Origin of the sequence: Apibacter raozihei, from assembly GCF_004014855.1 — a bacterium.
Taxonomy (GTDB): Bacteria; Bacteroidota; Bacteroidia; order Flavobacteriales; family Weeksellaceae; genus Apibacter; species Apibacter raozihei.
The window spans coordinates 1903156-2364528 of sequence record NZ_CP034930.1 but is presented as its reverse complement, the minus strand read 5'-3'; the positions used below and the strand labels follow the sequence as shown (position 1 = coordinate 2364528).

Below are 461373 nucleotides of genomic sequence, written 5' to 3'. Positions count from 1 at the left end.
GCATAGGTAATTGTACCTCCGATAGGACATACCATTTGGCACTTTGAAGTTAAAGAATGTCCTCCGCCTACTACCTGAGGCGGAAACAATTTATCAATAGCACTGTCTAGTATTCCGGTCGTTTTAGAACCTATCACTAATCCAATAAAAGGTCCTCCACATAATACCCCTATTCCAAGAGCTAAATCGTGTTTAGGCTTGTTGGATAATGTAATTGTTTTACCTCCATAAGTGTTTAATTGGGAATATCCTACCCATTTACGCATAGGAGCCATCAATCCTCCACACATAGTACCACTTGCCACTACTGCAACAGCAGCCAAGGCTACCAGGGCTGCCCCTCCGGTTACTATTCCGGCAGCTGCTACCGCAGCTGCCAATACCACTGTCCAACGACAGAAAAAATCTCCTATGTTTTGAGTTGCGGTATCATGATGGATTAAATAAGAATATTTCTCTTTGGTGCAAGCATTATTTTGAGTAGGACATATTTTTGCCGGAGCTAAACCCGATGAGCAAGTGAAATAATAATCACTATGAAGAGCTATAAAACCTTCCTTTGGCGCTTCTGTTTGTTGCTGTTCATTATCACTCATAACGGCTTATTTTATAGATTATCTCAGCATTCAATTTAGGGTCTACATTTTCCCTATATAGAATTTCTCCATTTTCAATAAACCCATCTTTGAGATTCATGTTATAGTTTCCTTTATAGATATACTGTGGGTATAATTTCTCTGTCTTTATGAATGGAAAATTTCCGTAAGCTTTTTTCATATCATTCTCTGAATAACCGGCATGACTACCATAAAATTCTATCCGATTAATTTGCTCGTTATACTTATTATTCTCATAGTGTATATTAAAAGGAATATCCCAAGTCCTGAAAAAATTCGGTATTTTCTTATTTATGGAAAATGGCAATCTCTTCCCGTAGATGTGATTAAAACAAATGTCAAAAAACTCAATAGCACTAACCATTTTTTCAACGCCTCCTTCCTGCTCAAAATTTTGTTCCTGCAAAGCAAATAATTCTTGAATGCTAGTCATATTTCGGTTATATTCTATTATTTCAGCTTTTACTGCCTGCCATTTTTCTTTAATAGTATTTATATTTATCACTTTAATTACAACACCTTGCCGATTGGTATTAAAAATGATTTCATTAAGTGCTTTTTGCATTTGGGTTACCAGTTTATGTATTTCCCCGAACCCATCATTATTAGTCTGAACCATGGTATTGTCCAGCATTAGAAGTTCAAAAGTATAAGAATCATCAGTGATATTTTTCAAAGTAATTACCCAACGTATTTCCACAGTATTCTCACTAGATATTCCTCCTACATTCATTTTACTTTGAATATCAAGTTTATATTTTATTTGTTTTTTTTCTTTAAAAGCATATTCTTTTAGTAAGGGAGCATTTTTATACTCTTGCTGTAGTTTATCTACATATTCTTTAGACCTTTCTTGATCATTATCAGGAATCCAAAAATTCATTTTTGCCATAACTTATATTTATTAGTTGATAAATACATTTCCTCCATCCCATGAACCTTCGCCTTTAATCGTATTTTTTTTACTGGTAAGATTAAATGATTCCCCATTCATTGTTATCCCATTTTCCGTAATAACAATTGTATTTCCCCCAACTTTCAATGTAATATTTGTTTTTCCATCAATAGTAATATTTCCATTTTTGTCCATTTTTAAATTTGAGGCAGGGGGTTCAGGGCCTTGCTCACCTACGCCTCCTCCCACATTAATCACCTGAGTAGAAGCTGTATTTATAGTAGAATTCCCTTTACCATCAAAAACTACTGATGTAAATCCCTGATCTGTCAATTTAGTACTACCATCTTTATCATTAAATAAAATTTTGTTTCCCTTTACCGTACGCAAGCCTTTCATAAAATTACCCTCAGTTCCGTATTTAGAATTGTCAGAACCGTTAAATATAGTTCCTATAACGATAGGCTTCTCTGCATTTCCGTTTTCAAAATTTACAATTACCTCTTCCCCAATTTCCGGTAACATATGTAACCCCTTTCCTTTTCCTGCATAGGGAGTAATTACCCGTATCCACGGACTCTTTTCATTTGCTCCTCTCATCCACGGAAACTTAACTCTAATCTGATTCATTCCTTCTGCATTTTTATCCGTATTATAATTATCGGTTACTATGGCAGATTGTTCTTCGCACTCCGGTATGGCATTTTCATCCATGTAGGCCGGCACTTCATTGTCCATCGGTACGCCTATCAGCTGGTTGTAATATCCTTCGGTAATGTCCTGATGGTGGCTGATTTCTATGACTTTATACGATTCCAACGGAACTTCCCCGTTTTTAAATATCTCATGCCCCGGCATCCAGGCTTTCATCTTCACAATATCCCCCAGTCTCAGGTTCGGATTATTGGTCCTGGCTTCCAGAAAGAATACATTCTGGCGGCTCAGCTTCTGTCTTTTTACCGCCTCTTTGAGTTCCGGCTCTCCTTTTTCTAATAAGGACTGGTTATACAGGGACAAAGGCACCTTGGAATAGACCTCTTCAGAGGCTTTGATGGCATGCTGCTGGAAAGGATTCACCAGCTGGTGGGTAATGGGCACACTGTCCGAGTTTACCGTATGGTTCTTTGCCTGCTTGGCATCGTAACCTACATAGGTAAACTTCTGGGGTACCAGTCGCATACTCAGCTCATAGCTGTATACATCCTGTTCTTCCACCAGTTCTTCGGTCTTTCCTCCACTGCCTCCAAAAACGATTTTTTGTCCGTTGTAATACAGCCATTCTCCATAGCGTACCGCTAATCTTTTGACAAAGTTCCAGTCGCTCTCGCGGTATTGTACGGTATATTTTAACGGATCTTTCAGGTTAGGACGTAGGTCCCAGGCTACCAAATCCTGCGGGTACTCATTGGTAGCTTTGTTTATAATGGCATCCAGTGTTTTATCTTCAAAGCTCTCACAGTCCTGTCCGTTTTCCAGCAGGATGGTGGGGGCATGACCTTTAATAAAAAGCTTGTTATGACCGTCTACTTTTTTATTGGATATTTCGGTGATGATTCCGGTAAAGACATAGGCTGACTGTCCGAACTGCTTGAATTGAAGGGTACATTTTTTCCCCAGCAGGTTTCGCGAATTAGTCATCGGGTAGGCATTCTTATCTCCGAAGGCTTCGGCATAGCAGCTGATCATAAATTCATCATGGTCGGCCATGCGCTGGTGGATATCCAGGGTAAAATGGCTGTCTTTCAGTACATCCTGCCCGCCTATCTGGATCGTTGCATATACGATATGGGAGTTCTGCAGCTGGGAGGCTATGTCTCCTCCGTATTTGGCATAGTATTTACCAGCCTCTTCCCTGAGCTCTTTTTCCAGCACCTCGGGAGGGGTGACCGTAAAGTTATTTAAGGGTTTGAATAGTTCACTATCGGGTATATCGGAATATTTCTGGCTAAGGGTGGAAAGTCCCTGCTGTATTTCCGAAGCAGCGGATTGAGCTTGTTGGGCGGCTTCGGATAAAGGAGCGGTAGCTTCGGTAAGTTTCTGGTTTACCTTATCGGTGACTCCGCCGGCATCGGCTGCTTTTTTAGCCAATTCGGATGCCTGGGGAGCCTGGAAGGAGTTTTTGTCCATCTGACTCATAACTAGTAAATTTATTAAAGATTAATTAAAATTAAATCGTATTATGAGGTAAAGTTACTTTATTTTTTTTAAAAATTAATAGTAAATTACATTAATTTAAAATAAGTTTAATCATTAAAACCAAACAATTGATATAGTTAGTAAACAAAAAAACCTCCGCTTTCTGCGGAGGTATCGTACTAAAGAGCAATCTTTCGACTAGAGGTTTTTCCAGTCTATTTTTCGCGAAAAATACATTAACAGAGCGAGAATGATAAATAATCCGCAGCTGCCTGCCAGCAAAGCCAGTTCGTCCAGCTGAATAATAATAAAAATATAGGTATAAACCAGTAGTAATACAACAAATACTATCCCGGTAATTCGTAAACTTTTTACAATTCCTTTGATAAACCAGCAAATGAGCAGGGTAGTCGCAAGGGAGGATACGATATAGGAAAGGTTGAAACCTAGATATTCGGATAATGAGAGTAACAATAAATAAAATATGCTTAATGCCAATCCTACAAGCACATACTGAACCGGATGAATTTTCAGTTTGTTAATAATCTCTATAAAAAAGAAGGTTATAAAGGTAAGTCCTATAAAAAGAACAGAATATTTAGCTACCCGATTGGTTTTTCCGTAATCGTTATTGGGCTGTATTATAGTAATTCCAAACTTATTTTTTCCATAATCCGAAAACTGGGTAGTTAAGGTTTCCATTCGTAAGGAAGAAACTTTCCAGTGTAAGTTTCGTAAATTTCCTGTTTCATTTTCACTAGGTGAAGCTTCTCCTGTAAATTTTAAATCTTTGAATGCCGTGGAAATATCTATTTGCATGTTTTTGGAGACCGGAATAAAATTTAGCTCTCCTGCCCCATTAAATGTCATAGGCAGAGAAACAGTTACATTCTTTTCCGGATTCAAGTGAACCGGAATTTTAAGTTCTTCCATTTCCTGTGTTTGATAGTGTGGAGTTTCTTTGCTGGTGACTAATTCTTCTATTGAGAATCCTTCCCCGGCCTGAACTGGAATGGTAGTATTATTTACCCTGAAATTTAAATCTCCTTCCCATCCTTTAGTATCACTAACGCCGAACACCATTTCTGCCTCATTCCAAAGATAATTGTTAGAATCTTTTTGTAAGCTGGCATAATCTGTAGACTCAAAATTTGCTTCAAGAGTCAGCTGTGCTTTATACATGACAATATCATAAAGCCCTCTGTGTTTAGGTAAAGGATTGAGCTTTCCTTTAACCTTTACCTCTTTGGGCGATAGATACCGATAATAAAGGGTAATCCGTCCCAGGGAATCCTTTTTTTGATACGGCAACTTTAGATATGGGCCGCATAAAGTTTGATTGCCTCCAAATCTTCGGCTTTCATCTTTTACTATTTTTTCTTTACGCTCTTTTCGTTCCCCTATTAAATTGATAATAAAAGGGGTAGGCAGCAGCATGATAAAAATAAGCAGAACGACGACAACTCCTTTAAGCATTACCGATTCTGTAATTTTTTTACGTATACTGTTTGAGTTTTCCGAATCCTTTTTTTTAACCGTATCTAACGGTTTTTGATGTTCCTGCAATTGATTTTCCTGATTTTCCATATTTACTATTTATTAAAAGTACTTTGAATCACAAAGTAAAAAATTAAAAAAATTTATTTTAACTGGCGTATGATTTTTTCTAACGCTTCCAAATGTTTTTGAAATGCCTGAGATCCTTTTTTAGTAATACTGTAAGTAGTATTTGTTTTTCTTCCGATAAAGCCTTTTTTAACCAAAATATATTCATTTTCTTCTAAATTTTTCAAGTGTGAAGCCAGATTTCCGTCTGTGAGCTGCAAAAGATCTTTTAAATCATTAAAAGACAAAAAATCATTGACGGATAATGCACTCATAATACCTACTCGAATCCGATGATCAAAAATTTTGTTAAGATTATTAATATTGACTGACTCCATAAATGAAAAATGTAAGTTTATGATAAGCTCAATTATTTTCTATCGTATTTATTTCTCATAATAATTCCATATACTATATGCAAAACACCAAATCCAAAAATCCAGATAATCATATTATATCGTAAAAAGTAAAATGAAAGGATACCTAATAATATTTCAAAAATTGCTAGTTTTTTTACTTCATCTAACGTATCTCTGGCAATCATGAGCAAAGATATTCCATAAAAAACCAGCGTGGTAGGCGCAATAAATATAAGCATATTATACCGCATAAAAGCAAGACAAATGAAACCTCCGGTAACTAAAGGAATAGAAAAATTAATTGCCATTCGGCGAAAAACATGGTTAAGAAAGATTACTCCGTCTTTTCGTGCCTTTTTTACAGAAAAGAAAAAACCTCCGGCTAAAGCTACCACAAAGGTAATAATCTCCACCAATAATAATTTAAACCGTAATACTTCTTTTAATGAATAAAAACTTTCCGTTTGATATCCTACTCCATAATAGTGATAATTTAAAGGATTAATATCCGAATCATTAATCAGGTACATGGCAAACAATCCGGAAATAATTCCACAGCTTCCTACCCATATTCCACTCCAACCGCTTAAACTCAAAAAACGGGTAGATTTCTGCATGTAGGATTTAATTTCCTGAATACTTTCTAATGGGGATAATTCTTGATTCATAATATAAAGCACTTTGAAAAACAAAGCTACAATTAATATTTGAATACACAACTTTTTTTGAAAAAATTTCACAAAAAAACCCCTCTTCCAGAATAAAAGAGGGGTTTCGTATTTATACTATTTCCTATTTATGTTTCTGATACAGTTCAGCTACTTTATCCCAGTTAACTACATTGAAAAAAGCTCCTATATAGTCCGGTCTTTTGTTCTGATAATTTAAGTAGTAAGCATGCTCCCATACGTCTAACCCCAGAATAGGATATCCTGAAACTCCTACATTTGGCATTAAAGGGTTATCCTGATTGGCTGTAGAACCTACAGATAATTTGCCGTCCTTTACCACTAACCAAGCCCATCCTGAACCAAATCTACCTGCTGCAGCCTTTGAAAATTCTTCTTTGAAAGCATCAAATGAACCAAAAGCAGTGTCAATAGCCTGAGCCAATTCTCCTTCCGGTTTTCCTTTTCCGTTAGGTGTCAGCCATTCCCAAAACAAACAATGGTTTAAATATCCACCTCCGTTATTTCTAACCGGTACTTTGTCAAACCCTTTAACAATAACTTCTTCGATCGGTAGATTTTCTAATTCAGTACCTGCGATAGCATTGTTTAAATTCGTGGTGTAAGTAGCATGGTGCTTGGTTAAATGGATTTCCATTGTCTTTGCATCAATGTTAGGCTCTAATGCATTATATTCATAAGGTAGTTTTGGTAATTCAAATGACATATTATTATGTTTTTATAGGTTAAACTTCATTGTTATAAACAAATCTAATTAAATTATACGATACATATTAAAGGTATATATTAGATTATTTGATAAGGGTATTTAAAAATTATATAGCTTAAATCAACTATCGTACCTCAATTGAATTTTTAACCAAAACTTTACCATGCTATATGATTCTATCAGAAGAGATTGATTTGCTCTCCGTCTCCATCAAAATCATCTTCGGATATAGAATCATTTTCCTCAGGTTCTTCTTCTTCCGGAACTTCTTCTACGACTTTAATACTTTTGATTTTTTCTTTTGAGAGCTGGTTTCCCTGAGCTTTTATACCTTTAACCGCGATAAAATCTTCAAGGTTTATTGTTTCGGGTTCTTTATCTTTACCAAAATTGATGTCCGCAATAAGTTTACAGCCGGTACCCACCCATTCAATAAAAGATCTTGAATTTTCTGAGGTGTAAAATGTTTGAGGATTGAGCGTATCTTCCAGCAAAAATCTTTTGATGTAGTAAATTGACTTTTCGCCATCGTAATAGACACAACATATCGGTTTTTCAGGGTTCCATTTTTCTATCACCAGAAAATCGTCATCAAAATGATTCAGCAGGTCAAAGGTATTTAATTTGGCTATTCCCTGAGAATTAAGTGTTAAAACTTTATCAGTTCCTTTAAATGCTCCCAGATAGGTTCCTCTTCCCTCTACATTTAAACGATGAATAGATTCATCAAACCAGATTTTTCTTGGAGCTAAAGTAGAAACACCGGTTTCTTTAAGCTCTATTTTTTTTACATAATTTTTTGAAACGAGGTTGCCTCGTGAGGCTCTTCCTTTAATGGCGAGTTCAGAAAAATCTATATCGAACTTTAATTTTTTTAATCGCTGGCTAGGTTTTAAATAAATAGTTACTAACTCGGCTTCTCCATTAGGATTAGCAGAAAAATACTGTATTTCAGAACCTTTTTGATCCGAAGCCAGTGCATATTCTTTGTCCCGTGTTATGGAAGTTACCGGGAATCTTTTCATATACCAGGGCCCCAGTTTTCCTTCCCTGTATATCATATTGTAAATGGTTCTGTTGTCATTCTTCTTCCAAACCCCAACATGAATTATATTTTTTCCTACAAATGTTTTGGCATCAGCTTTCGTAACAACCATTGAACCGTCTTGTCTAAAGATAATGATATCATCTATGTCTGAACAATCAAACAGATATTCGTCCTTTTTTAATGAATATCCTATAAATCCTTCTTCTCTGTTGACATAAAATTTTATATTAGCAACAGCTACTTTGGCGGCATCAATCGTATCAAATGTCCTGATTTCCGTTTTACGCTCTTTGCCCTTACCGTACTTCTTTTTAATATTGGTAAAATAATCAATGGCGTATTGAATCAGATGGGCCAGATGATACCTGACCTCTTCTATGCGGCCTTCTAAAGCCTGAATGTTATCTTCTGCTTTTCCTAGGTCAAAACGGGTAATTCTTTTAATCCTTATTTCTGTCAACCGGGTGATATCTTCTTCGGTTACTTCTCTTATCAAGTGTCCGGTAAAAGGTTTTAATCCTTTATCAATGGTAGAAATGACTTCTTCCCAGGATGAAACTTCTTCTATTTTGTGGTAAATTCTGTTTTCAATAAATATCCTTTCTAAAGAAGCAAAGTGCCATTGTTCCTGTAATTCTCCCAATTCTATTTCCAATTCACTTTTTAAAAGAGCTACTGTATGGTTGGTATTTCTTCGTAAAATTTCGGAAACAGTTAAGAATTCAGGCCTGTCAACATCTATAACGCAGGCATTGGGAGAAATTGATACTTCACAGTCTGTAAAGGCATATAAGGCATCAATCATTTTATCAGGAGAAACATCATTGGTGATGTGAATGAGAATTTCTACTTCTGAAGCTGTATTGTCTTCAACTTTCTTTATTTTAATTTTACCTTTGTCATTGGCTTTTATAATACTATCTATTAACGAGCCTGTATTGGTTCCGTAGGGAATTTCGCTAATCTGTAAAACTCCTTTTTCCGGATTTGATATTTTCGCCCGGGCTCTGACTTTCCCTCCCCTTTCACCGTCATTATAATTGGAAATATCTATTAAACCTCCGGTTTGAAAATCGGGATATAAAGTAAAAGTTTTTCCTTTTAAATGAGCGATGGATGCATCCACCAATTCTAAAAAATTATGGGGTAATATTTTGGTAGATAATCCAACTGCAATACCTTCTACTCCTTGTGAAAGTAAAAGAGGAAATTTTACGGGTAAGTTTTCTGGTTCTTTATTACGCCCGTCATAAGAGGACTGCCAAACCGTGGTTTTAGGGTTATAAACCACTTCAAGTGCAAATGGAGTCAGGCGGGATTCTATATAACGCGCTGCTGCTGCACCATCGCCAGTATATATATTTCCCCAGTTTCCCTGAGTATCAATGAGTAATTCTTTCTGCCCAAGCTGTACTATAGCATCTGTAATAGACGCATCTCCGTGCGGGTGGTATTTCATTGTATTCCCCACGACATTAGCTACTTTGTTGTAACGACCGTCTTCAAGCTCTTTCATGGAGTGCAAAATTCTTCTCTGAACCGGTTTTAAACCATCATAGATAGAGGGAATTGCCCGCTCCAAGATAACATATGATGCGTAATCCAGAAACCAATTCTGATACATACCCGATATTTTCTTTAAGCTTTCTGTGCCTCCCTGTATGGTAGATTCCGCTTTTTCGTTATTTTGTTCTTCCATTTATATATTGAAACTACTCTTTAATTTTAAAGGTTATACGTTTAATGCATCTTGATATTGTGAATTTTCTTTCATTACTTTATCTAAAGATATTTTAAGATTTTTCACCTCTTTTGATGAAAGATAAGAAATGTCAAAAGAAATTTTAGTCATTCCTGATGATACTCTTTTACTAGTAATGTATATTTCAAGCTTTCGTTTGAATAAAAATTTATTAACCACTTTATAGTTGACTAATTTTCTTTTAGGAAAATCAGATTGCGTTTCTTTTACAAGAAAAGAAAAGGGTAAGGCTTTCTGATTTTGAAGAATTAATGTTTCTCCTCCACTATCGTATCTGAAGAAAGAGCACCCCAAATAAGATAAATAAATTAATAATATAAAGCTTACGAAGCAAATAATCTCATCGTTTTTTTCCATGACTTGAATATCCATGTATGAGAAAAAAAAGCTAGTAAAAAAAATAATTAATAAAATAATGTTTACAATAGTAATTTTACTTTTAGTTTGTTTTGTTTGTAATTTCATAGCATAAAGAAATTGATGTCGATCTTTTTTGCTTTATAGTGTATTTGTTCTTAGTAAATGTTGTTTTAAATAGCTTCAACTACCAGATTATTAATGATAAATTCTTGTCTGGTTTGTGTATTTTTACCCATATAAAAATCCAGTAATTCATCTATGGATGTATCTTTGGTAAGCATAACAGGTTCAAGTCTCATGTCTTTACCTATGAAGTTTTTAAATTCATCGGGAGATATTTCACCCAATCCTTTAAATCTGGTTATTTCAGGATTTTTCCCTAGTTCGTTTAATGCTCTCATTCGTTCTTCATCACTGTAACAATAACGGGTTTCTTTTTTATTTCTGACCCTGAATAACGGGGTCTGTAATATATATAAATGACCGTTTTTAATTAAATCCGGAAAGAACTGTAAAAAGAAAGTAATCATTAATAATCGAATGTGCATTCCGTCTACATCAGCATCTGTAGCAATAACAACATTGTTGTATCTTAGATCTTCCAGACTTATTTCTATATTTAATGCTGCCTGAAGCAAATTAAATTCTTCGTTTTCATATACAATTTTCTTGGTAAGTCCATAACAATTCAAGGGTTTACCTCTTAAACTGAAAACTGCCTGAGTTTCAACATCTCTACTTTTTGTAATAGAACCTGAAGCGGAGTCGCCCTCTGTGATGAAAATAGTTGATTCCTGCTTTCTGAGTGATTTTTGATCGTTATAATGCTGGCGACAATCCCTCAGCTTTTTATTATGTAAACTTACTTTTTTAGCTCGTTCACGGGCTAACTTCTGAATTCCTGAAAGTTCCTTTCTTTCTTTTTCTGAAATAATTATCTTTCTCTGTAGAGCATCTGCTACTTCCTGATTTTTATGTAAAAAATTGTCCAGATGTTTTTTAAGGAAATCATTCATAAAGGTTCGGATCGTAGTTAATCCGGGCCCCATTTCATTACTTCCCAATTTAGTTTTGGTCTGTGATTCAAAAACAGGTTCAATAACTTTAATGGAAATAGCTGCAATTATAGATTTTCTTATATCAGAAGCATCATAATTTTTATTAAAAAATTCACGTATAGTCTTTACGTATGCTTCTTTAAAGGCGGTAAGATGCGTTCCACCCTGAGTTGTATGCTGACCATTTACGAAGGAAAAATACACTTCGGATTGAGATCGTTCACTGTGCGATAATGCAATTTCAATATCTTCATCTTTGATATGAATTATAGGGTAGACAACATCTCCTTCTATATTTTCCTGAAGTAAATCCTGAAGACCGTTTTCTGAATAAAACTCTTCTCCGTTAAAATATATTTTTAGTCCGGGGTTTAGATATACATAGTTTTTCAACATTTTATCTATGTACTCCCTTCTGAACTTAAAATTGTTAAAAATAGAGGCATCCGGTTCAAAAGAAATTTCTGTACCTCTGCGTTCTTTAGTATCCGATTCCGGACTTTCTTCAGTTAATATACCCTTAGAAAATTCAGCCACTCTTGTTACTCCGTCTCTAACAGATTTTACTCTAAAAAACGAGGCTAAAGCATTTACTGCCTTGGTACCTACTCCATTTAATCCCACGGATTTTTTAAATGCTCTAGAATCATATTTCCCTCCGGTGTTCATTTTAGATACAGCATCCACCATCTTTCCTAGAGGAATTCCCCTACCATAATCTCTTACTTTCACCCGGGTGTCTTCCAGAGAAATATCTATTCTCTTACCTTCTCCCATAACGTATTCGTCAATGGAATTATCAATAATTTCTTTAAGCAAAATATAGATACCATCATCAGGAGAAGAACCATCCCCTAATTTTCCGATATACATCCCCGGGCGGATACGTATATGTTCCTGCCAATCAAGGGTTTTAATATTTTCTTCTGTATATTGTTGAGATGTTGAAGCCATGTATTATCCTGTGCTACAAAATTACAATATTTTATTGGTTTTTTCAAGTAGGGAATCAAACAAAAAATAAACAAAATGTTTATATAAAAAACCCCTATTTTTATTTTATTTATTCAATTTCACGAAGTTCTTTTAGATTATTTTTTAATTTTCTTAAAAATATTCCATATATGACAGCATAATAGATGAACATGATTATAAAAATTATGATGCAGATTATGATAAACCAAAACGTGTATTCGGGTGAGTTAACAGGCGAATGTATGGTTTGCGTTCCTATATTATCATTCTGAATTACTCCGAAAGTTCTTTTGAGACTATATACAAAATCATAAAATCCGGTAAGAAATAAAGTAAACATTCCTAGTATAATATTAATAACTATAAATCCGGTAACATATCTTCTGAATCTTAAAATACTGTTTATTAATTCTTTAACTGAATTTAAAATATTGATTTGTCTATATGTTTTAACAAAAAAGTAAATGAAAAGAAGAGATATGAGTATATCAAATAATAATAGTTGGCGACTGATCTGTAAATTTCTGGAATAAATTTCCTTAGCTTCCATATCAAGGCTGCCTATCAAATATGTATTATCAATACAGGTAAATATAAGAGATATCATCAGTAGTATAAACTCAATACTACTGATAATAATAATGGATTTCATATTATTACCTGACTTTTTATTAATCATTTGAAGCAATTGTTCCTTCGAGTAATGATTATCTGAAGCTGGTTGTTCTTTCCAGAATTTTTTTAAATTATCAATATCAATTTCTTTACTCATCTGCACTCATTATTTCTTTTAATTTGTTTTTTGCCCTGTTCATCTTTACTCTCGCGTTTACTTCAGAAATACCTAACGTTTCTGAGATATCTTTGTATGGCAAATCTTCAAGATAAAGAAGCACTAATGCTCTCTCTATATCCGAAAGATGTTTAATTGCTTCGTATAGCAAGCCTATTTGTTCTTGTTTATCCGAATATTCCGTGTCTTCAGATAATTTATAGAGAGAATTATCAATTTCCTGAGTATCTACACTGCGAGTTGATTTTCTAAAGAGAGTGATAGCCGTGTTTAGGGATACTCTGTACATCCAGGTAGTAAATTTGGAATTACCTTTAAAGCTTTTATAAGATTTCCATAATTGAAGTAAAATTTCCTGAAATAAATCCTGAGAATCTTCATTATTTGTGGTATATATTCTACATACCTTATGAATGATTCCCTGGTTTTTTTCAATAAGTTCAGAAAATTCAAGTTCAGTTTTATGCACTATTTTTATAAAATTAGATGACTAAAGTAAATATATTAAACTATAAAGAAGCAAATATAGGATGATCTTTGCTAATAATCAATTACTTTTCCGGGATTCATAATATTTTTCGGATCCAGGGCTTCTTTAATTTTTTTCTGAATATTCAAATTGGATTTTGAAAAAACAATGGGTAGAAATGATTGCTGTATTAATCCGATTCCATGCTCTCCGGATATGGTTCCTCCAAGAGAATATATATACTGAAAAAGTTTAGTAAGCATATCGTTAATCAATGGATTTTGATAAGAATTCTTAAATTCGGGATGATTAAAACGTATATGCAAATTTCCATCACCGGCATGTCCATAACAAACAACCTGAGTGTTATACTCTTTAGCCAATGCTCGAACAAATTTAATTAATTTAGGCATTTCAGAACGTGGAACTACGGTATCTTCTTCTATTGTAAATCCATTTAGTTTTACTATTTCTGCAGCTTTGCGCCTCATCTCCCATAATCTGTTTTTATCAGTTTCATTATCGGCAAAATAAATTTCTTCTGTAGAATACTGTTCAATAGCTGTGATTGTCTTCTCTATCAATGGCATTAGTTCTTCCTGAGTAGTCCCATCATAACAGATTAATAAATGTGCTTCTACGTTGTTTTGTAAAGGGATGGAGTTGTCTTTCAGAAATATTTTCACCTGCTCTAGTGCATTTCTTTCCATCAATTCTATAGAACAGGGTTGTAAACCTGCTTTAAAAACATCTGCAACTGCTTTAGCACAATCATCCAATGAATGAAAAGGTATTAACAAGGTAATATCAGTTTTAGGTTTAGATAATATTTTAACCACCGCTTTTGTTACTATACCTAAAGTCCCTTCACTACCTATGAATAGTTGAGTCAGATTGTAACCGGTAGAATTTTTTAAAGTATTTGCTCCCGTCCATATAATTTCGCCATTAGGCAAGACCACTTCAAGATTTAAAACTGATGCTGAAGTTACTCCGTACTTTACAGCTTTTAATCCCCCTGCATTGGTAGCAATATTTCCTCCGATAAAAGAACTTCCCCAACTGGAGGGATCCGGACCGTAAAATAATCCGTAAGGTTCCAATGCTTTTTGTAAATCCAGATTTATTACTCCTGCTTCTACTGTTGCCTGAAAATTTAATGTATCAATAGAAATAATATTGTTTAACCTTTCTAAGGATAGTATTACGGCTTTATTGATGGGTAATGCTCCTCCCATTTGACCGGTTCCTGCCGATCTGGGCACAATGGAAAGGTTATGATGATTACAATATTGAACAATTTTTGATATTTCTTGTGAACTAGCCGGTTTTAAGACTACTGAGGGTAAATATTTGAGATTTTCCGTATGATCATAGGAGTAATTTTCTAATGTATCGGTATCTTCATAACAAAACTGCTCTCCTATAATTTGTTTAAAATATTTAATATGTTTTGATATCATTGTCTGTAATTCAGTAGTTATTTGCTGTCTAATTTGTTAACTTACAATTTAGTTGTAAACTATTATTTGGGGCAAATGTAAATATTAATATCAAATGTATAGAATTATTATCTTTGTTGCTATGTTTTCTAAGAAGTTTATATTGCTATTAAGTGCATTAGGTCTTTTATGCCTTTTTCTTTTTTTTGCTAATCTGTTGAGCGGTTTTGAAAATATAAAATTTTCTGATTTATTTTATACTTCTGAAGAAACGAAAAAATTAATCGTAACTTATCGTTTATATAAAACTTTAGCGGTATTTTTTGCTGGAATTTCACTTCCTGTCAGCGGATTTTTATTACAAGAGTTTTTTAAAAATCCCCTAGCAGAACCCTCTATACTGGGTATATCTTCCGGCTCGGCTTTATCAGTAGCATTCATTATTTTTTCAGGAGTACCTGCCCTGTTATTTAATTTTGAGTGGCTCAGTGGCTGGATACTAATTTTAAGTTCTCTCGTAGGTTCGGTTTCTGTGTCTCTACTTTTACTATTTATTGCGAAAAATATGAGGGATACTTCTACTTTTATAATTGTTGGTTTTCTCATTTCTGCTTTTTGCGGATCTGTAATTGGAGCATTACAATTTTATTCCGAATCGGAAGCGTTAAAACAATATGTTGTATGGTCTTTCGGATCGTTTGAAGGATTAAGCAAAGTGCAAATTATCGTTTACGGTTTTTGTATCTGCTTGGGTCTGCTTCCTGCTTTTTTATCAATAAAAAATTTAACCGGTTTTCTATTAGGAAACAACTATGCTCGTATACTAGGTGTAAATATGACTATTTTAAAGTTATTAATTATTACTTCAATCTGCCTGTTAACCGGTAGTACTACAGCTATGCTGGGACCTATTGTATTTATAGGCATTATAATTCCTCATTTTTGCAGGTTGTTATGGAATCCGGCAGCTTTATGGGAACAAATGATACTAAACATTTTGTGCGGAACGGGATTTATGCTGCTAATCAGTTTAATTATCGTGCAAACACAATTACCCGTGAATATATTGTCCTCATTAATAGGAATTCCTACTATACTGTTTATGATTGTTAAAAATAAATTCAAAACTTATTCATTATAGTATGAACACTCCTGCAATACTGGAAATAAATAATTTATCCATAGGTTATAAAAAAGCTATACTCAAAGATATTAATGCTACAGCAAACCCTGGAGAAGTCATTCTGCTTACCGGAAAAAACGGGTCAGGTAAAACTACTTTATTAAAAACCATATATAAGGAACTTATTTGTATGGGAGGGAACATAAAAATTATGGGGCAGAACAGTTATCATATTTCTTCCGGAGATTTAAGTAAATTTATATCTGTGGTCCTTTCCCAAAATTCGATTGGTCCTTCGCTACGTTTGTTTGATTTGATAAGCCTTGGACGATTTCCTTATAAAAAATGGTATCAAAAACTCACCCGAAAGGAAACAGAAACTATTTACTCTATTATAGATTTGTTTGAACTGACTCCTTATACTACTAATTACGCTTGCGAACTTTCAGATGGAAACCTTCAGAAAGCTATGATAGCACGAGCAATAATTCAGGATTGTCCTTTATTAATTCTTGATGAACCTACTTCTCATCTGGATATTGCTAATAAATTGAAAGTTATAAAATTAATCAGAGAATATGCTAAAGATAAACGAAAAGCCGTTGTCTTTACTTCGCATGATTTATCACTGGGACTTTCCATATCCGATAAACTTTGGCTCATCAAAGATCAGCAATGGATTTCCGGTTACACGGAAGACGTTGCTTTTAATGAAAATGTTCTTGATTATTTTGTTTCGTCTGATATGAAATTTAATTATCAAAACCAGGAGTATGAAATAAATAAACCTGAAAATCATCTAACTGTTCGACTTGAGGGTAATCGTAATTCAATCTATTGGTTAAAAAAAGCCTTAGTTAGAAATGGATTTACTATTCATGAATCTTCGGAAATTATTATCTCAGAATTAAATTCTAACTATATCATTCATTTTAAAACAGAAAATTTAACTTTCCCCAGTATTGAAAAAGTTATTTTGTATCTCCGCAACCACTTAAAAAAATTATTCGATTCCTAAATCTTCTACAATCTTATAATGCAGTTCAATTTTGCTTACCGGAATTCCAGTACAATCACTAACTACCATACAAACGATTCTTTCTGCTTCGTAACGAGAATGCAGATGATTGGGATTCAGTAATTTTTTATAGTTTACAGATATTAAAAAATGTATGTATTGAGCTAAAGTATAGCTGCGTAATTGTTTATTTCTTTTAAAAATTTTAATTATTAACCCTTGATATGCACCTTCTTCTCTAGGAAGATTATATTTTAGTTTTATCGGAGGGGGAAGTAAATCTAATTGTTTTTTAATTAATTTTTCATAAAATTTTAAATCTCCTTGAGGAATAAGTTCAGTGAGTTCTGTATTAACACAAATAATTTTCTCATTTACTCCATTATTCACAAAAAGTTCTTTCAATTTAAAATATAATTCACGAAAAATATCTGTAGTATAAATCTGTATCTTTTTTTTCATGTATATTAAATCGGCAATATCTCCTACAGTATAAGTACGTACCGCCTCTTCATCTGTAATCACTACATCAAAACAATTTTCAATCTGTACAATTATTTCAATTGTATCCAAGCCCATTTAAACAGATTCTTTCAATTGTTGAAGAGCTTTTTCCAATACCGATTGAGGGCATCCTATGTTTAATCTCATAAAACCTTTTCCCTCCTTACCAAACATAGCTCCATCATTAAGTGCCAAATGTGCTTCATTTATAAATAATGATGTAAGTTGAGCCTGAGTTAAATTTAAATCGCGGCAATCCAACCAAAGCAAAAATGAGGCTTCAGGAATTATTACTTTTATCTGAGGAATATTCTTTTTTAAATATTCATCTACAAATTTTATATTTTTTTCCAGATATGCCTTTAGTTCTATCATCCAATCTTCACCTTTTTCGTAAGCTGCCTGTAAAGCTAAATATGCAAATATAGTCCCATCATTTAGTTCACTACTTATTAAATATTTATGATACTTTTCCCTAAGTTGTTTATTTTTAATGATAGAATAGGATGTCACTATTCCTGCTATATTAAATGTTTTTGAAGGAGCATTAAGTGTAATGCTGTTTTGGGCAGCTTCTTCGGATACGGATGCAAACGGTATATGCTTTTTACCATATAAAACCAAATCTGAATGTATTTCATCTGATATAACAAGGACTTTATGTTTGTAACAAATTTCAGCTAATCTAGTAAGTTCTTCTTTACTCCATACTCTGCCTCCCGGATTATGAGGGTTGGATAAAATTAAAATTTTTGTTTTATGTGTAATTAATTTTTCAAGTCCGTCGATGTCCATCTGATACTGTTCTCCATTAAAAATTAATGGATTATTAATGACTTCTCTGTCATGTAAAGATGATATAATTCTGAAAGGGTGATAAACCGGAGGCTGTATAATAATTTGATCATCTTTTTCTGAAAAAACTTCTAAAACAAAAGCAATTCCTTTAACTACACCGGGAATGTAACTGATTTCTTCTTTTTTAACCTCCCACTGATGCTGCTTTTTCTGCCAGTTAATTATAGACTGATAGTAGTCGGAAGAAGCATAAGAGTATCCAAAAACCCCCTCTTCTACTCTTTGGGCTAGTGCTTGCGTAATTTCCGGAGGAGATAAAAAATCCATATCAGCAACCCACAAAGGAAGCAAATCATCTCTTCCAAATCTATCTTTTAAAACGCCATATTTTAATGAATCTGAATTTTTTCTGTTTATGATTTGATCAAAATTATATTTCCCCATTTTTTTATCGTTTACACAAAAATATAAGTTTTTACCTAATTATAGTGAATTTTTATCTATTTTGAAAGTTAAATATTTTATTATACTTTTAAATTACTTTAAAAAATATAAAATAAATGTATCAAAAATTATTTACTGATATTTCAAAAATTAAACAACTTTCAGAGAGAGATTATAATATAGGTAAACAGTTATTTGAGCCCGTATTTTATAATAAAAAGACTGTAATTGAAGAAAGTAATTATATTCCCAAATATTTATATTATATCAACTCTGGTTACTTACGGTTGTTTTATTATGATAGTAATAGAAATGATATTACGCAACATATAAATTGCCCTACCGATTTTTTCTGTTCTTTTTCAGATTTTCTAAATCAACATCCATCATTTGCTTCAATTGAATGTCTCACAGACTGTAAACTTCTCCGTATTTCAAGAATAGACTATAAAAATTTAACCGAGCAAAGTATTTTGTGGAAAAATTATGCATTGTTAGTTTTACAGGAATCTATGTCATTTCATGAAAAAAGAATTATAGAAATGACTTCTATGAATGCGCAATCCAGATATTTACAATTATTAGAGAATCAGCCTGATATATTTGAACATGTTCCTTTGCAATGTATTGCATCATATTTAGGAATTAAACCCGGTAGTTTAAGTAGAATTCGTAAAAATTTGCTTAACAATTGTTAATTGCATTTTTTTTAATTGTTCAGAATTTTGTTTTTGTAAAATTAATATGAAAAAAAATGAAAAATGAATTTATTCTGGTTACGGGGGCTAATGGACATTTAGGGTATAATCTTGTAACACTTCTTGTAAATAAAGGATATCGAGTACGTGCTTCAATCCGTAAGCCTGAATTTAAAAAACTTCTTGAAAATACCGGTTGCGAAGTTGTTATTGCTGATATAACTGACCAAGAGGCGATGCGCAAAGCGATGAAGGGTATAACAATTGTTTTTGCAGTTGCTTCCGTCTTTAAGCTCTGGGCTAAAAATCCTAAAAGTGAAATTTATGATGTAAATATGAATGGATGTAAAGTAACATTGGAAACTGCTGCTGAAAATGGTGTGAAACGGATAATTTATGTAAGTTCTATTGCCAGTTTAAACTATTCTTCTTATCCTATCAATGAAAAATCGGGATATAACACAGATCGAAGAGATATGTATTACAATTCTAAAAACGATAGCGAACAGTTAGCTTTCAAATTAGCTGAAAAATATAATATTGAACTTATTGCTGTTTTGCCTAGTGCTATGATTGGAAGTGAAATTATTGACCGATTGAGTAATTCTAATGAAATATTAAAAAATATAATTAAAAATAAACTTCCAATTGAAACTCACATCAACATTAACTGGATAGATGTAAAAGATGTAGCAGAAGGTTGTTATCTTGCTGCAATTAATGGTAAAAATGGCGAGAGATATATAATTGCCAATGAAAAAGGAATGTCTATTACTGATACTATAAAAATTGCAAACTTGGTTCTACCTCAACTCAATATTAGTAAGCCTATAAAAATATCTAAATGGATCCTTTATTTGTTAGGTTATAGCCTGGGTATTATTTCAAAAATAACAAAAAAGGCCCCGGCTATCACAGAGAAGGAAATTTCTATGTTTTACGGATTGGTACAGGATTTTGATATATCTAAAGCAAGAACTGAATTAAAGTTTTCCCCCACATCTCCTGAACTTACCTTAAAAAATGCTTTTGAATATATGTGGAGGTATAAATCTAAACTTCTTAATTAATGTTAATTTGAAAGTATTTATATTTGCCTAAATACTTTTGGCTTATGAAATTCAGATATATATTTTTAATCTTACTATTAGTTATCACTAGTGCTTTATATTTTACTAATCCTGATGAAACCAGTTGTCGAGATTTTATTAAAAACAAAGTTATAACCATATTTGATGAAAAATTAAATCAGGAACTTGATAAGATAGAAGATCCTAATGTCAAATTGTTTGGAAAATTAAGTAAAAATTTCATTCCGGTTGTTCAGGATCGTCTCGTAGATGAAATAATTGATAAAAGATTTGAAAGAAAAAATTTCTTTTTATTTTCTACCTTAAGAGTTTTATATCAAAATCAATGGCAAACCGTTGGTTTTGGTATATTTAATAAAGTATACCTGTTTCCTCAAGTTGAAGATGAACTTCAAAAACTGAATTTTAAAGATGAAGCTTTAAAATATTTTAATAACTAAATTATCTTCTTTTAAATAAAGAAACAATACAAAGTAAACAAATAGCTCCAACGGTAGAAGTTGTAAGAACTCCTATTTTACTACCGTGGCTCACCGATATATTTAATAAACTGAATATCCAACCTCCCAAGACACTTCCTATAACTCCTACCAATAAATTTATAAGACAGCCAAACCCCCTACCACGTATCAACACACCTGCTAAAAAGCCAGCCAGTATTCCGATAATTATTGACCAAATCCAATTCATATTTTACATTTATATTACACTACAAATATAATTTTTTTTAATCAGCTGTCCTTTTTTCAATGAGTTTTTTCCACTCAACATAACCAAAAACAGCAATAATGAATAAAAACAAAGTTAATGCAGAATATAATATTAATCCTTTGTGTATCAATAAAGGAATTGCAATTAGGTTACTTACATTTAAAAATATCCAGTTTTCAATTTTACGTTTAGCCAATAGCCACATACCGGACCAGGCAAATGCACTTACTAAGGAATCAAAAAAAGGAACATCTGAATTAGTAAAAAAAAGTAATAAGATATAAAGTATTGCCCATGCGCTAATAACTATGGCAAAGGCTTTTTCCCATTCTAAAGAAGATGAATATTCAACGGTTAGTCTTTGTCCCTTTTTTTCAGACCAAAGAACCCAACCATAAATACTCATAAAAAAATAATAGGTCTGCAAAAACATTTCAGCATACAAACCTGCATGAAAAAATAAATACGCTGTAATAATAATACTGGTGATCCCGCACGGATAAAGCCAAACCTTATTTTTCTTAGCAAACAATACCTCAGCTACTCCGAAAGATACGCCTATACCTTCCCATATAGAAATTTGATGAATTTGTTCTTTTATACCAATTCCCCAATGGTTTATTAATTCTAACATATTTAATCTATATAGTTTACACTTTATCTAATAAAGGGAACGGAAACAAAATGCAGTAGTATATTTTCCCTACGCCGGCATTATCCGTACAGGTTCTATGGGTATAATCTCAGCCATTTTTCAAGAAAAAAAGATTATTTTTTTCTTGATGTTTAAGCACCCCCTTTATTATTTTATAAATTCAAATATAATAATAATTTTACTTAAAAAACATTTCTTATTTTTATACATAATTTAAAAATAAATGTTTTTACTATCAATATGTTTAATAATATACAGTAACATGGCAAAAAGTTTGATAGTAAGTATGACTGATACTATAATTTAACTATTATGAATATGAAAGAAGAAAGCCTGAATAAAAATTATTTGAATTCCGAAATAATTGATATGCATACGAAAGCCTCTATTTTTAGAGATAAAAATACCAAGGCTGCATCTTTAATAATTGATGCACCTTGTGAGTGGGTATTGTATGCTGGAAACACACCGGAAAGCATAGATATGGAAACCCCTATTGCACGAGGAAAAGATTTAGGGGTATATCCATTATATATAAATCCTTCCCAAAGAAGTTATTTTAAAATTGTGACTGAAATGGGTTCTGCTTTTCTTTCAGAAAATCTTTTACCAATGGAAGGAGGATTTAATTTTAGAGATTTAGGCGGATTAAAATCATGTGATGGTAAATATATTAAATGGGGATATTTCTTCAGATCTGATGATTTGTATAATCTTACGGAAGATGATTTAAACTATCTGTCTGGCATACCTATTACTACAGTTGTAGATTTCAGATGTGAAGAAGAATGTAACCTGTTACCGGACCGTATCCCTGAGTCTGTCAAAAATTATATCAATTTAATTATTGATCCGGGATCTTTACAGGCATTTGGACGAAGTAAACTTACTTCGGAACAAGATGTTATTGATGCCATGAAACATCTGTACCGCTTGTTTGTTACTGAACCGGAGTACATTGAAACTTACAGGAAATTTTTTGATTTAATACAACACGATGAAAATTTACCTTTACTTTTTCATTGTTCTGCAGGAAAAGACCGTACGGGTCTTGCCGCTGCTCTTCTTTTATCCGCACTGAATATTCCCCGGGAAACCATTTTAGAGGATTATATGGCTTCGAATGAGTATCTTGCAGGAAAATATCAATCTTTATTTGAAAAAAATCCAGCCAATAAATTTTTATATACTACCTTGCCGGAATATTTAGAATCGGCATTAGACGAAGTGGAAAAGAAATACGGGAGCGTTAAAACTTTTCTAATTGATGAAATGAAAGTAAATATCCATGAGTTACAACAAAAATATTTATTTTAAATTCCAGTATAAAGCATTCTTATTCAAGAATGCTTTATTTTTGTCACTTATTAATATTTCTTGACCATGAAATCAAAATTGATACAAATATTACCTTGCTTTTTAATACTCTGCTTTCAATTTTTAATTAGTTGTAAGACTGACGATTCTCCCTTCATTACCCGTGAAGAAGAATCCGTTGAGTTAAACAAAAAATATGATAAAATTATTTCGATGACTGAAGTGGAATGCACTGATTCCAGTAGCTGGGGATTTACTGCAATTGGTATAAATTCCTGTGGGGAAACAAAAAAATATATTCCGTATCCGTTAGGTATTGATACCACTTCTTTCAAATCTTTGATTTCTCTCTATAATGCTGCTGAAATAAGATTTATAAAAAAATGGAATATTGCAGATTGTGACACATTATCTTCGGTAAAACAACCTACCGGAGTTGTTTGTACTGAAGGTAGAGCTCAATTAGTATATGAATAAAGTCCTGCTGTAATTTAAGCAGGACTTACTATATTCTATATACATGAATCTACCTTATTTTCATTCTTTGTAAACGCACGGCATTAAGTATTGCTAATAATGCCACACCTACATCAGCAAACACAGCTTCAAGCAAGTAAATATTACCAAATACACCTAAAATCATCACTATTATTTTTATTCCAAAAGCTAAAATTATATTCTGCCATACAATGCTTTTGGTTGCTTTTCCTATTTTTATTGCTAAAGGTATTTTAGACATTTTATCATCTTGAATGATAATATCAGCAACTTCTATGGTTGCATCACTTCCTAAACCTCCCATAGCTATTCCCACGTCGCTTAAAGCAATGACCGGAGCATCATTGAATCCGTCTCCCACAAAGGCTATTTTACCATTAGTATCCAGTTTAATCTGCTTCATCCTGTTTACCTTATCTTCCGGCAATAAATCACCATATGCCTGATCAATGCCTATTTCATGGGATACATTTTGAACTACTGAATCTTTATCTCCACTTAACATGATTGTTTTAATACCCATTGCATGCAATTCCTGTATATCATTCGTAACATTAGGCTTTAATTGATCTGCAATTTCAATATATCCTGCATATTTTTGATTAACAGCTATCAATACAACTGTGTTAACTATCTGTTTTAAATCCTGATCATATTTTATATTATATAGGTCCATTAATCTGAAATTACCTGCAAGTATTTCATAGGAATCAATTTCAGCCTTGATTCCTTTGCCGGGTATATCCTCCATAGATTTTATACGTGATATATCTGGCGATTGATTTATGTATTCATGAATTGCATTTGCAATAGGATGTGTACTTTGAGATTCCGCGATATTAACCCAGGTCAGTATTTGTTCCTCATTATATTCAGTATTTACAGATACTTTATGAACTGAAAAATTACCTTGTGTAACCGTTCCTGTTTTATCCAGAACTACTTGTTTTACATCTACCAAAGCATCTAAAAAATTAGATCCTTTAACCAAAATACCGTTTCTCGATGCTAACCCTACTCCTCCGAAATATCCTAAGGGTATGGATATAACCAAAGCACATGGACATGATATGACTAGAAAAATTAGTGATCTATAGAGCCAATCTTCATATTGATAGTTTGAAACAAAAAAATAAGGAAGTAGAAAAACCAGTAATGCCACAAAAAAAACAGCCGGTGTATATATTTTGGCAAACTTTCTTATAAATAATTCTGTTTTAGCTTTTTGTCCGGTTGCATTTTGCACTAAATCAAGAATTTTAGACAACTTACTATCTTCATAAGGTGTGGTAACTTTGACTAACGATGATGAATTCAGATTTATCATACCAGCTAAAACACTATCGCCTGTTTCTTTTGTCTGCGGGGCACTCTCCCCTGTAAGTGCCGAAGTATTAAACGAAGCCGAATCAGAAATCAATTCACCATCCAGCGCTGCCCTCTCTCCTGGTTTTAATTGCATGATTGCTCTTACTGCAACCTCCCTGGCTTTAATTTTTATTACAGTGTTATTTTCTATAACGGAAGCTTCATCCGGCCTTTGATCCAACAAAGAGTTTATATTTTTTTTAGCTTTTGCAACCGCTAATCCCTGGAAATTTTCTCCAATAGAGTAAAAAAGCATAACTGCAACTGCTTCCGGATACTGTTTTATATAAAAAGCACCCACAGATGCTAAAAACATTAATGATAATTCATTGAAAAAATCGTAGTGCCTGAACTCCTGTAACATTTCTTTAAAGACAGGGTAACCTACTGGTAAATAAGCCAGAATATACCATAATAATCGAAGCCATGAGTGAAAAAAATCAACCTGTAAATAATCCATTAGTACCGCTGCCAATAAAAGAACAGCACTGATTATTGCAGGTAAAAATAATTTCATTGTACTAATATCTTTATCTATACCATGGTCATGGGAATGTCCTTCATGACTATGAGAAACTTGCTCTTTTATATCTGAACAGCATGAACAGCTATGTTTTTTAACAGCCATATCTATTAGTTTTTTTGTTTACTCTACAAAAATATTATGAGTATGTTGCAACTCAATTGCAAATTTAATTTTTAATAAAAATACGTGATAATCTTAAATACTGACTGATGAATAAATTCAAACTTGTAAACTTAAATATTTTTACATTTGTATTGAATTTACAAATACATAAAAATGAGTAACGAGGAAATAATTCAACATTTAAATAATTCTTCTAAAGATACTTTAATGGAGAACTTAGGGATTGTCTATACGGAATTTACAGGTGATACGCTGACTGCCGAACTTGAAGTTACTTCAAAAGTTCATCAGCCGATGGGCTTTTTACATGGAGGTGTATCCCTGGCAATAGCAGAAACTGTAGGCTCTGTTCTTTCATTAACGACTATTGATCCTCAAAAATATTATGTGTTTGGAACTCAGGTTAACGGATACCATTTGAAAGCGGTAAGAACCGGAAAAATCAAAGCAATAGCTAGTTTTATCAACAAAGGAAACTCTTCGCAGGTTATAGAAATCAATATTTACAATGAAAATGAAAGGGAAACTTTCAAAAATTGTTACGTAACTATGATCAATCGAATCGTTCCTATTAAAGATTTTGACTAATGATAATCAATGATGTAATTAAAGATCACATTTGTTCTGACACTCCTTTTGCTTTCATTAGATTCCCTCAGGAAAGTAAGTTTTATCTTATCATCCCGGATGAAAAAGGAGCAAATAAATATATTTTTCATTCTTTTGATTCATCAAAAAATTATGAATTCCGTTTCAGTTTTTTAACTCCGTTAAACTATTCAGAATTATCTGAACTTAACGAAATTCATTTATCCGAAAGTCTAATTGATAATTCAACAATATCAATAGATAATTATATTCAATTAATTGATAAAGCAATATCTATATTGAAATTGGGAAATATGGATAAAATAGTTTTATCCCGCGATATATGGATTTCAAACAGCTCTATTTGTCCTCTTAAATCTTTCAGATATCTGGCAGATCAATATCCTAATTCTTTTATTCATTTAAGCTACTGGAACAAAAATGAAGTTTGGCTTGGGGCTACTCCGGAAACTTTAGGATCTTGGGAAAATTCTGTTTTTACTACAATGGCTTTAGCCGGTACATTACCCGACAATGAGAGTTCCGAATGGCAAACTAAAGAAAAGGATGAACAGCAGTATGTAACGGATTATATTTTAAAGCAACTTAAAAAATTATCTGTTAAACCTCTTAATATTCGTGGACCGGAATCTCTTCATCTGGGAATTGTTAAACATTTAGTAACTTATTTTTCTTTTCCTTTAGAGGATAAACAAAAAATAAAAGATATAATTTCCGGCCTGCATCCTACTCCTGCCGTGTGCGGACTTCCTACTAAGGAAAGCAAAGAATTTATTTTAAATGAAGAATCTTATTCTCGTGATTTTTATTCCGGTTACATTGGCATTCAAACAGAAAGTTATGAAAAATATTATGTAAATTTAAGATGTTCTAAACTTTATAATAACGGAGCTTTACTTTTTGTGGGAGGCGGAATAACTGCTCAGAGTAATCCGGAAAAAGAATGGAAAGAAACCGAATTTAAAGCCAAATTTATCAGTGATAGTTTATAGTGAGCTTATATTCAGTAATCCAAACAAACTTAGTTTAAAACAAATTAATAAACATTTTTTTTGTTAAAACTTGACTTCTATTCATTGTTAGATCTTCCACTTTGAAAAATACCTTATATTTTGTAAACTTTGTTTTTCTCTAATATTTATTTTTAATTAGGCTGCTAAAGAGTATGATTAGTCAATGACACTTTACCATTAATTATATATTTTATTACTTTCAGAATAACTATCACATTTTTTTACTCCGGAATTTTTAAACGTAAATAATTAATATCTAAATTAGAATACCAGATAAGAAATATTTTTATTGAACTATGGATACTGCATTTTTTATCATACTTTTAACAATGATACAATGAAAAGGGTAAATAATATAAAAATATAACCGCCCCAAGAGATTATGAAAATTAACAAGAGTGGTAATTGTTAGTTTTTTTTTATCTCCCGTTTCAGATATGATTTTAGCAGAAAAATACATAACCAGATGCTTATCGTTCATACATAATAAAGTTTCATGTATAGATTTAGCGGGAATACTTATAAATCTATAATTTTCTCCTAAACGTATGCTTTTTGCCAGTTCAAGCTTATCATTTTCATTTCCGGGTTTAATACCCAAAGGTTTTACTAGTATATCTCTTAATTTGAACATTTTTTTTATCCATTGAGGAGAATTAGTCCAAAAAGCTACTTGAATATCGTCGGGAGTTATATTTTTTTCGCTGAAAAATACGCACTGTAAAACTTCTGTATAGTCAGATGGAAGATATTGTGCTATCAAATCTTTTTCAGCTACTTTGCCTGTTTTGATTTTCATAGCTTAATGTTATATTTTATCATAGAATTTTTGTAATTGCTGTAACTCTTCCTTTGTTATATCTGGAAATAACTGCTGAATACCTATAAGAGTTGCATATTCCAACATGGCTGCATGATCGGTATTTTCTTTTGATTCTCCTTTAATTTGTCTCAATTCTTTTAGAAATGATAATCTGAAACTGTCTACTTGCTGCAAATAAAATTTTACTATCGGATTTGAATAACTCCAACCTCGAATTACCTGCTCTTTTTTATGTGATGCATTTGCTACTAATTCTTTTAAATAATAATATTTATCTAAAAAATTATCTTTAGTATTTACTTTATTTATAAAAGGTAAAGTATTTTCTTCTTTCCAGTATATCATTAAAGATTCTACGTAATTTTCTATATTTTTAAAATGGTGATAAAATGAACCTTTAGTGAGATTTAATCGTACACAAAGTTCCTCAATGCTTAATTTGTTAAACCCTTTTTCCTCTAAAACTTTTAACCCTTCTAGTAACCAATCTGTTTTATTTTTTTTCTTCATACATTTACATACCATTTAGTATGGTATGTAAATGTACAAATTATATATCTTAATTGTTATTTTTCATTCATTTTATATAATTTATTCTTAATAAATTATGTCTAAACTATTTAAAAAATTATTACTATCCATCGTTTATTATTGAATAATTTTACGCAATCTGAAGTAAAAAATAGTTTACAAAAGCAAACTATGCTGACTGGCAGTCAGAATATCCCTTAGTATTCTGTTGATTTCTGTAATTGGATTAGAAGCTAAAATTCCGAGGTATGGATATAGTTGCAAAGCCGTTTCTCTTCCTTCTTTTACAATTTCTCTGCATATAATACTTATTTTACTAAGCAGCTCGTGCGATACATTTTCGGTTTTCTCTAATTCATTCCACGAGTCTTCAACATATTTATAAAATAACGCTCTTCTCTCCTGAAAGTTATGATTTGCATTTTTTAAAAATTGAGTTCTGAATTCTTTATGTAATGGTTCCTGAATAGAGTTGAAAATAGTTTCAACTAAATCAAAAAAATGTTTTTGCATTCCCAGATGATTAACAGCGAGAGTCAGCTCTGCAAAAGTTAAAAAGGGATATTTGTAAATTAAAAGATCGATGGAACGACATTCAGCTTTTATCAAAAAAGATCGTTCTTTTTTAACGAATAAATTTTCCACTGTATACGAATGACTGGCTGTAGCTATTAAACCTATAGTGTTCCAATCTTCAATAATTTTTACTTCTTCCGGAAAAAAAATAAAAGATTTGTAAATCGGTGTACCCTTATCGCAGGTAAGCATCTTTCCATTTTTTTTAATTTGACAATTGGCTGTAAAAACGTTTACGTGGGGTATTCCTGTTACATAACTCCATTTTCCGTTAATTAAATATCCGTCCTGACTCTCTTCAGCTACACCCCCTATTTTTCCACTGCCTCCGAAACAAACTTTAGGATCCTTAAATATATTTTCTGCCAGTTTACCGGATAAATATCCTACAAAAGCATTTGCACCGCTACACAAAGTCACTGTCCAGCCTAAACTTCCATCTAACTTTGCTATTACTTCCTGTAATTGCAGACCTTCTAACAAATTTAATTCTAAACCACCTAAATACTTAGGCACAAACAAATTAAACAAATTCTGAGAATAAATAATTTCTAATTGACTATCCGTCAATTTTCTTATTTTTTCAGCATTTACAGCTTCTTCTTTAAGTTTTCCCAGTACTTCTGCAGATAAAATTCCCATAATTTAGTATGTTTAAAATTCAACAATTAATAAAACAAAGGGAAACTATACAGTTAGATAAAATCCTTTATCAGCATTATCTGATAAGTGCACAAAAGAAATACTTTTGTTGGGTATAATCTCAGCCTGCAACTTTTAAGTTAAAGCACCCCATGGTTTCTATCAAAGTTAACATTTTTATTTAATACACAACTATAAAGGTATTCAAAGATTATTTAAAATAAACTCAGCTGATCCTTATCTATTTTTTTTGACTTTGGATTAAACCTTGTTTGGGTAATTATTTTTGAATTATCAGTATTCTTGACTGCATCACCTAAAACTGTTTTCCCTCCATATTTCCATGAATCTTTTCTTTCTTTATGTATCCAATCTTTTAACTGATAATCTGGAATAAAGTTGTTTTCCATTTGCTGAGAAACCTTTGAAAGGTTTTTTAAAGCCTCCGATTTATGTTTTTCTCCTAAACGAGATTTGTGCAACGCTATATCGAATATTTCAATAGTTTCATCATAAATATTCGTTGGAACGGGAAAAGGATGACCGTCTTTACCTCCATGAGCAAAAGAAAAACGAGCAGGATCGGAAAATCTGGAAGGAGTACCATGAATAACTTCACTTACCAAAGTTAAAGACTGAAGTGTTCTGGGTCCTACGCCTTTCAAAAGTAAAAGTGATTCAATTGAAGAGATATCTGTTTCATGAGCAAGTACTAAAGCAGCTCCCAAACGTTTTAGATTTACATCCTTTTGAAGCACTTCATGATGTTCAGGCATAAGTAAAGAAATTTCCTTCATCAATTTATCCGGATTTTCACGAGTTAAACTCAGTATTCCTTCTTTAGTCTGTTTAGCATTTTGATCAGTCAAATTTAAGATCTGCCCCTGATTTTTTCCATATATAAAAGAATGAGGTGTTTCTGTAAAAGATTTTATATTAGACGAAAGCCAGTGATATCTTCTAGCCATTTTTTCGTCAGGATTCATTCCTTGCTGTATAATAGACCAATCGCCTTCAGAAGTAACTACAAAAGAATGCAGATACAACTGGAATCCATCTTGCACGGCGGTATTATCTACTTTAGCTGCCAACTTACTATGGGTAACGAGCTCACTGCCATTTAACCCTGTTTTATAAGCAACATCCATCAACTCATCAGGAGTTTTTCTGGAAGATTTCCCTCTACCTCCACAGATATAAATACCTAATTCCGAAGAACGCTGATTGATAGATTTTTTTAAAGCATTCATTACGGAAGTAGTAATTCCTGATGAATGCCAGTCCATTCCTAAAACACATCCCAGAGATTGAAACCAAAAGGGATCACTTAATTTTTGAAGAAAGACTTTTTTTCCGTACTCCTGCACTATTGCTTCAGTAATTGCTCCGCCTAACAAGCACATTCTTTGAGCTAACCATGCCGGAACAGTACCGTAATGCAATGGTAAATCTGCATATCCTCTCTTCATAGTGTAAATTTACGTAAATGATTTAAAATTACTTAGTTATTTATCTGTAATAATTTTTCAGTAAACAATTTTCAATTAATCAATTAGTAATGAATTAATTAAAATAATTTTTAATAACATGATATAATTTATTTAATAAAAAGACCTATTTATCTTTTTATGTTTTATATTTGAAATCGGATTGATTATTACCATTCACATGTTCACAAAAACTAGCGAATACGCAATAAAGATTATGATATATCTCAGTAAAAATAGCTCAAGAGATCATTTGTGCCAGGTAGGAGAAATAAGCCAGGCATTAGATTCTCCGGAACCATTTACTGCAAAAATACTTCAGCAATTGACTAAAGTGGATTTACTAATGTCTATGAAAGGAAAAAACGGAGGTTTTACGTTAGGCCGAGCACCTGAAAAAATAAAAATATGCGATATTGTTGTTTCTATAGATGGAGAAAAGGCTGTTAAAAAATGTATTTTAGGCTTAAGAGATTGTTCCAGTGAAAACCCGTGCCCATTGCATCATAAATATTATAAAATTAAATCAGATATACGAGACAATATTCTCAATGTAGATTTATTGTATTTAAAAGATACCTTAAAAACAATAAATCTACAGTAAGCAATTTTTTATTGTTTAAAATCTAAAAATTGTATCCTATTCTGAACCCATAGTCCAGCATAGCTCCAATTTTAGTCTCCTTTTTTTTCTCAAATCTATCTAATGCAAAGTTATATTTATAATTAGATTCAGAATACATAGAAACTCCAGGTCCTGCATAGAGCTCATAAAAAAAGTTTTTAGCAAAAGATCTCTTAAGTCCGTAATTAAATGACAATGAACCTTGAGGATTAATTTTCCAATTGTTAGAAGAACTGGTTAGCCAATCAGGCAAAATCGTCAATTTCAGTGATAAATAATTACCTGAATTATTAGCTGTATTTTTTCCTTTTGAAGCTCTGGATTCAAAATTATAATAATAACGTCCTTCCAAGGATAATCTGGTAGTTAACATGTAGTCAAATCCTTCATCGTAACCGTTATAATTATAACCAAAACCACCTGAATAATCAATCGTTCCTAAAGCAGTTATCTTTTCAGTCAAGGCTTTTTCATATTGAATACCTACACCTATGACGCTAAGATTAAAGTTAACAAGATCAACTGCTTTTTCCTGCGCATAAGAATGAATCTGATTGACCAAAAGTAAGATCATAAAAAATGGCATTTTTTTCATATCAATAGTATCATATTTATATTAAGATTATAAATATAATAAATACTAATCAAATTTATTACATAAATTATAAAAAAAATATGTGATTATAGTAAGTTATCTATGAGTTTAACTTTTGCATATAAATCAGAAATTATATAAAAATCTTATCTTTTAAAAGAAATCTTTTTATTTCACTAATAATTTGTCAGCAACCAGACTACTAAACACCTCTGTTCTTTCAGAATTATCGATTTTTATGGTAACACTACCATCAAACGGTTCAACTGAAAGTACTGTAAGCAGCATACCCAGACTTAAATCTTTAGAATTAAGATATTTTAAAAAATCTTTAGACCCATTAACCACAGCTGAAAGTATTACTTTCTGTCCTTCTTTACATTCGCTTAATCTTTGGTAATTAAGCCATTCAATATTTCCTTCTTTATCTGGTATTGGGGAACCATGCGGATCATATTTAGGATAATCGAGCAACTCATCCATTTTATTAAAAAAAATTTCTGAATGAATATGTTCTATTTGTTCTGCAATTTCATGAACTTCTTCCCAGCTAAACCCCATTCTTTCGACCAGATACATTTCAGTCAGCCGGTGTTTTCTAAGTATTAATGCCGCTTGTTTTTTTCCCTTATCAGTAAGTCTCAAAGGTTTATAACTTTGATGATGAACTAATCCTTTCTCAGAAAATTTTTTCATCATACTATTTACGGTAGGCATTTTAATATTTAAATACTGACTTAAAGCAAGCGTAGATACTTCACCGTTGTCATCAGCAATACTGTACAAAGCCTTTAAATAATTTTCTTCTATATACGAGTACATACACAAATATAAAAATTAAATCCAAAAAGAAAAATTCATATTACAAAATAAATTTGTTAGAATCTTCTAATTTTATAATTTTGCAAAACTAAACAACATCTTATGAAAATAAAATTTATTTTATTATCCATGCTTGTGGTTAATATTTTACCCTCTCAAATTATTTCAGATTCAATATCTTCAGAAAATGAAAAAAATATTGACGACATTGTTGTGACTGGAACCATGAGAGAAGTGAGAAGATCGGACAGCCCTATTCCGGTTGAAATTATAACCTCAAAATTATTTAAAAAAAATCCTACTCCCAGCTTATTTGATGCTGTGGGTATGATAAACGGAGTACGACCTCAAATTAATTGTAATGTATGTAATACCGGGGATATTCATATTAATGGAATGGAAGGCCCTTATACCATGATTTTGATTGACGGCATGCCTATAGTCAGCGGTTTATCAACTGTATACGGATTAAGCGGAATTCCAAATAGTTTAATTGATCGCATTGAGGTCGTTAAAGGTCCAGCTTCCTCCTTATATGGTTCTGAAGCAATGGGGGGAATCATTAATGTAATTACAAAAAATCCGGCAAAAGCGCCATTAGTAAGCGCAGATGTCTTCGGAACCAGCTGGGGTGAATTAAGTGCAGATATTGGACTCAGATTAAAACCTTCTGAAAATTTGTCCGGATTATTGGGAATTAATTACTTTTTATATAATAATCCTATTGACAATAATCATGATGGATTTACAGACGTTACTTTGCAAAACCGGATTTCTGTTTTTAATAAGTGGAATCTGAAAAGGAAAGAAAATCGTAATGCCAGTATTGGTATACGATGGATCAACGAAGATCGATGGGGAGGACAGATGAACTGGAGTAAAAAATACAGGGGAAGTGATGAAGTATACGGTGAAAGTATTTATACTAAAAGAATTGAAATAATAGGAAATTATCAGCTCCCGTTTACCGAAAAAATATATACACAATTTTCTTACAACTGGCATGATCAAAATTCATGGTATGGGGATACTCCTTACATGGCTACTCAACAAGTTGCTTTTGGACAAATTTACTGGGACAAATCCTTAAAAAATCATAACCTTCTATTGGGTGGAGGATTTCGTTATACTTACTATGATGATAACACTCCGGCAACTTTATCAGCAGACGGATTACATAACGCTCCGGCCAAAACTCCATTGCCGGGAATATTCATTCAGGATGAATGGAACATTAATACAAAAAATACTTTGTTAGTAGGTTACAGATACGATCATGACAAAAACCACGGAAATATTCACTCACCTAGGGTTGCCTACAAAATTTCACCTAATAAAAACAATACCTTAAGAGCCAGCTTTGGAACTGGATTTCGTGTAGTTAACATATTTACTGAAGATCATGCAGCTCTTACCGGTGCAAGAGAAGTTGTTATTGAAAATTCTTTGAAACCGGAAAAATCGTATAATGGAAATTTAAATTATGTTCTTAAAATACCCAACGAAAATTTTAACGTTAATTTGGATGTCACAGGTTTTTATTCCTACTTTACAAATAAAATTGTAGGTGATTTTGATACGGATCCTACAAAAATCATTTACGATAACTTAGATGGTCACGCCGTTTCCAGAGGTATTTCGTTAAACACTGACTGGAGTTTTACCTTTCCTTTAAAAATTATGGCAGGTGTAACTTTTATGGATGTTTATATTAAAGAAAATGACGAAGATGGTAGTAAAACAAAAATACAGCAACTTCACGCTCCCAAATGGTCTGGCAATTTTATAATTTCCTATAATTTTCCTAAAAGCCTGACTTTAGATTTTACCGGAAACTGGAACGGTCCTATGAGACTTCCTATACAACCCGATGATTATAGAAGAGAATACTCTCCCTGGTTCTGTATCGCCAATATTCAGCTGACTAAAAAATTTCATAACGGCATTGAAGTTTACGGAGGATTAAAAAATATTTTTAATTTTATTCCTAAAGATCCTCTAATGAGACCCTTTGATCCTTTTAATAAGGATGCTGACAACCCCGTAACCAATCCGCACGGATATACCTTTGATACTGCTTATAATTATGCTTCTTTGCAAGGTATCCGTGGTTTTGCAGGTATAAGATATAATTTATTTTAATTAAGACACTTACTATGGGCAAATTTAACTTTCTGAAAAAAAGAATTACAATTATTGGTTGTATAATGATAATGCTTTTGAACTTTTCTTCTGTAATGTTTGCCCAGATAAATTTTAAAAGCTTAGATTCCTTAGTAACTAAGGAATCTAAGCCTATAATCATTTATATACATACAGATAATTGCGCCTATTGTTCAATACAGGAGAAACAACTGCTGAAAAACAATGAATTAAAAAAGATTCTGTCAGAAAACTACTATTTTTTAAACGTAAATGCTGACTCAAAAGAGCCAATAACATTCAATCATCGTTTATTTAAAAATAATAACCGAATTCATGAGCTTGCGGAATATTACACTCCGGCAAATGAGACTGTTTCATTTCCCTGTTGGTTATTTTTTGCACCTGATTATGAATTAATCTTTAAATATAATGGTTTATTAAAATCTGATGAGCTATTATTTCTTTTGCAATCAACATTTACACCTGTTCATTAAAAAAGAGGACTCTTCAACAATCAATATTTCAAATTGTATTAAATTTGTTGACTTATAACGAATTTATGACTGTATTACCTATTTTTTACTTTGCTCCGGTTTCGTATTTTGCATTGGCTTTACAATCTGATAAATTATTATTGGAAAAATGGGAAAATTTCCCTAAGCAAACCTATAGAAACCGTTGTATAATACAGGGTGCTAATGGTAAACTTCCGCTTATCATCCCTACCGAACATACAGGAGCCAGAATATTTAAGGATATAAAAATATCATATGCTTCCAATTGGATGAATCTACACTGGAAATCTATAAAATCCTCCTACCAAAGTTCACCGTATTTTGAATATTATCAGGACAGCCTTAAAGAAATATTTGATAAAAAAGAAACCTATCTAATAGATTTTAATTTAAAAACGTTTCAATGGATCAATGATAAAGTAAAGCTAAACTTAGATTATGACTTTACTTTGGAGTACAATGAATTTTTTGAAGGCAAAGACGCACGGGAAACCTTTAATGCAAAAAAAGAGAGTACATTTCAAAACCAACCCTATATTCAGGTTTTTTCCGATCGATTTGAATTTATGAATGATTTATCTATTTTAGATTTGGTTTGTAACGTTGGCCCGAAATGTGATACTTATATTTCAAACATTTAAAAATACTAAAACATATAATTAATGAAAAAAGTAGTATTTAGCATTGCATTAGCATTTGGCTTATTTGTAAACAGCCTGTCTGCTCAGGCAACAGATTCTTTAACTTTAAAAAATTGGTATCATCAAAATTACGAAAAGACCGGAGTTTACGGAGTGGGTACCAATGATGCTATTGAATTTTTAAAATCCAAAGGTATAAAGCCCTCCTCTATTGTGGTTGGTGTTATTGACAGCGGAGTACAAATAGATCATCCGGATTTGAAAAAAAATATATGGGTTAATCCCAAAGAGAAGCCTAATAATAAAAAGGATGATGATGGAAACGGGTATATAGATGACATTCATGGATGGGATTTTATTGGTGGTAAAGATGGTAAAGATGTAGATCACGATACTATGGAAGCTACCCGTGTAGTTGCTAAATATGAAAAAATGTTCGAAAGTGCAAATAAAAGTACCAACGAAGCTAACATAAAAAAATATCCAAAAGAATATCAGGAATACCTGAGAGCAAAATTGGTTTACGACGTAAAATTAAAAGAAGCTCAAAAAGGAATGGATAATATTTCTTCTAATCAGGAGCAGATATCTCAGGTTGTTAGCACACTTCGCGATGCTTTAGGTAATAATACGATTACAGTTGAAAATGCTCAAAAATTGGCTAACCCTAATCTAAAAAGCTATGTCATGATGCTGGCTTCCGATAGTAGCGTAAGTGGCAAAACTGTTGACGAGTTTGAGAAAATTGCTCTTGAGCAATTTAAAGAACAAGCAAAATATTATGGGGATCAATTAAAATATATGCTTAATAAAGACTATGATCCACGTGCAATTATCGGAGATAATTATTCTGATTTAAAACAGAAAAATTATGGAAATAATGAAGTTGAAGGTCCGGATGCTTTACATGGTACACACGTTTCAGGAATTATTGCTGCCGAAAGAAACAACAATATAGGAATGGATGGAATTGCTGGGGATGTTGCTAAAATATTAGTAGTTAGAGCTGTTCCTGATGGAGATGAAAGAGATAAAGATATTGCTAATGCAATTTACTATGCTGTAGATAATGGAGCAAAAGTTATTAACATGAGCTTCGGAAAAGGATTTTCCCCTGACAAAGAAAGAGTTTGGGAAGCAATGAAATATGCAGAAAAGAAAGATGTATTAATGGTACACGCTGCGGGTAACGATAATAAAAATGTAGATATAACTTTTAATTATCCTACCAATTTCAAAGATGGTGAAAATACTTCTTTTGTAAATAATTGGATAACTGTTGGTGCTAGTACCCGATACAACGATAATTTAAAAGCTTCTTTTTCTAATTACGGACAAAGGGTAGATATATTTGCCCCGGGACTTGAGATTTATTCTACAGTAACAAAAAGCGGCTATAAATTTTTACAGGGAACCAGTATGGCTTCTCCGGTAGTTGCAGGATGTGCTGCATTACTATGGGCTTATTTCCCTAGCCTAACAGCTGCAGAAGTAAAAGACATATTATTGAAAACAGCAAACAAATCAAATGTACCTCTTTTATTAAACGAAGATGTTGATACTACATTTGATAAACTTTCCGTAACAGGAGGTGTTGTAGATGTTTACAAAGCTGTAAAATATGCGTATGAAAATTATCCTTCCAAAGCTGGAAAATAATTAAAGTAAATTATTATCATATTTAATACAAAAAAAGAGGCTTATAAAAAGCCTCTTTTTTTATAAATCATAATCATTAAACTTTTAGTTTGGCTGTGGATTAATTAGTTCCGCCGCTTCTTCTTCATTAAGATTGTAATGATAAAATTCCTTAAAATACTCCTGTGTTATTTTATTTAGATTTTGGGTATATACTTCAGGATACAATGTTTGTGAAAGCCATATTATCCCAATGAGTCGGTTGATTCCCGGAGGTCTGTCTATCCAGCCAAAAGGTTTCCACGGAACCTGATATACTTTGTTTTCTTTTACAGATTTTAAATCTTTCCATAACTTATCATGCCGAATATGCATATAAGAATCTTTGGAATCATAGTTCCCGGACCATACTAAGACTATGTCTGGATTCCATAAGTATATTTGTTCAATTGAAACTCCTGTCATCCCCTTTCCCGGTAAAATATCTACCTGAGCAACATTAATACCTCCCACCAAATCAATTAGCAAACTGTGAAGTGAGCCGGATGGATCGGTTTTTAAACCTTTATTCCCCTCAGCATAGTAAACTTTTTTTCTTTTATTTTCCGGAATTTGTTTTGCTTTTATAGGAATGGAATCTACGTAAGTTCGGATAAAATTATTTAATTTCTCTGATTTTTCTTTCTTATTTAAAACATTTCCTAAAAAAGACAAGGTAGATTTATAATTATGAAAGTCGTTATCCAACAACACCACAGGTATATTTACTTTTTTCTGAAGTTGGTCTGCTTTTTTTTTATTTTCTTCTGTTAACGCTTTTGAAAACAAGATAATATCTGGCTGTAACCTAATAATTTCTTCTGCATTTTCATTAATAACCAAAGGTTTATTTACATAAAAACCTTGGGTTAAATATTTTTTTTCAGAATCATTATAGTTAAAGACTCGATTAACAGGCAACAGTGTGTCAAAAGAATAGACTAACATTACAGAATGCCTGTCAATAAAAGCAGATTGTACGTTGACAGGTATTTCTACTTTACGACCCGCCATATCGGTTATTGTTCTTGTTATTTTTTCAGAATAAACTTTATCTTTTTTACAACTTATAAGCGATAAAAGAAAAAAAATAACAACGTAAATACCAAATTTAGATTTCATACTTAAAAATTATAAAGCAATGATGTAAAAAATGTACGTCCTTCCCGTGGATAATTTTTAGATAAATAATAATTTTTATCTAACAAATTTTTAGATCCGATTTCACCACTGAAACCTTTCCAAATTTTAGAATGTACCTTAACATTGACCAAAGTAAAACCTGAAATCGTCTCTCCAACACTCGTTATATATCTGTTGCTGTTAATCTCCATATCGAGATGCAAATATGCATCCCAGTTTGTTAAATTATACTTTCCGAAAACAATAAGTTTATGCTTGGGAATGTTTGTATATTCTAAAGATTTATCCTTCTTATTTTTAAGTTCAATAAAGCTATAGTTAGCACCAACGTTTATATTTTTTATGGGACGGTAATTGAATGACAATTCTAATCCCTGGAAAACTGCTTTTCCCTGATTTCTATTTTGATATATTGGATTTCCATCTTCCTGTTTTCCTACAGTAATCTGATAAATAGCATTGCTTACATTGTTTCTATAAAAAGAAAGTTCATATTGTAAAGCTGAAGATACTTGTCCTTTATAATTAAAATCAAATATCCAACTGTATTCGGAACTCAAATCAGGATTAGGAATTTGCGAGCCAAAACGACTGGAATATCTTTCTTTTTGAGAGGCAAATCTGGATTTTCGAGATGCTGATAATGATATTTCATGATGTTCTGCGGGTTTATATATTGTTCCCAGCTGATAATTGAAAGCATTGTCTGAACCTTTAGGAAAATCAAATAAAATATTTTTTTCTCCGGTTTCATAATGTGTTCCATAATCCTGAGCTTTTATATTATTTCTATAGTTATAACTTGCACCAGCTATAATAGTAAAGTATTTATTTAAATTAAATACATCTTCAATTCCAACTGATAAAGTATTGTCCAAATATTTCTGAATTGGCTCCCCCACTATTTCTTTTTGTCCGGTAGCTAAATTTTGAGGTATTGTGGCATTATGTTCTTTATGTGAATCAAACTTTTCGTGAAAAGATAATTTTAAAATATTATTTTTAAAATATTCAGTAGATAAATTAATTGAGCCACCCAACGAATAATCATCATATATACTGCGAAATGCTTTTTTGGTATTTTGCAGAAAATATTCATTATTATCGTATTGATTCATTTTATTATAATAGTTATCATAAAAACCAGTTAAACTTAAAGAGGTTTGGGCTCCTAAATACGTGTTTGAACGATAATAAATACTGTATTTGTTATATTGAGGATAATCCCTGTACATACTTCCTTCAACTGGAGGAGCTATATCCTTTTGTGCCTCCTGTATTATAAAGTTTAATGAATATTCATCAGTTTTATTGGGCATATATCCAACTTTACCACTTAGTTTCCAGTCTCTATATTCAGAATGGTTTCTTTTACCTACACCTTCATTAGTACCGGGTTTAAATTTTTCTGATAACGAGTTGAAATTATTTTTTATGTGTGAAACATTTCCCAGAAAATAAAATTTATTTATTCTGGATCCTATATTTAGAGAAGTACTATAATTATTGAGGCCTTCTTTGCTGAATTTAATTCCGGAAATACCTGATATTTCTAATGGTTTTATGGGTTTTCTTGATATTATATTTATTGCCCCTCCCATAGTATTGGGCCCGTAAAGAACTGATGTAAATCCTTTAGAAACAGATATTTTTGCTATATCAAAAGTAGTGAATCTATTGATATCTACATTTCCATCATAAGGAACATAAATAGGTATTCCATCATAAAAGATAGGTGTCTGAAGCATTGAAAAACCACGAAGACTCAGGTTTCCTTCTCCTCTTGCACCAAACTCAGAAATGGTAACTCCGGGTAACAAATTGACAGCATCAGTCAAAGTGTTTCTATCAAACTCACGGAGTTGTTTTTCATCTACCTGATTGGTTAATATGCGCTTAGTTCCTTTTTCAATTACATTAATTTCTCCCAATTCAAAAACTTTTGATAAGGAATCTGAAGTATGATTTTGTGCCCATATAAACGTTGTTCCTGCACAAAATATTAAGGCTGATATTTTATTTTTCACATTTATAATTTTATGTTAGTTTTTATTTTGAATTATGTTTAGCTTATCATTCAATATTTTGACATGTTTTCCTATGAAAAAGACCATCGGCGATCGTAACTGGTTAGTTTCTAAAGTTCCCAAAAGTTCAGATAGATGGGTATAAATAGCTGTTTCTTCTGGCATACTGACTCTTGACACGACAACCACCGGAAGATTCTGATCTACATTTTCTTCTTTCATAATATTAAGTATACGAGTCAAATTTTGATTAGCCATATATAAAGCTATAGTAGTACCGTATTTGAAAAGCACGGTTAAATCTCTTATTTGTGCAAAATTTTCAGGAGTATCATGCGAAATGAAATGTACTAATGCATCGCTTTCATTCAATTCTGTTGTCGGAATTGAAAAAACTGATGAGGCTGCACCAGCTGCAGTAATCCCTGGTATGACATCAAAAGGTATTTTTCTTTCTTTCAAAATTTTCGATTCGATTCCACCGCTGTTAAACATCATTGAATCTCCGGAACGTAATCTGGCTACCTTTTTTCCTTCCAAATAATAATTTTCCATTATATCAATCATTTTTTGAAAAGTCATGTCTTTTTCAACAAATTCAATTTTTGCTTGAAATCTTTGGTCTTCTAAAATACATTGATTTGCTAAGCAATCATATAAAATAACATCAGTCTGTTCCAGAATTTGTGTTGCCTGGATGGTTAATAAATCCGGATGTCCGGGACCTATTCCTACTATGTTAACCTTGTGTAATGTTTCTTTTTCTTTTTTCATTGTTTATAATTTCATGATTTATATGCTGGAATACAGATTTTTCTTTCTTTATCATTGTGCTTGAGATCTATAACATCTATGTCTACTCCATAAATTTGTTTTAATGTTTCATTTGTAAGTATATCATTACAATACCCTTGTTTCCATAAGGTACCCTCATGAACAACCAGCACATCGGCATCACACATAAAAGCATGATCAGGATTGTGCGTAGCCATAAAAATTCCCATTTTTTCGTTTCTAAGATTATTGACTTCCTGAATAATTTTTATTTGATTTCCAAAATCCAGACTTGAGGTTGGCTCATCCATTATCAGAAATGAAGGTTGTTGTGCTAAGGCTCTGGCAATAATAACCATTTGCTGCTCCCCTCCACTTAAATGGGTAAATATTCTGTTTTTTAGACACATAATATTTAGTTGCTCTAAACATGCATCTGCAATAATTTTATCTTTTTTGGATGGAGATGAAAACTGTGATAGATAAGCAGTTCGCCCAAATAGTACAACCTCAAAAACAGAAAACGGAAATGGTAGTGTTTTAGCTTGTGGTATATAAGCGATATGTCTGGCTAGTTTATTTCTGTTCCAATGCGCTATATTTTTTCCGTTTATATTTATACTCCCAGAAAGCGTAGGCAAAATACCTAATATTGATTTAAACAATGTTGTTTTACCTGCCCCATTTTTACCTAACAAACACACGGTGCTATTTGTTAACAACTCTACATTAACATTCTTTAATACAACTGATTTTTTATATCCTAATTCAGCCTGTCTTAATTCTATTTTAATTGTTTCCATAATTATTTTACCAGGCATTTCTTGAAGAAAATTTTAAAAGCACAAAAAATAAAGGAGCTCCAATTAAGGAAGTTATTATAGTCAGAGGAATTTCTAAAGATGAAATAGATCTTGATAAATTATCTATCCATAATAAAAATGTTCCTCCCAGTAAAAATGAAGCAGGGAGAAGAATTCTGTGATTTGGACCTGTAATAAATCTTGTCATGTGGGGAATGATCAACCCTATCCAACCTATTAGACCTGCAACAGAAACAATAGATGCTGTAAGTAGAGAAGCACAATAGATGACTACTAGTCGTAAGCGGGAAGTATTAATACCTAGTGTCTGAGCCTCTTCTTCACCTAAAGACAAAATATTAAGCTTCCATGACACTAAAAATAATGGGATAAGAGAAATAGAAACTATAGGTAAAATGGTTTTTATTTCTTTCACAGTTATTTCGGAAAGACTTCCCATGAGCCAGAATGTTATATCAGGTAGCTTATATTCCGTATCAGCGATGTATTTTAATAATGAAATAAGTGAACCAAAAATTGAGCTTATAATCATACCTGAAAGAACCAATATCAAGATTCTATTATTAAACATGGAAATATAACGGCTCAAAAACACCGCCAGTAATACTGAAAATAATCCTGCAATGAAGGCCGAAAATTGTATAGCCCATGCACTCAAAGATAAAAGAATTGCTAAAGAGGCTCCAAAACCTGCTCCGGAACTAACACCAAGAATATCCGGACTTACCATCGGATTTCTAAATAATCCTTGATATGCTGCTCCTGATACAGATAAAGCTCCTCCTGCTATTACAGCTCCTATGACTCTGGGTAAACGTACCTCAAACAACAACAGTGGTAAATTTTCATCCTCAGCCTTACCTGTAAAAGTATAAGTTAGTATATCGGTAACTGATATTGGATATCTTCCTATAGTAAATGATAATATAAAACTCAATACAAAAAAAAGTAATAGAAATATCAACAGAATTACATTTTTATATTTAAAATTCATGGTAGTCATTAAATTATTCAAATCTTTTATCAGATTTTTTTTTACTTATATCAATTTTCCCCACTTTATCCAGCCAACCATTTTTTACGTTGAATTGATTGTCATAATTTCCAAAAAATGGTTTTATATCAAGTAAAGGAGTTCCATCTAGCATATCAGCCCCTTCAAAATAAACACGATTATTTTCAATTTTTATCATTTTGACTATAGACAGGCCTATTCTGTTGGGGCGCTTAGGTGAACGAGTAGCAAAAACTCCTCTCGCAACTGTATCCATAAACGGAATTATTTCTAATTCATATTCTTGTATTTGATGAAAAAGATATATTAATATAAAGTGTGAAAAACCTTCTAAGTCCTTTAAGCCTTTTAAAAATTTTTCGTCAACAATAATGGTTCCTTGTATTCCTACTGCACCTGCTGGCTGTATTGGCATACCTTCTATTTTTTTATGTGGAGTGTTTATAACACCTAAAGATTCTAATAAGATATTTTTCATAGTTTTTATCAATATGACATTTTTGTCATAACGGTAATTTAATAATTTAATTCAGCTCTAAAACATTTTTTTTATTTATTCACCAATAAATATTAATTAAATTTATACATGAAGATAAAGACTATTCCAGATCATAATCTTTATTTTAAATATTATACATTAATTTCTGAATTCATAACAAATTCAGGGTTCAAATATAGTAATTTATAAATATATCAGGATATTTGTATCTGATTATCTTTAATTTGAATCTATTTTTAATTATTAAACAATAATTAATTGGTTTAAAAGACATTAGCGTTTAATAAATATATAAAAAAAGTCTTTTTTAATAAATAAAAAAGACTTTTAAAATATACTAAGATAAAATATATATTAAATTTTAGAAATTCCTTCAGTCAAAGATTTGATAAAATTTTTGAGTGGCTTTTCCACCATAGCAGAAATAAACATATTAAATTTACCCTCAAATATAAATTGAATTTCTGAGGTATTTTCTGAAAGAGATTGAATAAACAAGGAAAGATTAAAGTTAAGCGATTCTTTAGCTGATGTGAAAACAACTTTGGAATTAGGAATTCTTTCTTCTACTTTTAATCCTATTTCCGGCATACCTTTTAATGCAAAAACAAAACCATCTTCAGTAGCTTCAAATTTATCGATATTTTCCGGCATAAATTTCTCATATTCTACGGGCTGTGATGTAATCGCATAAACTTCTTCTGCAGATTTATTAACTAATGTTTTTTCTCCGGTTATATTCATTTTTTTGTATTTTTGAAAAAATCAGTTAACAAATGTACAAAATTTTTGTCAATGACAAGCTTCTCACTATCGGTAAAAAGGAAGTTAATGAAGCTGTAAACCTGCACTACAAAACAAAAACCACTTTTGAATCGGCTTTTGATCTTCTTTTTAACACTGATAAAGAGCATATTCATATTTATCATTCCAAAAAAAATAAAGTTTGGGAAAAATTTCAAAATTTTGCGCAACCGGTTTATGCTGCCGGCGGTATTGTGAGGAATAAAGATAACAACTACTTATTTATTAAACGTAATGGTCTATGGGACTTACCCAAAGGACATGTTGAGAAGAAAGAATCGTTTGAAAATGCTGCTGTACGTGAAGTAGAGGAAGAATGTTCAATATCGGATCTTAAACTTGGTAAGTTTGCATCCGTTACCTATCATGTGTATTTTGATAAAAGATATTATTTAAAAGTTGTTTACTGGTTCCATATGAAATATAAAGGCACTGCAAAACCTAAACCGCAAAAAGAAGAAAACATTGAAATAGTAAACTGGTTTTCTAAAGATAAAATTCCTAAGCTTATGAAAAACACTTACGGCAATATTCGCGAACTAACTCAAAATCAAATATTAAATAATAAAAAATAATAAAAAAAGGGAAATTTAATTTCCCTTTTTTTTATCTAGAATGTAAACTGCATTCCTACTTTTACACCAAATTTACTTACTTCAGGCATATCCAAATAATTACCTCTCCAGTTAAAATCAACTCTAAATATACGTAAGTTACCAAATCCTATATTTTCGACTCCAAATCCATATTCATAATATATATCTTTGCTAGGTGCCCTGTAAGCAATACTGGAAGCATTTAACGATTTTGCTCCATCAGAGATATCTCCCCAGGCTCCTCGGAAAAATACTACTTCTCTAAGTTGTAATTTTTTTAACAAGGGTATATAAGAGAAAAATCTACCGTTGAAATGATGCTCTACATGCAATGCTGAGTAAATATCCGTAACAAAATCATAGTAATCTAATTGTGAAAATGTATTAGGAATAATTCCGTAAGACTGGTTTCCTGGTAAAACTCCTAATAAAGAAACCGGAAGCTTGTTAAATATCTTACCAAATTCAAAGGTTACATTAGTTTTACCAATAGGACCCCAAAGTATTGGCTGAGAATATAAGAGCTGAAGTTTATCGTAATTGAAATCACTATCCAAAACTCCATTGAAGCCTTTAACATACTTTAAAATAATAGTGGGTGCTAAAGAGGTATGCTCATATCTGTCTAAACCGTTACGCGAATACTTAGCCCCAGGCCTAGCCATAATACTTAAAGTAAGATGGGTATCATATAATTCATTTTTTTTGTTCCCATTTTTATTATAATAACCAATATCGAATTTTTCAGGATTTGCTGATTTTATGTATTGATAAGAACCATCCAACCTGATTTGAAAGTTTTTCCAAGGCTCTATTGATAAGAAAGCATTAGTTCTATTAACAGAACTTAGAAAATCATTATCTCCTCTGGATATGATTGATGAGGAAGCAAAAGAACGGGTCATAACACCTTCATCTTCCGTTAAGGAAACACCTAATTGAGTTATATCTCTTTTAGTTCCTAAACCGACGGTGAACCGATTAAATTTATTAAACATATATCGTGCTTCAGCACCATATTTGAATTGTTGATCTTTAAATCCGTAAGCAGTATAACCTTCCACCCTCCACATATCATTTGGAGTAAAATAAGTTCTAGCACCCGCTCTTAGCCTTAAACCTTCCACAGTATTGAACCCAAAAGACTGATATAAATTACCTATATCTACTGCTTTACCAATATTTATATATCCAGATGATATAACTTGTACTCCGTCGACAATATTTCGGAAAAATTTAGTTTTAGAGACTTTATCAACCAATTCATAAGCTTTTATCTCATCTTCACCTAAACGCTCAGGTCTGTTATCTGCCCAAAAATCATCTTTTTTATTATAAGCCCCTTGTGATATAGGATCCCATTGCCTGTTAATCAAAGATTCAACCTCCGTTTCCGGCTGATCAAATTTATAGTTTTCATACGATATGGTACGCTTGGCAAACATTCCTTTAGTACCTTCTTTTTTGGATAGCAGAGACATATCCAAAACCGTATAATTTCTTAGAGGTATAAAAATTGAATCGTTTACATTATCATAACTAAGCTCCATGTAAATATCTTTAACGAAATTTACATTTATTCCGGATGTGGATTGCATAGTCACTTCCCGGACTGCATAGGTATTTTCGGTTATGTATAAGTCTCCTTTAAAAGTTAATTCATTATCTCTTCGGGGTCTGTATTTGATATGATAACAACTGACTCCTTCCACATCTTTAACTCCTACCAACAAATAATCGTAAACAGAAAATCCTATAGTTGCAACAGGGCTTGTAAAACCTTTGTTAAAAAAGTTTAAGGTATTATCATATATATTTATGTCTTTATATAAATTTTTAACTGTATTAGCAATGATGTCGTTGTTAGGAATTCCGGAAGCTTTATTTCCTAATAAAAATTCTTTTTCTTTTTTAGACGGAACGTTCTGCCCTACAATATCTGTTATAGATTCATTTATAAAAACTGGCAAATAGGTTTTACCGTTAATGACATCTAAAGTATCAATATCCGAAGAAGTAATATTTAACTTTTTAAATATCTTCTTGCTCATAAAAGTACTATCAACATTGTTTAAGTCAAACTCTATTTTTTCGTACTCTTTGTATTGATAATTTTTAAAATTTGTAAGCCCGTTAGTTCTTCTTCTTTTCCAAAGCTCATTTAAAATTCTATATGCCGGATTTTCTTTTTTAGGTACTCTCTTTTTTGGAAAAGCAACCACTTCTATAACTCCTAACGTTTGTTCGGAAGATTGGTTACCAGAAGTGTTGTTCGGTGTCTCATTGTTATCATTAACTGAAAATTTAATTTCCATATTAAGATTATCACCTTTTTCAAGGGCTACATACTTCAAAGGAAAATCAGAAGTAGTGATTCCTAATGAATTCACCCATTCATCTGACTCTACGTAAAAATACCCTTCCTTATCCGAAGAAGCGAAATTTTGAGTATTTCCTAAAATAATTTCAGCATCCGGTATAGGTTGTTGCGTATCTGCATTAATCAATCTACCGGAAATTTTCATTTTTATGGAATCGGAATCTTTTAAAAAAGGATTCGTTTCATTTCTGCTTTGTAATGAATCTGCAAGTATTGGAGATATGGATTTAATTTCCGTTTGTGTATTTGCTGTAGTAGTATCGGAATTCTTTGCAGGTGCAGTAATCTGAGGAGCAGTAAGAATATTTTTTAACTCATCGGAAGAAAGTCCAATGATTAACCCGTTATATTCCGTTTTTGTAATAGCAATTGTTCTTAAGGGTATATCTCCCATTTTAACCATTAAAGAATCTACCGGTAAGGGAGATTCAATTTTAAAATTCCCATTTTTATCGGAAATGGTTTGAATGGATGTATTTTTCAAAGAGATTACAGCTCCGGATACCGGACGCTGAATATCCGAATTAATTACTACTCCTGTGATTTTTACCTGTGCCATTAATGAACATCCGTAACACAGCGTAGATAAAAACAGTATTTTTTTTATCATCGAGTATATTTTTAAAAAAACAAAAAACTTTCGTTTGATTATTATAAAAATAAACGAAAGTTTCTGTTTAATATTATGTTATATAAATAAAGCAAAACAACGTATTATCGTTTGTCTAAAACTTCATCTATTAATCCGTATTCTTTTGCTTCGGCTGAAGTCATCCAGTAATCTCTGTCTGAGTCTTTTTCAATTTTATCAAACGGCTGACCAGAATGATTTGATAAAATATCATAAAGTTCTTTTTTTAACTTTAAAATTTCTTTTAAAGTAATTTCCATGTCGGATGCCTGACCTTGAGCCCCTCCTAAAGGTTGATGAATCATCACTCTAGAATGTTTTAAAGCGGATCTTTTTCCAGCTGCACCTGCGGTAAGTAATACAGCACCCATAGAGGCTGCCATTCCCGTACATATGGTAGCAACATCCGGCTTTATGATCTGCATAGTATCATATATTCCCAAACCTGCATAAACTCCTCCTCCCGGAGAATTTACATAAATCTGTATATCTTTAGATGCATCTGTGCTTTCTAAAAATAATAACTGAGCAGTAACAATATTAGCTACGTGATCATCAATTCCTGTACCCAAAAAGATAATTCGATCCATCATTAATCTGGAAAAAACATCCATCTGTGCCACATTTAATTTACGCTCTTCAGTTATATAAGGTGTCATGGAAGAAACTACATATTGGTCTACTGTGAGACTATTAATTCCTTCATGTTTCACTGCATATTTTATAAATTCTTTACCTAAATCCATTTTTGTAATTTTAATTTTCTGGTTGAGTCAGCTGTTTAAATAATCTAAAACTATACCAAACAGCGATTTTATAAATAAGATTTGATTTTGTCTGCTATATCTGAAAATTCGTCCGGAGAAAGTTCAATTTTGTCAAAAAACTGCATGTCTTTGGGAGAATTCAAAGGCATTAAGTGAATGTGTGCATGAGGTACTTCGAGACCTTGTACAGCTAATCCTACTCTCAAACAAGGAACTGCTTTTTCTATCGCCTGTGATATTTTATAAGAAAATGTCATTAGTTCAGTATATTCATCTAAAGGCATATCAAACAATTTATCCATTTCTTTTTTAGGCACTACAAGAGTATGTCCTTTTACAACCGGAAAGGCATCTAAGAAGGCAAAATGTTTATCATCTTCAGCTATTTTATAACAAGGAATCTCTCCTGCTATAATTTTCGAAAAAATACTGGCCATAACTTAACTAATTTACTTATTAATCTAAGGATATATCTAATATCTCAAAGTTAATTATATTTCCGTTTGGAAGCGTTATTTCTGCTTTTTCACCCACTTCTTTACCTAAAAGACCTTTAGCAATAGGCGTATTTACAGAAATTTTACCTGTTTTAAGATCTGTTTCCGTGTCAGGAACCAGTGTATATTTCATCTCTTGACCGTTTGCTATATTTTTTATTTTTACTGTGCATAGGATAGATACTTTTGAGGTATCCAGTTGAGACTGATCTATAATTTTTGAATTAGCGATTATATCTTTAAGTTTAGCTATACGCATTTCAAGCATTCCTTGCGCTTCTTTAGCAGCATCATATTCAGCATTTTCAGACAAATCACCTTTATCCCTTGCTTCGGCTATTTGTTGCGTTACTTTAGGTCTTTCTACTTGTTCTAATTGTTCAAGTTCTTTACGCAATTTTTCAAGCCCTTCTTTCGTTACATAACTCATGATACTTATTTTTTGTAATTTTGTATTAGTACATTCTAAAATAAAAAAATAACCCGACTTATTGGGTCGGATTATCCGTATGCAAATTTAACATTTTTTATTATGATTAAAAAATTATTTCCTTATATATTGATTTTCACATTAATGACTTGCTTTTCCGGTTGCGAAAATGGGAATAAAACTATTAGTTGTTTCCCCAGCTCCTCAATCAACGTGACTGTAGATCTTAATTTACCGCAATTTCAAAATCTCGCCAGTATTGGCGGATGGGCTTATATTGGAGCTGGACCTTTATCTGGTACCCGCGGATTAGTTATAGTAAGAAAAAATCAAAATGAGTTTATAGTTTATGATCGTAATGCTCCGCATATATGCCCTACCAATAACAGCACATTAGAAGTGCGTAGCGATATTTATCTTTACTGTCCTGAAGATGGGGCAAAATGGCTATTATCATCAGGACAACCTATGGAAGTTTCTGAACGTCCTCCTAAAATTTACCCTTCTCAATTTATTGGTAATGTTGTATATATAGCCTATTAAAATAATTTTTAAATCTTATTTTATTTCATTAAATTTGCTATAAAGCCTTTTCTATGGGAGTATTTATTGAAAAATTTAATGTACGCTGGTCTGATGTAGACGCCAATCAACATGTGGGAAATTCCACCTATATGAATTTTTGCAGCCAGACAAGAATGTCATTTTTCAATTCTCAGGGTTTTGGAATTCAACAATTAAATAAAATAAATTTATCTCCAGTTTTGCTCAAAGAAAATTTCGTTTTTTTTAAAGAAATTTTGGTAGATCAAACCGTATATGTTTCCTTAGAGTTTACAGCAACATCCGAAGATGGAAATATATTCGAGTGTCTTCACAATATTTACGATTCGGAAGGAATTATACATGCTTCTTCTAAGGCACAAGGAGTCTGGATTGATTCTTACAGTCGAAAAAGGTGCGCTCCTACAGAAGAATTAAAATCTATTATATTAAAGCTGGCAGATTCTGAAACTATTAAAATAATAACCATTGATGATGTAAAAGATCGGGAAAAACCTGTAAATTTACCCCCAGATTACTTGCTAAACAATTATTACCAACATTAATGCTAGACGATAAAAATTTATATAAAACACCAATTTCGGAATACGGAGAATTTGGTTTAATTAAACATTTGACTGAAAATTTTGAAAACATTAATTTATCAACTTCTCAGTCTATTGGCGATGATGCCTCTATTTTAGACGCTAAAAATAAAAAAGTTGTAATATCAACGGACCTACTGATAGAGAATGTTCATTTTAATTTAACTTATACCCCTTTAAAACATTTAGGATATAAATCCGTGGTAGTGGGTATCAGTGATATTGTTGCAATGAATGCTATACCGGAACAAATAATGGTATCTATAGCAATCTCGAACCGTTTTCCAGTAGAGGCCTTAGAAGAAATTTATTCAGGGATTCAGGCTGCTTGCAAAAGATATCGTATCGACTTGGTTGGTGGGGACACAGCCTCTTCTAACTTAGGTTTAGTCATTAACATAACTTCCATAGGATACGCTGATGAATCAGAAATTGTTTACAGAAAAGGAGCCAAGGCTAATGATCTGCTTATTGCCAGTGGAGATTTAGGAGGTGCCTATTTTGGACTCCAGGTATTAGAAAGAGAAAATACAGCTTTTAAATCGAACCCTAACTTGCAGCCTGATTTGGCCGGTTATTCTTATTTACTTGAACGGCAGCTAAAACCGGAAGCACGTACTGATATTAAGACATTATTAAAAGAAATGAATATACTTCCTACATCTATGATAGACATTTCCGATGGTTTAGCATCAGAAATTTTACATTTATCAGATCAAAGCAATGTAGGATTTACTATTTACGAAGATAAAGTCCCTATGGATAATCAGGTCATTACTACAGCTGAAGAATTTGGGATTAATCCTGTAACAGGAATTCTAAACGGTGGAGAAGACTACGAACTTTTATTTACCATATCTATAAATGATTTAGATAAAATCAAAAATAATCCTAATTTCAGTATCATTGGCCATGCCACTACCGAAAAAAATAATGTTCTGATAACAAAAGGAAATACTGAATCTATTCCTCTTACTGCTCAGGGTTGGGATGCTTATTTAAAAAAGAAAAATAAAATATAGCTAATGCATTTATTTAAATTAGGTTGTAATAACCAAACAAATTAGTATATTTGCAAACTTAAAATATAACTGGGACGGGTTCCCACAAAATTAAAAATATGGCAGTAAAAATTAGATTACAAAGACACGGTAAAAAAGGAAAACCTGTATTTCACATTGTTGTAGCTGACTCTAGAGCTAAAAGAGACGGTAAAAACATTGAGAAATTAGGTATTTATGTACCTACTACTAACCCTGCAACTATTGAGTTAGATGTAGACCAGGCAGTTAGCTGGTTAGAAAAAGGTGCTCAGCCTACAGATACCGCTAAAGCAATTCTTTCTTACAAAGGAGCTCTATTGAAAAAACACCTTAATGGTGGAGTAAAAAAAGGAGCTTTTTCTGCAGAAGAAGCTGAAAAAAGATTTCAAGCTTGGTTAGAAGACAAAGAAAAATCTATTCAGACTAAAAAAGACCATTTATCTTCTTCTCAGCAACAGGCTAAGAAAGATAAACATGAAGCTGAGAAAAAAGTAAGCGAAGCTCGTGCAGCAGCTCAACAAAAAGTTGAAGAGGCTAATGACGCTGAAGAAGTAGTTGAAACTATCATCGCTCAAGATGAAGCTGCTACTGAAAATAATGAAGAAACTCAAGCTTAATACATGCAGTTAAAAGATTGTTACTACTTAGGCACAATCACCAGAACTCATGGATTAAAGGGGCATTTGGTAGTCAAATTAGATACCGATGAACCTGAAGCCTACAATAATTTGGAATCGGTATACGTTGATTTTAATGGAATGCCGGTTCCTTTTTTTATTAATGAGTGTCAGCCCCTAGGTAATTTATCTCTAAGGATTAAATTTGAAGATTCATCCTTGGATATTCAAACTATGATCGGCTGTGACTTATACTTACCCTTAAGCACTCTTCCAAAACTTGATGGCAAACAATTTTATTACCATGAAGTTATAAATTTCAATATATATGATGATGCTCACCATCTGATAGGTTCAATTATTGAAATTAACGCCCAAGGTCCACAAGCATTATTTCTTGTCAGGCTATCTGAAGATAAAGAAATACTTATCCCAATTATTAATGATTGGATTATTGAAGTGCACAGGGAAGAAAAATATATTTCCATGAAATTACCGGAAGGAATTTTAGATCTATAAAGTAACCCAATATTTTTTATTTCTTAAAATAAACACTCTTTTATTATAATTAACTTAATATAATAATATATTTTAGCTGTATAATATTTTTATCAAAATATTTTATATCTTTATAAGATAATTAAAATATTATATATATGAAAACTATTATTCGCTTATTATTTTCATTAAACATTTTATTTTTGTTTAGCCAAGAGGTTATAATTTCAAATAAAATCAAAGAATTGCATTCAGAAAATAAAGAGTTTATTAAATATTCTTTATTTTCTGAAAGTATTACTTCTCAAAAAAAAAGTAAGTTTAAAACTGTTTCTCCTGATGCTACTATCTTATCTCTACGCGAATTCCGGTTAGAACAATTGGTAAAAGAACAACCGGAACAGTTAGAAATAGAGTTTCCGTATAATGGAAATATGATTACTGTAGAACTGTATAAAACAGAGATATTAACTCCCGATTTCTCAGCCAATACTCATAATGGAGAAAAAATAAACTATACTCCCGGTACACATTACAGAGGAATTATAAAAGGGAATAAGACCTCTGTTGTATCTTTTAGTTTTTATAAAAATGAGGTTATAGGCGTATCTTCCAGCAATGAACTTGGAAATATTGAGTTAGGTAAAATTAAAAACAGTAACGATTATATTTCCTATTCGGATCATCATCTTAAAGGAGAAAATCCTTTTAGTTGTGCAGCCGATGAACTGGAGGAAAATAAAGAATATTTAGCTAAAAATAAAAGTAAATTCAATAATCTAAAAACGGATCTCACTAATAATTGCGTAAGAGTCTATTACGAAATAGCTTATAAACCCTATGAACTTAATGACAGTAATATAGAGGCTACACTTAACTGGATAACAAGCATCCATAATAATATAGCTACCTTGTATGCAAACGATGGAATTAACATCACATTAAGTGATATTTTAATCTGGACAGAACCAGATCCTTATACAGGAAATCATACTTATAATTTACAAAAGTTTAGAAGTATACGTCCTGCTTTTAAAGGTGATTTAGGCAATTTAATAAATTCACCACTATCAACCAGCACAGCTTATATGAACTCTCTTTGTTTCACTCATAATTATGCTTATTCTGGTGTTGATTTATTTTATGAAAATGTTCCTGCTTATTCTTGGACAATTTTAGCTATGGCTCATGAAATGGGACATTCTTTAGGTTCTCCACACACTCATGCATGTGCATGGAACGGAAATAATACGGCTATTGATGGATGTGGTCCCAAATATAGTGAAGAATATAAAGAAGGTGACTGTCCTAGAGGCCCCATTCCTACTAATAAAGGTACTATTATGAGTTATTGTCATTTATTAGCCAATATAGGAGTCGGTATTGACTTAAATAATGGGTTTGGGCCTCAACCGGCTGAACTTATAAGAAATACAGTTGAATCAAAATCATGTTTAGGCTCAGATTGTACAAATGAATTTTATTGTAAAAAAACTATCGATGATATTTTTATTAATAACATAAAAAAACATCAGCAATTGTTGATATAAAAGATAATTTTTCCTCACGCTGGAAATACCGTTTATATCCGTACCCTACAGCTCAAAATCTTGCCTTTATTAATTCCGACAAAAAAACCATACATTTAGATAATTTACAACCAAACAGTTATTATGTAATTGAAATTGGAAACAGTTGCGGAGATAAATTGATTTCAGAAACTAAAAAATTAATGTTTTTAACTGATGGTGATTATTGCAAGGGAGATAAATTTATTGCACCTAAAAAAGAACCAAACTTAGATTTTGTTAAAACTTTTTATCCTAACAATCCTGATGACAAATTATCTTTAACTTTTAATAATAGTTATTTTCTTAATACTAACCACTTATACATATATAATGGAGATACAACTTCCCATCCTTTATTCTATGATGGCATTTTAACTCAAAATTATTTTATAAAAAATAAACACTATAAATCTACAGCATCCTCAGGAGCTATTACTGTTAAATTTGAGAATAATGGTTCTATTTTTAAAGGACAGTATTTTTTTTCGTGGGATGCTACTGTTTCCTGCTCTAAGTTGAATGTTGAAGATATATCCATTGAAAATAATTCATTATCCATCACTCCTAATCCAGTAAAAGATATTTTAAATTTAAGATTAAATGAAGGAATTAATAGCGTACATTTGTACGATTTATCAGGAAAATTAATCTTAACTAAATACTATAATAACGCAACATCATTACATTTAAATCTTTCTCATCTTACTCCAGCTAATTATATATTAGTTGTAAAAAATAAGAATGACAAATCGATTTCAGCCAAAATTATTAAAAACTAAATCTATGATTTATAGGAGGTAACTAATAAAATTGTATTTCGTTAAATGAGAGAAATTTTAGTATTATCATAAAAGTTATTATATTTAGCAACAAATAAAATCTAAAATGGAATATTTAGACTTTGAAATGCCTATTAAGGAACTTGAAGAACAACTTGAGAAATGTGTTGTTCTTGGTAAAGAAAGCGGGATAAATATAAATTCTGCTTGTAAGGAAATAGAAGAAAAAATTCAGACAACCAAACACGAAATATACGATCAGCTTACTCCTTGGCAGAGGGTACAGCTTTCCCGTCACCCCAACCGACCTTATTCATTAGATTATTGTAAGGCCATCACTGATGGTACTTTTATTGAATTACACGGTGACAGAAACTATGCTGATGATAAAGCGATGATAGGTGGTTTAGGAAAAATAGATGGTAAAACATTTATGATTATAGGCCAGCAAAAGGGTAAAAATACAAAGGAAAGACAATATAGACGTTTTGGAATGCCGAACCCTGATGGTTACAGAAAAGCTTTACGTTTAATGAAAGTTGCTGAAAAGTTTAATATCCCGATTTTAACTTTAATTGATACTCCCGGAGCCTATCCAGGTCTTGAAGCTGAAGAAAGAGGTCAGGGAGAAGCTATAGCTAATAACATTTTACAGATGTGTACTATTAAAGTACCAATCATCTGTGTAGTTATTGGAGAAGGTGCCAGTGGAGGTGCTCTAGGTATCGGAGTTGGAAATAAAGTATTTATGATGGAAAATTCATGGTACTCTGTAATATCTCCGGAAAATTGTTCTGCAATTTTATGGAGAAGTTGGGAATATAAGGAAAAAGCTGCCGAAACTATGAAACTTACAGCAAAGAATACTTTGGAACTAGGGATTATTGATGGTATTATCAAAGAGCCACTAGGCGGGGCTCATTATAGTCCGGAAGGAGCGTTCAAATCTTTAAAAGAAGAAGTATTAAAAGCTCATTCTGAATTGATAAGCATGAGTACTGAAGAATTAATTGAACATAGACAAAATAAGTTCATTAATATCGGAGTATATAGTGAATAAAATATTGTAAATAAAATATAAGGCACTAATTTGTAAGGTTAGTGCCTTTTTAATTAAAGGTTATGGATGCAGATATCATATTGAACGAAGTTCAAGGTTACGTTAAAGATCAACTTTCGGGGGATAGTTCCGGACATGATTACTGGCATATTGAAAGAGTTGTAAATAATGCAAAAAAATTATTAAACAGTGAAAAGGCAGATGGTTTTAAAGTATTGATTGCTGCCTGGCTGCATGATGTTGGAGATTATAAATTACACAATGGAAAAGATAAAACTCAGGAAATTGTATTCCCCTTACTAATTTCTTTAGGTTGTACGACTAAATTTGCAGAAGAAATCATACAAATCATTGAAGAAGTATCATTTAAAGGTGGACATAATTCCCCAACTACCTCTATTGAAGCCAAAATTGTACAAGATGCAGACAGATTGGACGCTATAGGTGCAATCGGTATTGCAAGAGCATTTGCATACGGAGGTAGCAAAGGCAGAGTAATTTTTAATCCTGATGAAAAACCCGAAGAATATTTGTCTTCAGAAGCTTATCAAAAAAATAATTCAAGCACCTTAATGCATTTTTACGAAAAACTATTAAAACTTAAAGATTTAATGAATACAGATTCTGCTAAAGAAATTGCTCATGAAAGACACCGGTTTATGGTTATATTTCTTGATCAATTTCAAAATGAAGTTTCTCATTAATTTTCCAATATTAACATTATAAAAAAGCTATCGTTTTCACGATAGCTTTTTTCAATAACAAAAATTACAAATAATTTGACTTACAAAGCAGTTATATTTACTTTGCAGTTATCTTTATCAACCGGGTATTTTTCGGTAAAACAACCAAAACAATGATTTTTACTTCCCAGTATTTTATATAGATTTTCTAACGAGAGAAAATCTAAAGAATTCACTTTTAAATAATTTCTTAATTCTTCTTTAGTTTTATTGGCAGATACCAAATGTGTTTTATCGGGAGTGTCTATACCTAAAAAGCAAGGAGCTATAATAGGCGGAGAAGCACTTCTGAAATGTATTTCTTTTGCTCCGGCTTCTTTTAATATTTTTACCAAACGTTTGGAAGTTGTACCTCTAACTATACTATCATCTATAATTACTATGCTTTTCCCTTCAATCTCTGAGTGTATGGGATTGAGTTTCAGGTTAACAATTCTTTCTCTCATTTCCTGAGTAGGCACAATGAATGATCTACCGATATATCTGTTTTTAATTAACACAGGCATGAAAGGAATACCGGAAGCTTTAGAATAACCAATAGCAGCGGGTACACCGGAATCAGGAACTCCAATTACTATATCTGCCTGCACCGGATTCTGTTCATATAATTTCATTCCACTTTCTACTCTTACTCTATGAACCTCAATATTTTCAATTATTGAATCAGGACGAGCAAAATAAATATATTCAAATGAACATATTCTTTGTTTAGTGTTTCCAAATATCATTTCTGAACGTAAACCGTTCTCATCTACTATAATCATTTCACCCGGAAGAACATCCCGGAAATATTGAGCTCCAACTCCATCTAAAGCACAGGATTCTGAAGCAAAGACATACGTATGCTCATCTATAATACCAATACACAAAGGACGTATTCCATTCGGATCTCTGAAAGCAATCAGCTTATTATTAGTCAACGTAAGCACAGAAAATGCACCTTTAATATTTTTAACGGCATGTTTAATTGCACTTTCAATTCCTTTATTTAAGTGTTTCTGAATTAACCTTAGCATTACTTCAGTATCGGACGTTGCCAGAAAATTTATTCCTTCTTCTTCTAATTTTTTACGTAAAGGATCAATGCAAACCAGGTTTCCGTTATGAACCAGAGAGAGCACCGTACGGTCATATTCATTTTTAGCAAAAAGCGGTTGATAATTATATCTTTTTTTATCCCCTGCAGTTGTATAACGGTTGTGCCCTATCGCAGCATTTCCTAAATAATCTTCCGTATTTTCAACAGACTTAAAAGCATCTAACACTAAACCACTTTGTTTTACAGTTTGTATTACACCCTCTTTTAATACTGAAAATCCGCAAGCTTCCTGACCTCTGTGCTGCAAAGCAAAAAGACCAAACTGAACTAAAGAAAAGGTATCAATGTTCCGGGTAGAATATACTCCGAAAACTCCGCATTCTTCTTCAGGGGAATCGAAAGCTATCTTTTCCGCTTTTCTGAACCTGTTTCTCTGATAATAACTAGTTGATTTCATTTTGCTTTTAGTATCAGGATTTAATATATTTTTAAGATAAAACTTCTTTTAATCGATTTAATATTTCGTGATAAGCATCTTCTACTTTACCCAAATCTCTTCTAAACCTGTCTTTATCTAGTTTTTCAAGAGTATCTTTGTCCCAGAGTCTACAAGTATCCGGACTAATTTCGTCAGCCAGTAAAATTTCTCCTTTTGAATTTTTACCAAATTCTATTTTAAAATCAACCAAAATGATGTTCATTTTCAAGAATAAATCTTTCATCAAATCATTAATTTTATGAGTAATCTTATAAATCTGGTTTAACTCATCATAAGTTGTAACCCCTAATGCTACAGCATGATCATTATTAATCAAAGGATCACCCAATTCATCTTTTTTATAACATATTTCAGTAATTACAACCGGAGATTTAGTCCCTTCTTCAATTCCTAAACGCTGAGCCATACTACCAGCAATATAATTACGGATAATCACTTCTAAAGGAATAATAGAAACTTTCTGAACCAATTGATCCCTGTCATCCATTTTTTTAATAAAATGAGTAGGCACTCCGTTTTCTTCCAGATATTTAAAGACTAAGGCTGTAATTTCGTTATTAATTACCCCTTTATCTGCTATAGTTCCTTTTTTCTGAGCATTGAAAGCTGTTGCATCATCTTTATAATGCACTATTACCTTATCAATTTCGTTAGTTGTATAAATTTGTTTGGCTTTGCCTTCGTAAAGAAATTCTTTTTTTTCCATTGTCTTTTCTGGTTTTATTTTTGGTAAAGTGATTCTTCGTAGCTGTTAAAATTATTTTCACTGAGTTTCCTGAAATGATTGACTCCATTTTTAAATATATTGTGATAATTAGAGTCCGGAACATTTTTCATGAGTCCCTCAGTAAATCTTTCTGGATGCCCCATTCTTCCGTAAATTTGCCCACAACGGCTTATGATTCCTTCAATAGCATAAGTAGAACCATTAGGATTGAAAGGCGTATCTAATGACGGGTTACCTTCAAAATCAATATATTGTGTAGCTATTTGTCCATTTTCAAAAAGCTGACGAATGTTTGATTCATCCGCATAAAAACACCCCTCACCATGTGAAACCGGAATAGTGTATTTTTCTCCTTTCATCCCCTTAAGCCAAGGACTAGTATCAGATAATACTTTAACCGTAACCATCTGCGAAATATGTCTACCGATTTTATTATGGGTCAGAGTAGGTGATTCGGCTGTCAAATCCTGAATTTTTCCGTAAGGTAGTAATCCGGATTTTACTAATGCCTGAAATCCATTACAGATACCTAATATGAGCCCTCCCCTTTCCAATAATCGATGTACAGCATTTTTAATTTTTTCATCTTTAAGTATGGAAACCATAAATTTAGCAGATCCGTCGGGTTCATCTCCTGCGGAAAAACCGCCAGGTAACATCATAATCTGAGAAGATTCCAGTTCTTTTTCAAATTGCTGAATGGAATTGTTTAGTTTAGTTAAGTTTAGATTGTTGATTATAACTGATGTTACCTCTGCGCCTTCTTTTTCAAATACTTTTATACTTTCATACTCGCAATTAGTCCCTGGAAAAACCGGAATAACTACTTTTGGATTTTGTATTTTATCTTCTACTTTTTTTGACTCAGTGATTTTTGTTATTTCTGTGAATTTTGGTAAGCCAGCTGAATTTTCTGTTATTGAAGGGAAAACAGGTTCTAAGGTTGATATATATAGTTTTTTAAGATTTGATAATAGAAATTCCTGAGCGTTGATTCTTAATACTGGTTCTGCAATAACTCTTCCTATTTTTATTAATCCGGAATGATTAAATTCTTCCTGACTTTCAATTAATAAAGAACCAACCGGATAAATTTTATCATCAACACTTACTTCGACACCCAAATCGTTACCGAAAGCCATTTTAGCCAGCTCAATTGACGGATGAGCATTTTTTATTGTCTTTACAGAAACTATCTGTTTTGTAACTATTTTCTCGTGAATCCATGAGTAAGACTCCTTTAATGTTTCATAATCAGGAGTTTCATCATCTTGTATTTTATGTTCAAATATGTAAACCCAATTTCCTGACTTTTTAAATTCAGGAGAAATTATCGTATTTTTATTTCCTACAGCACAGGCAAATGAAATTAAGGTTGGGGGTACATTTATCTCTTTGTAAGTACCAGACATACTATCTTTACCTCCGATTGCGGCACATCCGAAAGCTAATTGAGCCTGTACTGTTCCTAAAAGAGCAGCCAAAGGTTTCCCCCATTTTTCAGGTTCGTTTCCTAAGCGTTCAAAATACTCCTGAAAACTAAAGCGTACATTTTTGTAGTCTGCTCCTAAAGCAACCATTTTTGCTACGGATTCAACCACAGCATAAGCTCCTCCGTGCAATGGACTTTTTTTAGATATTTCCGGAGAATACCCCCAAGTGGCCAGAGACACTGTTGAAGTTTCTCCTTTTATCAATGGAATTGTCTGTACACTTCCCTCAGCAGGCGTTAACTGATTTTTTCCTCCCAATGGCATCAAAACGGTTGTTCTACCTACTGTACTATCAAATTTTTCTACTAACCCTTTTTGAGAACAGTGTTGCAAAGAAGACAATTTTTGCCCTATATAGTCTTCTGTTAACAAAATCTGTTCATTTTTAAATACTGATTCTTCAATATTAACGGCAGCCTCATTTTTTTTAGAAGCACCATTGGAGTCTAAAAATTCTCTAGATAAATCAACAATTTTCTGTCCTTTCCAATACATCGTCAACGTATTGTCGGCAGTAACTTCTGCAACTTCAACTGCTAGTATATTTTCTTCTTCTGCTAATTGTATGAAAGTATTTACGTCTTCAGCATCTACCACGACAGCCATTCTTTCCTGAGATTCAGAAATAGCAAGCTCTGTACCGTTTAAACCTTGGTATTTAACTGGTAGAACATCTAAATTTATTTTTAATCCATCGGCTAATTCACCTATTGCAACGGAAACTCCGCCTGCTCCAAAATCGTTACATTTTTTTATGAGTTGACAAACATTTTCGTTTCTAAAAAAACGTTGAATTTTTCTCTCCTGAACAGCATCACCTTTTTGAACCTCTGCGCTCATTGTATGTATGGACTTCTCATCATGAGCTTTAGAGGAACCGGTAGCTCCTCCTACTCCATCTCTTCCTGTTTTACCTCCGAGAACAATTATTTTATCTCCTTGTTCCGGTTTTTCACGCCTTACCCATTCTTTAGGAACTGCTCCTACTACCATCCCTACTTCCATTCTTTTCGCCTTATAGCCTTCGTCATAAATTTCTGAGACATGAGTAGTTGCCAGACCAATTTGATTTCCATAAGAAGAATAGCCGTCAGCGGCTCCTTTGGTTATTTTTCTTTGAGGCAATTTATTTGCAAGTGTATCTGAATAACTTTCTAATGGATTAGCAGAACCTGTTACTCTCATAGCCTGATATACAAATGCCCGTCCACTTAAAGGATCTCTGATAGCCCCACCTATACAAGTAGAAGCTCCGCCAAAAGGTTCTATTTCGGTTGGATGGTTATGTGTTTCATTTTTGAATAATAAATACCACGGTTCTTTTTTACCGTCAACATCTACTTGTATTTCAATTGTACATGCGTTTATTTCATCTGAAACTACCAAATCTTCCAGTTTTCCAGTTTTGTGAAAATATCTAGCAACTATTGTTGCGAGATCCATCAGGCATACTGGTTTATGTTCTCTACCCAATTCTTTTCTTAATGAAAGGTATTGGGAAAATATCTTTTCTAGAGTATCTTTAAATTTCCCGGTAAATTCTACATGATTCAATTCCGTCATAAAAGTAGTATGACGACAGTGATCACTCCAATATGTGTCTAAAACTTTTAATTCAGTTTCAGATGGATTTCTTTTTAACTTCTTAAAATGGTTCTGAATAAATTGTAAGTCATCTAGACCGAAAGCAAAGCTATTTAAATTATAAAATTCTTGTAATTCTGAGAAATTTTTATCAGTAAATCCATTATGAATTTTTACTTCATCTGGTTTATCCGAAGCTGTATATTCAAGTATAGATAAATCTTTTTCACGACTATCTACAGCATTAATCAGATATTTTTTTATCTCAGATAAATCTTCTATCCCTTGAATATCAAATAGCTTACCAGTACGCACTATACAGTCAGTATTCTTAGCAAGAATAGAAATCAGCTGCTGTGCAGAGTCGGCTCTTTGATCATATTGACCAGGAAGATACTCAATAGCAAAGTTTACATGTTTTGCAGGACATTGATCGTGACAAATGTCTGTCACCTTATCTGAAAAAATAGTATGCACTACTTTTTGAAAATCTTCTTGTGAAATATTAAATATATCGTAAATCAGATATACTTTTAGTGAAGTTATAGAATAAATTTCTTTTAATTCGTGAAACAAATTTTGACTTTCAAAATCAAAATCAGATTTCTTTTCTATGAATATTCTTTTGTTCATATTCGGTTTTCACATCTCAAACAAAAGACAGGTACTACAAAATTCAACAGACAAAACAGGCCCATTTCATTTGTAGAGACAAATTTACGGTCTGTCGTAGAAACACCCATCCTTATTATGAGCTTATACAAATGATATTAATACACAAACTAACTTTTAGTTTATGCTACAAATATACGGGTAATTTTTAACCTATCATAAATTTTTAAAAAGATAATCTTAGGATAAAATAAGTAAGGATAATTTTATCCGATATAGAAATATTGTTTATTTAATTGCTCCAGAACTAGTCCCAAATAGGTATGATACTGAAAAAGCTAAATTTGAAACTGAATTTTGCCGGGGATAATTTTTGTACGCATCTGTTAAACCATAATTATACCTTGCACTTAATTCTAGTTTTCTACGAAAAATTATTCCTGCACCTAAACCAAAGGAAAAATCAAATTTTGATACACCACCGTAATACAAATCATCTGAATCTTTATTTTTTTGTTTGACTAGAAAACCTAACTGAGGTCCAGCCTCCAAGAAAAATTCATGATTAGCTGCTCCTTTACAATTGCATACTTTTTTCGAAGAAAATAGAAAATCAGCAAAATAGTACTTTAACATCAACGGTAAATTTACATAATCCTGAAAATATTCAATGTTGATAACATCTCCATTTTTTTCTCCCTGCCATGAATAAAGTATTTCCGGTTGAAAGAAGAAATTGTTGTTTGCATCGTTAAACGGTATTTGTGCAATTATTCCCAAAGCAGGCGCAAAATTTCTTGTTTCGGAAAATTCATGCACATCTGTAACGTTGGTAAACTGTAAATTACCTTTTACACCTATACGAATCTGCGAATAAATGTGTGAAGATAGTGAAGTAAGGCAAATCATAGCAATTAGTAGTCGCTTACTAATTTGCATGTTTTTTAGTTTTTTTAGTGTTAATGTAACATTAGTTAATGCACAAATTTAATTATTTTATTTAAAATGAATTATAATAAAATATTTTTTTTCAAACTTAGATACGATTTATTAACAATTCTATAATCTTAAATGTATTTTTAATTATTAATTTAAAATAGTAACTTTATAATATGAAAGTTAAAAAACTAAAATTGAGTATTTTGGATCAGGTTCCTATCAGAAAAGGAAGTAATCCTACAGAGGCTTTGAAAGAAACTACTCATCTTGCGTCATTTTCAGATCAACTTGGCTACACTCGCTTCTGGGTTGCTGAACATCATAATATATCATCTCTTGCCAGCTCTGCTCCTGAGATATTGATTGCACACCTTGCTAATCATACCAAACAAATAAGGCTGGGATCCGGCGGTATTATGCTTCCAAATCATAGTGCACTGAAAATGGCTGAAAATTTCAGATTACTTGAATCCTTAGCTCCCGGTAGAATTGATATGGGTATTGGACGGGCACCCGGAACCGATAGGCTTACAGCATCCTTATTAAATCCTTCAAATACATTTAAAGAACAAGATTTTATTGAACAACTATATCACCTTGAAGCTTTTTTTCGAAATGATCATATTGCGGGTACGTTATTTGAAAAAATTAAAGCTACTCCTTATACAGAATTAATTCCCCAACTTTGGTTATTGAGCTCCAGTGGAGAAAGTGCCTTATTTGCAGCTCATTTTGGAATGAAACTTTCTTTTGCTCATTTTATCAACGGAAATGGTGGATATGATGCTGTAAGAGAATATAAAAAACAATTTCGTCCCTCAGCCCAATTAAAAGAACCTGAAGCCAATATTGCTATTTTCGCCTTTTGCAGTAATGACATTGAAAAAATTGAGCGTAACCGGGCTTTAATGGATTACCGATTTATAGAGTTGGAAAGAAAGGGAAATTTATCCCCGGTAAATTATGATGATATTAAGGATGAACATTATAATAGTCATGAAAAACTGCGCATTGAGTTTAATCGTAAAAGGATGGTATTCGGAACTCAGGAACAAATTAAATCGGAATTAACCGAGCTTGCAGAAAATTATGATGTTGATGAGATAATGCTTATTACATATACTGAAAACTTAGAAGATCGATTAACTTCATATCAATTGATTAGTGAATGTTTTGATCTTTAAACTGATAATTGTAACTAATTAAATTAGCTATGCTTAATAAGAATAATCTTTCTTTAACTCTAGTAGAGTTTGCTCCTGAATGGGAAAATGCAGATCATAATTTAAATTTTTTATCCAGACTTCTTCTTGGCACCGGACCTACAGACATCATCGTACTTCCTGAAATGTTTAATACTGGTTTTAGTATGAATTCTGCTAAAATTGCTGAATGTATGAATGGCAAAACTGTAAACTGGATGAAAGAGTTTTCATTAAATAACTCAAAAGCTATTTGCGGGAGTATTGCTGTTTTCGAGAATTATAATTATTTCAACCGGTTTATTTTTGTAAATAACGGGGAAATTTGTGCCTGCTATGATAAGCATCATCTTTTTAGTTATGGAGGCGAAAACAGAAATTATTCGTCAGGTTCCACACAAATTTATTTTAATTTCAAGGGTTGGAAAATATTTCCTACCATCTGTTATGATTTGCGTTTTCCTATATGGAACCGAAATACGGAAAACTATGATTTATTGCTTAATGTAGCTTCCTGGCCAGATAATAGAATTGACGTATGGGACACTCTACTTAAAGCAAGGGCTATCGAAAATATGAGTTATGTATGTGGTGTTAACAGGATAGGTACGGATTTTATGAACCTAAATTATTCTGGACATTCTTCGGTTGTATCACCAACGGGGACACTTCTAAAACTAAATAAAATAAATAATTTCTTATTTCAACAATTAATCGAAAAATCAGAAATTCATCTTTGGCGGAATAAATACAAATTCCTAGATGACAGAGATTCTTTTAAATGGATATAAATTTAAGCGTATATTTCTTAAATCTTTATAGTCTATATTTGAGAAAAAAATGAAAATGTTATATTACCGTATTTTCTTGATTCGATGAAATTAGGATGTTCTGAAAAGTTTTTTCTAGTATTATGTTCAATTATAATTTGTCCATCTTCGGATAAAAAATTATTTAAAAACAGTGAATCTAATAATTTAATGTATTCTTTATCTTCAAATTCAAAAGGTGGATCTGCAAATATTACATCATACTTTTTAAAACTTGGTTTGCTGACAAAAGTAAAAACATTTTGTTTAATTACATTTACATTCTGCTTGATTTCCAGCTGTACTAATATATCCTGAATAAATTTAACATGCTTTCCGTTAATTTCCACTGAAGTTACATCTTTACATCCTCTTGATACAAATTCATAGTCCATGGAACCAATGCCTGCAAATAAATCAAGTACAGCGATTTCTGATATATGATATTGATGATTAATTATACTAAATAGAGCTTCTTTAGCAAAATCCGTAGTTGGTCTTACATCAAAATGCTTAGGGGCCGAAATTCTTTTTCCTTTTAACTTTCCTGCTATAATTCGTATCATATAATATCTAATGTAGTGAAATTTTCTCTTTCAAATTTATCATCTGTACCGGGTAAGACTTCTCTGAAATAAGTTGAAAACATTGTCTCCTTACCTAGTTTTTCTGAAATTGATCCGTAATAATATAAAATAGATCGGGCTAACTTTGTATCAGTTATTTTAGCTACTGTTTTTAAAAAATAAATTATATCTATTATTGAAGAATACGGATATATATTATATAATATAAGTCCATTATTTTCTACAACAGCTAACTCGAAATATTCCTGATAAAAATTTATAAAATATCCGTTTCGTCTGTTTTGATCTTTTATTTTTGATAAGAATTTAAATCCTGTATGTGAAACTCTGATTTTATCTGAGATTCCAGAAAATAAATTTTCAATTTTTTCCTGATAATAGAAAACTAATACTAAATCATACTGAGGAACAAGATTGAAACGCAAACTCATATTAGGAGCAAAAGGAACTGTTTGATTTAAAAAAGATTCTGCCAGATTTTCCTCAAAATATTCTAAAGGTATTAATGTAAATTTTTCACTGAGAATGGACAGGTCTATAAAACTATATTTATGTTGAAAAAAATTTATATCAGACAGCTTGTCCGATATTTTTTCAATATTTGTTATTAAATTAATACTTTCTGAAGGAAAAGTTTTTTTGTTAGTTTCGTGCTCAAGTGAAGACTCAATGTATGTAAACTTTTTGTATTCAAACAAAAATGAAACAGAGTTAAATTGAGTTATATTTATATTTTTTTTTGTTCCCAAAGTGTTTGTAATCTTAATTTGTCACTAAGCAAATATATAGTTAATCGCTTGGATACACAAAATTAAAAGTTTATATTTGAATTAACAACAGCTTATTAATGAGTTTTTAGTGTGACTAAATATGTGATTAAATATCGGAATTAAAAATTTCATATTTTGCAGATTTACAATGTCTTTACATTTTTGTAGCGAGTATCCAACATCCTATTAAAAATTTCCTTTTATTAAATACTTTTCGTAAATTTGCCGGCTCATAAACATGAAATAAATGAACGTTACACAGAACAAAATAGATGATTTAAATACTATCATTAGTATCACTATTAAACCGGAAGACTACAAACCTAATGTTGAAAAATCCTTAAATGATTATAGAAAGAAAGTAAATATGCCTGGTTTCAGGAAAGGAAAAACTCCAATGGGAATTGTAAAAAAACAGTACGAAGGAGCTGTTACATTTGAAGAAATTAATAAGGTTTTAAATACTGCTTTAAGTAACTTCATTTCAGAAAATAAATTAGCTGTTTTAGGACAACCGTTGCCTGTAACTAATAATCAACTGGATGCAAATGCCAATGAGATGACTTTTGAATTTGAAGTTGGATTGTCTCCTGATTTTACTGTAGATTTATCAAAAGCTACGGCTGATTATTATAAGATTGTGGCTACAGATAAAGAAATAGATGATACTGTTAATCGTATTCAGACTCAGTTCGGAGAAGTTATTGATGCTGATGCTATTGAAGAAGGAGGAAATTTTTCAGTTAAAATTTCTCAAAAGGATACTGAAGGAAATCTTGTTGAAGGTGGTATAGATACTACAGTAACTATTCTTGTAGACGATTTAAAGAACAAAGAAATTTTCTTAGGTAAAAAAAATGGAGAGAGCGTTGAAATTAAAGCTCAGGATTTATTCAAAGACGTTCATCAATTACAACATTTTTTTAATCTGTCTCATGAAGATGCTCATCATTTTAATGATAATCTAACTCTAGCCATTGAAAAAACTTCTACCCGTTCTAAAGCTGAATTAAATCAAGATTTATTTGATAAAGTTTATGGAAAAGATAAAATTTCTTCTGAAGAAGAACTAAGAAACAAAATTAAAGAAGAAATTGAAAATTATTACAAAAAAGAGTCTGATACAAAATTTATGAATGATTCTGTTGAATGGCTTTTCGAGAATATTAAATTTGAATTACCTTCTCAATTTTTAACAAAATATATTCAAAGTTCCGCTAAAGAGCCTATGAATGATGAAGAAGCTGCTGCTGAATATGAAAAATCTGAAAAAGCATTGCGTTATCAGCTTATTGAAGGAAAAATTTTATCTGACCATAATGTAAATATTCAATATGCGGATTTAGTAGAATTTACTAAGTCTCAAATGCAACAACAATTTGCTATGTATGGTTATGTTGACATTCCTGAAGATGAATTAAATAAATATGTTGCTAATGCAATGAAAAACGATGAGCATGTAAGACAGGCTTCAGGTAATTTAATACAACAGGAATTATTTAAAATATTTGATTCTCAAATCAAAAAAGATGAAAAAACAGTTTCTATCGAAGACTTTGACAAGGTTTTAAAGGCAGAACAAGATAAAGCAGAACCAGCAGCTAAATAAATATTTAGTTCAAATAAAAAAAAATGATTTCATTGAAATAATGAAATCATTTTTTTTATATCCAAATTTTGAGTTTTAGAGTAAAAAAAAAAGCCACCCACAAATCTCAATAAAGGATGACTTTTTCAAATAAATATTCAATTAGTTGTATTCTCTTTTATAAATCAACAATATTTAAAGTTTTTAGTGTTATTTCAAATTTGTTATTCTTTAATTCAAATCTTTTAGTGCTGTAATTTTTTCAGTGTTATGTAACCTCTTACTCAATTATTACATTACAAATGTATAGATATTTTTCTAATAATAAAAATATTTAGTGATTTTTTTCTATAAATATTTAAAAAAATATAGACAAAAAACATAACTATTTAATAATCAACAAATTAACCATATCATAATTAGAAAAAAAAACGACAAAATTACTGAAATGTATTTTGTCGTTACTTTTAAAAGGAAATAAAAGATTATTTTCTATATCTCATAATTTGGATATGGATCTGATTTATTTAAAATTTCTTTTTGTCTTAATTCTAAAAGCCTTTTTCCATTATGGTAAACTCTACCCGTTAAACTTCTAATCCAGCCTTTCTTTTTAAGTGATGTAAGCACTTGTCCTAAAGTTTCGATATCTCTGTGAAGTTTTACTATTTCTTCTTTTCTCATAGTTTCATCTTCGACTAAAAAAACCAGTTCTTCTTCTAATTCTTCCTTAAATTTTTCTAATTCCTGCCTGATTTTCAATATTTCTTCAGTTGTAAAATAACCATCAAGAGACTCGAACTTTTCGCAAATTTTATCTATATGCTCTTGTTCTTCTTCCATAAGACCTAAAGGTGAATTTAATGATATTTCTTTCCATATAATATCCAGCCACTGTTTTAGTTTTTCATAAACATCAGATTTTTTTGTTAATAGAAAATTTTCATGTAAAGAAAATTTTCCAGGAATAGCATCTCCAAAAATATTATATTTTTCATTATCTTTTTTTTCCCTGAAATGATTTTTATCCTGAAAAGAAATTTTAAATTTTGGCTCTATTAAATATATAATGAACAAAGTATCCTGATTGACTTCCAGCTTAAAATCAACATATTCAAATTTATCATGCTGCTTTATAATTCCAATTATATTATCTAAGAAATCATCTTTAATCATTTATCTAAAAATTATTTTTTAAAATCCAAATATAAAAATATTTTTTTTATCTTGATAATTTTCTATATAATACTTTTTTTTTATCTTTGTATAAACTTATAAGAATATTTAATTTTCTATATTAATTTATGTTATTATTTTAGTCAGAAATGAAAAGTCAACCAAAAACAACTATTGACCGATTGCTGGAATTTATGGAATTTAAAGGCCTCAATGACAATAAAATCACTAAACTGGCAGGTCTATCTGTAGGGTTAATCGGAAGAGCTCGTAGAAATAAATCAGGACTGCACACAGATACTATAGAAAAAATACTAAATACTTTTAAAGAGCTTAATCCTACGTGGCTACTAACCGGCATAGGAGATATGATTTTACCTTCGTTTGAAAAAACTGACAATACCTTACCTACAAATAATGAGGAATCATTAATTGATGAAATTTTTTCTACCCAAAGAGAAGTGATTGCATTGTTGAAAAAACAGTATTTTAAATCGGATATTTAATTTTCAATTTCAATTACCGTATATACTGGAAAATGATCACTATAGCCTCCTACATATCTGTTTCCTTGATAAGTTCTCCAAGGTTTGCCTATTTTTTTTCGTTCTGGTTCCTGTAGATATGAAGCATTATATATTTGGGATTTAATAATTTTTAAAGGACTTTCCTGAGCGTAAAATGAACTGGAAGTTAGGATTTGATCAAAAAGTAATCCTTTACCTTCGTAGTATAAACTAAAGCCTCCATTTCTGTATATTTCTTCAAAAGGATTATAAAATTCACTTGGATGCAATTCTTCTATTTTTTTTTTGACTTTTAACTCCTCATAAATATAAGGGGCAATGGGATTTTCATTAAAATCTCCCATAATTATAATGTTAGCTTTTGAATCTGTTTCAAATATTGTATTTATTTTTTTACGTAGTTCTTGTAATAAATATATCCTTTTATCTCTATTGATATTATTATTTCTTTTAGATGGTAAATGAAGCACAAAAAAATACATTATAGTATTGTGAATTTTCCCTTTAACGTAGGTTATATCACGAGTAAAATCTCTGGAACCATTGTGATTTAATACATAAAAACGAAGAAAATCTTTTTCTTCAACCGTAAAAAATTCTTTATTATAGAAAAAAGCAGTGTCAATTCCTCTTTCATCTAAAGAATCTGTATGAACATATCCATAATTTGCTTTAAATGGAAATTCTTTTAACAAATCTTCAATAACTTTTTTATTTTCAATTTCACACAAACCAAAAAATGTTGGTAATCTGTCTGTCTCGTCCTCTCCTATTTTGCTTATAGCTTTAGCAATTCGCATCAGTTTATTTTGATAACGATTTAATGTCCAGGACTTATTTCCGCTGAAGGTATATTCAGAGTCTAAAATAGAAGAATCACGATTTATATCGTATAAATTTTCAACATTATAAAAAGCTACTGTGTGAAGCATATATTTTTACAAATTATAAATAATTTGTAAAAATATTACTTCTCTTTTAACTTATACCTATATTATTTAAAATTTCGTGCAATAAAAGTTAACAAAAAAACTCCTGCTATGCTGAAACCTAAATCATAGAGAGCCAGCTTTTATATAATAAGTAAGGTTTAAATACATTATTCTCGGTTATTTTTATCATTTCTAACGGAATATATAAGCTAAAGTCTTTACGTTCCTCTTCTAATTGATTTAATAGTCGTGTAAATTGAATTCCAGATATCAATTTTTCTCCTAAAAAACCTGATATTAAAACCGATGTTTTATAAATTATATCTCTAGAGCTATTTTCTGATATGTTACTGGATTTAGCAATGATATTTATAAACAAATCTTTTTTATTATTTAAAAGGTAATTAAAAAAATTACTGTTTAAATTTTGTTCTGTAAAAGTAGTATTGTAAATTTTTGTGGCATTTAACAAAATATTAAATTCTCCCATATGCTTTATTATATATTCAAGTTTTTTATCTTTTCTTTTTTCTATAATAACATCTAATATGGATGCAACAGATGATTGAATAGCTGATAAGACATTTGAATTGTCTTCTTTTAATGTTAGGGATGTTGTATAAATTATTTCAGGTGAAATAAATTCGTGTATTGAATTAAATAAATATTTCATAAAATGTTTTTTAGTGTTGATACAAAAAGACGATAAAAATCGATAAATCAGTATTCATTATAATAGATTTTATTAATTGTGCTGTTACTAAAACCTATAAACAAAAAGCCTCTGATATTCAGAGGCTTACTTTAATTATTTTAAAAAATATTACATTAATTGTAATTTATTTTACAGTTTCACCATTGTTTGTTACATGTTCAGGAACTACAAAAGTAAATTTTCCATCTTCTTTTTGTGTTAAAAGTAACATTCCCTGACTGACAATTCCTCTAATTTTTCTGGGAGCAAGGTTTACTAAAACAGAAACCTGTTTGCCTACTAATTCTTCCGGAGAAAAACTTTCCGCTATACCCGAAACTATAGTTCTGACGTCTATACCTGTATCAACTTTAAATTCTAAAAGCTTATCTGCTTTTTCAACTTTTTTCGCTTCAAGTATAGTCCCCGTTCTAATATCTATTTTTTCGAAATCGTCAAATTCAATTATATCTTTTTGTGGCTCGGCATTTAGGTTTGTCATTAAATTTTTCTTTTTAGAATCTTCCAGTTTACTAATTTGATATTGTATAGCTTCATCTTCAATCTGCTCAAAAAGAAGAGGAATTTTATTAATTTCAGAACCAGCCTGAAGAAGTATTATTCCTTCTTCTAGATTATCCCATTCAGTATAGGATAATTGTAACCCATCCATCATTTTTTTAGATGAAAACGGAATAAAAGGTTCGGAAAGCTGCGCTAAATAAGCAGCTATTTGAGCGGCAACAAACATAGTATCTGCTGTTTCTGCAATGTCAGTCTGAATAGTTTTCCAAGGTTGTCTTTCCTGAAAAAATTTATTTCCTAAATGTGATAAATTCATTAATGCATTTAATCCGTTTCTAAATTCATATTTTTGAATATATCCTGAGATTTCTTTTGCAGTTTCGGAGAGTCTTTTTAATTCCTGAAATTTCTTTCCTTCAGTTAAAGCCGGTATTTTACCATCAAAATATTTATTAATAAATACGGAAACTCTATTCATAAAATTCCCTAAATTATCAGCCAGTTCTGAATTGTTTTTAATTTGGAAATCTTTCCAAGTAAAGTTATTATCTTTAGTCTCGGGAGCATTTGCCAGTAATACATATCTCAATGTATCCTGTTTACCGGGAAAATCCTGTAAATATTCATGAGCCCATACCGCCCAATTTCTTGAAGTGGATATTTTATCGTTTTCTAAATTTAAAAATTCATTAGCCGGCACATTGTCTGGCAGGATATATTCTCCGTGAGCTTCTAACATTGCCGGAAAAATAATACAGTGAAAAACAATATTGTCTTTAGCTATAAAGTGTACAAGCTTAGTTTCTGTATCCTGCCAGTAAGGTCTCCAGTCCTTACCCTCTCTTTCCGCCCATTCTTTAGTTGATGATATATATCCAATGGGAGCATCAAACCATACATATAAAACTTTCCCCTCCTCACCTTTCAAGGGTACAGGGATACCCCAATCCAGGTCGCGAGTCATTGCTCTGGGTTTTAATCCATCGTCTAGCCATGACTTTACCTGACCATATACATTAGGTCTCCAATCATTTTTATGCCCTTTTAAAATCCATTCTTCCATGAAAGATTGATAATCGTTAAGAGGTAAATACCAATGCTTTGTTTTTTTTACAATTGGCTTTTCACCACTTAGCATTGAATGCGGATTAATTAACTCATTTGGACTTAAAGTAGAACCACATTTTTCACATTGATCTCCATAAGCTCCCGAATTTCCACATTTAGGGCAAGTACCCACAATATAACGATCTGCTAAAAACTCACCGGCTTTTTCATCATAATATTGTTCAGATTCTTCTTCTGTAAATTTCCCGTTTTCATATAGTTTAAGGAAAAATTCCTGAGCTGTTTCTGTATGTACCGGTAATGTTGTTCTCGAATAATTATCATATGAAATACCTAATTCAGAAAAAGTATTTTTCATCATTTCATGATATCTGTCTACAATATCCTGAGGTGTAACCCCTTCTTTTTTTGCTCTTATGGTAATGGGAATACCATGTTCATCGGAACCTCCGATTAAAATAACATCATGTCCTTTTCTGCGGAGAAACCTTACATAAACATCCGCTGGAATATATACTCCTGCCAAATGACCAATATGTAAAGGTCCGTTTGCATAGGGAAGAGCTGTAGTAACAGTATATCTGCTCATAAAATAATAGTATGTTTAATTTGAATTTTTACTTGTTTTTTACCATGCAAAAATACAAAGTAAGAAGTTAGCAAAAAAAAATATCTTTATTTCTTAAAATTTTATATTAAACCCTAAAGATCATTAGCTGCATTGTATATGCAATCTTGATAATATAATTATAATATTTAAAATAGGTGATTTATTTTCAATATTTTAATTTTAAGAATCAAATAATACACTTTTACATATAAAAATTTTCTTTTTTCAACAATAAATATATATATTAGCAAAAAAAACGTATTTTATGGATTCAAATTTTAATGATTCTCAACAATCACAATTTAATCAAGAAACAGTACCTGATAACAATTTGGTATGGGCTATTTTATGTACTGTTTTGTGTTGTCTTCCCTTTGGAATATATGCTATTATTTGCTCTACAAAAGTCAATAAACTTTGGTTAGAGGGAGATTATGAAGGTGCTAAAAAAGCTTCTGCTGATGCAAAAAAATGGTCCATTTATGGAGCAGTTGTAGGAGTTATTTTGATGATAGTATACTTTATATTTATGATGGTGGTTGGTGTAAGCTCATTTTCAAGAGGTTATTAACTATTAAAAATATTTTAAAAAAATATAATCCAATTATAAAACTATTCCTGATACTTTGTCTAGGAATAGTTTTGCTTTCTTTATACTATATTATCAATCCTACGGATGGAGATTTCTTTCCTGAATGTCCTATTCATAAATTTACCGGTATATATTGCCCGGGATGCGGCTCACAAAGAACCCTTCATTTTTTATTGCATTTTGACCTATACAATGCATTAAAATATAACCCGTTAACTGTAATTCTTTCTCCTTTTCTTATGTATATATCATCAGTAATGATTTATAATTTTATATTTAATAAGCAGTGCAGGGTAAAAATATTATATAATAACACTTTTGTTATCTTCTTTTTTTCAATGATTCTAATTTATACAATTCTGAGAAATATTCCTTGTAAACCTTTTTGCTATTTAGCCCCCTCTTTCTGATAAAATTTTATTGTGAGCATATAAATACGTAAGATTTTTTTATTGAAAAAGATATATCTATCGGATAAAATTAAAAAAATTATTCTACATTTTTTCACTTAAAATACTAGGAAAAATTCAGATATTTGTAAAAATTAAAATCAATGATATCTTTAGAAACTTCAATTTCCGATAAATCGTTTACTAATTGTTTAATGAATGCTTCAGGGGCTAAGTGTATGACTCTGGAAGAGCTATCAAATTTAAAAAACGGCCCATGCGGAACCTGGATAACTAAAAGTTGTACTATAAATCCAAGGGAAGGAAACCCGTCTCCAAGATATGTTGATTTAGCATTAGGAAGTATAAACTCTATGGGATTGCCTAATCTTGGTTTTGATTTTTATTTAAATTATGTGTTGGAAGAGCATTTAGATGGAAATGATGACTTGTTTTTTTCGGTTGCCGGACTTACTTTAGAAGAAAATGTGGAAATGTTGCATAAAATACAAAATTCTGATTTTTCAGGATGCGTAGAATTAAACTTATCTTGCCCAAACATTCCTGGAAAACCTCAGACAGGTTATGATTTTGAAAGAACTCATGAAGTTCTGACACAAGTTTTTTCATTTTATAAAAAACCTCTGGGTGTTAAACTTCCACCATACTTTGATATGGTTCATTTCGAAATGATGGCTGAAATACTAAATCAGTTTCCAATTAAATTTGTAACTTGTATTAACAGCATTGGAAATGCGTTATTTATTGATGATGAAGCAGTGGTTATAAAACCTAAAGGAGGTTTTGGTGGTATTGGAGGTGCTTATGTCAAACCTACAGCTCTGGCTAATGTAAGAATGTTTTATAAACTTTTAAGAAAGGATATTGCTATAATAGGTTGTGGCGGAGTAGAAAATGGAAGAGATGTTTTTGAACATATCTTATGTGGTGCATCAATGGTACAGGTTGGAACGCAACTTATGAAAGATGATATTTCCGTTTTTTCAAGATTATTAAATGAACTTGAAGAAATTATGAAATTAAAAAATTACCATTCCATTAATGATTTTAAAGGTAAACTTATTGAGCTTTAATTTAATTTCATATTATTTTGGAAAATTATCAATTGATTTATAACTTTATAAACAAATTATATCACTAAATGCTAACCATAGGTATTGCCGGAGGAACAGGTTCTGGAAAAACAACTGTTGTAAGTAATTTACTTAAACAGCTGGATTTTGACAGGGTAAATGTATTGACTCAAGATAACTATTATCATTCTAATCCTGATTTATCCTTTGAAGAAAGAACAAAACTAAATTACGATCATCCCCGTTCCATAGATTTTGAACTTTTAATTGAACAAATAAAAAAACTAAAAGCAGGTATGCCAGTGTATGAACCTGTATATTCATTTATTACTCACTCTCGAACAGAAGATTTAACTATCATTCAACCCAAAGAAATATTAATTGTTGAAGGAATTCTTGTATTAGCAAATAAAGAATTAAGAAAAGAATTTGATGTAAAAGTATTTGTAAACGCAGATTCTGATGAGCGGTTAATAAGAAGAATCAGAAGGGATATTCAGGATCGAGGAAGAGATCTTGAAGAGGTTATACACCGTTATCAAATGACTCTCAAACCGATGCATGAAGAATTTATTCAACCTTCAATGGCTTACGCAGATATCATTATTCCCACAATGAAAAAAAATACAGTTGCTATAGATGTATTAACCTCTGTAATACAAAACACTCTAAAAACAGTACATTAATAATTAAATGGCTCGAGAAAATAAAAAAATAGTAAAAGAAAAGTCTATATTTGAAAAACATTGGTATACGAGTATATATGTTATTTTATCAGTAATTTTTATAGTTTGGATGATTTTTTTCGATACAAATTCTTATCTTACTCACAGAGAGTTAAATAAAGAAATTTCAAAATTAAGGCATGAAAAAGAGCATTATAAAAGCAAGCTGGATTCGGAATACATTCAATATAATAACTTAAAAAATAATAAAGAAGCACGGGAAAAATATGCTCGGGAAAATTATTTTTTTAAAAAAAACAATGAAGATATATTTATTATAGTTACCAAAGAAGATAGTGTTAAACCTAAATTAAAAAGTCAGAACTAAATTAATTGATGAAATCTTTAAATTAAGACTACAATTATGTAACTCATAACTATTCAAATTATGGGGATGTCGGAATTTAAAGAAAAAATATTGAATTTGTTAGATGGATTAAGCAACTATATTTAGGTTTGATTGATTTATATCTATACATTAAAAATCTTTGTGAAAATTTCTGTAAATATACCTTGAATTAATGCTAAATTTGATAATCTCTTTAACTGATGTAATTATTTTTTTGTAATCAATTCTTTTCACATCAGAAATAATTATATACCAAAAAAAAGAGTTTCAAACTAAAGAAAAATTAAAGAAATAATAAGACATCTGAATTTTTTAGATGATGTTCAATTTAATGTAAAATTGATGAATTATAAAGAAATTAGTAAGGGTATAATTAGTGCAGTAAGTATTATAGCATTCACTATTTTAATGTTTTTCCTGTTATGGAAAGTACGATTCGTTTTAGGATATATTTTTATTGCTTTTGCATTATCATTGATGGGTAGACCTATTATGTCATTTTTAAATGAAAGATTAAAAATTACTAAAACAATTTCTGCTTTTATAACTTTATTTTTCATGATTGGAGGTTTTACAGCTTTATTAAGCTTAGTAACACCTTTAGCTATAGAACAGGCAGGGAATTTATCTCTTTTAGATACTAATAAATTACAAGCTTCAGTAACTGAGCAGATTAAGTTTATTGATGAATCTTTAAAGAGTCGTCATATTTTTATATTTGATGATAACTATGCACAACTGTTAACTCCTAAATTTAATTTTAAGATTCATCAGGATACTTTACAAAGTGGATTTTCAATTTTAACAGAAATTGGAATATCTATTTTTTCAATCACTTTTATAACTTTTTTCTTTTTACGGGAAAAAGATTTATTCAACCGTATGATTATAGGCGCGGTACCTACTAATGATATAAAAAAAGTGATTCAGGTTCTTTCGAATATTAAAGATTTGCTTACCCGTTATTTTTTAGGATTATCTCTTCAGATTTTATCTATGTTCATTCTATATCTTATTATTTTAGGTTGTTTTGGAGTAGATAATATGCTGGTTATAGCTATGTTTTGTGCTTTTTTTAATCTTATTCCTTACTTAGGTCCAATGATAGGATTTTTAATAATTAATTTGCTTAGCATGAGTAGTATGTTTTATCTTGGAATGGATTTCAATGATCAGATATTGCCTAATATTCTTTGGATAAGTATTCTTTATTTAATTGCCCAGCTAATTGATAACGCTATATTTCAACCGTTAATTTATGCTAAAAGTGTAAAATCTCATCCGCTGGAAATATTTTTAGTGATGCTTATTGCCGGAATACTTTTCGGAGCTTTAGGTGTTATATTTGCTATTCCTGGATACACAGTTATACGAGTTGTACTTAAAAGCTTTTTCAACCGATTCAAAATTGTTCAGGCAATTACCAAAAATATGTAATTTCAGTTATATTTTTCTGTGGATAATTACTCTTCGTATATTTAAATTAAGATAGATAATAGAGCTTAATAAAATAATTACTGCTGCTATCTGTACAGGACTTAAAAAGTGCTTGTTGATAACTACATCAATAAAAACAACTGTTAGAGGATATGTTAATTCAAAAATCGAAGTTAACAAGGCTGGTGTATTTTTAAGACCTGAATAATACACAAAAATTTCTGTAACACCCCATAATGATGAAAATATTGCAAATACAAGTAAGTAGGGTGTATTAGCAAATTGTTGTACATTATTTACCAGATTACCCGAAAAAACCACTACAACACCCATAATTATAGATGTAAATAAAAAGCGATAGAATGTACCGGTAAAAAAATCGTATTTATGCAAAACTTTTTTACCAAAAACTAGCGAACTGCCATAAGAAAATGCGGCAAGAACAGAATATCCTATTGCCTGAAAATTATTTTTTTCAAGCATCATCGGGCTGGAAAAGCCAAAAGCAAGAAAATAACTGGAACAAAGTGCAACGATAGCTACAATGAAAAAAATATATCTGGGTTTTTCTTTTAAAATTATCATAGACATTATTATTGCAAATACAGGCTGTAATTTTTGCAATAAAATAACAATACTTACTTTACTAAATCCGCTGAGCTGTAAAGCTTTAACTATAGATATTGTACCTACTGTGCCTCCTAAAAATGCTATAAGTAAAAAATAGATGTAATCATTAAAATTAAAAACACTTAGCATTTTATATTTTTTATAAAAGAATAAAGATAAAAGCAGTGTAGGAATAAAATGAGCTGTAAATACAATAAACTTAACATCATAAAAATTAAATATTTTATAATATAAACCTATTAAAATACCTCCATCAATTCCCAGCATAACTGATGCCAGTATTATGTATAGAGAACCTAAATATTTATTACTATTCCCCATCTAATCAAAAAAATGAGTGCAAAATTACTTCAAATATTTGTATAAAGATATTTTATTCATGTTTTTATAACACAATTTCTTACAATCAATCATTTTTCACAAAAAATAATTGTAACATAATTAATTAAATTCATATAAAAAAATATACAATACTATTTTTCTTATCATAATTAGAAATATAACCATTACCAGCTGTTAATAATATTATTTTTATAATTTCCTCATAAATTATTTCTTTTTAATTTTTTTTTAACATTATTAATGGTTTAGACAGTAATATTTATATATTTGTTAACTTTATTTAGACTAAATAAAAATTAATGTGTTATTTAAAATATATTTTATTATTCCTGTTTATATCAAATATATCTTTTGCTCAAAAAAAATATTTTGATATAGTATTTATAATTTATAACTACAATCATGAAACAGTTGAAAATGCAGTTATAACACTTACCGATACAGCTTTTAGCAAACATCGTTTATTAACAGACAAACAAGGAAAGGCTAAAATAGAATTAATACCTGGAAATTATACACTTACTATATCACATCCACAGTATTTCACATACGAAGAACAAATAAGCTTTGTTCAGTCATTAATCAAAACAATACACTTAGAAACCAAGGAAAACGAACTTCAAAATATAATTGTTACAGCCAAAGAATCTAAAGGTGTAACTACCCAATCAATTATAGATAAAAAAGCAATTGAACTTTTACAACCTTCCAGTTTTACAGATATACTGGAACTTTTGCCTGGAGGCATATCCAAAGATCCCGATCTTACTACTGTAAACCCTATACGTTTGAGACAAGCAGGCAGTGTAAGCGGATATAATACCAATTCTTTAGGAACAAGTTTTATTATTGATGGTTCTCCAATTAATACCAATGCAAATTTACAATATTCACCCGATCCAAGTCAAAGACTCAACGGGCAGTCGGATAATAAAAAAAGAACAACAGCAATTGGTATAGATATGAGATCTATTTCAACAGATGATATTGAAAAAGTTGAAATTATAAGAGGTATTCCTTCTGTTGAATATGGAGATTTAACATCCGGAGTAATAAATATTATTAGAAAAAGCGGTGGAAATAAACTGGAAGGCAGATTTAAAGCTGACGGTTTTAGTAAACTTTATTATATAAGTAAAGGAATTGATTTTGATAAATATAATTGGAGTATTAATACCAGTTTGGATTTGTTAGACGCAAAATCCGAACCCAGAAATAACTTCGAAACTTACAAAAGATATACGGCTTCTATACGGAGTAGAAAATTATTTTTATTCAATAATTCGGATTTGTGGTGGAATGTTAATCTGGATTTTACAGGTACAACCGATGAGGAAAAAAAAGATCCGGATACAGGATATGATAAAGTTGATCATTATAAATCTTCTTACAATAAATTAGGAATATCAAATTCATTAGAACTCAAATTAAAAAATAAGTGGATAAAAAACATAAAATTCATTTCATCTTTAAGACAAGAGACTGATAAAATAAATCAAATTAAATATGTGCAACTTCCTACAGTTGCAGCACTACCTGTATCAGAAATTGATGGTGAATATGATGGAATCTATCTTAATAAAGACTACATTTCAACGGTTAAGGTAGAAGGCAAACCTCGGGATATATTTTTAAAGCTGACATCCAACTTCTCTGTATCCACCTCCAGAGTAAATCATGACATACTTTTAGGTACCGAGTGGACATACTCTAAAAATAATGGTAAAGGTCAGGTATATGATCGCTACCTGCCACCTAATTTATCGATGGGTTCATATCCCAGAGCCTATAAAGATATTCCTGCTTTGGCTAAATTATCTTTTTTTGCAGAAGATAAAGCAAAAATCAGCATCGGTAATCATAACCTTATTTTAGCTATGGGTATAAGAACTTTCAAGATGACTAATATGAACAAAAGTTATAAACTTGCACGTTCATTTTTTTGGGAACCTCGCATGAACCTGCAATGGTCTCTTCCTAAATTGTTTATAAACAACAGAAGTTTGGATGTAGACATCACGCTCGGATACGGGGAACACAAAAAAACTCCTACTCTTAATATACTATATCCGGATTTATATTATGTAAACTACAACCAGCTTAACTACTATCATAACAACCCTGATTACAGAAGAGTTAATTTCCAAACCTATACTTTTTCTCGTGAAAATAGAGATTTGACCGTAGCTAACAATATAAAAAAAGAAATCCGTCTGGATCTTGGATATAATCAAAACAACTTTTCATTAACCTTTTTTGAAGAAAGATTGACTTCTGGTTTTCGAAGCATGACTTTTTATAAACATGTTACATACAAACGATACAACACCGATGAACTTGATCATTCCACTATTACCTCTCCACCGGATTTAAATCATTTGAATTATGAATTGAAAAATGACTTTGCCACCTATAGTAAAACAGAAAATGGCAGTACAACGGATAAAAAAGGTATTGAATTTCAATTTTCATCTAAACGATTGGAAGCTATTAATACTCGATTGACTTTCAACGGTGCCTGGTTTCAAACTAAATACAAAAACAGTAAACCCATTTACAAAAGTCCAGATGCAATAGTTAATAATCAAAAACTTCCTTACGTAGGAATTTATAAAGATGATGAAGGGTATCTCATGGAATCTTTTACAACAAATTTTATGGCTGATACTTATCTACCTAAGTTAAAAATGAATTTTATGTTAGCAATTCAATGTTCATGGTATAATTTAACCCAATACATGAAGAAGGATCGATATCCTTTATACTATATGGGCTATGACCAAATCATTCATCCTTATACAGAACAAGATAAAACTGATACTTATTTACAATGGCTTTACCGAAACCACAACGATCTTGACTCTCGTCGTGAACCACTTTCACTTGGAATAAATCTAAAAGTTTCTAAAAAGATGTATAATGAAAAAATTACGCTTTCTATGTTTGTAAATAAGCTTTACAGCTATAATCAAAAATATGTCATTTATAAGGTGGTTCAGAGAAGGACTTCCTCCCCCCCTTACTTTGGAATGGAAATTAATTTTAAATTATAATCTGATGAATAAAATAACATTAAAAAAAGGAATTCCTGTATTTTTCCTTTCAATACTTTTAACAGTTTATAACTGTAGCGGAGACGATACTTCATATGAAGCAGAACAAACTCAAACTACTATGAATCTGACTTACCCGGACCAAGTGGTTAGCTCTGCGTCAGGGGAATTTAAACTGACACTAAAAGAAAAAAACTCAGGTGCTATCTATACTTTTGAAAAAGAAAAAACAAAAACTATTACTAAAAAAGTAATTACCGGTACGTATCAGATAAACGTAGAAGGATATATTGTTTCTGATAATGATACACTACAAATATATGGTCTCATTGAAAACACTTCTATCACACCAGCAAGTAGTCAAATTACCATCCCTCTACATTTGAAAGTAAATTCAAAAGAAGGAGATTTCTTAATCCAGGAGGTATTTTTTACAGGTACTATATATCCCGTAACTGGAAAAGTCTACAATTCCGGAAAATATTTTAAAATTTACAACAATAGTAATCGGATACTTTATGCTGATGGGCTTTTAATTGCACAATCTCAATTTAATACGACATTAAAGCATAACATTACCCCTAATATTTTTTCTACTGATTTTCCGGTGCAAGCTATTTTGCAGCTTCCAGGCAAAGGCAGTGATTATCCGGTGAAACCAGGACAATCTATAGTTGTTTGTGATAATGCTATAAACCATAAACAAACCAATTCAAATGCTTATGACATGACACCTTCAGCTCTTATTGGAAAAGATGGTACCCAATATGTTTTTGAATATCCTAATACAGTAAATCCTGCTTTAGGTCAAGTGGATAATCCAGAAGTTCCCAATGCCCAGGTTATCTTTTCCACATTAAATTACAATATGTTTTTTTTACACAACGGAGGTGCTGAAGCTTATGCAATAGCCCGTTTAGATAAAAATACCACTCTTGAACAGTATTTAAGCCAATATAAATACGACTATTCATATGTAAATGCTGCTGGTACAATTACTAACAGATCAACCTACAAAATTCCAAATTCATGGATTACTGATGCTGTTAATGTCAGTATAGAAGGAAAATATGAATGGTTGGTAACTTCTACTTCTCTAGACAGAAGCTGGACCTATTGTTCATTAATTGCAAGCGATAAAACAAGATATGACAAATGTATAAAACGAAAAATACAAGGAAAAAATGATAAAGGAATAGATATTTTACAAGATACAAACAACTCACAAGAAGATTTTATTCCAAGAGCCCCACTATTTATTCAATAATTTAAATCTGATCAAATGAAAAAACTAAATACATATTTAAACTATATACTTATACTTTTTTTTACAATATCCTGTTCTAACGATGATAGCTATGATGTTAATTCATCAAATTTAACCAGTGTAGAACTAAAACTTTTGATACCCGAAGATGAAAAAACCTATGAAATTGAAAATTTGGAGGTTTATTTTAAGGAAATCAATTCCGGGATTGAAACTAAAATAGAATCAAATTCTCTATTAATAAAAATAGATTTAAACAGCGGAAATTATAAAATTTCAGTGCAGGGATCAATTAAAAAAGAAAACAATCTGATAAAATTAACCGGAATTCAGGAATCCGTATTGATATCCGGAACCCATCAGATCATAACTTTGCAACTTTTAAAATCTATCATATCAAACAACGATTTATTAATTGAAGAAATTTATTATACCGGAAGTAAAAACTCTCTCACCGGAATTCCTTATTTTGGAGATAGATATTTTAAAATCTTTAACAACTCGGATCAAATTGTATATGCTGATGGTTTATTACTTGCAGAATCAGAGTTTACTACTAATGATAAAAAAGATTATTCTCCTGATATTATGAATCATGCGTTTGCTGTCGGAGGAGTAATCATTCTTCCCGGCAAAGGAAAAGAATATCCTATACAGCCTGGTACATCAATTATTATAGCTGAAAGTGCAAACAATCATAAAAGTATAAATTCCAACTACATAAATCTATCTTTTGCCAATTTTGAAATGTATAACCCTTATGATGATGAAACTGTTGATAACCCATTGGTTCCTAATACGGAATTTTTATTCAATTCTGTTTCCATTGATAAAAAAGGAGTAAGAAGTTATATAATAGCCCGGTTGCCGTCAACTGTTTCAAAGGAAAAATTTTTAACGGATTATAGATATCATTATACTTATAGTGAATGGGGATATCCAATGGAGGGTGATGCCATGTCTATACCTAATGACTGGATTATTGATGCTGTAAATTTAAGCAACGGTAAAGATCCTGACTGGATTTTAACCTCTTCTTCTCTTGATAATGGATGGACCACATGCAGCCTGCATGAAGGTGACGAATCCAGATATGGTAAAAGTGTAAAGAGAAAACCAATAGACTCTCAACCTATAACTAAACTTAAAGACACAAACAACTCTAAAGATGATTTTGAGGCTGTAACTCCCTCTTTAAAAAATGAGTAATATGAAGAATGCATATGTAAGCTTCCTGATTATACATCTTTTTATTTTTGGCCCGTGTTCAGGCCAGGAAATTGATAGTTTAAACGTTATTTTACTTGATAAATACGATTTCAATTCCACTATTTTCAGAGATGAAATTGCTCTGAATCCTGCAAATATGTTTTATTTCAGGCAATTTTCATCTTCAGAAATATCTATAGATTACAACTATGAAAAAAAGAATGGATTTTACGATTACACAAAAGGAAGCGGAATCGATGGAGTAAAATTTAATGCTGAATCATTTCAAATACTTACTCCTGACAAACATGTCGTATGGGGCAAAGCTTATTATTCAAAAGTAAATCAAAAAAATGTTACTTTTAATGAATCTTCAGATATAGAAAACATTTACCCATATATCTCTGCGGACAGTATTGGAGGTACTTTAAAAAGTGAAACCTATTTTTTTGAAGGAGGATATGCCTACCATTTCAATACAAACAAAATTGGTATATTGGGTAGGTACAGGGCTCAGCTGGATTTCAGAGATGTAGATCCCAGACCTAAAAACCTTATTTCTGATCTCGATATTAAAGCTGGATATAGCAAACAACTAACCAACCAATTTTTAATTTCGGCAAATATTGATTTTAAAAATTATAGCCAATCCAATGATGTGAAATTTGTTAGTGAAACTGGTCATCCTGTTTTATATCACATGCTGGGATTAGGAAATTACAGCTATCTTTTTACAGGTAACATTTATAACACCAATTATAACGGAAACGCTTATAAAGCCGGATTACAATTTTTTAATTACAAAAAAAGCAATTTTCTTTTCTCTCTTGCATTTGAAAAATTTAACAATGAAAAATCTGAAAAGGATAGTAATAACAAATTACCCATGTCGAAATTAAACAATAAAAAATATCAATTTAACCTGTATAAAAAATTTAATTTAACTCCATCTTCATCATTTAACATTCATATAAACGGATTCTCCCAAAAAAGAACCGGAATTGAGTATTATTATTCATCTAATGGGTCTGTAAAAGAACAAATTGATAAAAAGAAACAATATTTCCGAACACAAAAAGGAATTAAACTTATACTTAATTATGTATATAAAAAGTATAAGAGTAGCTATACAATCTCTTCTTTTACAGATTTTCAATCTGATAACGAGAAATATATTCGACCTTACTCTTCTCAAAAATTTACTTATCTGTTTTATGGGGTAAATCTGGGGTGGAATCAAGTTTTATCAAACCAAACACATTTGCTTTTTACGACAACGATAGGATGGAAAAAAACATTAAATCATGAAAATAAGTTATACACTTTGGGTCTAAAAAAAAGCTTAACAGAGCAGCTCAATCATGATTTTGATTTAAAAAAATCAGAATATTTCTACACTCAAGCTAATATTAAACTATATTTTAAAATTTCAAATGTAAACCTGTTTATTAATCAGACGTATCAATCTGAATTTTATACCGGTAAGCCAAATTATTTATACACTTCAGGTGTAGGAATACTGTTTTAATTTAAAAACTAACACATGAAAAACAATAAAACTTTCCTGTTAAAAATTGCTGCCATTATTTTTTCTCTAGGTATTTTTCTTAATCATACTGATCCGGAAGAAGATTTAAAAAATATAATAAATAGTTATAAAAAACCATTGGAAAACTGGCCTTCACCATTTGTCGACAAAGGTATTCCCTGGCAAGAATTTGAGCCTCTGGAAGTAGATTCTCTTTATTATGAAACTCAGGAAAAACCAGAGGTTATTTTAGGTAAGATGCTTTTTTTTGATCCCAAACTCTCATCATCTAATCAAATTTCCTGTAGCAACTGTCATGATCCGGAACTTGGATGGACTGATCACCGTACGGTTTCAATCGGACACGATCATCAGCAAGGAAAAAGAAATGCTCCATCGTTATATAATGCCGCATTCCGGGATAAATTATTTTGGGATGGTAGGGCTTCCAGCCTTGAAGAACAAATAGCTGGCCCTTTAGAAGCTCATAACGAAATGAATATCAGTAAAAAAGAAGTTGTAGAAAAACTATCTAAAATTAATGGCTATAAAAAATTATTTCAAGATGCTTACGGTTCAGAAAAAGTTACTTATGACAAAATAGCTAAAGCTATTGCTACATTTGAAAGAACTATTAAAAGCCAGCCCAGCAGATTTGATAAGTTCTTAAAAGGAAATTATTCATCACTTACAGATAAAGAAATATTCGGTATGCATATTTACAGAACTAAAGCCAGATGTATGAACTGCCATTATGGGAAATATTTAACCGATGAAAAATTCCATAATATCGGGCTAACATATTACAAAAGAGAATATGAAGATTTAGGCTTATATGATACTACTAAAAATCCTTTAGACGTTGGTAAATTTAAAACACCGTCTCTAAGAGATTTATTACTTACACGTCCGTGGATGCATAATGGACTTATGGATGACTTAACCGGAATAATTAATATATATAATATTACTTTACGTATAAACAATCCATCTAAAGAGCAAAAACTTAAAGACCCTTTACATCCGGTAGTAGATACACTTATTGTACCTCTATCTTTAAAAATCAATGAAATTGATGCATTAAAGTCTTTTCTTGAAGCTTTGTCAGGAAGCAGATATAAAATGAGTCGACCGGATTTTCCTAAAAATTAATATTTTAATATGTAAAACATCTTTTTCATAATCCAAATAAATTTTTAACATTTTGTAAAGCCTGATTTTTCAGGCTTTATGAGTTTATCATACTATATGTTAAATAGTATCATCAAATAATCACAAATATTTAAGTTTACATGACAACTTAATATTAAATTTCGAAGGCTTCTTTATAAGTATTCCAGAAACGGTCTAAAGCAATAAGTCTAACTTTAAAAAAATCTATCACATCTTTCCAATCACTTTCTCTGAAAATACTTTTATTTTCAAAATGTATTCCTATTGTACATACGATCTTACCCTGTTCATCGTAAACTTTTTTATTCCATATCCAATCCTCTCCTACTTCATCTGCTAATAAACCGGAAAACATTTCGAACTTCTCATATAATGATTCTTGAATTGTCAAATCTTTTTGAGCCAGCTCTATATTAATCCAGGCTGATTTATTATCAAACTGGGTTCTAAAATATAAATCTTTAACTCCGGTCTTATAGTTTAACCAATTTATCCTGTTTCCTTCAGACGAAACCTGTAAAGCCATATATTGACCCAATGAAACCCAAAACTTTTTTTTTATTTGAAATGCTTCTTCTTTTGAATACATAAATTCGATCTTTGTAGTATCCCGCAAAATTATTAAATTATAACTAATTTTAGCAACTCTAATTATAATTGATACAACGTGATTAACCAGGAATTGTTAAATAAAAATGTACAAAAATTTATTACTGATAACCTAAGAGCTGATCTGGTTTCAATGCGTATGAAAAAATCTCCATTTACAGGAATATCATCATTGGAATTAACACAACAAATACAAGGAAAGAAAATAGCTGAATCTAAATTTCCCTTTCTAACTAAAAACGATGAAATTATTTATCCCCCTCATTTAAATTTAGAACAGGCCTCTTCAGAAATTACTGCAAAATTTAAACAAACTTTCATATCAGGTAAAAAAGGGATTGATTTAACCGGAGGAACTGGTATTGATAGTTTATTTCTTTCTCAATCTTCTGAAATTTTTTATTACGTGGAACCTAGTAAGGAACTTCTTGAAATAACCTGTCATAATTTTCAAAAATTAAATAGAAATTTTATCCAGTCTTTTAATCAAACAGCAGAAAATTTTTTATCTGAAAATGATGAGTTTTTCGATTTTATATATATGGATCCTTCTCGTAGAGATTTTAATAAAAATAAGAAATTTTTATTAGAAGACCTGATTCCAAACATCATAGAACTTCAAAAAGATTTAATATCTAAATCTGATCAGGTCTATATCAAATTATCTCCGCTTATGGATATTCAACAAACCATTGAAAAAATTAATGTTTCTGAAATTTATCTCATTTCGGTTAAAAATGAAATGAAAGAGTTATTGGTAAAATTATCTAAATCTGATAGGAAAGAATTTAACCCTACAATTCATTGCGTTAATTTAGAAAGTAATCAGCCAGATTTTTCTTTTCAATGGAATGATGAAAAAAATTCTGTAACCCCTATTTATAGTAATCCTGAACAATATTTATTATTTCCTAACGCTTCAATAATGAAAGCTGGAGCTTTTAAACTTATCAGTCATCAATTTAAATTGAAAAAATTAGAATCTAATACTCATATCTACACCTCGAATATAAAATTTGAAAATTTTCCAGGCAGAATTTTTTCAATAATAGATTCTAATTTTAACGTTAAAAAGTCAAAAATTAAAACATTTAACATTATTTGTCGAAATTACCCGATAAAGATTGAAGAAATTAAGAATAAATATAAGCTAAAAGAAGGTGGAGATAAATATTTGATTTTTACACAATCTTTAAAGAAAAACCTTTGTATTTTAGCAGAATTAAATTAACATAAAATATAATATTATATTTTTTAAATTGTTTTTACAATTTTATTAATAAAAAATTAACACTTTATATTATAACTTGCACACCTTTTAAAAAATTAACCTTTAGCTAAACTTTTATTTATAATGTATTATCTATCAAAAATCTTAGTAATTATTTCTGCATGGGCTTGCTTATTAAATTATGGTTGCAAAAAAGAACCTAAACAAAACGATAATAAAAATAACAAAGTTAATAGAGAATTACCTGGTTTTTATGATATAAACTTTAAAACTATATTTTCATACCAAGACAATCATAATGAAAATGATGAACAGATAAAGAAAAAACTTAATGCATATTATAATCATCTGTGGAAGGACAAAAATTTAAGTGGAGGTATATTAGTAGCACGAGGTAATAATATATTGCTTGAAAAATATACCGGCTATTCAAATTTTGAAAAACTAACTCCCATTACTTCTACAACCCCTGTACATGTTGCATCAGTAAGTAAGATATTAACTTCTTTAATAATATTGAAACTGGTTGAAGCAGAAAAAATTCAGCTGGATCAAAAAGTCAATACCATTTTAACCTCATTTCCATATCCGGATATAACTATTGAGAATCTGCTTACTCACCGTAGCGGACTGCCGAATTACGCGTATCTGGCTGATGAAAGTAAATACTGGGATAAAAGCAAACGAATGACCAATTCTGATGTTGCCAATCTTTTTTCAAGTTTCGACCCTCCTCTCCTATCTAAACCGGGAACGCACTTTGCCTATTGCAATACAAATTTTGCTTTGCTGGCTTTAATTGCTGAGAAAATTTCAAAAAAATCTTTTCCTGAAACTGCCCGATTAATGGTTTTTGAACCTTTAAAAATGAATCATTCCTATATTTTTCAAGAAAAAGATATGGACAGAGCTACTCCTTCCTATTATCCTCAAGGAAAACCTTATGCCTACGATCATCTGGATTTAGTTTATGGAGATAAAAATTTATACACTACACCCAAAGATTTATTTAAACTGAGCCAAGCTATGTATGCTCCTAATTTTCTTCGAATAGATCTATTAAACAAAATGTTTACCCCATATAGCAATGAAAAACAAGGGGTTAAAAACTATGGACTGGGTATGCGAATGATGATTTTTGATAATGGCAAAAAATTAACTTACCATACGGGCTGGTGGCATGGAAGCAATACTATATTTGTTCATTTATTGGATGAAAAAGTTACAATTATTGCTTTAGGTAATAAGTTTTCTAAAGTAATGTATTCTGCTTTAAGCCTTTCTTCTTTATTTGGAAATTATCCTTTACATAACCAGATTGCAGATTTAAATGAACATGATACAACAACTTTAAATACAACCAATAAAATTCTAGATAATCAGTCAACAGAAAGTAAGTTAATTACAGATAGCCTGCAAAAGGTAAAAAAACAAAAAAATCAGAAACTGTAAAAAAATCTAAACTTTAGTTTTTTCATACTCTTACAACCCTGTTCAATACATTAGGCTATTTTTAGACAGTTTTACCCAAAAAATAATTATCTTTGCTTTCGTTTAAAAAATGAATTATAAATGAAAGTGTATAGTATTAAAGAACTGTTGTCTAAAGGTAAAGATGCATTACAGGAAGAAGTTATAATAAACGGATGGGTACGATCTTTTCGTTCCAATCAATTTATTGCATTAAATGACGGATCCGGACAAAATAACGTTCAAATAGTTATAGATTATAATAATTTTGATACAGATACTTTAAAACAAATCACTACGGCTTCATCCCTACGAGTAGAAGGAATAGTTGCTGAAAGTAAGGGTGCCGGTCAGGATATAGAAGTTATTGCTAAAACTATAAAAATATACGGATATGCACATCCGGACGATGTTCAGGAAACTATATTACAACCTAAAAAGCACAGTCTTGAAAAATTAAGGGAACAAGCGCATTTACGATTCAGAACCAACACTTTTGCAGCTGTGATGAGGGTTAGAAATGCTTTAAGCTTTGCAATTCATCAGTATTTCAATACTAATGGATTTTGTTATATTAATACCCCTATTATTACTGGCTCTGATGCAGAAGGTGCGGGAGAAATGTTTACTGTTACAAATTTTAATCTGGATAACCTGCCAAAAAATGAAAAAGGTCATACAGATTTTACTCAGGATTTTTTCGGCAAAAAAACTAATCTTACCGTTTCCGGTCAGTTAGAAGGAGAGACTGCAGCTATGGGCCTTGGCAAAATTTATACATTCGGTCCTACTTTTCGTGCTGAAAATTCCAACACTTCAAGACACTTAGCCGAATTCTGGATGGTAGAACCTGAAATGGCATTCTATGATTTAGAGCAGAATATTGATTTAGCCGAAGACTTTTTAAAATATTGCATTCAATATGCAGTAGATCACTGCAAGGATGATTTGGAGTTTCTTAATAAACGTTTTGAGGAAGAGCAGAAACAAAAGCCTAAAGAAGAAAAATCTGAACATAATCTACTTGAAAAATTGGACTTTGTTCTATCCAATAAATTTGTAAGACTAAGCTACACCGAAGCTATTGAGATATTAAAAAAATCCAAACCTAATCAAAAAGGAAAATTTAAATACCCGATAGAGGAATGGGGTGCTGATTTACAGTCAGAACATGAAAGGTATTTAGTTGAAAAACATTTTAAAACTCCAGTAGTATTATTTGATTATCCTTCAAAAATTAAAGCATTCTATATGCGTTTAAACGATGATAATAAAACTGTTAGAGCTATGGATGTTCTTTTTCCTGGTATTGGGGAGATTATTGGCGGCTCTCAGAGAGAGGAACGGATGGATGTGCTTAAAATGAAAATGGAAGAATTGAATATTGATGAAAAAGAACTATGGTGGTATCTGGATACTCGTAAATTTGGAACAGTACCGCATTCTGGATTTGGATTAGGGCTTGAAAGATTAGTTTTATTTGTAACAGGAATGGGAAATATTCGTGACGTAATTGCTTTTCCGAGAACTCCCAACAGCGCAGAATTTTAAAATATAATTTTTTTAATAAATTAATTAAAGAAGTGTTCAAAAAACACTTCTTTTTTATTTATTTTAAATCTTTTAGTATTGTATTTGTGAAAATTATGAAGAAATTTAAGCATTTATTATTTAACTTTCAAAATAATATATAATAAATAATTAATTTATTAGAAAAAAATACAATAAATAATTAAATAAATTAAAGTTAAATAAATTTTATTTTAGTAGATTAGGGATAAATTTGAAAAGGCACCAAAATTTTATTTTACAAAAATTGTGCCTAAATTTGTATCTTATAATTAATTAGTGTAAATTTGAATCATCTAAAACATCTATATAAAAGATAAAATTTATGCTAAAACAGGATTTAAGGCTCAAACAATTATTAAAACTTTCTCCCCAGCAGATTCAGCTAATGAAGTTAGTTCAGCTTCCTACGCTGGCTTTTGAGGAAGCAGTTAAACAGGAAATTGAAGAGAATCCTGCATTGGAAGACAACTCCCATGAAGATTATTATGATTCTGCTGATCCTTATGAAACTTCAAGTGACTACGATGATTCCAACGATAATGAAATCATAGATGCCTCTGATATTAATATTGATGAATATTTAAGTGATGACGAAATTCCTAACTATAGAACACAGTCTAATAATTATTCTGATGACGATGAAGAAAGAGAACTTCCTTTTGCGCAATATGAGTCGTTTCATGAACATTTAAGTAATCAGTTACATACTTTCCGACTTAATGAGGAAGAAAGCGAAATAGCCGATTTTATTATAGGAAATTTGGATGATGACGGATATCTTCGTCGAGAAATACCCTCTATAGTTGATGATTTAGCTTTTACTCAGGGAATTTATACAGACGTAAATACAGTGACTCACTTGCTCACTGGTTACATTCAAAAATTAGATCCCACCGGTGTAGGTGCAAGAGATTTGCAGGAATGCCTTTTACTCCAGCTAAAAACCAGAAATAAAACGGAAGCTTCTGAACTGGCTTATAAAATAATTGATGAAATGTTCGATGCTTTTACCAAAAAACATTATAACAAAATTCAACAAAAATTTTCCATATCCGAGGAAAAACTTAAAGAAGCTGTTTATGAAATTGAAAGATTAAATCCTAAGCCGGGTAAAGCATTTACTAATAATTCAAAAAATACGGAACAAATTATTCCGGATTTTACTATCAAAATTGTTAATGGTAAACTTGATCTTACTTTAAACGGAAGAAATGCTCCGGAGCTGAAAGTATCCAGAGAATATTCCGAAATGCTTGACACCTATAAAAATACGGAAAATAAATCTCGTGAACAGAAAGATGCTGTTATGTTTGTAAAACAAAAACTGGATTCTGCCAAGTGGTTTATAGATGCAGTTAAACAACGCCAGCAAACTCTTTACATCACAATGAAATCTATCATGGATTATCAAAAAGATTATTTTTTATCCGGCGATGAGGAACAAATTAAACCTATGATTCTAAAAGATATAGCTGAAATTACTGGCTTAGATATATCAACTATTTCCCGTGTAGCCAATAGTAAATATGTGAATACTCCTTACGGAACATTACTTATAAAAGATCTATTTTCAGAAAGCTTGACCAATTCAGATGGTGATGAAGTTTCAACCCGAGAAATTAAAACAATTCTTCAGGAAGTAATTGAAAATGAAGATCCAAAAAAACCTTTAACTGATGATAATTTAATGAAGATCTTAAATGATAAAGGTTACAATATTGCCCGCAGGACTATAGCCAAATACAGAGATCAATTAAACATACCTGTAGCCAGGCTACGTAAAAAAATTTAAGTCTTTTTTGCAAATTTATATTTTGCTTTATTTCCAAAAGATAGTAACCGGTAAATATTTCATTTACCGGTTTTATTTTATAATTAAAATAATCCAGTATTCAGATTATTTAAAAATACATATCTCTTATAAACAAATATATTCATCAAGAGAATTATATTTTCAAACAAAATACTATAACTTTGCATTGTCGAAGAAATAATCGTATGAAAGCTTATCAAAATTTATTAAATTATATCCTGCAAAATGGCACTGATAAAGAAGATCGCACCGGAACAGGTACTATTAGTACCTTTGGTTATCAAATGAGATTTGACCTACAGGATGGCTTCCCCTTAGTAACCACTAAAAAATTACATCTTCGCTCCATAATATACGAATTACTCTGGTTTTTAAAAGGGGATACAAATATTGCTTATTTAAACGAACATAAAGTTAAAATATGGGATGAATGGGCCGATTCAAATGGTGATTTGGGACCGGTATATGGTCACCAATGGAGAAGCTGGGGCACTCCAGGAGGAGCTCATATTGATCAAATATCAGAAATTATAAATCAGATCAATACCAATCCTGATTCCAGAAGAATTATTGTTTCTGCCTGGAACGTAGCAGATATACCCTCAATGGCATTGGCTCCGTGTCATGCTTTATTTCAGTTTTATGTAGCCGACGGTAAATTGTCTTTACAACTATATCAAAGAAGTGCCGATGTTTTTCTGGGTGTACCATTCAATATCGCTTCCTATGCTTTGCTTTTACATATGGTCGCACAGGTATGTAATCTGAAACCTGGAGAATTTATACACACTTTTGGAGATGTGCATATATATAAAAATCATATAGAACAGGTAAAATTACAGTTAACCCGAGAGCCTAAAACATTACCTGTTTTAAAAATTAATCCGGAAATTACAAATATATTCAAGTTTAGCTATGAAGATTTTTCAATTGAAGGGTATGATCCTCATCCGCACATTAAAGGAGAGGTTGCTGTATAACTTAAGTAACTTTGAGAACTTTGTAATGATTAATTAAAAAACCTTATAATTTCATACTATGCCCAATTTTTTTTATCTATTCTTTGTCTTTTTATTTGCATCGTTGTTAACTAAAGGGCAAGTAGTATCTTTGGACGATTGGGACGAAATTGCGAAAACGGATGTACGTTTACTTCCCAAATATGGTAATATTAAAAAGAATAACGACCAAAAAAATATTGATTGGGAATTTATCAAAGAGGTTATGGAAATTGATGCTTTTAAAGGGAACCGTAACTTAGCTTCTGATTATTATATACAACTCGGTTTTGAACAGTTATCTAAAGATGATTTAAAAACTGCCATGTACAGATTTAATCAAGGCTACCTATTAGATTCTCTCAATTCAAATATATATCTGGGTTATGGTGCAGTTTTTTTGAAGGTTAAAAATATTGAAAAAGCTAAAAATGAGTTTCTGGCAGGTTTACATATTAATTCTGAACATCCGGATTTATTGGCTAACTATGCAGACTGTTTAATTCATCAGTATTTTCTTATTTCCGATTTTCCACTTAGTCAGAAACAAAGGGAGAATTCATTTCTTTACGTAGATTCCGCTCTGGACTACCTCAATCGTTCTTACCAGATAAATCCTAACAATTCTTTTACCTTAAGCAAATTAACTATGGCGTATTATATAAAAGAAGATTGTACTCAATCTCTTAAATTTTACGATGAGTATAAAAAAAGCAAGCAAAAATTTTTAGATTCTGAGTTTATAAACATATTAGAGAAGACTTGTATTAGATAGTTAATAAACTATTAAAAAAAATAGAAAAAAGACGACTTCGTTACATACATCATAAACATTAACTTAATTTTACTTTAATTTAAAAACATTTAAAATCCTGTTTATATTATAAATATTGTAGTTATATATTTTTTTATACAATATATATTAGTTAATAAAAAATTGTATCTTTTCCAGTATACGTAATTATATAGACAAATAAAAATTAAATTTTAAAAGATTTCTATATTTTTTTTTTATTATATCATTAATTTGTGTAATTTAGCAGTGTTAATATTTTCTTAATTTATTAGATAAGCTTAATATTAATTAAGTTTAACCTTAGACTAGAAAATATTAATTATGAATTAAATTGCATTTTGGTAAGTTTAATTTAAAAAGACTTATTTAAATCGAATACGTTCAAATAATAAGTTAACATTAAAAAATAATAAAGAATATTAATTATTAAAACTAACTTATTATTTCTCATAAATAAAGTCAATAAATTTAATTATTTATTGACTTTTTAAATTTTACTTACAAGTTTAACACTTTATCTTTGTGATATTTTATTTTATAACTAACTCTTACTTTTTTAGTTTCATTGGGTTTCAGATTAAGTATCCATGTCAGTACCCCCAATTCTTTATTGTCATTAGCATGATCTGTTTTTAACAAATCAATAGTAATATCATTAGAACTACTTAGTGGATATTGATCTTTTAGTTGTACTGCTATTTCAGTATTTTTATTGTTACGAACTGAAATATCATAAGTAAATACACTCTCATTATACGAGGAAAATAGTTTGGTTGATGTTAATTCTTTAACCTTTTCTCTTTTAACATTGACTCTTTTATCTTTCCCAATGCTCAGATGCAATACATCTGAAATCTGATTGGGATCAATAATAGTTTTCCCAACATAATCTCCATTAATCGTAATATTAGCTTCTCCTTTTAAAAAGTAATAGTTGGAATGCTGACTGACTTCTGCCATTAAATATACTTCTGAATCTAATTTTGGAACTGCATAGTATTTGTATGTAGCAGGCATTGAGTTTTCCGCCAAACAAATGTTATATGGTTTCCCATTAGACGCTATAGTATATGGGATATCGGCATCAAAAGAGATATTTAATTGGTTTTCATTTATACTTGTATTTATATTGTATTCTTCGTTTTTTAAATTCGTCTCACCTATTATAGATTGAATTGTTTTTACTTCATAACCTGATCTTTAAAAGCCCTTTGTAAAGATTTTAAATATTCACTGTCTACATATTTTAGTATCCAGGCTTTAAGAACTGGTGCTTGATTGTATAAATCAGGATTCCCACTTGAAAAAGTAAGTTTAACATTATCCCATTCAATTCCGGTTTTTTGAGCAACTACTGCTTTATAAACCAAATTTATTGGCTTATTGGTTTCATTAATCTCCAAATCATACATTGGATACCAAGAAGTATTGCTTGTAAAATATTTAATACCAACCGACACATTTTAAGCTTTTGATGATAATAGTTAGATAATAAATTTTTTATTTATAGCTGAAAAAACTTATTTTTATTTTTTTTAATTATCTCTTAACTATTTATTATAAGATATTTTTATATCAGTAATAAAATATTTTTACTTTATATTATAATAAAAAATTAATATATTTAAGCATTCAATTAGTAAAATAAATTAACATGAAAAAAACTTTATTCGTAAGCACCTTTTTGGTGTTTACAACTATTCTGTACTGCCAGGTAGGAATTAACACAGACTCTATCACTCCTGGTGTTATGCTGGATATTAACGGAAGAATCCGTATAAGGGATTATTCATCCCCCACATCTGAAAATTCCAGATTTAAAAGCTCCGAACCTACGTATACCAAAATAATGGTTATGGGTGAAAATGGCCTCGTCAGTGCTCAATATAGCTATAAAGTATTGAGACAGAGTGACAGTACAATAATTAATATTGTAAAAAAAAGTGTTGATATAACTAATCATATAAATAATCTGATTGATGCTAAAATTAATTCGGAAAAGGGTCTGAGCTACGTAAGAGGAAGAGGAAATACAAAAACAGCCATTTTATCTGGATCATTAAACCTATTTCCAAACTGGAAAAAAATAGCTTTTGACTTTGTCGACCTGGATAATAATAACGACTATAACAGCACCAATTCTCCAGATTCCGAAAGTTATTGTTTTACTGCTCCTATGGATGGTATTTATGATATTTATGTACAATACGAATTAAATACACTATTAAGTGCGCAAAGCATAGGGGTAGGAATTTTTAAAATTGATAAAAATAACGTTCTTACTCTTTTAGCAGAAAATACATATCAAAGCATAAATATAAGTTTGTTAACTTTAAATGTGGATGTTTCTCCTCCTACCAGACAAACAAAAACATTAGTCAGGCTTGAACAGGGAGATAAAATTTTCTTTGCACTACAATCCACTGTAACCATTAACTTACTAAAAAATTCATCTACAAGTACCTTTTTTACTATTAGCCAGGTACGCTAAACAAAAAGCAGGATTACATTAAGTAATCCTGCTTTTATTTCATTTTAACAGATATTCTATATACCTTATATTTAGTAATATTTTATTTCAGTCACAGAATAACCATATCTATTATTTTCTACCTCTGAAAGCTTGAAAGAAATAACTTTTCTTTGTTTACCGCGTAAAGTTTCCAATACATTCCTTATTGTTTTACTTCTTAATAACTTTTCTCCGTTAACCTTTTTAAAACATTGAGTTTCAGTAATAATATCTTTTTGATCATTAAAGGAATATTCACATTCTATATCATTATTACGTAAAAAACCGATGTTGACATTATCTGAATCATAAAAATATTCAATCGGCATCTGCTCATTACCTTTTTCATCCTTAAAATATTCTTTTACTAAGTTCCCTTCTGAATCATAATCATAATATACCGTGCTATTGTAATCATTGTTTTGATAAACTTCTTTTTTAATCACATTATCTTCAGAATCATACGTATAAAGGCATTCTTCAGTTGTACCAACCTTATAATCAAGCTTTACCGTTTTATATGGCAGGCCGTTTTCCTGATAATAAAAAAAGGTATCATTTAACTGATCTATATTCTGCACAACCATTTCGTTTTTAAAATAATTGACATACTGATATTCATTAATCATACAGTTCTGTTTGGCTATTGCAATCCCTTTTTTATTGTATTCGGTAAAAGTACATTTACTTCCTACTACTGAATCTTGTTTCATATATTTAACACTTTTCAGTGAGCTTGCATCGTACAATGTCTGGCTGGAAGTCTCAATAGGAAAAATATGCCCATAAGAACTTTTATTCAGATTTTTATACTGAAAATTCCCCTCAAAAAGAGAAATCATACTCATGTTATCTTTTTCTAAATCATTAAGCTCTATAAGCTTATTATCCACTATAGGTTCATACCAGTTCTGACTAAAAAAATATTTAGCATCCGATTCTTCTGAAAAACGATATCCATACCTAGCTAAAATTTCCTTTCTCATTAAACTCAATTCTTTCGGTTTTTTATCTTTTAAGTCATCATACCCTAAACGAATAAAAGCTGTCTGTGGATATTTCCCGGCAAACTCCTCCGGAGTTATATCCACATCATCATCATTAATTCTACATGTGGTTACATTGTTTTTACCTGTAGAACACATCATTATTTTAATAGGAGGTTTAGATTTTCCATAATTAACCTCTTTTTCTTTTAGATATACAAAGGAAAGTTTTTTAAGCTGATCTGATGAAAATTTACCATTTTCAATTTTTATATTAGTCAGGTTCTCAACCTTTCGATGAAGATCCCCTCCTTTTTTACTGTTAAAATCCAGAATTACATATTCACTTATTCCTTGTGCATACGTTTTACCTTCTAAATTTAAAATTTTGATAAAAGTACTTTTCGTGTCATTTTTAAATTGGAAAATTTTATTAATACGAATGCTGTCTCCAACATTTTCATCAATTAAACTTACATCTATTTTCTGACCACCTCTTACATATACTTTCTTTTCCTGTGCAAAAAGATGAATTTGCATCAGACATATTAAAACAAAAATTATATTTTTCATAAAAAATAAGTTTCTTTATACAAAAATACATAAAAAGTTAAATGATTTACATTTTAATCAACTATGATAAATATTTTTAATAAACTTAAAAGGTTCAAAGCATTCAATACCATTACTTCAATTAAGACTGCATTACTTAATAAATTTTGAAATTAAAATTATAAAAACATATTCTTATTAAAAAATTTCATTGTAATTTACTATATTGATTTCCATTTATTTATGAATTAATTACCTATTATAAATCATAATAAATAAATAAATTTATTATTTTCCTTTAATTAAAATCAGTTTTATAAATATATATTTTAATTTAAAATATTATAGACAATTATTTAATTTACCCAAATTATATATCAATATCAAATTAATAATTGAAATTTATATCTTTACATTTAGAAAAAATAAAATTTTATCATATTATTCTTTTTATTTTAAATTAAATTATTATTTTTGCTTTATGGTAATCTTATTTAAATAAATTAGATTATTATGTTATTTCCAATAATAACTGTTTAAACCTTTAAAAACCTTAGGTCTTGTTTATTTTAAACAAGGCCTTTTTTATAAATAATTTGTAACAAAAAGTGTCTTTACTATTTATAGTTTAATTGAGCATTTACTTAAATTATTATTAAAATTTATAAATAATATGACTATATTTGAATACGAGAGTAAATTGTTGTTTAAGGTCAACTCTTAGGGTTGTCCTGAAAAGTTAAGTCTTATAATTAAAATATAAGACTTAATTTTTTTATAAAACTAATTCTGAAAATAAAACATCAAGAGTTTTTTCCAGATTCTCAGAAAATCCGGGATGTGGCCTAGAAGTTTGAATTGTTGTACTTCTTACAGAAGTTAGCCATCTGAATCTTTCAGGGACTGATAACTGAGCAATTTTTCCTCCTTTTCTATTTCCTTGACTAATTAGTTCGAATGCATGCAACATAGAATAAATTTTGCTTAAGTCTAAATTTTCTATAGTTGAAAAATTCTTTATTCTTTCTTCGTTTACCTGATATTTAATTCTGATATACCCTGTTTGCTTGGAAAATAAAATTACACCAATATTTATAAATTCTTCACGTTCTACTAAAGGTAAAAAACGTATGGTCGCATATTCATATAAGTGCATTTCTTGATTTTTTTGCTTCATTTATAAATACTTCTGAATTAGATAATCTACTTGTAAGAAATTGTAAATACGTATTTCTTATGTCTTCTTTTGTCTCAATTTCATCATCCCAATCCAGCCAGGAATCAGGTAAAAGGGAGAGTATTTCTGTAAAAACATTTTCACTAAGAGCTTTTTTGTACTTTTCGTTTACTGTTTCCAAACAACTTGCATAAGGAAGTAATACATGATCTTTAATTTGAGGAAATGAAGTTATTGCATGTTTTTCCCAGTTAATCCAGGAATGATGAAAGTATAGACCTGCTCCTTGATCAATTAGCCATAATTCTTTATGCCACATCAGCATATTCGTATTTTTGACCGTTCTATCTATATTAGTTAAAAAAGCATCCAACCAAACTATTTCAGAAGCAAGTTTCTCGTCAACTTTAAATGCTGCCGGATCATAAGTAAGAGCACCGGATAAGAAATGTAAACCCAGATTTAATCCACGACTTGCTTTTAGTAAATCTTGTATTTCCTCATCTGCCTCTGTTCTTCCAAAAGCTTCATCCAGATTGGCAAAAACAATTTCGGGAACACGTAAACCCAAATACCGGGCAATTTCTCCACCAATTAGCTCTGCAATTAAGGCTTTGCTGCCATGTCCTGCTCCTCTGAATTTTATAACATATTTAAAACCATCATCTGCTTCTGCCAAAGCAGGCAACGAGCCTCCCTCTCTTAAAGGTGTTACATACCTGCTAACGTTTACTGTTCGTACATCCATTTTACTATTCATTTAGAGATTGTAAAATTACATTTTTCTTTTTTATGTATAAATGTGTAGATTATAAGAGCGTACTAATGTATAAAACGATTTATATTTATATTTTTACTAATAAATTAAATTTACTTATGAGACCAGTATACTCTTTTTTTCTTACCTTATTGCTTTCCTGTATAACTTATGGTCAAAAGAAGACTTTTGATAAGTATGATGTTATAATCAATTATAATTCTAAAAAAGGAAAATACGGACTTATTACTCATAAAGATAAAATAATAATTTCTCCTACGTATGATTATATTAAATATTTTGCTGATGAACAGGTTGCTTTAGCAAAAAAGAAATTTAAATGGTGCTTTATCGTTCTCCCCGCTAAACAAAAAACATTTCTTTCATATGAAGAAATTAAACATTTTAATGGTCCTCTTTTTATTGTAGTTAAAAAAGGAAAATACGGTTTAATAGATAAATATGGAAAGGAGGTTTTATCTCCTTTTTTGGATAAAATTTACAATCCTTCTTATGGATTAGCTATTACCAAAAAAGACAATTTTTATGGATTGTTAAATCTCAATGGAGAAATTGTTGCTTCAGCGAAATATGATAATATTCAATTATTAGATGATACTTCTTACCTAATAGTTGTAAACAACAAATTTGGAGTAATAAAAGAAAATGGTTCTATTTCTATTAATCCTCAATTTGATAATATATATAGTTTTAATAAAAATCTATACCGTTTTATAAATGGAGGAAAGTACGGACTGATCAGTAAAGATGGGAAAGTGTTTGTTCCTGCAAAATACGATCTAATATTTTATAATGAAAATAATGATACTGCTTACGCCTCTTTAGATGATGAGACAGGAATCATTTCTTTGTTAGATGGTAAATTTACAAATATCAAAGATATCCCTAGTTCAATACCCATGGTTAATATTCATGATAAAAACAAAGTTTTTACGGGAGTTGCAAATTTAGAAGGCACCAAGGCTTTTCAAAATTTTATAAAAATGAATTTAAATTATCCTATAAAAGCTATTGAAAAAAAAACTAAGGGTACAGTCCTTGTCAAGTTTGTAGTTGAGAAGGACGGAACTATTTCTAATATTAAGATAATTAGGGATATTGGAGATGGGTGTGGAGAAGAAGTAATAAGAGTTTTAAAGCTAATAAAAAAATGGAAACCCGATACAGATAATGGCAAAGCTGTCCAAACTCATTATAAAATCCCTATCCGTTTTAATACTTATTAATTACTAATTTATTTTAACTTCAATACAAAAGCCCCCTGGAAAATATTTCAGAGGGCTTTATACACAAAAGATTTGAAAAAATAATTGAACTTTAAGATTCTAAATCTATTGAGCATTTATCAATACTACAATCAAATCCATAACGTTAGTAAGTGTGGAGCCAGTGACTACCTGTCCTCCAACTTCTTTGAAAAAATGATAGGAATCAAAATTCTCTTTATAATAGTTTATATTTACATTTTTTCTACCTGCATTTTCAACGGTTGAATAATCAACAATAGCTCCGGCTGCATCAGTAGGTCCATCATTTCCATCAGTACCTGCAGAAAGAATAGTTATTCCTTTTTTACCAGATAATAATAGGGTTGCACAAAGTGCCAGATGCTGATTTCTTCCACCCAGCCCTTTTCCTTTTACCTGAACAGTAGTTTCTCCTCCATAAAGTAAAACTTTTCTTTCCCCTTTTAGCAGTTGCTTTTGTATTTCCAATGATTGGTTAACTATTTGCTGAGCTGCTAATTCCGCATCTCCTTGTAATTCAGAGGTAATAATTTCTGCATCCAGACCAAGTTCTAAACATTTTTTATAAGCAGCCTTTAAAGCCAGTGTATTACTACCTATAATAAAATTGTGTACATTTCGAAATAAAGCATCTCCTTCTTTAGGAGTTTCCTCAACTATTTCTGCCAATCCCTTTTGAAGATAGTCTTTCAAGGAAACAGGTATTTCTTGTACCAAATTATATTTTTCAAGAATTTTCCATGCATCTGAAAAAGTAGAATGATCAGCACTAGTAGGGCCAGAGGCAATAATGTCTAAAGAATCACCTATTACATCTGATAAAATTAAACTTACTAAAGTTGCTGGAAATGCTGTTTTGGCTAACTGACCGCCTTTTACCTTAGAAAGATGCTTACGTACCACATTCATTTCATGTATATCTGCACCGCTGATCAATAAAAGCTGGTTAAGTTTTACTAAATCTTCGGGTAATGCTCCTTCGGGACAATCAGCCAACAAAGCAGAACCTCCTCCGGATAATAAACAGATTATTAAATCTTCTTTCTTAGCCTTATCTAACATTTTTACAATTTCCTGAGTAGCCTGAAATCCATTTGCATCCGGCACCGGATGACCTGCTTCTGTTATTTGACCATATTGAAGATTACACGAATGACCATATTTAACTATAATATGCTCTGCATATATTCTCGACCCTAATTTTTTTTCTATTTCTTTAGCCATTAAAGCACTTGCTTTACCTGCTCCAATTATATAAATGTGTTTGAAATCAGAGAGGTTAATCGTTAAATCCGATATGTGCATACGCTCATTTTTAATCCTTACGGAGTCCGTAAGCATATGATCGGGTAAAACACTTTTAACTCCTGAATCAAATATTTTTTTTACTATAGTTTTTGAATCCATAAAATCTTAGTTTTAAATTACACACAACGATACCAGCCAAATACAAATAAACACAGTGATTCCCATAACAAGAGTAGCTGATGTATATACTTTTAGTGAAACATCCGTATCAATTTCAGAAAATTTAGTTACTACCCAAAAATATGAATCATTAGCATGGGACACTACCATTGATCCAGTCCCCATGGCTAAAGTAGCAAATAATCTACCTAATTCCGAGCTTAATCCTAAGGATACCAGCATAGGTTCTACAAAAGATGCGGCTGTGATTATTGCAACGGTTGACGAGCCCTGGGCTGTTTTTAAAAAAGCGGCTATAATAAAAGGAATTAAAAGTCCCAAACCTTTATCTCCTAAAATTTTTCCAGCCTCGGTCCCTATTCCGGTTTCTTTTATCAGTAAGCCAAACATTCCTCCTGCTGCCGTAATAATTAAAATGGGGCCAGCTTTCTCAATTGCTGATTCAAACACTTCATTTAATTCATTTATTTTTTTATTTTTTAATAAGAACAGCGAGCAAATTACCCCTATGAGCAATGCCCATACAGGTTGCCCCAATGTATGAACTATCTTTAAAATCAAATTTTGATCTTTAAATTCAAATATTTTCAGTAAAGAAGAAACAGCTATTAAAATTAATGGCATTACTATCGGAAGTAAGGATAAAGTAACAGATGGTAGTTTACCTACTGAAACTTCTTCATTTTCATCAGCATGATACGGTTTATATCCTTTACCTTGTGTCATAAATTTTATCCAGAAATAAGCAACTAAAGCTCCGGGTATTGCAAATAAAATACCGGCAAGGATAAAATAACCCATATTTACTTTCATAGATTCGGAAGCTGCCAATGCTCCGGGATGAGTGGGTACCAGACAATGAACGGCAAATAGAGAACAACCCATAACTGCAGCTATAAAAGGCATTGATATTTTAGTTTTAGCACTGAATGATTTTGCCAATCCACTTAAAATAATGTATCCTGAATCACAAAATATAGGCAATCCTGCAATAAAACCTGTTAATCCCATGGCAGCAGGAGCTTTATCTTTTCCTGTTTTCGAATAAATGTAATTTGCAATACTTAATGCTCCTCCACTCTTATCCATAACTATGGCTACAATAGCTCCAAATATGATCAAAAAACCAATGGACGCCATTGTGGTTCCAAAGCCGTCTTTTAATGTTTTGAGAATATCAGTATTAGGTAATACCGTAACAGCAAGAAACAATGATACCAGAAAAAGTGAAACGAAAGCATTCAATTTAAGCTTTGAAGTAAGATAAATAATAGCAATTAAACTAAAGAGCACAACAAATGTAACAGCAATTAAACTCATAAATTTATTTTTGTAGTTAGAATTTTAATCATTACATAATGATTTCTTAAAAATACTATTTATTTTTGTTTTATGTTGTTTTAGAGGTATGATTTTTTCACATACGAAAGCTATCGAAATTTGATTTTTTGATTTATATAATTTTTTGAAAACTTACAACTTTACTCGTTGTTGGAAAATAAATTTATTTTTACATAAGATATAATTAAATTAATACAGCATATTGTCTATTAAAAGGCTTTAATAAAATTAAATATATTTATTTTATCTGTACTAATATAATTGACACAAATTTCTTTATTAAGAAAGCATATTTTTCAAAATTTTCATCATATCCAGCTCAACATCTGTTTTATTTTAGATTTGTCAATATCTCTATTTGACCATCCTTCTTGAGCTACCATTCTTTTTATAACCCAAGGTTTGTATACTTTTTTTAGTCTCCAATTTGTGATATGATTTGCAGGAATAATTATTGTAATATTTTTATTACATTTTCTATGTTTACCTAAAACTTTAATTTTTTTGTATCCATCTCCCCATTTTTCAGGAAAACAATATACTCTAGTTCCTGAAGAAAAGTGTTTAGAACCCTTTTCATTATCTCTAATATTTTCTTTTATATTTCCAACCAGACACCAGATAAACGGCTGTAGAAAATTTATTTTCGCATCGTTCAATTTGCCTGATTTTTTAAAAAATGATATAATTTTCAACACTATATATTGTGGATAAAAAAATTATTATTGATAAAAATAAACAATGTTTAGTACATCGGATTGAGACATAGCTCCCGGGTTTATACCCCATTCTCCTTCTGGAACTGGAATTCCCAAATTTTTAAAATGAGATATCCAAAAAGAATTAAATTCACCGGTTTCCGAAGACTTAAAAGTCATTTTATTTAATGGAAAAACAGCAATATGATTGTTTGCCCAATAAAGAACCTTATAAATTAATTCTGAACAATAATATTGATCATTTGAGAGATCAAAAGCGTCATCGTATTCTTTACCAACGAGTTGTAAAGCTTCTTGAATTGCCTGAGGAATAATTGGTTGATACGTTTCTTTTAAACGACCTACAACAGATTTAGGAGGACAATTTATTTTTTCTTCAGGTACTAAATAATCTTTTAATGCTGTAACACGAACTTTTGGATGCGTTGCTTCAATAACAAAAACTTCATGTGAATAAGGGTTTATCCATACCATTCCGACATGTGTAAAATTATACCCATCTATTCCTTGAGTTACTTGCTTAATTGCTTCTCCCATACCGTTATCACAGGATTCCTGAAAAATTAAATCTCCATTTTGAAGCTCAAAAAATGCATCAGGTTTAATTTGTGAAAAAGAATTGACATAAATAATAAACAATAAAATAAAAAAATATCTGTACATTTTAAATTTTATATTGTTGCTGAATGATTATTTTTTGAATAATGAAAATAATCCATTCATAAATCCTTGATTTACAATATCCAAACCTAAACCGAAATTACTATCTGCTATGGTTTCATGATCTTTACGATAGCTTTCAAATTCATCTGGCTTTAATTCTAAATTTGTAACAACATTAGATTCTATAGTTACTGTTCCGCCATTTTTACGAATATTTTTTTTGCAGGTATAGTCCAAGTATTTATTGTGTATTTCTACTTCCTGTATGGTGTATTTTTCTTTCGTATCAATCTTTACATCTGTTTCAATTGAAATTTCATATTTTTCAGAGTCTGCACCTATCCAGAATGGTATATCTTCATGAACATAATCTCTTACCTGATTTTTAACTATATTATAATCAAAATACATTAAAAACCGGTTATTTTTACTGTTTACATAGTACGGATCAGCTATATCTGACTGATAGCATATTTTAAATTCGTTTGCATCTTTGTCATCATTAATAATATCTATGGATGCTGTCGTGAATATTTTTCGGGGATCTGTTCCTTTACGATCGTTAACATAATTAAGCGTATAAAATAAAAAATTATTCCAGCTATCAATAACTTCTCTTTTATTGGTATTTTTAAAATATTTACGCATCATGTTTGCTCTATTACCCCAATATTTTGTATTTATAATTATATTTCCTTTATTTTGGGATACCTTAAATTCAACAGTTTCTTCAATGCAGTATTTTTTAAATTTATGAGAAGTCCTGGTTTTAAGATCCTGATCAGGATTTATTTCCAAATAATATTTGAAATATAAAAATCCACGGTTTTCAATAGTTCCGTATTCATCTCTCGTTGTTGCATCTATAAAATATTCTTCTCCTTTGTAATTTACTTTCACTATAACGTGATTGAATGTAAGTAATGAAGGCAAATAATTTCTAAAATAAAAATCTACATTGTAATTTATTAAGATAACTGACGATTCTATATCCAGATAATCCAAAATATTTTTTAACAAAACGCACTTAGCCTTGCAATCTCCTTGCTTAGTGAAGTATGTAATTTCCGGTTCCTGAGGTTTGTGACCGTTCATATCAACTGCATTAAAAATATAATTGATATTATTTTGAACATAGTCTATAGCAAACTGTAGCTGTTTATCCTTATTATCTAATAAATTTAATTTCTCAACCAGCTCCGGAGCATATTCTTCCAATTTCTTTTTTTCATAAACTTCTTTGTAAAAAGGATAGATATAATTGGATAGTTCTTGCCAGGTGCTTTGGGTTGAAAGATCAATAAATGGAAATATCTGCCGGCTTGAATCTACCGAATTAAGATAATCGGTATGATAAAATTCATATTTCTCCCCTTTATTAATGCTTACTATCTGATTAGATTCCAGAGTATTCTCTTTATTTCTGAAATAATTCTTCTTTACCTCTACCGTTTTTTCACATTCATTGATAAAAGTAAATTTATATTGTCCATATGCCCAGTACAAATCCGGACTTACCCATATATATCTGAAAAATTCTTTTTTAATAAAATCTTTATCTGTTAATATTTTCCGCTTTGTGTCTTCTAAAATTAAAACATCATACAAACGTAAATCTTTAATTGTAATATTAATTTTTTTAGCACTGCTTATTACTCCACCTCCACTATTATTTTCGTCGTCAAACTCTTTGATTTTAAGATCGGGTATTTTATCTATTAATTGTCCCTCTCTGATAACACTTATGCGATGTATTACATATTCCTCATTTTCATCAAGATTAACTTCATAAATCGAAGCTTTATCTAAATTTGCTGATTCGTTTAAGGTATATATAACACAACAATATTCGGAAACTTCTTCTTGACTGGCATAAACAACTTTATCCAGAAGATAGCAAAAATCTCTACCTTCATTTAACCATTTTCTTGAAAATTCACTATCAACTACAAAAGACTTGATTTCATCATCCGTAAATTGTCTGGCCCATAGTGATGGTTTTCCTATTTTGTAATTTTCATTTCCTATTGAAGGTTCCATAGTTTATTATTTATATTGCAAAATAAGTATAAATCTCTGAATTATTGAAGTTTTGTTTAGTTTTTAATAAAAAATGCCTGAAAATTCAGGCATTTTTTATTTTATTGTATTAGTCTATTGAATGTCAATACGTATACCTTTACTATGAGCAGACATTTCTGGAGCATACATAGATTGTAACTGAGTAATTCCATTAGAAAATTCTCCTTTATTATTGGCGCGTACATCATATTCAAAAACATAGGTTCCTTTTCTTAGATATTCAAAGAAAAAGTTAGTTGCTGCATCTCTGGTACTTTCATAATACCCGGCTCCATTCTGAAATTTATATCCGGAAAGTACGTTTACTGGCTCAAATCCTGAAGCTCTCATATCTTTAATGTGAATATACTGTATATCTCTGTCAACCTTGATAATCAATTTAACTGTGACTAAATCTCCAACTTTAATTGATTGTTTATCTGAAATTTCTTTTAGCTGCTGACCATTATCTGTATTTACTTTTAAAAATAATTGCTTCTGCATTTTTATATTGGAATCTGCCTGAGTTATTTTATCCAAATTTTCAAAATATTGCCAATATAATCCTCCCCAAGCTACTCCCGGAGAAGTTTTTTCTATTTTTACCAATCCCATTTCTGAATTTATCTGATCTGCATTCCATGATTTTTTGATGTATCCGGATGCTTGTTCGGCTGAAGTATCCTTAGATGGTACAAATTGGGTGTTTCCTACAAAAACGTTTACTCCTTCTTCTGCATTAGAGCAGTCTTTTCCAAAATTCATCAAGGCATATACTGCATTAGTCGTTGCTTTTGTTGAATTCCATGAGTGAGTCTGACGGTTTTTCAATAGCCATACTTTCATTTCTTCCACCGATTTAATGTCCTGAGGAGTTATTTCTGAAAAAGCTTCTATTACTTTTGTCTGCGATTCGACCGGTGTCTGATACCAATGCCATCCCGGAACATTATTTTTCCAGTACATTCCCATTTCATCGGCTTCTACAGAAGTTTCTTTAAGATTTTTAAGTACGATCTGGGCAGAGTTTTTATAACCGTATCTGTTTAGTACTATTGCAGTCATTGCTTTGTTTTGCAGATCATAGTTAGTAAAATAAACAGAAATATCTTTATGGATATCACTTAGATATTTTGATATTTCAACAGGTAATTTATATTGGTCTTTCCAAAAACTTCTTACATAATAATAGTGCATTAAGTCTTTACCATCAATCTTATTTTTATTTTTCTTCTGTTTTTTTATGTATTCTATGGTTTGACTATCTGTATACTGAATTGCTTTTTGTATTATATTCTGAAGATTACCATTCAGATATTCTGACGATTGGTTTCCTAACATATTTTTTAACTGTCCAAAACCTAAAATTATAGTTTCTGTGATATATGAACTGGAATTTCCTCCTTCAAACCAGGCAAAGCCTCCATCGGTATTCTGACGTCTTATCAGTTTATCCTGAGCTTGTGTATTTTCCTGTGACATTTTATTTAGATCAAATAATAAAGCAATTCTCTTTCTTTGTTCTGTTTCATCTTCAGCATTACGTACCCAAGGTGTTTCCTCCAAAAGAATATTTTTCAACTCCTGATTTTTTTCCAGATTTGATAGATTTACACCTTGTAAGTTCCAATTATCAAATACTTTTTTAATTTTTGGTGAAGAGTTTATAATATAGGTAGAGAGGATATTTCCATACAATCTGCTGAATAACTGCTCTGAACATTCGTATGGATATTCTCTCAGGTATGGAAGTGAGAAAACAGCCAGCCAAAGAGGGTTAGTTGTCATTTCCATACTTAAATTAAAGTTTTGTAATGTATTGGATTTATTATCCAATAATTTGTCAAACTTAAATTCTTTTTTCTGATTTTCTTTGATATATATAGGAAGTGTTTCGGTAACCAGCATTCGATTGGTCAACACAGGCAAAACACTTTCTTCTCCATCAGAATAGTTTCCTGATGTAGCTACAATTCGATAAATAACAGCCGGAATATCTGCGGGAACTTTAATCTTCCAACTTACTTCAGTATTGTCGGAAGACTTTAAACTAAATGGCTGCTGAGATTGCTGATTAAAAAATTCTGTATCAACTGGTTTGTTGGCTACGGCATCAAATAAAAACAATTGAGCATGCCCGTTTAAGATTTTATCCGCCAAGTTATTGATTTTTGTACTTATTATTAGTTCATCTCCTTCTCTTAAAAAACGAGGGACGTTTGGAACTACCATTAACTCTTTTTGGGTTTGTGTATAAAACTGGGCCGTTCCCGAATATAGATCCTGAGTGTGTGCTAAAATTAGTAGTTTCCATTGAGTAAGAGCTTCTGGTGAAGTAAAAGTAAACTTGACTTCACCATTTTTATCCGTATATAAATTAGGGAAAAAGAAAGCCGTTTCTCCTAAATTTGTTCTCGCTTTTATCGTTTCAAGTTCATTTTGTTTTAAATTTTTTCTCCCGGTATTTGAAACATCAAGATTAGCTTCTAAATATTCCTGATTTTCCGATTGTTCAGCCAGAGGTGCCATGCCAACATCGTCAGTTGTCATAATTTTAGATGAAACAGGACTTGCCGACATTCTTACAAGCTCTAAACCATTCATAGCGTTTCCAAAAACTATGGATATATCTTTTAAATCCGTTTTTTGAGGATATTTATAGCTACGATAGGCCACCTGCTGGGATAAACTTGAGTATACCGGATTATATCCGATTACTCTATTATTATGGTATAAAATTCCATACACATTATAGGACCAAGGGGAAAATGTAAATGAGTTAGATTTAAACTGATCTAATGATGCATCATAAAGAGTTGCAAGAACTTCAGCTGTAATCTTATCTTTATCTTTTCCACTTATTGTAAGCTCCCAGGTTTCTTTTTCTCCCGGTCTTATTTTATCTCTGAAAACTTTAGTTGAAATTTTCAGATCTTTGGGTTCTTCTGTTACATTTATCTGAAATGCAGAGGCTTTATAACCATTTTCACCAATCAAATAGGAATATGCAAATAATCCATTTGTTATTAACTCCTTTTCTGCTATAAGTGTATAGGTTGCTTTACCATTTTTAATAGGAATCACTTTGTGTAAAATCCATTGTCTTCCGCTCTCTAAATGAAGTACAGCTGTTGCTTCTTTCAGATTGGAAATAAAATTGATTTCAATTTTTTCTCCCACTTTAAAACCAGGCTTGGATGGTAATACTGAATAAAATATATTGTTTGCAGATTTTAAAGTATTATTTTCCCGGATTTCAATAACTTTTTGAGTCTTAATTGAGTCCTGTCCGAACATAGTATAAGCTTGCACTAAATAAAAACCATGAGCCAGCGAACCTGATAATTTGATTGAATCTGATTGATGGGTATCGAAATTATAGACTACTGATTTGTCTTTTTTCCAGAATTGAGGATTTTGTTCTTCTTTGGAATAAGGTAAATGAGGGAAATACTGATTAAACAAATTAGGATCATATAGCTGATAATCAGGAACAAAATCTACTTTATTCGGCAAAATAATTTTTGAGGGTGTCAGTAGTCTGGTTACAGTAACTTTTCCCTGAGCAGGAGATTTCCCCCCGTTTAGATTCATAGAGCTTATACCAATACTAGTAAAATCTTTTTGTAGTGATACTTCCGGAAGGGTAAGAACTAATTTTTTAGGTAAATCTCCTATTGTAACTCTTGATTCTCCCGTATGCGTTTCTCCGTTAACATCAGTTACATCCGCATAAAGAATATAGGTATAAGTTCTGTACTCCTTCGCTTTTTTTAATTCCTTGGATTTTGCTAAAAATGAAATTTTAAAATTTCCTTTGTCATCAGTTTCTGTTTCTCCTTGTTCTATAGTTTCCGGTTGAGAACGATTAGGGATATAATAGCCTCTGAAATATGGGAAAATTTCTTCTCGTTCAATTCTATATACTACTTTAGATCCTGAAATAGGAACTCCGGCAAATGAAAGAGCCTTACCCTCGATTCTTACCTTATTATCCAAAGTATATTCTCCTGCCAACGGCTCTATAGTTACTTGAAATTTAGGTCTTTTATACTCTTCAACTGATATATTTTGTGTATTAAAGCCATAATCGGATTCTAGAAAATAATTACCTGTAATACCACCTTCGGGTATGATAAACTCCCCAAAAACACTCCCGTACTCATTAGAGACCAACTGCAACGATGCTACTTTTTCAGAGTTTACATTATGTAAGGATATGGTAACTTGTCTATTGCTAGCTATAAGAGATTGTTCTTTTTTCTGGTTATATAAAATAGCTTTAAAGTATATTTTTTGCCCTGGCCGATAGATTGCTCTATCGGTAAAAATAGTACTTTTTTTAGTGATGGTTTTTTCATCTTCATCTGATTTACTTCTCCATCCGTAATAACCTGAATTAATTTCAATAAAAGAACCGGATTCCGGATTCAATAGATATCTGTTGTTATAATTTTGAGCTTTCAGTGTAAAAAATCCATCTGTATCGGTTTTTACATTTTCGGATTTTACAAGTTTTTGAGAATTTTCCAAGCTATAAATGGAAACAGATAAATTTGATAAAGGTTTTCCTGTTTTCCGATTCAGCAGCTGGAACAGAGATTCCGATATTTCATTTAATCTCACCATGGTCCAGTCGTTTACCATAAAGTATATTTTTTCCGGATCTACGTCATTTTTATCTTTTTTTGTAAAATCCGGATAGAACGAATATTCAAGCTCATAATTTCCTTGAGGCAATCCATCTAGCTTAACAACCGTTGAATGGGATTCATAATCATCAAATGTTTGTAACTCCCATACTCCTTCTCGAATTTGTTTATTGCCTGTATAAGAAAAAATCCCATTATTTTCAATTACCCAATCATCTTCTTTCTTATTTTCATACTCTTTCAAATCAGCTTTACGTATTCTATAGTAAATTTTACTAACGTTAGTAGCTCCGACCTTAAGCGGAATATATTCATCAGGTAACAATTCAGGATCTAAGGTCAGGTTTACTGCCTTTCTAGTAATGCTTTCCTGAAGACTTTTGCAATTAGTATTCCAACGGTTTTTATGGGATAGATTTATATTACTGCATATTTTCAATGCTTTCTTTTTATCTGAACCCTCAAATAATTGAGCTGCTGAATAATACAAATAAGATGAATATTCTTCAGCAGAATATAATTTAGCCAGTTCAATTAAATCATTGGCTTTTTGTTCTAAAGTTCTATCAGAGCCGGATAATTCTGTTATTTCTATTCTTTTAAAATTTAAATAGGCAGATTTATCTGTATCATTTTGATGAAATTTTAATAAATCAGAAATAAGTTCCTGCTGAGTTTTTTTTAAAGAGTTATTTTTAGAAACAGAGTTGTAATATATAGCATCCCGATTGTTTTCACCAAGTGCATTTATATAACGACTCATTAAAACATCATATAATGTAGGATACAGGTAAAGGTCCTGATCCGTAGTTAGCAATCTCTTCCAATTTTCTGTTTTCTGATTTTGCAATAGCTGTTTGTTTTGAATTGACTGTTTATATAAACTCAAACTTTCTAACTCTAATTGCTTTGGACTCCAAGTACTTATATCATCAGATTTTGTTTCTGCTTCAGTTATATTTTCTTTACTTCCTTGTGTATTAATCTTGTATTTATAATATGTTTTTGCCAATAATGATTTTAAGATGTCCTTAGCTAACTCCGATGAAGAGTTCATTTCTGTTTTTAATTTTTGTATAACTAAATAATAAGGATCTTCCCATTCGTTATCTTGTGTAACCGATAGTATTTCACATTGTTTGGAAAGTGAACTGATCATCTCTACCACATTATTATCTTTTTTAGCCTGAACATAAATTTCATCTAATTTTGGCTGCAAAGATTTAAATTGTCCTTTTTGGGATAATTTATTTATTTCTTTCCATTTCTGGTCGTAATCAAACTTTTGTGACATAGCAATATGTGTTACCAATAAAAGTGTTAATAAAAGAATACGTTTCATATTATTTCAGTTATATATCAAAGTTAAACATTTATCTCTTTTACTATAGATTAAAAATTTTTAATATTCCATAAATAAAATGTATGTTTATAAAAAAAGCCGGAATATATCCGGCTTTTTTAACTATTGATTTTTATTCCTTTTATACATAAGGTTAATCATTCCATCAGCAGCACCTATTTTGGGAATATGTACCCGGGTAGCATGTGCATATTTCATCACTGAATCATAAATGAGTAAAGCAGGCACAATAACATCTGCACGGTCGGGCTTCATATTAAATGTTTCAATTCTTTCCTCGTAACTAAGATTTTTTAATAATTCATATTGTTGATGAATATATGAGTGAGAAAGAAATTTCCCTTCTTTTTTGCCTGAATTTTTAAATACATAATTAATATTCCCTCCTGAGCCTATCAACTCTACATGTTTATCTGCAGTAATTTTTGTAACCCAGGGTTTTACGGTTTCGTGTAAAAAATTCTCACTAATTTTGCCGTCCAATAATCGCACAGTACCTATTGGAAATGACTGGCTGTTTAATACTTTTCCTTTATTTAGCAAAGAAATTTCTGTGCTACCTCCACCTACATCAACAAATAAATAAAAATGATCGGACTCTAGAAAATTTTTAAGTTCTGAACTAAAAATGATTTTTGCCTCTTCTTTACCTGATATCACTTCTATTTCAATACCACTTTTTTCTTTTACAGCTTCAATAACTTCTTTTGAATTTTTAGCTTCTCTCATTGCTGAAGTAGCAAACGCTCGATAGCAGTCTACATTATACACATTCATCAGTAATTTGTAAGCCGTCATAGCCTCCGATAGCCTGCCTATAGTCTTCTCGGAAATTTTTTCATTAGTAAAGACATCTTCTCCCAATCTAACAGGTACCCTTACTAAACTGGTTTTATTAAATGTTACCGTATCCTGTGTTTCGTAGATTGTATTTATTAACAATCGAACGGCATTGGAACCGATATCTATAGCGGCATAGGTATAAATATTCATTACTTGGCTGAATTTTAATTGTTACTATATTAAACAAAGATAACGAATAGTTATATATTCTTTTCATAAATTATAATATGGGTATGTTTTTTGTATTGACTTTAATAGATTAATGTTTTTATTTTATTTTGATAAGTTCCGCTTTCTAATAAACAAATATTTATTCATTTATCAAACAGTATTTAGCAACTGAAGAACTATTTATAATTATACACTTATCTATCATTCATGCTTTTAAATAAAAGAATTCCCTTTTCCTATATTGTCAGTAAGATAAAAATGGAAATTATTTATGTATTTATTGTGGGTTGTATTTCTCACTATTTAACTATTACATTTTTTCAATCATTACCTAAAATGCCTTTAACAATTCCTGCATTTCTGGGGACGGCTATTTCTATTCTGTTATCATTTAAAATGAGTCAGTCTTATGAAAGGTGGTGGGAAGCCCGGAAGGTTTGGGGCGCAATTGTCAATGACTCCCGTAGCTGGGTAATTCAACTTCAGACTTTTATAGAGAAAGATGAACCTGCGGTACATCAAATGGCTTACAGGCAAATCGCCTGGTGCTATTCTTTGGGACAAACATTACGTGGATTAGATCCTATGAGTAACCTTAAAAGATATATTTCGGAAGATGATATTTTACGTTTACATAAACACAATAATATACCATTGGCTATTATCCAACTAAATGCACAGGAAATTAAACGTTTACGTGAAAATCAAAAGACTGATATTTTTAGCCATAAACAATTGGATAACACCTTAGTACGTCTTTGTGACTCTATGGGTAAAGCTGAAAGAATAAACTCGACAGTTTTTCCTGTCACCTATCGTAAATTTTTACATTTTGCCATCTACGTTTTCGTAATAGTACTTTCTATCTCTTTAGGTGAAATTAATGCTATTTTTGAAATACCTTTGTTAATTATTATTTCATCAATTTTCTTTTTGTTGGAAAAAACGGCTTATCATCTTCAGGATCCGTTTAAAAACCGCCCCAGTGATACATCTGTAACCACCATTGCTCAAACTATTGAAATGAATATAAAAGATTTATTAAATGAGGGGAAAACTGAAAAACCAGAACCAAAAAACGATTTTTATATTCTCTGATTCTTATTTATTCAATTCTTTAATATATTCATAAATAGTTTCCTGAGATCTATTTTTCTTTTTTCTGTTTTTCTGATATGGCTCTTCCAGACCTTCTTTGATAAGTCTGCCTTTTACATTGTCTTCGAATCCCAGTTCAAAGGTGTGCATAATTTCCTGTTTGTTTTGAGCATTTAGTACTGGACAGGCGACTTCTACCCTATGATCTAAATTTCGTGCCATTATATCGGCAGATGAAATGTAAACCATATCGTCTCCTCCATTCTTAAACCAATACATACGCGGATGTTCTAAAAATCGATCTACGATACTTACAATTTTTATATTTTCACTTAGTCCGGGAATTTGAGGAACAATGGAACATATTCCCCTGATTACCATTCTCACCTCTACGCCGTTTCTACTCGCCTCATATAAGTGATCAATAATTTCTTTATCACAAATACTGTTAACTTTCAAGTTAATCTGTGCCGGTAATCCCAGCTGTTTATTCTTTATTTCTCTTTTAATTCCTAATATTAATTTCCTTCTGATTCCCCAGGGACTTACCGCTATATCTTTATAATGCTTGACCAGATAGTTTGCATTAAAAAAACTAAAAACTTCATCTACCTGATTAACTATACTTTCGTTGGCTGTAAAAAGAGTAAAATCTGTATAAACCCGAGCTGTTCCTTCATGAAAATTACCAGTAGAGATAAAAGCATATTTTTCTGCTGCTCCTCTTTGTGGATCTCTTTCGACTATTCCTATTTTAGAATGTACTTTGAGTCCGGGAACTCCGAATATTACTTTTACTCCTTCCTCCTGTAAAGCTTTTGACCATTTAATATTATGTGCTTCATCAAACCTTGCTCTTAGTTCCAAAACAGCTGTTACTTCTTTTCCATTTTTAGCAGCATTAATTAATGCGCTTAAAACCTGAGAATTATCCGCCACTCTGTAGATGGTAATTTTAATTTTCCTAACTTTCGGATCAATGGCTGCTCCTCTCAAAAATTTTAGAAAAACGGAATAATCATAATAAGGTGCATATAATAAGGTATCTTCTTTAGCAAATGCTTTAAAGTAATTATTTTCGTCTTTTAGAATTTTAGGTATTACCGGAACTATTTTTTTGTATTCCAAATCTTTCCTTCCCAAAGTAGGAAATTTCATGAAATCTTTTTTGTTGTGATACTTTCCGCCGGGAGCCAGGCTGTCATATTCATCCAAATCAAACATCCGTTTAATAAACTTCAACGTTTTTAAATCTATGGTTTTATCATAAACCAGACGTACCGGAAGACCTTTATGCCTTTCTTTTAAAGCCCCTGCAACACTTTCCATGAAACTTACCTGCACATCGTTATCTATAGATAAATCTGCATCTTTAGTCAATTTAATAGATTTTGCTTCAATGGTTTCAAATTTAAAAAACTGAAAAATATCTTTCAGGTGATAACGTATAACATCATCTAAAAATATAACATGATGCTTATCATTGATATCCGGTAAAACTAAAAATCGGGAGAAACGATCAGTAGGAACTTCGATAAGAGCATATTGCCGGTTATCATTTTTCTTAAACATGGTAACTATAAGATAAAAAACGTTATCTTTTAAATTAAGTGTTTTATCTCCTTCTTTCCAATAAAGGATGGTGAGTGCATGACTTAGTTTATTTTCAAAGAAGTCCTCAACAAAAGGTTTTAAGGTATCAGGCAATGTTTTATCATCGACAAGTAAAGTCTTTTCACGTGCCAGCTCTTTAATTATCTGTTCGTACAGCCTGTCATATTTTTGTTGCTGATGGGCTACCGTCTGGTTAATTTCTTCAAGCAATTCGGTATCTGTCTGCTCTTCTACAATATTGTTGTATTTACGGTTAAACTGAACCATTCTGGCAATATATGCATATCTGACTTTGTAAAACTCATCCAGATTATTTGAATAAATACCTAAAAAACGTAATCGCTCCAACAAAGGATTTTTTTTATCCATTGCTTCCTGAAGAACTCTTGCATTAAATTTTAACCAGCTTATTTCTCTATTTATATATCTGTTATTCTCCGCTCTTTTCATAGCCCTTAATCGTTTATAATAGGTATAAAATTACAATTTATTTTATTCAAAGGAGTTATTTTATACTTTTATTTAGGTCGTACAGGCAATTCTTAACAATTTTGGAAAATATATGGTGAAAAGAATTTTTAAACTATTTTTATTCAGCCATTCGTTTATATAGATAATAATCTCTTCCTGAAGGTTTTAATTTATATATTTTGTCTAAAATATAATTATCGGAATGCGAAACGGATGAGATATGAAATTCTTTAATTAATTTGTATTGTGATGATACAGCAGAATCTATTCTGCCTTTAAACATAGGCTTGTTATCTTCCAGAATATAATCCGGCTTTAGCTTCCTAAGAATAGTCTGATCCACATTAGGATCTCCTTTTTTAAATTCCTCAGATACTCTTTTGTCGACCAATCCTACATAATCTATTGCTTTAAGTTTAGAAAAATAAGGAATATAGCCGGCTGGCTCTAAATAAATTGTTTTTGTTTTGTCTGGTTCAATACTATCAATATAAAGTCCTACTTTTCTATTATAATTCCATTCTCCGTGACCGGTAGCAATGGAATGTACGGCTTGATATGAAGCCATGGGAATGAAAAATATTATTAAATACGACAGGGTTTTAAATGTCGTGGGTTGATAAACGAAAATTATGATAATCGGTATAAATATAAATATTTGAGGATTCCAGTAATACCAGTCGAACCAACTGTTAGCAAAGCCAAAAACCAACATACGAACCACTGCGTAAGTATATAATATGTATAAAACAAAAAGTTGCTGTTTAGTTATCTTTTTTGAAATTCTTACCAGACACAGCAAAGACAGAACCAATGTGATAATGAATACAAAATTAAATTGAGATATTGAAGACGGAATTTTAATTACTGAGAAAAAATTCGTGTTTTTAAGCATTTCATCGATTCTGATTCCTATACCATCTACCGGTTTTGCATAGGCTAATTTTTTTGCAACAATTGTATTATTTATTATTTCATGAAAATAAAAATAATTAAATCCTACTATGCTGATTATACTTAAAACTCCACCTAAAATAAAGTAATAATTTATTTTCTTATATTTAACTAGATCAAAAATAAAAGTGATCAACATAAACAGAGCCGCATCCAAACGAGTCCATAGTATCAATAATGGTAATAAAACAAAAGCCCAATTCTTTCTATTTACTAATGCATATTTTAAAAATAAAGTGTATAAAAAGAAAAGAAGTCCAAACTCCATGCCTATTGTAGATATTTTTAATGCCGGAGGTAAAAAATTAACAAAAAGTATAAAAAGTATTTTAGATTTATCTTCCTTTAATAAAAGATCCGATAGAATTTTGGTTCCGAATGTAAATACTATATTATTGAATATCAATAATGGATAGATGAAATTATCTGAAAAAATATATTTAAATATAACACTGACTAATACGTATAAATGAGTAGTAGATGCCGATATTCTTTCAGCTCCGTTATATCCGTATACTCCATAATCCAATATGTTTTGGGCCACTCTCCAGGTAATAAATGCATCTTCCTGAATGTGTCGGGTCAATAAAAACAGTAATTTGAAAATGATTATGGCTATAGTGCATAATAAAACACTATTCTTTATTTTGTTGTACATGCTCGCTTAGTAAAAGACAAAAGTATTATTATTTATTAAAAGTACAAAACTCACTCGTTTATAAGAACATATATTTTACATTAAAAAAAGAATAAACGGGAATATATATATCAAAAAACGCCTGTTTAAACTTATTTAAACAGGCGTTTGTATGGGTAAAATACTTATATCGTTATTTTGATTTTATCATGTCATTCAGGACATTAACAGATTCTTTCAGATTAAAATCTTTTTTCATGCCTTTATACCAGTCTTCTCTTTTTGCTTTTAAAACCGTATCGGATTTAAATTTGACCAACTCATACGTAGGTGCTTCCACTTTCAATTTAGCATCAAAAGTAGTTTCTTTTTCATATTTTTTCCCTTGCTCTCTTCTCTTATTCATTTCCGTCATGAATTTTTCATATTGCAAAGGTATTTTTTCAATTTTATCTAATTCCTGAGTCCATTTTCCAGCAGACTCAATCGAAGCTATATATGAATTACCTTTTAATCTTTCATTACTTCTGGCTTTTAAATACTCATAGTTTATTTTAGGAGTTCCCTGCCATTCTGTATATTTCGTAGCTGTAATCTGATCCCAAGGTAAGGCATAAGGTTGCGATTTTTCAAAAATATCCGAATAGGACATCAATCCGGGTATTACAATATCTGAATTAACACCTTTAAGCTGGGTAGAACTACCTGTAATTCTATAGAATTTTTGAATGGTAACTTTTAAAGCTCCGTATTTGTCATCGGCCAGGCTAAACCGGTCTAAAGGAAATATGGTTTGAACTGTCCCTTTACCGTAAGTTTGAACCGGCCCGACAATTATGGCTCTTTTATAATCCTGCATAGCACCCGCAAGGATTTCTGAAGCTGAAGCAGATATCTCGTTAGTCATCATAACTAAAGGTCCGTCCCAGACAACATCTTTTTCTTTGCTATCCAATACCTTTATCTTACCGTTTGAATCTTTTATTTGTACTACAGGACCATTTCCTACAAAAAGACCGGTAATATCTACAACTTCTGATAAAGATCCTCCACCATTACTTCTAACATCCATAATAAGACCTTTGATATTTTGTTTTTTTAATTCGTTGATTTCTCTTTTAATATCATCTGAACAGTCTCTTCCTTTAGAGTTGTTTTCTAAGTTGACATAAAATTCGGGTAAATATAAAATTCCGTATTTATTACCGCTTTCATCGGTAATAACAGCACTTCTAACAAAAGTTTCCTGTATTTCAATTTCTTCACGTACGAGGGAAATTATTTTGGTTGTACCGTCTTTTTTCTCAACGGTTAAAACTACAGTAGTTCCTTCTTCCCCTCTTATTAAACGAATTGCATCGTCCAGCAACATTCCAACTACGCTTACCGGATTCCCTTTTTTTCCTTGTTGGACTTTTATAATCTTGTCTCCGGATTCAATCTGTTTAGATTTCCAAGCAGGCCCTCCTATAACCAGGTCTTTGATTGTCGGATATCCTTTATTATCCTGTAAAGTGGCTCCAATTCCTATGATTTTACCACTCATAGTAGTGTTGAAGTTATCTTTATCTTTTGGAGAAAAGTAAGTCGTATGCAAATCAAATACTTCTGTATAGGAATTTACGAATATTGAAAATAAATCAGATTTTTTTCTCAGTTTAATCTGGCGAAAATATTCAGTAAGATTCTCCTTAATTTTTTTAGTAGCATCAGCTTTGATTTCATCCTGAGTTTTTACCTTTTTTATTGCACCGGTAAGAGAATCTTTTATCTCTTTATTCTGAGAGATGCTATCTTTATTTTTTTGAGAGTTAAACATTTCCTGAAGAATGCTGTACTTTATATAATTTTTCCAGTACGCTTTAGCCTGTGACTGGTCTGCGGGAAACTCTCTTTTCTTTTCGTCTGTTATATAATAATCATCTTCTGTAAATGTAATAGGAGCATTAAATATTTCATTTACATATCCTTCGGTTTCATTAATTCTTTTATAAAGACGATCGATAGTTAAATGAAAAAAAGAAACATCCGTATTAATGAACATATCGCTCATTTTATTCTGATATTTGTTAAACTCATTAATATCCGATTTTAAAAAATATCGTTTAAATGGATCCAAGTCTTCCATGTATTTTTTGAAAACATCTTTCGAGTATTCTTCGTTAAGGGATTTAGGCGCATAACTTGTATATAAAAGAGTTTCTTTGACTCTTTTAAAAATTTCCTTTTCCCTGTCGTCCTGAGATGAAGAATTGAAACAAAATACGAGAAGGCTCATGGAACATAGGGACAGAAATATCCAAGTTTTTCTTAAATTTAACATCTTGAAATCTTTTTAGGAATTAAAAAAAATAAGCTCAAAGGTAAGATTATTTTTAATATAAAAATCTTAGTTTTGCTTTAATTTGAAAAAAACAAAAAAATAAATGAAAAAGCCTTTAATCTTAGTTACGAACGATGATGGAATAACCGCTCCGGGGATACGAGAGTTAATTGATATCATGAACGGAATCGGCGAAGTTTATGTGGTAGCACCCGATAAACCACAAAGTGGTATGGGACATGCTGTAACTATACATTCTACATTAAGAGTTGAAAAAATAATTATAGATAAAGGACCACAAAAAGAATGGGCTTGTAGCGGAACTCCGGTCGACTGTGTAAAACTGGCGATGGATCAATTGCTTCCCAGAAAACCCGATTTATGTGTTTCCGGTATCAACCACGGTTCCAATTCTTCTATTAATGTTATTTATTCCGGAACCATGTCTGCTGCTATTGAAGGCGGAATTGAAGGAATACCTTCGGTAGGTTTCTCACTTTGTGATTTTTCATACAGTGCTGATTTCAAATCTTCCAGAAAGTATATCGAACTCATAGTTAAAAACGTACTTGACAATCCTATGCCTGAAGGAGTGGTATTAAATGTCAATATTCCAAAGGCTGAAGAAAAAGAACTTAAAGGAATAAAAATTTGTCGTCAGGCAAATGCTCTTTGGGAAGAGGAATTTGATAAGCGTATCGACCCTAAAGGTAAGACTTATTATTGGATGACCGGTAAATGGGTAAATCATGATAAAGGTGATGATACTGATGAATGGGCATTGGATAATAATTATATCAGTATTGTTCCCGTTAGATTTGATTTAACTGCATATCATGCTTTAGAAAAAATCAAACAATGGAATTTTATCATCTAAGCTAGCATATTTTTAATTTTTTATATCAATTAACTAAAAATTATATCTCATTTTTCACTTAGGTGTAAAATGTATTAAATTCTGTTAATAATTACGAATCAGAATTATTTTTTTTTATAATTTAGCCACCGTTTAAAAAATTACATACATATGCTATTTAAGAGAAAACCTATTGAACATATTATTGATGAAACAGGTTCTAAATCAAGTTTAAAAAGAACGCTGGGAGCCACAGCTTTAATTGCTTTAGGCGTTGGTGCTGTAGTAGGAGCCGGATTATTTTCCGTAACCGGAAAGGCTGCCGGCGATTATGCAGGACCCGGCATTATGATTTCCTTTATTCTGGCAGCCATCGGGTGTGCATTTGCCGGCCTTTGTTATGCAGAATTTGCATCTATGATTCCGGTAGCCGGAAGTGCTTATACGTATTCTTATGCTACCATGGGAGAGTTTATTGCCTGGATTATCGGCTGGGATCTGGTGCTTGAATATTCGGTAGCTTCTGCTGCGGTAGCTTCTAGCTGGACAGGATATTTTAACCAGTTTTTTCTAAGCTTTAATATTCATCTGCCTCCTGAATTGCTAAAAACCCCTTTTGAAAGTGTAACACTTGCCAATGGTGATGTTGTTCAGGGAATCATCAATCTCCCTGCAGCCGTCATAGTTTGTCTGATGTCTTTAATATTAATGCGTGGAACCAAAGGTTCTGCTTTATTCAATAATTTTATTGTTATATTAAAAGTTGCTATTGTACTTATATTTATAGCCTTAGGCTTTCAATATGTTAAACCTGAAAATTTAAGTCCTATTGTTCCTCCGAATACTACAGGTACATTTGGAGAATTCGGATGGTCGGGTGTTTTCAGAGCCGCAGGACTCATGTTTTTTGCCTATATTGGTTTTGATGCTGTTTCCACAGCTGCACAGGAAGCTAAAAATCCCAAAAAAAATATGCCTATCGGTATCTTGGGTTCTTTATTAATTTGTACTATATTATACGTAACGTTTGCTTATGTAATGACAGGTGTTGTTAATTACACGGAATTTGGAAAAAATGCAAATTCAGATTCTTTAGCTCCTGTGGTTACTGCTATCAGACATATGGGCACAATAGGCGCTGACGGAACAATTATTCCGGCATATCCCTGGTTAAATGTTTTTATAGTGGCTTCGGTACTTTTGGGTTATTCCTCCATTATCCTGGTAATGCTTTTAGGACAAAGCCGTGTTTTCTTTTCTATGAGTCAGGATGGATTAATACCTAAAATGTTTTCCGATGTACATCCTGAATATAAAACTCCAATGAAATCCAACACCATCTTTATGATTTTTATAAGTATATGTGCTGCTTTCATACCTGGAGATGTGATTAGTGAAATGACCAGTATCGGTACACTATTCGCTTTTGTTCTAGTTTGTATTGGAGTTGTCGTGTTGCGTAAAAAAAATCCGGATGCTCCCCGCGGATTTAAAACCCCTTGGGTTCCATTAGTACCTATTCTGGGTGTTCTATCTTGTCTGGGACTGATGGTTTCTTTACCGTTAGACACCTGGATCAGATTGGTTATATGGATGATTATCGGTCTTGATGTATATTTGTGGTACGGAATCGTTAAAAGTAAAATGGCGGTTAACGATACACTTTCTGACAGAGCTCAAAGCTATAGAATAACTTCAATTACAGGTCTGGTTCTTTGTTTTATATTAGGAGGCCTTACGTATGCTCACCACATTTGGGGTGATGGTAAAGATTTTATCCTTGTTTATTCATCAGCCATCCTTTGTATTTTGAATTTTTTCCTTTACATTTACTATATTCTTAAAGCCAAAGCTTTGGTTAAAAATTAATGAATAAGTATGGGAGTTGTTATTGGAATATGCATTTTTGCTATTTTGGGTCTGATTTTATTTTTTTTTCTTGATAGCAAAAAATAATTTAGAGATTTAGTTTATTTATTTTTAAATATACTTTAAGAAAGTAATTAAAATAGTAATTAAGTTAATTATAGTTAAACTATTTAGACTTTTTTATGATTTATTTTAATTACTTTCTTTATTTTTTGTTAATTCTGTTAAATATCAAAAAATAATAATTGTACTTACCAAAAATAAAACACTATCAATCAATCAATTATACAATTTTAACTTTCTTATTATCTATACCGACATCTAAATCTATGGTATAATTATTGTTTTTACATAGAAGTAATAAATTATTTTTAACCTTAATAGATCAAATGATGAGCACCATGGACATAAGTAAAATAGACAATGAGATCAGTGTTTTTAAAAAAGCAATTGTAGAGTTCGCAGAAACGATAAAAAACGAGATACAGCTTAATAAATTTATTGAAGAATCCAGAAGTTATATACAATTTTTAATCACATATTACCTTCGTTTAGGACGTTTGGAATCCGTCAATGAACAAATCAACAGTCTCGATTTAGCACTTTTGGATGAAGTAGAAAGAATTAATAAACGAATAAAATAATATAATAACATATTATAAAAACCATTTTCCTTAAAAGGAAAATGGTTTTTTTATCTAAATATCATCCGATTCAAATTAAAAGGCAGTAAGACAGCTATTCCAGTTTTTTAATATATTCAAATTGATACTCAGGGATTAATTGAGGATGTAAGATTTTAATAATATCAGCTAGTATTCTATCAGCATATAGAGTTCCTGATTCGTAATAATCATTTGCTTTTAACTTATTTTCTCTTTTGTTAAAAATATATATTCGATTATTTTTATAAGCATCAAACCATTCGTAATTTGAATTAGAGGCCAGCATTTCTTTTTTTGTAGAATAGTTACTGGCTCCTATCCAATAATCTGCATTTTTTGCTTTACTGAAAACTTCTTCAAAACTTAACGGAATACTGCCCGAGTCGGAATTATCTTTCCAAATATAATCAGCACCTGCATCTTTAAAAAGCTCGGCTATAAAACTTTTGCCTCCTGCCATATACCAGGTGTCTCCATACATCATTCCCGTTAAAACCGAAGGCTTTTTATCTTGTATTTCTACCTTATTTTTTAACGTTATATAATTATTCTTTATTTTATTATACAAACTATCAGCTTTAGCCGACTCTGAGTATAATCTTCCAAAAAGTTTAAGATATTCTGTCTTTCCCAAAGGATGCAATTCCAGATATTCTTCAATATAAATTACTTTAATTCCCTGCTTTTTAAGCTGGTTTAAAACCTTCTCATAGGAATGATTGTGAGTGGTAAAAATAATATCGGGACGTATAGCCATAATTTTTTCAAAGTTTAAACCGGCATCATTTCCTATATCCTGTATTTTACGATTTACAATGCCGGCATTTATTTCAGTATTATAAAAATAGTGGGGAGAGCATACTCCCGCAATAGTATGAAGTTTTCCTAATGCCTGAATATAGGCAGAGGCCGATGTATGGGTAATAACACATTTAGTAAGCTTAAAATTTACCGGCAGTAATACTTTTTCACCTGCTGAGTAAATTTCAATTTGATCATTTTTATCCTGAATTGAATAATTTTTAGCATATTCATTTTTTAGATTCTCAGAAATATGATTATTCGACTTTTTACAGGAAAAAAATGTAAAAGCTATTATAAGTGCCAGAAATTTATACTTTACGCTTATCGTATTCGTCATGTGATTTTATTTAAAATTCAAAAATACATCAATTTTAATTAGCTTATAAAAACTGATGTTTTGTTTTTTACTAGTTTTAAAAAAATATCAGTTCAGCTTATTTTTTATTTTTATTTTAATAAATATATTATTTCCTTTATTTTTACTACTATCCCTGTCTCTGTTTTTGTCCCTTTTAGCTTCTCTTCCCCTGTCTCTGTTCTTATCTCTCTTTAAATCTCTGCTTCTATCCCTGTTTTTATCACGGTTATTGTCTATATTTTTCCCTCGATTGGCATCCCGGTTATTGTCTACATTCGTCGTTTTACTTGTATCCAGGTTCAAAGTTCCATTTTCTGCAGTTGTTTCCTGCACCATTTTATTCTGCGGTTTATCAGATGTTATGGAAACAGGTTTCGTTATAGATATTGAATCTTTTTGCTGAAAAGGATAATTTGTATCCGATTTTTCTATACGGGTTTCCGGTTGTTGTTCTTTTATGGTGATGGATGTTGAATCAATTTGTATACTATTACCTTCTGAATAGCTTAACTGAATTTTGAAGTTTTTCAAACCCGATGAATTATTGTCGGAATCGGTTTTAATTTTTGTTGCTTGCGCATATAAAATACTATTAATGCTAAGGAAAATCATGCTTAAATACATGCATGCAAAGTTTTTCATGATAATTATTTTTATCACAAATATAAAGTGAGTATTCCCTAATTTTTTTTTCTAAAAATTTACTACTCAATAAAAATAAACAAAAACCTGATCTTCATGCATTTATAAACTAAAATGCTAAAGATTTTGCCCAAACATACCAGTCGATAGCCACCCACTGACCCGAATCTCCCCTGTACCAGATCGTATAGTTATTCTCTTCGTCTTTTTCCCAGGTTACTTCTTTAATCGGCACAGGCTTTTCCCTGTCTTTTCCTTTAAAAATATTATATAATCCTATTCTGAATTCATTAATTAATACGATATCGTTTAATAAGAAATCTTCTTCTTCTATAGGCTTATATTTATGTTTTATTTGTTCGAGTGACCAATCTTTTACTTCTTCAACATTAATATATTTATGCTGCAACTTATTTTTCCCCCTGATTTTATTCTCCTTTTCCTTCTTTTTATTGTTGTTGAAAACAGAAACCCGGTGTTCCCGACAGCCTAAAACTATAATTACGAATAAACAAACATATAAAGCTTTCATAAAAAATAAAATATGGTGTTTACTAAATCACTGTTTAATTGAATCAGCACATAATCAATATGTCGAAGACGCAATTGCTCTCCGATATTTATAATACTATAATAATCCGATTTAAATCCCGGATTCAAGCTATAATCTGTTTGATAAGATTCAGAACGAGGTAGTTTAAGATTACTTATATTGCCCAGTGTACGACCAAACATATGTGCTACAGGCAACTGCTGGTATTTAACGCCATTTCTTACCCTGGTTACAATTTTAGTATCTTCCGTATCCAGATTAATCACCCGTGTATTCCAGTCTATAGAACTTTTTTCAAAACCGCCGGGCGCTATTTTTTTTACATTAACAAACCAATGGGGATTATCAGACACCCATTTTATATCGAAATTAACAACAAAAATAGTATCCTTATGTCTCTTAGCGAAATCAGATTTACCTTTAACCTTTAATTTATAAAATCCCCCCCATTTTTTCCAAACAATATTGTCTATTAATTCATGAAATTTTCGTTTTTCTTTCATGGTCCATGGTGATAAATCACTTAGCCAATTATATTGCCATCTTTCCTGCACCAGAATACTTTTCTTACCTTCATCTACGAAGATATCCATCCTTTCTGTTTTCTTACTAATAGACATAATTAAAAATTAAATAATAAATAAAAACCACACAAATATACTAATTTTATCTTTTAAAAAACTAAAAAAAAGATTTATAAAAATTTAAATGAGATAAATTGTTTAATTATCATTACAATTTTTGGTATTTAATAAATATTTTTTAATAAAAAACCAATCTGACATACTCATTAAAAGAATAAAGTTCAACAATAAATTAAGACAATCAAAATAATATATTTTTTTTTTATTATAAAAAAAAAACAATAAAATTCAAACTTATATTATTGTTTATATAAATTCTCAATTTTTTATTGATATTCAAAAAATATTATTATTTTTGCTCATTATTATTTTTCATCAAATAGGATTAATTTGTTTATTATTTATATTTAAAAATTATTTTATTTCTTTTATTTATACATATGTTATTATAAACCAACATTATATGTACTAATATTATAATTAATTTTTAATAGATAGATATATATCATATAGCAATTACAATCATTTATATTTTTTGAAATAATATTCGATATTAATTTTATCAACATATATAATTTAATATTTATGAAAAAAAAGATCATTATTATTACAATGTCACTTTGCTTTAATTTATTTTTTGGACAAGTAGGGATTGGAACATCCAATCCAGATTCTTCAGCTCTTTTGGATATCAGTTCTACTAATAGAGGAATGCTGATTCCACGAATTACACTAACTTCTAATACTGACAAAAGTATTGTTGGAGGAAACCCTGCAACCGGATTAATGGTTTATAACACAGGAAGTAATACAGGTTTCCCTATTGAAGGATTTTTTTTCTGGAACGGTGATACCTGGAAAAAATTAGATGATAGTGAAATAATTACTCCTAGCATTACTGACCTGCAATGTATAAGCGCAAATTTAACTCCTATGGAATTAACCAGTGGCACACCTTACAGCGGAACTCTATCCGTCCCATATATTGGTGGTAATGGAGGATCCTACAATACAGGGACTAAGCAAGGTCCTGTAAATGGTTTATATTATACTCTTCAGGAAGGAAAATTAGCTATAGGAAATGGAGAAGTTAAATTTCTGGTTGAAGGAACTCCTACTATTACGTCTCCTAACACTATGGATTTAAATATTTCATTTTTAGGTAAAAATTGTACGGCTACTATTGGTAGCACCAATAAAATACAAACCATCAAATATGCACGTACCAATGTATCACCGATTGATTCTAATACACCTAACAATTCTATTACCAGTATCGGTAACTTAAGAGTTCGTTACAACGCTACAACTCCTTCAGCATCAAATATTGAATATTCACCTATTGTAGCATCTCATGTAAGTTTCATATATCATAAAGCCGGTGCTGGTGGTGTTTCTTTAGAAAATTACGGTCAGAGTTCTTCTGTACCCGGAACCTGGTACAACTTTACAAAACTAAATAGTAACTCAGGAAATGCTACTGTCGATCTAAACGCACAAAACAGAGACGTGGGATATGCTATTATTGTTCTGCATAATACCAAAGAGGTATACAGAGTTAGTATTAATGCTAATGGAGATATTGCTTCTAATGGAACTGTTCCTGCAGTTGCCTCCGGAGTTACTTTGTTTGTTGAACAATTGGAATAATAATACAATTATTTTACTATAATTTACGCTTAATTAATATCTAGCCTCTAATTGCTTTCTTGATTAGAGGCTTTTTTAGTAAACATATTTTGACTTGTTATAAGAATAAGATTGGTTTAAGAACTCACAATCATCAAATTCAATTTCTTTATTTTAATGCTATAGCATAATTTTCTAAAAAAATTTATAAATTTCGCTCGCAATAGCAGGTTCTTGTCTTTTTACTTTCTCTCCGTTCTACTTATAAAAGATGGTTTCTGATATTGCACTCTATTAATCTGGGGAACCTAATCCATCAAATTCTTCCGCATATTCAATTAAACTTTTCAAATGAGGTAAATTGTAATAGTTATTTAAAACGAATTCTTTTTTTAGTTTTTTCCAGTCTTCTTCTGAACTATTATAAAAATAAGAACCAAGCATATTCCACCTTCCTCGATTAGTGGTTCTTAAAAAACTATATTTTCTAAATAATTGATCGTAGGTATTGGCAGCATAAGCAAATATTTTATACTTTTCTTTTTCATTAAATATTGACGTTTCTTTATCATTATATGGATTAAATAAAAAATAAGTATATCTATATAAAGCTTCAATATAATCAGTTTTTTGTTCTGTTGTTGTTTCCTCAATATATTTTAATATATCCTCCCGTATTTCTAAATTACCCTTACAATCTTTAACAAAAACATTATTTTTAACAAAATCGCCGGCTTTGGAATAGTTTTTTTCCATGACCCATTTTAATAATTTTTGATCTTTTGTATATCCAAAAGTGGTCACTAATGATTCCATAAAATCTTCATCATTATTGATTAGCCAGGCAAACTGGCTTTGATCGTCATTAAATAAATATTTATTGCGGGAAATAAGTAATTGCTGGTTAAATTTTCTTTGTTTTGATAAACTATAATCATCATTTCTTGAATCTAAATCTTTCCATAACTCTATGGTATAATTATTTTCATTTAAAATATAATGTAACTGTACTTGATTTTCTATTTTAGATATATTAGGGTAGTTCTTTTGATAATCTATGAGTTCTGGAATGTAGTAAAATTTAGAAATTATTTTTCTAACTTTATCTATATAAATTCCATTATAATCTACTCCATTATTAGGGAAATAATTAAAATCTCTGTCACATTTATTAAAAAAATTAATATATAAATATTGTTTATCTGAATTGTTATCAATTATTCTATTTAATTTTAATTTAATATTTTTATTAAAATCAGATTGAATTGGTGTTTTATATCCATTTGAATTTAATAAACTATCTACTAAAAACATAGATACATTTAATTCCTCAAATTCAAAAGCTTTCTTTGGAATTTCAACTCCTGGATCATCAATATAATTATTAGCTCCTTGTTTAAGTTGTTTTTCCAATATAATTTCAATATTTTTTTGTTCGGATACTAAATTATTTTTTCTTTCTTGACAATGAAATAGAGATATTGAAAAAAATAAACTTGTTGTAACTATTATATGTTTCATTTTATATTTAATTTAATCATCTTTTTCGCCAGTTATAGTTCTAAGTGAGTCTAATCTAATTTTTTTATTTGCACTACCAGCCGTAGCATAATTATCTGAATGAATTAAAGTATCTTCAGATTTGACAATATATCCTTTAGGCTTGTAAAATCCTCTAAAAATTTTATATGCTGTCTTCTTTATATTCATTGGAAAAGCTTTACCATGAAATTGATAATTAGGAGATAAAGTAATCATATCCCCCTGGTTACCACCTAAACCTATGTACGTATTTTTATCCAATAATTTACCAAATACAAAGGTTACATGTCCTGATGACTTTATATTGGTTCCCGTAGAATCACAATCGGAAAATACAGCCATAGCTCCATAAAATACTTCACAACGCTCTACAGAATTATGGGTTAGAAAAGATCTGGAACCAGCTGAATGCGGTGAATCAAATTTCAGGGTAGAATTTTCTAATACCCAGCATACAAAAGATGCACACCAAGCGGTATCACTTGCATAGTTAGAGTTCCCTGCTCCGTCTTTATGATAAAATAATTTACTTTATATATTTAGCTCTTGATTCATAATCTGTGGGTTGGGGATCATCTTCCATTCCTTTGCCTCCATTAAAGTAGTCTTTTTCTTTTTTGGCGGCTTCATACCATTCTTTAAATTTGGGTAAGCCGTAATAGTTATTTTTTATAAACTCTTTTTCGTATAAATCTTTTTGATAATTATAATTGTAGAATCGGGTCATAAACATTTGATTATAATTATACTGTTTATCGTATTTATATTGCTCTCCCCAATATAAGATATATGCTGCTATCTTGGCTTGTTGTTCAATAGTTAATTCTTCTTCTTTAAATGGAAAAGATACCATATAATTAGATATATACTCTGCTATATATTTAATATAAAGATTATCATTCGGTGTGGATAATTCCTTTATTAAATCTAAAGTATTCTGATGAACTCGTATGTTTCCATTACAATCTTTTGTCCATAATAGTTTACTTAAATCCTTTAAATTTTCTGTTTTGGCATTCTTATCAAAATATGGTAATTCTGTATTTTCTATTACCCATTTGAGTAATTTTTTATCTTCTGTATAGCCAAAGGTGGTCACTAAGCTCCTCATAAAATATTCATCATTGTTAATTAACCAGGCAAACTGACTCTGATCGTCATTAAATAAATATTTATTGCGAGAGATTATTTCATAAGGAATTTTTATTTTATAGCTATCATCAGAATTAATCTGAATTAAATTTTTTAAATATGGTAAAATTGTCATAAAATGAAATTCTTTACTAAAAAAATAATTTCCTACATCATTAAAGGAACCAAATTTAAGATCCTCAGCATTTATTATTTTATTATCTAATCTATACGAAAACCCATATAATATATATTTATATCTATTATCATTTAAATAATACCAATTATGAGAACAATTAACATTATAATTTATCTCATAATTAAATATTTTTCTCATTTTATCTTTAAAGTCAGCATCTGATATATTATCATATCCACTATTCAATAAACCAATATGAATAATTTTTAAAGCTAATTCTAAATCCTTTTCAGTATATTCGTATGGATTATCAAATTCTTCTTCATCTGTTTCAATTCTTTTTTGTAACTCAATATGCTTTTTAATATCAGCTAAATCTAACATATTTTTTGAATTATTTAAATTCTTTGTATCTGTATTTTTATCTTCTAGTTCATTTTTAGGTTGTACATTCTTCTTATTTTCCTGACATGAAATTGTAAATATATTTCCTATAAAGAATATTGTATATATTATCCTTTTCATTTTTACATAATTTTTTAATTGGTTTGCCCTTTTGATTTTCCTGCTATAATTCCAAATTTTATATTTAAAGAATTTGAATTTTCATAAATATCATCATTTGTTAAATAATCACTTTCTTTTATTTCATAATCTTTTGGAAGATAAAAACCATATAACTTTTTAGTTTTACTTTTACTTGTATATTCTCCATAAGAATCAAACCTTATAGTATTATCTTGATTTCCTCCTAATAAAATATATTTTCCATCTTTTGTTTTTCCTACCAAAAAACCTGTGTGACCTTTTTTTCCATTAGAATGTTTGTATACGACCAAACAACCATAGACAGGCTCAGAGATTTTCTTATACATATTTGTCCATAATGGAGCTAAAGAAGCTGCTGATTTAGCATGGCTATAGGGTTGATTCTTTATAGGATTTATAGTTTGTCCTATTGTCCAGTTCATAAAGGCAGCACACCAAGGTCCATTTTCTCCATCAGTAGGTTCATAAGTATTTCCACAATATCGTAGATATTTTTTTGCATTCGAATACATGGGATTTCTTTCTTCTGTACATCCCTTCATTTCCTTAGCGATTTTTATCGCTATATCCATCCAAGGAGCTCTACCTTCATTACTAAATTCCAATTCTTTTTCTCCCTTACAAACTTCCTTATCGTATTTAAACCATTGCTTTACTTTTCGTAATCCTTCTTTTCGTTTTGTCCAACCGTGGGGATCTGGAGAATCTCTGTCTGATAATGTATATCCATTTAATATTTTTGATTGAAACCAAAAGTATTTATCTTCTTCTGTTTCTTCATATACTAAAGCTATTTCATTTAAAGATTTCCCCAATCCTTTCGGAAAAGTATCTCGTTTCCACTTAGCATCTGCATTTTTTGATGCAACGCCATAATCTCTCTCGTATGTTAGTGCCTTTTTATATACATTCCATTCCCAACCGGAACTATCTACTGCGTAGTGCAAATCTGTAGCTATTAATTCCGGATTCGTAATAAATATATTTTCTTGTCCGTTTTTCAGATAACCGTTTTTTACTAAATAAATTCCGTATTTTTCATAAGGCCCGGGAAGATCATAATTCTTGGTTGCATCATTAAAGTCTCCGGTCAACTGTATTAAACCACGTCCTTTATAAAAAGATTTACTCGATTTGTAAGCACTTTCTTTTTCTTTAGATAAGGTAAAAAATCCTATCTCTGCGTTTACCTGTGCTAAAAAGGTTATCTTTTGTATACACTTGTCTATATGATATCTGCGGAACATTAGATTTAATTCACGGGTAAGGCTTTTTATGCTTTTATCTGTTATCAATCCGTCTAACCAAATCTTATCATTTCCATTCATATGAATAAGTAGACTTTTCATTTCTTCTTCCGTAAAGTCTCGCTCGCAATAGCAAGTTCTTGTCTTTTTACTTTCTCCCCGTTCTACTTATACTAAATGGTTTACAATATTTCATTCTGCTTAATCAGGAAAACCTCCATCATCAAATATTATTGCATAATCTACTAATTCTTTTAAATGAGTTAAATCATAATAGCTATTTTTTTTAAAATTTTCCACTAAATCATTCCATGACTTTAAATCATTATCCAAAAATAGTGAATAGGACCCTAAAATATTACCTTTACCCCAATTGATTTTTTTTACTAAATGATATTTTTTGAATAAAAAATCACAAGTATTAGCAGAATAAGCTACAATTTTATAGAGTTCATAATCAGTCCTACCTATATCGTTCTTATTGTACCGATTAACTAATAATTTCAAAATATAATGAATGAGTTCTAAAGCATATGTTCCGTCATTTTCATTTGTAATATTTTCTATGGTTTTCAATATTCCTTCTATTATATATAATATATCTTGTCCTGTTTTATTTTTTTGTAAAAAGATTAAATTAGTCAAATCCTGACTAAATAGATTAGGGGTACCAAACTTTTTATTATCTAAGAACAAACTATCTATAACACTTTCATTGATTCTATCTTCTTTGTCATAATTAAAATTTAGCAATAATGAATGTGTAAATTTTTTTCTTTGGATAATAAATAAGTTAAACTAGCTTTATCATTACACAGTAAATATTTATTTAAGGATAAAACTTTTAGATTTTGTTTGATTGTATAATCTTTTTCATTACCAGAATTAATTATTATTAAATCTTCTAAAAATATCATCAGTAATATTATTTTTCGCTGTTTATCTATAAATAAGTTCCATCCTTCATCATACGAAAACTAGATTTAGATTTATTAAAGCTCATTGATTTACTAATTTTACTTTTTATTTCATCATCCGTATACTTTCTGTCTAAATTATACGTAGGAAATGAAAAATACAATGTCACAACATTCTTATTACTCTTATCAATATCTACTCAAAATTTTTCTTTTATTTGTACTTTAAAATCTGAATAATCTGGAAATTTATATCCACTGTTAAATAATGATTTTTCTAATAATGGAAGTTTTAAGTTTAAATCTTCCTGTGTAGCTATATATTCGTTGTCTAGAATATGGTCTGCTATAAATACATTTTCCTATAAAACTATATGTTTTTCTATTTTTTCAAAATCTAATGTTTCTAATTTTTGCTGTGCAGAAATTAAAAATATATTTAATTGAAATAAGCAAATATTAAGTTTAAAATTCATACAATTTTATTGATAGAATGTTTACTAATAATTTTCTGCTATTTTTAAAGCTAATTGTAAATTAGGTAAATTATAATAATTATTTTTTTTGAATTCACTCAGCATTTTTCTCCAGTCTTTTCCTGTGAATGGTATATCTCTTATTATTACACCATTTTTATCATACATTTCCATTTCATAATGTAATCCTCCTAAAATACTCCATTTAGCTGAGGATTGAAGCCCTACATTCGCATATTTCTCTGTTAATGGATCAAAAGTATTTGCCATATAGGCTATTATTTTAAAATATTGTTCTTCACTAAAATCTGGCCAATCTTCTCTATCACTTAAATACAGTAACTGCATAGCATAATTTCTTTCCTGATCATTGGTTGTTTCCTCAATATATTTTAATATATCCTCCCGTATTTCTAAATTACCCTTACAATCTTTAACAAAAACATTATTTTTAACAAAATCGCCGGCTTTGGAATAGTTTTTTTCCATGACCCATTTTAATAATTTTTGATCTTTTGTATATCCAAAAGTGGTCACTAATGATTCCATAAAATCTTCATCATTATTAATTAACCAGGAAAACTGACTTTCGTCATCATTAAATAAATATTTATTGCGGGAAATAAGCAATTGCTGGTTGAAACGTCTTTTTTCAGGAAGATTCTTATAATCTTTCCACCTAGAAATTTTTATCTCTGTTCCATCTGCATATGTATAAGTTAATGGACTTTCTTCATATTTTAGTATTTCTGGATATATTTTTTGATAATCTAATATACTTGGCAAAGAATAAAAAACCGTAATAAAATTATTATTTTTTACTACATAGATATAATCCAATCCTGTATAAAAGGGTTGATAATCCATATCCTTATCACATTTATCATTTTTATAAATTTTTAAATAAGAATTTTTAGATTGATTATCAATAATCCTCCCAAAAATAGTTTTAATTTTTTGATTAAAAATATCTATTTCTGGAGTTTTATATCCATTATTTTTTAAAATAGTATCTTCTATTGATACCAACGCATCTAAGTCTTTTTTAGTGTAAAGTTCGTCATCAACCCAATATTCCGGACCTGGACCTGATTTAATTTGTTTAATCAGTATATTCTTTATTTCAGATGTTTCCATTTTTTTCTCTGTTGTTTTTACGTTAATCAATCTGTCTACTTTTTTTTCCTGACAATTGGTTAATGAAAAAATAGTGATTGTGCTTATGAGTACTAATTTTGTTTTCATACTTTTATTTTATCTTGAACTTTCCCCTTTACTGGTATCTTGTGTTTTTTGTTTTAATTTAGCATTGGCATCTTTTAAAGTTGCATATTCATCATTAGCATTTAATTTATCTTCTTCTTTAATTAGATATCCTTTAGGCTTGTAAAATCCTCTAAAAATTTTATATGCTGTCTTCTTTCTATTCATTGGAAAAGCTTTACCATGAAATTGATAATTAGGAGATAGAGTAATCATATCCCCCTGGTTACCACCTAAACCTATGTACGTATTTTTATCCAATAATTTACCATATACAAGGGTTACATGTCCCGATAATTTTATATTGATTCCCGTAGAATCACAATCGGAAAATACAGCCATAGCTCCATAAAATACTTCACAACGCTCTACAGAATTATGGGTTAGAAAAGATCTGGAACCAGCTGAATGCGGTGAATCAAATTTCGGGGTTGAATTTTCTAATACCCATCATACAAAAGATGCACACCAAGCGGTATCACTTGCATAGTTAGAGTTCCCTGCTCCGTCTTTATGATATTGCCTGATTCTGGAATCTATGCTACTTTCATGCTTCCCTCCATATTTATGAATTTCCTGTATGGCTATATCCATCCACGGAGCTCTGCCTTCTGTACTAAATTCTAAAGAACTATCGGTTTTCCCACATTCTTCTACTTTAAATACATTTCTACTCCCTGTTTTGTATTCTCCAGAATATGTTTTTTTACCATCTTTTGATGGATAACTCCATTTTCCACCTATATAAGATGCTTTTCTTTTAGGATAAGAAGTTGTATCAATAGTTATTAAATAACTAAATTATTATTCACCATCATTTAAAGGAGCTACTTCTTCACTCCAATACTCCTCGGCTTTCTTATACCTTTCTTTAAATTGGGATAAATTATAGAAATTATTTTTTTCAAATTCTTTTTTATACAAATGCTTATAATCCATTAGATAAGTCCATCCCATAAATTTATATGGATCTTCTTTTCCTAAATTTTCACTGTATCTGAACTTTTCTCCGAAGTTGATTATATGGGCTATTATTTCACTTTTTTGTGATAAAGATATTTGATTAATTAAATCATTTGGATTATTATTTTCATAATCTAAAATATACTGAAGATATTTTAACAAATAAATTAGATATTTTTCTTTTCTATCTTGTGAAAACTCATTAATAATATCAAAGGAATTAGTATGTATATAAATAGTATTATTGCAATTTTTAGTCCAAAATATTTTACCAAAATCATCTTTATTTTTCTCATCATAAGAAGTGTTTTCAACTACCCATTTTAATAATTTTTTATCTTCTGTATAGCCAAAGATGGTTACTAAGCTCCTCATAAAGTATTTATCATTAGAGATTAACCAGGCAAACTGACTTTGATCATCATTAAATAAATATTTATTTCGAGCAATGAGTAATTGTTGGTTGAATTTTCTTTGTTTAGGTAAATCTTTATCGTCTTTCCAATGAGGAATTTCTAAACTATCTGTCCAATAAGAATCTGTCTTTATTATTATTTGATTTTCTAATTGAGCTATTTCGGGATATTCTTTCTGATAATCAATTAGTTCAGGGATAGCAAATAAGCTCGTAATGAAATTATTATTTTTGATTATATAAATTCCGTTATAAACAGGACTTCTGCTATAAATAATATCTCTACTGCATTTATCGAACAAATCTATGTATAAATAATTTTTATCTGAATTATTATCTATTATTCGGTTTAATTTTAGTTTAACTTTTTTGTTAAATTCTGACTGTGCAGGAATATTATATCCTTGTGTTACTAAAATATTTTCAATTATAGGAATCGTTACTTCTAAATCTTTTCCTGAATAATCATGAGATTCATATTCATCTCCTAATGGAATACTATTTCCATCTTTTAATTGAGATTTTAATACTTCTTTTATCATAATATCTTTGACTCCACTTTTTGAATTAATATTGATTTGGTTTTCTTTATTTTGTGAGCATCCTTGGATAGTTAAAACTACACTTAATAAACAGTTAAATAATATTTTCATAACTCTGACTTTCTAAATAATTATCTTGTTGAATTTAATGATTCTTTACTGACTGTTTTTGTTGCTGGAGAAAATAATGGTTTTCCCAGTTCAATCTTAGGAACTTGTTTGGGATGGAAATATTTGACTTTAGGGTCTCTTTTTCTTAGAACTACATTAACAGTAGTACCCTCTTTTTCACCAGGCTTTGCTTGATTACCACCCAATTGAGCAAATGCATCACCTACTTTACCTACTGCTATAGCAACATGTCCTTGGCTACCTGATTTATAAAAAGTACCATTTTTAGCCCATACCATAAAAGATCCATAATAAGGGGTTTCAACCTCTTCATAACCTGAATACGAAAAAGAAACCACATTAACTCCATCTTTTCTTGGAATTTCAGGATTTTCTTTTTTTAAACAATAATTAGCAAAAGCAGCACACCAAGCGGTATCACTTGCATAGCTAGAGGTCCCTGCACCGTTTTTATGATAAAATAATTTACTTTATATATTTAGCTCTTGATTCATAATCTGAGGGTTGGGGATCATCTTCCATTCCTTTGCCTCCATTAAAGTAGTCTTTTTCTTTTTTGGCGGCTTCATACCATTCTTTAAATTTGGGTAAGCCGTAATAGTTATTCTTTATAAACTCTTTTTCGTATAAATCTTTTTGATAATTATAATTGTAGAATCGGGTCATAAACATTTGATTATAATTATATTGTTTATCGTATTTATATTGCTCTCCCCAATATAAGATATATGCTGCTATCTTGGCTTGTTGTTCAATAGTTAATTCTTCTTCTTTAAATGGAAAAGATACCATATAATTAGATATATACTCTGCTATATATTTAATATAAAGATTATCATCCGGTGTGGATAATTCCTTTATTAAATCTAAAGTATTCTGATGAACTCGTATGTTTCCATTACAATCTTTTGTCCATAATAGTTTACTTAAATCCTTTAAATTTTCTGTTTTGGCATTCTTATCAAAGTATGGTAAATTTGTATTTTCAATCACCCATTTGAGTAATTTTTTATCTTCTGTATAGCCAAAGGTGGTCACTAAGCTCCTCATAAAATATTCATCATTAGAGATTAACCAGGCAAATTGACTTTGATCATCGTTAAATAAATATTTATTGCGGAAAATAAGCAATTGCTGGTTGAAACGTCTTTTTTCAGGAAGATCCTTATAATCTTTCCACCTAGAAATTTTTATCTCTGTTCCATCTGCATATGTATAAGTTAATGGACTTTCTTCATATTTTAGTATTTCTGGATATATTTTTTGATAATCTAATATACTTGGCAAAGAATAAAAAACCGTAATAAAATTATTATTTTTTACTACATAGATATAATCCAATCCTGTATAAAAGGGTTGATAATCCATTCCCTTATCACATTTATCATTTTTATAAATTTTTAAATAAGAATTTTTAGATTGATTATCAATAATCCTCCCAAAAATAGTTTTAATTTTTTGATTAAAAATATCTATTTCTGGAGTTTTATATCCATTATTTTTTAAAATAGTATCTTCTATTGATACCAACGCATCTAAATCTTCTTTGCCATAATCACTATAACAACCATAGGACTGATCGTTTCCAGTTTCTATTTGTTTACTCAGTATTTTTTCTATATTGACTTTCTCCTGTCCCTGACTAAAAACTAAAGACAAAGTGAGTAAATAAATTAATATAGATAGTTCTATTTTCATTTTGAATATGCTTTTAGAGTATCTGACTTTTAACTACATTCTGCTCTAACAACGCCAGTAATATAACCTTTAGTGATTAATTTCTACTAATCTGGGTCTGCAGGCTCCCATGGGCATGGAGTCATTGCTAATTCAACTTTTAAATTGGGTAATCCATAATATTTTTGACTAATGATATAATCTTTCAGTTTGTTATCTTCTGCGCATAAGTTTTCTAAAATACTACCTGGATCCCAATTAGCTTTTCCTTCATGTTTTACTATATATTTATGATATAACGGTGCATAGGTATTAAGAATATAAGCTACTATTTTTCTTTTCTCTTCTAAAGTAAATTGATTTTTATATTCATACTCTTCTTTATAGTCTTTAGAATAGATACGATATCCAAAATCGTTTATTGCATATAACCAGTCATTATTATTTTCTGAAGTATTATTCGCTATTGTCTTTAAAACTCCCTCACGTATTTTCATTTCCCCTTTCTTGTTTTTTACAAATACGACTTCTCCTAATTTATAATTTTCTCTAAGCGTTGAATACATATTATATAATTCCCCTAATACTAACTGGTTTATTTTTTCTTCTTTATCATATCCAAAGCAAACCAATAACTCTTTTGTAAAATCTGTATCTCTGGATAATAAATAAGTAAGGCTCGCTTTATCTTCATAAAAAAGATATTTATTTAAGGACAGGACTTTTAAATTCTGCTTAATTGCATAATCTTCTGTTTTACTATCACTTATTTTTATTAAATCAGATAATAAAACTGTTGGAGTAATAATTCTTCTTTTTTTATCTATAAATAAATTAGACATGCAGAAATTATATGTATTACCATAAACATAATCATTTAAAACATTATACCTGTCATTATAATATAAAATTATTATATCTTCTTTTGTTTTATCTATATCAACCCCAAATCCTTCCTGAATTTTTTGTTTAAATAGGGAATAGTCTGGAATTTTATATCCACTGTTAAACAAAGACTTTTCCAATAAAGGAAGCATTATATCAAGATCTTCTTTTGTTGGTGTATATTCTTGTGCTGGATCAAAAACATCCCCACATGTAACATTCATTTGTAATTTGATATGTTTTTCTATTTCTTTTAGATCAATATTAATCATATTTAACTTATTTTGCATAGTATCATTAATTCGACTATTTGTGTTTTTTACAGTTTTATTCTCTTGCCCTTGACAAGAAAATAAAATCATTAAAACCAAACATAGTAGGATATTTTTTTTCATGCTGAATGTTTTATTAATTTTTATTTTTTATTTCAAAATTAGCAGAATTACCTTTCCATATAATTTTCTTATCTGCTTTTGTATAATGTATTAAAGGAGTGTAAAATCGGCAAGGAGTTACACTATGCCCTTTTTTATTTGTTAGTGAGTGATTGAGTAAGTGATTTGATTTTCGAAGCCATTTTAATTTAATAACTCCATTCATGGAAATATTTTTATCTAAATCATATGGAGTTTCAGTAGAACTTATAGCTTCAATAGTTGTGACTACTTCATCAGTTCCTCCTTTTTTATTTTGAATTTCTTCATATTTAATAATAACTCCGGTATGTCCCATTCCACCGCTTTTATTTTTCCAAATAAAAATATCTCCTATTTGGGGTTTATAATCTAAGTTATCATGTTTCTGTAAATATTCAGGATATTTCTCAGCAAACTCATGTAATAATTTAGTGTTTCCTCCCATTACTTTTTCACTCCACTCAATTTTCTGTAAATAACGGCATACTAATTCTGAACAATCCATGGTATTTTCTCCTGATTCAGAGGTCCGATTTGAATCATTAGCATATTTCACTTTATAATTTTTGATTCCCACTTCTGACTGATCAATAGCTTTAGTCAATAGCCAATCTATACCCTGTTGTATCTTTAGGTCAGAATTATCAAATTTTAAACCATCTTTAACTTCCCCCCATAGACAATCATCTATACGAAAAGCAACAGAAGAATACTTATCAAACATCTTCTGTTTTTCTATATGGTTTTTAGAGTTTTTTCCCTCTTCGTCTTTTACTGCTAAATCATTTCCTACTTTCTTACAAGCAGCTTTAGTATCTTTTTTACCATTAGCATCATTATATATTGCTTTCATATGCCAATATGCCATTGAACTAAATACTGCCATTTCTACTTCTAATAATAAATCACTATTTAATACTATATCTCCTAATTCGTTATATTTTTTACAATATGCATTGATTTTAGTATAGTTTGACCTACCAGTCAACTGTATCAGTCCTTTACCTCTGAACTGCCAACCATCTCCAGTTTGAGTATTCCCCAACTCCTTCCCCTTGACAACACCAGGACCATATATATATTCAGCAATTTTCTTTTGATTTTCTTCAGATACAGCAACATATCCTGGGTCTGTTCTTTTCTTTACACTTCTTCCCCATTCTTTTGCTTTCTTTATTCCTTCAGCTGTAGTAAAAGGTGGAAATTTTCCATCAGTTAAATCTTCCCAATAATAATTAAAACTTTCTCCATGTCCTATCATAAAATTCTTTCCACTTTCTACTCTTGCCTGTGCAAAGAAATGAGCTTTATTCCAACAAGTATTCATTTTCATATCTTCCATATATTTTGTGTATACAGAAGCTACAGCGGTTAAAGTTTCATTAGAAGCTCCTGAGAAAATTTGTTTAAGTTCTTCTGCTGTTACAGGGGCGTTACACCTTGGGCACTTTCCAACCTTCTTACTTTCTCCCCGTTCTACCAATACCGGAGAAATAACCTGCTGGTCTTCTATCGTTCCGGTTTCAGACACATAGAGCGGGTTATAAAAATGGAAAAATTTAGAAACAATGGCTTTCAGCTGTTCCGCCGTAGGGGTTTGACCTTCTTCCAGAGTAGGCATTACAATACCTACCTGCGAGGCATCTTTATTAAGCTCTTGATCAAACGGAAGGCTGTCCAATGATTTTAGCTGAGAGCCTAGTTCCATCAAAACCGTTTCGTCTTTCTCATTTTTTTGTTCTTTAAACACTGCCACATAGAACAATTGAGGGTCTCCGTCGGCATCCTTTTTCTCAGGAGTAAAATCCAGTGTCAATAAGCCGTCGGCTCCTACTTCTTTTGCTTCATATTTTTTCACCTGTGCCGTAGCGGCAAAAGCTTTTTCTTTATGGTTGTAGGTCTCCTTCAAATCTTCTTTCAGCAATTGTTTATATACTATGACGACCAGCTTTTGTTTGGGCATACCTACGGTGTGTATCCAGATTTTATGCTTTTTCCCGTACTGGGTTACCCCTACCTGTATATCGTCTGCGGCTTCATTAGAAAAGTTAATGGCTTTTATGCGGGGAACTGCCGGCAGTTTCAGGTCTTCGTCAGGGTCCAGCACCAGGTGCTGGATTTTCCCTTGAGTTGCTACCGTGGGTACTTCCTGCTTGTTTTCCTGATGTATCAGCGGGATGTCAGATAAGTCCAAGAGTTCCCCTGCGGTAAACTCCAGTGTAAAAAATAGCGAAACCTGCTTATTTTCTTCCGGTATAACTTTCTGTATTTTTTCTTTGATTTCCTTATCGGCAATAAAAGGTACCTGGCAGCTTCCCTTATCATTCAGGGTAGCCTCCATTTCTTTGAGCAGGCAGGCATCCTTAGCGATACTTGCTTCTTTTCCGGCCTCGGGATGTGCTACCCATACCCTGAGCTTAACGGGAGTACGTGTAAGCCCTTCCAAAGATACATGAATAAAGCATGATTCCTCCCAGCCCGTTTCAGCTCTTCGCTTTCCGTTGCTGTAACACCAAAGGGCCTTTTTCAAAAAAACATAGGAAGCCTCCACTGTTTTCTGTATAGGCTGCGAGCTTACCTCTGCCCCCTCTAAAGAAGCAGACAAATGCGCCTTTCCCTGCTGGCTGAGTTGCAGCCGGGCTTCTTTCCGGTCTGCGGATAAGGAAAATTGTATAAACGGAGCCAGGGGCTGGGCCCACGCAACAGACTCGCCGGCTGCCAAAGACATTAACGCTTTAATTTTATAAGTTACCTGAGCTCCCACCGGTATTTTTTCAGGGCCTTCAATGCTTTCCATGCGGTTTTTACCTACCTCTACTACTGCCGTGTCTGAAGTGCTGCCAATGGATATCAGGTTTTTTTCTTCCCCGTCAATCTGAAATTTATAAAGTCCATACGGACTGCTAATCAGCACCTGCTGCTTTTTAAATTCTTCTATCAGTTGGGAAACGGTCATGTTCACATCTTTACGAAGTCCTAAGTTAATAATTTTTCCGCTATCTTTCTGTACATGCCAGTAGGCTTTTTGTCCCAATCCTTCAAATCCGTAATCAAATTTAATACCGGAGGCTTCCAGATGGATACGGCCGTTTTTCCGTATTTTTAAAGAGTCACCGCTTTTATTTAGGATGGCTCCGGCTGTACGGTTTTTTATCGTAACCGACTGTGTTTTTTTCACTGACACCTGCGTGACTGAACTAAAGGTAAAATCTTCCAGGGTAACCTGATAACTTCCGCTGTTGATAAACATGGCAACTAAGGTTTCTTCTGCGGTACTTATAGCAACAAGCCCCTGGGGGTAGCTGGACAATGGCCCCAAGGCGCTGGAATATAAAATCGTTCCTTTGTCATCCGCAATGGTCCATTTAGTCTTTCTTTTCCAGTTAATAGGGAAACCCTTTTTCGCAGGAAGAGGAAAGCTATATTGGGGGGTAAAGAGCACCGGAGTTTTTTTAGGTGCGGTTCCTGCAATTTCCATAGGAACTCCCGACAGGCTTACCCCAATCCCTTCCAGCTGATTGTGCTTGCGGTTGATAATTATTTTGGTAGAATCTCCGGAAGGCGTTTTTCCGTATCCGAAAATGGTGGTTTTGCCTTCGGGCAGCTCTTCCAGATTCAGATTTAACGTGCTTCCGTGTTCCAGATAGGTTTTTATCCTGTTTTTTTGATCGTCGCCCCGATATACTGCCCAGCTAACCAGGCTTTTATCATCTTTTTTACCCACGGTAGCAACCAGCGTAATTTTTTTAAGGGCTCCGCCTATTTCAAAAGCTACTTCCCGGTTGGCAGGAATAACCTTGGAAGGTAAAACCACCAGATCTATTTTACTTACGGAAGGTGGCTGTTTGCCTTGGGTAGCAGCCACTTGAGGGCTGAGCATAAAAATTTCATAGGAATTTTTATTGTTTTTTTTATATAGCTGGGAAGAAGGCTGGCTTTTCTGCCCATGCTGGGCTATGGTTACCGTCCCTTTATATTTACATGTCCCCCGGGATTGATCAATCAGTATTTTTTGTTTTCCGAATTCTGCATTTTCGTAATAATCCTTCCAGGAAATATCAGGAGTGCAGGCAGGCTGTGGATTACTTCTTTTGCAAGTTCCAAAATTCATGTGTTGTATGCTTTCCTCCCGCCAGGTGGCTATTTTCTTCTGGTTGATAAAATATTTATCATCTTCTTTATGATTTACCGTAAGGGGCACTTGAGATAAGTTACCCAGGGAACAGTTCATTTTCGCTCCTTCCACTACGATAACTCCGGTAATTTTTGATTTATTATCTGGCATATGAATGTACTGTTTTATATATCTTCTTCTTTTTCAGAAAGCTGAAAAGAAAAAGAGCGGGGATGCGTAATTTCCCTCATACTTATACTATGAAAGTTAATTTCTATTTTTTCTGAATAAGAATACTCCTGATCGATAGAATACACTTTTACATCTGCAGCTTTGGCAAGCAATTTTCCCGTATTTTTTTCCCAATGCGCCGTAACCGTACAATCGGCATTTAACTTTTCCGCAGTAAGAAATAAAGGCGTATTTTTTTTAATTTTCAAAAGTCTGTTAAGGTTCTCCGTAAAATTATCTTCCCAGAGCTCCGGAATTCCGGTATACCGGGAAAAAACTTCATTTTCTTTGATTTCCGTTTGAACGGCTCCCTGAAAATACAGGGTTCCGGCCTTCAGTATATTCCAACGGCAGGATTTCTCTTTTTGCTCTTCAGATATACCTAAAAAATACAATCGCCAGAACGCTTCTTCCTGAATTTTCTGCTTCAGTTTTTCTTCTGTTTCCATCATTTCCCGGTACTGGTTCCGCAAATTTTCAGCAAAGTCTCCCTCATATTTATTTTTTAAAAATTCCTCCGACTTTTTCCACCAGTCATTTTTCCATAAGCCAAAAGCGGGTATTCTTTCATAATTTTCATAGGGGCTGACTTCTATCACCAACGGATATAGGGCTTGCTCCAGATCACACACTAAACGAATATGATGATCGTTAGGCAACTGCGAATTTATCCGGTAATTTTCTTTGGTAAAAATTCTTTGAATGCTGCCTTCCTTCGAAAGGCAGCCAATACCCATATCAAAAGTAATTCGGCTCTGCTTGTTTTGTGAGCGTTCCTTTACCTCCAACGTATGGTTTACTTTATATATCCGTGTATTTTTCCAGTCCTTTACTTGCATCGCTTATTTACATATTAGGTCACTTCAACAAAACGTATTCAATCCCGTAGATCAAAAAAATGATCACAATCAGGATTCGACAGGGATATAAGCATCTATATATAAAATTTCATCAGGAATATAGTTTTTAGTTTCATCTCTGTCCAACAATAGAATTTGCAGTTTTCGTTGAGCACACAAAGTATCAATTTGATTAGTAATCTTTTTCCAGGCACTATTGGATGTATGCACTGCAAAAGCATTACTTTTCGGATCTAAGCTTGACGGATCTAAACTTTCAGATGCTTTTCTTGCCAATTCGGGAGTAAGTAAAATATTTTCTTTTTGTATAAAACCAAAACAACCATAGGATCCTCCCAAACGTTTCCCTAATATATCCACCGTATAATACCCTCCTATATGCACCATGACATCTGTTGCAAATCCAGGGTCTGCCCTGGTTCCGCTAATTTTTCTTCCGTCAAGGGTTTGCATTGTTTCTAATGGTTGGGCAGCAATCTTTCTGTTTCCGGAACAAGTCAGAATATAGGCTTTGGCATGAGCTCCAAAAATGGTAAATTTTGGATAATTGGCAACTTCAATAGTATCATATAAATTTTCAGTGTAACTGGAGGGGACAAAAGCTCTGTTTAAAAGTTTATATTTACCCTCTACGGGTATATTATACTCTTTAAATTCTGTAGCTCCTAAATAATACCAGGCATCCCGGGTTACATCAAATTCTCCGGCTGTTTCCTGAGATAAAATATTACCGTCTTTAGTTATTTTTACCTTTTTTATATTCGTTTTATAGGTAGGAACAATCACTGCTGTATCATAATAGGAAATACCAAAATCGCCATTGGTTTTCACTACGGCTTTTTCAAACCCTTTCAAATCCTGAAGGGTATATCCCGTAATTTCCTTGGTAATTTCTAACTGGATAACTTCAGTAATCTTATCTTCCTCCTTTTCCGGAACATAATCATTCCTATATTCTACTCCTCCTTGCTTTCCGTTAATTACTACCTGGGTGGGTGAATTAAAAGTGAGGTCACTCTGAGTAGCTGTTAATCTAAGGGAATAACTTGCCTTTTTTACACTTTCTCCCCCAATAGTTCGTATGATTTTGCCTTCAAACATGACTTTTTTAATGTAAACTGGTTTGTTGCGCGCTATTGGACTTCACCATGGAACCACTTTCCAAACGTACCAAATCTGTATCGGCTGAATAAGTTCCTTTTTCTGAGGTTTCAACTATTTCTTTGGCCTTACTTTCCCTGTAGGATCCGGCACTTTCAAAAATATTGGTAGCCGCCAGGTTATAATCTTCCCCTGCCATCACAGATATATTTTCTCCGGCACTCAGGCTAATATTCTGGGAAGCGGAAACCACTACATTCCTGGCATCCATAAATAGGGTTTCGGGTGCATGAACCTTTATATTCCCTTCCCCATCTAAAAACAGGGTATTTCCACTAGGATCTTCGATCAATATAGAGCCCTGTCCCTCAGCATCGTTAAAAATGATCTTGGTTCCGCTTCTCGTTTGTATCACTTTAACATCATTCCCCTGCGTGTAGTACGCTGCAATCTCTCCTCCGTTATAGGCGGTTCCTAATACAATAGGACATTCCGCATTACCCCCCTGAAACGCACATAACACCGTTTCCCCTATCTCCGGATTGAAGTAGGTTCCTTTGCCTGTTCCTGCATGGGGCTGTATTACCTGTATCCAGGGAGTTTGCTCGTTGTCGGTCTGCTGCCAGACAAACTGTACCCGTACCCTCCCCATCTTTAACGGATCCTGATTATCGGTTACAGTGGCATGTTGCAGATCTGCTTTAGGGAAAAGAGTATCTTCAAATAGTAGAGGAACCGTCAAATCCCTCGGAACTCCTATCAGGCTGTTACTGTACCCTTCTCCATCGGCAAAACGATGGGTGATTTCTATTATTTTATAGGATTCTATCGGAACTTTCCCGGATTTGAAGGTCTCATGCCCCGGCATCCAGGCCATCATTTTGACTATATCTCCTACCTGTAAACCCGGATGATTGGTCGTGGCTTCCATAAAAACCAGATTCTGCCTTTTCTTTCCTTCCCTTTCCATCGTTTTTTGCATATCCAGCTGATTTTGAGGCAGAAGATTCTGAGTAAAATGCCCCGTGGGCTCTACATTGAATATCTGTTCGGAGGCATTCTGGGCAAATTGCTGGAAAGGATTCTCCGAGGGTTGTATTCTCTGATTTTGGGAAGCGGTTGTATAAGAGGTTCCCTGTTGGGGGTCGTAGGCGGTATAGCTGAATTTCTGAGGCTGAACTTCCATCTTCAGTTCAAAATCATAGATGTCTTCCCCTTCTACCAATTCCACAATTTTACCTCCCCAGGCTGAAAAGATAAATTGCTCGCCGGAATAATAAAAATACTCCCCATACCTCGCAGCCAGAGATTGCAGAAACTGATAATCACTCTGGTTATACTGCGTAGTATACGCCAGCTTTTCTTTATAGTTAGGATTCACATCAAACTGTATCAGGTTCCGCGGATAATTCCGGCTTACCTGTTTTATAATTTCTTCCAGGGTCTTTTGTTCAAAACTGCGACAGTGCCGTCCGTTCTCCATGAGCATAGAGGGAGATTTCCCCCTAAGAATGACCTGCTTGATGCCGTCCTTTTTGCTTGTGGACAACTGGGTGATAATACCGGTAAATACTGAAGCCGTAGATCCGGACTGACGGAATTGCAGAGTAATGCGACTCCCCAAATGCTCACGGGAATGCTGTAATAAATAGGCGGAACCTTCTCCGAATTCATCCGGATCGGCGGTTAATTGAAATTGATGTTCTCCATAAATGCTCTGTGTAAGTTCCAGCTGAACATGAGTCTGCTCAAAATAGTCTTTTCCGTTAATCTGTACTTTCACTGACACCAGCTGAGAGTCTCCATACTGGCTGTCTTTACTGCCTCCGTAGCGGGCGTAATATTTTTTTTCTTCTTCTTCCGGTAAAAGGCGAAACGGAAGACCGGCAAAATCTTCGGGATCATAAGTTTCCATGAAATCAGTTTATTAAAATTTATAAAAAAATTAAATTATTTAAATAACAAAATTAAAACTTATTTTAAGATAATAATAAAAATAATATTAAATTTTTATTAGAAATTATAACAATGTTATACAAATTAAACAAAATAACAGGAAATTTATCCCTATAAAAATTATTTTCTTTTTCTTTAGTTATTAAGAATCAGGCATTTATTTTTTCAAAATTTATACTGAGTTATTATAAATTCGCATAGGGATATAAAAATAAAAAAAGGCTAGCGGGTACGTTTGACTCCGGCCTGGCAGACTCCATACAAAAAACCATCTGGATTGCAGATGGTTTTTTATATTTCAGATTGTAGCCCCAGCGAGGATCGAACTCACATCTAAAGTTTAGGAAACTTTTGTTCTATCCATTGAACTATGAGGCTTTTTTGAATTTGATTTTGCAAAAGTATAAAAATTATCGGAAATATGCATAGTATAAATTTCATCCATAATTGTATAAGGAATTTTCAAAACCTAACTTTTACCTTTGTTTTAATTAAAAACGGAATAACTTTTGACCGTTAGTAGTTAATTAACTCTAATACAACCCCATGAATAACACACATATACATACTAAGAATACCGTTTATATTCCTTTGGAAAATGTAGACAGCGAACATTGTGCCTTAGTGGTAGAAAAAGGATTGGAAAAACTTCCGGAAATTACGGAGCATCAGGTAGAACTGAATAACCGTCGGGCTAAAATAACGTCTGATAATCTGGCGGAGGCTATCCCCAAAGCTGTAAAAGAAATACGCGACCTGGGATACGAAGTGTCCACCGTGAAAAAAAATTTCCCGGTAATGAAGCTGAGCTGCGCATCCTGTGCCAACAGTTCGCAGAATATTCTTAAACAACTGCCCGGAATTATATCAGCTTCGGTAAACTACGCCAATGAAACCGCTTCTGTCGAATATATTCCCGGCCTTATAAGTCCCGAACAGTTAAAACAATCATTACAGGGAGCTGGCTATGATCTGCTCATTGATGAAAGTGAAGAAGCCCAGGATACCCTGGAAGATATACACAAAAATAATTTTAAAAAGTTAAAAGCCAAAACCCTGGGAGCCGTTGTGTTTTCCATTCCTTTAGTAGTATTGGGAATGACTCCCGGACTGATGCATGCCTGGTGGGCAAACTACGCCATGTGGCTGTTAGCAACTCCGGTCGTGTTTTTTTACGGAAGGCAGTTTTTTATAGGAGCCTACAAGCAGACCAAACACCGTTCTGCCAACATGGACACTCTGGTAGCCGTAAGTACAGGTATTGCGTATATATTCAGCGTTTTTAATACCTTATTTCCTTCATTCTGGACCAGCCGGGGATTAGAATCTCATGTGTATTTTGAAGCCTCAGCTGTCGTGATCACTTTTGTTCTATTAGGTAAAATTCTGGAAGAAAAAGCCAAAGGCAACACTTCTTCCGCCTTAAAAAAGCTGATGGGTTTACAACCAAAAACCGTTACGGTTGTTCATGAAGGCGGGCATCAGATGGAAATGCCGGTAGCTACGGTAAAACCGGGAATGATCTTATTGGTGAAACCCGGCGAAAAAATAGCCGTTGACGGAATCCTTACTTCCGGCTCTTCCTTTGTAGACGAAAGCATGATTAGCGGAGAACCAATAGCTGTAGAAAAGACCAGAGACTCACAGGTATTTGCAGGCACAATAAATCAAAAGGGAAGTTTTCAGTTTCGGGCTGAGAAAACAGGAGGTGATACTCTTTTATCTCAAATTATTAAAACCATACAGGAAGCACAGGGTAGTAAAGCTCCGGTTCAGAAATTAGTTGACAAAATAGCCGGTATATTCGTTCCGGTAGTTTTTTCAGTGGCTTTACTCTCCTTGCTTTTGTGGATCCTTTGGGGGGGCAGCCACGGTTTTATCTACGGACTACAGTGTTTCGTTACCGTATTGGTAATTGCCTGTCCTTGTGCGCTGGGATTGGCTACGCCTACAGCGGTTATGGTAGGTGTAGGTAAAGGAGCGGAAAAAGGAATACTTATTAAAGATGCCGAAAGTCTGGAAACCACTAAAAATGTAACTTCTATGATCCTGGATAAAACAGGTACCATTACCGAAGGCAAACCCACAGTGAATGACTGTTTCTGGCTGGCTGATGACGATACGCAAATGAAAAGCATCCTGTACAGCATTGAAAAATCTTCCGAACATCCGCTGGCTGATGCTGTGGTAAACTATTTATCTGCGGAAGCTGTTACTTTTATCAATGATTTGAAAATTGAAAATGTATCCGGTAAAGGGATATCTGGAAGTTATCAAAATAAAAACTATTGGGTAGGAAATCCCTCACTAATCAACGAGCAAAAAATTCCAATACCTGAATCAGTAGTTACCTGGATTGATGAAAAAGAAAAACAGGCAAATACCGTCATCATTTTTGCCAGCCAGGAGAAAGTTTTAGGATGCCTTGCCCTATCAGATCAGATCAAAAAAACTTCAACACAGGCTATCCGTTTATTGCAGCAACAAAATATTGAGGTTTATATGCTAACCGGAGATAATGCTTCAACTGCAAAAGCTATTGCAGCGCAGACAGGAATCAAAAATTACGAATCAGCTGTATCTCCGCAGGGGAAAATAGATTTTGTGAAAAAATTACAAACTCAGGGAAAAGTGGTAGCTATGGTAGGAGACGGAATAAATGATAGTGCAGCTTTAGCACAGGCAAATGTAAGCATTGCAATGGGAAAAGGTTCGGATATAGCTATGGATACCGCTAAAATGACCATTATTTCCGGTGACTTAATAAAAGTTTCCGAGGCAATAAAATTATCGAAACAAACTGTTACTACAATTAAACAAAATCTTTTCTGGGCTTTTATATACAATGTGATAGGGATACCTATTGCTGCCGGAATTCTATATCCTGTAAACGGGTTTCTTCTGAGCCCTATGATTGCTGGTGCTGCCATGGCCCTCAGCAGTGTAAGTGTTGTGACAAACAGCTTGCTTCTGAAGCTTAAAAAGTAGCCTTATACGCTACCCTTTTTCTATCCTTTATTTATGGATTTAAAGGCAAATTTGTACTTTTTCGATTAATAATAAACTCAAATTTCTTAATAAATATTAAGAAATTTGAGTTTTTTTATTTACATATTTATTATCGCCTATACTTACATCAGATTTATGAATAGCTAGTTATAACTATTTACAATTAAATTATATTTATACATATTGATTGGTAATTATAACAAATATCAATTATTTATATAATTATTCAATAAATATATATTGTATATTTGTTCAATAAAAATTAATACTCCAGTATTCTTTAAAACGAGTATTACTATTTAATTTTTTATTAACATGAAAAAACTTTTATTTACTTTAGGGGCTTGTTCCCTATGTACAGCTATGTACACTCAGGTGGGCATAGGAACAGATCAGCCTACAGCCATGCTGGATGTTGTAGGACAGATACGAATGCGCGATGCCGACCAAATTACTACATCTTCTACTAAAACTTCTAAAAGTGTAAAACAAATCATAACTATTGACGGAGACGGATACGTTAAACGGGGAGAGGTTACGGAATTTGTTAAAATGCCCCGCATATTTGTCAGAGGTTGCAGCAAATCAAAAAGTACTGTATTGGGATTAAATTTATTAAGCGGATGGAGAACCATTAATTTTGATAATGTAGCTTCTCCGGGATTTAATATTGGAAATGGTTTCGATATATCCACCTATCAATTTACGGCTCCTGAAGATGGCATTTATAATTTATATGCACAATTTACCATGGACAGCAGCTTTCTGGGACTTTCTGCTAATGCTAATACGGGCATAGGAATATTTATTACTCCTGTAGGAACAAAATCCCCCACTCTGATTGCAGAAGAAACTTTTACCAGCCTGAACATATCCGTGTTAGGAATTAGCCTGGGAAACATTTCTTCGCCGATACGCAAAGTATCGAGTGTTGTAAGTTTAAACGCCGGAGACAAAGTAGCTTTTGGCGCCAAAACCGTTTTAAGTGTAAGTGCTTTGAGTTCGGTTTCACCAACTTCGGATACTTTTTTCACAATTTCTCAAATAAAGTAATTTTTTCATTAAGTTTACTAGGAAAGGTAAGTTAGTTTTAACTTACCTTTTTTATAATAATTATCTATAAATTTAATCTTACTTCAGTCTGTTTCCTGACATTTCGGATCCATCCTGAGGCTTTAAAAATTTAAATGTAAAAGCAGACAGCAGGGTAATTATTCCAAGAGTCAAAAATGAGGCCTTAAAAGCTCCGGATACAGAATCGAACACGGGTATAGCTGTATAGGTTCTTAAGATCATGGCACTTAAAGAAATACCAAAACTAATGGATAATTGCTGCATGACAGACAGCATAGTATTTCCTCCGCTGGCACCTTCCGGAGTTAAATCGGCAAGAGCTATGCTATTCATGGAGGCCATTTGTACTGAATTAAAAGCTCCGTAAACTACTAAAATAGGAATAAGCCAAAGCAATGAGGTTTCCCGATTGGGAAGGGCAAAACAAGAGATAGCTAATCCTAAAAACACAGTATTATACATTAATAACTTTCTATAACCAAAATATTTAACCAGAGGAACCACCCAGGATTTTGCTATAATAGTAGTTATGGCTGAAAAAATCAACATCATCCCGGAAACCGTTGGACTTTTTCCAAAACCTACCTGCAGCATTAGCGGGAGCATAAATGGTACCCCTCCTATTCCCAGTCGGGTAACCAGATTCCCTATTAAACCTATTCTTAAGGTTCGTATTTTAAGCAGATTTAAATTGACCAGCGGATCTGAGGTTCTTTTTGAATAATATACATAAATTCTGAGAAGAATAATGCCTAATATAAACAATAAAAAGATGCTTATTCCACCTGCCAGTCCGTCACCGGCAAATTCAAGGCTCAGTGAAAGCAATACCAGACCTATACTGAAAAGAAAAAGGCCTTTAAAATCAAAGGGTCCTTTAAGTCTTTTGTAATTAGGAACAATTTTCCATGCCAGCACTATACCCAAAATTCCAATCGGTAAGTTGATTAAAAATATCCAATGCCAGGAAGCTACTTCTACCAGCCATCCTCCCAAAGTAGGGCCAATAACAGGTCCTACCAGTCCCGGCATAGTTACAAAATTTATTATTTTCAATAATTGGTTTTTGGGATACACATAAATAAGTACCAATCTTGATACGGGAACCATCATAGAGCCCCCTATCGCTTGAACAATTCTCATGGCTATAAGCATTGAGAGTGAAGTGGATAATGCACAGGCTAAAGAACCTATCGTAAATATAGCTACTGCCAGTATAAATATATTGCGTGAACCAAACTTATCGGAAAGCCAGCCACTTAGAGGTATCAATAAAGCCAGAGTTAAGGTATAGGCTATAATAATGGATTGCATCTCCAACGGAGACTTGTTTAAATTATGTGCAATGGATGGAAGTGCCGTATTAAGAATAGTACCATCCAGCGATTGCATAAAGATAGCCATAGCTCCAATCCAGGGAAGCCATTTTGAAATTTTTACCTCAGACATAATTAACTTTTTAAACTCTGTTGCAATTCAACACAGCCGTAATAATTTGTAATAATAAAAAAGAAAAGATTCATCAAAAAATATTCCGTTGTGTATTATTGGCAAAAATTTTAACTACCTGATAAACCTTTTAGAGATTTGCTCTGCCTTCTTTGTTTCAGTATAATCATAAAAACCTTCTCCGCTTTTACATCCCAGGTTTCCGGAAGTAACCATATTGATAAGCAAGGGACAAGGTGCGTACTTTGGATTTCTGAATCCTTCATACATGATGGTAAGTATGGACAAGCAAACATCAAGACCTATAAAATCAGCCAGTTGCAAGGGTCCCATAGGATGCGCCATTCCCAGTTTCATTACCGTATCAATTTCTTTAATACCGGCAACACCTTCATATAAAGAGTAAATGGCTTCATTGATCATGGGCATTAAAATACGGTTAGCAACAAATCCGGGGTAATCACTTACTTCTACCGGAATTTTTTCTAACTTACTGCATAGCTGTTTTACAGTTTCTATTGCTGATAAGCCGGTATTATAACCTTTAATGATTTCGACCAGCTTCATAAGAGGAACCGGATTCATAAAATGCATGCCCACTACATCGGACGGACGGCGGGTTACTGAGGCTATTTTTGATATGGATATTGAAGACGTATTGGAAGCTAATATAACTCCGGGTCCGGCTAGCTGATCAAGTTGTCTGAAAATATTAAGTTTTACCTCCATATTTTCCGTAGCAGCTTCAATAATAAATTCTGCATCTGGAACTACATATTCCATTGATTCATGAAAGGTTATATGATTAAGTGTTTTTAACTTATCTTCAGGAGTAAGATTTCCTTTGTAAATCATCCGATCCAGATTACTCTCTATTTTTTTTTGGGCTTCTTCAAGCATTTTATGAGAAATATCCACTAAAGAAACTTTGAATCCGTACTGGGCAAAAGTATGAGCAATACCATTCCCCATAGTTCCACCACCTAAAACAACTACCTTTTGTATCATTTATATGATTTTTGGAATAATTAATTTAAATATACGAATTCTTCTCTCGCAGATTTATCAAAAACAAACTTTTTTAAGTAGAAGGTTACTTTTTATATAATAACTGTTTTCGTAATGACTGAATATATTTTACTGATTGAAGAACATATGCGTTTTCTGGTTCCACTGCCCTCCAAAATGACAGATATCCTAGTATTTTTTCTAAATACCAGTCTTCTGCATCTTTGGAATTTATATGCAACAAATGTTTTGCTATACCGCGTGTTTTTATGTAATATATAACTTTTCTAATCTCTCTCTTTTTACTCTTGGGTATCGTTAATTTTCCGGAGCTAATGGAAATTCCGGTAATAATTTTACGTTTAGCACCGGTTATAAACCGGGTTTTCTTTTTGTTAAGAATGAATTTTTCTTCCTGAACTGTTTTTGAAATTTCAGCCAGCAATTCATTTTTTGATAAAATGTTTCCTGAAAATGAAAGATCGTCTGCATAACGGGTATATATAAGTTGCCTGTTTCCGGCTATTTCACTTAATTTAGAATCCAGTCGCAATAAAGCCAGATTGCTCAATGCGGGACTGGTCGGACTGCCTTGCGGCAATTTTCCGTTTAAACAGCATAGATAGGCTAACTGATAAGCTAAAGTGTATTCGTATCCTAAATTTCTGAAGATAGCTACTACTCGGCTCTGATGTATAGAGGGGAAAAAATTTCGTATATCAACTTTTAATAAATCTTTGGCATGTAGATGCTCTTTCGCATTGTGTACGATAGAAGTATTTATGCAAAAGCCTTTGGCTGCAGAATGCACACGCGCATGGATCAGTATTTTTTCATAAATTTTTTTTTGTATACGGTACAACGGAGTAAAAGGAGCGGAAATTAACCTGGACTTTCCATTTCTTTTCGGTATTCTGAAAGTTCGGTAATACTCTTCAGGATGTAATAGTATCGGAGCTAATTGAGTTTTGTTATCAATTTCCAATAGTTCACACAAATGTCCCAAATCTTTTGTTAGTAAATACTCTACCGAAGGTCTAAGACTTTTACTATTAATTTTATTATTTTGTACTTGGGTATCTGCATGCACGTCCGGAACATCCTCTTTATGAAAAGAGGTACTGAATAAAGACTTTAGTAGTTTCCATACCATACTCAAGAACTTTTTTAAGAAAAAGAGTGAGAATATTTACTTAAGTATATGTTTATCAATACTTAACTAAGTATAAAGATACTTTGTATCTTTTTTACTTGCTACTAAATATCCTCAGTAAACGAGGCGAATACACCTCTAATGCTAAATTTTGATTCTCACTCTTTTCTAGTTATAAATAAATTAAATCTTCAGAATTAAACATTGAATTTTTTTGCGTCTTCCAGGAACTGAGCCAGTCCTTTATCGGTTAACGGATGATTTAACAATGCGGTAATGGCATTTAATGGTGCTGTAATAACATCTGCACCTATTTTAGCACAGTTAATGATGTGTAATGGCCCTCTGATAGAAGCTGCAAGAATTTCAGTTGTATAACCGTAGTTATCAAATATAATACGAATATCTTCAATCAAAATAAGCCCGTCAGTAGACACATCATCCAGCCTCCCTAAAAAAGGAGATACATAAGTGGCTCCTGCTTTTGCTGCAAGTAAAGCCTGACCGGGAGAGAATACCAAGGTACAGTTTGTTTTAATTCCTTGTGATGAAAGCTTTTTTATAGCTTTAATTCCTTCGGCAATCATAGGAATTTTGATCACAATTTTCGGATCTATGTTACAAAGTTCTTCTGCTTCTTTAAGCATACCTTCGGTATCCGTTGAAATAACTTCTGCAGAAACATCACCATCTACAATATCACATATTGCTTTATAATGTGCCAGTATATTACTTTTCCCGGTAATTCCTTCTTTAGCCATTAAAGACGGATTAGTGGTTACACCATCCAGAACTCCCAGATTTTGTGCTTCTTTTATTTGAGCTAAATTAGCTGTATCTATAAAAAATTTCATCGTTTTTTGAGTACCAATTTACGCAATCCCGATTTAACTGCAAAAAATTTATCGTATTTTAATGCAAATCACTTTTATCCGTATCGTCTAAACCCTGGTAAAGATCTTTAATTAAACCAATTACTTTTTGGGTAGAGTAATAAAGTTGTCTTTGTTTTGTAGTGTCTGGCTTTATGATTTCCACACGCCAGACAAAACGACTGAAAGGATAAATTTTAATTTCAGTTTGAGTGTTTATAAGTAAACCTAGTATAATTGCCTCTTTTGAATCCAGCTTACTGAATATTTCCAGTACCTGTGATTGTTGTGCAGGCAGCGCATTTTCCCGGCTTACAGACAACAATTCGGGCTTATTTTCCAGATAAAGGCAAATCATAGATGTATCAAATCTTTGTTTTAGTTAGCTTTAGAAAACGCCATAACAGCATGGTTCCGGCAAATGCCAGGCCTATACATAATCCTATCCAGGTCCCTACTGCTCCCATTTCCTGATGGATACATAAATAATATCCGATGGGTATGGCAAAAACGACATAAGCGATAAAGCAGATAAAGGTAGGTATAACCACATCTCTCATTCCTCTCAAACAGGCAAGGCTGACAACCTGTATTCCGTCAAAAATCTGAAAAAAGGCAGTTACAATGACTAACTTGGAGGCAATGCTGATCACTTCAATTTGTGTATTTTTAAAATAAATTAAGGGAAGCTGATTCCTGAAAATAATGAAAAATATACCGCATAAAGTCATAAATGCTGTAACTAAATACATGCTGGCCAAGCCGGCTTTACGAAGATCGTCACGGTTTTTAACACCATAAAAACCTGCGACACGTACTGTTGCCGCTACTCCGAACCCTACACAAATTTGAAACGTTATGGAGGCCAGATTGGCTGTAACCGAATGGGCTGAGGTATCCAGATAACTGTGTCTTCCTGCTATAAAAGCAGCTATGGCAAATGAACTGATTTCAAATAAAGATTGTAATGAGGAGGGTAATCCTATAGATATAAGTTTTCTGTAATAAATAGTTTTAATTTCTTTCAATTTGATAAAACTTAGGTAAAAGGAGGCTCTTTTGTTCATGTGCAACACCACCACAATAATAATCATCATGACTATACGGGCAATAAGCGTTGCTGTAGCTGAACCTTTTACTCCCATTTCCGGTAATCCCCATTGACCGTATATTAATCCGTAATTTAAAATTACATTAACAACATTGGACGTTACTGTTGCTACTGTAACCAGTATGGTCATAGAAATACCTTCTGAAAACTGGCGATACGACTGAAATATCATTAAAGGAAGTAAACTATAGGCACTAATATTTAAAAAGCTTATAGCATCAGGAATAACCATAGGGTTTTGTCCTGTTTTATATAATAAGGGGGAACAAATTTCCAATAAAAGGATAATGAGGATTGCCAGGGTCACATTCATTGTCATTCCATGTGTGAAAATTTTAGCTACTCTTTCGTTGTTGTTATTTGCAACTGAAGAGGATATTAAAGGAGACATAGAATAAGAAAATCCTAGTAAAAAAACTAAAAAAATAATGAAAACACTGGTTGCGAGTGAGGCGGAAGCAATAGCTTTTTCACCCAGTCCTGCAATGATGATGATGTCTATAAAATTTACGGAAACCTGCCCCAGCTGAGTAATAACTACAGGGAGTGCTAATTTCGTATTGGCTTTAAAATGTTCTTTAAGTTTCATTATTTCTGATTATGAGAGCCTGCAAAGGTACTAATTTTAACAGAGAAGTAAAAAAATCAGTACTTAATTTTATATTATATATTTATTTAAACTTTGTTTATTTCTATAAATTTTATATCACTGATACATTTATCCCAGGATACGTGTTATTATTTATAATCATAGATAATTTTTTAATTAAACAAATATACTACCTTTGCCCTGCATCTATTATTTTAATCTAAGCCTGAATTTATTATGAACAATTCCGCAAAAGAAAATTATTCTTTTCAAAAAATTGTAGTTATTATAGGGATACTTTTATTTGGTTTCAAAATTGTTGCCTGGTATCTCACCCGTTCGGTATCCATTTTAACAGATACTCTGGAAAGCACTATAAATGTGCTGGCCGGATTATTCTCTTTGTACAGCCTTTATATCTCTTCCAAACCCAGAGATAAAGATCATCCGTACGGACATGGAAAAATCGAATTTATTTCAGCAGGAATTGAAGGAGGACTGATTTCTTTGGCCGGATTACTGATTATTTATGAAGCAGCTAAAAATGCATTTACTCCACACACCATTTCCCAGCTGGATTACGGAATAATTCTGGTTTCGATTGCCGGACTGGTAAATTATCTACTGGGAGTTGCCGCAGTAAATAAAGGTAAAAAAAACCATTCTCTGGCTCTTATTTCGGGAGGAGAGCATTTAAAATCCGATACATATTCTACGATTGGTTTGGTTATTGGGCTTATTTTAATGTATTTCACCGGATACTATTGGCTGGATAGCATTATTGCACTTATTTTTGGAGGTATAATTATTTATACCGGGTTTAAAATCGTTCGTAAATCTCTTGCCGGAATTATGGATGAGGCGGATGAGGAACTTATAAAACAACTGGTTGATACGCTTGAACAAAATAGAAACCCTAACTGGATAGATATTCATAATGTGCGTTTTATTAAATATGGAAGCAGCCTTCACCTGGATTGTCATTTAACAATGCCCTGGTACTTTAACCTGAGAGAAGCCAAGCATGAGCTGGAGCATTTAGAAAAAATTATTAAAGACAATTTCGGGGACCGGTTTGAAATGTTTGTTCATGTGGATGATTGTTGTGAAAAATTTTCCTGCAAGATTTGTAATAAAACCAACTGTTTATATAGAAAACATCCGTTTGAAGAAAAAATCAAGTGGACGATTGAAAATATTGAAACCGATAAACATCATAAATTAGAAAATGAATAATCATGGCAAAAAGAAAAACTTATCTAGCTATTGAAGAAAAGATATTTAAATCATTAGGGAAAACAGGATATACGTTAACTTTTACTGTTTTGTTTATGATAGTTATGTGTATCGCTGACTTTCTTCTTTATTGTTTTCTGGATCATTATAATACTTCCAAATTTATTTTTACTGGAGAAATGAACTTTACCGACTGGTTACATTTAATGGTATCCAGCTATCAGTTTTCCTATTTTAAAACAGGACTTTTTACATTAATTTTATTGCTTGTAGGTAACTACAGAAGCAAAACTTTAAAAAAAGAATTTTCAGAATAAAATTCTTATCTTTCCTGAAAACTTAACAAAACTAAAAAAGTTATGAATTTTAATAATTTACTGGTTTCGCAGGAAAACAAAATTTCATCGGTTACCATTCACAGACCTCAACAGTTAAATGCACTTAATTCAGCAACTTTAACGGAGTTAAGCGAATGCATTACCATGCTGGAAGAAGACAATAACACTCGGGTAATCTTTATTACCGGAAGCGGTAATAAATCTTTTGTAGCTGGAGCTGATATAAAGGAGTTTTTAGATTTGGATGCCGGGCATATCAATGAGTTTGCTGAAAATATTCACGAAACTGTTTTTAACAAAATTGAAAATTTATCCAAACCGGTAATTGCTGCTATAAATGGTTTTGCACTGGGTGGCGGACTGGAACTTGCAATGGCCTGTCATATACGAATAGCTTCTGAAAATGCAAGAATGGGGCTTCCTGAAGTTACCCTGGGTCTTATACCCGGATACGGAGGCACGCAAAGATTACCTAAGCTGGTAGGAAAAGGATGGGCTAACCAGATTATTCTTTCAGCTGAAATGATAACCGCTCAAAAAGCTTTGGAAATTGGTTTAATTAATGAAGTGACTTCTCAGGGAAACTTATTACCCAGAGTTAAAGAACTGGCATTGAAAATTTCAAAAAATTCTTCTACTGCCATTACTCATGCTATAAAAGCTATTCAGGCTTCGGACAGCCCGCAAGGATTTGATAAGGAGATTGATCTTTTCGGTAATCTTTTTCAAACCCATGATTTTAAAGAGGGCGTTTCAGCATTTGTAGAAAAGAGAAAACCTAATTTTAATTAAATAAACTTTTTAAAAAAATTAAAAACCTAACCGGAAAGTATCCGGTCAGGTTAAATTTTGAGTTAAGATATGTATTTTTTGAGAGAGATTTAAAAAATAATTACACTTTTAAATCTGTTTTAATACCTAATAAATCTTTGTACTTATCCAGAATTGGCTGAACTTCGTGTTCCAAAAATTCAACGGTTTGTTCTGATGCAAAACCTATAAAATTAGAAGGATTTAACAATTGAACGAGTTTGTTTTTATCTATATTAACCCGTTGATCTTCAATAATTCTCTCAATCAGGTCATTGGATTTCCCTTCCATTTTCACTTGTCTGGCAGCTTCCATAGAGTGAGTACGGATAATTTCATGAAGTTCTTGTCTATCGCCTCCGTTTTTAACACCTTCCATAATGATATATTCCGTTGCCATAAATGGCAGTTCTTCATGAATGTGCTTTTCGATCATTTTAGGGTAAACAACCATTCCATCTAAAATATTATTCCATATAATTAATATGGCATCAACAGCTAAAAAAGCCTGAGGAATACTTAATCTTTTGTTAGCCGAATCATCAAGAGTTCTTTCAAACCACTGGGTGGAAGCAACCATAGCTGGTGATGCAGCTAAGGAAATAACAAATTTAGCAAGGGAAGAAATTCTTTCGGATCTCATAGGATTCCTTTTATACGCCATTGCACTGGAACCTATCTGATTTTTTTCGAAAGGTTCTTCTACTTCCTTAAGGTTTTGTAATAATCTGAGATCATTGGTAAATTTATGTGCAGACTGCGCGATATTGGAAAGTAATTCCAATGCCTGTGCATCAACTTTTCTGTCATAGGTCTGCCCACTTACTTTAAAAACATTAGAAAATCCAAATCTGCCGGATAATTCTTTATCTAAATCTTTTACTTTCTGAAAATCTCCATTAAACAATTCTTTAAAGCTGGCAGCTGTTCCTGTGGTACCTTTTACTCCCCTGAAACGTAAAGTCTGAATACGAAATTCTAATTCTTCCAAATCAAGCAAAACGGATTGCAACCAAAGAGTTGCTCTTTTTCCAACCGTTGTTAATTGTGCAGGCTGATAATGGGTAAACCCTAAGGTAGGCAAGTCTTTGTACTCTAAAGCAAACTTGTGTAACCCGTTAATAACATTAACCAGTTTTTTCTTTATTAATTCAAATCCATCCCTGATTTGAATTAAATCGGTATTGTCTCCAACAAATGCAGAAGTTGCACCTAAGTGAATAATGGGACGGGCATTAGGAGCTACATCTCCATAAGCATGCACATGAGCCATGACATCATGTCTGAATTTTTTTTCGTATTCTGCCGCCTGAGCAAAATCTATATTGGAAACATTATCTTTAAGTTCTTTAATCTGTTCATCAGAAATATCTAAACCCAGTTCTTTTTCGACTTCTGCCAATGCTACCCATAATTTTCTCCAGGTTGTAAATTTTTTATCAGGAGAAAAGTTATATAGCATTTCGTCGCTACAATAACGACTTTCTAAAGGATTCTGATACTTATCCATAAATTAGTTACTTTAAAATTTTTTCAAAAATACGCATTCTTAATTGAATTGTTTTAAAAACAAATTATTCAATTTATTCTAAATAAAGTTATACAAAAACATTGATTTTTTAATATCTTAGCATATTAAAAATTTAGCACTTAATTATATAGAGTTTATCCTTATAATCAATTGTTAAATAATAATATAAGCTTTTTTTTAATATTTAAATTTAAAAATATGCTAATATAAAATAAGTTTTTTTTATAAAATAAACTAAAACTTAATATAAAATAACCTATTGTTTTTAATCTAAATTCATTGATAAAATAATATATGAAAAAAAAAGTACACATTCTTTTATTAATTTTTTTGAATGTTTGGGGAGGTATAAATGCACAGAATATTGAATTTTCTAACGATATTCTTAAAAAGCACCTGATATCTTCATCAACTGAAAATGAGGTAGCCAAAGATATTAATGGCAATCCTATGGCTATTGATGCCAACGGAGACGGGGAAATTTCCCTTCAGGAAGCGCTAAATGTGTACCAGCTACAGGTGGGGATGAATAATATTTACCCTACATCTATACCTGCTAATAGCACGTCAGAAAAAGATTTTTCTTCTGAGCTGACTTATTTTACTAATGTCCGGGTATTTAAATATGAGGGTCTCAATCCTCGTAATTGTACTGGTTGTCTTTATAGATTTATAAATGCTACCGGATTTACGAATCTGGAAGAATTATATTTTATAAACGGACACTATTTTTACAAAGTATATCCGATTACTATACAATTACCCGAATATCTACCAAATCTAAAAATTGTAGATGCCCCAATAAAAATATCTTATAGTCAGGCCCCTAATCTGGAAGATTTGAACTGTTCCTATACTTTTCAGCTAGGCTCTGGTAGTTCCGGCTTAATAGATACTTATGATAAATTAAATTTTTATGACTTTAAAAAACTAAAAAAAATTATAGCAAATGCAGATACTATCATTATAAAAAATCTTCCCATTCTGGATTCCGTTTCTCTGGATAGTAAATTCACACACCTTGAAAAACTACCTAAATTGAAAAATTTTCAACTAAGAGATACAGATTCACAAGTCGATAATAAATCACTAACTATAAAAAATCTACCTATATTAGAAAGACTTGATTGTTCACATACTCAATATGACTGGAATGTAAGCTCGCGAGGTTTAAAAACATTAACTCTGGAAGATCTGCCTCAACTGGAATACATAGATTGTTCTAAAAATGAGCTGTCTTCATTGGATTTATCTAAAAATATACCGAATTTGAAATATTTGATTATAAAAGATAACAAATTTAATACTCCGGTTAATTTAACAAAAAATATATATTTAAAGGAATTGAATATTGATAATTCTACTTTTTACGTTTATGACTCATCTATCTTAGATCTTTCTAATAATCACCTTTTAACTCATTTATATTTAAGATTTATTAATATAGATTCTTTGAATTTAACACAAAACCCAGATTTAATAAATCTTCAAATTTCTGATTTATTTCTCAATACACTCGATTTATCTGGTTCTACAAAAATATCTTCAATATCAGGATATTATAATACTATAAAAAATTTCATCATAAAAAATGGTGTTTCTGACCTGTGGCTAGATAGTATAACTTCGACAAATTATTCACAATTTATCTCTATTTGCTGTGATGATATTGAACTGGAGAAAGTTAAAAATATATTTTCATCGTATTCAACAAAGAAAATTACAACGGATTGTTCTTCTTTAAGTTTAGCTACCAATGAAATAAAAACACAAACCGAGGTTACCTTATATCCTAATCCGGCTACTGATTTTCTATACATAAATACAAAAGAAAAAATCACTAAAATAGAAATTTTCGATACCAACGGAAGACTTTTAGTTTCAGAGAACATTACTTCGCCTAAGGTTACTGTTTCTACCCTTCCGAAAGGTTCTTATTTTATGACCTTGCATTACGCTAAAGGCAAAATAAATAAACCATTTATTAAAAACTAATTTATATCTAACTTACTATATTATCATTCTTAATCTATAACTTATGAAATTTAAATTTTATTCTTTCTTATCCATTATTTTAAACTTTTCGGGTATTATAATGGCCCAGAATATCAAGTTTACCAACAATGAACTCAAAAAACACCTGTTATCTTCATCTCCTGAAAATGAAGTAGCCAAAGACATTAATGGAAACCCCATGGCTATTGATGCCAATGGAGACGGGGAAATTTCAATTCAGGAAGCACTGAATGTGTACCAACTGAAAGTAGGTATGGGTAATATTTATCCTAAAAAACCTAGTTGGGATAATTCCAAAACAAATTTTTCTTCTGAGCTGACTTATTTTACTAATGTTCGCGTATTTAAATATGAAGGACTTATTGATTATTACAATTGTTCTGTTTGTGTGGATTACTTTGTAGATGCAACCGGATTTACGAATCTGGAAGAATTATATTTTTTAGACGGACACTTTTTCTATAAAAGATACCATCTTAACATCAAATTACCTGAATACCTTCCTAATCTGAAAATCGTGGATGCTCCTATAAAAATATCGAACAGTCAGGCTCCTAATCTGGAAGAGTTGAACTGCTCGTATACTTTTAGAGGAGATTTACATGAAGACGGATTAATATTTAACTATGAAAAATTAGATTTTTCTGATTTTGAAAAACTAAAAAGAATAACGGCAAATGCTGAAAATTTAAATTTATCCAACCTACCTTCTCTTGAAGAACTTACTGTGCATGCTAGAGATAGCTTAGTTTTGAAGAACCTTCCATCTCTTGAAAAAATTAAAACTTTACCTGAAGATTCCTATCTCTCTAGCTACCACTATTATCTCTCTAATCATTACTATTATCTGGAAAACTTACCTAAAATAGATTCTTTTTCTTTTAAACGTATAAATATGAATATTCCTCGTGATATTCATCTCATAATAAAAAAACTGCCTTCTTTAAAATTATTATATTTTGATAACAATTATGATTATTTATTAGCTCCCCGAATTACGAAGCTGGAGTTAGAAGATCTCCCAGAGTTAACTGGCATTGACTGTAGTTATAATTCAATAACAACGTTAGATTTATCAAAAAATATTCCAAAACTTTCTAAACTGATTCTTAATAACAATTCAATTGAAACTTTAAATATTTCAAACAATATTCTTATTGATACTTTGAATCTAGCTCATAACTTATTACCCCATATAGATGTAAAGAATCATAAACGATTAAAAAAATTAAAGATCTTAGACAATCCGATTAATAGCCTGGATATATCTAATAATGTATTAATTGAAGATTTAGACATATCCCTAACAAATATTTCAAATATCGATCTTTCCAAACAAGTAAATTTAACTTCTTTTACTAGTGGTGGAAATAATATTACAACCTTAGATCTTTCTAAAAATCCTAAAATATTTAATTTAAATTTAAATTATTATTCTGGTATTGATAAGCTAAATCTAAAACACTTAAATATAAAAAATAATGTAATAGACCTTTGGATTAAAAATAGACCTTCTTACTTAGGACCCGAATTAGAATCTATTTGCTGTGATAATCAGGAGGAGATTGATTTAATTCATAAGTATTTTATTCATGATAAATACAAAGGAAATGTAAATGTAACGACCAACTGCAATCAAAGTTTAAGCACCAATGAAATAAAAACACAAACTGAGGTTACCCTGTATCCTAATCCGGCTACTGATTTTCTATACATAAATACAAAAGAAAAAATCACTAAAATAGAAATTTTTGATACCAACGGAAGACTTTTAATTTCAGAGAAAATATCTTCACCCAAGGTTACTGTTTCTACCCTTCCGAAGGGTTCTTATTTTATGACCCTGCATTACGCTAAAGGCAAAATAAATAAACCATTTATTAAAAACTAATTTATATCTAACTTACTATATTATCATTCTTAATCTATAACTTATGAAATTTAAATTTTATTCTTTCTTATTCATTATTTTAAATTTTTCGGGGAATATAATGGCCCAGAATATTAAGTTTACCAACGATGAACTCAAAAAACACCTGTTATCTTCATCTCCTGAAAATGAAGTAGCCAAAGACATTAATGGAAACCCCATGGTTATTGATGCCAATGGAGACGGGGAAATTTCAATTCAGGAAGCACTGAATGTGTACCAACTGAAAGTAGGTATGGGTAATATTTATCCTAAAAAACCTAGTTGGGATAATTCCAAAACAAATTTTTCTTCTGAGTTGACTTATTTTACTAATGTTCGCATATTTAAATATGAAGGACTTATTGATTATTACAATTGTTCTGTTTGTATGGATTACTTTGTAGATGCAACCGGATTTACGAATCTGGAGGAATTATATTTTTTAGACGGACACTTTTTCTATAAAAGATACCATCTTAACATCAAATTACCTGAATACCTTCCTAATTTGAAAATCGTGGATGCCCCAACAAAAATATCATTCAGTCAGGCTCCTAATCTGGAAAAGTTGAACTGCTCGTATACTTTTAGAGGAAATTTAAATGAAGACGGATTAATATTTAACTATGAAAAATTAGATTTTTCTGATTTTAAAAAACTAAGAAGCATAACGGCAAATGCTGAAAATTTAAATTTATCAAATCTTCCTTCTCTTGAAGAACTTACTGTGCATGCTAGAGATAGTTTAGTTTTGAAGAATCTTCCATCTCTTGAAAAAATTAAAACTTTACCTAATGATTCCTATCTCTCTAGCTATCACTATTATCTCTCTAATCATTACTATTATCTGGAAAACTTACCTAAAATAGATTCTTTTTTTAAACCTATAAATACGTATGTTCCTCGTGAAATTCATATGATAATAAAGAGACTGTCTTCTTTAAAATTCTTAAAATTTGGTAATAGCAATGATTATTATTCTTCTTTCCATATTACAAAGCTGGAGTTAGAAGATCTTCCAGAGTTAACGAGCATTGACTTTAGTCACAATTCAATTAAAACATTAGATTTATCAAAAAATATTCCTAAACTTTCTAAACTGATTCTTTATAATAATTCAATTGAAACTTTAAATATTTCTAACAATATTCTGCTTGATACTTTGGATCTAACTACTAACTCATTAACCCATATAGATGTTAAGAACCACAAACGATTAAAATATTTAAGTATCCTAGATAGTCCGATTAGTAACCTGGATATATCTAATAATGTATTAATTAAAGATCTTAATATAGGTAGGACACAAATATCTGAGATAGACCTTTCCAAGCAAGTGAATTTAACCTCTTTTAGTAGTGGTGGAAATGATATTTCCACCTTAGATTTTTCTAAAAATGTTAAAATTTCCAACTTAAAGTTGTCTTATCCTAATGATAATGGTAGAAAACAAGTTTTAAAACACTTAATAATAAAAAATGATGTACCAGACCCATGGATTAATAATTATAGAAAACATTACTTAGATCCCGATTTAGAATCTATTTGTTGTGATGAAATTGAACTGGAAAAAGTTAAGCAGGTATTTTCATGGTTTCCTGATACGAAATTTACAACAGACTGTTCCACTTTAGGTTTAAGCACCAATGAAATAAAAATTCAAACTGAGGTTACCCTGTATCCTAATCCGGCTTCTGATTTTCTATTCATAAATACAAAAGAAAAAATCACTAAAGTAGAAATTTTCGATACTAATGGAAGACTTTTAATTTCTGAGAACATAATTTTACCTAAGGTTACTGTTTCTACCCTTCCGAAGGGTTCTTATTTTATGACCCTGCATTACGCTAAAGGCAAAATAAATAAACCATTTATTAAAAACTAATTTATATCCAATTTACTATATTATCATTCTTAATCTAAAACTTATGAAATTTAAATTTTATTCCCTCTTATTCATTATTTTAAACTTTTCGGGGGTTATAATGGCCCAGAATATCGAGTTTACCAACGATATACTTAAAAACTACCTGTTATCTTCTTCTGCTGAAAATGAGGTTGCCAAAGACATTAATGGAAACCCCATGGCTATTGACGCTAACGGAGACGGAGAAATTTCTCTTGAGGAAGCATTAAAAGTGTATCAACTGAAGGTAGGTATGGGTAATATTTTTCCTAAAATTATTCCTGGTTCCCCTGAGCTATCTCCTCCTTCTAATGCTGAATCTTCAGATTTAACTTATTTTACTAATGTACGTATACTTAAATATAGAGGTGTTTATGCTCGCGAATGTTATAAATGCCATAAGCAATTTATAGATGCAACCGGATTTACTAATCTGGAAGAATTGTATTATTTAGATGGACACCATCTTTATAAAGTTTATGATATTTATATCAAATTACCGGATTACCTCCCAAACCTGAAATTAGTTGATGCCCCGGTAAAAATATCTTACAGTCAGGCTCCCAACCTGGAAGATTTGAACTGTACTTATAGTTTAAAGCTGGGATCTGGTTTTAACGGGATTTTAGTTAATTTTAAAAAATTAAATTTTTCTGATTTTAAAAAGCTGAAAAGAATCACAGCAAATGCCGACACTATTATTTTAAAAAATCTTCCCATCCTGGATTCCGTTTCCCTGGTAAGTAGTTTTTCGCATCTTGAAAATTTACCTTCTTTAAAAAAACTAAAATTACCACTTGATTTACCTGTAATTTCAGATAAAATAAACATTACAATTAAAAATTTATCAAATCTCACCTCCTTGGATTTAGGTATTAGGGCTACTCCATCTGAATCATTTAATGGAGTTTCGCTGGAGCAGTTAACTTTAGAAAATTTACCCAAACTGTCTTACTTAAATTGCTTCGGTCTTTCAATACCTGATTTTAAAGTTTCACATTTACCCTCACTCACATTTTTAAATAATGAATATAATGGCAGATTATCTATTCTTGATTTATCAAAAAATGTAAATTTAAAAGAGTTATATTTAATGGGTTTTGGTTATTCTTTAAAAGATTTAGATCTTACTCATAATCCTCTTTTAACTCATTTGCGACTGGGTCATATGTATGAAATGACTTCTTTAGATTTATCAAAAAATACGAATCTAACAAATATTCGCTTTAATATGATGGAGCTAGACAAGCTGGATTTTTCTGCTTCTACGAAGATAACTTCATTATCTGAATATTATTCAACATTTAAAACTCTAATTATAAAAAACGGGGTTACTGACCCTTGGCTGGATACTTTTTCTCCCGTCAGACATGCCACTTTTAATTCCATTTGTTGTGATGAAATTGAACTGGAAAAAGTTAAGCAGCTATTTTCTTCCTATACCAAAAATATAACTACAGACTGTTCCACTTTAGGTTTAAGCACCAATGAAATAAAAACACAAACTGAAGTTACCCTGTATCCTAACCCGGCTACTGATTTTCTATACATAAATACAAAAGAAAAAATCACTAAAGTAGAAATTTTTGATACTAATGGAAGACTTTTAATTTCAGAGAACATAACTTCACCCAAGGTTACTGTTTCTATTCTTCCGAAAGGTTCTTATTTTATGACCCTGCATTACGCTAAAGGCAAAATAAATAAACCGTTCATTAAAAACTAAATTTTAATTCCGGCATATAATAATTAAAAAGCTTTTCTATTTTAGAAAAGCTTTTTTTTCTTTTATAAAAATTCATATAACCATATGAAAATTTTATTTTATCTTTTTAAGTATATTTGTTATCCCAAAAAGATATTATTTTTATGAATGCCCGTATATTTTCGTTCTCTTCATTCATTATTTTCCTGATGTTAAGCAGTATTTTACCTGCTCAGAACATTAGTTTCAGAGATAGCTTCTTAAAAGAATATCTTTTAATTTCTTCGCCTTATAATGCAATAGCTCGCAACGGCCTAGGCAATGCTATAAAAATAGATAGTAATGGGGATGGTGAAATATCAAAAGAAGAAGCGTTAGAGGTATACAGCCTGGTATTATCATTAGAAAGTTTACTTATACCGGCGGAACGGCCGGATACCCGCTGGATTAAAAATTTCACTAATCTGCGCAGCCTAACCTGTTACGGTTCACCGTATGCTAAGATAAAGTTTGATATTTCCGAACTTACCCAGCTTACCGAACTTTACCAATATAAGGTAACTATGCTGTATGGACAACAACCTAATTTAAAAATCTTGTTTACCGACCAATTTCCTGAGCATTTAACTTCAGAGCATCTTAGCTTTGCACCTAATTTGGAGATACTACAATGCGGGGACAATCAAAAATCTGTAACTCTTACTAAGCTGCCTGCTTTAAAAGAGCTGCATCTGGAAGGTAAAAATCTATCGAGAATAAAACTGGCAGATTTATCGGCTCTGTCTCTTTTTCATTATTCAGCCAAAGACGATAAAAACCCTTCTCTCTATCTGGAAAATTTACCACAAATCACTCAATTGCAATTACCTACTGATTCAGGTATAGATAGTCTGGTGGTAAAAAACTTACCCAACCTTAGGTCTTTGGATATTCAGGTAAAATCTCAGCAGCTGATGAATGTTAAAAATTTAGTTTTGGAAGGTCTTCCCCAACTTGCCTCTCTTACTTTTACCAACCGCAATGCAACCAGCCAACCGGAAGCACCTACAACTCTCGCAGCCATATCCCAAGAAACAGGCCTGCAAGAAGAAACTTTACCTAATATAACGGATGAAAAAACCGAAAAAATTGCCGTTCAAATTCCTGCACAATCACCGGAAAATACCCCATCTAAAGCCATTGCGTCTACAAAAAGCCTTTCATCAGTTACTCCTGAACCAACGTTTGATCCTACTCCCCAAAAAAATATCTCCCAACTTATAGAAATTGATGAAATTCCCACTGAATCTTTGGCTAAAGCACCTGAAGTACTAACAAATCCGGAAAGCTTGAAGGAAACAGAACCTACCACCAGTGCGGAAACCCAACTGGCTGAGCTTCTCCTCGATCAGGAAAAAGAGTTGCTTATCTCAACTGCTGAAAAAAATGTTGAACTACCTCCGGTAGACAAGATACAAAATGATTCCTTTTCTGAGGTGTTTATTACTGTAAGAAACGAGGAACATAAAGGAAAAAGTAATACGGAAATACAGAACAGTTCTGTTCAAAAAATAATACTACCAGAACCGGAAAATTCTGAAAAAATCGCTGATTCTACTGATGAAATACATGTAACGGATACTTTTTCCAACCAAGAAAAAGAGTTACTTACCTCAACTGCAGAAAAAAATACTGAATTACCTCCGGTAGACAAGATAAAGGATGATTCCTTTTCGGAACTGTTAATTCCTGAAAAACCCGTAGAACAGAAAGTAACAATGCATACGGAAACAAAGAGCGATTCTTCTATTATAATACATCCAAATATAGTTATGGATACTTTGTTTATCAATAAAAATATAGCCCCTGCCCCATTCGAAATATTCGACATCAATGATATAAAAGTACTCTCAGGAATCTTTACCAACGAACGTGCCATTACTCTTGAGGCTCTATATGAAGGAGAGTATACCTTAGTTATTTATACCTCTAATGGAAAAATTAAAGAATCTTTTATAAAAAATTAAAAGAATTAATATCAAAAAACATATTTATTAATACAACTACTTATTACTTTTTATTAAACTACAAATAAAAGTAGATCTATTTTTGACCTTATCCGTTAAAATGTGTAATTAATATTACCTCTGATTTTATATATCCTGAAAGAGATAAATTACGATACTCAACATCAATTTTTTTGTGAATATTATTTGGATAACCTGAATGTTTATACAAATAAACTTTTATATCAATATATATATCAAAACCACGTCCACCATTATATTGATATTCATATAATGTATAAACTTTACTATTCAATACATTTATTAATTCGGTTTCTAATAATATACTCCAACTATTTTCATAAGTAAAATCTCTAAGTTTGTTAGCTCTTTCTTTTAAATCTCTGTTCGTGTCGGATCCATCAGGAATTTCTATACTTGCTATACCTGACATAAGATGCTTTTTTCTAAAACCATCCCCAAAATTAACCGGTTTTTGCTGAGAATTTTCTATTAACTTCTCAGTAGTTATATCTTTTATTATAAATTGCATTTTTCTTTCAAATATAACTATTTTACCCTAATTGAGATAAAAAAATTATCTGATTAAGTATTTTTTTTCTTTTATACTCTCTTAAAGTAAAGGCAAATCTAACAAATTCGGTTATATTTTCTCTTTAAACTACTTACTCAGCAGCTTCTCTATCAACGTATTTTTTTCCTGAATCATGCGCTCGTAAAGAGCTTCTTTTTCTGTATACAATTCTACTATTTTATCTATGGGATTAAAAGTAGGTTGATAAGTAATTGTAGATGAATTATCATGATTATTAAAAGTATTTGCCACAAAATTTAAAGCTCCTTCGTCATTAAAATTCTCAATAGCTTCTACCGGAATATGTAAAGCTTCTGCAATTTTCGTTAGTGTTTCTTTATCTAAGATTTTTTTGTTTTCAAGCTCTAAAATTTCTTGTTCGGAAATCCCTAATTTTAGCGCAATCTCTTTTACAGGTATATTTAGATATTCTCTAATATATTTTATTACTTTTCCTTCTGATACTTTTTCATTATTATTTATCACATTTTTTATAAATTCATTTGTGAAGTCTACTATTTTTTTATCATTTAAATTTTCAATTGCTTCTACAGGCACTTGTAAAATATCTGCAATTTTCTTTAGAGTTTTTTTATTAATAACTTCTTTACGTTCTATTTCTGATATAAATTGTTGCGTTATATCTAACTCTATAGCTAAGAATTCTTGTTTATAACCCAAGAGTTCCCGAATCCTTTTTATATTTCTTCCATGATGTATATTTGAATCCGGTTTGATCATCTTCACAAATTTAAAAATTAATCTGTTAATAAGATAAAATTAAACTACAATAAATTACCTGTTTTTTACAAGTAGTTTAGAAACAATAATAATACTAAAAAACTATAAATATATCTTTAATAAACACTTGCAAAATTCATGTGTTTTGACTGGAATATAGGAATTCAACGTGAGAAGAGAAAGAAGAATTGCGGATTGATAGTTACAACCTGCTGGAAATGGCAAAACACCTTCTCCCCCACATAGAATTTGAATTTTTGGACAGGATGCTGAGAGAATGATTAAAATTCATCCATCTGCTTATCAAAAGCTTGTTGTATAAGTTCCATTATATCATTTAATTCTTCATGAGATGATATTCCTACTTCTACATCTCCATTTCCCCATCTCCCTAAACTTGAAACATCTTTACATAATTCTTTAGGATCTTTTATTTCATCAAAAGGAAGATTTAAGCTAAGTCTTAATCTTGATTTCTGAGGAACAATATCTACAAAATTCGTATAAGCTTTATAGGCTATATACAATTTTTTATATTCTTCTTTTACAGTAGGATCTATATTTAAAATTCTTTTACGAAGTTCATTATACAGATTAAGCATATCTCCGTTTAGATATTCATAATGTGTAATATCATAATTTGTTGAAGATACTTCCACATTTTTATAGGTATTTAAAACATCATTAGGTAATTGAGGTGCTTTCCAGACTATTTTTGCTTTCTCTGCTAAAATCTCCGCCCGTTGCAATATAGTATCTTCATTCCAGCTATCTGTATTTCGTAAATATTCATTGAGTCGTAAAGGGGAATCGTTAAAACCTCCTACTAATGTTTTCTTTTCAAAAAAAGGTTTATCGCTAAGTTCCGAATTATATCCGGTAAGGGTTAAATTTCCTAAAGAATGTAAATATCTACTTTGTATTTCCTTCCATTCATTGCCCAGCATATTTTTCCATTCATTCCTTAAATTTGGATTTTGGGGCAAAATATGTTCTATAGTATAATCGCAAACATTGACTATTTCTTTTCTATTATAATTTTCGAGTTTACTTAATAAGTAATTACGGTTTCTTAAATTATATATATCTTTTAAGAGAATAGCATTTTTGAACTCTGTGTCATCAGGAAAACGTTTATAACTATTTAATAATAGAAATGATGCTTTTACACTTTCCATATAGGAATTTATATTTATTTCTTTATACAAATTCCCGAATGTTTTATTAAGACTGTTAGTAGGAATTCCACAAATTAATCTTCTAAATACATAATTTTCTACTAATTCCAATATTTGGTTAAATTGTTCAGTAGTTATAACCGAATTGTCATAATCTGAATACACAGGTAATAAATAAGGATAACTAACATCAACTTTTAGTTGGCTAATCCGTTTAAAACTTTCCCTTAATAAAGGGTCAGGTTCTTTGTGAAGAACCATATTTACATAGTATTTTGAATACTGGTAAATATCTTTCACCACTTCACCAATAGTATCTATATTATGGGTATTTTTAACATACTTTTTAAAATCTTCATACACTTTTCCTATTTTAGGAATAGTACCCGTTTTAACAGAAAGATAATCTCGCATAAAACGATCAAAAAGAGTAGTATACTCATTCCCGTAACTTTGTTCCATAGGAAACCAATATGTATCGTACAAATCGGTTTGCTCTTCTATTTCACGCCTCATAAGGATATAATTTCTTATAAGATCTGCCTGAGATAAATCTAACCCTGTGCTATTCATACTTTCGAAAATAAGCTGAGGATTATCTTTGTCTTTTTCTAAGGCCACATTCACTATAAATAAACGCAATAAACCATTATAAACTTTTAATACATTTTCGGAATTAATCGCTCTTTTAAAAAACTCGTAATTTTCCATCAAACGATGTGAATAATTTTCGGGAAGATCAATTCCTCTTATTATACTTAAAAAAGTTTCTTTATCTTTTTTTGTAAGTAATAATTTATATCGTAATTCATTTTCTTCGTCATTATTAAACAAATAATAATTTTGAAGTTTTTTATAAGAAGTAGTTTCTATATGAGTTTCATTATCTTTCATAAAACTGGCAAGAGCCGCAATAAGTATTGATACGGTAGTAAGACGCTGTTGACCGTCTATTACCTGTAGCTGGGATATGTCTGAAATGGTATGGATGCTTTCCTGAAAATAGACCACAGACCCCATAAAGTGTCCGCCGGTTGTATCTTCATCAATACTTAAAATATCTTTAAATAATTGTTGACATTGTTCCAGTTTCCAATTATAAGTACGTTGATATATAGGAATAACAAATTGATTACGTGCTTTGAGTATAGATAAAAAATTTGATTCTGAAGCTTTCATTACGTATTATTTTTTGTTACAATTTTTGATAATTATTTTTTTGCAAATAAGGTTATAAAATATGTAATTCTTTAGGTCTAATTAAGTAACATTTTTTCTTTACTATAGCATTTTTAAATTTAGTAATAAGGTTAAAATTGGTTTCAAGGTTTAAGGTATTGCCTAACACAGAAACAAATTATTATTTTAAAATAAAGCTATATATATGTAATTAACATATGATTTATTTATAAAATATTTTATAAATAAATTTCAGCTAAAGTAACTTAAAAATATAAGCTAAACAAGAATTACAGCTTTTTTATAATTCATTATTTATTAAAAGAAGTAACTAAATAAATATTTATTCAGTGAAAGATATTCCGGCAGATTTCAGATGTGAGTTGCCTTGCTCAATATACAAGATACTGGAAGCCATTTTGTTTATTTCGTCCTCGTCATGACTTACCAATAAGGTAGTAGATTGTAACAACTGGTGTGCTTTAACAATTTCATCCTGTAGTTCCCTTCTGATTTTATTGTCTACAGCCGAAAGAGGTTCGTCCAGCAATAAAATACGCGATTTGGATGCTAAGGCTCGAGCCAATGCTACACGTTGCTTTTGTCCTCCGGACAGTTGGGTAACCTTTTGTTTTCGCAGATTCTCCAGTCCAAAAGTGGTAATCAGCCGATGAATCCACTCCGGATCCTTTTCTCCTGACTGTGCAAAACGTATGTTTTTTTCCACATTCATATTCGGAAACAAAGCATAATCCTGAAACATAAATCCTACGTTCCTTTTCTGAGGCGAAATATTTATTTTTTTAACAGAATCAAATACCTTCTGCCCGCCTATCTCAATCATTCCCCTGTCAGGAGTAACCAGTCCGGCAATCATTCTCAGCAAGGTAGTTTTGCCTGCTCCGGAGGCTCCGGATATGCAGATTAACTCATTTTCCCTGAAATGCTCATTTACTTTCAACGTCTTTTTACCTTCGGCGGTTAAAATGCTATGCTCAACATCTATCTTTATCATATCTACAACGTGTTCACTCTAAAACTTTTATTGATACTATAAATCAGGGTCAGCAGGATAAAGGAAATAATAAAAAGAATAAAAGAGTACTGGTGAGCGGTTTCGTAATTTAGTGCCTGTACTTCATCGTAAATAGCAATAGAAGCAATACGGGTTTCTCCGGGAATGTTTCCTCCTACCATAAGAACAATACCAAATTCCCCGATGCAGTGGGCAAATGTTAACGCAATACCTGTAATAAGGGAAGATTTACAATTGGGAAGCAACACCCGGTAAAAGGTTACCCATTTTGATTTTCCCAAGGTATAGGAAGCTTCCCTGTAACTGGAAGGAAGCGATGAAAGACCGTTCTGAAGGGGTTGTATCATAAACGGCAGTCCGGCAATTACGCTGGCAATAACCACTCCTTCAAAGGTAAAGGCCAGGCGTGTGCTCAGATATTTTTCCAGAAATCCTCCAAAGCTGTTGGTAGGGCTAAAGGCTACCAGCAGATAGTAACCTATCACCGTGGGCGGCAGCACCATAGGCATACAAATAAGAGCTTCTACCAATGCCTTACCCCTAAAACGAGTATAAGCCAGCAGATAAGCTATAGGTAAGCCTAAAAGTAAAAGGATAGCTGTGGTACTAATGGCCAGTTTTCCAGTTAATAGTAATGTATTTGAAAAGTCCGCTTCCAATACTAAATTTATTTTTTTACCAATCCGTAACCGTATTTAGTCCAGATACTATCACATCGGGAACTGGTTATATAATCCAGAAAGCGTGAGGCTTCTCCGTTTTTTTCCCATCCTTTGATTAATACGGCTGCCTGTGCTATAGGCGGACAAATGTTTTCGGGTAAAACATAATAACTTCCCTGGTTTGCCATTTCCGGAGCCAACGCCAGTGAAAGAGCTATAAAACCTACTTCTGCATTGCCTGAGAATGCAAATTGTGCAGTTTGATTTATATTCTCGCCCCATACGATTTTGTCTTTCACAGAATCGTAAATGCCTTGTTCCTGTAGTGCTGTAACCGTATTTCTTCCATAAGGAGCATGTTCCGGATTAGCTATAGCTATTTTTTTAACCTCCGGAAGAAGTAAAACAGAAAGGCCTTTTTCTACCGGTATTTTCGCTGCCCATAAGGCTACCCTTCCATAACAATAATTTTTAGGAGAACCGGAAGTCTTTTCCTTTTCAACCAGCTTTTGAGGAAACTTGGTATCTGCCGACATAAATAAATCAAAAGGGGCTCCGTTGATAATCTGTTGGCTTAAAGTTCCGGAAGAACCATAAGTTATCTGTAGATCTGCCTCCGGGTTATCTTTTATATATTGGGTTTTAATTTCTTCTAAAACATATCGCAGATTGGCTGCCGCAGCCACTGTTGCTTTTCTTTCTTTGGTACAGGAAGAAATTCCGGCTGTAAAAGCACAAAGGATTAATAAGTATAAAAAACGTTTCATGAGTTATATATTTTAAGGTTATAAATTAATGCTGCCCTCCGTTTCTGATTTTAAAAATATGAAGCAGGGAGGGGAAAATGGCATCCATAGACTCTTCAGCTCCTTTGGTAGATCCCGGCAGGGTAACTACCAGTGTTTCTTTAACGAGGCCAGCTGCGCTTCTGGAGAGCATGGCCAGCGGAGTTCTGTTTTGGCCGTACGTGCGCATTGCTTCAGCAACACCGGGTATTTCTTTTTCCAGCAAAGGTTGTACTGCTTCCGGTGTGATATCGCGTTTGGATAATCCGGTTCCACCGGTTACCAGAACCATATCCAACTGTTGCGATACATATTTTTGTATATTTTCCTGAATCTGGTCTATTTCATCGGGGATAATGATATAATCGGAAATTTCAACCTGGCATTTCGAAAGTTTTTCCATAATCACCTTTCCTGCCCTGTCTTCTTTTCCTCCGGCTGAAATACTATCGGAACACACAATAACTGCTGCTTTAAGCGGAGTTTCAAAAACATCCTGTTTATCCGATTTACCTCCTCTTTTTTCAACTAACCGTATATTTTGAATTTCAATTTTTTTGTCGATAGGCTTCAGCATATCATACATGGTCAGCGCAACTACCGATGAAGCATGCATAGCTTCTACCTCTACACCGGTTTTATAGATCGTATGAATCTCTGTTTTTATAGTAATAATGAGTTCATTTATTTCAAAGGTAATAGAAGTAAATTCTATAGGTAACGGATGACAATCCGGAATAACATCACTGGTTTTTTTTGCAGCAAATAAACCGGCCGTTTTTGCCATTTCAAAAACATTTCCTTTGGGTACACGATTTTCTTTTATGGCATGAATAGTTTCCATAGAACTCACTTTTACTTCAGCCTGCGCAATGGCTTTACGTAAAGTGTTATTTTTTGAGGTTATATTTACCATAGGTTTATTGTTTGTTTTTGGTTTTGATTGTAAATTCAGGCTTATACGTAATCATAAGATAGGCCCAATATGGAAAACGTGTTTCTGTCTGAGTCTGTTTTTTCAATATATCGGTTCCTTTGTTTTTAAAATAACAACTCCAGCCTCCTTGCAGAGAGAATGACTGAGAAAACTTATAATCTACCTGCATATCCAGTTCAGAACCTATTCCTTTATTATTTCGATTTTGTATTTCCCGCGCGGTTGCAAAAGTGTGAAAGCTTCCGTTTACACTTAATTTTGGAAGCACTTTTACATCTGCTCCTGCAAAAATATCTACGAGCCCCTGAGTGGGTACTGCTATCCAATATTCCATAGTACCATTGTAATTATGGTGTGCCCCATAGAGCCTGTTAAATGTATGATCTGAACTGCCCGATGCCTTTGAACTGGTTCCGGATAAGTATTCTGCTCCCAGAGATGCTTTAATTTTATCAGAAAATGTATATTGATTTTTTAAACCAAGAAAAAAGGCATCGAGCTTTTTATCAGCCTTATCGTAACCGAACTGGTAATATCCTGTCAGATAGACGGAAAGAGGCATATTTTTATTTTTCATACCTATATTTCCCCCCAGTGTATTTCTATATATTGAAGTTTTATTTCCCCGGCCGGGCAGGGTATTTTTAATTCCTTCATTTACCCAGATACCAGATACATTGAAATTCTGAAATGAATACATTCCCCATCCATAAAACATAGATTCGTAACTTTTAGCCGCATTGTATAAGGAAACTGAAGCATTATTCCACGCACCTCCAACATTTACCTTTACTTTTTCGGTGTTATATTTCAATTTAACCAAATCGTGAGCATTGGGTGTATTACTCCAGGCACCTGCAGAAAACAAGCGGTTATCATCATACTCCAAAATTTGTCTTCCTGCTGAAACTGAAATTTGCGGATTAAAGAAATATTCACCCCAAGCTTCATAAATTCCAAAAAAATTATCGGTTCTTACGGAATGATCTGAACTGAATATCTTAGAATCCAACAAGGTTACTTTAGCTTTAAATTTTTCCGATGTATAAGAACCATAGAGCTTTAATCTGAGATTATGTACATATAAAGGATCTATGGAATCAGCCAATGGTTTTCTAAAACCATTTCTTAACTCTCCCCGGTTTCTTATTTCTCCACCCACCTGTATTTTTTGTGAATAAATAGTTTTCATAGTTCCTAATAAAAAAATGCATACCAGTGCTAATTTAAATTTCATATAAGTGAATTTTGTTACTTTTAATAATTAGTTAAATTTTATTTGTTTTGTAAATATAACCTTCTTTTCCAATCTTCCACTTCTCCTGTTTCCAATCGCTTAGTCAAAGTATTTTTCCAGCTTTCAGCCAGAATATTAATCTTCAGAAATTCATATAGAGCTTCTTTATTTAAACAATCTTTATATAAAATATGAAGTAGATAGGTTAAAGAAATTTCGGGATATGGCCTCTCCAATAATACAAATTTATCTCCTTCCTGTACTTGTCCTTCTTCCAAAACTCTGTAATACCAGCCTGTTTTGAGACTATTTTGTACTTCTTCTGCCATAGTTGGATACTTAAACCTATAGTTGAGCTTCCAGCAGGGCTGACGTGCCTGACTTACTTCCAGAATGCAGCCACCTAAACGATATTGATCTCCTATCATTACGGTATCTTCCGTCATTCCTACGGAAGTAATATTTTCTCCAAACGCTGCCATTTGCTTCAACCTTGTAGTATCCGGAAGAATATTTTCCCAAAAAGTATAATTTTCATACGCGTATTGATGAATAGCTTTATCTATTCCTCCATGAAAACGTTTATCTGACTGAACATCAGATTTTAATCCTAATTTGGTTACCAGCGCAGGCTCATTAAGCTTCTTTTTATTTATGGCACTTAAAAATCCTGAATCTTCCAGCGGTTCTTCTTTTCCTGCGTTTAATGATACTAAAACCGGTTGAGCTGTATTCATATTTTATCTATTTTCTTTCCAGTGATGTGTATGGTCGTCGTAAATTTCTTTCCCCCATATCGGCAATTCTTTTTTCAGCCTTTCCACCATTTCGTTACAGGCTTGAATGGCCGGCTCCCTATGGCCTGAGGAAGTAAATACAAACAGGCATATTTCTCCTTTTTTAACAATTCCCAGGCTGTGATAGACATGCATGCATACCAAGTTATATTTAGAGAATATGTCTTCACGAATTTCCGCAAGTTTTTTTTCTGCCATTTCCTGATACGCTGTAAATTCAATGGATTCTACTTCTTTACCATTTTTAGAATCTGCTCGTATTTGCCCCAGAAAAATACTATGCCCTCCGATGTTGGTTTTTACAGTATGTTTTTCAATACTATCGGCTACAAATTGGGAGGAAATAGCTCCTTCGATAAATATTTTTTTTATTTTACTCATTATATTATTGTTTCTATTCCATCTTTGATATGGCGTATATCTTTAGTTGGATATTTTTCTTTGGCAATTTGTACCGCCCGTAAACTTCTCATTCCCAAACGGCATACAAAAATAATAGAATCAAATGACTTTAATTGTTCAATTTGCTGTTCCAATACAGATAATGGGATTAGTGTATAATCAAATTCCTGTATTTTGGGTAATTCGTCTTCATTACGAACATCTACCAGCACGGAATTTTTTTTACTCAGAAGCGATTTTAGCTGCTCTTTATCATCTATCTCATTATTTGGCGTAAAAAAACCGCAAAGTTCCTCGTAAGAAGTTGTCAACAGTTCTTCAATAGTTTCAGGAGAAGTGTTGGAATCTCCTTTTTTATATTTAATTGTCCGGGTTTCATAATTTAAGATATTCATAATCCATAATTTATGAACCAAGGGCTTACCTATACCGGTTAGCAATTTGATGACCTCGTTAGCCTGAACAACTCCAATAATTCCGGATAATGTTCCTAAAACTCCTGCTTCATTACAGGTAGGTACTTCTGCCGGTTGAGGTGGCGTAGGAAATAAATCTCTGTAATTGGTAGATTCACCGTTTTTTTCAATATTAAAGACCGATACTTGTCCTTCATACTGATAAATAGCGCCATATACCAATGGTTTATTTAATAGCCGTGATAAATCATTGGCAAGATATCTGACCTGAAAATTATCGGTACAATCTACAATAACCTGATAAGGGGTAAATATGGATAATGCGTTGCCTGAAGTTAATTTTTCAGAATGTATCCGAATTTCTGTTTCAGAATTCATTTTTTGCAGTTTAGCTTTTGCTGCTTCTGTCTTTAGCTTACCTACATCATTTTCATCAAATAGAATCTGTCTTTGCAAGTTTGAAATATCAACCGTATCATAATCTACAATTCCCAGTGTACCTACTCCCGCAGCAGTCAGAAATTGTAATACCGGACATCCTAAACCTCCTGCTCCCAGTACCAATACTTTGGATTGAAAAAGTTTTTCCTGTGCATTTTTACCAAATCCTGATAATATGGTTTGTCTGTTATATCGTTGTAAATTCATTGTTTACAAATGGTTTATCCACCGGAATACGGGGGTAATAATGCTATTTCTGAATTTGTTGAAATTGAATCGTTATCCTGTGTATTTTCGTTATTAACTATTACCAGATAAGTAAGAGATTGTAACGAAGGAAAAAGGACTTCCAGTTTCTGTTTTAAATCGGAAACGGTGGTTATCTTCTCGTTTAACAAATATTCTTCTGTCTGAAAGATATCTGTTAGTTTTCCAAAAATTTTAATATTCATATTTTATTAGTTTTTCAACGGACCTGATTTCTTCTGGTGTATTTATATTTGCTAAAAAATCTGTAGGGAAGTTTATGCTCATTTCTACAATATCAGCTTCTACCTCTTCTATAAAACTCCTCATTTTCAGCTTATTATTTTCTATTTTCTTTTTAAGTTTCGGTACTATCTCTTGAGTATAAATTCCAAACAACGGATGTATATTTCCCTTATAGGAGGCTACGGTTACTTTTCCTTTTTTATGTTGTTTCAGTATATATTGAATAGATTCTGAAGATATTAATGGTATATCACAACTGGCCACAAATATATCTCCTCCCGAATCGTTTAAAGCAGTGTAAATACCTCCCAGCGGACCTTTGTCCTGTATTATATCGGGAATTAATTGCAATTCAAATATTTTATAATCAATATTTTGAGTATTTATCTTCACTACAGAAAAGTTTTTTTTTAATTGTTGAATTACCGATTCAATCATGGGCTTATGACCGATCTTTTTTAAGCCTTTATCTTCTCCCATTCTGCTACTTTTCCCTCCGGCCAGAATATAGGCTTCTTGAATCATAATGTGCTGTTTTTAAATAAAAAAAATTGTTGATCTATTCTTTTAAATTCAGCAAGTATTTTTTTCCCTTCATGAGTTAAAACTGCTCCTCCTCCTTCGCGTCCACCCACACTTTTTATCACTAGCGGTTGTGTATTGCCTTTATTTAATTCCTTAATCATTCCCCAAGCCTTTCTGTAGGGAATATTAGTATTGCGTGCAGCCGCAGCTATAGATCCGGTCTTATCTATTTCTTCCAGCAATAAGGCTCTTCCTTTTCCTATTTTCAATCCTGCGGAAGTCTCCAGCCATATATGTCCCTCAATTTTTAAATTTTCCATACTGTAATTTCTTCCCCTTTTTTTAAAGTACGTGGCTGCCCATCCAGTTCTATCCAGCAATTGGCAATAGTAAAAGAATCCATTTTATACGATTCCTGTGAAGATAAAATCTGTACTTTCCCTTCTTCCCAATACCCTTTTAAAAATAAGGTTAATGTGTTTTTTTTATAAAAATCAGTATCTAAAACCGCTTTAGCTTTATAGTTATTGCATTTTTTGTTTCCTTTTATACCTTCTAAAAAAGGACGTACATACTGATAAAAACATGAAAGCACTGAAGCCGGATTTCCGGGAAGTGCAAAAACGTATTTATTATCTTTTTTACCAAAAAAAAGTGGTTTTCCAGGTTTTTGCTGCACTTTATAGAACAATTGTTTTACCCCGCATTCTTGTAAAGATTCTTTTACAAAATCATAATCACCTACCGAAATTCCACCGGTAATTAAAAGCACATCTACTTTATTTAAACTATCATTGATTGATTCTATCGTTGATTGTTTATCATCTTTGACTTTTTCAGGCGGAAATGAAGTTATGTTCATATCACGCAATACTGATTGCAGAGAGGGAGAGTTACTTTCATAAATTTGTCCGGGTTGTAAAGGTTTTCCGGGCTCAACCAGTTCGCTTCCGGTAACTAAAATACCAACATCGGGAAAAGAATAAACCGGAATTTTATCAAATCCAAAGCCTGCCAACAAACTCAGCAACCCTGAATTGATATATGTATTTTCAGAAACTAAAATTTCTCCTTTTCTGGTCTGCGATGCTCGCAATCTAACATTAAGACTTTTATAAATTTCCTGCTCTTCCAGAAATAACTGGTTATTTTCAACCTTCGCTTTTTCTTGCATTACTACCGTATCTGCCCCATCAGGCATAGGTGCTCCTGTAAATATACGTGCAGCTTCTCCTTCTTTTATATGAGGAAGTGATATATCCCCCGCTTTTATAACATGTGTAATTTTTAAAGGCAGCTTTTTTTCAAAATCAGCATATGCAAAAGCATAGCCATCCATTGCAGAATTATCAAAGCCGGGAACATCTACACCTGCTATTAACTCTTTGGCTGTATAATGATATAAAGCATCCGTAAGACTAAGGTATGTTACGCTTTTAGTTTCTATTTCTTCATTTAAGATTGTTCGTGCCTGATTTACTGTAATAAATTCCATATCAATAGGTCTTTTTTGTCACAACGGTATTATGGTATTTAACCTCCTATTTTAATCATACTACGGTTAGTTAAATCTTCAGGATTTACTTTTTTAAAATCTTCAAACTGTCCTCCCATCTTTTTATGCTTATTGAATAAGCATTGTTGTATTACAGGAAGTATATCGTTTTTTTTACGCAGAGTTCCCAGTATATCAAATTCATCTTTTCCAAATAAACAATTTTTCATTTTACCATCTGCTGTTAGCCTCATTCGGTTACATCCTCCACAAAAAGGCTGACTCATGGTTGTAATGAAAGCAAAAGTTCCAACGGCGTTCTGAATCATATATTTTTTGGCTGTATCGTTTACCTCATCTTTCAACTTGGCAATAGATTCTTGCTCAGCAACAACCTGCAACATCTGAGGCATGGTGACCACTCTGTCTTTTTCCCACTGATTACCGCTAAAAGGCATAAATTCTATGAACCGAACGTGTAAAGGTAATTTTTTTGTCAGCTCTACAAAGTTAACGATTTCTTTATCGTTAATTCCTTTCATAACGACTACATTGAGCTTAACGTGAAAACCTTCCTCTACGTATAACAAAATATTTTCCCAAACCCGCGATAATACATTCCGCTTTGTCAAAGATTGAAAGACTTGAGGATCGAGACTGTCTATGCTTATGTTTACTGACTTGATGCCTTTATCTTTAAAAAGCTTAAGGTATTTATGTAATAATACCCCATTGGTAGTCAGAGTTATTTCGGCGGGAAGCTGGGATAATTTTTCGACTATTTCCGAAAAATCATGTCTTACCAGAGGTTCCCCTCCGGTAAGACGGATTTTATTTGTATTAAAGTTTGTAAACGTTTTTGCTATCTCATAAATTTCATCTGGCTGCATCAATTCCTTGTGTGGAAGACATTGCATGTTTTCATCGGGCATACAATATAAACACCGGAAATTACAACTGTCTGTAAGAGAAATTCTCAGATAGTCATGTTTTCTATTAAACGAATCAACCAGTTTACTCATATTTGTTGTTCGGGTTTTGTTCTCTTTTTCTTCTTGGCTCAGGTAAATATTTTAATAAAAACAAACCGGCAATAAATAAGAATAAAGAACCTATAAATGTGGCTATGGCAAACCCATGGTTGTCATCCAGTGCATTGTTTAATGCTCCGTACATCATCCAAATCTGAAGGGTAAGTATCAGTATAAGGGTTACTATGATGGCAGACATCAAAATATTGGTTTTATTAGGATGTGCCGTATTTTGGGCTTCTCTAAAATCGCTCATATTGTTATGCTATTTCTTTTTCTGTCACAAAAACTTTACCATCTCTGATCACAACGGATAATTGTGGCAATGGTCTTGGTGGCGGACCTTGTAATACTTCTCCGGTTTCAGGATCAAAAAATCCTTTGTGACACGGACATTCAATTTTTTTCAAATCGTGACGGTAAAGTACCGCACAGGATAAATGTGTACATTTTTGTTCAAAACATCGCCATTTATCTTCTCCTAAATGAATTAATATATAAGGTATTTTATGATTATCATTTATAACAAAAGCTTTCATTTTCCCAATTGGAACTTCCGAGGAATTACAAACAAAATATTCTTCGTTAACTTTATCTTTGGGAAAAAATAAGGATTTAGCAGCAATTGCTCCATTTCCTAAAGCCAAACTTCCTGATAATAAACATAAAAATTTAGCAAATTCTCTCCGGGATACATGGACAGATTCATCTTGTTTAACAGGAAAGTCGGATTTCCATACGGGTGTCTTATTATCTTTCGACATTATTCTTGATTTTAGGTTAGTGAACTTTTAATTCTTTGCTGCCTTTAGGCATCATAATATTAACTTTTGTTTTTACTTCCTGATCTCCGAATATGAATTTATTAACCGGAGTACTATGCGGTCGTTTTTCTTCTATTTCTTCCAGGGTGCCATAAAATAATGCTCCACTCGGACAAACGGTTGCACACATAGGCTTTAATCCTGCACTGGTTCGGTCATAGCACATGTTACATTTCATCATTAATTCGGCTTCTTCTTTTTTATTAGGAACACCGAACGGACAAGCCATTACACAGTTGGAACAGCCTATACAACGAGCCGTATTGGCTGATTGTACAACTCCGAAGGTATCTTTGGTAATTGCATCTGCCGGACATACATTAGCACATACCGGATCATCACAATGCATACAAACCTGTACGGTGGTCTGAATGGTATGCTTTCTGTCTACATAGTGAATATGAATCATACTTTCCTGACCATTGGTTTCACATTCTGCACAAGCCATTTCACAGGAATGACATCCTATGCAACGCTGCATGTCTACATAGAAACCCATATTTTTATTATAATCTGTGGTAGTCATAATCTGATTTTATTAATTGTCAAAACTTTGAAAAGCATCTGATAACTGAGAATCCTGAGCTTTTATTCCTGTATCTTCTATTTTACATGCACATACTTTAAATTCGGGTATTTTGGATACCGGATCCAAAGCTCCTATAGTGAGCATGTTGGCGGAATGTTTTCCTCCCCAGTGATATGGAATAAAAATTGTGTCTTCCCTAATCGTTTCAACTACATTTGCTGGTAAAGTCAGCTCCCCTCTTCTTGTTGATACTTTTATCAAATTTCCATCGGTAATATTATATTGACGAGCCAGCTTCGGATGAATTTCCATTAACGGTTCCGGATACTGATCTACTAATTTTCCTATTCGTCTTGTTTGACATCCACTTAAATATTGAGAAACGACCCTTCCTGTTGTTAGTATAATCGGATATTCCTCGTCAGTCATCTCTGTAGATAATTTATAAGGCGCAGGATTGAAATGAGCCTTTCCGTCAGGAGTCTTAAATTTCCTATCTTCCCATAATCTTGGTGTTCCAGGATGATCTAATGACGGACATGGCCAGAATACTCCCATGTTTTTTTCAATCTTTTCGTATGTAATGCCATAATAATCTGCAGTTCCTCCTTTGGATGCAACTCTTAACTCATTAAATATTGCTTCATTGTTTTCAAAGCTAAATTTATCTCCGGCTCCCAAACGTCTGGCTAATTCTTTTATAATATCACTGTCTTTTCTGGCTTTCCCTGGTGATGTTATTGCCTGATTAATTCTTACTACTCTTCCTTCTGCCGTAGTTACTGTACCGTCTTCTTCTTCGTGTAATGATCCTGGTAAAACAATATCAGCATGTCGCCCGGTTTCGCTTAAAAAGAAATCTATCGTTACATAAAATTCTAATTTTTCAAGTGCTGCCCGAACATAATTGTTATTAGGAAGTGATACTAAGGGATTAAAGCAAATAGAAAGTAATCCTCTGATTTCTCCTCTGTGTATGGCTTCTATTATTTCCCAGGCACTAAATCCTTTACCTGGCAAATCTTTTTCATCTATTCCCCATACGCTGGATATGTATTTACGATGTTCCGGATTTTCAATATCTCTGTTTCCCGGTAGCTGATCACATTTATGACCATGCTCTCTACCGCCTTGTCCGTTCCCCTGACCGGTAATGGTTGCATATCCGCAGTATGGTTTACCTATTCTTCCGGTAGCCAGTACAAGGTTAATACATCCAACCACATTATCTACTCCTTTTGTATGGTGCTCGATTCCTCGTGCATGAAGTAAAAAGCTGGTTTTTGCTTTTCCCCACATTTCAGCAGCTTTATAAATTTTTTCCGCTGGAACTCCAGTAATATTTTCTGCCCATTCCAAAGTATGATCCTGAACAGAAGCTAATGTATCTTCAAATCCTGACGTATGTTCTTCAATAAATTCTCTGTCAATCCAGTCATTATCAAATAAAACTTTTAGCATTGCTCCGTATAAAGCAGAGTCCGTACCCGGACGTAAAGCTAAATGTAAATCAGCTGTTCTAGCTAAAGGAATAATCCTTGGATCTATCACTATAAGCTTGGCTCCATTATCTCTAGCTTCCCAAATAGGGTAGGTTAGTGTAGGAAATGTTTCACTTACATTTGCTCCTGTAACAATTATAACCTCTGCGTGTTTAAGATCGGTCCAGTTATTGGACGCTCTGTCTAAGCCGAATGCTTTTTTATTTCCTCCACCTGCACTTACCATACAAAGTCTCCCGTTATAGTCCAGGTTTTTGGTTTTTAATGCTACTCTGGCAAATTTACCGATCATGTAGCTTTTTTCATTGGTAAGGGATACTCCGGACAACATGGCAAATGAATCATTTCCATAAGTGCTCTGAATACGTTGAATTTCAGAGACAGTCTTATTCATTGCCTCTTCCCATTCAATAGGTTCAAACCCTACTCCTTCCACTCTTTTCATTGGAGACAGCAACCTGTCCGGATGATTATTTTGAAGGTATCTCTGAACCCCTTTAGGACAAAGTCTTCCTTCGTTAAAAGGAAATTCTTTCCAAGGTTCAAATCCTACTACTTTGTTATCTTTTACTTTTAACTGAATTCCACATTGCATACCACAATAGCAACAGTGTGTTTTCACTAATTTGTCCGGCTCTGATACTCCCTTGAAACCATCTTTAGGTGTATATTGTTTATGAGGCCCAAATTTCTCAATGATTAACTCATCGTTTACGGGTAATTTAGCCATACAATTTTTTTATAATCTATTAATTTATTTAAATGTTATTCTTCTAGTATTATCCAAAAAAACTTCCGGATTCTTCTCTTGCTCTCAGATGCGCTTTTGCTAAAGCTGATCTTTTTCCTTCCGGACTAAAGTCCAAATGATTGGTTCCGTCTTCGAGTGTAAAATCAAATCCTAATTCTTCGGTAATTGTTTTCAGATCGTCTATATGCATTTGAGTTGCAAATTTTTCATGTGTATGAGGACACTCTGCCATACCGTTCTTTATCCCCTCAGTTTTATAAATATTTGCTCCTAATTGTGCTGGTCTCTGGAAAATGTGGAAAAATTTCCCGAAAGGCATCCATACAAGAAATAATATAACGGTAACTGCGTGAGCTACTGACATGAATTGATTGGTTTTCCCTTCAAGATATGTATAATCAAAGGATATTCCTATCCCTGTTACTGATATAGCTATCAGTAATAATAACGGCAACCAGTCTCCTTCGAACGTTTGAGTAGCAATCAGCCCTCCATTGGTCATTCTTCGTTTCATCATCATAATGGCTCCAATGATTACCAGTACAGAGCACCATACCAAAGCATGAAAGGTTACAAAGGCTATCAGTGAACCTAATTCAAAATCCAGCATTTTGAAACCGAACATATGGGCTTCGTAAGTTGTCAAAGACCCTGATTCTAATGTAAAATGTATCCACCCGAACGTAAGAGGAAAGGTAATACAAAATGCAATCATACATCCGGTAGCTAAAAGAAAATGCCCAATCCAGCGAGTTCTTCCTCTAGGATATATAAATTTCTGGAATAGAATGTTCTGAAATAGTAATCTTACTGATCGTACGGTATATGCAACAAAATGTTTACTAAAGAAAAACTGCCATGAGCGTTTCCAATACATCTTGGTTGGAGGTCTTTGTAACCAGATAGAGTATCTGTAAGTCACTCCAAAAACAGCAAATACAGCCCCGAACAGGTAAGCGATTAAAGCGGCATCAAAATTCTGCAAATCTCTGGAACCTACAAATACCAAAATAATGGTAAGAGCAGATACAATGATTGCTTTTATTAAAGCCGGCCTGTTTAAGGTTTGAAATAATTTAAACATAATTTGTACTTTTTTATTTTAGCTAGGTCTTTCAGCTCCTTTTCTTTGGTAGTAATACCAATTTATAAATGTAGCCAGTATTGAAAATACTAAAACACCCCAGAAAAAGCTGTTTGCATTTTTCATACCTGCTTCTTTGGTTGCATGAAGAACAGCACCAATAATTAATGAAAATATGAAAGGTCCGTAAGCCGCTATGGCTGCAGTCCAGCCGATAACTCCTGCGGCATGTACGGGATTATCTTTAAATATTATAGGATATTGGCGGAAGGTACCTGCATTTCCTATTCCGGAGAAAAAGAATATGGTTAACATCATTGCCAAAAATAATGGAAATTGTTCCATAGATGTTGGAGCAACTGATCCCATAGCTATCATAACTCCTATACAAACGACAAAACCTATTCCTGTAATGGTAGTTAACACTGCTCCTCCAACTTTATCTGCAACAAAACCGAAAGCTACACGACTGGCAGATCCAATTAATGGACCATAGAATGCATACTTAAGTGGATCCGGTGCTCCAGGAAAATCTCCGTACAGTGATTTAATCATTAAAGGGAATGCTGCTGCAAGTCCTGAAAATGTACCGAAAGTCATAAAATAGGTTATAGTACAAAACCAAGTATGTTTTATTTTGAATATTTCCAATTGTTCTTTGAAAGAAGATTTTAGTGGAATACTTTTTAATCCGAACCAACATACAACAGTCATTATAATAAGTATTGGTACATATATTAATGCTGGACTCTGCAGATAAACCTCTTTGGTTACAATTTCATGAGTAACAGAATCCGTAGTTTTTAAAATTTGTGGAGCTCCAACAATTGCTACTCCTAAAAGAGCAGGCGTCAGAAACTGCACCACACTAACCCCAAAGTTTCCAATCCCTGCCTGAATACCTAAAGCGGTACCTTTAAGTCTTGCTGGAAAAAACAGGTTGGTTGATGGCATAAATGAAGAGAAATCTCCTCCTCCAAATCCCATCGTAAATGCTAATACAGCAAACACCCAAAATGGAGTTTGTGGATTCATAACTGCCAAGGCTATACCTACAACAGGAATTAATTTAATAAGAGTTGAAATGGTAACTGTATGGCGGGTACCATAAATAGGAATTAAAAACGTGTGTACAATACGTAAGGTACCTGCTGCTAAACCTGGCAAAGATGCCAGCCAGAAAAGCTCTTTTTCAGTAAAATTAAAGCCTATTCCCGGAAGTTTAGTTACTATTCCACTCATTAAATACCAAACAATAAAAGATAGGGTTAATGAAATAGTGGTTATTGTTAGTGTTCTCCAGGCAATTTTTTTCCCGGTTGATTCCCAAAAATTATTATCTTCAGGTTTCCATTCTTTAAGCCATGTAGCCATATTTGTTATTAGTTTTTAATTATATATTCAGTATTATTTTTTTTCAATGTCTTTGGATATTTCCGGCATTTTATCTCTCATCATTTTCACTATAACTCTATGCATACATATTAGGCATATTAATGAAATGACAAAAATAAATATCCATGAACTCGTCCAAAGTCCAGTATAATTTAATAGATAGCCAAAAATAATAGGTCCGACAAATCCTCCGAGTCCTCCTATCAATCCAACCATTCCTCCCACTACTCCTACTTCATTAGGGAAATATTCAGGAATATGCTTATAAACAGCTGCTTTTCCTATCCCCCATGAAATACCTATCAGAATTACAAGAACCAAATATACCCACATATCAGCTCCAAATTTAATTTCTGTAATTCCCTTAGCTAACAGTTCTTTCTTTTTAACCGGCTGATTTTCTTTCACCACTATTTCCTGCCATGATTTTTTCTCCGGTAGCAAACTTTTCTCTTCTTTTGTCTCTTTCTTATTATTTATCTGATATTCTTTTGTATCAATAGTAATACTATTTTCTGTTACTTTAGTGACAATTCCGTCTTTTGCTGCTAAAACTCCCTGCCCATCCGTATAAATATCCATTTTTGGAAACATAAGCAAAAAGCTAAATACTACTGATGTACCCAGTACCCAGTACATCACTTTTCTTGCTCCGTATTTATCTGACAAATAACCTCCGAAAGCTCTTATTACCCCTGAAGGTAAACTGAAAAATGAAGCAAACATTCCTGCCATTACTAATGTTGTGCCATATACATTCATAAAATTAGGAACCAGCCATTGTGAATAGGCTACAAAAAAACCAAAAACTAAAAGGTAGTATAAACCAAATCTCCATACTCTTCCTTTTTTTAGTGGTTGAAGCAACTGAGTAATTGTTTTAGAACTACTGGCTGGTTTTTTATTTTTAGCAAAAATTATAAATAATAAACCAATAATTACTAATACTACAGCATAAGTCACCGGCAACATTTTCCATCCGTTCTGAGGATCGTGCTGTGAAAAATAATTTAGTAAACTGGGTGCAAAAAATGTAGTTAATGCAGCACCTGCATTTCCCATTCCAAATATACCTAATGCTCTTCCCTGCCAGTCTTTAGGATACCATACAGATGTATATCCTATACCAATTGCAAAACTTGTACCCACAATTCCAAATAAAAAGCTCAGTAAAGCAAACATCCAGAAAGATTGAGCCATAGTTAGTAAAAATAAAGGTATTGCGCAGAAAAATAAAAGTCCGGCAAATACATATTTGCCACCAAACTTATCGGTCATAATTCCTACCGGAAGTCTAAGCAATGAACCCGTTAATACGGGTATACCTAATAACCATCCTGTTTGTACAACTGTAAAATCAAAAATTCCTTTGTCTACCAAATAAGTAACTAAAACCCCGTTAAGAGTCCAGCAGGCAAAACATATTGTAAAGGCCAGTGTATTAAGAAATAATATCTTGTGTGACTGAAAAAGACTAGTACTCATAAAAATGTTATTTTGATAATAGTTTTAATTTTCTATTTGATAAAATATACTTTTTTCATTCCCCCTAGTTTTCCAGTTATAATTTCATGAGAATTTGCAACCTTCATGCCACTAACGTAATTTTAAATATTTTAACTTATTTTTTAAATCATCAAGATTAGCTTCCAATATATTCTCTTTTATAAGGGCTTTGATTTTGTAATATTTATGATGCAAAGGACATGGGTTTTCGGTTGAACATTCATTCAAACCTAAAATACAAGCCGATACTGATTTTTCCCCATCTATTGCAATCACGATATCGTATATTTTAATTTTATTAACTTCTCTTCCCACTGTAAATCCACCATTTTTCCCTTTCATAGAATATAGTAAACCTACCTTCGCCAATTGTTGTAAAATTTTAGCTGTGAAGGCCTCCGGTGATTCTAAAGAATCACTAATCTCTTTTACCTGCCGCAAATTATTTTTATCACTATAAGCACTGAGATAAATCATAATTTTTATTGCATATTCACTGGTTTTTGAGAACATTCTATAGGGTCTTGGATAATTTCATTGCCCAAATATATATATTAAAAAACATAAAAAGACATAAACATCTTAATATCTTTAAATCTTTTGAAATTTAGAATCATTATAAATAATACTTATTGATTTTCAGAAATATAGATTTTTTTATCCGAATATGATATTTTTAACCAAATAAAACAACTTTGAATTATAAAATTTATATTAATATCAAATATTAGCAGGAAAAAATAGATATTATTTAGGAAGAATATGACAGTTCACTAAAAAGTTAAAATATGACAAACGTAAATTTATATTAAAATTGAAAATATTATAATAGCAATGTTTTAATTTATCTATATTGAATATAGAATTAAACTAAATAATAAGATAAAATAGAGAAGTTTACTAATTTGATTAAATTTAAAGAGATTTTTAATATAAAATAGTTGCTACTATTTTTCGTACTCCTCCCCGATTTCTGAATTCACATAAATAGAGTCCCTGCCAGGTTCCTAAATTTAATTTATGTTTGGTAATTGGTACTGTTACACTTGACCCTATAATTACACTTTTAGCATGGGCAGGCATATCATCGTCTCCTTCATAAGTATGTATATAGTAAGGTTCATTTTCTTTAATCAAACGGTTAAAAATATTTTCCATGTCTATTCTTACCTCTGGATCTGTATTTTCATTTATGGATAAAGCCGCAGATGTATGTTGTATGAAAAGTGTAAGAATTCCTTTTTCTGGCAAAGGAGATATATTTTGGAGAATTTCCGTTGTAATTAAGTGAAAACCTCTTTCTCTGGCTTTCAAAAAAAATTCAAATTGAGATACCATGAAGTTTAATAATTAACTAACAGCAATCGTTTGAATATATTCTTCATATTTATCAAAAATTATTTTGAACCATTCGGTAAATTTATCCGGTTCCTGATTCATTTCTTGTTTTAATTGATCAAGATCTATCCATTTAACTTCTTCAACTTCTAATGGATTTATTAAAACAGGACCTTCATAATAACCTATAAAAACACGATCAAATTCATGTTCTATTAATCCGCTTCCAACTTCTGCTTCATATATAAAATAAAATTTTTCAGTTAGTTCCGTATCGAAACCCAGTTCTTCCTGTAAACGTCTGTGGGCTGCCTGTATATAGGATTCCTCTTTTCGCGGATGACTGCAACATGTATTGGTCCATTGTAAGGGTGAATGATATTTTATGGCAGCACGCTGCTGTAATAAAAGTTTTTTCTGCGAATTAAAAATGAAGATTGAAAATGCTCTATGAAGGACTCCTTGAACATGAGCTTCCTGCTTTTCCATTTCTCCGATAACTTCATCCTTTTCATTTACCAGTACTACATACTCTTCTTTTGCCATAAGAACTATCTATATCTAAATCCATTAGGGTTAATGAAGTTATCTATGTTGTAACCTAAACCAACAATTAATCCATCCCCTCCTTCTTTGTAAATATCTGTAATTCCAAAATTATATCCGAACGTAAAGTTAAGTTTACCAAATTCAGCCTGCAAAAACGGAGTGAAAGAAAGTCCTCCGTTAAATTGCTTGTCTTTAGCAGTACGGTAACTTACACCCACTGCAAAAGCGTTGAATTCATTTTTGTATTTTGCCTTGACATTAAAATCCATAATTCTTTCGGAATTAGTATTTAAAGACATTAAAAATGAAGGTTCAATGTATAACTCATCTGCAACTGTCCAATCGTATCCTACATTAAAGTAGTACCAACTTGGAGAAGGTTCTATTGAATTTACCACCGGTTTATTTTTTCCTAAAGGAATATCAAGTACGGACACTCCTGCAAAAAAACCAGAATAAGCGAAAGACATTCCTAAATTAAGATAGGGAAGAAATACAGATTTATCTCCATATAGGAGTGGATCGTTAGCATTTTCAGGTCGTAATTTTGCATAATCAAAAGATTGTGAAAATAAGCTTACTGATGTACCAAATGAAAACTGACTTTTTGTTCTGTCCTCTTCATCGCCTAAAGGTATATGATATGCTGCCGAAATGTTTGCTCCGGCCAAAGTTATCGGACCGTTTTCATCTCTAAAAAAATAAGCTCCTAAACCAACACGGTCAAATGCATTCATATGCACACTCACCGTTTGTGTATTCGGACTTTCATTAAAATTATTCCACTGCTGATGGTAAGTGGCTTTCATAACTAAATCATCAGTAGCCCCTGTATAAGAGGGATTGATCAATACTTTATCCGATAAAAGATATTGCTGGTCAAAAGGTATACTTTGCTGCCCATAGGTTTGTAAGCATAATAGCAGAAGTACGGGTATGTATATTTTTATGAATTTCATTCGTAATTTTTTAACTTACGGTTTGACTATTAACTGCAAACTTAGCGAAAAAACAAAACATAATAATTATCTTAACTTTTTATTTCAAAATTGTTGTTATTACTTTAGAGTCAGAATTTATCAAAAATCAAACGGGACTAAAAGTATTTGCAATCAACTTTATTTTAAATAAACTAAAAAAAACTTTAAATATTATATATTTTTATAGTTTGCAAAGGCAAAAATAATAATATTTGTCGAATATAATCTTTAATTGTTCAATAAGATATTTTTAAATGCTTCATTAACCTTTTTAGGTTTTTCTAATACCAATATGTGATTGGCCTCTGGAATTGTAAATAAATGTTGCCTATTTTTCTCATAACTTTTTCTAATTTTTTTATACGGAAAAATAGGATCTTTGGTTCCGTGTATCTGAAAAATATTTTTGCATTGAATAGTGGATTTCCAGCTGGATATTGCATTTATAGACCACTTCAGATATTTAGGGTTGGTTTGAGATAAATATTCTTCTATTTTAAGTGTTTCTTTTATTTTTTGGTTTTTAGACTTATAATATACTGAACGGGCAAAAGCATAAGATAAAAGTCCCTGAGAAGAAAAAAACCTCATGGGAAACCAATAGGCAAAACGCAGGGCTTTTATAATCTTGAAAAGATTGGGAATTTGCTGGTCATTTTTCATACTCGCAATAAGAATTGTTTTTTGAGGATTCAAAAATTTATTCATTTCCTGTACAATTACTCCTCCAAATGAATATCCTACTAATATAAATGGTTCCGATGTATCTATACTTTCTGCCAGTTTCCGGGTATATTCTTCGAGCGTTTCATTCCCTTCCGGTGTAAACCATTCAATATAAACTTTTTCAAATCCTTCCGGAAGAGTTATAAATTTAAAACAATTAGAACTGGCTCCTAAACCTGGAATAAAATAAACTTTCATGCGTTTACGAAGTTATAATGATACTTATAAATTTACAAAAACTCTACCATATTTAAAAGATATTTTAATGTAATCCTTATTTTCGAGTTTTACACTTATATTTGCAAACACATTTAGCTCAAATAATGAAAATAATACATAGAAATCTTATCCAAGGAATTGAAAAAGCTTTAAAAGAAAGTTTTTTTGAACCTAATAAATATGCCGACAAAGTTCTTGAACGTACTCTGAAGTTTAATAAGAAATGGGGTAGTAAAGATCGAGGATTTGTTTCTGAAACTTTCTATGAGATTATCCGCTGGAAAAGAAGACTTGAGTTTTATGCAAACAGAGAAATGACTCCGGATAATATTTATATAATTATAGCTACGCATCTTTTGCTAAATAAAGTGGAATTGCCTGATTTTCCTGAGTTTGAAAAGGTATATATTAAAAAAATCAAAGATCGTTTTAAGCTTCCTTTTCCATCTAAAGCTATTGATTATTCCATTCCAGACTGGATGATGGCAAGAATGCAAAAAGAATTGGGTGAAAACTGGTATAAAGAAATGAGAGCTTTGAATGTTCCGGCACAAACAATTTTGAGAGCTAATACGTTAAAAACAAGTGCTGAAGAACTAAAAAATTTACTGGCTGAAGAAAAAATATCTACTGATTTTATTACGGGATATAAAGATGCCTTAATTCTTGAATATAAGAGAAATGTCTTCAAGAGTCAGGCATTTAAAGATGGCTTATTCGAAGTACAGGATGCTTCTTCTCAGCTTGTGAGCGAGTTTACTGACGTTAAACCGGGAATGAGAGTAATTGATGCCTGTGCAGGAGCAGGAGGAAAATCACTTCATTTAGCTGCTTTAATGCAAAATAAAGGACTTATTATTGCCCTGGATATTCATGAATGGAAACTGCAAACATTAAAACAGAGAGCCAGAAGAAACGGAGCTCATAACATTCAAACAAAAGCTATTGAGGATTCTAAAACTTTTAAAAGACTTGAGCAAACGGCTGACAGGGTTTTAATTGATGCGCCCTGCAGTGGTATGGGAGTTTTAAGAAGAAATCCAGATGCTAAATGGAAATTACAGGAAGACTTCCTTGACAGAATTATAGAAGAGCAAAAAGAAATATTGCTGAATAATTCCAGATTAGTTAAAAAAGAGGGTTTATTGATTTATGCTACCTGCTCTATATTGCCCTCTGAAAATGCTCAGCAGGTGCGATCATTTTTAGAAAATAATACGCAGTTTGAATTAGTGGATGAGAAAATTGTTATGCCATCCAACAGCAGGTTTGATGGTTTTTACATGGCTAAAATGAAAAGAATAAGTTAAATTAATTAATTCCCCAATCTTATTTTTATTTTCTCTATAAGCTGAAGGACTTGTTGGGTAAGATAATTTAAATCTAAATTATTTTCAATCTGGTAATCAGATAATTCAACAAGTTTTTTTTGAGACCATTGGTTATCAAGCCTTTTTTTTACTTCTTCCACCGTAGTTAAATCTCTGGATAATATTCTCTTTATCCGTACTTCTTCAGAGGCTGTTACAACTATTGTAAAATCACAATCTTTGTAAGAACCGCTTTCAAATAATATTGCTGCTTCTCTAATGCAGAAAATATTATTTTTTTGACTGGTAAACCAATTTTTAAAATCTTTTTTAACTGCTGCGTGAACATATGAATTTTGCTTAGCTAATATTTCTTTGTCTGAAAATATCCTTTTTGCAATATACTTTGTATTTAAATTATTGTTTTGATATGCATCCGGACCTAATAAATCAATAATATTCTTCTTGAGTGAGAGATCTTCCTGCATCAATTGTTTAGCTCTGATATCTGCTCCATATACCGGATATCCTAATGAATTAAAAATTTTCGCAACGGTTGATTTACCGGCTCCCATCCCTCCTGTAAGACCTATAATTTTCATTTTAATAAATTATCTTAAATAATCAGACGATTGAATATATCATTATGTAATGTGATAAACTACCTCCCAAAACAAAAAGGTGCCAGATAAAATGAGAATAAGGGATTTTTTCAATGGCATAAAAAATTGTACCTAAAGTATATAGGGCTCCTCCAATAGCCAAAAAAAGTAATCCATGAAAAGACATTTCAGATATCACATTTTTTAAATCAAAAATGACCATCCATCCCATGGCTAAATAAAGAATTAATGATAGCCAATCTACTTTACCTGTCAAAAATATTTTCATAACCACCCCCAAAGCAGCTATTGTCCAAACGATAAAAAACAAAGTCCATCCGGAAGCATGAGATAAGGTTATTAAACATACAGGTGTATAGGTACCTGCAATTAAGAGGTATATACTCATATGATCAAACATACGGGCTTTTTTCTTCAGATTTTCGTTGGCAAAATAATGATATATAGTAGAAGATGAATACAGTACTATTACAGATATACCGTACATCCAGATACTGAACGTGCTGTAGGAAGTAATATTTCTGTTTTTAATTAATAAAAAAATCAAACCTACAATTCCCAAAAGTATTCCTAATGCATGAGAAATAGTATTAAGTATTTCGTGTCTGTCTTTAGTCATTCCAATCATCATACTCTAACATTTAAAATTTATAACAAAAATACTTATAAAATATATTTGTTTATTTTTTTTTACATTTTTTAACAATTTAATTAAAGCTGACAAATACCAGCTTAATCTATATTAATAATTTATAGAGATCTGACTAATTTTGCATTTGTAAATCTATTAAATAATGGGTGCAAACGAAAAAAAAGTACTTATTGTATACTCTTCTACTGATGGACAAAGTCGCAAAATATCGAATTTTATAGCTCAAAATTTAACCGTTTCTGCTGATGTATTTTCTATTGAAACTGAAATTCCTGAAATAGGCTGCTATGATGGTATTATAATTGGTGCAAGTATCAGATATGGTGTACATCGAAAGAAAATTATTGATTTTATCAACTTGAATTATCCTATAATATCAATGAAGTGCAATGCTTTTTTCTCTGTAAGTTTAGTATCCAGAAAAACTGAGAAAAGAACAGTAAGCACTAATCCATATATTCAAAAATTTTTAAGACGTATTTTGTGGAAACCTGATCAAATAGCTTTATTTGCCGGAATGTTGGATTATCCTAGTTATGGACTTCTGGATCGGATCTTGATTCAGCTAATAATGAGAATTACCAAAGGTCCTACCGATTCTAAAACTAAAATTGAATATACGGACTGGTCGCAGGTAAAACAATTTACTTCCGATTTTAATTCACGTTTGCGTTAAAGTTATCATATATAAATACGGAATTGAAAAATATGCCTTATTTTTGCATATTATAATTTATATATTTACCTAAATGGCTAAAGTAAAAATAGGACTTGTACAATCCAGCTGTTCTAACAATGTAGAAACTAACATTGAAAAAGCTATAAACGGAATAAAAAAAGCTGCGTCAGACGGGGCTCAAATTGTTTGTTTACAAGAATTATTCACATCTTTGTATTTTTGCGATGTTGAAGATTATGATAATTTTAAGCTTGCAGAACCAATTCCAGGTCCCACCACTGATCAATTATCTAAAGTGGCATTAGAATGTAATGTTGTGATTGTAGCTTCTTTGTTCGAAAAAAGAGCGGAAGGCTTGTATCATAATACAACGGCAGTTATTGATGCTGATGGTGCATATTTAGGTAAATATAGAAAAATGCACATTCCTGATGATCCTGCTTTTTATGAAAAATTTTATTTTACACCAGGTGATTTAGGCTATAAAGTATTTAAAACTAAATTTGCAAAAATAGGTGTGCTTATTTGTTGGGATCAATGGTATCCGGAAGCTTCCAGAATCACGGCTTTAATGGGTGCGGATGTTTTATTTTATCCTACAGCTATAGGTTGGGCCACTAATCAGGACGAGACTACAAATGTAGAACAATATAATGCATGGCAAACTATACAAAGAGGGCATGCAATTGCTAACGGAGTGCATACTGTTAGTGTAAACCGTGTAGGCTTTGAGCAGGAAGGTGCAATGAAATTCTGGGGAGGTTCTTTTGTTTCTAATCCGTTTGGCAGCATACTATATCAGGCTTCCCATGATCATGAAGAAGTAAAAGTTATTGAAATTGATACTAAAAAATCTGACAATTACAGAGTGCACTGGCCTTTTTTGAGGGATAGGCGTATTGATTCTTATGCACCTATTACCAAAAGATATTTAGACGAAGAGTAATTAGTTAATTTATATATATTTACATATTGGACGCATTTTCCTTACGAGTACCCTTAGGAGATAATCTTATAAATTTCATTTTTTTAGGAAGCTTATTACTGCTTGTAGCAGCAAGGTTTGTTCTTATTCCTAAAGATGAGTCTATATTTAAATTTAAATCTCTGGTTATTGAAAATGAAAATTTCACGCTGTATGTTACATTGTGTAGCCTCATACATATTGTATTGCTTACTCTTGCATTATTTCCTTTTTTCAATCTTGTAATTCCTTTTTATAATTCTGAAGTTTTAAAACTATTAATTTTATTTATTATCATATTCATATATCAAGTAGTTTCTTACACACTAGGTAACGGTTTTTTTCTTATTTTGGGAAAGAACAAAGAGTATCAGGAAAATTACAAAAACAGATACATTTTTTTATTTATTAAGCTGTTGATAGCAATTTTTCTTTGCTTTATCGTATATTATACATCCATACCAAAGGTGTATATACCCTATATAGCTATTGGGATAATATCCGTATCTCTAATAGCAGAATGGATTTGGCTTATGTTCTTCATTAAAAAACAAATAAATCTACCAGGATATTACGAATTTTTGTACCTTTGCACTTTCGAAATATTACCTGCACTATGTATTTTAAAATTAGTGTTTTTAGGAGATAAACCTTAATTAATTATGAAGATAAAATCCGTATTAATCTCTCAAGTTAAACCCGCTGGTGAAAGCTCCCCTTACTTTGATTTGGAAAAAAAACATAAAATCAAAATTGATTTTATGCCTTTTATACATGTTCAGGGGGCTGATGCTAAAGATGTCAGAATGCAGAAAATTGATTTTTCTCAATTTACTGCTGTTATATTTACCAGTAGAAATGCTATAGATCATTTTTTCAGATTAGCAGAAGAAATGCGTTTTGCTGTACCAGACTCGATGAAATATGTCTGTCAGTCTGAAACTATTGCTTTATACCTTCAACGGTATATTGTTTACAGGAAAAGAAAAATATATTTCGGTGAAAAAGAAGCTGAAGATATGATTCCGCTTTTCAAAAAAAATCCGGATGAAAAATATTTACTTCCTACTTCTGATATTTTGAATCAAGATATTCCGGACGCTTTAAATAAAGCCGGTATAAATTGGACCAGAGCCATATTATTCAGCACAGTAAGTAGTGATTTAGCTTCAAAGATTTCTAATATCGATGATTATGATGCATTAGTTTTTTTCAGTCCTTCAGGAATTAAATCTTTATTTGATAATTATCCCGATTTTAAGCAAAACGAAACAATAATCGGAACTTTTGGTGTTTCTACAAAACAAACTGCTGAAGAGGCAGGGCTTAAAGTTGAGTTTTTTGCTCCAACCAAAGAAAGTCCATCAATGGCAAAAGCATTAGATGATTTTTTAGATTAGATATAAATTATAATATATTTAAGTAAAGCCCGGATTAAATCAATTCGGGCTTTACTTTTTAAAACAAAAAGATTTTTTAATCTTTTTTAATCTTAGATTCATTAAAAACAAGTAAATATTAATATTTTTGTGCAACTAAACAAAATTAAACTATGGCAACATATAAAGATTCGGGTGTAGATAAAGAAGAGGGATACCAGACAGTTTCCAAAATAAAAAAAGCTGTTTCTGAAACTCACAATTCTAATGTTTTAAACGGAATAGGAAGTTTTGGGGCTTTTTACCAACTTTCCGGTTATAAAAATCCCGTTTTAGTATCCGGTACCGATGGTGTAGGAACTAAATTACGAATTGCACTGGATTCAAAAGTTTACGATACTGTAGGGATAGACTGTTTTGCTATGTGTGCTAATGATATTTTATGTCATGGAGCTAAACCGTTGTTCTTTCTTGATTATCTTGCCTGCGGAAAATTAGACTCTGATGTTGCAGCAGAAATAGTTTCCGGAATAGCCAATGCCTGCAAAGAAACAGGTACAGCTTTAATAGGGGGAGAAACTGCTGAAATGCCCGGAATGTATCAAGTGGGCGACTATGATGTTGCTGGTTTTTGTGTTGGTGTGGTAGAGAAAGATGAAATAATTGACGGTTCTGAAATTAAAGAAAATCAAATAATTATAGGATTACCTTCGAGTGGTTTTCATTCCAATGGATTTTCTCTGGTGCGAAAAATATTTACTGATTTTAATGAAGAATTTGAGGGGAAACCTCTTTATGAAACTTTATTAGTACCTACCAGCTTGTATCAAAATGATATTTTCTCAATTCGTGAAAAATATCCTTTGTATGGAATAGCACATATAACTGGCGGAGGATTAATTGAAAATGTACCTAGAATTATACCGGAAGGTCTTTGTGCTGAAGTCTATACCTCAAAAATAAATATCCCATCTATTATGAAAGAATTACAAAAAAGAGGTAACATTGATGAAAAAGAAATGTTCGGAACTTTTAATATGGGGGTAGGTATGTGTATTATAACCGATGACAAGTATGCTTCCGAAATTCTTGATTTAGTTAAAGGCAGTATGCTTATAGGAAAGATTAAGAGTGGAGCCGAAAAAATAGAATTACTATAGAATTTCAATATGAATATAGCTGTATTAGTATCCGGAGGAGGAACGAACCTGCAAAGAATTTTAGATGCTCTGGAATCAGGAGAACTAATTGATTGTAACCTGCAATCTGTAATTGCAGACAGAGATTGTTATGCGATTGAAAGAGCTTTAGATAAAGATATTTCAACTTTTTTACTGGAAAGAGGTAAAAATTTATCTGTTGATATTGACCATATACTTGAAGATCAAAATATTGACATTATAGTGTTGGCTGGTTTTCTTTCAATTTTATCTGTAGAATTTTGTCATAAATGGTCGGGTAAAATTATAAATATTCATCCTTCGTTATTACCCAAATTTGGAGGAAAAGGTATGTATGGAGCCAAGGTACATCAGGCTGTTTTAGATGCAGGTGAAGTTGAATCCGGAGCAACTGTTCATTTCGTAACACAGGGTATTGATGAAGGTGAAATAATTTTACAGGGAACATTCTCTATTGATAAAAACGATACAGTTGCAGATCTTCAACAAAAAGTCATGATTGTAGAACAAAAAATTCTTATTGAAGCCATAAATTCACTTTCATCTAAAAATAAATAATTCAAATTAAAAATTGATACTTTATCGGGCTATTTAAAATTCCGTTATGTTTTTTAATTAGCCTTTAATGTATTATTCATTAATATTTGTCTGTGTTTAGGAAAGCGCAGACTTTTATCTGCTTTAGAAAGTATTGAGGGAGATATTATAAAATTAGTTTTTTCTTTGGGTATGGTTCTTATCTTTACAGATATAGAGTCAAAACTTACTACAGATTCATTGATTGCCAACGATTGATTTAGCATATCTCCTTTGTAATAAAAATAAATAATATACCAATATTTATCCCGATCATAACTATCCATATGCTCTTCTATTTCTCTTCCTTTCACCCATACATTCTTTTGAGGATCTATGTCTACCAGTTTAAAATTCATGCATGGATAATCCAGATAAGAACTTCGCATACCAATTTCTAATGAATCCCATTTAAAACAGTTTATTTCTCTCGCAAAGTTAATATGTGAGATAGAGTCTCTTAATATTTTATTATCAAGTTCATTAAAACAGTGTAATGTATTCGTATTAACGTTTATACAATTTTTATTTTTACAACTTATTGTTAACAAAAAAAAGGGTAGCAGGCTAAATAATAAAACGAATTTTAATAAGTTCATAGATATAATTTATTATTTTGATAGAGAATTCAACACAAATATAAATAAATTTTTACTTTTTTTTTAATATTAAGAAGCATTATATTTAATTATATTAAATCTATAGTTGTTTAATATATTCAATTAACATATTATTTTGATATTAATTGTTAATTAATCATAAAACAAACAAAAATCTTTTGGCTATATATGATTGAATTAAACCTCTTGATAAAAGATATAGCAAGAAAGAAAACCATAGTGTATGATTATTCTGATATTTATCTAATCCATAGTAGCATACAAAAAAGATAGATACGGATATGAGCATAGAATTTCTCATTTGCCTGGAGGCAGTAGCCTCAACAAATATTCCATCCCAAACAAAAGCTAAAAATCCTGCTAAAGGTATACAAATTACGCACCAACGGTATTGGTAACATATTTCAAGTAAGCTGGCTTTATCCGTAAAAAATGAAAGTAAGTGAGTTAAAGAAAATGTATAAAGTAGTGTAAATATTATAGCTATTGTAAATGACCATATTAAAAGCTTATTTATAAGCTGTTTAAGGGATGTAAACTTATTTGCTCCAACAAATTTTCCTGTCAAGGATTCTGCTGCATATGCAAATCCATCCATGATATATGAAAATAAAACAAACATCTGCATGAGTAAGGCATTGGCAGATAAAATAAGATTTCCTTGTTTTGATGAAGCATACATAAAAAATGAACTAACCGATAATAATGCTAAAGTTCTGATAAAGATATCTCTATTTACTTTTAAAAATGGAATAAATGAACTAATGGATGATATTTTTTTTAGGCTTATGTTTTCTAACCAATGTTTATATCTGAATTTACAAATAAGTAAATAGGTAACCATCCCTGTATATTGAGCTATTAATGAAGCATAAGCAATACCTCTTATTTCAAGTTTCCATTGATAAACAAAAAGAAATGATAGCAAGATATTAAGACTGTTAATAGCTATAGTTATTACCATAGGAATTTTAGAATTTTGCATACCTATAAACCAGCCATTTAAGCTAAATAAAATTAATACTGCTGGTGCAGACCAAATATAAATATCAAAATATTGTTTAGTCCGTATTTTGATATTTTCATCTACATTCAATAAATAAAAGCTTACTAATGCAATCATTCCTTGTAATGCAATAATAATTATTCCAGCTAAAAGAGCAAGATATAAAGAACGTATAAGCACTTCTGTTTGCTCATTTCTATTTTGTTTACCATAGGCTTGAGCTGCAAATCCACTGGTTCCCATTCTTAAAAAAGAAAAGCCCCAGTAAATAAAATTAAATATAATGGATGCGATTGCTATAGCTCCTATATAGTTTTCATCGGTTAAATGTCCAGCGATAAACATATCTACCATTCCAAGCAAGGGTACTGATAAATTTGATATAATATTGGGTATAGCGAGTCTTAATATGCTTCTATTCATATCTTTATTACATACACCTTAGTAATTCTTCAACAACAAAGCCGGCAATATGCCGGCTTTATCATTACTATTTATATAAGTGTTATTTTCCAAAAATTTTTCCAAAAATCCCCCCTAATCCTTCTTTTTTATCTCCTGAAAGAAAACTACCTAAATCATCCAATCCTAATTTACCATCCCCGTTTTGATCTAATATTTTACTTAAAATGCTACTTCCTGCAGTTCCTCCCAACATACCGCTTAACATATCTGTAAGTCCGCCTGTATTTTCAACATTGTTTTTTTGAGTCAGTTTTCCTAAATACCCCATCACTATTGGTGCTAAAAGAATTAAAATCTGAGAAACTTTTCCTGAAGAAACTCCAGTTCTGGAACTTATACTTTCTTCAAGCTCTTTTTGCTGGCTGCCAAATATATGTCCTAAAATTCCTTTTCCATCAGAATTGTCTGATCCTGTAAAGAAACCTGAAAGATTATCTAATATACTACCGCTGTGGTTAGAAGATGTTAAAGCTCCTAGTATTCCATTTGCCCCATCAGTGGAAGTTGCATTATTTTGTAATGCTCCGAGTAAAGCAGGAACAGCTGAGGCTATAACAGAAGATGTTTCTTTTTCTGTTGTTCCTGTTTTTTGTCCTATTCCTTCTATTATTTGTTTTCCTAAATCTGAATTGAATAAATCTGTTATGTTCATTATATTGTTATTAATAATTATAATAATACGAAGTTATAGTTTTTTTAATAAATATTCTTTGATCATGATGCATATATTGACAGAGGTTTAAAATGTATTTAGTTTTAAATGTTAATATATTTATAAACTAATTAAAAAATTAATATTTTTACAATAAAAATGTTAGTTGAAAGTCAAATATCTGCTAAAGAGTATAAATATTTAATCTTAAATTTATTTTATAAAAAAACATCATTTCTAATTTTTTGTTTTATCGGACTTTTATTATTGGTAATGTATTTATTTAATGTAAATATAGAAGGCTTAGAAAAAACTCCAGTATATTATTTATATTTTTCTTCTTTTTTCTTAGTTATCAATCCATTGCTTGTATATTATACGATTTATAAACAAATTAATTCCAATATTGAGTTTACTGAAAAAATAAAATATAATTTTACTAATGAGAATATCAATATTGATGGAGAAACATTTTCTCAAATAATCTACTGGCGTGAAATTAAACAAATAAAAAAAACACAAAACTGGATTTTTATTTTTCTAAAAGATAAAACTATTTACATTATTTCAATAAAAAACAATACAGCTCAGTATAGTGAACTGGAAAATATAATTTCCGGGCAAGGATTCTAATACTAATTATTTAACAACCAACCGTTTCCATTCAGGATGCTTTTTTAAATAGCCTGCTACAAACGGACACATAGGTACAAGTCTTAATCCCTGCTTATCAATATCTATTAGTACCTGTTCCAAAAATCCGGATCCTACTCCTCTTCCTTCTAATTCCATCGGAACTTCTGTGTGAGTAAGATATATTTCATCATCTGTCTTTATATATTCTATTCTGGGAGTAAACCTACCAATCTGTATTTCATACTGATTATTTTCAGTATTATCAATTAATTCGTATTCACTCATATTTGTATTTTAGATAAATCTGATCAAAATTCCGGCCAATTCACTAAGATTTATTCAAATTTTCAGGTTGAAATAAATCACATTAATATTATTTCCATTATAAACTTGAAAAAATTCTCTCTTTAAATTTACTAAAAAATGGTTCAACTTATAATCTTGTTGTATTTTTGTTTCTTAATATTTTTAGAGCATCATATTTCCATGTCAGGACTTTATATCCACATTCCTTTTTGTCATAAAAAATGTAATTATTGTAATTTTCATTTTTCAACTCAGTTAGACTTTAAGCCTCAACTAGTAAAAGCTATAGAAAAGGAATTATTTTTAAGGAAAGACGAATTTAAAAATATTAAAATTGAGACTTTATATTTTGGTGGAGGAACTCCTTCCCTTCTTTCAAAAAATGAATTATACTCGATATTTAACACCCTGCATTCTCATTATTCAATTTCAGAATTACAAGAAATAACTTTAGAGTCCAATCCTGAGGATCTTACTTCTGATTTCTTACTTTTTTTAAAAAATGAAACTCCTATAAATCGTTTAAGTATTGGTATACAATCGTTTAATGATTATGACCTAAAACTAATGAATCGTTCCCATTCATCTTTTGAAGCGGAAAAATCTATCATGAGGGCACAGAATATAGGATTAAATAACATTACTATAGATCTCATTTATGGAGGCCAAAGTACTTCTAATCAAATTTGGATTGATAATTTACAAAAAGCAATACAATTAAATATTCCTCATATTTCATCCTATGCTTTAACAGTGGAACCCAAGACAGCTTTTGAATCGCTTATAAAAAAAGGGAAATTACCAGATATTGATGAAGACCGTCAACTCAAACAGTTTGAATTATTAAGAAAAATACTTTATAATAATGATTTTATCCAATACGAATTTTCGAATTTTGGTAAAAAAGGATATTTTTCAAAGCATAACACTTCCTATTGGAATTCTAAAGCTTATATAGGAATAGGACCATCGGCTCATTCATTTAACGGAACAAATATCAGAAGCTGGAATATTTCCAATAATATTCATTATATTAAATCTCTGAATAATAATATTTTACCTTTGGAACAAGAATTTCTTGATGAAAAAGACGTATATAATGAAAAAATTATGCTGGGACTTAGAACACAATGGGGAATTAATATAAATTCTGTATTAGATAATTTTTCAAAAAAAATAGTCTCTCATTTTTTAAAAGAAACCGAATTTTTAAAACAGGAACGTTTAATTTTAACAAACAGTAATTCATTGATGATTAATCCGGAATACCTGTTTCAAACGGATGGTATTATATCTCGGCTATTTTTCATTGATTAATTAGTAATAAACACTTAATTTTGCACTGGATTATAAAAAAATGAGAGAAAATCAACCTATAGGTATTTTTGATTCCGGTATGGGAGGGCTTACAACAGCAAAAGAAATTAAGAGATTGCTGCCTAATGAAAGCGTAATTTATTTTGGAGATTCTAAACATCTTCCTTATGGAGATAAATCTAAGGAAGTAATTATTGAATATTCTGAACAAATTACCCGGTTTCTAATTGAAAAAGGTTGCAAAGCTATTGTTATAGCTTGCAACACAGCTACATCTAATGCGCTTCATGAAGTTAAAGCAATTGCTAAATCGCATAAGGTACCTGTTTATGATGTTATTTCTCCCGTTGCAGAGAAAGTAGCCTATGCTTTTAATCAAAATATAGGAGTCATAGCTACAAAATCCACTATTGCATCTCATATTTACAGAAAAAGCATACGCAAGCTTAACAAGCACATAGAGGTTCAGGAACTTGCTACACCTTTATTGGCTCCGGTAATAGAAGAAGGTTTTAATAATCATGCTATTTCTGAAATTGTATTAAGAACATATTTAAACAATAAAAAATTACAAAATATAGATTCCCTGATTTTAGGATGCACTCATTACCCTCTTATTCTTAATGAAGTTAAACAATTTTATCAGAACAAAATTCAGGTAATAGACTCTCCTTTAATTGTAGCCAATTTTATTAAACACGATCTGGAAAAAAGAAAATTGTTATCCAATACAAGTAACTCCGATTATGAATTTTATGTTTCTGACTTAAATCCTAATTTTGCCAGACTGGCAAAAAAATTTTTTGGTAGTAATATAAATTTAGAGACTATAAATTTAAATAATCCGATTCCCGCTTTATCTAATGAATAGATCATATAAACTCTAATAAATATAAACAATTTATTGGGAGCGTCTGTGAAAACATTAATTTATCCGATTTATGAAATTATAAAAAAAATTGTAAATTGCAACTCAATTTATACAGACCTTTATTTTCCGAGCGAAATAATTTATGGATTTAATAAGATTAAATATTAGAGGAATTTCTTACAGCCAAACACAGACCGGAGCTTATGCACTTATTCTTGAAGAAGATTTTGGAAAACGTAAAATACCGGTAATTATAGGAAGTTTTGAGGCCCAATCTATTGCTTTAGCTTTAGAAAAAGACATAACTCCTCCCCGTCCTATTACCCATGATTTATTTACAACTTTTGCTAAAAGTTTTCATATTCAGGTTAAAGCCGTTTTTATCTATAAACTAGTTGATGGAGTTTTCTATTCTAACATATTGTTCCAGAATTCTGATACAGATGAAGAAAAAGAAATAGATTCCCGCACTTCCGATGCTATTGCTTTGGCAGTAAGATTTAATGCACCTATATATACCACGAAAGAAATTATGGAAAAAGCGGGTGTGTACATGGATATGAAAGAGGAAAATTCTGAAGATGCAACCATTGAAAAAGCAATTGATAATATTGAAAATCAATTGAAAATGGATAATTTAGAAGATTCTTTTGCTCATTTATCCGAAATGGAAATTAATGATTTATTATCCAAGGCTTTAGAAAGCGAAGATTATGAGACAGCAGCCAAATTGCGTGATGAGCTGAATAGAAGAACTGAAATTTAATTTTAGAGTAATAATTAATCAAAACGATAGCTAGTTCCATCTTCTTTTGTCATACTTTGAATATACTCTGAGGGTGTAACTCCTTCAATTTGTTTAAAAACCTTGTTAAATGTTGTTTGTTGTTTAAAACCTGAATACGTATAAATATATTTCAGACTATATTTAATATGGTAATTATTTTCTAACATTTTTTTTACTTTACTTATTCTGTATAAGTTAATGAATGAAGTAAAATTCATATTTTTTTTAATTTTAATAGTCCTGGATATGTACGAGACATTACTGTTCAACTCTGATGCCAGTTGGGAAATAGTGAACCCCGGATCGCAATATGGTTCTTTATTTTCCATATAATCTAAAATTTTATCATATAACTCAGAATATTTCGAATCATCAAGATGAGTTGATTCTAAATGTGTAGTTTTTACTTCTTTAACAGGTATGCTTACTGAAATAAATCGTAATTTATTCATATAATAGAGAATAAGACTAATCAATATCAAAGCAAAAAACACGGTTGCAACATTAATAATAACAAGTTGTTTATCAACAAAACTAATGTATTGTTCTTCGGGTATCACTTGAACTAAAAGAAATGCTGTACATATAAGAACAACAATATAGATTCCCATTGATATTATTGTCTTAAAATTATAAAACAACGTCATTCCGAAAGGAATTAAAAAATACCACATAAAAGGAGTTATTCTTCCGGCTTCCCAAAACAAAACCATAAATGGATATAACAATAAGGTTAGTACCACAACATATACCATAATATATGGCTTTAAATAATCATATTTTACCTTATAGACTATAATAATTAATAGCAAATGTAAAACTAAGTATGATGCTGTCAGATAATTGAAAGGATATAGCTGTACACTCCAATAATAAATTAAGTAAAGCGCTAAAATACCTGTAATGCAAAGCAAATAACTTTGTAAAAATTGTTTTTTAATCGAATCAGATTCTTCTGTGTAAGAAACCGGCTGCGCCATGTTTATTTTAGTATTAATTAACTATGCAAAATTAAGCAAAAATGTTAACATAAAATTCCAACATCATTTAACTTTTTTTATACTTATTAAATTCGTTAACTGTTGAAGTTAATAATATATTGATACCGGTTTTATAGTTTATAATTAAAGTGCTTCAGAATCATTTTCGTGATTCATAGCATTAATATATTGAGAAGGAGTTATTCCTTCTATCAGTTTAAAAACTTTATTAAATGTAGATTGATGTTTGAAACCAGCAGAAGTATAAATAAATTTTAATGTATATTTATTATGATAATCTTTATTGATCATATCTTTTACTTTATTTATCCTGTAAGTATTCACAAAATAAACAAAGTTCATATTTCTTTTTATTCTTATAGATTTGGAAATATACGTTATGTTAGTATTTAAGCTTGATGCTACCTGGGCAATATTAAAATCCGGATCACAATAAGGTTCTTTAGAATTAAAATAATCAACTATATTATTATATAAAGTTTCATATTTTTCATCGGATTCATCTGTTTTGTCAGATGTTGTAGAACTGATTGTACTTGTTGTTTTGTCTGGTTTATTAATCATCTGTATCATTCCTGCTTTATTAATATAATACATAATAAAAGTAACAAAACATAAACTGAAAAGTATAGTTATTATGTTTAAAACAGTCAATTGATGTGAAGAGAAAGGACGTATATATTTTTGAAAAAGATTGAAATCTGACATAATGAATATGCTCCCTATTAGAACTAAAATATACAAAGACCAGTATAATACAGTTTTAAATGAGAAAATGATCATTATACCGAATGGAATTAAAAAGTACCAGATAAAAGCAGTAACCTGTCCCGATTGCCATAATAATGCATTAAAGGGGTACAACATTAAAGATAAAAAAATTAAATATACCGGAACTAATAATTTTATTGAGTTGTAATTTAATTTAATTGATATGACCAACACAAATAAGTGAAACAAAAGACCTAAGGACGCAAGATAATTAAGAGGGAACATGTTTTCATACCAATAAAATACAGAAAAAGAAAACAATACACTAATAATAATACATAGATATTGAATAATATATTTTTTTCTTATTTTATTTAATTCTGAAAGCTCAGTGGGCCTCATTATTTCAAAATTTATTAGTAAAATCCGACAAGTATAAAAGTTATTTAAAAGTTTTTAAATATGCAGAAATCATTCCACATACAGTAAAATTCAATAATTTTATTGATTTAAATGTCAAATATAAAAAAGAAACTTCTTATATAAGAAGTTTCTTTTAATTAATATTGAATGAGTAGACTAGTATAATTCTATAGATAAGCTTTTAAATCTGAAAAATTTATTATAATTAAGATATTTTACAAAACTTTCCCAATTAAATAAGCTAATATATTCAGATTAAATGCAGTATTAATTTTTGTTTGATCACCTTGTCCAGCCTGAACCATATTTTCATATTTACATTGAGTAGCTGAAACTGAAGAACAATTAAACATATTGGGTCCTGCAAATATTCCTGTATCACCACCTCCGGTATCATTTAAATTGTTAGAAAAATTAAATGAAAAACTGGCAATTACATTATCAGAATAATCTTTAGGGGTAAATGTTACGGCCTGTACAATATTATTATTTACAATAAATGAATTTTTTTCCTTAGCAAATACTTTACCTACAGTATTATTCAAATATAAACCATCATCGTAAGAAGTGTAAGGTAAGCCTCTTAAATTTCCGAAAGGTCCATTAGTAAGTGGATGATCAATATTTTCAATAGCTCCGTTTACAGAAGAAGGTGTTGCCCTGCTGCCTTGTAAACCGGTTACAGTGTCAGCACTTCCAGAAACTAAAAGATTAGATAATTTAGCATAAACCTGCGAATCCTGAGTTAGTAAAAATAAAGCAGCTTTTTTTTCTTGAGTTAAAAAAACTTTCACTGCATTAGCTAAATCTTGCCTGTTTGCAGCCGTTGCTCCGTCATCTCCCCAACTGGTTATCACAATATCATAGGTACCTGACTGAAGTGCATTAATTGCCTGAATTCTGTTGGTTGTAGTTGATAAAGAAATCGTAGTCATAGAAACATTTTTAAATCCTGAAACTATACCGTTGTTTGTACCGTCATTTCCAAAAACCATAGGATTTGATAAAACTGCTGAAAAGTTTGAAAAACCAGATGCTGATGTACTATTTGGAGTATAAGCATCATTCAGTCCTAAAAATAGTACATTAATTGTTCTTGTACTTAACCCATCGGTTGTTGCTGTGAATGAACATCCCTTAGCTCCAGAAATTTTAAAATTACTGGACAATTTAGGTGTTATTGGTCTACCTTCTCCCGTTAGACGAATACTACGTTTTCCAACCTCAGTAATTGTTCCGGAATAAGTAAAATAATACCCATTAACTATGTTAGTGGTTAAAGATAAGGGTCCCGGATTGGTAACATTAATAGTAACTTCAACATAATCATTTTCGTCCAGTTCCTTGTTGGGTACTAATTTACTAATAGTAGGCCCTAGTACTAATGTAGCACAATCCATAGTATACTCAATACCTGGAGTTTCACCACAAAGGTTTAGCCATTGATCCCCTTGCCAGAAATTATAACAGTTGGAATCTGTATTGAATATTAATAAGGATTTTTCTGAAGAACTTAAATCCATCGCATCTCTCTCGGCTTTACTTACCCTTGGTAGTAAAACTCCTAAATTATCAGATTCAACATCTAATATAGATTTTACATTTGGGAATTCCGTCCCAATACCTACCTGACCACACATATATGATACAGATAAAATAAATAACGAACTAATTAATACAAAATTTTTCATGAATGTTAGTCTCTTTTTAAATATTTCGCAAAAATATACAAGTAATATAAGTAAATTTTAAAATGACCAACAGATTATACAAAAATAGCTTACATAACTTAACTCATTGATTTACATATAAAAAAAACAACATTTTTCTAAAAACAACTTAATATTTATTAATCTATATTATTATTTTTCTAATATGCATGGAATATATATAAAATCTTATATACTAGATTATTAATTATATATTCGTAAATTTGATATATGAAGTTTGAAGTAGTTTCTCCTTTCCAACCTACAGGAGATCAGCCCAGAGCAATTGAATCACTATCCAAAGGAATATTAAATAATGAAAGATATCAAACCTTATTAGGAGTGACAGGTTCTGGTAAAACCTTTACCATTGCAAATGTTGTTCAAAATATACAACGCCCTACAATTATCTTAGCACACAATAAAACACTTGCTGCTCAGCTATATATGGAGTTTAAAGAGTTTTTCCCTAATAATGCAGTTGAATATTTTGTTTCTTACTATGATTATTATCAACCGGAAGCATTTATGCCTACCACAAATACTTATATCGAAAAAGATTTATCAATCAACGAAAATCTTGAAAAACTTCGATTAAGTGCATCATCAGCCTTACTTTCAGGAAGAAGAGACGTATTAGTTGTTTCCTCTGTATCCTGTTTATATGGTATAGGAAATCCGCAGGAATTCCAAAAAAACCTTGTGGCATTAGAGGTTGGCCAAAAAATCACAAAAACCAAATTATTGCAATCGTTAGTCTCAGCACTTTATTCTCGATCCGAAATGAATTTTGGAAGAGGTAATTTTAGAGTTAAAGGTGATGTTATAGACGTTTTTCCCGCATATTCAGACACGGGAATACGTATACAATTATTTGGAAATGAAATAGATAGAATTGAAAACGTAGATTATGTTTCCAATAATGTAATAGATTCCATTGAAAATATTAACATTTATCCTGCCAATCTGTTTGTTACCTCACCAGATACCTTAAGCCAAGCGATCAAAAATATACAAATTGATTTGGGTAAACAGGTAGAATATTATAATGAAATTGGTAAATCATTAGAAGCTCATCGTTTAAAAGAACGAACTGAATTTGATTTAGAAATGATTAAAGAGCTAGGGTATTGTTCAGGAATTGAAAATTATTCAAGATATTTAGATGGGAGAGCTCCCGGATCTCGCCCTTTCTGTCTATTGGATTATTTTCCTAAAGATTTTCTTATGGTTGTAGATGAAAGCCACGTTACTCTTCCACAGGTTCACGCCATGTACGGTGGAGATAGAAGCAGAAAAGAAACTTTAGTTGAATACGGTTTCAGGTTACCTGCAGCTATGGATAACCGCCCATTAAAATTTGAAGAATTTGAAATGATGCAAAATCAGGTAATTTATGTAAGTGCAACCCCTGCGGATTATGAGCTTCAAAAAAGTGAAGGAGTTTTTGTTGAACAAATTATCAGACCTACCGGACTATTAGATCCGGAAATAGAAGTCCGGCCTTCTTTAAATCAAATTGATGATTTAATGGCCGAAATACAAAAACGGATTGAAGAAGATGAAAGGGTTTTAGTTACTACTTTAACCAAAAGAATGGCAGAAGAACTGACCAAATACCTGACCAAATTCGGTATAAGAACACGATATATACATTCAGACATAGATACATTGGAAAGAGTTGAAATAATGCAGGATTTAAGATTAGGGAAATTTGATGTTCTTGTGGGAGTAAATTTGTTAAGGGAAGGTCTGGATTTACCCGAAGTTTCATTAGTTGCCATATTAGATGCGGACAAAGAGGGTTTTTTACGCTCCCACCGTTCGCTTACTCAAACTGCCGGACGTGCTGCCAGAAATATTCACGGTAAAGTAATTATGTATGCAGATAAGATGACTGATAGTATGAAAAAAACCATTGATGAAACATCTCGAAGAAGGGAAATTCAGAATCAGTTTAATATAGATCATCATATTACCCCTAAACCATTAAACAAAAAAATCACAAAAATATCCATAGGTGACCAAGAGGCTGCTATTGAAACCTACAATGTCAAAGATGATATAAAAACAGCTGCTGAACCTTCTGTGCAATATAATAACGAAAATCTGGAAAAAATTATTTCTAAAAAACAAAAAGAAATGGAAAAAGCAGCTAAAAATCTGGACTTTTTAACCGCTGCTAAATTCCGTGATGAAATCAATGAACTGAAAGAGACTTTAAATAAAAATAATTCTTAATGCTACCATAGAAAGCATAATTTAACCTATATTTTTTTTAAAATTTAGATTAATAATTTCATATTATATCCGCTCTTTTTATAATTTTGTTATAAGACCATAAAATTATAAGATATGATTATAGGAGTACCTAAAGAAATCAAGAATAACGAAAACAGAGTAGCGCTTACAGCTGCAGGAGTTTTCGAACTTTCTCACCGGGGACATAAAGTCTTGATTGAAAAAAATGCCGGTGTAGGAAGTGGAATATCTAATGAAGAGTACATTCAGGCAGGAGGACATATATATGATTCTCCTGAAAACATCTGGTCTGAAGCCGAGATGATATTAAAAGTCAAAGAACCTATTGAGCAGGAGCTTTCACTGGCTAGGAAAGATCAAATCATTTTTACATACTTCCATTTTGCCTCAAGTGAAAAGCTTACTCATGCTATGATTGAAAGCAAATCAGTTTGCCTTGCTTACGAAACAGTAGAACGTAAAGATCGAAGCCTTCCTTTATTAATTCCTATGTCTGAAGTGGCCGGAAGAATGGCTATTCAGCAAGGAGCTAAATTTCTTGAAAAACCTGCAAAAGGAAGAGGGGTTCTCTTAGGTGGAGTTCCAGGAGTACCTCCAGGAAAAGTGCTTATTTTAGGAGCTGGAATAGTGGGTATTCAGGCAGCTAAAATGGCATCCGGCTTAGGTGCGCAGGTGACCATTGTGGATATTGACATGAATAAACTAAGATACATTAGCGATATACTTCCCCCACATGTTATTACAGAATATTCAAGCAGGTACAATATAAAAAACCTTATAAAAACTCATGATTTAATTATTGGAGCTGTATTAATTCCGGGTGCAAAAGCACCGAAACTTATTACCCGGGATATGCTGAAAGATATGCGACCAGGAACTGTAATTGTGGATGTTGCTGTGGATCAGGGAGGCTGTGTTGAAACCTGTACTCCAACAACTCATAATGATCCTACTTTTATCATCGATGACGTCTTACATTATTGTGTAGCCAATATGCCGGGAGCTGTGCCATATACCTCAACCCTGGCATTAACTAACTGTACGCTTCCTTATATAATGGAAGTTGCGGATAAAGGTTGGAAAAAAGCTTGTTCTGAAAAAGAAGAATTGAAAAAAGGATTAAATATTATTCAGGGAAATGTAGTTTATCCGGGAGTTGCTGAAGCATTTAATCTGGAATTTGTTCAACCAGATCTATTTTTATAATTTTTAATTTTTAAACGATTATCATAAGCACCAATAAAAAAACCTCCTGAAAAACAGGAGGTTTTTATATGGATAGTTAAATATCTCAAATTAAACTTTGATTTCAACTTCTACTCCACTAGGAAGTTCAAGTTTCATTAAAGCATCTACAGTCTTAGAAGAAGAGCTGTAAATATCCATTAACCTCTTATGAGAATTTAATTGAAACTGCTCACGAGATTTTTTATTTACGTGTGGAGAACGTAAAACAGTAAAGATTCTTTTGTGTGTAGGTAATGGAATAGGTCCGTTAACTACAGCACCAGTCGCTTTTACAGTTTTTACGATTTTCTCAGCTGATTTATCAACTAAATTATAATCGTAAGATTTAAGTTTTATTCTTATTTTTTGACTCATTGTTTTAAATATTAAGCATTTGTACCTTTAGCTTTAGCGATAACCTCATCTGCTACGTTCTGAGGAGCTGCTTCGTAATGATCAAACTCCATAGTTGAAGTTGCACGTCCGGAAGATAAAGTTCTTAAAGACGTTACATATCCAAACATTTCTGATAACGGAACAAATGCTTTGATAACTTTTGCGTTATTTCTATCATCCATACCATTTACAGTAGCTCTACGACGGTTCAAGTCACCAACAATATCCCCCATATATTCTTCAGGAGTTAATACCTCCAATTTCATAATAGGTTCCATTATTACCGGTTTCGCTTTTCTAGCAGCTTCTTTAAATCCTAATTTGGCTGCTAATTCGAAAGATAACTGGTCAGAGTCAACCGGGTGGAAAGATCCGTCTTTCAACGTAATCTTCATTCCGTCTATTTCATATCCTGCTAAAGGACCGTTTTTCATAGCTTCTTTGAAACCTTTTTCTACAGAAGGAACAAATTCTCTTGGAATATTCCCACCTTTGATTTCATTCACAAACTCAAGACCTGTTTTACCTTCATCAGCTGTAGATATATCAAATACAATGTCTGCGAATTTACCACGTCCACCGGTTTGTTTTTTGTAAACTTCACGATGAGAAGCAGTTCCCATAAGAGCTTCTTTGTACTCAACCTGAGGTTGCCCCTGGTTAACTTCAACTTTAAACTCTCTTCTTAAACGGTCTACAATAATATCTAAGTGAAGCTCACCCATACCTGAAATTACAGTTTGTCCGGAAGCTTCGTCTGTTTTAACCTGGAAGGTTGGATCTTCTTCAGCTAATTTAGATAAAGCCATACCTAATTTATCAACGTCTGCTTTAGTTTTTGGTTCTACAGCAATACCGATAACCGGGTCCGGGAATACCATACTTTCTAAGATAATCGGAGATTTTTCCTCACAAAGGGTGTCTCCTGTTTTTATATCTTTAAAACCTACCGCTGCACCAATATCTCCTGCCTCAATATATTCGATAGGATTTTGTTTATTTGCGTGCATCTGATAGATCCTTGAAATTCTTTCTTTATCTCCTGAACGGGTATTCAGAACATAAGAACCTGCATCCAAATGACCGGAATAAGCTCTGAAGAAAGCTAAACGACCTACATAAGGGTCAGTAGCAATTTTAAATGCTAAAGCTGAAAACGGCTCTTTTGCATCCGGTTTTCTTGAAATAGGCTCATCAGTTTTTGGGTCTATACCTTCGATAGCTTCTTTATCCAAAGGAGAAGGAAGATAACGACATACTGCATCTAACATAAATTGAACTCCTTTATTTTTGAATGAAGAACCACAAACCATAGGAATAATACTAATATCTATAGTTGCTTTACGAAGTGCTTCGTGAATTTCTTCTTCAGAAATTGAATCCGGATCTTCAAAGAATTTTTCCATTAGACTTTCGTCATACTCAGCCACAGCCTCGATAAGGTTTTGACGGTATTCCAAAACTTCTTCCTGCATATCTTCAGGAATATCAACAATATCAAAAGTTGAACCGAAGTTATCATTATGCCATACTATTGCACGGTTTTTAACCAGGTCAACAACTCCTTTGAAATCTTCTTCTGAACCAATAGGTAGAACGATAGGAACTGCATTAGATCCTAACATGTCTTTAACCTGGCGACAAACGTTCAAGAAATCGGAACCTTGTCTGTCCATTTTATTTACAAATCCCATTCTCGGAACTTTGTAATTATCGGCAAGTCTCCAGTTAGTTTCAGATTGAGGTTCAACACCATCCACTGCACTAAATAAGAAAACTAAACCGTCTAATACCCGTAAAGATCGGTTCACCTCAACAGTAAAGTCAACGTGTCCCGGAGTGTCAATGATATTAAAATGGTAAGACTGAGTGTCTGGTAATTTTTTACCGTCATCAGTTAAAGGGAAATTCCAGTTACAGGTAGTAGCTGCGGAAGTAATGGTGATACCTCTTTCAGCTTCCTGAACCATCCAGTCCATAGTAGAAGCACCATCGTGAACCTCTCCTATTTTATGGTTAACCCCAGTATAAAATAAAATCCTTTCCGTTGTTGTGGTTTTTCCTGCATCGATATGAGCAGCAATACCTATATTACGTGTATATTTTAAATCTCTTGACATACAATCTTAGAATTTGAAATGTGAGAATGCTTTGTTAGCTTCAGCCATACGGTGAGTATCTGTTTTCTTTTTAACAGCAGCACCTTCCTCTTTTGCAGCTGCTATAATTTCAGAAGCTAACTTTTGAGACATGGACTTTTCATTTCTATCTCTGGAGTATTTAATCAACCATTTCATCGCCATAGAAATTTTTCTATCCGGACGAATAGGCATTGGAATCTGGAAGTTAGCTCCACCTACTCTACGGCTACGTACTTCTACATGAGGCATAACATTTTCCAAAGCATCTTTCCATATTTCCAAAGATGTTTTTTCCTGATCTTCTTTTTTCGATTCTACAATTTCTAATGCATCGTAGAAAATTTTAAAAGCTATACTTTTTTTACCGTCTTTCATTAAGTTATTAACGAAACGTGTTACCAATTGATCATTAAATTTAGGATCTGGTAAAAGCGGGCGTTTTTTTGCTTTCGTTTTTCTCATTTTACCTGAATAATTTCGTTATTACTATTTTTTGTCTTTAGGACGTTTTGCTCCGTATTTACTTCTTCTTTGTAAACGACCTTGTACACCAGCGGTGTCTAAAGCTCCCCTAACAATGTGATAACGAACTCCCGGTAAATCTTTTACTCTTCCGCCTCTCACCAATACTATCGAGTGCTCTTGTAGATTATGTCCTTCTCCTGGAATGTACGCGTTCACCTCTTTACCGTTTGTTAAACGAACCCTTGCAACTTTTCTAAGTGCTGAATTCGGTTTTTTCGGTGTAGTGGTATATACACGGGTACATACTCCACGTCTTTGTGGACAAGAATCTAAAGCAGCCGATTTACTCTTCTTGGCAAGTGTGGCTCTTCCTTTTCTTACTAATTGTTGAATAGTTGGCATTTATGCTCTTTTAATTTTAGGTCGCAAATGTAGTGTTTTTTTTAGATATACAAAAATAATATCCTCATATTCTAGCCATTTAATCTCAGATTTTTACGAAGTTAAAGCTTATCATAAAACAGATTCCTATTTTTTTTTAAATCAAAATACAAAAACCACCTATCAATCTGGCTATCAAAAACATATAATCATACCTATAAAAACCCAATAAACCAAAAAGTTAAATTGATTTTCATTTTCCTCATTAACAATTACTTTCTACCTTTGCAATTCAATAACCATATAAATTACATTCATGAATTTAACCTACTTAAAATCTTTATTTTTTGTAGCCTTTGCTGCTTCCTCATACGGAGTTTTGGCAACCTTTGTAAGGCTAGCCTATAATGAGGGTTATACCACGGCAGAGGTCACTTTTTCTCAAGCCGTTCTGGGGTTGCTGGGACTCCTGATCATTCATTTATTCAGCAAAAAAAAAGACGCTGGAAACCTTCCTCCTGCCAGCCGTAAAGATAAACTGTATTTAATACTTTGCGGAACTTCTTTTGGACTTACCAGTACTTTCTATTATCTGGCTGTACATTATAAAATTCCGGTTTCCATTTGTATCGTATTATTAATGCAGGCCGTATGGATGGGAGCATTGGTGGATTTCATCATTAACAGAAAAAAGCCAACACTGGTTCAGAAACTTGCAATTTTATTAATACTTACCGGAACCTTATTGGCCACCAACTTAATTAATGAATCAAACATTAAACTAAACATAACGGGAGTAATTTTCGGATTATTATCCGCTTTGTCGTATACATTTTCCATGTTTTCTTCTAATAAAATAGGAACCAAGCTTCCCTCCTCCTTACGCTCTGTATATCTTTTAACAGGAGCCACACTCATGGTTACCCTTATCTGGGGATACACCATCGTTACCGAACCCTTTAATTTTTCAATTTTTTATACCTGGGGCATCATACTCGCAGTATTCGGAACCATTCTCCCTCCGTTTTTATTTACTAAAGGAATGCCGGTAGTGGGCATTGGCGTGGGAAGTATTATTGCCTCGCTGGAACTTCCGGTTTCCGTATTAATGGCAAAATTCCTACTGCACGAAAAAGTAAATGCTTTACAATGGACCGGTATTGCACTCATATTATTATCCATAGTTTTGTTAAATCTTGTTTTCATCATTCCTAAACGTTTCAGAACCAAAAAAACACAATAATTATTTATCATTTTGTACATTTCAATATTGCTTTCCATTCATATTTTAAATAACTTGCCGACAAATGAAATTGGATACTTTAAAACATAAAGGAAAACGAAATCAGCTAATTAGCTTACTAAAACTAAAAGGAATATCAGACCCCGCAGTGCTTCACGCAATTAATCAGGTTCCCCGGCATCTGTTCATAGACTCCATATTTGAAGATTTGGCGTATGAAGACCGGGCATTTCCTATATTATCAGGACAAACTATTTCTCACCCTTATACCGTTGCTTTTCAAAGTCAGCTTTTGCACATTCAGAAAGGAGAAAAAATTCTGGAAATAGGTACCGGTTCCGGCTACCAGACTGCTGTACTTGTGGCTTTGGGTGCTCAGGTATATACTATTGAAAGGCAGAAAGAGCTTTTTGAATTTTCAAGGAATATTTTAAGAAAAATCCATTTTCTACCCAAACATCAGACTTTCGGAGACGGATACGCCGGTCTTCCTTCTTTTGCACCTTTTGACAAGATTATTGTTACCGCAGGTGCTCCCCAAATGCCTAAAATGTTACTAAAGCAGTTAGCTGTCGGAGGCATTATGGTTATACCTATCGGGGAAAAAGAACAAAAAATGTATACGGTACTTAAACTGGATGCTACTACTTTTGAAACTATGGAATTTGGCGATTACCAATTTGTTCCTATGCTGGAAAACAGAGAACTGGGATAATAATATATGAAAGTTTTTTATACAATAATTATTTTATATATATAGCCTAACCTTCCGGAATCGAAATATGGAAAAGAAATACTCAGTTTTTAGTATTCTAATATCTTATTCTGCTTTAACCAGTTTAAAAACAGTTTAGGCCATTCTAAAGTTTCCGATCTTGATTTTCCCATGCCCCAACCATGACCTCCGGTTTGAAAAAGATGCATTTCAACCGGGATTTTCTGCTCTCTTAAAGAATGAAACATAAGTAAACTATTTTCAATAGGAGAAACAGGATCATCTACTGACTGAGCTATAAAGGTTGGAGGGGTATGAGAGTTTACCTGCTTTTCAACAGAAAATAAATTTTCATTTTCTTTGGAAGGATTGGGTCCTAATAAATTTTTAAATGAGTTGGTTTTACTATTTATTGGCTGCATAGATACAATAGGATAAATAAGTCCGCAGAAATCTGGCCGGGCAGAAACAAAATCAAGGGAATCCTGAGGTTTATAAAATGAATACTCAGACATAGAAGAAATATAACCGGCTAAATGACCTCCGGCAGAAAAACCAAGAATCCCAATTTTATCGGGATTTATTTTATAGGTAACTGCATAATTTCTAATCATTCGCATAGCCCGCTGTGCATCCTGAAAAGGAACCTGCCTGTTATTCTCATTTTCTCCGGGTAAACGGTAAATGAGTTCAAAAGCTGTTATGCCTAACGAATTAAGCCATTGAGAAACCGGATATCCCTCATTTCCTGAAGCTATATGAGAATATCCGCCTCCACTTATAACCAACACAGCCAATCCGTTGGGAAGTTCAGGCTTATGAACAACCAGTAAAGGAGTTGTTACATTTGTGTATGAACCTTTGGGAGATATTTTGTTAGTTCCGGTAAGTTGTGAATTTTCAGGAATATTGGTACTCCATAATAAAATTTCGTTCGGTTTTACGATCATTAAATGATTATTTTGTCCAGATAGCCAATTTATACAAAAAATAAATACTATTACATTTTTCATTTCTCTTTGATTACGTAAGTTAAACCTATTTTTATATAACGTACAGATCTTAAGTTGCAGTTACCGTTAATAAAAACGTATCCTTTATATTCGTATCCTTCACAGAATATCTTCATATATTTTTAGAATTAAAAATCGAATAAGTCTTTATAATTCTAATCCTAAAATAGTATGAGTTCTTTGCCTTACCTGATCACAATAAGCTTCGTCATTAAAATTTCCAGCATAAGAAGGAACCATTTCCTTTAGTTTAGCCTGCCATTGAGGCGAATTAAATTCTTCACTGAAACACTCTTTTAATAAATCCAGCATGATGGCTACCGCCGTAGAAGCTCCCGGCGAAGCCCCCAGTAAAGCAGATAGGCTGCCATCTTCAGAACTTATAACTTCGGTTCCGAACTTTAAGACTCCTCCTTTTTTTTCATCCTTTTCGATCACCTGTACCCGTTGTCCGGCAACTTTTTCTTCCCAGTCTTCCGATACAGCCTCTGGAAAATATTGTTTCAGAGAATCTATTTTCTGGCTTTTGGTAAGTTTTACCTGATCGATCAGATATTTTGTTAAATCCATATTATGCCAGCCCGCCTGTATCATAGCTCCGATATTTTCAAATCGCAGTGATTTAAATAAATCCAGAAAAGAGCCATGCTTTAAAAATTTGGTGGAAAAAACAGCAAAAGGGCCGAATAACAACTGCTGTTTTCCATCAATAGTACGAGAATCCAGATGAGGAACTGACATGGGAGGTGCACCGATTCCTGCCTGTCCGTATACTTTTGCATGATGTCTTTTAATAACCGCTTCATTCGTACAAACCAGCCATTCGCCCCCCACAGGAAAGCCTCCGAATCCACGAGCTTCCCTGATTCCTGATTTTTCCAATAAAAGAATTGCTCCACCTCCGGCTCCTATAAAAACAAAATCAGCCGTGGTAGTAAATGTTTCTTCCGTATCCCTGTTTTTCACTTTTATATCCCATCTCCCATCTTCCCGGCGCGTTAAATCTTTCACCTTATGATGAAGGTTCATTTCAATCTCGCCATTCTCTATCAGGGTAGAAAACATTTCTTTAGTGAGAGAACCAAAATTAACATCGGTTCCTAATCTTATTTTGGTAGCTGCATTTTTCTCTTCCCGGGATCTGCCTTCCATTACCAAAGGAATCCAGTTTTTTATTCCGGAATATTCTTCAGAATACTCCATTTGTTTAAATAAAGGATGCTTATGAATGGTTTCGTACCTCTTTCTTAAAAAATTAATATCTTTTTCTCCGGTTACAAAACTATAATGCGGAGTAGTATGTATAAAATTGTCTGGTGAAGATATATAGCCATGCTCAACCAGATAGCTCCAGAACTCCTTGGACAGTTCAAACTGGGAGGCCACATGAACGGCTTTACTTATATCAATAGTACCATCGGCCAGTTCCGGAGTATAATTAAGCTCACAAAAACCGGAATGTCCGGTTCCTGCATTATTCATGGCTGAGGAACTTTCATCTGCCATTTCATCCAGCATTTCATAGACTTTTATATGTATTTCCGGATCCAGTTGTTTCAGCATCATGCTTAAGGTAGCACTCATAATTCCTGCCCCTATCAAAACCACTTCTTTTTTAGATGTTTCTTTACGATTATTCATGGTTGTATCATTCTTTTTAAACCCACAGCTTACACTGCAAAATTAATGCCTTATCCCAATTTTTATGCTCGGATTTTATCTGCTGTCAAATATTATATACGGAGAGTTTCTTAAAAATAAGTACATTTGTTGTTAAAGAATATTATACAGGTATGGTACATTATTTACTCAGAGAACCTAAATCGGCTACGGAAACTCCTTCATTAATCTTATTATTACACGGCTATGGAAGCAATGAGCAGGATTTGTTCAGTTTTGCAGAGGAATTGCCGGATGATGCGTACGTCATAAGCCTGAGAGCTGTAAGGGAAACCCCGATGGGAGGATTTTCATGGTACGATTTGGATTTTTCAGGAGGTGCCCGAATGACGGATGTTCAACAGGCGGTTGAATCTCAAGAAATAATCATCCAATTTATTACTCAGGTTCATGAAAAGTTTCCTTTTGATAAAAACTCAATCACACTGTTAGGGTTCAGCCAGGGGGCTATTTTATCCTTTTCTCTGGCCCTGCACCATCCTCAAACCTTTAAAAAGGTTCTTTGTTTAAGCGGGTACCCTGATCCGGAGTTATTAAAAGATATTGATATGGGAACAGATTTTTCCCAGCTGGAATTCTTTATATCTCATGGAAAAGAAGATCCTGTCATTCCTATTCAGTGGGCAAGACAGTTTAAGCCTATCTGCGAAGAACTGGATTTGGATTTTGAGTACCATGAATACGAACAGGGACACGGAATTAATGCAGAAAACTATTACGATTTACTGAACTTTTTACAATAATTGAGATATGAAAATAGGTATTGTCTGTTACCCGACATTCGGCGGAAGTGGAATTGTAGCAACCCAGCTCGGCATGGAAATGGCAGCACAGGGACACGAGGCTCATTTTATCAGTTACAGTTTACCTGCAAAGCTGGATATTACCCTGCCCAATATCTATTTTCATCAGGTACATGTCAAGCCCTATCCGCTTTTCGAATATCAGCCTTTTTCACTGGCTCTATCCACTATCATAGTTAATATCGTGGAAACCTACGGTCTGGATTTGCTTCATGTTCACTATGCTATCCCTCATGCCTACGCCGCCTACTTTGCCAAACAGATACTAAAAGAAGAAGGCATCCGCCTGCCTGTGATCACCACACTGCACGGAACCGATATCACTCTGGTAGGAAAACACCCGATTTATAAATCGGCTGTGGAATTTTCCATTAATCAGTCCGATTATATAACAGCAGTATCCGAAAGCCTGAAGCAAGATACTTATGAGGTTTTCAAAATACGTAAAGAAATTGAAGTTATACCCAATTTTATAGACAACCAGCTGGTAGCTCCTGTTTTACCCTGTACCCGTAAAAATTTTGTAGCAGAAGATGAAAAACTATTAATTCATGTCTCCAATCTTCGTTCAGTCAAACGAATAGATGATGTTATGAAAATTTTTAATCTTGTCCAAAAACAGGTTAAATCCCGGTTACTTATTGTTGGTGAAGGTCCGGAGGCAGAAACCATTGAACACTATACCCATGAGTATCAGCTGGGAGATAAAGTAAAAACATTTGGAAAAATGCTGGATGTACAGTCGGTTTTACAACTTGCCGATTTATTTCTTCTTCCTTCCGAACAGGAAAGTTTCGGTCTGGCTGCCCTGGAGGCTATGGCCTGTGGAATTCCCGTAATTTCCAGCAATGCCGGAGGAATTAAAGAAGTAAACCGGGATGGATTTTCGGGATTTGTCTCCCCGGTCGGTGATGTGGAGGCTATGGCACAAAATGCCATTAAACTTTTATCTCAGCCTTCTTTATTGGAACTTTTTAAAAAACAAGCAAAAGAAGAAGCATTATTATTTGATAAAACGAAAATCCTTCCTTTGTATACACAATTATATAATAAAGCTCTTATTCATTAAAAAAATAGACTAGCATTTGCTGAATATTTATAGTTTAAGTCCCTAATCTCCAACTATTTTCGTGAAAAAAAATATAAAATAATCTTAATTTAGGTTATCGTATAAAATTTATTAGTATTTTTACCCGATATATATTTTTTATTAATTAATCAATAAATTTAAATCATTTAGTTATGAGTCAGATGGACAAAAATTCCTTCCAGGCTCCCAAGGCATCCGAATTGGCCAAAAATGCAGCCGATGCCAGCGGAGTCACCGATAAGGTAAACCAGAAACTTACCGAAGCCACCGCTCCTTTATCCGAAGCCGCCCAACAAGCCCAAGAGGCTTATTCCCAAGCCCAATCCGCCGCTTCGGAAATACAGCAGGGACTTTCCACCCTTAGCCAGAAATATTCCGATATACCCGATAGTGAACTATTCAAACCCTTAAATAACTTTACAGTCACTCCTCCCGAAGTTCTGGAAAAAGAACTCAGAGAAGAAGCTGGTAAATACTATGCCAAATACGGAGGAGACATAGCCTCCCAGCTGCAGAACTCCCATATCGTATATGCAACGATCCAGATAGGCGGGCAGGACGTACTGAAAGACAGCCATTTTACCCTGGATATCCACCAGCGCATGGCCGACCATGATGAATTTATGATCAGCTGTTATGCCGAAGCCTTCGGAGATAAGAATGCCTATCCGATGACTAATTCACGAAACCTGCTGGGGAAAAAATGTACCCTTCAATTTAAGCAGTTCGGACAGTCAGCCTATGTCTTTACCGGAATCATCACCGAAATATCCAATAAAAAAGTAGACGGGCATAACAAGCTCTTTATCCGGGGTCATGCCCCCACCATCCTGCTGGAAAACGGACAGGACTGTGAGAGCTTTGAAGATAAAACACTGGATGCCATTATAAACAAAGCTACCAATGAGTACCCGCAGGATTTGGTAGCCTGGGACCTGCGTCCTAACCTGAAAGACCCGTTAAAATATACCGTACAATACCGCGAGAGCGACTGGAACTTTGTCAAAAGATTAGCGGTACGCTATGGAGAATGGCTGTATTACAACGGACAAAAAATCGTTTTTGGAGGCAGTGGAGGAAAGACCGAAGAACTGGTGGAAGAACAGGATATTTACAGCTATGAGCTGAGTATGCGACTGGTACCCCAGAAGTTTACCTATGTAGGTTACGATGCCAAACAGGCAAAAAACCATACGGTAAACTCGGACAGTGTGCCCATTACCCACCAGCTGGTGAATCCTTTCCAGCAGCATGCCATCAAAGCCTCTGAAGAAGTCTATTCCAAAGTGCCTTTGTCCCTGTATAACCAGTCCTTATTAGAAAAAGGAGAGCCGGAACTCAAAGAGGCGGTAAAAAGACAGAAGCTGAGCCGCCAGAATGTGTTCTTTCTGGAAGCTAAGACCAATAACCCGAACCTGAGACTGGGGGATATTGTGAAGATGAAAGCCTGGATGCCGGGACATGAGATATTCAAAAACGGGGAAGTTCCGCTGGAATCGTATAAAGTCATAGAAATCAGCCACCATCAGGACATTACCGAAGGATATTACAACCAGCTGATAGGCGTACCGATGGACAATGAAGTGCCAGCCTACATGGATGAAAATGCGATACCGGAGTGCGAAGAACAATCCGCCATAGTAACCGATAACAACGATCCGGAGGGAATGAGCCGTATACGGGTACAATTTCCGTGGCAGGAACCTACCCAGGGACAAAGTCCGTGGATACGGGTAACCACTCCGTATGCAGGAAAAGGCAAAGGAATGCACGTGATACCGGAGATAGGTGAAGAAGTTATTGTAAGCTTTGAGAACGGAAATGCAGAGAAACCGGTAGTTATTGGCGCCATGTTTAACGGAGAAGGAAAGAGCGGACACGGAGGCGCAGGAAATTATATGAAAGGGTTACAAACCGCAAGCGGAAGCCATATCATGTTTAATGATAATACAAAATCCGTGGTATTAAAAGATCCTGAAAAAACAACGATGAGCTTTGACGGAAATGGAAACACCTTATTAAATTCTTCGGAAACTATAATACTAAGCTGTGGTTTATCTACTATTGAACTTCGTAAGGACGGAACTATCTTAATCAATGGAAAAGACATAGGAGTTCTTGCTTCTACCAGTATAGCAGCCGGTGTAGGCGAAGGAGAATCGGTAACATCCGGTATTGGAATAGAAGCTACTACCTTAGACGTTGGTACAAAAACACTTACGATGAGCGGAGAAACAGAAGCTAATTTAGGAGCACCTACTGTAAACATAGGGGGGGGAAGTGAAACCAATATTGTCAGTGGAAAAGTAAAGCTTAACTAAAATAATACCTTACGTATGAATTCCGTACAATTGGAGATTCTTAAAATAGATAAACAATGGTATCACGAAGTTAAGAAAAACCCTTCAATTCCCTTGTTTATATGTTTAGGAGAAAAGCATGAGGTAGATTTATTTGATACCTACTTTAAATTTCAGGGCTCAGAAGAAGCTTCTACGCATGATATCTTTTTAGTTCATTACCAGGAATTCCAATCCATGGAAACTTATGGAAGTTTTCTGGCAGAGGAATGGAGAGAAGCTTATGCTGCCTGGGGAGAGCAGGATCATGCAGTTCCAGTATGGGAAGAAGAATGCATACCGGAGGAAAAGCAAAAAAGCGATGCATACCGTGCCGTAAATTCGTTAAAAAATTTATATAAAATATTCCCTGAACTTGATCAGAAGAAAATATTTGTTCACTTAGCACCTTTAAACTTACGTCCTGAATTAGCCGAATCTTTTGGAATATGGATACAGGAATGGTGTAAGCTGGCAGACAAAAATATTAAACTGGTACTAACAGAACATCATACCTACCGGAGTTATAAAAATTTACCTCAAAACAGGAAAGAGTTCCGTGTGGAAATAGATCTGCATAAGCTTATGCAAAATGCGGCAGAACAAACAAATAGAGATAAAGGCAGTACGGAAACAAATTTCCAGCAACAAATACTTCTGGCCAGCAACTATTTAAGCAAAGGAAAAAATAAAGAAGCTTTGACGGCACTGGAAAAAGGAGCAAGAATTGCAAAACAGCAAAAACTAAACGAGGCGGAGGCCACCGCACGATTGATGATGGCTCAGGTACAACATGTTTTGGGAAATACGAATGAAGCTCATGTTCAATATAAAAAAATAATACAGCTTGCAGGTGAAAGCTTTTTAGGTATTCAGATGAATATGAATTATGGAGGATTTCTAATATCCATCTCAGAAAAAAGCAAGGCGGTTGCCTGTTTTGAAAAAGCCCTAGAGATTGCAGAAAAACAGAACAATAGTTTTGTACAAATAGAATGTTACCGAATGATCGGTCAGTTAAAGGAAAGTAAGCTCAATTCAGAATCTGTGCCTTACTATGAAAAATGCTTAGAAATAGGCAGAATGCTACCAGATGAAACTTTAAAAGAAAGTTCCATACCCTATACAGCAACACTTTTACTGAAAAAATACGGAGAAAATCGTCAAGCCCGTCAATTAGAACAGGAAATGAAAACTCTTTTGGGAGATGATTGGAAACGTCTGGCGAAAACTCCGGAGATAATTAATAATTAATTTATGGACAGCAAATCAAACTCTATACATAAAATAAAGGCTACCAAGCCCAATATGGATGCACAAGATGTTGCGGCAAAATATAATGCAGGAGAAATTCCCTCCGGTAAAAATAATCCGGTGGCTTCCGCCCCGTCTAACAATCCGGTAAAAATTAAGGCACAGGCACCTGATGTATCAGCTGCAAACCAAAGTGTGACAGACAGGATAAGTTCCAGTTCCGTAAATGCAGATTTTAAAGGATATGCGGAGCAGGCTTTTTCCAAAGACAATGCACTGGCTATTTTGGATAATACAGTAAATACAGCTAGTGACATGGTTAATGACCCGTTAAAATTTTTATCCGGGCCTGAAAATGAAAATGCAGAGGTAAAAGAAGCCGGACCTATGGAAAAAGAAGAAACCGAACCTTGCGAAACCAATCCGGTAAAAGTAAAAGCCACTAAATATAAATTAGTCAGCACCGCACGGCAGCATGTAAGCAAACATTTTGATATTGTTTTAGGTATAGATCTTCACTGGACGGTTACTCCTCTGAACTGGATACCGCTGCCCCTGCCACATCCTTTTATCGGTATCGTTATAGATCCTATGGACTATATTCATTTTAATATTCCGGTACCTCAATTTTTACAGGATAAATTTTCCCTGCCGGCAAATATCCCCATGGGAGGCTCTATTTACGTACACGGACGGCATAAAGCCACCACGACCACCTCTGTGGCGGGAGTGGTACTTCCGTTCAGGCATGTTACGGAACTGATTCCCGTATACCAGATTGTTAACAAGCCGGGAGCTCCGCATGACGGAGAAGTATATTGGGGCTCACCTACAGTATTAGGACAAGGTTCAGAAATGAGCGGTTCAGACCCTCAGCAGGTACTTACCTGCTGGTGTCCCCCGATGGGACTGCGTTGGTTACCAACGGCTCCCAATAAACCGACTAAAAATCCGCTGGCGTTTATGTCTTTTTATAGCGATAAACTAAGTATGTACGTACAGATAAATACAGGAAATCCTGTGTTGGTAGGCGGGCAGTTTAAACCACACAAATATACGGCAACTGAAATGCTGATGCGTTTTGCAGCTATGGCTTTAATGAAAAGCTTAACTTTTCTTACCAAAATGGGGCTTAAAAAGTTTAATCATTTACTACAAGGGAAATTCGGGGCTAAAAACCCTATTTCCAGAGCTTTATGTAAATTAGGACTGGAACCTGTAAATTTTGTAACCGGAGCCATGAGTTTTGAATGGGAAGACTTTGAACTCTTAGGTTCTACTTCTTTCAAGTGGTCTAATATATGGGAAAGTGATACTACCTATTCCGGAATGTTAGGAAATGGAGTTTCTAATAGCTACGATCTTTTTATTATACCTCAGGAACAGGAAAATGTAGTGGCTTTTCACCACCCGGGTGAAAACCAGACCATTCCCATTCCTTATATAGAACCGGGCGCTGATTTTGAATATTACCGTGCCTGGAAACTATGGCAAAAAAGGCCTCATGAAAATTGCTGGATCATAAAGCTTAATGGTAACACCTATACCTATAAGGCATTTTTTAATCCGGAATTCGGAAAAATATTCAGAGTAGAAACGATAGAATATGCAGATGGAGGAGTAGTAAGGTTCCGTTACGATCCGAGAGGAAATGTACTTTCCGAAATTACTGACCGGGCAGGAAGAAAACTTTTATTCAGCCATAATTCCGAAGGAAACCGCATAACTTCCGTAAAAATGCACTATAAAGATAGGGATGAAATCTTAGTGCGTTATGAATACGATACCCGTGGAAATCTTATCAAAGTGATTGATCCGGCAGAGAAAAGCATAGACTTTCATTACGATTCACACAACCGAGTAGTACGAAGAAAAAACCGGAACGGTATGGAATATTCTTGGGAATATGATAAAGAAGGCCGAGTGGTCTATACCTCCGGAAAAAACGGATTTCAGGAAGGTCGCATTCAGTATTTCCCGGAAGAAGGATACAATGAAGTATACTATACCCAAAAAGAAGGAAAGGTGGAACGCTACTATTACGATGAAGAAAACAGGGTTTATAAAGAACAAAATGCTCTGGGAGGAGAAACCTGGTACGACTATACCAAGTATAATGAACGCACTATGGTAGCCAGTCCCGAAGGAAAGGTGGCAGGCTATGCATATGACGAACTGGGAAATATAAAAACCTATCAGACACCTGACGGTGAGCAGTTTATTTATAAATACGACCATGCCAACCGCCTGGTATATCGCAAAGAACCTTCCGGACTCAATGAGACCTGGGAATATGATGAGGAGGGGCGTTTATCTCAGTGGAAACGTTTAGATGAGAGTTTAGTAGATTATTTCTATGAACAGGACCAGAAACAGCCATCTTTTTCACGTGACAGCAGCGGGCTGGAAACCCATTGGGAATATAACGACTTCGGGCAGGTGATTACCGTATACAATAACCGCGGTTCCCGACAAGAATTCCGGTACGACTCTTTCGGGAGGCTGGTATCCCAGAACCGTGAAAACGAAGCCCCTACCGTATGGAAGCGCGACCGCATGGGGCGGGTACGCGAGTTTACTACCAGCGGACAAAAACCCTTACGCATCCAATACGATGCTTATGACCTTCCGGTAAATGTGAGTAACGGTTCTGAAGAATGGTTTATGGAATATACCCCTATGGGGAGCTTGAAAAAACAATCCCGCCGAAGTGCCAAAACACTCGAGGCTCTATCTACCCTCAAGTATGATTACAATGCCTACGAACAGCTTTACCGGATTATCAATGAAAAACAAGAAGAATATACCTTTACCCGCGATTTGAACGATCAGGTTATTCAGGAACGCGACTTTGACGGGCAAAAGAAAGAATTTATACGAAACAGAGACGGAGAAATTATCCGGACCCTTTTGCCCGGAGGACGGGATATTATCCATGAGTATGATGCTGCCGGCCGGCTTACCTATAACCGATATACCAGCGGATTCTGGGAATCTTTTGAATACGATAAAACCGGACTTCTGGTAAAGGCAGACAATCTGATGAGCGAAACCGAGTTTATCCGCAATCCGTTTGGGCAGATTGTTCAGGAAAAACAAGGCGAGCATTTGCTCAACTATATTTACGATGAAATGGGAAGGCTTACCACCCTGAAAAGCTCCTTAGGGGCCGAGGTAGATTATAGCTATGGGGCGGATGGAAACTCTCTGGCCGTATCGGCCTCAACCGAAGAAACCCGCCAGCATCCGTTTTCTCCTTTCTGGAAATCCGAAATCCATTGGGCCCAGGACAGCAAGCAGGTACGTCGTACCCTGCCCGGAAACATGGAATCGCTCATGGAATATGATGAGCTGGGAAGACCTGTAAGCCAAAAAGTATCCGTTGATAACCGTACCACAACCCTGCATAGCGAAAACCGCTGGAAAGAGAACTTTAAACTGGCAGAGACCCTGAACCGTTTAACGGGAGGAAGCGTACGCTACGATTACGATGCCTTCGGAAGCCTTGCTGCCGCCCGATACGAAGACGGAACCACCGAATATAAAAATCCGGATGAAACCGGAAACCTGTATAATTCCACCAACCGGAAAGACCGAACCTACAATAGAGGCGGAAAGCTCCTCAAAGATAAAGACTGGTATTACCACTACAACGAACAGGGCAACCTTCGTCTCAAAAGTCATTCTTCCCCTTCTTTTACTGACGGAAACAGCGGAAAGACAGGCTCCCGGTTCCTGGTGGATGAACCCAGTCAGAAAAGTGAGTTTACTTCCCGGTTTTTATTACCCGACGGAGAAATCTATTCTAATTCCTATGACCAGAAAGCTGAAATACGCAAGTATAGCAAATGGGAATTGAAAGCCTACGACAAATTACGAAACCAACAGGAGGCGGAAGAAAAAAAGAACCGGCAGAAAACTGCACCGGCTGAGTGGCAGCCCGGAGACTGGGAATATCTCTGGTACTCCAACGGAATGCTCCGGCAGGTGAAAAAGCCCGATGCCAGCCTGGTTCGTTTTGAATACGATGCCCTGGGCAGGCGTACGGCAAAAATTGTAGAAGATAAAACTTCGGGAAATAAAATATTTCGTTATATTTGGGAGGGAAATGTTCTCTTACATGAATGGAGCTATGCACTGGAAGAACGTCCTAAACTGGTATCCCATGAAGACGGCACTATAGGCTATGACCGGGAAGAGCCGGTGGAAGACGTAACCACCTGGATATACGAACGGGGAAGTTTTACCCCTTGTGCCAAGCTGGTAGGCAAAGAGAAGTATTCCATAGTCAGTGATTATTTGGGCCGACCGTTACAAGCTTATGATGCACAGGGCGGAAAAGTATGGGAAGCAGTCTATGATATTTATGGAGGTCTTAGAAATATAGAAGGAGGAAAAGGATTTATTCCGTTTAGACAGGCAGGTCAGTATGAAGATGTAGAAACTGGCTTATATTATAACCGTTTTCGTTACTACTCTCCTCAAACCGGCGCCTACCTCTCCAAAGACCCTATTGGACTTGCCGGGGATAACCCGAACGCGTATGCGTATACGTATGACTCGAACACGGAGTTAGATCCGTTGGGGTTGGATATTTTTAATCCTATTGATTGGACAGCACCTAGTAATGGAACAGGATATACATATAAAGTATACCAACAAAATATTGATTGGGATATGGTTGATCCTAAAACAGGGCTAACAAATCTAGAGTTAGCTACAAAAGGTAATGCTCCAATTGGGGTAGATGGTAAGCCTATAAATCTTCATCATTCTAAACAGCAGGCACATGGCCCATTATTTGAAATTTCCCAGACGCCACATCAGACATACGGAAATACAAATGCTCTACATCCTTATAGAGTAACTCCTAATCCTGATGGAACTAAATACAATCCATATGATCCTGTGAATAGAAAAAATTTCGGGAAAGATCGAAAACAATATTGGAAAGATCGAGCTAAAGCTGAATTAGAAGCAAGAAAAATTAAATATAAATAAATGCTTACTTATGTTAAATAATAAAATAAAGAATTATCTAAAAGATAATGAGGAAATAAAGTTACTACCAGAATATCAAGAAAAATTCAAAAATATATTGATAAATTATGGTATTGATGAACAATCTGCATTCTGTGAATTAATGTCAAATTATTCAGGAGAATTTTCAGGTTCTGAGGGAACAATAATGAATGTAGCTAATGATCTATCATATGGTAATGATAGTTATGAATTTTCATTACATGAGAAAGGATTACCTAAAAAATATTTACAACTATTAACCTCTGAATATGATGATTACCTATTATATAATATAGAAAATGATTCTGTCATTTTAATTTTAGGAGCGAATGATATTAAGTTACAACATGGAGAATTTGATAAAGAATGGGATAGTTTTAATGATTTTTTAGAAGATTTTTTCGAAATAGAATAACAAAAAGCCAACTCAATGAGTTGGCTTTATTGTTCATTCAACTTTTCAGCTTATCTAAGAGTTCGAGTTCATCTTCGGGGATAAGAGAGCGTAGGAGTTGGAGGATGTTGTAAAGATCTGGTTGTGTTCCGTGTAATTCGGGAACGAGATTTCTGCAAGTAAAGCGGTTTGAGTAATCTTACAGAGAGATTTAAGAGTAAAACCTAAATTCTCGTAATCGGGAATGGTTTTAAGTTTTTTAAAATCATAAATAAGATAAATTTTATATCTTTGAATTATAAATAAATTGTTTTTTGAAATAATCATTATTTGGGCAGGTCGGTACAAGCCTATGATGCACAGGGCGGAAAAGTATGGGAAGCAGTCTATGATATTTATGGAGGTCTTAGAAATATAGAAGGAGGAAAAGGATTTATTCCGTTTAGACAAGCAGGTCAGTATGAAGATAATGAAACCGGGTTATATTATAACCGTTTCCGTTACTACTCTCCTCAAACCGGTTCCTACCTATCCAAAGACCCCATTGGGCTACTTAGAAACAACCCGAATGCGTATGCGTACACGTACGATAGCAATGTAGAAATTGATCTTTTTGGACTTAGCAAAAGTGAATATACACCAAATGCTTGGAATGAATTTCAAAAAGATCATAAAGGCACTTTTGATTCTACTAAAAAAGCATCTGAAGCATATAATGATTTAAAAGCTAATAAAAGTCCATGGCCTTATGGTTATGCACCAAAAGATGATGTTTTAAAACCTGGTGAAAAAATAAGAATGGCTATGAGTGAAGGTCAGCCAATAGATAGACCAGGGGGATGGGCGACAAAAGATGAAATACCTGATGTTAAAACGGTTAGGGAAAAATTAGCTGTAACTAAAGAATTTAAAGAAAAAGTATCTTATGTACAGGAATATGAAGTTATCAAAGAGATTCCTGTAAAAACAGGTCCTGTAGGTCCACAAATTGACGGAGTAACAGGAGAATATCTTAAAGGGGGAGGTAATCAAATTCAAATGAATGTACCACCTCCAGAAAGAATGGATTACTTAAAACCGACTAAAACAACAGACATAAAGTAAAAATAAGATGATTCAAGATTTTAAAATAGATATTTCTAAGAAATTAATATCATGGAAAAATAATAATAAGGATATTACTATAGATTTTAATTCCAAAGTTTTTCAAGCAATTGAAATTAAATTTTTAGATCAAGTATTAATCATTGCAGATTATAGAGAGGTAGGTGAAAAAAACATGTTTATATATGACAGCATGGGCAAATGTATTTCTAATCCAGATGTTTCAAAAGAGCAATATTATGGATTTTATTCTATTTGGTATATTGAAGGTAATATTGAACAAGATGTTATTTTAATATCTAAATCAGATGTTAATTATGAAGTAAAATGCAAATTAAACTTAGAAAGTTACATTTTAACGAACTTTTCTTTAACAAAATAAAAGAAAAAGCCAACTCAATGAGTTGGCTTTTTTGTTTTAAGAGTTCAGCGTATCGAGGAGTTCCAGTTCGTCCTCGGGAATAAGAGAGCGCAGGAGTTGTAGGATGTTGTAAAGATCTGGTTGTGTTCCGTATAATTAGGAAACGATAGTTCCGCTAAAAGTGCCGTTTGCGTAATTTTACAGAGATATGTAAGAGTAAAGCCTAAATTCTCGTAATCGGGAATGGTTTTAAGTTTTTTAAAATCATAAATAAGATAAATTTTATATCTTTGAATGATAAATAAATTGTTTTTTGAAATAATCATTATTTGGGCCGATCGGTACAGGCATACAACGGACAAGGCAAATGCACCTGTGAAGCAGGCTATGATATTTATGGAGGTCTTAGAAATATAGAAGGGGGAAAAGGATTTATTCCGTTTAGACAAGCAGGTCAGTATGAAGATAATGAAACCGGGTTATATTATAACCGTTTCCGGTACTACTCCCCTCAAACCGGTTCCTACCTATCCAAAGACCCTATCGGGCTGGATGGAAATAACCCGAATACTTATGCGTATGTGCATGATTCTAATATGGAATCGGATCCATCAGGTTTGAGTAGAATTCCAATGGATGATGCGCTAACAGAGTTAGCAAAATCTTCTCCTATTTCCATACCTTCGGATGCAAGAGTTCAAGTAAAGCCAAAAGCAGGTGGATATGATCAAGTTAGTTATAAATGGAAAGGAGCAGATGGTAATTATGAAGCAAGATGGCATACAGCTACTCCTAATGCGCCAAAAGGAACCCCTCCGAATTGGAGAGTATCTAAAAAAATACCAGGAAATGGAGGTATACAACCTATAAATTTAGAAATGATTAAAGGAAATAATGGTGTTGAGTGGGCATCAGCTAAATCTTTTAAAGAAGCTTCGGATAGATGGAGACTAGGCACAGCTACTGATGCAGATAAAGATTTACTTAAGCGAGGTCATTTTGATGCTGAGGGAACTCATTTTGATATGTCTAAATATAACTAATCAAAATATGAAAAAGGATTATTTAAGCGATTTTCTTCCTGAAAAAGGATATGTATATTTTTATGGGATTAGACCTAAAGACAAAGATATTTTAGATGTAGAAAACACATTTTCTATGTATAGTGGATATTTTAGTGATTTCTTTAATGTTATTTTTAATAAATATGGGTATGATGAAATGCCTATAGAATTTCAAATGTATTTTAATGCAGAAGATTATGAAGATAATATTGACGAAAGTATAAAAATAGATGTTAAAAAGACATTGTTTGCCTTAGAAAACATTTCAAATAGTAAATTAAGCTTATCTGATGCTAATAATTGTTTAGATGATTTGATCAACTTTATGAAAGAGCATATAAATGAGCAATTTAGAATTACAGAAGTTTAAAAAATATTACATTTTTAAGGTCCGCATATAATAAAAAAGCCAACTCAAATGAGTTGGCTTTTTTGTTTTCAACTGTTCAGCTTATCCAACAATTCGAGTTCATCCTCAGGGATAAGAGAGCGTAGGAGTTGCAGGATGTTGTACACGTCCCATTTATCATGTTCCGTATAATTAGGGAACGATAGTTCTGCTAAAAGGGCTGTTTGAGTAATTTTACAAAGAGATTTAAGGGTAAAACCTAAATTCTCGTAATCGGGAATGGTTTTAAGTTTTTTAAAATCATAAATAAGATAAATTTTATATCTTTGAATGATAAATAAATTGTTTTTTGAAATAATCATTATTTGGGCCGACCGGTACAAGCCTATGATGCACAGGGCGGAAAAGTATGGGAAGCAGTCTATGATATTTATGGAGGTCTTAGAAATATAGAAGGAGGAAAAGGATTTATTCCGTTTAGACAAGCAGGTCAGTATGAAGATAATGAAACCGGGTTATATTATAACCGTTTCCGGTACTACTCCCCTCAAACCGGTTCCTACCTCTCCAAAGATCCCATCGGGCTAGAAGGGAATAATCCGAATAGTTATGCCTATGTGTATGATTCTAATATGGAGGTCGATGTGTTTGGATTGAGTATTATGGATGATTCTGAATGGTTATCTAAAGTTTCTGCCCCGAATGAGGGAAGACATAAATATTCTAGAATAAAACAAGGAGGTGTTACTAAGGCTAAAAATACTGTTATTCTTCCCGATATAGATATAAAAGCTGATGTTGAAGGTATTAGAAAAGGACAAGCTACTAGAGTTGGTGAAACTTTTGAAATAAATAACCGTATTTACGGAGCTCATGCTGATACAGGGCGGTTATATCCTATTTCAGGGGATGGTTTTGTTACCTTAGATAGTACAACATATAAAGCATTAGGCGTATATCGAAAATTAGGTGAAAAACTTCCTGAAACAAAATTAAACGAAATTTTAAATAATATGGGGGTTAGTCCAGAACAAAAACAACAGGCTTTTGATTTATGGAAAACCAATGAACCTAAAATATATAAGTAAAAGAATGACAGATATATTGTTACAAAATAATTTTACTACAAATTTTTTACGAGAATCATTTGCAAAATTATTTAATATCAAATATAATGAAATTGATATACAAGATTTTGATTTTTTGGATGGAAATAATAATTTAAAATTGAAAATTTTTGGTTTTGTTAATTTAGTTAAGGGAGATTTTTCTATGCAGCTAACATATAATATTTTAGATAAATCTATTGAATATAATGAGATTGATTTTTTGAAAAATTTAAGTTTAGAATTAAATACAGATATTCTTATTTCTGACAATTCTAATATTGACCCATATTATTCCATCCTTATAACAAAAAATAATGAAATTAAAAAGGTCTCAATGGATGAAAAAGATGTAGGTGATTTTATATCATATCATATTATAAAAATAATAGATTAAAGTAGAAAACCAAAAGGCTGTCTTAAATGACAGCCTTTTGGTTTTTCTTTCAGCTATTCAATTTATCCAACAATTCGAGTTCATCCTCAGGGATAAGAGAGCGCAAGAGTTTCAGGATATTGTAAAGATCCCATTGGTTGTGTTCCGTATAATTAGGAAACGATAGTTCCGCTAAAAGTGCCGTTTGCGTAATTTTACAGAGATATGTAAGAGTAAAGCCTAAATTCTCGTAATCGGGAATGGTTTTAAGTTTTTCAAAATCATAAATAAGATAAATTTTATATCTTTGAATGATAAATAAATTGTTTTTTGAAATAATCATTATCTGGGCCGATCAGTACAGGCATACAACGGACAAGGCAAATGCACCTGTGAAGCAGGCTATGATATTTATGGAGGTCTTAGAAATATAGAAGGAGGAAAAGGATTTATTCCGTTTAGACAGGCAGGTCAGTATGAAGATGTAGAAATCGGCTTATATTATAACCGTTTCCGTTACTATAACCCTCAAACCGGCTTATACCTCTCTAAAGACCCTATCGGACTCGCCGGAAATAACCCGAATTTGTATGCATATGTTGATGATAGTAATGTAGAAATGGATCCATTTGGGTTAAGCTTAATTAATGGTATTCCTCAAAACCCAGGTGTAGTCAGAAGATTTATGTCCAAGTCTGAATATAAAAAATTTAAAAAAAATGGTTTTAAATTTGATCCAAATGATTCAAGAGGAGGAATTAGCGTAACATCCACTAAAGTTGATCCTAAAAATCCAGATGGAATAAAGAGAAGCACGGGAGCTTTAGGAGCTGATTATTATGTAGATATTAATACAACTGGTAAAAATGTAGAATTAAAAGGAAAAACAAAAGGAGGTGTTATGGATTGGAAAATTAAAGATGATGTTAAGGTAGATGTCTACGACAATAAAGGTAAATTAGTAGAAAAGGGAGATATTGTTGGATCAGGAAAAGTATATAAATAAATGATAAACATGAATATTAAAAAATTTAATTCTATAGACATAAATAATTTTTTTTTACCTGATGAATATTCTATAAAATCTGATTTTAATTATGGTGAAATAGATGGATATGCAAAAATAATTGGGTATCAAATTATCTTTTTTTTTGTAGAAAATATTGAAGCTTTATGTATTGAGGATGTAGTTGATGTTCCTATATTATTAAATAAATCTAACGAAATACTTGAATATTTATCTATTGAACAAAAAATAGGTGATAAATTTTTTTATTCAGAATATTTAAATAACGAGTATCAGTATAAAGACTCAATTTTAGATAATATTACTAGATATTATTATTTAAGGAATAAGTTTCTAATTATTATAGGTATTAATAAAAACTCAATTTTAGAATCAGTTGAAATTATAAAAAATGAGATAATTATTAAAGACAGGATTGAGTCTTTAATTTAAACCTAATATTTATAATTTAGTAAAATAACCAAAAGCCAACCCTAGAGTTGGCTTTTTTCTTTTTTTAAGTGTTCAGTTTATCTAAGAGTTCCAGTTCATCCTCGGGGATAAGAGAGCGTAGGAGTTGCAGGATATTGTAAAGATCCCATTGGTTGTGTTCCGTATAATTAGGAAACGATAGTTCCGCTAAAAGTGCCGTTTGCGTAATTTTACAGAGATATGTAAGAGTAAAGCCTAAATTCTCTTAATAGGGACTATTTATAATTTTAAGCCCCATAAATCTTATAGGCTTTCACCCTTGGCAAATATTTTTTTATACTCTTCAAAACGAGTATATAATTCCTGTTCTTTTTCTTTAGGCATTCGCCGATGAGATTCTCCAAAATCTGTGGATAAAGCCACGGGTTCCGTAAGTGTCGGAATAATTTCAACAGAATCTACCAAAAGCTGCATTTCCATATTCCAAAGTCTGAAACACATCGTATGGAAAGTATCCTGTAAAGACAATTCCAGCTTTTGCTGAATAATCAGAAAACCTGCATCTGCTTCCTTGTTTACCCAATGAACGGTAACACCCAGCGGAAGTTTTTCATACACCGCCCATTTTACCGCATCCAGCCCGCGCACGTAGGGAAGATACCCCGGGTGTGAATTTATAATCCGGAAATCAGTGACTATGTTTTCGGGCAGCAGCCCTGCCCCGGCAATTAAAATAGCCTCATAAGACTCGGAATAAAAGGCCGAAGCCATAGACTCCAGCGTGGCTCGTATATATCGATACTGTAAATGATGGCTTAATTCCTCATTATCCAAAGCAAGCAAAAGCTCCGCAGGACGGTGAACCACCAACGGCTGCAAAGGCTTCCTGTAGACAAAAGGCAAGGCATAAACATCTACCTGTGAATATCCTTTACCTTTTAAACGCAATAAAACTTCCTGGGTTTTACGAGTTGGATAATCGTAGGAAATAACTGCGATTCTTTGTTTTTTATTCATAGCGATTACAAAAATACGATCTAAGCTTCATTTTTGGAACTAAACTCTATAACCACATATTCCGACTGGGTTCCTATCCGGTATCTTCCTCCCCAGATGCCGATTCCGGAGCTCACATAAATATGAGTATTCCTCTTTTTAAGATAACCGTGAGAATCTTCGTATATAGCATCTGCAATTAACGATAAGGGCCATACCTGCCCCCGGTGGGTATGTCCGGAAAGTTGAAGGTCTATTCCGTTTTCCTGTGCCTCTTCCAGATGATACGGCTGATGATCCAATAGTATTACCGGTTTACTTCTGTCCAGTCCTTCACAAAGTTCGGATAAACTTTTACGGGCCGGATTCGTTCGATCATCTCTCCCCACAATATAAAAACGTTGGTTTACCAGAACCGAGGAATCCCTGAGCAACTGAATGCCGGTTTTATTAATAAATGAGATACTTTCTCCGATATTGCTTAAATACTCGTGATTCCCCAGGCAGGCATAGGTACCCAGTGGTGCTTTAATTTCTTTAAAATACTTTTCCAGATGATAATAATTCAACGGCCGGACACTGTTATCTATAATATCTCCGGCAATAAGAAGAAGATCAGGCTTCTCCTCATTAATTTTTCTAATCCATTCTTTAAGTTCTTTTTTGCGGATGGCAAACCCGAGATGCAAATCGCTAATCATCACTATCTTCAGCGGAGTATCCAATTTCTTGGAGGTCTTTATTTTCAGTTTGATGCGACGCTTCTGCAAATAATTCAAATGTCCGTATATTCCAATGAATAGCAGCAGAACTAATACGATCTTCACTCCTGTTTCCTCAATTAAAAAGCTTGAAGGAAGGATTTGTAACTGCCGAATGCCATACACTACAATATCCAACAGGAAAAACAGCAAAAATGAATATACTAAAATAATCATCCAGCCCGTAGATATTTTATATAAAAGGGTTGCCGGGTAAACGGGTAATTTTTTGACAAATAGAAAAAACACGATAAATGAAGTAGGAAGAAACAAATACAGAAGAAAAAATACATTTTTCACCCAACCTGAGGAATATTCAATTAAAATATTTATGTGTCTGAAAACGTAATAATTAGCTAAAAAGTAAATAAAAATAATGGCAGCAAATGTAAATATTCTTTTCATAAGAAGAAATAACTATTTTTAATTAAAAACGAAAACCAGTATACAAAAGTATCTGAAAATAATGAGAAAAAGAATACTGCCTTTATCTCCACCTGTAAAAACTGGCGAAAATTGCTACGAAAAGATGTATTAAAGCATGAATCTTCCGATATCGCTATTAGGATCCAAGGGCATAAAATCCAGGCCGTACTCCGTCATTCTCTCCCAAAGTTTTTCATACTCCAGATAAGAATCCAGCTCTATTCCTACCAAAGCAGGGCCGGTTTCTCTTTCATTTTTCTTCATATATTCAAATCTGACAATATCTACATGCTCGTTTAGTACCTGATTTACGAAATCTCGTAAAGCACTGGGCCGTTGCGGAAAACGAACAATAAAATAATGTTTTAACCCTTCAAAAATGAGGGATCTTTCCTTTATTTCCTGCATCCGGTTAATATCGTTATTACTTCCGCTTACAATGCATATTACATTTTTTCCTTTAATTTCTGAAGCATAATGATTCAGCGCCGAAATGGAAAGGGCTCCTGCCGGTTCTGCAACAATAGCATCTTCGTTATAAAGTTTCAGAATCGTAGAACATACTTCGCCTTCGGGTATCAGGCAGATTTTATCCAGAACCTTACTGCATATCTGGTACGTGATATCTCCTACCCTTTTAACCGCCGCACCGTCTACAAAACGATCGATTTGTTCCAGAGTTACCGGATGTCCTTCTTTTAAAGCTTTCTTCATGCTTGCAGCCCCGGTAGGTTCCACCCCGATAATCTGGGTATCCGGCGAATAATCTTTAATATAGGCTCCTACTCCCGAGCACAGTCCTCCGCCTCCGTTAGGAATAAAAATATAATCAATTTTTTTATCCTTAAAATCCTTCAGTATTTCCATGCCTATCGTACCCTGCCCTTCAATAATCCGCCTATCGTCGAAGGGAGGAATAAAAGTCATATCATGTTCCTTGGTATACTGCTTGGCAGCTTCTGCACTTTCGTCAAACGTATCTCCCACCAGCACAATTTCTACAAAGTCTTTTCCAAACATTTTTGTTTGTTTCACTTTTTGCTTGGGAGTAATTTTAGGCATGAAAATCACACCGCGCACTTTCATTTTATTACAGCAATAAGCTACTCCCTGGGCATGATTCCCTGCACTGGCACAGGTGACTCCTTTGCTCAAAAGAGCCGGGTCCAGACTGCTCATCATGTTATAAGCCCCCCTCAGCTTGTAGGATCTTACTACCTGTACGTCTTCTCTTTTCAGATAGACCTGGGCATGAAAACGATTGGATAAGGTATGATTATATTCTAGTGGAGATCTTTTAACTACTTCTTTGATACGTGCTGCCGCCTCTTCAATATGCAGTTTAAACTCTTTCGTTATTTTAGCAGACATTCTTTTTTTATTTTAAATAGTATACAAATTTATTAATTTAAATTGATTATAAATAAGGAAACCTTTGGGTTATTTCAAAGATTTTAAAATTAAAAACGGAAGTGTAAACCTTTTCCGATGATGTATAAAGTAATTCCTGTATTGAAACTATCAGCGAATGCAGATATCCGTATTCTATAAAGTAGATTACCCGTCACTTTACTTTTCAAACCGCTTCAAGGAGCTGTCATCTGAGCCAATGTTATAAATCTTATAAATCCGGTACCCTACCTCATCGGTAAAAATATAAGATAGACCCACCATAAATATGTTTGATAATTTATCTTTAGATTTAGGATGCAAAAAAGAGAAACAGAAGTTCTGTTTCTCTTTTTCTATTTTATACAGATACTAATAATTGCCTGTAAGAAAAGCAAAACACTCCAGCTGACAGGTACGTATTGAATTATCTCTTCGAATCGTATAAATTCATGGTCAAAAACTATGAATCTGAAAATGGTCCGATATATTGCAAGGTTTTAGTTTCCAGCATATCCAGAATTTCTTGCCTATGCTCTTCAGTACTTTCAGCAACTAAAACTGTCATTTCAAACAATTCAGTTTCAAGACTGATCTCATCCAGATATAACCGATGAACATTTTCAAGCAAAAAGGTAAAATAAATAACCAAAGCCAGCCTTTTGTTTCCGTTGGCTAACGGATGGTTTTTAATTATTGAATAAAATAACCAGGCGGCCTTTTTTTCAATAGTATCATACACTTCCACACCAAAATAAACCGCTTTAATCTGTGCCAATATACTTTCTAATTTCCCTTCATACCGATTCTTGAATGCGGGAATATCTGTTGAATATTCCTGCTCTTCATCCAATAACTGATTAAAAACCAGCTCAAAATCGGAAATATCCAAATAGAAAAGATTATTCACCCTTGTCATATCTTGACAATAACGTTAATGTATGAGAGAGCCTGAGAAGCAATGGTTTGTTTACTCCTTCAAATTTCAGGTTAGATTTTTTTTCTTTGACTATCCAACCTGAAGAAGATGATACAACCTGATTTCTATGCTTAATTTTCTCCAGGGTTTCTTTAAAATTCACTTCCACTTACGCCAAATTCTTTATTTCTTCGATAAAACGATCGGCCAGCTGATCAGCTTCCTGCTGAGTAGGAGCTTCCGTATATATACGTATAATCGGTTCTGTATTAGACTTTCTTAAGTGTACCCAGGTGGAAGGAAAATCTATTTTTAATCCGTCAATAGTTGTAATGGTTTCACCGGAATATTTTTCAGTCAGTTTTCGTAATATCTGATCCGTATCAATTTCCGGTTTTAAATCAATTTTTTTCTTTCCCATAAAATAAGACGGATAGGTTTCCCGTAATTGCTTGCAGGTAATTCCCTTTTTTGCCAGATGCGTTAAAAAGAGAGCAATTCCCACAAGTGAATCTCTTCCGTAATGAAGTTCCGGATAAATGATACCTCCGTTGCCTTCTCCTCCGATTTTCGCTGCGGTTTCTTTCATTTTGGTAACCACATTTACCTCACCAACGGCAGAAGCCTCGTATTTCTGGCCATACTGACGGGAAATATCGCTTAAAGCACGGGAAGAGGATAGATTGGATACTGTAGCGGAAGGAGTCTGAGAGAGAACATAATCAGCAACAGCTACCAAAGTATATTCCTCTCCGAACATGGAACCGTCCTCTGAGATAAGTGCCAGCCTGTCTACATCAGGATCCACTACGATACCGAAATCTGCTTTTTCTTCCGGAACTTTTTTCATAATATCTTCCAGATTTACTTCCAGAGGTTCCGGATTATGAGGAAAATCTCCATTGGGCTCACAGTACATTTCCACCACTTCCACACCCAGTTTTTTTAATAACGGGGGTACAGAAATTCCTCCGGTGGAATTCACAGCGTCTAAGACAACCCTAAAACCTGCTTTTTTAACGGCTTCGGCATCTACCAAAGGCAATTTTAATATTTCGCCGATGTGATAATCGATGGCTGTATTATCTTGTATATAGGTTCCTAACTGGTCTACCTCTACATAATCAAAATCTTCATTTTCAGCAATTTCCAGCAACTCTTCTCCATCTTTGCCGGAAATGAATTCTCCCTTGGAATTAAGGAGCTTTAAAGCATTCCATTGTTTAGGATTATGACTGGCGGTAAGAATAATTCCTCCATCAGCTTCAAGATAAGGAACCATCATTTCCACAGTGGGTGTGGTGGATAAACCCAAATCAATAATATCGATTCCCACTCCCTGTAAGGTAGAAGAAACCAGTGCGGAAACCATTTGTCCGGAAATACGGGCATCTCTTCCTATGACCACTTTTACCTGTTCTTTAGATAATTTTCTTTTTAACCAGGTACCATAGGCCGAAGCAAATTTAACGGTATCCAGCGGAGTAAGATTATCTCCGGTTTTACCGCCTATAGTTCCTCTGATTCCGGAAATACTTTTAATTAATGACATAGATCGTATTATTTACTTTTATTTAAAAAATCATTTATTTTTTCTTCTATAAATGCTCTGGGCATGGCCCCTGCAAATCCTTCTTTCACCTCACCTTTTTGTAGTACGGTTACCGGAATACCGCCCTGAAGATTCGGATCTATAGATCCGATTCGTGAGCTTAATTCACTTACAGGTATCTGATACACATTCTGCATTTTATTTTTCAAGACAAAAGGTGCTACCTGAGCCTGTGTGCGTGCATCGTCTACATTCACAAACAGGAATTTAACCTTTTTATCTTTATATTCATTATGAAGCGCTACAAAATCAGGAATTTCTTCAACACAAGGTCCGCACCAGGTTGCCCAGTAATTTGTAATGTATAGTGTATCACTTTGGGTATTTGCCAATGCTTGAATTTTATCAAAATCGGAACTTATAATAGTAACCTCTTCAGCGGTTTCATTATCAGCGGGAATTTCCGGCTCCGAAGAATTTACCGACAACGAATCCTTTGCTACAGGTGTTTCTTTTGCCTTTTCTTTACAGGAAAAAAAAAGTCCTAAAACCATAAAGAAATAAATAATTTTTTTCATTTGACTGTATTTTATATATACAAAAGTAAGGATTTTTAAAAAGCCGACTTTAAATATTCATGTATATATCCGGTTATTTCTCTCATTTATCATTTGATATTCTTTGCAGGTAAACATACATGAAGAAATCTTAATGTTTTATTCATATCAATTTTATTTTCAACTCTCAATTTTGTTTCAAATAATAATTATAAATAAAAGAACAAATGAAAATAGCATCAACCATAGGATTTCTAATATTATCCAATGCATTTATGAATATTGCATGGTACGGACATTTAAAATTTTTCGGAAAAGACAATCATACTTCAATATGGATCATTATACTCTTAAGCTGGGGACTGGCATTATTTGAATATTGTTTTCAGGTACCCGCAAACCGAATCGGGTTTCAGGAAAATGGAGGCCCTTTCTCTCTGGTACAGCTGAAAGTTATGCAGGAAGCCATTACTCTAATAGTATTTATGATTTTCTCTAAAATCGTTTTTCAAAATGTACAGTTTACAGTTAATCACCTGATCGGGTTTTTACTTTTAATTGGTGCCGTCTATTTTATATTTAAAAAATAAACGTACGAAACATAAAAAAACAAGATATGAAGAAAACTTAATTTCCTGTTCATATCAAATTTATCTCGGAATTGCACCTTTACACTATCAAATAATAATAACAAAAAACATAATATCATGGAAACAAAAACAAATCCAACTCAATTAACAGAAAATAGTAACGAAACAAAAAAAACACCTGCGAATGATTTGAAAAAACCTAAACCTGAAAAAGATGAAAAAAAACATTTAATTGACATGAAACCTTTACAATGTTTTCAGGGAACAGTTAAAGAATGGCTATCTAACAAGGATTTTATTTACGATGGTTTTATTCTCGAAACAGAAAATGAAGAGATAAAAATAAAATTCCCTCCTCATTCGGCTAAATTAATCCGAACAGCTGTTGAGAACCATCCTGAAATTTCTTTAAAAGGTGTAGTTCATAACTCTCCGGAGAAAGTTAAAACAGTTCACCTGATCAATTTTCAATCCGAAGGTAATACTGTTGATATTGTTCCTCCTGCTCATCCACCTGTACCAGATACTATGATCAGAAAAGAAGGCAAAGTTACTGATTATCAACATGATTCAAAAAACAATATCTGTGGATATTTCATTAATGATACATACCTGCTGAAAATACCTCCGCATATAGCTGAAAAATTAAAAGAACAAATGCAGATAGATGTCAGGGTTGAATTTACCGGTATGGCTAAATCCGACAAGGAAGGTGAAGTTAAAGTAAAAGACTACATTATTATAAACACTCAGACTTTAGCTGTAAATACTAACGAATATTTAATTAAATAATAATAACCTATAAATTATAAAAAGATGAAAACAATTATTTCAAAATCCCTGATTTTAGCGGCTCTCATGATAAGTTTTTCCACTTATATGTCTGCTCAGAAAAGAAATCCAAAACCTATGCACAGAGAGGAAGCTGTAGAAAAAGTAACGGCTGTAAACGGTGTAGTAAATGAATGGATATATAACGATGACTTTATTTACGACGGTTTTACTTTGCAAAGCGGAAATGAAGAACTATTTGTAAAAATACCTAAACACATGGGTAAAGTTCTCCGCAATTCCATCGCAAAAAACAATATAACTGTCAATGGTGTTGTTAAGTATTCTCCGGAAGGAAATAAAGAATTAAAATGGGTAAGCATTGTTACAAACGGGAAAAACATTTACGATATTCCTAAAGAAAGACCTGAACAACCACCTGTTGAAAAATTTGTAAACGGAAGTGGAAAAGTTTTGAAATTTCAACAAAACGAACGCGGAGATACTCATGGAATATTTCTTGATAACAAAACCCTGCTTCGTATACCTGCTCATAAATTTTCTTTGTTAAGCTCTTTATTACAAACCGGAAAAACCATCCAGTTTACAGGTTTTGAAAAACCAAAAAACGAAGATGAGGCTGTAGCTGATAATTATTCAGTAATTAAACTTGAAACTCTGACCGTTGACGGTGAACAATATCTTATTAAATAAGCCTTTAGATAGTTAAATAAACAAAGCACTAAGTAAGTGCTTTGTTTATGTTATACACTGTACAGAAACAAAATTTCATATATTTGTTTTTAAATGCAAAAATTATAAGCAAACAATAAAATTAATATGTCTGAATCGTTTCTGCTATATAGTGTTATATTTTTATTGCTGATTTTACTTTTAGCCTTATTAATTTTAAAATCCAAACACATGCATTTTACAATTCACAAATTAAAAAACGTGCTGGGAATGAAACCCAAACGGAACGAAACAGTAAATCGCCTTCATTCAATTCATTCTAATTCCCTGTCTAAAAAAGAAATTGAGTCTAATCATGGTGAAATACTGATTGAAGGAGAATTGATTGATTTAAAAAACAATCACGTTGGCGATGTAGATATGCTTATCATAAATTCACAGAATGAAACTCTGGCAATTCATTTTCCGCCACATTTAGGTAAACCTGTTACGCATCTGATTTCTAAAGGCAAAAATCTGAAATTCAAGGTTCATCCATCCAGAAAAAAAATGTATGAAAACTTCCCTTTATACAATCTTACCGCTATTAAAAGATCGTCCGAATGGATTTATATAGACGATATAAAGCCTGTACCACCTACGGGAATCCCGATTCAACTGGACGGCTATATTTCTGATTTTGTATATAATAAGAGCCATTCTATATCCGGATTTATCCTGAATAACTTTCTTGTTGACATTCCTCCGCATTTCGGTGAAACGATAACTCCTTTTTTAAAAAAAGATGAAAAAATTAATGTTCGTGGTTACAAAAGAAATAAAAATACTGATTTTATAAATAACAGCGGTTATGATATTATTCGACCTTATTCTATAAGTACTAACGAAACCGATTATTTATTATGAAAATTTTAATTATAGAGGATGAAGACAGCCTGGGGACATTTATGAAAAAAGGTCTTCAACAGGCAGGACATTCTGTAACACTTATACAAGAGGGAACTGAAGGTCAGAAAATGGCAGCCATGGAAAATTTTGATCTCATTCTTCTGGATCTAATGCTTCCGGGAATTAACGGGTTTGACATATTATCCAATTTACGAACTTTTCAGATTACAACTCCTGTAATTATTACCAGTGCACTTTCCAGCACTCAACAGGTAGTTCAGGGATTGGATCTAGGAGCCGTAGATTATATAAAAAAACCTTTTGAATGGGAGGAGTTACTGGCTAGAATACGCGTCGTTCAAAAAAAGATTTCCAATCAAACTTCCAATAATTTAGTAATTCAGGATCTAACGATAGACGTGGTAGGCAGAAAAGTTTTTCGTGCAGGCAAAGAAATTAAACTTACGGCTAAAGAATATATTTTATTGGAATATCTGGCAAGAAATGCAAACCGTATTGTAAGTAAGAACCAGATTATGGAACATGCCTGGGATTTGGATTTTGATCCGGGAAGTAACATTGTAGAAGTTCACATGTATCAACTGAGAAAAAAAATTGATAAAGACTTTCCTAATCCTCTTATTGAAACTATTGTTGGTTTGGGATATTCTTTAAAAGGCGAAAAATCGTAAAAAGCAACTTATTATCAAAAAACTATTCACATATTTAAATCTTTACACTCGGATCGCCTGTGTGAATACCTTAGTATTTATGCTTTTATGGCTTTTACTGGGGCTCTTTTTCCATTTTTTTACTCCTTTTAACCTACATTCAAATATTACTAAAAAAGAAGTATTGTTTTTTTTTAGCTGCATTTTATTTTTAGGAAGCTTATTTACTTTTATTACTTCTTACCGGATTACTTTATATGCCTTTCAACCTTTGCGAACTGTTATAGATAAAGCAAATGAAATAAATATTTATAAAAATGCCGAACTGCTTGCAGAACCTAAAGATCAAAGCGAACTGACCGATTTAATCCGCTCATTTAATCATATGCTTTTACGGATAAAAGAACAATCGGAACATCAGAATGCTTTTTTTGCCTCTGCCTCTCATGAATTGAGAACTCCATTGGCTGTGATGCTTACCCGGCTGCAAATTATGATAAAAGAACCTGATGTTTCTTATGCAACCCAGGAATTATATAAAACACAAATTAAGGAAATCCAACAATTGATTCATATTGTTAACGACTTTCTGTTAATGGGAGAAATTAATAACCAAAACTTACAACTTCAACGGAATCATTGCGACCTTACTGATATATTTCTTCAGCTGATCGAAAAATTTTCTCTTCGCTCTGCTGAAAGAAATACACCATTTAAACTTTCTTTTCTACCCATTGAAGAAGACTTTCGTGTATGGGCAGATGAGGAAAAACTAACCGTTATTCTATCCAATTTAATTAGCAACGCTGTTAAATATTCCCAACAGAATACCTCAATTGACCTTACAATTTCTAAAAAAGATAATATTGTCAGTATCCTCATCAGCAATAGCATACGTGAAGATATTAATCCTCAAATTACGGATATCAAAAATAAATTTTATCATTCAAAACCTATGAAAGGAGAAGGTTCCGGACTGGGACTATGGATTTCAAAACAACTGGCAGACATTCAGGATATTGAATTATTTTTCAGTATAAAAAACCAAACTTTGTTTGAAGCTCATATTATCATTTAATTATCCGAAAAAAAGATACTTTATTTTCTGTATCAAACATTGATAAACCGTCCTACATTTAGCAGGGAAAAATCATTGAAAAATTTTTATATTTGAAAAAAATATACAGATATGAAAAAAAATATTTTAGCAATCGCAATTCTTACCCTGACGCTTTATTCTTGTGACAATGCTTCGGGAGGTAATAAAAATATAATTCCTGTAGATCCTTCAACACAGTCTGCTGACAGTGCACATGCCAATCATTCTGCTCAAAACCATGAAGCTCACGGTACTGAAAAAAATACGGATTCTACTCATACAGAAAAACAACAACCGGCCAAAGATTCCATTTCGGTACATCAGGGGCATTAATATTAACCTGTTTCAGCCTTTTTATTACTTAATAAAACCGAATTATACCATGAAAAAACTTTTCTTATCTTTTGCAGCCGGAGCATTGCTCCTGTTTTCCTGCAACGATAATTCCAAACATCAGGTGGATACGACTTCGGCTGCTGTCGAAACTGGCAGTTCTGTAGAAGCTCCTATACAGCCGGTAGGAAAAGAATCTACTTATAAAAAAGAACTTCAGTGGACGGCATTTAAAACTGATAAAAAAGTTCCAGTAGCCGGAACTTTTCTAAAAATATCACTTACAGGTGTTAAGGAAGATTTAGCTATTCCCGAATCTTTGGTTAATGCCCGCTTTATTTGTGACGGAACTACAACTTCTACCGGAGATACAGCCAGAGATGGAACTTTAACTACTTTCTTCTTTAAAAGACTTTCTAACCCTGAAATATCCGGATATTTTCAGAAATTTGAAAATAATACCGCTTATATAGTTATTCAGTTAAACGGAAAATCGGTAACAAAAGAGTTTCCTTATGAATTGAAAGGAAATCAAATTATTATCAAAGGCAGTGTTGATATACTAAACGATTTCAATGCGCAAAAACCATTTACCAGTCTTCATAGAGCTTGTTATGATTTACATGAGGGTAAAACATGGACAAATGTAGATTTGGTTATTAAAATTTCAAAATAATCTTAGTAAAGTACTATAAAAGTTAAGAATAAGGAAATCCCTTATTCTTTTTTTATACCTAAGACCTATTTGTTAACGATACAGATTCTAAAATTTAGTTCATGAAAAAAATACTTGTAATTCTGACTTCCTGCCTGTTTTCTAATTTTATTTTTTCTCAATCTGATGAAAATAAATCTCTGTATGATCTGGCTGATAATTATTATGAAGATTTCTTAAAATTAAATCCCATACAAGCCACAATGCAGGGAGATTACAGGTATAATGATTTATTAACCAATGATATTTCCGATGAATTCTTATCTGAATATGAAGATTTTTTTCAGATTTATCTACAAAAATTAAACAAAATTAATTACAGCCAGCTAAACGAAAATTCCAAAATCGTTTACGATGTATTAAAAAATGAAATTGAACTTAGTTTAGAAAAATTCCCTTATCATTTTGAGAGAATTCCTTTTACCCAATTTGAGGGACTTCCCCTGCAAATGCCCGTTATGGGGAGTGGACAGGGTATTCAACCTTTTAAAACCGAAAAGGATTATTCTGACTGGCTCAAACGTGTAGATGCTTTTAGCGGATGGGCAGATACAGCTGTTAAAAATTTTAAAAAAGGAATTGATACCGGAATGGTTCTGCCGGATGTATTAGTTTCTAAAATGATTAAGCAGATGCTTAATGAAGATATTATAAGCGCCGATTCTGAAAAAAATATTTTTTACGGTCCTATTAAAAATTTACCTTCAGACTTTACTTTAGCACAAAAAAAAGATATAACTCAAAAATATCAACAGATGATTATAGGTAAAATTATCCCTACCTATACTCAATTGGGAACTTATCTTAAAGAAGAGTATTTACCTCACAGTCGTAAAAGCATAGGGTATAATTCGTTACCTGCTGGCAATACCATGTATTTGTACTGGGTAAAATATTGGACCACAACAAACAAAACACCGGAAGAATTTTATCAGGCAGGTCTAAAGCAGGTAGACAGCCTTAAAAATGAAATGAATAAAGTACGACTGCAAATAGGTTTTGAGGGATCTTTGAAGGATTTTTTACTGTATGTTAAAACAGATCCGAAAGCTCGCCCCTATACAACGCCAAAACAGATTTTAGATGAATTTAATTCTATTTTATTCAAAATTGAACCTCAGCTAAAATTATTATTTAATAAAACTCCCAAAACCGCTTTTGAAATAAGGCAAACAGAAAAATTCAGAGAAAATACAGCCAGCGCGGAATATTATCAGGGTACTGCTGATGGAAGCAGACCCGGAGTTTTTTATATGCCTATTCCCGATGCAACGCAATTCAATGTAACTTCGGGTATGGAATCCTTATTTCTTCATGAAGCTATACCCGGTCATCATTATCAGGTTTCGTTGCAACAAGAAAATACATCACTTCCCAAATTTATGCGGTTTGGCTGGATAGGTTCATACGGAGAAGGCTGGGCCTTATATTGTGAATCATTGGGACCTGAACTGGGGCTTTATACAGATCCTTATCAAAAATTAGGTTCCTTGAGTGATGATATGCTTCGTGCCGTACGACTGGTTATTGATACGGGAATACACACCCGAAATATGAGCCGGGAGCAAGCTATTGAATATTTTCTGGATCATGTTGCATATAACAGAAATGAGGCTGTTGCGGAAGTGGAAAGGTACATATCTTATCCTGCACAGGCTTTAAGTTATAAGGCGGGCTCTATGAAAATTCAAGAATTAAAAAACAAGTATCGTAAAATTCTGGGAAATAAGTTTTCGATTTCAGAGTTTCATGATGAATTATTAAGTTCGGGCTGCCTGCCTCTCAATGTATTAGAAAAAAAGATGTCTGCTTGGGCTGAAAAAAAGTAATTTTTTAATGTAAAAAGTTTGCAGAATAAAAAAATGATTCTATCTTTGCACCACTGAAAAATACTTGTAACAAGTATTGGTAAAAGATCCGGTAGTTCAGTTGGTTAGAATACCTGCCTGTCACGCAGGTGGTCGCGGGTTCGAGTCCCGTCCGGATCGCAATAAGGAATTTAGTTTCCATTCTTTTAAAAACACAAATAAAAATCTATCCGATCCGGTAGTTCAGTTGGTTAGAATACCTGCCTGTCACGCAGGTGGTCGCGGGTTCGAGTCCCGTCCGGATCGCTTTTTTAAGCATTTTATCCACTTTTTTATTTTACAGCCTCAATTTTTTAAATAAAATATAAAAAATATCTTTTACTTATATTTAATTTTACAACGTACTTTATTCAAATTTCCCAAACATATAATTTATAGTTTCAGCTCTAATTACCCAATAATTTTAATTTAAAGGTCTGCAAAATTATTATTTATTCGACGAATTCTGTTTTCAATCTGGAATTCCGAGCATATCATCTATAAAAAATATTCAACAAAAAAAGTAACCTTTATTTGAAAAGGTTACTTTTTTTCAATTTTATAAAAATATATAAGAAAAAATATACGATTTCACCTTAAAGCTTCCACCATACCAGGGAAGTACGATCAGCGGATGTATTGGTAGTTCTGGAACTTAAAGTCCAAGGGTACACCGTATTAGTAAAGTGATTCATTCTAAATGTTATTTTATCCCCTGCTTTAGCATCACAAGCCAAAACTACTGAATAGGTTGCAACAGTTGAAATGCCTGTAGTAGGTATAATATTAATATCCAACTCAGCAGCATCTACTAAAGTATTATTTTTTAATAATCCAATATAGTAAACAACAGTACGTGCTGCTTTGACACTTGTTCCCGTAGTTTCTTTTACAGCACCGTATAATCGGAAATTAAATGCATATGCTCCATCTTCAGTTAGCGTAATTGAATATACTTTGGTAGTTGCATCAACAGCACCAAAAGGTAAAACTGTTCCTGAAGTTGCTAAATTTGCAAGAGTTCCTGCATTAGTTGTAACAGAGGTTGCCAGATTCAAAAGGTTGACGGTACTTTTTGGTCTTTCATTTTGCAGACGGTTCCATTGTTTATTCATCCAAAAGTAATATCCTGGATATAAATCGCTGGCCGCAGAACTGGTAGTATTATAAACTAAAAGCCCATCGACTACTGTGCTCATAGGACTCATATTTGTAGCACCTACCAAAGCTACTCTGTTTGGTAAAAATCCCTTATTAGAATCTCCTAATTCTAGTTGGGCTGATGAATTATTGACAGAAGTTCCTCCAATTTTACTTGTTCCGGTTATATATTCGTTACCGGAGACCTGAAATTTGTAATTACTGGAAACTACAGACTGTCCTCCTACATTTACACTTCCCGATTGATAGATATTTTGTGTATTATCTGTCGCCTGAACAGTACTTCCCTGAACTTGCCAGGGCTCTGCAGGAATACCTGCAGCACTGGATACCATATGCTGCCAAAGGACACCATCAAAATAATAATACCCAACATAAGTAACCTTAGCTGTTTTTGTGGTTAAAGTACCTGATAAATCGGAAACATAAACGATTGCTCCTTTTTGATTATCTCCATAGCTATCGTTTTTACTGATAAGGCTTGCACGTGTTAATACAGGAGCTATTATTCCTTCGGGAGAATTGTTTACACTCGTTATCGGAGATACATGAAAAGTTGCATGAGGTTCATTAGTATTAATGCCAACTTGAGCGTTTAAAAAATTAATGAGCATTAAATTTGCTCCTAATAAAAAGATCTTTTTGTTCATGACAATTAAATTATTAGCAATGCAATTTAACAAATAATAAAATAAATTCAAAAAAATATTAAATATATTAAATTAAATTACGAATAAATAAAAAAACATTACATAATTTGATCTTAATAAATATTAAGTTATTAATTTTTTACTAATAAATAACAATTTATTTTTTTCCTATATTTTATAAAATACAATGCTATTATTTTATATTAACACAAAATATATTAAAAAAAAAATGATAGTTAACCAAATATTCTAAATTTATTTTTTTCTAAAAATAGTAGCTCCTATGCTGGCAACAATAACACAAAGTATGGATAAGCATTGACTGATACTTAGAATTTCGTTTAGAAAAACCAAGCCTGATAAAGCTCCAAAAGCGGGTTGCAAACTCATAAGGATACTGAATGTTTTAGAGGGAATCTTTCCTAAAGCAATCAAATCCAATGAAAATGGAACTGCACTGGATAAGAGGGCAACTCCCAATCCCACTAAAAGCCATTTACCATTTAAAACATCCAGATCTCCGGAAAAAATTCCAAAGGGCAGTATAAAAAGAGTAGCGATACACATTCCTACACTTACTGCTTCACCTCTTTTTACTTTTTTTAAAATTTTTCCACCGATAAGTATATAAAAAGCCCAAAATGCACCCGCAACCAAGGCTAAAATTAAACCAATAATATCAACCCCTGCATTATTCCATGGAACAAGTAATGCTATTCCGATGCAAGCTAAAAGAGCCCAAAATAAATCAAGTATTTTTCTTGAACTGAATAGAGCCAACGTTAAAGGTCCTACAAACTCCAAAGCAACACCCAGCCCTAATGGAATACGTTGAATTGCATAATAAAAGATAAGATTCATAGCCGCTAAACAAATTCCATACCCCGAGCAGTATAACCACTGTTCTGCTGTGAGTTTTCGAATATTGGGTCTAAAAAAAAGAACAAGCAGTACTGCTGAAAGACCAATTCTTAAAGAGGCTGTTCCACCGGCTCCTAAAACCGGAAATAGGCTTTTAGCAATTGAAGCTCCTCCCTGAACACTAATCATAGATAAAAGTACAGCAGGTATAGCCGGAAAGGTTTTCTTAGAGTTTGAAGACATAGTATTTAATCTGGCTTATTAAAATGGATAAATGTTATTTTTAAATCAATAACACAGCTTACCTATATTATTTAAAAAGTTTCAAATGTAAAGATTTATCCTATAAAACAGAAGCTTTATCCATAAGATTAAGTATTTAGTTAAAAAAAACGCCGGCTTAAAAGCCGGCGTTTTTACATATTAATTGATTTAATTATTTTTGTTTAAGTAATGTATATTTGGATGCTAACTCCCCACTAATTACATTACCTTCAGTATCCAGTTGGATTAATTGATTTTCAGCTACTTTAAATTGTTGCTTTTCTTTATCTCCTTCTAAGGTAATTTTGTTTCCCTCTTTACTCCAAACATACTTACCTTTTGATTCAAATGGTTTTTGATCTCCTTTTCCTAAATACCTGGATGAAAGAGTATACATATTATTTTTTTCCAGCTTCAATATAGTTTCGATACCTTCACAATCGGCACATGGTATCACTCCTTTATAAACACCTTCCACATCCAGCGAATTTTCAGAGGTATGTGCATTTACCAAAGAGTCTGCTTTTTGTACCAGAGTATCAGCTATAGCTGAAGTACTGTCTTTGATTTCTTCTGCTTTTTGGGCTTGTTTTTTATCACAGCTAACTACTAAAGCTGCTACAGCAAATAATAAAAAGACTTTCTTAATCATTTTTTTTGTATTATCAAATTTATCCCTATAACACTCAAAAATAATACCATGTTATTGTTTTAACTTCCTTATTTTATATGAACTTATGATAGGTAAATAGAACCTTTTAAATATAATTTTGCATAACCTGAAATTAAAACTTTATTTTCAATAATATCACAATAAATATAACCGCCTCTTTGTGAGCATTGATAGGCTATCATCTTCTTTTTCCCTAATTTTTGATTCCACAGGGGAATTAAAGAAGTATGAGCAGATCCGGTAACCGGATCTTCCGCTACTCCTACTGAAGGAGCAAAAAAACGAGATACAAAGTCAGTAGTTTTTCCTTTGGAAGTAATTATAACACCTAAATATTCAGATGCTTGAGCAATTTTATTTAAATCAGGATTCACTCTCCGTACTTCATCTTCATTTTCAACCACCAAAATTAAGTCCCTGGAAGCCCAGGCTTCCAGAATTTCACAATCTATCATTTCTTTAAATAAAGGTAATATCTGTAACCGTTTCGGTTCTCTGGAAGGAAATTCCATTTCATATTTATCTGATTTACAGTTCACAGTAAGAATCCCGCTTTGAGTATAAAACTGTATTTTTTTTAAAGTACTATCTACAAAATTGGATAGTACATATGCAGAAGCTAAAGTGGCGTGTCCGCACAAATCAACTTCAGATTTAGGCGTAAACCACCTCAAATCATAATTTGCTCCCTCATCTCTTTTTAAAATAAAAGCCGTTTCAGATAAATTATTTTCAGCTGCTATTTGCTGCATAATTTGATCATCAATTTTTTGCTTTAAATAACAAACACCTGCCTGATTACCTGAAAAAATTTGTGATGCAAATGCATCTATTATATAATATTCTATAACTGATTCCATAATTTAATTATAAAAATTTATATTGAAGTTATTATTATACTAATGTAAAAAAGCGGTTATTAAACCGCTTTTTAATTTATTGTATTAATTTTCTAAAGGTAAAAAACTGTATTTTTCAGAATAATACAGCATCTCTTCAGCAAATGATTTAGGATAAGTAACCTCAATATCAGTAATATCTCCTTTACTATTAACTTTAGGAACTAAAACAGGGTTTAGAAAGCCTTTATATGGAGCTAGATTAAATTTTGAATTTCTTTCAAGAACTTCTTTATGAAGCTTTGGATCTACTTTAACACCATATGTTTCAACCAGGTCTTTTGCAGCCTGATAATCACCTTCTGATTTAATTCTCTGAGTTTCTTTTAATAATTCTCCAAATAAATTATGTAATTTTTCATAATTATTTATTTTAAAATAAGTTTTACCATTTTTCTCTATTTTTTCAATAACCTTATCTTTCTGACCTTTTTCATAAACCCATGCACTTACCCACTGACGGTTTCTCATATGTGCTTCTTCAATGTCCCTTCCGGGTTCTATACGTACTAACTGCGTCATCAAACCGTTACGAATATAATCATTGTAAGCAGCCATACCTACCTTTTTCCAATCTTCGACTAAACCTAACTCCTGTAATTTAGGGCTATATAAATAATAAAGACCTACAAGATCAGCTCTCCCTTCCTCAAGTGTTGAAGCATAACTTTTTAATGTTTCCTTTGGAGTACCCACTCCTTTATTTATTTGCCCGGAAGCATGTCCCACCACTTCATGTAGTGCTGTATGTAACTTATCTGCAAGTTCTCCGTATTTTTCGGATAATTCAACTTCTTGCGAGTCGTAAGCAAATTCTTTTAATTTCTCCGTTCCGCCTGCCTGACCATAAGCATCTATGATATTACCTAGAGATACAGATTTTGAACCATACTCTGCTCTAATCCAATCGGCGTTGGGCAAGTTTACACCTATAGGTGTACTTGGGGATGAATCACCCGATTCCGAAGCTGCTATTACCGTTTTATATGATATACCTACAACATTTTTCTTTTTATGCTCTGGCATTAAAGGAGAATTATCTTCAAACCATTGTGCATTTTTGGAAATTACTTCCATTTTTGCAGACATATCAAAATCTTTGATTTGAACAATACTTTCATAAGAGCCTTTATGTCCTAAAGGATCATTATACACCTCTATAAATCCATTGATGTAATCAATATTTCCCTCAGTAGCCTTCAACCAAGCTATATTGTATTCATCCCAGGTCTTCAGGCTACCTGTTTTATAATAACTGATTAGCAGTTTTAAAGCTTCCGCCTGCGGTTTATTTTCAGCTACTGAAACTGCTTTTTCCAACCAAAATATAATTTGATCTATTGCAGCTCCATACATACCCCCGCTTTTCCATATTTTTTCTTCTAAATTTCCCTGTTCATTTTTGATTAATTTGGAATTGAGCCCCCATGAGACAGGTCTGTCTGAATCCTGATTTGTTTTCCCTGAATAATATTTCTCTACTTCTTTATCCGTAATACCTTTCCCATAAAAATTTATTGCAGAACCAGATATAAATCCCTTAGACTCATCCAGATTAACTTTTTTATTATCCTCTTCATTAAAAAGTATATCTACAATGAATGGTTCCAATTCTGTACTAGTATCATTTAATAATTGCTGAAAATAATTCTGTGAAAATTCCGGCATAATTTTGTCATTAGAGTAATGGTGGTGTATTCCATTAGAAAACCATACCCTTTTTAAATATATTTCATAGTTTTTCCAGCTTTGTGCTGATTTATCTCCTTTATAGTTTTTATAAATACTTTCTAATGCTTTACGAATTTTTAAGTTATATTTATAATTCTGATCCCATATTATATCTCTTCCGGACATACCTGCCTGAGCTAAATAGTAAACCAACTTTTTTTCTTTCAGGGAAAGTTTTTCCCAACCAGGAATCTGATATTTCAATACTTCTATATCCGCAAAACGATCAACTTTATATTCAAAATTTTCAGGATCTGTCTTACCTATAGTATTTGAAAATTTAGTATCGCAAGAGACCAGCATAACCGAGGAAGCTATAATAGCTGTTAAAACATTTAATTTCATATTTTGAAATGATTATATACTCATCAAAATTAATAAAAATAAACTTCGTATTCTTATTTAATAATTGTTGATTAATAAACCATGAAATTAAAAGGATTTTTATAGAAAATGAAAGATAAAAATATGCGCAAATATACTTTAATGGATGTATGAAGGAATTAAAAGCGCGGGTTAAAAATCTTTACTTGCCTATAGGGGCTCTGGTAAGCCAAGAAACACAAATAAGATAAGAACCCACGCTATATGGTGTGAGCCCAACTTACTTATTCTGTGTCTCTTTTGAATTTACCAGATTCCCATAGACAGAATAAAAGCTAGCGCTTTATATTAATTAATCCATAAATTACTGGGACAAATATAATAAAAATAAAATAATATACCTCAATACAATATTTTTTACCCAATAAAAAATATTTAACAAACACAATTTTATATTTTATTTACTTTAATCATTATATAGATTAGTTTAATTATTATTAATATAAAAACACTTCATAAATCAAATTCATATTTTAAAAAATATTTCACTTATAATATTATGAAATAAATAAATTTTCTGTTTTTATATGTATTTTTTAGATTATAAATAGCTATTTTTTATATTTTCCTGATTTTATTGTAAAACTAAGTTCAATTTATGATTATTAATTACGTATTAAAAATTATAAATCGTATTTAAAAAGATTATCTTTTACAAGATTTAATGATGTATATAAATTAAAAAAACAGTTATAAAGAATAATTTTTAAATATACATGTTTTATTAGTTTCTCATCTACTATTTTGTTAAAAGAATACAACATTTTAAGATAACTTAAGCATTATCTGCATCCTATAAATAAAAATATTTTCATATTTAGTATATTTTATCTTGATTAATCTAAAGTAGTAACAAAGATTAATTTCTACTTATTAATTAAAATAAGCAGATTTAAATGTATAATTAACTTATTCAAACCTTTAAAAGGCAGGATAGAGACTATTATCATTAAAAATATTCTCTTACTTTTGTACTCTTTACGTATTATGAAAATTACATTACTCTCGATAGGCAAAACAAATTCGAAAGAGCTGCTGACTTTGATTGAGCAGCTTGAAAAACGTTTACCTTCCTTTATTAAATATGAAAGAAAAGAACTTTCGGATATAAAAAATGCTAAAAATCTTCCGGAATCTGATTTGAAAAATGCGGAAGCTGAATCTTTTATTTCTCAATTACATGCTAGTGATTCACTCATATTATTAGATGAAAAAGGCAAGCAATACACATCTATTGAATTTTCAAAATTTATTGATAATCAAATGAACAATTCAACTAAACACATTGTTTTTTGTATAGGTGGAGCCTGGGGATTTTCAGATAAAATCTATAACTTACCTCATCAAAAAATTTCATTATCTTCCATGACTTTTACACATCAAATGATACGATTATTTTTTACGGAACAACTTTACCGTGCATTTAGTATATTACAGGGTAAACCATATCACAATGAATAACTACTTAAAAATCTATTGGTACGACATTATATTTGCTATTGTTTTATTCATAACCATAGCGGGTATTTCAGGACAACTATTTTTCTATCTTGCGAACTTTTTACACCTAGACACAGCTTTACTAACTCCTATAAATACTGTTTTTAATTATTTAATGCTGTTTCTCATTTTTTATTTTATTTGTTTAAAACCAAGAGAACAAAAATTTAGATTAAGTTATAATTTAAAAAAATTTCAACTATTCCCAATTTGCTTATGCTTATTCATCGGACAGTTTTTATTGTCCGAATTTTTAACAGGATTAATACCCACCCAAGGACCCTTTTTTGGTTATCTGCACAATTTAATGACCCAAGCTTTAGTAGGCTCGCTTAACAAACAACCGGTTGCCGTTTTTATTTCTATATGTATTATAGCCCCGATATTTGAAGAAATATTCTTCAGAGGTTTTATATTAAAAGGAATGCTTAATAATAAAGTTCCTCCTTATAAAGCCATTATTATATCTTCTATAATTTTCGGCGGCATACACATATTCCCCTGGCAGGTTTTAGCAGGTATCTTGGCCGGCATAGTCTTAGGAATATCTTTTTACAAAACCGGTTCACTTGCAGTAAGCACATTACTTCATTTTTTAAACAATTTGTTAGGCTTTTATCTATATTACAAAAATGGAAATTTTGATTCGCCTGAAATCGGATTTAGCAATTATGTTTATCCTATCATTGGTCTTATAATCATCATTATATCAGGTTATTTTCTTAATAAAATCACAAAAAAATACTCATGGAAATATTATTAGCAACTCAAAATACTCATAAAAAAGATGAAATTTTAGCCATGCTTCCTTCTAATTTAAATCTAAAAACATTTAATGATTACAATTTTGAGGGAGATATTGAAGAAACCGGACTCACTTTTGAAGAAAATGCATTTATAAAAGCAAAATTTGGATACGATCTATCGGGAATACCTTGCTTTGCTGATGACAGCGGACTTGTGATAGAAGCATTAAACGGAGAACCTGGAATTTATTCAGCTCGTTATGCCGGAACCGGCTCTTTTGATGATAACATAGCAAAAGTACTTTCTAATATGAAAAATATTACTGATAGAAAAGCTTATTTTATAAGTGTAATTTGCTGGGTTAATAATAAAGAAGTTCGCTATTTTGAAGGAAGAGTTTACGGTACTATTTCAAATACAATCCTGGGAAAACACGGTTTCGGCTATGATCCTATTTTTGTTCCGGAGGGTTACTCAAATAGTTTTGCAGAAATTTCTGCTGATGAAAAAAATAGAATAAGCCATAGAGCGTTAGCATTAGATCAATTTAAAAAATTTATTAACGAAAATAATCCTATTCAGAACTGAAATTATAGAGTATAAACATCAATAATACAATACCTTAGATAGAAACCTAGATTTTATAAAAATATTTATATTAATATATACTAATAAAAAAAAATCTGTCAGCTTTAAGCATTTAAATTTTAGTTATATTCACAAACAACCATTATCAAAACTAAAATTTTATGTTACCACAAAAAATGAAAGCTGCAGTTGTTCGTGAATTTGGACAACCTTTACAAATTGAAGAAGTAGAAGTTAAAAGACCGGGTAAAAACCAGATTCTGGTAAAAATTATTGCTTGTGGAGTATGCCATACCGATTTGCATGCTATTGAAGGAGATTGGCCTGTAAAACCTAAAATGCCTTTAATTCCCGGACATGAAGGAGTTGGCTATGTTGTTGCTACTGGTGCAGAAGTAACAAGGGTAAAGGAAGGAGATGCTGTTGGTGTACCCTGGTTATATAGTGCCTGTGGCTGTTGCGAATTTTGCATTTCCGGATGGGAAACATTATGCGATATACAAGAGAACGGAGGATACAGCGTTGATGGCAGCTTTGCTGAATACGTAATTGCTGATGCCCGTTATGTGGGAATTTTACCTTCAAATGTTAATTTTTTAGAAATGGCTCCCATTTTGTGTGCAGGTGTAACCGTATATAAGGGGTTAAAAGAAACGGAAACTAAACCAGGAGAATGGGTTGCAATTTCAGGAATCGGAGGACTTGGACATATTGCCGTTCAGTATGCTAAAGCAATGGGGATGCACGTTGCTGCTATAGATGTTGCTGACGATAAACTTAATCTGGCAAAAAAACTGGGAGCAGATTTAGTGGTAAATGCATTAAATACCAATCCCGGAGAATATTTAAAAAAAGAAACCGGCGGTATGCACGGGGCTTTAATCACAGCAGTATCCCCAATAGCATTTAAGCAGGGACTTGAAACCTTACGTAAAAAGGGAACCATAGCTCTGAACGGGCTACCTCCCGGCAATTTTGATCTTCCCATTTTTGAAACTGTTTTAAACCGTATAACCGTAAGAGGCTCAATTGTGGGAACAAGAAAGGACCTGCAGGAGGCTATAGAATTTGCACATGAAGGTAAAATCAAAGCTACTGTAAGTACTGCTAAGCTCGATTCAATAAATGATGTTTTTGATAAAATGAAAAAAGCCCAGATCGACGGAAGAATTGTTTTAGATATGGCCAGTGCCTAGCATACACAAACTGATATTGAACTTGTAATCAATTTTAACTATTATATAAGGCTATATAGAATAAATTAAATTGACTAAATAAAGCCAAAAAAAATTAAATTAAAAACCAAAACAACTAAATACGTTTATAATTTAAACTTATTTTGTATTTAAAATTAAATTAAATAACTTTTAATGTACTTTTGTATTCGAATTTAAAACAATAAATTGTATGTGTGGATTTGTAGGAGTTTTCGAACTGAAAGAAACAAGTGAAATAGTAAGGCCGGAAGCGCTGAAAATGGCTAAAAAAATTCGTCACAGAGGACCGGACTGGTCTGGTATATATTGTGATGATCATGCTGTACTGGCCCATGAAAGATTATCTATAGTCGATATTGCTTCAGGAGGGCAGCCTCTATTCAGTGAAGACAAAAATTTAATATTAGCTGTTAATGGAGAAATCTATAATCACAAGGAAATACGTAAACAATTTGAAGGTAAATATAATTTTCAGACACAATCTGACTGTGAAGTAATTCTTGCTTTATATAAAGAAAAAGGTATAAAACTTTTTGAAGATATTTCCGGTATTTACGCTTTTGTACTTTATGATAAAGAAAAAGATGTTTATCTGGTAGGTAGAGACCATATGGGAATTATACCTTTATATATGGGTTATGATAAAAAAGGTCAGTTTTTTGTAGCTAGTGAATTAAAATCATTAGAGGGTGTATGTCCTGATATCAAAGAATTTGAGCCTGGAAAATATTTTTATAGTCCCGATGGAGAAATAAAAGAATGGTATCATAGAGACTGGATGAAGTTTGACTCTGTAAAAGATAATACTTCTGATATTCAGAAATTAAGAAAAGGATTGGAAGATTCAGTACACAGACAACTTATGTCGGACGTACCTTATGGTGTATTATTATCCGGAGGTTTAGATTCTTCAATTATTTCTGCTATTGCAAAAAAATATGCGAGCAAAAGAATTGAAGAAGATGGACAAACAGATGCCTGGTGGCCACAACTACACTCTTTTGCAGTAGGTCTTAAAGGTGCTCCTGATTTAATTGCTGCTAAAAAAGTAGCCGATCATATAGGAACTGTTCACCACGAAATACATTTCACTATTGAAGAAGCCTTAGATTCTTTAAGCGATGTAATTTATCACATTGAAACGTATGATGTGACTACTGTAAGGGCTTCAACGCCCATGTATCTTCTTGCTAGATATATTAAATCTATGGGGGTTAAAATGGTTTTATCTGGTGAAGGATCTGATGAACTGTTTGGAGGATATTTGTATTTTCATAAAGCTCCGGATGCCCAGGCATTTCATGAAGAAACTGTACGAAAACTAGATAAACTTCATTTATATGATTGTTTAAGGGCTAATAAATCTTTAATGGCTTGGGGAGTTGAAGGCCGTGTTCCTTTTCTAGATAGAGAATTTATGGATATTGCAATGACTCTTAACCCTAAAGATAAAATGTGTGGAGGTGGAAAAATTGAAAAACATATCTTACGGGAAGCTTTTGAAGACTACCTTCCTGCTGAAGTTGCCTGGAGACAAAAAGAACAGTTTTCTGATGGTGTAGGATACTCTTGGATTGACACTCTTAAAAAAGTTGCTGATGAAAAGATCACTGATAAGCAGATGGAAAGAGCAGCAGAACGTTTTCCTATCAATCCACCTATGTCTAAAGAAGAATACTGGTTCCGTTCTATATTCGAAGAACATTTTCCATCTCAGGCAGCAGCACAGACAGTTCCTTCCGTACCTTCTGTTGCATGTAGCTCAGCTGTAGCTCTTGAATGGGATGAAGCTTTTAAAAACAATCCGGATCCATCCGGACGCGCTGTGAAGACAGTACATACTGATGCAATATAAAAATACATCAATATATATACTATAACTAAATAGTAGCCTTTGGATGATTACTCCAAAGGCTTTTTATTTTACATTTAAATACTATTTACATTTATACTGAATGTTTATGTATCTCTTAATTTATAACTAAAAGAAACAAAAAATTAATATGATAACATGACTCTTAATTGTTTTAAAAAAATCTTATTTTTTCCAAGATATTATTGAAAAAAGTTTCTTCGAAGAATTTGAAAAGATTAAATAGAGTTTAATTTACCAAAACATAATTTAGCAAAAAAATAGCCTGTTTATAAATAATATAAACAGGCTATAAAACTAACTAATTTTTCTACAAAAATTTTCAGATTTTTTATGCAGATATTTTGGATATAACTGCATCGTTAAATCCTAATTTTTTAATATTATCTAATAATCTTTTTGCCGATTCGTAATTAGTTACTTTGCCGGATGTATATATATAGATATTATTGATTTTATCTCTTACAACATTGTTCAATCCTTTAAAAATAGGATCTTTTTCCCTGTATTTTTTTGTGGATAATAAAATTTCAATAGTATAATACTCATTTTTTAATGATTCACTATCTTTAAATTCAACGACTGCAGCATCTTTAAAACCAGCTTCTTTAACAATTTTGAGATTTGTGTCTGCCTCTGATTTTAAATTAGTAGCTCCTGCATAATAAACATATTTCCCATTAGATTTTATAATTTCGACATCTTTTATACCTCTAAATTGAGCAGCTCCTTGTGGATACTTGTTAAATGATGCTAAAAACTGTATTTTAAGCGTTGTATTTTTTAAAGGTATTTCGGCTTCTTTAACTTCGACTTTTTGTATTTCAGTTCTACCTGATCTTTTATCAAATTCCTTTTTATATGCCAAAAAGGCTTCATAAATATTTTTTGCTATTGTATTTTGACCTTCCGCAGAAGCTAAATATTCTCCTTCCTGATAATTGGATATAAACCCGGTTTCTATAAGAACTGCAGGCATAGCTGTCTGAACTAATACTAAAAAACCTGCCTGTTTTACTCCTCTGGATAATCTACTTTCTTTTTTGAAATTTTCTTCTACATAAGAGGCAAGTTTTAAGCTGTTTTCAAGATAAACGTTCTGCATAAGTGTTAATCCGATAAGAGACTCAGGTGAGTTGATATCAAACCCCTCATAGGTGGTCTGATAATCTTTTTCCATATATACCACAGAGTTTTCTCTTTTTGCTACATCAAAGTTATCTCTGTTTCTATGAGATCCTAAGACAAAAGTTTCGGTTCCGTAGGGTGCGCTCTTAGAACTGGAGTTACAGTGAATGGATATAAATAAATCTGCTTTGTTTTTATTAGCAATACCTGCCCGGGTCATTAATGGAATAAACTCATCGATAGTACGGGTATAAATAACTTCTACATCTTTATTGTTCTTTTCAATCATTGAACCCACCTTCAATGCCAACGATAGATTAACATCTTTTTCATTAGCATACGGTCCTTTGGCTCCATAATCATGTCCTCCATGTCCCGCATCCAGAACCAGTTTAAACTTTTGTGAATAAGAAAAATTTATACATAGGGCTGTAAACGCAAATAATATATTTTTTAAGTTAAAAATTGTTAAAACTCTCATTAATTCTTTTTTTTGATTAATTTTGGACACAAATTTTTTGAATTTATATACTTTGATTAATTCAAGCTTCAAATATAGTGTACTTTGTTTGTTTTTTCTAATTTTTAACATTCTGTTAGCACAAGTTAAAAAGACTGAAACGCCTTCTGATTCGACAAAAATAATACCTTCAAAAAAAGAAAAATTAGAAGATGTGGTAGATTCCAGAGGGGATGAAATCCGCAATATATTTTCTAAAAAAATGACCTATCTGATACATAATGCTTCCGTTTCCTATCAGGACATGACGATAAAGGCGGATTATATTGTTATGGACTGGAATACAGGGGATATTTTTGCTCGGGGCAAAGTTGACAGTTTAGGAAGAATTATTGAAAATATTACTTTTAAACAAGGAAACAGAGAATTCGAATATACTGAAGCCAAGTTCAACATGAATACAAAACAGGGTACAGCTTTTAATGTACGTACTGAAGAGGATGAAATGGTGATAATTGCTCAAAAAGCAAAAAGGATGAATGAAGAGGAGTATTACATGAGAAACGGGATGATTACAACGGATGAATACTTTAAATCAAAAAAAGATTCTGTGCCCGATTATCATTTATCAACCACCCGTATGAAAATGATTACGGGAAAAAACCAAAAGACTTTAATTGCGGGACCTACAACCATGTATATTGAACAGGTTCCTACTCCATTTATACTCCCTTTTTTATATCTTCCATCATCAGGTCGTAAAAGAGAAGCCGGACTTCTTATAGGTACTTTCGGTGAAAGACAATCTAAAGGTTTTTATCTGGAAAGATGGGGAGTGTATGTTCCTATAGGGGAATATCTTGATTTAGAAACCCGGTTTGGTATTTACACTAAAGGGAGCTGGACTATTGATAATCGTTTCAGATATACTAAAAGATATAGATATTCAGGTAATTTCAACCTGGTATATGAAAAGAATATAAATAGTACTAAAGGTCTGAGTGATTACTCGGAAACAGAAAATTATCGTGTCGTATGGACTCATTCTCAGGATGCTAAAGCTAATCCAAATTTATCGTTTAATTCTTCTGTTAATTTTGTTAGTCAAAATTATTATAATAATAGTATATATAATCAAAACGCATTATCTGGTAATGTAAATAATAATCAAACCTCATCATCCATTTCACTGGTTAAGCGATTTAACAATAATCCGTTAACAGTTTCATTAAATACTTCGGCTTCCCAAAATATTTCTGATGGAACAGTTGCGCTTGTGCTTCCCAGCTTATCCGTTACAATGCCTCAAATTTATCCTTTTGCTCCTAAAAGCGGCTCAAAAAAAGGTTTGTTTCAAAATATTTACATGGATTATAAAATGAATCTTCAAAACTCCGTTACTACGACCACTGAGGATATGTTTTCATTCAAAATGTTTGATAATTCCAAAAACGGAATAAAAAACGAGACAAATCTGGGAACTACTACTACTATATTTAACTACTTCCAATTAGGATTAACCGGAAATTACAAGGAAGCATGGACAACCAAAACAATACGCAGAGACTATAATTCTGTTACAAATGAAGTTGTAACTCTAAATAAAGACGGATTCAGGTCTTACAGAACTTTTGGAACTGCTTTAAATTTAACTACAACACTTTATGGAATGGCTAACTTTGAAAAAGAGGGGCAGGATAAAATGATAAAAGCTATCCGACATATGATATCCCCTACTCTAAGTTATAGTTATTCTCCTAATTTTTCTTCTGATTCATGGGGGTACTATGGTACTTATATAGATGAAAATGGTAAAAAGGTTAAATATTCCTATTTTAACGGCGGCGTTTTAGGTGATCCTTCAAATACAGAGAATAGTTCTGTAAATATTTCCCTGGCTAATAATCTGGAAATGAAAGTGCGGAATAAAAAAGAAAAAACCGGTATAAAAAAGATAAAAATCTTTGAGAGTCTAAATATTTCCACCTCTTATAATTTTGCTGCTGACTCTTTACGATTAAGTCCTATAACGGCTACTGGTTCCAGCTCTCTATTCAATTCTAAACTGAGAGTTAACTATGCTTTGAGGATTAATCCTTATAAAATTGTATTTGATTCTCCAACTTCTACTGTGGGATATAATGTTGATAAATTAGGATATTTCTCTATAGCCAGTTATACAATGGGATTGAACTTTTCTCTGGAACCTTCTATGTTTGGTGGTAAAAAAGAAAAAAAATATTCAAAACAAGGCTCAATACGATATGAAAAATATAATTTTGATGAAGAAAATTATGCTCATTTTGAAATTCCATGGAAATTGGATGTGGGACTTAATTATGCCAGAACCAAAGAATATAACCGTACGGCAAATACATCAGCTACTGTAAATTTAACAGGAGAAATATCGCCTTCTCCGTATTGGAAAATTACAGCTTCTACCAATTATGACCTTGAAAGTAAAGAGTTTGGTTATACCCGACTAGGATTTATGAGGGATTTACGAAGCTTTAATATCAATTTTAACTGGGTTCCTATTTCTTCCGGTTATAATAAAACATGGAATTTCTACATAGGAATAAAGGCTGCAATTCTTAAAGATGCTGTGAAATATGAAGCAAGAAATTTCAATGATACAAGCACTGATCTTTAAAAAATTAATACCTTTATGAATTAAATTTAATCGTACAATTACAAGAAAATGAAAAAAGAAATTATATCTACTTCTCAAGCTCCTGCAGCTATTGGTCCTTACTCACAGGCTGTTAAAGTAAATAATTTATTATTTATTTCAGGTCAAATCCCGGTTAATCCGGCAACGAATGAATTTTCAGACGAAATAACAGAGCAGACTCATCAAGTGATGAAAAATATTCAGGCTATTCTTACAGAGGCAGGGTTGTCTTTTAATCATATTGTTAAATCTTCTATTTTTTTAACTGATTTAAACAATTTTGCTATAGTTAATGATATTTATGCATCCTATTTTGCAGATTCTTATCCTGCAAGAGAATGTGTACAGGTATCTGCTTTGCCTAAAAACGTATCCATAGAAATATCAGTAATTGCTGCAGAATAAATAGTTTACTATAAAATGATTAGAAATACAATTGCAGTTTTATCGGGACTGTTTGTAGCCGTAGCAATAATTACTTCGTCGGTTATGATTAATCCTTATTGGATACCTTATGAGTATAAAGGTCTTGCAATAGAGTACTGGACTCCTATCATAAAAACGGCTAAGGGTGAGTTTTTCATAGCTTTGCTCATTTCATCTGGTATTGGCTCTTTACTTGGAGGTATCGTTTGTGCCTTGATTGTCAAAACTGCTAAAAAGGCTTATGCTATGTTGATTGGTTTTATTTTGTTATTAACAGCTATTGCTACTGTATTTATTTTCCCTGGCCATCCTACCTGGTACATCGTAAGCATGTTTTTTATTTTTTTTCCGTTTTCGTGGTTAGGTGCACAACTTGTGGAATGGTTACAAAATAAAAAAGAAGCCAAATCAAAAAAGGATTCAGTATAAAATTCTACATTGGAATTTTTTTTATCATCTCTTCGACTACTTTGAAAGCTGCTGGACAAATCAAAGTATTTTTCAATGTAATTTTATTGATCTGATATATCTTTTTCCGATCGGTATGCGGATATTCCCTGCAAGCTTTGGGACGAACGTCGTAGATAAGACAATAATTTTCAGAATCCAGAAAAGGACAAGGTAAACCATTAAAAACCCAGTCATTATCTTCGTCTTTATGCAAATATTTATCTATAAAAGCAGAAACTTTCATTTTTAAATGTTTGGAAATTCTTTCTATATCTTTTTCTGTAAATAAAGGACCCGTTGTTTTGCAACAGTTAGCACATTCGAGACAATCAATTTTATTAAATACAGAATGGTGTATTTCTAAAACTTTTTGATCCAGATTTTTTACTTTTTTGTTTTTTAATTTTGATAAATATTTAGAATGAATATCCTGCCGTTTAATAGCTTCTTCTTTATTTTTTTCTATATCCATATTCTTTATCGGTCTTTTTGTAAATTATTGATCCGATTTATAGAACGGGTGAAACTTTTCAATAGCATCCCGTAATTGTTGTTTATCCAAATGAGTATATATTTCAGTTGTTGTGATACTTTCGTGTCCCAGCATCTGCTGAATTGAACGCAAATCAGCACCATTTTTTAAAAGTACTGTTGCATATGAATGTCTAAATGTATGCGGAGATACATTTTTTTTTATTCCAGAATTTGCCACTGCATTCTTGACAATTATAAAAATCATTTCTCTTGTCAATTTTGCTCCTCTTCTATTTAAAAACAAAAAATCTTTATATTGAGGCTTTATTACCTGATAATTCCTGATAGATTGAATATATATGGAAATATATTTTATTGTCCAGTCTGAAACAGGAACTAGTCTTTGCTTCTCTCCCTTACCTATAACTCTTATAAAATTCTCTTCGAAAAATAAATCAGAGAGCCTTAAGTTTGTTAATTCTGATACTCTAAGTCCACATCCGTAAAGTGTTTCTAGAATTGTTCTATTTCTTTCTCCTTCAGAATTTGATAAATCAACAGACTCAATTATTTTCTGAACTTCCTGATGATTAAGCGTATCAGGTAATCTAAATCCGATTTTAGGACTTTCGAGTAATTCTGCCGGATTGTCTTTTCTGATTTCATCTTCCTGCAAAAAATTAAAAAAAGATTTTAATGATGAAATTAATCGTGCCTGAGATTTTGCTGCTTTTGTTTTTTTAGAAAAATCATAAACAAAATCCTGAATAGCTTCTTTGGTAATTATTGATGGATCTAACGCATGATTTTCAGCCGCAAATAATTTTAATTTAGCTAAGTCCCTAACATACGCTTTTCGTGTATTTTCAGACAATCCTTTCTCTAACCATAAATATTCCTGAAAATTTTCTATTGCAGAAATCCATTCCATAATGCAAAATTAGTCTTTTGAAAAAACAAACTCCTAGTAAATATTATTAAATTTGTTTTAATAATTTACAAAAAGAACTAAATTACCTAAATTGCAAAAAAATAAAAAATATATGGAATCAAAATTATCCTCACTACATTTAATGGAGTTAGAAAATCAGTATGGTGCCCATAATTACCACCCTCTTCCTGTCGTTTTAGAGAAAGGTGAAGGAGTGTATGTATGGGATGTGGAGGGGAAAAAATATTACGATTTCCTTTCAGCTTATTCCGCTGTTAATCAAGGTCATTGTCATCCTAAAATTATCAATACATTAATTGAGCAGGCTAAAAAACTTACGCTAACTTCTCGTGCTTTTTATAACAGTGAATTGGGGAAATATGAAGAATTTATAACAAAATATTTTGGCTTTGAAAAAGTTCTTCCTATGAACACGGGTGCAGAAGCGGTAGAGACAGCACTCAAACTGTGTAGAAAATGGGGATATGAAAAGAAAGGTATTAAAGAAGATCTGGCTCATATTGTTGTATGTAAAAACAATTTTCATGGAAGAACTACTACTATTGTATCCTTTTCTGTTGATGCCGATGCTTATACTCATTACGGGCCCTTTACTCCTGGCTTCATAAAAATTCCATACAATGATGTACATGCATTACAATCTGTACTGGAACAAAATTCTAATATTGCCGGCTTTTTAGTTGAGCCCATACAGGGTGAAGCTGGTGCTTATGTTCCCGATGATGGATATTTAAAAGCCTGTTATGATTTATGTAAAGAAAAAAACGTACTCTTTATTGCGGATGAAGTTCAAACGGGCATTGCCAGAACCGGAAAATTACTAGCCTGTAATTATGATGAAGTTCAGCCAGATATTTTAATTTTAGGTAAAGCTTTGTCCGGAGGTGCATATCCGGTTTCTGCCGTACTTTCAAATTCTGAAATTATGGATGTAATAAAACCGGGACAACATGGTTCTACGTTTGGTGGTAATCCACTAGCTGCTGCTATAGCAATTGCTGCATTAAAAGTTATTGAAGAAGAAAATCTGGCATCTAATGCATACGAATTGGGTAAGATTTTTAGAGATGAATTAACAAAATTCTGTAAAGATTCTAAAATTGCAGAATTTGTAAGAGGCAAAGGGCTATTGAATGCATTAGTAATTAATAATTCTACCTATAAAAATTTAGCTTGGGAAATTTGCCTTAAATTAAAAGAAAATGGATTACTTGCCAAACCTACTCATACTAATATAATACGCTTTGCTCCTCCTCTAGTTATTAACGAAAATCAATTACAGGAGTGTCTTGAAATAATAAAAACTACCATAAGAAAATTCGAAACTATATAACAGATTATTTATTATGAGTTTAAAACTGATTCAGGAACAGGTTGATCAATGGATACAGGATTATGGTGTTAGATATTTTAATGAACTCACTAACATGGCCCAGCTAACAGAAGAGGTTGGAGAGGTTGCACGAATTATTAGCAGAAGATATGGTGAGCAATCCGAAAAAGAATCCGATAAAAATAAAGATTTAGGAGCAGAATTAGCTGATGTTATTTTTGTAGTTACCTGCCTGGCAAATCAAACCGGAATTAATCTTGAAGAAGCTTTTCAAAATCAAATGAATAAGAAAACAAAAAGAGATAAAGACAGACACAAAAATAATGAAAAACTAGTATGACTAATATTTCCATCAAACTATCAGGTTCCAAAAGTATAACGAATCGTCTTTTAATTCTAAATGCATTATATAATGGCTCCATTTCATTAAAAAATTTGTCTCATAGTCAAGATTCAGATTTACTTCAAAAAGCTCTTTCTTCAAAAGAGGAATTAATAGACATTCATCATGCAGGTACAGCCATGCGTTTTTTAACTGCTTTTTATTCTATACAACCGAATAAAAAAATTATTTTAACAGGATCTCAACGTATGAAAGAGCGCCCAATTGAAATATTAGTAAATGCTTTAGTAGATTTGGGAGCAGATATATCTTATCTTGAAAATACCGGATATCCGCCTATTGAAATAAACGGTAAAAATATAAATACTAATTCAGTGAATTTATCAGCAGGAATTAGTAGCCAATATATTACTGCACTTTGTCTTATAGGTACTCAGATTGAAAATGGGCTTAAAATAAGTTTGAAAGGAAAAATTACTTCATTACCCTATATCAATATGACCTTGTCTATTTTAAATTCTTTAGGTATTGATGCTTCATTTTCAAATAATACTATTAATATTCCTTTTAAAAAAGATATTAACAAACAAAGTTATATTATTGAAAGCGATTGGTCATCAGCATCTTATCATTATTCATTATGTGCTTTAGGAAAAAATAAAAAAATAACTCTTTCTTATTTATTTGAGGACTCTTTACAAGCTGATAAACGAATTGTCTCAATTTATAAAGATTTTTTTGGTGTACATACTGAATTTAATGCTGGAGAAATTACTTTATCAAAAATAGAGCAATTTGACTATCCTGAATTTATTGAACTTGATATGAATGATTGTCCGGATATTGCCCAGACTGTTTCTGTCACAGCTTTTGGTTTAAAAATACCCATTAAAATAACAGGTTTGGAAACATTAAAAATTAAGGAAACTGACCGTTTATTTGCTCTAAAGAAAGAAATTGAAAAATGTGGTGGCAAAGTTGAAATTACAGATTCTACATTTGAATTAAAAAAATTCGACCAATTTATCGAAAAACAAAAAATATTAACTTATAATGATCATCGCATGGCGATGTGTTTTACTCCCTTAAAATTACTTTTCCCTATAACAATAGATAACCCATCTGTAGTTGAAAAATCATATGTTGAATTTTGGGATGATATGAAATGCTATGGTATTACATGACTTTCGGTTACGTGTAAAGTATGATTTTGTATCCTGATTGTTAAAATATTTTATATATTTTAACACTGATTTACTATGATTATATAATTAATTACAAAATTATCTTTACTATATGTTTTTAATATTTAATTATTTAATTTATATCCTAAATAAAAATTACACAAATATACATGAAGTAAATCCTAAATTATTTTAAATTAAATAATTAAAAATTCGGGTTAAAAAAGTAACTTTGCAACACTTTTTTAATACATGGCTTATAAAGTATCTATAATTGTCCCCGTATATAACGTAGAAAAATATCTTTCTAAATGCATTGATTCTTTAATAAATCAAACATTGCAGGAAATAGAAATTGTCCTGATTAATGATGGTTCTACAGACGGTTCCCAGATTATCATTGATAGTTACACACAAAAAAACACAAATATTGTCAGCATTTGTAAAACTAACGGAGGTTTGAGTGAAGCCAGAAATTTGGGTATAAAAAAAGCTACTGGTGAATACATAGCTTTTGTAGATAGTGACGATTGGGTTGAACAAGAAATGATGTCAGAATTATACTTTCTTGGTAAAAAACATAATGCTGATATTGTTTTTTGTAATCTTCAAAATGTTGATGAAAAGGGGGGAATTTTCAAATTGCTACCTCAATTACCACAACTTTCGGAAAAAATAATTTTAGAAGAAGATTTTACTGTATTTGGTGAGATGTCCTGTTTTGCATGTAACAAAATTTTTAAACGTGAACTGTTTAATTATATCGAATTCCCATCTGGCTTACATTTTGAAGATATTGCCACTATACCTCGTTTATTTTTGAAATCTAAGGTTATTGCTAAAAGTAATAAGTATTTATATAATTATTTTGTTCGTAAGGGATCTATAACCAGAAATTACACTTCTAAAGGTTTAGACATGTTTAAGGCTATAGGACTTGTGAAAGAAGATTTTTCAATCAGTATTTACAAAAACAACACAGAAGATTGGAAAAAATTTGTAATTTTACAGGGATTTTATAGTTTTTTAGCTTATTATGCTTATATAAAAGACCGTTTGATAAAAAAAATTATGATTAGTTACCTTAAAAATTTATTAAAAGAAGAAAATTTAAGTAAATCAGAAATTTTATATTTAAAAAGATATAATAAATTATATTTATTCTCATTAAGCTACTTAAAAATCATTTTTTACACTTTAAATATTATCAGACTATAACTTATGTTACACCCTATATATTATATAATCTTATTTGTTTTTGTTTTTTTAACCTATATAGAACAATCTAATCAAAAAGGTAATCTAAAGGGTATTTACATATTCTCTGTAATTATATTAATTTTAATGTCTGGTTTAAGAGTAGCTCAAGGTGCTGATTATTGGCCTTATCTTGAATTATATAAGGGTTCTAACAAATACATCAAATGGGATGAAGTTTTTAAAGCTGATATTGAACCTAGTTATATAATTGTATCAAAAATTTTAGGTAAACTTCATTTACCTTTTTTTGCATTATTAACCGTATTTGCGACTTTTTCTATTTCATTAAAAAGTTATATTTTTTACAAATATTCTCCGCTACCTATGTTGTCTTTAGCCTTTTATTTTATGCCAGTTTATTTTTTTGAGGACTGTGGACACGTTAGGCAATCGGCTGCTATCGCTTGTTGCATATATTCATATAAATTTATTGCAGACAAAAAATTATTAAAATTTTTATTTTGTATTTTAATAGGTTATTACAGTCACAAAACTGCAGTTGTATTTCTTCCAGCTTATTGGATAGCTAACGCAAATATATCTACAAGACAATGTTATTTAATATTAATTTCATCTCTTATTTTATGGCCTTTAGAACCATATAACTGGTTTGGAAACTTGTTCGAAAGCTTAACAATAGATACCGTTTCAGGAGCTTTTAATTCTTATAAAAACCTTGATGAACTTGGTTTGTCCATCAATGATATAGTAAAAATTATTTTTATAGGAATTATACTATTTAACGATAAATACATTTTAGAAAATACGAAAGATACTAATTATTTAAAAGTAAGAAATTTAGTTATATTTTATTATTTTATTTTTTATTCATTTAGAGGTAATGCAATTTTTTCAGTTAGACTTCCGGGTGTTTATGGAGACTTTGCAATTTTGTTAATACCTATGATAATAAAGTATTCTAAATTAACCTATAGACGATTACTATATAGTTATATAATCATATATATCTTTTTAATTAGCTGGCGCTTTTGGGGAAATGCTCAAGCTTTAGGATTTAACAATTTCTCTAACATTTTTAACACGAATTACAACTTATTTTATAACACACCCAATGAATTTATCGATTAGAAAAAAATTTGACTTTATTTTATATACAATATTATTACCTTCTATAATTTCTTTTGCTACTTATTTTGGCTACTTTTCTAGATATAATAATTATTATTATGTTGAAAAAATGCCTGATAATTACTTTGAAAATGTTTATAAATATAGATTTTTATCAAGGGATATTATTATATGGCTACAATATTATGTTAAAAAATACATTTTTTATATCAAAAACGACTCTTCTTTTATAAATAAAGTTCTTGTGAAATTAGGAGCCTCAGAATTTTATTTATTAATATTTGCTTATAACACTGTTTTTTACATTTTAACAAGTATAATATTTTTCTTTATACTTAACTACAGATCTAAAAGTCACAACTCAATAATAGAAAATTTAATACTTATAATATCAGTTTTCATTATTGGATTATCCCAATATGTTGTAACTCCATATGATTTATCCTCTTTATTTTTATTATCATTATCAATGTTATTAATTATTGATTTAAATTATAAATATTCATTATTAAAATATATTTTACTATTAATAATAATTGTCATTTCAACATTGAATAGAGAAACATCAGCACTAAGCTTATCATTTTATTTAGTAATTATTTTAAATCATAACTACAAAATTGATCATTTAATTAAGATATCAAAACAATTATTTTTCCCTATATTGTGTTTTCTTATTCCTTATATAATTATTAGAATCAAATATGACAATGAAGGTTATTCTAATTCTGTGATTATGGCTAACTTTTTAAAATTAAATTTTACAGAATTTAAAAACATTCTTGGCATTATATTTTATATTATATTCACTTATTTATCTATTTCATTATGTCATAAAAAATCTCAAAAAATCAATATTTTCTTATATATACTTTTTTCTTCTCCTTATATACTGATTATTTTATATGCGGGTATATTATGGGAAATACGTCTATTTATTCCTTTATTATTATGTCAGTTAGTATTGTCCAATAATACCTGTAAACGTGATGAACTCTAATCCTGAAATTTCTATTATTACAGCCTGTTATAACTCGGATAATTATATTATGAAAACGATTGAATCAGTTTTAGCACAAGAATATACTAACTGGGAATGGTTTATTGTTGATGACAATAGTTCTGATAATTCGGTAAACTTGATAAAATCTGTAACTGATAAAAGAATTAAATTATTAAAATTGGATTTTAATCATGGAGCTGCAAAAGCAAGAAATATAGGATTAAAATTAGCGAAAGGACGTTTTATAACCTTTATTGACAGCGATGATATTTGGTTCCCGGATTTCTTAATAACTGCTAAAAATTTTTTAGTAAATAATAATGAAGAATTAGTATATAGTTCTTATAAAAGATATGATGAAGATTTGAATCCTTTATTACCTGATTTTATAGCCGAAGACAACATAACATATAAAAGATTATTAAATAATTGTCCTATGCCTATGCTAACCACAATGTATGATAGTCAAAGAATAGGTAAAATATTTATTCCAGAAGATGTACCTAAAAGAGAAGATTATGCAATGTGGATAAATGTATTAAAAAAAATTCCAAGTGCTAAAGCTATTACCAAGCCTTTAGCAATATATAGAATAAGAAATGATTCTTACTCTAGAAATAAATTTAAAATCACATATTATCAGTTTTTAGTTTATTATAAATTTTTAAAACTATCTTTGCCTAAATCAATTTATTACACATTAAAATGGGGCCTCAACGGTTTAAAAAAATATGGAAAATTTTGATATTAGATTAATTAAAACAGTTTTAGGTGTTGATAGTTTTTACCTAAAGTGTATAGTAGGTTTTGTAGGCTCGTTTTTATTGACTTTTTTAACAATTCCTAAAATAATACGAGTATCTTATAAAAAAAACTTAATGGCTCTTCCAGGTGATAGAAGTTCTCATATTAAAAGAACACCTAATCTTGGGGGAATTTCAATCTTTTACTCTATAACTATAATGTCTTCAATATGTGCATATGAATTATTTTCAGCATATATATTTTTATTTTCTGCTATAATTATATTGTTTTTTATAGGACTAATGGATGATATTCTGGTAGTAGCTCCTGACAAAAAATTTTATGCACAAATAGCCACTGCTCTCATGATTTCTATTGGTTCTAATGTTAGAATAGGTAATTTTTTTGGAATACTTGGAATTGAACTTTTACCCTATTGGTTTAGTATACTCTTTACAGTTTTTGTATTTATTTTACTAATCAATGCATATAATCTTATTGATGGTATTGACGGCCTTGCATCTGGTGTAGCTATTTTAGTAAGTATTGCTTTTATCTGGACTTTTTGGAGACTTGGAGAAATAAATTATCCTATGATTGTTTTGTGCTTAACAATTATTGGGAGTTTAAGTGCATTTCTTATTTTTAATTTTTCCAAAAAATATAAAATATTTATGGGTGATACAGGTTCTATGATTATAGGTTTCTTGCTTTCATTTATGGGTATAAAATTTTTAAATTTATTTTTATTATTATCTTCGTCAGGAATACCTATATATCATTTACAATCTGCACCTGTGATTGTTATTGCTATATTAATTATACCTATTATAGATACCTTATGCGTTTTTTCAATTAGAATCTATAAAAGAAAATCCCCTTTTGCTGCAGATAGAAATCATATGCACCATAGATATTTACATTTAAACTTGAATCATAAACAAGTATCTCTAATTATGGTTTTAGAAAATGCTTTTGTTATTACTGTCGCTTATTTATTTAGGCATATTAATATACATTTTTTACTTATAATTATAATATCTTTGGGTCTAATTTTTTCTTTTCTGCCTATATTAATTTTAAAACTAAATAAATATAAATTGTGAGGTCGAATCACTTTTTTAAAATATGATTTATAGATAATAACATTATAAAAAAATAACTATTTTTGAAAAATTAATTTTATCATGATGAATTCTAAATTTTATATATTAATACTTTTATTTTCAATATTTTTAACTTCATGTATTGGTGTGAAGGATTTAAAATATTTACAACCTAGTGATAACATTCAATTAAACCAATACGGTTTGATTCCTGTTTCCTATGAAAATTATAGAGTTAAAAAAGATGATATTTTAACAATGGTATTAATTACTACCGATGAGAATGCTTCTAAATTTTTGACATCTGAGAACACTGAAGTATTTAAAAACGCTACAGGTTCATCTATGAGTCGATTAAAAAGTGGAGGCTTACCTGTTGATCCTGATGGTTTCATATCAATCTACGGGCTTGGAGAATTTTATGTATACGGTTTGACTTTAAGCGAAATAACTAATTTAGTTCAGACCAAATTAAATCAGGTTTTATATAATGAAGGAAAAGCAGAAGTAAGAATAAATTTAGGAACTATCAAATATTACATGGTTGGAGAAGTTTCTTCTCCTGGGGAAAAAACAGAAGATTCCAATAGACTTGATTTACTCCAAGCTATCGCTAAAGCAGGAGATTTAACGAGATATGCGGATAGGAGGCATATCAGAATTATAAGAGAATATCCGGAAGGGAAAAAAAATATAGTTTTAGATATTACTCGAGATGATATAATGAACTCTCCCTATTACTATTTACAACCTGGAGATCAAATTATAATTGATCCATTGAAAGAAAAAATATCTGGTCTTGGCGGAGGAACAACTATAGGAGACGTAACACAGTTCATGTCGTTAGGAATGTCAGCTATAACTACATATCTATTCTTTAAAAATTTATAAAATTATTTTATGTCTAACGAAACTAATTCTAATTCCAACCCAAATTCTGCATCTTCCAAAAATAAAGCTTCGGATATTCTTGAAAATAATTTTTTTAGTATCGAAAGATTTATAAGAAGGCTTATTAGTAACTGGTATTGGTTTATAATAGCTTTTATAATTGGTTGGATAGTATCTTTTGTAGTCAATAGATTTTCTGATAGATTTTATCAATCTTCAATCACTACAAGTATCTCAACAGGAACTTCAAGTGTATTAGCTCCAAGCCAGTCAATTAATTTTATCTGGGGTGGAAATTCCGGTGCTACTCAAGGAATCTACTACAAAAAACTATTATCTTCTAGAACGCATAACGAGGCTTTAGTCAAAAAGTTAAGTCTCTATGTTACTTATTTTCAAAAAGGAAATATAAAAACAACTGAAATAGATTATATTGATTTACCTTACAGGGTAATTATTGATACAACTTATGCACAAGCTTTAAATTATAATACAAAAATTGAAATTCTAAAAAATAACAAGTTTAAAATTACTTTCCCTGAAACTCCGAACGAAACTTGTTACTTTTATTCTTCTGAAAAATATGTTAATAGAAATGTTCCCAATAAAAGTGAAGTTATTGTTCCTATAAATACTTGGTTAAATTCAAATAATCTTAAATTTAAGATAGTAAAAAATGACGAATTTGAAGGAAATGGTAATGCTATAGGATCACAATTTTATTTTAATTTAGTTACTGTTAATCAAGCTGTATCCTCTATTCAGTCTATGATTAATGTCAATTTTGATAATGAATTACCATCTGTTATGATTGTTTCTAAAAAAGGTTTAAGTCTGAATGGAACAATTAATTTTTTAAATAAATCCATAGAACAGTTAATAATCAAAAGACTAGATGACAAAAACATTGTTAATCAAAATACTATTGATTTTATAAAAGATCAAATAGTCATTACTAAAAAGAAATTAGATAGCGCTTCAGCTGAATTTCAAAGAGTTCAGATAAAAAATAAAACATTTTCACAATCAGATTTAGGTACCAGTGTTGCTTTATCCAAAATTCAAAATTTAGATCAACAAAAAGCAGAACTTCAGTCAAAACTCCAAGCTGTCTCACTATTAAGGAACTCTGTATTCAATGGATCTATCATTATCGACAGCAACGTTACTGGGGTTGATCCTACTTTTTCATCGGTAATACAAAATATTCAAGCTTTAGAACAGGAAAAAAGAGAAAAACTTATTTTGTATAGAGTTACTTCAGAACCAATTAAAGATCTCGATTATAAGATAAATATAGCTAAGAATAAAGCCATTTCTATCTTAGCTAATTCAGGAAAAAATTTATCTAATGATATAAATAGTGTATCTGAAAAAATTAGGGAAATAGAAGCTGAATTTGCAACACTTCCAGAAAAAGAACGTGAATTCATAAACGCACAACGTGGCTATTTGTTGAATGATGGAATTTATAATAATTTATTAGATAAATTATCGGAAGCTGAGATGAGAAAAGCAACTACGGTATCTGATATAGTCATATTAGATAAAGCTAAAAATATAGGTCAGGGACCGATAACACCTGATGTAAGAAAAAATAAAATTATATATATAAGTATTTTTACTTTAATTCCTTTTATAGTATTTTTCTTAATTGAATTATTAGATAATAAGATAAAATTAATTTCTGATCTTAAGTCTACCACTAAAATTCCTTTAATTGGTACTATAGGTCCAAAAAATGCAGAAAATAATTTAGTTGTTTTAACAAGACCTAAATCAAGTATTTCAGAAAGCTTTAGAGCTATACGTTCAAATCTTAGATTTTTATTTAACGAAAAAACTGTTAAAAACGGTAAAGTATTTCTTATCACATCCTCTATTGGGGGCGAAGGTAAAACTTTTATAGCTATCAACTTAGCATCAGTAATCGCTCTAAGCGGTAAGAAAACCGTACTGGTAGGCATGGATTTAAGAAAGCCTAGAATTTTTGATGACTTTAATATAAGTAATAAAGTAGGTTTATCCGGTTATTTGTCTGGAAATAATACTCTTGAAGAAATTATTAAACCTACAGGTTATGATAATTTTGATATTATACCTGCAGGACCAATTCCACCTAACCCGGGAGAACTTTTAATTAGTGATGAGAATCGGGAATTAATTGAAAAGTTAAGAAATTTATACGACTATATAATTATTGATTCACCACCAGTAGGTTTAGTAATTGATGCTTACGATTTAATGGGACTTTCAGATGCTAGATTATATGTAACAAGATGTAACTATACATATAAACAATTATTACGAAGCATAAATGAAAAATACAAAGCAGGAGAAGTAAATCATATAGGAATAATTTTTAATGACTTTACAAATCCTGGAGGCTATGGATACGGTTATGGGTATGGTTATGGATACGGATATGGATACGGATATGGATACGGATATTTTGAAGAAGATGAAAATTACGACAATTCCTTAATATCCAGAATAAAAAGATTATTTAAAAAATCATAAATTCAAATAGGACTGGTTAAACCAGTCCTATTCATTTATATAAAATTAGGACTAATACAATCTAAATAAATTTATAACTCTTTGAAAAAATTAGTTATCATAGGTGGAGGAGCTTCCGGCTTTTTCTTAGCAGCAAATCTTAATAAAACTAATTGGAAAGTTACCATATTAGAACAATCCAAACATCCTTTACAAAAGGTTAAAATATCTGGTGGAGGGAGGTGTAATGTAACACATGCATGTTTTAATCCTAAAGAACTTGTTAAATTCTATCCTAGAGGTTCCAAAGAATTAACTAGTATTTTTTCTCATTTTCAACCTTCTGATACTTTTGACTGGTTTGAAAGAAGAAAAGTTAATTTAAATATAGAAGCTGATAACAGGGTATTTCCTGACACTAATACATCGCAAACAATCATTGACACATTACTTAAACATACTGAAAAAAACAATATACAAGTACATTACGAAACTGTTGTTTCTGATATAATGAATGAAAATCAATTGTTTAAAATTATAACTTCGAAATTCGTTTATGAAGCTGATGCATTAATCATAGCAACAGGAAGCTCTCCCAAAATGTGGAAAATTATATCTAAATTAGGCCATTCAATAATTTCTCCTGTTCCCAGTCTATTTACATTTAATTGTAAATCTCCTTTAATCCAGAATCTTCAGGGAACTTCTTTTACTGAAGCTGAAATATCAATTCCTTTGTTAAAACATACTGAATACGGACCTTTATTAATAACCCACTGGGGACTGAGTGGCCCATCAATACTTAAACTTTCTGCCTGGAAGGCCAGAGAACTTGCTGAATTAAAATATAACTTTATTCTTAAAATTAATTGGGTTTCTGAGAGTTTTGACGAAGTTAAAAATACACTTAACGGTTACAAAGTTCAAAATCCTAAAAAATCCATTTATTCTCTTAAACCCTATAATCTTACACAAAGATTCTGGCAAAATATGCTAAATGTTTTAGATATAAAAGAAAAAGTGCTTGCTGAATTGAGTAAAACTGATATAAATAGAATTACAGAAACATTAACAAATACCAGGCTAACAATAAATGGCAAAAGTACATTTAAAGATGAATTTGTTACTGCCGGAGGAGTTAATCGTAAAGAAATAGATTTCCGGACAATGCAGTCAAAACTAGTTCAAAATCTTTATTTTGCTGGTGAAGTTATTGACATAGATGCAATTACCGGAGGGTTTAATTTTCAGGCATGTTGGAGCGAAGCTTTTGTTATCAGTCAACAATTTAACATCTATGAAAAAAATTGATAAAAAAAATATTACATTATTTATTATTTTATCTTTTCTTTTAGCTGGACAATTGCCTATTTAATTAATCTGATTGGCTGTAAATCCAATTCCATAACATATTTATTACTTGTTATCGTATATATGTATGGACCTACATCCGCAGCTCTTTTATTAATTAAATTAAAAAAAAATAAGTTTTCCTTAAAATTAAATTTTAAGCCTTATAATAAGCTTTTATTAACACCCTTGGTATTTGTTTGTTTAATATTATTATCTTTTACAATTATTTGGATATTTGGAAATAATCATTTGAATGAAAATTTTGGACAAGTTGACTTCTCAAGTGAAGGTTTTTCTTTTCGTTTAACAAAATTAACTCAAAAATTAATTCCTACATCTTCAACATCTTATAATATATCATCTATTTCACCTATTATATTATTTTTTGCATTCTTCATACAGTGTACAATCTTTGGAGGAATTGTAAACTTATTTGCAACATTTGGAGAAGAATTCGGATGGAGAAATTTTTTACTTAATGAAACAAAATCATTGGGTTTCTTTAGATCATCAATATTTATAGGAACCATTTGGGGCTTATGGCATATTCCGCTAATTATTATGGGGCATAATTATCCATCATCACTAATTGTAGGAATTTTAATTATGTGTCTGTTTACTATAACAATTAGTCCTATTTTTAGTTATTTAACATATAAAACAAACTCAATATTGGCTCCTTGTTTATTTCATGGAATGATCAATTCTATAGGCATCCTATTTCCTCTTTACATCTCTAATGGAAACGAACTGTATAGTTCTGTAGTAGGAATTTCTACCATACTTTCAAATATAATTATTATCTTATTCATTTTCATCTTTGATAAAAAATTTATACTCAAAATTCATTCTAAAATAGAATAATATTTAATAAAGACATATATCAATCAGTCAATTAGCAATAATAAGTAAAAATTATATATTAATCTGTTTTTTAATCTTGTTAATTTACCCATCAATATTTTATTGAAACAAAAGTTTCACTATCGAAATATTTAATAATTAATTAATTAACTGATTATCAATTAATATATTATACATCTATGATAAAAACTGTTAATTATCATAAAAATTATTTCGTAATAGTATTGTTTAGTTTTGTTTTAGTAAGTATATTTGTGTTATTGAAATTAAGTCATTTACTAATTCAGAAAATATAATAGTATATCATGGAAAAGAAAAAAATAGCAATAGGTTGTGATGAAGCGGCTTATGCATTAAAAATAGTATTAAAAGAATATTTGGAAAAGCTAGGATATGAAGTAAAGGATTTTGGAGCAGAAAAAGGTGAAGTGGTTCTTTACCCGGATGTTGCAGCAAATGTAGCCAAAGCTGTTGCTTCAGGAGAATTTGAACGAGCTGTATTAACATGTGGAACTGGCATAGGTATGGCTATAACTGCTAATAAAATACCTGGTGTAAGAGCAGCCGTATGTCATGACCCGTTTTCTGCTGAAAGAGCGAGAAAAAGTAATAATGCTCAAATTATTTGCTTTGGGGAACGAGTTATTGGACATGAACTTGCTAAAAGCTTACTAAACACATGGCTTGAATCTGAATTTAGCGGAGGAGGTTCCACTCCTAAAGTTCAACGCATCTGTGATTATGAAGAAGAATATTCAAAAAAATAAATTTGTACAACCAAGTTAGTATAACCTTTTACTCTTAAAATCATTAGTAATTTTATTAAACACAAAAAGCTGAAGTTTAAACTTCAGCTTTTTAATTGAATTTAAAAAATTCAGTTTATTTTGACAATTTTTTACCAAAAGCAAGATCTCCTGCGTCACCTAATCCTGGTATAATATATTGATTATCATCAAGCCTTTCATCAACAGAAGCAATCCATAGTTCAGAATTTTCGGGAAGTTTTTTAGTTATATAATCAATTCCAGGTTTTGAACCTATAGCTGCAACAATATGAACTTTTTTAGGAACTCCCTGACTTAATAATACTTCATACACATTAGCCAATGATTCACCCGTAGCTAACATAGGATCAGAAATGATTAAAGTTTTATCCTGTAGAGAAGGAGTAGCCAGATATTCAACCACAATTTCAAATTCCTTTTCACCATTTGGATGATGACGAAAAGCAGACACAAACGTAGTTTCTGCCTGATCAAAAAAGTTCATCATTCCCTGATGTAAAGGTAACCCTGCACGCAATATGGTGCATAGAACAGGTTGTTGATCCAATAAGTCTGTAGGCTTAATTCCAAGTGGGGTTTTAATATTTTCAGTATGGTAATTTAATGATTTACTTAATTCATACCCTAATATTTCACCTATTCTTTCTAAATTCCTTCTGAAACGCATTCGGTCTTTTTGTACTTCAACGTCTCTTAACTCTGCTACAAAATGATTTAATATAGATTTAGTTTGACTAAAATCGTGAACAATCATAAATAATATTTTTTGTAAATATAAGTATTTGTATTATGAATATCCAATCATCTTCAACTGATATTGCACAGAATTTAATAAAATTAAAAATTATGTCAAAAACTATCGGTTTTTATGTTAAAATTTTAACTAACCAAAAATAAAACTTATTTAGTACGATAAATATTCAAAAAATTTAATCTACATTTGAGTATACAACTGTATAAATTTTCTCTCTATGATCATCTGCGAAGTTATTATCTTTCGTCCAGATATCTAAAATTTCTTTTGTTTTCGAATTTTCCGATTTTCGAGTATATTTAGCCAAATTAATCCCTAAATAATTTAGCAGAATATATTCATCCCCTAAAGCAATAACTTTAAACGCAGTTTCCTTAGATTTACCATCACCATACTTGGCTATAGCAGTTAGCAAAATCTCTGCCTGTAGAGATAATTTATTTATTTTATCTTTGTTTTCATCCTTATTTTGGTTTTTATACGAATTAATTAAATTCATTATAATAACTAAATTTACAGGATCTTTTTCGATCAAATTCTCTCCTAAAGCAATAGCTTTAGAATATTTTTTATCTCCGGTTAATTTTATCAACCGCATATTTTGCGACTTAACCTCAGATGATTTCTTATAGTAGGTAGAAAATAATTTACCGTAATATAAATATTCAGATTTTACTGTATCAGCTCGAAAAGTTTCAGGATGTTCAATAAATTGCTTTACCAAATCTTCATAATAAAATGAAGAGTTTTTATTTATTACTTCTTTTTTAACTGTTTCGAGGTCTATTGTTTGCGAAAAAGAACTACTAATCACAAAAAGAGTTAATATAAGAAAAATTCTTTTCATAAGATTTTTATATTATTATAAATTATCAACTAAGATACATACTTTTACTTATATAAAATATTTATAAGTATAAAAATTTATACTGAAAATCTTACAAAAACAAAATATAATATTAAATAAGAATAATTTAATAAATGAATATAAATATTTATATTATTTGTTATTTAATATAATCAGGACCGTTTTTTCCATAAATCCATAGGATTTATTAGGTATTTAATAAATTTCAACTTTCCTAAATATAAACAAATTATAACAATAAGCACAGCTGACAAAAAAACCAAGATAAAAGGTGGGTTTAAATGATAATAACCTACAATAATATTAAATATGTAATAAACAAAGAGTGGATGAAGCAAATAAATCTCCATTGTATTTAATCCTAAATTAGGAAATATAACAGGCATCACATTTATAAAAGCTATGGAAACAATAATGGTAATCAAAAACCATACTCCTCTGTAAACAATTCCTTCCAATATAGTTGGATAAGCGTTGTAAGTAGATTCTCCAAAAAGATTGTATCTATATAAATTACTTGTTGTAAAATACAGTGCTAAAAAAAATAAAATTAAGAAGGCCGTAAAATATATTTTATTTATAGATCTTATTTTTTTTATAAACTTTTCACTGCAAAAATATCCTAAAATAAAATAAGGGAAGAAAGTTAATATTCTTGAAAAAGGAATTACATCTTTCGTAAAACCTAAAGCAAAAGTAATTACTAATGAAATAGTAAATACCAGTATAAATGAAATTTTAAATTTTTCAATAAAATAGAATAAAAAGCGCCAAATCATCAACCCTGCTATGTACCATAAAACGCTTTGAGGAAAAAAGAGAAACTTAAACCAATCAAATTTCCCTGAAAAAAAGAACTGAAATAAAATAAATAAAAACTGGAAAACAACATAAGTTGAAAATAATGATTTAAAGCTTTTCACAAATTTATTCCAAGTAATATTTTTAGAAAAATAGCCTGAAATAAAAATAAAAAGAGGCATATGAAAGGTATATATAAAATCGAAAGCTACTCGATTCAAATGATTTATGCCTGCTACTGCTTCCAGCAAATGACCAAGAACCACTAAAAAAATTAATATAAATTTTATAGAATCGAAAAAAGAATCTCTTTGCTTAGGCATAATCTAACTTTATAGTAATTTAAAAATCGATGCAAAAATATAAAAATCCCGCTAAAAAAGACCTTTATTTTAATACATTTTATACTTTACACGTATTTAATATTTTAAAGCATTTCCTCTTTTAAATATTTTGCTGTATAACTTACTTTATTTTTTATTATTTCTTCCGGAGTTCCTTGCACCACAATTTTACCTCCTTTATCTCCTCCTTCCAATCCTATATCCACAATATAATCAGAAGCTTTGATAACATCCAGGTTATGTTCAATTATAAGTACAGAGTTACCTAAATCAACCAGCCTATTAATAACATCCATTAGTATACGAATATCTTCAAAATGCAAGCCAGTAGTAGGTTCATCTAATATGTAAATAGTATTTCCGGTTTGTTTTTTACTTAGTTCAGTAGCTAATTTTACTCTTTGTGCTTCGCCTCCCGATAAAGTAGTAGACTGTTGTCCCAAAGTTATATACCCTAATCCTACTTCTTGTAAAGTTTTAATCTTTTGATAAATCTTAGGTATGGGTTGAAAAAATTCAACCGCTTCATCGATAGTCATATCCAAAACATCGGAAATAGATTTTCCTTTATACCGAACTTCTAAGGTTTCTCTATTAAATCGTTTCCCATGACAGGTTTCACAATGAACATAGATATCCGGTAAAAAATTCATTTCGATAAGCTTTAGTCCGGAACCCTGACAAACTTCACATCTTCCTCCTTTAACGTTGAATGAAAAACGTCCTAATTTATATCCTCTTATTTTAGATTCTGGAAGTTGAGCAAAAAGATTTCTTATTTCGGTAAAAACTCCGGTATAGGTAGCTGGATTAGAACGTGGAGTTCTGCCAATAGGAGATTGATCAACATCTACAATTTTATCCAAAAATTCTATTCCTTCAATTTTTTTGTATGGTAAAGGCAGCTTTTCAGCGCGATAAAAATGCTTGTTTAAAATGGAGTATAAAGTATTGGTTATCAAAGAAGATTTACCACTACCTGAAACTCCGGTGATGCATACTAAACTTCCTAACGGAATATCCAAGGTTACATTTTTTAAATTATTTCCGGTACAACCTGATAATTTTAAATGATGACCATTTCCTGCTCTTCTTTCATCCGGAACATTAATTTTTAGCTGACCGTTTATATATTGAGATGTTAACGTATTAGCTTCTGATATATCTTTAGGTTCACCCTGCCATACTATTTCCCCTCCCCTTTTGCCAGCAAAAGGCCCTAAATCAATCACATAGTCTGCATGTAAAATCATATCTTTATCATGCTCTACAACTATTACCGAATTTCCTAAATCTCTTAGTTTTTTAAGTGATTCTATTAATTTTACATTATCTCTTTGATGTAGACCAATACTAGGCTCATCTAAAATATACAGTACATTTACCAGCTGAGAACCAATTTGCGTAGCCAGACGTATCCTTTGGGATTCACCTCCGGAAAGCGTTTGAGAAGGACGGTTTAAACTTAAGTATTCCAACCCAACATCTAACAGAAAACTTAACCTTTTGGTTATCTCCTGCAACAACTCTTTGGCTATTATATTTTGATTTTCGGAAATTTTTGCGGGAAGTTCTTTAATCCAGACATCTAATTGTTTTAACGAATAATTTGATATTTCTGAAATGTTTTTCTCATCAAGCCTGAAAAATAAACTTTCTTTTTTTAAACGTGCTCCCTGACAAACCGGACAAATATTATCTTCAAATATCTGGGTCTTAAATTTTTGAGTATCTCCCTCTTCATTACCTTCCGTTAAACGGGTCAGATGTTCCAGCACACCCTCAAAACTTATCTTATAGGTCTTCTTGATCTGAGCATAATCCAAATCCATGGTAATTTTTTCATTAGCACCATATAACACCTCATTTTGCGCCTGCTCAGAAAGTTTTTCCCAAGGAGTACTCATGTCAAAACCATTTTTTTTCAAAATAATTTCTATCTGCGACATAATCCACCCGGTATGTTTTAATTCTTCAAAGACTGGAAAAACATTTTTATTAAAAGACAGTTTGGTGTTAGGTATAAGTTTAGATATATTAATTTCTTTCACTCTTCCTATACCATTGCAGTGCTCACATGCCCCTTTGGGAGAATTAAATGAAAACGTATTGGGTTCAGGTACCTGATAAGAAATTCCCGTAGTAGGACACATGAGATTTTTACTAAAATATTTCCCTTGTTCTTCACCCTGTTTAAGCAACATGATTGTACCCTCACCATGCTGCATAGCTAAACGGACAGAAGATAAAATGCGCTGATTGTATTCATTTTCATCGATAGCTAACTTATCCACAACCACTTCTATATCATGTATTTTATATCTATCCAGCTTCATGTCTTTTCCAATCTCTCTAAGCTCTCCATCAACTCTAACCTGTAAAAAACCCTTTTTTGCCAGACCTGCAAATAATTCTCGGTAATGTCCTTTCCTTGAACGGATTAATGGCGCCAGTAACAGTACTTTTTCTCCTAAAAAATCCTTATAAATCAAATCGATAATCTGATCTTCCGAGTATTTAATCATTTTTTCTCCTGTATTATAGGAGTAGGCATCAGATGCACGCGCATACAATAAACGGAAAAAATCATATAATTCTGTAACTGTTCCTACAGTCGAACGAGGATTTTTAGACGTAGTTTTCTGCTCTATTGCTATAACAGGAGAAAGTCCGTCAATTTTATCAACATCCGGACGTTCCAAAGTACCTAAAAATTGGCGGGCATAGGCTGAAAAAGTTTCAATGTATCTTCGCTGACCTTCTGCAAAAATAGTATCAAATGCCAATGATGATTTACCACTACCACTCAATCCTGTAATTACCACCAACTTATTTCTGGGAATTTCCAAAGACAAATCTTTCAAATTATGTTCTCTGGCTCCGTATATTTTTATATAATCCTGATTCATAAATTTAATTGTCTTAAAATTATAGATTTACAGATATTTTTAAGACAAATGCAAAGGTACGAAAATTGAAACTTTTTAAAGATTATATTACCTCATAAATTCATAAACAGATTGTTATTTACACAAGCAAAAATTAATTACTGAATTAAAACTTATATAAGTCATTTTTGTACCTTTGCCCCCTCAATAAGAATATGGATAAAAAGCAAGAGTATCTAATAAATAATTCAAGCCCTTTGATTTTAGATAATATTCCGGATCAGGTTAAACCGGGATGGGCTTGTTCTATACTCTCATTATTTGATGTCTACATAGATACCTTACCTGATCCGGTTAGAGAATTATACACTATTATCCCGGATATTGAACAGTGGCGGTTTGCTTATGAAATTTATCAGAAATTAAAAGATTTTTCAACGTTAAACACTGATTTTGCACCTAATACTTATTTATTATTAGCGGAACTTACAGCCCAAATTACTTACAATAATTCCGGACATTCCTATGCTTCTGCTTTTGATAAAAATAATGAATTGGATTTTCCTTATCTGGCTATTAATACTGCTAACTATTTTGAAGATAAAACTTTGATTGAAGAAACCGAATCATTACTTCTTTTATTTAATCGAAGCAATGGCCTTAAGAATACGCTAAAGACAAGTCAGGATTTTATTCTCTTCAAAAAAATCAATGATATTTTATGGATAAACTGGCACTCTAATTTTGAAGGTATTATTAATGGTAGCAATAAATTTAAGAATTACATTCCGGATATTTTCATTCTCAAAAAGACAGGTGCTGATATAACATCTATTACCAACCGGATTTATCAAATTGAACGAGACATATTAAATCTTCCGGAAAATTTAGAATATTGTACTTTATTAGCTGAAGCCATTCTTGCCATAAAATAATTACAAACTCGGATTAATAAATTATGGTTATCCTTTTCTAAAATTTTTAATAAATATTGTAATATTGCAAAATTTTTAAAATTTAGTCAGAAAAATGAAAGAATCTGTAATTGATTTACTCCTACAAATCCGATATGTGGAAATCATTGAATTTATAGGAACTTTTGCTTTTGCTATTAACGGTATACGAGGAGCTGCTACTAAAAATTGCGACTGGTTCGGAGCGTTTGTTCTGGGCTTCGTAACTGCTGTGGGCGGGGGAACTTTACGGGATCTTCTTTTAGATATAACTCCTTTTTGGATGCTAAACAGTATCTATTTATGGTGTACACTTCTGGCTCTTTTATTTTATATTTTTCTAAGGGAACATCTTAACCATCTCAACAGATTTTTCTTCTGGAGTGACAGTATCGGGCTGGGCTTATTTGTAGTCGTCGGTGCAGAAAAGGCCATGCTTCTAGGCTATAACTCATGGGTTATTATTTCTATGGCAACTATTACAGGTATTATTGGCGGAATTCTCAGGGATGTTTTTCTAAATAAAATTCCTCAGATATTTAAACGTGAAATATATGCCTTTCCTTGTATTTTAGGAGGTAGCTGTTTTGTATTTTTACAACTGTTTAATTTTCAACTTCCTTTTATAAGCATTATCACTGTTGGAGTAGTTGTACTACTACGTTATATAGCTGTGAAATGGGATTTACAAATCCCAAGACTTAAAAGTGAAAGATAAATTGTTTTTTTACTAATCTTCAGATTCTGTTTCTGCTTCGGTGTATAATTGGGATGCACTGAATAACTTTTTTCTTATTTTTTTCTGCAATAATCTGGGACTTAACACCTTTACTGTATCTCCAAAACCTAATATTTCTCTTTCCAGTTCAAAATTAAGTACTACATCAATTCGTATTACTATACCTCCATCCTCTTCGTTCTTTACAATCTGCTGAGAGCTATGCAAAGGCTTAGTAATTACATAGGGAGCATTATCTTTATTAAACCATAAAATAACTTTTTGTGCCCTATCTTTTTCTGTTTTGGAAACTCCTATTACATCGTCAAAATAACGGTTAAAGTCAACCCCTTCATACTCAACATAAGGTTCTGCTGCCAATTCGTAGACTTCTTCCATACGATCCAAGGCAAGATTATAAAGAAATTTTCCGCTTTTCTGCTTAGATACCAGAAACCAGCGATTACGATATTCTTTGAGTAGATAAGGATAGTAAACAGATTGCCTAGCCTGTATGGCTTTAAAAGATTTATAATTAATAAGTAATGGTTTTTTATGAACTATTGCATGATAAATAGGAGTAATATATTTAATACCTCTTAATCGTTGATTTCCTTCAAATTGTATAAATTCCTGTTTTTTATCTTCTGTTTTATATAAACTATTCTCTAATCTGGCTATCATTTCACTCATTTCATCAAAATACTGAAAACCGTTAAGCTGCTTTAATACAGCTACAATTTCCTTCATTTTCCCCATATCGGCATCGGTGATTGGTGAGTTGGTTATACTATATTCAGGATCATCATAAACATAATATTTTCTTTCTTTAACAATAATAGGTGCATTATATCCTAATTTATCGCTTCTCATTAACTGAATATCGGCCTGAATTGTTCTCTTACTTACACCCGTGGTTATGCCTTCATATTCATATAATGCGTCGGAAACCTTATCGATCAAATCTTCAAGTGTCCATTTCCGATATGGGTTTCGTAAACAATTATCTATAGTTCTGTAACGTATTAATGCAGATTTGTTAGTCGCCATATTGTTCTTATCTTTTCAAATATAATTCATTTTAATTTAAAAGACGCAATATAATTGCGTAACTGAGAATTATCTCTCTAATTAAAAAAATTAAATCATAAATAAAATAATGATTTACAGTTATATAAAAAAAATTATATAAAATTATTTAATTACGCAATTCTATAACACACTTAGGCATGCATATTTGCAGTATTGAAATAGTTAATAGCTACTTTCAATGATTCGCTCAAGTAGCATAATGGCAAGTGCATCAGATTTTCAATCTGGAGATTAGGGTTCAATTCCCTGCCTGAGTACGAGTAACACCGGTTCGTTGTCTGAATCTCATGTTTCTGTATAGCATGGAAGTGGTATAAGCCTTTGGCTGTTACCATACTGGAAACAAAACGTGTGTCTGCTAACCATGGACGCTGGGGTTACAGGTTCGAGTCCTGTTGTTTTTTAAAGCATAGCTCAATGGGTAGAGCACAGTATAAATCTGGCTGGTTCGATTCCAGCATCCAACTCTTAATTGGACATCGGTTTGTTTAATAGACTGTAAATCTATTAGTAGGAAGGATGAGATACCTTAAAAAATTTCTCGACTTAGGTTTATTGAAAGGAGATTCGGCTTATTATCGTTGGATAATTAAACGGCACTTTACCGAATACTCTGAAAACATAACCAGGTTTACTTATAATTTTTATAAACATTTTGTGAATTCACTAAAATATTAAACCATTAAATTTTAGTGATTAAAAACAAAAATGATTATATCAAACATTTTTAAACCTCTTTTGTTTCCGTATAAGGAAAGGAATTTCTTTTCAATACACCTTTTTAATTTATAAAATAATAATTATAATGTAAATTTTATACTTATGAAAAAAGTACGAATTATTACCAACACGATTGGATTGGTATTTAAAAATGGTGAATTGATACGAATTTTGGAAAAAGGTTCTCATTGGATTTTTTGGAAAGAAATACTGGAAATTTACGACATGGAGCAACCTTTTAATCCTTATATTAATTTAGAAACTTTACTTTTAAATGAAAAATTAAAGGAAAAGTTACAAGTTTTTGCCCTTGCGGATAATGAAATAGGTTTAGTATATAAAGATAAAAATTTTTATACTATACTAGAAGCCGGGAAACACGCTTTCTGGAAAAGTAATGAGGTTTTTTCTTTTACTACGGTTGATCTAAATTCTCTTGAAATGGATGAATCTATTGATAAAAATTTATTTACCAGAGATATTTTCTTTAAATATATAAGAACTTATCAGATCCAGTCCTACGAAAAAGGGTTGCTTTTTATTGACGGTAAATTTGAAGGTTTACTGGAAGCCGGTTCCTATTACTGGTGGAAAAACAATACAACCATACATGTAGTTAAATCGGATGTACGAAAAATTTCAATGGAAATACCGGGACAGGAAATCCTTACCCGTGATAAAGCTCAGCTTAGAATCAATTTTACAATTACTTATCAAGTAATAGATTTTGTTAAAGCCCTGGTAGAAAATAAGGATTTTGATAAACAATTATATACTTGTGTTCAGTTTGCGTTAAGAGAGTACGTGGGGAAATTGACTTTTGACGAGTTAATGGATACTAAGACGGAAATTGCCTCTGTTATACTTGCCCTTTGCGCCGATAAAGCTAAAAAACTTGGTGTTGAACTTATGGATTGTGGTTTAAAAGATATTATCCTTCCCGGAGAGATCAAGGAGATAATGAATCAGGTTTTAATTGCTGAAAAGAAGGCGCAGGCAAATAGCATTACCCGAAGAGAAGAAACTGCTTCTACACGTAGTTTGTTGAATACTGCCAAACTAATGGAAGAAAATAGTATGTTATGGAAGTTGAAAGAAATGGAATACATGGAAAAGATAGCAGATAAGATTGGTGAAATCAGCCTTTCCGGTGGTGGAAATACATTGGAACAATTAAGAACTTTGTTTTCTAAATAGCCCTTTTAAGATAAAGACAGCCCAATGATTGGGCTGTCTTTTTTTATTATAAATGTTATGATTAATATCTGAACTGCAACCCTGCTCCCCATTTCCATTCACTGTCATAGTAACCGGAAACTGAAATATATTTGGTTAGTAAATAACGCATACGCGTGGTAAATTCAAGGTGATCATCTAAAGACAAGTCCATACGCAGCCGGGGACTTACTACCACATCTTCTTTTTCCAGCTTAACTCTAACCTGCCCGCTGGTTGGTGAAACGCTGGCATCTAAACGCACCAGCATCGGAAGAAGATAACGAAAACCTATGGTCAGGTCATTGATGGTTTGTCTGTTTTGCCTCTGTCCGAATATATTTTTTTCTCTTTCGGAACTTGTATGATTCCAATTGTATCCTATATACGGCATAAACCATTGCATTTTGCCTATATACCTCCCTAAACGAACTTCTGCTTCATAGCCTGGATCGGATTGATAGGCAAGTTTCCATTCCGATTGTAAAGCCCATCTTTTATTTTCCAGCATTAATTTCCCTGTATTACCTCCGCTGCTAAATTCATTTTGTATGCTGAACCGTTTCATTTTATCCATCATGGAAAACATTTTCCAGGACATGGCAGAATCAGGAAGCTGAGGGTTTTGCGGTGAATTTTCATAGCTGAATACCCTACCCATTCCACTCATCATATGATATAATATATGACAGTGGAAAATCCAGTCTCCGGATTCATTAGCTTCAAATTCAATCGTATCGGTTTCCATGGGCATAATATCCAGCGTATGTTTTAAGGGAGAATATTCACCCTGACCATTTAAAATCCGGAAGAAGTGCCCATGCAAATGAAGCGGATGCCTCATCATGGTATTATTATATAATACAATTCTTACCTTCTCTCCTTTCTTTATAACTATTTTATCAGCTTCAGATATGGTTTTATTGTTTAGCGACCACACATACCGATCCATGTTACCGGTGAGTTCAAAACGCAATTCTTTTACAGGACCTTCAGGCAGTGTAGTAACTACAGGAGATTTAAGCATTGAATAGTTTAATGTAACCGGATTAGTATTTTTTTGAGTAGTGGTATGCATAGATTCATGATTCATAGTATGCCCTGAATGCTCATTTTTTGAATCTTCACCCTCCATATTCATGTTCATCCCCATAGCATGATCGCCATGACCGGAATGTCCGCCTGAGTTATTTTTAATTTCGGGATACATCACCTGATTCATATCCATCTTTTGCATTCCCATTTTCATTCCCATAGGATCCAGGTTTCCATTCATTTTCATCATACCGTTCATCATTTTCATTCCTTCAAAATATTTGAGCGGTTTCAATCGTTCAGCCGGCATTTTATGGCCTCCGTTACCAACCCAAAGAGAAGCTGTACGGGTACGATCTTCAGTAGTAGCTAATAGTTCATACGACATAGAATCATCCGGAACTTCTACCCATACATCATAAGTTTCTCCATTTCCCATAATAAAACGGTCTACCGTTACCGGTTCCACATCTTTACCGTCGGCAGCAACCACCTGCATTTTACCTCCGGAATACGTAACCCAGAAATAGGAAGAGGAGCCTCCGTTAATAATTCGTAATTTAACTCTTTTATTATGATTTACTTTGATAGTATCTTCTTGTTTTCCATTGATTTGTATCTGGTCATAATAAACATCGCTAACATCCATTGCACTCATTCTTTTCCACTCATTTTTTATTTTTGTTCCCAAATGCCCTTGTTGAATAGCTTCCAGATAACTTTGAGTAACTCCTTTTTGTATTTTATTTTTCTGTATTTCAGCCCAGTCATCGTGAAAATACAACCTGCGTAAAACATCATTGGAATTAGCATTGGTCCAGTCAGTAACAAGAACCGTATGTTCCGGATAGGTAATTTTTTCATCCTTTTTATCAATGATAAAAGCGCCATACATTCCGTCCTGCTCCTGTAATCCGGTATGAGAGTGATACCAATAAGTACCGTTCTGAATAATCGGGAATTTATAAACAACCGTTTCTCCTGCTTTAATAGGAGCTGATGTCAGATAGTCTACACCATCGTATTGGTTGGGTAGCAATATACCATGCCAGTGCAACGAGGTAGTTTTTCCTTTCAGGTTGTTATGTATGTATATAACTGCAGTATCTCCTTCCGTAAATCTAAGTGTAGGCATAGGTATTTGCCCGTTAACGGCAAAGGCTTTTTTATTTTTCCCTGTATAATTAACCAGGGTATCTGTAATGGTTAAGTCGTAACGTACTGTTTTTTGTGCAGTAAGCTGGTAGATGCTCATGAAAAAAAACAGCGGAATAATTTTATATATTTTGGATATCATAAATCTGATTGTATAATTAAAAAAAGTTTATAAGTGTTTTTGTATTTAATTTACTATCAAATAGTAAACCATGTTTTATCTTAAGCTTCACGAATACAAAAACGAAATTGAAAAAATCTAGAATTCCGGAGGCTGCCAGGCAACAAAATATACCTGCTGCAATTGAAAAAATTGTAATTTATTTATTTTTAACGTATACTTTTTTAAAGTATTGATGAAAAGTGTGTAGACTGGTGCTTTTGTAACAAATAAACCTGTGGCATGGCAAGAATTGTTTATGCATAGCCGGTTTTTGGTATCTGTTGTTTTGCAATGAGTATCTTTTTCTTTCTTACAGCATTCTCTTGACTGGTGCTTCTGTGTGTAGAGTTCGTTACCCCTATAGACTGACTGTACAATATTCACTGAAAACAGGAATAGCAGAAACAAAATTATTGGAAATGGTTTCTTAATCAGAAGCATTTTACAAAACTAAAGGATCAGGGCATATTACGTTTTATATAATTTCGGTTATTATTTATATAATATTTTTGCCTGGTAATTATAAAACCTATTTTTAATGTTTTCAGTGTAAATAAGGTATATGAATTAAATTTTAACGGATAATTATTCGGGTAGAATATTTCTACCCGAATAATAAAGTAAAATCTTATTCTTTTTCCAGGGCAGGTGATAATAGTTTATACAAAACTGGAGTTAGAATGCGTGATAATAATAAGGAGCTTATCAATCCCCCTATAATGACTAATGCCAATGGACTGTATAATGGAGAGTATTGTATCACAAGCGGTATCATACCGGCTACAGCAGTCATAGTGGTTAAAAATATAGGTATAAACCTAACTTCACCGGCATGTGCAACAGCATCTGTGACGGACATTTTTTCTTCTTTTCTCAAGTAGTGGGTATAATCAACCAGAAGGATCGAGTTTTTTATCTCAATACCTATTAAAGCTATAAAACCTACCATTGAAATAAATGAGAGCGGGTGTCCCGTAATAAATAGTGCCCATATTCCTCCCATAATTCCTAAAGGAATAACAGATAATACAATAAGAATGGATTTAAAATTTTTAAATTCTAAAATCAAGGCTGATATAAAAGCTATAAAAGAAATAATCAACACTATGCCAAAACCGTTAAATGCTCTTTGTTGATTTTCTTTTTCTCCTGCAGCTGACCATCTATAACCGTTTGGTAAATCTAACGTATTTAGTTTTTCAATAATTTCATTGTTTATATTATCATATAAGTATCCTTCTATAGCAGAAGCTGTAATAAGGGTATATTGTTCTTTGTTGATACGTGTAAGTGTACTTGGAGTTTTTTCAAAAACTATAGTTGCTACAGATTGAAAGGGAATTGATTCTCCAGTATCAGATTGGATGTATATTTTGTCAAATACTTCGGCAGTTTGTTGTTTGTTTCGGGGTAAAGTCAATCTTATACCTGATTTATTTTCTACATATTCCAACTCAATTTCTCCGGCATCAATTCCGGCAATTGCCATTTGTACCGCAAGATCTATATTGGTAGGGTTAACTCCCAACAGAGCTGCTTTTTCTTTGTTTATAATAATTTGTAAGCCTGTCTTTGTTATCAGTATTGGATTTTGAACATAGTTAGTACCTTCAACCTTTTTTATTATATCTTCAATTTTAACCGAATATGCCTGTAGTGTATCTATATTCTCTCCATATAGCCGTATAGCAGTTGGTGCTTCTAATGCGGGTCCTTGTTCATATTCTTTTATTCTGATTTTACTATCTGATACATTTTCTAATTTCTTTCGCAGTCTTTTTATAATTTCAGTTTTTTCCTCTACGGAAATATCTTCATAGCATTGAACAAATATCTCAGCATAATTATTCATAGTCTGCATAGGATTGACATTGTAATAAACTCTGGGATTACCCTTTCCTACATTAGTGGTAAAATATTGAATGTCTTTTTCTGTTGCTAAGGCTTTTTCAACTTCTTTGGCTTTTAAATTTGTGTATTCCAATGATGAATTTGGAGTTGTTTCAATTTCCATATAAAATTGGGGTTTATCCGATTTAGGGAATAGTGAAAATCCCATCATGGGAACAACAGAAAAACCTAAAAGAGTAATAAGCATGACTGAAAGAGCTGCCCGTACGGGATATTTTAAAGAAATTCTGATGATTTTACTATAGGTTAAATCTATTCCTTTTTTTACGGCTCTCAAAAATATGTTGCCTTGAGGATTAGTTTTATCTGTTAATATTTTACTTGAAAGAAACGGGACAATGGCCAGGGATACAAATAAGGAAGCTGACACCGCCAGGATTACTGCCATAGGCAATGATCTTATAAATTCACCGGTGCCTTCGGGTAAAAAAACTATAGGCATAAATGCTATAATCAAGGTAGCCGTAACTCCTATCACAGCAAAAGATATTTGATGGGTACTGGTTAAAATAGCTTTTTTTAAAGGTAGACCAGAACGTACCGTCCTTTCAATATTCTCGTTAACAACAATGGAATCATCTACCAATATACCCAGTGAAATAATCAATCCTACAATACTTAATTGATTAAGATTGTATCCTAACAGGTTTAAAGCTACTAAAGCTATTGCTAATGACAGAGGAATGGATATAATAACAACCAACGTAGATCTGAAGCCTAAAGGCAGAAGAGTTATTATTACCAAAAAAAGAGCAATTATAAAATCACCACCCAACTGTTTTAATCTTTTTTCCACACTACTCGATTGATCAAAGTTTGTTTCAAGTTTAATGGTATCTGGTAAGTTTTTTTCAAAGGAGGATATTTTATCTTTTGCTTCATCTGCGACTGATACTATATTATACCCTTCTTTTAATGATGCTGTAACCAAAGCCGATTGCAGACCATTAAGCCTGATTATGTGGTCTTCTTCTTTATATGTTCTTTTTACGGTTGCAATATCTTTAAGCTTTAGGTTTGTCTTATTTTTAGTATAAACTATGGTATTGGCTATCTGCTCTACTGATTGATATTTATTACCTGCTTTTACACTAAAAACTGAATTTCCCGATACTACGTTACCTGCTGATATATTAAAACTTTCACGTTTTAAATAATTAATAATTTGAGAGACCGGAATATGATAATTGGCAATTTTATTAATATCAAGCTCAACTCTTATTTCCTGCTCAGGATAACCGTGAGTTTTTATATTTTTAAGACCCTCTACTGTTCTTAAAACATCTTTTAACTTTACAGCATATTTTTCTAATTCTTTATAATCTGCTCCTTTGGATTGTAAGGCCAGTTGAAAAATATTGACATCACTGTTTTTAAAATGTTCGATGCTAAGGATGTATGCATTATTCGGAAGTTTTTGATTTCTAACAATCTCCATTTCTCTTACAACTTCCTGATATTTACTATCTCCATCAACTCCGTATTTATATTCTATAGTAGTAACTGCAATATCACTCCATATCTGAGCTTTAATTTCTTTCACATCCTCCAGTTCGTAAAAACGATCTTCTATCGGTTTTACAATTCGTTCCTGAATTTCATTAGGCATTGCTCCCGGCATTGCTGTAACTATAACATAATAAGCATATTTGATTTCAGGATCTTCACTTCTGGGCATGTTGTTCAACGTTGTCCATCCTAAAGCTAAGATTCCTAAAACAATAAGCAAAGTCAGAGAACTTCTTTCTAAGAAAAATTTTAAAAATGAATTCATAGTGAATAATAGTTTGTATTTCTTATTGGTTAATTGACACCCTGGAACCGGAGGATAAAAATCCTGCACCTTCTTTTATTACTGTATTAATATACTCCGGCTTTTTTTTGAAATAAAATAAGCCTTTATCAATGAAGTCTATATCCAGTTCTACTTTTTCAACCCTTTTGTTTTCTTTGGGTACATATACAAAACCTTTCTTATTGTTACCCTCTATTAAACATTCAAGGGGTAAAGTGTAATAGGCAATTGATCTTTCCGGAATAATATTTACTGTAGCAAACAACCCTACGGATATGCTTTCGGAATTTTGGTTTATTTGAATATCTACAGTATATAAACCTGTGGAATAATCTGCATTATGGGCAATATGTTTAACTTTACCCTTAAATTTATTATTCAATTTTCCTTCCAATTCTATCTCTGCATAATCTCCAACTGCTACTAACAAACGTTCGTTGGCTGTTAAGGAAACTTTTATAATAAATTCATTATTTTTTTCAGAGCTCACCATATAAACTGGACTCCCAGCATTAACAAACTCTCCTTCATTATTCATCTTTTGTAAAACAACTCCATTTTCCGGTGCTTTTATCACTGTATACGCTTTATTATATGCTAATATTTTTAAAGATTCGCGAGCTATATTCATGGTTGTTTCAGCATTTTGTATCTGTTCAAGAGTAGCTGCTGAATCTGTTCTTAAATTCTGAAGTCGTTTGAAATCTCTGACCGCCTTGTTATAACTTTCAGTTGCCTGATCAACTTGTGCCATTAATTCTGTAAGCTCCAACTCTGCCAAGAGTTGTCCTTTTCGTACATACTCTCCTTGTCTTGCATACATCCGCTTTATTCTTCCATTCATATTAAAAGACATCTTTACATCTTCTTGTGTTTTTATTATTCCATAAGCTTTAATTTCAGGAATTATACTTTTCTTCTCTATACCTATAATTTTAACAGGAATTGTTTCCATATTTTCCTTAAAATCTGCTTTGTGTTGATCTTTATTTCTGGCGCATGCAGTAAATAAAAGCATAATAACAGGAAATATTATAATTTCTATTTTTTTCATTTTTTAATAGTTTGATAAGTTAATACTGGCACTAGCTCTCTCTACTTCAGCGTATTTTATTTTTATATCGTAATACGAGATATTGTATAACAGATTCGTATTGATAAATTGATTTTGTGCATCAAGAAATTCTATATATAATGCCATTCCTTCTTTAAATTGCTTTTCAACTTCTTTATAGTACTTTTGAGCTGCTGATAGTCGTTTTTGTATAGCATAAAAACTGTTGACGACTTCTTTATATGAGTTTATAGCTGTCAATAGTTGTAGCTTAAGCTGCCTTTCTGCTTCATCTTGCTTTGATTTTATTATTTCCAAATTTGCTTTGGACTTTTTTATTTTATATAGTTCTTCTCCTCCTAATGACAATTTCCAAATTAGTGATACTCCCACCATATAATAGCGAGTATTTTGATTAAATCTCCAATCGATACCTTGCGAACCTATATCAAAAAAAGCGTTCATTTTAGGTAGATAATAGCTTTTTGCACTCTGGTTCTCATAGTTGTATATTTTACTGGCAAAATCAAGTTTTTGAAGTTCTTCTCTTTCTCCTAAGCTATCTTCATTAATTTCATCCTTATTTATATCTGAAATTTCGAAATCAATGAAGCTAATATGACTATCAAAAGGTTTGTTTAGTAAAAAGTTAAAATAAGCCTGAGTATTTTTTAATTTTAGTTTTGCTGAAAATAAATTTTCTTCATTTTTGCTTACTTCATTTTCTGATCTCAACACTACTGATCTATTTACTTTACCATTTTTGAACATAGATTCATTTATTCGTGATCCCTCTTTTGCTAGTTTTACTCCATTCTCATATATATTTATTTCTTCTGTCATCTGACAAAATTGGTAATAAGCTATTTTAATATCTTTTACCAGCTCTCTCTTATATATTTGTAATTCTAGTTGTTGCATGTTAAAAGCTGATTTTTGAATCTTTTGATTGTAGTAGATTTCCGAATTAATTATGGGAAGAGACCATCTGATTTTACTGTCATAATAGTTTTTTGGATTGAGTTGTTCACTAATATTATTTACCTCTGAAAATTGCGCACTGGTAGAGAGTTCATTTAACGTAGAATAAATAGGATTTAGTAAATCTCCTATGGGTAGTTCTATAGCTCTGCCTCCTTTCGCGTAAGAATAATTTCCTTCAAGTGATAAAGTTGGAAAAAATAGAGCACGAGCTTCTTTTAGCGAATACATATTTTTTTTTAAAAGAAAAGTTTGCTGCTTTATACTTTCATTATTATTAAGCCCTTCTTTCAGGTATTCTTCCAAAAATACCTGACCTTTCAAGTAATTAGCATTTAATGAAATAATACAACTTGAAATTGCTAAAATCCACATAGATAATCTATGTTTATAATATGAACCTTGTTCATATAGGTAGTAAAAAAAATTTTTCATTATCATAGTTTTGAAATTAATTATTATAATAATACGAAAATAAACGTTGATTTTTTATTGAACAATGTTTAGTCATTAGGCAAAAAATTTTATTTTTTTATCAGTTTTATAAAAGCGTCTAACACTTCATAATTCATGATATTTTTAATATTAGCCTCTTCAATTACATTTAATCGATTTCTAATATATAAAGAACTCATTCCGTGTACTGTACTCCAAAATAAAACTGCAAGTACATCTGGTTCTCCATCCTGAATCATTTCATTGTCCAAACATCGTTGAATGATAGTCTGCAAAAATCCAAATGCATCCTGACCTTCCCACCCTTCTCCATCGCAGTGCTTATAAACATGATCTATAGGTGCTGTCATAATAAACATGAGATCGTAAAGCTCTCTGTTTTCTAAAGCAAATTTAACATACGCATGTGCTATGTCTGTCAATTGTTGAAATGCATCTTCCGTATTGGAAACAGCTTCTGCCATATACTGCTTCAAAAGGCCGAATCCGGACTTATTGATCTCAAATAGTATAGAATCCTTGTCTTTAAAATAAAGATATACAGTACCTACGCTGTAATCTATTTTTTCCGCAATATTGCGAATCGTCGTATGTTCCAATCCTTTTTCAATAAAAAGTTCTTTGGCTGCTTCGAGTATGGAATTTTTAAGGTCTTCTTTTTCTTTTTGTCTTCGTTCTGCTGTTCCCATGGAAAATTTCTAAAACAAAATTAATGAACAACGTTCATATTTCCAAATATTTTACTCATAAATAGTATATTGAATAAAGATATTTGGGTCATATTTTAAAATTTTTAACAGCTATTAATTTAATCAACAGCAGAATAAAATATCATTCTTCATCTGTTAAAAAATTATTTTATGAAATTATATCTACCGCTTTTTTGATAAAAAAAAGGAGCTAAACAGCTCCTTTTTTTAATATCCGATTGTCATTCTCTGCTGGTGATGCTGAGGAGTTTCTAGCTCATCTACCATAGCTTTAGCATAGTCCTGTACTGATATTTTACTGTTTCCTTGCTCATCTGTAATCAGGTCATCTAAGCCTAAACGGTATTTCTCGGTCCGTTCTCCCGGTTCTATAACTCCTGCCGGAGAGAAAAATACCCAGTCCAGATCTTTTTCCGGAAGAAACTGCTCCTTTAAAACCAAGGCCAATGATTTTACTCCGGGAAGAATCTCCTCTGGAATTACCCCGGTATCTACCACTGTTTTTCCTGGTGCTACCAATAAACTACCGGCACCTCCTACTACTTGCAATCTCTTAATTCCTGCCAGTTTTACTGCGGCAATTATAGAACGGTATCCTTTTATTGTATCTTCATAAATTTCCGGGTTAGTCCATCCGGGGTTATAGGCACTAATTACGGCATCATTACCTTTTAAAACTTCTGCCAGCTTTTCTTTATCAAATATATCAACGCTAACTACCTTTAAATGTTCACTTTTCACTTTAACTTTTTCAACGGATCTAGCGATGGCTGTTACTTCAAATCCTCTGTTAAGTAACTCGTTTACTAATTCAGAGCCAATAAATCCGGTGGCTCCTATCAATACTATTTTTTTCATAACTATATGTATATATTATTTAAATTTAAAACTGAAACTTTATATGTTACAGTATAGGTCAAAAAAAAATTAAAATTTTTCACTGAATTCCATCAGACTTTGTGTGTGTAGCTGTTTAAGTACTACTTCTTCAATGGAACTGCTGAGTTCATTAATATTTTCGTTTATTTTCTTTCCTACACAACATTTGGGATTAGGATCCGCCAGAAGCTTTCCTAATAAGGTCTGATTGTACACGCTAGCATAAACTTCGGACAACATAATCTTTTCCGCCGGCTTGTTTAATCTACTCCCTCCGTTTTTTCCTTCTTTGGTTTGGATAAAACCATGCTTACTTAAGTTGGATAACTCTTTTCTTACTAAAACCGGGTTAACATTAATACTTCCAGATATAAATTCAGAAGAAAGCCATTCATCTGAATTTTTAGCCATAAGAGTTAAAATATGCATGGATAGTATAAAATGTCTGTCATTCATTACTGTAACAAATTAAATTACAGTTCAAATTTACATATATTTTTTAAACTGACAAATTTTTCATTGAAATATATACTAATCCCAATATCCAGTATAATAAAGGAAAAAGGCTTATGAGTAAAACTCCCCATTTAAATTTAATTTTTTTTTTACTAATTACAATTTCAACTGAGTTGATTATTGATAGTAAAACAGAAGTAAAATGAACAAAAAAAGAAAACATAGTTCCCCAGGTATAAATCCATCGATAATTTGAATATCTGAACCCTTCCAGTCCTCTTGCAGCAAAAACAGAGAAAAAGAATAAAAATAACAGAATTAATGAATTTTTTGTACGATTGGCAAACATGTAGACAAAGATATAGTCTTTTTAGTTAATTACATGTCGTATATTATACCGTTATCTCTATGTAGTTGCCTTCCGGATCTAAAACAGCGCTCTCGTAATATCCATCACCTGTAGTTCTTGGTTCACTTGCAATTGTAAAACCGTCTGCTCTCAATCGTTCAGTAAAAGCATCTACCTTATCTTTATTTCTTACCGATATTGCAAAATGAGCTAATCCTTTTAAGTTTTGTCTATTTACAGAATTTTTCATATCAGGAATATGCATTAACTCAATTCGAGTTTTATCTTCTCCAAAAGATAAAAAATATGACGTAAAATTTCTTTTAGGATTATTATACCTTTCGCTGCAAGTAACTTTAAAATATTTCATATAAAATTTTCGAATTAATTCTATATCATCAACCCAAATTGCTAAATGTTCAATTTTCATTACAGTATATTATCTTAAGTTATAATACAAATATAATCCCTTGTCAATAATCAATAAATGATCTTCGTCAATTTCGAAAATATCCTGAAGGTTAAATAAAATACACTACTTTTAAGAACTTTATAAACTGCAATTATGAATGCAATACATAAACTCATAGATAAATATAAGGTCACTCTTTCTCCCCAATCAGTTAATCAGTTTATATCTATAGTAGAAAGAAAAAAGTATCAGAAAGATGAAATCATTTTAAAGCAGGGGCTAACAAGTCGTTATATGTATTTTATAGAACAGGGAATTATTCGCCAATTCTATTTTAAAGAGGGAAGAGACATCACGGAACATTTTTCGTGTGAGGGAGATATTGCCACTTGTCTTGAAAGTCTATTTCTAAAAGAACCTACACATATTAACATCGAAGCTATTGAAACCTCTATCATTTATCGTATTAATTATGAGAAATTTAAAATTTTATCTAACAAATACCCTGAAATCAATTGTTTATATCAGGCAATATTAGAATACAAATTAATTGTGTCACAAAAAAAAGCAGATTCATGGAGATTTGAAAACTCACATGATCGATATAAACGCTTTTGTAAAGAATTTCCTATTGTTTCAAAAAGAGTATCTATTGCACATATTGCTTCGTATTTGCTGATGACACCCGAAACTCTTAGCAGGGTCAGAGCTGTAATTTAATGCTATATGAAAATTTAATTTTAGTTTATTTTATCTAACTACTGATTATTTAGGGATAGTTATCTCTATCTAAGAAATTTGCGATAAGCTTATCTATTCGCATTGAACATAAATTATATGATTTCTGGAATAATTTTTATAAAATTGTAACTAAAATATATATGTTTGCATTAAATACAAAATGGTAATTCTATGAAATCAAAAATATCCAAAGCATTTAATGATTTAAAAATGTTAGGCATACGCGTCATCTTTACATTTATAATAATGCTTTTGTTATTTATTTCATTAAATATCTTAGCCTTATGCTATCCTTTGTTATTTTTAAATTTAACCTACAAATCACTAATTTTTTCGTGCTTAGGCTGTCTTTGTATTGCAATCATTTTTATTGCTCTTGCCATGATTATTTATTACAGATACGCTATCAATCTGGGTTTAAATACCGCATATCCCTATTTAGAGCCTTTTTTCAGAAAAATATGCAATTCTGTTATCTCCAAGACTTACAATGCTTCATCTAAGAAATTGCTGACCAACACCAATGTAAAAAAAACTATTGATTGGAAAAATTCACTTAACCAGACTTATCAGGATAAGACTCCCTGGATATTAAAGGCTATTATTTCATACTTAATAAATAAAATCCCTTTTGTTTCTATATTAAACCAAAGTAAAGTCAAATTTGATTCGGGGAATTATTCGAAAGGAGAGTTTAATGAATTATTCTATTCAGAAGTGGATTCGTATATCAAGCAAACTTTTTTAAGTGGTTTTACACTTACGTGGATTTTAGGCCTTTTTATAATTAATATAGTTATTCAGGCACTCTATTTATTTTTAATGGGTAACTTTAAATATTGAAAAAAGAGCTAATTCATTAACTCTTTTTTCAATACTATATGTGTATAATTATTTCTTTAGAAAACAGGTTTTCAGCACAATGCTTGATCCGTCAATTTTACAATCCACTTCTTCAGGATTATCGGTCAAACGGATACTTTTCACTTTAGTACCTCTCTTAATTACCATAGATGAACCTTTTACTTTTAAATCTTTTATAACCGTTACTGCATCCCCATCCTGTAATTCCGTACCATTACTATCCTTTGGAGTAGTATTATTTTCTGCTTCATCTCCGGACCACTCATAAAAACAATCCGGACAAACATAAGAAGTACCGTCAAAATACACATTTTCCATGGAACATTTCGGGCACGTTAAAACATCTGTCATTATATTTTTTTTAATTATTAGTATATTAAATTAAGGCTGCAAAGATAGATAATTTATCCAGCCTTTACAACTGCCGGTTCAAACGAACTGTCATAACATATAGGTGGTTCTTAAAAAGTAATACATATACTATTTTTAACATTATATTTTTAAAATAAATTTTATTTTCTATATTAAATATTCATAATTATAATAGTATATTTGTTTCTATTCATATTTAAATTTATGAAAGATCGTATAGTCATAAAGATTGGAAGCCAGGTACTCACACGTCCGGATGGATCATTGGATATTACTCAAATGTCCTGCATTGTTGATCAAGTTGCTGATCTTCATAAAAAAAACAAGGAAATAATTCTTGTATCTTCCGGTGCAGTGGCTTCCGGAAAAAGTGAGCTAGAAACTATTTCCAAACTGGACAGCGTATCTTCCCGACAGTTATATTCTGCTATCGGTCAGGTAAAACTAATCAATCGCTATTATGATTTATTTCGTCATCATGGAATTGTCTGCGGTCAGATACTTGCCACTAAAGAAGATTTTTCTACCCGACGTCATTATTTGAATCAGCGAAATTGCATGTCTGTCATGCTGGAAAACAGAGTGATCCCCATTGTTAATGAAAATGATGCTATTTCCGTTAATGAACTGATGTTTACAGATAATGATGAACTTTCAGGTTTGGTGGCAGCAATGATGCATTGTGACAAGCTATTAATTTTAAGTAATATTGACGGAATTTTTACAGGAGATCCTTCTCATCCGGAGTCCAGACTTATTCAAGAAATAGACACTTTGAAAGATGATATGGGAGCGTATATTCAACCTTCACGTTCTAAAACGGGACGAGGAGGAATGATAACCAAATACAATATAGCCCGAAGAGTAGCTGAAGAAGGTATTGAGGTTATTATAGCTAATGGAAAAACAAAAAATATAATTACAGACCTGATACAAGGTAAAAAAGTTACATCAACCCGATTTATTCCTTCAAAAAAAGAAACTTCCAGTGTAAAAAAATGGATTGCTCATTCCCAGGGATTTGCAAAAGGAGAAGTTCATATTAATTCTGGAGCAAAACAAGCTTTACTGAGTGATAAAGCTGTAAGTATACTACCTGTAGGAGTAACTCAAATATCAGGAAACTTTGAAGCAGATGATATTGTACTCATTATAGATGATCATGGAAAACAAATCGGTTTGGGCAGATCTTCCTATGACAATGTGAAAGCCACTGAACTAATAGGTCTGGCTAATAAAAAACCTATTGTACACTACGATTATCTTTATATAGAAAATAACCTATGATTTCCAGACTAAATAACCTGTTCGAAGATTCATTGCTGGCAAGCAGGCAGGTAAATCTCCTGAGTGATACTCAGATTAATGGCATCCTTAACAAACTCATTGAGGAAACCAAAAAAAATATTTCTTATTTACTAATTGAAAATCAAAAAGATTTGGATAGAATGTCTCGTTCTAATCCAAAATATGACCGGCTTTTACTTACTGAAGAACGAATTTTTAATATCATTAAAGATATTGAAAACGTAGTCTCACTACCAACTCCTTCTAATAAAAAACTTATGGGAAAAAAGTTGGCTAACGGCTTAACAATTTCAAAAATTTCAGTTCCTTTCGGAGTAATCGGAATCATTTATGAAGCCAGGCCCAACGTATCCTTTGATGTTTTCTCTTTATGCCTTAAATCTGGAAATGCCTGCATATTAAAAGGAGGTTCCGATGCCATAAATTCTAATACAGCTATCGTAAATATAATACGAAGAGTCATTGCAGATGAAGGTTATAATTCTGATATATGTACGCTGCTACCTAATGAACGCTATGCTACTCAGGAATTAATGAATGCCAGAAACTATGTGGATCTGATTATTCCCAGAGGAGGTAAAGAACTCATAAATTTCGTTCGAGAAAATTCAAAAATTCCAATTATTGAAACCGGCGCAGGTGTGTGCCATACCTATTTTCATAAAGATGGAGATATTGAAAAAGGTGAAAATATAATTTTCAATGCCAAAACACGAAAAGTTAGTGTTTGCAATTCATTGGATTGTTTGGTCATAGATGAAGAACGAATTAAAGATTTACCTACATTATGTAAAAAACTTCAGGAAAAGAATGTCATTATTTATGCGGATAAGCTTTCTCACAAGGCTTTATATGATAGCTATCCAGCTGATTTATTAAAAGAAGCAAATGCGGAAAGTTATGGGACGGAATTTTTGGATTATAAAATGGCAATTAAGACCGTTACTTGTTTTGACGAGGCTATTCAACACATATCTTCTTACAGTTCCAAACATAGTGAAGCCATAATTAGTGAAAATGTAGTAATAATACATAAATTTGAAAGACTGATTGATGCTGCCTGCATATATTCAAACACCTCTACTGCTTTCACAGACGGAGCCCAATTCGGTCTGGGAGCTGAAATCGGTATCAGTACTCAAAAAATGCATGCCCGTGGCCCTATGGCCTTAGATGAACTGTGCACTTATAAATGGATCATTGAAGGCAATGGTCAGATACGAATATAAAAATACCCGATTGAAAATTTATGTATAAATTTTCAATCGGGTATTTTTATAATTTTAACTATTATATCTAACGTTATATTTTAATAAACCAGGCGGTACCCAGCCTTCCAAAAGTTACCTGATTTTGACCGTAAGACGTTCGCCATTGAACCAATACGTTTTGATCGCTCACTGAATAATCAGACATTTGAGCATTAGGACTAAATATAGATTTCCAAACAGGGAATAAGTCTGCAAAGTTTCCCCAGACATGGCTAAATGCATAATTATATTTAGAAGAATTATTCTTTTTGAATTCTATGTCCATACATTCAGCACAAGGTTTATTTATATAGAAATCTTTATTGCTGATACTTGTCGGAATATACCTTAAAACTATGACTCCTGGAGTAGACGATTCTTTTTTTTGAAGGAATACATATTTTCCTGAAGCACCTGCCACTTTATCAGCAAATTTTTTAGCATCTGCCCAATCTTCAGCAGCGAAGGGATCATTTATATTATCCTTTTTATTTGAATTATTCGTGGAATTTGAAATTTTTGGTTTTTTGTATTTTTGTCCATAACCTCTCACCTGTGCCGGCAAAAAGCTTATGATAAAAATACTTGAGAGGGTTAAAAAAAATTTTTTCATTCGATTTTTAGCATTTTCTTAATAATAAACTACAAATTTTAAAGTTTATTGTCAAATATTGAACCAATTAACAAAAATATTATCTACTAACAAATTTAACTTTTTTTAAAATATTTATTTTTCGCTCTTTATTTATCAAATATAATAATTTTAGCATAATTTTTATTTTATTACATAATAAATGAATCTGAATTAAATCCTTTATTCATCTAATATTTTTTTTTTAAATTATCAGACTTGTCCCTTTATTTTATTAATACACATTAATTTTACTAAAATTAATTCAGTTAAAAAATTGAACGATAAAATATTAAATTCATTGTATAAAAATCACATTTTATATTTACTTAATATTTACATTTTATTAGCGTAAATTTTATTTTTTTGATATTGTAAACGAATTGCCAATATGTGCTCACAGGGTCCTTTTCTTAGACGATTCCTTTTAAAATGATCACAATCACATTGAGCATCAATTAATCGCTGATCATTATCTATTACAGCTGAGGTATGAAATACTGAGTTTTTATCATATACTTCTGCGGTTAAAAATAATTTTTTGTCTTGTATTTTAAATTTTAGATTTTTAACTCTTCCTTCATTCACCAATTCTTCAGCTAATTTTTCCTGCTCCGAGGTAAAGCGTAAATCCTCTATATCTAGTGGCTTGTTGGATAATTCACGAATTCTGTACACGCCCGAGTTTAAATCATAAATTACATTTCCCGTTTGTGTATAAGAAGTCAATACTGATTGAACTACGGAAGAATGTAAATTTAGTTTTTCAGCTAAGTGCTGAGATGTGTCAAACCAACTTTCTTTAAGTCTATTGAAAACTCTTTTTTTTGTCAGTATATCCACTTCGTTTCTTGGAGCCATTAAATCGAAATTTCCTAACCTGCTCCAATCATTAGCCGTCCAGCCTGAAAGTCCTAACGTAAAAGACATATCCCCTAAATCCGCCACATAAAACGAAGGCATTCCCGACCCCAGTAAAAAAACCTTAAAACTCTTAGCTATAGGTATCAATCGTTCTAAAATAAATAACCGTCTTCGGCCCCATACACGTATATCTTTTTTACTGTCCCCATGGTAAACCGATCTGTAAAATGTCAAAATTTTACCCCAGGGTTCTATTACCAATCTAACAGGCTTATCAGGTTCTAATAAAAAACGTAAAGCTCTCGGACCTTCTTTTTCTTTGAACCTTCTCAGATACTGGCAAATGCTATAAATATCCATAGGATGCAAATTGAAAACGGCTGAAGGTAATGTCATGGCTGTGCTTACCTGCAAAAAACCTCTCACCCAGGAATCGGGCAAATCTATTTTAATTTCCTTGTAAACCTCTTCATAAGTCGTTTTCATTTCAAAACCGGAAGAATCTATACTAAACTGTGTATCTTTATATCCTCTTATTTTTTGAAATTCACCATATAATTCTGCGGAATAATCAATATTCGTTGTACCGCATTTAAATTCGTTTATTTCATTAAAAACATTATAATTACAGCTTAATTTTCCATAGGAAGATTCATCCTGACTGAAACATTCAAAAAAAACTTCATCGGGATGTACGGTTATAACGGGATCTAAAACATACCATGCATCGGGATCATTTTGATACAAATAATCAAAGTACTTCTGTTTAGCCTGATTGAAAGGAGCCAAGACTTTATTTTTTTCTTCGTATAATTCTGAAAGTTCTTTTTTAATTTCATTTATACGAAACCGAACTTCTTCAATTTCAAACTCAGCCATATATTCCCCTAACCAAATCTTTTCCTGCTCCGCTACCCAGGCTTTATATTCTGTTTTGTCTTTAGGCTTGAATCGTAAATCTGAAACCACTACGTCATGCAATGCAGAAATAGCTTCTCTAAAAGCTACTTTTTTATTTAATTTACCTGTAAAAAAAGTAGGTTCACGAAGTAAATCCGGAGCAAAGCTCATTTTTGTTCCGGCAGAAGAGTTATCTATGTATGTATTGTCTGTATATTTATAATCTACTATCATAATTTCTAATTTTTAACTTCCAGATTCATTTCTATGTGAGGATACAAGCTTTTAATATTTGTCAAAATATCGATGCATGTGGCTCTATCCTGTATGGTTGACTGAGCAGATAAAAAATCTAAGAGCGGAGTGACTATTTTAGCTGTTTCATAATCTTTTATTGATTCCTGATGCAAAAATTTAAATATTCTGTTTTTAGCAACTCTTGCTTTATTTACCTGTGAAAGCGTTGTCTGAAAATAATTAGTTAGCTGACCGATTATTTCCGGCCTGCCGGCTACGTATTGATTTAAATAACCAGTTATAAACGCCTGCACCTGTACACTCGGATGCTCACTTAAACGGGTTAAAAACTTTATATCCCAATTGGACCCGGAATATATCTTTATTAACTCTTTTCCAAAATTTTCAACATCCGGGCGAATTGAATCTATAATACTCAAAAGAGTATCCATGTCCCAGTCAGATTCATTGAATTCAGATCTGAAAAACTCAAAAGCATAATTTCGGGTATCCTCCCATCTGGAATTAAGCAAATTAAGCGCTTTTGTTTTTTCGGTTTTTATACGGCTTATATTTTCTTTATAATAATTCCAACACCATTGTCTTAAAGCTAGAATTTCATGATTTCCGAATGAAATAATCTGTTTCAGTGTAAAATCATCTGACTTTTTATAATTTAAAAGAATTTCATATCCAGTTATTTGACTTTTACGATATTGCGAATGAATAAGTTTAGTAATATCATTTGGAGCTAATCCTTCGTTCCAATTAGATTTTAACTCATTAGTAACAAATGAGTTAATATATGCATGTGCTCCGGAAAACTTCTCCTTTCTCATAAGTACATAAACTAAATAACGCAAGGCTGTATTAGCGGTTGTTTTGCTATAACGTATCAGTTGAACCAAACGAGATACCATTTCTTTTACTACTTCTTCATATTGAGACTCCGTGTGACTTAAAATAAAATTAATATTATTAACGAGATAAGTATCCGAATATTTTTTCAATAATAAGAGGCCATTAGATCTTATGTCTTTATTTTCATACTTGAGAAATGAATCAATTAAAGATAATGGTAAATCAATTATTGATTTATTTTCATATTTTTTCATGATGATTGAACTGGCTAATATATGGTTAGCTTTCAACGTTGATGAAAACAACTGCTCTAAAATCTGCCAGTTAATACAATCGTATTCAGTGGAAGCTAAACAATTAAGCCTGGATATTACTTCTTCAGCAATATCATTATTTTCTTTACTATCTGACAAAATGAGTAATTCGGCAATAGTCTTACCTATCAGTGCTTTTTTTCGTTCTGTCTCAAATGATGTACTATGAAGCAGAATGTTGATCTCTTCTTTAAAATCTTTTACTGAATTAAACAATACCAGTAATGTAAACTCAATCGATTCGAAATAGTATTTTGTGTTGGACTGTACATTTTCATATGCCCAGCTCCTTGAAATGGCTGATTTAGAATTTAAAACTTTAGCAATAAATTCTCTGTCTTCTTTAAAATCATTTTCTTTATTTTCAATAATTCTTTGTCCAAAATTATTAGGTATATAGAAATCACTGTTTAATAAATCTAATATGTCATCTTTACTTAATCGCTGTAAGAGATCATGATACTGCGGATGAGCTGACAAATTATTTAAGGCAAATTGATGGATAAGAGTCATCTTTGCTTTGAATAATAATTGTATGTAAGCCTGAGGATACTGATCCCAGTATTCCGGATAAAGTTCATTTCTTACCCATACAGCTGATAAAACCGGTTCTTCAAATTCATCATCACTTATATTTTCTACAGGCTCAACTTCAAAGGATTCTGTAATATTCTCATCCCTATCTTCCGGTTCGTCATCATGTTCCGAAAGTAAATTATTTTCTGGTCTTAATTCTTTTTCACCTCCTAATATATTTTTAAAAAAGTTTTTGATTGTTCCAACTATTCCTTTGTCAGAATCATTGTTTAAACTTTCCTGCAGAACAAACTCCTCTTCTTCTTCTTCTGAACTTTCCATTGTATTTTCTAAAAAATCTTCCTCATGTTCTGAAATCTGGGATGTAAAATAATAACTGCGACTATATACTTCTCTTTTACCTTTTATAAACCTTGAATGATTATTTAAATACACCTGAGGCGAATGACCAAATAAAATGGTAAATAATAAAACGGATTCTGAACACTCCGGATAATCAATCAAAGTATAACGATAAATTTCTTTATCATAATCATAAGTACCATAATTAGATACCGGTATTTCTTGTTCTGGAGAATAATCCGATTCTTTATACTGCAACAAAAGATTTACTGCTAATTTTAAGTATTCGTTCTTTCCATCTTTGGCTGTATTTTTGAGAAAATACAGAGCATTTTTCCGAAAATAAGCTTGGGTTTGTTTTGAAAATGCCTGTTTTGCAATTTCTTCTTCCCCCTCGTCTATACTAGGCAGATATTCTGTTTTGACTGAATCAAAGCCATCATTGTAAGATGCGTTAAAACTGCCTTGCTCTTTTTCTATCCGATATGATAATACTGCTACTACCGGATAATCATTCCTAGCCTGTGCCAGTTTATATACAGAACGGATTTGTTTAAAACAGGGAGGCTGAAACTTGCAGATTGTAAAAAATTTCAAAAAATAATCGGTTAATACCGGCCTTATCTTATTAAGTTGATAAAGGACTGTTATATAAGTTAATTTATCTTTTTCATAATCCTTTAAAAGCTCCTGATAAAGAGCTTCATAATCTTTAATCTGCCAGTAATATTTTATTTCTGCCGAAACTCTCTGTAATAGTTTTTCCTCCATCTCCAAGAGTTCATTTTCACCTGCGATAGTTAAAAACCCTTCGATGGCTATATTTCTGATATATTCCTTTTTATTCGAAAAAGAATATTGATAGAATAACTCTTTGGCTTCTACTGATTTTAATTTATTTAATGCCCATAATGAAGCATAGGTCTGCATCTCATCTCCTTTAAAAACAAGCTTAATGATAAAAGGTATTGCCTGCTTTATATTATAACAGCCTGCTTTCCATATCACCCGACTGGTTTTCCATGGTGTATTGAAACTCTGAGTTCCGTTAACAGCATCTTGTAACCTATGCAGTATAATTCCTTCTTTTGAATCCGGAAATACTCTTTCAGAAATAGATAGCTCTGTTTTATGTTCTTTTTCCGGAAGGTACCCCTTATTTAATTTTTCTTTTTCTACTGCAAGAAATATTTTTTCCGCCTCATTGTGAGAAACAACTTCCGGCGTTTTAGTTCCTTCTTTGAGTCTGCTTCCTCTTTTTCCATACCGAAAATTCACCAGGCATTCTGATGCGGTTAATTCTAACAGTTCAATTTCATAAACTTTATTAGAATTTCCTTCATTGAAATATAATTTACTTATCTTAACTAGTTTCATTTATCTACTATTTATAATTAAAAAATATCCCACCAGTCCTGGCTGTCATTTTCTTCTTTTTGATTAGTCTCTGGTTTTGTTATAGAAGCTGTTGTTTTTTCCGTAGTATCATTTGAGTTATATTTTTGACACGATATTTCCGGATATCCCTGTTTCTTTATTATGGTTGCTAATTTTTCTGCAAATTCTTTACCTTTTTCCGGATTAACCATTTTAACAAAACGAATATATCCTTCCACTGCATGAATAAGATGGACAGCATTTCCCCACTTCTGATCTTTCCATCCATTTAAATTTAAGTTGTGTAATAAGGCTCTGAAATTTCTTAATTTTTTTCTCTCTATATTTAATTTTCGATTGACCACTATTCCGGTAACCATTTGTAAATTCCCTTTTCTCATGATATGAGTTTTTTCCGGATGAACCTTAAACCCTTCTTCTACAACTATTTGATTTACAAAAAATAGTAATTGACGGATATTTTTTTGATTTTCATTGGTTGTAGAAAAACTTAAATCATCTGCATAACGGGTGTAAGTAAAATTCAGTCGCTCTGCTAATCCTTTAATTCGTTTATCAAGCTTGTAGGCTATCAAATTACTGATTGCAGGACTTGCAGGTGAACCCTGAGGCAGAAATCGGGCTCCTTTCTGAACATGATAAGTAACTCCGTCCATGTTCACCTCATAGGTATCTGATTGCGTACATACCAGTGCCAACATTGTTGAAATTTGTTCAGAATATCCCAGTTTATAAAATAGTCCTTTAACTCTTTTGTATTCTATTGATGGAAAAAAATCTTTTAGATCCATGTTGATTACAATATCTTTATTTACATGCGGTTGAGCATTTGATACTATGGATTTTCCCTGAATAAATCCATGTACGTAATCATTTACAGGAATATTTTTTAAAATTTTATCAAGCACCTGAAGCTGAAGTGCTTTAATCCTTGATTTAGGAGCTGAAATTTTTCTTTTTCCTCCCGATTTTTTAGGTAATTCAAATGTATGATAGTGGTTTATGGTAGAAACCTTTCGCTGATATAATAAATATCGTAATGACGGTAAATCAGTTTCCATATATCCAGCAAATTCAACTACTGAATGAAATACGGGTAAATTAAATTTTTTTAAGGAATTAACATTCGGCTCTGTATTATTTAAGCCTTTAGATACTTCTTTTCCTAAAAAGAGAACCTGTTCCTGTTGAAGTTTCAGCCATCGTTCGGCCTTTTCCAACGCTTTTAATTTATTATTCTGCCGGGTAACTTCTCTTTTTTCTTTTGCATTTTTCATGCGGACCTTTCGCATGGACTTAAGCATGCTCAGCTGATCACTGTATTGTTTATTTTTATCCAGTAATTGGTTGAGCTCCTGAAGTAATCTGGTTTCATTTTCAATGAAGATTTCCGGAATTTGAGGACTATCTGCTTTTTCCCAAAATCCTAATCGCTGCATTTCCTCTAAAATATAACTATCTTTGGATGTAGCTCTGATTCGGTCGTAAATTTGCTGTTTCGTTAGTTTTTCAGACATAAGCCTTTTCTATAATTAATGATCATAAAAATAAAAGCCCTGTTTTATTTATCAATAAAATAGGGCTTTCAGGTTAAAAAACCTTCGTATTTTCTAAGGACTATATCAATCAACTCCAGAGAGTAACTACTATACGTATGGTTAAACTCGTGGAGAGGAGAACCGTAACCATACGTATAGTAGTTACTCTCCCCATAAAGATTGCAGGTAGTGCCGAATGTCTAGCAATAGCTCACCGATGACGATACATCATCTTTTTCTTATTCAGAAAAGCAAGGTATTTTTTAACCCTGAACAAATATAGTATTTTATGTGAAATTAAACAATAAAATCTGAATTAATTTATCAAATACTATGATTTTTACAAATTTATTACAACTCTTGTGTTAATTAATTCTTTATTTTGAGGAATTTAGAGACGATGATAAACGATTATTATTTAATTTTTAATCATTTATACATACAACCATTTTTAATTTATAAAGCCACCTGTTAAATTACTAAAATTTAATATACAATTAGTTGTTATAATTTTTATTATTCAGAAGAATAAATAATTTGTGATAATATTCTGCTAAAGTATTAAAATTATTAGGCAAAAAAGTAAGAGCTGTTTTATATATTGGCTCTGCCGGAAGCTGATTATGGGCAAATTTATTGCGAATAAAGATTAACAAATAATACGGATCGTATTCCGGCTTTCTTCCTGGTATCTGTTCCAAATTTTTATACTTATCGAATTGAATTTCGTTAAAAACCTCCTGATCTTCTTTAGGTATAAAATAAAAAGAAATATAATATTTAAATTTAGGAAAACTCTCTCGGGCTAATAACTTACTTTTATCCTCTTCGGGTGTAAATTCATAAATTTCTTTTTCCAGCTTATGTACTTCTTTGAATATTTCCTGAAGCCTGATTTTATGATAACTTTCAAGCTCAGCTTCCAATTCTTTTATAGTTAGGCTGGGTTGGTCATTCTTCCACAAACCGGAAGTATAATAGCTAATCATCGTCTGTACCCTTTCATCTTTTTCCAGCTTACGGAAACGTCCTATATCTTTTATTTTAACCTTTTCTTTAATTATATCGTTAAAAAGAGTGAGAGTAATGGGAAAAGACAAGAGGTAATCTTGTCTTATTTTATTTTCTGAAGTATCTCCCTTTTCCTTAAAAGATTGTTCACGGGCTTCTGTAGCTTGTTTTTCTCTTTCTATCCGGGTTAGCCATACCTTATCCAAAGAAGAAAATTCTGTAGCAGGAGAAATTTTATTTAACATGTATTTTACCATTTCATAAAGAAAAATATCATTCCGGGAAATCCTGCGTATTTTCTGTTCGTTTTTATATGCATTTTTTATAAAAGCATTAATGCCGGGATGTTTTTTTTCTTCGTACTTTTTTTCCTTTTGCACTTCCGGATGCTCTACCTTTCCTTTATCTTCCTGATACTTCTTTTTCAAATCCGAAGGAATCTGCTCCATAAAACCTTTTTGTGGAGATAATTTAAATAGTATTAGTTTTTCTTTTGTTTTCCCATATCTATCGGTGACCGGTTTTGTTATATCCTCATCTGAATATATTCTTGGGAAATGATAAAACTGCTGTTTAGGGTTTGTTTCTGCAAAAGAAAACCAAGCTGCCCGGTTTTGAAGATCATTTAATTCTTTGTTTTTATTGTAAACTGTACCCCGCTCATCAAAAAGTCCTCTATCCAGATTTACCGGATGTTTCCACAATTCTTCCCAATAGTCCAAATTAGAAGAATAAATCTTGTATTTACGTTCTTCAAAATACTGAAAAATACTTTTCTTTACTCCTTTTATGCCTATTTGTTTTTTTGCTTTTTCTAAAAAAAACTGCCTGCCACGCAAATAAGCACCCATAAAATCTTCCAGATTAACTGCCTTTAACGCTTCTTTTAAAAAAGGATGGGATGTAAGCTGAAGGTCTTTTTCTAAAAAGTTTTTCAGCTCTTCTTTACGCAACGTATATAAAGATAATAGGGTTTGTAATTCGCTAAACTGATAGCCTTTCCAGTTTTGTATATGATCTTTTCCTGTAAACCGTTTGATATCGTATGCCAGCCAGGTGGCGTATTTCCCCCTATACGTATTAGAGAAAAAAGGTTTGTTATTTTCCTGTTTACCTGTTCCTTTTTTATTAATAACCGGGTTGAGCCACTGCTGTACTTCTTCTAGTATTTTTTCTCCTTTTTTTATTTCGTTATCTATATCACTAATTAATTTCTTTTTTTCAAAATCGGAATTACAATTACGCATTTTTTTTATCCCTTTAGGTAATCCTGACAAATTCCGTCTTCCTTCGGCAATTTCCGTCAGTTGCTTTTTTATTTTTGCCTTAATAATGTCTTCTATTTCTGCTTCTGTTTTCTTCTCAATAAGCAATGCGTGTAAAAGAGCCGGTAGTTCGTATATACTCAGGAAAACATTCGGTGTTTTCATTTTCTTAGGATTATCGATTTTAAATTCCTCCAACTGAGTTATTCTTCTTTGCTTGTTTACCTGATTAAATTCTCCTGTCCTCTTATCTATCTCTCTATTTTCCCATTTAGCAAGAGTGTTATATTTAAATTTCTTTTCTTTAAAAATGAGTTCTTCATTTTTTGAAAACTCAATATAAAGAGGTATCCGATTATTTTCAATCTTATAATAAGGATTGGGATATTCTTTCCATCCGGTTTCTGTATATCCTTCTCTCTTCTTGTTCATTTCCGCTTCAGACAGTTTTCCGACATAACTAATTCTTTGAGAAATTACCCTATCTGTAAACAAAGCAGTCCCCTGTAATTCTTTTGTTCTACGGTCTGTGACATATTCCCCCAGCACCAGCTGAAAACGAAGTGTAGGAAAATTAAAATACTCATCTATAAACCTAAGCGCGAAATAGGGAAACTTATCCTGGTACCGTTTCCGTATTACGGGATGAATTACCTGCGCCTCATTTGCAGAGCCTTCAAACTCCGGATTATCTTTATAATATTCATTTATATCTTCAATAAATTCCTGCTTTTGTTCTTTAAGCAATACTTCGTATAATTCTCCGGGACATTTATATAATTCCTCAATCATCTGCATAAGCAGGGAGTCATTGGAATAATCGCTCCTTAGGGATTTTCTTAGATCCCGGAAACAATAAGAAGAAAAGGTTTTTCTTGTTAGGTAAAACAGTAACTTTCGACTGTCTTTAAAATACGGTACATGGTTCATTACATCTTCCAGCTCTTTACGCCGTAGAAACAAGGATAAAAAGAAAACAAATCCTGAGGAAGACCAAACATACTTTCCTTGTTCTTCCTGTACGGTAGAATACCTGAGTGTTTCTTCTTCTCCTTCTTTTTGAATCCATTTCCTGAAACATCGGTTAATTACATAGTTTTCTTTTACCTCTCCGGTTACTATCTTTTCTTTTTCTTTACCAAATCTATCTTTTACCTGCACTTTAATCTCTTTCTGAAATTCTTCCTGATACTTTTTAACTATAAATGTACGGTATTCGTCGTCCTTACACTTTTTTCGGGTATTTTTAAGAATCTGCAATAAAAGAGCATCCAGCATTTTCGAAACTTCTTCCGGAATAATAACCGGATCGTGCATATAATGGGTTTGTTCATTGCGTAAATCATCGAGCAATTCATATAAAGAAATAAGATGTTCCTGTATTAGCTGAATTTCCTCTTTATGCAATTTCGTTTCCTGCTCTTCCGTAGGTATGTTTATACCTGATTGTTTCATTACTAAAAAAATCCAGGGAAAAAATTCTTCCAAATAATACATTGCACGTTCTTGGGTTGAAAAAGAATCTTTCTGATCAAAAATATTTTTAATCATAGTTTTCCCCGGATTTTTTCCCTTTTTCCCTAACCGGTCATTGACCTCCTGCAAGGCTAAATTAAAATTATACTGTGCCGTATTTAGTAATCCGGAAAAATAATACTTTTTATTATTGTAATTATGTGAAGATAAAGCCCCTAAAGTTTTCATAAAAACAGATTTTCAAGCGATGAGCTAAGATAAAATATTTTATCGTAAAACAGATTAGAGATTATAAAAAATTTCAGCATTGAATAAGAAAACAGGGGTAAAATTACATTTTTATTCCCCTGTATAGACTTTTTTGAGATTCTATTTTCTGGTATATCTATTATAAAAACCAATTTAAAAAGAGCAAAATATATAGAAATAGGTAGTTGTGAGTAGCCTTCAAATATAGACCATTCCCAACGACTAAGGCATTATGGAGTTTCTAGTTTTGGTTGTGATTAGCCTTCAAATATAGACCATTCCCAACAATGTATCCTATTATGACTACAAACATACAGTTGTGATTAGCCTTCAAATATAGACCATTCCCAACTCTGAATTAAAACAAATTCAAGGTTTTTCTGTTGTGATTAGCCTTCAAATATAGACCATTCCCAACGAAATTGGCACGGTGGTAATTGGTATGACGGAATATGATTAGTCCCTTACATATACACTAATTATTTTTCATCCCAATATATGTGAAGCATCCATTACTATTTTCACAAAAAATAAAATAGAAACTACATAAACAGTCGGAGTTACTTCTTTGTATTTTCCTGTAAATACTTTGAGTAACATATAACTAAGCATTCCGTATACGATACCTTCTGCTATGCTGTATGTAAAAGGCATAAAGGCTATAGTTAAAAATGCAGGTAATCCTTCGGTAATATCCGTAAAGTTTATTTTAACTACCGAAGATATCATAAACAGCCCTACAATAATCAATGCGGGTGCTGTAGCAGCTGCGGGAACCATTAAAAACAAAGGAGCCAGAAATAAAGCTAAAATAAACATTAATGCAGTTCCTACGGCTGTCAATCCTGTTCTTCCACCGGAAGCAACTCCGGAAGCACTTTCTACATAAGAAGTTATGGTACTGGTTCCTAAAATGGCTCCCACAGTGGTTCCTAATGCATCGGAAAACAATGCTTTTTTCATTTGCGGAAAGTTTCCTTCTTCATCGGTTAATCCTATTTTAGATACTACTCCGATTAAGGTACCTACCGTGTCGAATAAATTGACAAACAAAAAAGTAAAAACCACTAACAACATATCAATTGAAAAAATCTGTTTCCATCCCTGGGCAGTCATCATAGGCTCTATGGCTTTACCAAAAATAGGTTCGATTGACGGTGGTAAACTGATTAGAGAAGTTTCAGGCAAAGCAACATCACCCAGAATAAAACCGAATAGACTTGCTACTACGATTCCCACTAATATGGCTCCGTTGATGTTTCTTGCAAACAAAACAGCCGTTATTAATAATCCGGTAAATGCCATCCATACTGAATGCTGGGAAAAATCTCCCAAACTTACTAAGGTATTTGGATTAGATACAATAATTCCTGCTCCTTTTAAACCAATTAGAGTAATGAACAACCCAATACCGGCAGGTATGGCTTCTTTCAAAACTTTCGGTATGCTCTTAACAATTAACTCCCTGATATTAAAAAATGTTAAAAGAATAAATATAATTCCTTCTATAAATACCGCTGTAAGGGCAAACTGCCAGGAATATCCCAAACCTAAAACCACGGAAAAGGCAAAAAAACTGTTCAACCCCATACCTGGTCCTTGTGCAATCGGAAGTTTGGCAAATATACCCATTAGCAAGGTAGCAAAAATAGTTGCTATTGCTGTAGTTGTAAATAAGGCTTCTTTATCCATCCCTGTTTCCGATAATATACTGGGATTTACTATGAGAATATACGACATGGTAAGAAAGGTTATTAAACCAGCCGTCAGTTCTTTTTTTATGGTAGTATTGTTCTCTTTTAGCTGAAAATAGCTACTTATTAAGGTACGCATGATAATTAGTTAAAATTTAGTTTAGTTTTTTGTGGCAAAAGTAAGAACAAAAAATTAATCGTTTTTAGTAATTGCGTATTTAAATAAAGAAAAAGATGGAAAATTCCATCTTTTTCTTTAAAAATAAGTAGTATGTACTCAGTACATGTCATTTATATTTTTACATTCACTTGATTTAATTTAGCAGCTCTTCTTCGCTCAACTTCAGGTTTTTTAACATAATTCATTAATATTATACTCAGATAGTACAGAACTGCTAGAAATATAAGAATTCCCTGTGCTTTAAGCTGAGCAATACCCAACGCTACAATTAACGGACCTACAAAACTGGATAATCCTGCACCTAAATTGATCATGGTTATCGTAGCTCCTTTATATTCAGGTTCTAAGGAAGGAACTAATGCAGTGAGCGGGGCAAATCCTGCGATGAAGGCCCCGTATAATGCTCCTACCACCATCATTGCTATAAAATTACCCTCAAAAAACGGAGGAGCAAAAGCCATAAGAAGTAATACAGTTCCACATCCGAAACCTCCAAAAATCTGAACAGCTTTACCCCAACCGATTTTATCGCCTACTATCCCCCAAAAAATATTGAAAAATATATTGACAAAGAATACTAAGGCCCATATCTGAAGCCATTGTTCGGTACTTATTCCATACTGTGACAAAAAAAGAGGATAAAATACCGGCATTGCAAACTGTGAAGTTCCATTAATTAGACGAACTAATCCCCCCACTCCTACTCTAGGATTCTTTTTAATTATGGTAATTCCGCTAAGTAATATTTTGAGTTGTTCTTTGTATCCTATATTTCCGTGAATACTTCCTTTAACTGCCACACAAATAATGACCACTCCTATCAAAACCCATATCAAAGCGCTCCATAGTAACCCTATGCTTCCTATGATTGGCATCATAAAAGAAGCGAATAGATTGGATACTACATATAAGCCTCCGGTAAAGGCTACAAAGAACCATCCTACAGCTGTGGCAAGTGTTTCGGGTTTATTTTTATAGGTTATCCAAACCAGATAGGAGTAACAAAATAACGGATATCCAAACCCACGAACGCAATAGGTAGGTATCATAATGGCAAAACTCATCGTAGGCAGGGCAACCAGTAAAAATAACAACTGGCCGACAATCCAAAGTAAAGCACCTACCAGCATGGTTTTCCGCGGCCCCCAGGCTTCCGCTAAAACACCTGAAAACCAAGCACCTATCGCCACAGCTATTCCATAAATTGAAATTAAAGTAGCTGTTTCTTCTACCACCATACCTTTATCTATAAGAAACGGCGATATCCAAGCCTGCTCCAGTCCGTCCCCTACAATAAAGAATAAAACACCTACTAATCCCCAGATTAAATCTACATTTAGCCCTAACACTGTTTTACCTGAACTCTGAACTGTCGTATATGAACTATTTTTTTCCATAAGATCTTCTTTTTTGTTAAATATTAGTGAATAGGAATCCTAAGCAAGATTCATATCTCACTGATAATAATAAGTTTAATAGTTAATTAAATCTTATAAATTAACTGGATTCAAATTCTTTTTTTTTTGTTTTATGAGAAAAACATTCCTCCATCTATGTTTATGGTTTGACCTGTAATATACGATGCATCTTCAGAGGCTAAAAATGCGATTAACCCGGATACGTCTTCTGGCTGTCCTGCTCTTCCTAAAGGTATCCCTTCCACCCATTCGGCCATCAGCTCTCCTTTTTGATATTTCTTTTTTTCTGTGCTTAAGATTTGCCCCCAAACTCTGTCGTTATATTCCCACATATCTGTAACGATAATTCCCGGACAAAACGCATTTACAGTTATGCTATGTGGAGCCAACTCTAAAGCTAAGCTTTGTGTTATTCCTATTACTCCCATTTTACTGGCGGCATAATGCGGAGTATAAATAAATCCTTTTCTTCCCTGCCCGGAAGAAGAATTGATTAATCGTCCACCAGTCCCCTGCTTAACCATATATTTGGCGGCTTCTCTACAGCAAAGCCATACTCCTGTCGTATTTACTGCCAGCACTTTATCGAATTCATCTCTTGTCATTTTATCAAAATGTTCAATGGTAATGATTCCGGCATTTTGTACAGATATGTCAATGGTTTTGAAATGTTTTGCAGCTTCTGCATATAAATTTTTCACCTCATCCTCTTGGGTTACATCCACTAGAACGGGAAGTGTTTGCACATTATATTTTTGAGCCATTTTTTCTGAAGTTTCATAGACCTTTTTATCTATCGAAGCCATTACCAGGTTGGCTCCGTCTTCAGCAAATCGTTGTGCTATTCCTTCACCGATACCTCGATCGGCTCCGGTTATAACAATGGTTTTGCCTTTAAATTCGTCAGAAGTTCTTGTTTTATTTCTCATAATTTCATGGTTTGTAATTAGTATGATTAAACAATAGCAAGTAGTATTATTTAAGCTAAGCTGTGATTTTAGTTTTTGTTTTTTTGTTTATTTGATGGTATATCCTCCATCAACCAATAAATCGTGTCCTGTAATCATTCCTGCACCACCGGAACACAAAAAAGCTATAGGTGCCGCTATTTCATCTGTCTCTGCAAAACGTCCGGATGGTATTTCTTTCTTAAAAGCATCTCCTGCCGGACCGTCCCATGCTTTATGTCCCATTTCGGTTAAAACCACCGTTGGTGAAACGGAATTGACTCTGATGCCGTATTTCCCCCATTCATATGCTAGTATTTTAGTCATGGAGATTACACCTGCCTTAGTCACGCTATATGCTACGTGTCTGTCCAAAGCTATGGTTCCAGCCTGTGAAGCTATGTTTACTATGGAACCGCAAACATTATTATCTACCATGTAGCGGGCTACTTCCTGATTCATTTTAAAGGTTCCCATGATATTAACCGCTATTAAATCCTCCCAGTCTTTATCCTGTACATCTAAGGCTGCATCTAAAGCTACCATTCCGGCACAGTTAACCAGGATATCTATTTTCCCAAACTTTTCTAACGCTTTCTTTATAAGATTTTTTCTGTCTGAGTCTTTAGTCACGTCTATTTGAACTCCTAAACAGTTTTCTCCGAATTCTTCTGCCGTTTTATAGACATCTTGTTTGAAATCTCCTATAACCACTTTCACTCCTTTTTTAATAAAAAGACTGGTGGTTGCTTTTCCAATTCCATTGGCTCCTCCGGTAATAATTGCTACTTGTCCTTCCAGTGAAAAATCGGCATCTGCCCCATAATATTTTAACATAATCTAAGATTTTAATTGTTTATTTTTTATTTATTGATAAGCTCTACAGCTTCTTTCCAACCGTTATATAGATTTTCTCTTTGTGCATTTTCCATTGTTGGATAATAAAAGTTATCGATACCTCTTAATTTTGAAACTTCTTCCAAGTCTTTCCAAACTTTTAATCCTAATCCCCCCATAATAACTGCCCCAAATGCTGAAGCTTCTTCAATGGACAGCTTGTTGATAGGAGCATTAATCATGTCTGACTGAAATTGCATTAAAAATTTATTTTTTGTAGGTCCACCGTCTACTCTAAGTTCTTTTAATTCTATAGCTGCTTTTTGAGTTATAACATCTATCAGATCTTTTATTTGATAAGCAATAGCTTCCAGAGCGGCTCTTACAATGTGAGCTTTTCCCGTTCCTAAAGTTAATCCGGAAATGATCGCTTTGGCTCTAGAATTCCACCAGGGAGCTCCCAGTCCTGCAAAAGCCGGTACCAGATAGACGCCTCCATTATCCGGAATACTATAAGCTATTTCATCGGTAGCATATCGATGCTCTATAAGCTTCACTTCCTCTTTTAACCAGTTTAATGTAGCTCCCGTACAATGAATGTTCCCTTCGTATACATAATAGACTTTATTGCAGGCTGCAAAACCTACGGAAGTTACCAAACCCTCCGGGGCTAACTGAGGAGTTTCCCCTATGTTGATCATAACGGAAGAACCTGTACCGTAGGTAGCTTTTCCCATTCCTTTATCATAACACATCTGACCTACCAACGCCCCATGAGAATCTCCAATCACGCCAGCAATGGGTATTTCATGTGTAAAATATCCCAAGAATGTAGTATTCCCATACACGGAATCACTGGGTCTAGGTTCAGGAAGCATGGTGGGTGGTACAGAGAAAAGCTCAAGCAAAATTTCATCCCAGTTACATGTATGGATATTAAAAAGTAATGTTCGTGAAGCATTGGTATAATCGGTAGCATGCACTTTACCCTGCGTTAACTTCCATATCAACCAGGAGTCCATAGTCCCCATCAAAAGTTCTCCCTTATCGGCCAATAGCCTGGCTTCTTTAACTTCTTCTAAAATCCATTGAACTCCACTTGCCGAAAAATAAGGGTCTACTAACAGACCTGCTTTCTCTTTAATCGTATTTTCATATCCTCCGTTTTTTAACTTTTCACATATTGAAGCTCCTCTCTGACATTGCCAGACTATAGCATGATAAACAGGCTTTCCTGTGTTTTTATCCCAAACTACTACCGTTTCTCTTTGATTTGTAATAGATACTGAGAGTATATCCTGCTGTTTAATCTCGTTATTTTCAAGCAAAAGCCTTACGGCTAATAGTGTGTTTTCAAAAATTTCTTCTGCATCGTGTTCTACCCAGCCTGCTTTTGGATAGTATTGCTGGTGCGGTACATTTTCCCTATGCACCACCTGTCCTTTTTTATTAAAAAGTATTGCTTTAGTAGCAGACGTACTTTGATCTATGGCTATGAAGTATTTCATATTATCTTGCTTTAACTACTTTAAAAATTCAAGGGTTGATTGATAAATTCCTTCTGAATCAATTCCATAATGATGGAAAATTTCTAAAGCGTTGGCATGTATGGTATTTTCGTCCGGTATACCCAAAATTTTTACAGGCACTGGATTTTCAGATAAAGTTTCTGTCACAATTGCTCCTAAGCCACCATAAATACTGTGTTCTTCAACCGTAATAATTTTACCTGTTTCCCTGGCTGCTTTTTTTATAATTTCCGTATCTGCCGGTTTTAGGGTATGCATATCAATTACTCGTGCATAAATACCTTTTTCTTTTAATTTTTTGCCTGCCTGTAAACAATGATAAACCGTTTCTCCAGTTCCTATAAGAGTAATATCGTTACCCTCCATCAGGGTGTTTGCTTTTCCAATCTGAAAATCAAAATTTTCATTATCATATACATTAGGCACTGCATTTCTTCCCATACGCACGTACACCGGATATTCGTGATCTACTAATATTTCTGTAAGCTTTTTAGTTTGGTAAATATCACTTGGAAAAATAACCTGAATACCCGGGAAAGTTCTTATAGCAGCAATATCATGTAAGCTGTGATGTGTGAAACCCAGAGCTCCGTAACTTACGCCACCGCTAACACCAATAATGCTTACATTATTTTGAGAATAAGCAATATCCACTTTTATCTGCTCTAAGCTTCTGGCTACATAAAAACATGCCGGACCACAAACAAAAACTTTTTTCCCTGTTGATGAAAGCCCTGCTCCTACGCCTACTGCATTTTGTTCTGCTATACCTACTTCAACAAATTGCCCGGGTAATTCTTTAGCAAAATTATTTAAAGTTACCGAACCTCTTGCGTCTGAAGTTACCACAACAATATCTTTATCTTTTTTCCCTAATTCAAGTAAAGTGGAGGTAAAACTTTGCCTGCATGGAATTTTATTTTCTATCATTTTTTTATAGTTTAAGGTGAGTTACTTGAGTTACTTTTCTAATTGTGCTATACGTTGCTCAATTTCATCTGAAGCTTGAATAAATTCTTCTTGAGATGGTACTCCGTGATGCCACTTAAGAACATTTTCCATATAAGATATTCCTTGTCCTTTGGTCGATTTTGAAATGATTAAATGTGGTTTTTTATTTTGATAATTAATGGATTCAAATGTTTTAATAATATTTTCCATATCGTTTCCATTCATTTCTAACACTTCCCAGCCAAAGGCTTCCCATCTTTCTCTCATAGGCTCTAAAGTCATTACTTCTTCCGTTTTATCGCTTATCTGAAGGCCGTTTCGATCAATAATTCCTACTAAATTATCTAATTTGTAATGACTTCCTGACATAGCAGCTTCATAAATTGAGCCTTCTGCCTGTTCACCATCGCCCATTAAAACAAATGTTTTATAAGCCTCTTGATTCATTTTGGCTGAAATAGCCATACCAACTCCAACAGACAATCCATGCCCTAACGCTCCACTGCTGACTTCTACTCCTGGAATCTTAATGGTCGGATGTCCCGCTAATGCAGAAGCATAATCTCCATAACTATCAAGAGTTTCTTTTGATATAAATCCGGCAGCTTCCAATACTGAATAAAGAATTTCTACACTATGGCCTTTACTCATAATAAATCGATCCCGATCTTTTTTCTTTGGTTCTCTGGAGTCCACATTTAATACGTGAAAATACAATGCTGTGAGTATATTTGCCGAAGAAAGCCCTCCGCCAATGTGCCCCGCCTTAGCTTTATATATTACATTTAAAAGCCTTAGCCGTACTTGTTCTGATTTTAATTGTAAGTTTTTTATCATTATTATTCGTTTAATTCTACTTTATAATTCCCTGCTTTTGAACAAATCCATAGTTTTTTAAGCCGGGTATGATTTTTCTTTTTACTTATTATAGTTTTTGTTTATGATTGTAAAAGTAAAAAATAAAAAGATAAAAACAAATAAATCGAAATAAAAAATAAATGATATTTGTCTTATTAAAAAAAATACTTTTTCAGAATCGACCACTTAATAGATAATAATTTAGAGAATAAATAAATATAAAGTATTAAAAATCATAATTTTAATTCAAAAAAAATATTAAATCAATTAGTAAAGACATTAAAAACTTTAAAACAAAATATTTCAAAAAAAAAAAAAAAAAAAGAACCAAAATAATATTTTGGTTCTTTTTTTAATTTATATATCTTTTAATATCTTTTATATAGCCTCAGAAAGCTCTGCTAATGTGTATTTGATCTCATATTCCTCAAGGAATTTTACATGATCTGCTGATATGTTAGAGTCTGTTATAAGCAAATCTATTAACGACAAAGCTCCAAGACTCGCAAAAGAACTTAATCCTATTTTTGATGAGTCTGCGACTAAAAAAACCTCATTAGCTGATTCTATCATGGCTCTTTTGACACAAATATCATTAATGCTTGGATAGGTAATACCTGATTTAAGAGTTATTCCTGCTGTGGCCAGAAACAGCTTGTCTACATTGAGGTTACTAAAAAAATCTGCTGCCTTTTGTCCTGTTAAAGATAGTGTAGGCGCTTTAAATTCTCCTCCGGTCACCACTAATGATATATTAGGGTTTACACCCAGAATCAGCGCAATGTTTAATGCATTGGTAATAACCGTTAAGTCATTATAATTAACTAGTAACTTTGCTATTTCGGAAGTTGTGGAACCTGAATCAAGAATGATTGTGTCTCCATTTTTAATAAACGATTGAGCTGTTTTAGCAATGGCCATTTTTTCTGCAACTTTTTTATGCTGATTTTGAAGTGCAAAATTTTTGACATGAACACTTATATCTTTTAACACGGCTCCTCCGTGCTCTTTTATTATGAATCCTTCTTTTTCCAATCTGTCTAAATCCTGACGTATAGTAACTTCAGTAACTTTAAAAATACGACTTAGATCCTGTACCTTGGCTTGCCCATCTTCCTGTATAAGTTCAAGAATTTTATCTCTTCGTTGATTCGGTAACATGTTGAAAATTATTGTTTTTTACAAAAGTACATATTTTATATTCAACAATAGAAAATAAAAGAAATAAATATATTTTTGTTTATTTTCTTTTTACACTATAATATTGGATAAAATACTGGTTACTTAAACCGCAATCAGCACAATTCTCTAACAGGTAACTGAAAGGATTTTTTTTATATGGTTTATAAAGTTTACATAGTATTTACATTATAGATTACATTTTCACTGTTAAATATTTTAGGAAAAATTAAAATAACATTAAATTAATTTATTACATTTATATTACATATATTTAAAAATGTAACTACATTAATAAAACACAATATATCTAACCATAGATTAAACTTGTTTTTTATATGCATAATAAACATACATCTGCCGAAATATATTCATATATAAAGGAAAGAATTTTAAACGGCATCTTTTCGAAAGATTCCTTATTACCTACAGAAACGACTCTGGCATTAAATTTTTCAGTATCCAGACCCACCATTGCTAAAGCATATAACAGGCTACAAAAAGAAGGTTACATTGAGAAAAAGAAAGGTATTGGCAGCACGGTTTTATACGAATCTAAAAAAATATACTCTTTCGGATTATTATTACCAGGTAGCGGCGAATCCGAAATTTTTTCAGCCATTAATGATCAGCTGTTACGGGTATCTGAAAAAGGAGAATTTAATTTACTTTGGGAAGGAGCAACTGCCAGCAGTGCTGATACTAGAAAAAAACATATTTTCACTTGTTGCGAACTTTACATAAATAAGAAAGTAGATGGTATTTTTTTTGCTCCTTTAGAACGCACAGCTGATGCTGTGTTAATCAACCAGCTTATATGTAAAGATATACAAAAAGCAAATATTCCTCTTGTCCTTATTGACCGAAGTATTCATAGCTATTCACAAAAAAATGACTTTGATTTAGTCGGTTTAAATAATTTTGAAGCCGGATATTTAATGGCACAGCATCTTATTGATTCCGGCTGTGAAAATGTGTACTTCTTTCACCTTCCTCATTCTGCAACCTCTGTTAAACTAAGAATTGCCGGTGTTCAAAAAGCTTTATCTGATCATAAAATATTTTTTTGCGAAGAGCAGATTCTTTGTGCAAATCCTTTTGATTTAAAAATTATTGAACAAATTAAAATTACAAATGGAAAAACAGGAGTAATCTGCGCAAACGATGTTACTGCTGCCGCGCTAATGTCTAGTCTTGAACAATTACATTTAGTTATCACTAAAGATCTTGTAATTTGCGGATTTGATGATATGAAATATTCCAGTCAGCTTAAATATCCTTTGACTACTTACTCTCAACCCAGTGAAGATATAGCTAACGTCAGTATTGAACTAATGATGAGACGATTGAAAAATAAAAATTGCCCTCCTGTTACTGTTTCTTTATCCGGAGAATTGATCATACGAAATTCGAGTATATTTATTAAAAAAGATACCATAACACCATAATTTTTATTTAGATTTCTTAAACAACCTACACTTTGCATCTGAAGATATAAAAGATATTGCTATCCGGTAAACAATAATTTAAACCTATTAATATACAAATACATTATTATATTAACCGAAAAATATTTTATTTTTTATCATTAAAGAATAAAAATATTCATATAGAGTAATAAATAAAAAATATATAGAGAAAAATATTGATTTAAGATAAAAATAATATTACATTTGATTTACATACATCTTTATTATGTAAAAATACAAGAGGATCATGTAAACATCAATTTAAATAAAATACCTTATCTCATGAATCAAAAAGAATGTATCTTAGGTATAGATTTTGGAACAACTTCTCTCTCTATTGTTCTTCTTAATGTAGTTTCTGTTAAAATTGAAAAAGTATATAACTACAATACAGATGCATATATTAAGTATGAAGATTCTTCAATTAAAGAACAATCACTTGAAAAAATTGCTTTTTGGTTTGATAAAGTTATTAATATCATACAATCCAAACCTGAATATAAAATTGTTGCTTTTGGCTTTACCGGACAAATGCACGGTATAATCGGACTGGATAGTAATGGTAATGCTGTTACAAATTTGGTCACCTGGCAAGATAAGTCTTGTGAAAAACTTACAGTAAATAATCAAAATATACTTGAGAGAATACGATTTCTTACCGGTGATAATACTTTAGTTTGCGGATATGGAATAGTTACCTTATTTAAATGGCTAAAATATGAACACCGTGTTGATATTGAAAGTTTTTGCACGCTTCCGGATTATTTCGCTAAAAAATTAACCGGCAATAAAAAGAGTGTACGAATGTCACCTAGTATGGCTCATAGTATTGGTTTATTTAATATTGAAACAAACGAATGGAATAAGATATTAATTGAAAAAGCAGGTTTAGAAAATTTAAGTTTTCCAATTATAGAAGAAACCGAATCAATTATTGGATATATGAATTCAGCTCCGGTAGTTTGTCCGATAGGAGATAATCAAGCCAGTTTTTCTGGCAGCATAATCGATAAGAATAAAACAGTTCTGCTGAATGTGGGAACCGGTGCCCAACTTTCATTTTTAGTAGAAAAAAAAGATCATGTACTTTATAAAAAATATATTGATGGCCTGGAAACCCAGCTAAGACCTTACAGTGAAAAATTTTATCTGCTAGCCACAAGTTTTGTGAATGGTGGAAACGTTTATAAATCTCTTTTCAATTTTTTTAAAAATGTTGGCTATACTTTATTGGGTATTGAAAATTTTGATGATTTATCTATCTGGAACAACATGATGAAGGCTGGAACATCTGTTATTAATTCATCTTGTCCGGTACAAGTATCTCCTTTTTTAGAAGGTCAACGTAAAAATCCAGATATAGGAGCCTCTATTTCAAATTTACGTTCTAACAATTTTGATGCTCCACATTTAATTTATGGTTTTTTGGAAGGTATGGCTTTATATTATAAAACAGGATTTTTTCCTGAATTTAAAAATGAAATAAACTATATATGTGGGAGTGGTAACGGCCTTAAAAAAAATGAACTGTATTGTAAAATTATTGAAACTGTATTTGAATATCCTTTGCACCTCACGTCCTATAATGAAGAGGCAGCGGTTGGTGCTGCTATACATGCAGGTATAAAATCAGGTATAATAAAAATTAGTGATTATGAATTTATGAGTACTCTTTCTGAAAATTCCAAATATGACTAATAACTGCTTTTGACCAATAAGTCTCATATTCAGATACGGATTAGTGAAAAATTATTTTTTACATAAATAAAATTTAAAACCTTTATATCTATGGAACTTTTTATTGATTATATAAACCGGAGTTTTGTTTTTTTTATAGGACTTGGTGCATCTGCCATGATGTTTTTTATTATTACTCTTCTGTCTTTAGTGATGAAAGTAAATTTATCAAAATCTTTAGAAGGGGGCTTAAGAATGGCTATTGCTTTGACGGGTATGGGAGCTATTATATCACTTTTAACCAGTCAATTTGGCCCTGCTTTAAATTTGTTTGTGGAACGAACAGGTTCCAGCCTTGTTATCAATGATTTAGGGTGGGCTGTTTTAGCACTTATTACCTGGAGTTCAGTATATACATTGTTATTTGTTTTTGTCTGCCTGATTGTTAATTTGGTCATGATTCTATTAAAAAAAACCAATACATTGAATGTTGATTTATTTAATATCTGGCATTTATCCATTTTGGGACTTATTATTGACTTTTATTCGGGTTATATTTTTATTTCTATACTATTTGTTGCGTTCATTTATGTACTCATGCTAAAAAATGCCGATGTTATGAAGCCTAGACTCAATTCAGTATTGAATTACGATTCCAAAAACATCACTACTACTGCTCATCCGGCATTTTTATTTAACCCTATCGTTTTAATCTTTAACAAAATAATTGATAGACTTTTACCATCTATTGATAAACTTGATTTTAATGCAGATACTCTAAATCAAAAGATAGGTTTTTGGGGAAGTAAATTTGCTATAGGTACTTATCTTGGTATCTTCGTTGGCTTACTTAGTAACTCTTCTTTACAAGAAATGTTAGCTTTGTCTTTTATCGGCGGGGTTTGCATAGAATTATTCGGTATTGTAGGCAGCTGGTTCGGACCTGCTATTGAGCCTCTTTCGCAAGGTGTTACCCGTACAATGACACAAAAGTTCGGAGGAAGAAAATTATATATTGGTATTGATTGGGCCATTGTAGGAACCCGTGCTGAAATATGGGCCACAGCTAATATTTTAGCTCCTTTTTTAATTGTTATTGCTTTATTTTTGCGAGGTAACCAGACACTACCTCTGGGGGGAATCATTATGACCTGCCTGGTTCCATCTTTATTACTTATTACACAAGGGAAAATTATTAGAATGACTCTGATTGGTATAATTTCTATTCCTTTGTATTTATGGGCCGCTACAGAAATTGCTGAATTCACTACACAGACCTCTCTCTCTTTAGGAACCTATCCATCCGGACTGCCAGATAATTCTTTATTCACTTCTATTGAAGCTATCCCTATTGAAAAATTAATAGCTCTATGGATAGGTCGAACGGCTGCACAACCTACATATTTATCACTTATTATGATTGCAGGAGCTTTAATTCTATATTCCTTTTTATTCCTATGGTATTTTAAAGCCATGGAAAAAGAAACGTCCGAAGAAAAAAAAGCAGTGAATTAAAAATTGAATTTCTAAACTTAGATATTAAAACTTAAAAAATTAAAATCATGAAAACAAACTCAATGACTTACGGTATCTATTTTGCGTACTGGACTAAAGAATGGAAAGCAGATTATAAATATTATATAGATAAAGTTTCAGCTATGGGATTTGACGTACTGGAAATATCCTGCGCGGCTTTTGGTAGTCAATATACCACTGATAATGAACTTTACGAGTTAAGAGATTATGCAAAAGACAAAGGAATTATTTTAACAGCCGGATACGGCCCTACAAAAGAACAAAACCTTAGTTCTTCAAATCCTTCCATAGTTGCAAATGCAAAAGAGTTTTTCAAAAACACATTAATTAAACTCAATAAATTAGATGTAAAGCACTTAGGTGGAGGTTTATATTCATATTGGCCGGTAGATTATTCAAACCCTATTGATAAGCCCGGGGACTGGAAAAGATCGGTTTCAGAAGTCAAAGAAATTGCATCTATTGCCGCCGATAATAATGTAATTTTAGGCATGGAAGTTCTAAATCGTTTTGAAGGCTATCTTCTTAATACTTGTGCAGAGGCTTTGGAATTTGTAGAGCAGGTAAATAGTCCCAATGTAAAAATTATGCTGGATACATTCCATATGAATATTGAAGAGGACAACATTGGTGATGCCATACGTATGGCTGGAAATAAATTATCTCATTTACATATCGGTGAACAAAACCGAAAAGTTCCAGGAAAAGGAAGTCTGCCCTGGTATGAAATCGGCAGTGCACTAAGGGACATTGATTTTAGCGGCTCTGTAGTCATGGAACCTTTCGTAATGCCGGGCGGCACTATTGGTTCAGAAATTAAAGTATGGAGAAATCTTGTTGATGATGTAAGTGAAAATTCTTTGGATAAAGATGCCAAAGGGGCTCTTGATTTTGTCAAACATGTTTTTACCAAGTAAAATCAAAAATCAGCTGACATATTTATACTCAAACAAAGTCATCAAAAATTTGATGACTTTGTTATAGCTTATAATAAAATTTTATTTTTTATACAATTCTATACTCAGAACTGATGAATAAGTTAATAGTATTTTCTTTTATAATTCTATGAAATATTCTTTAATTTTCTGTCTTTAAGTTCTTTTGCAATTTCTCTTATCACGCCGATTAATGTTAGCATTCCAAAAATACCCCAGCCGATAGCCCAATATAAATCTTTATTTGATGAGTTTTTTTCTTTTTCTGCTTTCAAATCTTCTTCAGGTGTTGCTGTATTAAATTTTGGGTCTGTTTTTAAATAATAAACTTTTAAATGAAGAGATTCAGGAAGCTGATATAAAGTCCTTTTCCCTTCATATTTGGTATTATTTACCGTGAAAAAGTAATTAAAATCATACACTTTAGTCGGAATTTTCATTATTTTGATCGTCGTTTCTTTGTATTCGGGGTAATATTCTGCAGAAACTATAGAATTGTCCCTAAGTAATTTTTCATAATTGGCTATTGCCTCATTATCACCTCCCTCAATATAACTTATTGCACATGTACGACACATTGAAAAAATGAGAATTAAAATACAAATTGTTATTACTTTTTCTAGAATTTTTTTCATTTATTAATTAGAATTAAAATTAATGTTCAAAGATAAAATTAAATGTTTATTATTTTTAAATATTTTATCTTAATATTTTTACATTTAATTTTGTAAAAATTCAAAAATTGTATTCTTTATGCTAAAAAATATATAGATTTCCAACTTTTTATTTTACAAAAGAGTTTTAAATTACTGATTTTCAGTAACTGTATTTTGTAAATAAAACTACAACTATTTTATCCTTATTTGAAAAATATTTACCACTACGTCTCCTTTATCTTTGGCATAAATAAAAAGTAAACATTATGAAAACAATTTCTTTTTTAGTAGTAATCTTATTGAGTTCTATCCTATTTATACGATGTAGTAAACAAGAGAAGAAAGAACGAATTGTCGAAAATGAGATTATAGCATTTGATAGCATCTCTTCAACTACAGGCGTAAAAGATCCGAATAAAAAATTTATTCACGAATCCAATATAATAATTGAAGTAAAAGATGCTTTAAAATCAACATTAGCTATCGAAAAAAATGTAATTGCACTAGAGGGGTATATGGGTAAAAGTGAGCTAAAATCAGATATTATTTCTGAAAGTATAACTCCAATATCAAAAGATAGTGCCCGAGAAACCAAAGTATATTCTGTAGTAAGTTATATGGAAATAAGAGTACCTCAAAAGAATCTGAACTCTTTTCTTCTCACTTTAAATCAAGAAATTGGTTTTATAACCTCCCGTAATCTCGAGATATTTGATGTTTCGATTAATAATAAGTTATTAAATGATCAAAACATAGATTCTGTCTCTAGCATAAACGATTTAACTAACAATAAAACAACTTCTAACAAAGCATCAAAGTATCAAGACATTAAAAAAGAATTATTAAATAACAAAATAAAATTTGCTACAGTAACTATAACTTTGCAAGAAAAAGAAAGTATAAAAAATACTCTTATCCCAAACACTAAAAATTATAAGACTAATTCAGATTCAAACTTCGGATATCAATTAAAAACCTCTTTTCTCAGGGGTAGTTACATGTTTGAAAAAATGGTGACATTTTTATGCAGTTTATGGCCTTTATGGCTTCTACTTCTGTCCGGTTATTTTTTATACAGGAAATACAAAACTAAAAAATCAAATTCCAACTAAAACATCATAATTTTGATTATACACATATAACTAATAAAAATTCAGGGAGATATAAAATTTATATTCCTGAATTTTTATTTATATACTATCTACAATAAACTTTTTTGCATTATTCTAATATGTTACATATATCTTTAAAATCAAATGTTTTCAGTTCTTCAGGCAACCATGTATTTGGAAAAACAGAGCAAGCTTCATCTCTAAAAACGGAAAGTTCAGTATACCTGTTTGAGAAATGACCTAAAATCAAATTTTTAACATGAGCATTTTTAGCTATTGTCGCCGCCTGTAAAGAGGTGCTATGACCAGTTTTATATGCTAAATCTTCCAAATCTCCTAAAAAAGTAGATTCATGATACAGAACATCTGTTCCTTCAATTATTGGAACAACGTTCATATTAAACATAGTATCTGAACAATAAGCATAACTGTACGAATGCTTTGGAGGTAATGTCAAATTTTCGTTTTTAATTACTTTTCCTTCTTCAGAAACAAAATCTTTACCCATCTTCAGGTTTTGATAATCACAAATTTGAATTTCCGGATACTGTTCTATAACTTCCATGTTAAGTCTTCTCAAACGAGTTTTTTCTTTGAATAAGAATCCATTAGTATAAATTCTGTGATATAAAGGTATGGTATAAATCATGACCTTCTCATCCTCATATATCAATTCACTTTGTGTTGAAGTTAATTCTATAAAATTTAAAGAATAGCTCTTATGGCTTTCGGTTAATCTTAACTGCGTTTCAATTAATTCTTTAATTCCTTTAGGACCATAAATATTCATCGCTTTTTTTCTTCCAAGTAAATTAAAAGATGAAATAAGTCCTATGAGTCCAAATACATGATCTCCATGAAGATGGGATATGAAAATATGGTCTATTTTTGAAAACTTAGCTTGAGCTTTCCTTAACTGGACCTGAGTTCCTTCTCCACAATCAATTAAAAAATGTCGGTTACGGGTAACTAATAATTGCGATGTGGGATGCGAACGAACAGTCGGAATTGCTGAATTAAATCCCAATATAGTAAGTTTCATGGTTAATTATTTATAATCAAAATTATTAAATGATTTTATCAACTTATAAATTTACATTATTTTTTTCATTTTTGACCTTTATTCTACTTTAGCTTACTTATTTTAATGGTAATATGGTTGAAAATTGATTGCATTTTTATAGCTAATAACAAAAAATATTCTTTCATAGCCTAATCATAGCTATAAATAATAAACTATAAATCAATAATTTAAAAAACAATGAAGTTTTTTTTAATTAAAATGTAATAAATTTTAATTAAAGTATCCTAAAAATTTATACATTCCAACGAAATAAAATAACACAGGAATGAAAATATTTAAAAGCCTCTATGTCCAGGTAATCGTTGCTATTATCATTGGTATAGTATTAGGGTATTATTATCCCAGCTATACTGTTCAGATTGATCCTATTAACGATGTAAATGCCCATATACCTGGACTTGCTGAAAAATTAAATCCTTTAGCACAAGGATTTATCAAACTAATTAAAATGGTAGTCGGTCCTTTAATTTTCTGTACTATAGTTTTAGGTATTGCAGGAATGGAAGATATCAAGAAAGTGGGCAAAGTTGGTGCTACTGCTATTATTTACTTTGAAGTATTAACCACTATAGCCCTAATTATAGGTCTTGTTTTTGTAAACATTCTTAAGCCCGGAGACGGAATGCATGTAAATGCTGCCTCACTTGACTCTTCTTCCGTTGGTAAATACATTGAGCAAAGTAAAAGTGAAGATAATAGTACCATTAATTTTTTGCTCGACATGATACCGGAAAATGTTATCGCTTCCATAGCCTCCAATAATCTGTTACAGGTTTTGGTATTTGCTGTATTATTTGGAATTGCCCTTACTAAAATTGGTCCTAAGGCATCTCAGCCCGTTTTGAATGTTATGCAGTCTTTTCTTGATGGATTATTTACTATTATTAAAATCATAATGTATTTAGCTCCTTTAGGTGCCATGGGAGCTATGGGATATACTATTGGCAGATATGGATTAAGTTCTCTGGTGAATCTCGGCATGCTAATGGTCAGCTTTTATGCAACCTGTATAATTTTTATATTTTTAGTTATCGGCGGAGTCTTATATTATAATAAATTCAGCATATTTAAACTTTTAAAATATATCAAAGAAGAATTATTAATAGTATTAGGTACTTCTTCTTCTGAATCTGCCCTGCCCGGGGTTATGAAAAAGCTTGAAAATATGGGATGTTCCAAATCAGTTGTTGGCTTAGTAATCCCTACCGGATATTCTTTTAATCTTGATGGAACCTGTATTTATTTGACTATGGCAGCTGTATTTATTTCTCAGGCTCTGGATATGCATTTAGGCATAGAACAGGAAATTACCTTGTTACTTGTCCTGTTGTTAACATCTAAAGGTGCTGCTGCTGTTACCGGAGGAGGCTTTATTACATTAGCTGCAACCCTTCCGGTAGTAGGCCATGTTCCTGTTGAGGCTGTTGCTCTTATTTTTGGAATTGACCGATTTATGAGTGAAGCCAGAGCTATCACTAATCTAATTGGAAACTCCGCTGCCACTATTGTAGTTGCCAAGTGGGAAAAAGAAATTGATCTGGAACGGGCTCATGATGTCTTAGACGGTAAAATAATTACTGAAAATTTAAATTAAAAAAAATGAAAAAATTAACCATACTTATATTTACTATTATTCTGTCTGTTCTAACTTTATCCAGCTGCTCAAAAGCTCCTGATAAAAAAGATCTTACTATTATATTAAAAGATGAACTCCAAAAAAAGGCATTTGTAAGTAGTGATATTTTTAAAAAATTTCCCGCTTCTGTGAAAGACAGTATTTTTAGCATCAAGAAAAATAAAAAAATGTTTGATGCTTTAATCAAAATGGGTATTATGGAAAAAAATGATACTATTTACTACCTTACCAAAGCAGGAAAACGTCTACATGATGAAAAGACATCCAGTATGTTTTTTGTTGGTAGTTACGAAATATTAGAAATTAAGGATGTACAGACAACAGATAAAGGATGGGCTATGACTCTTCTAATTGCTCCAAAAGAATTACAGGCATGGATTAATGATCCTGCAATCATTGAAGATTTAAAACCTATAAAAGTTTCTGATTATATTGACCCGCAAGAACAAAAAATAGAGATTGTCAGAGCTGTCAATAAAAAAGATCCTGCAGATAAACGCTTTTATAAGCTTATAATTAAAAATAAATTAAATCAATCATTTACTTTTTAATTGATTATAAAGACTTTTAATAAAAGTTACATTTTTAAAACAGTTATACCATTATTTAGATTTCCACATTCATTTAAAGATATTTTTTATCTTTGTGATGTGGAAATCTTTACAATGAAAAAGGTAGTTTTTTTATTTTTAACTTTTTTTACCGTTATTTTTGTAAGTAACTGTAAATCCAATAATATGAACTCGGAACCTAAATTTGAATACACAATAATTGATTCCGGAGATTATGGAGATATTTCTGAATATTCAGAAACTGTAATCAGTGATAAAAGCAAATATGACGCTCTATTTACGCGATTAAAACAAAATCAATACCCTATTGAATATCCTGAATTTAATCCTGATAAAAGTTATATTTTTATCACCTTCGGTAAGCAGAATAGCGGAGGACTAGATTTTCAACTTGAAAAAGTAGAACCTAAAGAGGGTAAAATTGTAGTAACTTTGCATTCTAAAAGTTTTAATGGACCTACTATAAGTACTATGGCCATTGCCCTTCCTTATATGGTCATAGAAATTAATAAAACACTAAGCACTGAGTTGCTTATTTTAAAACAGTAATAAGACTTAATCAGATGAAAAAGATATATTTGGATAGTGCCGCCTCAACTATTATAGATCATCGTGTAATTGATGCTATGACAGAATCTCTCAAAGATGATTTTGGAAACCCATCATCCATTCACAGCTTTGGGCAGGAAGGTAAATCCAAAATTGAATCAGTACGAAAATTTATAGCCAGAAGTTTAGGAGTATCTTCAGGTGAAATTATTTTTACATCCTGCGGAACAGAATCCAATAATCTTATTATACGTTCAAGTGTTGAAAATTTGGGTATTAAAAGAATCATAACTTCTCCTCTAGAACACAAGTGTGTTACAGAAACAGTACGTGATATTAAAGAAAAACACCCGGAACTGGAAATACTATTTATTCCTGTAAAAAATGCTCAAGGTGATTTAGATTTAGACTTTTTGGAAGAACTTTTACAAGACTCTGTACCGACTTTAGTCTCCATAATGCATGCAAATAATGAAGTAGGTAATTTAATTGACTTAAAAGAAGTAGCTGTTTTATGCAAAAATAACAATGCTTTATTTCATTCTGATACTGTACAAACTGTTGGACATTATCCGTTAAATTTTTCTGAAATACCTATCGATTTTGCCTCTTGCAGTGCGCATAAATTTCACGGTCCTAAAGGTGCTGGTTTTGCTTTTATAAGAAAAGCCTCTCATTTAAAGGGAATAACTACAGGTGGTGCTCAGGAAAGAAATATGCGTGCAGGAACAGAGAATATCTATGGTATTATCGGTCTTGGAAAATCTTTAGAACTAGCACTTAATGAACTTAATGAGAGAAGAAAAATTATTGAAGATCTAAAAGTATATACTCTGGAGTCCCTATCAAAAAAAATACCCGGTGTTAAATTCAACGGTTACAGCAATGTCATGGACAAAAGCATATATACTTTAATTAGTGTTTTATTACCATTTCCGAATACTATGGTCGGATTTCAACTTGACATGAAAGGTATAGCGGTCTCTCAAGGCAGTGCCTGTGCCTCAGGAGCAGCCAAACCGTCCAATACTATGCTTCAGTTATATTCTTTGGAAGACTTAAAGGATACAACCACATTAAGAATTTCTTTTAGTCATTACAACACGAAAGAAGAAATTGATGAATTAATAGCTGTTTTAGTAGATATATACGAAAAATCAACGGTTACTTCTTAATACCAACCTCTTCTAAAATGGCTGATAGCTGCCTGTAAGTTAAGGTTAAATGTAAATCTGATATGAGATAAATATTTATCTTTACCAGGTTCAAATCCTAATGTTGATTGTATTGGGAAATATAACTCAAGAAAATCAGGTATAATTTTTAATTTAACACCTGTATCATATACAAAACGATTGGATTTTCCCATCCCTTGATATACACCTACATCAGCATATAAATCAAAAGGTTTCCATAGATGTATTTCACCGTTTATAGCTGTTATCCATTTACTGGCAGATTTATCGACCATTGATTTAAATCCTCCTTCAGCCATAATATATTGCTGATATAGCAAACCACTGGTAGCTGACCTTCCCAAATAGTCTACATAATTAAAACTATAATCTGTTATATGGTCAATACCAAAATCAAAATAAGTTGAATTGGATTTGTTATTTAAAAAATATCCTCCGAAAAATCTTAGAGTTATTTTTTTATTGGGTGCATATTCATGACGGTAATAAATCTCTGAACTAACTTTATTAAATAAATTCGAATGTTGAAAATCTAATTTACCAGACCATTCATTTATTACTTTTTTATCTGAATAAGTATACGAAATATCTAGTAAATTATATTGTGAATAATCGTTAGAATTTGTAAATTTATTGGGATTTCTTTCTCTATCAACACTATTAAAAGATAAACCTATTACCTGATTAATTTCAGAACGGGGCCTTTTTTTAAATATCAGTCCTAAACCTGCAGAATATTTTTTATATGATAAATTTTTATCGTAATGATAATAATTATATCCCGAACTTAGTGCAATTCTACGGAACAAACCTTTTTCCATGTCATAATTATAATTAAATACAGCGCTCCCTGTTAAGCTATTGGTTCCTGTTGAATAGGTAGGAGCAATTGAATACTCAAAAGGTCTGGAAAAAGGAGAGCGATTGTAAAAACGTAACCCAATTATAAATTTATCATAATCATTCCATTTAAGTTTCGGCTCGTAAAATATTTGATTATAATTTGGGTTATCAACATCAGCATAGAATTTCATTTGTATCCGTTTTCGGTTTTTGAAAACTCCTTCCGTATTCAAAATATTATCATTGTCATTAATTTCGGGGAATAAATAGTTCCTGTTTATAGATAACTGATTGTAATTTCCTTTAGGAAAAGTATATAATGAATCTTTTTGGGTAGAAAAAATCCATTTCTGATTCACAACTTCTCCTTTTTTTTCTCCACTAATTAAAATAGGCACAGGCAATGCTGTTTTATTTTTAATTTTTATATCAATACTATCTTCATTCTTGGAATGAAATTTTAAGATTTTGAAATTTATCCTGTCATTTGTATTAATATAATTTTGAAAAAACCAGTTTAAATCTACTCCTGAATTCTTTTCTAACGTATTCCTTAAATCTTCAGGTTGCCACTTTTGTCCGATTTTTTCATCTATTAATTGTCTTACTGAACTTTGAAAATTATCATCATTTAAATACTCAGATAAAAAATTAAAACTTAGCCCTGTCTTAAAACCACTAATGATAAACTGATTTATGTTACTAAGTTCAAGGTATTTTTCATTGATAGGCTGATCATAATTTTGAGTAGCTATGTATCGATAACCTAACTTATACCTGTCAGTTAATGGTACTTTAGAAATAAAAAAATATTTTAATGGTTTTATGCTAAATATTTTAAACTTATCAGGTAAATCTCCTAATAATTTAGTGTCATTATAATATGTTTTTAAATATTGAAGTTGATAATAGGTAAGTAGCCCATTAGGTATCCAATGATTTAAATTTTTATCTACATTTATTTTAGAATTTATTACTTCGTAAGCTATTTGCTGAAACAATTTTAAATCACTTTTAATTTCATCCGAAAACAAAGCCCATTCTTTTATTCCAAATAAATCAACATCATCGATTCCTATAAAATTTTGATTTTTTTTAACTTTTGAAGATATGAATATTTTTGAAGGTAATTGTCCCAGATTATCATTTAAAAAATTAAGTTCTCTTTCTATATTCTTTTTATATATTGAATATAATTTTTCCTCTACTTTATACCCCAGAACAACTTCAGTTTTTTTCCCCTTAATCTCAAAGTTGAATGAAACCGGAGGTATTTTGGAAATGAATAGGGTAATAGCCGTATTATTTTCTCCAGCTAAGTGATTATCTGATGTCTTAATTAAGTCAGAATTTATAGTGAATCCCTCAGGAAATAAAATAGAAACTTCATATTTTGTATTTCTGTAAGGATTAAACTCAGTGTCAGTATATGCTTCTAAGAGAGGTTTACCTTTAACAAAATCCAAAGGTTGGAGAAAAAAATATTTTAACAAATAATTATTTTCTGGAGAATATCCATATCCTGATATTTTATCACTTGGAATTTTAATTGTATATTTTAGATCTAATTGTACAGAATCATTAGGTAACAAAGGCTCCAAAAGGTATATTTCGTAAAATTCCAAATCACGAAGAATAAAAGGGGCTGGTTTTTCTGCAAAATTTATTTGTAAATCGTTTATTTTTCCTCTGTCCTTAAATTTAGAAAAATACAGTGATTTATTTCTGTCTTCCAGTTTTCTTTTTCCTAAAACTGTGTTATTTCCGGAATATGAATTAGCTACTGCATGAAGGTATATTGAATTTAAAATAGTACCTGTATTATTAATAAAAATGATTTTCTGATTTACACCTAAACTATTGGAAATAGTATCTAAACTTGCCTGTATTGAACTATAATCCTTCTGTGCAAAGCATAATATCGGTACAAACAGAAAAAATAAAATCTTTTTCATTTTTATAATTATTCTGATTAATAAAATCTGATTTCAACGGCTCCAAAACGATACTTCATAATATCTGCTTCAAAAAATTCAATTCTATCCATAGTTTTAAGCATTTTATAAATTTCTTCTTTTAAAACTCCTTTTCCCTTTCCATGAATAAGAATTAATTTTTTAAGCTGATCTTTTCTTGCTCTATCAATTTCATATTTTGCAGTATTTAGTTGTTTTTGAAGCATTTGATGAGGTTGAACATTTTTTATAGAATCCATTAAATGACCAATATGTAGATCTATTTCTCTACATTCTTCTTTACTGTTGACTAATTTATTTTTAGCTTTATCCGTTTTATTTTTAGCTAAACGAATTTCAACACCTATTACAGTTTCATCTACTGATATATAAGGCAATATTTTACTCAAACTATATTCCGTTTCAAATCCATACTGATCTTCCAGGACAGCTGTTCCTTTGTGTAATTGCTTAATAACAAATACACCTTCTTCGTCTACTACCTTAACTTTATCTCCTGATTTGAACATGTCAGAGTCCTTACTAAAAAAGGCTATCTGTCAGGATAGCCTTTTTATTTATAATTTTATTTAAAATCTATTTATTTAGGAATTTTATTATTGGTTCCTCTTTTCGTCTTAGATGAAGATGATTCTTTACCTTTATGATCCTGAGCTACTCTGAATCCTACCCATACAGCTGATTCATTTTCCAACATATATCTTCTTTGTCCCGGATCTAACCAATATGCAGTGTCATTCCAAGAACCTCCTTTAATAACTCTTAAATCATTGCTGATTTGCGATGTTCTCATTTTAGAGTCTTTTTCAAGTACAACTCTTCCTTTTTTATCTACTGTCCAGTTTCTTATAGGAGAGTTATAAAAATTATATGAACCTGTTGAATCTACTCTTCCATCTCCTGCCTCTAAAGATGATTGTAAATCTCCGTCTCTGAAATTTCTTGAGTCATCAACAACCTCCGTTTCAAATTTACCGGATAAACTTTTATATATTCTTCTTCCATCAGATAAAGTATCGTATTGAATATTATCATCTTCTACCTTTTTAAATCTTCCGGCACTACCTTCTTCGTTTATAAATTGCTGATAAACATTTCCTCTATAATAGTTAAAATCATTGTAATCTGTATCAATAAGAGGTCTGTATACATCCTGTGTCCACTCAGCTACATTCCCGTACATTCCGTAAATTCCGAAAGGATTTGAAGGATAAGCCCTTACATCTGAAGTAATCGCATTTCCATCATTACCCCAACCACCAATACCGGAATAGTCTCCTTGTCCGTATTTGAAATTATCTAGGAACTGACCTCTGTTTCTTCCTTTTTTACCACGCATTTTGTTAATCATAACATCTTTACCTTCAACCAAATTGTACTGTCGGTTGTCAGCTTCTGCAAGCGCAGCATATTCCCATTCAGCTTCGGTAGGTAGTCTGAACTTTTGAACTAAATTACCCTGTGCACTTTTATTTACAGCAATTACCCGTTCATTTTTACTTGTAATACCGTTTTGTTTAGCAACTTTATCTTCATTAATAATTCCTTCTAAACCTGGGTCATTATATTTATATTTTTCTACATTAAATGAATTAGATCCGACGTTGTTGGAAGCATCATTATAGAAATCTTTAGAAATAATACCCTTATTCATCAGTTCTCTTTCGTTTGCACGGTCTGTAAGCCAGTCACAGTATCTTTGTGCCTGTAGCCAGCTAACTCCTACAACAGGATAATTATCAAACTGAGGTGCTCTGAAATAATCTTCCGAATACACATCATTTCTTGACAACTTATTTTTCCAGACCAATGTATCGGGAAGCGCACCAAAGTATATATCTTTATAATTCTGCTCGGTTGGAGAATATACATATTTCAACCAGGTAACATACATTCGGTATTCATAATTAGTAATCTCCGTTTCGCCTATAAAAAAGGATCGTACCTGCATACGGGTAGGAGTATTATTCCAATCGTGCATTACGTCATCTTTAACAAGTCCCATAGTGAAAGTTCCTCCTTCAACAAAAACCATTCCTGTCCATCCTTTTTCATTCTTCTTTTTGTTGCTGAAAAACCAACCGTTTCTATCATTAGCTTTCCATCCGGTTAGACTTGTACTATTTTTGGTACCACCACCCGGCTTGGTCCTTCCTCCACCGCCTCCACAACTTACCATAGTAAGAGAAACGGAAGATACAATTGCTAATAATAAAATGAATTTCCCTATTTTCATTGTATTTATTTTCATTATTTTAAACATGCAAAAATAATATATTATTGTGAAATTAAAAATTTTTATGTTCTAATATAGATTATTATGTAGCCTTAAACGCAAACAAAAAGAAAAATATTGTATCAGGTATTAAAATTTTTTTATTATTTTTCCGTTTATTTGAATAATTCTTATGAAAAAATACAAACATTTTCTCTCCATATTTATTCTAGTGTTTTTTTGCAGTATGTTTTTAAAAGCGCAAACCATTTATTTACAATGGGAAGGACTTAAAGAGGCGTACGATACAGAAAATAAATCAAGCAAGTTCCCCTACTTTTCCAATCATCACTATTCCTTAGAGGGAGGAATACCCACTTTAAATTATTCTGAATCTACAAATTATGTTGGTGAAATTACTCTTACTGATTTGCAATGGGTTCCTGTGAACCTTTCTGAATTGGGGGATATGCCTATATCTTCGCTCCCTAATAATGATGAGTTTGCAGCAGGCTTTAATTCAGCACGTTCAAAACGAGTACTTTCGGTATCTATTAGAACATTTAAAAAAACAGGGAATACCATTTATCAGTTAAAAAGCTTTACTATCTCTAAAGCAACACGTCTATCAACATCAAGCACTAACTATAAAATAACAGGGAGCACTGAGAGTATTTTTGAAAATGGTGATTGGTTTAAAATTAAAGTAAACAAAACAGGAATTTTTAAAATTAACCGGAATTTTTTACAATCGTTGGGTATAAATGTAAATTCCGTAAATCCTAAAACAATCAGAATTTTCGGGAATGGTGGTAAAATGCTTCCGGAACCCACTTCAAGCTTCAGATATGATAACATCCAGGAAAACGCCATTTTTGTAGCTGGAGAAGAAGACGGAGTATTTAACAATGATGATTATATTCTTTTTTATGCGCAAGGACCTGACTATTGGGATCGTTCTAATGGAAAGAATATAAAGCATAAAAAAAATATATATGAAGATTATGCATATTATTTCATAAATATTAATCAGACCCAGGGGAAAAGAATCTCATCAACTTCTTATCAAACTCCTAATTCCACACAATATACAGAATATGACGATTATCAATTTTATGAAGAAGATGCTCTGAACCTAAATGAAGTCGGCAAAATGTGGCTGGGCGAAAATTTAGGAGTACGCAATAATCTGGAACTGAATTTTCCTGTGCATGCATTAGCTCAAAGTACAATCAATTGGAGATTTTACTGGGTATCCAGAAATGGCACAAATGGCAAGGTGAATATTTTGTATAATGATTCTCAGGTTTATTCAACTACCTTAACTCCTGCTAGTAATGAATTGGACTTTTCCTTAAGAAATGTAAGTCAAATGTTAGAACCCACTAATAATCTTTTAAAGTTCACACTCAATTTTGATAATTCTTTAAATCCTTCCGCTCAGTTGTATCCTGATTACTTTGAAGTTATTTATAAACAAAAATTACAGTTCAACGGCAGCCAGATGAATTTCAGAACTCTTGACAATATTGAAAACGGAAATATTTATGGTTTTAATTTCAGTTCCGGAAATACTTTTGAAGTATGGGATGTATCTGACTATGTAAATGCCAGAAAACTCGAAAAATCGCAAGAAGGAAACAAGTATTCTTATCAATTTTCCTCTGCTACTTTTAAAAACGAATTTATCGCATTCAATCCGGATCATGCCTACACTCCTGAAACTGTAGGAAGAATGCCTAATCAGGCACTTCATTCCCTATCCGATTCCGATTACATCATAATAACAGTCCCGGAATTTATTACTCAGGCCAATCGTTTAAAAACTTTCCATAAAACGAGGAACAATCTTCAGGTTGATGTAGTAACAGTTAATCAGATATATAATGAATTTAGTTCGGGAGGACAGGACTTAGCCGGAATACGAGATTTTTTACGTTATTTATATAATAAAGATGACGGTAAGCTTAAATATGCACTTTTATTAGGCTCAGCATCTTATGATTTCAAAAATAAAACAAAAACAGGTTATAATCTGATTCCCACTTATCAAAGTTACAATAGCCGAAATCTGGAATTCTCGTTTGCTTCAGATGATTTTATAAGTATTCTTGATGATAATGAAGCCATCATGGTTGGTGAAGATGCTAACCTATCTGCCAATCAACTGGATATTGCTGTTGGAAGAATGATAGCCAAAAACGTTTCTGAAGCAACTTTATGTATTGATAAAGCGATTAAATACGATAATGGAAATGCTCCTCAGGGAACCCCTTTTGGAGACTGGAGATTGAAAACCTCTCTCATTGTTGATATTGACCGTTCCAGTTATAATTTTCACGAGACCATTGAAAATAGTATTTCTAAAAATATTTTTGAAGCAGAACATACCGAATTTACATTAAGAAAATTATATATTGATGCTTTTACAGCTGATTATACTTCCGGAGGGGCTAGATTTCCACAAGTAACCGAAGCTATTAAAAATGCCTTAAATAACGGAAACTTAATTATCAACTATTTCGGACATGGAGGCCCCTCTTCTATTTCTCAATATCGCCTTCTTGCTAAAGATGATCTTTTCAATTTATCAAATTTCACAAATGATTATTCCAGACTTCCGTTGTTTATTACTGTATCCTGCGATATTTCCGTCTGGGATAACCCCGGAATTAATTCTATAGGAGATATGTTATATTTAAAAGAAAATGGAGGAGCCGGATCTTTAATTACTACAAACCGGGCTATATATATTGACTACGGTATCAATATGAACCCGGTAATTATGAAAAATATTTTATCCAAAGACAATTCAGGTAAAAATTACGTCTCTATGGCTGAAGCTTTAAGACTTTCAAAAGCAGAAGTTCTTGATGGAGATAATCGTAAAGTAGCTTTTTTAGGAGATCCTGCACAATCGCTTGCTAAACCAAAGAGAGAAATTAAATTAACAAAAATAAATGGTATTGAAGCCGATTCTTTTTCGGGGACTTTAAGGGCATTGGATTTTATTACTCTCGAGGGAGAAGTTCTTAATGAAAGCGGTGCTATTGATACATCATTTTCAGGAAATATACAAACTACATTATTTGATAAACCTGTTGACAAAAAGACACTGAATAACTTTAACTATAGTTATTTAAATCCTCCAATGCAATATAAAGAACAAATCAATGCCATTTATAGAGGAGGATCACAAGTTAAAAACGGAATATTTAAAATTGAATTCTATATACCAAAAGATATTAATTACGAAGTAGGAAACGGCAAATTAATCTTGTATGCGGATAATTCTTTGATTGACGCTTTTAATTTTAAAAATGACATCAAAGTAGGAGATATAAATCCTGAAGGAATTAACGATAATGAAGGTCCAAAAATAAGATTACATATGAACAACCTTAATTTCGCCAACGGTGGAATTACAGACAGATCTCCTTATCTATTAGCTTGTGTAACCGATGACTCTGGAATAAATTCAACGGGACTAGGCGTTGGTCACGATATAACGGGTATTTTGGATAATAATGTAAATAATACAATAATACTAAATGAATTTTATACAGGTGGAGAAATATCTCCCTGCCTGAATCCAGATTTAAAGGATTTTCAAAAGGGGAAAGTGTGGTATAGATTATATGATTTAGAACCAGGAAATCATACAATTAAATTTAAAGTTTGGGATATAAACAATAATTCTTCAACTGCGTCGTTAGACTTTATAGTAATGGAAAATGGTGAACAGGGTTTAATCATAAAAAGATTATTGAACTGGCCCAATCCTTTTACAACTAAAACATTCTTCCATTTCGAACACAATTGCCCGGATATTCTGGAAGTTCAGGTTCAGATTTTTACAGTTTCCGGAAAACTGGTTAAAACCATAAATCAAACGGTTACATCAGAACCTTTCCATGAAGGTTATCGAACTGATAAATATGGATTAGAATGGAACGGTTTAGATGATTTTGGCGACAAAATAGGTAAAGGTGTATATATTTATCGGGTCAAAGTCAAAGGAACATCTGACATGTGTAAAGGATCAGTTTCTCAAGTAGAAAAATTGGTTATTTTGAAATAAAATTTAATTTTGCATTATTCAATTATATTATAAACTATTACTAATACAAATTTTTTTAAATGAAAAAATATTTTTTATTTCTGGGATTACTAAGCTCTGTCTTTTATAATGCTCAGAATAGATATCAAGCTATTGTAACAGGAGCTCCTTTTTTGAGGATTTCTCCAGATGCACGTTCCGGTGGTTTAGGTGATCAGGGGGTTGCTACTTCACCCGATGCTTTTTCTCAGTACTGGAACCCTTCCAAATATGTTTTTGGCACAAGTTATTCCGGAGTCGGAGTTTCTTATACTCCATATATGAATAAACTGACAAATGATGTTTTCTTATTGAATGGTACTTTTTATACTTTTTTAGGTGAAGAAGAAAGAAGTACTCTAGCTGCCAGTGTCTACTATTTTAATATGGGAGAAATTCAATTAAATGAATTGATGGGTAACGATATTGTTGGAAAAGGAATTTCTAAACCTAATGAATTTGCCATTGACGTATCCTATGGTTTAAAACTTGCCGATGTTTACTCTATGGCTGTAACTGCAAGATATATTCGCTCTGATCTATTTAACAACGTGGATAACTCTTCTGCGCAAACAAAAGCTGCTAATACTTTTGCTGTAGATGTTACCGGATATTTTCAATCTGAAAAGTCTGATTCATTCAACGATTTTGAAGGCAGATGGAGAGCTGGATGGGGAATATTTAACATGGGTCCTAAACTGGATTACTCAGATAATAGTCAAAATTCAAGTTATTTACCTACGAACTTACGTTTAGGGGTAGGATATGATCTTTTTATTGATGAAGAAAATAAAGTCGGATTAACCCTTGAGGCTACAAAATTATTGGTTCCCGGGCCTGAAAAAATAACAAACGAAGACGGTAGCTCAACTTATCAGGTTCCTGATAAGAGTTTTATCTCAGGTATGTTTAGCTCTTTTGGAAATAAAGATGCTGGTAAAGAAATTACTTATAGCGTTTCCGGAGAATATGTTTTCAATAATGCTTTTGCTTTCAGAGCCGGATATTTTCATGAAAATCCAGATAGAGGAGCCAGACAATACGTTACTTTAGGTGCAGGACTTAAATATCAATCATTTGGAATTGACTTTTCGTATTTGATAACCACATCTAAAATTAATAACGCGTTAGATAATACACTCAGATTTGGACTCACATGGGATTTTGGAGGAGAAACATCCAATTCTGATTACTATTAAAAATCTAATTTTTTCATAATTCAAAATTAAAATCACTCTTCAATGAGTGATTTTTTCTATTTTTACTAAAACTTTTTTATATGTTCTCATCCCAGGAGTTAATTGAAATAAAACAATTACTGACAACAAAAAAAAATATACTCATACTTTCCCATCAGAATCCGGATGGAGATGCTATAGGTTCCTCTCTGGGGTTGTATCATTTCTTACAGGCTTTGGGTATAGAATCAACAATTATCGTTCCCAATGAATTTCCTAAATTCCTAAAATGGTTACCTGAAGCTAAAAATATAGTTATAGCAGATTACAGAACGAAATTCACGGAAATTGCGTTTAATAATGCTGAAATTATTTTTTGTCTTGACTTTAACACCGCTTCAAGAATTAATCAGCTCGATCAAAAACTACGTTCTTCCAAGGCCGTAAAGATATTGATAGATCATCATCAGGAACCCGATCCTTTTGACTATGTTTATTCCGACACCTCACAGCCGGCAACCTGCCAGATGATTTATAAGTTTATCGAAAGTCTGGGTAAAACTTCATTAATTAATGAAGACATTGCGTACTGCCTATATACCGGAATACTAACAGATACAGGAAGTTTCAGGTTCAGGAATACAACTGCTGAAACACATAAGATAATTTCAAATCTTATTGAAGCAGGCGTCTATCCTGATATAGTAGCATCTAATGTGTTGGATAGCAATACACCGGAAAGAATTAAACTTTTAGGTACTGTTCTTGACTCCATTGAAATTTTACCTGAACAAAACACGGCTATACTTTCATTGACAAGAGAACAACTAAAGTCGTTTGGATATCAAAAAGGAGATACTGAAGGCTTTGTTAACTACGGACTTTCTATTATCGGTATCAAATTTGTAGCATTTTTCATGGAAGATATGCAGAATAACTTTATTAAAATTTCTTTTCGGTCTAAAGGAAATTTTGATGTAAACCAATTTGCAAGAAAATACTTTAATGGCGGTGGTCATATTAATGCTGCCGGTGGCAGAAGTGATATGTCAATAACTGAAACTATTATAAAATTTAAAGATATTTTAGAAAGTGAAAATATTTCAAAGATTTAATTTAATTTTAGTCCTGCTTTGTTTAATCGGGTGTCAAAAAAAAGAAGTTTTTCGTCCGGTAAGCCAGACTACTTCTGACTATTTAAAAGATTCTCGTGAATATTCAAAGTCCAGGGAAGAAAGCGAACGGAAATTTCTAACACATTGGATTGAAAAACAAAAAGATTCTCTTAATCAAATCTTTATACCTACTTCTTCAGGAATATGGATTAGATATATTAAAACCAACAATCTTCCTAAGATTAAAAACAAAGATTATGTGTCATACACTGCGGAAATAAAAACCATTAATAATGAAATTATTTATTCTTTTGCAGATATTGGTAAAAAAGAAGGTATAGTGGGTAAGTTTAAAGAAATCAGGGGTATTGAAAGTGCTTTATTTTTATTGAGTCAGGGTGATAAAGCTGAAATTTTAATTCCTTCTTTTTCCGCATACGGATTATATGGCGACGAAAATAAAATAGGTTCCAATGTTCCTTTATTAGTAGAATTACAGATTAATAAAGTAGAAAATTCAAACAATTTTAATTCTACTAAATAAGATTTCAGATAATGAAATATTTTTTTTTAAACATAATAATTTTTACCAGTAGTTTTATTTTTAGTCAAACGTATAAAGCTGTTTATAAAATTTCCCAATTAAATATTACTGATCAGGAAAAAAAAAACAATCAGAAAATTTTTCAGTTCTAATTTTTTCCGATAACAAATCTGTTTATGAACAACTTGAAAATAATCCTGCAAAAGCAGAAATACCCAGAATCGTATTTAAAAATTTCGACCAAAATATAAAAATAACTCAAACTTCTTTTTTTGGTGAGGGTATAAACATTAAAGAAGATTTAGCGAGCTTAGATTGGATAAATTTAAATCAGAGCAAACAAGTTAACCAAATGAAATGTTCTCTTTATCATACCCAAATTAAGGATATGTGGAATAAAGTTCAAACAGTCCATGCTTGTGTTGATAAATCCATACCGGTTTTAGATGGCCCTGAAAATTATACCGGATTACCGGGCTTGATAGTTGAGTTACTATTACCTGATAAAAAATTTGAACTAACTGAAATAAAGATTCTTAAAAACAACACATCATTAAAAGAACCTGTAAATAGTTTTAAAACTCTAAGCAAAGAACAATACGATCGATGGACAAATGAGAATATGGAAAAAATGATGGAAGATATGAACAAACGTGAAGGCTTAAAGATTTCTTCTGAAATTTAAAAAATCCTGTCGCAATTTAAATAAATAAACAATCCATCTTTAATTATTCAACAAAATAATTACTAGCTATAAATTTATTTTATTAGCTTAAACAACACTTTTAAAGTTAGGCATATTAAAAAATAAATTAGTACGGAAAACCTCAATTATAATATAAAATAAAGCTTTATTTTTAATATTAATTAGAAGCAAATGGCTTGGTTACACTAAATTATTATTATTGTTGGTCTTAGTTAGTATACTAAGGGTAATATTTTTATATTTAAAACAAATTTTCTACATGAGCTATTAATTTTTAGTCTCTCTAATAAAATACTCATGTAGGATTTTTTGAGATTGAAATATATTATTTATACATTATAATTTTAATCATAATTACCATATTCTTTAGTAATATCAAAAAATTTTTGTACAAATATTTTTTATATTAACTGATTTCTCTAAAATAATCTCTCGTATTTTCTCTGTCGGTGTGAAGCTGCTTTTTCAAATCCTCGATTGATGAGAATTTTTGCTCATCTCTTTCTCTATCATAAAAATGAATTTCTAGCTGTTCTCCGTAAATATCCTGATCAAAATCTAATATATTAACTTCAATTTGTTTCTTCAATCCGTTTACAGTCGGTCTCATTCCAATATTCATCATTCCGTGATAAAATTTATTCTTTAAAGAAACTTTCACAAAATAAACCCCGTTTTTAGGACATATTTTTTGAGCATCTATATCTATATTAGCTGTTGGAAACCCTAATTGTCTACCTAATTTATTACCTTCCACCACTTTTCCCGTCATAATAAATTTATAACCCAGCCATGAATTAGCTGTAGATATGTCGCCTTCTAAAATTTTATTTCTTATTTTAGTAGAACTGATAACCATTTCGTTTTCACTGATTGGAGGAAGCTGATACAATTTAAATTCAAACATTTCTGAAAAAGTTTGTAATTGCTCAAAATTACCATCTCTATTTCTTCCAAACTGATGATCATATCCTACTACCAAAGAATGTATATTAAGTTTAGCAACTAAAATATCCCGTACAAATTCTAGGGATGAAAGCCTGCTGAATTCTTTAGAAAATTCCTGTATAAATAAATGTTGAATTGACAATTCACTTAATAAATTAATTTTTTCCTGTAATGTAGTAAGTAAACGAAAATCGGTATCTGGTTGTAATACGAACCTTGGATGAGGGTTAAAGGTCATAATTGCCGTTTCTCCATCTTCTTTTTTTGCAATTTCGTCTAAATAATTTAAAATAAACCTGTGCCCTAAGTGAACCCCATCAAACATACCTAATGTAAAAATGATTTTCTTATCCTGGGGCAGACTATATTTTTCTCTCTGAATTTTCACGTATTTTTATAAGATATAATTAAATGCAAAGATGATAAATTTTGTATTTTTTTCAAATAGATACGAATAAAATATTATATTTGCATGATCACAAGAAAAAGTATAGTTATTTGAATTTTAAATTATATGGCAACTGAAAAAAAAGGTAAAATATCTCAGGTTATAGGACCAGTTATAGATGTTGTTTTTGATGAAGTGGCACAACTGCCTAACATTTATGACGCTTTAGAAGTACTAAGAGAAAACGGAGAACCCCCTTTGGTTCTTGAAGTAGAACAGCATATTGGACAAGATATAGTTCGTTGTATAGCTATGGATGCAACTGATGGTCTATTTCGTGGTCAAACTGTTATAACCACTGAAAAACCTATTACAGTTCCGATTGGAGAAGAAGTTAACGGTCGGTTATTTAATGTGATCGGAAAAGCAATCGACGGAATCGGAGAGGTTCCTAAAACCAACGAATTGCCTATACATAGATCAGCTCCAAGATTTGAAGATTTATCTACTTCCGCTGAAGTACTTTATACTGGTATTAAAGTAATTGACCTGGTTGAGCCATATTCTAAAGGAGGTAAAATCGGTTTATTTGGAGGTGCTGGTGTTGGTAAAACAGTATTAATTCAGGAATTGATTAATAATATAGCAAAAGGTCACGGAGGACTTTCCGTTTTTGCAGGAGTGGGAGAAAGAACTCGTGAAGGAAATGACCTTCTTAGAGAAATGCTTGAGTCTAAAATCATTTCTTACGGTGATGAATTTATGAAATCTATGGAAGAAGGTGGATGGGATCTTTCTAAAGTAGATCATGAAGCATTGAAAACTTCCAAAGTTGCTTTCGTATTCGGGCAAATGAATGAACCTCCGGGAGCTCGTGCAAGAGTTGCTTTATCCGGACTAACCTTAGCAGAATATTACCGTGATGGTTTAGGAGAAGGTAAAGGACGTGATGTTCTTTTCTTTATCGATAATATATTTAGATTTACTCAGGCTGGTTCTGAAGTGTCTGCACTTTTAGGCCGTATGCCATCAGCCGTAGGATACCAACCTACGTTAGCCAGTGAGATGGGTGCACTTCAGGAAAGAATTACTTCTACTAAAAATGGTTCCATTACTTCCGTACAGGCAGTATACGTTCCTGCAGATGACCTGACTGACCCGGCTCCGGCAACAACTTTTGCATATTTGGATGCAACTACGGTATTAGATAGAAAAATTGCTTCTTTAGGTATATATCCTGCAGTTGATCCATTACAGTCAACTTCGCGAATACTTACTCCTGAAGTATTAGGAAATGAACATTATCAATGTGCTCAAAACGTAAAAGAAATTCTACAAAGATATAAAGCTTTACAAGATATTATAGCCATATTGGGTATGGAGGAATTAAGTGAGGAAGATAAACTGGTTGTTCACAGAGCAAGAAGAGTTCAGAGATTCCTTTCCCAACCTTTCCATGTTGCTGAACAGTTTACAGGTACTCCGGGCTCGTTAGTTGATATTAAAGACACCATCAAAGGATTTAATATGATTCTTAACGGTGAGTTAGATCAGTATCCGGAAGCAGCTTTCAACCTTAAGGGAACAATTGAAGAAGTTATTGAACATGGTGAAAAAATGTTAGCTGAGTTAAAAAACTAATTTTATAAACTTATCTGATATATAACCATGAAAATACAAATATTAACCCCGGAAGAAATAATTTTTGATGGTGAAGTTAAGTCTATAATACTTCCCGGTTCTAAAGGAGAATTTCAAATGCTGGAAAATCACTCAGCTATTGTTTCTACCCTTATTGAAGGTAAAATTAAGTTAGACTCTGTAATTTCATCAGTAACAATTAATGAACAAAAATTATCTGATGAGGGTAAATTTAAAACTCATAATATAAAAGGCGGATTATTAGAATTTAATAATAATAAAGGTATTATCCTTTGCGACTAAATTCTACTAACAATTATAAAAAAACGGTTTAATGTAAAAATTAAACCGTTTTTTATTTTATCAATGTATTTTAAAATTAAGATAAGTAATTCTTTTATCTTCATTTAAAAAAAGCTTTTCATAATGTGTCTTTATATCTCTTACATAAGAAGGTAAATTATATTCCGGTGCCCCGTAAATATCATGATGTGAAGATAAAATTTCATATCCTAATCCTTGTAAAAGACCATTTGCATATCCATGTAAAAACTCACTATCTGTTTTTAAATGTACACTTCCTTCAGATGTCATTATTTTTTTGTATTTATCTAAAAATATAGGATGCATTAACCGATGTTTTGCTCTTTTATATTTTATTTGAGGATCAGGAAAAGTAATCCAAATTTCATCCACTTCCTCCGCTGAAAAAATGTAATCAATAAGTTCTATTTGAGTACGAAGAAAACCCACATTGGACAGCCCTAACTGCTCTGCAGTTTTTGCTCCTCTCCAAAATCTGGCTCCTTTAATATCCAAACCCAGAAAATTTTTTTCAGGAAAATGCTGAGCTAAACCTACTGAATATTCTCCTTTCCCACATCCTAATTCTAATACTATCGGATGATCATTTTTGAAAAATTCTTTTTTCCATTTTCCTTTTAATGAAAACCCATTGATTACTTCTTCTCTTGTTGGCTGAATTACACTAGCAAAAGTTTTATTTTCTGCAAATTTTCTTAATTTATCTTTTCCCATGATTTTATGAATGCGAATGCAAAAATAGTAATTAATTTACTCCTAATAAATGATTATTAGATTTTAACAGTGTTTAAATTAAAATTACTAACATGAATGTTCATCTTCTGCAAAATGCAATAATTTAGCAATCATATCTACCTTAGACATATAATACCCTTTTTCAAGTGCCATTTTTATCGGCTTTTCATACATATAATGAATTTCCATTTTTCTATGATTATCAAAATCTAATTTCATACTTGGAGAATATGAGGGCATTTTTTTTGTAATTTCAATTTGTTCCTTAATTAATTTTTCAGAAATTTCTACTCCACATGCTTTTGCGCCGGAAACTACCTCTCCCATTATTTCCTCAATCAGATTGAGCATGCTTTTGTTATTTATTAATTTATCTGTTTGAGCATTCAAAATTACTGACAGGCCATTAAAAGGAATATTCCAAAGAAGTTTATTCCATCGACTGTAATTCAAATTTTTCTTTGTACATATAATCTTAGATGTTTCATTAAAATCTTTAATCACCTGCTCTAATTTACTATCATCTTTATCGTTAAATGATCCGAGACTTAAATTGCCTAATTGCTGATGTCTTATTATTCCCGGTGAACTTTTATGGGATAATATCTGAGCTACACCTCCAGCTATTTTAATATCAGGAAATACCTTCTCCAAATCCTGCTCTGCTCCAAGACCATTTTGTATTAGTATAACCAAACTATCATTTTTAAGTACAGAAGGTAATAATTTTTGCAAAAGGTAGTTTTTATTTGTTTTCAAACCAACTAAAAGTATATCACATTTAGGCATTTTTTCAACCGTATCGTAATAATTCCCTTTGCATTTTATTTTACCGAAAACAGCTGAGTCTATGTATAGTCCATTTTGCTTTACAAAATCATAATCACTGTTTATCAGGAAATTTACATTTTTACCAGTATCTGATAAAATTCCTCCATAAAATCCTCCTATTGCACCTGTTCCTATAACTCCATAAGTTAATTCCATAAACTTTATTTTATATACACAAAGGTATAAATTCTTAGTATAGTAAAGTTTTTAATTTAAACTGCATTACTAATTGTATAAGAATTATAATTCGTAAATATTTAATAATTTTGAAATTCTAAATATTAAAAATTTGAATTCATCTTTATCACAGCCCAAACTAACATCGGGCGTATTATGGCTAATGGCTATAAGTTCGGGTTTAATCGTTGCCAACAATTACTATAATCAGCCTTTACTAGGTTTAATGGCTGAAGATTTTCAGGTTAGTGAATCTGAAATTAGTGGTATTCCTATGTTTACCCAAATAGGATATGCATGTGGTTTATTTTTCTTTATCCCACTTGGCGATATGTTCAAAAGAAAAAGAATGATTCTTATTGATTTCATTTTTATTATTATGGCATTAATAGCTATGTCTTTAAGTAAATCAGTTAAATTGTTGCTTCCTATCAGCTTTATTATAGGTTTTACTTCAGTTATTCCTCAGCTATTCATTCCTATGGCAGCAACTCTAGCTACACCAGAAGAAAAGCCCAAAGCTGTGGGAATTGTAATGAGCGGTTTGTTAGTAGGAATATTAGGTTCAAGAGTGCTAAGCGGTTATGTCGGAGATTTTTTTGGCTGGAGAGAAATGTACTATATTGCTACAGTGATTATGATTATTTTGTTTGTTCTTATTTATTTTAAATTACCTGAAGTTTATCCCCGATTTAAAGGAACTTATAAAGAATTAATGTTATCACTTATTCAACTTTTTAAAACTGATTCTTCGCTGCGACTTGCTGCTTTAAGAGGAGGATTAAGCTTTGCAGCTTTAAGTGCCTTTTGGACTCCGCTAGTTTTTCATCTACAAGCAAATTTTCATTTAGATGAACATATGGCCAGCAATATTGCGGGCAAATTTGGCCTTGTTGGAGCCTGTGGAGCTATTACAGCTGCTTTTATGGGTAAGATTATTGCAAAAAGTAATAAAAATAATTTTTTAACTAATTCTATTTTGTTAATTCTTTCATCCTGGGTAATTTTTTACTTTAGCGGATATTCTTTCTGGGGACTAATTTTAGGAGTTATATTTATAGATATAGGAGTGCAGGCTGCACATATAACTAATCAATCAATAATATTTTCAGGTAATCCTAATGTTGCCAATAGGGTAAATACTATTTATATGACTTCTTATTTTATTGGTGGTGCTTTAGGAACTTATATTTCAGCTCATGCTTTTCAGTATTTTAATTGGAACGGTGTAGTATACACCGGGGGAGGAATAACACTTTTAATGCTTGTGTGCCACTGGATTTCTTTAAAAAAATAAAAGGAATTTTAATTATGTAAATAATTAAAATTCCTTAAACACATAAAGTGAAACATTAATAGGAAATATATATTATATTATAATCAGTATTTTAAAGAGCGCTTAATTTTTAGTCCTCATAAATGAGAAATGTAAAAAATAATGTTTCTATTATGTATATATTATATGTTGAATGACTCGACTTAAACTTTTAAATTCAGAAACAAATATAACAAATCATACAAACCCTACCAACTTAATATAAATTAATCTAAAAACAGATAAACTTCATTTTTTTATAAATTATATATTAAGAATTAATGTATTACTATTTATACTTCTGTATTTTTTTACATGTATCATAAAAAATTAAAAACTTTTTATGTAATACTAATTTCAATTAACTACAAAAAAAGAGCCGTTATGATAAACGGCTCTTTTAATATTCATTATATTAAGCTGAACTTAAAACTTGTATTGCCCACCAATTCCTAAGGTAACAAATGTTGAATTAGAAGTTCCTCTTACTTTAGAAGAAATTCCTTTAACAAATCCTTGAACCTGGAAATCACTGATATTCCAACCTACTTTTGGCTGAAAATAAAAGCCCGTATCAATTCCGCTTTTTGTTGAAATAGCTACACCTAAGTCAGTACCTACTACAAATTGTTTTCCTAAAGCATATTCACCAGTTACCGCTACAGGGATAAATCCGAAATCCCCAACACCTACTTTAGTTGTAATAGTTTGATCAGGAATTAATGTTGGAAAAGGAGAAGGAATAGTTACTGTGGTAGTTTTATCTTTACCAATGTAATGAGTATACCCTGTAGCAACCCCAACTTCTAACTTATCAATAGGTTTCCAGAAGAAATAAGCTACATCTAAACCTAGATTGAAAGATGAAATATCAGCAGCATCTCCTACTGGTAATCCCAAATGTACACCTGCACGTAACCCTTCCTGTGCTGAAAGTGTAAACGTTGCTCCTAATGCTAAAGCAATTGACAAAAATAATTTTTTCATATGTTTGTTAATATTTAAGGCTGCAAAGATTTGACAAAAAAATTTAATAAGCAAATATTAATTTGAATAGTTTGGTGCTTCCTGAGTAATAATTACATCATGAGGATGGCTTTCTTTAAGACCTGCTGAGGAAATTTTAACCATCTTACTATCTCTTTGCAAAGCTGTTATGTTGTTGGTACCGCAATATCCCATTCCGGCACGAATACCTCCACATAATTGATAGACAACATCTGATAATTTTCCTTTGTATGGCACTCTTCCTTCTATCCCTTCAGGGACTAATTTTTTAGCTTCAGATTGAAAATACCTGTCTTTACTTCCTCTCTTCATAGCTGATAAAGATCCCATTCCCTGATAGCTTTTGAACTTTCTTCCCTGAAATATGATTTCTTCTCCCGGAGCTTCTTCAGTTCCTGCAAAAAGAGATCCTAGCATAACACAAGAAGCTCCGCTAGCTATAGCTTTAACAATATCTCCTGATAATTTAATTCCACCATCAGCTATTACGGGAATGTTTTTACTGGTAGCATATTCAAAAACATTATATATTGCAGATAATTGAGGTACTCCTACTCCTGCCACGACTCTGGTTGTACAGATAGAACCCGGACCTACTCCCACTTTTAGTGCATTTGCACCAGCATCGATCAAATCTTTCGCTGCTTCGGCAGTCACAATATTTCCTCCTACAATGTCAAGTTCCGGGAAAGAACTTCTTATTTCTTTTATTTTATTTAAAACATTTATAGAATGCCCATGAGCTGAATCTACTGCTACTATATCAACACCTGCTTTTACTAAAGCAGCTACTCTATCTAACGTGTCATTGCCTACCCCTACTCCTGCTCCTACTCGTAAACGTCCGTCTGTATCTTTACATGCGGTTGGATATTCTAATAAATTATCTATATCTTTGATGGTTATTAAACCTATTAATTTATTATTTTTATCAATAATAGGTAATTTTTCAATTCTATTATCCAATAGAATTTCTTTTGCCTGTTCTAATGAAGTATCTCTTGAAGACGTAATTATATTTTCTTTTGTCATTATGTCTTCAACTTTTCTATCCAAATTTGACTGATATTTGATATCCCTGTTCGTTATTATTCCTACAAGGGTATTATCATTCTCTATAACAGGTAATCCGGAAATATGATATTCCTGCATCAGGTTTAAAGCATCCTGCAATGTATGGTTCCTGCTTAATGTAACAGGATTGGATATCATACCATTTTCAGACCTTTTAACTTTATTAACCTCTGCAGCCTGCTGCTCGATTGTCATATTTTTATGTATAAAACCAATACCTCCTTCTCTTGCTAAAGCAATAGCCAAAACAGATTCAGATACGGTATCCATTGCTGCAGAAACAATAGGAATACTTAGTTTAATTTTTTGAGTGAGTTGTGTTTCCAGAGAAACCTGAGAAGGTAGAACTTCTGAATAAGAAGGAACGAGAAGTACATCGTCAAAAGTAATGGCCTCCTCTACAATTTTGCTTTTAAGTGACATATATGCTTTTGCCGAGCAAATTTACTGTTTTTTTTATTAATATGAAAAATTTCATAGAAATTAATATCGTTTAGTTTAGCATTCGGCAATGGTAACTGGTATACTAACTGCTAAACCTCCTTCTGAAGTTTCTTTATATTTAGAATTCATATCTAAAGCTGTCTGCCACATACTTTGTATAACTTCATCCAAACTAACCCTTGCATTTTCAGGATTGCTTTCCATTGCTATATTGGATGCTGTAATAGCTTTTATGGCTCCCATTGCATTGCGTTCAATACAGGGAATCTGCACCAGCCCACCGATAGGATCACAGGTAAGCCCTAAATGATGCTCCATTGCTATTTCTGCAGCCATTAAAACCTGTTCGGGACTTCCTCCCATGATCTCAGTAAGCCCTGCAGCAGCCATTGCTGAAGAAACTCCTATTTCTGCCTGGCACCCACCCATAGCAGCAGAAATGGTGGCATTTTTTTTAAATAGCGTTCCTATTTCACCTGCTGTTAGTAAAAAATCAATTATATGTTTTTCCGTTCTTCTTCTGGTAAATAAGTGTGCATACAACAATACGGCAGGTATAACTCCTGACGCTCCATTGGTTGGAGCCGTTATAATTCTTCCGAACGAAGCATTTTCTTCATTTACTGCCAAAGCAAAACAACTGATCCATTTATTTATCTTAGTAAAGTTTGTTCCTGAAGATTTCACTAACCTCATCCATTCGTCAATATTTGAGTAATCTTTTCCATCCAATAGTTTATTATTCAAATCAAAGGCTCTTCTTTTCACCTTTAAACCTCCAGGTAAAATACCTTCTTTGTTCACACCCTCATAAATACATTCTTTAATGTTTCTCCAAATTTCAAGTGCATTACTCACAATTTGCTCTAAAGGATTCCATGCTTGTTCATTCCAGAGTACCAACTCGCTTAATCTCAGACTAAGTTTATTACAATTTTTAATAATATCCTTTGCACAATGGCACGGATACGGAGTTTTTATTGCATGTTCTTCGATAGTATTTTCATCTTCTGTAGAGATAAAGCCTCCTCCAACTGAGTAATAACTCTTTTCAATTTTTTCTTGATTATTAAAAGTTACATGAAATGTCATTCCATTAGGGTGAAATGGCAACGATTCCTTATAATGAAAACGAATATCTCTTTTATACAGAAAATCTACATTTACTTTTCCTGCCAGGTTAATTTTATTTTCATTTTTAATTAAATCAACAAGTTCAGGTATACTTGCTGTATTAATAGTTTTAAAGTTTTGACCACTGAGCCCCATTAAAACAGCTATGTCAGTACCATGTCCTATACCTGTTTTAGCAAGAGAGCCATATAAATCCACAGAAATTTCTTTTACGTTATCTAAAGAATATTTATCTACAATTAATTTAATAAAAAGTTCAGCGGCATTCCATGGTCCCATAGTATGAGAACTGGAAGGGCCAATCCCTATTTTTATAATTTCAAAAATACTGATTGATTTCATAACTTCTATTATTTCATATCATGCTAGCCTAAGTAACAAATCTAATAATTTTGTTTTACAATCACTCCATTTGTTTTAATTCATTGTTTTCCAATTTTAATGAGTTTAATAAAAAAATTATAAATTTGAAAATAAAACAAATTAATAAGAAAAGATATGAAATGGGAAGGCCGTCGGCAAAGTTCTAATTTAGAAGATAGAAGAGGTTTATCAGGTGGTGGTAAAGCCGTTTTAGGCGGCAGTGGAATTTTAATTATAGGAGTTATTATTTTTAGTCTGTTTACAGGCAAAGATCCTTCTCAACTTCTTAGTTTAATTAGTGACAATTCACAAATTACAACTGTTGATAGTACTTCTCAAGAACTAACACCTGAAGAGGTTAAAACCGGTGAGTTTGTATCTACTATTTTAGCAGACACAGAGGAAGTCTGGGATAGAATTTTTAAAGAAAATGGTTTAACTTATAAACAACCTAAACTTGTATTGTTTACAAATGCAGTACAAACTGCGTGCGGTGGAGCAAGTTCCGCTGTAGGGCCTTTCTATTGCCCAGCTGACCAAAAAGTTTACATGGATATGTCTTTTTTTAAAGAATTAAAAGATAAATATGGAGCTAAAGGAGGTGATTTTGCCGTTGCTTATGTGATAGCTCATGAAATAGGACACCATGTACAAAATTTACTTGGAACTTCTGAAAAAATGCAGAGAGCTCAGATGGGTAAAAGTGAAAAAGAAGCAAACAAACTGTCTGTAGCTCTTGAATTGCAAGCAGATTTCTATGCCGGTGTATGGGCTCATTACGACGATAAAATAAATCATGTACTTGAAGATGGTGACATTGAGGATGCTCTTAGTGCAGCTAATGCTGTAGGTGACGATGAAATACAGAAAAAAACTCAGGGTCAGATAATACCCGATTCTTTTACCCATGGTACTTCTAAACAAAGAATGTATTGGTTTAAAAAAGGATTTACTACAGGAGATATCAGCCAAGGTGATACATTTGCTTACTTATCTAATTAAAAAGATAAATAGTATTTACTATTTACATGTATTCTGCTCAGTATAATTATTAATTCATAATGAAATTATCATTTATTACACCTATATAATAACATAAATTAAACATTTTTTATTTGTACATTTAAACTTAATTTCATAGTTTATTATATATTCACTTTTAGAATTTATGAAGGGTTTTAAACGATACATAGTTAAGCGCAAGGAAACTTTGGAGTCTATCGCTATAAATCTTAATATGAAAGTCGAAGAATTAAGACATTTTCATAATTATAATTGTGATTTAAAACATTTAATTGGTGGAAACAAAATTCCCAGACATGTAAAAGAAATATATTATCCTGCAGTAAAGAGTAATAACAATACTTTTGTAAATAACCATTCGGTAAACACAATAGTTTCATCAGTTGACAATTTATTTAGTCAGCATTACACATCTCAATTGTTACATTTTAAATGTAAAGTAACTGTAACGTCAGATAACAATGTTATTGATTTTATAAACCATTATTCTCTTCAATATTTTCATAAATCGGATGAATATTTTTACGTGGAAATAAATTATAATCTTTCACAATCAAAAAGTTCAGATCCTCTATCTGAGATAAAAGAAAAAATATATTCTAACATTTATCCATTAATGTTAATTATTAATATGGATGGTACCATACATGATATTCATAACTTTTCCAGAATAAAAAATCGTTGGTTTAAACTTAAGAATGAAATTAAAAAAAAATATTCTATTCCGTCAATTCTTAATTTTTTAAATCAAAATGATGGTATTTATCTAAATAAAGAAAGTCTGCTTCAACGATTAAAAAATGATTGGTTTTTGAATTCCTATTTTTTTGGAATCTTTACAAATTACAATAAGGAATGGGAAATCACTAAAACAATTAATATTCCTATATCCAGTTCTTCATTTACATCTTTACTTGTTAAACAAAAAATTATAAATTATTCTGAAAAGGAAAATTATATTGTTTCGGAAATCGAAAATTATGCTAAATCAGAAAATTATCTTGTACCGGATAATAATAAATATACAGCCTGTTTTACTTTAGAGCCTTTATTTCATATACCCCATAAAATATTTATAAATTGTTATTTAGAAAATCAAGCAGCTAAAAAAATATCAATTTTAATCACTCAAATAATTAAATCTTAATAAATTTCAAGCTTAAATCTTATTATTAAAATATCTTATTAACTTAAATACAGTATAAATTTTACAATTTTAATAAAATAAAATAAAATTTGTTAAAAAAATTAACTTTTTACTTTGTCAGTAAAAAAATTAATTATAATTTTATTTCTCAATTTACAATAAATATATATTATTAGACATTCTTTTTAAGAAACAATATTTTAATTAACATTAAAAAATAACATAATTACTAAGAAAATAGTAATTATAACACTAAAACTTTTAATTTTTTGGGTTTACATGATTTAACGTTTAAACATGATTTATCCCATATTCAATTTATTTAGATAAATTGAAACCAACTAATTATTATTTATCATGATAACAAAAACAACTAAAATTCTTTTTACTATTTGGTTTTTATGTAACTTAATTTCATGTGGGCAAAAAAAAGAGGCTATGCTCATGGGGAAAGAAAATTTTTTAATAACCGAAGATAATTTAGTCCCTACACTTCTCAATGATGTAAAAAAATATTCTGAAGAGCCTTTATATTATCTACATATTGTTCCTGTAAAATGTGATTACGAAATACTTATCAATGATTTCCCCATTTATAACAGTCAGAAAAGCAACAAAACCAGAATTATTTATATTAATCAAGCTATACTACAAACAGGATTACAAAAAATTTCCTATTATCTTTACCCTGAGAAAGGTGAAAAATGTTTAGTTGATTCCAGTGAACTGCAAATAAGTATATGCAAACATCAAGCCAATAAGAATGAATCTCATGAAGTTTTTATGTCATTTCCTAGTCCTAAAATTGAAATTATAAAAAGCGGGCAAAATAATAAACAAATATCTGAAGCCAGTGGACATAAAATTTATAAAAATAATCTTATGTTTCATGCTGAGGTACCTTATAAGATTAAAGGTTGGAGCAACGGTCAATATCTTAAGAGTTATGATTCTTTAGCTTTAAGGCAGGCGGTAATAGATTTCTATAAAAGCCAGTGGGAAAATTTTAAACATCACAAAAAAGATGAGATATTTTCTCTTTTTTATAAGAAAGAGAAAGAAAGAATCATTTGTGAGTATAACAGTAAAAAGCATATTGATTTAATTTTAAAATCTTATTCAAAACTTTTAAATAATACCTCTTTCTCAACTCAATCATTAGACAAGTATAAGATTTCATTTTATGGAAATGGTAAATTAGTTCGACTGGAAAGAAAAGATAAGGACTCCGTAGCCGATAAATATTTAAGCAGTAATTATGAAAATACATCAAACTCTAATTTATTGAATTATTATTTGTATCTTCCTAAAGGAAAGAACCTTAATAACGGGCTTGAGATTATTCGTTAATCTTAACCGCTAATAAACATTTTTCTTTTTTCTTGTTATTATACTTAAAAGGCTGTTTTTTGACAGCCTTTTAAATTTTAATTTTTTTATAAATAAAAAAGAGAATTAAGAACTTTGTTCTTAATTCTCCCAACAAAACCACAAAAATGCATAATTATTTTATGCTTAATTTGTATATTTTAGTACTGACTACCTTGGTTTAAGCTCAGTAATTTTTTCTTTAGGATTCATTACATTATTTACTTTTTCAACTACGATATCTTTTTCTAAATTAAAAGTGGTAGTCTGTCTTGAGTCAAGAGCAGAAGCTCCGACTTCGATTTTATAAGTACCTTTGTCTGCTATCCAAGAGCTTTTATCTGTATAAAAAGAAGCCAAATCTTTAGGATTTATAACCATTGTTAGTGTCTGAGTTTCTCCTGGTAATAATAATTTGGTTTTAGCAAATGCTTTTAATTCCTTAACTGGTTTGTCTATTTTTCCAGCAGGGGCAGAAAGATATAACTGCGCAGCTTCTTTTCCTGATGTTTTACCAATATTTTTGATATCTATACTTACTGATACTTCTTTCGTAAAATCTGAATTATTTATTTTCAGGTTAGAATACTCAAACTGAGTATATGAAAGTCCATAACCGAATTCATAAGCAGGTTTTACATTAAATGTGTTGAAGTATCTATATCCAACATAAACTCCTTCTTCATAAACAACGTCTGTAGGGTTGTCTGCTGGAAAACCTTGGAAATTTCTTGCGGTAGAAACATCTTCATATTTTATAGGGAAGGTAATTGTCAATTTACCAGACGGAGAAACTTTTCCAGTAAGTACATCAGCTACAGCGTTTCCTCCTTCCTGTCCTGGCAACCAAGCTTGTAAAATCCCGTCAACCTTGTTACTCCAGCTCGCTATATCTACGGGACCTCCTACATTAATAACTACTATAACTTTTTTATTCAATGAATGAAACTCTCTGGATACATTATCTATCAAGCCTATTTCATCTTTAGTTAAATAAAAATCATCCTGTATTTTTCTGTCATCCATCTCACCTGAACTTCTGCCTATTGTCAAAATAGCTAAATCATTTTGTAAAGCACTTTTTCTAATAGTTGCAATATCAACCTGAGGTTGTGGTATCAACGGAACCAAATTCATTGGATCTGCTTTAAGCTTTTCTTTAATTTTAAGTACTTCCTGGTTTACGAAAGATTTATAGATTGCACTTAAATCAGAATCAATCTTAAATCCTGCATTTAAAAGACCATCAGTTAATGAAACCACATAAGCTTTATTTACATCTCCACTTCCTGTACCTCCGGCAACAAAATTATAAGAATAACTTCCAAAAACTGCTAATTTATTAGAGCTTGAAGTGATAGGCAAAGCTTGTTGTTTATTTTCTAATAATACCATGGCTTCTGTAGCAGCTAATCTGGCAATAGAAGCATGAGCTTTTAAATCCGGATTGTTAGAAAATTGATAATTTTTCATTTTCTGTGAAGCAAAAACCATTTCTAAAATTCTTTTCACACATACATTTAAATCTTTTTCTTTTAATGTACCTGATTTTAAGTCATTAAGTATATCTTGTTTTTGTAAAGCAATACCAGGCATTAATAAATCATTACCTGCTTTAAGCTGTTGAGAAGTATAATGTTCAGAAGCATTTCCTTTTAAAGCTTCCAAGCCTTTACTATACCCTCCTAACCAATCTGTCATTACTAAACCTTTAAAACCCCATTCATTTCTAAGAATTGTAGTTAATAAATCGTAATCAGCAGAAGTATATACTCCATTGATTTTATTGTATGAAGACATTATAGTTGCCGGATTAGATTCTTTTACAGCAATTTCAAAACCTCTGAGATATATTTCTCTTAGTGATCTTTGTGAAACATGGACATTTAATTCCATTCTGTTTTTTTCACTGTTATTGGCTGCATAATGTTTTAAAGATACACCAGAACCGTTTTTTTGAATACCATTGATCATTGAGGCTGCTATCTTCCCGGAAATTAATGGATCTTCTGAATAATATTCATAATTTCTTCCACAAAGCGGGTTTCTCATAATATTAATTGCTGGAGCCAGCTGTATATCAGACCCATATTCCAAAACTTCGTTCCCCATAGCTTCTCCAACACTTTGAACTAATGGAGAGTTCCAGGTTGATGCTAAAGCTATTCCAACGGGAAACCCTGTAGCATAAAAAGTTTTATTTGTATTTTTTCTGGTAGGACTAATCCTTACACCTGCTGGTCCATCGGTCATAACAACTGCCGGAATCCCATATTTTTCTAAAGGAAAAGTGGTACCCGCAGCTCCCGGAACTAAATATTCCGTACCTCCTACAACCATATCTTTAATCAATCCTTCAAATCCTTTCATCCCCGTCCCCATAACCAGGTCTATTTTTTCGTTAAGAGTAAGTCTGGACATTAAATCGTCAATTCTTTTACTCTCAGGTAATCGGGTATCTTCGTATTTATCAAGTTTACCATTCTTGTTTAAATCTAAGAATTCTATTCCGTCAACAATTATTTTTTGCATAGAACCAGATTCCTGTCCTGAAAGAAATGAAGTTCCTATTCCAACACTCAATAGAAGCGCTGAAAAAACTTTCATTTTTGATTTTGTTATTACTTTCATTATTTCATTTTTTTGGTGATACATTATTTACATTTACTGTATAATTAATCATACAGTTACAAGTGCCTTGATTGAATATTAAATACAAGTTTTTAGATTTATCTAAGTTAAATAATACTTGATAAACCGAGAAATAATTATAGAATTTGTATTTTTTTAAGATATGGGTGTAGTTAAGTAGCTTAATCCAAAAATGTAATTTTTGAATATTATATTCGACTTTTAAATCTGAATATTCGGATGTTATTGTGTTAAACATTCTCATTTTTACTGCTACTCTGTAGTTCCGACTATTTCTTATGAATACTAAATGTTAATATATTTATCAGAAGAATATTTTAAAAAAAGTATTTATAAAAAGATAGTTGTTGGTTTGGTTTTAGTTTTACAACCAATCATTGCTGATGTAACATACAATGATGTGTTGTATAGACACAAATATATTATTTTATTTTTTATTTTGTTTATTTTTTATCTAAAAAAAAATTCTTATTTTATGTCTCTTAAATAAATTAAAATTTAAGCTTTATTTGATTTTCTTAAACAATACTAAAATAAATGAGTGAATCATTTTAATATTTAACAAATAGAAAAAGCCTGTTAGAAACTAACAGGCTTTTTTATAAATTTAAAATTAATTTTTAATTTTCAAGTGCTTGTGCACCACTTACAATCTCGATAAGCTCGTTGGTTATAGAAGCCTGTCTGGCTTTATTGTATGAAATTATAAGATCTTGCTTCAAAGTGGTTGCATTGTCAGTAGCAGACTGCATCGCAGACATTCTGGCTCCGTGTTCTGCAGCATTAGAATCTAAAATAGCTTTAAAAAACTGGACTTTTAAAGTTTTTGGAATTAACTCTTTCAATATTTGCTCTTTAGAAGGTTCAAATATATAGTCTGTATTTAAAGAATGTTCGTTAGCCTGAGAAGATGTTTCAGTATTTAATTTGATAGGAAGAAATTGTTCTACCTGCAATAACTGAACTACAACATTTTTAAATCGGTTATATACCAATTCAATTTTATCATAATCTCCGGATATAAATCTTTCGATTATGTCGTCAGTAATTTCGGTTGCATTATCATAAGATAAAGAATCCCAAAGATTACTACAATTTTTATAGATAGGTGCTATTTTACTTAAAATATCATGGGCTTTTTTTCCTACAGTCAAAATATCTACCTGAACATTTTTGTATTTATTTTCAAGTAAATTTTTTACGGCTTTAACAACCGTTGAATTAAAAGCTCCTGCTAACCCTCTGTTAGATGTTATAGCTACAAGTAAAACTTTTTTAACTTCACCAGTTCTCATATATTCTTCCCCTACATCACTGTCAGAAGCAGAACTAACATTTGACAAGAGCTCCTGCATTTTTTCAGAATATGGACGTAAACGTTGGATAGCATCTTGTGCTCTTTTTAATTTGGCTGAAGAAACCATCATCATAGCACTCGTTATCTGCATCGTAGAGTTTACTGAGGTAATCCGGTTTCGTATTTCTTTTAATGTTGCCATTTTTCTCTTATCTGTTTATTTATCGAACTGATTATTAAGAATAATTTTTAACTACTTCAGCTATTATTGTATCTAAAGCATCAGTTATAGATTTATCTATTTTTCCGGCCTTAATATCTTTCAATAAATCGGCATGCTTAGTTCTTAATGTATCTGTTAGATTGGCTTTAAAATCACTTACCTTATTAACGGGTACTGATTTTAATAAATTTTGAGTCCCTGCATATATTATTGCTACCTGCTCTTCCACCGGCATAGGTGAATTAACAGATTGTTTTAAAATTTCAACGTTTCTTTCTCCTTTAGCAATCACAGCAGCTGTAGCTGCATCTAAATCGGAACCAAATTTAGCAAAAGCTTCAAGTTCCCGGTATTGTGCCTGATCGATCTTTAGTGTTCCGGAAACTTTTTTCATTGATTTAATTTGTGCTGCACCTCCTACTCTGGATACGGAAATACCAACGTTGATAGCTGGTCTTACTCCTGAGTTAAACAAATCAGATTCAAGAAAAATCTGACCATCTGTAATCGATATCACATTGGTAGGAATATAGGCAGAAACGTCTCCCGCCTGCGTTTCAATAATTGGTAACGCTGTTAAAGATCCACCTCCTTTTACTCTTCCTTTTAAAGATTCAGGTAAATCGTTCATGCTTGATGCTACTTCATCGTTAGCTATTATTTTAGCTGCCCTTTCCAATAATCTTGAATGTAAGTAAAAAACATCTCCTGGATAAGCTTCTCGTCCCGGAGGTCTTTTTAATAAAAGAGATACTTCCCGATATGCTACTGCCTGTTTAGATAAATCATCATAAATAATTAATGCAGATCTTCCGGTATCTCTGAAAAATTCTCCTATAGAGGCTCCGGCAAATGGAGCATATACCTGCATTGGAGCAGGATCTGAAGCATTGGCAGCTACTACTACTGTGTATGCCATGGCTCCTTTGTCTTCTAATGTTTTTACTATTTGTGCTACTGTAGATGCTTTTTGTGCTATTGCAACATAAATACAAAATACAGGTTCTCCTCTGTCGTAAAATTCTCTTTGATTTAATATAGTATCAATAGCTACTGTTGACTTTCCTGTCTGACGGTCACCAATAATTAACTCTCTTTGTCCTCTTCCGATCGGAATCATAGAATCTATAGCAACAATCCCTGTTTGTAATGGCTCATTTACAGGTTGACGATATATTACTCCCGGAGCTTTTCTTTCTAATGGCATTTCAAGCAATTCTCCTGTTATCGGACCTTTACCATCAATAGGAATACCTAAGGTATCAACCACACGGCCTATCATTCCATCCCCAACATTTATTGACGCTATGGTTTTAGTTCTTTTAACTATATCTCCTTCTTTTATACCGCTGGATTTTCCAAATAGCATAACCCCAACATTATCTTCTTCCAAGTTCTGAACCATTCCTTCTAATCCGTTAGAAAAACGAACCAATTCTCCTTGTTCTGCTTTACTCAATCCGTAAATACGAGCAATACCATCACCTACCTGTAATACAGTTCCTATTTCATCTAAAGAAACATTTTGATCAAAATTTGATAATTGTTGTTTTAATATTGCAGAAACTTCTGCTGGTTTTATATCTGCCATAGTGGTTCTTATTTAATAATTAATTCAAAAAATATTCTTAAAATACTTTTTCACCTAATTTTTTCTTAATATTATTTAGTTTAGTTTTAACGCTTGCATCTATTTGTTGATCTTCCATTCGTAATATGTAACCGCCTATAAGAGATGGATCTACAATATTTTCAATGATAGCCTTTTCCGGGTTAATATTCGGATCTGATGCAATAATTTTATTCAAGAATTCATCATCCAAAGGTACTGAGGAAGTTATCTCTACCCTTTGTATGCCTTTATATTCGTCATTTAGTTTTAAAACATCTTTAGATATTTCAAGTAAGATATTTTCTCTTTTATGCTTTAATACTAAAGTTATGAAATGACGGGTGGTGGCAGAAAATGATTTAAATATTTCATCGGTAATCTGAATTTTTTTCCAGGTTTCAATGATAGGAGATTTTAAAAACAATTGAAAATGCTTGTTTTCCTGAATATTCTCTATAATTGACTGCACTTCTTGAACAACTACTTCAGTTTCGTTAACTGAAAGCGCATAATCCCAAAGCCCTGAAGCATATCTTCTTGCAACTCTTGATACAGCCATGTTAGTTAAGTTTAGCTTTATTAACCAACGATTCAACTAACTTTTTCTGTTCTTCTTCTGAAGATAATTCTTTTTGAAGAACCTGTTTAGCTATATCTACAGATAAGTCTGCCACTTCACTTTTGATCTGGTTGATTGCAGAAATTCTTTCGTTATTAATACTTTCTTTGGCTGCTCTTATTATTTTATCTCCTTCATCAGATGCAGCTTCTTTAGCATCACTGATAATTTTATCTTTAATTTCACGAGCCTCTTTTAAAATACTTTCCCTCTCTAATCGAGCCTCTTTAAGTATTTTCTCGTTTTCGGATGTTAGCTTAGCCATTTCTTCTCTGGCATTTTTAGCCTCATCTAAAGATTTTTGAATTGTATTTTCTCTGTCTTCTAAAGCTTTTAGAATAGGTTTCCAGGCAAATTTTCCTAATAATATCAATAAGACAATGAAGGATATTGTCATCCAAAATACTAATCCAATTTCAGGTGTTAATAAATCCATATCTATTTATTTTACTCTTTATATAATAATTAATTTTTTCTTATAAGAAAAACCCGAATAACCAACCGTTAAATTCGGGTTTTCATTTTTTTTGTCTTACTTAATCAAAGAAACAACTATTGCAAATAATGCAACCGCCTCGATTAATGCAGCTAAAATTAAAGCTGAAGACTGGATTTTTCCTTGAGCTTCCGGTTGTCTTGCAATTGCTTCCATAGCTTTACCGCCAATTAAACCAATTCCTAAACCTGCTCCAATAGCAGCTAAACCTGCTCCAATTACTGAAATTCCCATAATTTCGATGTGTTTATATTTATATAATTTAAATTAATGTTCTTCGTGATGCTCTTCTGTAGCCATTCCAAAATACAAGGCTGATAAGGTTGTAAATATGTAGGCTTGTAAAGCTGTAACTAATATTTCAATTACACTTATAAATACAACTGCTATAATTGATGCAGGTGCAACTAAATAAGATTTAAATACAAATATCAGAGAAACCAAACTTAAAATAATGATATGTCCAGCTGTAATATTAGCAAATAGACGAACCATCAAAGAAAATGGTTTTGTAAACATTCCTATCAGTTCGATTGGAGCCAAAAATATTTTCATAGGTACGGGTACTCCCGGAGCCCAGAATATATGCTTCCAGTAATTTTTATTCCCACTGAAGGTTGTTATTATAAAAGTAAATACAGCTAATGTACATGTTACAGCAATATTTCCGGTTAAGTTAGCTCCAAAAGGAAAAAAAGGTATAAGCCCCATTACATTATTTAACCATACAAAGAAAAATACGGTTAATAAATAAGGCATATATTTTTTATATTTTTTTTCTCCTATATTTGGAATTGCTATATCATCTCTAACAAAAACTACAAGCGGCTCAATTACTTTTGCTGCTCCCTTAGGCACTCCTTTATACTTACTTGTTTTGTAAAACCTACCTGCAGAGATGGCTACAACTAATAAAAGTATTAATGATAACCACATTGAAAATACATTTTTAGTTATTGAAAAATCCCATGGCTTTTTATTTATTGGATGATGCTGATCATCTAAATGAACAATTTTAGCTGATTCGGTAATATAATCACCCTGATCATTTTTCTTGGAATTAGCATAATAAATTTTTTCATGGAATTTGGTAAATTTCATTCCATTTTTTTCTACAATAACTTCACCACTATCATCTCCATGAAATTCTTTTGATGAAAAAGTTACCAGCCCATTTTCTGTCCATAAAATTATAGGCAAATGAATGGTTAAATCATGTCCCCAGATATCAAACTGATGTGAATCTTTAACATGGTGCATGGCAGTTTCTGTAGGATTGAATTCTTCTGAATGTTTTTCGCCACCCGAAGCTAAAGCTAAATTTACTGTAAAAAGTAGAGTTAAAATACTTAATATAAATCTTTTCATATTTCTCATTCGTAGGTTTGCAAATATAATTATTTTTAGCAAAATTCCAATATATATGATTTTAATCATACAGTTAAGCTGTAGACTTTCCGTATTTATTTAATTTTAAAATAAATATAATCTCTATAATCATCAATATTATATAAATAAGACAAATTATAACAATCAATTCCTTTACAATTTGCGGATATTTGTAACAACCATATAATAATATCGCATTCTTCAGTAATGAACAGAATAAATACATAAATAGTATTTTACCTTTATCTATAATAGCGGCTGTTAAAGCTCCAAAATAGACAAAAACAGAGGAAAAACTTATAATAATATAGGAATTGGAAGTAAAATTCTTTAAAGATGCATTAGCCCAATTATATGTATTTATCAATATATAAAAGATAATAGCTAAAAGAATGTTTATAAATAAATATAAGAACGTATTTTTTTTCATTTTTGTTTTTTTATTATTTGTCTTATTACACTGAACAAGCCTAACCCTATTCCTAATAGACTGAATATGATAATAAACAAAGGATTATTATTATTGTATTTTTTATCCATATAAAAACCTGCTCCTGCAAAAAGTAAAATCGTAACTAAAAGTTGCATTCCTAATCCAGAATAAAACGCATAATCTTTCATTTATTATTTAATATAATAAGCAAAGGTAGATATTAACTTATCAGAATCAAAAAATATTAATATATAAATATGGCTTTACAAAGCCTGTTTAATAATACAATTTTTTACGTACAAGAAAGTTACCTTTAAAGTAAAAACAAAAAAAATTTGCAGTTCCCGAACAAATGCTTAAATTTGCAATCCATTTTTATGGAAAAGTTACGCAATTATGATATCCTATTTTCATCATTAAAGCTTGGTAAACATAGCTTTAAGATGTTTGCTGATCAAAAGTTTTTTGATTTATTTACTTTTGAGCAGGAATTCAAAGAGCCTAAAATTGAAGTAGATGCAACGCTTACTAAACATTCTTCATTTTTAGAGCTTGAAATTAAAACAGAAGGAAAAGTTCAATTAGAATGTGATATTTCCGACGAAGTTTATGTTGAATCTGTTCATAACATAATTAAAATTTTGGTCAAATTCGGTGAAGAATTTGATGACAGTAACGAAGAGGTTTTAATCATTCCTATGGGGGCTTATAGCGTTAATATTGCCCAGTTTATATTTGAAAGCGTACTTTTATCCATACCTATGAAGCGTATTCATCCCAGATATGCCGAAGGCTATAAAGATGAATATACAGACCTAATTGAAAAATACAGTCTACCTGATGAAGGTGACACAGAAACAGAATAAAAATAAAAAATATACTTAAGGAATTATGGCACATCCTAAAAGACGTCAGTCATCTACAAGAAGAGATAAAAGAAGAACTCATTACAAAGCATCAGTTCCTCAATTAGCAAAATGTTCTGCTACCGGTGAATTACATCTATTTCACAGAGCATACTGGCATGAAGGTAAACTTTATTACAGAGGTAAAGTAGTAATGGAAAAAAATGTTGAAGAAGTAGAAGATTAATAATATCTAACTGATTCAATTTGAGAAATATAACCATTTAATTAATATGTTAAATGGTTTTTTTGTGTATTAACAAATTTACTTTATATTTGAAACAATAATAAAAGCTTTAGCTCATGGACATTAAAGACATTCAAAATTTAATAAGATTTGTATCTAAATCTGATGTTGCAGAAGTAACTTATAAAACTGAGGATTTTGAGATTTCAATAAAAACCAATAATGGTTCAGTAGTCTATACCCCATCGGTTTCTCAACAACAGATACAATCTTTACCACAGGTTTCTGCACCGGCTGAACAGCCTTCTGCTCCTGCCACTGTCCCTGCTTCTACAGAAGATACTTCTAAATATATAACAATTAAATCACCCATGATCGGAACTTTCTACAGAAAGCCATCACCGGATAAAAGCGTTTTTACAAATGTTGGAGATACGGTAAGCATAGGAAGTGTGGTTTGTGTTATAGAAGCAATGAAATTATTTAACGAAATAGAATCAGAAGTGTCTGGTAAGATTGTTAAAATCTTAGTAGATGATGCTTCTCCAGTAGAATTCGATCAACCTTTATTTTTAGTAGACCCATCTTAAAATTATTGATTTATGTTTAAGAAAATTCTGATTGCAAACAGAGGGGAAATTGCTATGCGAATTCTCAGGACTGCTAAAGAAATGGGAATAAAAACTGTTGCTGTTTATTCTACTGCTGATGCTCAAAGTCTGCATCTTCGATTTGCAGATGAAGTAGTTTGTATTGGTCCTGCGGCCAGTAAAAATTCTTATTTAAACCCATTAAATATTTTGGCTGCAGCTGAAATAACCAATGCAGATGCAATACATCCTGGGTATGGATTCTTATCTGAAAATGCAAATTTTTCCAGATCCTGCCAAAAAATGGGAATTAAATTTATAGGTGCTACACCTGAAAATATTGATAGAATGGGTGATAAAGCTTCAGCAAAAGCAACAATGAAAGAAGCTGGAGTTCCTACCGTTCCTGGTTCTGAAGGACTTATCGGGTCTTACGAAGAAGCTAAAAAGATAGCGAAAGAAATTGGTTATCCTGTGATGATTAAAGCAACAGCAGGTGGTGGTGGAAAAGGTATGCGTGCTATCTGGAAAGAGGAAGACCTTACTAAATCATGGGAATCTGCTGTTCAGGAAGCCGAAGCTGCTTTTGGTAACGGTGGTATGTACATGGAAAAACTTATTGAAGAACCCAGACATATAGAAATTCAAATTGCCGGAGATAAATATGGAAAAGCTATTCACTTATCTGAAAGAGATTGTTCTGTACAAAGAAGGCATCAAAAATTAACCGAAGAAACTCCTTCCCCTTTCATGACTGATGAACTTCGTGAAGAGATGGGTAAAGCGGCTATAAAAGCAGCTGAATATATCGGTTATGAAGGTGTAGGTACTATTGAATTTTTAGTTGATAAACACCGTAATTTCTATTTTATGGAAATGAATACCCGTATTCAGGTGGAACATCCAATTACTGAACAAATAACCGATCTGGATCTTATAAGACTTCAAATTGAATTAGCAGGGGGAACAAAAGTTCCGAAACATAGTTTTTACCCTAAACTTCACTCTATTGAATGCAGAATAAATGCTGAAGATCCTTATAATGACTTCAGACCTTCCCCAGGAGCCATTACCGGACTGAATATTCCTGGAGGAAATGGTGTACGTATAGATACTCATGTATACTCCGGTTATAAAATACCTCCATTTTACGACTCTATGATTGCTAAGCTTATTGTTACTGCTCCAACCAGAGATGAGGCAATACTTAAAATGAAAAGAGCTCTTGATGAATTTTATATTGAGGGTGTTAAAACAACTATACCTCTTCATAAACAATTAATGGAAGATTCTAATTTTATTGACGGTAATTACACGACTAAATTTATGGAAGATTTTATACTTGATGAAAATTATAACAATCATTAAATTTAAAAATATATTTAAAATAAAAAAGCTGCTAATCAATTAGCAGCTTTTTTATTTGATTTAATAACTTTTATAATAAAAGTTATTTCTATTTTTTAATCTTCATCATCTTCATCAGAAATGGCTTCAGCATCATGATTTTCGTAAGTATCTTCTTCTTCATCATCAAACGTTTCTGTTTCATCTTCAAATTTGATATCAAGATCTACATCATCCACTCCTCCAAAATCATCTATATCTGGAGATAAAGAGAATTTTTTATCTGGAGCTTTCAATGGCATTTTCCCAAATCTGTATACAGTCAGAGGGTAATTCCCTATAGCTTTTTTATCAACTATATCCAGTAATTCTACATAAAATGACCACATTTTCATAAAGTCGTAAACGAAAAGCATTCGGTCTCCTACTTTTGAAAAAGCTTCTTTGATATAAACATCAGACATTGTTTCCCCATCACCTTCATCTGACATATCCTCTAAAGGAACCTCTTGCCCCTGGTTCCAGTTTCCGTCAGATTTATAAAATGAAGCTAACTCATCTCCTTGTAAACTGAAAGCGCTTTTAATACCTTCATACAAATTCCACAAAGTTTGTAATTCTTTAATCTCAATATCCCGAAAAACGTCATCTTCGGTTTCAAGGATTACTCTAATTTTATAAATCATACTGAGTTTAGTTTTTTTGTTTCAAATTTAATTTTTTTCCTAATTCTAACATATAATCGAATGAATTTTTATACTCATTTTTTATAACTCCTTCTAATATTGCTTCTTTTATCGCTTCTTTGATTATTCCTATTTGTTTTCCTTCTAAAATTTCAAATGTATTCATTATGTCATTTCCTGAGATAGGAGGTTGAAAATTTCGTATTTTATCTTTTTCTTCTACTTCCTTAATCTTTCGCTCTACGTATTCAAAGTTCTTTTTAAATTGAGCCTGTTTTTTTTCATTCTTTGTCGTGATATCTGCTTTACACAAAAGAAACAAATCTTCCATATCATCCCCGGAATCAAAAAGTAAACGTCTTAATGCGCTATCAGTGGCATCATCGGTAATTAACGATATTGGTCTGGAACTATATTGTACTAGTTTCTGGACATATTTGAGAGAATCGCCCAGAGGTAACTTTAATCTTTTAAATATAGTAACTACCATTTTGCTACCAACAAATTCATGGGAATGAAAAGTCCAACCTATTTTTTTATCAAAACGCTTAGTTCTTGCTTTACCAATGTCATGAAGTAATGCCGCCCAACGTAACCATAAATTATCAGTTGTTTGACTTATATTATCCACTACCTCCAATGTATGAAAAAAATTATCTTTATGCTTCTGTCCTTCAATCTCTTCAATTCCCTGCAAATCGGTAAGTTCCGGCAAAAATCTTTCCAGAAGCCCTGCTTCGAATAACAATTTAAGTCCTATACCTGGCTGAGGAGTCATCATTATCTTATTAAATTCATCTGCAACTCTTTCTTTGGAAAGAATATCAAAACGTACGGCATTCCTTCTTATAGCTTCGAATGATTTTTCTTCAATTTGGAAACCTAATCTTGTAGCAAAACGAATAGCTCTAATCATACGAAGAGGATCGTCAGAATAAGTTATATCAGAATCTAGGGGTGTACGAATAATCTTGTTATTTAAATCATTTAATCCATTAAACGGATCAATAAGCATTCCGTAATCATCTTCATTTAGACTTATTGCTAAGGCATTTATTGTAAAATCTCTTCTTTTTTGATCATCTTCTATAGTTCCGTTTTCCACAAAAGGCTTACGACTGTCGGGAGTATAACTTTCCTTACGGGCACCTACAAATTCAATATCGCAATTTTTTATATTGACCATAGCGGTACCGAAACGCTTAAAATAGGAAACCTTAGGTCTAGGCTTATAAGTTTCAGCTAAAATAGTAGCTAATTCTATTCCACTTCCTTCAGTAACTATATCAATATCTTCAGCCTCAGTATTACCTAATAAATAATCACGAACAAAACCACCAATGACAAAAGTTCTTTGCTTTTTTTCACTTGCAATTTTTGATAGCTGTTTAAATATAGGTGCTTGTATAGCCTGAGTTAAATCCATGAAATATTTATTCTCTTATTCTCTTATTATCTTAATTTTTCCATCTACAGAAAGTTGTATTACCGAAGATCCCGGGTACAAACTTTTTTCTTCACGGCGCAAATTTATTATATAATCCACACCTTCCAAAATTTTACTTGAAATTGAGTCAAATTTTTCCGGAGATGGCTGTCCACTTAAGTTAGCTGAAGTAGACACTAACGGTTTATTTAACTTAGATATTAATTTCTTACAAAATTCATCTTTAGTGAGTCTTATTCCTATTGTATTATTCTCAGATATTAAGTTTGGAGGTAAATTTTTAGGGTTATCATAAACAATAGTTAACGGTTTTTCGGACATATCAATTAAATCCCAGGCTAATGTAGGTACTTCAACAATGTTTTGCAACCGTCTTTCATTCTCAACCAATAGTATTAAGTTTTTACCCTTCTCCCGATTTTTTAATTTATATATTTTATTTACAGCTTCCTCATTAGTAGCATCGCAGCCTATACCCCATATTGTATCTGTAGGGTAAAGAATAATTCCTCCTTGTTTTAAGACTTCAACTGCTCTTTCTATTTCTTCCTTCATTATAAAATTAAAAATGCAAATATATAAATGGATATGATTTTTCAAATACAAATATTATTTTTTTTAATTCATTTAACATTGAGTTAATATTCCTCCTTATTTATTTATAAAGCAGTATAAAAAAAACTTATAAATAATTGGCTGACATGAAATAGTCTGCTATATTTGCAGACTAAAATAAAAATATTATACATATTAAAATTTCACAATGAAAGGAAAAGGATTTGTTAAATTTTTTGCTATTGTTCTTTCGTTAATTTGTCTGGCGGAATTATTTCCGACATTTTATGTTAACCGTATTGAATCTAAAGCAAATAGTTTATCTAACGGAACTGAGGCCAGTAAAAGAACAGAGCTTGAGAAATTAGCTAAAGACACACTGAATCTAGGAATTGTTAAATTAAATTATTTCGATGCTAAAAAGAAAGAAATGAAGCTTGGATTAGACCTTAAAGGAGGTTTAAATTTATTGCTTGAAATTTCTGAAAAAGATTTACTTTTAGATTTAGCAGACAATTCTGAAAATCCTGTATTCAGAAAAGCACTGGATATTGCAACTTCTCAGGAAGTCAAATCTAATGCAACCTATACATCTAACTTTTTCAAGGCTTTTGAATCGGCTAAAAAAGAATTAGGGCAACCTGATTTAAAATTATCTTCTCCTGATGTTTTCGGGACAAAAGATTTATCCGGACAAATTCAGTATAACACTTCTGATGCTAATGTAGAAAAATATATTTCCGGTGTTGTCGAGTCTAAAGTCAATAAAGCTATTGATGTAATTAGAGCTCGTATAAAAAAACTAAATATTGATGAGCCTAACATTGCAAGGGTTCCCGGAACCGGTAGAATTTTAGTTGAACTACCCGGAGTAACAGATGCAGATCGTGTTAAAAAACTTTTACAAACTTCAGCAAGACTTGAGTTTTGGGAAGTTTTTGATCAAGCTTCAGTCTGGGCTTATTTAATGGATGCTAATCAAAAAATTGCAAATAATAAATTATCTGCGTTATTAGCTCCATCTAACCGTTCAAATGCTGTAGCTGTTGCTAAAATTCAGGATACAGCTGCTGTTAATCAAATAATTTTCTCAGATAAAGCTAAAAAATTATTACCTGTATCATTAAAATATTCTAAATTCCTATGGGCTTCAAAACCGGATTCTCGTTTTCCTAACGAATTAGAATTATATGCTATAAGAGGTACAAAAAATAACAAAGCACCTTTAGTTGGAGCTGTAACGGAAGCTCATATAACTTTCGACCAATTTAACCGTATACAAATCAGTATGCAGATGAGTCCAGAAAGTGCAGTAACCTGGAAAGATCTTACTAAAAGAAATATTGGAAAACCTATAGCAGTAGTATTAGATGAAGTTGTATATACCGCACCAAATGTCAATACTGAAATTCCTAACGGGCAGTCCATAATCAGCGGTAATTTTAGTGAACAGGAAGCAAATGACTTAGTAGACGTACTAAAATCCGGAAACTTACCAGCCAAAGCTAAAATTATTCAATCTGAAATCGTAGGTCCAACTTTAGGTCAACAATCCATTAACAATGGTTTATTATCTATTGTTGTTTCTTATGTATTTATTTTAGCATGGATGCTATTTTACTATGGTAAAGCTGGTTTATACGCAAATATTGCCTTAATAATAAATTTATTTTTCTTAATCGGAATTATGGCTTCTACAGGAGCTGTCCTCACTCTTCCGGGTATTGCAGGTATCGTTCTATCTATGGCCATGGCAGTAGATGCGAACATTATTATATTTGAAAGGGTCAAGGAAGAATTACGATTGGGTAAACCGTTAAAACAAGCCTTCATGGAAGGTCAAAAGCATGCGCTGGCTGCCATCATTGACGGAAACCTTACTACCCTTATCGTTGGTATAGTTTTGCTGTTCAGCACCGGTCCTATCAAAGGATTTGCTGTTACTTTAGTTATCGGTATATTCTGTACTTTATTTACTGCAATATTTATAACCGGAATGCTTATTTATGGCGCTATGGATAAAGGGAAAACTTTCTCTTTAACTACTAACATAACAAAAAACTGGTTTACTAATGTTCATTTCAAATGGATGGAAAAAAGAAAATTTGCTTACATTTTTTCATTCATTTTAATGATAATTGCTATTGCATCAATCTTTACTAAAGGTTTTGACAAAGGGGTAGATTATACGGGAGGTAGAACATATGTAATCAAGCTGGAAAAAAATATTCATCCTGAAGAAATTTCAAATTCTTTAGAAAAACTTTTTGTAAAGAACGGAGAATCTAATAATATTAATGCAAAACAATACGGGGAAAGTAATCAGGTAAGAATTACAACTAAATACGGTATGGATAGTAACGATCCGAATATAGATGTTGTAATAAGAGAAAAATTATATGAAGGTCTTAAAAGTTTTTTACCTGCCAACTATTCTAAAGATAATTTTGTTAAAGGATCTCCGTATGGTATTCAATCAGCTTCTGAGGTTGGACCAACTGTTGCCAGCGGAATAGTCAGAAGTGGAATTATTGCTGTATCCATAGCTTTAGGAGGTATATTTATTTATATTCTTGTCAGATTTAGAAACTGGCAAATGTCTACAGGTGCTGTTATATCTTTACTACACGACTCTGTAATAGTAATGGGTGTATTCTCAGTACTTAGCTGGGTTAAAATTATACCGTTTTCTGTAGAAATAGATCAATCTTTTATAGCTGCTATTCTTACTATTATTGGTTACTCTATTAATGATACAGTAATTGTATTTGATAGGATCCGAGAAAATAAAAGAAATAACGTTCATCACCTGATGACTCTGGAAGAATTGTATAATGATGCTATTAATCATACTTTAGGAAGAACTATTAACACGGGGGTTTCCACCATTATGGTAACTGTAATAATTTTCTTCTTTGGAGGTGAAAGCTTACAAGGATTTATGTTTGCTTTATTTTTAGGATTTACATTTGGTATGTATTCTTCCATTTATATAGCTTCGGCTCTTTCTTATGATTTAACTAAATATAGTTATGATAAAGAAACGGAACCTAAATTAGCAAAAAACTAATATTAATACTAGATTATAAACAAAGGACTCAATTGATATTGAGTCCTTTTTTATTTATAGCTAGTTAATAATTTTAAACTATGTGCATTTATATATAATTTAGAAAATGTAACTTTGTAAAAATAAAATTCAAATTGTGAGTTTCGGAGAAATTATTGTCATTATTTTTGTAGCCGTATTGTTATTCGGTCCAGATAAAATTCCAGAAATTGCCCGTGGCTTAGGCCAAGGTGTTAGAGCCATGAAAGATGCTACTGATAATATAAAAAGAGAAGTGATGTCTCAAATTGAAGAGAGCGGTGCTGTTAAAGAAATTGAGGATGAAATACAAGAGGCGAAAAATACAATGGAAGAAACTATACAGGATTCCAAAAATACCGTTGATGACATGCTGGATGATTCTTTTGACGGCCCGGTAAAAAGATAACTATGAATACATTTGTACGTTGGGATACTGAGCTATTCCTATTCTTAAATAATCTGGGAAGTTCCAACTTTGATCAATTCTGGTTATTTATGACCAATGAATACTATTGGATACCAGTCTATCTAATGATTTTTATTATAGTAATAGAAAAATTTGGATGGAAAAAGGCACTCTTAATTGGCTTAAGTATTGGCTTAATGATTTTAATTACAGATAATTTTGCTTCATTAATTAAACATTGGATAAAACGTCCAAGACCATGTAAAAATCAGGAAATTGATGGACTTTTCCGATTAGTTATTGATAGATGCAGAGGTAATTATTGTTTTTTTTCTGCCCATGCAGCAAATTCATTTGGTTTAGCAGTTTATCTTTCATCTTTATTTAAGAAGCAACACAAATATTCTACTTATTTATTTTTCTCGTGGGCTGCATTAGTTTCATACAGCAGAATTTATGTGGGAGTGCACTTCCCATTGGATATTATAACAGGTATATTGGTAGGAATCCTTATCGGATGGTTATTTAGTAAATCACAAAAATTTATTATAAAACCTTAACCAATTATTTTGTTTATTGATCCTGCGGTTTATGCTTATGCTTAAAGAGTACAGCAAACAATACGGCTACAATTAGAGAATAAGAGGCAAACGTAATCCATATATTTTTCCATTCTTTTATTTCAACGGGATTTTTCAAAATACCATTTTCTCCGAATTCATTTCCTGATAAGAGATTTTTAATAGCTGGATTGTTCAAATCTGTATGTAAGTATGAAAGCAAATCATTTACCTGTGTAAATTCTAAAGTAAAAAACTTTTGAATTATAAATCCACTAATCAAACTTCCGAATATCGCACCAAATCCATTAGTCATCATCATAAATAAACCTTGAGCACTAGATCTTATCTTAGCATTAGTCGTTGATTCAACAAAAAGTGAACCTGAAACATTAAAGAAATCAAATGCCATACCATAGACTATACACGACAATAGTAGCATCCACAGTCCCTGAGTAGGATCACCAAATGCAAATAATCCAAAACGAAAAACCCAGGCCACCATACTAATAAGCATAACATTTTTAATCCCGAATTTTTTAAGAAAAAAAGGAATGGCTAGTATGAACATGGTTTCTGAAATCTGAGATATTGACATAATAAGTGTAGAATATCTTACTATCAAAGAGTTTTGGTATTCTCCTATTAATCCAAAATCAGACAAAAATGTATCTCCATATGCATTGGTTAGCTGCAATGCTGCGCCTAAAAACATACTAAACAGGAAAAACAACATCATCTTATAGTTTTTAAACAATGAAAAAGCATCTAGTCCCAGAATCTGAACCAGTGATTTATTTTGAGATGTATTATTTTGTGGGGGACATTTTGGTAATGATAAAGAATAAATACCTAATAATATGGCAACTGTTCCTGCTATTATAAATTGATTTCCTGATGCTTTATTCCCTGATAGGTTAGTAACCCACATAGCTACAATGAATCCTATAGTACCCCATACCCGTATAGGGGGATAATCCTTTACAATATCCAGGTTATTTTTTTCCAGAGCATTATAAGATATAGAATAAGTTAATGCTATGGTTGGCATGTAAAATATCATTGCTACTAAAATTGCCCAGAAAAATGTAGATGAGGTCTCTATAAATGGAATTGCCAGAAATGTAATTCCTCCAAGTGTATGAAGGATTGCATATAATCTTTCAGCGTTAATCCAGCGGTCTGCAACAATACCACATAAAGTAGGCATAAAAATAGAGGCTATACCCATGGTTGAAAATATGGCTCCGAATTCAATATTTCCCCAGTGTTTGGTCTCAAACCAATAATTTCCAATGGTAATCATCCATGCTCCCCAAATAAAAAACTGAAGGAAAACCAAAATAATCAAACGAAGTTTTATACTCATTTTAGCTGTTTTTAATTATATGCAAATAATCTTATTTCTAATTTTGCTAATATATAAATATTTTACAGGTAAAGATTACAAATATTTATGATTTATTCAAGGTTTCATTAAGATTGTCTTACCCATTTGATCAATTCTTTAAAACTGATTTTCTTACCGTACATTAATATTCCTATTCTATAAATTTTTGCTGCAGAATATATCATTGCAAAAACAGAAATTATCATAATTATAATTGAAAGAATAAGTTGCCATGCCGGAATTCCATAAAAAGCACGGGTTACCATGACCATCGGAGATGTAAAAGGAATCATACTTAACCAGAAAGCTACAGGACCTTCGGGATTATTTATAATAGTAATACACCCGTAAGCTCCTAGCATTAGTGGAACTACAATTATCGGCATAAATTGTTGTGTTTCCGTGTCATTGTCTACGGCAGCACCTATTGCTGCAAAAAAAGAGCTATAAAACAGATATCCTGCTAAAAAGAAAAATAAAAAAACAAAAATTATTAATGGATAGTTTAAACCTAAAAGACCATCTATTGTATTTTTTACCTGAACCTGAGCATCATAATTAATTAATTCGTTTATTCCGTTTTGATGAGGATTCATCATTAATTCTTTTCCTAAAAATATCTGTCCGGCAAAAAGTAAAACCATGGTCATCATAATCCAAATACTAAACTGGGTAAGTGCTACCAGTGTAGTTCCTAGTATTTTACCCATCATAAGTTCAAAAGGCTTTACTGATGAAATAATTATTTCTACCACCCGGTTATTTTTTTCTTCCATCACGCTTCTCATAACTCGAGTACCATATATGATTATAAACATTAATATAACATACATCAGTGAAAGAGCCAATATGTCTTTAACTGATGAATTTATATCTGACTTACCATCCTTTAAATTCATTATTTTTAAGGAAATGTTTGAAGATAATTTCTGAATATCTTCTTTTTTAAGTCCTAATTGAATTCTTCTTTTATTTTCAATAACTTTATTGATATTAGACTCAATGGAAAATAATAATGATTTATTAAGATTTTTATTGGTGTAAAACTGAATATGAGTTTCCAGATTATTGAAAAGAGAATCATGTACATCCGGAATATAAAGGAGCGCATCAATAGATTTACCTTTTATTAAAGAATCTTTTAATGCTTTTAAATCCTTTTGTTCATAAAAATTATATGTATGTTTTTCGTCACTTTTAAATTCTGGATAGAATTGATTTGTCACGTCTATAATTGCTACTTTGGAATTAGTTTCATTAATTTTAACCATATAAGCAACTATTATTCCAGCCAATAAAATTAAAATAGGAGCTAAAATAGTTATTATTATAAAGGATTTTTTTCTGGCTTGAGTCAAAAACTCCCTATTCATTACCAAAAGTATATTTTTCATATATATTTGTTAGTTTTAACTGCATCTATAAATACTTGATTCATACTCGGTATTTCTTCATAATATGAAATAATATCTCCTATCTCTGATAATTCATTGATCAAAGTTTTTGAGTCTTCACGGTCTGAGATTTTAACTGTAAAAGAATACGTATCTTCATCCTGAGATATATTTTCTAAGCTTCTTAGAAGCCTGAAATTATTAATTTTATCAGAAACAATATTTGCAAGAGATACTTTGAATTTTCCTTCTTTAAATTTATGCCTTATGTCTTTAACAGAACCATCTAAAATTTTTTCAGAATTGTTCAATAAAGCAACATTATCGCATAATTCTTCTACCGATTCCATTCTGTGAGAAGAAAATAAAATGGTAGTACCTTTTTCTTTAAGTTCTAAAATTTCATCCCTTATCAAATTAGCATTAACAGGATCAAAACCACTAAAAGGCTCATCAAAAATCAATAATTCAGGCTCATGCAAAACCGTAACTACAAATTGTATTTTTTGAGCCATTCCTTTGGATAACTCACTCAATTTTTTATCCCACCACTTTTCAATATGTAATTTATCAAACCAATATTCTAATTTCATTTTAGCAGTCTTCTTGCTCATTCCCTTTAATTGAGCCAGATATATTGCCTGCTCCCCAATTTTCATATTTTTGTATAACCCACGTTCTTCCGGCATATAACCTATCTGTGAGATATGTTTTTCTTGCAACGGTTCTCCATTAAATAATATTTCTCCGCTATCCGGTTTCGTAATCTGATTTATAATTCTTATAAAAGTAGTCTTTCCTGCACCATTGGGACCTAATATTCCATAAATACAACCTTTAGGTATATTTATACTGAAATTGTTTAAGGCTATTTTATCTTCATAAGCACGTGTAATATTTTTAGCCTGAATAAAGTAATCCATTAATTTTTTATATAATTAGTCTTTCAAAATTACTAAAAAGTTCCCTACATTATGAAAAATTACCGTTATTAGTAATTTTATATATTTGCCTAACTAATATTGGTAAAATGTATATCTGTAAATTACTGCTTTTTAAGTTATTGTTTTTTGTAATTTTAATGAGTAATTTTTCTTTTCTTGAAGCTCAAATCAACGTATATAAGCTTTTGGAAAAAACCCGTGATCAACACAAACTAAATTCTACGGATTATTTGAGTTCCTATCAATATTTTGCCTATGATAAGTTTTATATTGATGAATTTAATTATAATTTTTCTTCACATATAGATTCAATTTCTTTACCCGATCCTAAATTTGATGAATTATATATTCTAGGTGAAAGAATTTCAGAACATAAATTTGATAAAAAATACGGAAAGAAAAGTAATATAATTGCTAATAAATTATCTGGATTTAAAGAGCCATTTTATGATATACCAGAACAAATAATTAATCAAGAAAATTATCCAGATGTATTGACAAAAAATTTTTATTTATATAATTTTTATCTCACTGATAGTTTGTTGTTAAACAACAGAGATACCTACGTGATTTCTTTTAATTCTAAAAAAAAGCTTCTAATTAATGGAAGCAGAGGTAAATTATTTATTGATAAATCTAGTTATGCTCTTGTTCATTATTCAGGAATTGAATATTCAGATGAGTTTACAAGATATTTTGATTATACATGGGAAAATTATCAAAGCGTCTGGTATCTGAAAAATAAAATTAATAAATTTAAGCTGTATTCTTTTGATCTGTCTAAATTTATGAAAGGTATAAATCAAAAAATAATCATTACTCCCTGGATAGTTGTTGAATCAACTGTACATGATTTTACTGATAAAAATAAATTTACAAAAAAAGATTTTAGCGGGTATTCATATGAACTTGACAAGAATTTTGATCAAGATACAGAAAGTAAAATTTCAATTTATAGAAAAGATTCTCTTACTAAAAGAGAAAGTAATACCTATAGCTCAACACATTCACTTTTTGATATTTTTCCAATTGAAAAAAATATGAAAATGATGAACACTTTGAAAAAAGGAGAATTTTCCTTGGGTAAAATTAATTTGGATATTGAAAATGCCTTATCCTATAATGATTTTGAAGGTTTCAGGTTTCAATTAGGTGGAAGAACCAATTATAATTTTAATAAAAATTACAGTTTATACGGTTATACAGCTTTGGGAACTAAAAATAATAATCTTAAAGGAGGTGCTGGAATTACTTTCTTTATTAACAAGCAATATGATGGAAAATTAAAATTTAAATTAGCATCAGATGTAAATCCCTTTTCCAAAAATATTTTAAGATATCCACGGTCGATGAATCAGATTAAAGATCAATTAAACTTTTTACAAAATCCAGTATTTTATGATTATAGAAAAGCAGAAATTTCTTATGAACAAGACATACTAAAACACTTTACCACTTCCATAAATATTAATTATCAATTACAAAAAAGCGAATTTAATTATAATTATAAAACATATAAAAGTACCCATTGGTTTAACCAATTATCTACTTCATTAAATATTAAATATGCACCTTTTGCTACTTATATGCAAACACCTGAAGGAAAAAAAGTACTAGATGATAAGCCTATATATTTTTACCTGACTTATTCTAAAACCTGGAAAATCATAAATTCTGATTTTGATTATCATAAATTAGATTTTTCAACTGATATATCTTTTAAAAATAAATGGGGATTAAGTAATATATTTATTAATGGTGGAATAATCAAAGGTGAAACAACACTTTGGAACTCTTACGGAAGTTTTGGAAATGCAAAATCGGGTAAAAATATATTTGATAGATTTTCAGCGAAAGGAGTACGTTCTCTTGAAACTTTACCTGCCGATAATTTTTTTGCAACTCAGTATTTTACAGTTTTTTTAACGCATACTTTTCCTGATATAAAACTTTGGGAAACAAAAAAAATATCTATTGCTATTGTTTATAATGCGCTTTTGGGAAGATTAGAACATAAAGATATTCATGCATTTACATATTTACGTGTTCCTGATAATTATTATCACGAATCAGGAATTGAAGTAAATCGATTAATTTCTAATTTTGGATTAGGATTTTATTACAGACTAGGTGCTTATAGTGAAAAAGAGTTTAGTAATAACTTATACATGAAATTAACTTTTAACTTATTTAAATAAATACTCCTTTAATATAATAATTAGATAGAAAACATTATTTTTGCATTATTATAAATAATCATGAAAAAAATTTTCTTTTTAACATTATTCTTTGCCTGTGTTTATTTTTGTAATGCTCAGGAAACTATAATTAAAATTGATTCTGCTACAGGAGGAAGACTTTCTATAAGTGGGGAACAAGATATTTTAAAAATGATTGATGACGGCCAAATCTGTAAAAATTTAGCCTCAATGGCTCATTCTTCAGATTCCGATTCTTCCAATAACTCTAATGCAGGAACAGGAACCGGTAAAAAAACTCCTACCAGACCGACTACTCCTAAAAGTGTTTGTGGAAAGAGAAACGATATACCGGGATTTATGATAAAAGTAGGAGAAGCTAAGACCGAACAGGATTTTAATGATTTAATGTCTAAGTTTAGAAATGAATTTCCTGAATTGCGCGTTGAAAAAAGTTATCTTCGTCCAGACTGGAGACTCTTAGCAGGTGATTATTTTAAAAAGGAATCTGGTCAGGCTGATTTGAAAAGAATCAGGAAAAGTTTTCCTACAGCTATGTTAATTAATTGGCGAATTTACTGTAACCGGGCAAAATAAATAAAAAAAGAGATTGAAAATCAATCTCTTTTTTTATTTTAATTCACTTCTTTCCCTTCATTATCATAATATTCAAATAAGAAATCATTATATGGGAATCGCTTAGTATGAATTTCTTTAACCTTTTCATAAATAAGCTTTTTCATATCTTCATAATTCTCTTTAGTTAAAGCTGAAATGAAAACTGTAGGATATTGTGATTTAGCCATCCATGTTTTTTTCCAGTCTTGTAAAGAATAATTTCTTCTGGTTACAGGAGTTAAATCATCTTCATCTTTCTTTTCATAAGTGAAATTATCTATTTTATTAAATAACATAATGGTTGGTTTATCCGCACATTCAATTTCCGCTAAAATTATATTAACTGAATTGATATGATCTTCAAAACTACCGTGGGATATGTCCACTACATGAACAAGTAAATCCGCTTCTCTGACTTCATCCAGAGTTGATTTAAAAGACTCAACTAACTGAGTCGGCAATTTTCTAATAAATCCTACGGTGTCTGTCAACAAAAATGGCAGATTGCCAATTACTACCTTTCTCACGGTTGTATCCAAAGTCGCAAAAAGTTTATTTTCCGCAAAAACTTCTGACTTACTCAGTACATTCATAATTGTTGATTTACCAACATTGGTATATCCAACTAATGCTACTCGTACCAGCTTTCCTCTGTTATTTCTCTGTGTAGCCATTTGCTTATCAATAGCCTTAAGCTTTTCCTTGAGTAAAGATATCCTATCTCTGATAATTCTACGGTCTGTCTCTATTTCCGTTTCTCCTGGACCTCTCATTCCAATACCTCCTTTCTGTCTTTCCAAGTGTGTCCACATTCTGGTCAAACGAGGAAGTAAATATTCGTATTGGGCCAGCTCAACCTGAGTTCTGGCGTAAGACGTCTGAGCTCTCTGAGCAAAAATATCCAAAATTAGATTAGTTCTATCAATAATTTTTTTATCTAATTCTTTTTCCAGATTTTTTAATTGTGAAGGTGATAATTCATCATCAAAAATAATTGTATCTATTTCGTTTTCAGAAACAAATTGCTGTATTTCTTCAAGCTTTCCTGTTCCAACGAATGTACGCGGATTGGGTTTATCTAATTTTTGTGTAAATCTTTTAAAAACTTCAGCCCCTGCTGTATTCGCTAAAAATTCAAGTTCATCCATATATTCTGAAAGTTTTTCTTCGTCCTGACTAGGAGTTATTAAACCAACAAGAATAGCTTTTTCATAAACGTTTTCTTTTTTTTCTAACATAAATGTTTTTCTACTTTTTTTATTTTTTTAATGCAGTCAATTTATTAAAATTTATTCTATCTTAAATAAATCATTAATTAAACGTGTGAAAGTTTTATTTTACATTTTATAAGGTTTGATTAAACAATTTCAAAAACTATGCAATAAAAATATTAGCTAAAATATATATAAATATTACAAAGCCTTTGGATAACAACAACAATCTGTTGTATGATCCATAACTATTCCAACTGCCTGCATATGTGCATATATAATGGTACTTCCGACAAATTTAAATCCACGTTTTTTTAAATCTTTAGATATTTTATCCGATAATTCAGTGGATGCTGGCACATCGCAACTATTTTTCCAATGGTTAATAATTGGTTTGTGACCTACAAAACCCCAAATATAATTGCAAAATGTTCCAAATTCTTCTTGTACTTTTAAATATTTCTGAGCATTGATAACAGTAGAATTTATTTTTAGCCGATTACGTATGATTCCCTCATCTTGCATAAGTAAATCAAGCTTTTCCTGTGTATATTCAGCAATTAGATTAAAGTTAAATCCATCAAAAGCTTTACGAAAGTTTTCTCTTTTTTTCAATATGGTTATCCAGCTTAAACCAGCCTGGAATCCTTCAAGTATAAGAAATTCAAACATTAATTTATCATCATGAACCGGAACCCCCCATTCATAATCATGGTAATTTTTATAGATTTCATCTGAACCTACCCAAGCACATCTTTGTTTCATCTTTATTAGTTATTTTTTGCCTGGTTACAATTTACAAAATTGTATTTATTTATTTACTTTTGTTTCTGACTCCTGTTCTTTTTCTGTTAATATTTCTTCAATTGTTTTTTTAGGTTTATTCTTATCATAAATTAATACGTCTGGAAAAATATCCTGCCATTTATGTAACTGTTCTTCTTCCCTCCAGTCAAATTCCTCTAAATACCTTTGCCGTTTAGGTACTTTACTTTCCGGATAAATTTTTGATTCGGCATTAATCTGACAAGAAACGATATCCATTTTTCTATTTATAAATTCACCTTGCAATATTCCACATATGGAGCGTGAAATTCCTGTCCTTACCTTTTCATGGGTTTTTGAGTTTTCCTCCTCAACGTAGGTTATTGATTCAGCATTTCCTTGCAAATCAACAAAATGCAATTCTTCATTTTCAAAGTAGGCATGTAACATCCTTCCTTTTGCCTGATTAAATTCAAACTTAGGCGAAAGTGAGTCTACTTTGCTAATTACAAATGCATGATTTCTACCATAAATAGAATCAATTGCCTGGGTTTTAATATTCATATATGCGGATAAGGTATCTGCTACTAATTGTCGACCACCTGAAGACCAAAAAATAGGTTTTTTATAAAAATCTATCCTACCTATAGACTCATGATACACTAATGAATCACTTTTACCTGAAAGGTTAGATTTAAAGATTCGTCCATTATGATATCCTCTGATTATGGATTTTTTATTGATATCCTGTGTAGCTATTAAAGTATCTGAATGCAAATAAAGGGAATCATTGGTAAATGCTTTGACCATGTAAGGTCTGCCGGTAATTATAGCTGAATCTTTAAACTGGTATACTTCTCCGTAATTTCCTATTATAAAACGTTTTTCTTTAGGTTCTTCAATTTTAACATTTTTAATTCCTTTACCAAATCCCGTTATCTCATTAAAATATAACTCATCACCAGTTAAAACTTTACCCTGATAATTAACTCTCCCGTCTTTCTTTAAAAATGATTCCTTTGTTTTGGTATTATACGTTCCATTGCTACCTGTCACGTAAACGGAAAAATCTTTTTTATTATTAATACGAGTAAATTGATCAAAGACAGCAAGCCCCGTATTAGAATCATATTTAATTGATGAACCTTCAATTCTGTAATCAGGAGATTCCAGTATGGAGCTTTCACCTAATTCTATCCTATTTTGTTTAACGTAGTATATTCCCACTTTAGTTCTGGTAACATCTTTTCCTTTATAAATAGTTCCCCAGTTATCAAAATAAGCAATATCTGCGTTTGCATCATAAAACATTTTATCCGTTTCAACCGTTTGATCAGGAGTTACTAATTTGACATTATCGTAAGCTGTTACCAATCGAGTCGTAGCATCATAAGTTAATCTCTCACATACTAATGAAGATCCCTTATCAACAAAATGTATATTTCCTCTTGCCTCTATTGTCTCTTTATCCTGAAAATAAATAACAGAATCTGCTTTTAATTTTGAAGTTTCATGCTCTGCAACAACATTTCCGGAATATATCATATTTCCGTTAAAAACCTTTTCATTAACTTCTTCCAAATCAGCATTAACCAAACGAATTTTTTCAGCTTTAGAATTTTTTTTACTAACTGGTAATTTTACCTGAGAAATTAGCAAAGAGCTATGTATAAATAAAAAAAAGAGAAATATAACTCTCATTAATTTAAGCTTTCTTTTTTGCATAAAAATACAACGAGTGACTTTCTATATCAATTCCAAATATTTCTTCTAAAGAATCTTTAATCGTTTGTATTCTAGGATCACAAAACTCTATAACTTCACCGGAATCTAACATCAGAATATGATCATGTTGTTTGGCAAAATAAGATTTCTCATACAAAGCTTGCAATCCATCACCAAACTGATGTTTTTTAACAAGCTTGGCATCAAGAAGAATTTCTATAGTATTATAAATTGTAGCTCTACTTACACGATAATTTTTTTCTTTCATTCTCATATACAACCAATCTATATTAAAATGCTCATCTGTTGAATATATTTCTTCAACTATTGCAAATCTTTCAGGAGTTTTTCTATGACCTTTGTCTTCCAAATATTTACGAAAAACTTCTTTGACTGTCTGTATATTTTTATTGATAGTTTCTGTATTCATAACTAAACTGGTTATTACTGCAAATATAGCAATAAATAAAATATGAATATTTGTATACAATACCATTTAATAAATACTTTTATAGATTATTATTATAGTTAATTAAAAAAAATAGTAATAAATTAAAAAAAAAACTTAAAAAATCATTTTTAGTATAATTTTTGATTAAACCTATGAGCATAATTATTAATCTAGAGTAAGTTGTCCTATAAATGCTCTTAAATAATGCATTCCGAGATGAAAAAGTTTATTAAATTTTTCTTTGTTATATTCTTGTTTTTCGTTAGTTGCCAAACTAATCAACCACAAGATAAAAACTCAGAAAACAGTGGAAAAAAACTGGAGAAAACCACCTTAGGTGGTGGATGTTTCTGGTGTTTAAGTCCGTGCTTTGAAATGTTAAAAGGGGTTTATAAAGTAACATCCGGATATTCTGGAGGAAACAATGAATATCCTACTTATCAAGAGGTATCCAGTGGAACAACCGGCCACGCTGAAGTAGTACAAATTGAATATGATCCAGAAGAAATTTCTTTTTTAGAAATATTGGACGTTTTTTGGTTTTTACATGACCCTACTCAATTAAATAAACAGTTTGAAGATGTAGGAACTCAATACAGATCCGTTATATTTTTCAGATCTGAAGAACAAAAAATACTAGCACAAGAATCACTTAAAAAATCAGAAAAAACGGATTTGTGGTCTGGTAAATATGTAACTCAAATAAGCCCTTTTGCTAATTTTTATCCGGCTGAAGATTATCACCAGCAATACTTTAAACAAAATCAATTTTTACCCTACTGCAAATCGGTAATATCTCCAAAAATTCAAAAATTTAAATCTAAATTTTACTATAAACTTAAGCCTGAATTTCAAGATAAATAATTTAAAATTAATTTATAGTTTGAATTAATATATTTTGTATTGAAGTACTATCAGAGAGTATCATAAAATGCCCTTGATTAGTAATCATATGGTCAACTTTAATATATCTTGCAGGGAAAATTTTATCTTTAGAACCATGTATATGAACTAAATTATCAGGAATTTTTTTATTGTCCCATCCAATAACCTGATCAATTGCCCAACGGGTAAATTTTATATCTGTATCATTTAATATCTGAGACATTATAATTTTATCTTTCTTCTCAGTTATTCCAAAAAAGTAAAACAATAAAGAATGAGCTTTAAGAAAATACATATCAGGTATTAAATTTTGTATTTTTAATTTACCAAACCACCTGTAGTAAAAAGGTAATTCATTTTTAGTTTTTATGGTTGATAGTAAAATAATCTTTAAAGGTTTTTTATGTTTGGCTACTTCAATTGCCATTATACCTCCAAAAGAAACACCTATAAATATACATGAATTATCTGTTATTTGTGATTGTATAATTCGTAAAGCATAATCACTTATTTTTTCTTTGTATAATGGATGAATCCAATTTATATGGATAATTTTATCACTTAAAACAGATAAATCTAATTGAGAAAATACTCGATAATCTGCACCTAAACCACTAAATAAATATATTGTCATATTAAAAAATTAATTTTGAATTAAAAACCAGAGATACACATATGTCAGTGTTGGTGAGCAATAAAAATTTAATAAAATAAAATATAACACATTATGGGATTTAATCTATTTTTATTATTTATTTGATAATTAATAACCTGCTCCATTATATTTTTTTTATAAACAAATATAATAAATCCTATTTTGATGTGAATATAAAAACAGTAATATTGAGTTTTAAAGAGAGAATATAAAAAAAATTGAATTAATCAAAAACAATCAGAGCGATAGAGCTAGGTATAGAATTGGTTATAGATATAACTATAATGGTTTTTATTGAGTAGTAGAAATAGAATTAAAAAAGATAAATTAAATAAAAAAACCCTTAATCATTTCTGATTAAGGGTTTTCATGTTTAAAAATCCGGCGGCGTCCTACTCTCCCGCAAGTAGCAGTACCATCGGCGCAGTCAGGCTTAACTTCTGTGTTCGGAATGGGAACAGGTGGGCCCTGACGCTATAACCGCCTAAAATATCTTAATGGGATTTTATATAAATAAATTGAACCTTCCAGCTTCCTGAAAAACGGCTTGTTTTTCTGTATGTTTGTTTTAATACTATTGGACGAAACCTACGGGTAATTAGTACTGCTCGGCTGGGACATCGCTGCCCTTACACCTACAGCCTATCAACGTGGTGATCTCCCACGACCCTTAAAAGAACTCTCATCTTGCGGCGAGTTTCGCACTTATATGCTTTCAGTGCTTATCTCATCCAAACTTAGCTACTCAGCGGTGCACCTGGCGGCACAACTGATACACCAGAGGTTTGTTCAACTCGGTCCTCTCGTACTAGAGTCAACTCCGCTCAAAATTCTAACGCCCGCAATAGATAGAGACCGAACTGTCTCACGACGTTCTGAACCCAGCTCGCGTGCCACTTTAATGGGCGAACAGCCCAACCCTTGGGACCTTCTCCAGCCCCAGGATGTGACGAGCCGACATCGAGGTGCCGAACCTCCCCGTCGATGTGAGCTCTTGGGGGAGACTAGCCTGTTATCCCCGGAGTACCTTTTATCCTATGAGCGATGGCCCTTCCATGCGGAACCACCGGATCACTATGTCCTGCTTTCGCACCTGTTCGGCTTGTTGGCCTCACAGTCAAGCACCCTTATGCCATTACACTCTACGCACGGTTGCCAAGCGTGCTGAGGGTACCTTTGAAAGCCTCCGTTACTCTTTTGGAGGCGACCACCCCAGTCAAACTACCCGCCACGCAATGTCCTTCTTTTGCAGAAGTTAGGCTCCAGATAAATAAAGGGTGGTATTTCAACGTCAACTCCACGACTCCTAGCGAAGCCGCTTCATAGTTTCCCACCTATCCTACACATCATTTACCCGAAGTCAATACGAAGCTATAGTAAAGGTTCACAGGGTCTTTTCGTCCCATTGCGGGTAATCGGCATCTTCACCGATACTACAATTTCACCGAGCTCATGGTTGAGACAGTGCCCAGATCGTTACACCATTCGTGCAGGTCGGAACTTACCCGACAAGGAATTTCGCTACCTTAGGACCGTTATAGTTACGGCCGCCGTTTACTGGGGCTTCAGTCAAATGCTTTGGATTGCTCCGAACATCCTTCCTTAACCTTCCAGCACCGGGCAGGTGTCAGACCCTATACGTCATCTTTCGATTTTGCAGAGTCCTGTGTTTTTGATAAACAGTCGCCTGGGCCTTTTCACTGCGGCTCCCGTTTTACGGGGAGCGACCTTTCTCCCGAAGTTACAGGTCTATTTTGCCTAGTTCCTTAACCATGATTCACTCGAGCGCCTTAGGATACTCTCCTCATCCACCTGTGTCGGTTTTGGTACGGGCCACTGTAAACTAGCCTTAGAAGTTTTTCTTGAGAGCTCTTACCTACACTATCCATTCGGCCGAAGCTTCCTGGTACTATCACATTCGGCATCCTTGACGCATTTAACTATCAAAGATATACCTACACGCTTTAACGTACTATTCCGTCAGTACGCGGTAGTTTCATTACTCTGTCCCTCCTTCGAATTTACAGCGGGTATCGGAATATTAACCGATTGGCCATCGACATCTCCTTTCGGATTAGCCTTAGGACCCGACTAACCCTCAGCTGATTAGCATAGCTGAGGAAACCTTGGATTTACGGCGTGGGGGTTTCTCACCCCCATTATCGTTACTTATGCCTACATTTTCTTTTCTGTCTGCTCCAGCATGAGTCACCTCACACCTTCGACGCCAACAGAATGCTCCCCTACCGAAATATATTATTTCGCAGAGCTTCGGTAGTATACTTATGCCCGAGTATTATCCATGCCGGACCGCTCGACTAGTGAGCTGTTACGCACTCTTTAAATGAGTGGCTGCTTCCAAGCCAACATCCTAGCTGTCTGGGCAGTCCGACCTCGTTTTTTCAACTCAGTATACATTTCGGGACCTTAGCTGCTGCTCTGGGTTGTTTCCCTCTCGGACATGGACCTTAGCACCCATGCCCTCACTGCTAAGAAACATATAATAGCATTCGGAGTTTGTCAGGATTTGGTAGGCGGTGAAACCCCCGCATCCAATCAGTAGCTCTACCTCTATTATACTTGTCTTAACGCTGCACCTAAATGCATTTCGGGGAGTACGAGCTATCTCCCAGTTTGATTAGCCTTTCACCCCTAACCACAGGTCATCCGAAGACTTTTCAACGTCAACCGGTTCGGTCCTCCACTTTGTGTTACCAAAGCTTCAACCTGCCCATGGATAGATCACAAGGTTTCGCGTCTAATCCCACTAACTATAACGCCCTATTCAGACTCGCTTTCGCTGCGGCTCCGTAGCTGAACTACTTAACCTCGCTAGTGAAATTAACTCGTAGGCTCATTATGCAAAAGGCACGCCGTCACATCTTACGATGCTCCGACCGCTTGTAAGCGTACGGTTTCAGGATCTATTTCATCTTTCTTATCGAAATGCTTTTCACCTTTCCCTCACGGTACTAGTTCGCTATCGGTCTTTGAGGAGTATTTAGCCTTGGAGGATGGTCCCCCCATATTCAGACAGGATTTCACGTGTCCCGCCCTACTCATTGTCATTTATTTATGAATTTCACTTACAGGACTTTCACCTTCTCTGGTTACTTTTTCCAAAGTATTCTGTTACGCATAGATAAACTTTTGGGCTATTCCGATTTCGCTCGCCACTACTCTCGGAATCTCGGTTGATTTCTTTTCCTCTTCCTACTTAGATGTTTCAGTTCAGAAGGTTCGCCTCCCTTGCGGGATACTGTACTTAGGTACAGTGGGTTGCCCCATTCAGACATCTGCGGATCACTTCGTGTGTGCCAATCCCCGCAGCTTTTCGCAGCTTACCACGTCTTTCTTCGCCTCTCAAAGCCTAGGCATCCGCCGTACGCTCTTAACGATTTCTTTCCTTAGCCGCCTTTCAGGACGGCTGCTCGGTTTAATTTCTTTATATAAAATCCCAGTAATGTCAATGATCTGTATAACAACACTTGTTATAATCTTGTATCTTTTATAAAAATAACGCTTTTTCGTTATTTTTATTAATACTTGTGGAGAATAAGGGAGTCGAACCCTTGACCTCCTGCGTGCAAGGCAGGCGCTCTAGCCAACTGAGCTAATTCCCCTTGGTCATCTTGTAGTCTCAGGCAGACTCGAACTGCCGACCTCTACATTATCAGTGTAGCGCTCTAACCGGCTGAGCTATGAGACTCTGTCTGTTTGGTCTTTCCTGTACTTACTTTAAGCTCTTTCTGTCTTTCCTGTGCTCGTAGATGGTTCCAGGGGTGTGTTATTATATTGTGTGTTTCTTTTTTTATTTTTCTTTGCTTTCATGTGACACTTGATATTTTTTAATCTTATTGTTTATTACTATATATTAATCATTATAATTATTTATAGCTTAAATAATAAACAGACAAACTCCTGGAATAAAATAATTCCATTTGGGTTATCTTGTGATAACTCCTGTACTCTAAAAAAGAGATGTTCCAGCCGCACCTTCCGGTACGGCTACCTTGTTACGACTTAGCCCCAGTCACTAGTTTTACCCTAGGCAGCTCCTTTTACGGTCACCGACTTCAGGCACCCCCAGCTTCCATGGCTTGACGGGCGGTGTGTACAAGGCCCGGGAACGTATTCACCGCATCATGGCTGATATGCGATTACTAGCGATTCCAGCTTCATAGAGTCGAGTTGCAGACTCCAATCCGAACTGAGACCGGCTTTAGAGATTCGCATCACATCGCTGTGTAGCTGCCCTCTGTACCGGCCATTGTAGCACGTGTGTGGCCCAGGGCGTAAGGGCCGTGATGATTTGACGTCATCCCCACCTTCCTCGCGGTTTGCACCGGCAGTCCCATTAGAGTTCCCGACTTGAATCGCTGGCAACTAATGGCAGGGGTTGCGCTCGTTATAGGACTTAACCTGACACCTCACGGCACGAGCTGACGACAACCATGCAGCACCTTGAAAATTGTCCGAAGAAATACCTATTTCTAGGTACGTCAATTCCCATTTAAGCCCTGGTAAGGTTCCTCGCGTATCATCGAATTAAACCACATGCTCCACCGCTTGTGCGGGCCCCCGTCAATTCCTTTGAGTTTCAACCTTGCGGTCGTACTCCCCAGGTGGGATACTTATTACTTTCGCTTAGCCGCTGAGCCCTAAAGCCCAACAGCGAGTATCCATCGTTTACGGCGTGGACTACCAGGGTATCTAATCCTGTTCGCTCCCCACGCTTTCGTCCATCAGCGTCAATCGGTATTTAGTAACCTGCCTTCGCAATTGGTGTTCTGTGTAATATCTATGCATTTCACCGCTACACTACACATTCCGGCTACTTCAATACTATTCAAGACTTGCAGTATCAACGGCAGTTCTACAGTTAAGCTGTAGGATTTCACCGCTGACTTACAAATCCGCCTACGGACCCTTTAAACCCAATAAATCCGGATAACGCTTGCATCCTCCGTATTACCGCGGCTGCTGGCACGGAGTTAGCCGATGCTTATTCGTATGGTACCTTCAGCTATCTACACGTAGATAGGTTTATCCCCATACAAAAGAAGTTTAAAACCCATAGGGCTGTCGTCCTTCACGCGGGATGGCTGGATCAGGCTCTCACCCATTGTCCAATATTCCTCACTGCTGCCTCCCGTAGGAGTCTGGTCCGTGTCTCAGTTCCAGTGTGGGGGATCACCCTCTCAGGCCCCCTAAGGATCATCGTCTTGGTAAGCCGTTACCTTACCAACTAACTAATCCTACGCATGCCTATCTCTATCCGATAAATCTTTGAATAAATAGTAAGGTTACTACTTAGTATATCCGGTATTAATCCGGGTTTCCCCGGGCTATCCCAGTGATAGAGGCAAGTTACATACGCGTTACGCACCCGTGCGCCGGTCTCTCAAGAAGCAAGCTCCTTAATACCCCTCGGCTTGCATGTGTTAGGCCTCCCGCTAGCGTTCATCCTGAGCCAGGATCAAACTCTCCATTGTAAAATTTTTGTTTCTTTAACATGGTAGTTATCCCTAAAACTCAAATGGAATTAACTTTGTTATTATTCCAGGTTTGCTGTTTTGTCTTTTTATCTTGTGTCTCTTTTTTCATTCTTAAAAAAGAAACTTTATGTCAACGATCTTCTTTGTTTGCGCCCCTTCGCTACTTTCGTTATCTCAGTAATTCCGGATTGCGAGTGCAAAGATACAGACTTTTTCTTATCCTCCAAATATTTCTGCACTTTTTTTTGACTTTTTTTAACCCTAAACCTATAACTCGCTATTAAACAATTAGATAAATTATTAACTTTTTTTTACCTTTTTTTTCCATTTCTCTCACTTCTTCTATTTCCCAATGTTAACACGATGTTATTTACTTCTTATCCTACTCTATTTTTATTCTTCTATTCTATGATATACTTAATTCTCCCCCCTCCTTTTTAATTGGGATGTCCTGCTCTACTATTTTCTTTGGTCTTTGTTTCTTTACTTGATAGCTCTTGTTTCTACTTTCTATCATTAGTATAAATTATTTCTTTAAAAACTTTTTTATTATTATATACATTATATGTACTGCCAAATCTTACTCTAGTATTCTCATCGCATTTTTTAAATACTCTTTATATATATACCTAATTATATAAAAATACCCTGATATAACATATCAGGGTGTAAATATTGCTTATTGTTTTTAAAGCACACTATAATTATCTAATTGAATCATGGTTTCTAATAGCAATCCACCCGGTCAGTCTTCTTCCATCAGTAAGATCTAAAATATACCAGTAACTGGAACTCGGAAGGTTCCTGCCTAAATATTTGCCATCCCAGATGAATTCTTTATCAATTTTCTGTTTTAAAAGAAGTTTTCCGTATCTGTCAAAAATAGTGATACTGCTACCTGAATATATTTCTAGTCCTTTAATGTGCCAGACATCATTGATTCCATCTCCATTCGGTGTAATGATATTGGGGATATCCAGTATACTGAAAACTAATGGGCCATTTATACAACCTAAAGCATTTCTTACGTATGCATGGTATATTTTAGGCTTTAATCCTGTAAAAAACGGAGAACTTTGCCAATTAATTAAATCCAGACTATATTCCAATGGGGCTTTTCCTATGGCATATACTTCTACATCATTTCCGTTAATCTTAATTTCTTTGATTTGTGGAGTTTCATAGTAGTTGATCTGAATTGAAGAAGAGGAAGAGCAACCGTTTTTATTAGTAACGGTAACCTTATAAATTCCTGCCTGGGTAACTTCTATGCTTTGGGTAGTGGCTCCGGTACTCCAAAGGTAGCTGCTGCCTGTATTGCCGGCATCCAGAGTAGTTGAGCTTCCCTGGCAGATGCTTCGGTCGGCTCCTAAGTTGACGACCGGAAGTGGATTTACTGTAATTTTAATTTCATCGCTTCCCTGACAGCCGTTGGCATCGGTTACCACCACACTGTAGGTTGCTGCCTGGGTAACTTCTATGCTTTGGGTAGTGGCTCCGGTACTCCAAAGGTAGCTGCTGCCTGTATTGCCGGCATCCAGAGTAGTTGAGCTTCCCTGACAAATGCTTCGGTCGGCTCCTAAGTTGACTACCGGAAGTGGATTTATACTTATTTTAATTTCATCGCTTCCCTGACAGCCGTTGACATCGGTAACTACCACACTGTAGGTTCCTGCCTGGGTAACTTCTATGCTTTGGGTAGTGGCTCCGGTACTCCAAAGGTAGCTGCTGCCTGTATTGCCGGCATCTAAAGTGGTTGAGCTTCCCTGACAAATGCTTCGGTCGGCTCCTAAGTTGACTACCGGAAGTGGATTTATACTTATTTTAATTTCATCGCTTCCCTGACAGCCGTTGGCATCGGTTACCACCACACTGTAGGTTCCTGCCTGGGTGACTTCTATGCTCCGGGTAGTGGCTCCGGTAATCCAAAGGTAGGTGCTGCCTGCATTGCCGGCATCTAAAGTGGTAGAGCTTCCCTGGCAAATGCTTCGGTCGGCTCCTAAGTTGACTACCGGTAACGCATTAACTGTTACTTTTACTGAACCGCTTCCCTGACAGCCGTTGGCATCGGTAACCACCACACTGTAGGTTCCTGCCTGGGTAACTTCTATGCTCCGGGTAGTGGCTCCGGTACTCCAAAGGTAGGTGCTGCCTGCATTTCCGGCATCTAAAGTGGTAGAGCTTCCCTGGCAGATACTTCGGTCGGCTCCTAAGTTCACTAAAGGTAACGCATTAACTGTTACTTTTACTGAACCGCTTCCCTGACAGCCGTTGGTATCGGTTACCACCACACTGTAGGTTCCTGCCTGGGTAACTTCTATGCTCCGGGTAGTGGCTCCGGTACTCCAAAGGTAGCTGCTGCCTGTATTGCCGGCATCTAAAGTGGTAGAGCTTCCCTGGCAAATGCTTCGGTCAGCTCCTAAGTTCACTACCGGTAACGCATTAACTGTTATTTTTATTGAACCTTTTCCCTGACAGCCGTTGGCATCGGTAACCACCACACTGTAGGTTCCTGCCTGGGTAACTTCTATGCTTTGGGTAGTGGCTCCGGTACTCCAAAGGTAGGTGCTGCCTGGATTGCCGGCATCTAATACCGTTGTATTTCCCTGGCAAATGCTTCGGTCGGCTCCTAAGTTCACTACCGGTAACGCATTAACTGTTACTTTTACTGAACCGCTTCCCTGACAGCCGTTGGTATCGGTTACCACCACACTGTAGGTTCCTGCCTGGGTAACTTCTATGCTCCGGGTAGTGGCTCCGGTACTCCAAAGGTAGGTGCTGCCTGTATTGCCGGCATCTAATACCGTTGTACTTCCTTGGCAAATGCTTCGGTCAGCTCCTAAGTTCACTACCGGTAACGCATTAACTGTTATTTTTATTGAACCTTTTCCCTGACAGCCGTTGGCATCGGTAACCACCACACTGTAGGTTCCTGCCTGGGTAACTTCTATGCTTTGGGTAGTGGCTCCGGTACTCCAAAGGTAGGTGCTGCCTGCATTGCCGGCATCTAATACCGTTGTACTTCCTTGGCAAATACTTCGGTCGGCTCCTAAGTTCACTACCGGTAACGCATTAACTGTTACTTTTACTGAACCGCTTCCCTGACAGCCGTTGGTATCGGTTACCACCACACTGTAGGTTCCTGCCTGGGTAACTTCTATGCTCTGGGTAGTGGCTCCGGTACTCCAAAGGTAGGTGCTGCCTGTATTGCCGGCATCTAATACCGTTGTACTTCCTTGGCAAATGCTTCGGTCAGCTCCTAAGTTGACTACCGGTAACGCATTAACTGTTACTTTTACTGAACCGCTTCCCTGACAGCCGTTGGCATCGGTTACCACCACACTGTAGGTTCCTGCCTGGGTGACTTCTATGCTCCGGGTAGTGGCACCGGTACTCCAAAGGTAGGTGCTGCCTGCATTGCCGGCATCTAAAGTGGTAGAGCTTCCCTGGCAAATGCTTCGGTCGGCTCCTAAGTTGACTACCGGTAACGCATTAACTGTTACTTTTACTGAACCGCTTCCCTGACAGCCGTTGGCATCGGTTACCACCACACTGTAGGTTCCTGCCTGGGTAACTTCTATGCTCCGGGTAGTGGCTCCGGTACTCCAAAGGTAGGTGCTGCCTGTATTGCCGGCATCTAATACCGTTGTACTTCCTTGGCAAATGCTTCGGTCAGCTCCTAAGTTCACTACCGGTAACGCATTAACTGTTATTTTTATTGAACCTTTTCCCTGACAGCCGTTGGCATCGGTAACCACCACACTGTAGGTTCCTGCCTGGGTAACTTCTATGCTTTGGGTAGTGGCTCCGGTACTCCAAAGGTAGGTGCTGCCTGCATTGCCGGCATCTAATACCGTTGTACTTCCTTGGCAAATACTTCGGTCGGCTCCTAAGTTCACTACCGGTAACGCATTAACTGTTACTTTTACTGAACCGCTTCCCTGACAGCCGTTGGTATCGGTTACCACCACACTGTAGGTTCCTGCCTGGGTAACTTCTATGCTCTGGGTAGTGGCTCCGGTACTCCAAAGGTAGGTGCTGCCTGGATTGCCGGCATCTAATACCGTTGTACTTCCTTGGCAAATGCTTCGGTCAGCTCCTAAGTTGACTACCGGTAACGCATTAACTGTTACTTTTACTGAACCGCTTCCCTGACAGCCGTTGGCATCGGTTACCACCACACTGTAGGTTCCTGCCTGGGTGACTTCTATGCTCCGGGTAGTGGCACCGGTACTCCAAAGGTAGGTGCTGCCTGCATTGCCGGCATCTAAAGTGGTAGAGCTTCCCTGGCAAATGCTTCGGTCGGCTCCTAAGTTGACTACCGGTAACGCATTAACTGTTACTTTTACTGAACCGCTTCCCTGACAGCCGTTGGCATCGGTTACCACCACACTGTAGGTTCCTGCCTGGTTTACTTCTATGCTTTGGGTAGTGGCTCCGGTACTCCAAAGGTAGGTGCTGCCTGTATTGCCGGCATCCAGAGTAGTTGTACTTCCTTGGCAGATACTTCGGTCGGATCCTAAGTTGACTATTAAACCTTTCTGTATAGTTACCTGTTTACTCACCGATGATTCACAATTTTGAGGGAACTTAACCAATACTTTATAAATTCCTGATTCATTAACAATAATACTGCTATTTGAACCAGACATTGTACTGCCATCAGGCATTGTCCAAATTATAGTATAATCTTTTGGCTGAATACCTATATTTAATGTAGCTGAACCATTGGGACATGAAGGATATATAATTTCTAAACTGATAGGCTTCATTACTGGTTGAATAGTTACCTGATTAGATTTACTTGTATATTGTTCATCTGTAAAAAATTCATCAAAATAAGTTGCCACAGCTTCTGGAGAGGTTACCAGTTTTTCGCAATTCAGTATTTTGACTTTAAAAGAAATTACAGTGTTTCCTCCTTTTGCAATTTTATCTAATTTATAGTTCAAGTTTGTTCCTGTAATATAAGCTTTATCATTGTCGTTAGCATCTGTTTGGGCCAATCCATCTACAATTAGGGAACCAGCCTGATACACTGTCCCTTCTGGTATTTTATCAGTAACTAATGTTTGTTCTGTCGAAGTTCCACCTACATTTTTCACATCAATTGTAATTGTAATCACATCTCCGTTGGTAACGACTGTGGATGATGCACTCTTTGTTAATGTTAACTCCGAAGTATATGAAAAACGAACATCATCTAAAAAATTACCAACAGTAGGATTACCTCCAGCAGCACTTATACTTGCAAACATAAAATATGAATTGGTTTGTCCGAAAGGAACTGTATAAGTTCCTTTATACAATTTCCAAGATCTTCCTGTTGATATTTTATCTTGCACGATCACATAAGAATTTAAAGAACTTCCTATTCGCAATTCCATTTCATCAGTTCCTCTTCTTCCTCTGTGATATAATGACCATCGCATTTTTTTTCCGGGTTCTGTATTTAACACCTGATATAAGGTAGAAACCATATTAGCGTTAAGCTCTGCATGTTGCTTTCCCTCAACTGAATAAACAACTTCACTTGAGACACCTCCTAATGTCCATATCTCTATCATTTTATCTCCAGCTGTCGTCAACCAACCAGGAACTGAATTCTGATGTAGAAAATGAACGTCTAATGAATTGAAAGACGGACTTTCAAATCCTCCATTTACTAAAGATATATCTCTTTGAGAATATAATTGTTTAGAAGTTAAGAGCGCTAAAAGTAGTATGAGAAAGAATAAACGTGATGATATCTGCATATTAGTAAATTAATTTTACGCCTACAAATATATCCAATTATTTTAATGGGAATTAAATATTTATATATATATTATTTATATAAATAATGTATCATAAAATACTCAATAAAAGATATTAAAAAAATAAATTTATATTTAATAAATAAAATAAAAATTCAACTAAGAAAATATTTTGTAAAACATACATAAAAAGTGTAATTATCTTTATAACGCGTAAGCAATGAAACAACTCAAAAATATTAAAACAAAAAAAATCGCTAAAAATTAATTTAGCGATTTTACTTATTAGATATGTTCTAAGCAAGTTATCTTTTAGCTCTAATAGCGCTAACAGTTAATTGCTTTCTGCCCTTTGATCTTCGTCTTGCTAAGACTTTTCTTCCATTAGCTGTCGCCATTCTTTCACGGAAGCCGTGTTTGTTTCTTCTCTTACGTTCTGAAGGTTGAAATGTACGTTTCATTGTTATATTATCTTATATCTTTAATTTCAGTTATATTCTCTTTGAGGGTGCAAAGATAGTATTTATTTTTTATAATCCTACTTTAAATTGTTTTTTTATTATTGAATTAATACAATATTTTATGGGTGATAAAATAAGCTTAGCTCAAAAACACTAAGAATTCATTTTTTAACTCATATTTAAGAACTTATTATAAACAGTGACGAACTAGCTGAAGATATAAAACAGTTAAAGCCATCTTTTAAAGACGGCTTTAACAAATATCAACGATTTAATAAATTGACTATCCGTTTATTTTAGCCATTCTGGAAATTAATTCAACCACTTTAGTTGAGTATCCCCATTCATTATCGTACCAGCTAACCACTTTAACAAAAGTAGGGCTTAACTGAATACCTGCTTTAACGTCAAAGATGGAAGTTCTAGGATCAGAAATAAAGTCTGAAGAAACTACTTCATCTTCTGTATAACCTAAAATTCCTTTTAATTCACCTTCTGAAGCTTCTTTCATTGCTTTGCAAATATCTTCGTAAGAAGTTTCTTTAGCTAAACGTACAGTTATATCAACTACAGATACATCTAAAGTTGGAACTCTGAAAGCCATACCTGTAAGTTTACCGTTTAACTCAGGAATTACTTTTCCTACTGCTTTTGCAGCTCCTGTTGATGAAGGGATAATATTTCCGGCAGCTGCACGTCCACCTCTCCAGTCTTTAACTGAAGGTCCGTCAACTGTTTTTTGAGTTGCAGTTGTTGCATGCACAGTTGTCATTAAACCTTCAACGATACCAAATTTATCATTTAAAACTTTAGCTACAGGAGCTAAACAGTTTGTTGTACAAGATGCATTAGATACGAATTGAGTTCCTTTTACGTATGAGCTATCATTAACTCCACAAACAAACATAGGAGTATCATCTTTAGAAGGAGCAGACATAACTACGTATTTTGCACCTGCATCAATGTGACCTTGTGCTTTATCTTTAGATAAAAATAGCCCTGTAGATTCAACAACATACTCAGCTTCTACTTCATTCCATTTTAAATCCGCAGGATTTCTTTCTGCAGTTACTCTTATAGCTTTACCGTTAACAACTAATTTACCGTCTTTAACTTCAACGCTTCCTTTAAATTGTCCGTGTATTGTATCGTATTTTAGCATATAAGCCATATACTCAACGTCTATAAGGTCATTAATTCCAACTATTTCAATATTATCATTGTCTTGTGCTGCACGAAATACTAATCGGCCAATACGACCGAAACCATTAATACCAACTTTAATTTTTGACATAATACTTATTTTTAATTGTTATTTAAATTATTTTAAAAAATGATTACATAGATAAGATGTTAGCTACTTTAATCAGCTCTTTATCTATTTCATTATGTTTTTTTATTGCTTCTTCGATAGGGGTAAATACTACTTTATTTGATTGCATTCCTGCCATAACATTGGATTTACCTGCCATTAAACCTTCAACAGCAGCAACTCCTAACCTAGATGCTAATACCCTGTCTGCTACCGTAGGGGAACCACCTCTCTGTATATGTCCTAAGACGGTTACTCTGACATCAAATTCCGGATATTTCATTTTAGTAAACTTAGCAAGATCATAAACTCCACCTAATTTTTCCCCTTCAGCTACTACAATGATGCTTGAGATTTTGCCCTTTTTTTTAGCATTATCAAAGGCAGAAAATAAATCTTCGATGCTATCTTTTTCTTCTGGTATCAGAATATCAAGAGCTCCGGTCGCAATACCACTATTTAATGCTATAAAACCTGCATCTCTACCCATTACTTCTACAAAGAAAACCCGATTATGAGATGTTGCTGTATCTCTTATTTTATCTATAGCTTCAACTACAGTATTTAATGCGGTATCGTAACCTAAGGTGAAATCAGTACCAAAAATATCGTTATCAATAGTTCCTGGTATTCCTATGAATGGTATTCCTTGTTCTTTCTGTAAAGTCATACCTCCAGTAAAGGAACCATCACCTCCGATAACAACCAAAGCATCAATATTATATTTTTTCACTGTTTGAGCTGCCTTTGCTCTACCTTCGGGAGTTCTGAATTCATCGGAACGTGCCGATTTTAATTCGGTACCTCCTCTGTTGATTAAGTTTCTTACTGAGCGTGGTCCTAAATCAACAACATGCCCATTTATTAATCCATCATATCCCATTCTTATTCCACTACATTGAATTTCGTAGTAATTACAAGTTCTTACCACTGATCTGATAGCGGCATTCATTCCCGGAGAATCTCCTCCTGAAGTTAACACTCCTATTTTCTTTATTTTGCTAGTGTTGTTAGACATATTTTATATCAATTTTTCCATGCAAATATACTAATCATTTATGGATTTAACAGTACTAAATACGGCATTCCTGTTAAAACATATATCATATTTTTTAGTTTTATTACTAAATTTAATTTTTTTAATTTTGTAGTTAAAACTTCCTGTGTTCAATCCTTGATTTTATAAAACTGAATTTCAAATATTTCAAGCTTTTTATTGCAGTTAATTTAAATTTTTAATTGTATACTTATTTATCTTTTATATTTTAAGATAAAAAATATTTTTTTCTTGAATCTGATATAATATTTCAAAAACAATACCAATACTTATCATGAATAATAGATTACACGAACATTAACATTAAATTAATAATTCAAAAAGTAAAAAGAGGAATTAATTCCCCTTTTTATTTTATTTCATACTTCCTACCATATCTTCCGGTCTTACCCATTCGTCAAATTGTTCTGCTGTTACCAGCCCCAGATTGACGGCTTCTTCTTTTAACGTTGTACCATTTTTATGTGCAGTTTTAGCAATTTTAGCTGCATTTTCATATCCTATATGGGTATTTAATGCTGTAACCAACATTAATGAATTATTTACTAATTCTTTTATTCTTGAATCATTAGGTTCTATTCCAACAGCGCAATGTTCATTAAATGATAAACATGCGTCTCCTAAAAGTTGGGCTGACTGAAGAAAATTATAGGCCATTACTGGTTTGAAAACATTTAGCTCGTAATTTCCTTGGGTACCTGAAAAAGAAATTGCTGTATCATTTCCTAAAACCTGTGCACAAACCATAGTCATAGCTTCGTTTTGAGTTGGATTTACTTTTCCAGGCATAATTGAAGATCCAGGTTCATTTTCAGGTATGAATATTTCACCAATACCACTTCGCGGGCCAGATGCCATCAGACGTATATCCTGTGCTATTTTAAATAGACTTACTGCTAATTGTTTTAATGCACCATGTGTTTCGACAATAGCATCGTGTGATGCCAAAGCTTCAAATTTATTTGGAGCAGTTACAAAGGGTAATCCTATAAATGAAGAAATATATTCCGCTACTTTAGTATCGTATCCCTGCGGAGTATTTAATCCTGTACCAACAGCTGTTCCTCCTAATGCTAATTCCGATAAATGTGACAATGTATGCTTGATTGCCTTTATCGCATAATCAAGTTGCGCCACATAACCTGAAAATTCCTGCCCTAAAGTTAAAGGAGTAGCATCCATCAGGTGTGTACGACCAATTTTAACAACATTTTTAAATTTTAATGATTTTTCGTGAAGAGTATTTCTCAATTCTTCTACCGCTGGAAGTGTATGAGATACTACTTTTTTATAGGCTGCTATATGCATAGCAGTCGGGTAAGTATCGTTGGATGATTGCGATTTGTTAACATCGTCATTGGGGTGTATAGGACTTTTATCTCCTAATTTTCCACCTTTAAGTACTAACGCTCTATTAGATATAACTTCATTAACATTCATATTGGATTGTGTTCCTGATCCTGTTTGCCATATTACTAAAGGAAATTGATCAGCAAGCTGACCTAATAATATCTCATCACAAACTGTAGCTATCAAATCCCTTTTTTCTACCGGAAGTACTCCTAATTCTGCATTGGTAAAAGCTGCTGCTTTTTTTAAATATGCAAATGCTTCAATAATTTCATGAGGCATTGAACCTTCGGGACCAATTTTAAAATTGTTTCTGGATCTTTCTGTTTGTGCACCCCAATATTTATCTGCAGGAACTTTTACTTCCCCCATTGTATCTTTTTCAATACGATATTCCATAGTTTTAATATTTTTTAAAATTCACTATTGAAAGTTACGTATTTTTTAAGTTAATACAAAAAACAAAGCAGTCTAATTTAGACTGCTTCTAATTAAATTTATAATATGTTTTTTATTTCTTGTTTTTGCTTTGCTTGTTTTTCTGTTCCTGTATTTGTTTTTGCTGTTGTTGTGCCTGTTCCATCATGTCCTGCATTTTCTGCTGCCATCTACTTTTTTTCTTAACAGGCTTTGTTTTATTCTCCTGCATTTTTGCATGAATTTTATCTTCATTGATCATAAAGTTTTTAATGAGAAGAATTAAAAGTATATTAATTGCATTGGACACCAAATAATACCAAGACAAACCTGAAGCATATGAATTTAACCAGAAAATAAACATTACAGGCATTAAGTACATCATAAATCTCATATCCGGCATTCCTTCCTGAGTCGGAGCCTGCATAGTTGATGTAGACATTTTGGTATATATAAGTAATACTACACAATACAAAATAGTGAACAAACTGATGTGATTTCCGTAAAAACTGGATAAAAGAGGAATATGAGTTGTCCATTCGTATATAGAATCGTATGCTGTTAAATCATCTGCCCATAGGAACGATTGACCTCTAAGTGCTATATTGTTCGGGAAAAACCTGAATAATGAATAAAATATTGGTATCTGAATTAAAGCGGGCAAACATCCGGCTAACGGATTAACTCCTGCTTTTCTATAGAGATCCATGGTTTCTTTTTGCTTTTTTAATGGATCTGCATTTTTGTTTTTTTCATTTAATTCGTCAATATCCGGTTTTAGTATCCTCATTTTAGCTCCCTGTATGTATTGCTTATACATTATAGGGGAGGTTACTAATTTTACAACTATGGTCATCAGGAATATAATCCACCCTGCAGCTATTCCAAATTGGGCTAAGAATTTATATATCCACAAATAGAATATACATAACCATTTCATCCATCCGAAGGGTATGTTATATTCGAATTGTTTACTTTGTCCGGAATCCGTTTTATAGGACTTTAATAAATCATAATCCAAAGGAAGGAAATTCCACGTATAATTTTGATTTATTTCTCCTTTCTCAACAGGAATTATACTTGAAAATACAAAATTTTTCAAATAAACAGGATCGTCTTTTTCTGATTCCTGAGTTCCTTTGGAGTTTTTAAATCCTTGTTGGGATTCTAATATGGTTGCAAAAAACTGTTGTTTTACACTTATCCAGTCCAATTTGTCCTTTGCTTCTTCAAATCCGTTGGTATCATAATCAGTTTGTGAATGATTATTTAAACTATACCTGTATTCGGTATATATAGTTTCCTGTGATTTTCCTTTTTCAAGTGCCAAGGCATTTTGCTGCCAATTTAAAGATACGTGCTTAGCTGAAGTAATCTTTGTAAGGTCTTTAGTTTCAACTGAAAAATCAAGTGAGTATTTCCCTTTCAGCTGATATATAAACTTTATAAAGGCTCCATTTTCTAAATTTGCTGCAAATACGGTTGCCGTATCATTTTTTTCAGGTGCAAATATCAGATCTCTGGTATTAATTATTTTTCCTGCTTTATCTTTAAATGAAATGTTAAAATCTGAATTTTCAGAATTTACCAGAATCAGATCTTTTTTATGGGATTTACTGTCTTTATCGTAAGATGTCCATTTAGTAAGCTTTACCTCTCTTAACTGAGCTCCCTGAGTACTTACTTTAACTTCTAAATCTTTATTAGTAAAAGGAATTAGTTCGATTTTTGATTGAGAAGTTGAATCGAATTTTACAGGTTGAGGGGTAACTGTTTTTGTATCAGAAGCTGTTTTTTCAGCTTTTTCGGCTATCTGTTCTTCTTTTTGTGCTGTAGCAATTTGATTTTTTTGCTGTTTATTTGAATATACTAAAAAACCTATTAAAATTACTCCTATCAGAATAAAACCAATAAGCTGGTTTTTGTCAAATTTATTTTGTTGCATTCTTAATCTTATTTTTTATTTGATAGTTTTGTGCTGCATTTACAAGAGCTATGAATAACGGATGCGGTGTTGCTACCGTACTTTTGTATTCCGGATGGTATTGAACCCCTATGTAAAAAGGATGATCTTTTACCTGAATTACTTCTACAAGACCGGTGTCAGGGTTAAACCCTATAGCTTCCAGACCATTTTTTTCAAAGTCTTCCAGATATTCACTGTTGAATTCGTATCTGTGACGATGTCTTTCTTTTATTTCGTTGGTGTGATATATTTTTTCGATGGCAGAACCTTCTTTTAATTTACAAGCCCAAGCGCCTAATCTCATAGTACCTCCCTTGGTTGTAATATTTTTTTGCTCTTCCATAAGACAAATAACCGGATATGAAGTTTGAGAATTGAATTCGACACTATCTGCATCTTTATATCCTAACACATTTCTTGCAAATTCTATTACTGCTATCTGCATTCCTAAACAAATTCCCAATAACGGAATTTTATTTACTCTAACGTATTGACAAGCGGATATTTTCCCTTCGATTGCTCTGTCACCAAAACCTGGTGCTACAATTACTCCATCTACTCCTTTCAAATACTCTGAAACGTTTTCGCTTGTAACATCTCCGCTGTATACCCAGCGAATATTCACTTTTGTTTCCGTATTGGCTCCTGCATGTATTAATGCTTCAACTATGGATTTATAAGAATCTTGTAAAGAAACGTATTTGCCCACTAAAGCTATTTCTATAGTATTCTTAGGATTTTTATATTTTTTCAGGAAGTCATTCCATTGTGTTAAATCAGGTTTGTTATCTTCTGAAGGTAACCCTAATTCTTTTAAAACTAAGGCGTCAAAATTTTGTTTCTGAAGATATAGGGGCACTTCATAGATAGTTGGAAGATCTTTACTCTCAATGACATTATCTATGTTGAGGTTACAGAAAAGAGCAAGTTTAGAACGTACTGCTTTCGGTATATGATGTTCGGTACGACATACTAAAAAATTAGTTTGTACTCCATTTTCCATGAGTTGTCGAACCGAATGTTGAGAAGGCTTGGTTTTAAGCTCTCCACTTGCTGCCAAATAAGGAACTAAAGTTAAGTGGATTACAATTGAATTCTGATATCCTAACTCCCATCTTAACTGACGTACTGTTTCTATATAAGGTAATGATTCAATATCTCCGACAGTTCCTCCAATTTCAGTTATTATGATATCAAAATCTCCTTTTTTCCCAAGAATTTTAATTCTTCTTTTAATTTCATTTGTGATATGAGGAATAACCTGAACTGTTTTACCCAAAAAATCACCTTTCCGCTCTTTTTCAATAACGGTCTGATATATTTTACCTGTAGTAACGTTATTATTTTTACTTGTAGGGCTATTCAGGAAACGTTCATAATGCCCTAAATCAAGGTCTGTTTCCGCACCGTCTTCAGTAACATAACATTCTCCATGCTCATAAGGATTTAATGTACCCGGATCAATATTAATATAGGGATCTAATTTTTGAATAGTCACTCTATATCCCCTTGCTTTTAAAAGCATTCCTAAAGAAGCAGCTACAATTCCTTTTCCGAGAGAAGACGTTACACCTCCGGTAACAAAAATATATTTGGGAGAAGATTGGTCAGACATAGTATTATTATAAATTTAGAATATATTAGTTCAATTTTAGTTCGGGTCAATTCAGTCAGCACCAATAAAAAATGGCAAGCTACCTGCATCACACCGCTACAACCGTTTACCTTTGCTGCGTTCCCGCCCTGGAGGATTCACAGGAGCTGGTTGTGCAGGACTTGCCGGTGCAAAAGTATAACTTTTTATAAAATTTACAAAAAAATTAGCAGTATTTTAAATTATATTTTTCTAATCTCCTGTTTTTAGTTATTTAACAACAGGATTAATTATTTATGTAATAGGTAAAATAATAAATCTAATTCATTGAATTTCAAAAATTAAAAATCTTCATATCTTATTATTTACTTTTTATTTCTCATAACTTATAAATGAAACAGTTTCTTGTGTATTATTCTTATTTAGTAATTTAGCGTCTTAATTTTGTATTATGATAAACAAACAGGAAATTATTTCCTTGTTAAAAGATATTATTGACAACAAAGTAATTAAATTTCAAAAACTTATTTTCGAAACCCGTGAATCTAATACTGATACTAAGAGCAGTATGGGTGATAAGTATGAAACATCTCGTGAAATGCTTCAACAAGAAATAAATTTATTACAGAAACAGTTATCTGAGGTTTTAGGTCAACAGGAAATAATTCGTAAGCTTACTGATGCTACTAATTCTAAAGTATCATTGGGTGCTTTGGTTTATACTTCTCTCGGATTGTTTTATATTTCATGCGGAATAGGTGTATTCGAAATGAGAGATAAAAGAATCATCGGAATTTCAATTACATCTCCTTTAGCTAAGGCTATGTTGGGTAAGATTAAGAATGATACTTTTGTTTTAAATAATAAATCTGAAGTTATTATAGATATTTATTAAGTATTTAGTCTTTGATTTTGATAAATATGGAATATTTAAAAACGCTTTTTTTTGATACCTGTCATACTTTTACTAAGAATGATAAATTAGTTACTACTCTTTGGGTAGAAATTATAACAAAATACTCTTCCCCCAAAAGGCATTATCATACTTTAACCCATGTTAATCATTTAATAAAAGAACTCTCAGAGGTAAAAAATCAATTTTCAGACTGGCCTATAGTTGTACTTTCTGCTTTTTATTACGATTTCATCTATGACACTCTTCGAAAAAATAATGAAGAGAAGAGTGCCAATGCTGCACGGAAAAAACTTATTCTGTTAGGTTGCTCTCCTGAGAAAATAATTAACTGCTATAATTTGATTTTAGCCACTCAACATCATAATGATAAAGGTAATAATGAAATAAATTATTTTACAGATGCTGATCTTGCCATTTTAGGATCTAATGAACATCTCTACCTTGATTATGCAAAAAGTATCAGAAAGGAATATTTTATTTATCCTGACATTGTTTATAATTCAGGTAGAAAAAAAGTCATTACCCACTTTCTTGAAATGAGTTCCATATTTAAAACTGAACATTTTAAGTTGAAATATGAAATTCAAGCACGTATAAATCTGAAAAATGAACTTATAAATTATTAATTTCTATTTTGATAAATGCTAAGAGTAAGTATAAATTTTTGTAGTTACAGCTTACATTGCTCTAAAACAAAATCTATAATCGATTCGGTTTCGTCATATTCAAACCAATGTACCGAATTGTCTCTTCTGTACCATGTTAGCTGTCTTTTAGCATATCTCCGCGAATTTTTTTTGATTTCCTCAATTGCTTTTTCCAGTGACAATACTCCGTCAAGAAAATCAAATAATTCTCTATATCCAACCGTTAACAAAGCGTTGGTATTTCTGTACGGCAACAATTCTCGCACCTCTTCAAGTAATCCTTGTTGCATCATTTTATCTACCCTTTGATTAATTCTATCATATATAATTTCTCTGGGAGCTGTCAAACCTATTTTTATACTTGTAAAATTCCGGGATTTTTTGTTGTTTTTCCGAAAGGCACTATAAGGTTTTCCAGTCTGTTCGTATACTTCTAAAGCTCTTACAATACGGGAAGGATTATGTACATCAACCTGATAGTAATATTCAGGATCTACCTTAAGCAATTTTTCCTGAAGATATTCTATACCTTTTGACTCTAGCTCCTCAATCAGCGAAGCTTTGATCTTAGAATCTGCATCCGGAAATTCATCCAGACCTTCATTAACAGCTTTTTCATAAAGTCCGGAACCTCCTACCATAACAACTTGATTATAATTCTGGAAAAGGTTTGTGATTTTTGTTATTGCTTCTTTTTCGTATTCTCCTACTGAATACTCCTGCAAAATTGATAAGTTACCTATGAAATGATGAGGCACTGCGTTTAATTCTTCTTTGGTGGGAAAGGCTGTACCTATTTTCATTTCTTTATAAAACTGACGACTGTCACAAGAAATAATTTCAGTATTTAAATGTTGTGCTATGTCAATAGAAAGACGAGTCTTACCGATAGCGGTAGGACCTATAACTGAAAATAAAATTTTAGATTTGTCACTATTTGATAACGAAGACTGCATTCTTTTGTTTTTCCCATTCCCGGAACTTATCTACTTCTTTGAAAAGCTTTGACATAGCAAAAAAAGCAATCGTAATGTCATCAAGTATTCCTATACCAACAAAAAAACCAGGGATTAAATCTATAGGTGAAATTATATAAAAGATTAGAAACGTAAAGATAAATATGTTCTTTATTCCCGGCTTATAATTCCCGGATAATGAAGTTTTTAACATCCTGAATAAATCAGGGAATTTTGATACAAATTTTTTATTACCCATAAGAATTCCCAACAACATTTTTACTTTCATCTACTTAAGTTTTATTATTTTTTGTTTTATAAATTTTAGTCTCTTCCACATTTACAATTAGTGCCTCCACATCCATTTTTTTTCGTTAAAAAGGTTTCTCTGAATAATTTTACAATATACCATACAGCTAAGATCAGAGACAAAGCAATAAATGCATATTGAAAAACGGGATATGCATATTGGTTAAAAGTATCATGTATATACTGTGTGTACTTACTCATGACTTAATTTATTTAGAAATATTCTATGCAAAGATACATCTTTATTTCCACTTCTAACTATTTTAAAGTCATAACTTAAAGCTTTTAGAATACGGATAAATCCAAATTAATTACAAAAATTTTTATTTTTATATCTAATTAAATATAAAGACTTTTCCTTTGAAAAAAATATCTATTTATAAAAAAATAGTTACGTAAACTAAATGTATATTTCATGTACCTTTTTTCCTAAATTTTATTTATAAAATATTGTAAATCATTTGTATGTAAAATAATGTGCGTTGGTAGGGTTCTTTTATTTAATCTTTTGTTCCTCAATGCTGATTAAGTTGAATAGCTCTGGGTAAATAGTAATATTAAAACTTCCATTTATACTTTGTAAATTTATTGATTTTGTTAGAAAAAAATTCTGTTTTTTATTCATTATTAATAATTGACTTTTTAATATTTTCTGTTTGCTGAATCAATTCTTCAATAATTTGCGTGGTAGAATTCCCTGAGAAAGAATTAAGTGATTGTCCTGTCCAAATACTTACAAAGTCGGTGTTTTTATAGGATTTCGCAATTTTTTTCAACTCGGAGGTCAATTTATATTGATACGGATAAGGTAATATAAACTCCGTATTTTCTATTGTATCAATAAAAATATTTCTTATACCTCTCGCATATTTTCCAGAAAAACTTTTCGTCAAGATAACATCCTTTTCTTTAACACTTCTTAATCTTGCTTTTTCAGCTTCATTTAATGAACTTTCAACTGAACCTAAAAGTAAACTTCCAATCTGAAAACCTTGTGCTCCAAGAATCTTCGAGGCTAATAAAGTATTTGCATTATAAATACCTCCAGCATAAATAAGAGGAACATTCACATGATCATATACTTGTGAAAGCAAAGATAACCCTCCTATTTTTGGAATATCATCTAGAATATCTTCATTAACAAAACTCCCTCTATGTCCACCTGCTTCTATTCCTTGAACACAAATTATGTCAATACCTAAATTTTCTAGTATTTTTGCTTCCTCAACTGAGGTACAGGTACCTATTAAAAAAGTTTCGTTAACTTTTAGTTTTTCTATACTTTGTTTATCCAGCTTACCAAATGTAAAACTTAAAATTTTACAATTTTCACCAATTATTGCATCTATTTGATCCTGATAATCTGTAAATTGAAGATCTTCTAATTCCGGTAATACAAAATCAATTGAATGTTGATATGCCAATTTTTGAATAAACTGTTTTGCATTTTTATATTTGATTTTTAATTCATCAGTAATCGGAGGTATATTATTAACGAAAATATTAACCGCAAAAGGCTTATTAGTCATTTTCTTGGTTTTTCGGATTATTTCCACACACTTTTCTGCTGATAAATCTCCCAAAGGTAGTACGCCTAATATATTTGCTTTTGCTGAAGCCACTACCATTTCAGGAGTAGCTACTCCAAACATGGGTGCTTGAATAATCGGATAATCAATACCTAATAATTGAATAATTTTATTCTCCCATCTCATTTTTAATTCAAATTTTAGATGATCAAAAATACAAAATTTTATCCCATACATTACTATTGAAATATTTTTAACATTAATTTAATAACGCTTGCTTTTTTCATATTATCATTGTAATTACTCAATTTACACACATTGAAAAATTTTTAAACAACAAATGCATCTTGTGTTCTTCCTCTATAAAAAAAAACTTATTTTTGTAGAAATTTAGAGGTTTTATAATGTTTAGTAAAGAAGACGAAGAACTAGATCATCCTTCTCATACGGAGTATACTCCTATTAGAGAGGATGCTTTTGCAATTTCACCGGAAAAAAAACAAGAACTGATTCAGAAACATTTTGCTGAAATTATGAATATCCTTGGACTGGATATGAATGATGACAGTTTAAGGGATACTCCTAAGCGTGTGGCTAAAATGTACGTTAATGAAATATTCGGAGGGTTACTTCCTGAAAATAAACCTTCTGTTTCAACTTTTGAAAATAACTATAAGTACAGACAAATGCTTATAGAAAAAGACATTACCGTATATTCTACCTGCGAGCATCATTTCCTGCCTATAATTGGGAAAGCACATGTTGCTTACATTTCTAACGGCACTGTCATAGGATTATCTAAAATTAACCGTATTGTTAATTATTATGCCCGCCGCCCTCAGGTTCAGGAGCGTCTTACAAGACAAATAGTAGAAGCTATCAAGGAAGCTCTAAATACAAAAGATGTTGCCTGCGTTATCGATGCTAAGCATTTGTGTGTTAACTCCAGAGGTATTCAGGATTATAATAGCAGTACTGTAACTGCTGAGCTAAGCGGTATGTTTAGAAACAACCCGACAACAAGAAAAGAATTTTTACATTATATAGGAATCGACTCCCATTTTAAAATTTAGAAAATGCGTACATTTAAAGACAATCAGATTAAACTTTATAATTCTTTACACGGAAAAAAAGAAGACTTTATTCCGCTACATGAAGGTTTTATCGGTATGTATGTCTGCGGTCCTACCGTGTACAATAATGTACATTTAGGTAATTGCCGCACATTTTTGTCTTTTGATGTGATAAACCGCTATTTTCGCCATTTAGGTTATAAAGTACGTTATGTTCGTAATATAACCGATGCCGGTCATTTGACGGATGATAATTCTGAAGATAAAATTTCAACCCGTGCCCGTCTTGAACGGATTGAACCTATGGAGGTGGTTCAAAAATATACTTTAAATTTTCATAGAGTTCTTGAACAGCTTAATTTATTACCTCCGGATATAGAGCCTACTGCAACCGGACATATTGTTGAACAAATTGAACTGATTAAAGAACTTCTTACCAAAGGTCTTGCTTACGTTGCTAACGGATCGGTTTATTTTGATGTTACGAAATATAATGATGAAGGAGGAAACTATGGAGAGTTAAGTGGCAGACGAATTGAAGATATGATTGCTAATACAAGGGATTTGGACGGACAGGGTGAAAAGAAAAATCCGCAGGATTTTGCTCTTTGGAAAAAGGCGTCCCCCGAACATATTATGAGATGGCCTTCTCCCTGGAGCGATGGCTTCCCCGGATGGCATCTTGAATGTACTGCTATGAGCACTAAATATTTAGGAAAACAATTTGATATTCATGGTGGAGGTATGGATTTAAAATTTCCTCATCACGAATGTGAAATAGCACAAGCCAAAGGAAGTTATGGTGAGGAACCTGTAAAATATTGGCTTCATGCTAATATGCTTACTTTAAACGGTCAGAAAATGAGTAAATCTACGGGTAATACCATTCTTCCAGAAGAACTGATTTCCGGAAATAATTCTTTTTTTGAAAAACCCATCCATCCTATTGTTGTTCGATTTTTCTTTTTACAGGCTCACTACCGCAGTATTCTGGACTTATCTAATGAGGCTGTTATGGCTGCTGAAAAAGGTTTTTTCCGCTTAGCTTCTGCAATTGAAAAACTTCCTTTAATTACTCCCGGCTCTACTTCCAGCTTTAATATTCAAGAATGGATAGATAATTGCTATGAGGCTCTGAATGATGATTTTAATACACCTATTTTAATTTCTCATTTATTTGATGCGGCTAAGCTTATTAATAATCTGGATTTAAAGAATGAAACTTTATCAGCGCAGGATTTGGAATTATTTCAAAAGGCTGTTCATTCTTATTTTTACGATATATTAGGACTGGAACTTCTTTCCGATAGTTTTAATGATACCAGTAAACTGGATAGTGCTATGAAAGTACTTATAGATTTAAGAAACAAGGCCCGATTAGAGAAAGACTGGCCTTTGTCCGATGAAATCAGAGATCGATTATCAGAATCGGGGATTATTCTTAAAGACGGAAAAGAAGGTACAACTTATGATATTGAATAATCTCCCCGCTATGAATATCCGATACTTGTTTATATGCTTGTTTATATTAATTGTAACCGGCTGTAGTCATAAAAATAAAACCGCAGGAGATTCAACTGTGATTCCTGCGGAAAATGTAATAAATCCTATAACAGCCAAAAAGACTAAGGCTAAGATTACAGGTGAAAGAAATAAAGTTGAGATAGGCACTGAAAAACCTGATGCCTGGACTATTCTATATAAAGATGATCAAGGCAATCTTCGCTCTACCATTATTAAAAAGCAACCGGAATATAAAAACCAGATTGGTGACAGTGTTGTTATCTATTATGATCCTACACATCCACAGAGTTTGCCTATTTACGAGTTACAGTACCTCATGCTTTCTCAATAAGATTATTTTCAAATTTATTTTTTAATTTCAATTGTTGCATTTATTAATGGAATAAAAGTTCAAATTATTTTAAAATTTTACTTTTGGTCATCAAGAATGACTTTACAACTAACTAACAACTTTGTTTTAAAAAACAACTAAAACCCTTCCTTGCAATAAATTTATATTCTCTTTCGTACCAAAATTATTGTTATTTCCTAAAGATAGATAGGAATAGTTAATTTTAAATCCGATATACTTATTCAGGTAATAATTTATACCCGCAGAAAAATCATTAATTCTACCTCCTTTTAAACTTTCATTTGAAAAAAAGCCATCGTTAAGATCAGTATAATCATATCTTACGACAAGTTCCAGAGTTTTATCTTTAGGTCTTTTTAACCGACGATCTTCCAGATTATATTTATATAATTGATCTCCCAGCAGCAATAAACCTGATTGTGCATAAAAACCGTAAGCATCATACGAGTGATACTCTTTTCTCCTATTTACATGGAGATTGTAATATTCTCCCTGTAAGAAAAAAGGTCCTGAAGCAGTTATAAATTCCGCAACAAATCGCAGCTGATTTTTAACCTGATCAAGGGTAAAATTTATGGGTTTCTTTTTTTCAACTCTGGTATCTAAATTACTTGAATAATTCATAAATCTCTGAGTATTATTATTTTCATCAACTCCATTTCTATTTCCGGTGCGATACTCGGCAGATATACCTAAATGAATTAAATTCTTTTTGCTGTTCAATGGTGCATAAGATAATTTTCCTATAAAAGCATAACCCTGATTTCCTTCTTTTACATCGGATATGGCGTCATTATCTGAAAAGATTCCCCCGCTATAATAAACTTTATCATTCCAATTTACATAAGTTATGCCTAACTGACGACTAGTTCCAAATACCTGTGTACTTACAGAAGCTGTCATGAACTTTTGCCAGGCAGATCCTTCCCAGTTTTCGAGCCCAAATTGTTCTCCATAATACCCCAGCTTGACCCAAGATCTATCATTAATATTGTATTTGAGATGTAAATCTTTTGTGTTTACTTTTTTATCGTTAAACCCCATATCAATCTTTACGTCCCATTTTTTATAGGTCATTTTAGCTGTTAACCTTGTATCAGTGATAGTTGTCCCGTTTCCCAAAGGAGTTTTATCATCGAAATATAAAGCTCCGTCGAAAACTATCCGTCCCCCCATGGTCACAGATATTTTATCATCTTCACCTTCACCGGTTTTAACATTTAGTGACTGACCATTTCCCATAATACAGAATAAGAAAAGACCTAAAGAAAAATTTTTAATTTTTACTATGTTCATTTTTTATGGCATAAGATTAAGTTTAGCTTCTTCAGGACCCATACATAATCCTGAAAGAAGCTATGTAATTGACTTTTATTTCATTTTATAATCTACCGGCTTTCCAATGGCTCCACTCGGCATTTGTATTTTTAATAAAGCCGAAATCGTGGGTGCAATATCTGTCATATACACTTCTTCAGTAGTCCGGCCATGTGGAATCCTCCACCCCATTAAGATAAAAGGAATATGCGCATCATCGGGTCCCCAGGTCCCATGCGTTCCTCCTTTAGTAGGATCCGGATAGTCCCAGTCATACCAACCTGCCTTTAAAATAATTTGTATTTCTCCTGAAAGGTCTTTGTTATAACCATTAATAATTTTTTCTTTAATATAATGAGGTACCGTAGCCTGAGATGCTTTCTTCATATCTACGGCATACAAAACTCCATCCATAGTTTGCAGATAATCTATACAACTTTGTTTTAACTCCTCTATGTTTAAACCACTTTCTTTGATAGCATCATAGTTTAAATTTACCTGATAATTCATAAAGCTTCTTACCAAATTATCTTTCCCGAATTTGGATTTTAAGTGATCATTTAGTTTTTTTGCATAGGGTGAGAATACCCAAACATCTGCGGGCATTTTATGATCATTAAGGAATTTTGCATTTGGATTTCCGGCATGATCTGCACTTAGAAATACAAGATAATTACCTTTTCCTATTTTAGAATCCAAATGATTCAATAAATCTGCTATTTCTTTATCCAGCTTGATATAAGAGTCCTCTGTTAAAATTGAATTTATGGAATAATGGTGGGCCATCTTATCTGGAGATGAATAACTAACTGCAAGAAAATCGGTATCTCCTGAAGAGTTATTTCCCAATTTTTCATTGTCAATTGCCAGTTTGGCTATATCTGTAGTTGTTGTATTACCATATGGTGTATATTGAATCAAACCAACTCCTAAAGTTTTTATCATTTCAGAAGTTTTCATAGGAAATGAGGGAGTTTCATAATTTTTAAATCCTGTTTCATATCTACCTAATAATTTAATATCCGGACTTTGGATATAGGTAGATATTGGGTATTCGGGATTCCAATCTCTTGAAAGATATTTTTCAGGCATTTTTTTGGCATTGTATTGAGATAACCAGGCTGGAAGACTCTGCATATAATATGTACTGCTTATCCAATTTCCTGATTTAGCATCAAACCAATATGCCGCATCTGCGGCATGGCCTGCAGGAAGTATGCTACCTCTATCTTTTAATGACACTCCTATTACTTTAGAACGAAAATTAGTGGCGTATTTCAATTGATCTGTTACTGTTGTCACTTTAAGGTTATACGGTGACATTTTTCCTACTTTATTTTCCGGATCATCAATACCTACTGTTTTTACTTTAGGATCTTCAGTACAATAAATATTTCTACCGGTTGCCTGTTCGGTAAAATCATTGCCGGCAATTCCATGTATGGATGGTACGGAACCTGTATAAACTGTACTATGACCAATGGCTGTAAATGACGGTATGTAATTAACCATACAATTTTCAAATGAAAATCCTTCATTTAATAATCTTTTAAAACCATTGTCTCCATATCGATCGTACAAACGATATAGATAATCCCATCTCATTTGATCTACAATAATTCCAACGACTAATTTTGGATGACTTTCCTGTTTCTTTTTCTGTGCTTTGACTAATGAGCATAACATCAAAAAGCTCAATAAAGCAAGAGTACATTTTTTAATTTTCATAATCTTTTCGATAAATATTTCGGATAAACCTAAGTATATAAAGGCTTTTTGATGGGTTGTATTTGTTGCTTTATTTGCTTACAACTATTTACAATAGAAAAGCATTTTATCAGATCGTATTTTTTGCTTTGATATGATTATTTTTTTTTCAATAAACAATCTGAAAAAATTATTTTATCTGAAAAAATGACAAAAAAATTAAAAATGATTTCCAACTGGTTTATTTTAATAAAAACCAAAAGTTCCGATTTTATATATGGATATTAGATATAAAATAACTCCACATTAAAATTATATGAAAAATTATCTTTACTTATTTAAGGTTCTTACTCTATTATGTTTATTTTCTTGTAAAAAAAATCATTCTTTGCTTCCACTGAATCAGGCAGAATTTTTTTTTGATGATCAGCTGTCATCCATTTCAACAGATTTTACACACTCTATTTGGATAGGTTCTGAGAATGGAAAAGTTTTTAAATTTTCCAATTACGAGGTGAAAAAATTTAATTTAGCTGATGACAGAATATATAAAGTTTCTTCTATTAGTTATAAATCTGATACGTTACTTCTTGTTGCTTCCAGAAATAATGGATTAGAAGTCTGGAAAAATACTAAAAGCAAAAATTTAGTAAAAATAAAAACCTACACGATTCACAATAAGGGTTATCAATATTCCCCATATGATTATATTATGGATAAAGATTCTCTTTTTGTAGCTACTTCGTTTGGATTATATAAAACTTCTTTAAAATCAGACTTTATTGATATGAAACCGGTTATCACACTTACTGACGGAACACGAAATAAAAATAACCATTTGCTGATAACACATAATATTTGCATTTATCAGGACAGTTTAATTCTGGGTTCCACTTCTCAAGGACTGGTTTCATACAATAGAAATAAAAATTCATATACGTATTTGATTAAAAATAAAACTATTGAGTATGTTTCTGTTTTCAGAGATACTTTATATGCTTTAAGTGGAAACTATTTGTATAGTAAATCTTATGATCAGAAAAATTGGAAAAAAAAGCAGGTTAAAGAAAACTCAAAAGTATTTATAAAAAATACTGATACACTTTCAACTCTACTATCTTCCCATCATTTCACGCTTACTTATAGATCCGAAAAATTTTCCATACAAAATTTGGATGGATTTCCGTTAAGTTTCGAAGGGAGAAATATTTGTGTTTCCGATTCTTTGCAAAAACTTATCTATGTCATAAGTAAGAATGCTCTGTGGAAGATTCCTTTTAATTACAATCTTAAATATAAAAATGAGAATAAAAGGATCATTACTTCCTTTCAAAACAGCAGTTTCTCTTATTTCCTGACTTCGCAGAATGATTTATATTGTTTGAAAAATAACTCATTAAAAGCTTATTGGGTTTGCACTTTAGATCAAAATCAGAGCATAGCAGGAATAGATGTTATTGGTAATTATTTGTATTATTATACAGACAAGAATGAGGTTTACAGAATAAAAATTAAATTAAAATCTTTTTACCCCTTAGCTAAATCTGAATTTATATTTAAGTGTCCATCACGTATTATTTCAACATTTTCAAGTTCAGAGAATTTAACTGATTTCACCTATCTCATAGGAACTCAATCCGGTTTGTATTACTTAAATAAAGACTTTCAAATTGAAAAACAATACTCAGCCGAATCATTATATATTACGGCTTTTTATAAGCTGAATAAAAATGTTTATTTTTCAACATTGAACAACGGAATTTATCTTTACTCCGATACTTTAAAAAAAATAAGCCATACTAGAGATTATCCATCAATCAAAGATTTTATATTAACAAATATAAATAATAAAGAATTTATCATTCTCACTAATAAGCACATCATTTATAAAAAATTTAAATTTCCTGTCTATTCATTGAACATAAATAAGCTGAAGCCTGTTAACGACAGTATGTTTTTAGCGATTTCTAATAAGGGTATTTACCCTTTTTATATACATCAGGATAGTTTTCAAATTAAATCACCCGGCTTTCAAAACTTAAGCATCTATAATTCACTGGTTCAATCGAACGATATTCTTTTATGTACGGAATCCGGAGTTTTAAAGATAAATTCTGACAATTTAAAAAAATATGAAGAAATACATCTTAATAAAATAAATTATTGGTCTCTTTTTATCACCTTTTGTTTTTTCTTTTGTTTTATTTTTTATACAATTTATAAAACTGTTTATTTAAAAAATATAAAACTTGAATGTAGAGTTCAAAAATTAAAAGATCTTATTATTGATTTACCTGACTTAATAAAAAATTCTGATTTAGAAATCTTAGATATTTATTGGAACATACAACAAAATTTATCAATAACTGACAAGAAAAAACCAAAAAATCAAAAAATTTTTTTTACTAAACAAATCAACTCAATATATTCTTTATTTATATTAATATTATTAAAGCAAAAAAAACAGTTAAAAGAAATAAATTCATTCGAATCTCTTAAAATGATATCCAAGTCGGAAGAAATTCAAAACACCGGTGACTGCTATAAACTTAAAATATGCATTGATACGAATTATCTTTGGATAAATGATTTTTACAAGCTTAAGAATGAGATTACTGAGATAATAAGATTAATTAATTCAGGAATAATTATTGAAGGATATACTGATGTTTTATTAAATCATATGGAAAATATGTACAAAAGTATGTATGATGAAAAGATTGCAGTTCTTCGTTTTAAAAAAGATCATCTAATTTCTGATTTTGTAAAAGATAATAATACGAATATTTATTCTCATATTCATTTAAAAAAAGAAATTATACTGATACGTGAAACTTTAGAAAAATACACTTTATATAACTCTTATACGGATTCTATGAGGGTATCCTTAGCAAAATACAGTCAATTATCAGATTATGGTCATGAAATATGGAAAATACTTAAAGATTTAAAGGAAATAAAAGTTCAAACTCAAATACTTTTAATTTTAAATACAGTTTTTAATTTGTGTTTGAAATATAAATTAAATATTGATATTCTTATGAAAGAAAATACACTAAACTCTAATACTTCTATCGTAAATACCCTTTATTCAGAAACACAAAATAAAAATTTTATTTTATCCAGAGAAATAGATGAATTACTATCAACTTTTTTTAATAGTCTCCCTAAAGATGAATTTAACTTAATCACTGAGGTACTTAAAATAAATAATTTTAAGAGTCAAAATGCTAAAATTCTGGTATTGTTATTTTCAGATAAACATATAAAACGTACGATTATTCCCGGAATCCTTAATGTATACAGCAATTTAAATCCAATCATTAGCCGATTACTTAATAACCGGATTAAAAATAACATAAATGCTATTGAAGAATTTGAGCTTTCCCATCCTAACAGCCTAATAGCTAAAATTTTAAAATCTTTATGTAAATAAGTGCTAATATAATTCATAAAAAAAAAGTTTCAGCGTATACGCTGAAACTTTTTTTATAATTGGTTAGAATGAAAATTTTCAAAATCCGGAATAATCTTTTCCGTATGAGATTGTAAGCTTTCTTCCGAATTTGTCGTAGATAGCGCTATCACTTTCATTCCCGCTTTTTTACCTGCTTCTATACCCGCAAAAGAATCTTCAAAAACAACACATTCATCGGGTTTACAGCCAACCAATTCAGCAGCCAGCAAGTAACAATCGGGTGCAGGTTTTCCTTTTTGTATATCATCCCCTGTTACTTCTGCATCAAATGTATTTTTTAAACCCAATTTTTCCAAAGCTATATTTGCTTTGAACTTCATGGAACTTGTTACAAGTGCTATTTTAAATCCCTCAGCCTTCAATTCCTTTATGAAATCATGAATTCCTGGAATAGGTCTATATTCTAAATCGTTTTTTTCAAAATCCGATACTATAGTCGCTAGATCAGTAATTTCTTTTTCTGACATATGTGAAAAGTAATTCGAAACAATATCCGGCCATCGAACTCCTTTGATTTTACTCATAAAATCAGAAGGTAAATTATATTTAGGAATAAACGAATGAAAAAAAGTATCGTATTGCGTTTCTGTATCTGTAACCACACCATCCATATCAAACAGGACTGCTTTTATTGCCATAATTATAATGTTTTTTAAAATTTTAAATTTAATATTTAAGGAAAAAGCCATTGGGTAAAAAAACTGGCTTTACCACGTATAATCAATTTTTATAAGGTAGTGTTTAAACCAGCAATTCTGATTTCGCATATCTATTTCTCTAAGTAATCAGCTTACAACAAATGTACAAATTTTATACTTCTCAAAAACAATTGAACATCTTTATTGCCTGTAGTTATAACTGAATTTAAATTCTTTAAATTATACTGTTTTCAACAAGTTTATTCTTCATTCATGAGTTTCTGAAATTTATCTGTAAACAATCCTACATGATAACCATCCATAAGTCCGTGATGTACGTGAATAGATACAGGCATGGTTTTTATCCCTTCCTTTTCTGTTACTTTACCAAATGTAATTTTGGGTGAGCTGTCGGGGTAAGTAAAACTTCGTGCATGCGAGAAAGCTGTAAAATCAATCCAGGGAATAGCTGAAAAATGAATCACACTTTCTCCAGATACTGCAGGCATTAAATCATTTGACTGCTGTACTCTTTGAATCTCTTTTAAAGCCTCAGCATAAAAAATATTTTCATCCCGGAAATAATTTATATAAGCAAATCCAAAAGTACCATTAGGACGGTTAATGGTTGGTGAAGCACTTATGCTATCAAATAAATATATTTGTTTGTCTATGATACGGTATCTAAAATTTTCTATACTATTAGCTGCTTTTAATGCTCTGAATAAATAACTGAGAAAAAACGAATTATCATTGTCCTTTGCCATTCTATACGCTTGCGTACAATCAATAGTGACTGTAACTCCAAAAAACGGTTCTTCAAATTGAGAAAAAAAAAGAAAATGTTCTTTTCTATCCCATTGTTCCATATCAATTAATGTCTTCATTTCTACAAGTAATTCAAAATATTGTCAATACTTTTTAATTTTATAAAATTATCATTTTGCAGATTGATCTCTTGTTGCTCATGTACCCAGGTCACATGGTATGGAATGTATCCACCATAACCGCCCAACTCTAATACAGGTAAAATATCCGATTTAATAGAATTACCTAACATTAGAAAGTTTTCGGGTTTACAATCCAGATGTTTCAATAACTTCTGATAATCATGGACTTTTTTATCGCTCATTATTTCGATGTGGTGAAAATAGATTTCCAATCCTGATTTTTTAAGTTTCCTTTCCTGATCTAACAAATCTCCTTTGGTAGCAACTATTAATCGGTATTTCCCATTTAACTTCTCTAAAATCTTGTTTACACCAGGTAATAATTTTATAGGCTTTTGCAGAAGTTCCTTTCCTATAAATAGTATTTTATCAATAATATCTGATGAAACAGATTGATTTGAAATTCTATTTGCCGTCTCAATCATACATAAAACAAAGCCTTTTACACCATAGCCATAAAGATGTAGATTTTTCATTTCGGTTTTAAAAAGTTCCTTCGATATTAAGTGCTTAGGAAGATAATTTTCAAGTAAGGTACAAAATTGCTTTTCAGCTTCCTGAAAATAAGGTTCATTTACCCACAATGTATCATCTGCATCAAATGCGATAGTTTTTATATGGTTTTTCATTTTTTTCTTTTTAAAGATATTTTTATATCCTTAACTTACTTACAAATATAATTTAAATTAGTTACAGATGTTTATATTGTAAATGTTACTTAAATGAGTCATTATACTTCAAGTTTTAAAAGTTGAAATAACGAATTAACTGACAAATTTTTAAAATCAGGTATAGCAATCGTAGCAACTTCTTCCAACTGTTCTTTCGAATAATTAGTCATAATACCCACAATTAAATTTACACCGGCTGATTTTGCTGATTCAATCCCATTGAATGCATCTTCAAAAACTATACATTCGGAAGGTAACACATGAAGTTTATCTGCAGCTTTTTGGAAACATTCGGGATTAGGTTTTCCTATCGTTACATCATCAGCCGTCATAAGGATATCAAAACTTTTATCCAGACCAATATCTTTCATAGCTTTTTCCGCTCTTATTTTCAATGCTCCTGTGACTAATGCCAGTTTAAACGGATATTGTTTTAATGAATTTACAAAATCAACAACACCTTCAATCGGAGTATAAACCATCTCATTTAATTCATAGTATTTTATATCATCGGCAACCTGTTGCTGCTGCTCTGAGGATAAAAATGAAAAAAACTGAGCAACGATATCCTTAAGTCGTTTTCCTTTTACTTTATCCTTAAAGTCATCCATTACAAGACCGTATTTATCTTTTAATTGATCCCAAAAAATTTCATATTGTGATTCTGTATCTGTAACCACTCCATCCATATCAAGTAAAATTGCTTTGATTTTTGCCATAATTTCATTCTTTAAATTTTAAATAAGAAAGAAGAATTAAAGTTATTAATTCTTCTTTCCTTACCTTATCCATAAATAACCACAATTATGGATCTATATATGTAAAATATTTAGCCTAAAAATTCTTTAACCTGCTTATAAACATTTTCAGCAGTAAAGCCTAATTTTTCATCCAAAACAGCTGCAGGTGCTGAAAATCCAAAAGATTCCAATCCCCATATTTTTCCGCTGTCTCCCACCAAACCTTGTAGATTAACCGGAAGTCCTGCAGTTAAACCAAACTTTTTCTTGTCTTTTGGTAATACAGAATCCTGATATTCTTTCGGCTGACTTCTGAATAATCCTTCGGAAGGAACAGATACTATTCTTGTTTTTATACCGTCATTTTTAAGTAATTCAGCACCTTCTACCAAAGTGGACACTTCAGAACCGGAAGCTAATAAAATTACATCATAACCAGCATCTTCCTGAACGACATAAGCACCTTTAGATGACTGTAATGCTTCATCATATCGGTTTTGCTTAGCTGGTAAATCTTTTATATTCTGACGGGAAAAAATTAATCCGGTAGGTGTATGAGTGTTTTCCATTGCAAGTTTCCAGGCTACAGTAGTTTCCTGAACATCTGCTGGACGAAGCACTAACATGGAATTATGTCCTTTATGATTTTGAAGTTTTTCCATTAAACGGATTTGAGCTTCCTGTTCTACAGGCTCATGTGTAGGCCCGTCTTCTCCAACACGGAAAGCATCGTGAGTCCAGATAAATTTAACCGGTTGCTCCATCAAGGCTGCAACTCTGACTACTGGCTTCATATAATCAGAAAAAACGAAGAAGGTTGCACATGCAGGAATTACGCCACCATGAAGACTCATCCCCACGCATAAACAGGCCATTGTAAATTCAGCAACTCCTGCTTGTAAAAAAGCACCGGAAAAATCTCCTTTGGTTAATGCGTGCGTATGTTTTAAAAATCCGTCAGTTTTATCCGAGTTTGATAAATCGGCAGATGAAACTACCATATTTTCAACTTGCTGAGCCAATGTTTCCAGCACCGTTGCTGAAGCTGCACGGGTTGCTGCATTAGGTTTCTGCTCAATTTTCGCCCAATCAATTTCTGGTGTTTGACCTGAGAACCAGAATTTCATTTTCTCAGCCAATTCAGGGTTTGATTTAGCCCATTGTTCCTGCTCTGATTTTTTAACTGCTACAATTTTTTCAAGTTCTTCTGCTCGTTTAGCATATAATTCTTTAACTTCAGGGAAAATTGTAAACGGATTGGCCGGATCTCCTCCCAAATGCTGAATTGTATTTTCTAAACATGCACCTGCTTCCCCTAAAGGTTGTCCGTGTGTTGAAACTTTATTTTCAAAAGAATTTCCATTAGCATCTACAGCTCCTTTACCCATAATGGTATGACCGATAATTAATGTAGGTTTTGATTTTTCTGCTTTAGCTTCGGTTAATGCCTTACGAATTTGTTCCGGATTATTACCTTCAATGGAAATAACCTTCCAACCCCATGCTTGGTATTTGGCAGCGACATCCTCATTATCTACATCTTTCACTTTAGTTGAAAGCTGTATTCCGTTTGAATCATAGAACATAATCAAATTGTCAAGTCCTAAATGTCCAGCAATTCTTCCTGCACCCTGGGAAACTTCTTCCTGAATTCCGCCATCAGAGATAAATGCATAAATTGTCTGATTCATCTGCTCACCCAAACGGGCTTTCAGAAATTTAGCAGCAATAGCGGCTCCAACAGCATACGCATGCCCTTGCCCTAAAGGACCGGAAGTATTTTCGATACCGCGTTCTACATCCAGTTCCGGATGTCCGGGAGTGATACTTCCCCACTGACGGAATTGTTTAAGATCATCCATGGCAAACTTTCCGGTAAGAGCCAGTGTTGAATATAGCATTGGAGACATATGTCCAGGATCCATAAAAAAGCGATCCCTTTCTTCCCATTTCGGATTTTTAGGATCATATTCTAAAAATTCAGAATACAATACATTAATAAAATCAGCTCCACCCATGGCACCTCCGGGGTGTCCAGATTTTGCTTTTTCTACCATTGATGCAGCTAATATTCTGATATTGTCTGCTGCTCTGTTTAATGTTTGAATGTCAGCCATTTTTCGTCTTTTATTATTTTGAATATACAAATTTACATTTTAATTATCCTTAATATTAATTATATATAGTGAATTATACAACAAATATTATTTTTTTCTTTTAACTTAATTTATTTTTTTTATACTTTTCCCTGAATTGCATTCTCTTTTATTTTCTTTAACCTGCTCATTACCTGATTGGTTCCTTCTCCAAAATAATCATGCAGGGTTAAGTATTCATTATATAGCTCATCATATCGGACCGACCTATCTTCGTGAGGTTTATAAACATTAGGTATTTTGCTTCCCATAGCGTCCGAGGCTTGCTGCAATGTTTCATAGCAACCCGCTGCAACAGAACCATAAATTGCTGAACCCAATGCTCCTACCATAGTAGCTTCCGTAATAGATAATGGTATACGGGTTACATCACTGATTAACTGCATCAACCATTTATTTTTAAGCAATCCACCTGCTGCCACGATCTCTTTAATAACAACTCCGTGTTGTTTCATTGTTTCAATAATCTTACGGGCACCAAAAGCACAAGATTCCATCAGAGCACGATAAATATCCTCTGCACGGGTAGTAAGTGATAACCCTAAAACCATACCGGATAAATTATGATCACAAAGAATTGAACGATTCCCGTTATGCCAGTCTAATGCCAACAATCCGTGCTCACCAATTTCTTGTGTTGATGCTTTTTTTGTTAAATAATCATGAAGATTTAAGTTTTCATTTTTTGCCGATTCTGCGTATTCTTCCGGTACACAATTTTGAATATACCACGCAAGTATATCGCCAAAAGCTGATTGACCGGCTTCAAAACACCAGGTGCCATCGGAAACACCTCCGTAGGTTATACCCAGCATACCGGGAACTTCTTTAAATTCAGGTCCGGAAACAATATAACACGCAGAGGTTCCCAAAATTGCAGTCATAATTCCAGGTTCTACCGCTTTAATTGCTGCGGCGGTTACGTGCGCATCGATATTTCCAACGGAAACGGATATACCGGGTTCAAGCCCGAGTCTTTGAGCCCATTCCTGAGTAAGATTTCCACTTTTCGATCCCAATGGTTGTATGGGTGCTGACATTTTATCGATGTAAACTCTTCCAAAACCTGGGGATACCTTTTCTAGATATTCTGGATCCGGATATTTTCCATCCTGATAATGTCTTTTAAATCCGGAATCTGCACTGGCATATACTAAATTACCTGTTAAAAGCCAACTCATCCAGTCTAATGCATCTACAAAATGAACCGTGTTTTTATAAATTTCAGGGTCTTTTTCAAAGGTTTCCAAAACTTTAGGTAAAAGTAATTCTGAAGATAATAACCCTCCATATCGGGGTAACCAGGGTTCCTTCCTTTGCTTAGCAACCTCCAGTAAACGTTGTGCTTGTTCATTAGCTCCATGATGTTTCCATAATTTGGCATAAGCATGAGGCCGATCTGAAAATTCAGGATATTCACATAACGGTTTTCCTTGATCATCGGTAGCCAAAACTGTGGCTGAGGTAAAATCTATACCTATTCCAATTATATGCCTAACCACTACTCCGGAATTAAGTATTGCCTCCTGCGCTGATTTTTGAAAGGATTCGAGATAATCAGAAGGAACCTGTAAGGCAAAATCCGGGGGTAATAATTCATTTTTACTTACTGTAAGATGAGTATCCATTACTCCGTGCTTATATCTTACCGCAGCTGTTCCTTTTTCGAAACCATCACTGACTCTTACAACGGTAGAACGCACGGAAAGTGTTCCGAAATCTACTCCTAAAATATATTGATCTGACATTTTTGTGGTTTATAGTTGTTGTTTGTTTAATCTATTTTCTACATTTATTTCTCTCCTCCAAAAAATTTATTCCAAGGCATCTGTAAAGGTTGGTCATTAACAATAATATCGTATAAATGTCTTAATAAAGGAAAATCTGTGTCTTTAATAATGCCTCGTCTGGTTAAAGGTTCCATCGCTGCCCCTATAACCCTTATTGCCGCAACACCTTCCATAGTTACCCCTTTCATATAATGATCTCTTACTTCGGAAAAGGGTATTCCTGCTCCAACATATCTGCCTGCTTTTACATTTCTGCCGCCCATTGAGGTTACAAACATATCACCAGATCCTACTAACAAATGCTTAGGACTTAAAACATTATTATCTGACAATAACTCCATAAACTGGGTAAGTTCAACCTGTCCTTGGGCAAATACTGCTGAACCATAATTGAAACGAACATATTTTTCTCCCTGCTCATTGTTTTTATCTCTGATACCTTCGTTAAATCCTGCTGCAAATGCGTAAATATTTTTAGTTGCTGCAGCTACTTCCATACCTACAAAATCTGTGGATGTCCAAACATGATAGTAATCTGTACGAAATAACGCAGCTAACTTATTTAGAGAATCCTGATCTTCTCCACAAAAGACTACACATGTATCACGATGTACAGCAACTTCCCCTGCTATTGAAGGACCCACGACTGCAGACCAGGTAACTGATTCAACTAATTCTTTTGTAAAGTATTTTTTTATGATATCAGGAAGAATAAAAAGATTACCTTCCTGATCGGCCTGCATTCCTTTAGTAATAGAAAACACCATCATTCCAGGCTTAACTACTTTTGCCAATTGCTCTCCTACCCAGTCAACTCCAAACGAATTCACTCCTGACATAGCTACATCTGCTCCTTCAAAAGCTTTTTCAACTTCTTCTAATTGATATACTTTAACTGATTCAGGAATTTTCAATTCCAGATTTGGATGAATCCCCGTTTTTCTAATAGTATCAATAATATCTTTATCTAAATGTGTCCCAACTAAATGAACTTCATGTCCGTTTTCAGCCAACGGAAACGTTAAAGCAGTAGCCATTATACCTGCACCTAAAATAGCTATTTTATATTTTTCAGTTTCAACTGATATTTCATTTTCTTTCATTTCAAAATCTTTTTAAATTTTTAATTAACTATTGATTTACAATCAATTACAAATAATAAATAAGTTTTATGTATTATTTACAACAAAAATAAATAATAAAAAGCATATAATAGTTATGATTTAGAAATAAAAGCAAAATTTGTGAAATAAATCATGCACTAAGAAAAAAATAATATAACTTACTATAAATCAATTTTTTAATTAAAAAATGATTTAAATACACTAATTTAAATCTTGTTTATTATTTAAATAAAATGTAAGTATTTATTCGTAAAAACAATTTACTAATTTAAGATAAATTTAACTGTACTTTTATTTATAAAACATTAATAATTAATGTTATAAAAAACATAATAAATTAATATTATAAAAAAAGCTTATTTTTTATATATACATAAACATAAAATTTGAAATAAAAAAAAAATCAATAACCAAAATCATTACTAATTCGAAATTAAATTAAATTATTTTACGATATTGAAATATCACATACATCTAAACAAAAAAAACATATATCTAAGATATATAGTAATATATCATGTTTTATATTGAAAAATGTTTCTAAATTTGAGCTAATTATAAATAAAAAACAAAAAAAATGGAAAGAAATACTTTCGATTTATCACTAAAACGAAAACAACGCTTTAATGATACCCAGCAAGGGTATGATGTAGTTATTGTAGGAGGAGGTGTAAATGGACTAGGCACAGCCTGGGACAGTGCTTTAAGAGGAATGAAAGTTCTTTTAGTTGAAAAAGGAGACATTGGATCCGGCACCTCATCATGGTCAAGCCGAATGATTCATGGCGGATTAAAATATTTGGAAAAATACGATATTCCTCTAGTTCGTGAGTCTTTAAGAGAAAGAGAATGGTTAGTCAAATCTGCACCTCATCTGGTTCGTGAATTACGATTCATTATTCCCTTTTATAAACAAAATCAAAATTCACCTTTTATTCTCAGATTAGGAATGATAGCCTATGATATTCTTTCATTTGATAAATCATTAAAAAGCTTTGATTTTTTTTCGAAAAAAAAGATACTGGAGAAAGAACCAGGACTTAACCCCGATCAACTAACCGGCGGTTGTGCATATTCTGATGCTCAGGTTAATTACTCAGAAAGACTTTGTTATGAGATAGCTTTATCGGCCAGACAAGCAGGTGCAGAAATATTAACGCATGTTAAAGCGACCGATCTTGAAGTTAAACAAGGAAAAATAAAGGCGATTAAAATCAGAGATGAAATAAGCGGTGAAGAAGTGAGGGTCCCAACCCAAGTAATAATTAACAATGCAGGACCATGGATAGACGAAGTCTGGCCTAAAGATCATATTTCGCTACCCCGCATGAATGGAGGCACTAAAGGCACTCACTTAGTTGTAAATTCTTTTCCGGGAGCTCCTACCGATGCATTTTATTATGAATCAGATGACGCTCGCCCCATGATGGTTATACCTTGGAAAAACAGATATCTCATAGGCTCAACTGATATTCCATTTACAGGAAATCTTGACACAGCATCAGCTACTCAGGACGAATACGATTATATTTTACACGAAACCAATAAAGTTCTTCCTGAAGCACATTTGACCAAAAATGACGTAATCTATGCTTATACCGGCGTAAGACCTCTACCTTACAGCGAAGGAGCTAAGGTTTCTGATATTACCCGTAGACACAAAATTGTCGACCATAAACAAAATCAATTAGACGGCCTGTATACACTTGTTGGAGGAAAATTAACAACCTTCAGGCAGGTAGGAGAAGATTTCGGAAACATTTTATCTGAACGATTTCATAAAAATACAAAAAGCAGAACCAGAAAAATGAAATTACCGGGAGGTTCTATTTCATCTATGTATGAACTAAAAAAAGAAATTGAAAATACAGGTATTCCAGATTCTTTAGTCAATCGTATAGCAGACCAATATGGAAAACTAGGCATTAAGCTGGCCGAATTTATTATGGAAAAACCTGAGAGACAAGAAATAATTGACGAATCATTTGGATTAACCCACGGAGAAGTTGAATGGGCGGTAACTAACGAAGAAGCGTACAGACTTTCAGATGTAGTTGCCAGACGTATCATGACAGGATTAGAGGATGATTTAGGTCTCAATTCTCTTGAGGCCGTATCCGTAATTTGTGCTAACCTTTTAAACTGGGATGAAAATAGAAGACAGGAAGAAATAAATAGTTACAAAAATTATATTAAAAGACTTCAGGTGAAGTAAAAATCAATTAAAACTAAAATCAAACATAAATCACAAAAAATAAGTCAAAATTATGAAAACAAAAGTTGTAATAGGAATAGACATCGGTTTAACCGGCATGAAAGCGGTTGCTTTTGATTATCAAGGCAAAATTATAGCCTCGCAATCTGATTCTTCACCACATGACATGCCCAAACCACACTGGTCTGAAAGAAACGGAGAAGATTTTTGGGCTGCAGTCAGTAAAACTTTAAGACATCTTATGGGTAAACTGGAAATGTATGAAGTTACAGGTGTAGGATGCAGTGCTCATGGGGATGGAATCTGGATTTTAGATGAAAACAACCGTCCTTTAAGACCCGGTATATTATCTTTGGATACCCGTGCTTTTGAAACTTCTTTAAAATATTCAAAAAAAATAAAGGATTTGTTATCGGTAACCGGACAAGGTGCTTCACCCTCTTCCCCGGCAACTCTACTGGCATGGTTAAAGGAAAATGAACCGGAAACGTTAGCAAAAGCCCGATCATTTATGTGGGCAAAAGACTACATTCGCTTTCGCTTGTCAAGAACTATAGGAACAGATCTTACTGAAGCAAGTACATCGTTTTTTAATTATAAAAATCAGGACTGGGATAGTGAAGCCTTTAAACTTTATGATCTGGAAGAGCTGGAAGCGATAGCTCCCATTGTAAATCAACCTACTGATATTGTAGGAAAAATCGGATATGATACGCACATTCATACCGGTTTACCCGAAGGAATCCCTGTTGTTGCCGGTCTTCACGATGTAGATGCAGGTGCTATTGGTGCCGGAGCAACCCATCCGGGACAATTAGCTGTAATGGCTGGTACTTACAGTATTAATGAAGTTATTTCCGATGAACCCAAGGTTTCTGAAGACTGGTTTTGCAGAAGCTTTATAAAAAAAGGATTATGGATGAATATGGCTATATCACCGGCTTCATCTTCCAATCTTGAATGGTTTGTACAAACTTTGTGTCAGCAGGAACTAGATCTTGCCAGAAGAGCCGGAGTAGATCCTTATGGATTTGTAGATAAAGAAATTTCGGAAATTATAAATGATCCTTCCGACATTTTATTCTTTCCTTTTTTATATGGAAATCCACTCGATGTAGATGCAGATTCCTGTTTTATGGGAATGAGAGCATGGCATAAAAGAGGCCATCTGCTTAAAGCTATATATCAAGGCATTGCCTTTAATCATAAATACCATATAGATCCTTTAATTGAAAATTTCAAAGTTGATGAAATAAGAGTAGTTGGAGGCGTTACACGCAGTAGCATCTGGCCTAAAATGCTTGCCAGCGTTTTAAACCGCCCTATCTTAATACCGGAAGTTTCCGAAGGAGGCGCATTAGGTACCGCTATGATTGTTGCTGTTGGTATTGGTCAATATAAAAACCTTGACGAAGCAGCTAAAGCTATGGGTTCTAAATCTATTACCATAGAACCAGATCCAAAGATTCAGGAAAGTATCATTCCTGCATACGAAAAATATAAAAAATATATGAATCAAATTTATCCTCTTTGGAAAGATAAATGATTGAATTTATTCAGCAGGAGATGTTTAATATCTCCTGCTGAAAATTTTCATTTATCTGGTGATTGAATAATTAATTTTATTTATATAATTCTAAAATCTCATCCATGCACCTCTTCTTGATAAACTCAATAAACTTAATACATTCCTTAATCTTTCAAAAATGCTAATGCCGTATCATAAATACCTTTATAATCTATTCCGTAATATTTATAAATATCCTGAGGCTGAGCATTAATAACATTTTCATCCGGAATCCCTAAAATCTTCATCGGTACGGGATAATTTTGACAAACGATTTCAGAAACAATTGCCCCTAATCCCCCATAAATGCTATGCTCCTCTACCGTAATAATTTTACCGGTTTCTATAGCAGATTGAATTATCATTTCTTTATCTATAGGTTTTAGTGTGTGTATATCTACAACTTTAACAGAAAAACCAGCTTGTCCGAGCATTTCCGAAGCTTCTAAGCAATGATATACGGTTTCACCTGTACCTACCAACGTTAAGTCTGTTCCTTTTTTTAAAACTGAAGCCTTCCCTATCGTAAATTTTTCAAAGCCTTGATCATAAATTACCGGTACAGGATTCCTCCCCATCCGAACATATACCGGAAAATCATAATTTATCAAATTTTCTGTCATCCACCTCATCTGCACCGGATCACTCGGAGACAATATATGTATACCCGGAAAAGCCCGAATTGCAGCTATATCATGCAAACAATGATGAGTAGCGCCAAAAGGCCCATAACTAACTCCACCATTAACACCAATTATTTTAATCCTGGAATTTGAGTAAGCAACATCAACTTTAATTTGCTCTAAACTCCGGGAAGAATAAAAACAGGCAGGTCCACAAACAAAAACCTTTTTCCCGACAGATGCTATACCTGCCGCTACTCCAATTGCATTTTGCTCAGCAATACCTACATCTACTAACTGATCCGGTAATTCTTCAGCAAACTGATTGAGAGTTACGGTACCCGCAGCATCAGAAGTAACTATAATGATATCTTTATTTTGTTTAGCCAACTCTAAGATAGTTTGTGTAAAACTTTGGCGATTTGATTTCATTGTCTTATTCATGATTAATTGTAAAGCTTATAGATAATTAACTGATTTTCCCTTCCCATTCTTCAATACTTCTGGATATCTCTCTGACTGCCTGTTTATACTGAACTTCATCCGGTACTCCATGATGCCAGTGCAAAGCATTCTCCATATAAGACACCCCTTTTCCTTTAGTGGTTCGGGATATGATAAAATGCGGCTTTTGGATTGTATAATTAATTGAATCTAAAACCTTAATACAATCTTCTATCTTATCTCCGTTAACTTCTAAAACCTCCCATCCCATTGTTTCCCAACGTTCTTTTAATGGCTCAAGAGTCATTACTTTTTCCGTTGAATTACTAATCTGCAATCCATTTCTATCAACAATTGCAACCAGGTTATTTAACTTAAAGTGTCCTCCAGACATGGCTGCTTCAAAAACTGCACCTTCATTTAGTTCTCCATCCCCCATGACAACAAAGGTTTTAAAATCTTTATTGTCCATTTTCGCCCCTATAGCAACACCCACTCCTAAGGATAATCCATGCCCTAAAGATCCTCCGCTAAATTCAATTCCTGGTATTTTATTGGAAGGATGACCTGCCAATAAAGAATTAAATTTCCCATAGGAATTTAGCGTATCTGAATCAATAAATCCAAGGGATTCCAGTACACAATAAAGAGCTTCAACACAGTGCCCCTTACTTAAAATGAAACGATCCCTGTTTTCATGATCCGGATTTTGTATATCAAATTTTAATGTATGATAGTATAAGGCCGCGATCATATTTAGGACAGACAAATCACCACCTACATGACCCGACCTGGAATTATATATAACCTCAAGTAACCTCAAGCGCACTTTCTCGGTTTTAAGAGCTATTTTTGATATTTCATTTATTGAAAGCATATTTAAAAAATATTTTTGATAACAAAATTAATCAAAAAATACATAATAAGCTTAAAAAGCTATTTTTAAAGTATTTAAAAAAAAATATCTAATTAATTAATAAAAACACAAAAGTTTTGATTAC

Annotated in this window: 396 protein-coding genes, 6 tRNA genes, 3 rRNA genes, 1 other RNA gene, 1 pseudogene and 1 riboswitch (1 of these 408 only partly in view); of the genes and pseudogenes, 170 read left to right on the top strand and 237 right to left on the bottom strand. The window is 32.2% G+C overall.

Annotation, left to right across the window (positions count from 1 at the left end; translation table 11 throughout):
• From EOV51_RS10510 to EOV51_RS10450, 13 genes are all read right to left on the bottom strand, one after another.
• Window positions 1-596, bottom strand: the 5' portion of a protein-coding gene (locus EOV51_RS10510) for a hypothetical protein (RefSeq protein ID WP_128152486.1). Its footprint begins 1030 nt before the window's first position; 596 of the gene's 1626 nt are visible here — the first part of the coding sequence; it begins with the start codon at window positions 594-596; the stop codon falls past the left edge of the window.
• Window positions 589-1509 carry a hypothetical protein gene (locus EOV51_RS10505; protein WP_128152485.1) on the bottom strand — a complete coding sequence of 307 codons (921 nt, stop codon included), beginning with the start codon at window positions 1507-1509 and terminating at the stop codon, window positions 589-591. The genes EOV51_RS10510 and EOV51_RS10505 overlap by 8 nt, the downstream gene beginning before the upstream one ends.
• A 12-nt stretch (window positions 1510-1521) precedes the next feature.
• Window positions 1522-3648 carry a type VI secretion system Vgr family protein gene (locus EOV51_RS10500; RefSeq protein ID WP_128152484.1) on the bottom strand — a complete coding sequence of 709 codons (2127 nt, stop codon included), beginning with the start codon at window positions 3646-3648 and terminating at the stop codon, window positions 1522-1524.
• A gap of 198 nt (window positions 3649-3846) precedes the next feature.
• Window positions 3847-5235 (bottom strand): cell envelope integrity protein CreD, encoded by a 1389-nt coding sequence (gene creD, locus EOV51_RS10495; RefSeq protein ID WP_128152483.1) that lies wholly within the window; start codon window positions 5233-5235, stop codon window positions 3847-3849.
• Between the two features lie 53 nt (window positions 5236-5288).
• Complete coding sequence (locus EOV51_RS10490; protein ID WP_128152482.1) at window positions 5289-5591, bottom strand: winged helix-turn-helix domain-containing protein; 303 nt, start codon at window positions 5589-5591, stop codon at window positions 5289-5291.
• Window positions 5592-5623: 32 nt separating this feature from the next.
• Window positions 5624-6280, bottom strand: coding sequence for a hypothetical protein (locus tag EOV51_RS10485; RefSeq protein ID WP_128152481.1), 657 nt, complete (start codon window positions 6278-6280; stop codon window positions 5624-5626).
• A gap of 124 nt (window positions 6281-6404) precedes the next feature.
• A complete protein-coding gene (locus EOV51_RS10480; RefSeq protein WP_128152480.1) occupies window positions 6405-7007 on the bottom strand; it encodes a superoxide dismutase in 603 nt (200 codons plus the stop codon).
• Between the two features lie 182 nt (window positions 7008-7189).
• Window positions 7190-9757 (bottom strand): DNA gyrase/topoisomerase IV subunit A, encoded by a 2568-nt coding sequence (locus tag EOV51_RS10475; RefSeq protein WP_128152479.1) that lies wholly within the window; start codon window positions 9755-9757, stop codon window positions 7190-7192.
• Between the two features lie 33 nt (window positions 9758-9790).
• Window positions 9791-10177 (bottom strand): hypothetical protein, encoded by a 387-nt coding sequence (locus tag EOV51_RS10470; protein WP_128152478.1) that lies wholly within the window; start codon window positions 10175-10177, stop codon window positions 9791-9793.
• A gap of 173 nt (window positions 10178-10350) precedes the next feature.
• Complete coding sequence (locus EOV51_RS10465) at window positions 10351-12192, bottom strand: DNA topoisomerase IV subunit B (RefSeq protein WP_128152477.1); 1842 nt, start codon at window positions 12190-12192, stop codon at window positions 10351-10353.
• Window positions 12193-12301: 109 nt separating this feature from the next.
• Entirely contained in the window at window positions 12302-12985 is a 684-nt protein-coding gene (locus EOV51_RS10460) for a hypothetical protein (RefSeq protein WP_128152476.1), read from the bottom strand.
• Window positions 12978-13475, bottom strand: a complete 498-nt coding sequence (locus tag EOV51_RS10455; RefSeq protein WP_128152475.1) for an RNA polymerase sigma factor — start codon at window positions 13473-13475, stop codon at window positions 12978-12980. Before EOV51_RS10455 ends, EOV51_RS10460 begins: the two co-directional genes overlap by 8 nt.
• Window positions 13476-13546: 71 nt before the next feature.
• The gene (locus tag EOV51_RS10450) at window positions 13547-14938 is read right to left on the bottom strand and encodes an FAD-binding oxidoreductase (RefSeq protein WP_128152474.1); all 1392 of its coding nucleotides are present in this window, start codon (window positions 14936-14938) and stop codon (window positions 13547-13549) included.
• A 94-nt stretch (window positions 14939-15032) separates the two neighbouring features.
• Between EOV51_RS10450 and EOV51_RS10445 the strand changes: the two genes are divergently transcribed.
• Together EOV51_RS10445 and EOV51_RS10440 are read left to right on the top strand one after the other, a co-directional pair.
• Window positions 15033-16058, top strand: a complete 1026-nt coding sequence (locus tag EOV51_RS10445; RefSeq protein WP_128152473.1) for an iron ABC transporter permease — start codon at window positions 15033-15035, stop codon at window positions 16056-16058.
• 1 nt (window position 16059) lies between these two features.
• On the top strand, window positions 16060-17058 hold the full coding sequence (locus EOV51_RS10440; protein ID WP_128152472.1) for an ABC transporter ATP-binding protein: 999 nt from the start codon (window positions 16060-16062) through the stop codon (window positions 17056-17058).
• On the opposite strand, the gene EOV51_RS10435 is transcribed toward EOV51_RS10440, so the two are convergent.
• Together EOV51_RS10435 and EOV51_RS10430 are read right to left on the bottom strand one after the other, a co-directional pair.
• Entirely contained in the window at window positions 17044-17637 is a 594-nt protein-coding gene (locus tag EOV51_RS10435; protein ID WP_128152471.1) for an acyl carrier protein, read from the bottom strand. The two genes, EOV51_RS10440 and EOV51_RS10435, sit on opposite strands and share 15 nt — an antisense overlap.
• The gene (locus tag EOV51_RS10430; protein ID WP_128152470.1) at window positions 17638-18804 is read right to left on the bottom strand and encodes a MalY/PatB family protein; all 1167 of its coding nucleotides are present in this window, start codon (window positions 18802-18804) and stop codon (window positions 17638-17640) included.
• A gap of 116 nt (window positions 18805-18920) precedes the next feature.
• On the opposite strand from EOV51_RS10430, the gene EOV51_RS10425 reads away from it, so the two are divergent.
• Genes EOV51_RS10425 through EOV51_RS10415 form a run of 3 tightly spaced genes read left to right on the top strand, consistent with a single transcriptional unit; the run spans window position 18921 to window position 21033 of the window.
• On the top strand, window positions 18921-19502 hold the full coding sequence (locus tag EOV51_RS10425; RefSeq protein WP_128152469.1) for a Crp/Fnr family transcriptional regulator: 582 nt from the start codon (window positions 18921-18923) through the stop codon (window positions 19500-19502).
• Between the two features lie 56 nt (window positions 19503-19558).
• Window positions 19559-20572, top strand: a complete 1014-nt coding sequence (locus EOV51_RS10420) for an NAD-dependent epimerase/dehydratase family protein (RefSeq protein ID WP_128152468.1) — start codon at window positions 19559-19561, stop codon at window positions 20570-20572.
• A gap of 44 nt (window positions 20573-20616) precedes the next feature.
• On the top strand, window positions 20617-21033 hold the full coding sequence (locus EOV51_RS10415) for a DUF4359 domain-containing protein (protein WP_128152467.1): 417 nt from the start codon (window positions 20617-20619) through the stop codon (window positions 21031-21033).
• A gap of 1 nt (window position 21034) precedes the next feature.
• Here EOV51_RS10415 and EOV51_RS10410 read toward each other — a convergent pair whose 3' ends face one another.
• Together EOV51_RS10410 and pnuC are read right to left on the bottom strand one after the other, a co-directional pair.
• Window positions 21035-21283 (bottom strand): GlsB/YeaQ/YmgE family stress response membrane protein, encoded by a 249-nt coding sequence (locus EOV51_RS10410; protein ID WP_128152466.1) that lies wholly within the window; start codon window positions 21281-21283, stop codon window positions 21035-21037.
• A 37-nt stretch (window positions 21284-21320) separates the two neighbouring features.
• Window positions 21321-21938: a nicotinamide riboside transporter PnuC gene (pnuC, locus tag EOV51_RS10405; RefSeq protein ID WP_128152465.1), complete on the bottom strand. Its 618-nt coding sequence runs from the start codon at window positions 21936-21938 to the stop codon at window positions 21321-21323.
• Window positions 21939-22277: 339 nt separating this feature from the next.
• Here pnuC and EOV51_RS10400 point away from each other — a divergent pair, with 339 nt between their 5' ends.
• Window positions 22278-23276, top strand: a complete 999-nt coding sequence (locus EOV51_RS10400; protein ID WP_164875289.1) for a tyrosine-protein phosphatase — start codon at window positions 22278-22280, stop codon at window positions 23274-23276.
• 66 nt (window positions 23277-23342) lie between these two features.
• Complete coding sequence (locus EOV51_RS10395) at window positions 23343-23753, top strand: hypothetical protein (protein WP_128152463.1); 411 nt, start codon at window positions 23343-23345, stop codon at window positions 23751-23753.
• 49 nt (window positions 23754-23802) lie between these two features.
• On the opposite strand, the gene EOV51_RS10390 is transcribed toward EOV51_RS10395, so the two are convergent.
• A complete protein-coding gene (locus tag EOV51_RS10390) occupies window positions 23803-25770 on the bottom strand; it encodes a heavy metal translocating P-type ATPase (protein ID WP_128152462.1) in 1968 nt (655 codons plus the stop codon).
• 174 nt (window positions 25771-25944) lie between these two features.
• Between EOV51_RS10390 and EOV51_RS10385 the strand changes: the two genes are divergently transcribed.
• Together EOV51_RS10385 and EOV51_RS10380 are read left to right on the top strand one after the other, a co-directional pair.
• Window positions 25945-26379: a hotdog fold thioesterase gene (locus EOV51_RS10385; protein WP_128152461.1), complete on the top strand. Its 435-nt coding sequence runs from the start codon at window positions 25945-25947 to the stop codon at window positions 26377-26379.
• A complete protein-coding gene (locus EOV51_RS10380; protein ID WP_128152460.1) occupies window positions 26379-27392 on the top strand; it encodes a chorismate-binding protein in 1014 nt (337 codons plus the stop codon). Before EOV51_RS10385 ends, EOV51_RS10380 begins: the two co-directional genes overlap by 1 nt.
• A 307-nt stretch (window positions 27393-27699) precedes the next feature.
• On the opposite strand, the gene EOV51_RS10375 is transcribed toward EOV51_RS10380, so the two are convergent.
• From EOV51_RS10375 to EOV51_RS10360, 4 genes are all read right to left on the bottom strand, one after another.
• Window positions 27700-28212 (bottom strand): DUF2867 domain-containing protein, encoded by a 513-nt coding sequence (locus EOV51_RS10375; protein WP_128152459.1) that lies wholly within the window; start codon window positions 28210-28212, stop codon window positions 27700-27702.
• 9 nt (window positions 28213-28221) lie between these two features.
• Complete coding sequence (locus EOV51_RS10370; protein ID WP_164875288.1) at window positions 28222-28746, bottom strand: TetR/AcrR family transcriptional regulator; 525 nt, start codon at window positions 28744-28746, stop codon at window positions 28222-28224.
• Window positions 28747-28923: 177 nt separating this feature from the next.
• Window positions 28924-29985 carry an acyl-CoA dehydrogenase family protein gene (locus EOV51_RS10365; RefSeq protein ID WP_128152457.1) on the bottom strand — a complete coding sequence of 354 codons (1062 nt, stop codon included), beginning with the start codon at window positions 29983-29985 and terminating at the stop codon, window positions 28924-28926.
• Window positions 29986-30200: 215 nt separating this feature from the next.
• Window positions 30201-31454 (bottom strand): DUF763 domain-containing protein, encoded by a 1254-nt coding sequence (locus tag EOV51_RS10360; protein WP_128152456.1) that lies wholly within the window; start codon window positions 31452-31454, stop codon window positions 30201-30203.
• A gap of 199 nt (window positions 31455-31653) precedes the next feature.
• On the opposite strand from EOV51_RS10360, the gene EOV51_RS10355 reads away from it, so the two are divergent.
• Window positions 31654-32076 carry an RrF2 family transcriptional regulator gene (locus tag EOV51_RS10355; RefSeq protein WP_128152455.1) on the top strand — a complete coding sequence of 141 codons (423 nt, stop codon included), beginning with the start codon at window positions 31654-31656 and terminating at the stop codon, window positions 32074-32076.
• Between the two features lie 22 nt (window positions 32077-32098).
• Here the strand turns inward: EOV51_RS10355 and EOV51_RS10350 are convergent, their stop codons facing one another.
• Window positions 32099-32671 (bottom strand): hypothetical protein, encoded by a 573-nt coding sequence (locus EOV51_RS10350; RefSeq protein ID WP_128152454.1) that lies wholly within the window; start codon window positions 32669-32671, stop codon window positions 32099-32101.
• A 189-nt stretch (window positions 32672-32860) separates the two neighbouring features.
• The gene (locus EOV51_RS10345) at window positions 32861-33514 is read right to left on the bottom strand and encodes a metal-dependent transcriptional regulator (RefSeq protein WP_128152453.1); all 654 of its coding nucleotides are present in this window, start codon (window positions 33512-33514) and stop codon (window positions 32861-32863) included.
• Between the two features lie 102 nt (window positions 33515-33616).
• On the opposite strand from EOV51_RS10345, the gene EOV51_RS10340 reads away from it, so the two are divergent.
• From EOV51_RS10340 to EOV51_RS10325, 4 genes are all read left to right on the top strand, one after another.
• Complete coding sequence (locus EOV51_RS10340) at window positions 33617-35656, top strand: TonB-dependent receptor plug domain-containing protein (RefSeq protein WP_128152452.1); 2040 nt, start codon at window positions 33617-33619, stop codon at window positions 35654-35656.
• A 14-nt stretch (window positions 35657-35670) separates the two neighbouring features.
• Complete coding sequence (locus EOV51_RS10335; protein WP_128152451.1) at window positions 35671-36153, top strand: thioredoxin family protein; 483 nt, start codon at window positions 35671-35673, stop codon at window positions 36151-36153.
• A gap of 65 nt (window positions 36154-36218) precedes the next feature.
• Window positions 36219-36815: a WbqC family protein gene (locus EOV51_RS10330; protein WP_128152450.1), complete on the top strand. Its 597-nt coding sequence runs from the start codon at window positions 36219-36221 to the stop codon at window positions 36813-36815.
• A 21-nt stretch (window positions 36816-36836) separates the two neighbouring features.
• Window positions 36837-38474, top strand: a complete 1638-nt coding sequence (locus tag EOV51_RS10325) for a S8 family peptidase (RefSeq protein ID WP_128152449.1) — start codon at window positions 36837-36839, stop codon at window positions 38472-38474.
• An 84-nt stretch (window positions 38475-38558) separates the two neighbouring features.
• Here the strand turns inward: EOV51_RS10325 and EOV51_RS10320 are convergent, their stop codons facing one another.
• The 7 genes from EOV51_RS10320 to EOV51_RS10290 form a co-directional block, all read right to left on the bottom strand.
• Window positions 38559-39614, bottom strand: a complete 1056-nt coding sequence (locus EOV51_RS10320; protein ID WP_128152448.1) for an ABC transporter substrate-binding protein — start codon at window positions 39612-39614, stop codon at window positions 38559-38561.
• 2 nt (window positions 39615-39616) lie between these two features.
• A complete protein-coding gene (locus EOV51_RS10315; protein ID WP_128152447.1) occupies window positions 39617-41662 on the bottom strand; it encodes a TonB-dependent receptor plug domain-containing protein in 2046 nt (681 codons plus the stop codon).
• A 15-nt stretch (window positions 41663-41677) separates the two neighbouring features.
• Window positions 41678-42436 (bottom strand): uroporphyrinogen-III C-methyltransferase, encoded by a 759-nt coding sequence (locus EOV51_RS10310; protein WP_128152446.1) that lies wholly within the window; start codon window positions 42434-42436, stop codon window positions 41678-41680.
• Between the two features lie 11 nt (window positions 42437-42447).
• Window positions 42448-43239 (bottom strand): ABC transporter ATP-binding protein, encoded by a 792-nt coding sequence (locus tag EOV51_RS10305; protein WP_228427619.1) that lies wholly within the window; start codon window positions 43237-43239, stop codon window positions 42448-42450.
• 7 nt (window positions 43240-43246) lie between these two features.
• A complete protein-coding gene (locus tag EOV51_RS10300; RefSeq protein WP_262707246.1) occupies window positions 43247-44197 on the bottom strand; it encodes a FecCD family ABC transporter permease in 951 nt (316 codons plus the stop codon).
• Window positions 44198-44267: 70 nt separating this feature from the next.
• On the bottom strand, window positions 44268-44753 hold the full coding sequence (gene tsaA, locus EOV51_RS10295) for a tRNA (N6-threonylcarbamoyladenosine(37)-N6)-methyltransferase TrmO (RefSeq protein WP_128152444.1): 486 nt from the start codon (window positions 44751-44753) through the stop codon (window positions 44268-44270).
• A 375-nt stretch (window positions 44754-45128) separates the two neighbouring features.
• On the bottom strand, window positions 45129-45518 hold the full coding sequence (locus EOV51_RS10290; protein WP_128152443.1) for an SRPBCC family protein: 390 nt from the start codon (window positions 45516-45518) through the stop codon (window positions 45129-45131).
• Between the two features lie 32 nt (window positions 45519-45550).
• On the opposite strand from EOV51_RS10290, the gene EOV51_RS10285 reads away from it, so the two are divergent.
• Entirely contained in the window at window positions 45551-46153 is a 603-nt protein-coding gene (locus EOV51_RS10285) for an NUDIX hydrolase (protein ID WP_128152442.1), read from the top strand.
• A 35-nt stretch (window positions 46154-46188) separates the two neighbouring features.
• Here EOV51_RS10285 and EOV51_RS10280 read toward each other — a convergent pair whose 3' ends face one another.
• The 4 genes from EOV51_RS10280 to greA all read right to left on the bottom strand — a co-directional run bounded on the left by EOV51_RS10280 (window position 46189) and on the right by greA (window position 50879).
• The gene (locus EOV51_RS10280) at window positions 46189-49164 is read right to left on the bottom strand and encodes a DUF5686 family protein (protein WP_228427618.1); all 2976 of its coding nucleotides are present in this window, start codon (window positions 49162-49164) and stop codon (window positions 46189-46191) included.
• 104 nt (window positions 49165-49268) lie between these two features.
• Window positions 49269-49931: an ATP-dependent Clp endopeptidase proteolytic subunit ClpP gene (gene clpP, locus EOV51_RS10275; protein ID WP_128152441.1), complete on the bottom strand. Its 663-nt coding sequence runs from the start codon at window positions 49929-49931 to the stop codon at window positions 49269-49271.
• Window positions 49932-49999: 68 nt separating this feature from the next.
• Window positions 50000-50389, bottom strand: coding sequence for an HIT family protein (locus EOV51_RS10270; protein ID WP_128152440.1), 390 nt, complete (start codon window positions 50387-50389; stop codon window positions 50000-50002).
• Between the two features lie 19 nt (window positions 50390-50408).
• Complete coding sequence (greA, locus tag EOV51_RS10265) at window positions 50409-50879, bottom strand: transcription elongation factor GreA (protein ID WP_128152439.1); 471 nt, start codon at window positions 50877-50879, stop codon at window positions 50409-50411.
• A 102-nt stretch (window positions 50880-50981) separates the two neighbouring features.
• Between greA and EOV51_RS10260 the strand changes: the two genes are divergently transcribed.
• The 9 genes from EOV51_RS10260 to EOV51_RS10220 all read left to right on the top strand — a co-directional run bounded on the left by EOV51_RS10260 (window position 50982) and on the right by EOV51_RS10220 (window position 58299).
• Window positions 50982-51422, top strand: a complete 441-nt coding sequence (locus EOV51_RS10260) for a hypothetical protein (protein WP_128152438.1) — start codon at window positions 50982-50984, stop codon at window positions 51420-51422.
• 53 nt (window positions 51423-51475) lie between these two features.
• A complete protein-coding gene (locus tag EOV51_RS10255) occupies window positions 51476-51988 on the top strand; it encodes an acyl-CoA thioesterase (RefSeq protein WP_128152437.1) in 513 nt (170 codons plus the stop codon).
• Window positions 51988-53049 (top strand): thiamine-phosphate kinase, encoded by a 1062-nt coding sequence (gene thiL, locus EOV51_RS10250; RefSeq protein ID WP_128152436.1) that lies wholly within the window; start codon window positions 51988-51990, stop codon window positions 53047-53049. Before EOV51_RS10255 ends, thiL begins: the two co-directional genes overlap by 1 nt.
• 98 nt (window positions 53050-53147) lie before the next feature.
• Window positions 53148-53687, top strand: a complete 540-nt coding sequence (locus EOV51_RS10245; RefSeq protein WP_128152435.1) for a 30S ribosomal protein S16 — start codon at window positions 53148-53150, stop codon at window positions 53685-53687.
• A gap of 3 nt (window positions 53688-53690) precedes the next feature.
• Window positions 53691-54206, top strand: a complete 516-nt coding sequence (gene rimM, locus EOV51_RS10240; RefSeq protein WP_128152434.1) for a ribosome maturation factor RimM — start codon at window positions 53691-53693, stop codon at window positions 54204-54206.
• Window positions 54207-54343: 137 nt separating this feature from the next.
• Entirely contained in the window at window positions 54344-55735 is a 1392-nt protein-coding gene (locus EOV51_RS10235; RefSeq protein ID WP_128152433.1) for a M12 family metallo-peptidase, read from the top strand.
• A 182-nt stretch (window positions 55736-55917) separates the two neighbouring features.
• Window positions 55918-56535: a T9SS type A sorting domain-containing protein gene (locus EOV51_RS10230; RefSeq protein WP_128152432.1), complete on the top strand. Its 618-nt coding sequence runs from the start codon at window positions 55918-55920 to the stop codon at window positions 56533-56535.
• 106 nt (window positions 56536-56641) lie between these two features.
• Window positions 56642-57595, top strand: coding sequence for an acetyl-CoA carboxylase carboxyltransferase subunit alpha (locus EOV51_RS10225; protein WP_128152431.1), 954 nt, complete (start codon window positions 56642-56644; stop codon window positions 57593-57595).
• A gap of 62 nt (window positions 57596-57657) precedes the next feature.
• Window positions 57658-58299 carry an HD domain-containing protein gene (locus EOV51_RS10220; RefSeq protein WP_128152430.1) on the top strand — a complete coding sequence of 214 codons (642 nt, stop codon included), beginning with the start codon at window positions 57658-57660 and terminating at the stop codon, window positions 58297-58299.
• Between the two features lie 80 nt (window positions 58300-58379).
• Here EOV51_RS10220 and purF read toward each other — a convergent pair whose 3' ends face one another.
• The 4 genes from purF to EOV51_RS10200 all read right to left on the bottom strand — a co-directional run bounded on the left by purF (window position 58380) and on the right by EOV51_RS10200 (window position 65231).
• Window positions 58380-59834 carry an amidophosphoribosyltransferase gene (purF, locus tag EOV51_RS10215; RefSeq protein WP_128152429.1) on the bottom strand — a complete coding sequence of 485 codons (1455 nt, stop codon included), beginning with the start codon at window positions 59832-59834 and terminating at the stop codon, window positions 58380-58382.
• A 31-nt stretch (window positions 59835-59865) separates the two neighbouring features.
• A complete protein-coding gene (gene purC / locus EOV51_RS10210) occupies window positions 59866-60582 on the bottom strand; it encodes a phosphoribosylaminoimidazolesuccinocarboxamide synthase (protein ID WP_128152428.1) in 717 nt (238 codons plus the stop codon).
• Between the two features lie 14 nt (window positions 60583-60596).
• A complete protein-coding gene (locus EOV51_RS10205) occupies window positions 60597-64313 on the bottom strand; it encodes a phosphoribosylformylglycinamidine synthase (protein WP_128152427.1) in 3717 nt (1238 codons plus the stop codon).
• Window positions 64314-64366: 53 nt separating this feature from the next.
• Window positions 64367-64464, bottom strand: a riboswitch (purine riboswitch).
• Window positions 64465-64580: 116 nt separating this feature from the next.
• Window positions 64581-65231 carry a porin family protein gene (locus EOV51_RS10200; protein WP_128152426.1) on the bottom strand — a complete coding sequence of 217 codons (651 nt, stop codon included), beginning with the start codon at window positions 65229-65231 and terminating at the stop codon, window positions 64581-64583.
• A gap of 173 nt (window positions 65232-65404) precedes the next feature.
• On the opposite strand from EOV51_RS10200, the gene EOV51_RS10195 reads away from it, so the two are divergent.
• Window positions 65405-66415, top strand: coding sequence for an LLM class flavin-dependent oxidoreductase (locus EOV51_RS10195; RefSeq protein ID WP_128152425.1), 1011 nt, complete (start codon window positions 65405-65407; stop codon window positions 66413-66415).
• A 29-nt stretch (window positions 66416-66444) separates the two neighbouring features.
• The gene (locus EOV51_RS10190) at window positions 66445-67224 is read left to right on the top strand and encodes a nitrilase-related carbon-nitrogen hydrolase (protein WP_128152424.1); all 780 of its coding nucleotides are present in this window, start codon (window positions 66445-66447) and stop codon (window positions 67222-67224) included.
• A 32-nt stretch (window positions 67225-67256) separates the two neighbouring features.
• Here the strand turns inward: EOV51_RS10190 and rsmD are convergent, their stop codons facing one another.
• Both rsmD and EOV51_RS10180 read right to left on the bottom strand, forming a co-directional pair.
• Entirely contained in the window at window positions 67257-67808 is a 552-nt protein-coding gene (rsmD, locus tag EOV51_RS10185) for a 16S rRNA (guanine(966)-N(2))-methyltransferase RsmD (RefSeq protein ID WP_128152423.1), read from the bottom strand.
• Window positions 67805-68578 carry a DUF3822 family protein gene (locus EOV51_RS10180; protein WP_164875286.1) on the bottom strand — a complete coding sequence of 258 codons (774 nt, stop codon included), beginning with the start codon at window positions 68576-68578 and terminating at the stop codon, window positions 67805-67807. Before EOV51_RS10180 ends, rsmD begins: the two co-directional genes overlap by 4 nt.
• Before the next feature lie 268 nt (window positions 68579-68846).
• On the opposite strand from EOV51_RS10180, the gene EOV51_RS10175 reads away from it, so the two are divergent.
• A complete protein-coding gene (locus EOV51_RS10175; protein ID WP_128152421.1) occupies window positions 68847-70208 on the top strand; it encodes a trigger factor in 1362 nt (453 codons plus the stop codon).
• A gap of 471 nt (window positions 70209-70679) precedes the next feature.
• Here EOV51_RS10175 and EOV51_RS10170 read toward each other — a convergent pair whose 3' ends face one another.
• Window positions 70680-71363, bottom strand: coding sequence for a hypothetical protein (locus EOV51_RS10170; RefSeq protein WP_128152420.1), 684 nt, complete (start codon window positions 71361-71363; stop codon window positions 70680-70682).
• Window positions 71364-71512: 149 nt separating this feature from the next.
• Between EOV51_RS10170 and EOV51_RS10165 the strand changes: the two genes are divergently transcribed.
• The gene (locus EOV51_RS10165; RefSeq protein WP_128152419.1) at window positions 71513-71869 is read left to right on the top strand and encodes a hypothetical protein; all 357 of its coding nucleotides are present in this window, start codon (window positions 71513-71515) and stop codon (window positions 71867-71869) included.
• Here EOV51_RS10165 and EOV51_RS10160 read toward each other — a convergent pair.
• From EOV51_RS10160 to metG, 3 genes are all read right to left on the bottom strand, one after another.
• The gene (locus EOV51_RS10160; RefSeq protein ID WP_128152418.1) at window positions 71866-72822 is read right to left on the bottom strand and encodes an endonuclease/exonuclease/phosphatase family protein; all 957 of its coding nucleotides are present in this window, start codon (window positions 72820-72822) and stop codon (window positions 71866-71868) included. The two genes, EOV51_RS10165 and EOV51_RS10160, sit on opposite strands and share 4 nt — an antisense overlap.
• 118 nt (window positions 72823-72940) lie before the next feature.
• A complete protein-coding gene (locus tag EOV51_RS10155) occupies window positions 72941-73495 on the bottom strand; it encodes a hypothetical protein (protein WP_128152417.1) in 555 nt (184 codons plus the stop codon).
• Between the two features lie 166 nt (window positions 73496-73661).
• On the bottom strand, window positions 73662-75698 hold the full coding sequence (gene metG / locus EOV51_RS10150; protein ID WP_128152416.1) for a methionine--tRNA ligase: 2037 nt from the start codon (window positions 75696-75698) through the stop codon (window positions 73662-73664).
• A 286-nt stretch (window positions 75699-75984) separates the two neighbouring features.
• Here metG and EOV51_RS10145 point away from each other — a divergent pair, with 286 nt between their 5' ends.
• The 6 genes from EOV51_RS10145 to EOV51_RS10120 all read left to right on the top strand — a co-directional run bounded on the left by EOV51_RS10145 (window position 75985) and on the right by EOV51_RS10120 (window position 80305).
• Window positions 75985-76290, top strand: coding sequence for a CD225/dispanin family protein (locus EOV51_RS10145; protein WP_128152415.1), 306 nt, complete (start codon window positions 75985-75987; stop codon window positions 76288-76290).
• The gene (locus tag EOV51_RS14970) at window positions 76191-76721 is read left to right on the top strand and encodes a DUF2752 domain-containing protein (protein WP_128152414.1); all 531 of its coding nucleotides are present in this window, start codon (window positions 76191-76193) and stop codon (window positions 76719-76721) included. Before EOV51_RS10145 ends, EOV51_RS14970 begins: the two co-directional genes overlap by 100 nt.
• A gap of 146 nt (window positions 76722-76867) precedes the next feature.
• Window positions 76868-77794 (top strand): dihydroorotate oxidase, encoded by a 927-nt coding sequence (locus EOV51_RS10135; protein WP_128153339.1) that lies wholly within the window; start codon window positions 76868-76870, stop codon window positions 77792-77794.
• A gap of 68 nt (window positions 77795-77862) precedes the next feature.
• Window positions 77863-78480 (top strand): uridine kinase, encoded by a 618-nt coding sequence (udk, locus tag EOV51_RS10130; protein WP_128152413.1) that lies wholly within the window; start codon window positions 77863-77865, stop codon window positions 78478-78480.
• A 7-nt stretch (window positions 78481-78487) separates the two neighbouring features.
• Window positions 78488-78847, top strand: coding sequence for an FtsB family cell division protein (locus tag EOV51_RS10125; RefSeq protein ID WP_128152412.1), 360 nt, complete (start codon window positions 78488-78490; stop codon window positions 78845-78847).
• A 363-nt stretch (window positions 78848-79210) separates the two neighbouring features.
• Window positions 79211-80305, top strand: coding sequence for an AI-2E family transporter (locus EOV51_RS10120; RefSeq protein WP_128152411.1), 1095 nt, complete (start codon window positions 79211-79213; stop codon window positions 80303-80305).
• A 6-nt stretch (window positions 80306-80311) separates the two neighbouring features.
• Here EOV51_RS10120 and EOV51_RS10115 read toward each other — a convergent pair whose 3' ends face one another.
• Window positions 80312-81256 (bottom strand): DMT family transporter, encoded by a 945-nt coding sequence (locus EOV51_RS10115; protein ID WP_128152410.1) that lies wholly within the window; start codon window positions 81254-81256, stop codon window positions 80312-80314.
• 320 nt (window positions 81257-81576) lie between these two features.
• Here EOV51_RS10115 and EOV51_RS10110 point away from each other — a divergent pair, with 320 nt between their 5' ends.
• Genes EOV51_RS10110 through EOV51_RS10090 form a run of 5 tightly spaced genes read left to right on the top strand, consistent with a single transcriptional unit; the run spans window position 81577 to window position 89486 of the window.
• Window positions 81577-84330 carry a TonB-dependent receptor gene (locus EOV51_RS10110; RefSeq protein WP_128152409.1) on the top strand — a complete coding sequence of 918 codons (2754 nt, stop codon included), beginning with the start codon at window positions 81577-81579 and terminating at the stop codon, window positions 84328-84330.
• Window positions 84254-85597, top strand: coding sequence for a DUF4876 domain-containing protein (locus tag EOV51_RS10105; RefSeq protein WP_128152408.1), 1344 nt, complete (start codon window positions 84254-84256; stop codon window positions 85595-85597). Before EOV51_RS10110 ends, EOV51_RS10105 begins: the two co-directional genes overlap by 77 nt.
• A gap of 15 nt (window positions 85598-85612) precedes the next feature.
• The gene (locus tag EOV51_RS10100) at window positions 85613-86806 is read left to right on the top strand and encodes a DUF4876 domain-containing protein (RefSeq protein WP_128152407.1); all 1194 of its coding nucleotides are present in this window, start codon (window positions 85613-85615) and stop codon (window positions 86804-86806) included.
• Between the two features lies 1 nt (window position 86807).
• Complete coding sequence (locus tag EOV51_RS10095) at window positions 86808-88334, top strand: DUF6850 family outer membrane beta-barrel protein (RefSeq protein ID WP_128152406.1); 1527 nt, start codon at window positions 86808-86810, stop codon at window positions 88332-88334.
• Window positions 88335-88349: 15 nt separating this feature from the next.
• The gene (locus EOV51_RS10090) at window positions 88350-89486 is read left to right on the top strand and encodes a cytochrome-c peroxidase (RefSeq protein ID WP_128152405.1); all 1137 of its coding nucleotides are present in this window, start codon (window positions 88350-88352) and stop codon (window positions 89484-89486) included.
• Window positions 89487-89640: 154 nt separating this feature from the next.
• Here EOV51_RS10090 and EOV51_RS10085 read toward each other — a convergent pair whose 3' ends face one another.
• Window positions 89641-90096 (bottom strand): DUF4268 domain-containing protein, encoded by a 456-nt coding sequence (locus EOV51_RS10085; RefSeq protein ID WP_128152404.1) that lies wholly within the window; start codon window positions 90094-90096, stop codon window positions 89641-89643.
• A 78-nt stretch (window positions 90097-90174) separates the two neighbouring features.
• Here EOV51_RS10085 and EOV51_RS10080 point away from each other — a divergent pair, with 78 nt between their 5' ends.
• From EOV51_RS10080 to EOV51_RS10055, 6 genes are all read left to right on the top strand, one after another.
• The gene (locus EOV51_RS10080) at window positions 90175-91347 is read left to right on the top strand and encodes a class I SAM-dependent methyltransferase (protein ID WP_128152403.1); all 1173 of its coding nucleotides are present in this window, start codon (window positions 90175-90177) and stop codon (window positions 91345-91347) included.
• Between the two features lie 123 nt (window positions 91348-91470).
• Window positions 91471-92799: a serine hydrolase domain-containing protein gene (locus EOV51_RS10075; protein ID WP_128152402.1), complete on the top strand. Its 1329-nt coding sequence runs from the start codon at window positions 91471-91473 to the stop codon at window positions 92797-92799.
• 120 nt (window positions 92800-92919) lie between these two features.
• Window positions 92920-94368 (top strand): asparagine--tRNA ligase, encoded by a 1449-nt coding sequence (asnS, locus tag EOV51_RS10070; RefSeq protein WP_128152401.1) that lies wholly within the window; start codon window positions 92920-92922, stop codon window positions 94366-94368.
• Between the two features lie 343 nt (window positions 94369-94711).
• Window positions 94712-96181 carry an RNA polymerase factor sigma-54 gene (gene rpoN / locus EOV51_RS10065; RefSeq protein WP_128152400.1) on the top strand — a complete coding sequence of 490 codons (1470 nt, stop codon included), beginning with the start codon at window positions 94712-94714 and terminating at the stop codon, window positions 96179-96181.
• Window positions 96182-96387: 206 nt separating this feature from the next.
• Complete coding sequence (locus tag EOV51_RS10060; RefSeq protein WP_128152399.1) at window positions 96388-97182, top strand: thymidylate synthase; 795 nt, start codon at window positions 96388-96390, stop codon at window positions 97180-97182.
• Window positions 97183-97240: 58 nt separating this feature from the next.
• Window positions 97241-97975, top strand: a complete 735-nt coding sequence (locus tag EOV51_RS10055; protein WP_128152397.1) for a tetratricopeptide repeat protein — start codon at window positions 97241-97243, stop codon at window positions 97973-97975.
• A 519-nt stretch (window positions 97976-98494) separates the two neighbouring features.
• Here the strand turns inward: EOV51_RS10055 and EOV51_RS10050 are convergent.
• Complete coding sequence (locus tag EOV51_RS10050) at window positions 98495-99160, bottom strand: DUF4139 domain-containing protein (RefSeq protein WP_228427776.1); 666 nt, start codon at window positions 99158-99160, stop codon at window positions 98495-98497.
• Window positions 99161-99177: 17 nt separating this feature from the next.
• The gene (locus tag EOV51_RS10045) at window positions 99178-99456 is read right to left on the bottom strand and encodes a DUF4139 domain-containing protein (protein ID WP_128152393.1); all 279 of its coding nucleotides are present in this window, start codon (window positions 99454-99456) and stop codon (window positions 99178-99180) included.
• Window positions 99457-99650: 194 nt separating this feature from the next.
• Between EOV51_RS10045 and EOV51_RS10040 the strand changes: the two genes are divergently transcribed.
• Complete coding sequence (locus tag EOV51_RS10040; RefSeq protein ID WP_128152391.1) at window positions 99651-100487, top strand: hypothetical protein; 837 nt, start codon at window positions 99651-99653, stop codon at window positions 100485-100487.
• A 71-nt stretch (window positions 100488-100558) separates the two neighbouring features.
• Here EOV51_RS10040 and EOV51_RS10035 read toward each other — a convergent pair whose 3' ends face one another.
• From EOV51_RS10035 to EOV51_RS10025, 3 genes are all read right to left on the bottom strand, one after another.
• Window positions 100559-102067, bottom strand: a complete 1509-nt coding sequence (locus tag EOV51_RS10035) for a YARHG domain-containing protein (protein WP_128152388.1) — start codon at window positions 102065-102067, stop codon at window positions 100559-100561.
• Between the two features lie 754 nt (window positions 102068-102821).
• Complete coding sequence (locus EOV51_RS10030) at window positions 102822-103223, bottom strand: DUF3037 domain-containing protein (protein ID WP_128152386.1); 402 nt, start codon at window positions 103221-103223, stop codon at window positions 102822-102824.
• The gene (locus EOV51_RS10025; RefSeq protein WP_228427617.1) at window positions 103189-103983 is read right to left on the bottom strand and encodes a HipA family kinase; all 795 of its coding nucleotides are present in this window, start codon (window positions 103981-103983) and stop codon (window positions 103189-103191) included. The genes EOV51_RS10030 and EOV51_RS10025 overlap by 35 nt, the downstream gene beginning before the upstream one ends.
• A gap of 116 nt (window positions 103984-104099) precedes the next feature.
• On the opposite strand from EOV51_RS10025, the gene EOV51_RS10020 reads away from it, so the two are divergent.
• Window positions 104100-105227 (top strand): TonB family protein, encoded by a 1128-nt coding sequence (locus EOV51_RS10020; protein ID WP_164875283.1) that lies wholly within the window; start codon window positions 104100-104102, stop codon window positions 105225-105227.
• A gap of 105 nt (window positions 105228-105332) precedes the next feature.
• Here EOV51_RS10020 and EOV51_RS10015 read toward each other — a convergent pair whose 3' ends face one another.
• The 7 genes from EOV51_RS10015 to EOV51_RS09985 all read right to left on the bottom strand — a co-directional run bounded on the left by EOV51_RS10015 (window position 105333) and on the right by EOV51_RS09985 (window position 118468).
• Complete coding sequence (locus tag EOV51_RS10015) at window positions 105333-106655, bottom strand: glycerate kinase type-2 family protein (RefSeq protein ID WP_128152382.1); 1323 nt, start codon at window positions 106653-106655, stop codon at window positions 105333-105335.
• A 12-nt stretch (window positions 106656-106667) separates the two neighbouring features.
• Entirely contained in the window at window positions 106668-107996 is a 1329-nt protein-coding gene (locus EOV51_RS10010; protein WP_128152380.1) for a GntP family permease, read from the bottom strand.
• A 329-nt stretch (window positions 107997-108325) separates the two neighbouring features.
• Window positions 108326-108676: a hypothetical protein gene (locus EOV51_RS10005; protein ID WP_128152378.1), complete on the bottom strand. Its 351-nt coding sequence runs from the start codon at window positions 108674-108676 to the stop codon at window positions 108326-108328.
• A gap of 63 nt (window positions 108677-108739) precedes the next feature.
• Complete coding sequence (locus EOV51_RS10000) at window positions 108740-109399, bottom strand: YiiX/YebB-like N1pC/P60 family cysteine hydrolase (protein WP_128152376.1); 660 nt, start codon at window positions 109397-109399, stop codon at window positions 108740-108742.
• Between the two features lie 27 nt (window positions 109400-109426).
• The gene (locus tag EOV51_RS09995; protein WP_128152374.1) at window positions 109427-111439 is read right to left on the bottom strand and encodes a DUF3857 domain-containing protein; all 2013 of its coding nucleotides are present in this window, start codon (window positions 111437-111439) and stop codon (window positions 109427-109429) included.
• A gap of 114 nt (window positions 111440-111553) precedes the next feature.
• Window positions 111554-117454, bottom strand: a complete 5901-nt coding sequence (locus EOV51_RS09990) for an alpha-2-macroglobulin family protein (RefSeq protein WP_128152372.1) — start codon at window positions 117452-117454, stop codon at window positions 111554-111556.
• Window positions 117455-117577: 123 nt separating this feature from the next.
• On the bottom strand, window positions 117578-118468 hold the full coding sequence (locus EOV51_RS09985) for a Ppx/GppA phosphatase family protein (protein WP_128152370.1): 891 nt from the start codon (window positions 118466-118468) through the stop codon (window positions 117578-117580).
• 228 nt (window positions 118469-118696) lie between these two features.
• Between EOV51_RS09985 and EOV51_RS09980 the strand changes: the two genes are divergently transcribed.
• Complete coding sequence (locus EOV51_RS09980) at window positions 118697-119587, top strand: bestrophin family protein (RefSeq protein ID WP_128152368.1); 891 nt, start codon at window positions 118697-118699, stop codon at window positions 119585-119587.
• A 3-nt stretch (window positions 119588-119590) separates the two neighbouring features.
• On the opposite strand, the gene ppk1 is transcribed toward EOV51_RS09980, so the two are convergent.
• The 3 genes from ppk1 to EOV51_RS09965 form a co-directional block, all read right to left on the bottom strand.
• Window positions 119591-121651, bottom strand: a complete 2061-nt coding sequence (gene ppk1, locus EOV51_RS09975) for a polyphosphate kinase 1 (protein WP_128152365.1) — start codon at window positions 121649-121651, stop codon at window positions 119591-119593.
• Between the two features lie 139 nt (window positions 121652-121790).
• Window positions 121791-123284 carry a hypothetical protein gene (locus EOV51_RS09970; RefSeq protein ID WP_128152363.1) on the bottom strand — a complete coding sequence of 498 codons (1494 nt, stop codon included), beginning with the start codon at window positions 123282-123284 and terminating at the stop codon, window positions 121791-121793.
• Window positions 123285-123456: 172 nt separating this feature from the next.
• The gene (locus EOV51_RS09965; RefSeq protein WP_128152361.1) at window positions 123457-125586 is read right to left on the bottom strand and encodes a carboxy terminal-processing peptidase; all 2130 of its coding nucleotides are present in this window, start codon (window positions 125584-125586) and stop codon (window positions 123457-123459) included.
• Between the two features lie 103 nt (window positions 125587-125689).
• Between EOV51_RS09965 and surE the strand changes: the two genes are divergently transcribed.
• The 3 genes from surE to EOV51_RS09950 all read left to right on the top strand — a co-directional run bounded on the left by surE (window position 125690) and on the right by EOV51_RS09950 (window position 128955).
• Entirely contained in the window at window positions 125690-126463 is a 774-nt protein-coding gene (gene surE / locus EOV51_RS09960) for a 5'/3'-nucleotidase SurE (RefSeq protein WP_128152359.1), read from the top strand.
• 150 nt (window positions 126464-126613) lie between these two features.
• Window positions 126614-128311 carry an amino acid permease gene (locus EOV51_RS09955; protein ID WP_128152357.1) on the top strand — a complete coding sequence of 566 codons (1698 nt, stop codon included), beginning with the start codon at window positions 126614-126616 and terminating at the stop codon, window positions 128309-128311.
• 401 nt (window positions 128312-128712) lie between these two features.
• Window positions 128713-128955 (top strand): hypothetical protein, encoded by a 243-nt coding sequence (locus EOV51_RS09950; protein WP_128152355.1) that lies wholly within the window; start codon window positions 128713-128715, stop codon window positions 128953-128955.
• A gap of 94 nt (window positions 128956-129049) precedes the next feature.
• Here the strand turns inward: EOV51_RS09950 and EOV51_RS09945 are convergent, their stop codons facing one another.
• The 4 genes from EOV51_RS09945 to EOV51_RS09930 all read right to left on the bottom strand — a co-directional run bounded on the left by EOV51_RS09945 (window position 129050) and on the right by EOV51_RS09930 (window position 131953).
• Window positions 129050-130117, bottom strand: a complete 1068-nt coding sequence (locus EOV51_RS09945; protein ID WP_128152353.1) for an ABC transporter substrate-binding protein — start codon at window positions 130115-130117, stop codon at window positions 129050-129052.
• Window positions 130118-130204: 87 nt separating this feature from the next.
• A complete protein-coding gene (locus tag EOV51_RS09940; protein WP_128152351.1) occupies window positions 130205-130780 on the bottom strand; it encodes a hypothetical protein in 576 nt (191 codons plus the stop codon).
• 109 nt (window positions 130781-130889) lie between these two features.
• Window positions 130890-131312, bottom strand: a complete 423-nt coding sequence (locus tag EOV51_RS09935; protein ID WP_128152349.1) for a C2 domain-containing protein — start codon at window positions 131310-131312, stop codon at window positions 130890-130892.
• Entirely contained in the window at window positions 131309-131953 is a 645-nt protein-coding gene (locus EOV51_RS09930; protein WP_128152347.1) for a hypothetical protein, read from the bottom strand. Before EOV51_RS09930 ends, EOV51_RS09935 begins: the two co-directional genes overlap by 4 nt.
• Window positions 131954-132502: 549 nt before the next feature.
• Between EOV51_RS09930 and EOV51_RS09925 the strand changes: the two genes are divergently transcribed.
• Window positions 132503-133567 carry a hypothetical protein gene (locus EOV51_RS09925; RefSeq protein ID WP_128152345.1) on the top strand — a complete coding sequence of 355 codons (1065 nt, stop codon included), beginning with the start codon at window positions 132503-132505 and terminating at the stop codon, window positions 133565-133567.
• A 273-nt stretch (window positions 133568-133840) separates the two neighbouring features.
• Here the strand turns inward: EOV51_RS09925 and EOV51_RS09920 are convergent, their stop codons facing one another.
• From EOV51_RS09920 to EOV51_RS14680, 8 genes are all read right to left on the bottom strand, one after another.
• A complete protein-coding gene (locus EOV51_RS09920) occupies window positions 133841-135067 on the bottom strand; it encodes a hypothetical protein (protein WP_128152343.1) in 1227 nt (408 codons plus the stop codon).
• Window positions 135068-135079: 12 nt separating this feature from the next.
• Window positions 135080-135430 (bottom strand): C40 family peptidase, encoded by a 351-nt coding sequence (locus EOV51_RS09915; protein WP_128152341.1) that lies wholly within the window; start codon window positions 135428-135430, stop codon window positions 135080-135082.
• Window positions 135431-135614: 184 nt separating this feature from the next.
• The gene (locus tag EOV51_RS09910) at window positions 135615-136883 is read right to left on the bottom strand and encodes a hypothetical protein (protein ID WP_128152339.1); all 1269 of its coding nucleotides are present in this window, start codon (window positions 136881-136883) and stop codon (window positions 135615-135617) included.
• A gap of 14 nt (window positions 136884-136897) precedes the next feature.
• Window positions 136898-138256 carry a hypothetical protein gene (locus tag EOV51_RS09905; RefSeq protein ID WP_128152337.1) on the bottom strand — a complete coding sequence of 453 codons (1359 nt, stop codon included), beginning with the start codon at window positions 138254-138256 and terminating at the stop codon, window positions 136898-136900.
• A 99-nt stretch (window positions 138257-138355) separates the two neighbouring features.
• Window positions 138356-138907 (bottom strand): hypothetical protein, encoded by a 552-nt coding sequence (locus EOV51_RS09900; RefSeq protein ID WP_128152335.1) that lies wholly within the window; start codon window positions 138905-138907, stop codon window positions 138356-138358.
• 664 nt (window positions 138908-139571) lie between these two features.
• Window positions 139572-140792 carry a hypothetical protein gene (locus EOV51_RS09895; RefSeq protein WP_128152333.1) on the bottom strand — a complete coding sequence of 407 codons (1221 nt, stop codon included), beginning with the start codon at window positions 140790-140792 and terminating at the stop codon, window positions 139572-139574.
• Window positions 140793-140801: 9 nt separating this feature from the next.
• Complete coding sequence (locus EOV51_RS09890; protein WP_128152331.1) at window positions 140802-141152, bottom strand: C40 family peptidase; 351 nt, start codon at window positions 141150-141152, stop codon at window positions 140802-140804.
• 108 nt (window positions 141153-141260) lie between these two features.
• Window positions 141261-141404, bottom strand: coding sequence for a hypothetical protein (locus tag EOV51_RS14680; RefSeq protein WP_164875282.1), 144 nt, complete (start codon window positions 141402-141404; stop codon window positions 141261-141263).
• Here EOV51_RS14680 and EOV51_RS14675 point away from each other — a divergent pair.
• Entirely contained in the window at window positions 141391-141537 is a 147-nt protein-coding gene (locus EOV51_RS14675; protein ID WP_164875281.1) for a hypothetical protein, read from the top strand. The genes EOV51_RS14680 and EOV51_RS14675 overlap by 14 nt on opposite strands.
• Before the next feature lie 77 nt (window positions 141538-141614).
• On the opposite strand, the gene EOV51_RS09885 is transcribed toward EOV51_RS14675, so the two are convergent.
• The 9 genes from EOV51_RS09885 to EOV51_RS09845 all read right to left on the bottom strand — a co-directional run bounded on the left by EOV51_RS09885 (window position 141615) and on the right by EOV51_RS09845 (window position 154480).
• A complete protein-coding gene (locus EOV51_RS09885; RefSeq protein ID WP_128152329.1) occupies window positions 141615-142841 on the bottom strand; it encodes a hypothetical protein in 1227 nt (408 codons plus the stop codon).
• 20 nt (window positions 142842-142861) lie between these two features.
• On the bottom strand, window positions 142862-143200 hold the full coding sequence (locus tag EOV51_RS09880; protein ID WP_128152327.1) for a hypothetical protein: 339 nt from the start codon (window positions 143198-143200) through the stop codon (window positions 142862-142864).
• 127 nt (window positions 143201-143327) lie between these two features.
• Window positions 143328-144560: a hypothetical protein gene (locus EOV51_RS09875; protein WP_128152325.1), complete on the bottom strand. Its 1233-nt coding sequence runs from the start codon at window positions 144558-144560 to the stop codon at window positions 143328-143330.
• An 86-nt stretch (window positions 144561-144646) separates the two neighbouring features.
• Complete coding sequence (locus EOV51_RS09870) at window positions 144647-145819, bottom strand: hypothetical protein (protein WP_128152323.1); 1173 nt, start codon at window positions 145817-145819, stop codon at window positions 144647-144649.
• A gap of 13 nt (window positions 145820-145832) precedes the next feature.
• Complete coding sequence (locus EOV51_RS09865; RefSeq protein WP_128152321.1) at window positions 145833-150125, bottom strand: PAAR-like protein; 4293 nt, start codon at window positions 150123-150125, stop codon at window positions 145833-145835.
• A 14-nt stretch (window positions 150126-150139) separates the two neighbouring features.
• Window positions 150140-151024, bottom strand: a complete 885-nt coding sequence (locus EOV51_RS09860; protein WP_128152319.1) for a hypothetical protein — start codon at window positions 151022-151024, stop codon at window positions 150140-150142.
• Window positions 151025-151093: 69 nt separating this feature from the next.
• A complete protein-coding gene (locus tag EOV51_RS09855; RefSeq protein ID WP_128152317.1) occupies window positions 151094-152146 on the bottom strand; it encodes a hypothetical protein in 1053 nt (350 codons plus the stop codon).
• Between the two features lie 7 nt (window positions 152147-152153).
• Window positions 152154-154061 (bottom strand): type VI secretion system Vgr family protein, encoded by a 1908-nt coding sequence (locus EOV51_RS09850; RefSeq protein ID WP_128152315.1) that lies wholly within the window; start codon window positions 154059-154061, stop codon window positions 152154-152156.
• Between the two features lie 347 nt (window positions 154062-154408).
• Window positions 154409-154480: transfer RNA gene (locus tag EOV51_RS09845), tRNA-Arg, on the bottom strand.
• 168 nt (window positions 154481-154648) lie between these two features.
• Here EOV51_RS09845 and EOV51_RS09840 point away from each other — a divergent pair.
• On the top strand, window positions 154649-157090 hold the full coding sequence (locus EOV51_RS09840; protein ID WP_128152313.1) for a heavy metal translocating P-type ATPase: 2442 nt from the start codon (window positions 154649-154651) through the stop codon (window positions 157088-157090).
• A gap of 336 nt (window positions 157091-157426) precedes the next feature.
• Window positions 157427-158164: a hypothetical protein gene (locus EOV51_RS09835; protein WP_128152311.1), complete on the top strand. Its 738-nt coding sequence runs from the start codon at window positions 157427-157429 to the stop codon at window positions 158162-158164.
• A 78-nt stretch (window positions 158165-158242) separates the two neighbouring features.
• Here the strand turns inward: EOV51_RS09835 and EOV51_RS09830 are convergent, their stop codons facing one another.
• The 6 genes from EOV51_RS09830 to EOV51_RS09805 all read right to left on the bottom strand — a co-directional run bounded on the left by EOV51_RS09830 (window position 158243) and on the right by EOV51_RS09805 (window position 164367).
• Entirely contained in the window at window positions 158243-159634 is a 1392-nt protein-coding gene (locus EOV51_RS09830; protein WP_128152309.1) for a DHA2 family efflux MFS transporter permease subunit, read from the bottom strand.
• A 114-nt stretch (window positions 159635-159748) separates the two neighbouring features.
• Window positions 159749-160639: a 3-hydroxyacyl-CoA dehydrogenase family protein gene (locus EOV51_RS09825; protein WP_181951026.1), complete on the bottom strand. Its 891-nt coding sequence runs from the start codon at window positions 160637-160639 to the stop codon at window positions 159749-159751.
• Window positions 160640-160727: 88 nt separating this feature from the next.
• Complete coding sequence (locus tag EOV51_RS09820) at window positions 160728-161795, bottom strand: reverse transcriptase domain-containing protein (protein WP_128152305.1); 1068 nt, start codon at window positions 161793-161795, stop codon at window positions 160728-160730.
• Between the two features lie 197 nt (window positions 161796-161992).
• Entirely contained in the window at window positions 161993-162649 is a 657-nt protein-coding gene (fsa, locus tag EOV51_RS09815) for a fructose-6-phosphate aldolase (RefSeq protein WP_128152303.1), read from the bottom strand.
• 58 nt (window positions 162650-162707) lie between these two features.
• Window positions 162708-163025, bottom strand: a complete 318-nt coding sequence (locus EOV51_RS09810) for a hypothetical protein (protein WP_128152301.1) — start codon at window positions 163023-163025, stop codon at window positions 162708-162710.
• Window positions 163026-163032: 7 nt separating this feature from the next.
• Window positions 163033-164367, bottom strand: a complete 1335-nt coding sequence (locus EOV51_RS09805; RefSeq protein ID WP_128152299.1) for an MATE family efflux transporter — start codon at window positions 164365-164367, stop codon at window positions 163033-163035.
• A 237-nt stretch (window positions 164368-164604) separates the two neighbouring features.
• Between EOV51_RS09805 and EOV51_RS09800 the strand changes: the two genes are divergently transcribed.
• The 3 genes from EOV51_RS09800 to EOV51_RS09790 are packed head-to-tail and all read left to right on the top strand — an operon-like array spanning window position 164605 to window position 166733.
• Window positions 164605-165603, top strand: a complete 999-nt coding sequence (locus EOV51_RS09800) for a cation diffusion facilitator family transporter (RefSeq protein WP_128152297.1) — start codon at window positions 164605-164607, stop codon at window positions 165601-165603.
• 2 nt (window positions 165604-165605) lie between these two features.
• Window positions 165606-165920 carry a hypothetical protein gene (locus EOV51_RS09795; RefSeq protein ID WP_128152295.1) on the top strand — a complete coding sequence of 105 codons (315 nt, stop codon included), beginning with the start codon at window positions 165606-165608 and terminating at the stop codon, window positions 165918-165920.
• 42 nt (window positions 165921-165962) lie between these two features.
• Window positions 165963-166733: an enoyl-CoA hydratase/isomerase family protein gene (locus tag EOV51_RS09790; protein WP_128152293.1), complete on the top strand. Its 771-nt coding sequence runs from the start codon at window positions 165963-165965 to the stop codon at window positions 166731-166733.
• 100 nt (window positions 166734-166833) lie between these two features.
• On the opposite strand, the gene purB is transcribed toward EOV51_RS09790, so the two are convergent.
• Window positions 166834-168261 carry an adenylosuccinate lyase gene (purB, locus tag EOV51_RS09785; protein WP_128152291.1) on the bottom strand — a complete coding sequence of 476 codons (1428 nt, stop codon included), beginning with the start codon at window positions 168259-168261 and terminating at the stop codon, window positions 166834-166836.
• Between the two features lie 315 nt (window positions 168262-168576).
• Between purB and EOV51_RS09780 the strand changes: the two genes are divergently transcribed.
• The 5 genes from EOV51_RS09780 (at window position 168577) to EOV51_RS09760 (ending at window position 177827) form a co-directional block, all read left to right on the top strand.
• Window positions 168577-170277 (top strand): T9SS type A sorting domain-containing protein, encoded by a 1701-nt coding sequence (locus tag EOV51_RS09780; protein ID WP_128152289.1) that lies wholly within the window; start codon window positions 168577-168579, stop codon window positions 170275-170277.
• Window positions 170278-170320: 43 nt separating this feature from the next.
• Window positions 170321-172189, top strand: a complete 1869-nt coding sequence (locus EOV51_RS09775) for a T9SS type A sorting domain-containing protein (protein ID WP_128152287.1) — start codon at window positions 170321-170323, stop codon at window positions 172187-172189.
• Between the two features lie 43 nt (window positions 172190-172232).
• A complete protein-coding gene (locus EOV51_RS09770; protein WP_128152285.1) occupies window positions 172233-174095 on the top strand; it encodes a T9SS type A sorting domain-containing protein in 1863 nt (620 codons plus the stop codon).
• 43 nt (window positions 174096-174138) lie between these two features.
• A complete protein-coding gene (locus EOV51_RS09765; RefSeq protein WP_128152283.1) occupies window positions 174139-175842 on the top strand; it encodes a T9SS type A sorting domain-containing protein in 1704 nt (567 codons plus the stop codon).
• 143 nt (window positions 175843-175985) lie between these two features.
• Window positions 175986-177827: a T9SS type A sorting domain-containing protein gene (locus tag EOV51_RS09760; RefSeq protein ID WP_128152281.1), complete on the top strand. Its 1842-nt coding sequence runs from the start codon at window positions 175986-175988 to the stop codon at window positions 177825-177827.
• Window positions 177828-177915: 88 nt separating this feature from the next.
• Here the strand turns inward: EOV51_RS09760 and EOV51_RS09755 are convergent, their stop codons facing one another.
• From EOV51_RS09755 to EOV51_RS09620, 28 genes are all read right to left on the bottom strand, one after another.
• Window positions 177916-178359, bottom strand: coding sequence for a hypothetical protein (locus EOV51_RS09755; protein WP_128152279.1), 444 nt, complete (start codon window positions 178357-178359; stop codon window positions 177916-177918).
• A 129-nt stretch (window positions 178360-178488) separates the two neighbouring features.
• Window positions 178489-179142 (bottom strand): helix-turn-helix domain-containing protein, encoded by a 654-nt coding sequence (locus EOV51_RS09750; RefSeq protein ID WP_128152277.1) that lies wholly within the window; start codon window positions 179140-179142, stop codon window positions 178489-178491.
• A gap of 281 nt (window positions 179143-179423) precedes the next feature.
• Complete coding sequence (locus tag EOV51_RS09745; protein WP_128152275.1) at window positions 179424-181499, bottom strand: DUF262 and DUF1524 domain-containing protein; 2076 nt, start codon at window positions 181497-181499, stop codon at window positions 179424-179426.
• A gap of 343 nt (window positions 181500-181842) precedes the next feature.
• The gene (locus EOV51_RS09740; RefSeq protein WP_128152273.1) at window positions 181843-182514 is read right to left on the bottom strand and encodes a sulfate/molybdate ABC transporter ATP-binding protein; all 672 of its coding nucleotides are present in this window, start codon (window positions 182512-182514) and stop codon (window positions 181843-181845) included.
• A 2-nt stretch (window positions 182515-182516) separates the two neighbouring features.
• Window positions 182517-183194, bottom strand: a complete 678-nt coding sequence (gene modB, locus EOV51_RS09735) for a molybdate ABC transporter permease subunit (RefSeq protein ID WP_128152271.1) — start codon at window positions 183192-183194, stop codon at window positions 182517-182519.
• A gap of 8 nt (window positions 183195-183202) precedes the next feature.
• Window positions 183203-183964 carry a molybdate ABC transporter substrate-binding protein gene (gene modA, locus EOV51_RS09730; protein ID WP_128152269.1) on the bottom strand — a complete coding sequence of 254 codons (762 nt, stop codon included), beginning with the start codon at window positions 183962-183964 and terminating at the stop codon, window positions 183203-183205.
• 25 nt (window positions 183965-183989) lie between these two features.
• Window positions 183990-184898 (bottom strand): bifunctional molybdenum cofactor biosynthesis protein MoaC/MoaB, encoded by a 909-nt coding sequence (gene moaCB, locus EOV51_RS09725; RefSeq protein ID WP_128152267.1) that lies wholly within the window; start codon window positions 184896-184898, stop codon window positions 183990-183992.
• A gap of 4 nt (window positions 184899-184902) precedes the next feature.
• The gene (locus EOV51_RS09720; RefSeq protein WP_128152265.1) at window positions 184903-186156 is read right to left on the bottom strand and encodes an alginate export family protein; all 1254 of its coding nucleotides are present in this window, start codon (window positions 186154-186156) and stop codon (window positions 184903-184905) included.
• Between the two features lie 38 nt (window positions 186157-186194).
• The gene (locus tag EOV51_RS09715) at window positions 186195-186893 is read right to left on the bottom strand and encodes an MOSC domain-containing protein (RefSeq protein WP_128152263.1); all 699 of its coding nucleotides are present in this window, start codon (window positions 186891-186893) and stop codon (window positions 186195-186197) included.
• Window positions 186894-186896: 3 nt separating this feature from the next.
• Window positions 186897-187334: a molybdenum cofactor biosynthesis protein MoaE gene (locus EOV51_RS09710; RefSeq protein ID WP_128152262.1), complete on the bottom strand. Its 438-nt coding sequence runs from the start codon at window positions 187332-187334 to the stop codon at window positions 186897-186899.
• Window positions 187334-188419 (bottom strand): HesA/MoeB/ThiF family protein, encoded by a 1086-nt coding sequence (moeB, locus tag EOV51_RS09705; RefSeq protein ID WP_128152260.1) that lies wholly within the window; start codon window positions 188417-188419, stop codon window positions 187334-187336. Before moeB ends, EOV51_RS09710 begins: the two co-directional genes overlap by 1 nt.
• Window positions 188420-188433: 14 nt before the next feature.
• Window positions 188434-188664 (bottom strand): MoaD/ThiS family protein, encoded by a 231-nt coding sequence (locus tag EOV51_RS09700; protein ID WP_128152258.1) that lies wholly within the window; start codon window positions 188662-188664, stop codon window positions 188434-188436.
• Window positions 188654-189229, bottom strand: coding sequence for a molybdenum cofactor guanylyltransferase (gene mobA / locus EOV51_RS09695; protein WP_128152256.1), 576 nt, complete (start codon window positions 189227-189229; stop codon window positions 188654-188656). The genes EOV51_RS09700 and mobA overlap by 11 nt, the downstream gene beginning before the upstream one ends.
• Window positions 189226-189549: a winged helix-turn-helix domain-containing protein gene (locus EOV51_RS09690; RefSeq protein WP_128152254.1), complete on the bottom strand. Its 324-nt coding sequence runs from the start codon at window positions 189547-189549 to the stop codon at window positions 189226-189228. Before EOV51_RS09690 ends, mobA begins: the two co-directional genes overlap by 4 nt.
• A complete protein-coding gene (locus EOV51_RS09685; protein WP_128152252.1) occupies window positions 189537-190724 on the bottom strand; it encodes a molybdopterin molybdotransferase MoeA in 1188 nt (395 codons plus the stop codon). The genes EOV51_RS09690 and EOV51_RS09685 overlap by 13 nt, the downstream gene beginning before the upstream one ends.
• Window positions 190725-190762: 38 nt before the next feature.
• Entirely contained in the window at window positions 190763-191746 is a 984-nt protein-coding gene (moaA, locus tag EOV51_RS09680) for a GTP 3',8-cyclase MoaA (RefSeq protein ID WP_128152249.1), read from the bottom strand.
• Window positions 191739-192011 (bottom strand): DUF6755 family protein, encoded by a 273-nt coding sequence (locus EOV51_RS09675; RefSeq protein WP_128152247.1) that lies wholly within the window; start codon window positions 192009-192011, stop codon window positions 191739-191741. The genes moaA and EOV51_RS09675 overlap by 8 nt, the downstream gene beginning before the upstream one ends.
• A 4-nt stretch (window positions 192012-192015) precedes the next feature.
• Window positions 192016-192519, bottom strand: coding sequence for a QcrA and Rieske domain-containing protein (locus tag EOV51_RS09670; RefSeq protein WP_128152245.1), 504 nt, complete (start codon window positions 192517-192519; stop codon window positions 192016-192018).
• A gap of 16 nt (window positions 192520-192535) precedes the next feature.
• A complete protein-coding gene (locus EOV51_RS09665) occupies window positions 192536-193105 on the bottom strand; it encodes a 4Fe-4S dicluster domain-containing protein (RefSeq protein WP_128152243.1) in 570 nt (189 codons plus the stop codon).
• A gap of 12 nt (window positions 193106-193117) precedes the next feature.
• Window positions 193118-195340: a molybdopterin oxidoreductase family protein gene (locus tag EOV51_RS09660; RefSeq protein ID WP_128152241.1), complete on the bottom strand. Its 2223-nt coding sequence runs from the start codon at window positions 195338-195340 to the stop codon at window positions 193118-193120.
• A gap of 49 nt (window positions 195341-195389) precedes the next feature.
• Complete coding sequence (locus EOV51_RS09655; RefSeq protein WP_128152239.1) at window positions 195390-196445, bottom strand: MFS transporter; 1056 nt, start codon at window positions 196443-196445, stop codon at window positions 195390-195392.
• Between the two features lie 18 nt (window positions 196446-196463).
• Complete coding sequence (locus EOV51_RS09650; RefSeq protein WP_128152237.1) at window positions 196464-197819, bottom strand: MFS transporter; 1356 nt, start codon at window positions 197817-197819, stop codon at window positions 196464-196466.
• 33 nt (window positions 197820-197852) lie between these two features.
• Window positions 197853-199325, bottom strand: a complete 1473-nt coding sequence (locus EOV51_RS09645; RefSeq protein WP_128152235.1) for an MFS transporter — start codon at window positions 199323-199325, stop codon at window positions 197853-197855.
• Between the two features lie 111 nt (window positions 199326-199436).
• A complete protein-coding gene (locus EOV51_RS09640) occupies window positions 199437-199859 on the bottom strand; it encodes an RrF2 family transcriptional regulator (protein WP_128152232.1) in 423 nt (140 codons plus the stop codon).
• Window positions 199860-200273: 414 nt separating this feature from the next.
• A complete protein-coding gene (locus tag EOV51_RS09635) occupies window positions 200274-200684 on the bottom strand; it encodes a secondary thiamine-phosphate synthase enzyme YjbQ (protein WP_128152230.1) in 411 nt (136 codons plus the stop codon).
• Window positions 200685-200696: 12 nt separating this feature from the next.
• Entirely contained in the window at window positions 200697-201230 is a 534-nt protein-coding gene (idi, locus tag EOV51_RS09630) for an isopentenyl-diphosphate Delta-isomerase (RefSeq protein ID WP_128152228.1), read from the bottom strand.
• Between the two features lie 5 nt (window positions 201231-201235).
• The gene (locus EOV51_RS09625) at window positions 201236-202192 is read right to left on the bottom strand and encodes a PorP/SprF family type IX secretion system membrane protein (RefSeq protein WP_128152226.1); all 957 of its coding nucleotides are present in this window, start codon (window positions 202190-202192) and stop codon (window positions 201236-201238) included.
• Window positions 202193-202441: 249 nt separating this feature from the next.
• On the bottom strand, window positions 202442-203137 hold the full coding sequence (locus tag EOV51_RS09620) for an alpha/beta fold hydrolase (RefSeq protein ID WP_128152223.1): 696 nt from the start codon (window positions 203135-203137) through the stop codon (window positions 202442-202444).
• Between the two features lie 125 nt (window positions 203138-203262).
• On the opposite strand from EOV51_RS09620, the gene EOV51_RS09615 reads away from it, so the two are divergent.
• Window positions 203263-204468, top strand: a complete 1206-nt coding sequence (locus EOV51_RS09615) for an RsmB/NOP family class I SAM-dependent RNA methyltransferase (RefSeq protein ID WP_128152221.1) — start codon at window positions 203263-203265, stop codon at window positions 204466-204468.
• 5 nt (window positions 204469-204473) lie between these two features.
• On the opposite strand, the gene coaE is transcribed toward EOV51_RS09615, so the two are convergent.
• Both coaE and trhA read right to left on the bottom strand, forming a co-directional pair.
• Window positions 204474-205070 (bottom strand): dephospho-CoA kinase, encoded by a 597-nt coding sequence (gene coaE, locus EOV51_RS09610; protein WP_128152219.1) that lies wholly within the window; start codon window positions 205068-205070, stop codon window positions 204474-204476.
• 22 nt (window positions 205071-205092) lie between these two features.
• On the bottom strand, window positions 205093-205722 hold the full coding sequence (gene trhA / locus EOV51_RS09605) for a PAQR family membrane homeostasis protein TrhA (RefSeq protein WP_228427616.1): 630 nt from the start codon (window positions 205720-205722) through the stop codon (window positions 205093-205095).
• Between the two features lie 163 nt (window positions 205723-205885).
• Here trhA and hemG point away from each other — a divergent pair, with 163 nt between their 5' ends.
• The 6 genes from hemG (at window position 205886) to purN (ending at window position 210504) form a co-directional block, all read left to right on the top strand.
• Window positions 205886-206419, top strand: coding sequence for a menaquinone-dependent protoporphyrinogen IX dehydrogenase (gene hemG / locus EOV51_RS09600; RefSeq protein WP_128152217.1), 534 nt, complete (start codon window positions 205886-205888; stop codon window positions 206417-206419).
• 73 nt (window positions 206420-206492) lie between these two features.
• Window positions 206493-207368, top strand: coding sequence for a carbon-nitrogen hydrolase (locus EOV51_RS09595; protein ID WP_128152215.1), 876 nt, complete (start codon window positions 206493-206495; stop codon window positions 207366-207368).
• A gap of 26 nt (window positions 207369-207394) precedes the next feature.
• Window positions 207395-208042: a DUF4271 domain-containing protein gene (locus tag EOV51_RS09590; RefSeq protein WP_164875280.1), complete on the top strand. Its 648-nt coding sequence runs from the start codon at window positions 207395-207397 to the stop codon at window positions 208040-208042.
• A 6-nt stretch (window positions 208043-208048) separates the two neighbouring features.
• Window positions 208049-208786, top strand: a complete 738-nt coding sequence (locus EOV51_RS09585) for a uroporphyrinogen-III synthase (RefSeq protein WP_128152211.1) — start codon at window positions 208049-208051, stop codon at window positions 208784-208786.
• Window positions 208787-208938: 152 nt separating this feature from the next.
• The gene (gene purM, locus EOV51_RS09580; protein ID WP_128152209.1) at window positions 208939-209925 is read left to right on the top strand and encodes a phosphoribosylformylglycinamidine cyclo-ligase; all 987 of its coding nucleotides are present in this window, start codon (window positions 208939-208941) and stop codon (window positions 209923-209925) included.
• Between the two features lie 9 nt (window positions 209926-209934).
• Complete coding sequence (purN, locus tag EOV51_RS09575) at window positions 209935-210504, top strand: phosphoribosylglycinamide formyltransferase (RefSeq protein WP_128152207.1); 570 nt, start codon at window positions 209935-209937, stop codon at window positions 210502-210504.
• A 53-nt stretch (window positions 210505-210557) separates the two neighbouring features.
• Here purN and EOV51_RS09570 read toward each other — a convergent pair whose 3' ends face one another.
• The 3 genes from EOV51_RS09570 to EOV51_RS09560 form a co-directional block, all read right to left on the bottom strand.
• Window positions 210558-211121, bottom strand: coding sequence for a hypothetical protein (locus tag EOV51_RS09570; protein WP_128152205.1), 564 nt, complete (start codon window positions 211119-211121; stop codon window positions 210558-210560).
• 157 nt (window positions 211122-211278) lie between these two features.
• Window positions 211279-212571 carry an MATE family efflux transporter gene (locus EOV51_RS09565; RefSeq protein ID WP_128152203.1) on the bottom strand — a complete coding sequence of 431 codons (1293 nt, stop codon included), beginning with the start codon at window positions 212569-212571 and terminating at the stop codon, window positions 211279-211281.
• Between the two features lie 82 nt (window positions 212572-212653).
• Window positions 212654-213265, bottom strand: a complete 612-nt coding sequence (locus tag EOV51_RS09560; protein ID WP_228427615.1) for a DUF937 domain-containing protein — start codon at window positions 213263-213265, stop codon at window positions 212654-212656.
• Window positions 213266-213538: 273 nt separating this feature from the next.
• Between EOV51_RS09560 and EOV51_RS09555 the strand changes: the two genes are divergently transcribed.
• On the top strand, window positions 213539-213898 hold the full coding sequence (locus tag EOV51_RS09555) for a YcxB family protein (protein WP_228427614.1): 360 nt from the start codon (window positions 213539-213541) through the stop codon (window positions 213896-213898).
• Between the two features lie 6 nt (window positions 213899-213904).
• Here EOV51_RS09555 and EOV51_RS09550 read toward each other — a convergent pair whose 3' ends face one another.
• Window positions 213905-214186: a GNAT family N-acetyltransferase gene (locus EOV51_RS09550; RefSeq protein ID WP_128152196.1), complete on the bottom strand. Its 282-nt coding sequence runs from the start codon at window positions 214184-214186 to the stop codon at window positions 213905-213907.
• Window positions 214187-214324: 138 nt separating this feature from the next.
• Here EOV51_RS09550 and hemW point away from each other — a divergent pair, with 138 nt between their 5' ends.
• The 3 genes from hemW to EOV51_RS09535 all read left to right on the top strand — a co-directional run bounded on the left by hemW (window position 214325) and on the right by EOV51_RS09535 (window position 217161).
• Window positions 214325-215524 (top strand): radical SAM family heme chaperone HemW, encoded by a 1200-nt coding sequence (hemW, locus tag EOV51_RS09545; RefSeq protein WP_317126958.1) that lies wholly within the window; start codon window positions 214325-214327, stop codon window positions 215522-215524.
• 40 nt (window positions 215525-215564) lie between these two features.
• Window positions 215565-216395, top strand: a complete 831-nt coding sequence (gene murI / locus EOV51_RS09540) for a glutamate racemase (RefSeq protein WP_128152194.1) — start codon at window positions 215565-215567, stop codon at window positions 216393-216395.
• A gap of 142 nt (window positions 216396-216537) precedes the next feature.
• On the top strand, window positions 216538-217161 hold the full coding sequence (locus tag EOV51_RS09535; RefSeq protein WP_128152192.1) for a bifunctional nuclease family protein: 624 nt from the start codon (window positions 216538-216540) through the stop codon (window positions 217159-217161).
• Window positions 217162-217175: 14 nt separating this feature from the next.
• On the opposite strand, the gene EOV51_RS09530 is transcribed toward EOV51_RS09535, so the two are convergent.
• Both EOV51_RS09530 and EOV51_RS14670 read right to left on the bottom strand, forming a co-directional pair.
• Entirely contained in the window at window positions 217176-218162 is a 987-nt protein-coding gene (locus tag EOV51_RS09530; RefSeq protein ID WP_128152189.1) for a helix-turn-helix domain-containing protein, read from the bottom strand.
• Between the two features lie 144 nt (window positions 218163-218306).
• Window positions 218307-218756 carry a helix-turn-helix domain-containing protein gene (locus tag EOV51_RS14670; protein ID WP_164875279.1) on the bottom strand — a complete coding sequence of 150 codons (450 nt, stop codon included), beginning with the start codon at window positions 218754-218756 and terminating at the stop codon, window positions 218307-218309.
• A 121-nt stretch (window positions 218757-218877) separates the two neighbouring features.
• On the opposite strand from EOV51_RS14670, the gene EOV51_RS14665 reads away from it, so the two are divergent.
• Entirely contained in the window at window positions 218878-219102 is a 225-nt protein-coding gene (locus tag EOV51_RS14665; RefSeq protein WP_164875278.1) for a hypothetical protein, read from the top strand.
• Between the two features lie 430 nt (window positions 219103-219532).
• Here EOV51_RS14665 and EOV51_RS09520 read toward each other — a convergent pair whose 3' ends face one another.
• Window positions 219533-221008, bottom strand: a complete 1476-nt coding sequence (locus tag EOV51_RS09520) for a hypothetical protein (protein ID WP_128152185.1) — start codon at window positions 221006-221008, stop codon at window positions 219533-219535.
• A gap of 249 nt (window positions 221009-221257) precedes the next feature.
• On the opposite strand from EOV51_RS09520, the gene uvrB reads away from it, so the two are divergent.
• Both uvrB and ald read left to right on the top strand, forming a co-directional pair.
• On the top strand, window positions 221258-223267 hold the full coding sequence (gene uvrB, locus EOV51_RS09515) for an excinuclease ABC subunit UvrB (RefSeq protein ID WP_128152183.1): 2010 nt from the start codon (window positions 221258-221260) through the stop codon (window positions 223265-223267).
• Window positions 223268-223381: 114 nt separating this feature from the next.
• On the top strand, window positions 223382-224494 hold the full coding sequence (gene ald, locus EOV51_RS09510) for an alanine dehydrogenase (RefSeq protein ID WP_128152181.1): 1113 nt from the start codon (window positions 223382-223384) through the stop codon (window positions 224492-224494).
• A 90-nt stretch (window positions 224495-224584) separates the two neighbouring features.
• Here the strand turns inward: ald and rpsJ are convergent, their stop codons facing one another.
• From rpsJ to rpsL, 4 genes are read right to left on the bottom strand one after another with little or no spacing between them, the layout of a single operon-like run.
• Window positions 224585-224890, bottom strand: coding sequence for a 30S ribosomal protein S10 (gene rpsJ / locus EOV51_RS09505; RefSeq protein ID WP_055425679.1), 306 nt, complete (start codon window positions 224888-224890; stop codon window positions 224585-224587).
• 11 nt (window positions 224891-224901) lie between these two features.
• Window positions 224902-227031, bottom strand: a complete 2130-nt coding sequence (fusA, locus tag EOV51_RS09500) for an elongation factor G (protein ID WP_128152179.1) — start codon at window positions 227029-227031, stop codon at window positions 224902-224904.
• A 6-nt stretch (window positions 227032-227037) separates the two neighbouring features.
• Window positions 227038-227514 (bottom strand): 30S ribosomal protein S7, encoded by a 477-nt coding sequence (gene rpsG, locus EOV51_RS09495; RefSeq protein ID WP_128152177.1) that lies wholly within the window; start codon window positions 227512-227514, stop codon window positions 227038-227040.
• 24 nt (window positions 227515-227538) lie between these two features.
• The gene (gene rpsL / locus EOV51_RS09490) at window positions 227539-227919 is read right to left on the bottom strand and encodes a 30S ribosomal protein S12 (protein ID WP_128152175.1); all 381 of its coding nucleotides are present in this window, start codon (window positions 227917-227919) and stop codon (window positions 227539-227541) included.
• A gap of 295 nt (window positions 227920-228214) precedes the next feature.
• On the opposite strand from rpsL, the gene EOV51_RS09485 reads away from it, so the two are divergent.
• Both EOV51_RS09485 and EOV51_RS09480 read left to right on the top strand, forming a co-directional pair.
• Window positions 228215-229141 (top strand): EamA family transporter, encoded by a 927-nt coding sequence (locus tag EOV51_RS09485; protein WP_128152173.1) that lies wholly within the window; start codon window positions 228215-228217, stop codon window positions 229139-229141.
• A gap of 64 nt (window positions 229142-229205) precedes the next feature.
• Window positions 229206-229856, top strand: coding sequence for a protein-L-isoaspartate(D-aspartate) O-methyltransferase (locus tag EOV51_RS09480; protein ID WP_128152171.1), 651 nt, complete (start codon window positions 229206-229208; stop codon window positions 229854-229856).
• Between the two features lie 89 nt (window positions 229857-229945).
• Here the strand turns inward: EOV51_RS09480 and EOV51_RS09475 are convergent, their stop codons facing one another.
• Window positions 229946-230869, bottom strand: coding sequence for an alpha/beta hydrolase (locus EOV51_RS09475; RefSeq protein WP_128152169.1), 924 nt, complete (start codon window positions 230867-230869; stop codon window positions 229946-229948).
• A gap of 147 nt (window positions 230870-231016) precedes the next feature.
• Window positions 231017-232510 carry a malate dehydrogenase (quinone) gene (gene mqo / locus EOV51_RS09470; RefSeq protein WP_128152167.1) on the bottom strand — a complete coding sequence of 498 codons (1494 nt, stop codon included), beginning with the start codon at window positions 232508-232510 and terminating at the stop codon, window positions 231017-231019.
• 152 nt (window positions 232511-232662) lie between these two features.
• Between mqo and EOV51_RS09465 the strand changes: the two genes are divergently transcribed.
• The 10 genes from EOV51_RS09465 (at window position 232663) to EOV51_RS09420 (ending at window position 246350) form a co-directional block, all read left to right on the top strand.
• Complete coding sequence (locus EOV51_RS09465; protein ID WP_128152165.1) at window positions 232663-233292, top strand: alpha/beta hydrolase; 630 nt, start codon at window positions 232663-232665, stop codon at window positions 233290-233292.
• A gap of 7 nt (window positions 233293-233299) precedes the next feature.
• Window positions 233300-234421 (top strand): N-acetyl-alpha-D-glucosaminyl L-malate synthase BshA, encoded by a 1122-nt coding sequence (gene bshA, locus EOV51_RS09460; RefSeq protein ID WP_128152163.1) that lies wholly within the window; start codon window positions 233300-233302, stop codon window positions 234419-234421.
• 173 nt (window positions 234422-234594) lie between these two features.
• On the top strand, window positions 234595-236763 hold the full coding sequence (locus EOV51_RS09455) for a type VI secretion system Vgr family protein (protein ID WP_128152161.1): 2169 nt from the start codon (window positions 234595-234597) through the stop codon (window positions 236761-236763).
• A 15-nt stretch (window positions 236764-236778) separates the two neighbouring features.
• Complete coding sequence (locus tag EOV51_RS09450) at window positions 236779-238035, top strand: tetratricopeptide repeat protein (protein ID WP_128152159.1); 1257 nt, start codon at window positions 236779-236781, stop codon at window positions 238033-238035.
• A 3-nt stretch (window positions 238036-238038) separates the two neighbouring features.
• Window positions 238039-243036 (top strand): HNH/ENDO VII family nuclease, encoded by a 4998-nt coding sequence (locus tag EOV51_RS09445; RefSeq protein ID WP_128152157.1) that lies wholly within the window; start codon window positions 238039-238041, stop codon window positions 243034-243036.
• Between the two features lie 97 nt (window positions 243037-243133).
• Window positions 243134-243472 carry a hypothetical protein gene (locus EOV51_RS09440; protein WP_128152155.1) on the top strand — a complete coding sequence of 113 codons (339 nt, stop codon included), beginning with the start codon at window positions 243134-243136 and terminating at the stop codon, window positions 243470-243472.
• Window positions 243473-243781: 309 nt separating this feature from the next.
• Window positions 243782-244555: an RHS repeat domain-containing protein gene (locus EOV51_RS09435; RefSeq protein WP_128152153.1), complete on the top strand. Its 774-nt coding sequence runs from the start codon at window positions 243782-243784 to the stop codon at window positions 244553-244555.
• Window positions 244556-244562: 7 nt separating this feature from the next.
• The gene (locus EOV51_RS09430; RefSeq protein ID WP_128152151.1) at window positions 244563-244937 is read left to right on the top strand and encodes a hypothetical protein; all 375 of its coding nucleotides are present in this window, start codon (window positions 244563-244565) and stop codon (window positions 244935-244937) included.
• Window positions 244938-245245: 308 nt separating this feature from the next.
• A complete protein-coding gene (locus EOV51_RS14915) occupies window positions 245246-245959 on the top strand; it encodes an RHS repeat-associated core domain-containing protein (protein ID WP_128152149.1) in 714 nt (237 codons plus the stop codon).
• Between the two features lie 7 nt (window positions 245960-245966).
• Entirely contained in the window at window positions 245967-246350 is a 384-nt protein-coding gene (locus EOV51_RS09420; RefSeq protein ID WP_128152147.1) for a hypothetical protein, read from the top strand.
• Between the two features lie 68 nt (window positions 246351-246418).
• On the opposite strand, the gene EOV51_RS09415 is transcribed toward EOV51_RS09420, so the two are convergent.
• On the bottom strand, window positions 246419-246691 hold the full coding sequence (locus EOV51_RS09415) for a hypothetical protein (protein ID WP_128152145.1): 273 nt from the start codon (window positions 246689-246691) through the stop codon (window positions 246419-246421).
• A gap of 3 nt (window positions 246692-246694) precedes the next feature.
• Between EOV51_RS09415 and EOV51_RS14910 the strand changes: the two genes are divergently transcribed.
• Window positions 246695-247417, top strand: a complete 723-nt coding sequence (locus tag EOV51_RS14910) for an RHS repeat domain-containing protein (RefSeq protein WP_128152143.1) — start codon at window positions 246695-246697, stop codon at window positions 247415-247417.
• A 4-nt stretch (window positions 247418-247421) separates the two neighbouring features.
• Window positions 247422-247832, top strand: coding sequence for a hypothetical protein (locus EOV51_RS09405; RefSeq protein ID WP_128152141.1), 411 nt, complete (start codon window positions 247422-247424; stop codon window positions 247830-247832).
• A 49-nt stretch (window positions 247833-247881) separates the two neighbouring features.
• Here the strand turns inward: EOV51_RS09405 and EOV51_RS09400 are convergent, their stop codons facing one another.
• A complete protein-coding gene (locus EOV51_RS09400; protein ID WP_128152139.1) occupies window positions 247882-248154 on the bottom strand; it encodes a hypothetical protein in 273 nt (90 codons plus the stop codon).
• 3 nt (window positions 248155-248157) lie between these two features.
• Here EOV51_RS09400 and EOV51_RS14850 point away from each other — a divergent pair, with 3 nt between their 5' ends.
• Together EOV51_RS14850 and EOV51_RS09390 are read left to right on the top strand one after the other, a co-directional pair.
• Window positions 248158-248817, top strand: coding sequence for an RHS repeat-associated core domain-containing protein (locus EOV51_RS14850; RefSeq protein WP_181951025.1), 660 nt, complete (start codon window positions 248158-248160; stop codon window positions 248815-248817).
• 9 nt (window positions 248818-248826) lie between these two features.
• Window positions 248827-249270, top strand: a complete 444-nt coding sequence (locus tag EOV51_RS09390) for a hypothetical protein (RefSeq protein WP_128152135.1) — start codon at window positions 248827-248829, stop codon at window positions 249268-249270.
• 282 nt (window positions 249271-249552) lie between these two features.
• Here the strand turns inward: EOV51_RS09390 and EOV51_RS09385 are convergent, their stop codons facing one another.
• The 7 genes from EOV51_RS09385 to EOV51_RS09355 form a co-directional block, all read right to left on the bottom strand.
• Window positions 249553-250266, bottom strand: a complete 714-nt coding sequence (locus tag EOV51_RS09385; protein WP_128152133.1) for a formyltransferase family protein — start codon at window positions 250264-250266, stop codon at window positions 249553-249555.
• Window positions 250267-250286: 20 nt separating this feature from the next.
• On the bottom strand, window positions 250287-251411 hold the full coding sequence (locus tag EOV51_RS09380; RefSeq protein ID WP_128152131.1) for a metallophosphoesterase: 1125 nt from the start codon (window positions 251409-251411) through the stop codon (window positions 250287-250289).
• Between the two features lie 129 nt (window positions 251412-251540).
• Window positions 251541-252803 (bottom strand): threonine ammonia-lyase IlvA, encoded by a 1263-nt coding sequence (ilvA, locus tag EOV51_RS09375; protein ID WP_128152129.1) that lies wholly within the window; start codon window positions 252801-252803, stop codon window positions 251541-251543.
• A 481-nt stretch (window positions 252804-253284) separates the two neighbouring features.
• A complete protein-coding gene (locus EOV51_RS09370) occupies window positions 253285-253740 on the bottom strand; it encodes a type II toxin-antitoxin system death-on-curing family toxin (protein ID WP_128152127.1) in 456 nt (151 codons plus the stop codon).
• Window positions 253724-253909 carry a hypothetical protein gene (locus tag EOV51_RS09365; protein WP_128152125.1) on the bottom strand — a complete coding sequence of 62 codons (186 nt, stop codon included), beginning with the start codon at window positions 253907-253909 and terminating at the stop codon, window positions 253724-253726. Before EOV51_RS09365 ends, EOV51_RS09370 begins: the two co-directional genes overlap by 17 nt.
• Window positions 253910-255292 (bottom strand): phosphoglucosamine mutase, encoded by a 1383-nt coding sequence (gene glmM, locus EOV51_RS09360; protein WP_128152123.1) that lies wholly within the window; start codon window positions 255290-255292, stop codon window positions 253910-253912.
• 8 nt (window positions 255293-255300) lie between these two features.
• Window positions 255301-255870: a TlpA family protein disulfide reductase gene (locus EOV51_RS09355; protein ID WP_128152121.1), complete on the bottom strand. Its 570-nt coding sequence runs from the start codon at window positions 255868-255870 to the stop codon at window positions 255301-255303.
• A 206-nt stretch (window positions 255871-256076) separates the two neighbouring features.
• On the opposite strand from EOV51_RS09355, the gene EOV51_RS09350 reads away from it, so the two are divergent.
• From EOV51_RS09350 to EOV51_RS09300, 11 genes are all read left to right on the top strand, one after another.
• Window positions 256077-256439, top strand: a complete 363-nt coding sequence (locus EOV51_RS09350) for a DMT family protein (RefSeq protein WP_128152119.1) — start codon at window positions 256077-256079, stop codon at window positions 256437-256439.
• Window positions 256440-256556: 117 nt separating this feature from the next.
• On the top strand, window positions 256557-257231 hold the full coding sequence (locus tag EOV51_RS09345) for a hypothetical protein (RefSeq protein WP_128152117.1): 675 nt from the start codon (window positions 256557-256559) through the stop codon (window positions 257229-257231).
• Between the two features lie 24 nt (window positions 257232-257255).
• Entirely contained in the window at window positions 257256-257924 is a 669-nt protein-coding gene (locus tag EOV51_RS09340) for a hypothetical protein (RefSeq protein ID WP_128152115.1), read from the top strand.
• A 210-nt stretch (window positions 257925-258134) separates the two neighbouring features.
• A complete protein-coding gene (locus EOV51_RS09335; protein WP_128152113.1) occupies window positions 258135-258809 on the top strand; it encodes a hypothetical protein in 675 nt (224 codons plus the stop codon).
• Window positions 258806-259483 carry a response regulator transcription factor gene (locus tag EOV51_RS09330; protein WP_128152111.1) on the top strand — a complete coding sequence of 226 codons (678 nt, stop codon included), beginning with the start codon at window positions 258806-258808 and terminating at the stop codon, window positions 259481-259483. Before EOV51_RS09335 ends, EOV51_RS09330 begins: the two co-directional genes overlap by 4 nt.
• Before the next feature lie 61 nt (window positions 259484-259544).
• Window positions 259545-260540, top strand: a complete 996-nt coding sequence (locus tag EOV51_RS09325) for a sensor histidine kinase (protein ID WP_128152110.1) — start codon at window positions 259545-259547, stop codon at window positions 260538-260540.
• 111 nt (window positions 260541-260651) lie between these two features.
• Window positions 260652-260894 (top strand): hypothetical protein, encoded by a 243-nt coding sequence (locus tag EOV51_RS09320; protein WP_128152109.1) that lies wholly within the window; start codon window positions 260652-260654, stop codon window positions 260892-260894.
• Between the two features lie 49 nt (window positions 260895-260943).
• Window positions 260944-261570: a YceI family protein gene (locus EOV51_RS09315; protein ID WP_128152108.1), complete on the top strand. Its 627-nt coding sequence runs from the start codon at window positions 260944-260946 to the stop codon at window positions 261568-261570.
• A 101-nt stretch (window positions 261571-261671) separates the two neighbouring features.
• Window positions 261672-263438, top strand: a complete 1767-nt coding sequence (locus tag EOV51_RS09310) for a DUF885 domain-containing protein (RefSeq protein ID WP_128152107.1) — start codon at window positions 261672-261674, stop codon at window positions 263436-263438.
• A gap of 85 nt (window positions 263439-263523) precedes the next feature.
• Window positions 263524-263597, top strand: a tRNA-Asp gene (locus tag EOV51_RS09305).
• Window positions 263598-263649: 52 nt separating this feature from the next.
• Window positions 263650-263723: transfer RNA gene (locus EOV51_RS09300), tRNA-Asp, on the top strand.
• Window positions 263724-264052: 329 nt separating this feature from the next.
• Here EOV51_RS09300 and EOV51_RS09295 read toward each other — a convergent pair.
• The 5 genes from EOV51_RS09295 to EOV51_RS09275 all read right to left on the bottom strand — a co-directional run bounded on the left by EOV51_RS09295 (window position 264053) and on the right by EOV51_RS09275 (window position 270040).
• Window positions 264053-265267 (bottom strand): hypothetical protein, encoded by a 1215-nt coding sequence (locus EOV51_RS09295; protein ID WP_128152106.1) that lies wholly within the window; start codon window positions 265265-265267, stop codon window positions 264053-264055.
• 255 nt (window positions 265268-265522) lie between these two features.
• Complete coding sequence (locus EOV51_RS09290) at window positions 265523-266371, bottom strand: EamA family transporter (protein ID WP_128152105.1); 849 nt, start codon at window positions 266369-266371, stop codon at window positions 265523-265525.
• Between the two features lie 193 nt (window positions 266372-266564).
• Window positions 266565-267044: a copper resistance protein NlpE gene (locus EOV51_RS09285; protein ID WP_128152103.1), complete on the bottom strand. Its 480-nt coding sequence runs from the start codon at window positions 267042-267044 to the stop codon at window positions 266565-266567.
• 83 nt (window positions 267045-267127) lie between these two features.
• Window positions 267128-267925 carry a PhzF family phenazine biosynthesis protein gene (locus EOV51_RS09280; RefSeq protein WP_228427612.1) on the bottom strand — a complete coding sequence of 266 codons (798 nt, stop codon included), beginning with the start codon at window positions 267923-267925 and terminating at the stop codon, window positions 267128-267130.
• A gap of 84 nt (window positions 267926-268009) precedes the next feature.
• Window positions 268010-270040, bottom strand: coding sequence for a dipeptidyl-peptidase 3 family protein (locus EOV51_RS09275; protein ID WP_128152101.1), 2031 nt, complete (start codon window positions 270038-270040; stop codon window positions 268010-268012).
• Window positions 270041-271066: 1026 nt separating this feature from the next.
• On the opposite strand from EOV51_RS09275, the gene EOV51_RS09270 reads away from it, so the two are divergent.
• From EOV51_RS09270 to asnB, 5 genes are all read left to right on the top strand, one after another.
• The gene (locus EOV51_RS09270) at window positions 271067-271540 is read left to right on the top strand and encodes a 23S rRNA (pseudouridine(1915)-N(3))-methyltransferase RlmH (protein ID WP_128152099.1); all 474 of its coding nucleotides are present in this window, start codon (window positions 271067-271069) and stop codon (window positions 271538-271540) included.
• The gene (locus EOV51_RS09265) at window positions 271533-272342 is read left to right on the top strand and encodes a CPBP family intramembrane glutamic endopeptidase (protein WP_128152098.1); all 810 of its coding nucleotides are present in this window, start codon (window positions 271533-271535) and stop codon (window positions 272340-272342) included. Before EOV51_RS09270 ends, EOV51_RS09265 begins: the two co-directional genes overlap by 8 nt.
• On the top strand, window positions 272327-272914 hold the full coding sequence (rdgB, locus tag EOV51_RS09260; protein WP_181950999.1) for an RdgB/HAM1 family non-canonical purine NTP pyrophosphatase: 588 nt from the start codon (window positions 272327-272329) through the stop codon (window positions 272912-272914). The genes EOV51_RS09265 and rdgB overlap by 16 nt, the downstream gene beginning before the upstream one ends.
• 161 nt (window positions 272915-273075) lie before the next feature.
• A complete protein-coding gene (gene adhP / locus EOV51_RS09255; RefSeq protein WP_128152094.1) occupies window positions 273076-274110 on the top strand; it encodes an alcohol dehydrogenase AdhP in 1035 nt (344 codons plus the stop codon).
• 211 nt (window positions 274111-274321) lie between these two features.
• A complete protein-coding gene (asnB, locus tag EOV51_RS09250) occupies window positions 274322-275986 on the top strand; it encodes an asparagine synthase B (protein WP_128152092.1) in 1665 nt (554 codons plus the stop codon).
• A gap of 349 nt (window positions 275987-276335) precedes the next feature.
• On the opposite strand, the gene EOV51_RS09245 is transcribed toward asnB, so the two are convergent.
• A complete protein-coding gene (locus EOV51_RS09245; protein WP_164875276.1) occupies window positions 276336-277613 on the bottom strand; it encodes an N-acetylmuramoyl-L-alanine amidase family protein in 1278 nt (425 codons plus the stop codon).
• 88 nt (window positions 277614-277701) lie between these two features.
• Between EOV51_RS09245 and EOV51_RS09240 the strand changes: the two genes are divergently transcribed.
• From EOV51_RS09240 to EOV51_RS09230, 3 genes are read left to right on the top strand one after another with little or no spacing between them, the layout of a single operon-like run.
• Window positions 277702-280245, top strand: coding sequence for a putative LPS assembly protein LptD (locus EOV51_RS09240; RefSeq protein ID WP_128152088.1), 2544 nt, complete (start codon window positions 277702-277704; stop codon window positions 280243-280245).
• Between the two features lie 48 nt (window positions 280246-280293).
• A complete protein-coding gene (locus tag EOV51_RS09235) occupies window positions 280294-280671 on the top strand; it encodes a RidA family protein (protein WP_128152086.1) in 378 nt (125 codons plus the stop codon).
• A 15-nt stretch (window positions 280672-280686) separates the two neighbouring features.
• Window positions 280687-281121: a hypothetical protein gene (locus EOV51_RS09230; protein WP_128152084.1), complete on the top strand. Its 435-nt coding sequence runs from the start codon at window positions 280687-280689 to the stop codon at window positions 281119-281121.
• A 4-nt stretch (window positions 281122-281125) separates the two neighbouring features.
• Here the strand turns inward: EOV51_RS09230 and EOV51_RS09225 are convergent, their stop codons facing one another.
• Both EOV51_RS09225 and xerD read right to left on the bottom strand, forming a co-directional pair.
• Window positions 281126-281614 (bottom strand): YkgJ family cysteine cluster protein, encoded by a 489-nt coding sequence (locus EOV51_RS09225; RefSeq protein WP_128152082.1) that lies wholly within the window; start codon window positions 281612-281614, stop codon window positions 281126-281128.
• A 24-nt stretch (window positions 281615-281638) separates the two neighbouring features.
• On the bottom strand, window positions 281639-282547 hold the full coding sequence (gene xerD, locus EOV51_RS09220; RefSeq protein ID WP_128152080.1) for a site-specific tyrosine recombinase XerD: 909 nt from the start codon (window positions 282545-282547) through the stop codon (window positions 281639-281641).
• 112 nt (window positions 282548-282659) lie between these two features.
• On the opposite strand from xerD, the gene rocD reads away from it, so the two are divergent.
• The 12 genes from rocD (at window position 282660) to rpiB (ending at window position 297004) form a co-directional block, all read left to right on the top strand.
• Window positions 282660-283901 carry an ornithine--oxo-acid transaminase gene (gene rocD / locus EOV51_RS09215; protein ID WP_128152078.1) on the top strand — a complete coding sequence of 414 codons (1242 nt, stop codon included), beginning with the start codon at window positions 282660-282662 and terminating at the stop codon, window positions 283899-283901.
• 13 nt (window positions 283902-283914) lie between these two features.
• Complete coding sequence (locus EOV51_RS09210; RefSeq protein ID WP_128152076.1) at window positions 283915-284241, top strand: nucleotide pyrophosphohydrolase; 327 nt, start codon at window positions 283915-283917, stop codon at window positions 284239-284241.
• Window positions 284238-285428, top strand: a complete 1191-nt coding sequence (locus EOV51_RS09205) for a 3-phosphoshikimate 1-carboxyvinyltransferase (RefSeq protein ID WP_128152074.1) — start codon at window positions 284238-284240, stop codon at window positions 285426-285428. Before EOV51_RS09210 ends, EOV51_RS09205 begins: the two co-directional genes overlap by 4 nt.
• 252 nt (window positions 285429-285680) lie before the next feature.
• The gene (locus EOV51_RS09200; RefSeq protein ID WP_128152072.1) at window positions 285681-286646 is read left to right on the top strand and encodes a glycosyltransferase; all 966 of its coding nucleotides are present in this window, start codon (window positions 285681-285683) and stop codon (window positions 286644-286646) included.
• A 3-nt stretch (window positions 286647-286649) separates the two neighbouring features.
• Complete coding sequence (locus EOV51_RS09195) at window positions 286650-287777, top strand: EpsG family protein (RefSeq protein WP_128152070.1); 1128 nt, start codon at window positions 286650-286652, stop codon at window positions 287775-287777.
• 989 nt (window positions 287778-288766) lie between these two features.
• Window positions 288767-289525 (top strand): glycosyltransferase family 2 protein, encoded by a 759-nt coding sequence (locus EOV51_RS09190; RefSeq protein ID WP_128152068.1) that lies wholly within the window; start codon window positions 288767-288769, stop codon window positions 289523-289525.
• A complete protein-coding gene (locus tag EOV51_RS09185) occupies window positions 289512-290630 on the top strand; it encodes a glycosyltransferase family 4 protein (RefSeq protein WP_128152066.1) in 1119 nt (372 codons plus the stop codon). The genes EOV51_RS09190 and EOV51_RS09185 overlap by 14 nt, the downstream gene beginning before the upstream one ends.
• A gap of 81 nt (window positions 290631-290711) precedes the next feature.
• Complete coding sequence (locus EOV51_RS09180) at window positions 290712-291521, top strand: polysaccharide biosynthesis/export family protein (RefSeq protein ID WP_128152064.1); 810 nt, start codon at window positions 290712-290714, stop codon at window positions 291519-291521.
• 9 nt (window positions 291522-291530) lie between these two features.
• Window positions 291531-294041, top strand: coding sequence for an exopolysaccharide transport family protein (locus tag EOV51_RS09175; protein ID WP_128152062.1), 2511 nt, complete (start codon window positions 291531-291533; stop codon window positions 294039-294041).
• Between the two features lie 81 nt (window positions 294042-294122).
• Window positions 294123-295331 carry a BaiN/RdsA family NAD(P)/FAD-dependent oxidoreductase gene (locus EOV51_RS09170; RefSeq protein ID WP_128152060.1) on the top strand — a complete coding sequence of 403 codons (1209 nt, stop codon included), beginning with the start codon at window positions 294123-294125 and terminating at the stop codon, window positions 295329-295331.
• 291 nt (window positions 295332-295622) lie between these two features.
• Window positions 295623-296237 (top strand): CPBP family intramembrane glutamic endopeptidase, encoded by a 615-nt coding sequence (locus EOV51_RS09165; protein WP_164875274.1) that lies wholly within the window; start codon window positions 295623-295625, stop codon window positions 296235-296237.
• Between the two features lie 305 nt (window positions 296238-296542).
• Window positions 296543-297004, top strand: coding sequence for a ribose 5-phosphate isomerase B (rpiB, locus tag EOV51_RS09160; RefSeq protein ID WP_128152056.1), 462 nt, complete (start codon window positions 296543-296545; stop codon window positions 297002-297004).
• 115 nt (window positions 297005-297119) lie between these two features.
• Here the strand turns inward: rpiB and upp are convergent, their stop codons facing one another.
• The 4 genes from upp to uvrA all read right to left on the bottom strand — a co-directional run bounded on the left by upp (window position 297120) and on the right by uvrA (window position 302701).
• Window positions 297120-297779, bottom strand: a complete 660-nt coding sequence (gene upp, locus EOV51_RS09155; protein WP_128152054.1) for a uracil phosphoribosyltransferase — start codon at window positions 297777-297779, stop codon at window positions 297120-297122.
• A gap of 175 nt (window positions 297780-297954) precedes the next feature.
• Window positions 297955-298626: a DUF4919 domain-containing protein gene (locus tag EOV51_RS09150; protein ID WP_128152052.1), complete on the bottom strand. Its 672-nt coding sequence runs from the start codon at window positions 298624-298626 to the stop codon at window positions 297955-297957.
• A 173-nt stretch (window positions 298627-298799) separates the two neighbouring features.
• The gene (locus tag EOV51_RS09145; protein ID WP_128152050.1) at window positions 298800-299771 is read right to left on the bottom strand and encodes an acyltransferase family protein; all 972 of its coding nucleotides are present in this window, start codon (window positions 299769-299771) and stop codon (window positions 298800-298802) included.
• A gap of 104 nt (window positions 299772-299875) precedes the next feature.
• Window positions 299876-302701 (bottom strand): excinuclease ABC subunit UvrA, encoded by a 2826-nt coding sequence (uvrA, locus tag EOV51_RS09140; protein ID WP_128152048.1) that lies wholly within the window; start codon window positions 302699-302701, stop codon window positions 299876-299878.
• A gap of 194 nt (window positions 302702-302895) precedes the next feature.
• Between uvrA and EOV51_RS09135 the strand changes: the two genes are divergently transcribed.
• Together EOV51_RS09135 and EOV51_RS09130 are read left to right on the top strand one after the other, a co-directional pair.
• Window positions 302896-303615: a hypothetical protein gene (locus EOV51_RS09135; protein ID WP_128152046.1), complete on the top strand. Its 720-nt coding sequence runs from the start codon at window positions 302896-302898 to the stop codon at window positions 303613-303615.
• 94 nt (window positions 303616-303709) lie between these two features.
• Window positions 303710-304351, top strand: a complete 642-nt coding sequence (locus EOV51_RS09130) for a trimeric intracellular cation channel family protein (protein ID WP_128152044.1) — start codon at window positions 303710-303712, stop codon at window positions 304349-304351.
• A gap of 12 nt (window positions 304352-304363) precedes the next feature.
• Here the strand turns inward: EOV51_RS09130 and EOV51_RS09125 are convergent, their stop codons facing one another.
• On the bottom strand, window positions 304364-305401 hold the full coding sequence (locus EOV51_RS09125) for a helix-turn-helix transcriptional regulator (RefSeq protein ID WP_128152042.1): 1038 nt from the start codon (window positions 305399-305401) through the stop codon (window positions 304364-304366).
• 227 nt (window positions 305402-305628) lie between these two features.
• On the opposite strand from EOV51_RS09125, the gene EOV51_RS09120 reads away from it, so the two are divergent.
• Together EOV51_RS09120 and EOV51_RS09115 are read left to right on the top strand one after the other, a co-directional pair.
• Window positions 305629-305700, top strand: a tRNA-Glu gene (locus EOV51_RS09120).
• 565 nt (window positions 305701-306265) lie between these two features.
• Window positions 306266-307360: a slipin family protein gene (locus tag EOV51_RS09115; protein WP_128152040.1), complete on the top strand. Its 1095-nt coding sequence runs from the start codon at window positions 306266-306268 to the stop codon at window positions 307358-307360.
• Between the two features lie 61 nt (window positions 307361-307421).
• Here EOV51_RS09115 and EOV51_RS09110 read toward each other — a convergent pair whose 3' ends face one another.
• The 10 genes from EOV51_RS09110 to EOV51_RS09065 form a co-directional block, all read right to left on the bottom strand.
• On the bottom strand, window positions 307422-309710 hold the full coding sequence (locus tag EOV51_RS09110) for a multicopper oxidase domain-containing protein (protein ID WP_128152038.1): 2289 nt from the start codon (window positions 309708-309710) through the stop codon (window positions 307422-307424).
• Window positions 309711-309827: 117 nt separating this feature from the next.
• Window positions 309828-310172, bottom strand: a complete 345-nt coding sequence (locus EOV51_RS09105) for a hypothetical protein (protein ID WP_128152036.1) — start codon at window positions 310170-310172, stop codon at window positions 309828-309830.
• Window positions 310173-310359: 187 nt separating this feature from the next.
• Window positions 310360-313416, bottom strand: a complete 3057-nt coding sequence (locus EOV51_RS09100) for an efflux RND transporter permease subunit (protein ID WP_128152033.1) — start codon at window positions 313414-313416, stop codon at window positions 310360-310362.
• Between the two features lie 22 nt (window positions 313417-313438).
• Entirely contained in the window at window positions 313439-314491 is a 1053-nt protein-coding gene (locus tag EOV51_RS09095) for an efflux RND transporter periplasmic adaptor subunit (protein ID WP_128152031.1), read from the bottom strand.
• Between the two features lie 3 nt (window positions 314492-314494).
• The gene (locus tag EOV51_RS09090; RefSeq protein WP_164875273.1) at window positions 314495-315907 is read right to left on the bottom strand and encodes a TolC family protein; all 1413 of its coding nucleotides are present in this window, start codon (window positions 315905-315907) and stop codon (window positions 314495-314497) included.
• Between the two features lie 89 nt (window positions 315908-315996).
• Window positions 315997-316617, bottom strand: a complete 621-nt coding sequence (locus EOV51_RS09085) for a TetR/AcrR family transcriptional regulator (protein WP_128152027.1) — start codon at window positions 316615-316617, stop codon at window positions 315997-315999.
• A 228-nt stretch (window positions 316618-316845) separates the two neighbouring features.
• Window positions 316846-317496 carry an NAD(P)-dependent oxidoreductase gene (locus EOV51_RS09080; protein ID WP_128152025.1) on the bottom strand — a complete coding sequence of 217 codons (651 nt, stop codon included), beginning with the start codon at window positions 317494-317496 and terminating at the stop codon, window positions 316846-316848.
• A 69-nt stretch (window positions 317497-317565) separates the two neighbouring features.
• On the bottom strand, window positions 317566-317973 hold the full coding sequence (locus tag EOV51_RS09075; RefSeq protein WP_128152023.1) for an Rrf2 family transcriptional regulator: 408 nt from the start codon (window positions 317971-317973) through the stop codon (window positions 317566-317568).
• Window positions 317974-318016: 43 nt separating this feature from the next.
• Window positions 318017-318322 (bottom strand): hypothetical protein, encoded by a 306-nt coding sequence (locus EOV51_RS09070; protein ID WP_128152021.1) that lies wholly within the window; start codon window positions 318320-318322, stop codon window positions 318017-318019.
• Window positions 318323-318365: 43 nt separating this feature from the next.
• Entirely contained in the window at window positions 318366-318752 is a 387-nt protein-coding gene (locus EOV51_RS09065; RefSeq protein ID WP_128152019.1) for a VOC family protein, read from the bottom strand.
• A 135-nt stretch (window positions 318753-318887) separates the two neighbouring features.
• On the opposite strand from EOV51_RS09065, the gene EOV51_RS09060 reads away from it, so the two are divergent.
• Window positions 318888-319454, top strand: coding sequence for a Crp/Fnr family transcriptional regulator (locus EOV51_RS09060; protein WP_128152017.1), 567 nt, complete (start codon window positions 318888-318890; stop codon window positions 319452-319454).
• Between the two features lie 192 nt (window positions 319455-319646).
• Entirely contained in the window at window positions 319647-320318 is a 672-nt protein-coding gene (locus EOV51_RS09055) for a hypothetical protein (RefSeq protein ID WP_128152015.1), read from the top strand.
• 48 nt (window positions 320319-320366) lie between these two features.
• On the opposite strand, the gene EOV51_RS09050 is transcribed toward EOV51_RS09055, so the two are convergent.
• Window positions 320367-320690, bottom strand: a complete 324-nt coding sequence (locus EOV51_RS09050) for a zinc ribbon domain-containing protein YjdM (RefSeq protein WP_128152013.1) — start codon at window positions 320688-320690, stop codon at window positions 320367-320369.
• Between the two features lie 225 nt (window positions 320691-320915).
• On the opposite strand from EOV51_RS09050, the gene proB reads away from it, so the two are divergent.
• Together proB and EOV51_RS09040 are read left to right on the top strand one after the other, a co-directional pair.
• Complete coding sequence (gene proB, locus EOV51_RS09045; RefSeq protein ID WP_128152011.1) at window positions 320916-321998, top strand: glutamate 5-kinase; 1083 nt, start codon at window positions 320916-320918, stop codon at window positions 321996-321998.
• Window positions 321995-323248 carry a glutamate-5-semialdehyde dehydrogenase gene (locus EOV51_RS09040; protein ID WP_128152009.1) on the top strand — a complete coding sequence of 418 codons (1254 nt, stop codon included), beginning with the start codon at window positions 321995-321997 and terminating at the stop codon, window positions 323246-323248. Before proB ends, EOV51_RS09040 begins: the two co-directional genes overlap by 4 nt.
• Window positions 323249-323321: 73 nt before the next feature.
• Here the strand turns inward: EOV51_RS09040 and EOV51_RS09035 are convergent, their stop codons facing one another.
• The 13 genes from EOV51_RS09035 to EOV51_RS08975 all read right to left on the bottom strand — a co-directional run bounded on the left by EOV51_RS09035 (window position 323322) and on the right by EOV51_RS08975 (window position 344468).
• Complete coding sequence (locus EOV51_RS09035; protein WP_128152007.1) at window positions 323322-323882, bottom strand: hypothetical protein; 561 nt, start codon at window positions 323880-323882, stop codon at window positions 323322-323324.
• A gap of 354 nt (window positions 323883-324236) precedes the next feature.
• On the bottom strand, window positions 324237-325898 hold the full coding sequence (locus tag EOV51_RS09030) for an SWIM zinc finger family protein (protein WP_128152005.1): 1662 nt from the start codon (window positions 325896-325898) through the stop codon (window positions 324237-324239).
• Window positions 325899-325903: 5 nt separating this feature from the next.
• A complete protein-coding gene (locus tag EOV51_RS09025; RefSeq protein WP_128152003.1) occupies window positions 325904-329332 on the bottom strand; it encodes a WGR domain-containing protein in 3429 nt (1142 codons plus the stop codon).
• A 17-nt stretch (window positions 329333-329349) separates the two neighbouring features.
• Window positions 329350-330870, bottom strand: coding sequence for a retron St85 family RNA-directed DNA polymerase (locus EOV51_RS09020; protein ID WP_128152001.1), 1521 nt, complete (start codon window positions 330868-330870; stop codon window positions 329350-329352).
• Between the two features lie 518 nt (window positions 330871-331388).
• Window positions 331389-334871, bottom strand: coding sequence for a type VI-B CRISPR-associated RNA-guided ribonuclease Cas13b (gene cas13b, locus EOV51_RS09015; RefSeq protein ID WP_128151999.1), 3483 nt, complete (start codon window positions 334869-334871; stop codon window positions 331389-331391).
• Window positions 334872-335378: 507 nt separating this feature from the next.
• Complete coding sequence (locus EOV51_RS09010; RefSeq protein ID WP_128151997.1) at window positions 335379-336725, bottom strand: NCS2 family permease; 1347 nt, start codon at window positions 336723-336725, stop codon at window positions 335379-335381.
• Between the two features lie 152 nt (window positions 336726-336877).
• Window positions 336878-338164: an MFS transporter gene (locus EOV51_RS09005; RefSeq protein ID WP_128151995.1), complete on the bottom strand. Its 1287-nt coding sequence runs from the start codon at window positions 338162-338164 to the stop codon at window positions 336878-336880.
• Window positions 338165-338295: 131 nt separating this feature from the next.
• On the bottom strand, window positions 338296-339114 hold the full coding sequence (locus EOV51_RS09000) for an SDR family oxidoreductase (protein WP_128151993.1): 819 nt from the start codon (window positions 339112-339114) through the stop codon (window positions 338296-338298).
• 87 nt (window positions 339115-339201) lie between these two features.
• Window positions 339202-339969, bottom strand: a complete 768-nt coding sequence (locus EOV51_RS08995; RefSeq protein WP_128151991.1) for a GolD/DthD family dehydrogenase — start codon at window positions 339967-339969, stop codon at window positions 339202-339204.
• A 26-nt stretch (window positions 339970-339995) separates the two neighbouring features.
• Complete coding sequence (gene glpK, locus EOV51_RS08990; protein WP_128151989.1) at window positions 339996-341477, bottom strand: glycerol kinase GlpK; 1482 nt, start codon at window positions 341475-341477, stop codon at window positions 339996-339998.
• Window positions 341478-341492: 15 nt separating this feature from the next.
• Window positions 341493-342428, bottom strand: coding sequence for a transketolase family protein (locus EOV51_RS08985; RefSeq protein ID WP_128151986.1), 936 nt, complete (start codon window positions 342426-342428; stop codon window positions 341493-341495).
• A gap of 30 nt (window positions 342429-342458) precedes the next feature.
• On the bottom strand, window positions 342459-343286 hold the full coding sequence (locus EOV51_RS08980) for a transketolase (RefSeq protein ID WP_228427611.1): 828 nt from the start codon (window positions 343284-343286) through the stop codon (window positions 342459-342461).
• A gap of 399 nt (window positions 343287-343685) precedes the next feature.
• Window positions 343686-344468 (bottom strand): DeoR/GlpR family DNA-binding transcription regulator, encoded by a 783-nt coding sequence (locus EOV51_RS08975; RefSeq protein WP_128151982.1) that lies wholly within the window; start codon window positions 344466-344468, stop codon window positions 343686-343688.
• 356 nt (window positions 344469-344824) lie between these two features.
• Here EOV51_RS08975 and EOV51_RS08970 point away from each other — a divergent pair, with 356 nt between their 5' ends.
• The 4 genes from EOV51_RS08970 (at window position 344825) to EOV51_RS08955 (ending at window position 350085) form a co-directional block, all read left to right on the top strand.
• Window positions 344825-345934, top strand: a complete 1110-nt coding sequence (locus EOV51_RS08970; RefSeq protein WP_128151980.1) for a GntR family transcriptional regulator — start codon at window positions 344825-344827, stop codon at window positions 345932-345934.
• 303 nt (window positions 345935-346237) lie between these two features.
• Complete coding sequence (locus tag EOV51_RS08965; RefSeq protein WP_128151978.1) at window positions 346238-347653, top strand: sedoheptulokinase; 1416 nt, start codon at window positions 346238-346240, stop codon at window positions 347651-347653.
• Between the two features lie 90 nt (window positions 347654-347743).
• Window positions 347744-349147: a PTS galactitol transporter subunit IIC gene (locus EOV51_RS08960; protein ID WP_128151976.1), complete on the top strand. Its 1404-nt coding sequence runs from the start codon at window positions 347744-347746 to the stop codon at window positions 349145-349147.
• A 47-nt stretch (window positions 349148-349194) separates the two neighbouring features.
• Window positions 349195-350085, top strand: coding sequence for a D-psicose 3-epimerase (locus EOV51_RS08955; protein ID WP_228427610.1), 891 nt, complete (start codon window positions 349195-349197; stop codon window positions 350083-350085).
• Window positions 350086-350231: 146 nt separating this feature from the next.
• Here the strand turns inward: EOV51_RS08955 and EOV51_RS08950 are convergent, their stop codons facing one another.
• Window positions 350232-350738, bottom strand: a complete 507-nt coding sequence (locus tag EOV51_RS08950; RefSeq protein WP_128151974.1) for a hypothetical protein — start codon at window positions 350736-350738, stop codon at window positions 350232-350234.
• A gap of 287 nt (window positions 350739-351025) precedes the next feature.
• Between EOV51_RS08950 and EOV51_RS08945 the strand changes: the two genes are divergently transcribed.
• Window positions 351026-351871, top strand: a complete 846-nt coding sequence (locus EOV51_RS08945; RefSeq protein WP_128151972.1) for a DUF4349 domain-containing protein — start codon at window positions 351026-351028, stop codon at window positions 351869-351871.
• 109 nt (window positions 351872-351980) lie between these two features.
• On the opposite strand, the gene EOV51_RS08940 is transcribed toward EOV51_RS08945, so the two are convergent.
• The gene (locus EOV51_RS08940) at window positions 351981-352913 is read right to left on the bottom strand and encodes a ribonuclease Z (RefSeq protein ID WP_128151970.1); all 933 of its coding nucleotides are present in this window, start codon (window positions 352911-352913) and stop codon (window positions 351981-351983) included.
• Window positions 352914-353220: 307 nt separating this feature from the next.
• Between EOV51_RS08940 and dctA the strand changes: the two genes are divergently transcribed.
• The 4 genes from dctA to EOV51_RS08920 all read left to right on the top strand — a co-directional run bounded on the left by dctA (window position 353221) and on the right by EOV51_RS08920 (window position 356887).
• Window positions 353221-354549 (top strand): C4-dicarboxylate transporter DctA, encoded by a 1329-nt coding sequence (dctA, locus tag EOV51_RS08935; protein WP_128151968.1) that lies wholly within the window; start codon window positions 353221-353223, stop codon window positions 354547-354549.
• A gap of 5 nt (window positions 354550-354554) precedes the next feature.
• The gene (locus EOV51_RS08930; protein WP_128151966.1) at window positions 354555-355142 is read left to right on the top strand and encodes a hypothetical protein; all 588 of its coding nucleotides are present in this window, start codon (window positions 354555-354557) and stop codon (window positions 355140-355142) included.
• Between the two features lie 186 nt (window positions 355143-355328).
• Window positions 355329-355712, top strand: a complete 384-nt coding sequence (locus EOV51_RS08925) for a protease complex subunit PrcB family protein (protein ID WP_164875272.1) — start codon at window positions 355329-355331, stop codon at window positions 355710-355712.
• 14 nt (window positions 355713-355726) lie between these two features.
• On the top strand, window positions 355727-356887 hold the full coding sequence (locus EOV51_RS08920) for a cysteine desulfurase family protein (RefSeq protein WP_128151962.1): 1161 nt from the start codon (window positions 355727-355729) through the stop codon (window positions 356885-356887).
• On the opposite strand, the gene EOV51_RS08915 is transcribed toward EOV51_RS08920, so the two are convergent.
• The 3 genes from EOV51_RS08915 to gldJ all read right to left on the bottom strand — a co-directional run bounded on the left by EOV51_RS08915 (window position 356884) and on the right by gldJ (window position 361963).
• Window positions 356884-359706 (bottom strand): gluzincin family metallopeptidase, encoded by a 2823-nt coding sequence (locus tag EOV51_RS08915; protein WP_128151960.1) that lies wholly within the window; start codon window positions 359704-359706, stop codon window positions 356884-356886. The genes EOV51_RS08920 and EOV51_RS08915 overlap by 4 nt on opposite strands.
• A gap of 17 nt (window positions 359707-359723) precedes the next feature.
• The gene (locus EOV51_RS08910; protein ID WP_128151958.1) at window positions 359724-360236 is read right to left on the bottom strand and encodes a Smr/MutS family protein; all 513 of its coding nucleotides are present in this window, start codon (window positions 360234-360236) and stop codon (window positions 359724-359726) included.
• Window positions 360237-360307: 71 nt separating this feature from the next.
• The gene (gene gldJ / locus EOV51_RS08905; protein WP_128153333.1) at window positions 360308-361963 is read right to left on the bottom strand and encodes a gliding motility lipoprotein GldJ; all 1656 of its coding nucleotides are present in this window, start codon (window positions 361961-361963) and stop codon (window positions 360308-360310) included.
• Between the two features lie 172 nt (window positions 361964-362135).
• Here gldJ and porU point away from each other — a divergent pair, with 172 nt between their 5' ends.
• The 5 genes and pseudogenes from porU to EOV51_RS08880 form a co-directional block, all read left to right on the top strand.
• Complete coding sequence (porU, locus tag EOV51_RS08900; RefSeq protein WP_128151956.1) at window positions 362136-366023, top strand: type IX secretion system sortase PorU; 3888 nt, start codon at window positions 362136-362138, stop codon at window positions 366021-366023.
• 59 nt (window positions 366024-366082) lie between these two features.
• Window positions 366083-367240, top strand: a complete 1158-nt coding sequence (porV, locus tag EOV51_RS08895; RefSeq protein ID WP_128151954.1) for a type IX secretion system outer membrane channel protein PorV — start codon at window positions 366083-366085, stop codon at window positions 367238-367240.
• Window positions 367241-367320: 80 nt separating this feature from the next.
• Window positions 367321-368334, top strand: coding sequence for a DHH family phosphoesterase (locus EOV51_RS08890; protein WP_128151952.1), 1014 nt, complete (start codon window positions 367321-367323; stop codon window positions 368332-368334).
• Window positions 368312-368878: an FKBP-type peptidyl-prolyl cis-trans isomerase gene (locus EOV51_RS08885; protein WP_128151950.1), complete on the top strand. Its 567-nt coding sequence runs from the start codon at window positions 368312-368314 to the stop codon at window positions 368876-368878. The genes EOV51_RS08890 and EOV51_RS08885 overlap by 23 nt, the downstream gene beginning before the upstream one ends.
• Before the next feature lie 136 nt (window positions 368879-369014).
• Window positions 369015-369563 (top strand): annotated as a pseudogene (locus EOV51_RS08880) (GLPGLI family protein); the annotation flags it as partial.
• A 427-nt stretch (window positions 369564-369990) separates the two neighbouring features.
• On the opposite strand, the gene EOV51_RS08875 reads toward EOV51_RS08880, so the two are convergent.
• Window positions 369991-370920, bottom strand: coding sequence for a bifunctional riboflavin kinase/FAD synthetase (locus EOV51_RS08875; protein WP_228427609.1), 930 nt, complete (start codon window positions 370918-370920; stop codon window positions 369991-369993).
• 126 nt (window positions 370921-371046) lie between these two features.
• Between EOV51_RS08875 and atpD the strand changes: the two genes are divergently transcribed.
• Entirely contained in the window at window positions 371047-372561 is a 1515-nt protein-coding gene (gene atpD, locus EOV51_RS08870; protein ID WP_128151946.1) for a F0F1 ATP synthase subunit beta, read from the top strand.
• A gap of 27 nt (window positions 372562-372588) precedes the next feature.
• Entirely contained in the window at window positions 372589-372864 is a 276-nt protein-coding gene (locus tag EOV51_RS08865; RefSeq protein WP_128151944.1) for a FoF1 ATP synthase subunit delta/epsilon, read from the top strand.
• 60 nt (window positions 372865-372924) lie between these two features.
• On the opposite strand, the gene trmB is transcribed toward EOV51_RS08865, so the two are convergent.
• Window positions 372925-373599, bottom strand: coding sequence for a tRNA (guanosine(46)-N7)-methyltransferase TrmB (trmB, locus tag EOV51_RS08860; RefSeq protein WP_128151942.1), 675 nt, complete (start codon window positions 373597-373599; stop codon window positions 372925-372927).
• Between the two features lie 87 nt (window positions 373600-373686).
• The gene (locus EOV51_RS08855; protein ID WP_128151940.1) at window positions 373687-374607 is read right to left on the bottom strand and encodes a 2-dehydropantoate 2-reductase; all 921 of its coding nucleotides are present in this window, start codon (window positions 374605-374607) and stop codon (window positions 373687-373689) included.
• Between the two features lie 133 nt (window positions 374608-374740).
• Between EOV51_RS08855 and EOV51_RS08850 the strand changes: the two genes are divergently transcribed.
• Window positions 374741-375925, top strand: a complete 1185-nt coding sequence (locus tag EOV51_RS08850) for an MFS transporter (RefSeq protein WP_228427608.1) — start codon at window positions 374741-374743, stop codon at window positions 375923-375925.
• Window positions 375926-376369: 444 nt separating this feature from the next.
• Here EOV51_RS08850 and EOV51_RS08845 read toward each other — a convergent pair whose 3' ends face one another.
• The 3 genes from EOV51_RS08845 to EOV51_RS08835 form a co-directional block, all read right to left on the bottom strand.
• Window positions 376370-376930: a hypothetical protein gene (locus EOV51_RS08845; RefSeq protein WP_128151938.1), complete on the bottom strand. Its 561-nt coding sequence runs from the start codon at window positions 376928-376930 to the stop codon at window positions 376370-376372.
• 57 nt (window positions 376931-376987) lie between these two features.
• Entirely contained in the window at window positions 376988-378448 is a 1461-nt protein-coding gene (gene guaB / locus EOV51_RS08840; RefSeq protein ID WP_128151936.1) for an IMP dehydrogenase, read from the bottom strand.
• A gap of 75 nt (window positions 378449-378523) precedes the next feature.
• Window positions 378524-379945 carry an L-serine ammonia-lyase gene (locus EOV51_RS08835; protein WP_128151934.1) on the bottom strand — a complete coding sequence of 474 codons (1422 nt, stop codon included), beginning with the start codon at window positions 379943-379945 and terminating at the stop codon, window positions 378524-378526.
• Between the two features lie 156 nt (window positions 379946-380101).
• Between EOV51_RS08835 and ypfJ the strand changes: the two genes are divergently transcribed.
• From ypfJ to EOV51_RS08820, 3 genes are all read left to right on the top strand, one after another.
• Window positions 380102-380968 (top strand): KPN_02809 family neutral zinc metallopeptidase, encoded by an 867-nt coding sequence (gene ypfJ / locus EOV51_RS08830; RefSeq protein WP_128151932.1) that lies wholly within the window; start codon window positions 380102-380104, stop codon window positions 380966-380968.
• Window positions 380969-381203: 235 nt separating this feature from the next.
• A complete protein-coding gene (locus EOV51_RS08825) occupies window positions 381204-382136 on the top strand; it encodes a hypothetical protein (protein ID WP_128151930.1) in 933 nt (310 codons plus the stop codon).
• 357 nt (window positions 382137-382493) lie between these two features.
• Window positions 382494-383486, top strand: coding sequence for a hypothetical protein (locus EOV51_RS08820; RefSeq protein WP_128151928.1), 993 nt, complete (start codon window positions 382494-382496; stop codon window positions 383484-383486).
• A 189-nt stretch (window positions 383487-383675) separates the two neighbouring features.
• Here EOV51_RS08820 and EOV51_RS08815 read toward each other — a convergent pair whose 3' ends face one another.
• From EOV51_RS08815 to EOV51_RS08780, 8 genes are all read right to left on the bottom strand, one after another.
• Window positions 383676-386135, bottom strand: a complete 2460-nt coding sequence (locus tag EOV51_RS08815) for a beta-glucosidase (RefSeq protein WP_128151927.1) — start codon at window positions 386133-386135, stop codon at window positions 383676-383678.
• A 641-nt stretch (window positions 386136-386776) separates the two neighbouring features.
• Window positions 386777-387655: an ATP synthase F1 subunit gamma gene (gene atpG, locus EOV51_RS08810; RefSeq protein ID WP_128151925.1), complete on the bottom strand. Its 879-nt coding sequence runs from the start codon at window positions 387653-387655 to the stop codon at window positions 386777-386779.
• Between the two features lie 34 nt (window positions 387656-387689).
• Complete coding sequence (gene atpA / locus EOV51_RS08805; RefSeq protein WP_128151923.1) at window positions 387690-389267, bottom strand: F0F1 ATP synthase subunit alpha; 1578 nt, start codon at window positions 389265-389267, stop codon at window positions 387690-387692.
• A 37-nt stretch (window positions 389268-389304) separates the two neighbouring features.
• Window positions 389305-389847, bottom strand: a complete 543-nt coding sequence (atpH, locus tag EOV51_RS08800) for an ATP synthase F1 subunit delta (protein ID WP_128151921.1) — start codon at window positions 389845-389847, stop codon at window positions 389305-389307.
• A gap of 1 nt (window position 389848) precedes the next feature.
• On the bottom strand, window positions 389849-390343 hold the full coding sequence (locus EOV51_RS08795; RefSeq protein ID WP_128151919.1) for a F0F1 ATP synthase subunit B: 495 nt from the start codon (window positions 390341-390343) through the stop codon (window positions 389849-389851).
• Window positions 390344-390439: 96 nt separating this feature from the next.
• The gene (gene atpE / locus EOV51_RS08790) at window positions 390440-390637 is read right to left on the bottom strand and encodes an ATP synthase F0 subunit C (RefSeq protein ID WP_128151916.1); all 198 of its coding nucleotides are present in this window, start codon (window positions 390635-390637) and stop codon (window positions 390440-390442) included.
• 33 nt (window positions 390638-390670) lie between these two features.
• On the bottom strand, window positions 390671-391771 hold the full coding sequence (atpB, locus tag EOV51_RS08785) for a F0F1 ATP synthase subunit A (protein WP_228427607.1): 1101 nt from the start codon (window positions 391769-391771) through the stop codon (window positions 390671-390673).
• Window positions 391772-392218: 447 nt separating this feature from the next.
• Window positions 392219-392413: an AtpZ/AtpI family protein gene (locus tag EOV51_RS08780; RefSeq protein ID WP_128151914.1), complete on the bottom strand. Its 195-nt coding sequence runs from the start codon at window positions 392411-392413 to the stop codon at window positions 392219-392221.
• Window positions 392414-392602: 189 nt separating this feature from the next.
• Here EOV51_RS08780 and EOV51_RS08775 point away from each other — a divergent pair, with 189 nt between their 5' ends.
• The 4 genes from EOV51_RS08775 (at window position 392603) to accC (ending at window position 395275) form a co-directional block, all read left to right on the top strand.
• Window positions 392603-393091 carry a YceD family protein gene (locus EOV51_RS08775; RefSeq protein ID WP_128151912.1) on the top strand — a complete coding sequence of 163 codons (489 nt, stop codon included), beginning with the start codon at window positions 392603-392605 and terminating at the stop codon, window positions 393089-393091.
• Between the two features lie 25 nt (window positions 393092-393116).
• Window positions 393117-393317 carry a 50S ribosomal protein L32 gene (rpmF, locus tag EOV51_RS08770; RefSeq protein ID WP_128151910.1) on the top strand — a complete coding sequence of 67 codons (201 nt, stop codon included), beginning with the start codon at window positions 393117-393119 and terminating at the stop codon, window positions 393315-393317.
• 116 nt (window positions 393318-393433) lie between these two features.
• Window positions 393434-393907 carry an acetyl-CoA carboxylase biotin carboxyl carrier protein gene (gene accB / locus EOV51_RS08765; RefSeq protein WP_128151908.1) on the top strand — a complete coding sequence of 158 codons (474 nt, stop codon included), beginning with the start codon at window positions 393434-393436 and terminating at the stop codon, window positions 393905-393907.
• A 12-nt stretch (window positions 393908-393919) separates the two neighbouring features.
• Window positions 393920-395275 (top strand): acetyl-CoA carboxylase biotin carboxylase subunit, encoded by a 1356-nt coding sequence (gene accC, locus EOV51_RS08760; protein WP_128151906.1) that lies wholly within the window; start codon window positions 393920-393922, stop codon window positions 395273-395275.
• 95 nt (window positions 395276-395370) lie between these two features.
• Here accC and EOV51_RS08755 read toward each other — a convergent pair whose 3' ends face one another.
• The 3 genes from EOV51_RS08755 to EOV51_RS08745 are packed head-to-tail and all read right to left on the bottom strand — an operon-like array spanning window position 395371 to window position 397930.
• The gene (locus tag EOV51_RS08755) at window positions 395371-395940 is read right to left on the bottom strand and encodes an IS1096 element passenger TnpR family protein (protein WP_128151904.1); all 570 of its coding nucleotides are present in this window, start codon (window positions 395938-395940) and stop codon (window positions 395371-395373) included.
• Between the two features lie 7 nt (window positions 395941-395947).
• Window positions 395948-397366 carry a CCA tRNA nucleotidyltransferase gene (locus EOV51_RS08750; RefSeq protein ID WP_128151902.1) on the bottom strand — a complete coding sequence of 473 codons (1419 nt, stop codon included), beginning with the start codon at window positions 397364-397366 and terminating at the stop codon, window positions 395948-395950.
• Between the two features lie 15 nt (window positions 397367-397381).
• Entirely contained in the window at window positions 397382-397930 is a 549-nt protein-coding gene (locus tag EOV51_RS08745) for an L-threonylcarbamoyladenylate synthase (protein ID WP_128153329.1), read from the bottom strand.
• A 220-nt stretch (window positions 397931-398150) separates the two neighbouring features.
• On the opposite strand from EOV51_RS08745, the gene secD reads away from it, so the two are divergent.
• The 3 genes from secD to EOV51_RS08730 all read left to right on the top strand — a co-directional run bounded on the left by secD (window position 398151) and on the right by EOV51_RS08730 (window position 401999).
• A complete protein-coding gene (gene secD / locus EOV51_RS08740) occupies window positions 398151-401012 on the top strand; it encodes a protein translocase subunit SecD (RefSeq protein ID WP_128151900.1) in 2862 nt (953 codons plus the stop codon).
• 136 nt (window positions 401013-401148) lie between these two features.
• Window positions 401149-401439, top strand: a complete 291-nt coding sequence (locus EOV51_RS08735) for a Sec-independent protein translocase subunit TatA/TatB (RefSeq protein ID WP_228427606.1) — start codon at window positions 401149-401151, stop codon at window positions 401437-401439.
• Between the two features lie 2 nt (window positions 401440-401441).
• A complete protein-coding gene (locus tag EOV51_RS08730) occupies window positions 401442-401999 on the top strand; it encodes a phosphatase PAP2 family protein (protein WP_128151897.1) in 558 nt (185 codons plus the stop codon).
• Window positions 402000-402012: 13 nt separating this feature from the next.
• Here the strand turns inward: EOV51_RS08730 and EOV51_RS08725 are convergent, their stop codons facing one another.
• From EOV51_RS08725 to EOV51_RS08715, 3 genes are all read right to left on the bottom strand, one after another.
• Window positions 402013-403368 carry a nucleoside permease gene (locus tag EOV51_RS08725; RefSeq protein WP_128151895.1) on the bottom strand — a complete coding sequence of 452 codons (1356 nt, stop codon included), beginning with the start codon at window positions 403366-403368 and terminating at the stop codon, window positions 402013-402015.
• Between the two features lie 107 nt (window positions 403369-403475).
• Window positions 403476-404783 (bottom strand): ABC transporter permease, encoded by a 1308-nt coding sequence (locus EOV51_RS08720; protein WP_128151893.1) that lies wholly within the window; start codon window positions 404781-404783, stop codon window positions 403476-403478.
• Window positions 404780-405706 carry an ABC transporter ATP-binding protein gene (locus tag EOV51_RS08715; RefSeq protein WP_128151891.1) on the bottom strand — a complete coding sequence of 309 codons (927 nt, stop codon included), beginning with the start codon at window positions 405704-405706 and terminating at the stop codon, window positions 404780-404782. The genes EOV51_RS08720 and EOV51_RS08715 overlap by 4 nt, the downstream gene beginning before the upstream one ends.
• 158 nt (window positions 405707-405864) lie before the next feature.
• On the opposite strand from EOV51_RS08715, the gene EOV51_RS08710 reads away from it, so the two are divergent.
• On the top strand, window positions 405865-407925 hold the full coding sequence (locus tag EOV51_RS08710; protein ID WP_128151889.1) for a hypothetical protein: 2061 nt from the start codon (window positions 405865-405867) through the stop codon (window positions 407923-407925).
• A 60-nt stretch (window positions 407926-407985) separates the two neighbouring features.
• Window positions 407986-408522: a hypothetical protein gene (locus tag EOV51_RS08705; protein WP_128151887.1), complete on the top strand. Its 537-nt coding sequence runs from the start codon at window positions 407986-407988 to the stop codon at window positions 408520-408522.
• Between the two features lie 38 nt (window positions 408523-408560).
• Here the strand turns inward: EOV51_RS08705 and hflX are convergent, their stop codons facing one another.
• The 4 genes from hflX to EOV51_RS08685 all read right to left on the bottom strand — a co-directional run bounded on the left by hflX (window position 408561) and on the right by EOV51_RS08685 (window position 412674).
• Window positions 408561-409781 (bottom strand): GTPase HflX, encoded by a 1221-nt coding sequence (hflX, locus tag EOV51_RS08700; protein ID WP_128151885.1) that lies wholly within the window; start codon window positions 409779-409781, stop codon window positions 408561-408563.
• A gap of 174 nt (window positions 409782-409955) precedes the next feature.
• Window positions 409956-410519, bottom strand: a complete 564-nt coding sequence (locus EOV51_RS08695; RefSeq protein WP_128151883.1) for a DNA-3-methyladenine glycosylase I — start codon at window positions 410517-410519, stop codon at window positions 409956-409958.
• Between the two features lie 45 nt (window positions 410520-410564).
• Window positions 410565-412220 carry an LptA/OstA family protein gene (locus EOV51_RS08690; protein WP_164875270.1) on the bottom strand — a complete coding sequence of 552 codons (1656 nt, stop codon included), beginning with the start codon at window positions 412218-412220 and terminating at the stop codon, window positions 410565-410567.
• Between the two features lie 4 nt (window positions 412221-412224).
• A complete protein-coding gene (locus tag EOV51_RS08685; protein WP_128153328.1) occupies window positions 412225-412674 on the bottom strand; it encodes a Fur family transcriptional regulator in 450 nt (149 codons plus the stop codon).
• A 237-nt stretch (window positions 412675-412911) separates the two neighbouring features.
• Between EOV51_RS08685 and msrA the strand changes: the two genes are divergently transcribed.
• A complete protein-coding gene (msrA, locus tag EOV51_RS08680; protein WP_128151879.1) occupies window positions 412912-413559 on the top strand; it encodes a peptide-methionine (S)-S-oxide reductase MsrA in 648 nt (215 codons plus the stop codon).
• Between the two features lie 7 nt (window positions 413560-413566).
• Here the strand turns inward: msrA and EOV51_RS08675 are convergent, their stop codons facing one another.
• From EOV51_RS08675 to ffs, 14 genes are all read right to left on the bottom strand, one after another.
• Entirely contained in the window at window positions 413567-414214 is a 648-nt protein-coding gene (locus tag EOV51_RS08675) for an alpha/beta hydrolase (RefSeq protein WP_128151876.1), read from the bottom strand.
• Window positions 414215-414614: 400 nt separating this feature from the next.
• A 5S ribosomal RNA gene (rrf, locus tag EOV51_RS08670) occupies window positions 414615-414723 on the bottom strand.
• A gap of 90 nt (window positions 414724-414813) precedes the next feature.
• A 23S ribosomal RNA gene (locus tag EOV51_RS08665) occupies window positions 414814-417640 on the bottom strand.
• 144 nt (window positions 417641-417784) lie between these two features.
• A tRNA-Ala gene (locus tag EOV51_RS08660) sits at window positions 417785-417858 on the bottom strand.
• A gap of 12 nt (window positions 417859-417870) precedes the next feature.
• Window positions 417871-417944 (bottom strand) — tRNA-Ile (locus EOV51_RS08655).
• A 265-nt stretch (window positions 417945-418209) separates the two neighbouring features.
• Window positions 418210-419730 (bottom strand): 16S ribosomal RNA (locus EOV51_RS08650).
• Together the 16S, 23S and 5S rRNA genes with 2 tRNA genes alongside form the textbook arrangement of a ribosomal RNA operon.
• Before the next feature lie 707 nt (window positions 419731-420437).
• The gene (locus EOV51_RS08645) at window positions 420438-425489 is read right to left on the bottom strand and encodes a T9SS type B sorting domain-containing protein (RefSeq protein ID WP_128151874.1); all 5052 of its coding nucleotides are present in this window, start codon (window positions 425487-425489) and stop codon (window positions 420438-420440) included.
• 305 nt (window positions 425490-425794) lie between these two features.
• A complete protein-coding gene (gene rpmH, locus EOV51_RS08640; protein WP_128151872.1) occupies window positions 425795-425950 on the bottom strand; it encodes a 50S ribosomal protein L34 in 156 nt (51 codons plus the stop codon).
• A 283-nt stretch (window positions 425951-426233) separates the two neighbouring features.
• On the bottom strand, window positions 426234-427244 hold the full coding sequence (gap, locus tag EOV51_RS08635) for a type I glyceraldehyde-3-phosphate dehydrogenase (RefSeq protein WP_128151870.1): 1011 nt from the start codon (window positions 427242-427244) through the stop codon (window positions 426234-426236).
• Window positions 427245-427287: 43 nt separating this feature from the next.
• Entirely contained in the window at window positions 427288-428280 is a 993-nt protein-coding gene (gene pfkA, locus EOV51_RS08630; RefSeq protein WP_128151868.1) for a 6-phosphofructokinase, read from the bottom strand.
• A 393-nt stretch (window positions 428281-428673) separates the two neighbouring features.
• Entirely contained in the window at window positions 428674-430068 is a 1395-nt protein-coding gene (gene fumC, locus EOV51_RS08625; protein WP_128151866.1) for a class II fumarate hydratase, read from the bottom strand.
• A 112-nt stretch (window positions 430069-430180) separates the two neighbouring features.
• Window positions 430181-432031 (bottom strand): membrane protein insertase YidC, encoded by a 1851-nt coding sequence (gene yidC, locus EOV51_RS08620; protein ID WP_128151864.1) that lies wholly within the window; start codon window positions 432029-432031, stop codon window positions 430181-430183.
• Window positions 432018-433667: a CTP synthase gene (locus tag EOV51_RS08615; RefSeq protein ID WP_128151861.1), complete on the bottom strand. Its 1650-nt coding sequence runs from the start codon at window positions 433665-433667 to the stop codon at window positions 432018-432020. Before EOV51_RS08615 ends, yidC begins: the two co-directional genes overlap by 14 nt.
• Window positions 433668-433736: 69 nt before the next feature.
• Window positions 433737-433834, bottom strand: an RNA gene (gene ffs, locus EOV51_RS08610) — signal recognition particle sRNA small type.
• Between the two features lie 263 nt (window positions 433835-434097).
• Here ffs and EOV51_RS08605 point away from each other — a divergent pair.
• A complete protein-coding gene (locus tag EOV51_RS08605; RefSeq protein ID WP_228427605.1) occupies window positions 434098-434541 on the top strand; it encodes a GreA/GreB family elongation factor in 444 nt (147 codons plus the stop codon).
• 26 nt (window positions 434542-434567) lie between these two features.
• A complete protein-coding gene (locus EOV51_RS08600) occupies window positions 434568-435188 on the top strand; it encodes an HD domain-containing protein (RefSeq protein ID WP_128151859.1) in 621 nt (206 codons plus the stop codon).
• Between the two features lie 44 nt (window positions 435189-435232).
• Here EOV51_RS08600 and miaA read toward each other — a convergent pair whose 3' ends face one another.
• The 4 genes from miaA to EOV51_RS08580 all read right to left on the bottom strand — a co-directional run bounded on the left by miaA (window position 435233) and on the right by EOV51_RS08580 (window position 438189).
• A complete protein-coding gene (gene miaA, locus EOV51_RS08595) occupies window positions 435233-436165 on the bottom strand; it encodes a tRNA (adenosine(37)-N6)-dimethylallyltransferase MiaA (RefSeq protein WP_128151857.1) in 933 nt (310 codons plus the stop codon).
• Window positions 436143-436454, bottom strand: a complete 312-nt coding sequence (locus EOV51_RS08590) for a YkvA family protein (protein ID WP_128151855.1) — start codon at window positions 436452-436454, stop codon at window positions 436143-436145. Before EOV51_RS08590 ends, miaA begins: the two co-directional genes overlap by 23 nt.
• Window positions 436455-436489: 35 nt before the next feature.
• Window positions 436490-436675 carry a hypothetical protein gene (locus EOV51_RS08585; RefSeq protein ID WP_128151853.1) on the bottom strand — a complete coding sequence of 62 codons (186 nt, stop codon included), beginning with the start codon at window positions 436673-436675 and terminating at the stop codon, window positions 436490-436492.
• A gap of 416 nt (window positions 436676-437091) precedes the next feature.
• The gene (locus EOV51_RS08580) at window positions 437092-438189 is read right to left on the bottom strand and encodes an NAD(P)H-dependent flavin oxidoreductase (protein WP_128151851.1); all 1098 of its coding nucleotides are present in this window, start codon (window positions 438187-438189) and stop codon (window positions 437092-437094) included.
• 218 nt (window positions 438190-438407) lie between these two features.
• On the opposite strand from EOV51_RS08580, the gene folE reads away from it, so the two are divergent.
• From folE to EOV51_RS08565, 3 genes are read left to right on the top strand one after another with little or no spacing between them, the layout of a single operon-like run.
• On the top strand, window positions 438408-439076 hold the full coding sequence (folE, locus tag EOV51_RS08575) for a GTP cyclohydrolase I FolE (protein WP_128151849.1): 669 nt from the start codon (window positions 438408-438410) through the stop codon (window positions 439074-439076).
• 3 nt (window positions 439077-439079) lie between these two features.
• Window positions 439080-440558, top strand: a complete 1479-nt coding sequence (gene cysS, locus EOV51_RS08570) for a cysteine--tRNA ligase (protein WP_128151847.1) — start codon at window positions 439080-439082, stop codon at window positions 440556-440558.
• A gap of 10 nt (window positions 440559-440568) precedes the next feature.
• Window positions 440569-440931, top strand: coding sequence for a hypothetical protein (locus EOV51_RS08565; protein ID WP_128151845.1), 363 nt, complete (start codon window positions 440569-440571; stop codon window positions 440929-440931).
• 126 nt (window positions 440932-441057) lie between these two features.
• On the opposite strand, the gene EOV51_RS08560 is transcribed toward EOV51_RS08565, so the two are convergent.
• Window positions 441058-442248, bottom strand: coding sequence for an OprO/OprP family phosphate-selective porin (locus tag EOV51_RS08560; protein ID WP_128151843.1), 1191 nt, complete (start codon window positions 442246-442248; stop codon window positions 441058-441060).
• A 75-nt stretch (window positions 442249-442323) separates the two neighbouring features.
• Window positions 442324-443997, bottom strand: a complete 1674-nt coding sequence (pafA, locus tag EOV51_RS08555) for an alkaline phosphatase PafA (protein WP_128151841.1) — start codon at window positions 443995-443997, stop codon at window positions 442324-442326.
• 367 nt (window positions 443998-444364) lie between these two features.
• Here pafA and EOV51_RS08550 point away from each other — a divergent pair, with 367 nt between their 5' ends.
• The gene (locus EOV51_RS08550; RefSeq protein WP_128151839.1) at window positions 444365-447412 is read left to right on the top strand and encodes a ligand-binding sensor domain-containing protein; all 3048 of its coding nucleotides are present in this window, start codon (window positions 444365-444367) and stop codon (window positions 447410-447412) included.
• 53 nt (window positions 447413-447465) lie between these two features.
• On the opposite strand, the gene EOV51_RS08545 is transcribed toward EOV51_RS08550, so the two are convergent.
• From EOV51_RS08545 to EOV51_RS08515, 7 genes are all read right to left on the bottom strand, one after another.
• The gene (locus EOV51_RS08545) at window positions 447466-448092 is read right to left on the bottom strand and encodes an HAD family hydrolase (protein WP_128151837.1); all 627 of its coding nucleotides are present in this window, start codon (window positions 448090-448092) and stop codon (window positions 447466-447468) included.
• A gap of 260 nt (window positions 448093-448352) precedes the next feature.
• Window positions 448353-448979: a chloramphenicol acetyltransferase gene (locus EOV51_RS08540; protein ID WP_128151835.1), complete on the bottom strand. Its 627-nt coding sequence runs from the start codon at window positions 448977-448979 to the stop codon at window positions 448353-448355.
• A 2-nt stretch (window positions 448980-448981) separates the two neighbouring features.
• Window positions 448982-449671, bottom strand: a complete 690-nt coding sequence (locus tag EOV51_RS08535; RefSeq protein ID WP_128151833.1) for an HAD family hydrolase — start codon at window positions 449669-449671, stop codon at window positions 448982-448984.
• A gap of 101 nt (window positions 449672-449772) precedes the next feature.
• A complete protein-coding gene (locus EOV51_RS08530) occupies window positions 449773-450432 on the bottom strand; it encodes an HAD family hydrolase (RefSeq protein ID WP_128151831.1) in 660 nt (219 codons plus the stop codon).
• Between the two features lie 110 nt (window positions 450433-450542).
• Window positions 450543-452570: a transketolase family protein gene (locus EOV51_RS08525; RefSeq protein WP_128151829.1), complete on the bottom strand. Its 2028-nt coding sequence runs from the start codon at window positions 452568-452570 to the stop codon at window positions 450543-450545.
• A gap of 119 nt (window positions 452571-452689) precedes the next feature.
• Complete coding sequence (locus EOV51_RS08520; RefSeq protein ID WP_128151827.1) at window positions 452690-454357, bottom strand: ribulokinase; 1668 nt, start codon at window positions 454355-454357, stop codon at window positions 452690-452692.
• Between the two features lie 44 nt (window positions 454358-454401).
• Complete coding sequence (locus EOV51_RS08515; RefSeq protein ID WP_128151825.1) at window positions 454402-455502, bottom strand: NAD(P)H-dependent glycerol-3-phosphate dehydrogenase; 1101 nt, start codon at window positions 455500-455502, stop codon at window positions 454402-454404.
• A gap of 598 nt (window positions 455503-456100) precedes the next feature.
• Between EOV51_RS08515 and EOV51_RS08510 the strand changes: the two genes are divergently transcribed.
• Both EOV51_RS08510 and EOV51_RS08505 read left to right on the top strand, forming a co-directional pair.
• On the top strand, window positions 456101-457738 hold the full coding sequence (locus tag EOV51_RS08510) for a glycerol-3-phosphate dehydrogenase/oxidase (protein WP_128151823.1): 1638 nt from the start codon (window positions 456101-456103) through the stop codon (window positions 457736-457738).
• 52 nt (window positions 457739-457790) lie between these two features.
• Window positions 457791-459284, top strand: coding sequence for an FGGY-family carbohydrate kinase (locus tag EOV51_RS08505; protein ID WP_128151821.1), 1494 nt, complete (start codon window positions 457791-457793; stop codon window positions 459282-459284).
• 146 nt (window positions 459285-459430) lie between these two features.
• Here the strand turns inward: EOV51_RS08505 and EOV51_RS08500 are convergent, their stop codons facing one another.
• Both EOV51_RS08500 and EOV51_RS08495 read right to left on the bottom strand, forming a co-directional pair.
• The gene (locus EOV51_RS08500; RefSeq protein WP_128151820.1) at window positions 459431-460360 is read right to left on the bottom strand and encodes a transketolase family protein; all 930 of its coding nucleotides are present in this window, start codon (window positions 460358-460360) and stop codon (window positions 459431-459433) included.
• 37 nt (window positions 460361-460397) lie between these two features.
• Complete coding sequence (locus tag EOV51_RS08495) at window positions 460398-461249, bottom strand: transketolase (protein WP_128151818.1); 852 nt, start codon at window positions 461247-461249, stop codon at window positions 460398-460400.
• Window positions 461250-461373 lie beyond the last annotated feature (124 nt).

Excerpts from the sequence above, each read along its gene's own strand:
- EOV51_RS10505 (WP_128152485.1), bottom strand. The coding sequence starts at position 1,509 with ATGGCAAAAATGAATTTTTGGATTCCTGATAATGATCAAGAAAGGTCT.
- EOV51_RS10500 (WP_128152484.1), bottom strand. The coding sequence starts at position 3,648 with ATGAGTCAGATGGACAAAAACTCCTTCCAGGCTCCCCAGGCATCCGAA.
- creD (WP_128152483.1), bottom strand. The coding sequence starts at position 5,235 with ATGGAAAATCAGGAAAATCAATTGCAGGAACATCAAAAACCGTTAGAT.
- EOV51_RS10490 (WP_128152482.1), bottom strand. The coding sequence starts at position 5,591 with ATGGAGTCAGTCAATATTAATAATCTTAACAAAATTTTTGATCATCGG.
- EOV51_RS10485 (WP_128152481.1), bottom strand. The coding sequence starts at position 6,280 with ATGAATCAAGAATTATCCCCATTAGAAAGTATTCAGGAAATTAAATCC.
- EOV51_RS10480 (WP_128152480.1), bottom strand. The coding sequence starts at position 7,007 with ATGTCATTTGAATTACCAAAACTACCTTATGAATATAATGCATTAGAG.
- EOV51_RS10475 (WP_128152479.1), bottom strand. The coding sequence starts at position 9,757 with ATGGAAGAACAAAATAACGAAAAAGCGGAATCTACCATACAGGGAGGC.
- EOV51_RS10470 (WP_128152478.1), bottom strand. The coding sequence starts at position 10,177 with ATGGAAAAAAACGATGAGATTATTTGCTTCGTAAGCTTTATATTATTA.
- EOV51_RS10465 (WP_128152477.1), bottom strand. The coding sequence starts at position 12,192 with ATGGCTTCAACATCTCAACAATATACAGAAGAAAATATTAAAACCCTT.
- EOV51_RS10460 (WP_128152476.1), bottom strand. The coding sequence starts at position 12,985 with ATGAGTAAAGAAATTGATATTGATAATTTAAAAAAATTCTGGAAAGAA.
- EOV51_RS10450 (WP_128152474.1), bottom strand. The coding sequence starts at position 14,938 with ATGATATCAAAACATATTAAATATTTTAAACAAATTATAGGAGAGCAG.
- EOV51_RS10445 (WP_128152473.1), top strand. The coding sequence starts at position 15,033 with ATGTATAGAATTATTATCTTTGTTGCTATGTTTTCTAAGAAGTTTATA.
- EOV51_RS10440 (WP_128152472.1), top strand. The coding sequence starts at position 16,060 with ATGAACACTCCTGCAATACTGGAAATAAATAATTTATCCATAGGTTAT.
- EOV51_RS10435 (WP_128152471.1), bottom strand. The coding sequence starts at position 17,637 with ATGGGCTTGGATACAATTGAAATAATTGTACAGATTGAAAATTGTTTT.
- EOV51_RS10430 (WP_128152470.1), bottom strand. The coding sequence starts at position 18,804 with ATGGGGAAATATAATTTTGATCAAATCATAAACAGAAAAAATTCAGAT.
- EOV51_RS10425 (WP_128152469.1), top strand. The coding sequence starts at position 18,921 with ATGTATCAAAAATTATTTACTGATATTTCAAAAATTAAACAACTTTCA.
- EOV51_RS10420 (WP_128152468.1), top strand. The coding sequence starts at position 19,559 with ATGAAAAATGAATTTATTCTGGTTACGGGGGCTAATGGACATTTAGGG.
- EOV51_RS10415 (WP_128152467.1), top strand. The coding sequence starts at position 20,617 with ATGAAATTCAGATATATATTTTTAATCTTACTATTAGTTATCACTAGT.
- EOV51_RS10410 (WP_128152466.1), bottom strand. The coding sequence starts at position 21,283 with ATGAATTGGATTTGGTCAATAATTATCGGAATACTGGCTGGCTTTTTA.
- pnuC (WP_128152465.1), bottom strand. The coding sequence starts at position 21,938 with ATGTTAGAATTAATAAACCATTGGGGAATTGGTATAAAAGAACAAATT.
- EOV51_RS10400 (WP_164875289.1), top strand. The coding sequence starts at position 22,278 with ATGAAAGAAGAAAGCCTGAATAAAAATTATTTGAATTCCGAAATAATT.
- EOV51_RS10395 (WP_128152463.1), top strand. The coding sequence starts at position 23,343 with ATGAAATCAAAATTGATACAAATATTACCTTGCTTTTTAATACTCTGC.
- EOV51_RS10390 (WP_128152462.1), bottom strand. The coding sequence starts at position 25,770 with ATGGCTGTTAAAAAACATAGCTGTTCATGCTGTTCAGATATAAAAGAG.
- EOV51_RS10385 (WP_128152461.1), top strand. The coding sequence starts at position 25,945 with ATGAGTAACGAGGAAATAATTCAACATTTAAATAATTCTTCTAAAGAT.
- EOV51_RS10380 (WP_128152460.1), top strand. The coding sequence starts at position 26,379 with ATGATAATCAATGATGTAATTAAAGATCACATTTGTTCTGACACTCCT.
- EOV51_RS10375 (WP_128152459.1), bottom strand. The coding sequence starts at position 28,212 with ATGAAAATCAAAACAGGCAAAGTAGCTGAAAAAGATTTGATAGCACAA.
- EOV51_RS10370 (WP_164875288.1), bottom strand. The coding sequence starts at position 28,746 with ATGAAGAAAAAAAATAAAACAGATTGGTTACTAGAAGGGTTAAAAGTT.
- EOV51_RS10365 (WP_128152457.1), bottom strand. The coding sequence starts at position 29,985 with ATGGGAATTTTATCTGCAGAAGTACTGGGAAAACTTAAAGAAGAAGCT.
- EOV51_RS10360 (WP_128152456.1), bottom strand. The coding sequence starts at position 31,454 with ATGAAGAGAGGATATGCAGATTTACCATTGCATTACGGTACTGTTCCG.
- EOV51_RS10355 (WP_128152455.1), top strand. The coding sequence starts at position 31,654 with ATGTTCACAAAAACTAGCGAATACGCAATAAAGATTATGATATATCTC.
- EOV51_RS10350 (WP_128152454.1), bottom strand. The coding sequence starts at position 32,671 with ATGATCTTACTTTTGGTCAATCAGATTCATTCTTATGCGCAGGAAAAA.
- EOV51_RS10345 (WP_128152453.1), bottom strand. The coding sequence starts at position 33,514 with ATGTACTCGTATATAGAAGAAAATTATTTAAAGGCTTTGTACAGTATT.
- EOV51_RS10340 (WP_128152452.1), top strand. The coding sequence starts at position 33,617 with ATGAAAATAAAATTTATTTTATTATCCATGCTTGTGGTTAATATTTTA.
- EOV51_RS10335 (WP_128152451.1), top strand. The coding sequence starts at position 35,671 with ATGGGCAAATTTAACTTTCTGAAAAAAAGAATTACAATTATTGGTTGT.
- EOV51_RS10330 (WP_128152450.1), top strand. The coding sequence starts at position 36,219 with ATGACTGTATTACCTATTTTTTACTTTGCTCCGGTTTCGTATTTTGCA.
- EOV51_RS10325 (WP_128152449.1), top strand. The coding sequence starts at position 36,837 with ATGAAAAAAGTAGTATTTAGCATTGCATTAGCATTTGGCTTATTTGTA.
- EOV51_RS10320 (WP_128152448.1), bottom strand. The coding sequence starts at position 39,614 with ATGAAATCTAAATTTGGTATTTACGTTGTTATTTTTTTTCTTTTATCG.
- EOV51_RS10310 (WP_128152446.1), bottom strand. The coding sequence starts at position 42,436 with ATGAAAAAAGAAAAAGAAACATTACACAAGGTTAACATAGTAGGAATA.
- EOV51_RS10305 (WP_228427619.1), bottom strand. The coding sequence starts at position 43,239 with ATGGAAACAATTAAAATAGAATTAAGACAGGCTGAATTAGGATATAAA.
- tsaA (WP_128152444.1), bottom strand. The coding sequence starts at position 44,753 with ATGAAAAATATCTTATTAGAATCTTTAGGTGTTATAAACACTCCACAT.
- EOV51_RS10290 (WP_128152443.1), bottom strand. The coding sequence starts at position 45,518 with ATGAATATAACCGGAGAAAAAACATTAGTTAATAAATCTGCAGAAGAA.
- EOV51_RS10285 (WP_128152442.1), top strand. The coding sequence starts at position 45,551 with ATGTACAAAATTTTTGTCAATGACAAGCTTCTCACTATCGGTAAAAAG.
- EOV51_RS10280 (WP_228427618.1), bottom strand. The coding sequence starts at position 49,164 with ATGATAAAAAAAATACTGTTTTTATCTACGCTGTGTTACGGATGTTCA.
- clpP (WP_128152441.1), bottom strand. The coding sequence starts at position 49,931 with ATGGATTTAGGTAAAGAATTTATAAAATATGCAGTGAAACATGAAGGA.
- EOV51_RS10270 (WP_128152440.1), bottom strand. The coding sequence starts at position 50,389 with ATGGCCAGTATTTTTTCGAAAATTATAGCAGGAGAGATTCCTTGTTAT.
- greA (WP_128152439.1), bottom strand. The coding sequence starts at position 50,879 with ATGAGTTATGTAACGAAAGAAGGGCTTGAAAAATTGCGTAAAGAACTT.
- EOV51_RS10260 (WP_128152438.1), top strand. The coding sequence starts at position 50,982 with ATGATTAAAAAATTATTTCCTTATATATTGATTTTCACATTAATGACT.
- EOV51_RS10255 (WP_128152437.1), top strand. The coding sequence starts at position 51,476 with ATGGGAGTATTTATTGAAAAATTTAATGTACGCTGGTCTGATGTAGAC.
- thiL (WP_128152436.1), top strand. The coding sequence starts at position 51,988 with ATGCTAGACGATAAAAATTTATATAAAACACCAATTTCGGAATACGGA.
- EOV51_RS10245 (WP_128152435.1), top strand. The coding sequence starts at position 53,148 with ATGGCAGTAAAAATTAGATTACAAAGACACGGTAAAAAAGGAAAACCT.
- rimM (WP_128152434.1), top strand. The coding sequence starts at position 53,691 with ATGCAGTTAAAAGATTGTTACTACTTAGGCACAATCACCAGAACTCAT.
- EOV51_RS10235 (WP_128152433.1), top strand. The coding sequence starts at position 54,344 with ATGAAAACTATTATTCGCTTATTATTTTCATTAAACATTTTATTTTTG.
- EOV51_RS10230 (WP_128152432.1), top strand. The coding sequence starts at position 55,918 with ATGTTTTTAACTGATGGTGATTATTGCAAGGGAGATAAATTTATTGCA.
- EOV51_RS10225 (WP_128152431.1), top strand. The coding sequence starts at position 56,642 with ATGGAATATTTAGACTTTGAAATGCCTATTAAGGAACTTGAAGAACAA.
- EOV51_RS10220 (WP_128152430.1), top strand. The coding sequence starts at position 57,658 with ATGGATGCAGATATCATATTGAACGAAGTTCAAGGTTACGTTAAAGAT.
- purF (WP_128152429.1), bottom strand. The coding sequence starts at position 59,834 with ATGAAATCAACTAGTTATTATCAGAGAAACAGGTTCAGAAAAGCGGAA.
- purC (WP_128152428.1), bottom strand. The coding sequence starts at position 60,582 with ATGGAAAAAAAAGAATTTCTTTACGAAGGCAAAGCCAAACAAATTTAT.
- EOV51_RS10205 (WP_128152427.1), bottom strand. The coding sequence starts at position 64,313 with ATGAACAAAAGAATATTCATAGAAAAGAAATCTGATTTTGATTTTGAA.
- EOV51_RS10200 (WP_128152426.1), bottom strand. The coding sequence starts at position 65,231 with ATGCAAATTAGTAAGCGACTACTAATTGCTATGATTTGCCTTACTTCA.
- EOV51_RS10195 (WP_128152425.1), top strand. The coding sequence starts at position 65,405 with ATGAAAGTTAAAAAACTAAAATTGAGTATTTTGGATCAGGTTCCTATC.
- EOV51_RS10190 (WP_128152424.1), top strand. The coding sequence starts at position 66,445 with ATGCTTAATAAGAATAATCTTTCTTTAACTCTAGTAGAGTTTGCTCCT.
- rsmD (WP_128152423.1), bottom strand. The coding sequence starts at position 67,808 with ATGATACGAATTATAGCAGGAAAGTTAAAAGGAAAAAGAATTTCGGCC.
- EOV51_RS10175 (WP_128152421.1), top strand. The coding sequence starts at position 68,847 with ATGAACGTTACACAGAACAAAATAGATGATTTAAATACTATCATTAGT.
- EOV51_RS10170 (WP_128152420.1), bottom strand. The coding sequence starts at position 71,363 with ATGATTAAAGATGATTTCTTAGATAATATAATTGGAATTATAAAGCAG.
- EOV51_RS10165 (WP_128152419.1), top strand. The coding sequence starts at position 71,513 with ATGAAAAGTCAACCAAAAACAACTATTGACCGATTGCTGGAATTTATG.
- EOV51_RS10160 (WP_128152418.1), bottom strand. The coding sequence starts at position 72,822 with ATGCTTCACACAGTAGCTTTTTATAATGTTGAAAATTTATACGATATA.
- EOV51_RS10155 (WP_128152417.1), bottom strand. The coding sequence starts at position 73,495 with ATGAAATATTTATTTAATTCAATACACGAATTTATTTCACCTGAAATA.
- metG (WP_128152416.1), bottom strand. The coding sequence starts at position 75,698 with ATGAGCAGATATACTGTTACTACAGCTCTTCCCTATGCAAACGGACCT.
- EOV51_RS10145 (WP_128152415.1), top strand. The coding sequence starts at position 75,985 with ATGGATTCAAATTTTAATGATTCTCAACAATCACAATTTAATCAAGAA.
- EOV51_RS14970 (WP_128152414.1), top strand. The coding sequence starts at position 76,191 with ATGGTCCATTTATGGAGCAGTTGTAGGAGTTATTTTGATGATAGTATA.
- udk (WP_128152413.1), top strand. The coding sequence starts at position 77,863 with ATGCTAACCATAGGTATTGCCGGAGGAACAGGTTCTGGAAAAACAACT.
- EOV51_RS10125 (WP_128152412.1), top strand. The coding sequence starts at position 78,488 with ATGGCTCGAGAAAATAAAAAAATAGTAAAAGAAAAGTCTATATTTGAA.
- EOV51_RS10120 (WP_128152411.1), top strand. The coding sequence starts at position 79,211 with ATGAATTATAAAGAAATTAGTAAGGGTATAATTAGTGCAGTAAGTATT.
- EOV51_RS10115 (WP_128152410.1), bottom strand. The coding sequence starts at position 81,256 with ATGGGGAATAGTAATAAATATTTAGGTTCTCTATACATAATACTGGCA.
- EOV51_RS10110 (WP_128152409.1), top strand. The coding sequence starts at position 81,577 with ATGTGTTATTTAAAATATATTTTATTATTCCTGTTTATATCAAATATA.
- EOV51_RS10105 (WP_128152408.1), top strand. The coding sequence starts at position 84,254 with ATGTCATTTATAAGGTGGTTCAGAGAAGGACTTCCTCCCCCCCTTACT.
- EOV51_RS10100 (WP_128152407.1), top strand. The coding sequence starts at position 85,613 with ATGAAAAAACTAAATACATATTTAAACTATATACTTATACTTTTTTTT.
- EOV51_RS10095 (WP_128152406.1), top strand. The coding sequence starts at position 86,808 with ATGAAGAATGCATATGTAAGCTTCCTGATTATACATCTTTTTATTTTT.
- EOV51_RS10090 (WP_128152405.1), top strand. The coding sequence starts at position 88,350 with ATGAAAAACAATAAAACTTTCCTGTTAAAAATTGCTGCCATTATTTTT.
- EOV51_RS10085 (WP_128152404.1), bottom strand. The coding sequence starts at position 90,096 with ATGTATTCAAAAGAAGAAGCATTTCAAATAAAAAAAAAGTTTTGGGTT.
- EOV51_RS10075 (WP_128152402.1), top strand. The coding sequence starts at position 91,471 with ATGTATTATCTATCAAAAATCTTAGTAATTATTTCTGCATGGGCTTGC.
- asnS (WP_128152401.1), top strand. The coding sequence starts at position 92,920 with ATGAAAGTGTATAGTATTAAAGAACTGTTGTCTAAAGGTAAAGATGCA.
- rpoN (WP_128152400.1), top strand. The coding sequence starts at position 94,712 with ATGCTAAAACAGGATTTAAGGCTCAAACAATTATTAAAACTTTCTCCC.
- EOV51_RS10060 (WP_128152399.1), top strand. The coding sequence starts at position 96,388 with ATGAAAGCTTATCAAAATTTATTAAATTATATCCTGCAAAATGGCACT.
- EOV51_RS10055 (WP_128152397.1), top strand. The coding sequence starts at position 97,241 with ATGCCCAATTTTTTTTATCTATTCTTTGTCTTTTTATTTGCATCGTTG.
- EOV51_RS10040 (WP_128152391.1), top strand. The coding sequence starts at position 99,651 with ATGAAAAAAACTTTATTCGTAAGCACCTTTTTGGTGTTTACAACTATT.
- EOV51_RS10035 (WP_128152388.1), bottom strand. The coding sequence starts at position 102,067 with ATGAAAAATATAATTTTTGTTTTAATATGTCTGATGCAAATTCATCTT.
- EOV51_RS10030 (WP_128152386.1), bottom strand. The coding sequence starts at position 103,223 with ATGAAGCAAAAAAATCAAGAAATGCACTTATATGAATATGCGACCATA.
- EOV51_RS10025 (WP_228427617.1), bottom strand. The coding sequence starts at position 103,983 with ATGAATAGTAAAATGGATGTACGAACAGTAAACGTTAGCAGGTATGTA.
- EOV51_RS10020 (WP_164875283.1), top strand. The coding sequence starts at position 104,100 with ATGAGACCAGTATACTCTTTTTTTCTTACCTTATTGCTTTCCTGTATA.
- EOV51_RS10015 (WP_128152382.1), bottom strand. The coding sequence starts at position 106,655 with ATGGATTCAAAAACTATAGTAAAAAAAATATTTGATTCAGGAGTTAAA.
- EOV51_RS10010 (WP_128152380.1), bottom strand. The coding sequence starts at position 107,996 with ATGAGTTTAATTGCTGTTACATTTGTTGTGCTCTTTAGTTTAATTGCT.
- EOV51_RS10000 (WP_128152376.1), bottom strand. The coding sequence starts at position 109,399 with ATGTACAGATATTTTTTTATTTTATTGTTTATTATTTATGTCAATTCT.
- EOV51_RS09995 (WP_128152374.1), bottom strand. The coding sequence starts at position 111,439 with ATGGAACCTTCAATAGGAAATGAAAATTACAAAATAGGAAAACCATCA.
- EOV51_RS09990 (WP_128152372.1), bottom strand. The coding sequence starts at position 117,454 with ATGAAACGTATTCTTTTATTAACACTTTTATTGGTAACACATATTGCT.
- EOV51_RS09985 (WP_128152370.1), bottom strand. The coding sequence starts at position 118,468 with ATGAATATTTATACCTATGCCGCTATAGATATCGGTTCCAATGCCGTT.
- EOV51_RS09980 (WP_128152368.1), top strand. The coding sequence starts at position 118,697 with ATGCTTTTAAATAAAAGAATTCCCTTTTCCTATATTGTCAGTAAGATA.
- ppk1 (WP_128152365.1), bottom strand. The coding sequence starts at position 121,651 with ATGAAAAGAGCGGAGAATAACAGATATATAAATAGAGAAATAAGCTGG.
- EOV51_RS09970 (WP_128152363.1), bottom strand. The coding sequence starts at position 123,284 with ATGTACAACAAAATAAAGAATAGTGTTTTATTATGCACTATAGCCATA.
- EOV51_RS09965 (WP_128152361.1), bottom strand. The coding sequence starts at position 125,586 with ATGTTAAATTTAAGAAAAACTTGGATATTTCTGTCCCTATGTTCCATG.
- surE (WP_128152359.1), top strand. The coding sequence starts at position 125,690 with ATGAAAAAGCCTTTAATCTTAGTTACGAACGATGATGGAATAACCGCT.
- EOV51_RS09955 (WP_128152357.1), top strand. The coding sequence starts at position 126,614 with ATGCTATTTAAGAGAAAACCTATTGAACATATTATTGATGAAACAGGT.
- EOV51_RS09950 (WP_128152355.1), top strand. The coding sequence starts at position 128,713 with ATGGACATAAGTAAAATAGACAATGAGATCAGTGTTTTTAAAAAAGCA.
- EOV51_RS09945 (WP_128152353.1), bottom strand. The coding sequence starts at position 130,117 with ATGACGAATACGATAAGCGTAAAGTATAAATTTCTGGCACTTATAATA.
- EOV51_RS09940 (WP_128152351.1), bottom strand. The coding sequence starts at position 130,780 with ATGAAAAACTTTGCATGCATGTATTTAAGCATGATTTTCCTTAGCATT.
- EOV51_RS09935 (WP_128152349.1), bottom strand. The coding sequence starts at position 131,312 with ATGAAAGCTTTATATGTTTGTTTATTCGTAATTATAGTTTTAGGCTGT.
- EOV51_RS09930 (WP_128152347.1), bottom strand. The coding sequence starts at position 131,953 with ATGTCTATTAGTAAGAAAACAGAAAGGATGGATATCTTCGTAGATGAA.
- EOV51_RS09925 (WP_128152345.1), top strand. The coding sequence starts at position 132,503 with ATGAAAAAAAAGATCATTATTATTACAATGTCACTTTGCTTTAATTTA.
- EOV51_RS09920 (WP_128152343.1), bottom strand. The coding sequence starts at position 135,067 with ATGAAACATATAATAGTTACAACAAGTTTATTTTTTTCAATATCTCTA.
- EOV51_RS09915 (WP_128152341.1), bottom strand. The coding sequence starts at position 135,430 with ATGGCTGTATTTTCCGATTGTGATTCTACGGGAACCAATATAAAGTCA.
- EOV51_RS09910 (WP_128152339.1), bottom strand. The coding sequence starts at position 136,883 with ATGAAAAGGATAATATATACAATATTCTTTATAGGAAATATATTTACA.
- EOV51_RS09905 (WP_128152337.1), bottom strand. The coding sequence starts at position 138,256 with ATGAAAAGTCTACTTATTCATATGAATGGAAATGATAAGATTTGGTTA.
- EOV51_RS09895 (WP_128152333.1), bottom strand. The coding sequence starts at position 140,792 with ATGAAAACAAAATTAGTACTCATAAGCACAATCACTATTTTTTCATTA.
- EOV51_RS09890 (WP_128152331.1), bottom strand. The coding sequence starts at position 141,152 with ATGGCTGTATTTTCCGATTGTGATTCTACGGGAATCAATATAAAATTA.
- EOV51_RS14675 (WP_164875281.1), top strand. The coding sequence starts at position 141,391 with ATGGCTATATCCATCCACGGAGCTCTGCCTTCTGTACTAAATTCTAAA.
- EOV51_RS14680 (WP_164875282.1), bottom strand. The coding sequence starts at position 141,404 with ATGGATATAGCCATACAGGAAATTCATAAATATGGAGGGAAGCATGAA.
- EOV51_RS09885 (WP_128152329.1), bottom strand. The coding sequence starts at position 142,841 with ATGAAAATATTATTTAACTGTTTATTAAGTGTAGTTTTAACTATCCAA.
- EOV51_RS09875 (WP_128152325.1), bottom strand. The coding sequence starts at position 144,560 with ATGAAAATAGAACTATCTATATTAATTTATTTACTCACTTTGTCTTTA.
- EOV51_RS09870 (WP_128152323.1), bottom strand. The coding sequence starts at position 145,819 with ATGAAAAAAAATATCCTACTATGTTTGGTTTTAATGATTTTATTTTCT.
- EOV51_RS09865 (WP_128152321.1), bottom strand. The coding sequence starts at position 150,125 with ATGCCAGATAATAAATCAAAAATTACCGGAGTTATCGTAGTGGAAGGA.
- EOV51_RS09860 (WP_128152319.1), bottom strand. The coding sequence starts at position 151,024 with ATGCAAGTAAAGGACTGGAAAAATACACGGATATATAAAGTAAACCAT.
- EOV51_RS09855 (WP_128152317.1), bottom strand. The coding sequence starts at position 152,146 with ATGTTTGAAGGCAAAATCATACGAACTATTGGGGGAGAAAGTGTAAAA.
- EOV51_RS09850 (WP_128152315.1), bottom strand. The coding sequence starts at position 154,061 with ATGGAAACTTATGATCCCGAAGATTTTGCCGGTCTTCCGTTTCGCCTT.
- EOV51_RS09840 (WP_128152313.1), top strand. The coding sequence starts at position 154,649 with ATGAATAACACACATATACATACTAAGAATACCGTTTATATTCCTTTG.
- EOV51_RS09835 (WP_128152311.1), top strand. The coding sequence starts at position 157,427 with ATGAAAAAACTTTTATTTACTTTAGGGGCTTGTTCCCTATGTACAGCT.
- EOV51_RS09830 (WP_128152309.1), bottom strand. The coding sequence starts at position 159,634 with ATGTCTGAGGTAAAAATTTCAAAATGGCTTCCCTGGATTGGAGCTATG.
- EOV51_RS09820 (WP_128152305.1), bottom strand. The coding sequence starts at position 161,795 with ATGGTATGGAAACTACTAAAGTCTTTATTCAGTACCTCTTTTCATAAA.
- fsa (WP_128152303.1), bottom strand. The coding sequence starts at position 162,649 with ATGAAATTTTTTATAGATACAGCTAATTTAGCTCAAATAAAAGAAGCA.
- EOV51_RS09810 (WP_128152301.1), bottom strand. The coding sequence starts at position 163,025 with ATGATTTGCCTTTATCTGGAAAATAAGCCCGAATTGTTGTCTGTAAGC.
- EOV51_RS09805 (WP_128152299.1), bottom strand. The coding sequence starts at position 164,367 with ATGAAACTTAAAGAACATTTTAAAGCCAATACGAAATTAGCACTCCCT.
- EOV51_RS09800 (WP_128152297.1), top strand. The coding sequence starts at position 164,605 with ATGAACAATTCCGCAAAAGAAAATTATTCTTTTCAAAAAATTGTAGTT.
- EOV51_RS09795 (WP_128152295.1), top strand. The coding sequence starts at position 165,606 with ATGGCAAAAAGAAAAACTTATCTAGCTATTGAAGAAAAGATATTTAAA.
- EOV51_RS09790 (WP_128152293.1), top strand. The coding sequence starts at position 165,963 with ATGAATTTTAATAATTTACTGGTTTCGCAGGAAAACAAAATTTCATCG.
- purB (WP_128152291.1), bottom strand. The coding sequence starts at position 168,261 with ATGGATAAGTATCAGAATCCTTTAGAAAGTCGTTATTGTAGCGACGAA.
- EOV51_RS09780 (WP_128152289.1), top strand. The coding sequence starts at position 168,577 with ATGAAAAAAAAAGTACACATTCTTTTATTAATTTTTTTGAATGTTTGG.
- EOV51_RS09775 (WP_128152287.1), top strand. The coding sequence starts at position 170,321 with ATGAAATTTAAATTTTATTCTTTCTTATCCATTATTTTAAACTTTTCG.
- EOV51_RS09770 (WP_128152285.1), top strand. The coding sequence starts at position 172,233 with ATGAAATTTAAATTTTATTCTTTCTTATTCATTATTTTAAATTTTTCG.
- EOV51_RS09765 (WP_128152283.1), top strand. The coding sequence starts at position 174,139 with ATGAAATTTAAATTTTATTCCCTCTTATTCATTATTTTAAACTTTTCG.
- EOV51_RS09760 (WP_128152281.1), top strand. The coding sequence starts at position 175,986 with ATGAATGCCCGTATATTTTCGTTCTCTTCATTCATTATTTTCCTGATG.
- EOV51_RS09755 (WP_128152279.1), bottom strand. The coding sequence starts at position 178,359 with ATGCAATTTATAATAAAAGATATAACTACTGAGAAGTTAATAGAAAAT.
- EOV51_RS09750 (WP_128152277.1), bottom strand. The coding sequence starts at position 179,142 with ATGATCAAACCGGATTCAAATATACATCATGGAAGAAATATAAAAAGG.
- EOV51_RS09745 (WP_128152275.1), bottom strand. The coding sequence starts at position 181,499 with ATGAAAGCTTCAGAATCAAATTTTTTATCTATACTCAAAGCACGTAAT.
- EOV51_RS09740 (WP_128152273.1), bottom strand. The coding sequence starts at position 182,514 with ATGATAAAGATAGATGTTGAGCATAGCATTTTAACCGCCGAAGGTAAA.
- modA (WP_128152269.1), bottom strand. The coding sequence starts at position 183,964 with ATGAAACGTTTTTTATACTTATTAATCCTTTGTGCTTTTACAGCCGGA.
- moaCB (WP_128152267.1), bottom strand. The coding sequence starts at position 184,898 with ATGGTAAATATAACCTCAAAAAATAACACTTTACGTAAAGCCATTGCG.
- EOV51_RS09720 (WP_128152265.1), bottom strand. The coding sequence starts at position 186,156 with ATGAAATTTAAATTAGCACTGGTATGCATTTTTTTATTAGGAACTATG.
- EOV51_RS09715 (WP_128152263.1), bottom strand. The coding sequence starts at position 186,893 with ATGAATACAGCTCAACCGGTTTTAGTATCATTAAACGCAGGAAAAGAA.
- EOV51_RS09710 (WP_128152262.1), bottom strand. The coding sequence starts at position 187,334 with ATGAGTAAAATAAAAAAAATATTTATCGAAGGAGCTATTTCCTCCCAA.
- moeB (WP_128152260.1), bottom strand. The coding sequence starts at position 188,419 with ATGAATTTACAACGATATAACAGACAAACCATATTATCAGGATTTGGT.
- EOV51_RS09700 (WP_128152258.1), bottom strand. The coding sequence starts at position 188,664 with ATGAATATTAAAATTTTTGGAAAACTAACAGATATCTTTCAGACAGAA.
- mobA (WP_128152256.1), bottom strand. The coding sequence starts at position 189,229 with ATGATTCAAGAAGCCTATATTCTGGCCGGAGGGAAAAGTAGCAGAATG.
- EOV51_RS09690 (WP_128152254.1), bottom strand. The coding sequence starts at position 189,549 with ATGGAAAATTTAAAAATTGAGGGACATATATGGCTGGAGACTTCCGCA.
- EOV51_RS09685 (WP_128152252.1), bottom strand. The coding sequence starts at position 190,724 with ATGGAATTTATTACAGTAAATCAGGCACGAACAATCTTAAATGAAGAA.
- moaA (WP_128152249.1), bottom strand. The coding sequence starts at position 191,746 with ATGAGTAAACTGGTTGATTCGTTTAATAGAAAACATGACTATCTGAGA.
- EOV51_RS09675 (WP_128152247.1), bottom strand. The coding sequence starts at position 192,011 with ATGAGCGATTTTAGAGAAGCCCAAAATACGGCACATCCTAATAAAACC.
- EOV51_RS09670 (WP_128152245.1), bottom strand. The coding sequence starts at position 192,519 with ATGTCGAAAGATAATAAGACACCCGTATGGAAATCCGACTTTCCTGTT.
- EOV51_RS09665 (WP_128152243.1), bottom strand. The coding sequence starts at position 193,105 with ATGACTACCACAGATTATAATAAAAATATGGGTTTCTATGTAGACATG.
- EOV51_RS09660 (WP_128152241.1), bottom strand. The coding sequence starts at position 195,340 with ATGGCTAAATTACCCGTAAACGATGAGTTAATCATTGAGAAATTTGGG.
- EOV51_RS09655 (WP_128152239.1), bottom strand. The coding sequence starts at position 196,445 with ATGTTTAAATTATTTCAAACCTTAAACAGGCCGGCTTTAATAAAAGCA.
- EOV51_RS09650 (WP_128152237.1), bottom strand. The coding sequence starts at position 197,819 with ATGGCTACATGGCTTAAAGAATGGAAACCTGAAGATAATAATTTTTGG.
- EOV51_RS09645 (WP_128152235.1), bottom strand. The coding sequence starts at position 199,325 with ATGAGTACTAGTCTTTTTCAGTCACACAAGATATTATTTCTTAATACA.
- EOV51_RS09640 (WP_128152232.1), bottom strand. The coding sequence starts at position 199,859 with ATGTTCTCAAAAACCAGTGAATATGCAATAAAAATTATGATTTATCTC.
- EOV51_RS09635 (WP_128152230.1), bottom strand. The coding sequence starts at position 200,684 with ATGGTATCTCAATTTGAATTTTTTTTGAAAGCCAGAGAAAGAGGTTTT.
- idi (WP_128152228.1), bottom strand. The coding sequence starts at position 201,230 with ATGGCAAAAGAAGAGTATGTAGTACTGGTAAATGAAAAGGATGAAGTT.
- EOV51_RS09625 (WP_128152226.1), bottom strand. The coding sequence starts at position 202,192 with ATGAAATTCATAAAAATATACATACCCGTACTTCTGCTATTATGCTTA.
- EOV51_RS09620 (WP_128152223.1), bottom strand. The coding sequence starts at position 203,137 with ATGAAAGTTTATTTTATTCCAGGTTTAGGAGCCAGTTCTAATTGTTTT.
- EOV51_RS09615 (WP_128152221.1), top strand. The coding sequence starts at position 203,263 with ATGAAAATAATACATAGAAATCTTATCCAAGGAATTGAAAAAGCTTTA.
- coaE (WP_128152219.1), bottom strand. The coding sequence starts at position 205,070 with ATGAAAATTATAGGTCTTACAGGAGGGATGGGAGCCGGTAAATCAACC.
- trhA (WP_228427616.1), bottom strand. The coding sequence starts at position 205,722 with ATGATGATTGGAATGACTAAAGACAGACACGAAATACTTAATACTATT.
- hemG (WP_128152217.1), top strand. The coding sequence starts at position 205,886 with ATGGGTGCAAACGAAAAAAAAGTACTTATTGTATACTCTTCTACTGAT.
- EOV51_RS09595 (WP_128152215.1), top strand. The coding sequence starts at position 206,493 with ATGGCTAAAGTAAAAATAGGACTTGTACAATCCAGCTGTTCTAACAAT.
- EOV51_RS09585 (WP_128152211.1), top strand. The coding sequence starts at position 208,049 with ATGAAGATAAAATCCGTATTAATCTCTCAAGTTAAACCCGCTGGTGAA.
- purM (WP_128152209.1), top strand. The coding sequence starts at position 208,939 with ATGGCAACATATAAAGATTCGGGTGTAGATAAAGAAGAGGGATACCAG.
- purN (WP_128152207.1), top strand. The coding sequence starts at position 209,935 with ATGAATATAGCTGTATTAGTATCCGGAGGAGGAACGAACCTGCAAAGA.
- EOV51_RS09570 (WP_128152205.1), bottom strand. The coding sequence starts at position 211,121 with ATGAACTTATTAAAATTCGTTTTATTATTTAGCCTGCTACCCTTTTTT.
- EOV51_RS09565 (WP_128152203.1), bottom strand. The coding sequence starts at position 212,571 with ATGAATAGAAGCATATTAAGACTCGCTATACCCAATATTATATCAAAT.
- EOV51_RS09560 (WP_228427615.1), bottom strand. The coding sequence starts at position 213,265 with ATGAACATAACAGATTTATTCAATTCAGATTTAGGAAAACAAATAATA.
- EOV51_RS09555 (WP_228427614.1), top strand. The coding sequence starts at position 213,539 with ATGTATTTATTTAATGTAAATATAGAAGGCTTAGAAAAAACTCCAGTA.
- EOV51_RS09550 (WP_128152196.1), bottom strand. The coding sequence starts at position 214,186 with ATGAGTGAATACGAATTAATTGATAATACTGAAAATAATCAGTATGAA.
- hemW (WP_317126958.1), top strand. The coding sequence starts at position 214,325 with ATGGTTCAACTTATAATCTTGTTGTATTTTTGTTTCTTAATATTTTTA.
- murI (WP_128152194.1), top strand. The coding sequence starts at position 215,565 with ATGAGAGAAAATCAACCTATAGGTATTTTTGATTCCGGTATGGGAGGG.
- EOV51_RS09535 (WP_128152192.1), top strand. The coding sequence starts at position 216,538 with ATGGATTTAATAAGATTAAATATTAGAGGAATTTCTTACAGCCAAACA.
- EOV51_RS09530 (WP_128152189.1), bottom strand. The coding sequence starts at position 218,162 with ATGGCGCAGCCGGTTTCTTACACAGAAGAATCTGATTCGATTAAAAAA.
- EOV51_RS14670 (WP_164875279.1), bottom strand. The coding sequence starts at position 218,756 with ATGATACAGATGATTAATAAACCAGACAAAACAACAAGTACAATCAGT.
- EOV51_RS09520 (WP_128152185.1), bottom strand. The coding sequence starts at position 221,008 with ATGAAAAATTTTGTATTAATTAGTTCGTTATTTATTTTATCTGTATCA.
- uvrB (WP_128152183.1), top strand. The coding sequence starts at position 221,258 with ATGAAGTTTGAAGTAGTTTCTCCTTTCCAACCTACAGGAGATCAGCCC.
- ald (WP_128152181.1), top strand. The coding sequence starts at position 223,382 with ATGATTATAGGAGTACCTAAAGAAATCAAGAATAACGAAAACAGAGTA.
- rpsJ (WP_055425679.1), bottom strand. The coding sequence starts at position 224,890 with ATGAGTCAAAAAATAAGAATAAAACTTAAATCTTACGATTATAATTTA.
- fusA (WP_128152179.1), bottom strand. The coding sequence starts at position 227,031 with ATGTCAAGAGATTTAAAATATACACGTAATATAGGTATTGCTGCTCAT.
- rpsG (WP_128152177.1), bottom strand. The coding sequence starts at position 227,514 with ATGAGAAAAACGAAAGCAAAAAAACGCCCGCTTTTACCAGATCCTAAA.
- rpsL (WP_128152175.1), bottom strand. The coding sequence starts at position 227,919 with ATGCCAACTATTCAACAATTAGTAAGAAAAGGAAGAGCCACACTTGCC.
- EOV51_RS09485 (WP_128152173.1), top strand. The coding sequence starts at position 228,215 with ATGAATTTAACCTACTTAAAATCTTTATTTTTTGTAGCCTTTGCTGCT.
- EOV51_RS09480 (WP_128152171.1), top strand. The coding sequence starts at position 229,206 with ATGAAATTGGATACTTTAAAACATAAAGGAAAACGAAATCAGCTAATT.
- EOV51_RS09475 (WP_128152169.1), bottom strand. The coding sequence starts at position 230,869 with ATGAAAAATGTAATAGTATTTATTTTTTGTATAAATTGGCTATCTGGA.
- mqo (WP_128152167.1), bottom strand. The coding sequence starts at position 232,510 with ATGAATAATCGTAAAGAAACATCTAAAAAAGAAGTGGTTTTGATAGGG.
- EOV51_RS09465 (WP_128152165.1), top strand. The coding sequence starts at position 232,663 with ATGGTACATTATTTACTCAGAGAACCTAAATCGGCTACGGAAACTCCT.
- bshA (WP_128152163.1), top strand. The coding sequence starts at position 233,300 with ATGAAAATAGGTATTGTCTGTTACCCGACATTCGGCGGAAGTGGAATT.
- EOV51_RS09455 (WP_128152161.1), top strand. The coding sequence starts at position 234,595 with ATGAGTCAGATGGACAAAAATTCCTTCCAGGCTCCCAAGGCATCCGAA.
- EOV51_RS09450 (WP_128152159.1), top strand. The coding sequence starts at position 236,779 with ATGAATTCCGTACAATTGGAGATTCTTAAAATAGATAAACAATGGTAT.
- EOV51_RS09445 (WP_128152157.1), top strand. The coding sequence starts at position 238,039 with ATGGACAGCAAATCAAACTCTATACATAAAATAAAGGCTACCAAGCCC.
- EOV51_RS09430 (WP_128152151.1), top strand. The coding sequence starts at position 244,563 with ATGATTCAAGATTTTAAAATAGATATTTCTAAGAAATTAATATCATGG.
- EOV51_RS09420 (WP_128152147.1), top strand. The coding sequence starts at position 245,967 with ATGAAAAAGGATTATTTAAGCGATTTTCTTCCTGAAAAAGGATATGTA.
- EOV51_RS09415 (WP_128152145.1), bottom strand. The coding sequence starts at position 246,691 with ATGATTATTTCAAAAAACAATTTATTTATCATTCAAAGATATAAAATT.
- EOV51_RS09405 (WP_128152141.1), top strand. The coding sequence starts at position 247,422 with ATGACAGATATATTGTTACAAAATAATTTTACTACAAATTTTTTACGA.
- EOV51_RS09400 (WP_128152139.1), bottom strand. The coding sequence starts at position 248,154 with ATGATTATTTCAAAAAACAATTTATTTATCATTCAAAGATATAAAATT.
- EOV51_RS09390 (WP_128152135.1), top strand. The coding sequence starts at position 248,827 with ATGAATATTAAAAAATTTAATTCTATAGACATAAATAATTTTTTTTTA.
- EOV51_RS09385 (WP_128152133.1), bottom strand. The coding sequence starts at position 250,266 with ATGAATAAAAAACAAAGAATCGCAGTTATTTCCTACGATTATCCAACT.
- EOV51_RS09380 (WP_128152131.1), bottom strand. The coding sequence starts at position 251,411 with ATGAAAAGAATATTTACATTTGCTGCCATTATTTTTATTTACTTTTTA.
- ilvA (WP_128152129.1), bottom strand. The coding sequence starts at position 252,803 with ATGTCTGCTAAAATAACGAAAGAGTTTAAACTGCATATTGAAGAGGCG.
- EOV51_RS09370 (WP_128152127.1), bottom strand. The coding sequence starts at position 253,740 with ATGACAAGGGTGAATAATCTTTTCTATTTGGATATTTCCGATTTTGAG.
- glmM (WP_128152123.1), bottom strand. The coding sequence starts at position 255,292 with ATGTCATTAATTAAAAGTATTTCCGGAATCAGAGGAACTATAGGCGGT.
- EOV51_RS09355 (WP_128152121.1), bottom strand. The coding sequence starts at position 255,870 with ATGAAAAAAATTATTTATTTCTTTATGGTTTTAGGACTTTTTTTTTCC.
- EOV51_RS09350 (WP_128152119.1), top strand. The coding sequence starts at position 256,077 with ATGAAAATAGCATCAACCATAGGATTTCTAATATTATCCAATGCATTT.
- EOV51_RS09345 (WP_128152117.1), top strand. The coding sequence starts at position 256,557 with ATGGAAACAAAAACAAATCCAACTCAATTAACAGAAAATAGTAACGAA.
- EOV51_RS09340 (WP_128152115.1), top strand. The coding sequence starts at position 257,256 with ATGAAAACAATTATTTCAAAATCCCTGATTTTAGCGGCTCTCATGATA.
- EOV51_RS09335 (WP_128152113.1), top strand. The coding sequence starts at position 258,135 with ATGCATTTTACAATTCACAAATTAAAAAACGTGCTGGGAATGAAACCC.
- EOV51_RS09330 (WP_128152111.1), top strand. The coding sequence starts at position 258,806 with ATGAAAATTTTAATTATAGAGGATGAAGACAGCCTGGGGACATTTATG.
- EOV51_RS09320 (WP_128152109.1), top strand. The coding sequence starts at position 260,652 with ATGAAAAAAAATATTTTAGCAATCGCAATTCTTACCCTGACGCTTTAT.
- EOV51_RS09315 (WP_128152108.1), top strand. The coding sequence starts at position 260,944 with ATGAAAAAACTTTTCTTATCTTTTGCAGCCGGAGCATTGCTCCTGTTT.
- EOV51_RS09310 (WP_128152107.1), top strand. The coding sequence starts at position 261,672 with ATGAAAAAAATACTTGTAATTCTGACTTCCTGCCTGTTTTCTAATTTT.
- EOV51_RS09295 (WP_128152106.1), bottom strand. The coding sequence starts at position 265,267 with ATGAACAAAAAGATCTTTTTATTAGGAGCAAATTTAATGCTCATTAAT.
- EOV51_RS09290 (WP_128152105.1), bottom strand. The coding sequence starts at position 266,371 with ATGTCTTCAAACTCTAAGAAAACCTTTCCGGCTATACCTGCTGTACTT.
- EOV51_RS09285 (WP_128152103.1), bottom strand. The coding sequence starts at position 267,044 with ATGATTAAGAAAGTCTTTTTATTATTTGCTGTAGCAGCTTTAGTAGTT.
- EOV51_RS09280 (WP_228427612.1), bottom strand. The coding sequence starts at position 267,925 with ATGGAATCAGTTATAGAATATTATATAATAGATGCATTTGCATCACAA.
- EOV51_RS09275 (WP_128152101.1), bottom strand. The coding sequence starts at position 270,040 with ATGAAATTAAATGTTTTAACAGCTATTATAGCTTCCTCGGTTATGCTG.
- EOV51_RS09270 (WP_128152099.1), top strand. The coding sequence starts at position 271,067 with ATGAAAATTACATTACTCTCGATAGGCAAAACAAATTCGAAAGAGCTG.
- EOV51_RS09265 (WP_128152098.1), top strand. The coding sequence starts at position 271,533 with ATGAATAACTACTTAAAAATCTATTGGTACGACATTATATTTGCTATT.
- rdgB (WP_181950999.1), top strand. The coding sequence starts at position 272,327 with ATGGAAATATTATTAGCAACTCAAAATACTCATAAAAAAGATGAAATT.
- adhP (WP_128152094.1), top strand. The coding sequence starts at position 273,076 with ATGTTACCACAAAAAATGAAAGCTGCAGTTGTTCGTGAATTTGGACAA.
- asnB (WP_128152092.1), top strand. The coding sequence starts at position 274,322 with ATGTGTGGATTTGTAGGAGTTTTCGAACTGAAAGAAACAAGTGAAATA.
- EOV51_RS09245 (WP_164875276.1), bottom strand. The coding sequence starts at position 277,613 with ATGAGAGTTTTAACAATTTTTAACTTAAAAAATATATTATTTGCGTTT.
- EOV51_RS09235 (WP_128152086.1), top strand. The coding sequence starts at position 280,294 with ATGAAAAAAGAAATTATATCTACTTCTCAAGCTCCTGCAGCTATTGGT.
- EOV51_RS09230 (WP_128152084.1), top strand. The coding sequence starts at position 280,687 with ATGATTAGAAATACAATTGCAGTTTTATCGGGACTGTTTGTAGCCGTA.
- EOV51_RS09225 (WP_128152082.1), bottom strand. The coding sequence starts at position 281,614 with ATGGATATAGAAAAAAATAAAGAAGAAGCTATTAAACGGCAGGATATT.
- xerD (WP_128152080.1), bottom strand. The coding sequence starts at position 282,547 with ATGGAATGGATTTCTGCAATAGAAAATTTTCAGGAATATTTATGGTTA.
- rocD (WP_128152078.1), top strand. The coding sequence starts at position 282,660 with ATGGAATCAAAATTATCCTCACTACATTTAATGGAGTTAGAAAATCAG.
- EOV51_RS09210 (WP_128152076.1), top strand. The coding sequence starts at position 283,915 with ATGAGTTTAAAACTGATTCAGGAACAGGTTGATCAATGGATACAGGAT.
- EOV51_RS09205 (WP_128152074.1), top strand. The coding sequence starts at position 284,238 with ATGACTAATATTTCCATCAAACTATCAGGTTCCAAAAGTATAACGAAT.
- EOV51_RS09200 (WP_128152072.1), top strand. The coding sequence starts at position 285,681 with ATGGCTTATAAAGTATCTATAATTGTCCCCGTATATAACGTAGAAAAA.
- EOV51_RS09195 (WP_128152070.1), top strand. The coding sequence starts at position 286,650 with ATGTTACACCCTATATATTATATAATCTTATTTGTTTTTGTTTTTTTA.
- EOV51_RS09190 (WP_128152068.1), top strand. The coding sequence starts at position 288,767 with ATGAACTCTAATCCTGAAATTTCTATTATTACAGCCTGTTATAACTCG.
- EOV51_RS09185 (WP_128152066.1), top strand. The coding sequence starts at position 289,512 with ATGGAAAATTTTGATATTAGATTAATTAAAACAGTTTTAGGTGTTGAT.
- EOV51_RS09180 (WP_128152064.1), top strand. The coding sequence starts at position 290,712 with ATGATGAATTCTAAATTTTATATATTAATACTTTTATTTTCAATATTT.
- EOV51_RS09175 (WP_128152062.1), top strand. The coding sequence starts at position 291,531 with ATGTCTAACGAAACTAATTCTAATTCCAACCCAAATTCTGCATCTTCC.
- rpiB (WP_128152056.1), top strand. The coding sequence starts at position 296,543 with ATGGAAAAGAAAAAAATAGCAATAGGTTGTGATGAAGCGGCTTATGCA.
- upp (WP_128152054.1), bottom strand. The coding sequence starts at position 297,779 with ATGATTGTTCACGATTTTAGTCAAACTAAATCTATATTAAATCATTTT.
- EOV51_RS09150 (WP_128152052.1), bottom strand. The coding sequence starts at position 298,626 with ATGAAAAGAATTTTTCTTATATTAACTCTTTTTGTGATTAGTAGTTCT.
- EOV51_RS09145 (WP_128152050.1), bottom strand. The coding sequence starts at position 299,771 with ATGCCTAAGCAAAGAGATTCTTTTTTCGATTCTATAAAATTTATATTA.
- uvrA (WP_128152048.1), bottom strand. The coding sequence starts at position 302,701 with ATGAATCAGGATTATATAAAAATATACGGAGCCAGAGAACATAATTTG.
- EOV51_RS09135 (WP_128152046.1), top strand. The coding sequence starts at position 302,896 with ATGGATAAAAAGCAAGAGTATCTAATAAATAATTCAAGCCCTTTGATT.
- EOV51_RS09130 (WP_128152044.1), top strand. The coding sequence starts at position 303,710 with ATGAAAGAATCTGTAATTGATTTACTCCTACAAATCCGATATGTGGAA.
- EOV51_RS09125 (WP_128152042.1), bottom strand. The coding sequence starts at position 305,401 with ATGGCGACTAACAAATCTGCATTAATACGTTACAGAACTATAGATAAT.
- EOV51_RS09115 (WP_128152040.1), top strand. The coding sequence starts at position 306,266 with ATGAAAAAAGTACGAATTATTACCAACACGATTGGATTGGTATTTAAA.
- EOV51_RS09110 (WP_128152038.1), bottom strand. The coding sequence starts at position 309,710 with ATGATATCCAAAATATATAAAATTATTCCGCTGTTTTTTTTCATGAGC.
- EOV51_RS09105 (WP_128152036.1), bottom strand. The coding sequence starts at position 310,172 with ATGCTTCTGATTAAGAAACCATTTCCAATAATTTTGTTTCTGCTATTC.
- EOV51_RS09100 (WP_128152033.1), bottom strand. The coding sequence starts at position 313,416 with ATGAATTCATTTTTAAAATTTTTCTTAGAAAGAAGTTCTCTGACTTTG.
- EOV51_RS09095 (WP_128152031.1), bottom strand. The coding sequence starts at position 314,491 with ATGAAAAAAATAGAAATTATAATATTTCCTGTTATTATGCTTTTATTT.
- EOV51_RS09090 (WP_164875273.1), bottom strand. The coding sequence starts at position 315,907 with ATGAAAAATTTTTTTTACTACCTATATGAACAAGGTTCATATTATAAA.
- EOV51_RS09085 (WP_128152027.1), bottom strand. The coding sequence starts at position 316,617 with ATGGGAACAGCAGAACGAAGACAAAAAGAAAAAGAAGACCTTAAAAAT.
- EOV51_RS09080 (WP_128152025.1), bottom strand. The coding sequence starts at position 317,496 with ATGAAAAAAATAGTATTGATAGGAGCCACCGGATTTATTGGCTCTGAA.
- EOV51_RS09075 (WP_128152023.1), bottom strand. The coding sequence starts at position 317,973 with ATGAATGACAGACATTTTATACTATCCATGCATATTTTAACTCTTATG.
- EOV51_RS09070 (WP_128152021.1), bottom strand. The coding sequence starts at position 318,322 with ATGTTTGCCAATCGTACAAAAAATTCATTAATTCTGTTATTTTTATTC.
- EOV51_RS09065 (WP_128152019.1), bottom strand. The coding sequence starts at position 318,752 with ATGAAAATTGAACATTTAGCAATTTGGGTTGATGATATAGAATTAATT.
- EOV51_RS09060 (WP_128152017.1), top strand. The coding sequence starts at position 318,888 with ATGAATGCAATACATAAACTCATAGATAAATATAAGGTCACTCTTTCT.
- EOV51_RS09055 (WP_128152015.1), top strand. The coding sequence starts at position 319,647 with ATGAAATCAAAAATATCCAAAGCATTTAATGATTTAAAAATGTTAGGC.
- EOV51_RS09050 (WP_128152013.1), bottom strand. The coding sequence starts at position 320,690 with ATGACAGATGTTTTAACGTGCCCGAAATGTTCCATGGAAAATGTGTAT.
- proB (WP_128152011.1), top strand. The coding sequence starts at position 320,916 with ATGAAAGATCGTATAGTCATAAAGATTGGAAGCCAGGTACTCACACGT.
- EOV51_RS09040 (WP_128152009.1), top strand. The coding sequence starts at position 321,995 with ATGATTTCCAGACTAAATAACCTGTTCGAAGATTCATTGCTGGCAAGC.
- EOV51_RS09035 (WP_128152007.1), bottom strand. The coding sequence starts at position 323,882 with ATGAAAAAATTTTTTTTAACCCTCTCAAGTATTTTTATCATAAGCTTT.
- EOV51_RS09030 (WP_128152005.1), bottom strand. The coding sequence starts at position 325,898 with ATGATAGTAGATTATAAATATACAGACAATACATACATAGATAACTCT.
- EOV51_RS09025 (WP_128152003.1), bottom strand. The coding sequence starts at position 329,332 with ATGAAACTAGTTAAGATAAGTAAATTATATTTCAATGAAGGAAATTCT.
- EOV51_RS09020 (WP_128152001.1), bottom strand. The coding sequence starts at position 330,870 with ATGTCTGAAAAACTAACGAAACAGCAAATTTACGACCGAATCAGAGCT.
- cas13b (WP_128151999.1), bottom strand. The coding sequence starts at position 334,871 with ATGAAAACTTTAGGGGCTTTATCTTCACATAATTACAATAATAAAAAG.
- EOV51_RS09010 (WP_128151997.1), bottom strand. The coding sequence starts at position 336,725 with ATGCGTACCTTAATAAGTAGCTATTTTCAGCTAAAAGAGAACAATACT.
- EOV51_RS09005 (WP_128151995.1), bottom strand. The coding sequence starts at position 338,164 with ATGGAAAAAAATAGTTCATATACGACAGTTCAGAGTTCAGGTAAAACA.
- EOV51_RS09000 (WP_128151993.1), bottom strand. The coding sequence starts at position 339,114 with ATGAGAAATAAAACAAGAACTTCTGACGAATTTAAAGGCAAAACCATT.
- EOV51_RS08995 (WP_128151991.1), bottom strand. The coding sequence starts at position 339,969 with ATGTTAAAATATTATGGGGCAGATGCCGATTTTTCACTGGAAGGACAA.
- glpK (WP_128151989.1), bottom strand. The coding sequence starts at position 341,477 with ATGAAATACTTCATAGCCATAGATCAAAGTACGTCTGCTACTAAAGCA.
- EOV51_RS08985 (WP_128151986.1), bottom strand. The coding sequence starts at position 342,428 with ATGATAGAAAATAAAATTCCATGCAGGCAAAGTTTTACCTCCACTTTA.
- EOV51_RS08980 (WP_228427611.1), bottom strand. The coding sequence starts at position 343,286 with ATGATAAAAAACTTACAATTAAAATCAGAACAAGTACGGCTAAGGCTT.
- EOV51_RS08975 (WP_128151982.1), bottom strand. The coding sequence starts at position 344,468 with ATGTTACCGAATCAACGAAGAGATAAAATTCTTGAACTTATACAGGAA.
- EOV51_RS08970 (WP_128151980.1), top strand. The coding sequence starts at position 344,825 with ATGCATAATAAACATACATCTGCCGAAATATATTCATATATAAAGGAA.
- EOV51_RS08965 (WP_128151978.1), top strand. The coding sequence starts at position 346,238 with ATGAATCAAAAAGAATGTATCTTAGGTATAGATTTTGGAACAACTTCT.
- EOV51_RS08960 (WP_128151976.1), top strand. The coding sequence starts at position 347,744 with ATGGAACTTTTTATTGATTATATAAACCGGAGTTTTGTTTTTTTTATA.
- EOV51_RS08955 (WP_228427610.1), top strand. The coding sequence starts at position 349,195 with ATGAAAACAAACTCAATGACTTACGGTATCTATTTTGCGTACTGGACT.
- EOV51_RS08950 (WP_128151974.1), bottom strand. The coding sequence starts at position 350,738 with ATGAAAAAAATTCTAGAAAAAGTAATAACAATTTGTATTTTAATTCTC.
- EOV51_RS08945 (WP_128151972.1), top strand. The coding sequence starts at position 351,026 with ATGAAAACAATTTCTTTTTTAGTAGTAATCTTATTGAGTTCTATCCTA.
- EOV51_RS08940 (WP_128151970.1), bottom strand. The coding sequence starts at position 352,913 with ATGAAACTTACTATATTGGGATTTAATTCAGCAATTCCGACTGTTCGT.
- dctA (WP_128151968.1), top strand. The coding sequence starts at position 353,221 with ATGAAAATATTTAAAAGCCTCTATGTCCAGGTAATCGTTGCTATTATC.
- EOV51_RS08930 (WP_128151966.1), top strand. The coding sequence starts at position 354,555 with ATGAAAAAATTAACCATACTTATATTTACTATTATTCTGTCTGTTCTA.
- EOV51_RS08925 (WP_164875272.1), top strand. The coding sequence starts at position 355,329 with ATGAACTCGGAACCTAAATTTGAATACACAATAATTGATTCCGGAGAT.
- EOV51_RS08920 (WP_128151962.1), top strand. The coding sequence starts at position 355,727 with ATGAAAAAGATATATTTGGATAGTGCCGCCTCAACTATTATAGATCAT.
- EOV51_RS08915 (WP_128151960.1), bottom strand. The coding sequence starts at position 359,706 with ATGAAAAAGATTTTATTTTTTCTGTTTGTACCGATATTATGCTTTGCA.
- EOV51_RS08910 (WP_128151958.1), bottom strand. The coding sequence starts at position 360,236 with ATGTTCAAATCAGGAGATAAAGTTAAGGTAGTAGACGAAGAAGGTGTA.
- gldJ (WP_128153333.1), bottom strand. The coding sequence starts at position 361,963 with ATGAAAATAGGGAAATTCATTTTATTATTAGCAATTGTATCTTCCGTT.
- porU (WP_128151956.1), top strand. The coding sequence starts at position 362,136 with ATGAAAAAATACAAACATTTTCTCTCCATATTTATTCTAGTGTTTTTT.
- porV (WP_128151954.1), top strand. The coding sequence starts at position 366,083 with ATGAAAAAATATTTTTTATTTCTGGGATTACTAAGCTCTGTCTTTTAT.
- EOV51_RS08890 (WP_128151952.1), top strand. The coding sequence starts at position 367,321 with ATGTTCTCATCCCAGGAGTTAATTGAAATAAAACAATTACTGACAACA.
- atpD (WP_128151946.1), top strand. The coding sequence starts at position 371,047 with ATGGCAACTGAAAAAAAAGGTAAAATATCTCAGGTTATAGGACCAGTT.
- EOV51_RS08865 (WP_128151944.1), top strand. The coding sequence starts at position 372,589 with ATGAAAATACAAATATTAACCCCGGAAGAAATAATTTTTGATGGTGAA.
- trmB (WP_128151942.1), bottom strand. The coding sequence starts at position 373,599 with ATGGGAAAAGATAAATTAAGAAAATTTGCAGAAAATAAAACTTTTGCT.
- EOV51_RS08855 (WP_128151940.1), bottom strand. The coding sequence starts at position 374,607 with ATGGAATTAACTTATGGAGTTATAGGAACAGGTGCAATAGGAGGATTT.
- EOV51_RS08845 (WP_128151938.1), bottom strand. The coding sequence starts at position 376,930 with ATGAAAAAATTATTTTTGTCAATTGCTTTAGCATTAGGAGCAACGTTT.
- guaB (WP_128151936.1), bottom strand. The coding sequence starts at position 378,448 with ATGTCACTTAAAAGCAAAATTGTAGAGGAGGCCATTACTTTTGACGAT.
- EOV51_RS08835 (WP_128151934.1), bottom strand. The coding sequence starts at position 379,945 with ATGAAATCAATCAGTATTTTTGAAATTATAAAAATAGGGATTGGCCCT.
- ypfJ (WP_128151932.1), top strand. The coding sequence starts at position 380,102 with ATGAAATGGGAAGGCCGTCGGCAAAGTTCTAATTTAGAAGATAGAAGA.
- EOV51_RS08825 (WP_128151930.1), top strand. The coding sequence starts at position 381,204 with ATGAAAGTCGAAGAATTAAGACATTTTCATAATTATAATTGTGATTTA.
- EOV51_RS08820 (WP_128151928.1), top strand. The coding sequence starts at position 382,494 with ATGATAACAAAAACAACTAAAATTCTTTTTACTATTTGGTTTTTATGT.
- EOV51_RS08815 (WP_128151927.1), bottom strand. The coding sequence starts at position 386,135 with ATGAAAGTAATAACAAAATCAAAAATGAAAGTTTTTTCAGCGCTTCTA.
- atpG (WP_128151925.1), bottom strand. The coding sequence starts at position 387,655 with ATGGCAACATTAAAAGAAATACGAAACCGGATTACCTCAGTAAACTCT.
- atpA (WP_128151923.1), bottom strand. The coding sequence starts at position 389,267 with ATGGCAGATATAAAACCAGCAGAAGTTTCTGCAATATTAAAACAACAA.
- atpH (WP_128151921.1), bottom strand. The coding sequence starts at position 389,847 with ATGGCTGTATCAAGAGTTGCAAGAAGATATGCTTCAGGGCTTTGGGAT.
- EOV51_RS08795 (WP_128151919.1), bottom strand. The coding sequence starts at position 390,343 with ATGGATTTATTAACACCTGAAATTGGATTAGTATTTTGGATGACAATA.
- atpE (WP_128151916.1), bottom strand. The coding sequence starts at position 390,637 with ATGGGAATTTCAGTAATTGGAGCAGGTTTAGCTGCTATTGGAGCAGGT.
- atpB (WP_228427607.1), bottom strand. The coding sequence starts at position 391,771 with ATGAAAAGATTTATATTAAGTATTTTAACTCTACTTTTTACAGTAAAT.
- EOV51_RS08780 (WP_128151914.1), bottom strand. The coding sequence starts at position 392,413 with ATGAAAGATTATGCGTTTTATTCTGGATTAGGAATGCAACTTTTAGTT.
- EOV51_RS08775 (WP_128151912.1), top strand. The coding sequence starts at position 392,603 with ATGGAAAAGTTACGCAATTATGATATCCTATTTTCATCATTAAAGCTT.
- rpmF (WP_128151910.1), top strand. The coding sequence starts at position 393,117 with ATGGCACATCCTAAAAGACGTCAGTCATCTACAAGAAGAGATAAAAGA.
- accB (WP_128151908.1), top strand. The coding sequence starts at position 393,434 with ATGGACATTAAAGACATTCAAAATTTAATAAGATTTGTATCTAAATCT.
- accC (WP_128151906.1), top strand. The coding sequence starts at position 393,920 with ATGTTTAAGAAAATTCTGATTGCAAACAGAGGGGAAATTGCTATGCGA.
- EOV51_RS08755 (WP_128151904.1), bottom strand. The coding sequence starts at position 395,940 with ATGATTTATAAAATTAGAGTAATCCTTGAAACCGAAGATGACGTTTTT.
- EOV51_RS08750 (WP_128151902.1), bottom strand. The coding sequence starts at position 397,366 with ATGGATTTAACTCAGGCTATACAAGCACCTATATTTAAACAGCTATCA.
- secD (WP_128151900.1), top strand. The coding sequence starts at position 398,151 with ATGAAAGGAAAAGGATTTGTTAAATTTTTTGCTATTGTTCTTTCGTTA.
- EOV51_RS08730 (WP_128151897.1), top strand. The coding sequence starts at position 401,442 with ATGAATACATTTGTACGTTGGGATACTGAGCTATTCCTATTCTTAAAT.
- EOV51_RS08725 (WP_128151895.1), bottom strand. The coding sequence starts at position 403,368 with ATGAGTATAAAACTTCGTTTGATTATTTTGGTTTTCCTTCAGTTTTTT.
- EOV51_RS08720 (WP_128151893.1), bottom strand. The coding sequence starts at position 404,783 with ATGAAAAATATACTTTTGGTAATGAATAGGGAGTTTTTGACTCAAGCC.
- EOV51_RS08715 (WP_128151891.1), bottom strand. The coding sequence starts at position 405,706 with ATGGATTACTTTATTCAGGCTAAAAATATTACACGTGCTTATGAAGAT.
- EOV51_RS08710 (WP_128151889.1), top strand. The coding sequence starts at position 405,865 with ATGAGTAATTTTTCTTTTCTTGAAGCTCAAATCAACGTATATAAGCTT.
- EOV51_RS08705 (WP_128151887.1), top strand. The coding sequence starts at position 407,986 with ATGAAAAAAATTTTCTTTTTAACATTATTCTTTGCCTGTGTTTATTTT.
- hflX (WP_128151885.1), bottom strand. The coding sequence starts at position 409,781 with ATGTTAGAAAAAAAAGAAAACGTTTATGAAAAAGCTATTCTTGTTGGT.
- EOV51_RS08695 (WP_128151883.1), bottom strand. The coding sequence starts at position 410,519 with ATGAAACAAAGATGTGCTTGGGTAGGTTCAGATGAAATCTATAAAAAT.
- EOV51_RS08690 (WP_164875270.1), bottom strand. The coding sequence starts at position 412,220 with ATGAGAGTTATATTTCTCTTTTTTTTATTTATACATAGCTCTTTGCTA.
- EOV51_RS08685 (WP_128153328.1), bottom strand. The coding sequence starts at position 412,674 with ATGAATACAGAAACTATCAATAAAAATATACAGACAGTCAAAGAAGTT.
- msrA (WP_128151879.1), top strand. The coding sequence starts at position 412,912 with ATGAAAAAGTTTATTAAATTTTTCTTTGTTATATTCTTGTTTTTCGTT.
- EOV51_RS08675 (WP_128151876.1), bottom strand. The coding sequence starts at position 414,214 with ATGACAATATATTTATTTAGTGGTTTAGGTGCAGATTATCGAGTATTT.
- EOV51_RS08645 (WP_128151874.1), bottom strand. The coding sequence starts at position 425,489 with ATGCAGATATCATCACGTTTATTCTTTCTCATACTACTTTTAGCGCTC.
- rpmH (WP_128151872.1), bottom strand. The coding sequence starts at position 425,950 with ATGAAACGTACATTTCAACCTTCAGAACGTAAGAGAAGAAACAAACAC.
- gap (WP_128151870.1), bottom strand. The coding sequence starts at position 427,244 with ATGTCAAAAATTAAAGTTGGTATTAATGGTTTCGGTCGTATTGGCCGA.
- pfkA (WP_128151868.1), bottom strand. The coding sequence starts at position 428,280 with ATGTCTAACAACACTAGCAAAATAAAGAAAATAGGAGTGTTAACTTCA.
- fumC (WP_128151866.1), bottom strand. The coding sequence starts at position 430,068 with ATGGAATATCGTATTGAAAAAGATACAATGGGGGAAGTAAAAGTTCCT.
- yidC (WP_128151864.1), bottom strand. The coding sequence starts at position 432,031 with ATGCAACAAAATAAATTTGACAAAAACCAGCTTATTGGTTTTATTCTG.
- EOV51_RS08615 (WP_128151861.1), bottom strand. The coding sequence starts at position 433,667 with ATGTCTGACCAATCTTCTCCCAAATATATTTTTGTTACCGGAGGTGTA.
- EOV51_RS08605 (WP_228427605.1), top strand. The coding sequence starts at position 434,098 with ATGATAAACAAACAGGAAATTATTTCCTTGTTAAAAGATATTATTGAC.
- EOV51_RS08600 (WP_128151859.1), top strand. The coding sequence starts at position 434,568 with ATGGAATATTTAAAAACGCTTTTTTTTGATACCTGTCATACTTTTACT.
- miaA (WP_128151857.1), bottom strand. The coding sequence starts at position 436,165 with ATGCAGTCTTCGTTATCAAATAGTGACAAATCTAAAATTTTATTTTCA.
- EOV51_RS08590 (WP_128151855.1), bottom strand. The coding sequence starts at position 436,454 with ATGAAAGTAAAAATGTTGTTGGGAATTCTTATGGGTAATAAAAAATTT.
- EOV51_RS08585 (WP_128151853.1), bottom strand. The coding sequence starts at position 436,675 with ATGAGTAAGTACACACAGTATATACATGATACTTTTAACCAATATGCA.
- EOV51_RS08580 (WP_128151851.1), bottom strand. The coding sequence starts at position 438,189 with ATGAGATGGGAGAATAAAATTATTCAATTATTAGGTATTGATTATCCG.
- folE (WP_128151849.1), top strand. The coding sequence starts at position 438,408 with ATGTTTAGTAAAGAAGACGAAGAACTAGATCATCCTTCTCATACGGAG.
- cysS (WP_128151847.1), top strand. The coding sequence starts at position 439,080 with ATGCGTACATTTAAAGACAATCAGATTAAACTTTATAATTCTTTACAC.
- EOV51_RS08565 (WP_128151845.1), top strand. The coding sequence starts at position 440,569 with ATGAATATCCGATACTTGTTTATATGCTTGTTTATATTAATTGTAACC.
- EOV51_RS08560 (WP_128151843.1), bottom strand. The coding sequence starts at position 442,248 with ATGAACATAGTAAAAATTAAAAATTTTTCTTTAGGTCTTTTCTTATTC.
- pafA (WP_128151841.1), bottom strand. The coding sequence starts at position 443,997 with ATGAAAATTAAAAAATGTACTCTTGCTTTATTGAGCTTTTTGATGTTA.
- EOV51_RS08545 (WP_128151837.1), bottom strand. The coding sequence starts at position 448,092 with ATGGCAATAAAAGCAGTCCTGTTTGATATGGATGGTGTGGTTACAGAT.
- EOV51_RS08540 (WP_128151835.1), bottom strand. The coding sequence starts at position 448,979 with ATGAAGACATTAATTGATATGGAACAATGGGATAGAAAAGAACATTTT.
- EOV51_RS08535 (WP_128151833.1), bottom strand. The coding sequence starts at position 449,671 with ATGAAAAACCATATAAAAACTATCGCATTTGATGCAGATGATACATTG.
- EOV51_RS08530 (WP_128151831.1), bottom strand. The coding sequence starts at position 450,432 with ATGGCAAAAATCAAAGCAATTTTACTTGATATGGATGGAGTGGTTACA.
- EOV51_RS08525 (WP_128151829.1), bottom strand. The coding sequence starts at position 452,570 with ATGGCTGACATTCAAACATTAAACAGAGCAGCAGACAATATCAGAATA.
- EOV51_RS08520 (WP_128151827.1), bottom strand. The coding sequence starts at position 454,357 with ATGTCAGATCAATATATTTTAGGAGTAGATTTCGGAACACTTTCCGTG.
- EOV51_RS08515 (WP_128151825.1), bottom strand. The coding sequence starts at position 455,502 with ATGAAAGAAAATGAAATATCAGTTGAAACTGAAAAATATAAAATAGCT.
- EOV51_RS08510 (WP_128151823.1), top strand. The coding sequence starts at position 456,101 with ATGGAAAGAAATACTTTCGATTTATCACTAAAACGAAAACAACGCTTT.
- EOV51_RS08505 (WP_128151821.1), top strand. The coding sequence starts at position 457,791 with ATGAAAACAAAAGTTGTAATAGGAATAGACATCGGTTTAACCGGCATG.
- EOV51_RS08500 (WP_128151820.1), bottom strand. The coding sequence starts at position 460,360 with ATGAAATCAAATCGCCAAAGTTTTACACAAACTATCTTAGAGTTGGCT.
- EOV51_RS08495 (WP_128151818.1), bottom strand. The coding sequence starts at position 461,249 with ATGCTTTCAATAAATGAAATATCAAAAATAGCTCTTAAAACCGAGAAA.